The sequence below is a fragment of the Microbacterium radiodurans genome, from assembly GCF_008710705.1.
Classification (GTDB): Bacteria; Actinomycetota; Actinomycetes; order Actinomycetales; family Microbacteriaceae; genus Microbacterium; species Microbacterium radiodurans.
Genome location: NZ_VYRZ01000003.1, coordinates 1 through 459,946 on the forward strand (window position 1 = coordinate 1; position 459,946 = coordinate 459,946).

The 459,946-nt window shown below is 71.1% G+C and carries 406 protein-coding genes, 3 tRNA genes, 1 rRNA gene, 1 other RNA gene, 2 pseudogenes and 3 riboswitches; of the genes and pseudogenes, 236 read left to right on the top strand and 177 right to left on the bottom strand.

Annotated features, from left to right (window positions below):
• The 19 genes from rrf to der all read left to right on the top strand — a co-directional run.
• Positions 1-87: ribosomal RNA gene (rrf, locus tag F6B42_RS10325) — 5S ribosomal RNA — on the top strand; the annotation flags it as partial.
• Between the two features lie 181 nt (positions 88-268).
• Complete coding sequence (locus tag F6B42_RS10330; protein WP_150419624.1) at positions 269-868, top strand: hypothetical protein; 600 nt, start codon at positions 269-271, stop codon at positions 866-868.
• Positions 865-1,584, top strand: coding sequence for a hypothetical protein (locus F6B42_RS10335; RefSeq protein ID WP_223878448.1), 720 nt, complete (start codon positions 865-867; stop codon positions 1,582-1,584). The genes F6B42_RS10330 and F6B42_RS10335 overlap by 4 nt, the downstream gene beginning before the upstream one ends.
• A complete protein-coding gene (locus F6B42_RS10340; RefSeq protein ID WP_150419625.1) occupies positions 1,584-2,621 on the top strand; it encodes an HAD-IIA family hydrolase in 1,038 nt (345 codons plus the stop codon). The genes F6B42_RS10335 and F6B42_RS10340 overlap by 1 nt, the downstream gene beginning before the upstream one ends.
• A 19-nt stretch (positions 2,622-2,640) precedes the next feature.
• Positions 2,641-2,829: a hypothetical protein gene (locus F6B42_RS10345; RefSeq protein WP_223878525.1), complete on the top strand. Its 189-nt coding sequence runs from the start codon at positions 2,641-2,643 to the stop codon at positions 2,827-2,829.
• Positions 2,826-3,659 (top strand): TlyA family RNA methyltransferase, encoded by an 834-nt coding sequence (locus F6B42_RS10350; protein ID WP_150419626.1) that lies wholly within the window; start codon positions 2,826-2,828, stop codon positions 3,657-3,659. The genes F6B42_RS10345 and F6B42_RS10350 overlap by 4 nt, the downstream gene beginning before the upstream one ends.
• Entirely contained in the window at positions 3,656-4,585 is a 930-nt protein-coding gene (locus F6B42_RS10355) for an NAD kinase (RefSeq protein WP_150419627.1), read from the top strand. Before F6B42_RS10350 ends, F6B42_RS10355 begins: the two co-directional genes overlap by 4 nt.
• Entirely contained in the window at positions 4,582-6,285 is a 1,704-nt protein-coding gene (gene recN, locus F6B42_RS10360) for a DNA repair protein RecN (RefSeq protein WP_150419628.1), read from the top strand. The genes F6B42_RS10355 and recN overlap by 4 nt, the downstream gene beginning before the upstream one ends.
• A gap of 18 nt (positions 6,286-6,303) precedes the next feature.
• Entirely contained in the window at positions 6,304-7,995 is a 1,692-nt protein-coding gene (locus F6B42_RS10365) for a CTP synthase (RefSeq protein WP_150419629.1), read from the top strand.
• A complete protein-coding gene (locus F6B42_RS10370) occupies positions 7,988-8,587 on the top strand; it encodes an NUDIX domain-containing protein (protein ID WP_150419630.1) in 600 nt (199 codons plus the stop codon). Before F6B42_RS10365 ends, F6B42_RS10370 begins: the two co-directional genes overlap by 8 nt.
• Before the next feature lies 1 nt (position 8,588).
• The gene (xerD, locus tag F6B42_RS10375; protein WP_150419631.1) at positions 8,589-9,512 is read left to right on the top strand and encodes a site-specific tyrosine recombinase XerD; all 924 of its coding nucleotides are present in this window, start codon (positions 8,589-8,591) and stop codon (positions 9,510-9,512) included.
• A gap of 153 nt (positions 9,513-9,665) precedes the next feature.
• Positions 9,666-10,277, top strand: coding sequence for a vitamin K epoxide reductase family protein (locus F6B42_RS10380; protein ID WP_150419632.1), 612 nt, complete (start codon positions 9,666-9,668; stop codon positions 10,275-10,277).
• Between the two features lie 79 nt (positions 10,278-10,356).
• Positions 10,357-11,241 carry a ParA family protein gene (locus F6B42_RS10385; protein WP_150419633.1) on the top strand — a complete coding sequence of 295 codons (885 nt, stop codon included), beginning with the start codon at positions 10,357-10,359 and terminating at the stop codon, positions 11,239-11,241.
• A complete protein-coding gene (locus tag F6B42_RS10390) occupies positions 11,225-12,034 on the top strand; it encodes a segregation and condensation protein A (RefSeq protein ID WP_150419634.1) in 810 nt (269 codons plus the stop codon). The genes F6B42_RS10385 and F6B42_RS10390 overlap by 17 nt, the downstream gene beginning before the upstream one ends.
• The gene (scpB, locus tag F6B42_RS10395) at positions 12,024-12,620 is read left to right on the top strand and encodes an SMC-Scp complex subunit ScpB (RefSeq protein WP_150419635.1); all 597 of its coding nucleotides are present in this window, start codon (positions 12,024-12,026) and stop codon (positions 12,618-12,620) included. Before F6B42_RS10390 ends, scpB begins: the two co-directional genes overlap by 11 nt.
• On the top strand, positions 12,617-13,393 hold the full coding sequence (locus F6B42_RS10400; protein WP_150419636.1) for a pseudouridine synthase: 777 nt from the start codon (positions 12,617-12,619) through the stop codon (positions 13,391-13,393). The genes scpB and F6B42_RS10400 overlap by 4 nt, the downstream gene beginning before the upstream one ends.
• Positions 13,390-14,517 (top strand): prephenate dehydrogenase, encoded by a 1,128-nt coding sequence (locus F6B42_RS10405; RefSeq protein ID WP_150419637.1) that lies wholly within the window; start codon positions 13,390-13,392, stop codon positions 14,515-14,517. Before F6B42_RS10400 ends, F6B42_RS10405 begins: the two co-directional genes overlap by 4 nt.
• A complete protein-coding gene (gene cmk, locus F6B42_RS10410; protein ID WP_150419638.1) occupies positions 14,510-15,211 on the top strand; it encodes a (d)CMP kinase in 702 nt (233 codons plus the stop codon). The genes F6B42_RS10405 and cmk overlap by 8 nt, the downstream gene beginning before the upstream one ends.
• Entirely contained in the window at positions 15,211-16,737 is a 1,527-nt protein-coding gene (gene der / locus F6B42_RS10415) for a ribosome biogenesis GTPase Der (RefSeq protein ID WP_150419639.1), read from the top strand. The genes cmk and der overlap by 1 nt, the downstream gene beginning before the upstream one ends.
• A 136-nt stretch (positions 16,738-16,873) precedes the next feature.
• On the opposite strand, the gene F6B42_RS10420 is transcribed toward der, so the two are convergent.
• Positions 16,874-17,293, bottom strand: a complete 420-nt coding sequence (locus tag F6B42_RS10420) for a GNAT family N-acetyltransferase (protein ID WP_150419640.1) — start codon at positions 17,291-17,293, stop codon at positions 16,874-16,876.
• A gap of 92 nt (positions 17,294-17,385) precedes the next feature.
• Here F6B42_RS10420 and F6B42_RS10425 point away from each other — a divergent pair, with 92 nt between their 5' ends.
• Positions 17,386-18,282 (top strand): NUDIX domain-containing protein, encoded by an 897-nt coding sequence (locus tag F6B42_RS10425; RefSeq protein WP_150419641.1) that lies wholly within the window; start codon positions 17,386-17,388, stop codon positions 18,280-18,282.
• A complete protein-coding gene (locus tag F6B42_RS10430; RefSeq protein ID WP_223878449.1) occupies positions 18,279-18,713 on the top strand; it encodes a ribosomal maturation YjgA family protein in 435 nt (144 codons plus the stop codon). The genes F6B42_RS10425 and F6B42_RS10430 overlap by 4 nt, the downstream gene beginning before the upstream one ends.
• Positions 18,714-18,765: 52 nt before the next feature.
• On the opposite strand, the gene F6B42_RS10435 is transcribed toward F6B42_RS10430, so the two are convergent.
• A complete protein-coding gene (locus F6B42_RS10435) occupies positions 18,766-19,677 on the bottom strand; it encodes a Bax inhibitor-1/YccA family protein (RefSeq protein WP_150420240.1) in 912 nt (303 codons plus the stop codon).
• Positions 19,678-19,839: 162 nt separating this feature from the next.
• Between F6B42_RS10435 and F6B42_RS10440 the strand changes: the two genes are divergently transcribed.
• The 4 genes from F6B42_RS10440 to F6B42_RS10455 all read left to right on the top strand — a co-directional run bounded on the left by F6B42_RS10440 (position 19,840) and on the right by F6B42_RS10455 (position 24,133).
• Positions 19,840-20,835, top strand: a complete 996-nt coding sequence (locus F6B42_RS10440; RefSeq protein ID WP_150419642.1) for a glycerophosphodiester phosphodiesterase family protein — start codon at positions 19,840-19,842, stop codon at positions 20,833-20,835.
• A gap of 63 nt (positions 20,836-20,898) precedes the next feature.
• Entirely contained in the window at positions 20,899-21,840 is a 942-nt protein-coding gene (locus tag F6B42_RS10445; RefSeq protein ID WP_150419643.1) for an ABC transporter ATP-binding protein, read from the top strand.
• Positions 21,837-22,931 carry an ABC transporter permease gene (locus F6B42_RS10450; protein ID WP_150419644.1) on the top strand — a complete coding sequence of 365 codons (1,095 nt, stop codon included), beginning with the start codon at positions 21,837-21,839 and terminating at the stop codon, positions 22,929-22,931. Before F6B42_RS10445 ends, F6B42_RS10450 begins: the two co-directional genes overlap by 4 nt.
• Positions 22,932-22,939: 8 nt before the next feature.
• On the top strand, positions 22,940-24,133 hold the full coding sequence (locus F6B42_RS10455; protein ID WP_150419645.1) for a sensor histidine kinase: 1,194 nt from the start codon (positions 22,940-22,942) through the stop codon (positions 24,131-24,133).
• Between the two features lie 63 nt (positions 24,134-24,196).
• Here F6B42_RS10455 and F6B42_RS10460 read toward each other — a convergent pair whose 3' ends face one another.
• The 3 genes from F6B42_RS10460 to F6B42_RS10470 all read right to left on the bottom strand — a co-directional run bounded on the left by F6B42_RS10460 (position 24,197) and on the right by F6B42_RS10470 (position 25,899).
• Complete coding sequence (locus tag F6B42_RS10460; RefSeq protein WP_191089332.1) at positions 24,197-25,141, bottom strand: helix-turn-helix transcriptional regulator; 945 nt, start codon at positions 25,139-25,141, stop codon at positions 24,197-24,199.
• A complete protein-coding gene (locus F6B42_RS10465) occupies positions 25,134-25,460 on the bottom strand; it encodes a DUF7882 family protein (protein WP_150420241.1) in 327 nt (108 codons plus the stop codon). Before F6B42_RS10465 ends, F6B42_RS10460 begins: the two co-directional genes overlap by 8 nt.
• 196 nt (positions 25,461-25,656) lie before the next feature.
• Positions 25,657-25,899: a hypothetical protein gene (locus F6B42_RS10470; RefSeq protein WP_150419647.1), complete on the bottom strand. Its 243-nt coding sequence runs from the start codon at positions 25,897-25,899 to the stop codon at positions 25,657-25,659.
• Between the two features lie 135 nt (positions 25,900-26,034).
• Here F6B42_RS10470 and F6B42_RS10475 point away from each other — a divergent pair, with 135 nt between their 5' ends.
• From F6B42_RS10475 to F6B42_RS10490, 4 genes are all read left to right on the top strand, one after another.
• Positions 26,035-26,376: a DUF7882 family protein gene (locus F6B42_RS10475; protein WP_150419648.1), complete on the top strand. Its 342-nt coding sequence runs from the start codon at positions 26,035-26,037 to the stop codon at positions 26,374-26,376.
• 198 nt (positions 26,377-26,574) lie between these two features.
• Complete coding sequence (locus tag F6B42_RS10480; RefSeq protein WP_317983680.1) at positions 26,575-27,681, top strand: fatty acid desaturase family protein; 1,107 nt, start codon at positions 26,575-26,577, stop codon at positions 27,679-27,681.
• A gap of 37 nt (positions 27,682-27,718) precedes the next feature.
• Entirely contained in the window at positions 27,719-28,054 is a 336-nt protein-coding gene (locus F6B42_RS10485) for a biopolymer transporter Tol (protein ID WP_150419650.1), read from the top strand.
• 92 nt (positions 28,055-28,146) lie between these two features.
• A complete protein-coding gene (locus tag F6B42_RS10490) occupies positions 28,147-28,857 on the top strand; it encodes an L-ribulose-5-phosphate 4-epimerase (RefSeq protein ID WP_150419651.1) in 711 nt (236 codons plus the stop codon).
• Between the two features lie 44 nt (positions 28,858-28,901).
• Here F6B42_RS10490 and F6B42_RS10495 read toward each other — a convergent pair whose 3' ends face one another.
• Positions 28,902-30,131: a serine hydrolase domain-containing protein gene (locus tag F6B42_RS10495; protein ID WP_223878450.1), complete on the bottom strand. Its 1,230-nt coding sequence runs from the start codon at positions 30,129-30,131 to the stop codon at positions 28,902-28,904.
• Between the two features lie 112 nt (positions 30,132-30,243).
• On the opposite strand from F6B42_RS10495, the gene F6B42_RS10500 reads away from it, so the two are divergent.
• Positions 30,244-30,447 (top strand): hypothetical protein, encoded by a 204-nt coding sequence (locus F6B42_RS10500; protein ID WP_223878451.1) that lies wholly within the window; start codon positions 30,244-30,246, stop codon positions 30,445-30,447.
• 149 nt (positions 30,448-30,596) lie between these two features.
• Positions 30,597-30,902 carry a hypothetical protein gene (locus F6B42_RS10505; RefSeq protein WP_223878452.1) on the top strand — a complete coding sequence of 102 codons (306 nt, stop codon included), beginning with the start codon at positions 30,597-30,599 and terminating at the stop codon, positions 30,900-30,902.
• Between the two features lie 78 nt (positions 30,903-30,980).
• Here the strand turns inward: F6B42_RS10505 and F6B42_RS10510 are convergent.
• A tRNA-Met gene (locus F6B42_RS10510) sits at positions 30,981-31,053 on the bottom strand.
• A gap of 170 nt (positions 31,054-31,223) precedes the next feature.
• On the bottom strand, positions 31,224-31,655 hold the full coding sequence (locus tag F6B42_RS10515) for a VOC family protein (RefSeq protein ID WP_150419654.1): 432 nt from the start codon (positions 31,653-31,655) through the stop codon (positions 31,224-31,226).
• Positions 31,656-31,815: 160 nt separating this feature from the next.
• On the opposite strand from F6B42_RS10515, the gene F6B42_RS10520 reads away from it, so the two are divergent.
• The 3 genes from F6B42_RS10520 (at position 31,816) to ligD (ending at position 36,625) form a co-directional block, all read left to right on the top strand.
• A complete protein-coding gene (locus F6B42_RS10520; protein WP_150419655.1) occupies positions 31,816-34,284 on the top strand; it encodes an ATP-dependent helicase in 2,469 nt (822 codons plus the stop codon).
• 44 nt (positions 34,285-34,328) lie between these two features.
• Positions 34,329-35,450, top strand: a complete 1,122-nt coding sequence (locus tag F6B42_RS10525) for an SseB family protein (RefSeq protein ID WP_150419656.1) — start codon at positions 34,329-34,331, stop codon at positions 35,448-35,450.
• A 146-nt stretch (positions 35,451-35,596) separates the two neighbouring features.
• The gene (gene ligD, locus F6B42_RS10530; RefSeq protein ID WP_150419657.1) at positions 35,597-36,625 is read left to right on the top strand and encodes a non-homologous end-joining DNA ligase; all 1,029 of its coding nucleotides are present in this window, start codon (positions 35,597-35,599) and stop codon (positions 36,623-36,625) included.
• Between the two features lie 25 nt (positions 36,626-36,650).
• On the opposite strand, the gene F6B42_RS10535 is transcribed toward ligD, so the two are convergent.
• The 3 genes from F6B42_RS10535 to F6B42_RS10545 form a co-directional block, all read right to left on the bottom strand.
• Positions 36,651-37,694, bottom strand: coding sequence for an ATP-dependent DNA ligase (locus F6B42_RS10535; RefSeq protein ID WP_150419658.1), 1,044 nt, complete (start codon positions 37,692-37,694; stop codon positions 36,651-36,653).
• A gap of 14 nt (positions 37,695-37,708) precedes the next feature.
• Entirely contained in the window at positions 37,709-38,866 is a 1,158-nt protein-coding gene (locus tag F6B42_RS10540) for an AI-2E family transporter (RefSeq protein ID WP_150419659.1), read from the bottom strand.
• Positions 38,867-40,393: 1,527 nt separating this feature from the next.
• Positions 40,394-41,089, bottom strand: a complete 696-nt coding sequence (locus F6B42_RS10545; protein WP_150419660.1) for an SOS response-associated peptidase — start codon at positions 41,087-41,089, stop codon at positions 40,394-40,396.
• Between the two features lie 142 nt (positions 41,090-41,231).
• Between F6B42_RS10545 and F6B42_RS10550 the strand changes: the two genes are divergently transcribed.
• Positions 41,232-41,498, top strand: coding sequence for a hypothetical protein (locus F6B42_RS10550; protein ID WP_150419661.1), 267 nt, complete (start codon positions 41,232-41,234; stop codon positions 41,496-41,498).
• Between the two features lie 183 nt (positions 41,499-41,681).
• Here F6B42_RS10550 and F6B42_RS10555 read toward each other — a convergent pair whose 3' ends face one another.
• Both F6B42_RS10555 and F6B42_RS10560 read right to left on the bottom strand, forming a co-directional pair.
• Complete coding sequence (locus tag F6B42_RS10555; RefSeq protein WP_150419662.1) at positions 41,682-41,927, bottom strand: hypothetical protein; 246 nt, start codon at positions 41,925-41,927, stop codon at positions 41,682-41,684.
• Positions 41,928-42,069: 142 nt separating this feature from the next.
• Positions 42,070-42,405, bottom strand: coding sequence for a DUF7882 family protein (locus F6B42_RS10560; RefSeq protein WP_150419663.1), 336 nt, complete (start codon positions 42,403-42,405; stop codon positions 42,070-42,072).
• A gap of 614 nt (positions 42,406-43,019) precedes the next feature.
• On the opposite strand from F6B42_RS10560, the gene F6B42_RS10565 reads away from it, so the two are divergent.
• A complete protein-coding gene (locus F6B42_RS10565) occupies positions 43,020-44,891 on the top strand; it encodes an alkaline phosphatase (RefSeq protein ID WP_150419664.1) in 1,872 nt (623 codons plus the stop codon).
• 58 nt (positions 44,892-44,949) lie between these two features.
• Positions 44,950-45,996, top strand: a complete 1,047-nt coding sequence (locus tag F6B42_RS10570) for a COG1470 family protein (RefSeq protein ID WP_150419665.1) — start codon at positions 44,950-44,952, stop codon at positions 45,994-45,996.
• Positions 45,997-46,136: 140 nt separating this feature from the next.
• Here the strand turns inward: F6B42_RS10570 and F6B42_RS10575 are convergent, their stop codons facing one another.
• Positions 46,137-47,372 (bottom strand): acyl-CoA dehydrogenase family protein, encoded by a 1,236-nt coding sequence (locus tag F6B42_RS10575; RefSeq protein ID WP_150419666.1) that lies wholly within the window; start codon positions 47,370-47,372, stop codon positions 46,137-46,139.
• Between the two features lie 111 nt (positions 47,373-47,483).
• Between F6B42_RS10575 and F6B42_RS10580 the strand changes: the two genes are divergently transcribed.
• Positions 47,484-48,998 (top strand): FAD-dependent oxidoreductase, encoded by a 1,515-nt coding sequence (locus F6B42_RS10580; RefSeq protein ID WP_150419667.1) that lies wholly within the window; start codon positions 47,484-47,486, stop codon positions 48,996-48,998.
• A 13-nt stretch (positions 48,999-49,011) separates the two neighbouring features.
• On the opposite strand, the gene F6B42_RS10585 is transcribed toward F6B42_RS10580, so the two are convergent.
• The 3 genes from F6B42_RS10585 to F6B42_RS10595 form a co-directional block, all read right to left on the bottom strand.
• Positions 49,012-50,703, bottom strand: coding sequence for a long-chain-fatty-acid--CoA ligase (locus tag F6B42_RS10585; RefSeq protein WP_150419668.1), 1,692 nt, complete (start codon positions 50,701-50,703; stop codon positions 49,012-49,014).
• Positions 50,704-50,776: 73 nt separating this feature from the next.
• A complete protein-coding gene (locus tag F6B42_RS10590; protein ID WP_150419669.1) occupies positions 50,777-51,763 on the bottom strand; it encodes an aldo/keto reductase in 987 nt (328 codons plus the stop codon).
• A 560-nt stretch (positions 51,764-52,323) separates the two neighbouring features.
• Positions 52,324-52,824: a small multi-drug export protein gene (locus F6B42_RS10595; RefSeq protein WP_150419670.1), complete on the bottom strand. Its 501-nt coding sequence runs from the start codon at positions 52,822-52,824 to the stop codon at positions 52,324-52,326.
• A 142-nt stretch (positions 52,825-52,966) separates the two neighbouring features.
• On the opposite strand from F6B42_RS10595, the gene F6B42_RS10600 reads away from it, so the two are divergent.
• The 4 genes from F6B42_RS10600 to sucD all read left to right on the top strand — a co-directional run bounded on the left by F6B42_RS10600 (position 52,967) and on the right by sucD (position 57,141).
• Positions 52,967-54,298 (top strand): sensor histidine kinase, encoded by a 1,332-nt coding sequence (locus F6B42_RS10600; protein ID WP_223878453.1) that lies wholly within the window; start codon positions 52,967-52,969, stop codon positions 54,296-54,298.
• Positions 54,295-54,897, top strand: a complete 603-nt coding sequence (locus F6B42_RS10605; RefSeq protein WP_150419671.1) for a response regulator transcription factor — start codon at positions 54,295-54,297, stop codon at positions 54,895-54,897. Before F6B42_RS10600 ends, F6B42_RS10605 begins: the two co-directional genes overlap by 4 nt.
• Before the next feature lie 147 nt (positions 54,898-55,044).
• Complete coding sequence (gene sucC / locus F6B42_RS10610; protein ID WP_150419672.1) at positions 55,045-56,211, top strand: ADP-forming succinate--CoA ligase subunit beta; 1,167 nt, start codon at positions 55,045-55,047, stop codon at positions 56,209-56,211.
• 27 nt (positions 56,212-56,238) lie between these two features.
• Positions 56,239-57,141: a succinate--CoA ligase subunit alpha gene (gene sucD / locus F6B42_RS10615; protein ID WP_150419673.1), complete on the top strand. Its 903-nt coding sequence runs from the start codon at positions 56,239-56,241 to the stop codon at positions 57,139-57,141.
• A 183-nt stretch (positions 57,142-57,324) separates the two neighbouring features.
• On the opposite strand, the gene F6B42_RS10620 is transcribed toward sucD, so the two are convergent.
• Positions 57,325-58,761, bottom strand: coding sequence for an NCS2 family permease (locus tag F6B42_RS10620; protein WP_150419674.1), 1,437 nt, complete (start codon positions 58,759-58,761; stop codon positions 57,325-57,327).
• Positions 58,762-58,838: 77 nt separating this feature from the next.
• On the opposite strand from F6B42_RS10620, the gene F6B42_RS10625 reads away from it, so the two are divergent.
• The 10 genes from F6B42_RS10625 to F6B42_RS10670 all read left to right on the top strand — a co-directional run bounded on the left by F6B42_RS10625 (position 58,839) and on the right by F6B42_RS10670 (position 71,994).
• Positions 58,839-60,149: a cell division protein PerM gene (locus F6B42_RS10625; protein ID WP_191089334.1), complete on the top strand. Its 1,311-nt coding sequence runs from the start codon at positions 58,839-58,841 to the stop codon at positions 60,147-60,149.
• Positions 60,150-60,153: 4 nt separating this feature from the next.
• Positions 60,154-60,771, top strand: a complete 618-nt coding sequence (purN, locus tag F6B42_RS10630; RefSeq protein WP_150419675.1) for a phosphoribosylglycinamide formyltransferase — start codon at positions 60,154-60,156, stop codon at positions 60,769-60,771.
• 65 nt (positions 60,772-60,836) lie between these two features.
• Entirely contained in the window at positions 60,837-62,441 is a 1,605-nt protein-coding gene (purH, locus tag F6B42_RS10635) for a bifunctional phosphoribosylaminoimidazolecarboxamide formyltransferase/IMP cyclohydrolase (protein ID WP_150419676.1), read from the top strand.
• A 118-nt stretch (positions 62,442-62,559) separates the two neighbouring features.
• Positions 62,560-63,969, top strand: a complete 1,410-nt coding sequence (locus tag F6B42_RS10640) for an RDD family protein (protein ID WP_150419677.1) — start codon at positions 62,560-62,562, stop codon at positions 63,967-63,969.
• Between the two features lie 43 nt (positions 63,970-64,012).
• Positions 64,013-68,650: an FtsK/SpoIIIE domain-containing protein gene (locus tag F6B42_RS10645; protein ID WP_150419678.1), complete on the top strand. Its 4,638-nt coding sequence runs from the start codon at positions 64,013-64,015 to the stop codon at positions 68,648-68,650.
• 236 nt (positions 68,651-68,886) lie between these two features.
• A complete protein-coding gene (locus F6B42_RS10650) occupies positions 68,887-69,174 on the top strand; it encodes a WXG100 family type VII secretion target (protein ID WP_150417668.1) in 288 nt (95 codons plus the stop codon).
• A gap of 67 nt (positions 69,175-69,241) precedes the next feature.
• On the top strand, positions 69,242-69,544 hold the full coding sequence (locus F6B42_RS10655; RefSeq protein WP_150419679.1) for a P-loop NTPase family protein: 303 nt from the start codon (positions 69,242-69,244) through the stop codon (positions 69,542-69,544).
• Positions 69,541-70,668, top strand: a complete 1,128-nt coding sequence (locus tag F6B42_RS10660; RefSeq protein WP_150419680.1) for a hypothetical protein — start codon at positions 69,541-69,543, stop codon at positions 70,666-70,668. The genes F6B42_RS10655 and F6B42_RS10660 overlap by 4 nt, the downstream gene beginning before the upstream one ends.
• Complete coding sequence (locus tag F6B42_RS10665; RefSeq protein WP_150419681.1) at positions 70,668-71,309, top strand: hypothetical protein; 642 nt, start codon at positions 70,668-70,670, stop codon at positions 71,307-71,309. The genes F6B42_RS10660 and F6B42_RS10665 overlap by 1 nt, the downstream gene beginning before the upstream one ends.
• Positions 71,310-71,319: 10 nt before the next feature.
• Positions 71,320-71,994 (top strand): hypothetical protein, encoded by a 675-nt coding sequence (locus F6B42_RS10670; RefSeq protein ID WP_150419682.1) that lies wholly within the window; start codon positions 71,320-71,322, stop codon positions 71,992-71,994.
• 82 nt (positions 71,995-72,076) lie between these two features.
• On the opposite strand, the gene F6B42_RS10675 is transcribed toward F6B42_RS10670, so the two are convergent.
• On the bottom strand, positions 72,077-73,504 hold the full coding sequence (locus tag F6B42_RS10675) for a dihydrolipoyl dehydrogenase family protein (protein WP_150419683.1): 1,428 nt from the start codon (positions 73,502-73,504) through the stop codon (positions 72,077-72,079).
• A 154-nt stretch (positions 73,505-73,658) separates the two neighbouring features.
• Between F6B42_RS10675 and F6B42_RS10680 the strand changes: the two genes are divergently transcribed.
• The 7 genes from F6B42_RS10680 to F6B42_RS10710 all read left to right on the top strand — a co-directional run bounded on the left by F6B42_RS10680 (position 73,659) and on the right by F6B42_RS10710 (position 82,541).
• The gene (locus F6B42_RS10680; RefSeq protein WP_150419684.1) at positions 73,659-73,952 is read left to right on the top strand and encodes a hypothetical protein; all 294 of its coding nucleotides are present in this window, start codon (positions 73,659-73,661) and stop codon (positions 73,950-73,952) included.
• Entirely contained in the window at positions 73,949-75,649 is a 1,701-nt protein-coding gene (locus tag F6B42_RS10685) for an alpha/beta hydrolase (RefSeq protein WP_150419685.1), read from the top strand. Before F6B42_RS10680 ends, F6B42_RS10685 begins: the two co-directional genes overlap by 4 nt.
• On the top strand, positions 75,646-76,344 hold the full coding sequence (locus tag F6B42_RS10690; protein ID WP_150419686.1) for a hypothetical protein: 699 nt from the start codon (positions 75,646-75,648) through the stop codon (positions 76,342-76,344). The genes F6B42_RS10685 and F6B42_RS10690 overlap by 4 nt, the downstream gene beginning before the upstream one ends.
• 136 nt (positions 76,345-76,480) lie before the next feature.
• Entirely contained in the window at positions 76,481-77,998 is a 1,518-nt protein-coding gene (locus F6B42_RS10695) for an AlkA N-terminal domain-containing protein (RefSeq protein WP_150419687.1), read from the top strand.
• Positions 77,995-78,498 (top strand): methylated-DNA--[protein]-cysteine S-methyltransferase, encoded by a 504-nt coding sequence (locus F6B42_RS10700; RefSeq protein ID WP_150419688.1) that lies wholly within the window; start codon positions 77,995-77,997, stop codon positions 78,496-78,498. The genes F6B42_RS10695 and F6B42_RS10700 overlap by 4 nt, the downstream gene beginning before the upstream one ends.
• A 414-nt stretch (positions 78,499-78,912) precedes the next feature.
• A complete protein-coding gene (locus F6B42_RS10705) occupies positions 78,913-80,733 on the top strand; it encodes an ABC transporter ATP-binding protein (protein WP_150419689.1) in 1,821 nt (606 codons plus the stop codon).
• On the top strand, positions 80,730-82,541 hold the full coding sequence (locus tag F6B42_RS10710; RefSeq protein ID WP_150419690.1) for an ABC transporter ATP-binding protein: 1,812 nt from the start codon (positions 80,730-80,732) through the stop codon (positions 82,539-82,541). Before F6B42_RS10705 ends, F6B42_RS10710 begins: the two co-directional genes overlap by 4 nt.
• A 163-nt stretch (positions 82,542-82,704) precedes the next feature.
• On the opposite strand, the gene F6B42_RS10715 is transcribed toward F6B42_RS10710, so the two are convergent.
• The 7 genes from F6B42_RS10715 to F6B42_RS10745 all read right to left on the bottom strand — a co-directional run bounded on the left by F6B42_RS10715 (position 82,705) and on the right by F6B42_RS10745 (position 92,186).
• Positions 82,705-84,504, bottom strand: coding sequence for an ABC transporter ATP-binding protein (locus F6B42_RS10715; RefSeq protein ID WP_150419691.1), 1,800 nt, complete (start codon positions 84,502-84,504; stop codon positions 82,705-82,707).
• 19 nt (positions 84,505-84,523) lie between these two features.
• Positions 84,524-85,450: an N-acetylglucosamine kinase gene (locus F6B42_RS10720; protein ID WP_150419692.1), complete on the bottom strand. Its 927-nt coding sequence runs from the start codon at positions 85,448-85,450 to the stop codon at positions 84,524-84,526.
• Positions 85,447-86,427 (bottom strand): glycoside hydrolase family 113, encoded by a 981-nt coding sequence (locus F6B42_RS10725; RefSeq protein ID WP_223878454.1) that lies wholly within the window; start codon positions 86,425-86,427, stop codon positions 85,447-85,449. Before F6B42_RS10725 ends, F6B42_RS10720 begins: the two co-directional genes overlap by 4 nt.
• Entirely contained in the window at positions 86,424-88,958 is a 2,535-nt protein-coding gene (locus tag F6B42_RS10730) for a glycoside hydrolase family 2 protein (RefSeq protein WP_150419693.1), read from the bottom strand. The genes F6B42_RS10725 and F6B42_RS10730 overlap by 4 nt, the downstream gene beginning before the upstream one ends.
• Positions 88,955-89,863: a carbohydrate ABC transporter permease gene (locus tag F6B42_RS10735; protein ID WP_150419694.1), complete on the bottom strand. Its 909-nt coding sequence runs from the start codon at positions 89,861-89,863 to the stop codon at positions 88,955-88,957. Before F6B42_RS10735 ends, F6B42_RS10730 begins: the two co-directional genes overlap by 4 nt.
• On the bottom strand, positions 89,860-90,786 hold the full coding sequence (locus F6B42_RS10740) for a carbohydrate ABC transporter permease (RefSeq protein ID WP_150419695.1): 927 nt from the start codon (positions 90,784-90,786) through the stop codon (positions 89,860-89,862). Before F6B42_RS10740 ends, F6B42_RS10735 begins: the two co-directional genes overlap by 4 nt.
• A gap of 89 nt (positions 90,787-90,875) precedes the next feature.
• Positions 90,876-92,186 carry an ABC transporter substrate-binding protein gene (locus F6B42_RS10745; RefSeq protein ID WP_150419696.1) on the bottom strand — a complete coding sequence of 437 codons (1,311 nt, stop codon included), beginning with the start codon at positions 92,184-92,186 and terminating at the stop codon, positions 90,876-90,878.
• A 277-nt stretch (positions 92,187-92,463) separates the two neighbouring features.
• Between F6B42_RS10745 and F6B42_RS10750 the strand changes: the two genes are divergently transcribed.
• On the top strand, positions 92,464-93,471 hold the full coding sequence (locus F6B42_RS10750; RefSeq protein WP_150419697.1) for a LacI family DNA-binding transcriptional regulator: 1,008 nt from the start codon (positions 92,464-92,466) through the stop codon (positions 93,469-93,471).
• Positions 93,472-93,493: 22 nt separating this feature from the next.
• On the opposite strand, the gene F6B42_RS10755 is transcribed toward F6B42_RS10750, so the two are convergent.
• The gene (locus tag F6B42_RS10755) at positions 93,494-94,462 is read right to left on the bottom strand and encodes an acetylxylan esterase (RefSeq protein WP_150419698.1); all 969 of its coding nucleotides are present in this window, start codon (positions 94,460-94,462) and stop codon (positions 93,494-93,496) included.
• An 815-nt stretch (positions 94,463-95,277) separates the two neighbouring features.
• Here F6B42_RS10755 and F6B42_RS10765 point away from each other — a divergent pair.
• Complete coding sequence (locus F6B42_RS10765) at positions 95,278-97,494, top strand: NADP-dependent isocitrate dehydrogenase (protein ID WP_150419699.1); 2,217 nt, start codon at positions 95,278-95,280, stop codon at positions 97,492-97,494.
• 60 nt (positions 97,495-97,554) lie between these two features.
• Here F6B42_RS10765 and F6B42_RS10770 read toward each other — a convergent pair whose 3' ends face one another.
• The 3 genes from F6B42_RS10770 to F6B42_RS10780 form a co-directional block, all read right to left on the bottom strand.
• On the bottom strand, positions 97,555-98,007 hold the full coding sequence (locus tag F6B42_RS10770) for a GNAT family N-acetyltransferase (protein ID WP_150419700.1): 453 nt from the start codon (positions 98,005-98,007) through the stop codon (positions 97,555-97,557).
• 73 nt (positions 98,008-98,080) lie between these two features.
• Entirely contained in the window at positions 98,081-99,517 is a 1,437-nt protein-coding gene (locus tag F6B42_RS10775) for a L,D-transpeptidase family protein (protein WP_191089336.1), read from the bottom strand.
• A gap of 135 nt (positions 99,518-99,652) precedes the next feature.
• Positions 99,653-100,090, bottom strand: a complete 438-nt coding sequence (locus F6B42_RS10780) for a hypothetical protein (RefSeq protein WP_150419702.1) — start codon at positions 100,088-100,090, stop codon at positions 99,653-99,655.
• A gap of 170 nt (positions 100,091-100,260) precedes the next feature.
• Between F6B42_RS10780 and F6B42_RS10785 the strand changes: the two genes are divergently transcribed.
• From F6B42_RS10785 to F6B42_RS10805, 5 genes are all read left to right on the top strand, one after another.
• Positions 100,261-101,418, top strand: coding sequence for an ROK family transcriptional regulator (locus F6B42_RS10785; protein WP_191089337.1), 1,158 nt, complete (start codon positions 100,261-100,263; stop codon positions 101,416-101,418).
• A 113-nt stretch (positions 101,419-101,531) separates the two neighbouring features.
• The gene (locus F6B42_RS10790; protein ID WP_150419703.1) at positions 101,532-102,791 is read left to right on the top strand and encodes a sugar ABC transporter substrate-binding protein; all 1,260 of its coding nucleotides are present in this window, start codon (positions 101,532-101,534) and stop codon (positions 102,789-102,791) included.
• A gap of 74 nt (positions 102,792-102,865) precedes the next feature.
• Positions 102,866-103,837, top strand: a complete 972-nt coding sequence (locus tag F6B42_RS10795; RefSeq protein WP_150419704.1) for a carbohydrate ABC transporter permease — start codon at positions 102,866-102,868, stop codon at positions 103,835-103,837.
• Positions 103,834-104,799, top strand: a complete 966-nt coding sequence (locus F6B42_RS10800) for a carbohydrate ABC transporter permease (RefSeq protein ID WP_150419705.1) — start codon at positions 103,834-103,836, stop codon at positions 104,797-104,799. Before F6B42_RS10795 ends, F6B42_RS10800 begins: the two co-directional genes overlap by 4 nt.
• Positions 104,796-105,770 (top strand): ROK family protein, encoded by a 975-nt coding sequence (locus F6B42_RS10805; protein ID WP_223878455.1) that lies wholly within the window; start codon positions 104,796-104,798, stop codon positions 105,768-105,770. The genes F6B42_RS10800 and F6B42_RS10805 overlap by 4 nt, the downstream gene beginning before the upstream one ends.
• A gap of 58 nt (positions 105,771-105,828) precedes the next feature.
• Here the strand turns inward: F6B42_RS10805 and F6B42_RS10810 are convergent, their stop codons facing one another.
• The 5 genes from F6B42_RS10810 to F6B42_RS10830 form a co-directional block, all read right to left on the bottom strand.
• The gene (locus tag F6B42_RS10810) at positions 105,829-106,272 is read right to left on the bottom strand and encodes an NUDIX hydrolase (RefSeq protein WP_223878456.1); all 444 of its coding nucleotides are present in this window, start codon (positions 106,270-106,272) and stop codon (positions 105,829-105,831) included.
• Complete coding sequence (locus F6B42_RS10815) at positions 106,269-107,633, bottom strand: FAD-binding oxidoreductase (protein WP_150419706.1); 1,365 nt, start codon at positions 107,631-107,633, stop codon at positions 106,269-106,271. Before F6B42_RS10815 ends, F6B42_RS10810 begins: the two co-directional genes overlap by 4 nt.
• Entirely contained in the window at positions 107,630-108,049 is a 420-nt protein-coding gene (locus F6B42_RS10820; protein ID WP_150419707.1) for a YrdB family protein, read from the bottom strand. The genes F6B42_RS10815 and F6B42_RS10820 overlap by 4 nt, the downstream gene beginning before the upstream one ends.
• 613 nt (positions 108,050-108,662) lie before the next feature.
• Positions 108,663-109,853 (bottom strand): N-acetylglucosamine-6-phosphate deacetylase, encoded by a 1,191-nt coding sequence (gene nagA, locus F6B42_RS10825; RefSeq protein WP_223878457.1) that lies wholly within the window; start codon positions 109,851-109,853, stop codon positions 108,663-108,665.
• Positions 109,850-111,421, bottom strand: a complete 1,572-nt coding sequence (locus F6B42_RS10830; protein WP_150419708.1) for a family 20 glycosylhydrolase — start codon at positions 111,419-111,421, stop codon at positions 109,850-109,852. The genes nagA and F6B42_RS10830 overlap by 4 nt, the downstream gene beginning before the upstream one ends.
• A gap of 70 nt (positions 111,422-111,491) precedes the next feature.
• A riboswitch (ZMP/ZTP riboswitch) is annotated at positions 111,492-111,575 on the top strand.
• A 52-nt stretch (positions 111,576-111,627) separates the two neighbouring features.
• On the opposite strand from F6B42_RS10830, the gene glyA reads away from it, so the two are divergent.
• Together glyA and F6B42_RS10840 are read left to right on the top strand one after the other, a co-directional pair.
• Complete coding sequence (glyA, locus tag F6B42_RS10835) at positions 111,628-112,902, top strand: serine hydroxymethyltransferase (RefSeq protein WP_150419709.1); 1,275 nt, start codon at positions 111,628-111,630, stop codon at positions 112,900-112,902.
• Positions 112,903-113,004: 102 nt separating this feature from the next.
• A complete protein-coding gene (locus F6B42_RS10840) occupies positions 113,005-113,886 on the top strand; it encodes a bifunctional methylenetetrahydrofolate dehydrogenase/methenyltetrahydrofolate cyclohydrolase (protein WP_150419710.1) in 882 nt (293 codons plus the stop codon).
• 101 nt (positions 113,887-113,987) lie between these two features.
• On the opposite strand, the gene F6B42_RS10845 is transcribed toward F6B42_RS10840, so the two are convergent.
• The 4 genes from F6B42_RS10845 to F6B42_RS10860 form a co-directional block, all read right to left on the bottom strand.
• On the bottom strand, positions 113,988-114,749 hold the full coding sequence (locus F6B42_RS10845) for an amino acid ABC transporter ATP-binding protein (RefSeq protein WP_223878458.1): 762 nt from the start codon (positions 114,747-114,749) through the stop codon (positions 113,988-113,990).
• The gene (locus tag F6B42_RS10850; protein WP_150419711.1) at positions 114,746-115,591 is read right to left on the bottom strand and encodes an amino acid ABC transporter permease; all 846 of its coding nucleotides are present in this window, start codon (positions 115,589-115,591) and stop codon (positions 114,746-114,748) included. The genes F6B42_RS10845 and F6B42_RS10850 overlap by 4 nt, the downstream gene beginning before the upstream one ends.
• Positions 115,592-115,611: 20 nt before the next feature.
• On the bottom strand, positions 115,612-116,472 hold the full coding sequence (locus F6B42_RS10855) for an ABC transporter substrate-binding protein (protein WP_150420249.1): 861 nt from the start codon (positions 116,470-116,472) through the stop codon (positions 115,612-115,614).
• 276 nt (positions 116,473-116,748) lie between these two features.
• Complete coding sequence (locus tag F6B42_RS10860) at positions 116,749-118,164, bottom strand: aldehyde dehydrogenase family protein (RefSeq protein ID WP_150419712.1); 1,416 nt, start codon at positions 118,162-118,164, stop codon at positions 116,749-116,751.
• A 211-nt stretch (positions 118,165-118,375) separates the two neighbouring features.
• On the opposite strand from F6B42_RS10860, the gene F6B42_RS10865 reads away from it, so the two are divergent.
• The 4 genes from F6B42_RS10865 to F6B42_RS10880 all read left to right on the top strand — a co-directional run bounded on the left by F6B42_RS10865 (position 118,376) and on the right by F6B42_RS10880 (position 123,730).
• Positions 118,376-120,034: an amidohydrolase gene (locus tag F6B42_RS10865; RefSeq protein WP_150419713.1), complete on the top strand. Its 1,659-nt coding sequence runs from the start codon at positions 118,376-118,378 to the stop codon at positions 120,032-120,034.
• A gap of 93 nt (positions 120,035-120,127) precedes the next feature.
• Positions 120,128-121,129 (top strand): sugar ABC transporter substrate-binding protein, encoded by a 1,002-nt coding sequence (locus F6B42_RS10870; protein WP_150419714.1) that lies wholly within the window; start codon positions 120,128-120,130, stop codon positions 121,127-121,129.
• 71 nt (positions 121,130-121,200) lie between these two features.
• A complete protein-coding gene (locus F6B42_RS10875; protein WP_150419715.1) occupies positions 121,201-122,727 on the top strand; it encodes a sugar ABC transporter ATP-binding protein in 1,527 nt (508 codons plus the stop codon).
• Position 122,728: 1 nt separating this feature from the next.
• Positions 122,729-123,730 (top strand): ABC transporter permease, encoded by a 1,002-nt coding sequence (locus F6B42_RS10880; RefSeq protein WP_150419716.1) that lies wholly within the window; start codon positions 122,729-122,731, stop codon positions 123,728-123,730.
• Between the two features lie 56 nt (positions 123,731-123,786).
• Here F6B42_RS10880 and F6B42_RS10885 read toward each other — a convergent pair whose 3' ends face one another.
• From F6B42_RS10885 to F6B42_RS10895, 3 genes are all read right to left on the bottom strand, one after another.
• Positions 123,787-124,737 carry an AraC-like ligand-binding domain-containing protein gene (locus F6B42_RS10885; RefSeq protein ID WP_191089338.1) on the bottom strand — a complete coding sequence of 317 codons (951 nt, stop codon included), beginning with the start codon at positions 124,735-124,737 and terminating at the stop codon, positions 123,787-123,789.
• A gap of 163 nt (positions 124,738-124,900) precedes the next feature.
• Positions 124,901-126,178, bottom strand: coding sequence for an aspartate aminotransferase family protein (locus F6B42_RS10890; protein WP_150419718.1), 1,278 nt, complete (start codon positions 126,176-126,178; stop codon positions 124,901-124,903).
• Positions 126,175-127,221: a phosphotransferase enzyme family protein gene (locus F6B42_RS10895; RefSeq protein WP_191089339.1), complete on the bottom strand. Its 1,047-nt coding sequence runs from the start codon at positions 127,219-127,221 to the stop codon at positions 126,175-126,177. The genes F6B42_RS10890 and F6B42_RS10895 overlap by 4 nt, the downstream gene beginning before the upstream one ends.
• A gap of 82 nt (positions 127,222-127,303) precedes the next feature.
• On the opposite strand from F6B42_RS10895, the gene F6B42_RS10900 reads away from it, so the two are divergent.
• The 3 genes from F6B42_RS10900 (at position 127,304) to F6B42_RS10910 (ending at position 130,501) form a co-directional block, all read left to right on the top strand.
• The gene (locus tag F6B42_RS10900; RefSeq protein ID WP_150419720.1) at positions 127,304-127,942 is read left to right on the top strand and encodes a TetR/AcrR family transcriptional regulator; all 639 of its coding nucleotides are present in this window, start codon (positions 127,304-127,306) and stop codon (positions 127,940-127,942) included.
• Positions 127,939-128,751, top strand: coding sequence for an SDR family NAD(P)-dependent oxidoreductase (locus F6B42_RS10905; RefSeq protein ID WP_150419721.1), 813 nt, complete (start codon positions 127,939-127,941; stop codon positions 128,749-128,751). Before F6B42_RS10900 ends, F6B42_RS10905 begins: the two co-directional genes overlap by 4 nt.
• Positions 128,752-129,016: 265 nt before the next feature.
• Positions 129,017-130,501 (top strand): APC family permease, encoded by a 1,485-nt coding sequence (locus tag F6B42_RS10910; RefSeq protein ID WP_150419722.1) that lies wholly within the window; start codon positions 129,017-129,019, stop codon positions 130,499-130,501.
• A gap of 61 nt (positions 130,502-130,562) precedes the next feature.
• Here F6B42_RS10910 and F6B42_RS10915 read toward each other — a convergent pair whose 3' ends face one another.
• The gene (locus F6B42_RS10915; protein ID WP_191089340.1) at positions 130,563-132,740 is read right to left on the bottom strand and encodes a cytochrome P450/oxidoreductase; all 2,178 of its coding nucleotides are present in this window, start codon (positions 132,738-132,740) and stop codon (positions 130,563-130,565) included.
• A 172-nt stretch (positions 132,741-132,912) separates the two neighbouring features.
• On the opposite strand from F6B42_RS10915, the gene F6B42_RS10920 reads away from it, so the two are divergent.
• Entirely contained in the window at positions 132,913-133,479 is a 567-nt protein-coding gene (locus tag F6B42_RS10920; RefSeq protein WP_191089341.1) for a helix-turn-helix domain-containing protein, read from the top strand.
• A 28-nt stretch (positions 133,480-133,507) separates the two neighbouring features.
• Here F6B42_RS10920 and F6B42_RS10925 read toward each other — a convergent pair whose 3' ends face one another.
• A complete protein-coding gene (locus F6B42_RS10925) occupies positions 133,508-135,547 on the bottom strand; it encodes a primary-amine oxidase (RefSeq protein ID WP_150419725.1) in 2,040 nt (679 codons plus the stop codon).
• A gap of 225 nt (positions 135,548-135,772) precedes the next feature.
• On the opposite strand from F6B42_RS10925, the gene F6B42_RS10930 reads away from it, so the two are divergent.
• Positions 135,773-136,867, top strand: a complete 1,095-nt coding sequence (locus F6B42_RS10930; protein WP_150419726.1) for a winged helix DNA-binding domain-containing protein — start codon at positions 135,773-135,775, stop codon at positions 136,865-136,867.
• Positions 136,868-137,002: 135 nt separating this feature from the next.
• Here the strand turns inward: F6B42_RS10930 and F6B42_RS10935 are convergent, their stop codons facing one another.
• Positions 137,003-138,445 (bottom strand): XRE family transcriptional regulator, encoded by a 1,443-nt coding sequence (locus tag F6B42_RS10935; protein ID WP_150419727.1) that lies wholly within the window; start codon positions 138,443-138,445, stop codon positions 137,003-137,005.
• Positions 138,446-138,560: 115 nt separating this feature from the next.
• Between F6B42_RS10935 and F6B42_RS10940 the strand changes: the two genes are divergently transcribed.
• Positions 138,561-140,459, top strand: coding sequence for a phosphoenolpyruvate carboxykinase (GTP) (locus tag F6B42_RS10940; protein ID WP_150419728.1), 1,899 nt, complete (start codon positions 138,561-138,563; stop codon positions 140,457-140,459).
• 102 nt (positions 140,460-140,561) lie between these two features.
• Here F6B42_RS10940 and F6B42_RS10945 read toward each other — a convergent pair whose 3' ends face one another.
• Positions 140,562-142,544, bottom strand: a complete 1,983-nt coding sequence (locus tag F6B42_RS10945; RefSeq protein WP_150419729.1) for an ABC transporter ATP-binding protein — start codon at positions 142,542-142,544, stop codon at positions 140,562-140,564.
• Between the two features lie 163 nt (positions 142,545-142,707).
• Entirely contained in the window at positions 142,708-143,559 is an 852-nt protein-coding gene (locus tag F6B42_RS10950; protein ID WP_150419730.1) for a sulfurtransferase, read from the bottom strand.
• A 63-nt stretch (positions 143,560-143,622) separates the two neighbouring features.
• Here F6B42_RS10950 and F6B42_RS10955 point away from each other — a divergent pair, with 63 nt between their 5' ends.
• Genes F6B42_RS10955 through F6B42_RS10965 form a run of 3 tightly spaced genes read left to right on the top strand, consistent with a single transcriptional unit; the run spans position 143,623 to position 146,266 of the window.
• Positions 143,623-144,564 carry an ABC transporter ATP-binding protein gene (locus F6B42_RS10955; protein ID WP_150419731.1) on the top strand — a complete coding sequence of 314 codons (942 nt, stop codon included), beginning with the start codon at positions 143,623-143,625 and terminating at the stop codon, positions 144,562-144,564.
• Entirely contained in the window at positions 144,561-145,421 is an 861-nt protein-coding gene (locus tag F6B42_RS10960) for an ABC transporter permease (protein WP_150419732.1), read from the top strand. The genes F6B42_RS10955 and F6B42_RS10960 overlap by 4 nt, the downstream gene beginning before the upstream one ends.
• A gap of 35 nt (positions 145,422-145,456) precedes the next feature.
• Positions 145,457-146,266, top strand: a complete 810-nt coding sequence (locus F6B42_RS10965) for an ABC transporter permease (protein ID WP_150420250.1) — start codon at positions 145,457-145,459, stop codon at positions 146,264-146,266.
• Positions 146,267-146,468: 202 nt separating this feature from the next.
• On the opposite strand, the gene F6B42_RS10970 is transcribed toward F6B42_RS10965, so the two are convergent.
• The 6 genes from F6B42_RS10970 to ribD form a co-directional block, all read right to left on the bottom strand.
• Complete coding sequence (locus tag F6B42_RS10970; protein WP_150419733.1) at positions 146,469-147,926, bottom strand: MFS transporter; 1,458 nt, start codon at positions 147,924-147,926, stop codon at positions 146,469-146,471.
• A gap of 245 nt (positions 147,927-148,171) precedes the next feature.
• Positions 148,172-148,522 (bottom strand): Fe-S protein, encoded by a 351-nt coding sequence (locus tag F6B42_RS10975; RefSeq protein WP_150419734.1) that lies wholly within the window; start codon positions 148,520-148,522, stop codon positions 148,172-148,174.
• Between the two features lie 137 nt (positions 148,523-148,659).
• Entirely contained in the window at positions 148,660-149,133 is a 474-nt protein-coding gene (gene ribH / locus F6B42_RS10980) for a 6,7-dimethyl-8-ribityllumazine synthase (protein WP_150419735.1), read from the bottom strand.
• Entirely contained in the window at positions 149,130-150,485 is a 1,356-nt protein-coding gene (gene ribA / locus F6B42_RS10985) for a GTP cyclohydrolase II (RefSeq protein WP_150419736.1), read from the bottom strand. The genes ribH and ribA overlap by 4 nt, the downstream gene beginning before the upstream one ends.
• Positions 150,482-151,117, bottom strand: a complete 636-nt coding sequence (locus F6B42_RS10990; protein WP_150419737.1) for a riboflavin synthase — start codon at positions 151,115-151,117, stop codon at positions 150,482-150,484. Before F6B42_RS10990 ends, ribA begins: the two co-directional genes overlap by 4 nt.
• Positions 151,117-152,190 (bottom strand): bifunctional diaminohydroxyphosphoribosylaminopyrimidine deaminase/5-amino-6-(5-phosphoribosylamino)uracil reductase RibD, encoded by a 1,074-nt coding sequence (gene ribD, locus F6B42_RS10995; RefSeq protein ID WP_223878459.1) that lies wholly within the window; start codon positions 152,188-152,190, stop codon positions 151,117-151,119. The genes F6B42_RS10990 and ribD overlap by 1 nt, the downstream gene beginning before the upstream one ends.
• Positions 152,191-152,248: 58 nt before the next feature.
• Positions 152,249-152,395: riboswitch (FMN riboswitch) on the bottom strand.
• Positions 152,396-152,595: 200 nt separating this feature from the next.
• Between ribD and F6B42_RS11000 the strand changes: the two genes are divergently transcribed.
• From F6B42_RS11000 to glpK, 5 genes are all read left to right on the top strand, one after another.
• Positions 152,596-153,846: a flavin-dependent oxidoreductase gene (locus tag F6B42_RS11000; RefSeq protein WP_150419738.1), complete on the top strand. Its 1,251-nt coding sequence runs from the start codon at positions 152,596-152,598 to the stop codon at positions 153,844-153,846.
• Entirely contained in the window at positions 153,843-154,334 is a 492-nt protein-coding gene (locus tag F6B42_RS11005; protein WP_150419739.1) for a MarR family winged helix-turn-helix transcriptional regulator, read from the top strand. Before F6B42_RS11000 ends, F6B42_RS11005 begins: the two co-directional genes overlap by 4 nt.
• A complete protein-coding gene (locus F6B42_RS11010; protein ID WP_150419740.1) occupies positions 154,331-154,798 on the top strand; it encodes a DUF3237 domain-containing protein in 468 nt (155 codons plus the stop codon). The genes F6B42_RS11005 and F6B42_RS11010 overlap by 4 nt, the downstream gene beginning before the upstream one ends.
• 163 nt (positions 154,799-154,961) lie before the next feature.
• Complete coding sequence (locus F6B42_RS11015) at positions 154,962-156,689, top strand: glycerol-3-phosphate dehydrogenase/oxidase (protein WP_223878460.1); 1,728 nt, start codon at positions 154,962-154,964, stop codon at positions 156,687-156,689.
• Complete coding sequence (gene glpK / locus F6B42_RS11020; protein ID WP_150419742.1) at positions 156,686-158,224, top strand: glycerol kinase GlpK; 1,539 nt, start codon at positions 156,686-156,688, stop codon at positions 158,222-158,224. The genes F6B42_RS11015 and glpK overlap by 4 nt, the downstream gene beginning before the upstream one ends.
• A 31-nt stretch (positions 158,225-158,255) precedes the next feature.
• On the opposite strand, the gene F6B42_RS11025 is transcribed toward glpK, so the two are convergent.
• Positions 158,256-159,131, bottom strand: coding sequence for an Fpg/Nei family DNA glycosylase (locus F6B42_RS11025; protein ID WP_150419743.1), 876 nt, complete (start codon positions 159,129-159,131; stop codon positions 158,256-158,258).
• Positions 159,132-159,209: 78 nt separating this feature from the next.
• Positions 159,210-159,773, bottom strand: coding sequence for a GNAT family N-acetyltransferase (locus tag F6B42_RS11030; RefSeq protein WP_150419744.1), 564 nt, complete (start codon positions 159,771-159,773; stop codon positions 159,210-159,212).
• Between the two features lie 441 nt (positions 159,774-160,214).
• On the opposite strand from F6B42_RS11030, the gene F6B42_RS11035 reads away from it, so the two are divergent.
• Entirely contained in the window at positions 160,215-161,255 is a 1,041-nt protein-coding gene (locus tag F6B42_RS11035; RefSeq protein WP_223878461.1) for an endonuclease domain-containing protein, read from the top strand.
• Between the two features lie 501 nt (positions 161,256-161,756).
• Here the strand turns inward: F6B42_RS11035 and F6B42_RS11040 are convergent.
• The 8 genes from F6B42_RS11040 to sdhC are packed head-to-tail and all read right to left on the bottom strand — an operon-like array spanning position 161,757 to position 168,917.
• Positions 161,757-162,245, bottom strand: coding sequence for a hypothetical protein (locus F6B42_RS11040; RefSeq protein ID WP_150419745.1), 489 nt, complete (start codon positions 162,243-162,245; stop codon positions 161,757-161,759).
• Positions 162,238-163,242, bottom strand: a complete 1,005-nt coding sequence (gene trpS / locus F6B42_RS11045) for a tryptophan--tRNA ligase (protein ID WP_150419746.1) — start codon at positions 163,240-163,242, stop codon at positions 162,238-162,240. Before trpS ends, F6B42_RS11040 begins: the two co-directional genes overlap by 8 nt.
• A gap of 42 nt (positions 163,243-163,284) precedes the next feature.
• Complete coding sequence (locus F6B42_RS11050) at positions 163,285-164,154, bottom strand: exodeoxyribonuclease III (protein ID WP_150419747.1); 870 nt, start codon at positions 164,152-164,154, stop codon at positions 163,285-163,287.
• A 16-nt stretch (positions 164,155-164,170) separates the two neighbouring features.
• Positions 164,171-165,355 (bottom strand): YihY/virulence factor BrkB family protein, encoded by a 1,185-nt coding sequence (locus F6B42_RS11055; protein ID WP_150419748.1) that lies wholly within the window; start codon positions 165,353-165,355, stop codon positions 164,171-164,173.
• A gap of 53 nt (positions 165,356-165,408) precedes the next feature.
• The gene (locus tag F6B42_RS11060) at positions 165,409-166,167 is read right to left on the bottom strand and encodes a succinate dehydrogenase iron-sulfur subunit (protein WP_150419749.1); all 759 of its coding nucleotides are present in this window, start codon (positions 166,165-166,167) and stop codon (positions 165,409-165,411) included.
• Positions 166,167-167,993, bottom strand: a complete 1,827-nt coding sequence (gene sdhA / locus F6B42_RS11065; RefSeq protein WP_150419750.1) for a succinate dehydrogenase flavoprotein subunit — start codon at positions 167,991-167,993, stop codon at positions 166,167-166,169. The genes F6B42_RS11060 and sdhA overlap by 1 nt, the downstream gene beginning before the upstream one ends.
• A 46-nt stretch (positions 167,994-168,039) precedes the next feature.
• On the bottom strand, positions 168,040-168,483 hold the full coding sequence (locus F6B42_RS11070) for a succinate dehydrogenase hydrophobic membrane anchor subunit (RefSeq protein ID WP_150419751.1): 444 nt from the start codon (positions 168,481-168,483) through the stop codon (positions 168,040-168,042).
• Complete coding sequence (gene sdhC, locus F6B42_RS11075; RefSeq protein WP_150419752.1) at positions 168,483-168,917, bottom strand: succinate dehydrogenase, cytochrome b556 subunit; 435 nt, start codon at positions 168,915-168,917, stop codon at positions 168,483-168,485. Before sdhC ends, F6B42_RS11070 begins: the two co-directional genes overlap by 1 nt.
• Positions 168,918-169,107: 190 nt before the next feature.
• Between sdhC and F6B42_RS11080 the strand changes: the two genes are divergently transcribed.
• The 9 genes from F6B42_RS11080 (at position 169,108) to F6B42_RS11120 (ending at position 179,782) form a co-directional block, all read left to right on the top strand.
• Positions 169,108-170,223 carry a mannose-1-phosphate guanylyltransferase gene (locus F6B42_RS11080; protein ID WP_150419753.1) on the top strand — a complete coding sequence of 372 codons (1,116 nt, stop codon included), beginning with the start codon at positions 169,108-169,110 and terminating at the stop codon, positions 170,221-170,223.
• A 127-nt stretch (positions 170,224-170,350) separates the two neighbouring features.
• The gene (locus F6B42_RS11085; RefSeq protein WP_150419754.1) at positions 170,351-171,466 is read left to right on the top strand and encodes a BMP family lipoprotein; all 1,116 of its coding nucleotides are present in this window, start codon (positions 170,351-170,353) and stop codon (positions 171,464-171,466) included.
• Positions 171,467-171,553: 87 nt separating this feature from the next.
• Positions 171,554-173,068 carry an ABC transporter ATP-binding protein gene (locus F6B42_RS11090; RefSeq protein ID WP_150419755.1) on the top strand — a complete coding sequence of 505 codons (1,515 nt, stop codon included), beginning with the start codon at positions 171,554-171,556 and terminating at the stop codon, positions 173,066-173,068.
• On the top strand, positions 173,065-174,399 hold the full coding sequence (locus tag F6B42_RS11095; protein ID WP_150419756.1) for an ABC transporter permease: 1,335 nt from the start codon (positions 173,065-173,067) through the stop codon (positions 174,397-174,399). The genes F6B42_RS11090 and F6B42_RS11095 overlap by 4 nt, the downstream gene beginning before the upstream one ends.
• Positions 174,399-175,676, top strand: a complete 1,278-nt coding sequence (locus F6B42_RS11100; protein WP_150419757.1) for an ABC transporter permease — start codon at positions 174,399-174,401, stop codon at positions 175,674-175,676. Before F6B42_RS11095 ends, F6B42_RS11100 begins: the two co-directional genes overlap by 1 nt.
• 62 nt (positions 175,677-175,738) lie before the next feature.
• A complete protein-coding gene (locus F6B42_RS11105) occupies positions 175,739-176,140 on the top strand; it encodes a cytidine deaminase (RefSeq protein ID WP_150419758.1) in 402 nt (133 codons plus the stop codon).
• The gene (locus F6B42_RS11110) at positions 176,137-177,471 is read left to right on the top strand and encodes a thymidine phosphorylase (protein WP_150419759.1); all 1,335 of its coding nucleotides are present in this window, start codon (positions 176,137-176,139) and stop codon (positions 177,469-177,471) included. Before F6B42_RS11105 ends, F6B42_RS11110 begins: the two co-directional genes overlap by 4 nt.
• 78 nt (positions 177,472-177,549) lie before the next feature.
• The gene (locus F6B42_RS11115; RefSeq protein ID WP_150419760.1) at positions 177,550-178,665 is read left to right on the top strand and encodes an adenosine deaminase; all 1,116 of its coding nucleotides are present in this window, start codon (positions 177,550-177,552) and stop codon (positions 178,663-178,665) included.
• 163 nt (positions 178,666-178,828) lie between these two features.
• The gene (locus F6B42_RS11120) at positions 178,829-179,782 is read left to right on the top strand and encodes a hypothetical protein (protein WP_150419761.1); all 954 of its coding nucleotides are present in this window, start codon (positions 178,829-178,831) and stop codon (positions 179,780-179,782) included.
• 68 nt (positions 179,783-179,850) lie between these two features.
• On the opposite strand, the gene F6B42_RS11125 is transcribed toward F6B42_RS11120, so the two are convergent.
• From F6B42_RS11125 to F6B42_RS11155, 7 genes are all read right to left on the bottom strand, one after another.
• Complete coding sequence (locus F6B42_RS11125; RefSeq protein ID WP_150419762.1) at positions 179,851-180,678, bottom strand: alpha/beta hydrolase; 828 nt, start codon at positions 180,676-180,678, stop codon at positions 179,851-179,853.
• 12 nt (positions 180,679-180,690) lie between these two features.
• Positions 180,691-181,857, bottom strand: a complete 1,167-nt coding sequence (locus F6B42_RS11130; protein ID WP_150419763.1) for a mannitol-1-phosphate 5-dehydrogenase — start codon at positions 181,855-181,857, stop codon at positions 180,691-180,693.
• A complete protein-coding gene (locus F6B42_RS11135) occupies positions 181,854-182,291 on the bottom strand; it encodes a PTS sugar transporter subunit IIA (RefSeq protein ID WP_150419764.1) in 438 nt (145 codons plus the stop codon). The genes F6B42_RS11130 and F6B42_RS11135 overlap by 4 nt, the downstream gene beginning before the upstream one ends.
• Positions 182,292-182,446: 155 nt before the next feature.
• A complete protein-coding gene (locus tag F6B42_RS11140; RefSeq protein WP_150419765.1) occupies positions 182,447-184,126 on the bottom strand; it encodes a PTS mannitol transporter subunit IICB in 1,680 nt (559 codons plus the stop codon).
• A 36-nt stretch (positions 184,127-184,162) separates the two neighbouring features.
• Complete coding sequence (ptsP, locus tag F6B42_RS11145; protein WP_150419766.1) at positions 184,163-185,818, bottom strand: phosphoenolpyruvate--protein phosphotransferase; 1,656 nt, start codon at positions 185,816-185,818, stop codon at positions 184,163-184,165.
• Between the two features lie 43 nt (positions 185,819-185,861).
• Positions 185,862-186,134: an HPr family phosphocarrier protein gene (locus tag F6B42_RS11150; RefSeq protein WP_150419767.1), complete on the bottom strand. Its 273-nt coding sequence runs from the start codon at positions 186,132-186,134 to the stop codon at positions 185,862-185,864.
• Complete coding sequence (locus F6B42_RS11155) at positions 186,131-186,478, bottom strand: PTS sugar transporter subunit IIB (RefSeq protein ID WP_150419768.1); 348 nt, start codon at positions 186,476-186,478, stop codon at positions 186,131-186,133. The genes F6B42_RS11150 and F6B42_RS11155 overlap by 4 nt, the downstream gene beginning before the upstream one ends.
• A 139-nt stretch (positions 186,479-186,617) precedes the next feature.
• Between F6B42_RS11155 and F6B42_RS11160 the strand changes: the two genes are divergently transcribed.
• Positions 186,618-188,501, top strand: a complete 1,884-nt coding sequence (locus tag F6B42_RS11160; RefSeq protein ID WP_396652472.1) for a BglG family transcription antiterminator — start codon at positions 186,618-186,620, stop codon at positions 188,499-188,501.
• A gap of 29 nt (positions 188,502-188,530) precedes the next feature.
• On the opposite strand, the gene F6B42_RS11165 is transcribed toward F6B42_RS11160, so the two are convergent.
• The 3 genes from F6B42_RS11165 to F6B42_RS11175 form a co-directional block, all read right to left on the bottom strand.
• The gene (locus F6B42_RS11165; RefSeq protein WP_150419770.1) at positions 188,531-189,100 is read right to left on the bottom strand and encodes a GNAT family N-acetyltransferase; all 570 of its coding nucleotides are present in this window, start codon (positions 189,098-189,100) and stop codon (positions 188,531-188,533) included.
• A gap of 122 nt (positions 189,101-189,222) precedes the next feature.
• The gene (locus tag F6B42_RS11170; protein ID WP_150419771.1) at positions 189,223-190,908 is read right to left on the bottom strand and encodes a phospho-sugar mutase; all 1,686 of its coding nucleotides are present in this window, start codon (positions 190,906-190,908) and stop codon (positions 189,223-189,225) included.
• Entirely contained in the window at positions 190,905-191,738 is an 834-nt protein-coding gene (locus F6B42_RS11175; RefSeq protein WP_150419772.1) for a purine-nucleoside phosphorylase, read from the bottom strand. Before F6B42_RS11175 ends, F6B42_RS11170 begins: the two co-directional genes overlap by 4 nt.
• A gap of 100 nt (positions 191,739-191,838) precedes the next feature.
• Between F6B42_RS11175 and F6B42_RS11180 the strand changes: the two genes are divergently transcribed.
• Positions 191,839-193,302: an NAD(P)H-quinone dehydrogenase gene (locus F6B42_RS11180; protein ID WP_150419773.1), complete on the top strand. Its 1,464-nt coding sequence runs from the start codon at positions 191,839-191,841 to the stop codon at positions 193,300-193,302.
• 132 nt (positions 193,303-193,434) lie between these two features.
• Here F6B42_RS11180 and F6B42_RS11185 read toward each other — a convergent pair whose 3' ends face one another.
• Positions 193,435-195,201 carry an acetyl/propionyl/methylcrotonyl-CoA carboxylase subunit alpha gene (locus tag F6B42_RS11185; protein WP_150419774.1) on the bottom strand — a complete coding sequence of 589 codons (1,767 nt, stop codon included), beginning with the start codon at positions 195,199-195,201 and terminating at the stop codon, positions 193,435-193,437.
• Between the two features lie 78 nt (positions 195,202-195,279).
• Entirely contained in the window at positions 195,280-195,936 is a 657-nt protein-coding gene (locus tag F6B42_RS11190; protein WP_150419775.1) for a Maf family protein, read from the bottom strand.
• Positions 195,937-196,005: 69 nt separating this feature from the next.
• Between F6B42_RS11190 and F6B42_RS11195 the strand changes: the two genes are divergently transcribed.
• The 4 genes from F6B42_RS11195 to F6B42_RS11210 are packed head-to-tail and all read left to right on the top strand — an operon-like array spanning position 196,006 to position 200,260.
• Positions 196,006-197,325, top strand: coding sequence for a class I SAM-dependent RNA methyltransferase (locus tag F6B42_RS11195; protein ID WP_150419776.1), 1,320 nt, complete (start codon positions 196,006-196,008; stop codon positions 197,323-197,325).
• Positions 197,326-197,329: 4 nt separating this feature from the next.
• Entirely contained in the window at positions 197,330-197,986 is a 657-nt protein-coding gene (locus F6B42_RS11200; RefSeq protein WP_150419777.1) for a response regulator transcription factor, read from the top strand.
• The gene (locus F6B42_RS11205) at positions 197,976-199,214 is read left to right on the top strand and encodes a sensor histidine kinase (RefSeq protein WP_223878462.1); all 1,239 of its coding nucleotides are present in this window, start codon (positions 197,976-197,978) and stop codon (positions 199,212-199,214) included. Before F6B42_RS11200 ends, F6B42_RS11205 begins: the two co-directional genes overlap by 11 nt.
• Positions 199,211-200,260: a hypothetical protein gene (locus F6B42_RS11210; protein ID WP_150419778.1), complete on the top strand. Its 1,050-nt coding sequence runs from the start codon at positions 199,211-199,213 to the stop codon at positions 200,258-200,260. Before F6B42_RS11205 ends, F6B42_RS11210 begins: the two co-directional genes overlap by 4 nt.
• 390 nt (positions 200,261-200,650) lie before the next feature.
• Here F6B42_RS11210 and F6B42_RS11215 read toward each other — a convergent pair whose 3' ends face one another.
• Positions 200,651-200,902 carry an acyl-CoA carboxylase subunit epsilon gene (locus F6B42_RS11215; protein ID WP_150419779.1) on the bottom strand — a complete coding sequence of 84 codons (252 nt, stop codon included), beginning with the start codon at positions 200,900-200,902 and terminating at the stop codon, positions 200,651-200,653.
• Complete coding sequence (locus F6B42_RS11220) at positions 200,899-202,488, bottom strand: acyl-CoA carboxylase subunit beta (RefSeq protein ID WP_191089343.1); 1,590 nt, start codon at positions 202,486-202,488, stop codon at positions 200,899-200,901. Before F6B42_RS11220 ends, F6B42_RS11215 begins: the two co-directional genes overlap by 4 nt.
• Before the next feature lie 129 nt (positions 202,489-202,617).
• Here F6B42_RS11220 and F6B42_RS11225 point away from each other — a divergent pair, with 129 nt between their 5' ends.
• The 9 genes from F6B42_RS11225 (at position 202,618) to F6B42_RS11265 (ending at position 212,033) form a co-directional block, all read left to right on the top strand.
• Positions 202,618-203,409 carry a biotin--[acetyl-CoA-carboxylase] ligase gene (locus F6B42_RS11225; RefSeq protein WP_150419781.1) on the top strand — a complete coding sequence of 264 codons (792 nt, stop codon included), beginning with the start codon at positions 202,618-202,620 and terminating at the stop codon, positions 203,407-203,409.
• A gap of 63 nt (positions 203,410-203,472) precedes the next feature.
• Positions 203,473-204,036, top strand: a complete 564-nt coding sequence (locus F6B42_RS11230) for a PH domain-containing protein (protein ID WP_150419782.1) — start codon at positions 203,473-203,475, stop codon at positions 204,034-204,036.
• A gap of 72 nt (positions 204,037-204,108) precedes the next feature.
• Positions 204,109-205,236 carry a 5-(carboxyamino)imidazole ribonucleotide synthase gene (locus tag F6B42_RS11235; RefSeq protein WP_150419783.1) on the top strand — a complete coding sequence of 376 codons (1,128 nt, stop codon included), beginning with the start codon at positions 204,109-204,111 and terminating at the stop codon, positions 205,234-205,236.
• A 99-nt stretch (positions 205,237-205,335) separates the two neighbouring features.
• On the top strand, positions 205,336-205,803 hold the full coding sequence (purE, locus tag F6B42_RS11240; protein ID WP_150420254.1) for a 5-(carboxyamino)imidazole ribonucleotide mutase: 468 nt from the start codon (positions 205,336-205,338) through the stop codon (positions 205,801-205,803).
• The gene (locus tag F6B42_RS11245) at positions 205,800-207,242 is read left to right on the top strand and encodes an LCP family protein (protein ID WP_150419784.1); all 1,443 of its coding nucleotides are present in this window, start codon (positions 205,800-205,802) and stop codon (positions 207,240-207,242) included. The genes purE and F6B42_RS11245 overlap by 4 nt, the downstream gene beginning before the upstream one ends.
• A gap of 3 nt (positions 207,243-207,245) precedes the next feature.
• Positions 207,246-208,331 (top strand): glycosyltransferase, encoded by a 1,086-nt coding sequence (locus F6B42_RS11250; RefSeq protein ID WP_150419785.1) that lies wholly within the window; start codon positions 207,246-207,248, stop codon positions 208,329-208,331.
• 30 nt (positions 208,332-208,361) lie between these two features.
• Positions 208,362-210,455, top strand: a complete 2,094-nt coding sequence (locus F6B42_RS11255; RefSeq protein ID WP_150419786.1) for a glycosyltransferase — start codon at positions 208,362-208,364, stop codon at positions 210,453-210,455.
• Positions 210,452-211,309, top strand: a complete 858-nt coding sequence (locus F6B42_RS11260) for an ABC transporter permease (protein WP_150419787.1) — start codon at positions 210,452-210,454, stop codon at positions 211,307-211,309. Before F6B42_RS11255 ends, F6B42_RS11260 begins: the two co-directional genes overlap by 4 nt.
• Entirely contained in the window at positions 211,293-212,033 is a 741-nt protein-coding gene (locus F6B42_RS11265; protein ID WP_150419788.1) for an ABC transporter ATP-binding protein, read from the top strand. The genes F6B42_RS11260 and F6B42_RS11265 overlap by 17 nt, the downstream gene beginning before the upstream one ends.
• 92 nt (positions 212,034-212,125) lie before the next feature.
• Here F6B42_RS11265 and F6B42_RS11270 read toward each other — a convergent pair whose 3' ends face one another.
• On the bottom strand, positions 212,126-214,921 hold the full coding sequence (locus tag F6B42_RS11270) for an LGFP repeat-containing protein (protein ID WP_223878518.1): 2,796 nt from the start codon (positions 214,919-214,921) through the stop codon (positions 212,126-212,128).
• Here F6B42_RS11270 and rfbA point away from each other — a divergent pair.
• The 3 genes from rfbA to F6B42_RS11285 are packed head-to-tail and all read left to right on the top strand — an operon-like array spanning position 214,877 to position 218,172.
• Positions 214,877-215,746: a glucose-1-phosphate thymidylyltransferase RfbA gene (gene rfbA, locus F6B42_RS11275; RefSeq protein ID WP_150419790.1), complete on the top strand. Its 870-nt coding sequence runs from the start codon at positions 214,877-214,879 to the stop codon at positions 215,744-215,746. The genes F6B42_RS11270 and rfbA overlap by 45 nt on opposite strands.
• Entirely contained in the window at positions 215,746-216,744 is a 999-nt protein-coding gene (rfbB, locus tag F6B42_RS11280; protein WP_150419791.1) for a dTDP-glucose 4,6-dehydratase, read from the top strand. Before rfbA ends, rfbB begins: the two co-directional genes overlap by 1 nt.
• A gap of 3 nt (positions 216,745-216,747) precedes the next feature.
• Complete coding sequence (locus F6B42_RS11285; RefSeq protein ID WP_150419792.1) at positions 216,748-218,172, top strand: sugar nucleotide-binding protein; 1,425 nt, start codon at positions 216,748-216,750, stop codon at positions 218,170-218,172.
• A 5-nt stretch (positions 218,173-218,177) separates the two neighbouring features.
• On the opposite strand, the gene F6B42_RS11290 is transcribed toward F6B42_RS11285, so the two are convergent.
• Positions 218,178-220,154 carry a DUF6541 family protein gene (locus F6B42_RS11290; protein ID WP_150419806.1) on the bottom strand — a complete coding sequence of 659 codons (1,977 nt, stop codon included), beginning with the start codon at positions 220,152-220,154 and terminating at the stop codon, positions 218,178-218,180.
• A 148-nt stretch (positions 220,155-220,302) separates the two neighbouring features.
• Between F6B42_RS11290 and F6B42_RS11295 the strand changes: the two genes are divergently transcribed.
• The 3 genes from F6B42_RS11295 to F6B42_RS11305 all read left to right on the top strand — a co-directional run bounded on the left by F6B42_RS11295 (position 220,303) and on the right by F6B42_RS11305 (position 222,648).
• On the top strand, positions 220,303-221,043 hold the full coding sequence (locus tag F6B42_RS11295; protein WP_150419810.1) for a glycosyltransferase family 2 protein: 741 nt from the start codon (positions 220,303-220,305) through the stop codon (positions 221,041-221,043).
• Complete coding sequence (locus F6B42_RS11300; RefSeq protein WP_114599133.1) at positions 221,040-221,429, top strand: DUF2304 domain-containing protein; 390 nt, start codon at positions 221,040-221,042, stop codon at positions 221,427-221,429. The genes F6B42_RS11295 and F6B42_RS11300 overlap by 4 nt, the downstream gene beginning before the upstream one ends.
• A gap of 274 nt (positions 221,430-221,703) precedes the next feature.
• The gene (locus F6B42_RS11305) at positions 221,704-222,648 is read left to right on the top strand and encodes a hypothetical protein (RefSeq protein WP_150419811.1); all 945 of its coding nucleotides are present in this window, start codon (positions 221,704-221,706) and stop codon (positions 222,646-222,648) included.
• Positions 222,649-222,661: 13 nt separating this feature from the next.
• Here F6B42_RS11305 and F6B42_RS11310 read toward each other — a convergent pair whose 3' ends face one another.
• From F6B42_RS11310 to F6B42_RS11325, 4 genes are read right to left on the bottom strand one after another with little or no spacing between them, the layout of a single operon-like run.
• Positions 222,662-223,765, bottom strand: coding sequence for a glycosyltransferase family 4 protein (locus tag F6B42_RS11310; protein ID WP_150419812.1), 1,104 nt, complete (start codon positions 223,763-223,765; stop codon positions 222,662-222,664).
• Positions 223,766-223,796: 31 nt separating this feature from the next.
• Positions 223,797-224,891, bottom strand: coding sequence for an acyltransferase family protein (locus tag F6B42_RS11315; RefSeq protein WP_191089344.1), 1,095 nt, complete (start codon positions 224,889-224,891; stop codon positions 223,797-223,799).
• Positions 224,888-226,030, bottom strand: coding sequence for an NAD-dependent epimerase/dehydratase family protein (locus F6B42_RS11320; RefSeq protein WP_150419814.1), 1,143 nt, complete (start codon positions 226,028-226,030; stop codon positions 224,888-224,890). The genes F6B42_RS11315 and F6B42_RS11320 overlap by 4 nt, the downstream gene beginning before the upstream one ends.
• A gap of 32 nt (positions 226,031-226,062) precedes the next feature.
• Positions 226,063-226,953 carry a glycosyltransferase gene (locus tag F6B42_RS11325; RefSeq protein ID WP_150419815.1) on the bottom strand — a complete coding sequence of 297 codons (891 nt, stop codon included), beginning with the start codon at positions 226,951-226,953 and terminating at the stop codon, positions 226,063-226,065.
• Positions 226,954-227,044: 91 nt separating this feature from the next.
• On the opposite strand from F6B42_RS11325, the gene glf reads away from it, so the two are divergent.
• The 4 genes from glf to F6B42_RS11345 are packed head-to-tail and all read left to right on the top strand — an operon-like array spanning position 227,045 to position 231,761.
• Complete coding sequence (gene glf, locus F6B42_RS11330) at positions 227,045-228,181, top strand: UDP-galactopyranose mutase (protein ID WP_150419816.1); 1,137 nt, start codon at positions 227,045-227,047, stop codon at positions 228,179-228,181.
• Positions 228,178-230,205 carry an acyltransferase family protein gene (locus F6B42_RS11335; RefSeq protein WP_191089345.1) on the top strand — a complete coding sequence of 676 codons (2,028 nt, stop codon included), beginning with the start codon at positions 228,178-228,180 and terminating at the stop codon, positions 230,203-230,205. Before glf ends, F6B42_RS11335 begins: the two co-directional genes overlap by 4 nt.
• 24 nt (positions 230,206-230,229) lie before the next feature.
• On the top strand, positions 230,230-231,021 hold the full coding sequence (locus tag F6B42_RS11340; protein ID WP_150419818.1) for an ABC transporter permease: 792 nt from the start codon (positions 230,230-230,232) through the stop codon (positions 231,019-231,021).
• Positions 231,021-231,761, top strand: a complete 741-nt coding sequence (locus F6B42_RS11345; protein WP_150419819.1) for an ABC transporter ATP-binding protein — start codon at positions 231,021-231,023, stop codon at positions 231,759-231,761. The genes F6B42_RS11340 and F6B42_RS11345 overlap by 1 nt, the downstream gene beginning before the upstream one ends.
• Here the strand turns inward: F6B42_RS11345 and F6B42_RS11350 are convergent.
• The 4 genes from F6B42_RS11350 to F6B42_RS11365 all read right to left on the bottom strand — a co-directional run bounded on the left by F6B42_RS11350 (position 231,746) and on the right by F6B42_RS11365 (position 237,001).
• The gene (locus tag F6B42_RS11350) at positions 231,746-232,714 is read right to left on the bottom strand and encodes a glycosyltransferase (RefSeq protein ID WP_223878463.1); all 969 of its coding nucleotides are present in this window, start codon (positions 232,712-232,714) and stop codon (positions 231,746-231,748) included. The genes F6B42_RS11345 and F6B42_RS11350 overlap by 16 nt on opposite strands.
• Before the next feature lie 10 nt (positions 232,715-232,724).
• The gene (locus F6B42_RS11355) at positions 232,725-234,068 is read right to left on the bottom strand and encodes an O-antigen ligase family protein (protein ID WP_150419820.1); all 1,344 of its coding nucleotides are present in this window, start codon (positions 234,066-234,068) and stop codon (positions 232,725-232,727) included.
• Positions 234,065-235,471 carry an O-antigen ligase family protein gene (locus tag F6B42_RS11360; RefSeq protein ID WP_191089346.1) on the bottom strand — a complete coding sequence of 469 codons (1,407 nt, stop codon included), beginning with the start codon at positions 235,469-235,471 and terminating at the stop codon, positions 234,065-234,067. Before F6B42_RS11360 ends, F6B42_RS11355 begins: the two co-directional genes overlap by 4 nt.
• 120 nt (positions 235,472-235,591) lie before the next feature.
• Positions 235,592-237,001, bottom strand: coding sequence for an O-antigen ligase family protein (locus F6B42_RS11365; protein WP_150419822.1), 1,410 nt, complete (start codon positions 236,999-237,001; stop codon positions 235,592-235,594).
• Positions 237,002-237,134: 133 nt separating this feature from the next.
• Here F6B42_RS11365 and F6B42_RS11370 point away from each other — a divergent pair, with 133 nt between their 5' ends.
• From F6B42_RS11370 to F6B42_RS11390, 5 genes are all read left to right on the top strand, one after another.
• Positions 237,135-238,475, top strand: a complete 1,341-nt coding sequence (locus tag F6B42_RS11370; RefSeq protein ID WP_223878464.1) for an HNH endonuclease — start codon at positions 237,135-237,137, stop codon at positions 238,473-238,475.
• 50 nt (positions 238,476-238,525) lie between these two features.
• Positions 238,526-239,698, top strand: a complete 1,173-nt coding sequence (manA, locus tag F6B42_RS11375; RefSeq protein ID WP_150419823.1) for a mannose-6-phosphate isomerase, class I — start codon at positions 238,526-238,528, stop codon at positions 239,696-239,698.
• Between the two features lie 154 nt (positions 239,699-239,852).
• Positions 239,853-240,170 carry a WhiB family transcriptional regulator gene (locus F6B42_RS11380; RefSeq protein ID WP_150419824.1) on the top strand — a complete coding sequence of 106 codons (318 nt, stop codon included), beginning with the start codon at positions 239,853-239,855 and terminating at the stop codon, positions 240,168-240,170.
• A gap of 69 nt (positions 240,171-240,239) precedes the next feature.
• On the top strand, positions 240,240-243,080 hold the full coding sequence (locus F6B42_RS11385) for a glycosyltransferase (RefSeq protein ID WP_150419825.1): 2,841 nt from the start codon (positions 240,240-240,242) through the stop codon (positions 243,078-243,080).
• Entirely contained in the window at positions 243,077-244,468 is a 1,392-nt protein-coding gene (locus F6B42_RS11390) for a DUF5719 family protein (protein WP_150419826.1), read from the top strand. The genes F6B42_RS11385 and F6B42_RS11390 overlap by 4 nt, the downstream gene beginning before the upstream one ends.
• 31 nt (positions 244,469-244,499) lie before the next feature.
• Here the strand turns inward: F6B42_RS11390 and F6B42_RS11395 are convergent, their stop codons facing one another.
• The gene (locus tag F6B42_RS11395) at positions 244,500-244,940 is read right to left on the bottom strand and encodes a metallopeptidase family protein (RefSeq protein WP_191089347.1); all 441 of its coding nucleotides are present in this window, start codon (positions 244,938-244,940) and stop codon (positions 244,500-244,502) included.
• Positions 244,941-245,026: 86 nt separating this feature from the next.
• Here F6B42_RS11395 and F6B42_RS11400 point away from each other — a divergent pair, with 86 nt between their 5' ends.
• On the top strand, positions 245,027-245,233 hold the full coding sequence (locus tag F6B42_RS11400) for a DUF3499 family protein (protein ID WP_150419827.1): 207 nt from the start codon (positions 245,027-245,029) through the stop codon (positions 245,231-245,233).
• A 51-nt stretch (positions 245,234-245,284) separates the two neighbouring features.
• On the opposite strand, the gene F6B42_RS11405 is transcribed toward F6B42_RS11400, so the two are convergent.
• Positions 245,285-246,124, bottom strand: coding sequence for an RDD family protein (locus tag F6B42_RS11405; protein WP_223878465.1), 840 nt, complete (start codon positions 246,122-246,124; stop codon positions 245,285-245,287).
• A gap of 16 nt (positions 246,125-246,140) precedes the next feature.
• Between F6B42_RS11405 and F6B42_RS11410 the strand changes: the two genes are divergently transcribed.
• From F6B42_RS11410 to katG, 3 genes are all read left to right on the top strand, one after another.
• A complete protein-coding gene (locus F6B42_RS11410; protein ID WP_150419828.1) occupies positions 246,141-247,136 on the top strand; it encodes a stage II sporulation protein M in 996 nt (331 codons plus the stop codon).
• A gap of 72 nt (positions 247,137-247,208) precedes the next feature.
• Positions 247,209-247,640, top strand: a complete 432-nt coding sequence (locus F6B42_RS11415; RefSeq protein ID WP_150419829.1) for a Fur family transcriptional regulator — start codon at positions 247,209-247,211, stop codon at positions 247,638-247,640.
• Between the two features lie 72 nt (positions 247,641-247,712).
• Positions 247,713-250,052: a catalase/peroxidase HPI gene (katG, locus tag F6B42_RS11420; protein ID WP_150419830.1), complete on the top strand. Its 2,340-nt coding sequence runs from the start codon at positions 247,713-247,715 to the stop codon at positions 250,050-250,052.
• Between the two features lie 462 nt (positions 250,053-250,514).
• Here the strand turns inward: katG and F6B42_RS11425 are convergent, their stop codons facing one another.
• Genes F6B42_RS11425 through F6B42_RS11445 form a run of 5 tightly spaced genes read right to left on the bottom strand, consistent with a single transcriptional unit; the run spans position 250,515 to position 255,810 of the window.
• Positions 250,515-251,816: a DUF58 domain-containing protein gene (locus F6B42_RS11425; RefSeq protein WP_150419831.1), complete on the bottom strand. Its 1,302-nt coding sequence runs from the start codon at positions 251,814-251,816 to the stop codon at positions 250,515-250,517.
• A gap of 5 nt (positions 251,817-251,821) precedes the next feature.
• Complete coding sequence (locus F6B42_RS11430) at positions 251,822-252,787, bottom strand: AAA family ATPase (RefSeq protein WP_150419832.1); 966 nt, start codon at positions 252,785-252,787, stop codon at positions 251,822-251,824.
• Entirely contained in the window at positions 252,784-253,929 is a 1,146-nt protein-coding gene (locus F6B42_RS11435; RefSeq protein ID WP_223878466.1) for a DUF4350 domain-containing protein, read from the bottom strand. Before F6B42_RS11435 ends, F6B42_RS11430 begins: the two co-directional genes overlap by 4 nt.
• Positions 253,930-253,954: 25 nt before the next feature.
• On the bottom strand, positions 253,955-254,587 hold the full coding sequence (locus tag F6B42_RS11440; RefSeq protein WP_150419834.1) for a DUF4129 domain-containing protein: 633 nt from the start codon (positions 254,585-254,587) through the stop codon (positions 253,955-253,957).
• Positions 254,584-255,810 carry a glycerophosphoryl diester phosphodiesterase membrane domain-containing protein gene (locus F6B42_RS11445; protein ID WP_150419835.1) on the bottom strand — a complete coding sequence of 409 codons (1,227 nt, stop codon included), beginning with the start codon at positions 255,808-255,810 and terminating at the stop codon, positions 254,584-254,586. The genes F6B42_RS11440 and F6B42_RS11445 overlap by 4 nt, the downstream gene beginning before the upstream one ends.
• A gap of 133 nt (positions 255,811-255,943) precedes the next feature.
• On the opposite strand from F6B42_RS11445, the gene mtrA reads away from it, so the two are divergent.
• From mtrA to hpf, 5 genes are all read left to right on the top strand, one after another.
• A complete protein-coding gene (mtrA, locus tag F6B42_RS11450) occupies positions 255,944-256,624 on the top strand; it encodes an MtrAB system response regulator MtrA (protein ID WP_150419836.1) in 681 nt (226 codons plus the stop codon).
• Positions 256,625-256,631: 7 nt separating this feature from the next.
• Positions 256,632-258,302, top strand: coding sequence for an MtrAB system histidine kinase MtrB (mtrB, locus tag F6B42_RS11455; RefSeq protein ID WP_150419837.1), 1,671 nt, complete (start codon positions 256,632-256,634; stop codon positions 258,300-258,302).
• Positions 258,299-259,975 (top strand): LpqB family beta-propeller domain-containing protein, encoded by a 1,677-nt coding sequence (locus F6B42_RS11460; RefSeq protein WP_150419838.1) that lies wholly within the window; start codon positions 258,299-258,301, stop codon positions 259,973-259,975. Before mtrB ends, F6B42_RS11460 begins: the two co-directional genes overlap by 4 nt.
• 123 nt (positions 259,976-260,098) lie before the next feature.
• Positions 260,099-260,797, top strand: a complete 699-nt coding sequence (locus F6B42_RS11465; protein ID WP_191089348.1) for a ComF family protein — start codon at positions 260,099-260,101, stop codon at positions 260,795-260,797.
• Positions 260,798-260,886: 89 nt separating this feature from the next.
• A complete protein-coding gene (gene hpf, locus F6B42_RS11470) occupies positions 260,887-261,549 on the top strand; it encodes a ribosome hibernation-promoting factor, HPF/YfiA family (RefSeq protein WP_150419839.1) in 663 nt (220 codons plus the stop codon).
• Between the two features lie 78 nt (positions 261,550-261,627).
• Here hpf and F6B42_RS11475 read toward each other — a convergent pair whose 3' ends face one another.
• Positions 261,628-262,953 carry a hypothetical protein gene (locus tag F6B42_RS11475; protein WP_150419840.1) on the bottom strand — a complete coding sequence of 442 codons (1,326 nt, stop codon included), beginning with the start codon at positions 262,951-262,953 and terminating at the stop codon, positions 261,628-261,630.
• A gap of 171 nt (positions 262,954-263,124) precedes the next feature.
• On the opposite strand from F6B42_RS11475, the gene secA reads away from it, so the two are divergent.
• From secA to F6B42_RS11490, 3 genes are all read left to right on the top strand, one after another.
• Entirely contained in the window at positions 263,125-265,914 is a 2,790-nt protein-coding gene (gene secA, locus F6B42_RS11480) for a preprotein translocase subunit SecA (protein WP_150419841.1), read from the top strand.
• A 109-nt stretch (positions 265,915-266,023) separates the two neighbouring features.
• Positions 266,024-266,893, top strand: a complete 870-nt coding sequence (locus tag F6B42_RS11485) for a DUF6301 family protein (protein WP_150419842.1) — start codon at positions 266,024-266,026, stop codon at positions 266,891-266,893.
• 57 nt (positions 266,894-266,950) lie between these two features.
• Entirely contained in the window at positions 266,951-268,174 is a 1,224-nt protein-coding gene (locus tag F6B42_RS11490; protein ID WP_150419843.1) for a pyridoxal phosphate-dependent aminotransferase, read from the top strand.
• 27 nt (positions 268,175-268,201) lie between these two features.
• Here the strand turns inward: F6B42_RS11490 and F6B42_RS11495 are convergent, their stop codons facing one another.
• Entirely contained in the window at positions 268,202-268,642 is a 441-nt protein-coding gene (locus tag F6B42_RS11495) for an Rv3235 family protein (RefSeq protein WP_223878467.1), read from the bottom strand.
• Between the two features lie 131 nt (positions 268,643-268,773).
• Between F6B42_RS11495 and F6B42_RS11500 the strand changes: the two genes are divergently transcribed.
• Positions 268,774-269,373: a hypothetical protein gene (locus tag F6B42_RS11500; protein ID WP_150419844.1), complete on the top strand. Its 600-nt coding sequence runs from the start codon at positions 268,774-268,776 to the stop codon at positions 269,371-269,373.
• A 27-nt stretch (positions 269,374-269,400) separates the two neighbouring features.
• Here F6B42_RS11500 and F6B42_RS11505 read toward each other — a convergent pair whose 3' ends face one another.
• Positions 269,401-269,643: a helix-turn-helix domain-containing protein gene (locus F6B42_RS11505; RefSeq protein ID WP_150420261.1), complete on the bottom strand. Its 243-nt coding sequence runs from the start codon at positions 269,641-269,643 to the stop codon at positions 269,401-269,403.
• A 150-nt stretch (positions 269,644-269,793) separates the two neighbouring features.
• Between F6B42_RS11505 and F6B42_RS11510 the strand changes: the two genes are divergently transcribed.
• The 3 genes from F6B42_RS11510 to F6B42_RS11520 are packed head-to-tail and all read left to right on the top strand — an operon-like array spanning position 269,794 to position 273,131.
• The gene (locus tag F6B42_RS11510) at positions 269,794-270,411 is read left to right on the top strand and encodes an SAF domain-containing protein (protein ID WP_150419845.1); all 618 of its coding nucleotides are present in this window, start codon (positions 269,794-269,796) and stop codon (positions 270,409-270,411) included.
• Positions 270,411-271,628, top strand: coding sequence for an AAA family ATPase (locus F6B42_RS11515; RefSeq protein ID WP_150419846.1), 1,218 nt, complete (start codon positions 270,411-270,413; stop codon positions 271,626-271,628). The genes F6B42_RS11510 and F6B42_RS11515 overlap by 1 nt, the downstream gene beginning before the upstream one ends.
• A gap of 9 nt (positions 271,629-271,637) precedes the next feature.
• Positions 271,638-273,131 (top strand): sensor histidine kinase, encoded by a 1,494-nt coding sequence (locus tag F6B42_RS11520; protein WP_150419847.1) that lies wholly within the window; start codon positions 271,638-271,640, stop codon positions 273,129-273,131.
• A 59-nt stretch (positions 273,132-273,190) separates the two neighbouring features.
• On the opposite strand, the gene F6B42_RS11525 is transcribed toward F6B42_RS11520, so the two are convergent.
• Positions 273,191-273,439, bottom strand: coding sequence for a WhiB family transcriptional regulator (locus F6B42_RS11525; protein ID WP_023955350.1), 249 nt, complete (start codon positions 273,437-273,439; stop codon positions 273,191-273,193).
• A gap of 231 nt (positions 273,440-273,670) precedes the next feature.
• On the opposite strand from F6B42_RS11525, the gene F6B42_RS11530 reads away from it, so the two are divergent.
• Complete coding sequence (locus F6B42_RS11530) at positions 273,671-274,057, top strand: histidine kinase (RefSeq protein WP_150419848.1); 387 nt, start codon at positions 273,671-273,673, stop codon at positions 274,055-274,057.
• Positions 274,058-274,066: 9 nt separating this feature from the next.
• On the opposite strand, the gene bcp is transcribed toward F6B42_RS11530, so the two are convergent.
• The 3 genes from bcp to aroA are packed head-to-tail and all read right to left on the bottom strand — an operon-like array spanning position 274,067 to position 276,962.
• Entirely contained in the window at positions 274,067-274,534 is a 468-nt protein-coding gene (gene bcp, locus F6B42_RS11535; protein ID WP_150419849.1) for a thioredoxin-dependent thiol peroxidase, read from the bottom strand.
• A gap of 47 nt (positions 274,535-274,581) precedes the next feature.
• Entirely contained in the window at positions 274,582-275,622 is a 1,041-nt protein-coding gene (gene rsgA, locus F6B42_RS11540) for a ribosome small subunit-dependent GTPase A (RefSeq protein ID WP_150419850.1), read from the bottom strand.
• Positions 275,619-276,962: a 3-phosphoshikimate 1-carboxyvinyltransferase gene (gene aroA, locus F6B42_RS11545; protein ID WP_150419851.1), complete on the bottom strand. Its 1,344-nt coding sequence runs from the start codon at positions 276,960-276,962 to the stop codon at positions 275,619-275,621. Before aroA ends, rsgA begins: the two co-directional genes overlap by 4 nt.
• A gap of 48 nt (positions 276,963-277,010) precedes the next feature.
• Between aroA and F6B42_RS11550 the strand changes: the two genes are divergently transcribed.
• A complete protein-coding gene (locus tag F6B42_RS11550) occupies positions 277,011-277,664 on the top strand; it encodes a sigma-70 family RNA polymerase sigma factor (RefSeq protein WP_150419852.1) in 654 nt (217 codons plus the stop codon).
• Entirely contained in the window at positions 277,661-277,909 is a 249-nt protein-coding gene (locus tag F6B42_RS11555; RefSeq protein ID WP_150419853.1) for a zf-HC2 domain-containing protein, read from the top strand. The genes F6B42_RS11550 and F6B42_RS11555 overlap by 4 nt, the downstream gene beginning before the upstream one ends.
• 96 nt (positions 277,910-278,005) lie before the next feature.
• Here the strand turns inward: F6B42_RS11555 and F6B42_RS11560 are convergent, their stop codons facing one another.
• Positions 278,006-281,728 carry a multifunctional oxoglutarate decarboxylase/oxoglutarate dehydrogenase thiamine pyrophosphate-binding subunit/dihydrolipoyllysine-residue succinyltransferase subunit gene (locus F6B42_RS11560; protein ID WP_150419854.1) on the bottom strand — a complete coding sequence of 1,241 codons (3,723 nt, stop codon included), beginning with the start codon at positions 281,726-281,728 and terminating at the stop codon, positions 278,006-278,008.
• A gap of 144 nt (positions 281,729-281,872) precedes the next feature.
• Here F6B42_RS11560 and guaB1 point away from each other — a divergent pair, with 144 nt between their 5' ends.
• The 4 genes from guaB1 to F6B42_RS11580 all read left to right on the top strand — a co-directional run bounded on the left by guaB1 (position 281,873) and on the right by F6B42_RS11580 (position 287,133).
• A complete protein-coding gene (guaB1, locus tag F6B42_RS11565) occupies positions 281,873-283,330 on the top strand; it encodes a GMP reductase (protein ID WP_150419855.1) in 1,458 nt (485 codons plus the stop codon).
• A 215-nt stretch (positions 283,331-283,545) separates the two neighbouring features.
• Complete coding sequence (locus F6B42_RS11570) at positions 283,546-284,514, top strand: hypothetical protein (RefSeq protein WP_150419856.1); 969 nt, start codon at positions 283,546-283,548, stop codon at positions 284,512-284,514.
• 229 nt (positions 284,515-284,743) lie between these two features.
• Positions 284,744-286,069: a hemolysin family protein gene (locus F6B42_RS11575; RefSeq protein WP_150420262.1), complete on the top strand. Its 1,326-nt coding sequence runs from the start codon at positions 284,744-284,746 to the stop codon at positions 286,067-286,069.
• Positions 286,066-287,133: a hemolysin family protein gene (locus F6B42_RS11580; protein WP_150419857.1), complete on the top strand. Its 1,068-nt coding sequence runs from the start codon at positions 286,066-286,068 to the stop codon at positions 287,131-287,133. The genes F6B42_RS11575 and F6B42_RS11580 overlap by 4 nt, the downstream gene beginning before the upstream one ends.
• Before the next feature lie 33 nt (positions 287,134-287,166).
• On the opposite strand, the gene F6B42_RS11585 is transcribed toward F6B42_RS11580, so the two are convergent.
• Complete coding sequence (locus F6B42_RS11585) at positions 287,167-288,234, bottom strand: NADH:flavin oxidoreductase/NADH oxidase (protein WP_150419858.1); 1,068 nt, start codon at positions 288,232-288,234, stop codon at positions 287,167-287,169.
• A gap of 36 nt (positions 288,235-288,270) precedes the next feature.
• Between F6B42_RS11585 and F6B42_RS11590 the strand changes: the two genes are divergently transcribed.
• From F6B42_RS11590 to F6B42_RS11605, 4 genes are read left to right on the top strand one after another with little or no spacing between them, the layout of a single operon-like run.
• Complete coding sequence (locus F6B42_RS11590; protein ID WP_150419859.1) at positions 288,271-289,101, top strand: ADP-dependent NAD(P)H-hydrate dehydratase; 831 nt, start codon at positions 288,271-288,273, stop codon at positions 289,099-289,101.
• Positions 289,102-289,139: 38 nt separating this feature from the next.
• Complete coding sequence (locus F6B42_RS11595; RefSeq protein WP_223878468.1) at positions 289,140-290,372, top strand: glycosyltransferase 87 family protein; 1,233 nt, start codon at positions 289,140-289,142, stop codon at positions 290,370-290,372.
• A gap of 13 nt (positions 290,373-290,385) precedes the next feature.
• Complete coding sequence (locus tag F6B42_RS11600) at positions 290,386-290,727, top strand: thiamine-binding protein (RefSeq protein WP_150419860.1); 342 nt, start codon at positions 290,386-290,388, stop codon at positions 290,725-290,727.
• On the top strand, positions 290,724-291,959 hold the full coding sequence (locus tag F6B42_RS11605) for an MFS transporter (RefSeq protein ID WP_150419861.1): 1,236 nt from the start codon (positions 290,724-290,726) through the stop codon (positions 291,957-291,959). Before F6B42_RS11600 ends, F6B42_RS11605 begins: the two co-directional genes overlap by 4 nt.
• A gap of 9 nt (positions 291,960-291,968) precedes the next feature.
• On the opposite strand, the gene metX is transcribed toward F6B42_RS11605, so the two are convergent.
• Together metX and F6B42_RS11615 are read right to left on the bottom strand one after the other, a co-directional pair.
• Positions 291,969-293,171, bottom strand: coding sequence for a homoserine O-acetyltransferase MetX (metX, locus tag F6B42_RS11610; protein ID WP_150419862.1), 1,203 nt, complete (start codon positions 293,169-293,171; stop codon positions 291,969-291,971).
• 46 nt (positions 293,172-293,217) lie between these two features.
• Positions 293,218-294,225 (bottom strand): annotated as a pseudogene (locus tag F6B42_RS11615) (DUF2332 family protein).
• Positions 294,226-294,404: 179 nt separating this feature from the next.
• Between F6B42_RS11615 and F6B42_RS11620 the strand changes: the two are divergent.
• Positions 294,405-295,436 carry a TerC family protein gene (locus F6B42_RS11620; protein ID WP_150419863.1) on the top strand — a complete coding sequence of 344 codons (1,032 nt, stop codon included), beginning with the start codon at positions 294,405-294,407 and terminating at the stop codon, positions 295,434-295,436.
• A gap of 107 nt (positions 295,437-295,543) precedes the next feature.
• On the opposite strand, the gene F6B42_RS11625 is transcribed toward F6B42_RS11620, so the two are convergent.
• Positions 295,544-296,866 carry a bifunctional o-acetylhomoserine/o-acetylserine sulfhydrylase gene (locus tag F6B42_RS11625; protein ID WP_150419864.1) on the bottom strand — a complete coding sequence of 441 codons (1,323 nt, stop codon included), beginning with the start codon at positions 296,864-296,866 and terminating at the stop codon, positions 295,544-295,546.
• Positions 296,867-296,999: 133 nt separating this feature from the next.
• Between F6B42_RS11625 and F6B42_RS11630 the strand changes: the two genes are divergently transcribed.
• Positions 297,000-297,782 (top strand): SDR family oxidoreductase, encoded by a 783-nt coding sequence (locus F6B42_RS11630; protein ID WP_191089350.1) that lies wholly within the window; start codon positions 297,000-297,002, stop codon positions 297,780-297,782.
• 152 nt (positions 297,783-297,934) lie between these two features.
• Here F6B42_RS11630 and F6B42_RS11635 read toward each other — a convergent pair whose 3' ends face one another.
• Positions 297,935-299,398 (bottom strand): MFS transporter, encoded by a 1,464-nt coding sequence (locus F6B42_RS11635; protein WP_396652466.1) that lies wholly within the window; start codon positions 299,396-299,398, stop codon positions 297,935-297,937.
• A gap of 60 nt (positions 299,399-299,458) precedes the next feature.
• On the opposite strand from F6B42_RS11635, the gene F6B42_RS11640 reads away from it, so the two are divergent.
• On the top strand, positions 299,459-300,157 hold the full coding sequence (locus F6B42_RS11640) for a uracil-DNA glycosylase (RefSeq protein ID WP_150419865.1): 699 nt from the start codon (positions 299,459-299,461) through the stop codon (positions 300,155-300,157).
• Between the two features lie 62 nt (positions 300,158-300,219).
• Positions 300,220-300,846: a GNAT family N-acetyltransferase gene (locus F6B42_RS11645; protein ID WP_150419866.1), complete on the top strand. Its 627-nt coding sequence runs from the start codon at positions 300,220-300,222 to the stop codon at positions 300,844-300,846.
• Here the strand turns inward: F6B42_RS11645 and F6B42_RS11650 are convergent.
• From F6B42_RS11650 to F6B42_RS11685, 8 genes are all read right to left on the bottom strand, one after another.
• A complete protein-coding gene (locus tag F6B42_RS11650; RefSeq protein ID WP_150419867.1) occupies positions 300,831-301,202 on the bottom strand; it encodes a protealysin inhibitor emfourin in 372 nt (123 codons plus the stop codon). The genes F6B42_RS11645 and F6B42_RS11650 overlap by 16 nt on opposite strands.
• Positions 301,195-302,247, bottom strand: a complete 1,053-nt coding sequence (locus F6B42_RS11655; protein ID WP_150419868.1) for a M4 family metallopeptidase — start codon at positions 302,245-302,247, stop codon at positions 301,195-301,197. Before F6B42_RS11655 ends, F6B42_RS11650 begins: the two co-directional genes overlap by 8 nt.
• A 46-nt stretch (positions 302,248-302,293) precedes the next feature.
• Complete coding sequence (locus tag F6B42_RS11660; RefSeq protein ID WP_150419869.1) at positions 302,294-303,094, bottom strand: ABC transporter ATP-binding protein; 801 nt, start codon at positions 303,092-303,094, stop codon at positions 302,294-302,296.
• Positions 303,091-303,873, bottom strand: coding sequence for an ATP-binding cassette domain-containing protein (locus F6B42_RS11665; protein ID WP_150419870.1), 783 nt, complete (start codon positions 303,871-303,873; stop codon positions 303,091-303,093). The genes F6B42_RS11660 and F6B42_RS11665 overlap by 4 nt, the downstream gene beginning before the upstream one ends.
• A complete protein-coding gene (locus F6B42_RS11670) occupies positions 303,870-304,751 on the bottom strand; it encodes an ABC transporter permease (RefSeq protein ID WP_150419871.1) in 882 nt (293 codons plus the stop codon). Before F6B42_RS11670 ends, F6B42_RS11665 begins: the two co-directional genes overlap by 4 nt.
• Positions 304,748-305,698: an ABC transporter permease gene (locus F6B42_RS11675; RefSeq protein ID WP_150419872.1), complete on the bottom strand. Its 951-nt coding sequence runs from the start codon at positions 305,696-305,698 to the stop codon at positions 304,748-304,750. The genes F6B42_RS11670 and F6B42_RS11675 overlap by 4 nt, the downstream gene beginning before the upstream one ends.
• Positions 305,695-307,206, bottom strand: coding sequence for an ABC transporter substrate-binding protein (locus tag F6B42_RS11680; RefSeq protein WP_150419873.1), 1,512 nt, complete (start codon positions 307,204-307,206; stop codon positions 305,695-305,697). Before F6B42_RS11680 ends, F6B42_RS11675 begins: the two co-directional genes overlap by 4 nt.
• 131 nt (positions 307,207-307,337) lie before the next feature.
• Positions 307,338-308,264: an alpha/beta fold hydrolase gene (locus F6B42_RS11685; RefSeq protein ID WP_223878469.1), complete on the bottom strand. Its 927-nt coding sequence runs from the start codon at positions 308,262-308,264 to the stop codon at positions 307,338-307,340.
• Between the two features lie 69 nt (positions 308,265-308,333).
• Here F6B42_RS11685 and F6B42_RS11690 point away from each other — a divergent pair, with 69 nt between their 5' ends.
• From F6B42_RS11690 to F6B42_RS11700, 3 genes are read left to right on the top strand one after another with little or no spacing between them, the layout of a single operon-like run.
• A complete protein-coding gene (locus F6B42_RS11690; RefSeq protein ID WP_150419875.1) occupies positions 308,334-308,816 on the top strand; it encodes a carboxymuconolactone decarboxylase family protein in 483 nt (160 codons plus the stop codon).
• Positions 308,813-309,538: a tyrosine-protein phosphatase gene (locus F6B42_RS11695; RefSeq protein ID WP_223878470.1), complete on the top strand. Its 726-nt coding sequence runs from the start codon at positions 308,813-308,815 to the stop codon at positions 309,536-309,538. The genes F6B42_RS11690 and F6B42_RS11695 overlap by 4 nt, the downstream gene beginning before the upstream one ends.
• Before the next feature lie 60 nt (positions 309,539-309,598).
• Positions 309,599-310,084: a phage tail protein gene (locus F6B42_RS11700; protein WP_150419876.1), complete on the top strand. Its 486-nt coding sequence runs from the start codon at positions 309,599-309,601 to the stop codon at positions 310,082-310,084.
• Positions 310,085-310,088: 4 nt separating this feature from the next.
• Here F6B42_RS11700 and F6B42_RS11705 read toward each other — a convergent pair whose 3' ends face one another.
• The 4 genes from F6B42_RS11705 to F6B42_RS11720 form a co-directional block, all read right to left on the bottom strand.
• Positions 310,089-310,544, bottom strand: coding sequence for a Fe-S oxidoreductase (locus tag F6B42_RS11705; protein ID WP_150419877.1), 456 nt, complete (start codon positions 310,542-310,544; stop codon positions 310,089-310,091).
• A complete protein-coding gene (locus F6B42_RS11710; RefSeq protein WP_150419878.1) occupies positions 310,541-311,368 on the bottom strand; it encodes an arginase family protein in 828 nt (275 codons plus the stop codon). Before F6B42_RS11710 ends, F6B42_RS11705 begins: the two co-directional genes overlap by 4 nt.
• 110 nt (positions 311,369-311,478) lie before the next feature.
• Positions 311,479-312,213: a PspA/IM30 family protein gene (locus F6B42_RS11715; protein ID WP_150419879.1), complete on the bottom strand. Its 735-nt coding sequence runs from the start codon at positions 312,211-312,213 to the stop codon at positions 311,479-311,481.
• Positions 312,214-312,263: 50 nt separating this feature from the next.
• Positions 312,264-314,324: a TPM domain-containing protein gene (locus F6B42_RS11720; protein WP_150419880.1), complete on the bottom strand. Its 2,061-nt coding sequence runs from the start codon at positions 314,322-314,324 to the stop codon at positions 312,264-312,266.
• A 173-nt stretch (positions 314,325-314,497) separates the two neighbouring features.
• Here F6B42_RS11720 and F6B42_RS11725 point away from each other — a divergent pair, with 173 nt between their 5' ends.
• The 5 genes from F6B42_RS11725 to F6B42_RS11745 all read left to right on the top strand — a co-directional run bounded on the left by F6B42_RS11725 (position 314,498) and on the right by F6B42_RS11745 (position 317,840).
• Positions 314,498-315,331, top strand: coding sequence for a DUF3097 domain-containing protein (locus tag F6B42_RS11725; protein ID WP_150419881.1), 834 nt, complete (start codon positions 314,498-314,500; stop codon positions 315,329-315,331).
• A 36-nt stretch (positions 315,332-315,367) separates the two neighbouring features.
• The gene (gene trmB, locus F6B42_RS11730; protein ID WP_150419882.1) at positions 315,368-316,156 is read left to right on the top strand and encodes a tRNA (guanosine(46)-N7)-methyltransferase TrmB; all 789 of its coding nucleotides are present in this window, start codon (positions 315,368-315,370) and stop codon (positions 316,154-316,156) included.
• Between the two features lie 3 nt (positions 316,157-316,159).
• Positions 316,160-317,014, top strand: a complete 855-nt coding sequence (locus F6B42_RS11735; RefSeq protein WP_150419883.1) for a CPBP family intramembrane glutamic endopeptidase — start codon at positions 316,160-316,162, stop codon at positions 317,012-317,014.
• Positions 317,015-317,078: 64 nt separating this feature from the next.
• Positions 317,079-317,142: riboswitch (guanidine-III (ykkC-III) riboswitch) on the top strand.
• A gap of 10 nt (positions 317,143-317,152) precedes the next feature.
• Entirely contained in the window at positions 317,153-317,467 is a 315-nt protein-coding gene (locus F6B42_RS11740; RefSeq protein WP_150419884.1) for a DMT family transporter, read from the top strand.
• A gap of 1 nt (position 317,468) precedes the next feature.
• A complete protein-coding gene (locus F6B42_RS11745; RefSeq protein ID WP_150419885.1) occupies positions 317,469-317,840 on the top strand; it encodes a DMT family transporter in 372 nt (123 codons plus the stop codon).
• A gap of 116 nt (positions 317,841-317,956) precedes the next feature.
• Here F6B42_RS11745 and F6B42_RS11750 read toward each other — a convergent pair whose 3' ends face one another.
• The 3 genes from F6B42_RS11750 to F6B42_RS11760 all read right to left on the bottom strand — a co-directional run bounded on the left by F6B42_RS11750 (position 317,957) and on the right by F6B42_RS11760 (position 319,648).
• Positions 317,957-318,181, bottom strand: coding sequence for a hypothetical protein (locus F6B42_RS11750; protein ID WP_150419886.1), 225 nt, complete (start codon positions 318,179-318,181; stop codon positions 317,957-317,959).
• A 94-nt stretch (positions 318,182-318,275) separates the two neighbouring features.
• The gene (locus tag F6B42_RS11755; protein WP_150419887.1) at positions 318,276-318,947 is read right to left on the bottom strand and encodes a DUF305 domain-containing protein; all 672 of its coding nucleotides are present in this window, start codon (positions 318,945-318,947) and stop codon (positions 318,276-318,278) included.
• Complete coding sequence (locus tag F6B42_RS11760; RefSeq protein ID WP_150419888.1) at positions 318,944-319,648, bottom strand: DUF3105 domain-containing protein; 705 nt, start codon at positions 319,646-319,648, stop codon at positions 318,944-318,946. Before F6B42_RS11760 ends, F6B42_RS11755 begins: the two co-directional genes overlap by 4 nt.
• 290 nt (positions 319,649-319,938) lie before the next feature.
• Here F6B42_RS11760 and F6B42_RS11765 point away from each other — a divergent pair, with 290 nt between their 5' ends.
• From F6B42_RS11765 to F6B42_RS11790, 7 genes are all read left to right on the top strand, one after another.
• On the top strand, positions 319,939-321,168 hold the full coding sequence (locus tag F6B42_RS11765; protein ID WP_150420267.1) for a multidrug effflux MFS transporter: 1,230 nt from the start codon (positions 319,939-319,941) through the stop codon (positions 321,166-321,168).
• A 62-nt stretch (positions 321,169-321,230) separates the two neighbouring features.
• Complete coding sequence (locus F6B42_RS11770) at positions 321,231-321,914, top strand: phosphatase PAP2 family protein (RefSeq protein ID WP_150419889.1); 684 nt, start codon at positions 321,231-321,233, stop codon at positions 321,912-321,914.
• Between the two features lie 10 nt (positions 321,915-321,924).
• Entirely contained in the window at positions 321,925-323,826 is a 1,902-nt protein-coding gene (locus tag F6B42_RS11775; RefSeq protein ID WP_150419890.1) for a helicase HerA-like domain-containing protein, read from the top strand.
• A gap of 193 nt (positions 323,827-324,019) precedes the next feature.
• Positions 324,020-325,579, top strand: coding sequence for an SDR family oxidoreductase (locus F6B42_RS11780; protein WP_150419891.1), 1,560 nt, complete (start codon positions 324,020-324,022; stop codon positions 325,577-325,579).
• A 54-nt stretch (positions 325,580-325,633) separates the two neighbouring features.
• Positions 325,634-326,899, top strand: coding sequence for a hypothetical protein (locus tag F6B42_RS15000; protein WP_223878471.1), 1,266 nt, complete (start codon positions 325,634-325,636; stop codon positions 326,897-326,899).
• Positions 326,900-327,309: 410 nt separating this feature from the next.
• On the top strand, positions 327,310-328,296 hold the full coding sequence (locus F6B42_RS15005) for a multicopper oxidase domain-containing protein (RefSeq protein WP_223878520.1): 987 nt from the start codon (positions 327,310-327,312) through the stop codon (positions 328,294-328,296).
• A gap of 44 nt (positions 328,297-328,340) precedes the next feature.
• Complete coding sequence (locus F6B42_RS11790) at positions 328,341-329,402, top strand: cytochrome P450 (protein WP_150419892.1); 1,062 nt, start codon at positions 328,341-328,343, stop codon at positions 329,400-329,402.
• On the opposite strand, the gene narI is transcribed toward F6B42_RS11790, so the two are convergent.
• From narI to F6B42_RS11820, 6 genes are all read right to left on the bottom strand, one after another.
• Complete coding sequence (narI, locus tag F6B42_RS11795; RefSeq protein ID WP_150419893.1) at positions 329,365-330,123, bottom strand: respiratory nitrate reductase subunit gamma; 759 nt, start codon at positions 330,121-330,123, stop codon at positions 329,365-329,367. The two genes, F6B42_RS11790 and narI, sit on opposite strands and share 38 nt — an antisense overlap.
• Positions 330,120-330,827: a nitrate reductase molybdenum cofactor assembly chaperone gene (narJ, locus tag F6B42_RS11800; protein WP_223878472.1), complete on the bottom strand. Its 708-nt coding sequence runs from the start codon at positions 330,825-330,827 to the stop codon at positions 330,120-330,122. The genes narI and narJ overlap by 4 nt, the downstream gene beginning before the upstream one ends.
• Positions 330,824-332,524 carry a nitrate reductase subunit beta gene (gene narH, locus F6B42_RS11805; RefSeq protein ID WP_150419894.1) on the bottom strand — a complete coding sequence of 567 codons (1,701 nt, stop codon included), beginning with the start codon at positions 332,522-332,524 and terminating at the stop codon, positions 330,824-330,826. Before narH ends, narJ begins: the two co-directional genes overlap by 4 nt.
• Positions 332,524-336,282, bottom strand: coding sequence for a nitrate reductase subunit alpha (locus tag F6B42_RS11810; RefSeq protein ID WP_150419895.1), 3,759 nt, complete (start codon positions 336,280-336,282; stop codon positions 332,524-332,526). The genes narH and F6B42_RS11810 overlap by 1 nt, the downstream gene beginning before the upstream one ends.
• A 39-nt stretch (positions 336,283-336,321) precedes the next feature.
• A complete protein-coding gene (locus F6B42_RS11815; protein ID WP_223878473.1) occupies positions 336,322-337,635 on the bottom strand; it encodes an MFS transporter in 1,314 nt (437 codons plus the stop codon).
• 94 nt (positions 337,636-337,729) lie between these two features.
• Positions 337,730-338,059: a helix-turn-helix domain-containing protein gene (locus F6B42_RS11820; protein ID WP_150419896.1), complete on the bottom strand. Its 330-nt coding sequence runs from the start codon at positions 338,057-338,059 to the stop codon at positions 337,730-337,732.
• A 188-nt stretch (positions 338,060-338,247) separates the two neighbouring features.
• Between F6B42_RS11820 and F6B42_RS11825 the strand changes: the two genes are divergently transcribed.
• Positions 338,248-338,724, top strand: a complete 477-nt coding sequence (locus F6B42_RS11825) for a MogA/MoaB family molybdenum cofactor biosynthesis protein (protein ID WP_150419897.1) — start codon at positions 338,248-338,250, stop codon at positions 338,722-338,724.
• Positions 338,724-339,179 (top strand): molybdenum cofactor biosynthesis protein MoaE, encoded by a 456-nt coding sequence (locus F6B42_RS11830; RefSeq protein WP_150419898.1) that lies wholly within the window; start codon positions 338,724-338,726, stop codon positions 339,177-339,179. The genes F6B42_RS11825 and F6B42_RS11830 overlap by 1 nt, the downstream gene beginning before the upstream one ends.
• A 27-nt stretch (positions 339,180-339,206) precedes the next feature.
• Here the strand turns inward: F6B42_RS11830 and F6B42_RS11835 are convergent, their stop codons facing one another.
• From F6B42_RS11835 to F6B42_RS11860, 6 genes are read right to left on the bottom strand one after another with little or no spacing between them, the layout of a single operon-like run.
• Entirely contained in the window at positions 339,207-339,440 is a 234-nt protein-coding gene (locus tag F6B42_RS11835) for a MoaD/ThiS family protein (RefSeq protein ID WP_150419899.1), read from the bottom strand.
• On the bottom strand, positions 339,440-339,745 hold the full coding sequence (locus F6B42_RS11840) for a DUF6457 domain-containing protein (RefSeq protein ID WP_150419900.1): 306 nt from the start codon (positions 339,743-339,745) through the stop codon (positions 339,440-339,442). The genes F6B42_RS11835 and F6B42_RS11840 overlap by 1 nt, the downstream gene beginning before the upstream one ends.
• Positions 339,742-340,350 (bottom strand): molybdenum cofactor guanylyltransferase, encoded by a 609-nt coding sequence (gene mobA, locus F6B42_RS11845; protein WP_150419901.1) that lies wholly within the window; start codon positions 340,348-340,350, stop codon positions 339,742-339,744. The genes F6B42_RS11840 and mobA overlap by 4 nt, the downstream gene beginning before the upstream one ends.
• Positions 340,347-340,817 carry a cyclic pyranopterin monophosphate synthase MoaC gene (gene moaC / locus F6B42_RS11850; RefSeq protein WP_150419902.1) on the bottom strand — a complete coding sequence of 157 codons (471 nt, stop codon included), beginning with the start codon at positions 340,815-340,817 and terminating at the stop codon, positions 340,347-340,349. Before moaC ends, mobA begins: the two co-directional genes overlap by 4 nt.
• Before the next feature lie 4 nt (positions 340,818-340,821).
• A complete protein-coding gene (locus F6B42_RS11855) occupies positions 340,822-342,084 on the bottom strand; it encodes a molybdopterin molybdotransferase MoeA (protein ID WP_150420270.1) in 1,263 nt (420 codons plus the stop codon).
• A complete protein-coding gene (locus F6B42_RS11860) occupies positions 342,081-343,184 on the bottom strand; it encodes a ThiF family adenylyltransferase (RefSeq protein WP_150419903.1) in 1,104 nt (367 codons plus the stop codon). The genes F6B42_RS11855 and F6B42_RS11860 overlap by 4 nt, the downstream gene beginning before the upstream one ends.
• 120 nt (positions 343,185-343,304) lie before the next feature.
• Here F6B42_RS11860 and F6B42_RS11865 point away from each other — a divergent pair, with 120 nt between their 5' ends.
• The 5 genes from F6B42_RS11865 (at position 343,305) to F6B42_RS11885 (ending at position 347,059) form a co-directional block, all read left to right on the top strand.
• A complete protein-coding gene (locus F6B42_RS11865) occupies positions 343,305-343,697 on the top strand; it encodes a TOBE domain-containing protein (RefSeq protein WP_150419904.1) in 393 nt (130 codons plus the stop codon).
• 4 nt (positions 343,698-343,701) lie between these two features.
• Positions 343,702-344,520 (top strand): molybdate ABC transporter substrate-binding protein, encoded by an 819-nt coding sequence (gene modA, locus F6B42_RS11870; protein ID WP_150419905.1) that lies wholly within the window; start codon positions 343,702-343,704, stop codon positions 344,518-344,520.
• Positions 344,517-345,329 carry an ABC transporter permease gene (locus tag F6B42_RS11875; protein WP_150419906.1) on the top strand — a complete coding sequence of 271 codons (813 nt, stop codon included), beginning with the start codon at positions 344,517-344,519 and terminating at the stop codon, positions 345,327-345,329. Before modA ends, F6B42_RS11875 begins: the two co-directional genes overlap by 4 nt.
• The gene (locus F6B42_RS11880) at positions 345,326-346,378 is read left to right on the top strand and encodes a sulfate/molybdate ABC transporter ATP-binding protein (protein WP_150419907.1); all 1,053 of its coding nucleotides are present in this window, start codon (positions 345,326-345,328) and stop codon (positions 346,376-346,378) included. Before F6B42_RS11875 ends, F6B42_RS11880 begins: the two co-directional genes overlap by 4 nt.
• Positions 346,379-346,450: 72 nt before the next feature.
• Positions 346,451-347,059 carry a GNAT family N-acetyltransferase gene (locus tag F6B42_RS11885; RefSeq protein ID WP_150419908.1) on the top strand — a complete coding sequence of 203 codons (609 nt, stop codon included), beginning with the start codon at positions 346,451-346,453 and terminating at the stop codon, positions 347,057-347,059.
• Between the two features lie 185 nt (positions 347,060-347,244).
• Here the strand turns inward: F6B42_RS11885 and cydC are convergent, their stop codons facing one another.
• The 4 genes from cydC to F6B42_RS11905 all read right to left on the bottom strand — a co-directional run bounded on the left by cydC (position 347,245) and on the right by F6B42_RS11905 (position 353,116).
• Complete coding sequence (gene cydC / locus F6B42_RS11890) at positions 347,245-348,903, bottom strand: thiol reductant ABC exporter subunit CydC (RefSeq protein ID WP_150419909.1); 1,659 nt, start codon at positions 348,901-348,903, stop codon at positions 347,245-347,247.
• Positions 348,900-350,588 (bottom strand): thiol reductant ABC exporter subunit CydD, encoded by a 1,689-nt coding sequence (gene cydD / locus F6B42_RS11895; protein ID WP_150420271.1) that lies wholly within the window; start codon positions 350,586-350,588, stop codon positions 348,900-348,902. The genes cydC and cydD overlap by 4 nt, the downstream gene beginning before the upstream one ends.
• Before the next feature lie 67 nt (positions 350,589-350,655).
• On the bottom strand, positions 350,656-351,687 hold the full coding sequence (gene cydB / locus F6B42_RS11900) for a cytochrome d ubiquinol oxidase subunit II (protein WP_150419910.1): 1,032 nt from the start codon (positions 351,685-351,687) through the stop codon (positions 350,656-350,658).
• 10 nt (positions 351,688-351,697) lie between these two features.
• Positions 351,698-353,116 (bottom strand): cytochrome ubiquinol oxidase subunit I, encoded by a 1,419-nt coding sequence (locus F6B42_RS11905; RefSeq protein ID WP_150419911.1) that lies wholly within the window; start codon positions 353,114-353,116, stop codon positions 351,698-351,700.
• 194 nt (positions 353,117-353,310) lie between these two features.
• Here F6B42_RS11905 and moaA point away from each other — a divergent pair, with 194 nt between their 5' ends.
• A complete protein-coding gene (gene moaA, locus F6B42_RS11910; RefSeq protein WP_150419912.1) occupies positions 353,311-354,321 on the top strand; it encodes a GTP 3',8-cyclase MoaA in 1,011 nt (336 codons plus the stop codon).
• Positions 354,322-354,327: 6 nt separating this feature from the next.
• On the opposite strand, the gene F6B42_RS11915 is transcribed toward moaA, so the two are convergent.
• Positions 354,328-355,491 carry an MFS transporter gene (locus tag F6B42_RS11915; protein ID WP_191089352.1) on the bottom strand — a complete coding sequence of 388 codons (1,164 nt, stop codon included), beginning with the start codon at positions 355,489-355,491 and terminating at the stop codon, positions 354,328-354,330.
• A gap of 81 nt (positions 355,492-355,572) precedes the next feature.
• Here F6B42_RS11915 and F6B42_RS11920 point away from each other — a divergent pair, with 81 nt between their 5' ends.
• Positions 355,573-356,160 carry a TetR/AcrR family transcriptional regulator gene (locus tag F6B42_RS11920; RefSeq protein WP_150419914.1) on the top strand — a complete coding sequence of 196 codons (588 nt, stop codon included), beginning with the start codon at positions 355,573-355,575 and terminating at the stop codon, positions 356,158-356,160.
• A gap of 123 nt (positions 356,161-356,283) precedes the next feature.
• Here F6B42_RS11920 and F6B42_RS11925 read toward each other — a convergent pair whose 3' ends face one another.
• Positions 356,284-356,910, bottom strand: coding sequence for a helix-turn-helix transcriptional regulator (locus tag F6B42_RS11925; RefSeq protein ID WP_150419915.1), 627 nt, complete (start codon positions 356,908-356,910; stop codon positions 356,284-356,286).
• A 179-nt stretch (positions 356,911-357,089) separates the two neighbouring features.
• Positions 357,090-362,513: a fibronectin type III domain-containing protein gene (locus tag F6B42_RS11930; protein ID WP_150419916.1), complete on the bottom strand. Its 5,424-nt coding sequence runs from the start codon at positions 362,511-362,513 to the stop codon at positions 357,090-357,092.
• A gap of 129 nt (positions 362,514-362,642) precedes the next feature.
• Between F6B42_RS11930 and F6B42_RS11935 the strand changes: the two genes are divergently transcribed.
• Together F6B42_RS11935 and F6B42_RS11940 are read left to right on the top strand one after the other, a co-directional pair.
• A complete protein-coding gene (locus F6B42_RS11935; protein WP_150419917.1) occupies positions 362,643-363,752 on the top strand; it encodes a substrate-binding domain-containing protein in 1,110 nt (369 codons plus the stop codon).
• A gap of 41 nt (positions 363,753-363,793) precedes the next feature.
• Positions 363,794-364,075, top strand: coding sequence for a hypothetical protein (locus tag F6B42_RS11940; RefSeq protein WP_150419918.1), 282 nt, complete (start codon positions 363,794-363,796; stop codon positions 364,073-364,075).
• A 155-nt stretch (positions 364,076-364,230) separates the two neighbouring features.
• Here the strand turns inward: F6B42_RS11940 and F6B42_RS11945 are convergent, their stop codons facing one another.
• The 5 genes from F6B42_RS11945 to F6B42_RS11965 all read right to left on the bottom strand — a co-directional run bounded on the left by F6B42_RS11945 (position 364,231) and on the right by F6B42_RS11965 (position 368,305).
• Positions 364,231-365,181 (bottom strand): aldo/keto reductase, encoded by a 951-nt coding sequence (locus tag F6B42_RS11945; protein ID WP_150419919.1) that lies wholly within the window; start codon positions 365,179-365,181, stop codon positions 364,231-364,233.
• Positions 365,182-365,353: 172 nt separating this feature from the next.
• Positions 365,354-365,635, bottom strand: coding sequence for a GlsB/YeaQ/YmgE family stress response membrane protein (locus F6B42_RS11950; RefSeq protein ID WP_023951967.1), 282 nt, complete (start codon positions 365,633-365,635; stop codon positions 365,354-365,356).
• Positions 365,636-365,790: 155 nt separating this feature from the next.
• Positions 365,791-366,588 carry an alpha/beta fold hydrolase gene (locus tag F6B42_RS11955; protein ID WP_150419920.1) on the bottom strand — a complete coding sequence of 266 codons (798 nt, stop codon included), beginning with the start codon at positions 366,586-366,588 and terminating at the stop codon, positions 365,791-365,793.
• A 42-nt stretch (positions 366,589-366,630) separates the two neighbouring features.
• Positions 366,631-367,167: a GNAT family N-acetyltransferase gene (locus F6B42_RS11960; protein ID WP_150419921.1), complete on the bottom strand. Its 537-nt coding sequence runs from the start codon at positions 367,165-367,167 to the stop codon at positions 366,631-366,633.
• A 103-nt stretch (positions 367,168-367,270) separates the two neighbouring features.
• Positions 367,271-368,305 carry an LLM class flavin-dependent oxidoreductase gene (locus F6B42_RS11965; RefSeq protein WP_150419922.1) on the bottom strand — a complete coding sequence of 345 codons (1,035 nt, stop codon included), beginning with the start codon at positions 368,303-368,305 and terminating at the stop codon, positions 367,271-367,273.
• 76 nt (positions 368,306-368,381) lie between these two features.
• On the opposite strand from F6B42_RS11965, the gene F6B42_RS11970 reads away from it, so the two are divergent.
• The 13 genes from F6B42_RS11970 to F6B42_RS12030 all read left to right on the top strand — a co-directional run bounded on the left by F6B42_RS11970 (position 368,382) and on the right by F6B42_RS12030 (position 379,758).
• Positions 368,382-368,891 (top strand): bifunctional nuclease family protein, encoded by a 510-nt coding sequence (locus tag F6B42_RS11970; RefSeq protein ID WP_150419923.1) that lies wholly within the window; start codon positions 368,382-368,384, stop codon positions 368,889-368,891.
• Positions 368,892-368,947: 56 nt separating this feature from the next.
• Positions 368,948-369,595: an NAD(P)H-binding protein gene (locus F6B42_RS11975; protein ID WP_150419924.1), complete on the top strand. Its 648-nt coding sequence runs from the start codon at positions 368,948-368,950 to the stop codon at positions 369,593-369,595.
• Between the two features lie 285 nt (positions 369,596-369,880).
• A complete protein-coding gene (locus F6B42_RS11980; protein WP_150419925.1) occupies positions 369,881-370,825 on the top strand; it encodes an ABC transporter substrate-binding protein in 945 nt (314 codons plus the stop codon).
• Positions 370,822-371,823: an iron chelate uptake ABC transporter family permease subunit gene (locus tag F6B42_RS11985; protein ID WP_191089353.1), complete on the top strand. Its 1,002-nt coding sequence runs from the start codon at positions 370,822-370,824 to the stop codon at positions 371,821-371,823. Before F6B42_RS11980 ends, F6B42_RS11985 begins: the two co-directional genes overlap by 4 nt.
• Positions 371,820-372,920 (top strand): FecCD family ABC transporter permease, encoded by a 1,101-nt coding sequence (locus F6B42_RS11990; RefSeq protein ID WP_223878474.1) that lies wholly within the window; start codon positions 371,820-371,822, stop codon positions 372,918-372,920. Before F6B42_RS11985 ends, F6B42_RS11990 begins: the two co-directional genes overlap by 4 nt.
• A 1-nt stretch (position 372,921) precedes the next feature.
• On the top strand, positions 372,922-373,791 hold the full coding sequence (locus tag F6B42_RS11995) for an ABC transporter ATP-binding protein (RefSeq protein WP_191089378.1): 870 nt from the start codon (positions 372,922-372,924) through the stop codon (positions 373,789-373,791).
• Entirely contained in the window at positions 373,788-374,663 is an 876-nt protein-coding gene (locus F6B42_RS12000) for a siderophore-interacting protein (RefSeq protein ID WP_150419926.1), read from the top strand. Before F6B42_RS11995 ends, F6B42_RS12000 begins: the two co-directional genes overlap by 4 nt.
• 412 nt (positions 374,664-375,075) lie before the next feature.
• Entirely contained in the window at positions 375,076-375,573 is a 498-nt protein-coding gene (locus F6B42_RS12005) for a GNAT family N-acetyltransferase (RefSeq protein ID WP_396652467.1), read from the top strand.
• A gap of 62 nt (positions 375,574-375,635) precedes the next feature.
• Positions 375,636-376,484 (top strand): aldo/keto reductase, encoded by an 849-nt coding sequence (locus F6B42_RS12010; protein WP_150419927.1) that lies wholly within the window; start codon positions 375,636-375,638, stop codon positions 376,482-376,484.
• Between the two features lie 108 nt (positions 376,485-376,592).
• Complete coding sequence (locus F6B42_RS12015) at positions 376,593-377,324, top strand: sulfurtransferase (RefSeq protein ID WP_150419928.1); 732 nt, start codon at positions 376,593-376,595, stop codon at positions 377,322-377,324.
• A 1-nt stretch (position 377,325) separates the two neighbouring features.
• Complete coding sequence (locus F6B42_RS12020) at positions 377,326-378,009, top strand: NAD-dependent deacylase (RefSeq protein WP_150419929.1); 684 nt, start codon at positions 377,326-377,328, stop codon at positions 378,007-378,009.
• 73 nt (positions 378,010-378,082) lie between these two features.
• The gene (locus F6B42_RS12025) at positions 378,083-379,165 is read left to right on the top strand and encodes a DNA glycosylase AlkZ-like family protein (protein WP_150419930.1); all 1,083 of its coding nucleotides are present in this window, start codon (positions 378,083-378,085) and stop codon (positions 379,163-379,165) included.
• A 137-nt stretch (positions 379,166-379,302) separates the two neighbouring features.
• Positions 379,303-379,758 carry an SRPBCC family protein gene (locus F6B42_RS12030; RefSeq protein WP_150419931.1) on the top strand — a complete coding sequence of 152 codons (456 nt, stop codon included), beginning with the start codon at positions 379,303-379,305 and terminating at the stop codon, positions 379,756-379,758.
• 101 nt (positions 379,759-379,859) lie between these two features.
• Here the strand turns inward: F6B42_RS12030 and F6B42_RS12035 are convergent, their stop codons facing one another.
• Positions 379,860-380,075: a hypervirulence associated TUDOR domain-containing protein gene (locus F6B42_RS12035; RefSeq protein WP_150419932.1), complete on the bottom strand. Its 216-nt coding sequence runs from the start codon at positions 380,073-380,075 to the stop codon at positions 379,860-379,862.
• Positions 380,076-380,246: 171 nt separating this feature from the next.
• Between F6B42_RS12035 and F6B42_RS12040 the strand changes: the two genes are divergently transcribed.
• The 3 genes from F6B42_RS12040 (at position 380,247) to F6B42_RS12050 (ending at position 382,865) form a co-directional block, all read left to right on the top strand.
• Positions 380,247-381,071 carry an SDR family NAD(P)-dependent oxidoreductase gene (locus F6B42_RS12040; protein WP_150419933.1) on the top strand — a complete coding sequence of 275 codons (825 nt, stop codon included), beginning with the start codon at positions 380,247-380,249 and terminating at the stop codon, positions 381,069-381,071.
• A gap of 105 nt (positions 381,072-381,176) precedes the next feature.
• On the top strand, positions 381,177-381,554 hold the full coding sequence (locus F6B42_RS12045) for a cytochrome d ubiquinol oxidase subunit II (protein ID WP_150419934.1): 378 nt from the start codon (positions 381,177-381,179) through the stop codon (positions 381,552-381,554).
• Positions 381,555-381,626: 72 nt separating this feature from the next.
• Positions 381,627-382,865: an NAD(P)/FAD-dependent oxidoreductase gene (locus tag F6B42_RS12050; RefSeq protein WP_150419935.1), complete on the top strand. Its 1,239-nt coding sequence runs from the start codon at positions 381,627-381,629 to the stop codon at positions 382,863-382,865.
• On the opposite strand, the gene F6B42_RS12055 is transcribed toward F6B42_RS12050, so the two are convergent.
• From F6B42_RS12055 to F6B42_RS12065, 3 genes are read right to left on the bottom strand one after another with little or no spacing between them, the layout of a single operon-like run.
• The gene (locus tag F6B42_RS12055; protein ID WP_223878475.1) at positions 382,849-383,484 is read right to left on the bottom strand and encodes a hypothetical protein; all 636 of its coding nucleotides are present in this window, start codon (positions 383,482-383,484) and stop codon (positions 382,849-382,851) included. The two genes, F6B42_RS12050 and F6B42_RS12055, sit on opposite strands and share 17 nt — an antisense overlap.
• Complete coding sequence (locus F6B42_RS12060; RefSeq protein WP_150419936.1) at positions 383,481-384,395, bottom strand: endonuclease/exonuclease/phosphatase family protein; 915 nt, start codon at positions 384,393-384,395, stop codon at positions 383,481-383,483. The genes F6B42_RS12055 and F6B42_RS12060 overlap by 4 nt, the downstream gene beginning before the upstream one ends.
• The gene (locus F6B42_RS12065; protein WP_150419937.1) at positions 384,392-385,201 is read right to left on the bottom strand and encodes a glycosyltransferase family 2 protein; all 810 of its coding nucleotides are present in this window, start codon (positions 385,199-385,201) and stop codon (positions 384,392-384,394) included. Before F6B42_RS12065 ends, F6B42_RS12060 begins: the two co-directional genes overlap by 4 nt.
• 110 nt (positions 385,202-385,311) lie before the next feature.
• Here F6B42_RS12065 and F6B42_RS15010 point away from each other — a divergent pair, with 110 nt between their 5' ends.
• Positions 385,312-387,114 (top strand): NYN domain-containing protein, encoded by a 1,803-nt coding sequence (locus F6B42_RS15010; RefSeq protein WP_223878476.1) that lies wholly within the window; start codon positions 385,312-385,314, stop codon positions 387,112-387,114.
• Positions 387,115-387,249: 135 nt separating this feature from the next.
• On the opposite strand, the gene F6B42_RS12075 is transcribed toward F6B42_RS15010, so the two are convergent.
• Positions 387,250-388,758 (bottom strand): MATE family efflux transporter, encoded by a 1,509-nt coding sequence (locus tag F6B42_RS12075; RefSeq protein WP_150420277.1) that lies wholly within the window; start codon positions 388,756-388,758, stop codon positions 387,250-387,252.
• Positions 388,759-388,997: 239 nt separating this feature from the next.
• Here F6B42_RS12075 and F6B42_RS12080 point away from each other — a divergent pair, with 239 nt between their 5' ends.
• On the top strand, positions 388,998-390,287 hold the full coding sequence (locus tag F6B42_RS12080; protein WP_150419938.1) for a M18 family aminopeptidase: 1,290 nt from the start codon (positions 388,998-389,000) through the stop codon (positions 390,285-390,287).
• A 98-nt stretch (positions 390,288-390,385) separates the two neighbouring features.
• On the top strand, positions 390,386-391,666 hold the full coding sequence (locus tag F6B42_RS12085) for an MFS transporter (protein WP_150419939.1): 1,281 nt from the start codon (positions 390,386-390,388) through the stop codon (positions 391,664-391,666).
• Between the two features lie 12 nt (positions 391,667-391,678).
• Here F6B42_RS12085 and F6B42_RS12090 read toward each other — a convergent pair.
• Both F6B42_RS12090 and chrA read right to left on the bottom strand, forming a co-directional pair.
• Positions 391,679-392,076, bottom strand: a pseudogene (locus F6B42_RS12090) (arsenate reductase ArsC).
• Positions 392,073-393,344, bottom strand: a complete 1,272-nt coding sequence (chrA, locus tag F6B42_RS12095; protein WP_150419940.1) for a chromate efflux transporter — start codon at positions 393,342-393,344, stop codon at positions 392,073-392,075. The pseudogene F6B42_RS12090 and the gene chrA overlap by 4 nt, the downstream one beginning before the upstream one ends.
• A 176-nt stretch (positions 393,345-393,520) precedes the next feature.
• On the opposite strand from chrA, the gene F6B42_RS12100 reads away from it, so the two are divergent.
• Entirely contained in the window at positions 393,521-398,680 is a 5,160-nt protein-coding gene (locus tag F6B42_RS12100) for a lamin tail domain-containing protein (RefSeq protein ID WP_150419941.1), read from the top strand.
• A 66-nt stretch (positions 398,681-398,746) separates the two neighbouring features.
• Here the strand turns inward: F6B42_RS12100 and F6B42_RS15120 are convergent, their stop codons facing one another.
• Together F6B42_RS15120 and F6B42_RS12110 are read right to left on the bottom strand one after the other, a co-directional pair.
• A complete protein-coding gene (locus F6B42_RS15120; RefSeq protein WP_150419942.1) occupies positions 398,747-402,526 on the bottom strand; it encodes a rhamnogalacturonan lyase family protein in 3,780 nt (1,259 codons plus the stop codon).
• 145 nt (positions 402,527-402,671) lie between these two features.
• The gene (locus F6B42_RS12110; RefSeq protein ID WP_223878477.1) at positions 402,672-403,607 is read right to left on the bottom strand and encodes a GTP-binding protein; all 936 of its coding nucleotides are present in this window, start codon (positions 403,605-403,607) and stop codon (positions 402,672-402,674) included.
• 93 nt (positions 403,608-403,700) lie between these two features.
• On the opposite strand from F6B42_RS12110, the gene ykgO reads away from it, so the two are divergent.
• Positions 403,701-403,823, top strand: coding sequence for a type B 50S ribosomal protein L36 (gene ykgO, locus F6B42_RS12115; protein ID WP_150419944.1), 123 nt, complete (start codon positions 403,701-403,703; stop codon positions 403,821-403,823).
• A 91-nt stretch (positions 403,824-403,914) separates the two neighbouring features.
• On the top strand, positions 403,915-404,694 hold the full coding sequence (locus F6B42_RS12120) for an isocitrate lyase/PEP mutase family protein (RefSeq protein WP_150419945.1): 780 nt from the start codon (positions 403,915-403,917) through the stop codon (positions 404,692-404,694).
• Between the two features lie 89 nt (positions 404,695-404,783).
• Here the strand turns inward: F6B42_RS12120 and F6B42_RS12125 are convergent, their stop codons facing one another.
• Positions 404,784-405,641, bottom strand: coding sequence for an SDR family oxidoreductase (locus F6B42_RS12125; protein ID WP_150419946.1), 858 nt, complete (start codon positions 405,639-405,641; stop codon positions 404,784-404,786).
• Between the two features lie 95 nt (positions 405,642-405,736).
• Between F6B42_RS12125 and F6B42_RS12130 the strand changes: the two genes are divergently transcribed.
• From F6B42_RS12130 to F6B42_RS12145, 4 genes are all read left to right on the top strand, one after another.
• Complete coding sequence (locus F6B42_RS12130) at positions 405,737-406,102, top strand: winged helix-turn-helix transcriptional regulator (protein ID WP_150419947.1); 366 nt, start codon at positions 405,737-405,739, stop codon at positions 406,100-406,102.
• 106 nt (positions 406,103-406,208) lie between these two features.
• Positions 406,209-406,811 (top strand): PadR family transcriptional regulator, encoded by a 603-nt coding sequence (locus tag F6B42_RS12135; RefSeq protein WP_150419948.1) that lies wholly within the window; start codon positions 406,209-406,211, stop codon positions 406,809-406,811.
• 5 nt (positions 406,812-406,816) lie between these two features.
• Complete coding sequence (locus F6B42_RS12140) at positions 406,817-408,559, top strand: ABC1 kinase family protein (protein WP_150419949.1); 1,743 nt, start codon at positions 406,817-406,819, stop codon at positions 408,557-408,559.
• A 63-nt stretch (positions 408,560-408,622) separates the two neighbouring features.
• Positions 408,623-409,351: an NUDIX hydrolase gene (locus F6B42_RS12145; RefSeq protein WP_150419950.1), complete on the top strand. Its 729-nt coding sequence runs from the start codon at positions 408,623-408,625 to the stop codon at positions 409,349-409,351.
• Positions 409,352-409,385: 34 nt separating this feature from the next.
• Here F6B42_RS12145 and F6B42_RS12150 read toward each other — a convergent pair whose 3' ends face one another.
• Entirely contained in the window at positions 409,386-410,690 is a 1,305-nt protein-coding gene (locus F6B42_RS12150) for an SLC13 family permease (RefSeq protein WP_150419951.1), read from the bottom strand.
• Between the two features lie 72 nt (positions 410,691-410,762).
• On the opposite strand from F6B42_RS12150, the gene F6B42_RS12155 reads away from it, so the two are divergent.
• Complete coding sequence (locus F6B42_RS12155; RefSeq protein WP_150419952.1) at positions 410,763-412,190, top strand: serine hydrolase; 1,428 nt, start codon at positions 410,763-410,765, stop codon at positions 412,188-412,190.
• 9 nt (positions 412,191-412,199) lie between these two features.
• The gene (locus F6B42_RS12160) at positions 412,200-413,381 is read left to right on the top strand and encodes a PQQ-dependent sugar dehydrogenase (RefSeq protein ID WP_150419953.1); all 1,182 of its coding nucleotides are present in this window, start codon (positions 412,200-412,202) and stop codon (positions 413,379-413,381) included.
• 15 nt (positions 413,382-413,396) lie between these two features.
• Here the strand turns inward: F6B42_RS12160 and F6B42_RS12165 are convergent, their stop codons facing one another.
• On the bottom strand, positions 413,397-413,576 hold the full coding sequence (locus tag F6B42_RS12165) for a hypothetical protein (protein ID WP_150419954.1): 180 nt from the start codon (positions 413,574-413,576) through the stop codon (positions 413,397-413,399).
• Between the two features lie 188 nt (positions 413,577-413,764).
• Between F6B42_RS12165 and F6B42_RS12170 the strand changes: the two genes are divergently transcribed.
• Positions 413,765-414,319: an NYN domain-containing protein gene (locus F6B42_RS12170; protein WP_150419955.1), complete on the top strand. Its 555-nt coding sequence runs from the start codon at positions 413,765-413,767 to the stop codon at positions 414,317-414,319.
• A 113-nt stretch (positions 414,320-414,432) separates the two neighbouring features.
• On the opposite strand, the gene F6B42_RS12175 is transcribed toward F6B42_RS12170, so the two are convergent.
• Entirely contained in the window at positions 414,433-416,139 is a 1,707-nt protein-coding gene (locus tag F6B42_RS12175; protein WP_150419956.1) for an AMP-binding protein, read from the bottom strand.
• Positions 416,140-416,186: 47 nt separating this feature from the next.
• Here F6B42_RS12175 and F6B42_RS12180 point away from each other — a divergent pair, with 47 nt between their 5' ends.
• Entirely contained in the window at positions 416,187-416,576 is a 390-nt protein-coding gene (locus F6B42_RS12180) for a DUF3054 domain-containing protein (protein WP_150419957.1), read from the top strand.
• 9 nt (positions 416,577-416,585) lie between these two features.
• The gene (locus tag F6B42_RS12185) at positions 416,586-417,083 is read left to right on the top strand and encodes a DUF427 domain-containing protein (protein WP_150419958.1); all 498 of its coding nucleotides are present in this window, start codon (positions 416,586-416,588) and stop codon (positions 417,081-417,083) included.
• 16 nt (positions 417,084-417,099) lie between these two features.
• On the opposite strand, the gene F6B42_RS12190 is transcribed toward F6B42_RS12185, so the two are convergent.
• From F6B42_RS12190 to F6B42_RS12200, 3 genes are all read right to left on the bottom strand, one after another.
• Entirely contained in the window at positions 417,100-417,768 is a 669-nt protein-coding gene (locus tag F6B42_RS12190) for an NADPH-dependent F420 reductase (RefSeq protein WP_396652468.1), read from the bottom strand.
• Positions 417,769-417,910: 142 nt separating this feature from the next.
• Positions 417,911-418,687 (bottom strand): siderophore-interacting protein, encoded by a 777-nt coding sequence (locus tag F6B42_RS12195; RefSeq protein ID WP_150419960.1) that lies wholly within the window; start codon positions 418,685-418,687, stop codon positions 417,911-417,913.
• Positions 418,688-418,737: 50 nt separating this feature from the next.
• Positions 418,738-419,778: a lactonase family protein gene (locus F6B42_RS12200; RefSeq protein WP_150419961.1), complete on the bottom strand. Its 1,041-nt coding sequence runs from the start codon at positions 419,776-419,778 to the stop codon at positions 418,738-418,740.
• 74 nt (positions 419,779-419,852) lie between these two features.
• Between F6B42_RS12200 and F6B42_RS12205 the strand changes: the two genes are divergently transcribed.
• Positions 419,853-419,941, top strand: a tRNA-Ser gene (locus F6B42_RS12205).
• A gap of 70 nt (positions 419,942-420,011) precedes the next feature.
• On the opposite strand, the gene F6B42_RS12210 is transcribed toward F6B42_RS12205, so the two are convergent.
• Entirely contained in the window at positions 420,012-420,641 is a 630-nt protein-coding gene (locus F6B42_RS12210; protein ID WP_223878479.1) for an HD domain-containing protein, read from the bottom strand.
• Between the two features lie 195 nt (positions 420,642-420,836).
• Here F6B42_RS12210 and F6B42_RS12215 point away from each other — a divergent pair, with 195 nt between their 5' ends.
• Complete coding sequence (locus F6B42_RS12215; RefSeq protein WP_150419962.1) at positions 420,837-422,261, top strand: dicarboxylate/amino acid:cation symporter; 1,425 nt, start codon at positions 420,837-420,839, stop codon at positions 422,259-422,261.
• Positions 422,262-422,344: 83 nt separating this feature from the next.
• On the opposite strand, the gene F6B42_RS12220 is transcribed toward F6B42_RS12215, so the two are convergent.
• The 3 genes from F6B42_RS12220 to F6B42_RS12230 are packed head-to-tail and all read right to left on the bottom strand — an operon-like array spanning position 422,345 to position 426,981.
• A complete protein-coding gene (locus F6B42_RS12220) occupies positions 422,345-424,618 on the bottom strand; it encodes a transglutaminase family protein (protein WP_223878480.1) in 2,274 nt (757 codons plus the stop codon).
• 43 nt (positions 424,619-424,661) lie between these two features.
• Complete coding sequence (locus F6B42_RS12225) at positions 424,662-425,981, bottom strand: DUF58 domain-containing protein (RefSeq protein WP_150419964.1); 1,320 nt, start codon at positions 425,979-425,981, stop codon at positions 424,662-424,664.
• Between the two features lie 7 nt (positions 425,982-425,988).
• Positions 425,989-426,981, bottom strand: a complete 993-nt coding sequence (locus F6B42_RS12230) for an AAA family ATPase (protein ID WP_150419965.1) — start codon at positions 426,979-426,981, stop codon at positions 425,989-425,991.
• A 196-nt stretch (positions 426,982-427,177) separates the two neighbouring features.
• On the opposite strand from F6B42_RS12230, the gene F6B42_RS12235 reads away from it, so the two are divergent.
• Entirely contained in the window at positions 427,178-427,522 is a 345-nt protein-coding gene (locus F6B42_RS12235; protein WP_150419966.1) for a hypothetical protein, read from the top strand.
• Positions 427,523-427,691: 169 nt separating this feature from the next.
• Here the strand turns inward: F6B42_RS12235 and F6B42_RS12240 are convergent, their stop codons facing one another.
• The 3 genes from F6B42_RS12240 to F6B42_RS12250 form a co-directional block, all read right to left on the bottom strand.
• The gene (locus F6B42_RS12240; RefSeq protein ID WP_150419967.1) at positions 427,692-428,042 is read right to left on the bottom strand and encodes a hypothetical protein; all 351 of its coding nucleotides are present in this window, start codon (positions 428,040-428,042) and stop codon (positions 427,692-427,694) included.
• Positions 428,043-428,187: 145 nt separating this feature from the next.
• Entirely contained in the window at positions 428,188-428,538 is a 351-nt protein-coding gene (locus tag F6B42_RS12245; RefSeq protein ID WP_223878481.1) for a hypothetical protein, read from the bottom strand.
• Positions 428,539-428,712: 174 nt separating this feature from the next.
• Positions 428,713-429,081 carry a VOC family protein gene (locus F6B42_RS12250; protein ID WP_150419968.1) on the bottom strand — a complete coding sequence of 123 codons (369 nt, stop codon included), beginning with the start codon at positions 429,079-429,081 and terminating at the stop codon, positions 428,713-428,715.
• Between the two features lie 71 nt (positions 429,082-429,152).
• Here F6B42_RS12250 and F6B42_RS12255 point away from each other — a divergent pair, with 71 nt between their 5' ends.
• The 6 genes from F6B42_RS12255 (at position 429,153) to F6B42_RS12280 (ending at position 436,753) form a co-directional block, all read left to right on the top strand.
• Positions 429,153-429,629, top strand: a complete 477-nt coding sequence (locus tag F6B42_RS12255) for a MarR family winged helix-turn-helix transcriptional regulator (protein ID WP_150419969.1) — start codon at positions 429,153-429,155, stop codon at positions 429,627-429,629.
• 177 nt (positions 429,630-429,806) lie between these two features.
• An RNA gene (gene ffs, locus F6B42_RS12260) (signal recognition particle sRNA small type) lies at positions 429,807-429,903 on the top strand.
• A gap of 81 nt (positions 429,904-429,984) precedes the next feature.
• Complete coding sequence (gene pta, locus F6B42_RS12265) at positions 429,985-432,102, top strand: phosphate acetyltransferase (RefSeq protein ID WP_150419970.1); 2,118 nt, start codon at positions 429,985-429,987, stop codon at positions 432,100-432,102.
• On the top strand, positions 432,099-433,337 hold the full coding sequence (locus F6B42_RS12270; protein ID WP_150419971.1) for an acetate/propionate family kinase: 1,239 nt from the start codon (positions 432,099-432,101) through the stop codon (positions 433,335-433,337). Before pta ends, F6B42_RS12270 begins: the two co-directional genes overlap by 4 nt.
• 55 nt (positions 433,338-433,392) lie before the next feature.
• Positions 433,393-434,121, top strand: coding sequence for an HAD family hydrolase (locus F6B42_RS12275; RefSeq protein WP_150419972.1), 729 nt, complete (start codon positions 433,393-433,395; stop codon positions 434,119-434,121).
• Between the two features lie 64 nt (positions 434,122-434,185).
• Positions 434,186-436,753 (top strand): glycoside hydrolase family 65 protein, encoded by a 2,568-nt coding sequence (locus tag F6B42_RS12280; RefSeq protein WP_150419973.1) that lies wholly within the window; start codon positions 434,186-434,188, stop codon positions 436,751-436,753.
• Here F6B42_RS12280 and F6B42_RS12285 read toward each other — a convergent pair.
• Positions 436,732-437,886 carry an NAD(P)-binding domain-containing protein gene (locus F6B42_RS12285; protein WP_150419974.1) on the bottom strand — a complete coding sequence of 385 codons (1,155 nt, stop codon included), beginning with the start codon at positions 437,884-437,886 and terminating at the stop codon, positions 436,732-436,734. The genes F6B42_RS12280 and F6B42_RS12285 overlap by 22 nt on opposite strands.
• 105 nt (positions 437,887-437,991) lie before the next feature.
• Here F6B42_RS12285 and F6B42_RS12290 point away from each other — a divergent pair, with 105 nt between their 5' ends.
• The 3 genes from F6B42_RS12290 to F6B42_RS12300 are packed head-to-tail and all read left to right on the top strand — an operon-like array spanning position 437,992 to position 441,734.
• Positions 437,992-440,211, top strand: a complete 2,220-nt coding sequence (locus F6B42_RS12290; protein WP_150419975.1) for a DNA polymerase III subunit gamma and tau — start codon at positions 437,992-437,994, stop codon at positions 440,209-440,211.
• A gap of 3 nt (positions 440,212-440,214) precedes the next feature.
• Positions 440,215-440,808 carry a recombination mediator RecR gene (gene recR / locus F6B42_RS12295; protein ID WP_150419976.1) on the top strand — a complete coding sequence of 198 codons (594 nt, stop codon included), beginning with the start codon at positions 440,215-440,217 and terminating at the stop codon, positions 440,806-440,808.
• Positions 440,805-441,734 (top strand): DMT family transporter, encoded by a 930-nt coding sequence (locus F6B42_RS12300; RefSeq protein ID WP_223878482.1) that lies wholly within the window; start codon positions 440,805-440,807, stop codon positions 441,732-441,734. Before recR ends, F6B42_RS12300 begins: the two co-directional genes overlap by 4 nt.
• Positions 441,735-441,851: 117 nt before the next feature.
• Here the strand turns inward: F6B42_RS12300 and F6B42_RS12305 are convergent, their stop codons facing one another.
• Complete coding sequence (locus tag F6B42_RS12305) at positions 441,852-443,240, bottom strand: threonine/serine exporter family protein (protein ID WP_150419977.1); 1,389 nt, start codon at positions 443,238-443,240, stop codon at positions 441,852-441,854.
• A 137-nt stretch (positions 443,241-443,377) separates the two neighbouring features.
• On the opposite strand from F6B42_RS12305, the gene F6B42_RS12310 reads away from it, so the two are divergent.
• Complete coding sequence (locus F6B42_RS12310) at positions 443,378-444,664, top strand: aspartate kinase (protein WP_150419978.1); 1,287 nt, start codon at positions 443,378-443,380, stop codon at positions 444,662-444,664.
• A gap of 171 nt (positions 444,665-444,835) precedes the next feature.
• Here the strand turns inward: F6B42_RS12310 and coaBC are convergent, their stop codons facing one another.
• Complete coding sequence (coaBC, locus tag F6B42_RS12315) at positions 444,836-446,056, bottom strand: bifunctional phosphopantothenoylcysteine decarboxylase/phosphopantothenate--cysteine ligase CoaBC (protein ID WP_150419979.1); 1,221 nt, start codon at positions 446,054-446,056, stop codon at positions 444,836-444,838.
• Positions 446,057-446,113: 57 nt separating this feature from the next.
• Here coaBC and F6B42_RS12320 point away from each other — a divergent pair, with 57 nt between their 5' ends.
• The 6 genes from F6B42_RS12320 (at position 446,114) to F6B42_RS12345 (ending at position 452,218) form a co-directional block, all read left to right on the top strand.
• The gene (locus tag F6B42_RS12320; protein WP_150419980.1) at positions 446,114-446,830 is read left to right on the top strand and encodes an NRDE family protein; all 717 of its coding nucleotides are present in this window, start codon (positions 446,114-446,116) and stop codon (positions 446,828-446,830) included.
• A 94-nt stretch (positions 446,831-446,924) separates the two neighbouring features.
• Positions 446,925-447,974 carry an aspartate-semialdehyde dehydrogenase gene (locus F6B42_RS12325; RefSeq protein WP_150419981.1) on the top strand — a complete coding sequence of 350 codons (1,050 nt, stop codon included), beginning with the start codon at positions 446,925-446,927 and terminating at the stop codon, positions 447,972-447,974.
• 21 nt (positions 447,975-447,995) lie between these two features.
• Positions 447,996-449,468 (top strand): malate:quinone oxidoreductase, encoded by a 1,473-nt coding sequence (locus tag F6B42_RS12330; protein WP_150419982.1) that lies wholly within the window; start codon positions 447,996-447,998, stop codon positions 449,466-449,468.
• Between the two features lies 1 nt (position 449,469).
• Entirely contained in the window at positions 449,470-450,084 is a 615-nt protein-coding gene (locus tag F6B42_RS12335) for a thymidine kinase (protein WP_150419983.1), read from the top strand.
• Between the two features lie 97 nt (positions 450,085-450,181).
• On the top strand, positions 450,182-450,892 hold the full coding sequence (locus tag F6B42_RS12340) for a FadR/GntR family transcriptional regulator (RefSeq protein WP_150419984.1): 711 nt from the start codon (positions 450,182-450,184) through the stop codon (positions 450,890-450,892).
• A 57-nt stretch (positions 450,893-450,949) separates the two neighbouring features.
• The gene (locus F6B42_RS12345) at positions 450,950-452,218 is read left to right on the top strand and encodes an alpha-hydroxy acid oxidase (RefSeq protein WP_150419985.1); all 1,269 of its coding nucleotides are present in this window, start codon (positions 450,950-450,952) and stop codon (positions 452,216-452,218) included.
• 93 nt (positions 452,219-452,311) lie between these two features.
• On the opposite strand, the gene F6B42_RS12350 is transcribed toward F6B42_RS12345, so the two are convergent.
• From F6B42_RS12350 to F6B42_RS12365, 4 genes are all read right to left on the bottom strand, one after another.
• Positions 452,312-453,076 carry an HAD-IIB family hydrolase gene (locus tag F6B42_RS12350; protein ID WP_150419986.1) on the bottom strand — a complete coding sequence of 255 codons (765 nt, stop codon included), beginning with the start codon at positions 453,074-453,076 and terminating at the stop codon, positions 452,312-452,314.
• A 61-nt stretch (positions 453,077-453,137) separates the two neighbouring features.
• A tRNA-Pro gene (locus F6B42_RS12355) sits at positions 453,138-453,211 on the bottom strand.
• Between the two features lie 57 nt (positions 453,212-453,268).
• Complete coding sequence (locus F6B42_RS12360; RefSeq protein ID WP_150419987.1) at positions 453,269-454,201, bottom strand: metallophosphoesterase; 933 nt, start codon at positions 454,199-454,201, stop codon at positions 453,269-453,271.
• The gene (locus F6B42_RS12365) at positions 454,201-456,738 is read right to left on the bottom strand and encodes a transglycosylase domain-containing protein (protein WP_150419988.1); all 2,538 of its coding nucleotides are present in this window, start codon (positions 456,736-456,738) and stop codon (positions 454,201-454,203) included. The genes F6B42_RS12360 and F6B42_RS12365 overlap by 1 nt, the downstream gene beginning before the upstream one ends.
• Positions 456,739-456,825: 87 nt before the next feature.
• Here F6B42_RS12365 and F6B42_RS12370 point away from each other — a divergent pair, with 87 nt between their 5' ends.
• The 3 genes from F6B42_RS12370 (at position 456,826) to F6B42_RS12380 (ending at position 459,350) form a co-directional block, all read left to right on the top strand.
• Complete coding sequence (locus F6B42_RS12370) at positions 456,826-457,047, top strand: DUF4177 domain-containing protein (RefSeq protein WP_150419989.1); 222 nt, start codon at positions 456,826-456,828, stop codon at positions 457,045-457,047.
• On the top strand, positions 457,044-457,511 hold the full coding sequence (locus tag F6B42_RS12375) for a RidA family protein (protein WP_150419990.1): 468 nt from the start codon (positions 457,044-457,046) through the stop codon (positions 457,509-457,511). The genes F6B42_RS12370 and F6B42_RS12375 overlap by 4 nt, the downstream gene beginning before the upstream one ends.
• A gap of 96 nt (positions 457,512-457,607) precedes the next feature.
• Entirely contained in the window at positions 457,608-459,350 is a 1,743-nt protein-coding gene (locus tag F6B42_RS12380) for a Na+/H+ antiporter (protein ID WP_150419991.1), read from the top strand.
• An 8-nt stretch (positions 459,351-459,358) separates the two neighbouring features.
• Here F6B42_RS12380 and F6B42_RS12385 read toward each other — a convergent pair whose 3' ends face one another.
• Entirely contained in the window at positions 459,359-459,661 is a 303-nt protein-coding gene (locus tag F6B42_RS12385; protein WP_150419992.1) for a hypothetical protein, read from the bottom strand.
• Positions 459,662-459,946 lie beyond the last annotated feature (285 nt).

Consider the following 459,946-nt stretch of genomic DNA (forward strand, 5'->3'; position numbering starts at 1 on the left):
GGTCACATTCCGAACCCGGAAGCTAAGCCTCACAGCGCCGATGGTACTGCAGGGGGGACCCTGTGGGAGAGTAGGACACCGCCGGACTTCTTTCGTGAAATGGCCACCCAAAGCTGGGTGGCCATTTCTCGTTTCCGGGACGAAAGGAACGTCGTGACTGAAGAAGACCGCCCGCGATCGGAGCGTAAGCCCCGATACTCTGCTGCGGACTCCGGATCACGGCGCCCGCAGCGCGATGGCGCGCCGAAGCGCGATTCCCGTCCCCAGCGTGACGATCGTCCGCGCCGCGACGGCGACGCACGCCCGCGTCGCGACGGCGACGCACGCCCGCAGCGTGACGAACGTCCGCGCCGCGACGGCGACCGGCCCTCGTATCCGCGCCGCGACGGCGATGCGCGTCCTCGTCGCGAGGGGGACTCGCGTCCGCAGCGCGACGACCGACCGCGTCGCGACGGCGACGCGCGTCCTCGCCGCGACGGGGACACACGCCCGCGTCGCGACGGCGACGCACGCCCGCAGCGTGACGAACGTCCGCGTCGCGATGGCGACCGGCCGTCGTACCCGCGTCGCGATGGCGACCGTCCCTCCTACCCGCGTCGCGATGGCGACCGTCCCTCGTACCCGCGTCGCGATGGCGACCGTCCCTCGTACCCGCGTCGCGATGGCGACGCCCGTCCGCGTCGTGACGGCGACCGGCCGTCGTACCCGCGCCGCGAGGACCGCGGCGGTCGTCCGTCGTCAGCGCGCGGTGGAGACCGTGCCTCGCGACCGCCGCAGGGCTCCGAGCGGCGCGAGGTCCCGCGCGGTCCGGAGATCCCCGACGAGGTTTCGGCCTTCGACCTGCCCGGCGCTGCGCGCAACGAGTTGAAGACGCTCAGCAAGGAGAACGCCGAACAGGTCGCCCGTCACCTGGCGATGGTCGCCCGGTTGATCGACGACGACCCTGCCCTGGCGCACGAGCACGCCCTGGCTGCGTCGCGTCGCGCCGGCCGCGTCGGCGTCGTCCGCGAGACGGTCGCGATCACCGCTTACGCGGTGGGGGACTACGCGCTCGCCCTGCGCGAGCTGCGCACGTACCGACGGATCTCGGGAAGCGACGATCAGATCGCGCTCATCGTCGACAGCGAGCGCGGCGTCGGACGTCCCGACCGCGCGCTCGAGGTCGGCCGTGCAGTGGATCGGACCGCGCTTCCGATCGAGGTCCGCGTCGAGCTCGCGATCGCGATGTCCGGAGCGCGGCTCGACCTCGGCGAGACCGAGCGCGCCCTTCAGGAGCTCGACATCCCCGAGCTCGATCCCGACCGCGCCTTCTCGTGGAGCCCCGCTCTCTTCGCCGCGCGCGCCGCGGTGCTCGAGGATCTCGGTCGCGCGGAGGAGGCGGCGCTGTGGCAGCGCCGTGCCAGCGTCGCCGAGGACGCGCTGGGTGCGTCGGTCGCCGACCGCGAGATCGTCGTCGTGGACGACATCGACGAGTCGGACGACGCCGAGCAGGACGTGCCGGCGGTCGCGCCGCGTCGTTCCGAGGAGTCGGCCGATGACGTTGCGCCTCCCACACCGGCCGAGCGCGAGGGCGACGAGGCCTGATGGCCCTGTTCTCGCGCAGCCGAGGGGCGAGTCCGCTCGACGGTGTCGATGCGGTGCTCGCGGATCTCGACGGAGTCGTCTACGCGGGCCCGGGTGCGCTGCCGTACGCGATCGACAGCCTCAACCTCGCCGGCGAGACCCGTCGTCTCGGCTACATCACGAACAACGCGTCGCGCCGCGATGCGGTCGTCGCCGAGCACCTCCGCGAGCTCGGCCTGACGCGGACGCAGCCCGAGGATGTCATCACCAGCCCGCAGGCGGCGATGCGCCTGCTGCGCGACCGCGTCGCGCCCGGCGCCACGGTGCTCGTCGTCGGCGGCGACGGCCTCGTGTACGAACTCGAGAAGGCGGGCTACGTCCCGACGCGCTCGGCGGAGGACACCCCGGCGGCCGTCGTCCAGGGTTTCGCGCCCGAGGTCGGCTGGGCCCAGCTGGCAGAAGCCGCGTACGCGCTCGCGACCCCCGAGGACGAGGGCGGCATCCCCTGGATCGCCACGAACACCGACTGGACCATTCCGCAGTCGCGCGGCATCGCCCCCGGCAACGGCACCCTCGTCTCTGCCGTCCACACCGCGGTCGGCCGGCTCGCGACCGTGGCGGGCAAGCCCGAGCGGCCGATCTTCGACGAAGCCGTCGCGCGCTTCGGCGCATCCAACGCCCTCTTCATCGGCGACCGCCTCGACACCGACATCGCGGGCGCACAGGCCGCCGGCATCCGATCCGCACTCGTGCTCACCGGGATCGACCGGCCGAAGCACGTCCTCGCCGCCCCCGCCTCCTCGCGCCCGAACTTCATCGTCGGCGATCTGCGCGAGCTTCACGAACCGTACCCGCAGACCAAGGTCTCGGGCGATGTGACCACGGTCGGCGCGGCGTCGGTGCGGATCGACGGTGCCGACATCGTCATCCTCTCCGAGGGCGGGCGGCCCATCGACCTCGTCCGCGCGGGGGCTGCGGCCATCTGGGCGACCGGTCGCGCGATCTACGGCTTCCGGGTGCCCGAGCGCCTGTACGCCGATCCGTTCCACCGCCCCTGACGCCGCGTATCGTGGAGGCATGTCGATGGATGCCGCAGACACCGCCGACGGCGTGCCCGATGCGACCGCCGAGCTCTGGCGCGACGACCTGCTCTCGACGCTCGAGGTGATCGAAGACCAGCCGCTCGCCGAGCGCGCGTCGGCGTATGCGTCGCTGCACGACGAGCTGGCCCGTCGCCTCGACTCCGGTCCCAGCGGCAGCGCGTGACAGCGCCGTCGGATGCCGCGCGCCCGGCGCGCACGCGGCTGGACGCCGCGCTGGCGGCGCGCGGGCTCGCGCGCTCGCGAACGCACGCGACCGCGCTGATCGCGCAGGGACTCGTGAGCGTCGACGGCGCTCCCGTCGTGAAGCCATCGACTCCCGTGCCCCAGGACGCCCGGATCGTGGTCGCGGGTTCGGACCACTACGTCAGCCGCGCCGCCCACAAGCTCCTCGCCGCGCTCGACGCCTTCGACGTGGATGTCGCCGGTCGGACCGCGCTCGACATGGGGGCGTCGACGGGAGGGTTCACGCAGGTGCTCCGCGAGCGCGGTGCGCAGCCGGTGCTGGCAGTCGACGTCGGGCACGGGCAGCTCGCGCCCGAGATCGCCGCCGACCCGGGCGTCATCGTGGTCGAGGGGTTCAACGTCCGTTACATGACACGCGAGTCGCTTCGCGCGGCCGGTGGCGGCGAGGCGCCGACGGTGGTGACGGGCGACCTGTCGTTCATCTCGCTCGCGCATGTGCTTCCCGCCGTCGCCGCGACTGCGGCATCCGAGGCCGACATCGTCCTCCTGGTGAAGCCGCAGTTCGAGGTCGGCCGAACGGCCGTCAAGGGCGGACTCGTCACGGCGCCGCACCTGCGCGCCGATGCCGTCTCAGGCGTGCTCTGGGCGGCGTGGGACGCCGGGCTCGGCACGTTCGGCGTGATCGCCTCGCCGCTGCCCGGGACCCACGGCAACGCCGAGTACGTCGTGCACCTGCGCGCCCGCTCGGGCGGGGAGGGCAACCCGACAGAATGGATCTCGACGGTGGACCGATTGGCGGGAGCCCGATGACCCACGAGCAACGCAACATCCTGGTGGTTGCGCACGCCCGGCGGGCTGCCACGGTCGCGGCCGCAGCCCGCGTGTTCTCGGCGCTCACGGGGGCGGGAGCGCGTCCCGTGCTCGCCGCCGACGACCACGCCGAATTGACCGCCGAGCTCGGCGAGCTGGCGGGGGTCGCGACCCTCGATCACGAGGTCGACCTGGCCGATGTCGAGTTGGCCATCGTGCTCGGCGGCGACGGCACGATCCTGCGCGCCGTGGATCTCGTACGGGGGAGCACCGCGCCGGTGCTCGGGGTGAATCTGGGCCATGTCGGCTTCCTCGCCGAGATCGAGGCCGACGACCTCGACGACGCCGTGCGCCGCGTCATCGACCGCGACTACGACGTCGAGGAGCGCATGGCGCTCTCGGTGCGCGTGAAGGACGAGAGCGGCGACGTCGTCTACGAGACGTGGGCGCTCAACGAGGCGACCGTCGAGAAGGCCAGCCGCGAGCGGATGCTCGAGGTCGTGCTCGAGGTCGATCGGCGTCCGCTGTCGGCCTTCGGCTGCGACGGCGTCGTGATCGCCACGCCGACCGGGTCGACGGCGTACAACTTCTCGGCCGGCGGTCCGGTCATCTGGCCGACCGTGGAGGCGGTGGCGGTCGTTCCGCTCTCGGCCCACGCGCTCTTCGCGCGACCCCTCGTGATCAGCCCCGAGGCGTCGGTCGCCATCGAGGTCGGGGCGGGCACCAACGGCACCGGCATCCTCTGGGCCGACGGTCGGCGCTCGCACGACCTCCCGCCCGGCGCGCGCGTCGTCGTGCGGCGCTCGAGCACGCCGGTTCGACTCGCCCGGCTGCATCCCGCCGCCTTCACCGACCGGCTCGTGCAGAAGTTCCGCCTCCCCGTCGTGGGGTGGCGCGGCCCGACGCCGACGGGGGGACTCGCGTGATCGAGGAGATGCGCCTGCGCGGCCTCGGGGTCATCGCCGAAGCGACGCTGCCGATCGGCGCCGGGTTCACCGCGATCACCGGCGAGACCGGCGCGGGCAAGACCATGGTCGTCACGGGTCTCGGACTGCTGCTCGGCCAGCGTGCGGATTCCGGCGCCGTGCGGGCCGGTGCACCGCAGGCCTCCGTCGACGGCGTCTGGATCGTGCCCGAGGGCGGGCGCGTTGCGGAGCGCGTCCGCGAGGCCGGCGGCGACGTCGAGCCGATCGGCGACGGGCGCGCCGAGCTGTACCTCGGTCGCGTCCTCTCGAGCGAGGGCCGCAGCCGCGCGAGCGTCGGCGGGCGCCCCGCGCCGGCGGCGGTGCTCGGCGAGCTCGCCGAGCAGCTGATCGTCGTGCACGGCCAGTCCGACCAGCTCCGGCTGAAGTCCGCCGCGGCGCAGCGCGATGCGCTCGATCGCTTCGGCGGCCCCGAGCTGGTCGCGATCCGCGACCGGTACCGTGCCGCCTACGACGCGTGGCGCGCGGCGGACGGCGAGCTCGAGATGCTTCGGGGCGAGCGGGATGCGCGCAGCCGCGAGGCCGACGACCTCCGGGCGCGCATCGCCGAGATCGAGCAGGTGGATCCGCAGCCGGGGGAGGACGTGCTCCTCGCCGAGCGTGCCGAGCGTCTCGCGAACGTCGAGGCGCTGCGTGAGGCGGCGACGACGGCGCACGACGCGCTGTCCACCGACGACGAGATGCCCGATGCGGTCTCGCTCCTCGCCGAGGCGCGGCGCGCCGTCGAGCGGGCCTCGGCGAGCGACCCGGCGCTGGCCGCCTTCGTCGAACCGCTCGCCGAGCTCGGCTACCGGGCGTCCGACGTCGTCACCGGTCTGAGCGCGTACGTGGCGGATCTCGAGAGCCTCGACAACGGCGGGGGGCCGCAGGAACTCGCGATCGTCGAGGAGCGACGGGCCGCGATCGGCGCCCTCGTGCGCGTCCACGGCAGTCTCGCCGAGACGCTCGACGTGCTCCGGACCGGCTCGGAGCGCCTCCTCGAGCTCGACGACGATGACGACCGCATGACGCGGCTCACGGCGGAGCGGGATGCCGCCGCGCACCGACTCGACGACGATGCGGCGGCCCTCACGGCCGCTCGCACGGCCGCCGCGGAACGGTTGGGCGCGGCGGTCACCGACGAGCTGCGCGAGCTCGCCCTGCCCGACGCCCGCCTCGTCGTCGCCGTCGAGCCGGGTGCGCCGTCGGCCGCGGGCCGCGACGACGTCACGATCCTCCTCGCGCCGCACCCGGGTGCGGACCCGCGCCCGGTCGCCCGGGGCGCCTCCGGCGGTGAGCTGAGCCGCGTGATGCTCGCGATCGAGGTCGTGATCGCGGGGACCGACCCGGTGCCGACGTTCGTCTTCGATGAGGTCGATGCCGGTATCGGCGGCGCCGCCGCGATCGAGGTCGGCCGCCGGCTCGCTCGCCTGGCCGAGACGAGCCAGGTCATCGCGGTGACCCATCTGGCCCAGGTGGCGGCGTTCGCGTCCAATCACCTGACGGTCGTGAAATCGAACGACGGGTCGGTGACGGCATCCAGCGTCCGCGCTCTCGCCGGCCCCGAGCGCGAGGCCGAGATGGCGCGTCTGCTGTCGGGACTCCCCGATTCGGATGCCGCGATCCAGCACGCTCGGGAACTGCTGAGCCTCGCCCACTCGTGACTGATACCATGGAAGCCCGTGACGGAAACTAATCCTGCGGCCCCTTCTCCTACCACCAAGCACATCTTCGTGACCGGTGGGGTGGTGTCCTCTCTCGGCAAGGGTCTGACCGCAGCGAGTCTCGGCAATCTGCTCACGGCGCGGGGGCTTCGCGTCGTCATGCAGAAGCTCGACCCGTATCTGAACGTCGACCCCGGCACGATGAACCCGTTCCAGCACGGCGAGGTCTTCGTCACCGACGACGGCGCTGAGACCGACCTCGACATCGGCCACTACGAGCGCTTCCTCGACGTGGAGCTCAGCCAGGCGGCGAACGTCACGACCGGCCAGATCTATTCGCAGGTCATCGCCAAGGAGCGCCGCGGCGAGTACCTCGGCGACACCGTGCAGGTCATCCCGCACATCACCGACGAGATCAAGCGCCGGATGCGGCTGCAGGCCGATGAGACGCCGCAGCCCGACGTCATCATCACCGAGGTCGGCGGCACCGTCGGCGACATCGAGTCGCAGCCTTTCATCGAGTCCGCGCGCCAGATCCGTCACGAGCTCGGCCGCAAGAACGTGTTCTTCGTGCACGTTTCGCTCGTCCCCTTCATGGGCGCGTCGGGGGAGCAGAAGACGAAGCCCACGCAGCATTCCGTGGCCACCCTGCGCTCGATCGGCATCCAGCCCGATGCGCTCGTGCTGCGCAGCGATCGTCCCGTCACCGAGGCGAACAAGCGCAAGATCGCCCTCATGTGCGACGTCGACGAGGATGCCGTGGTCAACGCTGTCGACGTGCCCTCGATCTACGACATCCCGTCGATGCTCAACGGTCAGGGCCTCGACGAGTACATCGTCCGCGCTCTCGACCTCGACCACGCCGCCGAGGTGGACTGGAGCCGCTGGGGCCGGGTGCTTCAGGCGGTCCACAATCCCAAGCACGAGGTCACGATCGGTCTCGTCGGCAAGTACATCGACCTGCCCGACGCCTACCTGTCGGTCACCGAGGCTCTCAAAGCCGGCGGCTTCGCGCAGGAGACGAAGGTCAACGTCACCTGGATCCCCTCGGATCTGTGCGAGACGCCCGAGGGCGCGGCGAAGGCGCTCGCCGTCGTGGACGGCATCGTCGTGCCCGGCGGCTTCGGCATCCGCGGCATCGAGGGCAAGCTCGGGGCGCTGAAGTTCGCCCGAGAGCAGGGCATCCCGACGCTCGGCATCTGCCTGGGCCTGCAGTGCATGGTGATCGAGTACGCGCGGAACGAAGCCGGCCTCGCCGGCGCCTCGTCGAGCGAGTTCGATCCCGAGACCGAGTTCCCCGTCATCGCGACGATGGCCGAGCAGGTCGACATCATCGCCGGCGGCGACCTGGGCGGCACGATGCGTCTCGGTCTCTACGAGGCCGAGCTCGCCGAAGGGTCGCTCGCGGCCGAGGTGTACGGCGCAACGACCGCCTCGGAGCGGCATCGCCACCGCTACGAGGTCAACAACCGCTATCGCGACCAGATCGCCGAGGCGGGCCTGGTGTTCTCGGGGCTCTCGCCCGACCGCAACCTCGTCGAGTACGTCGAGCTGCCGCGCGAGGTGCACCCGTACTACATCGCGACGCAGGCGCACCCCGAACTCCGCTCGCGCCCGACCGAGGCGAACCCGCTCTTCCGGGGTCTCGTCGCCGCAGCCCTGCAGCGTCATCGCTCGAGCGAGCTGTTCGAGGTCGACGACGATGAGTGAGCATCCGCGAAGCGCCGACGCGCACGCCGTGGGGCTGCACGACGAGCCGGTCGATGCCGACGTCGTCCGCTCCGACCTCGTGTACGCGGGGCGCGTCTGGGACGTCCGCAGCGAGACGGTCCGCTACGGCGACGGCGAGATCGTGCGCGACTTCGTCGCCCACACCGGCGCGGTCGCCGTCGTGGCGATCGACGACGACGAGCGGGTCGTGCTGATCCAGCAGTACCGGCATCCGATCCGGCACCGCGACTGGGAGATCCCCGCCGGACTCCTCGACATCGACGGCGAGCCGCCCATCGAGACGGCGCGGCGCGAGCTCGCGGAGGAGGTCGACCTCGTCGCCGAGACGCTGGAGCTGCTCGTCGAGGTCTTCACGACCCCCGGCGGCAGCGACGAGGTCATCCGCATCTTCCTCGCGCGCGGGCTGACCGCGGCGCCGGAGGCGTTCGCCCGCGAGGACGAGGAGGCCGACCTGCGGGTCGAGCGCGTGCCGCTGGCCGAGGTGATCGACGGCGTCCTGGCGGGGCGGCTGCGCAACGGCATCCTGGCCACCGGCGTCCTCGCCGCCGCCGAACGGCTCCGCCGGGGCTGAGGTGCAGCTCGATCGAGCCGTCGAGGCGTATCTGCGTCACGTCTCGATCGAGCGCGGCCTCTCGGAGCACACCGTCGCGGCGTATCGCCGCGACCTGAGCGGCTACCGCGCGTGGCTCGACGAGCACGGGGTCACCGACACCGACGCGGTCACCGTCGAGCTCGTGGAGGCGTTCTCAGCCGAGCGGGCTTCAGCCGAGCCGCCGCCCGCGGCCACGTCGCTCGCGCGCCTGCAATCATCGGTGCGCGGCCTGCACCGCTTCCTCGCCCGCGAGGGTGTGGTCGCGGACGATGCGACGCGCCGGCTGCGCCCGCCGAAGACGCCGCGCCGCCTGCCCAAGGCTCTGACGATCGACCAGGTCGAGGCCCTGCTGGATGCCGCGGGCCCGGCCCCGGGCGACGCGATCGAGGCCGCGCCGGCAGCGCTGCGCGACCGCGCGCTGCTCGAGCTGCTCTACGCCACCGGCGCACGCATCTCGGAGATCGTCCAGCTCGACGTGGACGACCTCGCCCACGGCGACGTCCTGCGCGTGCGCGGCAAGGGGGCCAAGGAGCGCATCGTGCCCGTCGGCTCGTATGCGCGGGCCGCGGTCGACGCGTATCTCGCGCGCGTGCGTCCCGACCTGGCCACCCGCGGCCGGGCGACGCCGCGACTCTTCCTCGGCGTGCGCGGCGCGCCGCTGTCGCGTCAGAGCGCGTGGCTCGTCATCGGCGCCGCAGCCGAGCGCGCGGGTCTCACCGCCCACGTCTCGCCGCACACCCTCCGGCACTCCTTCGCCACCCACCTCCTGCAGGGAGGTGCCGACGTGCGCGTCGTGCAGGAGCTCCTCGGGCATTCCTCGGTCGCGACGACGCAGATCTACACCCACGTCACGGTCGACGCCCTCCGCGAGGTCTACGTCACGTCGCATCCGCGCGCCCGCTGAGCCGCGTTCGGGTGCCGAGCGTGGTTCTCGACGTCCGGCGCGGAGATATCCGCGCGCGATGCCTGGAGGTGCGCCTCATCGCGACCGCACGCACCGGGTTTTCCCCGGTCGGCAGGGGAGCGGCGGCCACGTCGCGCGTCGCAGGATGGCGGCATGGCCGCATCCTCCGCCGAGTCCGACCGGCTGGCGCGCCCTCACGCCCTCCTCGCGACGGGGTGGATCGCGGCGGGCCTCGTCGGATGGACCGTCGCGTTCCTGCTCTATCTCGAGTACGTCGGCCAGCTGACCGGCGCGACGGCGATCGTCTCGTGCGACATCAGCCCGATCGTCACGTGCGGGCCGAACCTGCTGAGCCCGGGCGGGAACCTCCTCGGGTTCAGCAACGCGATCATCGGCATCGTCCTGTTCCCCGGTCCGGTCTTCGCGGGTGTCGTCGCGCTCGCCGCCCCTACGGGGATGCCGGCCTGGTTCTGGCGGGTGTACGCCGGGTTCGTCGCCGGCGCCTTCGGCCTCGTTCATGTGTTCGCCTACCGCAGCGTCTTCGAGTACGGGTCGCTCTGCCCGTGGTGCATGGTCGTGTGGCTCGTCACGATCCCGCTCTTCTGGAGCGTCGCCGGCTGGACGATGCGCGACGGCGTCTGGGGGCGCGTGCCCCGCCGCCCGGGAGATACGGTGCTGTCGTGGCTGCCGCTCATCGTGGTCGCGGACTACCTCGTCATCGCCGTCGCCGCGCAGCTCCGGCTGGACGTGCTCGGCAGTCTCTGACGCGTCCGCGAGGCGACCCCGCGAGAGCGGGTGCGCCTGTGCGAGAATCGAGGGCACGCTACGGAAAGCAGGAGTCTCGGTGACGGACAAGTCGCGGAAGGCCGGGAAGGCCCCCACGGAAGACACCCCGATCGGACCCACCGGTCGTCCCTACCGAGGTTTCCCGACCCCGCCGAAACTCGACGGCCACGGTCCCGCCCGCATCATCGCCCTCTGCAACCAGAAGGGCGGCGTCGGCAAGACGACGACGACCATCAACCTGGCCGCCGCGCTCGCCGACTACGGCCGCAAGGTGCTCGCTGTCGACTTCGACCCGCAGGGCGCGCTGTCGGCGGGCCTCGGGATCGCCACCCACGACGTGCCGACGATCTACGATCTGCTGCTCGACACCAAGCGCGACCCGCGCGAGGTCATCGTCTCGACGAACGTCGAGGGACTCGATGTGATCCCCGCGAACATCGATCTCTCCGCTGCCGAGGTCCACCTCGTGAACGAGGTCGCGCGCGAGACGATCCTCGCCCGAGTGCTGCGGAACGTCTCCCACGACTACGACGTCATCCTCGTCGACTGCCAGCCGTCGCTGGGCCTCCTGACCGTCAATGCGCTGACCGCCAGCCACGGTGTGCTCATCCCGCTCGAGTGCGAGTTCTTCGCGCTGCGCGGCGTCGCCCTGCTCATCGAGACCATCGACAAGGTCCGCGACCGGCTGAATCCGTCGATCGAGCTCGACGGCGTGCTCGCGACGATGTACGACCCGCGCACGCTGCACTCGCGCGAGGTGCTCGAGCGGGTCGTCGAAGCGTTCGGCGACGATGTGCTCGAGACCGTCATCGGCCGCACCGTGAAGTTCCCCGACGCCTCGGTCGCCGGTGTGCCCATCATCACCTTCGCGCCCGAGCACCAGGCCGCGCAGGCCTACCTGCGTCTCGCGCGGGAGCTCGTCGCCCGTGGCGCCGTCGCCTGAGGACACCGCCGCCGAGCCCGGCTTCCGGGTGTCGCTGACGAACTTCGACGGGCCCTTCGACCTGCTGCTGAACCTCATCGGCAAGCACGAGCTCGACATCACCGAGGTCTCGCTCAGCAGGGTCACCGACGAGTTCATCGGATACCTGCGGGGACTCGAGCCGGAAGAGCTGGATGCCGCATCCGAATTCCTCGTCGTGGCGGCGACGCTCCTCGACATGAAGGTCGCCGGCCTCCTGCCGCAGGGCGAGCTCATCGACGCGGAGTCGGTCGCCCTGCTCGAGGCGCGCGATCTGCTGTTCGCCCGCCTTCTGCAGTACCGCGCGTTCAAGCAGGTCGCGAGCTGGTTCGCCGAGCGCAGCGTGGCCGAGGACCGGCGCCACACCCGCGCCGTGCGGCTCGATGAGAAGCACCGCGCCGCCGTGCCCGAGCTCAGATGGACCCTGACCGCGGCGGATTTCGCCGCCCTCGCCGTCCTGGCGTTCGCGCCGCGCGAGATCCCGACGGTCGGACTCGACCACCTCCACGCCCCGCTGGTCTCGATCCGCGAGCAGGCGGCCGTCGTCGTGACCCTGCTCCGCGGCGCCGGTAGCCTGAACTTCCGCGAACTGGTGGCCGGGGTGGCGCAGCCCGGCATCGTCGTGGCCCGCTTCCTCGCCGTCCTCGAGCTGTACCGGCACGCCGCCCTCTCGTTCGAGCAGCTCGAACCGCTCGGTGAGCTGACGCTGCGCTGGACCGCCGATCGCTGGTCCGAAGAGAACCTCGCCACGCTGGGAGCCGACTATGACCGATGACCCGACACCCGCCGCCGGCGCTTCCGTCGTCGGCGACGTCGCCCGGCGTCTGGAGGCGATCCTGCTGATCGTCGACGAGCCGCAGAGCCTCGTCGCGCTCGCTGCGGCGGTCGGGGCTCCGATCGCCGCCGTCCGGCAGGCGGTGGCGGGTCTCGTCGCCGACTACGACGGCGAGTCGGGCGGGCCCCGTCGCGGCTTCGAGCTGCGCGAAGTCGGCGGCGGCTGGCGGCTGTACGTGCGCGCCGACCATGACGCCCTCGTCAGCGAGTTCGTGGGTGCCCAGGCCCCCTCGCGCCTGTCGCAGGCAGCCCTCGAGACGCTCGCCGTCATCGCCTACAAGCAGCCCGTCTCGCGCGGTCAGGTGGCCTCGATCCGTGCCGTCAACGTCGACTCGGTCGTGCGCACGCTGCTCTCGCGCGGGCTGATCGCCGAGGCCGGACACGATACCGAGACCGGCGCGATCCTCTACGCGACGACGGACGCGCTGCTCGTCAACCTCGGCATCAACTCGCTCGATGAGCTGCCGCCGATCTCGCCGTTGCTCGACGACGGTGCCGATGGATTCGAAGGAGAAGTGCTGCGATGAGCGAAGCCGAGGGTGTGCGCCTGCAGAAGGTGCTCGCGAACGCCGGGGTCGCCTCGCGTCGCGTGTGCGAACAGCTCATCGTCGAGGGACGCGTGCGCGTGAACGGTGTCGTGGTCACCGAGCTCGGCAGCCGCATCGATCCCGAGGGCGACATCGTCGACGTCGACGGGACGGCCGTGCAGCTCGACACCACCAAGCGCTACGTCATGCTGAACAAGCCCACCGGCGTGGTCAGCTCCATGCGCGACGAGAAGGGACGACCCGATCTGCGCCGTTTCACGAAGGACTGGGACGAGCGCCTGTACAACGTCGGTCGACTGGATGCCGAGACCAGCGGCCTGCTCGTCCTCACCAACGACGGCGAGCTCGCGCACGTCCTGGCACACCCGTCGTTCGGGGTGACGAAGCTCTACATCGCCCAGGTGCGCGGGCGCGTGGCGCCGCAGACGATCGCGCGGCTCACCCGCGGGGTGGAGCTCGAGGACGGACCCATCGCGGCCGACAAGGCGCGCCTGCTCGACACCTCCGGCGACACGAGCCTCGTCGAGCTGACGCTGCACTCCGGGCGCAACCGTATCGTCCGCCGCATGATGGCCGAGGTCGGGCATCCCGTGGTCGAGCTCGTCCGCCGGCAGTTCGGTCCCCTCCGCCTGGGAACACTCCCGGCGGGACGCACCCGGGAGTTGACTACAGTTGAACGCGGTGCGCTGCTGACGCTCTCGCGCAGCGCCGATGGTGCAACCGAGCACCCGACTTCTCCGGAGACCCCGTGACCGATTCCTCTTCCGATGCCGTGCGCCCCGCCCGTGCCGCGCGCACGAGCGGAACCGTGCGCATCGTCGGCGCCGGTCTCCTCGGGTCGAGCATCGGGCACGCCCTGCGCCTGCTCGGCGTCGACGTCGTCCTCGACGACGCCTCGCCCGCGCAGCTGAGTCTCGCGATCGACTACGGCGCGGGACGCACCGAGGCGCCGGGAGATCAGCCGGTGCTGATCGTGGTCGCGGTGCCGCCCGACGTGACCGCCGACGTCATCGCGCGCGAGCTGTCTCGGCATCCCGGCGTCGTCGTGACCGATGTCGCGAGCGTCAAGCTCGAGCCGTACCTGCAGCTGCGCTCGCGCGGCATCGATCTCACGCACTACATCGGCTCGCACCCGCTCGCCGGGCGCGAGCGCGGGGGAGCCATCTCGGCGCGCGCCGACATCTTCGTGGGCCGTCCCTGGGTGGTATGCCGTGACGACGAGACCCGCGCGTCCGACCTGGCGATCGTCGAGGGGCTCGCGCTCGACCTCGGGGCGATGCCGATCGAGATGACCCCGCAGGAGCACGACGAGGCGGTCGCGCTGACGTCGCACGTGCCGCAGCTGGTCGCGAGCCTGCTCGCGGGGCGCTTCGTCGCCGCTCCCGAAGGCTCGCTGCGCCTGACCGGGCAGGGCGTGCGCGACACGACCCGCATCGCCGCGTCGGCCCCCGAACTGTGGGTGCAGATCCTCGGCGCCAACGCGAGCCCCGTGGTCGCCGTCCTCGACTCCCTCGCCGACGACCTGCGCGCCGTCTCGGAGGCGCTGCGCGAACCCGCCGCCCCGGGCGCACGGCGCGCGCTCGCCGACACCATCCGCCGCGGCAACGAGGGCGTCGAGCGGCTGCCGGGCAAGCACGGACAGAACCGTCGCTTCGAGCAGATCGTCGTCCGGGTCGACGACACCGCCGGTCAGCTGGGTCGCCTGTTCGGCGACCTCGGCGATCTCGGCGTGAACGTCGAGGACCTGCGCCTCGAGCACTCCCCGGGTGCGCAGTTCGGTCTCGCCGAGCTCAGCGTGGTCCCGAGCGTCGTGCACGAAGCCGTCGCCGGGCTCGAGGAGCGCGGCTGGAAGATCGCGAGTGTTCCCCATGCCTGAGCCCATCGACGTCCCGACCGACGGCGCGCCCGTGACCGTCGCGATCGACGGCCCCGCCGGCAGCGGCAAATCGAGCGTCTCGAAGCAGGTCGCGCGCGTTCTCGGGTTCGGCTTCCTCGACACCGGCGCCGCGTACCGCGCGCTGGCGTGGCACGTCCTCGAGGGCGGCGGCGACACCGACGACGCGTCCGCGGTCGTCGCGAGCATCGAGGATTTCGACTACGCGATCTCGCTCGACCCGGACGACCACTGGGTGCGCGTGGGCGAGACCTTCGTCACCGACGCCGTCCGCGAGCCCCGCGTCACCGCCGCCGTGAGCGGCGTGGCACGGGTACCGGCGGTGCGCGAGCGCGTGAACGTCCTCTTCCGGGCGCTGGTCGCGGCATCCGGCGCCGACGGCGTCGTCGTCGAGGGCCGCGACATCACGACCGTGGTGTTCCCCGATGCGCCGGTGCGCATCCTGCTCACCGCCGCTCCCAAGGTGCGCGCCGCGCGCCGCAGCGCCGAGCTGACCGGGGAGGATGCCGCGGCCGTCGCCGCCGCGCTCCACCGCCGCGACGCGTCGGACGCGAAAGTGGTCGACTTCCTCACCGCGGCGCCCGGCGTCACGGTCGTCGATTCGACCGAACTGGACTTCGATCGGACCGTGGACGCCGTCATCGACGTCATCCGCACCGCGACAGGAGAGAACTGATGGCTGCAACCGAAGACGAGTACACGGGCGGTCCCGACCAGCTCGAGGAGAAGCTCGCGAACCTCGACGAGGAGCTCGCCGATCAGCGCGCGGCCGCCCTGCAGGCGTCGCTGGCGGACTACGAGCTCGACGACGAGGACGCCACGCTGCTGGCGGGCCTCACGGCGGGCGGCGAGGTGGTCGAGATGCTGCCGGCGCTGCCGGTGGTCGCGATCGTCGGCCGCCCGAACGTCGGGAAGTCCGCACTCGTGAACCGCATCCTCGGCCGCCGCGAGGCCGTGGTCGAAGACACCCCGGGCGTCACGCGCGACCGGGTCAGCTACAAGGCCGAGTGGATGGAACGCCGCTTCACGCTCGTCGACACCGGCGGGTGGGAGCCCGATGCCCGCGGCATCGATCGCTCGGTCGCGGCGCAGGCGGAGGTCGCGATCGACCTCGCGGACATCGTGATGTTCGTCGTCGACGCGATGGTCGGCGCGACGGCCACCGACGAGGCCGTCGTCCGGCTGCTCCGCAAGACGAACAAGCCGGTGTTCCTCGTCGCGAACAAGATCGACGACGCGCGCCAGGAGCCCGAGGCGGCTGCCCTGTGGAACCTGGGTCTCGGGGAGCCGCATCCCGTCTCCGCCATCCACGGCCGCGGCGTCGCCGACCTCCTCGACGAGATCATGAAGGTGCTGCCGGAGGTCTCCGCGGTCGCGAAGAACGAGCTCGGCGGGCCGCGCCGCGTCGCGATCCTCGGGCGTCCGAACGTCGGGAAGTCGTCGCTGCTGAATAAGGCCGCCGGTGAGGAGCGCGTCGTCGTCAACGATCTGGCGGGCACCACCCGCGACCCCGTGGACGAGGTCGTCGAGCTCGGCGGCAAGCTCTGGCGCCTGGTCGACACCGCCGGCATCCGTCGTCGCGTCCACCTCCAGCAGGGCGCCGACTTCTACGCGTCGCTGCGGACGTCGGCGGCGCTCGAGAAGGCCGAGGTCGCCGTCGTCGTGCTCGATGTCACCGAGTCGATCAGCGTGCAGGACCTCAATATCATCGACCTCGTCCTCGAGTCGGGCCGCTCGCTCGTGCTGGCCTTCAACAAGTGGGACCGCCTGAACGACGTCGACATGGACAACGCCGACCGGCGCCGCTACCTCGAGCGCGAGATCGAGCAGGATCTCGCGCACGTCACGTGGGCGCCGCGCGTCAATCTGTCTGCGCGCACCGGTCGCCACCTCGACAAGCTCGTGCCGGCCCTCGAGACCGCCCTCGAGTCGTGGGATCAGCGCATTCCGACCGGCAAGTTCAACGCGTTCCTCGCGGAGCTCGTCGCCGAGCACCCGCACCCGCTCCGCGGCGGCAAGCAGCCCCGCATCCTCTTCGGAACGCAGGCGTCGACCCGTCCGCCGACATTCGTGCTCTTCACGACCGGCTTCCTCGACCCGGGCTACCGTCGCTTCATCCAGCGCCGGCTGCGCGAGATCTTCGGCTTCGAGGGCACGCCGATCGTCACGAACATGCGGGTGCGCGAGAAGCGCCAGCGCTGATCGCGCGCCGCCCGCGCGGCCGGGGGATCCCGGGGCAGCGGGGGAGGTGGCGCTTGTGGTTGCTATGCGCGCGGGGATGCCGCTTTACGCGCCACTTTCGCGTGCTTCCGGCAGCGCGGAGGGATTCGCGCCGCCATCAGCGCCGGGCGGGACCTGCGGGCCGCACCATCGCGGTCTCGTCGGGCGCGGCGAATCCGAACTCGGCGTAGAGGCTGTGCGCGTCGCGGGTGAACAGCGACCAGCGGAAGTCCCGACCGGGGCCCTCGTCGATCATCCGGCGCAGGATGCCGCGACCCACTCCCGTGCCCTGGTGCTCGTCCAGCACGAACACGTCGGCGAGGTAGGCGAAGCTCGCGCCGTCCGAGGCAGCGCGAGCGAAGCCGATCTGCGCGCCGGTATCGCTCCGGTACGCCCCGACGAGGCGCCAGGCGGCGTCGAGCTGGGCCTCGACCGTCGCGCGGTCGCGCCAGCGTCCCCAGTAGGCCGCCGATGAGAGCCACGCCCAGACGACATCGCGTTGGATGCGGGCGGGTGAATCATCGATCTCGATCTGCATCCCTCGATCATGCGGGGAACCCGCCCGCTTCACACCTGGTAACACGATGCCAATGAGGAGCCGGCGGACCGGTGCTGTGACAGGCTGAGGGGATGACCGTCGAGCCTCCTGCATCCGGCGAACCGCGCCGTCCGCACGGTCCCCGAGACCCGGGTGACGCCTGGGTCGTCGCGCCGTCGGGGGAGCGGTACTGGGGGCGATTCGGTGCCGCGGGACTGCTCGCCGTCGACGCCGAACGCGGCGTCCTGCTGCAGCACCGCGTCTCGTGGAGCCACTTCGGCGACACGTGGGGACTGCCGGGCGGAGCGCGCCACGCGGGCGAGAGTGCGCGCGACGGCGCCCTGCGCGAGTCGGCCGAAGAGGCCGGTGTTCCGGCCTCCGCGGTGCGGCCGCGTCTGCTCAGCATCCTCGACGTCGGAGTCTGGACCTACGGCACGCTCGTCGCCGACGTCACGACCCCGTTCGAGCCGGTCATCAGCGATCCGGAGAGCCGCGAGCTCGCCTGGGTGCCGATCGACGAGGTGGACACGTATCCGCTCCATCCCGGGTTCGCGGCATCCTGGCCGACGCTGCGGGCCCTCCTCGACGCGCGGCCGGCGATCGTCGTCGATGCCGCGAACGTCGTCGGCTCGGTGCCCGACGGCTGGTGGCGCGACCGCGCCGGCGCCGCCGGGCGGCTCCTCGCGGAGCTGACGGGGCTCGCCGGGAGCGGCGTTCCGGGGCCGGCCCTCGAGCTCGCCGAGGACGTGTGGTTCCCGCGCATCGTCGCCGTGGTCGAGGGGCAGGCGCGGGCGGTGGCGGATGCCGTCGGCATCGACCTCGTGCGCGCCGAGGCGGCCGGCGATGACACGGTCCTCGCCGAGGTCGCCCGCGCCGCCGGTGCGGCGGAGCGCGTCACCGTCGTGACGGCCGATCGCGAGCTGCGCGGACGCGTAGCGGCGCTGGGCGCCCGCACCGTGTCGCCCTCGTGGCTCCGCGACCTGCTGTGAACGCAGCCGACGCGGACGCCCGTCCCACGCGGCGGCGTCGGTGGGCCGCGGCTGCCCTCGCCGGGCTGACGATCGCGGCGGGGCTCGGGGTGCACCGCCTGCTGCCCGACACCGCGGCATCCGACATCGCGGGCGACGCGCTGTACGCCGTCCTGATCCATCTGCTCGTCGTCGCGGCAGCGCCGCGGCTGCGGATCGCGGGTGTGCTGCTCATCGCGCTCGTCTGGTGCACCGGGGTCGAGCTGCTGCAGCTGACCGGCGTGCCCGAGCGCGTCGGCGCCGCGTTCCCGCCGGCGATGCTCGTGCTCGGCACCGCCTTCGACCCGCGCGACCTCGTCGTCTACGCGGTGACCCTCGTCGTCGTGGCGGCAGCGGATGCCGCGGCGACCCGCCTCGGGTCTCGATCCGCCGCACGCCGCCGCACCCGATGATGAAGGGCCCGTCCGGCGAACCGGACGGGCCCTTCATGCGGGTGCCGCTGCGTCAGTTGTTGCCGCGCAGGATGGCGATGAGGCGCAGGATCTCGACGTACAGCCAGACGACGGTGACCATGATGCCGAAGGCGCCCATCCAGCCGAACTTGCGGGGCGCGCCGTTGCGGACGCCCTGCTGGATCTGGTCGAAGTCGAGCACGAGCGAGTACGCCGCCATGATGACGACGAAGACGCCGACGATGACGCCGAGCGGGATGCCGGCGATCGTGATGTCGGTGCGGAGGCCGAACGCGCTGTCGGTGGCGCCGAAGAGCATCATGCCGACGTTGACGAGCGAGAAGACGAGGTAGCCGACCATGGCGACGAGGAAGATCTTCGTGGCGCGCTTGGAGGCGCGGATCTTGCCGCTCGCGAACAGGGCGAGCGTCACACCGACGACGGCGAGCGTGGCGAGGGTGGCCTGCAGCACGATGCCGGGCCACTGGAACTCGAACACCGCCGAGATGCCGCCGATGAAGAGGCCCTCGGCCGCGGCGTAGCCGAAGATCAGCGCGGGACGGATCTTCTTGCGCGAGGTGAAGATGACGACCATCGCCAGGACGAACCCGGCGAGTCCGCCGATGATCACCGGCATGAGCGACATCGACTCCGCCTCGAGCGGGTTGATCGTGCCGCCGAGGGTCCAGAACCAGCCGACGACGGCGGTGGCGACGAGGATCGCGAAAAGGCCCACCGTCTTGACGACGGTGTCCTCGACGGTCATCCGGTCGGTCTCGACCGCACCGGCGGAGGGGGCCGCGTACAGGCCCTCGAGGTGAGCCTGCTGAGCGGCGTTCACCGAGGCGTGCTGCGCGGTCGCGGCGGCAGCGCCGCCCTGGCTGCCGGGTGCTGCCGGCGGCGTGAGGCCCGGGCGCTGCTGCTTGAACGCGGGGTTGTCGAATGCGGGGTTGTTGAGGGCCACTGCTCTCACACTCCAAGTCGAGGGTCGACACAGCTGGTTGCCGTGTCGAACAAGCCTACGGGAACCGCTGTCCGCCCGGGAAGATCGGCACTGTGAGGGGGCTATGAACCCGATCGCTCTGCGCGAACGCGGGCTGCTGCTCGCCCCGTCTAGCCTGGTCGCGTGGCCTCCCCTCTCGTGATCGGGCATCGTGGCGCGCCGGGCTATCTGCCGGAGCACACCCGTTCGTCGTACGAGCTCGCGCTCGCCTCCGGCGTCGACGCCGTCGAGCCCGACGTCGTGTTCACCCGCGACGGGCACCTCGTCGTGCGGCACGAGAACGAGATCGGCGGCACGACGGACGTCGCCGACCACCCCGAGTTCGCCTCGCGGCGGACGACCAAGACGATCGACGGGATCGTGCTCACCGGATGGTTCACCGAGGACTTCACCGCGGCCGAGCTCGCCGGACTCCGCTGCCGCGAGCGGCTGCCGCAGCTCCGTCCGGAGAGTGCCCGCGCCGACGGACGCGAGCCGGTGCTGCTGCTGAGCGAGCTCCTCGATCTCGTCGCCGCGGCGGCAGCGGCGAGCGGGCGCGCGATCGGGGTCGTGCTCGAGATCAAGCACGCCACCTTCTTCACCGCGCTCGGTTTCGATGTGCCCGGCACCGTCTGCCGCGAGCTCGAGGCCGCCGGTTGGGCGACGGGACGGCATCCGCTCTGGATCGAATCGTTCGAGCCGACCGTGCTCGACGACCTCCGCGCGACCGGACTGCCCGCGCGGTACGTCTTCCTCCTCGAAGCCGAGGGCCGCCCGGCCGATCTCGTCGCGGCGGACGGCGACGGCGCTCCCCAGTACCCGTTCTGGGTGTCCTCCGAGGGACTGGCCGCCCTGGCCGGTCGATTCGACGGCATCAGCGTCGACAAGCGGATGCTGCTCGCCCCCGCTCGCGGGCGGAGCGCCTCGGGGCTCGTCGCCGATGCCCATGCGAACGGTCTGAGCGTGTTCACCTGGACCTGCCGCCCGGAGAACGCGTTCCTCGTGCGACGCTTCCGCCGGGGACGGGATCGCGCCGCGCTCGGCGACTACGCCGGGGAGTGGGCGGAACTGGCGGCGTCGGGAGTGGACGGCGTGTTCGTCGACCACCCCGATCTCGGCATATCGGCCTTCCGCGGCTGACGACGTCGCGAGATGCCGCTCGCCGGCCTCCGGCGCGGCGGCGGACTCCTCTAGGGTGGCCGCATGACCACTCCCGGGATCACCGCGGTCGGCGTCCGGCGTTCGTTCGGCTCGGTGCAGGCCGTGCGGGACGTGACGCTCGAGGCTCCGGCCGGGGCCGTCACCGGTCTCGTCGGTCCCAACGGCGCCGGCAAGACCACCCTGCTGCTCATGCTCGCCTCACTGCTCGCACCCGATGCCGGCACGATCCGCATCGCGGGGGTCGACCCCGTCACCGATCCGGCCGCCGCGCGTTCGCTCCTCGGATGGATGCCGGACGCGCTGGGCGCGTGGCCGTCGCTCACGGTGCGCGAGACGCTCGTCATGACCGGCCGGCTCTACGACCTCGACGACGCCGCCGCCCGGCGTCGCGCCGACGTGCTCATCGCCGAGGTGGGCCTCGACGGGCTCGCCGGCGCGGCGGCGCGTGTGCTCTCCCGCGGCCAGAAGCAGCGCCTCGGCCTCGCGCGGGCACTCGTCCACGATCCGCCGGTGCTCCTGCTCGACGAGCCCGCGTCGGGCCTCGACCCGCAGGCCCGCATCGATCTGCGCGGGCTGCTCCGCCGCTTCGCTGCGGCGGGCAAGACCGTGCTCATCTCGAGCCACGTGCTGGCCGAGCTCGAGGAGGTCGTCGACGACGCCGTCTTCGTCGTCGCGGGTGCGACGGTGGGCGCCGACCGGGTCGCCGCGGCGGCCGAGCGCGAGCGGCCGTGGCGCATCCGGATCGCCGGTCAGGACGCCCGGACCGCCGCGCTGCCGGTGGCGCAGGCACTGGGGCTCGACGTCGCTCTCGTGCCGGTCGACCGCCGCGACATCCTCGTGGCCTTCCGGTCCGAGGCCGAGGCGGCCGAGGGCCTGCGCCGTCTCATCGGCGCCGGCGTCGCGGTCGCCGAGTTCACGGCGGCGACGGGGATGCTCGAGCACACCTTCCTGGATCTCGGGACCACGGAGGGAGGCCGCGCATGAGCATCGCACGCCTGTGGACGATCGCCCGGCTCGAGCTCCTGCAGCGACTGCGGACCGTGTCGTGGTACGTGCTGCTCGGGATCTTCGCCGTGCTGCTCATCGGCGTCACGGCCCTCTCCTTCCTCGCGTTCGGGGGAATGGTCACCGATGCGCCGCAGCGCGGGGCGGGCATCTACTCGACCATCGTCGTCATCACGCTGCTGCTGGCGGTGCTCGTCTCGCCGACGTTGAGCGGCAACTCGATCAACGGCGATCGGGACGCCGCGACCCTCGCCCCCGTCCAGGTGACCCTCGCGCAGACCTCCGAGATCCTCCTCGGCAAGGTGCTCGCCGCCTGGATCACCGGCCTCGCCTTCGCGGTCGTCGCGGCCCCGTTCCTCATCATCGCGACATTCGCGGGCGGCGTGGACCCGGTCGTCGTGCTCGTCTCGCTCGCCGTGCTGATCGCCGAGATCGGCCTCATCGCGGCCATCGGCGTCGGGCTCAGCGGCATCCTCGCCCGTCCGCTCTTCTCGGTCGCGTCGACCTACCTCGTCGTCGCCGCGCTCGTCTTCGGCACGCTCATCGCGTTCGGGCTCGGCGGAGCGGCCGCCTCGACAGAGGCCGTCGCCCAGCAGCGCACCGCTCAGTACGCTCCGGACGGCGCTCCGCTGTGCCGTGACGGGTCGGAGGACTGCTGGAACGAGCCCGGCGAGTGGATCTGCACCGATTCGGAGAGCTACACCTACCAGGTGCCGCGGTTCGACTACGTGTGGTGGGTGCTGGCGGCGAATCCGTTCGTGATCCTCGCCGACGCAACCCCGACCTCCTATACGCGGGACGGCTACGCCGTCGACCTGTTCGGGCAGATCAAGGCGGGGGTGCGCGGCGCTCAGCTGCCGCCCGACACGAACACCGGCTACGACGAATGCGATCCGTCGGCGAACACCACGACGTTCCGGTCGCCCGAGCAGATCGAGGACGAGACGGTGCCGAGCTGGTTCGTCGGGCTCGCGGTTCAGATAGTCCTCGCCGGCGGGCTGCTGTGGGGCGCCTGGGCGCGCACGCGCACGCCCGCCCGCGCCCTGCCGCCCGGAACCCGGATAGCGTGAGAGGCACCATGATCACCGAACAGGACGTCACCCGCCGTCAGGCGATCGACGCGTACCACGTCATCGGCGAAGGGCCGGCGCCCGACCTGCAGGGAATCGTCCAGCTCGCCGCGACCGTCTGCGGCGTCGACACCGCCGTGATCAACATCATCGACGACCGTTCGCAGCATCAGATCGCCGCCGTCGGCTTCGAGCCGGCCGTCTGCTCGCGCGAGGACTCGATGTGCGCGGCCGTCATCGCCAGACCCGGCCGGGTGGTCGTCAACGACGCGCGCCTCGACGACCGCTTCGCGCACAATCCCTTCGTGACCGGTGAGGTCGCGCACGTGCGCTTCTACGCATCGAGTCCGCTGATCACGCCCGCCGGTGTCGCCATCGGGACGTTGTGCGTCTTCGATTCGCGTGTCGGCGACCTCGCCGAGCCGGAGCGCGAGGCGCTCGATCTGCTTGCGCACCAGGTCGTCGACCTGCTCGAGCTGCGCCGGATCAGCCGCGAGCTCAGCGAGTCGAACGATCAGCTGTCGCGCTTCGCGGGACAGATCAGCCACGACCTGCGCAACCCGCTCACCGCGCTGACGGGCTTCATCGAGCTCGCCGTCGACAGCCCCGACATGGACAACGCGCCCGACGCCGCACGTGTGCTCGCCCGCGCCGAGGCCGCGGCCTCGCGCATGGACGACATGATCTCCGACATCCTCGCCTACGCGCGCGTCGGCGGTGCCAGCCCGCAGCGCACGCGCGTCGATCTCGCGTCGGTGCTCGGTTCGGTCGTCGAGGACCTCGACGCGCAGATCTCCGTGAGCGGCGCGACCGTCGAAGTGCGACCGGATGCCGGCATCCGCCCGCTCGGCGATCCGACGCTGCTGCGCGCGGTGCTGCAGAACCTGCTCGCGAACGCGCTCAAGTTCACCGCGTCGGTCGGACGATCGCCGCGCGTCGTCGTCGACGCTCGGGCGGTGTCGGGCGGCTGGCGGCTGACCGTCGACGACAACGGACCCGGGGTGCCGCACGCCGACCGCGAGCGCGTGTTCGCCCTGATGGAACGGGGCGATCTCGAGGCCGAGGGCCTCGGCATCGGCCTGTCGACCTGCCGACGCGTCGTCGAGGCGCACGGCGGCCGCATCGGCATCGACGAGTCGCCGCTCGGCGGTGCGCGCGCGTGGATCGTGCTGCCCGACCCGGATGTTCCGGCCGCGTCCTGAGCCGCGCATCCGATGCTGCATCGGAGCAGGATTCGAGGTGCCCCCGCTTCGCGCGCGCTCGCGTCAGCGGCGCAGCGTGTGCGAGGGGTGCTCGCCGTAGATGGCGGCGTAGAGCTGGGCGAAGCGCCCGGTGTGCGCGAAACCCCACCGGGTGGCGACCTCGCGGACGGTCGAGCTGCCCGGATGCGCGGCGCGCAGCTCGGCGTGGGCCCCCTCGATGCGGAGCCGGCGGAGATACGTGCTCGGCGGAATGCCGAACGCCCGGTGGAAGGCGCTCTGCAACGCGCGCACCGATGTTCCGGCGGCGACGGCGATGTCGCCGATGCTGATGGCCTCGCCGACGTGCTCCTCCATGAAGGCGACGGCGCGCCGCACCGTGCGGGCCGTCGGACGCCGGCGATCGAGGTCGTCCGCGTCGACGAGGGGGAAAGCCGTGAGGAAGGCCGCGACCGCCTGATGCATGAGCTGCGTGCGCATGAGGGGAGAAGCGGCGATCTGCTCGTCGGCCAGCGCCGTCGCCTCGATGTAGCGGAGGGTCTCGGCGACCAGACGGGGGTTGCGCGACCGGCGGTTCAGGCCCGACAGCTGCAAGCGCGTCGGGTCATCGCCCAGAAGGGCCCGCATGACGTGCTCGAGGGCGTCGGTAGCGACGCTGAAGGTACGCAGGTGCAGGTCGCCGAAGTCGGCACGGAACTCCTGCTCGGGCGGCACGATGAACGGGGTCCGTCCGTCGCCGGATTCGGAGCCGACCTGCCAGCGGTGGTGACCGGTCACGGCATGGGCGACGATGAGGTTCGGGAACGACCGTGCCACCGTGCGCAGCGATCCGCCGAACCGGACGGCGGCGGTCGAGGCGGACGGGTGAGACAGCGCCGCCATCTCGTAGCGGAAGGACGACGACGGGTCTGCGGTCAGCGAGAGCGGGGTGTCGTAGAGCGAGCTCATCGACTCCTGAGCGCGGGCGAGATCGGTCGTCTGCAGTCCCCGTCTCGACGGCGTATTACTCAATCACCATCTTGTCTGTCGAGGACTCGGCGGGTTCCGGAACGACGTAGAGACCCGTCGGCGAGTTCGCCGTGTACATGAGTGCTTCGAGCCATGCCCGGTTGATGGACGGCGTACGGCTGCCGTGGAAGGTGAAGACGAGCGACGCGCCCGCGTGCATCCAGACGGTGGTCCGTCCTTTGCCGACGCTCACGTCGTCCTTCCAGGTGAAGAAGAACGCCTCCCCACGACGGAGCTTTGCGCCGATCGTCATCTGGAGATGCGCGAGTGTGCGGTCCTCGATATCGACCCGGTTGCTGCCGTCGTAGACGAACCTGCCCAACGTTCCTCCTCGCGCGCCGAATTCCAGCGCGATCACAAGCTTCTGCGATCCGTTCGCGGGGCTGCGTGGAAGAGTCCGATCCACGCGGCGACGATCCGCGACGCGCACGGGATCCCGTGCTCCGGCAGAATCCGAGCGAAAAGCTCAGGCGGGGAGGGGGTTGACTTTCAGGAGGGGGATCAGGACGTGCTCAGGTTCAGCTCACAGGCGAGGGTGAGTCCGCGGCATCCGCGTCGCCTGCGATCACCGCCAGGGTGATGTCGACGCCGGGGGTCACGAGGAGATCGGTCGACTGCGCGATGCCCTCGCCGTCGTTGACGGCCAGCCAGCCGTACCCGGCGGCGAGGTAGCCGGCGATCTCGTCCTGGACCTCGTCGACGGGCCGACCGCCGATCGTATAGAGGCGTCCGCCGTAGAAGACGTCGATGCGTTTCGCCACGATTCCCGCCTCTCATCGCGCCGCTGGCATGAGGCGAGCGCCTTCGCGACACTACCCGTCTGATCACGTCGCGCAAGGGGCTGAACCGCCTCGAGCCCGTCCGCTAGCGTCGAGTGTCGGCCGAGAGGAGGCGTGATGGGCAGGTTCATCTACGAGAACCAGGTGCGCGCTGACTTCGAGGACCGCGTACTGATCCACCTGCAGACCGTCATCACCGCGAAGCTGCGGCGCGGCGAGACCTTCACCCTCACGTGGAAGGACGACGTCAGCATCGGTGACGGACGGACCACCGTCTGGCTGCACCCGGGGTGCGGCCTCGTCTTCAAGTACTACGGGAGTCGAACTCCCGCTCTCAATCGTGCGTGGCTGGAAGCGCTGACCTATACGGCGAACTCTCCCACCGGCCTCTACGTCGTCCCGGAGCCGCCGGAGCACCGCCGCGAGGCCGCGAGCGTCGAAGACGTCCAGCTCGGCTGAGCCCGCCCGCTCGAGCCCCGCGTCCATCCCACGAGCCCCGATACGGCCGTGCATCGTCCGGGAGTCTCCCGTGCGTCGTCCGGGAGTCCCGGACATATGCCCGAGCGGTGATCCGGGGCGACGTACGGTGGGGACCAGCGATGGGCACCCGCCTCTGGCTTCCGGCCCCCGGGTCTCGATCGAACCACAGGTGATCTCATCTCCTCATCCCTTCTGGCCCCGCGCCTCGGTCCCGTCCGCACCACCTACGCCGGAACGGACGAGTTCCCGCCGATGGCGAAGGCCTACACGGATGTTTCTCGTGTGGTCCGCGAGTCCGGTCTGCTGCAGCGCACCCCCCGCTTCTACGCCCTCGTGGGCGCTGCGCTTCTGCTCGCGCTCGGCGGCTGCGTGACGGGCTTCGTCCTGCTGGGCGACAGCTGGTTCCAGCTGCTCATCGCCGGAGCCCTCGGCATCCTCTTCACCCAGGTCGCGTTCCTGGCGCACGAGGCCGATCACCGACAGGTGCTGACGTCGGGCCCCGGCAACGACCTCCTTGCCCGGATCCTCGCCGTGGGTGTCGTGGGGATGAGCCTGTCGTGGTGGACCTCGAAGCACGCTCGCCACCATTCGAACCCGAACAAGGTCGGCAAGGACCCCGACATCGAGGTCGACACCATCTCCTTCCTGGTCGAGGATGCCGCCGAGGCCCGCGGTCTCCGCCGGGCGATCACGCGCCGCCAGGGGTGGTTCTTCTTCCCGCTGCTGCTGCTCGAAGGCCTCAACCTGCACGCTCAGGCGCTGCGCCACCTCTTCGGGCGCGGCCCGGTGAAGAAGCGCGGCCTCGAGATCGGGCTCATCATCGCGCGCTTCGCCGTGTTCGTCGCACCGATCTTCGTTTTCCTGCCGATCGGCATGGCCTTCGCGTTCTTCGGCGTCCAGGTGGCCGTCTTCGGCCTCTACATGGGGGCGTCGTTCGCACCGAACCACAAGGGCATGGCGGTCATCGCCCCCGACGCGAAGCTCGACTTCTTCACCAAGCAGGTGCGCACCTCCCGCAACATCGGCGGCGGCTGGTGGGCGACGTGGCTCATGGGCGGCCTGAACTACCAGATCGAGCACCACCTCTTCCCGAACATGCCGCGACCGGCGCTCGCTCGGGCGCGCGAGATCGTCCGCGACCAGTGCCGAACCCTCGGCATCCCCTACACCGAGACGAGTCTGTGGCGCTCGTACGCGATCGTGATCGACTACCTCAACCGCGTCGGTCTCGCCGCGCGCGATCCCTTCGACTGCCCGATGCGGGCGGAGCTGCGCCGCGGCTGACGCCGTCCGCGGAGGCGCCGTCGGGGATACTGAGCCGGTGAGCGACGATCCGGGTGCCGAGGACGGCGCCGACGACGAGCGGTGGTTCGTCGTGGGAGGTCGGCGGTGGCGGCGCACCGATCCTGCTCTCCCGGACGATCTGCGCGCAGCGCTGACCTCGCATCTCGGACGCGGGCGATCCGCCGTGCGGGTGGCCAAGAACCGCGACGACGCCGATGCCGTGAGCGCGGCGCGACGACGCGTCGGCATCGCGAAGCACGGCCTCGGCGAACGCGGGCCGCGGTGGTGGGACGAACCCGTCGCCGACCGGATCGAGCGGGCCCGAGACGCTCTGCGTCAGTTGGCCGACCTGGACGAATCGGGCGCGGACTGAGCTCGCCGTTCGCCTGCTCTACGCTGAGCGGTGGTCGCCGCATCCGTTGACGTCGACCGATCGCAGCATCCATTCCGCGAAGGAGCGACCCGATGACCGACCTCACGCCGACGATGTTCGATGACGCTGTTGCTCGGGTGCGGGCTGAGGTCGCGTCGTTGCATGCGGAGCTGGTGCGGTACGGCCTGGTGGTGTGGACGGGTGGGAACGTGTCGGGGCGGGTACCGGGGGCGGATCTGTTCGTGATCAAGCCGTCGGGGGTGTCGTATGACGAGTTGGCTCCGGAGAACATGATCGTGTGTGATCTGGACGGCAATGTGGTGCCGGGGACGCCGGGCAGTGACCGGTCGCCGTCCAGTGATACGGCGGCGCATGCGTATGTGTATCGGAACATGCCCGAGGTGGGTGGTGTGGTGCACACGCATTCGACGTATGCGGTGGCGTGGGCGGCGCGGGGTGAGGAGATCCCGTGTGTGATCACGGCGATGGCGGATGAGTTCGGGGGTCCGATCCCGGTGGGGCCGTTCGCGATCATCGGTGATGACTCGATCGGCCGGGGGATCGTGGAGACGCTGTCGGGTCATCGTTCCCGGGCGGTGCTGATGCGAAACCATGGGCCGTTCACGATCGGGTCGAGCGCGAAGGATGCCGTGAAGGCTGCGGTGATGGTCGAGGACGTGGCCCGCACGGTGCATCTCGCCCGCCAGGCGGGGGAGTTGATCCCGATTCCGCAGGTCGCGATCGACAAGCTGTACGACCGGTACCAGAACGTCTACGGACAGACCACCGACGACCGCCGCTAGCCCCGCACCCGCCGGCGCGACGACACCGGCTGCAGGAGGAGTGTTCAGGGACAGGTCGACGCGAGTGCTGCCGCCACGACCTCGCCTACCGCGGGGAAGATGGGGTCGGTGGCGGGGTCGAACGAGCCGCCGGTATAGGCAACGGTCACGACGCGCTCGCCGTCAGGCGATGCCAGCGTGATGGCGTTGTAGCCGAACCCGTTGCCTCGCTGGCCGAAGACGAGTTCTGGCGGCTCGGCGCCGCACGCGTCACCGCCGGCGAGGACCCCGAGCCCATAGCCCTCGATGCCGATCGCTCGCATCTGCTCCAGCGTCGTCGGCTGCAGCAGATCGCCGCGCTGCAGGGCGGCGTTGAACGCGCTCACGTCGCCGACCGTCGAGACCAAGGAGGCCCCGAACGACCAGAACGAGGGGTCGTAGTCGGTGACGTCTACCAGGTCGCCGTCGATCCTCAGGTAACCGTGCATGGAGTCGTCGGGCATGGCGCCGCCCGTCGGGTACTGGGTCGCGTCCATGCCGACGGGCTCCAGCACGCGCTCGTTCATGAGGTCCGGCACAGTGCTGCCGGTGACCCCTTCGACCATCAGGCCGAGCACGGTGTACCCGGCGTTCGAATAATGGAACTCGGTGCCGGGCTCTGCGAGCCAGGATTGCTGCTGTGCGACCGAGAGGAGCTCGCGGGGCTCGTAGACGGCATCGCGGCCGTCGATCGCGGCGTCGACGTCAGGGGCGAGCGCGGCGATGTAGTCCGGAAGCCCGCTCGTGTGAGCCAGCAGCTGCTGCACGGTCACGTCGGCGGGCGCAGCATCGAGCAAGCCCGGCAGGACCTCCTGAACGGTACTGTCCAGCGAGAGTTCACCCTCTTCGACGAGCTGCAACACGACGACGGCGAGCACTGTCTTCGAAATGCTGGCGATGCGCACGGGATCACCGACCTGGGCCGCTCGATCGTCGCGGAGGTCGGCTGAGCCCTCAGCGAGTGAAGCCGTCGTGTCACCATCGCGTATGTCCACTGCGACACCGACTGCGCCCGCCTCCATGACCGTGGCGACAGCATCGGCGACCTCGATGGGAACCTCTACGACCGCCGCGCCCGTCGGCGGCACGTCCCGGGCGGGCACCGCGCATCCGGACAACAGTACGCCGCCAGCGAGGAGCGCCGTGAGCACGTGGGCTCCACGAGCCGCTACAGCGGACGCGCCCTGTGTTCGAAGGTGTGCCGAGCCGTTCATCGTCGCAGTCTCCTGAGCCTTCGTGTGCCGGTGGGTCGTCACGGTCGATGCTACGGATGCCGCGTCGGCGCGGCATCCCTCCCGCGGGGGATCGCCGACTCCGCTTCCGGGCGGAGAGCGGCGCGAAGCCTGTGAGGCAACGTTGACCGGGAACATGCTCCTCATCCCTCGGGCGAGCGTCGGCGACGGGCTGCTGGATGTCGTCATCATGCGCCCGAAAGGGAGGTTCGGGTGGGCGAAGATTGAACTCGACGGAGACTCGTTCGGTCGCGCGACGCGTGTGCGCGTCAGCGTCGGAGTGGGAGCTCTGCGGGTTCGGGTCGGCGGAACCGTTCAGGTCGAGCACATCTCGGCGTGACACAGTGGCAGAGTGCTCCGCCTCGGTGATGGCATGCCGAGCCGAAGGAGACATCCATGCCCGCATGGTGGGAAGAGTTCATGCACGCTGTGACCGGACGCGTCCGGAAGCACGCTGACCTTCCCGATCTTCGGTCGCTGACTTCGCGCATGATCGCCCTGGAGCGAACCCACTACCTCGTCGACGATCGCGAACGCCGCACACGCCGGCCTCGTGCGTACATCCTGCGCACCGAGACCGACGCCTCGCGTGGGCCGCACAACGTCGCGGTGTTCTCGAACGGACGCGGCGTCGGCTACCTCCCGGTCCCGGCCGCGCAGGAGATGCAACCGCTCCTGGACCGGATCGGGGGGTCGGCGATCGTGAACGGGGCGGGGATGAAGACGGGCAGCATCCGGCTCTGGGTAGACCTGCCCACGCCGCGATCCATCCGCGCCTTCCTGCCGACCCGTTAGACCGGAGCGACGCGCTGATCGGGTTGGAGCCGAGCCAGGCACATCGACGGATGATCATCCACGATCTGCGGCGCTTCGACGCGACGGCGGGAGTCGAACCCGCAACGCCACCGGTTATGAGCCGGAGCCCGGGACCACCCGGATCGCCGCGATGACCGTCACGCTACGGGACCCCGCCCCGCCGCGCGAGGCGTATGACCCTCGGTGTCGCCGCGCGGCCGCCCGTTACCGCGAGACAGCAGGTGCGCGCCGAGACAGCGGCTGTCGACTGCGGTCTCGGCGCGCCGATGCTGTCTCGCGGGTGGCGGGGTGAGGGCGGTCTCAGGCGAGGCCGGCGTCGCGCATCAGCTCGACGCCGAGGGGGCCGGGGTTGTAGGCGATCTCCCACCGGAAGCCGTCCGGGTCGGCGAAATAGCCCGAGTAGCCGCCCCATGAGCGGTGCGCGGCCGGGACGACGATCTCGCCGCCGGCGGCTGCCGCATCCGCCATCACGGCGTCGACGCCGGCGACGTCGGGCAGGTTGTGGGCGAGCGTGATGGGCGGGATGCCGCGCTCCGACGCCGTGCCGCCGACCTCGGCCTCGAAAGCGGCCCGGTCCCACAACGAGAGCATGACCGCCGCGCCGACCCGGACGAAGATCACCTCGCCCGGGGCTTCGAAGGCAGGCTGCCACCCGAGCCCGTCCACGTAGAAGCGGCGCGTCGCCGCGAGGTCGCGCACGGCGAGGGTGACGAAGGTGATGCGGGCGTCCATGCCCGCGACGCTACCCGCCGGTGCGCCACACCGCGAGACTGCAGTTGCGCGCCAAGACAGCAGTTGGCAGGTGCGGTCTCGGCGCTCGGATGCTGTCTCGCGGATGGCGGGGGAGCGACGGGGCGCGGGTGTCGGCGGTCGAACGTAGAATCGGGAGGCCATGCCAGACCGTCTGAAGCCCGTCATCCTCGGATCCTCCGCCGCCCTCGGCGGCGACCGTTCGTCGGGAGAGCGTCCCGACGCCGACCTCCTCGAGGGGCTGAACCCGCCGCAGCTCGCCGCCGTGACCTATCGCGGTCCCGCGCTGCTGATCGTCGCAGGCGCCGGCTCGGGCAAGACGCGCGTGCTCACGCACCGCATCGCGTCGCTGCTGCGCGGCCGCGAGGCGTGGCCGAGCCAGATCCTCGCGATCACCTTCACCAACAAGGCCGCCGGCGAGATGCGCGAGCGCGTGCAGCAGCTGATCGGCGACAGTGCGCAGGGCATGTGGATCTCGACCTTCCACTCGGCATGCGTGCGCATCCTCCGCCGTGAGGCGCAGCAGTTCGGGTTCACCAAGAACTTCACGATCTACGACTCCGGCGACTCGCGTGCGCTCATCAAGCGCCTCGTCAAGGAGCACGAGGCCGACGCGTTCGGCCTGACCCCGGCGGGTGTGCAGAGCCGCATCTCCAAGCTCAAGAACGAACTCGCGGATGCCGATTCGTACGCGCGCCAGGCGAACATGTCCGACCCCGCCGAGCGCGTCTTCGTCGAGCTGTTCAGCGCATACCAGGCGGCGCTGCAGCGAGCCAACGCGTTCGACTTCGACGACCTCATCGGCCAGACCGTCTACCTCTTCCGCGCCTTCCCCCACGTCGCGGATGTCTACCGCAAGCGGTTCCGGCACATCCTGGTCGACGAGTACCAAGACACCAACCACGCCCAGTACGCGCTCATCCACGAGTTGACGCGGCCCGTGCAGGGCTCGTCGGGCGACTCGTTCTCCGCCGGCGGCATGATGATCTTCGAGCCCGAGACGGCGCCCGAGGTCGAAGGTGCGTCGCTCACCGTCGTCGGCGATTCCGACCAGTCGATCTACGCCTTCCGCGGCGCCGACATCCGCAACATCACCGAGTTCGAGCGCGACTATCCCGGCGCCCAGGTCGTGCTGCTCGAGCAGAACTACCGCTCGACGCAGAACATCCTCTCGGCCGCCAACGCCGTCATCGCGAACAACTTCGACCGCAAGGACAAGAAGCTCTGGACGGACGTCGGGGCGGGCGATGCGATCGTGGGCTTCACCGGCTACTCGCAGCACGACGAGGCGCAGTTCGTCGCCGACGAGATCGAGGCGCTGCACCGCGCGTCGATGCCGTACTCGCAGATGGCCGTCTTCTACCGCACCAACTCGCAGTCCCGCGCGCTGGAGGAGATCTTCATCCGCGCCGCGATCCCGTACAAGATCATGGGCGGCACGAAGTTCTACGATCGCGCCGAGATCAAGGACGCCCTCGCATACGCCGTGGCCGTCGCGAACCCGGCCGACGAGCTGGCGGTGCGCCGCATCCTGAACCGGCCGCGCCGCGGCATCGGCGATGTCACCGAGACCTCGATCGCCCGGTACGCCGCTGAGCAGCAGATCACGTTCCGCGACGCGCTCGCGAACGCTTCCGCGCTCGGTGTCGGACCGAAGATCCAGGCGGCGATCGCGCAGCTCGACGCGGTTCTGGCCGAGGCGACCGAGATCATGCTGCCCGCTTCGGGCGAGATCGCCCCGCCCACCGCGGTCACGCAGGGGCTCTCGGTGCTCCTCAACAAGTCGGGCTACATGGACGCGCTGCGGATGAGCCGCGATCCGCAGGACGAGGCACGCCTCGAGAACCTCGACGAGCTCATCGCCGTGACGCGCGAGTTCGCCCGGAACAACCCCGAGGGCACGATCCTCGACTTCCTCACCGAGGTCGCTCTGGTTGCCGACGCCGACGACCTCGACGACGAGTCGGGCACCGTCTCGCTCATGACCATGCACACGGCGAAGGGGCTCGAGTACGACGCCGTCTTCGTCACGGGCGTGGAGGAGGACCTCATCCCGCACCGCATCTCGGCGAACGAGCCGGGCGGTCCGCAGGAGGAGCGGCGCCTCTTCTACGTCGCCCTCACCCGCGCCCGCAAGCGCCTGCATCTGTCGCTCGCGATGACCCGGGCGCAGTTCGGCGAGGTCTCGGCCGCGATGCCGAGCCGGTTCCTGCAGGAGATCCCGCACGACCTCATCGACTGGCGGCAGTCTCCGGGGGACGTCAACTCGCGCGGCGGCATGCAGTCGCGCGCCCTCAACGGCCGGCGCTCCGGCGGCTCCGGGGGAGGGTTCGGCGGCTCGGGCAAGCGGTACGGCGACGACCTCGTACCGCTCCCGCGACGCGAGAAGACCGGTGACATCGCAAAGTTCGCCAATCGCATCCCCGCGAAGGTGCGCGACAACGGCGACCTCGAACTCGGACCCGGCGATCGCATTCGCCATGACGACTTCGGCGAAGGACGTGTGGATGCCGTGACCGGCGAGGGCGCGAAGCGCGTCGCCCATGTGCGCTTCGATTCGGCCGGAGCGAAGAAGTTGCTGATCAAGATCGCGCCGATCGTCAAGCTCTGATCCGCCGCCACCCCGGCGGAGGACCACCGGGTTAGGCTCGACGCATGGCGATCTTCAAGCGCTCGGCGCGAGACACCAGCGGCCAGACCACCCCGGCAGCGGAGCCGGTGGCGGACGAGGCGCAGCCGACTCCGGATGCGACGGATGACGCAGCGTCTCCGGCGCGCGCGGAGTCGGTACCTCACGTCGGGATCTCGGTCTCGACGTTCGGCGCTCCCGCCCCGGCGCCCGCCGCATCCTCTGCGCCGGCCGCCGGAGCCGTCCCTGCCGCCGGCCAGCCGGTGAAGCGTCCGCCGGCAGAGGCTCCCGAGCGCACCGAGACCGTGCCGGGCATGCCCGACAACACGCTCGTACAGGCGGCGCTCGCCGCTATCGCCGAGAAGCCCACGAACGTCGATGTGATGAACGTCATGCGCCAGAGCATGCAGGGCACGCTGTACGTGCGCGTTCGCGGCGACGCCCGCGTGCTCTCGGCCGAGGGCAAGCCGATCACGCTGGCTGTGTCGCAGGTCGACGGTGCGCGGTTCCTGCTCGCCTTCACCGGCGGTGCGGCGCTCCGCGCGAGCGTCGAGGCCGACGGCGACCGCGACACCTCGGCGCTCGGGCTTCCGGTCGCGAACGTCTTCCGCAACGCGATCGAGGGACCCTATGAGGGGCTCATCATCGATCACGCGATTCCGGGGTCGCGCATCGTGCTGCCCGTCGCGCTCATCGAGAAGGCGTACGAGGAGGGCGACCCGGAGTTCCGGATCAAGAACCTGCTGGCCGGCCCCCGCGACGCGGAGACCGCCGGGAAGATCGGCGAGGCGCTGGCCGCCGTGCCGCTGTGGGTGGCTGCCGGGCCCGCGGGCGACAGCGGTCAGATCGGACTGGCCGAGTCGCGCACGGTGTCGGGTGAGCGTCGACTCGAGGTGTTCTCGCACCCGCTCGAGATCCTCGTGCTCGGACGCGGCGACCGCCCCGTCGCCGTCACCGCGCCGCAGCTCGCCCGCGCGATCGACGGCAACCCCGAGCTCAACGGCGTGATCGTGGACCCGGGTGGTCCCTGGATCCACGTCGACCGGGCCGACCTCGGCCCCGTGCTCGCCCGCGCCGGTGAGCCCGACCCCGAGCCGGCGACCCCCGAGCCGGCGGCGCCGACGGACTCGTCGGCTTCTCGCGACTGATCCGCGGAGATCTCGCGTTCTGCGGATGCCGTGACGCCGCGGCATCCGCAGAACGGACGATGTCCGCGGACCGACCGCGACGACCTCACCCGCGCGGCGATGTCCAGGGGGTGGCCGCTGACGATGGCCGGCCCTAGTGTCGGGGGATGGCGAGTGAGCGCATCACCCTGACCGTGCCCGGCCCGGACGGCGACCGCGAAGTCGGGCTGTCGAGCCCGAACCGCGTGCTGTGGCCCGAGCTCGGGATCACGAAGCACGAGTACGCCGAGTATGCGCTCGCCGTCGCGGAGCCCTTCCTGCGCGCGAACGGACACCGTCCGATCTCGCTCGAGCGCTTCCCCGACTCCATCGACGGGGAGCGGTTCTTCTCGAAGAATCCCCCCAAGGGAGCCCCCGACTACATCGACTCCGTCGTCTGCACCTACAACAGCGGTCGCCGGCATCCCCAGGTCGTGCTCTCGGAGCCCGCGGCCATCGCCTGGGCTGTGCAGATGAACACCGTCGTGTTCCACCCGTGGGCCTCGCTCGCGGCCGACACCGACAACCCGGTCGAACTGCGCATCGACCTCGACCCGCAGCCGGGCACCGGGTTCGCCGAGGCCGCCGCTGCCGCCCCGGCGCTGCGGGATGTGCTCGCCGAGGCCGGGCTCACGGCGTTCCTCAAGACGAGCGGAAACCGCGGCATCCATGTGTTCTGCCCCATCGAGCCGGCCCACGAGTTCCTCGACGTCCGGCACGCGGTGATCGCGGCTGCGCGCGAGCTCGAACGACGGATGCCGGATCGCGTGACCACGAACTGGTGGAAGGAGGAGCGCGGCGAACGGCTCTTCGTCGACTTCAACCAGGCGAACCGCGACCGGACGATGGCCGGCGCCTACAGCGCGCGCGCACTGCCGGCTGCCACCGTCGCGACCCCGATCACCTGGGACGAACTCGAGGCGGGGGTGGATCCGGCGTCCTTCACCGTCCGGACGGTGCCCGAACGCCTCGCCGAGGTCGGAGACCCGTGGGAGGGGCTCCAGGCCGCGCCCGGTCGGATCGACACCCTGCTCGAGTGGTGGCAGCGCGATCTCGAGGCCGGTCTCGGTGAACTGCCGTTCCCGCCCGAGTTCCCGAAAATGCCCGGCGAGCCGCCGCGCGTCCAACCGAGCCGCGCCCGCAAGCCCGAAGCCTGATCCCGGGAGCGGGCGGGTCGCGTGATCAGTCCAGGACGTCGGCGAGGTCGTAGGCCGCGACGGTCTCGAGCTGGTCGAAGGTGCACGAGCGGGCGTCGCGGTCGGGGCGCCAGCGCTCGAACTGCACGGTGTGCCGGAAGCGCTGCCCCTCGAGCTGGTCGTAGCGGACCTCGAGCACGAGCTCGGGACGCAGCTTGACGAACGAGACGTCCTTGGAGGCCGCGAACCGCGAGCGGTCGGACTCGCCGGTCACGGCGTCGCCCGCAGCATCCCGCTCGACGAGAGGAGCGAGCTCGTCGATGAGCTCGCGCCGGCGCTTGTCGCTCCACGCGGACACCCCGCCGACGCCGTGCAGCTCGCCGTCGTCGCCGTAGAGGCCGACGAGGAGCGAGCCGACACCCGAGCCCGACCTGTGGATCCGGTACCCGAGCGCCACGACGTCGGCCGTGCGGGCGTGCTTGATCTTGAGCATCGTCCGCTTGCCCGGCGCGTAGGGCTGCGCGAGCGGCTTGGCGACGACGCCGTCGAGTCCGGCTCCCTCGAACTCGTCGAGCCACCGCCGGGCGAGATCGACGTCCTCGGTCGTCCGGGTCGTGTGGATCGGGTCGGGCACGTCGCGGAGCAGGTTTTCGAGCTCGGCGCGCCGCGTCGAGAACGGCTCGGCCTGCAGGTCGCGATCGCCGCGCGCGAGCAGGTCGAACGCGATGAACATCGCCGGCGTCTGCTCGCTGAGAAGGGCGACCCGGGATGCCGCGGGATGGATGCGCTGCGACAGGGCCTCCCACTGCAGCCGGCGTCCGGTCCCGTTACCCATCGCGACGACGATCTCGCCGTCGAGCAGGCACGGCTCGGGAAGGAGCTGCGCGAACGCCTCGACCAGCTCGGGGAAGTACCGGGTCAGCGGCTTCGAGCCGCGGCTGCCGATCTCGACGTCGGTGCCGTCCCACGACACGAGGGCTCGGAAGCCGTCCCACTTCGGCTCGTACGACAATCCGCCCGGAGTGCGTGCGGGGTCCGGCACGGCCGGCACCGCCTTCGCGAGCATCGGCGCGGGAATGGCGTACGGCATGTCGACCCCCTCGGTCAGGAACGCAGTTCCGCGTCGCGTGCCTTCGGACGCGCCCAGCGCGCAGGCAGGTTCGGACCGTCCCAGACCTGCACGATGCCCCAGACGACCGCGGTGATCGGGACGGCCAGGAGCGTGCCGAGGATGCCGCCGATGGCGGTGCCGGCGGTCAGGGCGATGAGGACGACGAAGGCGTGCAGCTTCATCGTGCGACCCATCAGCACCGGCTGGAGGAAGTTTCCCTCGAGCTGGTTCACCAGGATGACCGCGCCGACGACGAACAGCGCGTTGACCGGGCCGTTCGCCACGAGGGCGACGAGGGCCGCGAGGATGCCGGCGAGCGTCGCACCCACGATGGGGATGAACGCGAGAAGGAACACGAGCACCGCGAGCGGGATCGCGAGCGGGACCTGCAGGATGAGGAGCGCGATGTAGATGCCGATGGCGTCGACGGCGGCGACGGCCGCCGTGCCGCGGATGTACGAGCCGAGGACGACGACCGTCTTGTCGCCGATGCGGCGGGCACGGTCCTCGTCGGAGCCCCGGAACGGGCGCAGGAGGAACGCCCACAGGCGGGGGCCGTCCTTGAGGAAGAAGAACAGGATGACGACGAGGAGGACCGCGCCGGTGAGGAAGCTCGCGACGGCGCTGACGCCCGCGATCGCCCCCGATCCGAACTGCGCACTCGTGACGAAGTCGCCGAGGGCGCCGAGCCACTCGTCGATCTGGCTCTGATCGATGGAGAACGGCAGGGTCTGGGCCCATGCGAGCAGCTGCTGGAAGCCCTCCTGCGCCTGCGAGTACAGGTCGTCCCACTGGTCGCGGACGGCCCAGACGATGAGCCACGTCAGACCGGTCAGCAGGGCCACGATCGTCAGCAGCGTGATGATCGTCGCCAGCAGCGAAGGAACGCCGTGGCGCCGCATCCAGTTCATCGCGGGCGCGAAGGCCGACGCGAAGATCAGCGCGAGAATGAGCGGGATCGCGACGACGGAGACGACCCGCAGAACGTAGACGACGCCGATCGCGACGATGACGAGGATGATCACCTGCAGCGCCCGCATCGACAGGCGACCGAAGCCGTCGGACCACAGGCTCTGCGGTGGACGATCGGATGCGGCGTCGATCGCACGCGCGACGGTTTCGGGCGCGGGACCACGGCGGAACAGGCTCATGCTCCGACGGTACCCGAGCGCGGCGGCGCCCTGCCGGGGGTTGCGCTCGGCAGGGCGATCGGACAGAGCGGATGCCGCGCTGCCGGAGATCCGGGTTCCGTCTGCATGCGCAGCGCCGGCGCACCACCGATGCAGCTGCGATCGAACGCGAAGTGACCATGTGAGCACTGGCACGTTCACCACACCTGGGTCTGATTTGACCTGGAACCGCCGACTGGAGCCGGTAAGTCCGCATGGCTATCGGCCATCGGACCTCAGAAACGGCGGCGGCTCCACCGAGCGGTGGGGGACGCTCGAGGCAGAGCCGCCGCCAGGCTGGCCAGCCAACTCGACGAGAGTACGTCATGCTTCAGGCGCGGCGCGGCCACGCAGCTTTCCGCCCGTCCGGAACTTCTCTTATCCCGCCCGGGCTTCTCGGCATCTGAAGGAGAAGCCCTCTCGGCGACGTCGTTCGAGCCCATCAGGTGCGGGAGGTGCTCGAGCGCGTGGTCATCAAAATCAACGAGCACGGGCGATACAGGGGATGAGCTGACTTTGCGGCCGACGGTGTGTTCCTGGATTGTTCTTGCAACAGCATCGTCGAGGTGAGAGTCTCGGCCTCGTATGTTCCAGGGTGAAGTCAGGGGCGATTCGATGAGCACTTCGGGAGATCACGCAGTTCTCGCGTCAAGAGGGCGAGGCTCCGTGAGTCGGCTGGTTGTTGCTGGCGTCGCCGTGGGGTTGCTGGTCTTCGCGGGTGTGGCGACAGCGTGGGGATTGCCGGACATGACGATTCGCTACGTCAGTTTCGCGACAATGATCGCGGCTCTCTCATCTGGTGTTGTTGCTGTCCGGCGCGGTCCCGCCGGAGTGAGGGCCGTCAGCGCGGTTGTCGCCGTGGTGGCGCTCATGCTGGGGTCCACATTCTTCGGTCTGACGTACTCGTAGTTCTCTCAGTCTCAGGAAGCGACTAGCTGCGCGAGGCGTTAGCTGGCGTGTCCCAGTCGAGCGTCTTGCCTGGACGGGTGTCGAGCTCGTGGACGACGAGCTCGAGGCGCCGTCATTCGGCATCGCGATCGAGCAGAAATAGTCGTCCTCTTCGTCCAACGTATCGACTAGGTCAAGCGCAAAAGGTCGCGATCAGGGCAACGCCACACCGGAGGCGCCGGTGGCGTCCACGAAGGCTAAGCACTGCCCGCAGGTGGGGGAGAAGCCCGGCCAGTCGTCTCGTCATCCATCCCGCCAGGCAAGCAGGATGCGGGCGCCGCTGCAAAAACCCGCCACAGGGGCGCTCAGCGCCCGCCCGACACCGCAGGCGTCACGGCCGCAGCCCACACCCACGCTCTCATCTCCGCCTCGCCCACACGGAACCTAATCGCACAGGCATCCGCCGTCCACCGGCACACCTCCGCGTCGACGAGCGTCCGCATCGCCCCGAAGCGCACCCACGCCTTCGCTGGCTTCGGTCGAGGGTCGATCGTCACCGGCTCCACGTCCAACCGCAGCTCCGAGAGTTTGACCCATCCGGCGCAGCAGAGGGGTACCAGTTCAGGCCATTTTGTTCAGCAGGGTTGGGTCGGTGGGGTCGACGGTCCGGGAGTTGCTGACTTTGCGGTCGACGATGTGTTCCTGGATCGTTGAGGCGACGTCTCTGGAGGTGTGCTCGAGCATGGCCAGTGTTTCGGCTTTGCGGTCGCCGGTGAGCTTCTCTGGGGTGAGCCAGGCGTCCCAGGTGTCGGGGGTCAAGAACGCGGGCATGCGGTCGTGGATCTCGCCGCTGGCATCGCGCGCTTGGCGCGTGATGACGACGAAGCAGCGGGACTTTTCCCCGTTCGGTAGCTCCATGGACCAGGTGAGCCCTGCGGCTGAGAGCAGGGCGTTGCCGTAGAGGAAGTGCGGGGTCTTGGGTGTCTTATCTCCGGTCCACTCGAAGTAGCCGCGCATAGGGATGATGCATCGAGCCGCGCTGAAGGCTGGCGCCCAGAACCCTTGGGCGAGCTTCTCCATGCGGGCGTTGATGATCGGGGCGCCCTTCGGTCGGTTCGCCGGCTTCTGCCAGTCCCAGCGCACGAGCTCGAGAACTCGGCCCTCGCCGCGGTCGCGGACGATCGGCGCGCTTTGTGTCGGTGCGATCGAGTAGGCGCCGGCCCATGAGTTCACCCACTCTTCGGGCTTCCCGCCTTCGGCGACGTACTGCTGGATCAGTTCATCGGTCTTGGCGTCGTTTGCGAATCGGCCGCACATACGAGCGACCCTACGACGATGGGCCGTGAGTTGTTGCGCCGTAACGGGCGATCATCTCCGATCCGGCGTTGTTGCCGACGAGGGTAGTGAGGGGGTGGGGCGGCTGACAGGATGATTGCTCCACCACACAGAAGGAGCAGGCATGCCCATTCGTGAACGTCTGACCACCGTCGCCGTGTCTGCTTGTTTGGTCGCCGGCAGCATCTTCGCTGTCCCTGCGGCTGCCAGCGCCGCGACCACGCAGCGTGCGTACGGGTCGGCGACGACCAAGGCTCAGTGTCAGTCCTTCGAGCGGCTCCACCAAACGGTGGTTCGTGCCGGTGGGGGCAACATCGGCGCTGGTGAAGCCTGCCGCTATAACGCGTCGAAGAAGATGTGGCAGTACTTCTTCCTCTACCGCCAGGCCTAAGACGCGACGCATGATGTCCGAGGATGCAGATCGCTGCACCCCGAGTACCCGCTTGGTAGGCATGGCATCGAATCTGCGAACGCACAGCCGATCCTCGGTGGGAGGTCGATCCGGACTCTCAGATCGACCTGTTCTAAGAGGCGGCCCGGCGGTCAATCGCCGTGCCTGGGTCATAGACCCTGCTCAGCGAGCGGGCAGGGGAGCGCCATGCGGGGTCGCGCCCCGACGTTTCCTGCCGAGCTCGACCCACGGCCCGGCGCCGTTGATCGTCATGAGCGAGGCGATCAGTTCGGGTGTTGCGTCGCGCTCGTAGTAGCCCGCCCACATGCCTGCGGTCTGGGCGAGGATGTCGGCCCGGTCGCCAGCGGTCGCATGCAACTCCTCGATGACGCGTGCAACATCGCGGCGGTACTTCGCTCGCGAGCACATCGCGGACAGTGTGATGTCGAGGAGCACATCAGGGTGAAGTCGTGACCGCATGACCCGGGGCCCAATCTCCCGGCCGGAAACGACCCCCATCGTACGTCGGCGCCCCGCTCGCAGGTCGACCTGGCCGAGCCCGAGGGCGTTTTCAGGCGGCGAGTGGGTCAGGGGTGCGTGAGCTGCGCGGTGCCGGTTCGGGGACGAGGTACAGGCCTGTGCTGGAGTTCGCGACGGTGTTCAACGCTTCCAGCCAGTCGCGGCTCATCGACGGTGTGCGGCTGCCGTAGTACGCGAACTCCAGATCCGCGCCGTGGTGCACCCAGACGGTGCGTCGACCACCGCCGACGCTGACGTCCTCTTTCCAGGAGAAGAAAAAGCGCTCGTTGCGACGAAGTTTGTTGCCGATGACCCGTTGCAGATGAGCCAACGCACGGTCTTCGATCTCGATCCGGGTTCGTTGGGTGCCGTAGATGAACCGACCCATGGTCGTTCCTGACGTGAGCGACGGCCGAAGGTGAGATGCTCCCGAGGGGGGCTGAGGGGTCGCACCCAGACGAGGCCGCTCTGATTGTTGCCTACGATCCTCGACGCACCCCGGCCGGTCAACCCGATCGCCGACCTCAGCGGAATATGGCCTACCCCTACCGAGGATCATCATGCGGCACTTCTCCTCAGCAGGAAGTTTCGGTCGCTGCCCAACCTGCTGGGACGAAACCTGACATGACGTTGACGATCGGCTAGGGCGCCACAACTGGCGATCATCGTCGCTGCGTCGAACTCCCACCCACTGTGCGCGTGAGCCGAGCTGGAAGATGCCCGCGGACGCTCCCATCCTCAGGGCCGACCTCACCCCGCGGGAGGCGACGAGCGAGGCGAAGCGGAGCGGAGAGAGGTGCCTGCGCGACGGCCACCCTAACGCCGCCGCCTGAGCGCCAGCGTGTTCGCGTTCGTCCCGGCGAGCGTCATCGCGCCGCTCGGTGACACCTCGGCATCCGTTCACCCGGAAGACGCATTCCCGCAGGGCGCGCGACATCTCCGCCCGAGAGCGTAGGGGAGTCGCCCGAGCGGCATCCGAGATCCCCCAACGGAAGAGTCCCCATGCATCGTCGATCGTCCACGCGCGCGTGCGCGCTCATCGCCTCCAGCCTCGTCGCCGGCGGAACCCTCGTGGCCGTGCCGGCCGTCGGCGCGGTGGCCGCGCCGCACGACGCCCCCGCGGCACCCAAGAACATCATTCTGCTCATCTCCGACGGAGCCGGGTACAACCAGTTCGACGCGGCCAGCCTGTACGAGAGCGGCACGAGCGCCCACCAGGTGAGCGTCGACCCGAAGACGGGCGCCGTCGCGCACAGCGAGTCCACCCCGGGCCAGAGCTACGAGACGTGGCCGGTCCAGGTCGGCCAGGCCCACTACTCGGCGTCGGGACGCGCGGAGTACGTCACCGAGAAGGCCTGGGGCGACTTCGCCTGGGTCGGCTCGGGCGCCACCGACTCGGCCGCCGCGGGCACGGCCCTCGGCACCGGCGTCAAGACGAACAACGGCGTTCTCGGCTTCACCCCCGGCGGCGATCAGCTGCTGACGGTCGGCGAGCAGGCCCAGGCGGTCGGCAAGAAGGTCGGCCTCGTCACCTCGGTGCCCTTCAACCACGCGACTCCGGCCGGCTTCATCGCCCACAACTCGAACCGCAACGACTATCAGGGTCTCGCGACCGAGATGATCGACAGCGGTGTGGATGTGCTCATGGGCGGCGGCCACCCGATGTACACGGACGCGCACGAGCCGCGCGACCCGAACTGGACGTGGATCTCGCAGAACGACTACGAGCGCGTCTCGACCGGCGCGACCGACTACGCGTTCGTCGACGCGAAGGGCGACTTCGAGGCGCTCGCCGCCGGGAACGATGTTCCCGAGAAGGTCTTCGGCCTCGCCCAGGTCGCGGAGACCCTGCAGTACAACCGCCCGGGCCTCGCCAACGACGAGGCGCTGCCCTACAGCGATCCCGCCAACGATGTCGCGGGCCTCGACACGCTCACGCGCGGCGCGCTGAACGTTCTCGAGCAGGGCGACGAGGGCTTCTTCCTCATGGTCGAGGGCGGCGCGGTCGACTGGGCCGGCCACGCCAATCAGACGACGCGTGTGATCGAGGAGCAGATCGACTTCAACGACGCCGTCGAGGCCGTCTCGGAGTGGGTCGAGCAGAACAGCAGCTGGGACGAGACCCTCGTCGTCGTCACCGCCGACCACGAGACCGGCTATCTCGCCGGCGCCGGCGCGGGACCCGACACCGGATGGACGCCCCTGACGGGTGCCGCGGGCGAGCTCCCCGACCTGACCTGGCACTCCGGCGGCCACACGAACGCCCTCGTGCCGCTGTTCGCCCGCGGTGCCGGTTCCGAGGTGCTCGACGCCCGTGCCGACCAGTGGGACCTCGTCCGCGGCGCGTACCTCGACAACACCGCGATCGGCGAGACGATCTTCGACTTCCTCGGCCACGCCGACCCCGCGTCGAAGGATGCCGTCGCGCTCGAGGCCAATGTCGGCGGACAGATCGCCGAGGGGGCGCTGAGCCTCAGCGTCGCCGCGCACGGCGACCGCGTCGCCTTCGCGGGCGCCGGCGCCAGCCTCGACGCGACCCTGCCGCTCGTGACCGTAGCCGACACCCGCAACGAGGTCCGCGCTCAGGGCCGCGGCTGGACGATCGCGGGCTCGGCGAGCGAGTTCGTCGCGGGAAACCGGACGATCGACGCCGAGAACCTGGCGTGGACGCCGCGCATCGTGCGCTCGGAGTCGGGCGCTGCCGCCGGCGCGCAGGCGACTCTCGCCGCACCCGCGACCCTGGCCGCGGCGGACCGCGTGACCCGGGTGGGGTCGACCGTCGTCGGCGCCGACCTCGACCTGTCGGTGCCCGCCGACGCGGTCGGCGGACGCTACGGCAGCGAGCTCACCCTCACCCTGTTCGCGCAGGACTGACGATCCGGCGGGGGCGGGTCGCGCGACCCGTCCCCGCCACCCCCTTCGGAGACCCCCCATGCCCCGTTCTTCCTTCACCTTCCGCGCCGCGCTGCTCGCAGCCGGCGCTCTCGTCGTCTCGCTCGCCGCCGCGCCCGCGGCATCCGCTGCGGAGGCCCCCGCCCCGAATACCGCCCCGGAGGGCCCCGCGGTGGAGTGGAGCGTCGTGCCCGCCGACGCGTCCGGCCCGGACGGCCGGATCTCGCTGCGGCACGAACTCGAACCCGGGGCATCGACCGGCGACGCGATCGCCGTGACCAACCTCTCCGCCGAGGCCGCGGACTTCACTGTCGCGGCCGGCGATGGACGCGTCGGCGCCGACGGCGCGTTCGACGTCGGCACGGAGACACCGGAGCGCGGCGGGGCGTGGGTGAGCGTCGAGGGCGCCGACGGTGACGGCGCGCTGACGCTCGCGGCGGGAGAGACGCGCGTGCTGCCGGTCACGATCGCCGTTCCGGCCGACGCCACACCCGGCGACCACCCGGCGGGGATCGTCGTCGGGCGCTCGGCCTCGGACGGCGGCGTGACTCTCACCCATCGCGTCGGCGTCCGCCTGCACCTGCAGGTCGCCGGCGAGATCGAGCCGGCGCTGCGGATCGAGGCGGCATCCGCGTCGTACGCCGCCTCCTGGAACCCGTTCTCGCCGGGCACGCTGACGGTCGAGTACACGGTCACGAACACCGGGAACGTCCGCCTGGGAGCGAGCGGTTCGGTCGACGCCGCCGGTCCGCTCGGGATGCTGCGCACCGGCACCGAGCGCGGTGAGGCGCGCGAACTCCTTCCCGGCGACACGGCCACGCAGCGGGTCGAGGTCGGCCTGCTGCCGCTCGTGCTGCTCGCGGGCGAGGTGGTCGTCACGCCGGTGGCGCTCGGGGACGATCGCCTCGCACTGCCGGAGGCGGCGAGCTCCGGGTTCAGCACCCTGGCCATGCCGTGGTCGCTTCTCGTGCTGGTCGTCCTGGCCGTCGCGGCCCTGGTCGCCGCGGTGATCGCCGTGCGCGCCAGCCGGCGGCGGTCGCAGCACCGCATCGAAGCTGCCATCGCGGCCGATCGCGCGCAGCGCTGAGAGCGCCTGCCTGCTCATCGCCCGGAGCGTCCGTCCTGCACCAGGGGAGGGGATCGGTGTTCGGGAGGTCGCTTCGGACAGGATCGCCCTCCCGGGAATGAATCCCCTTCCGAGGGCGGGCTCGGTTGCGGACCCGCCGATCAGGTGAACGCGCCGACCCCCGTGATGTCGCGGCCGATCAGGAGGGCCTGCACGCTCTCGGTGCCCTCGTAGGTGTGGATCGCCTCGATGTCGGCGAGATGCTGCATCACGCCGTTCTCGAGCAGGATGCCGTTGCCGCCCAGCAGGTCGCGTGCGGTCTGCGCGATCCGGCGTGCCGCTCGGGTGTTGTGGTACTTCGCGAGCGACGCCTGCGTCGGTCGGAGGCCGCCGCTCGTCTCGAGGTCGGCGAGGCGCCGGCAGTACAGCTGCATCGCGGTGAGCTCGTCGAGCATCTGCGCGAGACGTTCCTGGACCATCTGCGACCGGACGAGCGGGCGGCCGAACTGCACGCGCTGCGCGGCGTACTGCAGCGCCGCCTCGTAGCAGGCCGTGGCGTGCCCGAGGGCCGACCACGCGACCCCGGAACGCGTCGCGTAGAGGACGGTCGAGGCATCCCGGAACGACCGGGTGCCCGGCAGCACGGCGTCGGCCGGCAGCCGGACATCCCGCAGTGCGATGTGGGCCTGATGGATGCCGCGCAGCGAGACCTTGCCGGTGATGACGGTGCCGGTGTAGCCGGACCGCTCCTGTTCGACGAGGAAGCAGCGCACCGACCCGTGCAGCTCGTCGCCCTCGGCGTCGACGCGCGCCCAGACGAACGTGATGCCGCCCGAGGCGCCGTTGCCGATCCACTTCTTCGCGCCGCGCAGCACCCACTCGTCGCCGTCCCGGCGCGCCACCGTTTCGAGCGAGACCGAATCCGAGCCGTGGTCGGGCTCGGTGAGCGCGAACGCGCCGAGCACCTCGCCGGTGGCGAGCGGCCGCAGCCAGCGCTCCTGCTGAGCGGGTGAGCCGAAGAGGGCGAGGGTGCGCAGCGCGAGGCCGCCCTGCACGGCGAGGATCGTGCCGAGCGACCCGTCGCCGCGCGAGACCTCCATGTTGATCAGGCCCGCGCCGAGCGGCGAGATGCGCGTGAGGGCCGGGTGCTCGATGCCGTCGACGTACAGGTCGAGCTCGCCGATGCGGCGGACGAGATCGAGCGGATACTCGGCGGCGTCCCAGGCCTGCCGCATCCGATCGCCGACCTCGTCGACGAGGGTGCGCGCGCGCCCCCAGGCGGCACGGTCGGCATCCGGGACGTCTCCGAAGACGCCGTAGTAGTCGGTGTCGCGGCGCCCCAGCACGTCGTAGGACACCACGCGCTCGCCCGGCAGGAGATCGGCTTCATCGCTCATGCCCTCCAGTATCGCCTCGCCGCCCGCGACCAGCTCGCGCGCAGTTGATCGATTCGCGGGCTGGGGTCAAGGAGGTTGCCGAAGGGACGGGTGCGCGCATTGAGTGGGCCTATGGAATCGCTCTGGAAGCAGGATGCGGCGGGACCCGCCGGAAGCCCGTTCGAAGCCGGGCGGCGCCACGACGTCGTCGTGATCGGCGCGGGTCTCACGGGCCTGGCCACTGCCCTCGAGCTGGTCCGCTCGGGTATGGACGTCGCGATCGTCGAGCGGGGAGGGGTGGGCGAACTCGCGTCGGGCTCGAACACCGGCAAGATCTCGCTCCTGCAGGGAACGACCCTCGGGACGCTCCGCGAGCACCACCCGGCGTCGCTCGTGCGCGCCTACGTCGACGCCAACCGCGACGGCTTCGACTGGATCACCCGGGCCGCCGACGAGCTCGGCGTGCCGACGACCGTCCGCACCGCCGTCACCTACGCGCAGGAGCGGGACGGCGTCGACGCCGTGTCGGCGGAGTTCGACGCCGCACGTCAGGCCGGGCTGCCGGTGCGCCTCGCCGACCGCGACGAGCTCTCGGCGGCCGCGGTCCCGGCGTGCGGTGCCGTCCTGCTCGAAGGTCAGCGCGCCGTCGACCCGATGCGCCTGCTCGTCGCCCTCGCCGAGGCGTTCGCCGCCGCCGGGGGCAGTCTGTACCTCGGCGCGAACGTCACGGGCGTGCACGTCTTCCCCCGCCCGCGCGTCGAGACCGAGCAGGGACCGCTCCGGGCGGGGCGGATCGTCCTCGCCACCGGCACACCGATCCTCGACCGCGGGCTGTATTTCGCGAAGGTGAGCGGGATGCGGTCGGCATGCGTCGCGTTCGAGCTGGCCGGCGAGGTGCCTGACGACATGTACCTCTCGGCCGACGCGCCGACGCGCTCCATCCGGACCGTCCGTGCCGGCGACGGAGCCGGGGCCGGCGACCGCATCATCGTCGGCGGCGCGGGGCACCCCGTCGGGCGCGGCGGCAGCGAGCGCGGACGTGTCGACGACCTCGTCGCCTGGGCGCGCGAGAACCTGCCCGTGGGTGCCGAGACGCACCGCTGGTCGGCGCAGGACTACACCTCGCATAATCTCGTGCCCTTCATCGGCGCCCTCCCGCGTTCTCTCGGTCGCGTGCGGTTCGCCACGGGCTACGCCAAATGGGGACTCACCAATGCCCCGGCCGCCGCCCTCCGGATCGCGAGCGAGCTGCGCGGTGAGAAGATGCGCGATCGCCCGAAGTGGATGACGACGATCGGCACGCGCCTGACCGTTCCCGCCGACCTCGCCCGCGGCGCCGCCGAGAACGCGAAGGTCGGGGCGGCGGCCGCACGCGGCTGGGCCGCGGCGACCGCGCGACCGACGCCGGTGCGCCAGCCGGCCGAGGGGCAGGGCGAGATCGCACAGCGGCACGGGATGCCGGTGGGCGTCGCGACCGTCGACGGGCGCACCCGCGCGGTGAGCGCGGTCTGCCCGCACCTCGGCGGCGTGCTGGAGTGGAACGACCTCGAGTGCACGTGGGACTGCCCGCTGCACGCGTCGCGCTTCACCGCCGACGGCGACCGCATCGAAGGACCGGCGGCGCGAGGTCTGCGCAGACTGAGCTGACCCGCCTCACGGTTCAGTCGCGCAGCAGCTGCTCCCGCACCTGACGGCGGAGCACCTTGCCGATGAGCGAGCGCGGCAGGTCGTCGACGGCGACGATCCGCCGCGGCACCTTGTAGGCGGCGAGCCGTGTTCGGCAGAAGTCGCGAAGTCCCTCGACGTCGAGCTCGGCGCCGTCGCGCAGCACGACGGCGGCCACCACCTCCTCACCGCCGGACTCGCGGGGCGCGGCGACCACCGCGGCCGCGGCGACGTCGGGGTGCGCCTGAAGGGTGTCCTCCACCTCGGTCGGCGAGACGTTGAAGCCGCCCGTGATGATGATCTCCTTCAGGCGGTCGACGATGGTGACGAACCCGTCGGGGGCGACGGTGGCGATGTCCCCGGTGCGCAGCCAGCCGCCCGGGAGCAGGGCGTCGGCGGTCTCGGCGGGGCGCTGCCAGTAGCCGGAGAAGACCTGCGGGCCGCGCAGGAGCAGCTCGCCCTCGTCGCCGGCCCCGCGGTCGACGGTCGGGTCGTCGGGGTCGACGAGGCGGATCTCGGTGCTGGGGAACGGCACGCCGACCGTGCCGGGCCGTCGCGAGGGCCCGATGGGGTTGCCGAGGGCCACGGGCGAGGACTCCGTCATGCCGTATCCCTCGACGAGCAGTCCGCCGGTGGCATCCTCCCACTGCGCGACGGTCGCCACGGGCAGGCTCATCGCGCCCGAGATCGCGAAGCGCACGCGCGAGAGGTCCATCGTCCCCCGGGCGGCCGCACGGGCGAGCTGGTCGTAGATCGGCGGCACGGCCGGGAGGAACGTGGGCGGGCTCTTCTTCGCGGCATCCGCGAGCAGGCCGACGTCGAACTTCGGGAACAGGACGAGCTTCGCGCCGATGCTCATCGCGAACGTGAGGCAGAGCGTCATCCCGTACGCGTGGAAGAGCGGCAGCACGCCGTAGAAGGTCTCCTCTCCCTCCACCAGTCCCGGCACCCACGCGCGGCCCTGCATGGCGTTGGCGCGCAGATTGCGGTGCGTCAACACGGCGCCCTTCGGGGACCCGGTGGTGCCGCTCGTGTACTGGAGCAGGGCGGTGTCGTCGAGACCCGGCCCGGGGACGCGTGCCGACAGCCGCCGGTGGGCGACGAGATCGCGCCACGGCGTGATGTCCTTCGCTGACGGCTTCTCGGTCAGCTGCGCCCGCGAGGCGCGTGCCCGGGCGATCGGGAGGCGCAGCAGCATCCGCTTCGACCGGGGGAGCGCGCGGGTGATGTCGACGCTGACGATGCGCTCGAGCCGCAGGTCGCTCGGGAACTCCGCGAGGGTGTCGACGACCTTGTCCCACGCGATCGCGAAGCGTGCGCCGTGGTCTTCGAACTGGTGGCGGAGCTCGCGCGGCGTGTAGAGCGGGTTGTGCTCGACCACGATCGCGCCGAGTCGCAGCGCCGCGTAGAAGGCGATCACGTGCTGCGGGCAGTTGGGCAGCACGATCGCCACCCGGTCGCCGGCCGCCACCCCGAGCCGTCGCAACCCCTCGGCTGCGCGGTCGATCCGGTCGCCGAGCTCGCGGTAGGTCGTCGCCGCGCCGAAGAACTCCAGCGCGGCACGGTCACCGTGCTCTGCGACGCTCGCCGCCATCATCTCGGTCAGCGTCTGGGTGACCTCGGCGATGTCGGCGGGAACGCCCTCGGCGTAGGCGCTCAGCCAGGGACGGGTCTCGAAGGCGGTCATCCTCCCATCCTGGGTCAGCGCGCATGCCCCCGCCCGAATACGGGGCGGGGGTTGCGCCGACCAGATCGGCGGACTACCAGGCGTACGCTTCGGGCGCCTGGCCGCCGGGACCGGGGAACATCTCGTCGAGGGCTCTCAGGTCGTCCTCGCCGAGGGAGATCTCGAGGGCGGACACCGCCGACTCGAGCTGCTCCACCGTGCGCGGACCGACGATCGGCCCCGTGACTCCGGGCTGGTGCAGGAGCCAGGCCAGACCGAGCGCGGAGGGCGTCCACCCGCGTTCGCGCGCGAACGACTCGTACGCGTCGAGCTGGTCGCGGCGGTCCTCGCGCTGGGAGGTGATGCCCGCCGCAGCGGAGCGCGCCTTCGCGTCCGTCGAACCGCCGCTCAGCAGGCCGCCCGCGAGGGGCGACCAGGGCAGGATGCCGAGCCCGTAGTTCTGCGCGGCCGGGATGACCTCGAGTTCGATCGAGCGCTGCACCAGGTTGTACAGCGACTGCTCGCTGACGAGTCCGAGGAAATGCCGCTGCGACGCGATCTCGTTCGCCTGCGCGATGTTCCACGCGGCGAAGTTCGAGCTGCCGGTGTAGAGCACCTCGCCGCGCGCGACGAGCACCTCCATCGCCTGCCACATCTCCTGCCACGAGATGTGCCGGTCGATGTGGTGGAACTGGTAGAGGTCGATGCGGTCCGTCTGCAGGCGGCGCAGGGAGCCGATCGCCTCGCGGCGCACCTGCCACGCCGATGCGCCGCGGGCGTTGACGGCATCGCCGTCCGGACCGGGGTCCTGCATGGGCGAATGCACCTTGGTCGCCAGCACGAGGTCGTCCCGCACGCCGGGCCGGGCGGTCAGCCAGCGGCCGATGATCTCCTCCGTCGCGCCGCGTCCGCTCGCGCCGCCGTATCCGTTGGCGGTGTCGAAGAAGTTGACGCCGAGCTCCAGCGCCCGGTCCATGATCGCGAACGCGTCCTCTTCCGAGGTGCGGTCGCCGAAGTTCATCGTGCCGAGCACGATCCGGGAGACGGAGGTGCCGGTTCGTCCGAGCTGCGTGTAGTCCATGGGGGCATCGTCACACGGAGCGCGGGTGTAGGCGAGGGGGGTCGCGCGGTCGGCCCCGGGCGCGCTACGCGTCGAGCCGGGCGCGTGTGTCTTGAGGGACATCACGTGCGCCGGCGCATTGTGGATAGGGCGTCGCACGACGATGTGGGGCGCGGGCTGGTGAGGGGGCGGCGGCCCGCCGAGCGTTTGGGGCCGCTCCAGGCAGGTCGCCGCCCGAGCTGGGCGCCAGCTCGAGAGACAGTACCCGGCGGGCGGCGTCGCGAGAACTCCTCATCCGGTAAACGAACGGACGCTGACGACATCGCCCTACCCGGTGCAAGAAACCGGAAAGCGCGAGCGATGGACGCGATACGAATGCCCGCGTACGGTTTCCCTTGGTATTCGCAGTCGACTTTGGGGAGTTCCGTGCGCGCGAGCGCCCGGGCCGGATCATCGCGGTTGGGGCCGTGCCGGTGGCAGTGGATACCCGCTGCAGCGATCAGGCAGCACTGTTCGGCAGACGGGCATCCCCGTTACGTCTGCCGAACAGTCGCCGTCGCATTCCCGGCCGTCTCGCGAACTCAGACGGCGAAGGTGATGATGCCGGTGATGATCAGGGTGATGAGCGTCGTCCACAGCACGATCGCGATGCCCTGCCACAGCAGCACACGGCGCGCGGGGACGCCGGTGGCGGCGAGAGCGGCGGCGGTGAACTGCGTGGGGATCAGGAGCGGGCCGAGCAGGCTCACCCCGGGTGTGCCGTAGCGGTGATAGGCCTTCTGGAACTTCTCGCGCCGTGCCGACACGGGCTTGTCGGCGCGGCCGCCTCGCGACGTCACGGCGACCCGTGCCCGGGAGCTGACGAGCACGATGACCGCGACGCAGACGAAGTTGCCGATCGCACCGGCGAGGGCGGCGACGACGGGATGGATGCCGCCGACGATGCCGATCGCGGCGGCGCCCTCGCCCTCGATGAACGGCACCGCGCCGGCGAGGGCGACGATGACCGGCTGGAGCAGGTCGGGCATGCCGGCGACGAGGTCCTGGAAGCCGAGGATGAGATCCGAGACGGGGTTTGCCATGGTGTCCTCCGAAGGGGTGAGTGGGGCGGGTGATTCCATCCCATCGGCTGCAGCCCTGCCGTGGCAGTGCCGCCGTGTCATCGCCCGTCGGGAGCTTCGGCGGACCGGGGCATGACAAACGTCATGGCCGTACTGTGGCCGTGTGAGCGAGCTCGAGACCCGCCCCGCGTCGGCGGCCCCGGCATCCCTCGCGCGCAACGTCACGGCGACGTCGTGGTACATCGCGGTGTCGATCGTGACGTTCCTCGTCGGCGCGATCGCCATGTGGGGCCTGTGGATGCTGGTGCGCCCCGGACGGGAGCCGATCGCCGCGGTCGTGTTCGTCGCCGCATCGGCGCTGACCGTCGGCTCGGCGGTCGTGCTGCTCATCCGCTACCGCAGCGACGGCGATCTCGGCGACGCCGACCGACCGGCGCGCTGGCGACGCTTCCTCTCGTGGCCGGTCGTCGCCGGCCTGGTCGGGTCGATCTCGCTCGGCGTCGCGGCGGCGTCGGCGCTGCTGGGCGCGGCGACGTTCGCGACCGTCCTGTGCCTCGTGCGCTGGGGGCCAGGGCTGCGGTGGCGCGGCGTGATCCTGGTCGAGGTGATCCTCGCCGCGCTCTGGTTCGCCGAGCGTCCGCGGTACGAGATTCCCGAGATCGGCGGATCGTTCGCCGTCATGTTCGCGGTGTTCGGCGGCATGCTGCCGCTCATGATCGCCCTGTCGCTGTGGTCGTGGGACGTCGTGCTCGAGCTCAATCGGGCACGTGCGACCGAGGCCCGGCTGGCGGCGACGCAGGAGCGGCTGCGGCTCGCGGCCGAGCTGCACGACCTGCAGGGGCACCACCTGCAGGTCATCGCGCTGCAGCTCGAGCTCGCCGAGCGCATGCTCGCTCGCGATCCGGATGCCGCGGCCGACCAGATCCGCCTCGCCCGGTCATCGGTCGACGAGGCGCGCGCCGGCACACGCGAACTCGCCGGCCGATTCCGCGGCGTGCCGCTGCCCGACGAGCTCGCCAACGCCGCCGATCTGCTGCGGGCCGCCGGGCTGCGCGTGTCGCTGGATGTCACGGCGGAGGCCGCGGATGCTCCGGCCGACACGCTCGGGCCGGTCGTCCGCGAGTGCACCACGAACGTGCTGAAGCACGGGGGAGGGGTCTGGGCCGAGCTGAGTCTTCGTCGCGACCGCGGGTTCTGGCACCTCGGCGTCGCGAACGATCCCGGCGCCGTCTCGACGCTCGGCCGCGGCGCCGGACTCGAGGGGATCGCGCACCGCGTCGGCGCGGGCGGCGGCGACGTGCAGACCCACCGCGGCCCCGACCGCTTCGCCGTGACCGTGTCGGTGCCCGCCGTGCCCGGCGTGCCCGGCGTGCCCGCCGTGCCCGGCGTGCCCGGCCGCGAAGGTGGCGCTTCCGGTCGGAATGGGGCCGCGATACCCGCACGAAGCGCCACCTTCACGGCGCCGCGCCCCGCCGATGAGGGGATGCCGCGATGATCCGCGTGCTGATCGCCGACGACGAGGACATGATCCGCTCCGCGCTCGCAGCCCTGCTCCGCCTCGAGGACGACCTCGAGGTCGTCGCCGAGTGCCGCGACGGCGAGAGCGCGGTCGCCCAGGCGATCGAGCTGCGCCCCGACGTGTGCCTGCTCGACCTCGAGATGCCCGGGATCGACGGGGTCGAGGCGGCCGCTCGCATCCGCCAGCGCATCCCGGCGCGGTGCGTGGTCGTCACGCGGCACGCGCGGCCCGGCGTCCTCCGCCGCGCGCTGAGCGCGGGTGTCGACGGGTTCGTGCCGAAGTCGCGGCGCGCCGACGACGTCGCGGCGGTCATCCGCGAGGTCGCCGCCGGGCGTCGGTACGTCGACCCCGAGATCGCGGCCGACGCGCTGAGCGACGAGCGGTCCCCGCTGACCGACCGCGAGCTCGACGTGCTGCGCGCCGGAGCCCGCGGCGAGACGATCGCCGAGATCGCGGCATCCCTGCACCTGTCCTCCGGGACAGTGCGCAACCACGTGTCCTCGGTGCTCGGCAAGCTCGGCCTCGCGACGCGGCAGCAGGCGGCGATCCTCGCCCGCGAGCGCGGCTGGATCTGAGCGGGACTCCGTCGCTGCGCCCCTCCGTTCGAGGGTGGGCGGGCACGGGCCGTTCAGGCGCGGGTAGTAGGCTTTCGGATCGGGCGATCTCTCGACATCGAGATTCTTCACGTCCGTCATCCCACCGTCGCCCAGCGAAGGATTGCAGTGGACCTTTACGAGTACCAGGCCCGAGACCTGTTCGAGAAGTACGAGGTGCCGGTGCTCGCCGGCATCATCGCCGACACCCCTGAGGAGGCGAAGGCGGCCGCCGAGAAGATCGGCGGTGTCGTGGTCGTCAAGGCTCAGGTCAAGACCGGAGGTCGCGGCAAGGCCGGCGGCGTCAAGGTCGCCAAGACCCCCGACGAGGCGTTCGCCGCCGCCGAGGCCATCCTGGGCCTCGACATCAAGGGGCACGTCGTCCAGCGCGTCATGGTCGCGCAGGGCGCCGACATCGCCGAGGAGTTCTACTTCTCGGTGCTGCTCGACCGCGCCAACCGCTCGTACCTGAGCCTGTGCTCGGTCGAGGGCGGCATGGAGATCGAGGAGCTCGCCGTCGAGCGGCCCGAGGCGCTCGCGCGCGTCGAGGTCGACCCGCTGCAGGGCATCGACAAGGCCAAGGCGGTCGAGATCGCCCGCGCCGCGAACTTCCCCGACGACCTCGTCGAGAAGGTCTCGGACGTGTTCGTCAAGCTCTACGACGTCTACACGGGCGAGGGCGCGACCCTCGTCGAGGTGAACCCGCTGGTCCGCACCGGCGCCGGCGACATCGTCGCCCTCGACGGCAAGGTCTCGCTCGACGAGAACGCCAGCGAGGTGCGCCACCCCGAGCACGAGGAGCTCGAGGACAAGGGCGCCGCCGACCCGCTCGAGGCCAAGGCGAAGGCGTCCGGTCTCAACTACGTCAAGCTCGACGGCCAGGTCGGCGTCATCGGCAACGGCGCGGGCCTCGTCATGTCGACGCTCGACGTCGTCGCCTACGCCGGCGAGAAGCACGGCGGCGTCAAGCCCGCCAACTTCCTCGACATCGGCGGCGGCGCGAACGCGCATGTCATGGCCTCGGGCCTCGACGTCATCCTCGGCGACGAGCAGGTCAAGAGCGTCTTCGTCAACGTCTTCGGCGGCATCACCTCGTGCGTCGCCGTGGCGGAGGGCATCGTCAAGGCTCTCGAGATCCTCGGCGACTCGGCCACCAAGCCGCTCGTCGTGCGTCTCGACGGCAACCAGGTCGACGAGGGCCGCGCGATCCTCGCCGACGCGAACCACCCGCTCGTGACCCTCGCCGCCGGTATGGACGAGGGCGCCGACAAGGCCGCCGAGCTGGCGAACGCCTGAGCCCCGGACGCGAAAAGGACAAACGACATGTCTATCTACCTCAACAAGGACTCCAAGGTCATCGTCCAGGGCATCACCGGCGGTGAGGGCACCAAGCACACCGCGCTGATGCTCAAGGCGGGCACCGACATCGTCGGCGGCGTCAACGCGCGCAAGGCCGGGACGACCGTCACGCACACCGACGCCGACGGCAACGACGTCGAGCTCCCCGTCTTCGGCTCGGTCGCCGAGGCGATCGAGAAGACCGGCGCCGACGTGTCGGTCGCCTTCGTGCCCCCGGCGTTCACGAAGGACGCGATGGTCGAGGCCATCGACGCCGAGATCCCCCTGCTCGTCGTCATCACCGAGGGCGTGCCCGTCGGCGAGTCGGCCGAGGCCTGGGCGTACGCGAAGTCCAAGGGCAACAAGACGCGCATCATCGGACCGAACTGCCCCGGCATCATCACCCCCGGCGAGGCGCTCGCGGGCATCACGCCGGCGAACATCACCGGCAAGGGCCCCATCGGACTCGTCTCGAAGTCGGGCACCCTGACCTACCAGATGATGTTCGAGCTGCGCGACCTCGGCTTCTCGACCGCCATCGGGATCGGCGGCGACCCGGTCATCGGCACGACGCACATCGACGCCCTCGCGGCGTTCGAGGCCGACCCCGAGACGAAGGCGATCGTCATGATCGGCGAGATCGGCGGCGACGCCGAGGAGCGGGCCGCCGAGTACATCAAGGCGAACGTGTCGAAGCCCGTCGTCGGCTACGTCGCCGGCTTCACCGCGCCGGAGGGCAAGACCATGGGCCACGCCGGCGCCATCGTCTCGGGCTCCGCCGGTACCGCGCAGGCGAAGAAGGAGGCCCTCGAGGCCGCCGGCGTCAAGGTCGGCAAGACGCCGTCCGAGACCGCTGCGCTCATGCGGGAGATCATCGAGAAGCTCTGACGCTTCCCGGGTACCACGAAGGGGCGGTTGCTGCGGCATCCGCCCCTTCGTCGTGTTCCCGGCCCACCCTGCTGCGAGCCCACCCGAACGGCTCGAGCCCACCCGTCACGCGCGGTGCGTGATGGGTGGGCTCGGGTGGTCGGGGCGGGTTGGGCGCCGGGGAGGCGCCCACCGGGGCGAGGGTCAGACCCCGAGGAGCGCCTCGAGGGGGCCGCGGGCGAAGAAGATCACGAAGCCGGCGGCGACGATCCACAGCAGCGGGCTGATCTGCTTGGCTCGGCCCGAGAGGGCGTTCACGAGCACCCACGAGATGAAGCCCGCGCCGATGCCGTTGGCGATCGAGTAGGTCAGCGGCATCACCGTCGCGGTCAGGAACACCGGCAGCAGCACGCGGAAGTCCGTCAGGTCGATGTGGGCGATCTGCGACAGCATCATCGCTCCCACGACGACGAGTGCGGCGGCGGCCACTTCGGTCGGGACGATCGAGGTGAGCGGGGTGAAGAACATCGCGAGCAGGAACACGAGGCCCGTGACGACGTTCGCGAGCCCGGTGCGTGCGCCTTCGCCGATGCCCGAGCCCGACTCGACGAAGACGGTGGCCGACGACGAGCTCGTCGCACCGCCCGCGATCGCGCCGACGCCCTCGACGATCAGCGCCGACTTGATGCGCGGGAAGTCGCCCTTCGCGTCGGCGAGGTTCGCCTCCTTCGCCAGGCCCGTCATCGTGCCCATCGCGTCGAAGAAGTTCGAGAACACCAGCGTGAAGACCAGCATCACGAGGGTGACGATGCTGACCTTGCCGAGGTCGAAGCCGAAGTCGACGGCGCCGATGAGGCTGAGATCGGGGACGCTGACCGGCGAGCCGGAGAGCGCGGGAACCGTGAGGCCCCAACCCCCGGCGTTCTCGGTCGCGGGACCCAGGTGCCAGATCGCCTCGACGACGATCGAGAGCACCGTGCCGGTGACGATGCCGATCAGCATCCCGCCCTTGACCTTGCGCGCGACCAGGATGCCGGTGAGCAGCAGCGTCAGCACGAACATGAGGGTCGGCACCGAGGCGACGGAGCCGCCGACGCCGAGGCCCACCGGGGGAGAGGCTTCGCCGGTCGCGGTGACGAAGCCCGAGTTGACGAAGCCGATGAAGGCGATGAACAGGCCGATGGCGACGGTGATGGCGAGCTTCAGCTGCACCGGCACGGCGTCGAAGATGAGCTTGCGCAGGCCCGTCGCCGCCAGCAGCACGATGATGATGCCGTTGATCATGACGAGCGCCATCGCCTCGGCCCACGTCACCTCGCCGACGACGCTGAACGCGACGAAGGCGTTGATGCCGAGACCCGCCGCGAAGGCGAACGGCAGGCGGGTGATCAGACCGAACAGGATCGTCATCACGCCGGCCGTCAGGGCGGTCGCCGCACTGACGGCGGCGAAGTCGAGAACCGTGCCGTCGACGTCGGGCTTGCCCGACAGGATGATCGGGTTCAGGATCACGATGTAGGCCATCGTCACGAAGGTGACGAGACCGCCTCGCACCTCGGTGCCGATGCTCGAGCCGCGACGGCTGATGTCGAAGAAGCGGTCGAGCGCGCTCGGGGACGCGGTCGTTTCAGTGGTGTTCACAAATTCCTCCGGTAAGACGGTAGCGCCCCGCGCGCGTCCCCAGCACCGACGGGGACCCTGGGTAGGGTCGTTCAGTCATGAATCGCCTCCTCGTCGCCCTGCTCGCGGCCTTCGACGCTCTCGTCGCCGTCGGCGTCGGCCTCGCCGCAGCCCTTGCGCCTCTCACGGTGCTGTGGGCGGTCGCGTTCGACGGAGGAGCGGACTGGGGGGCGCTCTGGCCCGCCGCCGTGCGCCTCTGGCAGGCGGGGAACCTCGTGCCCCTCGACCTCACGCTGCCGGCCGAGTACGCGGCGGCGACCGGGATGGGCACCGCCGACATCGCGTTCCCGCTGTCGCTCGCGCCGCTCGCCTTCGCGGCAGGCGCCGCCGTCTTCGCCGCCCGCTCGGGCGGTCGCGCGGCCGGGGCCGGCGCGGGGCTCACCGGAGCCGCAGCGGGCACCCTGACGGTCGCGGCGCTGGCCGGCGTCGCCGCGGCGACCGCGCAGAGCCCGATCGCGACGGTGGCGCCCTGGCAGGCGATCCTGCTCCCTGCCCTCGTGTTCGGAGTGCCCGCTCTCGGCGGGGCGCTCGCGCGGGCCTGGCGCGACGGCGACGACGGTCCGGTCGACGCGCTGTTCGTCCGCCTCGATCGACGGGGATACGCAGCCGCGGTCACGGCGGCGGGTCGGGCCACCGGCATCGGCGTCGCCGCCTTCGTCGCCGTGGGCGCCCTCGTGCTCGCCGTCGCCGTGTTCGCCCGCGGCGGCGACGTCGTCGCCCTCTACCAGGCATCCAACGTCGACGCGCTCGGCGCGGCGGCGCTCACACTCGGGCAGCTCGCCTACCTTCCGACGCTCGTCGTCTGGGCGGCATCCTTCGCCGCCGGACCCGGGTTCGAACTCGGCGCGGGATCGACCGTCGCGGCATCGGGGACGCAGCTCGGCGTCGTCCCGGGCATCCCCGTGCTCGCCGCCGTCCCGCCGCAGACTCCGCCCGCGCTCCTCCTCGTCGCGCTCCTCTTCGTCGCCGCCGGCGTCCTGGCCGGCCTCGCGGCGCGGCGGGCTCTCGCCGCCGGCGTCTCGCGACGCCCCGCGGCATCCGCCGAGGCGGCCGAGCCCGTCGGCCCCCGTCTCGCGGCGCTCGGCGGCACCGTCGTCGCCTCGGGCGCCGCGGTCGCGATCCTCGCCGTCGTCGCCTCGGGGGCGTTCGGGCCCGGTCGGCTCGCCGCGTTCGGCCCGGAGCCGGGGCCGCTGGCGCTCGCCTTCGCCGTACAGATCGGGATCGGCGCCGCGATCGCGCTGTTCGGACCGCGCACGAGCGGCCAACAGCGCGCTGCCGCTCAGGCGGACGATCGCCCGCGAGACGGTGGACGCGCGGACGAGGCTGAGGATCTGCCGCGAGTAGAGTAGGACGGTGCTGACGGTCGCGGTCCTCATCTCCGGCGGAGGCTCGAATCTCCGAGCCCTCCTGGAGGCGGCCGCCGACCCCGGCTTCCCCGCCCGGGTCATCGTCGTCGGAGCCGACCGGCCGGCCGACGGCCTCGCGCACGCCGAGGCGTACGGCATCCCGAGTTTCAGCGTCCCCTTCCGCGAGTTCGCGACCCGCGAGGAGTGGGGCGATGAGCTCGCCGCCCAGCTGCGCGCCTGGCGCCCTGATCTCGTCGTGCTGAGCGGACTCATGCGCCTGCTGCCCGCCGCCGTCGTCGACGCGTGGTCGCCGCGCATCATCAACACCCACCCCGCGTACCTGCCCGAGTTCCCCGGCGCCCACGGCGTGCGCGACGCGCTGGCCGCGGGCGCGACCGAGACCGGAGCGAGCGTCATCGTCGTCGACTCCGGCGTCGACACCGGGCCGATCCTCGCGCAGGAGCGGGTCGCGGTGCTCCCGGGCGACGACGAGGCGACCCTCCACGACCGCATCAAGCCGGTCGAGCGCCGCCTGCTGATCGATGTCGTCCGACGCATCGCCACCGGTGAGCTCGACCTCGCCGCCCCTGCCCCGACCGCCCACCCGACCGTGACCGAGGGCTGACCGACCGTCGCCCCGGGCGCCGCCCGAACGCACCGCACACGCACATCGCACACAGGAGAACCGCCATGGCCGGACCGAGCCACGACCCCGCCCTCTACCGCTCGCGCGACGTGGTGAACGTCCGACGCGCGCTCATCTCGGTCAGCGACAAGACCGACCTGCTGCCGCTGGCGCAGGCGTTGGCGGACGCGGGCGTCGAGATCGTCTCGACGGGCGGCTCGGCGGCGCTTCTGCGCGATGCCGGGTTCGCCGTCACCGATGTCTCCGAGGTCACGGGCTTCCCCGAGTCCCTCGACGGGCGCGTCAAGACGCTGCATCCCGCCGTCCACGCGGGGCTCCTCGCCGACCTCCGCCTCGAGAGCCACGAGCAGCAGCTCGGCGAACTCGGCATCTCGGGCTTCGAGCTGGTGGTCGTGAACCTCTACCCGTTCGTCGAGACGGTGGCCTCCGGCGCGGTGGGCGACGACGTCGTCGAGCAGATCGACATCGGCGGGCCGGCCATGGTCCGGGGGTCGGCGAAGAACTTCGCGAACGTCGCGATCGTCGTCTCGCCCTCGTCCTACCCCGCGATCATCGAGGCCGTGGCCGCGGGCGGGACGACGCTCGCGCAGCGCCGCGATCTCGCCGCCCGCGCCTTCTCGCACACGGCGGAGTACGACCGTGCCGTGGCGACGTGGTTCGCCGAGTCGACCCTCGAGGGCGATGAACTGCCGCGGCACCTGACCATCCGCGCGGAGCGCCTCGCGACCCTGCGCTACGGCGAGAACTCGCACCAGCGCGCCGCGATCTACACCCGCGCGGGCGGACACGGCATCGCCCAGGCCGAGCAGCTGCAGGGCAAGGAGATGTCGTACAACAACTACGTCGACGCCGACGCCGCTCTGCGCGCCGCGTTCGACATGGTCAAGCCGGCCGTCGCGATCATCAAGCACGCGAACCCCTGCGGCATCGCGGTCACGGCGCCGCAGGCGCTCGATCCGATCGCGTCGGCTCACCTGCGGGCGCACGAGTGCGACCCGGTGTCGGCCTTCGGCGGCGTCATCGCCGCCAACCGCACGGTCACCCTGAAGATGGCCGAGAACCTCCGCGACATCTTCACCGAGGTCATCGTCGCGCCCGACTTCGAGCCCGAGGCCCTCGAGGTCTTCGCGCTGAAGAAGAACCTCCGCGTCCTGCGACTGCCCTCGGACTGGCAGCAGGAGCGGATGGATGTCCGACTCGTCTCGGGCGGCCTGCTGCTCCAGGATGCCGACCGCTTCCCCGCCGACATCGAGTCGGTCGCGAAGGACTGGCAGCTGGTCTCGGGCGAGCGCCCCGACCCCTCGGAGCTCGAGGGCATGATCTTCGCGTGGAAGTCCTGCCGCGCGGTGAAATCGAACGCGATCGTGCTCGCGCAGGGATCGGCGACGGTCGGCATCGGCATGGGGCAGGTCAACCGCGTCGACTCGTGCCGCCTCGCGGTCGAGCGCGCCGGCGACCGCGCGACCGGGTCGGTCGCGGCATCCGATGCCTTCTTCCCCTTCGCCGACGGGCCTCAGGTGCTCATCGACGCCGGGATCAAGACGATCATCCAGCCCGGTGGATCGGTGCGCGACCAGGAGGTCGTCGACGCCGCCCGCGCCGCCGGCGTGACGATGTTCTTCACGGGCGAGCGTCACTTCTTCCACTGATCGCTCGTGACGCCCGCCGTCGGCCGGACACCGCTTGCCCGCCTCGGAGTCAAGCGGTGATCGGCGGACGCGGCCCGGGCGATAGGGTCGCATCGGAGACCGTCCGGGGGAGGAACGCGTGATCTGGGAGATCGACGAGCGCCAGCGCACCATCGAGGGCCTCGACGCCGACGGGCGTCCGCGTCCGGAATACGCCGCATCGCTCGGGCTGGTCCGTGCGCCGTTCGGACGCCGGGCGCTCGCGACGGTGATCGAGGCGCTCGTCGTCGTCCTGCTGCAGCTGCCGATGGCGCTGATCGCGCTGCCGGCGCTGATCGGCGCCGCGCTCGCGGCCGACCCGGTGGCGGCCCTCGCGGGACGCGACGACCTCGTGCTCGTGATCGTGGTCGCCGCCGCGAGCAGCGTCCTGTCGACGGCGTTCATCCTCGTCCAGCTGATCCTGCTCGGTCGTCGCGGTGTGACGATCGGCAAGGCGGCGACCGGGCTGCGCGCGGTGAACGTCCGCACGCTCGAGCGACCGGGGTTCTGGCGCGGCGCGGTGGTCCGCTATCTCGTCCTGTCGCTGAGCTTCGCGATCCCCGTGCTCGGTCCGCTCCTCGTGATCGCGCTCTCGCCGCTGTTCGACCCCGCCCGCCGCGGACGCAGCTGGCCGGACGTCGTCGCGGCGACGTGGCTCGTCGACATCCGCAACGGCCTCAACCCGTACGACCAGAAGCGGATGCGCATCGCCCGCAAGACGGCCGCGACCGATCTGCGCGACGAGAAGGCCGAGCTGCCCTCCCTCGCCACTCCCGGCGCCGGCGGCGGAGCGGGAGCCTACGTGCCGCTCGCGCGCAATCGCGGCGGCGTCCTCGGCGCGGTGCGCTCGGCCCCCGGCGCCGGCGTCGTCGGCGATGACGCGGATGCCGCGGTCGACCACCCGTCGGCCATTCCCACCACGGTCGCCCCCGCTCCCTTCGCGGCCTCCGCACCTTCTCCGGCACCCGCCGCCGCCGCGCCGGCCGCCCCGCCCGCTCCTGTTGCGGTCCCCGCCACCGCGGGCCTCGCCGCGGAGCCGGGACTCGCCGCCCCCGGCGCCATCGTCGCGCCCGCGGCGGGCGCATCCGCGTGGACCCCGCCGCCGCTGCTCGAGGAGGAGCGGGCTCCGGCTGCCGCACCGGCTGCCGCACCCGCACCTGCCCCGGGCGCGCCCGCCTCGACCCGGATCACCCTCACGCTCGATTCCGGCGAGACGGTCGCCGTGACCGGGGGCGGCGTCGTGCTCGGACGGGCCCCGGCGACGGGTCCGGACGACCGGGACGTCGAGCCGGTGCCCGTCGCCGACCCCTCGCGGTCGATCTCGAAGACCCACTGGGCGCTGCTGCGCGCCGGCGACAGCCTCACCGCCGTCGAGCGCGGCTCGACCAACGGCAGTGTGCTCGTCCGGGCCGGTGCCGAGCAGCCGCTCGAGCCCGGCGTCGCCGTCGACGTCCGAAGCGGCGACACCATCCGCTTCGGCGACCGCTCGGCCACCGTGGCCGTCGGCTGACCCGGCACCGCTCACGACCCGCATCCGCTGACAGGAGCTCCCGTTGAGACTCAAGCTGACCCTCCAGCGCCGCGACCATTCCGGCACCGACATCGTCGTCACCTCGGATTCGACCGCGACCGTTCAGGACGTCGCGCGGCGCATCGTCGACAGCGACCCGCGGCGAGAGGTCCTGGCCGATCCAGCCGACGTCCTCACGCTGACCGTCGCGCCGCCCACGTCGCCCGACTTCGTGATGCTCGATCCGCAGATGCTCGTCAGCGACGCGCCCGTCGGGTCGGGCTTCGTCGCCTCGGTCGTCAACCTCGGTTCCGATTACGTCGCCGCACGCGGTGCCGGGGGCCCGGTCGCCGCGCTCCTGCAGGTCGTGGGCGGTCCGCTCGCCGGTCGCGAGTTCTCGCTGCCGCGGGGGCATTTCACCATCGGCCGTTCACAGGGCAACGACATCGTCATCGAGGACCGCCTGGTCTCCAAACGCCACGCGCGCATCGAGGTCGGCGCGTCCGTCGAGCTCGTGGATCTGAACTCGGCGAACGGCATCGTGATCGACGGCGGTCTCGTGCAGCGCCTGCGGGTCATCCCCGGGCAGCGCTTCCAGCTCGGCGACACCGAGCTGGTCGTGACGATGGCCGAGGACTTCGCGCCGGTCGAGCAGGATCCGGTGCTCGAGCGCGGCGGCTCGCTCCTGTTCAACCGCAGTCCGCGTGTCGAGGAGCGGTACGTCGGCGAGGAGCTCGAAGAGCCGCGGATGCCGAAGGACCCCGTCTCGCGGATCTTCCCCTGGCCGATGCTCGTCGCGCCGCTCATCCTCGGCATCGCGCTCTTCTCGATCACGAACCAGCCTCGGACGCTCCTCATCGTCTTCATGACGCCGATGATGCTGCTCGGCAACTTCATCTCGCAGCGCACCCAACTCGGCCAGAAGCAGCGCAAGGAGGTGGAGATCTTCGAGCGCACCTACGAGGAGCTCGAAGAGAAGCTCTACCGGCTGCGTCCGCGCGAGCGTGATGTCCGCAACGCCGAGGTGCCCCCGGTGGCCGTCGTGTTCGAGCAGGCGATGCAGCTGGGGCCCATGCTCTGGACCCGGCGCCCCGAGCACTGGAACTTCCTCGCCGTGCGCATGGGGTCGTCGCAGGCGCCGTCGCGCACGTCGATCAGGCGCGCGGAGAATCCCGATGCGCTCCAGGAGTACGTCGAACGCGTCGATCGGCTGCGCGATCGCTACCGGATCATCGACGGCGTCCCGGTCCTCGAGTCCCTGCAGAGCGTGGGAGTGCTCGGCGTCGCCGGCGGTGCGCGCGAGGTGGCCGACGCCCTCCGCGGCCTCGCGGTGCAGCTGTTCGGACTCCATTCGCCCAACGACCTCGTCGCCGTCGCCCTCACCGAGCCCGATTGGGCCAAGGAGCTCGAGTGGCTGAAGTGGCTGCCGCACACCTCGAGCGAGCGCAGCCCCTTCCGGGAGATGCCGCTGTCGGATTCCGCCTCCACGGGGGCGGCGATGCTCTCGGGGCTCGAGGAGCTCGTCATGCGCCGGTCGAAGGCGGCATCCGCGCCCCGTCTGCCCTTCGACGACGACTGGGACCCGATGCGCTACGGCACCGACGTGCGTCGCGCCGCCGAGGAGGCGACCTTCCCCGGCCAGACCGCGGTCGTGGTCATCGTGACCTCGGACGCGCCGGTGGATCGCGCCCGGCTCACCCAGGTGCTCGAGCGCGGCGCCGATGTCGGTGTCTACGGCATCTTCGTCGCCCCCGTCGTCGACGCCCTCCCGGCCGTCTGCCGCACGTTCGTGGATGTCTCGGCCGGACTGTCGAACGCTCGCGTCGGTACGGTGCGCAGCGGCGTCGAGTACGCGACGACCGAGGTCGAGGGCGTCTCGAACGAGCTCATGACGGTGCTGGCGAAGCGCCTCGCTCCGGTCGCCGATGCGAGCACGGTCATCGAGGACTCCTCCGACATCCCGAATGCCGTGATGTTCCTCTCGCTCGTGGGCTCCGAGCTCGCCGGCGACCCCTCATTCGCGATCGAGCGGTGGCGCGAGAACAACACGATCCTCGACCGCTCGGGCGCCGCGCTGCCGAGACTGAAGAAGTCCGGCAACCTGCGCGCGATCGTCGGGCAGGGCGCGACGGACGCGATGACGCTCGACCTCCGCAGCCAGGGGCCGCACGCGCTCGTGGGAGGAACGACCGGTGCCGGCAAGTCGGAGTTCCTGCAGGCCTGGGTGCTCGGCATGGCCGCGGCGCACAGCCCCGACCGCGTCACCTTCCTCTTCGTGGACTACAAGGGCGGGTCGGCCTTTGCCGACTGCGTCGAGCTGCCGCACACCGTGGGCCTCGTCACCGACCTGAGCCCGCACCTCGTGCGCCGGGCGCTCACGAGCCTCCGCGCCGAGCTGCACCACCGCGAGCACCTCTTCAACCGCAAGAAGGCGAAGGACCTGCTCGAACTCGAGAAGCGGCGCGACCCCGAGACGCCGCCGGCGCTCGTGCTCGTCATCGACGAGTTCGCGGCGCTCGCCGGCGAGGTTCCGGAGTTCGTCGACGGTGTCGTCGACATCGCCCAGCGCGGCCGTTCCCTCGGCATCCACCTCATCATGGCCACCCAGCGTCCCGCGGGCGTCATCAAGGACAACCTGCGGGCCAACACCAACCTGCGCGTCGCCCTCCGCATGGCCGACGAGTCGGATTCGAAGGACGTCGTGGACGACCCGGTGGCGGCGCGCTTCGATCCGAGCATTCCCGGCCGCGGGATCGCCAAGACCGGCCCCGGGCGACTCGTCCCGTTCCAGTCGGCGTACGCGGGAGGCTGGAGCACCGACGAGGTCGTCGCCGCCGATGTGTCGATCGCCGAGCTGCGGTTCGGCTCGGTGCAGCGATGGGAGATCGACGAGCAGCCCGAGGACCCCGCCGCGGCGATCGACCCGGGTCCGAACGATCAGAAGCGGATCGTGGCGACCCTCGTCGCGGCGGCCAACCACGCCGCCATCCCGGCGCCCCGACGCCCCTGGCTCGACGACCTCGAGACGACGGTCGACATCCGCATGCTCCCCGCCGGCCGCGGGGGAGCGATCCTCATCGGCAAGAGCGACATCCCCGAGCGTCAGCTGCAGGAGGCGGTCTACTTCGACCCCGACCGCGACGGCTCGATGCTCGTCTACGGCACGAGCGGCTCCGGCAAGTCGACGGTGCTGAAGACGATCGCGATCGCGGCGGCGACGACGGGGCGGCGTGCCGAGAACATCGAGGTCTACGGTCTCGACTTCGGCTCGGGGTCGCTCAAGAGCCTCGAGGGACTGCCGCACGTCGGTTCGGTGATCCCCGGCGACGACGCCGAGCGCGTGCAGCGCATCATGCGCTCGCTGGGCGCCGTGCTCGACGACCGGGGCAAGCGGTTCAGTGCCGCGAACGCCTCGACGATCGCCGAGTACCGCGATCTGACCGGGCGCGACGAGGCCCGCATCGTGCTTCTCCTCGACGGACTTCCGCAGTTCCGCGCCGAGTGGGAGTCGACGACGGCCCGGATGCCGTTCTATCAGGCGTTCATGCGGATCCTCGGCGAGGGTCGTCCGCTCGGCGTTCACGTCGTGGCGACGGCGGATCGCTCCGGGTCGGTTCCGACGGCCGTCAGCTCGAACATCTCGCGCCGTGTCGTGCTGCGCCTCTCGGATGAGAACGCCTACGGGCTGCTCAACGCGCCGAAGGATGTGCTCGATGAGCGCTCGGCGCCGGGCCGCGCGATCGTCGACGGGTTCGAGACGCAGATCGCGGTGCTCGGCGGAACGCCGAACGTGGCGGAGCAGACGAAGCTCCTCGCGCAGCTCGCCGACGAGCTTCGCGCTCGCGGCGTGCGCGAGGTTCCCGAGATCGGCTCGCTGCCGACGCGTCTGGCCCTCACGGATCTGCCCGAGCGCATCGGGGAGTTCCCGGTGCTCGGCGTCGCCGAGGACACGCTCGCCGCGCGGGAGTTCGACCCGGTGGGCACCTTCGTCGTCGCGGGGCCGCCGATGGCGGGCAAGACGACCGCCATGAAGGCGCTCGTCGCCTCGATGATGCGGCTCGATCCCGAGGTCACGCTCTTCCACTTCGGCGGGCGACGCTCGCAGTTGCGCCAGTATGCGCCGTGGATGCGCAGCGCCACCACACCGGACGACGCGAAGGAACTGGCGACCGAGCTCGCGGAGCTCGTCGGCGATGAGACGCTGGGGCGCCGCATTCTCATCGTCGTCGAGGACGTGCCGCAGTTCGCGGATTCGCCCGCGGAGCGACCGCTGAAGGCGCTCTTCCAGGCGGTGAACCGCAGCGATCACCTGCTGATCGGCGATGCCGACGTGACGCAGGTGACCAGCGGTTTCGGCCTCGTCGGAGACTTCAAGGGCGGACGAAAGGGCATCATCCTCAAACCGGATGCCTTCGACGGCGATGCGGTGTTCAAGGTCCCGTTCCCGAAGGTCAAGCGCAGCGACTTCCCGGAAGGCCGCGGCATCTTCGTCCAGGCCGGTCGCGCCGTGACGGTGCAGATGCCGCTGGTGGATGCCGCGACGGTTCCCGCCGGCGCGACGGCGGGTGCGTCGGCGGCTGCGGGGTCGACGGGTGCACCGTCCCCGACGGCGAGCGGTGGAGCTGAGGCTCCGGCGCCGGTCCCCGTGCCGGTCGAGACGATCGTCGAGCCCGGCGCCTGACGCGCGGGGTTCCGGCTCGTCGCCGCGCGCGCAACGAGCCGGAACCCGGCATCCGGGGAATCGGCATCGACGATCACGCTCCTGGACCAGCCGCCCGCTGTGGCTGCGGGAAAGCGATTGCATAGCAGATCGCAGGGTGGGGAGTTCTCCCCATCGACCCGAGTGGAGGATCCTGGATAGGTTTTCTGTGTCGGCTCCGGAGGGGGGTCGGACCAACGAATACGAGGAGGGCCGTCATGGCTGATTTCGGTGCGTCTTACGGTGAGATGGAGCAGGTTGCGAACTCGCTGTCGCAGGCTCGTGATGACATTCAGGGTCAGCTGGACACCCTGAAGTCGCAGGTCGACACGCTGCTGGGTGATGACTTCAAGACGCAGCACGCGTCGGGGAAGTTCGGTGAGGGCTACTCGGAGCTGACGACGGGTCTGAAGAACGCGGTCGACGGCATCAACGACATGTCCGACTCGCTGCTGGGCATGATGCGCGCGATCCAGGACCTCGACCAGCAGCTCGCCGGCAGCTGACCCTTTCTCGCTCATCGAACCGGGGTGCATCGCGCACCCCGGTTTCACCTGACCCTCGGAGGTGATCATGGTCGACGTCCGTGTCGACTACGGCGCGATGCAGGCCAGCCGCACCGCGTACGCGAACATGCGCGACGTGCTCGACGGCGCGACTCGCTCGATGTCGAATGTCTCGGGAGCGGCGGTCCCGCAGGATGTGCTGCGCAGGCGGCTCGAGGACCTGCACGACTCGTGGGGCGGCGGCATCGACAAGCTCGCCCGCTACGCCGATGACGCGGGGGCCGGACTCGAGGGCATCCTCGAGGCGTTCCAGCAGCTCGACACCGAGCTCGGCAACAGCATGGTCCCGCAGGAAGGATCGGCATCGTGACCGACTTCTCCGCTCTCGGCTTCGACCCGGCTCCCGGTGACGCGGCGACCCTGTCGGGATACGTCGACGCGCTCACCACCAGCTGCGAGGGCGTCGACGATGCGCTGTCGACGATGGACGGCTCCGACGATGCGGCCTGGGTCGGCCAGTCGGCGACAGCCTTCCGTGCCGCGCTGAGCGAGGACTTCCGGCCCCACCTCAGCGACACGGGCGAGGCGCTGCACACCTCGCGCACGGCTCTGGCCACCTGGACCGATCAGCTCGCGAACTACCAGCGTCGCGCGGCCGCACTCGCCGAAGAGGCGAACACCGCCTCGGCGAGCGTCGCGTCGTCGGAGAACGCCCACGCGCAGGCGCAGGCGAACAAGGATGACGACGACGCCGATCCGGATGCCGTGTCGAACGCCTCGACGGCACTCGCGAACGCGCAGGGCGAGCTCGAGTCGATCCGCGCGCGTGCCCGTCAGCTGAAGGACGAGGTCGACACCGATGCCGCCGCGGCAGCCGGTTCGCTGCTGTCGGCGAGCGATGTGCTGAACGGCTACGCCGGCAACGCGTTCACCAACTTCCTCGGCTCGGCCGGCGACTGGCTCGCCGATGCCGGCAACTGGCTCATGGACAACGTGGTGCCGATCCTCGAGGACATCCTCCGGGCGGCGCTCCCGATCATCGCGATCCTCTCGCTCTTCATCCCCGTCCTCGGCACCGTGGCGCTCATCATGTCGATCGCGCTGGTCGCGATCGACGGCCTGCAGTGGGCGACCGGCCGCGGCACCTTCGCGGAGTTCGCGACGGGCGCGCTCGGCCTGCTCGCCGGCGGGGCACTCGGCCAGGCGGCGAAGGCCCTCATCGGCCCCGGCGGGCAGGTGCTGATCCCGTCGATCCAGGGCATGACCCCGGCGATCGCCGGCGGTGGGGCCGCGGCGGGAAGCGTCGCCGTCGCCCTGAACGTCAACCTCCCGAACATGGTCGCGAACACCTACTGGACCATGAACACCGCGATGGACGCCCACAGCAAGGGCACCGACTTCGTCGACAGCCTCACCGGGCCGTGGCAGAACCTCTCCGAGCGGTTCAACAACACCGTGCGCGGCAACGGCCCCCGAACCGACGAGGAGATCTGATGATCGAGCAGGAGGCAGCGCCCGAGGCGGCCACGCCCACCGGGGCGCCGCTGCGCGTCTGGCAGCGCGTTCCTCAGGGCTGGATCGAGTTCCGTTCGTTCGGCGATCGCTCGCCGCAGGAGTGGCTCGACTGGTATCTGGTGAGCGCGGAGGGATGGCTCCCGGATGCTGCGCGCACCGCGATCGTCGACGGCTTCCGAGCCGGCGTCGAGCTGTTCGCCGACACGTCCTTCGCGTTCGCGGGGGTCTCGCTGACCCTCGGCGAACGGCCGGCCGCGTTCTTCCTCTGCACGAACGTCGTGCCGGCGGCATCCGAGACATCTGCCGACGCGACCGCATTCCACCGGCTGCTGCCCCTTGCGAGGTTCGGCGACGGCGGGCGCAGCGAGAGCTTCACGACCCCTGACGGGCGGGTCGGAACGCTCACCCTCGGCGCGTCGACGGACGGGGGGATGCCGCACGTCACCGCGGTCGGCGAGATCCGCCTCGCCGGCGACACGGGAACGGCCGTCGTGATGGGCCTCTGCTCGGACCCCGCGCAGTCGGCCGAGCTCGCGCTGCACGTGGCATTCGCGCTCACGACGACGCAGGCGCTGCCCGAGGGGGCCGAGCCTACGGAGCCGGTGCCGGCGGCCCCGTAGCATTCTGTCCATGGCGTTCGCTCTCATCCAGGCCGCATCCCGCCCGCTCCTCGCAGCGGCCGACGCCGGGGAGCCCGCGGCATCCGCGACGCCCGCCGACGCCGACCGTGCGGCTGCGGCGCTGCGCCGGGACTACGAGCGCTGGTCGCGCTGGGCCCTGGGCGTCGTCGGTTTCGTCGTCGCGGCGGGCGGTGGTTTCGTTGCCGCTGGACTCGCCGCGACGATCGCGGCGCTCGGCGGTGCGACGGCTGTCGATGTGATCGCCACCGTGATCGCCGGCGCCATCGCGCTCGCGGGTGCGGCTCTGCTCGTCGCGCTCTGGCGGAGCGGCCGGGCGCTCACCCGCGGAGCCTCCTCCTGGCTGCGCGCGCCGTATGCGAGCGGCCAGCGCGCGCCGCGCGCGACGGGGTGGGTGCAGGCGCGCACCGTGAACCTCGAGCCCCGCATCCTCGTTCGCCTCATCACCGCGACCCTCGCTCTGCTGATCGCCGTCGGAGGCATCGCCCTGGTCGTGCGCGACCTCGGAGCCGGCCCGTCCACCATGACCGTGCCGGCCCTGCTCGTCGGCGCCTGCGGCGCACTCAGCGGCATCGGCCAGATCGGCGGCGTCATGCGCATCGTGAACGGCCTGAGCGCCCGTGACCCGCTGTGGTCGCGGCTCACGGGCTCGGCGCGCGCGCGCTGACGCGGTTCCGCGAGACCGCAGCCGCGCACCGAAACCGCGTCTGCCAGCTGCTGTCTCGGCGCGCGGCTGCTGTCTCGGCGGGTCAGGCGGTCGGGCGGCCGTAGGTCTCCAGGAAGCGCAGCCACACCTCGCTGAGCGTCGGGTACGCCGGCACGGCGTGCCACAGGCGCGCGAGCGGCACCTCGCCGACGACCGCGATCGTGGCGGCGTGCAGCAGTTCGCCGACATCCGCCCCGACGAAGGTCGCCCCGATGAGCACGCCGCGGTCGTCGTCGACGATCGCGCGCGCCTGACCGGTGTAGTCGTCCGAGCGGGTGGAGGCGCCGGCGACCCACGACAGGTCGTAGTCGAGCACGCGGATGCTGCGCCCCGCCGCGCGCGCCGAGGCCTCGGTCTCGCCGATCGACGCGACCTCCGGGTCGGTGAACGTCACCTGGGGCACCGCCGCGTGATCCGCCGTCGCGACGTGCGCTCCCCACGGCGCGTCGTCGACGGCGCCGCCGGTCGCGCGAGCGGCGATGACGTCCCCGGCCGCGCGGGCCTGATACTTGCCCTGGTGGGTGAGCAGGGCGCGGTGGTTGACGTCGCCGACGGCGTAGAGCCAGTCCGACCCGCGGACGAGCATCGTGTCGTCGACGTCGAGCCACGAGCCGGGCTCGAGGCCGACGGCATCCAGTCCGAGGTCGTCGGTGCGCGGCACGCGACCGGTCGCGACGAGCACCTCGTCGGCTCGGACCCGTGTGCCGTTCGACAGCTCGAGTTCGACCTGTCCGTCGTCGACGCGCTGTGCCGACACGAGGTCGGTGTGCAGCAGCACCCGCGCGCCGCGATCGGTGAGCGACTGCGCGACGAGGTCGCCCGCGAAGGGCTCCATCGGTCCGAGCAGCCGGCTGCGCGCGATGAGCGTCACCTCGCTCCCGAGGTCGACGAAGGCCGTCGCCATCTCGGATGCCACGACACCGCCGCCGACGACGGCGAGCGACGCCGGCACCTCCTGCACCGCGGTGGCCTCGCGGCTCGTCCACGGCGAGACGCCGGCGAGCCCGGGCACATCGGGCAGCAGGGCCGCCGAGCCGGTGCAGACCGCCACCGCGTGCCGCGCGATCAGCTCGGTGACCGAGCCGTCGGCATCCGTCACGCTCACCCGCTTCTCGCCGGTCAGGCGCCCGTGGCCTCGGACGAGGTCGACACCCGCCCCCTGCAGCCACTCGACCTGGGACGAGTCGTTCCAGTCCGAGGTGAGCGTGTCGCGGCGGCGCAGGACGCCGGCGACGTCGACGCCGCCGGTCACGGCCTGCTTCGCGCCGTCGACGGCGCGGGCGGCGCGGAGCGCTGCCCCGGCACGCAGCAGCCCCTTCGACGGCATGCACGCCCAGTACGAGCACTCGCCGCCGACGAGCTCGCTCTCGACGATCGCGACGCTCAGGCCGCCCTGCACGGCGCGGTCGGCGACGTTCTCTCCGACGGGACCGGCTCCGATGACGACGAAGTCGTAGGTGCTTTCACTCATGCCGCGACGCTAACCCGGCGAGGTGCAGCGAAGCCAGGTCTTGCGCGATCGCGTCGGGGATGGGGAGTTCTCACCATCGCGCCGCCGCGGCGCTCGGCGCTAGCGTGGCCATGCCGGCTCGGGGAGGGATCGGCAGGCTGACGAGAGGCCCGCGATGTCGGACGTCGAGATCTACTACCACGCGCTCACGAGCGCGGCGGATGCCATTCAGATGCGCGTCTCGGACGCGATCATGGACAACGCCGACATCCAGGGCGACGACACGGGGGTCGAGAACCCGGCGCACCGTGTCGCGCTGCGTCTCGAGATGAACCGTCGGCTGAGCGGTCTGCACCGGGCCGTCCTCGATCGCACGACCGCGGCATCCGAGGTCGCCGCGTCGTTGAGCGCGATCGCGACCCGCTACTCCGATCTCGACGTCGAGCTGACCGGGACGGAGCAGCCGTGAGCCTCACGTCGCCGAACCGCGGCTATCCGCTGGAGCGCCTGGAGGGCAACGCCGGCTCGATGAGCTGGTGGAGCGGCGCGTTCGGCCGGGTGGCCGGCTCGCTCGGAGACCTCCGCACCAGCGTGCAGGCGGCGACCGACCTCGACGGCGTCGGTGCGTCGATCCGTGCCGCGCGCTCGGATGCGCAGGAGGTCGCGGGCGCTCTGGCGGCGGAGATCGCGGAGGCCGAACTGCTCTCCGGCGTCCTGCAGCGCTACGCCGACGCCTATTCGTCGTCCGCCGAGGCGGCGAACCGGCTCATCGACGACATCGAGTCCGCCCACGCGTCGTGGACCACGGCGTCCGCGGAGGCGAACGAGGCGGGACTGCGCGCCCTGTGGACCTCGCGCTCGGGCGAGCCGGCCGATGTCCGCCGGACCAACGAGGCGGCGCAGGATGCGATGGCGACCCGGGATGCCGCGGCGAGCGACCTCGCCGACCTGTGGGAGCAGTTCGAGACCCACTACTCCGCGTGGGACACCGCGTACGACGCCGCGCTCGCGGAGCTCGCCGGGGGAGCCGGACCGGCGATGACCGCGGCCTCGCGCTCGCTGCTGGATCAGCTCCTCGCGGCGGACACCCCGCAGGAGGTGCTGGAGCTGTGGCTCGCGCACCCCGAGCTGCACGACGAGATCGCCGGCGCGCATCCCGACATCATCGGCAACCTCGACGGCATCCCGTACGACGTCCGCGGGCAGGTGAATCGCGAGCGACTCGAGGCGCTGCGTGCGACCCAGCCGGACGGAGCCCTCGGCGAGGACGTCGCAGCCCTGTGGGAGGAGCTGACCGACGGTCCGCCCTTCCCGCTCCTCATCTCGTTCGATCCCAATGGGTCGACGCAGACGACGGCGGCCCTGGCCTACGGCGACCTCGCTTCGGCCACCGACATCAACGTTCTCGTGCCGGGCATGAACTCCACGGTGGCGGGGATCGGTGAATGGGGCGACTCGGCGCGCGCGCTCAACAACGCGGGGCCGGGGCTGGCGACGATCGCGTGGTTCGGCTACGACTCTCCGAACGAGATCGAGGAACCGGGGATGGATCGAGCGCTCGACGGCGCGGCTGCGCTGCGTTCGTTCCTGCTCGGCGTCGACGCCGTCCACCCCACGGCTGAGAAGGCGGTCATCGCGCACTCCTACGGCAGCACGACCGCTGCGCTGGCGATCGGATCCCGCCCCGATGCGCTCGGGGTCGATCAGTTCATCGCCGTGGGATCGGCCGGTTTCCCCAGCGATGCCCAGGTGCTGTCGAACCTGCAGAACGCCGAAGGGCTCCAGATGTACGCGACGCTGTCGGAGAACGACGCGTGGGCGCGCATCGGCCGCGACACGAGCTTCGGCGGAGCGCATGGCACGGTTCCCGAGACCCTTCCCGGCGTCATCGAGTTCGGCAGTGACGGCGGGTACGCCGCCGACGGCGAGCACCTCGCGCCCACTCCCGGACATGCCGCACACGAGGGCGGCAACAGTCCGCTCCCGTCGGGCGACGGCGAGGGGTACCTCGTGGAAGGATCGGAGTCGTTCTACAACATCCAGCAGATCATCCTGACCGGCGAGCCCGGAACGGAGATGGACGGCGAAGGCAGCGAAGGCGGCTTCTGGGATCTGCCCGATTGGCTGAGATGGTTGCCCGTGGACCCCTATCGGACCGGACTATGAGATCGACCTCACGGATGACGATGACGGCCCTCGCCGTCGGATTGGTGTTGATGATGAGCTCGTGTACGGCCACTCCCGGTGACGACGAGCCCGCGGCGGATCTCTACGGTCAGGCCCGGGAGCAGTACACGGCGATGGCCGAGCAGCTGCACGCCGTCATCATGGCGATCGAGCCGGTCGAGTGGCGGGTCGATCAGGGACAGTACGGCGCTCGCCCGAGCGGGTGCCAGCTGGGCGTGAGCTCGGAGACGGGGTACTCCTTCTCCGCTGTCCGCGCGCTCGAGCTGCCCGGTCGCGATCCGGCGCAGGTCGCGGCGGCGGCATCCGAGGGATTCGCCGAGCTGGGTGTCGCGGCGGAGGTCGTCGAGCGGGGATCGGGCGATGCGCGCGAAGTCACCGTCGTCGGCGAATCCGACGCCGCCCGCACGGTGGTCGTGGTCCGTCCGGCCGATGGCCGTGTCCTCGTCTCCAGCGAGACGGGATGTCTGCCGGGATCGAGCTCCGAGATCCTCACCACCATGTTCGGCGAGGAGCTGTACCCCGACGACGTATGGCGGCGGATTCCGGCCACAGAGGGCCCGTCGTCCGTCCCACAGTTCTTCTTCCCCGCCGACGGGCCGCTCTACTACGAGGAGGACGGCACACCGACGCAGCCGCAGCCGCTCGTGACACGGGCCCCGACCCCCGCGCCGTGATCCCCGGCTGACCCGGTCGACTCGCCACCAAACGCGGATGTCACCCCGGCGGCATCCGCGTTTCGTGGCGAGTGGACGAGACGGTGGTGTCCGATTTCCGCGAGCCGGATGCCGGGACGCGTGACAGGCTGACGGTATGACGATCGCGGACATGACCTTCGACGAGCGCTACCGCGCCATCGATGCCCGCGACACGCGCTTCGACGGACAGTTCGTCACGGCGGTGCGCTCGACGGGCATCTACTGCCGGCCGAGCTGTCCGGCGCGGACGCCGAAGCCGGCGAACGTCACCTTCTACCCCACGAGCGCCGCGGCTCACGAGGCGGGCTATCGCGCCTGCAGGAGATGCCTGCCGGAGGCGACCCCGGGGTCGCCGCAGTGGAACCTCCGCGGCGATCTCGCCGCACGCGCGATGCGCCTCATCGCCGACGGCGTGGTCGACCGCGAAGGCGTGCCGGGGCTCGCCGCCCGGCTCGGCTACTCCGCCCGGCACCTCACGCGCCTGCTCACCGGCGAGCTCGGCGCCGGCCCGCTCGCGCTCGCCCGGGCGCATCGCGCGCACACGGCGCGCATCCTCCTCGTCGAGACCGACCTGCCGATCGCCGACGTCGCCTTCGCCGCGGGCTTCAGCAGCATCCGGCAGTTCAACGAGACGATCGACGACGTGTTCGCCCTGCCGCCCGGTCAGCTGCGCGCGCGCCGCGGACACGGCACGCGCGCGCCGGGCCGGATCGACCTGGCATTGCCCGTCCGTGAACCCTTCGACGCGGTCGGCCTCTTCGGCTGGATGCGGGCGCACGCCGTTCCCGGGGTCGAGTCGGGCGACGAGCGCTCCTTCGCCCGCGTCGTGCGGATGCCGGGCGGCCCGGCCCGGTTCGAGGTGCGCCAGGACGCGGCGGGGCGGGTGCGCCTGCGGGCCGAGCTCAGCGCCCTGACCGACCTCTCCCCGCTCATCGCGCGCGTGCGCCGCCTGTTCGACCTCGATGCCGACCCCGTCGCGATCGACGAGGCGCTGGCTGCGCACCCCGCGCTCGCACCCCTCGTGGCCCGCATTCCGGGTGTGCGTCTGCCCGCCGCGTTCGACGCCGACGAGATGCTCATCCGCGCGATGATCGGCCAGCAGATCAGCGTCGCGTCCGCGCGCACGGTGATGGGGCGGCTGACCGCGCAGCTCGGGGAGCCGGTCGAGACCGACGCGGGGCCCGCGATGCTGTTTCCGACTCCCGCCGCGATCGCCGAGCGCGGCGCCGAGGTGCTCCGCGGTCCCGGCGCCCGCATCCGCGCGATCGTCGGTGCGGCCACGGCGCTCGCCGACGGGTCGCTGCGCCTGTCGCCGGGCGATGACACCGACGATCAGCGCGCCGCCCTGCTGGCGCTCCCGGGCATCGGCCCGTGGACCGCAGACTACGTCCGCATGCGCGTGCTCGGCGACCCCGACATCCTGCTGCCCGGCGATGTCGCAGCCCGGGCGGGCGCGGCGGCGGCCGGCATCCCGTCGGAGCCGGCACCGCTCGTCGCCTGGTCGGCGCGCGTCGCCCCGTGGCGCAGCTACCTCATGGCGCACCTCTGGTACGCCGCCCCCGTGACCCAGGCCTGGCGCGCGGCTTCCCCGCCCGAGGCCGCGTCCCGCCCTCAGCGAAAGGCACGCCCATGACCGGCCTCGGCACCGCGACGATTCAGACCGTCGCCACCCCGGACGGACCCTTCACCATCCTCGAGTCCGGCGGCGACGTGCTCGCCTCGGGGTGGACGGCGGAGCCCGCCGACATCCTCGCGCGGCTCCGGCCCGCTGTCCGGCCCGCGACCGTCGAGTCCGGGCGGACGGATGCCGCAGCCGCCGTCGCCGCGTACTACGACGGCGACCTCGCCGCCATCGACACGGTGCCGGTCCGCCAGTCGGGTACCGCGATGCAGCTCGCGGGCTGGGCTGCGCTGCGCCGCATCGCCGCCGGCGACCCGCTGACCTACACCGCGTTCGCCGCAGCGCTGGGCTCACCCGGGGCGGTGCGCGCCGCGGCATCCATCTGCGCCCGGAACGCCCCCGCCCTCTTCGTCCCCTGCCACCGCGTGCTGCGCACCGGGGGAGCGCTCGGCGGCTTCGCCTGGGGGATCGACGTCAAGGCGCGGCTGCTCGCCCGCGAGTCGCACGCCTGACCCCCGCTCGCGCCCGCCGCTCAACCGAGGTCCCACTTCGGCCGGCAATCGGACTCCGGTAACCGGCCGAAGTGGGACCTCGCCCGCCGGGCACCGCGGCGGGCCACTGCGCGACGGGGCCTTGTCCTCCGCGGAGCCTGAGGATAGCCTGGGAGGCTCCCGCGTCTCGCGGGCGCACCCGTCCGCTCGACCCTGGAGGAAGCCATGTTCCCGGCCATCGTTCCCACGAAGTCCGTCGCCTTCCTCGTCGCCGTCGACGGACGCCCCGCCCGCCGGCGTTAGCCGGATCTCCGGGAAGCCCCGCGCCCCCTCCGACGTTCCTCACCTCGGGCCTCCGGCCCGACGCGCACGGTGCAGCTCGCACCGCGCACGCTCTCGCCGCCTCCGGCATCCGCTCCACACCCCTGCAGGATCATGACCTCCTCGACGTCTCCCCGTCTGTCCACGCCGCGCGCGCTCGCGCGCCTGCTCCCCTTCGCCCGCCCGGTGCTGCCGCGCCTGGGCCTCGGCTTCGTCAGCGCGCTGCTGGCGAGCCTCCTGGCCCTCGGCATCCCGCTCGTCCTCGAGACGATCGTCGATGAGGACGGACCGATCCTCTCCGGCGACCCTCTCGCCATCGTGCTCGGCGCCGCCGCCGTTCTCGGGCTCGGGCTCCTCGAAGCCGCGATGGTCTGGGCGCGCCGCTGGTTCGTCCTCGCGCCCGCGACCAAGGTCGAATTCGATCTGCGGACCGACTTCTTCTCGCGCCTGCAGCGACTCCCGGTCGCCTTCCACGATCGGTGGCAGTCGGGGCAGCTGCTCAGCCGGATGATGCAGGACATCAGCCTCATCCGACGCTGGCTCGCCTTCGGCCTCGTGCTGCTCGTCGTCAACGTGCTCACGATCGTCGCCGGATCGATCCTCCTCTTCCGCTGGCACTGGCTGCTCGGCACCATCTTCGTCGTCACCTCGGCTCCGCTGTGGATCACCGGCTTCCTCTTCGAGAAGCGCTACGGCCTGCTCTCGCGGCAGAGCCAGGATCAGGCCGGCGACCTCGCGACCGCCGTGGAGGAGTCGGTTCACGGCATCCGCGTGCTCAAGGCGTTCGGTCGCGGCGGACACGCCCTGCAGAAGTTCACCCGGCAGGCCGAGACGCTGCGCGAGACCGAGATCAGCAAGGCGCGGGCCGTCGGCTGGATCTGGTTCTGGCTCGTGCTGCTGCCCGACATCGCCTTCGCGCTGTGCCTCGGCGCCGGCATCTTCCTCGCCGCCGCGGGTCAGATCGGCGCGGGGGAGCTCATCGCCTTCTTCGCGATGGCGACGATCCTGCGCTGGCCGGTCGAGTCGATCGGCTTCCTCTTCTCGTTCCTCGTCGACGCGCGCACCGCGACCGACCGCATCTTCGAGGTCTTCGACGAGCAGAACACCATCATCGACCCCGAGAACCCCGTCTCGATCGAGGCGCCGCGCGGCGAGCTCGTGTTCGAGGGCGCCCGATTCCGGTATCAGGATGCCGCGGCCACCGAGCGCGACCTGCTCGACGGGATCGACCTCGCCCTGCGGCCGGGCGAGACGATGGCGCTCGTCGGCCTCACGGGATCGGGCAAGACCACGCTGACGACCCTGCCGGGGCGTCTCTACGACGTCACGGGCGGGCGGGTGCTGCTCGACGGCGTCGATGTGCGCGACCTGCGGCTCAGCGAGCTGCGTCGCCACGTCGGGATGGCGTTCGAGGACGCGACGCTGTTCTCGCAGACCGTCCGCGAGAACGTGCTGCTCGGACGCGAAGACCTCGAGCGCGGCAGCGACGAGGCCGAGCGCGTGCTCCGCGAGGCGCTGCAGGTCGCGCAGGCGGGCTTCGTCGACGACCTGCCGCTCGGCGTCGACACCGTCATCGGCGAGGAGGGACTGAGCCTGTCGGGCGGTCAGCGCCAGCGGCTCGCTCTGGCGCGCGCCGTCGCGGCCCGCCCCGCCGTGCTCGTGCTCGACGACCCGCTGTCGGCGCTCGACGTCGACACCGAGGCCCTCGTCGAGGACGCGCTGCGCGAAGTGCTCGCCGAGACGACGGCCCTCGTCGTCGCCCACCGTCCCTCGACGGTGACCCTCGCCGATCGCGTGGCACTCCTCGAGGACGGGCGCGTCACCGCGGTGGGCACCCATTCCGAGCTCCTGCGCACGAGCGGGCACTACCGGCACGTCATCTCGAGCCTCGAGGACGAACAGGAACGACAGAACGAACGGGAGGTGGCCCGATGAGCACCGTCATCGGCACGAGCGGCGAGGACCGCTCCGACTACACCCGCGCCGAGAGCCGCGACATCCGCCGGCGCTCCCTGCGGCTGCTCGGCTCGCTCGTCTCGCCGCTGAAGCTCCAGCTCGTGCTGGCAGCCGTCGTGCTCGTCCTCTCGACGGCCATGCGCGTGGCGGGGCCGGCCCTGGTCGGCTGGGGCATCGCCAACGCGCTCCCGGCCGTGCAGCAGGAAGCCGACTGGATGCCGACCATCGCCGTGGTCGCGGTGTTCCTCGTCACGGCGGTCGGGGGAGCGGCGCTCATCGGCTGGTACGCCGTCGTCGCCGCGCGGCTCACGCAGGCGGTCATGATCGACCTCCGCAAGCGCATCTTCCGCCACACCCAGCGCCTGAGTCTCGAGTTCCACGAGTCGTACACGTCGGGGCGGATCATCTCGCGTCAGACGAGCGATCTCGACACCATCCGCGAGCTCCTCGACGGCGGACTGAACGAGCTGGTCTCCGGGCTGCTCTACGGCGGCTTCACCCTCATCGCGCTGCTCCTGCTCGACTGGCAGTCGGGCGTGATCCTCGCCGTGATGGGCATCCCGCTGTTCCTGCTGATGCGATGGTTCTACCTGCGCTCGCAGGTCGTCTACCGCGAGTCACGGGTGATCAGCGCGAAGGTCATCGTCAAGTTCGTCGAGTCGATGACCGGGATCCGGGCGGTCAAGGCCTTCCGCAAGGAGCCCGCCAACGACGCCGAGTTCGGTGGGCTCTCGAGCGACTACCGCGACGTCAACATGCGCTCGATCCGCCTGTTCGGAACCTTCGAGCCGGCGCTCATGGCCGTCGCATCCGTGTCGCTCGCGCTCGTCCTCGGGTGGGGTGCCTTCCGGGTCGTCGACGGCACGCTCGCGCTCGGATTCCTCCTGTCGGCGGTGCTGTACGTGCGGAACTTCTTCGCGCCGATGCAGGAGGTCGCCTTCTTCCTGAACTCGTACCAGTCGGCGACCGCCGCGCTCGAGAAGGTGTCGGGCGTGCTCGAGGAGGAGCCGACGGTTCCCGATCCGACGGCACCGGTCGACCTGCGACAGGCACGCGGGCACCTGCGGTTCGAGGACGTCACGTTCGGCTACTCCGACGAGGTGACGATCCTCCCCGACTTCGCCCTCGACATGCCGGCCGGTCAGACGATCGCGCTCGTGGGGACCACGGGAGCCGGCAAGTCGACGCTCGCGAAGCTCGTCGCGCGCTTCTACGACCCGACCCGCGGACGGGTGACGCTCGACGGCGTGGACCTGCGTCAGCTGCATCCGAAGGACCTCCGACGCGCGATCGTCATGGTCACGCAGGAGGCCTACCTGTTCAGCGGAACCGTCGCCGACAACATCGCGCTCGGCAAGCCCGAGGCGACGATGGCCGAGATCGAAGCGGCCGCGCGGGCGGTCGGGGCGCACGACTTCATCGAGCGCCTGCCCGACGGCTACGCGACCGACGTCAACAAGCGCGGCGGTCGCGTCTCGGCGGGGCAGCGCCAGCTGATCTCGTTCGCGCGCGCCTTCCTCGCCGATCCCGCGGTGCTCATCCTCGACGAGGCGACCGCGTCGCTCGACATCCCGAGCGAGCGTCAGATCCAGGAGGCGCTCGGCACGCTGCTGGCCGACCGCACCGCGATCATCATCGCCCACCGCCTGTCGACCGTGGCGATCGCCGACCGCGTGCTCGTCATGGAGCACGGCCGCATCATCGAGGACGACACCCCCGCCGCGCTGATCGCCGGCACCGGCAAGTTCGCGCAGCTGCACAGTGCTTGGAGACAGTCCCTGGTCTGACGACCAGCGACGCCGGGCCTGGAGGCGGTCCCTGGTCCGAGCCTTCCCTGCATGTCCCACTTTCTGCCGTCCATGTCCCACTTTCTGTGATCCTGATCGGGCTCAAGCGACAGAAAGTGGGACATGCGCGCGGTGAGTCACGCGGATGGTGCGCGCGGGGCGCTCAGCCGCCGGACTGCACCAGCGCGAGGCGGGAGTAGAGGCCGCCGGCGGCCACGAGCTCCTCGTGCGTGCCGGTCTCGACGACCCGCCCGCGCTCGACCACCACGATGAGGTCGGCGCTGCGGACCGTCGAGAGCCGGTGCGCGACGATCAGGGTCGTCCGCCCCCGCCGCGCCCGATCGAGCGCCTCGGTGACGCGCGCTTCCGAGTGGGGGTCGAGAGCGCTGGTGGCCTCGTCGAGCACCAGGATGCGCGGATGCCGCAGCAGCGCACGCGCGATCGCGAGGCGCTGCCGCTGGCCGCCCGACAGCCGGGACCCCCGTTCGCCGACCAGCGTGTCGAGACCGTCGGGCGAGCCCGAGACGATGTCGAGGGCGTTGGCCTCGGCGAGGGCCTCGTACACGTCGGCATCCGTCACGTCAGCCGCGCCGTAGGCGACGTTCTCGCGCACGGAGCCCGCCAGCAGCACGGTCTCCTGCGGAACGATCGACACGAACCGGCGGAGCGAGCGCAGGTCGAGGCCGGCGATGTCGACGCCGTCGACGAGCACGCGGCCCGACACGGGCCGGACGAACCCCAGAACCGTGTTGAGGATGGTCGACTTGCCCGATCCGGAGGGTCCGACGAAGGCGACCGTGCGTCCCGGGGGGATCTCGAGGTCGACACCGTCGAGCGCCGGGCGATCGTCGCCGGGGTAGGTCACGACGACGCCGTCGAGACGGATCTCGCCGAACACCGCGCGCACCTCCTCCTTGCCGCGGCTGTCTTCGACGTCGAGCTCCTCGGCGACGTCGGCGATCGAGCGCATGGCGTCGAGGCCGCGGGTGAACACCGGTGCGGCGTTCATCAGCATCACGATCGCGTTGGTCAGCATGCCGAAGTACGTGCTCAGCAGCACGACCTGGCCGGGCGAGATGGGGGCGATGCCCGTCACCGCGAGCGTCGCAGACCCCGCGAGGCACAGGAGGCCGAGCACCTGGTACGAGATCCACGAGAGGGCGCCGAACCGGCCGTTGAGCAGGTCGAGGTCGCGACCCGCGCGCCGGACCGAGTCGGCGCGGGCGGCGACGCGCGCCGTCGCCACGTCTTCGAGCCCGTGTCCGCGCGTGATCGGCATGAGCGCGGCCATCTCGCTCACCTGCGCCGACAGCTGCTCCACCTCGCGGCGGAACTCCTCGTTCCGAAGCGCTGCACGCCGCCGGATGTAGACGATGAGGGATGCCGCGATCGGGATCGCCACGGCGAACACCGCCACGAACAGCGGCACGTTGAGCGCCGTGATGAGGATCGCGCCGGCGAGGGTCGAGAGGGCCGAGACGACCGTGGGGAAGACCTGGGCCAGCATGAGCTCGAGGTTCTCGACGTCGCGGACGATCTTGGTCTGGACGACCGACGCGCTCTGACGATTGTGGAAGCCGAGCGAGAGCCGCTGAAGGCGTGCCGCGAGTCCCGCTCGGACCGTGTAGGCGAGGGTGCGGTTCGCGGAGCTCGTCAGGCGCACCACGATCATGTTGAAGGGATAGTTCAGCGTGAGGACTCCCAGGGCGACGAGCGCCCACCACAGGATCCGATCGAGCGGGCCGCCGGCGACGACGATGTCGACGATCGCGGCGGTCACCGGCGGCAGCACCCAGACGGCGCTGTCCTTGATGACGAAGGCGACGACCGCCGCGGTCATGCCCCACCGGTGCGGGTGCAGCAGATGCAGCAGCGATCGCAGCGGACGTGCCCGACGCACCCCGCCCGTCAGCAGGGCTTCGGGGTCGACGAGAGGGATGCGGCCGGTCCGGGGCGCGGTCATCGCCGCGCCCGTGCGGGGCTCATACGACTCCTGCCCGGTGCACGGCCGCCGTCAGCGGGTGCGTCGGCGATAGCCCCGCCAGCGCCACGGCGCCGTCGATCCCCACACCCTGCGGTGCCACCACGCGGAAGTCCTCGCCGTCCGCGCCGATGGCGTCCTCGAACGCGCCGCGGAGGGTGGCCGAGCCGAAGACGCCGCCGATCGCGCACACCGCGACCGGCTCGGCGCCGGTGCGCACCCGACCGATCGCGGTCCGGGCGCTGTGCGCGAGCTCGCGCGCGGCCCGCACGCTGATCGCTTCGGCGACGGCGTCGCCCGCGTCGGCCGCGCGGGCCACGTCGACGGCGAGCGAGGCGACGATGCGCACGCGATCGGCGTCGGCCTGCAGGGCCATGTAGGCCTGCGAGAGGTCGGGCCAGCGTGCCAGCGCCGCCTCCGTCAGCATCGTCTGCGGGCCGCGCCCGTCGTACGCGCGCATGACGGACTCGAGCGCCTCGCGGCCGATCCAGTAGCCGCTGCCGGCATCGCCCATGATCCATCCCCACCCGTCGACGCGCGCGATCGCACGCGCGCCGACGGCGAGGGTGACGACGCCGGTGCCGGCAGCGACGACGGCGCCGTGCCGGTCGCCGAGGGCGCCGAGGAAGGATGTCGTGGAGTCGTGCGCCAGCAGGGCGCCGCGCACACCGGCATCCCGCACCAGGGTCAGCAGCGCATCGGCGTCCGCGTCCCGGTCGGTGAGTCCCGAGATCCCGGCCGACACGACATCGAGCGTGCCGCCGACGCGTTCCTGCGTCTCGTGCACGACCCGCGCGAGCTGCGGCAGGAGCGGACCGCCGGTGTGGATGCCGCGGAAGACGAGGTCCTCGCGGGCGCCGTCGACGTCGAGCCGGACCTTCATCCCGCTCTGGCCGGCGTCGATCGCGAGGACGCGACGGCCGCTCACGCGCGCACCGCCGCGGCCGTCAGATCGGCGTAGTGCCGGCGCATCAGCTCGCCCGCGGGTTTCCCGTAGGGGCAGTAGTCGTCGTTGCCCGCCGCGTCGGCGGGGTCGTAGAGGCTCGCCGGCCAGTCCCACAGGAAGAAGCCCGAGACCCAGGGACGCTCGGCGCACGCGTCGAACATCGCGCGGTAGTAGTCGAGCTGTGCCCGCCCCGACGGTGCCCCGGGCAGCTGCCAGTCATTGGGCTTCGCGGGCGAGTTCTCCCGCGAGGGGCAGCCGGCCTCGAGGAAGACGAACGGGCGGCCCGTCGCGGTGACGACCCGTTCGATCCGGTCGAGGTTCTCCTCCCACCGATCGATCGGGTAGTACCCGCTCGACGAGACGACGTCGACCGCGTCCCACCAGGTCACGTGGTCCTCCTGGTACTTGTCGCAGTTGTAGGTGATGAGCCCGGAGTATTCGGCGCGCACCGCGGCGATGAGGCGGCGCCAGTGCGCGTCCTGCCCGTCGGCGCGCACCATCTCGCACCCGATGCAGAGCATGGCGCATCCCTCGGCTTCCGCGATGCGGGCTGCGCTCACGATGAAAGCGGTGTACGAGGCGAACCACTCGGTCCAGCTCGGCTCGCCCGGAACGTCCCAGTCGAAGAAGCCGATGTGCGCGCGCCAGGTGCCGTCGGCGACGTTGACCACCGGTTTCAAGCACACCCGCATGCCGCGCGCGTGCGCCTCGCGGATCGCCCACACGATCTCGTCCTCGGCCACGGTGCGCTCGCCCGGGAAGGGGACCTCGGTCGAGAACGCCGTCTCCTGCACGGCCGCGTACGCCAGCGCGGTCCACGTGACGGCGTGCTCCGCCATCGCGTCGAGGGATGCCGCGCCCGCTGCGGTCCGCCAGGTGCCCCGCACGCCCGTCCACCCCCAGGTCATCCCGCAGACGGCGCCGTCGAGGCGTGGTGCGCCGGGCTCTGCTGCGCTCATCGGGGCACCACCAGCTGGTTCGCCGAGCGCAGCACACGCGGGTCGGCCAGCGCCGCGGCATCCAGCACGCCGTCGGCCGCGACGTCGTGGCGGACGACGACGGTCGCCTCCTCACCGGGGAGCAGCGTGATCAGTGCCTCCTCGGCGTGGGCCGTCGGGTGCACCTTGTCGACGAGCAGAGTGACGTCGCGGGCGAGCGCACGCGCGCCGATCGTGACCGCCGTGCCGCCGTCGGCCGCCCGCGTCACGAGCGTGAGGCCCGGATCGGTGAGCGCCGACTCGCGCGGCTCGGCGAAGTACCAGAGCCCGCGAGCGTCGGTCGTCTCGGCGACGAGCAGCTCGGATGCCGCATCCCCGGCATCGACGAGCGGCGCCGGAACGCCGACCGTGACCGAGCCCCGCGCCGGCACCGTCACGGTCTGCGAATCGCCCGCGAGCTCAGCGCCCGCGAACGTCAGCCGTCGCAGCCGCAGCTCGCCGACCCACTCGTCGTCGGTGTCGTTGCCGAGCACCGCAGCCAGGCCGCCGTCCCGCGGCTGAACCGTCACGACGCGTGGGGCGAAGGCGTTCCGCATCGCGTGGAACAGCGGCTTGGCACGCTCGGCGCCGTCGATCGCCGCCCACGAGGTCACCGGCCAGCAGTCGTTGAGCTGCCAGACGATCGCGCCGGCGGTGTGGGGCGCGTGCGAGCGGAAGTGGTCGAGGGCGGCGCCGACGGCGAGGGCCTGGTTCAGCTGCATCGCCCAGTGCCACGTCTCCATGTCCTCGGGCTGGCGGAAGTGCGGGATGAGACCGCTCGAGAGCTTGTGGTTGCCCTCCATCGCCTTCTGATGCACGAGCATGCCGGGCGACTCGGGGGTCAGCGGCTCGTCGTCCAGCGCCTCGCGGAGCGTCGTCCACGCGGGCGGCCCCTGCCATCCGAACTCCGCGACGAAGCGGGGGCGGTGGTCGCGGTAGGTGAGCCAGTCGCGCCGGTTCCACTGCTCCCACAGGTGCATGCTGCCGTGCTGCTCGTCGTTGGGATGCGGCCCGGTCTGGACGCCCGCCGCGGCATCCCACTGCGTCTCGGGACTGAACGGGCTGCCCGGGGTGTAGGGGACGTGCGGTGCGAGTTCGGCCACGATCTCGGGGAAGAGCTCGTAGTAGTAGGACGCACCCCACGTCTTGCCGTCGAGGCGCAGCTTCCAACCCCAGTCCTCGAAGCCCCAGATGTTCTCGTTGTTGCCGTTGAGCAGCACGAGCGATGCGTGCGAGGCGAGGCGCACCGTGTTCTCGCGCGCCTCGGCGATGATCTCGGAGCGCAGCGGCTCTTCCTCGGGGTACGCCGCGCAGGCGAAGAGGAAGTCCTGCCACACCAGCAGGCCGAGCTCGTCGCAGAGGTCGTAGAAGTCATCGCTCTCGTAGAGACCGCCGCCCCAGATGCGGACGAGGTTGAGGTTCGCCTCGAGCCCCTGCCGCAGGCGTCGTTCGTAGCGGGCGCGGTCGACGCGGACGGGAAGGGCGTCGTCGGGGATCCAGTTGACGCCCTTGACGAAGATCGGCCGATCGTTGACGACGAGCGTGAACGGCGTGCCGGCGTCATCGGGGGTCGTGTCCCAGACGACCGTGCGGAACCCGACGCGGCGTGCGGTGTCGTCGAGGGCCGCGCCCGCGGCGTCATCGAGGGCGACGGTCACGTCGTACAGCGGCTGGTCGCCGTAGCCGACCGGCCACCAGCGCGACACGGCCTCGAGGTCGAGGTCGAGGTGGACGTCGTCGCCGACGACCTCGGCCGCGACCTCGACCGAGACCTCGGTCGACGTCGTCGTGGCACCCTGTTCCGGCCGGCTCATGCTCGCCCGGACGCGCAGCGGCGCGGCATCCGATCCATCGCGCTCGATGCGGACGTCGACCGAGACCCGGCCGCCGTCGCCCGACGGGGTCGCGGCGACGCGCACCTCGGCCAGCCGTGCGTCGGACCACGATTCGAGGCGCACGCCCTTCCACAGCCCGCTCGTGTACGTGGCGATCCCCCAGTCCCAGCCGAAGCTGCAGGCGGACTTGCGGATCGCCTCGTAGGGGAGGCCGTACGGCCGGGGCCGTGCGCCCAGGCGGATGCTCTCGGCGTTGGCGTAGGGGATCGGCGCGCGGAAGGCGACCTCGAGCTCGTTCTCGCCCTCGCGGAGCGCGGATGCGACATCGAAGCGGTACGAGCGGTGCTGGTTCGCGACCTCGCCGATCACTTCGCCGTTCAGGCGGATCGTCGCGACCGTGTCGATGCCGTCGAAGACGAGGTCATGCCGCCTCGCGCCGTCGGGGGCCCACGCGAAGGTCGTGCGGTACGTCCAGTCGACGAGTCCGATCCAGGCGAGCAGCTGCTCGTTGGAGCCGTGGAACGGGTCGGGGATGAGGCCCGCGGCGAGCAGGTCGACGTGGATGCTGCCGGGGACGACGGCCGGCACGACCGCGGACGCGATCTCGGCGGGTGCGGGTCCGTCGGCGGCGCGGGCGGTCCACCCGTCGTGCAGGGGGCGGGGGGAGAGGTGTGTCACTTGACGGCTCCTGAGGTGAGGCCCTGGTAGATCCATCGCTGCAGCAGCAGGAAGGCGATGAGCGTCGGGATGATGACGACGAGCGTCCCGGCGGCGATCACCTCCCACTGCGCACCGAACGGGCCCTTGAAACGGAAGAGGGAGGTGGAGATCATCCCCTCGGACGGCAGGTAGAGGAAGGGTGCGTAGAACTCGTTGTAGACGGCGATCCCCTTGATGATGACGACGGTCGCGATGGCGGGCTTGAGAAGCGGGAGCACGATGCGCCAGTAGATCGTCCACCGGTTCGCCCCGTCGATCATCGCCGCTTCGTCGAGCGACATCGGAATCGACTGCATGAACTGGATGAACAGGTAGATCGCGATGATGTCCGTCCCCATGAACAGCAGGATCAGCGCGGCCTTCGTGTCGTAGAGGCCGAGTCCGTTGACGAGCTGGAACGTCGCGACCTGGCTCGTGACCCCCGGGATCAGCGTGGCGAGCAGGAAGAGACCCATGACGAGCTTCTTGCCGCGGAAGGCGAACCGGTCGAGCGCGTACGCGGCCATCGTGCCGAGGGCGATCGTCCCGACGAGGGAGACCGCCAGGACGATCGTGGTGTTCACGAAGCCCTCGAGCATCTTGCCGCTCGTGAACGCCGTCACGAAGTTGTCGAAGTTCAGCCAGTTCGAGGGCGGATCGAAGGGGCCGGTCGAGGCGTACTCGCTCGAGCTCTTCATGCTCGCGAACAGCAGCACCGACAGCGGCAGCAGCGTCACGACGGCGGCGATGACGAGGCTCGTGTACTTCGCGGTCGTCGCGCTCATGCCGCTCAGTCGCTGCAGGGGCGTGCGGCCCGAGACGCGGCGCCGCGGCGGGGCGGTCGTCTCGGACGCCGCGGGGCGCGGGGTGAGGGTGACGGTCACGTCAGATCCACCTTCTCGTCGGGGAACACACGTCGTTGGATGAAGGTCACGACCAGCACGATCGCGAGCAGGACCACCGCCATCGCCGAGGCGAGGCCGACCTGCCGGAACGAGAAGGCGGTCTGCAGCGTCTGGATGACGAAGGTCGCCGACCCGTTCGCGCCGCCGGTCATGATGAAGGGCACCTCGAACACCGACAGGCTGCCGGCGATGGCGAGGATGAACGACAGGCCGATGATGCGACGGATGCCGGGGGCGATGATCGACCAGAACTGCTGCCACTTGTTGGCGCCGTCGAGATCGGCGGCCTCGTACAGCTCGCGCGGGATCGACTGGATCGCGCCGAGGAAGAGCACGAAGTTCAATCCGGTGTAGCGCCACACCGAGGTGCCGGCCAGCGACCAGTTGACGACGTTCGGGTCGCCGAGCCACTGCGGCGGGTCGGCGACGCCGAACCACGACAGCACGGTGTCGAGGGTGCCGCCGGGCTGGAACAGGTAGAGGAAGACGAATCCGATCGCGACGCCGTTGATCAGGTAGGGGAAGAAGAGGATGCCGCGGAAGAGGCTCGAGAACCGGGTCGAGAAACTCAGGATGGTGGCGAAGTAGAGGGCGATCGCCATCTGCGCGAACGAGGCCGCGAAGTAGTAGAGGCTGACCCAGAAGACGTTGAAGATGCGCGGGTCGGTGAAGACCTGGACGTAGTTGTCGAGACCCACGAAGTTCTTCGTGAGGTCGATGCCGTCCCAGTCGGTGACGGAGTAATAGAAGAGGTTCACCGCCGGCCAGTAGGTGAACAGCAGGAGCAGGCCGACCGCGCCGGAGAGGAAGAGCCAGGGGGTGAGCTTCTGGAAGATGCCGCGGCCTGCTCCCCGCGCTCCCGACGCGGGGGCGCCGGATGCGCGGCGTGAGGTGCCGCGCATCCGACGCGCCCGTGCGGGCGCGGACAGGACCGCTGGAGCATCCGCCGGAGCGGAGCCGGGAGTAGCGATCGCCATCGTCGTGCCTTCTCTCAGCCGAGCTTCTCGACTGAGGCGCCCCAGCGCTCGTTGAGCTCGGCGAAGTAGCTGTCCTTATCGCCGTCGGCGGCGCCGCGGGCGATGTCGACGAGCTTCTGCCGGTAGATCGGGCCGTAGAGGTCGATCTGCGAGTCGTCGGCGACCTCGTTGATGAGGCCCTCCTTGCCGGCGGGTGCGGCGTTGATCTCCATCAGCTCGACGCCCGCGTCGGTGAAGCCGGCGAGGTTGTCGGGCAGCGGCTTGTCGAGGACGGGCGAGATCATGCCCTGCGCCTCGGTGTAGCCGGAGTCGGCGACGACCCACTGGATCCACGCCCAGGCGGCCGCCTTGGCCTTCGAGTGCTTGCTGACGGCGAGGTTGTAGTCACCGCCCACGACGGCGTACTGGGTGCCGTCGACGGTCGCCGGGAACGCCATGTAGCCGATGTCGTCGGCCGAGGCGCCGTTGTCCTCCGCGGCGGCCTGCATCTGCGAGATCGCCCACGAGCCGAGGGTCATGGCGCCGATCTTGCCCGTGCCGAGGTCGACCTTCGACTGCTCCCAGTTGGTGGTCAGCGGGTCGGGCTCGGTGAGGCCCGCCGAGACCGCGTCGAAGAGGAGCGAGTCGATCGCGTAGACGTCCGTCCCCTCGGTCCAGGGGGCGGGGTCCTCGGCCATCGTGACCGGTGCGTCGGGGTCGTTGGTGACCGAGCCGAGGTTTCCGAAGCTCTGGGTCAGCGGCCAGCCGTCCTTGTAGTTCGTGTAGAGCGGGATCGCGTCGGTGTTGTCCCCCACCGCCTGGAGCGCGTCGAGGAACTCCTGCTCGGTCGTCGGAGGGGTCGTGATGCCGGCCTCCTCGAAGACCTTCTTGTTGTAGACGACGCCGTTGGCGTTGCCGCCGAAGGCGATGCCGTACTGCGTGCCGTCGAAGCTGGCGGCGGGGAGGAACCGGTAGGTGTCGGCAAACGACGATGTGTCGCCGAGCGGCTCGAGGAACTGGTCGTACTGCTCCGGCTTGATGGTCGGGATGCCGATGACGTCGCCGTAGTTGTTGGTCGACATGCGCGTCGTCATCTCGCCCGCGTAGTCGGTGATGCCCTCGAACGTGACGTTGACGTCGGGGTAGGTCTTGTTGAATTCGTCGGCGTACTTCTGGAAGGTGCCGTCCTCGACGAGGTCGGTGCGCCACGTGACGACCTTGATGTCGCCCTTCACCTCGCCGTCGATCGTGTTGTCGGCGTCTGCTGATCCGCCGCCGGCGCAGCCGGCGAGGGTGATGCCCGCGAGGACGAGCGTTGCGACGGCCGCCATGCGTGTGCGTGCCATGTGGGTCTCCTGTCAGGTTCTTCGTTAAACCACTCGGGTGCCTCATCGGCTCCCGTGCCGACGATGGCGCTCACAGTAACCCCGGCGCAAGGCTAGTCGCAAGGGTGCAATGTCAGCGCTGTCTTGGTCTGTCCGCGCGGTCCGAAGGAGGGGTGAAATCGCTTCTACCGGGGTAAATATGGTCAGATAACTCGCACCGGCGGGCATCGATGTCGGAGAAATGTCTATCGTCGTCATTGCCGGACATGCGTGTTAGTCTGCTCGCAGGGAGGGACCGATGACGGTTCAACAACGCGCCACGCTCGACGACGTCGCGCGCCTCGCCGGTGTCAGTTCGAAGACGGTCTCGCGCGTCTTCGCGCAGCGCGAGCTGGTCGCACCGCAGACGGTCGAGCGCGTCCTGACGGCGGCGAAGCGCCTGCGGTTCCGGCCCAACAGCCTCGCTCAGGGGCTTCGTCGCGGTGGCAGCCGCACGGTGGGTTTCATCATCGGCGACCTGGGGAACCCGTTCTACTACAAGGTGGCGGCCGGCATCGAGAAGGAGCTCTCAGCCTCCGGCTTCAGCTTGGTCGTGGCGACCACGGACGACACCGAGGAGGGCGAGGGGCGGGTCGCCGATGCCCTGCTCGCCCAGCGGGTGGGCGCGCTGCTGCTCGTTCCCGTCAGCGACGATCAATCGTATCTCGAGGGCGAGCGTCAGCTCGGCACGCCGGTGATCTCGATCGACCGACCGGCCCGCAATCTCGCGGCCGATTCCCTCGTTCTCGACAACCGTGCCGCGGTGCTCGAGGCGACCCGCCGGCTCACCCGCCGCGGGCATCGCCGCATCGCGTACGTGTGCAACCCGGCATCCGTGTACACGCAGGTCGAGCGCCTCGCCGGCTATCGGCAGGCGATGGCGGATGCCGGTGTGGCCGACACGACGCCCTGGGAGATGCTCAGCGACGATCCCGAGACCTCGCCCACCGAGCTCGTCCGCACGCTCTGGGTCGGCGCGGAGCCGCCGACGGCGATCATCGCGGGGAACAACCGCATCACGATCGGCGCGCTGCGCGCCCTGCGCGAGCGCGACGACCGCGGTCGGACGGCGCTCATCGGCTTCGACGACTTCGACACTGCCGATGTGCTGGGCGTCACGGTGATCTCTTACGACCCGCTGGAGCTCGGCCGTCGCGCCGCACGGCTGGCGATCGAGCGGATGGCCGACCCCGCGGGGTTCGTCCGTCAGATCACCCTGCCGACCTGGATCGTCGAGCGCGGGACGGGGGAGCGGCCGCCCGCGTGAGCCGGGCCGGTCGGATCGGGCGTCAGACGCGCTCGGCGAGGAAGCGAGCCTGCGCGGTCCACTGGTGCGCCTGGCCTCCCTCGTGCTCGTTGAAGGGGTAGACGACGATCTCCTTGTCGTCGCCGGCGAACGCGTTGAACGCGGCGTACACGGTCGACGGCGGGCAGATCGGGTCGAGCAGGCCTACCGAGAACAGCCCGGCGGTGCGCGCCCGCCGGGCGAAGTTCACCCCGTCGAAGTACGAGAGCGTCTCGAACACGTTCGACTCGGCGCCGCGATGCACGGCGAGGTAGCGCACGATCTCCTGATAGGGGTCCTGGCCGGTCATCCCCACGGCACGTTCGAAGTGACAGAGGAACGGCACGTCGGACATCACCGCCACGAGGTCGTCGCTCAGCGCGGCCGCGGCCAGGGAGATGCCACCGCCCTGGCTGCCGCCGCAGACCGCCACACGGGCGGCGTCCACTTCGGGAAGCGATCGCACGGCGTCGACGGCGCGGACGGCGTCGGTGAACACCCGCCGGTAGTAGTAGTGCTCCGGGGCTTCGATACCGCGGGTCATGAAGCCGGAGAACGACGGCCCCGTTCCGTGGGGGTCGGCCGTGGCGCCGCCGCTGCCCCACGCGCTGCCCTGACCGCGCGTGTCCATGAACAGGTGCGCGTATCCCGAGGCGGCCCACCCGAGGCGCTCGATCGGCAGACCGCGGCCGCCGCCGTAGCCGTTGAACTCGACGACGGCCGGAAGCGGTCCGCTCCGCCGGGCGGGCAGCAGGAGCCAGGCGCGGATCGGCTCGCCGGCGAAACCGGGGAACGTCACGTCGAAGGCGTCGATCTCGCTCAAGGCGGTCTCGATCGGCGTCACCGACACCTCGCCGCCGACGCTGCGGGCGGCGCTGATGGTCGCCTCCCAGAACTCGTCGAAATCAGAGGGCTCGGCGACGGCGGGGCGGTAGTTCTCGAGGTCGGCGAGGGGGAGGTCGAAGCGCGGCACGCGCTCACCCTAGCGCTCGCCGCGCGTTCGCGAGGCTCTGTCGCTCCGGCGCGGGATCCTGACAGCCGAGCACGTCGGCCACCGCGGTGCCGGGATGCAAGGGATCGGTTGCGACACCCCGGCGGGATGCGGCTGGGACCGGCGTGGCGGGGATGATTCCTTGCATCGCGGTCCGCCGCCGGCGAGGGGGCGGACCGCGGGCCAGTCCGGGCCCGCATCATGCCGGGCTGCCGGGATGCCGGGATGCCGGGCTGCCGGGATGCCGGTGTGCCGGGATGTCGGTGTGCCGGGATGTCGGTGTGTCGGGATGTCGGGATGTCGGTGTGCCGGGATGTCGGTGTGTCGGTGTGTCGGTGTGTCGGTGTGTCGGTGTGTCGGTGTGCCGGGACGCGGCGGTGCCGGGATGCAAGGGATCGGTTGCGACACCCCGGCGGGATGCGGCTGGGACCGGCGTGGCGGGGATGATTCCTTGCACCGCGGTCCGCCGCCGGCGAGGGGGCGGAGGCGGGCCAGCCCGGGCCCGCATCATGCCGGGATGCTGGGCTGCCGGGACGCGGCGGTGCCGGGATGCAAGGGATCGGTTGCGACACCCCGGCGGGATGCGGCTGGCACCGGCGTGGCGGGGATGATTCCTTGCATCGCGGTCCGCCGCCGGCGGGGCGGCGGTGGGGCAGTGGCGACCCCGTCGGGCGAGTCTGAGAGAGCGGCGGATCGGGGCCGCGGCCGCGTCTCCGAGATATCTCGACATCGAGAGAAAGTGGACGCGTGCGATACGCTGAGAACCGACCCTCGACGCGCTTTTTTGGAGAGACGACGTGCCCGACTCGACCATCATCTACACGTACACCGACGAGGCGCCGGCGCTGGCCACCGCCTCATTCCTCCCGATCGTCGAGGCCTTCGCCGGCACGGCGGGCGTGGCGATCGAGACCCGCGACATCTCGCTGGCCGGCCGCATCCTCGCCGCATTCCCGCAGAACCTCAATCCCGAGCAGCAGGTGGGCGACGCGCTCGCCGAGCTCGGCGGACTGGCGACGCTGCCCGAGGCGAACATCATCAAGCTCCCGAACATCTCGGCCTCGATCCCGCAGCTGAAGGCGGCCATCGCCGAGCTGCAGGCCGCCGGCTACGACATCCCGGACTACCCCGACGAGGCTGAGGACGCCGACGCCAAGGACGTCCGCGCCCGCTACGACCGCATCAAGGGCTCCGCCGTGAACCCCGTGCTGCGCGAGGGCAACAGCGACCGCCGCGCGCCCCTGTCGGTGAAGAACTACGCCCGCAAGCACCCGCACCGCAACAAGCCGTTCGCCGACGGATCGAAGACCCGCGTCGCGACGCTGGGGCACGATGACTTCAAGTCGAACGAGACGTCCACGGTCATCGAGAGCGACGACGTCCTCGCCATCCGCTTCACGGCTCAGGACGGCACCGTCACCGAGCTGAAGTCGGGCCTGAAGGTGCTGCCCGGCGAGGTCGTCGACGCGACCTTCCTCTCGGCGGCGGCGCTCGACGCGTTCCTCGCCGACACGGTCGCCCAGGCCGCCGCGGAGGACGTGCTGTACTCGGTGCACCTGAAGGCCACGATGATGAAGGTCAGCGATCCGATCATCTTCGGCCACGTCGTGCGCGCATTCTTCGCGGATGTCTTCGCCCGCTTCGGCGACGACCTGGCCGCTGCGGGTCTCACGGCCAACGACGGGCTCGGCGCCATCCTGGGCGGCCTCGCGCAGCTCGCGAACGGCGACGAGATCCGCGCCGCGTTCGAAGCGGCGATCGCCTCGGGGCCGCGCCTGTCGTACGTCAACTCCGACAAGGGCATCACGAACCTCCACGTGCCCTCCGACGTGATCGTCGACGCCTCGATGCCGGCCCTCATCCGCAACGGCGGCAAGCTGTGGGGTGCCGACGGCGGCGAGGGCGACACGATCGCCGTCATCCCCGACTCCTCGTACGCGGGCGTCTACCAGGCGACGATCGAGGACGTCATCGCGCACGGGCCGCTCGACCCCGCCACGATCGGCTCCGTCCCCAACGTCGGCCTCATGGCGCAGGCCGCCGAGGAGTACGGCTCGCACGACAAGACCTTCGAGATCGCCGGTGCCGGCACCGTCGAGGTCGTCGACTCGTCGGGAGCCGTGCTGCTCTCGCACGACGTGCAGGCCGGCGACATCTGGCGCGCCACCCAGACCAAGGACGTCGCTGTGCGCGACTGGGTCAAGCTGGCCGTCACCCGTGCCCGCGCGACCGGTGTCCCGGCCGTCTTCTGGCTGGACGAGAACCGCGCCCACGACGCCAACCTCATCGCGAAGGTCCAGACGTACCTCGCCGAGCACGACACCGACGGGCTCACGATCGAGATCCTCGCGCCTGCCGACGCGACGCGCTACTCGCTCGAGCGCATCCGTCGCGGCGAGGACACGATCTCGGTCACCGGCAACGTGCTGCGCGACTACCTGACCGACCTGTTCCCGATCCTCGAGGTGGGAACCAGCGCCAAGATGCTCTCGATCGTCCCGCTCCTCGCGGGCGGTGGACTCTTCGAGACCGGCGCGGGCGGTTCGGCTCCGAAGCACGTGCAGCAGCTCGTCGCCGAGAACTACCTGCGCTGGGACTCGCTCGGCGAGTTCTTCGCCCTCGCGGCGTCGTTCGAGCACCTCGCCGAGTACACCGGCAACGCCCACGCGAAGGTGCTCGCCGACACGCTGGATGCCGCGACGGGCACCTTCCTCGAGCAGGACAAGTCGCCGGGTCGCGCGCTCGGCACGATCGACAACCGCGGCAGCCACTTCTACCTCGGCCTCTACTGGGCTCAGGAGCTCGCCGGTCAGACGGCGGACGCCGACCTCGCCGCGGCCTTCGCGCCGATCGCGCAGGCGCTGCAGGACGCCGAGTCCGACATCGTCGCCGAGCTGATCGCCGTGCAGGGCTCGCCCGCCGAGATCGGCGGCTACTACCGCCCGGACGCCGATCTCGTCGCGGCCGTCATGCGCCCGTCGGCGACGCTGAACGCCATCATCGACGGCATCTGATCCGAACGACGGAACGCCCCGGTCGCCGAAGCGGCCGGGGCGTTCTGCGCGTCGGAACGGTCAGAAGCGGATCTCGGCGATGACCTCGCCGTATTCCGTCTCGCCGACCGGCTGGAACCCGACGCGGCTGAAGAAGGCCTCGGGGCCGCCCTCGCCGGCTTCGTAGATGACATCCACGCAGGCGAAGCCGCGCGCGCGTGCCTCCTCGACGAGCTGCTCGACGGCGAAGCGGCCGATACCGCGCCCCTGATCGTCGGCGTCGACGTTGATGCGCCAGAGCACCGAGCGGAAGTGCTCCTGGGGCGCGTCGGGATCGAAGCCGGCACTGACGAAGCCGACGACCTCGTCGCCGTCGAGGATCACGCGCTGCCACGAGGTCGCCGGATCGACGACCGTGGCGGCGATGGCGTAGCTCTCCGGAACGACGAACCGTTCCTGGCCGGGCTTGAGCGACAGGGTGTTCACCGCGACGATGGTCGCTGCCGAGAGTTCAACGATGCGCAGGTCAGCCATGACCACAGGCTAACGGGCTTCGCTCGCGGCCGCACCGTCGTGACGTCAGACGGCTCGGATGCCGCCGCGGGGGTCAGGAGTGGACCCAGACGTCCGTCCCGGGCACGGCCCACTCGTAGATCTGCGCGGCGCGGGAATCCGGCATCCCGACGCATCCCGCACTCATGCGGTTGCCCCAGTTGCTGTGCCAGTAGACGCCGTGGAAGGCCTGGTCGCCGTTGAAGTACATCGCCCACTTCACGTTGGGCTGCACGTAGCTGACGCCCGAGTCCGCAGCGGTGCCGCGCATGTTCTGCATCGGCGTCTTCCAGCCGATCGTGTATCGCCCGGTCTGCGTGTCGGCACCCGGGCGACCGGTGGAGACGAGCCAGGAGTCGACGACGACGTCGTTCTCCTTGAGGTAGAGGCGCTGCTCGCCGAGGTCGACCTCGAGGACGCGGACGACCGTGTCGGTCGTCACGGGCACGACCGCGACCGGCAGACGGTAGGCGGCGTCGCCCGAGGCGAGCTGCTCGGCGAAGCCGGCGGCGATGCCGTCGGTCGTCTCGAGCGTGCGGCCGTCCTGGCCGGCCTCGGAGTCGTCGATGATGCGTCCCGCTGCGTTGGCGAACACGACGCCGTTGGCGGGGGCCCGGTCGACCAGACCCGGCAGCGTGTCGACGATCGGCTGGATCGCGGCGGGATCGGCGCTGATGGTGAACGACCCGTCGGCGGCGGTGCCGACGGTGAGCCAGCTGGCCGCGACCTCGCGATCGACGGGGACCGTGCGCTCGTCGCCGACGTAGAAGCCGACGCCGTCCAGCATCCCGTTCAGCGACTGCGCCGTCTCCTCCGCATCCGCGGTGGTGGTGGGGGAGGAGATGGCGGTGACGGAGGGCTCGGCGTCGGCGGTCGTCGCTCCCTCGTCGAAGGCGCCCTGCAGCGCGGCGCGGGTCGCCTCGAGGTCGAGGCCTTCGCCCGCGACGTCGGGGGTGACCACGTACGCGGTGCCGTCGAATGCGACGCTCGCGGGGGTCGGATCGACGTAGCGATCGGGTACGGCCGCGCGGAGGGCGTCGGTCGCCGCGATCGGGTCGATCGAGACCTCGGCAGCGACGGGGTCGCCGAACCACTGGGTCACGTTCCACGCCGGTCGCTCGCCGAAGGCGGCGTCCGCGAGGGCCGTGCCCTCCACCGTCGCGCCGAGGTCGGATCCGCTGACCGATGCGCCGTCGCCGAGGGCGAGGCTGGTCTCGTCGAGACGGGTCTGAATCGCGTCGGCGGCGGCGCCGGGGGTCAGGAAGCCGACCGGAACGCCCGCCACGGACGTGCCGGGGGCGATGAGGAAGGCGGATGCCGCGGCCGCGCCCGCGACGACGACGCCGACTGGGATGCCGATCCAGAGACCGAGGTGGCGCTTCTTGCGCGCAGGCTCGGCGGGTGCCCACTCGACCCGCGGATCGGGTTCGCCGGAGACCGCGACGTTCCCCGTCGCCGCATCCCCGTCCTTCGCAGACACCAGATCCGTCACTGCTCCACCCCCGTCTGCGCTCGACGCGCACTCGGAGTCATGGTACGCGACGGACGCACCCCCGAGTCCGGGATGAGTCCAGAGCGTTATCGAACCGCGTGAAACGGATCGGGAGGAGTCAGGAGCGGGACGCGATCACTCCGTGCCGCACAGCTCGGTGAAGCGCTGGAAGCTGGTCTGCACGTCCGAGATCGAGTCGTTGAGCTCGGCTGCGCGCTCGGTCTCACCACCCGCGACGGCCTCCATGGTGTCGGCGGCCGACGAGAACGCCGTCTGCAGGTCGGGGAGGATGTCCGATACCTCGGCGTTGGTGACGGATGCGGCGGCGTCGCCCATGCCGTCCGAGATGGTGCGCAGGGCGCTGGCCGCCCCGGCGGGGTCGGAGGGGTCGATGTCCTGCAGGCCCGCGGTGGCCTCGGTCATGACGTCGTTGACCTGCGTGCACGCCTCGGCGACCGTCTGGTCGCTGCTGCCGCCGTCACCGGAGGCGCCGCCGTTCGGGTCGCCGCTGCACGCGCTCAGGGCGAGCATGGCTGCGGCGGTCAACGTCAGGACGGTCAGGCGTCGGTTCATGGCGTGCTCCCTCGGTGGCTGACCCCAGCCTAGGCAACTCCGTGGCCGGCCATGCGCCCTTGACATCGGGTGCGAGGGGCCGATCGTCCGTGTAACGAGTTTGTAAAGAGTGTTAGCAAATGACGTTTCCGCTCTTGCCGGCCCCGGGTTCGTAAGGTCTACTAACAAACATGAGCGACCTGGACACCGCGGCATCCCGATCGAGCCGATCGATCGTCCGACCGCGCCGCGGCGCGGGCAAGATCCTGCCCGAGCACGCGCGAGCTCATAACCGTTCGCTCGTCATGCAGGCCCTCTTCCGCGACGGCGCGATGTCGCGCGCCGACCTCGCCCGCGAGACGGCTCTGACCCGGGTGACGATCTCCGACCTCGTCGGCGGGCTGATCGCCGATGGGCTCGTGGTCGAGCAGGGGATGCGCGAGGCCGCCGGTCCCGGCAAGCCGGCGATGCTCGTCGACCTCGATCGAGCCGGGCACCGGATCGTCGGCCTGGATCTGTCGGGCAGCGCCGAATTCGTCGGAGCGGTGCTGACCCTCGACGGCGACATCGAGGCGCGCGCCTCGATGCCCGTCCCGACCGACCTCGACCACGCGATCGGGGCGGTCCTCTCCCTCGCCCGCGCCCTCGTCGCCGACGCCGCTGCCCCCGTGCTCGGCATCGGCGTGGGGACCCCCGGCGTCGTCGACGACGCCGGTGTCGTCCTCGCCGCGCCCGGTCTCGGATGGGACCATCTCGACCTCGGCGTGATCCTCGGCGAGGCCGTCGGTCTCCCCGTGATCGTCGCGAACGACGCGAACGCCGCGGTCCTCGCCGAGCGCACTTTCGGCGGTGCCGGCGACGACATCATCCTGGTCAAGGTGGGACGAGGCGTCGGTGCGGGCCTGCTCACAGGCGGCGAGCCTCTCCGCGGCGCTCGCTCCGCCGCCGGTGAGATCGGCCATGTGACGGTCGGCACCGATGGCGGCCCGGAGTGCGCGTGCGGCAAGATCGGCTGCCTCGAGGCCTGGATCTCGGTGCCGTCGCTGTCCGCGCGCGTCGACGCCAACGTCGACGCCGAGCGCGAGGGGCTGCTGCGGGATGCCGGTGAACGGCTCGGCATCGCGCTCGCGCCCATCGTCGGCGCCCTCGACCTGTCGGAGGTCGTCCTCTCCGGCCCTCCAGAACTTCTCGACGGCACGCTCGCCCGAGCCGCCGCCGAGACGGTGCGCACGCGCACGCTCGCCACGTTCCACGACGAGCTGCAGGTGCGGATGACGGAGCAAGGCGAGGACATCGTCCTCCGCGGCGCGGCCGTCATGGTTCTCTCCGGCCGCCTCGGCGTCTCCTGAGGGACACGGCTCCACCCGTTCCACCGCTCCGTACGCTCCACCCGTTCCACGCACCATCAGCTCCACCCGGACGAGCCGCCCGGCTCGCCGACATCAGAGAAGAAGGAATCACCATGAAGAAGAGCCTCGGAGCACTGTCGCTCCTCGGGGTCTCCGCCCTGCTGCTCTCCGGCTGCGCAAGCGGCAACGCGGGGCAGAGCGCCGAGACCGGAGACCTGACCGTGTGGCTGGTCGGCACCGACACCCCGCAGGACGCCCGCGACTACCTCAAGAAGACCTTCGAAGCCGAGAACGAGGGCTGGACGCTCACCATCGAGGAGAAGACCTGGGCCGACACCGCGGACAACTACGTCGCCGCGCTGTCGTCGAACGACGCGCCCGATCTCGTCGAGGTGGGCAACACGCAGTCGCCCGGCTTCATCGACCAGGGACTGTTCGCCGACATCTCGGACCTCGAGGCGGACCTCGGCGGCAACGAGCTGCTGCAGAGCTTCGTCGAACTCGGGTCGACCGACGGGTCGCTGTACGCCGCTCCGTACTATGCGGGGTCTCGGATCGTGTTCTACTCGCCGGCGTCGTACAGCGGCGCGGTTCCCACGACCCTCGAGGAGTATGTCGCCGACGGCATCGCGGCCACGACCGCCACGAAGTCCGGCATCTACGCCCCCGGCAAGGACTGGTACAACGCCCTGCCCTACGTCTGGGCGAACGGCGGCGAGATCGCCACTCAGGACGGCGACACCTGGACGGGCGGTTTCTCCACCGCCGGCGGCATCGCGGGACTCGAGATGCTGCAGGACGTGTACGAGAACGCCACGATCGCCCCGGCGGACGCGGACGAGACCGACCCGCAGGTGCCGTTCTGCGCCGGTGAGGTCGGCTTCCTCTCCGCTCCCGCCTGGGTGAAGTGGTCGATCCTCGCGCCCGCCGACGACGCGAAGGCCCCGGGCTGCCCCGAGACTGCCGGCGCAGACCTGAAGGCTTTCGCACTTCCCGGTATGACCGCCGGCGAGGTCGCCCCCGTCTTCGCGGGAGGATCGAACATCGCCGTGGCGGCGAAGTCCGACGCCCCCGACAAAGCCGAGGCGGCGCTGCAGATCATCCTGTCGGAGGGGTACCAGAAGATCCTGGCCGAGAACGGCCTCATCCCGGCTCTCACGTCGTTCGCGCAGTTCCTGCCCGACGACGAGATCACCGCCGAGGCCGCCAAAGCCGTCGCATCCTCGAAGGCCGTCCCGGCGAGCCCCAACTGGTCCGAGGTCGAGTCCTCGGGCGTCATCAAGGACGCCCTCGTGAAGATCGCCCAGGGCGGCGACGTCACGGCGATCGCGACCGAGCTCGACGGCCAGATCGAAGCGATCCTCAACAAGTAGTCGCCGAGCAGGGGGAGGGCGGGGTGGTGGCACCCCACCCCACCTTCCCTCGGCGACGCAGAGAGGACCAGGCGATGACAGATCTCCGCACGCGCGAAGCCGCGCCGCCCAGCCGGCCGGACCGAGTCGTGTCGACGGCACGCGAGCGCTCGCGCCGGCGACGGGACGGCGGCAGCGCGCTGACCCTCCTCGGGCCGTCGCTCATCATCCTCGGGGTGATGGTCGGCTATCCCGCCGTGCTGATGCTCGTGCAGTCGTTCACCGACTACTCGATCCGCAATAAGGTGCAGGGCACCCTCCCGGGGTTCGTCGGCATCGAGAACTACCTCGAAGTATTCACGCAGTCGGACTTCCCGGCCGTGCTCGTGCGCAGTCTCGGCCTGATGGTCGCGATGACCATCCTGATCGTCGGTCTCGGTGCTCTGATCGCCGTGCTGATGACGCGGCTGCGCCGCGGGATGCGCATCCTCGTCTCGCTGGGGCTGCTCCTGGCGTGGGCCATGCCGCCGCTCGCGGCGACGACGGTGTGGGGGTGGATCTTCGACTCGCAGTACGGGATCGTCAACTGGGCTCTCAACACGGCGATGGGAACGGATGCCTGGACGAACCACTCGTGGCTCGCGAATCCCTGGTCGTTCTTCTTCGTTCTGACCGTGATCGTCGTGTGGCAGGGCATCCCCTTCGCGGCGTTCACGCTCTACGCGGCGCTCGGGCAGGTGCCGGCCGAAGTGCTCGAGGCCTCGTCGCTCGACGGCGCGGTGGGCTGGCAGCGCTTCCGGCTCGTCGTCTTCCCCTACCTGCGCAACGTCGTCACGGTCGTCGTCGTGCTCCAGGTCATCTGGAACCTCCGCATCTTCACGCAGGTTTACGCGCTGCAGCAACGGGGCGGGCTGATCTCCGAGACGAACGTGCTCGGAACCTACATCTTCCGCCAGGGCCCCGGCGAGTTCGGAGTGACGAGCGCGATCGGCGTGCTCATGGTCGTCCTCCTCCTCACCCTCTCGTGGGGATACATCCGCACCACCCTCAAGGAGGAGGAGCTGTGAGCACCCAGGTCACCCCGGCCACTCAGCTCGGCACGATCGGCGTGGACGAGGTCGTCGGCGAGGTCGGCAACGCCCGGCGTCCGCGCCCCCGCTCCCTGGCCGTCCGGCGTCCGCCCCGTCGCCGCGTCCTCACCCGCGTCGGACTGAACATCGCCGCGCTCATCGTGTTCGCCTGCTCGGTCTTTCCGGTGTACTGGATGCTGAACATGTCGTTCACGCGCGGCGAGAGCATCATCAGCCGCACCCCGAGCTTCCTGCCGTTCGACTTCACGCTGGGCAATTACGCCACCGCCTGGACGCGTGAAGCCGCGCCCGGTCAGACCGACTTCGTGCACGGACTGCTCTCGTCCACCCTCGTGACCGTCGGCGTGCTGGTCGTGACGCTCGTCCTCGCCTTCCTCGCCTCGATCGCCGTGGCCCGCATCCGCTTCCGCGGCCGCCGTTCGTTCATCGTCGCCGTGCTGATCGTGCAGATGATCCCGGGCGAGGCGATGATGTTCACGATCTACGGGATGATCGACGACTGGCGCCTCATGAACACGCTCATCGGACTCGGCATCGTCTACGTCGCCGCGGTCATCCCGTTCACCATCTGGACTCTCCGCGGCTTCGTCGCCGGTGTCCCCGCCGACCTCGAGGAGGCGGCGATGATCGACGGCTGCACCCGCACGCAGGCGTTCTGGAAGGTCACCTTCCCGCTCCTGGCCCCGGGACTCGTCGCGACCGGCATCTTCGCGTTCATCCAGTCGTGGAACGAGTTCACGATGGCGCTGCTGCTCATGAAGGGCTACAACCTGACGCTCCCGCCGTGGCTGCTGTCGTTTCAGTCGGCGACGGCCGCGACGAACTGGGGCGCCGTGATGGCGGCATCCACCCTCATCTCGATCCCCGTCGTCATCTTCTTCCTGCTCGTGCAGGGCCGCATGTCGGGCGGCCTCGTCTCGGGCGCGGTGAAGGGGTGACCGCGGCGATCGGCGTCGACGTCGGCGGCACGAAGATCCTCGCGATCGCGGTCGACGAGGAGGGGACCGAGATCGCCCGGGTGCGCCGGCCCACGGGATGGGGGCCGGATGCCGTCGGTGATGAGATCGCCCGCGCGGTGGCCGAGCTGGAAAGCGTCCTCGGGGTCGTGCTCGGGCCGCCGGTGGGCATCGGCATCCCCGGGCAGATCGTGCCCGACACCGGTGTCGTCGAGCACGCGGTGAACCTCGGCATCGAGCGCTTCGGTCTCGCCGACGCGGTCGCCGCGCGCATCGGTCGTCGACCCGTCGTCGACAACGACGTGCGCGCAGCGGCCCTCGGTGCGGCCGCGCTGCTGCCCGACCTCTTCTCGCTCGCATACCTCAACCTCGGGACGGGCATCGCGGCGGCGGTGGTCGATGAGACCGGACTCCGTCGCGGGCCGCGCGGCGCCGCGGGCGAGATCGGTCACCTCAGCGTCGACCCCGCGGGCCCGCCGTGCCGCTGCGGTCAGCGCGGGTGCATCGAGTCTCTCGCCGGGGGCGGATCGGTCGCCGAGCGCTGGGGGATGCCGGCGGAGCTCCCCGTGCTCGACGTCTTCGACGCGGCCGATGCCGGCATCGGCGCGGCGGCGCGCATCCGCGCCGATGTCGTCCGGGGCGTCGCCGCGGCGGTGCAGCTGCTGATCCTGAGCGCCGACGTCGACGCCGTCGTCCTCGGCGGCGGAGTCGCCGCCCTCGGCGACCGACTCGCCGTCCCGGTGCGCGAACGGCTGCGGGCGACCGCGACGGGCTCGCCCTTCCTCCGCTCGCTCCGCCTCGAGGAGCGCGTCACCGCCGTCCCCGGCCGCGCCCCGGTCGGCGCGCTCGGCGCAGCCCTCCTCGCCCGCACCGCGCATCCGGCGGCCCCTCCCACGCGGCTCGCTCCGCTCGCGAATCCATCCTCGACGCGCGAATCCATCGGGCATAGCTGATGGATTCGCGCGCGATCAATTGATTCGCGGGATGACTGGGGCTGGCTCGGGCCGGCGGTCAGCGCCAGGCCAGGGGGAGGAGGTGCTCGGTGCTGAGAGGCGCGAGCGGCAGGCCGGCCGCCTCGGCGGGCGTGAGCCAGCGCGCCTCGGCGATCTCGGCGGCGGCGCGGACCGACTCGGGGTCGAGGCGCAGCGCGAACGCCTCGGCGACGACGCGGAAGCCCGGTTCGTTCGCGGCATCCGACTCGAATCTGCCGAGGTACACCAGCGCGCTCTCGTCGACGTTCGCGCCCAGCTCCTCGTGCAGCTCGCGCACGAGAGCCGCGGCGGCGGATTCGCCCGGCTCCGGCTTGCCTCCCGGCGCCATGAACCGCTCGGTGCCGCGCTTCCGGACGAGGAGCGTGCGGCCCGCGGCGTCGACCACGACTGCGGCGCTGACGTGCACGACCCGTGGTGCGGATCCCGGGGCGGACGCCGAGCCGGATCCGGGATCGGAGCTCACGGCGCGAACACCTTGCCCGGATTGAGGATGCCGGCAGGGTCGAAGACCCGCGCGATCTCGCGCTGCAGTCGCCACTGGTCATCGCCCAGCTCGTCGGCAAGCCAGCGGCGCTTGAGCACGCCGACGCCGTGCTCTCCGGTCAGCGTCCCGCCCAGGCGCAGCGCCGAGCGGAACAGGTCTTCGGCGGCCTCCCACACGACCTCCGGGACGTCCGGTCCGTCGAAGATGAAGTTCGGGTGCAGATTCCCGTCACCGGCGTGACAGACGGTGGGGATGGGGAGGCCGTACGCGGCCTCGATGCGCGCGATCTCGTCGAACATCGCCGGCAGCGCGCTCCGCGGAACAGACACGTCCTCGATGAGGGTCGTGCCGAGCGTCTCCATGGCCGGGTGCATCGACCGTCGCACCGTCCACAGCTGCTCGGCCTCGGCATCGTCCGCGGCGACGCGCACGTTGCCTCCGGCGGCGGTCAGTACGGCGGCGATCGTCTCCGCCTCGACGGTCGCGGCGGGGCCGTCGGTCTGGACCGTCAGCTGAGCCGCACCGGGCGTCGGCGCCGGCAGCTCGAGTAGGCGGTGCGCCGCGGCGAGGCACGCGGCATCCATCAGCTCCATGATCGCGGGCTGCACGCCGGCGGCGGTGACGGCGGAGGCGGCTGCGGCCGCGTCGCGGACGTCGGCGAAGGTGGCGGCGAGGGTGCGGGTGGCGCCCGGCACCAGGCGCCGGAGCTTCAGCGTCGCGCCGACGACGACCCCGAGGATGCCCTCGGAGCCGATCACGAGCGAAGTGAGGTCGAGGCCGGTGACGCCCTTCACGGTGCGGTGACCGAGTCGCAGCAGCCGCCCGTCGGCGAGCACGAGGTCGACCCCGAGCACCGCGTCGCGAACGACGCCGTACTTCGCGCAGAGCAGCCCGCCGGCCCCCGTGGCGATGTTCCCGCCGACGGTCGAGATGTCGCGGCTCGCGGGATCCGGCGCCCACCACAGCCCGTGCGGGGCGAGCGCGGCGTTGAGATCCGCATTGAGGATGCCGGGCTCGACGACCGCCACGAGGTCGTCGGACGAGACCGAGAGGATGCGGTCCATCGCGCGCAGCGACAGGGCGATCTCGCCCAGTCCGGTGTTCGCCCCGCCCGCGAGGCCCGTCCCGGCGCCGCGGGGGACGACCGGGGTGCCGGTGGCCGAGGCGATCCGGAGGGTGGTCTGCACGTCGGCGACGTCGCGCGCGTGGACGACCGCCAGCGGCATGCCGGTGGCCGCGTGCCCCGATTTGTCGGCGCGCACGGCGGCTCGAGCGGCATCCGTCACGTCGACGCGGTCGCCGAGCTCAGCGACCAGCTGCGCGACGACGTCGGCGGTCATGCCAGGCGCCGACGTCCCGAGACGAGGCCGATCGTCACGGCGACGACGGCGTAGCCGAGGCCGATCCACGCCTGGCCCATGCTCCACCAGGCGATGGTCGCGGCGGCGTAGACGAGCAGCTCGACGAGGGCGCGCACGAACGGGTGCACGGCCAGCACGGCGCGCGGCGAGACGAACAGGGCCCACAGGAGGATCGCGCCGACCGGGGCGCCGATGCCGGCGACGAGGTTGCCGGGGAAGTCCCACGCGGCGAAGCCCCAGATGGCGAGGGTCGCGAAGGCGAACAGCTGGCAGAGGACGGCGACGACGTCGAGGGCCGAGAGTGCGGGCCGGGTGCCGGCGGCCGGAGCAGCCGAGGCTGCGGCCGGCTGCGGCGCCTCGGGCGGGGTCGGGCGCACGGCGGGCAGATCGGACATGCCTCGATTCTAGGCGCCGGCTCGTCCGTGCCGGTCCGTGCCGGGGCGGGCCCGGGCGGGCCCGCCGGGCCCGGCGGGCCAGGGCGGGCGGGGGCGGGCACCACGTGCCGGGGCGGGCCCCGCGGCGGGATGCGGCCGCTGCCGGTGCCTGTTCTCAGGAAGGACGCGGTGCAGTGCGGGTCTGCGAGGTCGGAGGTGGCGGTGAGTCCTGACTTCGTGCCCGTGCCTGTGCCGGTGCCTGTGCCTGTGTCTGTGCCCGGAACCGTGCCGGGCGGGCCGGCCGAGTCCGGACGTGGGTGCGGCCGGCGGCGGGGTGCGGCCGGTGCCGGTGCCTGTTCTCAGGAAGGACGCGGTGCGGTGCGGGTCTGCGGGGGTGGGGATGCCGATGAGTCCTGACTTCGTGCCTGTGCTGTGCCTGTGCCCGGAACCGTGCCGGGCGGGCCGGCCGAGTCCGGACGTGAGTGCGGCCGGCGGCGGGATGCGGCAGGTGCCGGTGCCCGTTCTCAGGAAGGACGCGGTGCGGTGCGGGTCTACGGGGGTGGGGCTGCCGGTGAGTCCTGACTCCGTGCCGGGAACCGGGCCGGGCAGGCTCGCGAGTCCGGAGGCGGGCGGTTCACAGCCGCCCGGTCCAGACGCGCCGGACCTGCAGCGCTCCGTCGAGGAGCACCGCGTCGGCAGGGCTCCCGACCGCGAGCGAGCCGAGGTCCGGTCGCCCGATCGCGCGCGCCGGCGTGCTGGTGAGAGCGGTGACGGTCGCGGCGAGCGGCACTCCCGCGGCCACCGCTGTGCGCAGCGCCGCATCCTGGGTCAGCGTCGAGCCGGCGATCGTGCCGTCCGCGAGCCGCGCGACGCCGCCGTCGACCCGCACGGCCAGGGGGCCGAGCTCGTACGAACCGTCCGCGGCGCCGGCGGCGGCCATCGCGTCGGTGACGAATGCGATCCGGCCGGGCGCGGCATCGACGGCCGCGCGCAGGACGATCGGATGCAGGTGCACGCCGTCCGCGATGAGCTCCAGGGTGACGCGGGGGTCGGCGAACGCGGCGCCGACGGGTCCCGGCGACCGGTGGTGCAGGCCCGGCATCGCGTTGAAGGCGTGCGTGAGGATCGTCGCGCCCGCGTCGAACGCCGCCTGCGCGGCGCCCAGATCGGCATCCGTGTGGCCGACGGCGACGGTCGCGCCGGCGGCGACGATCTGCCGAATCGCGGCGATCCCGCCCGGCAGTTCCGGGGCGAGCGTGACCTGGCGGATGCTGCCGCGACCCGCCTCGAGCAGGCGGTCGATCGCGTCGGGGGTCGGGGGGACGAGCAGCGACGGCTCGTGCGCGCCGTGATGCGCGACGTCGAGGAACGGCCCCTCGAGGTGCGACCCGAGCACCGAGGGATCGACGGCGGCGAGGTCGGCGATCGCCGCCACGCGCCTCTCGAGATCGTCGAGCGTCGCCGTGACGAGCGAGACCACGGCCCGCGTCGTGCCGTGACGGCGGTGGAGCTCGCGCGCCGCGAGGATGGCCTCGGCGCCGTCGTCGTACGCGGCGCCGCCGCCGCCGTGGCCGTGGATGTCGACGAATCCGGGCGTCAGCGTCGCGCTCTCGCCCGCGGCATCCCGCCCGTCGACGATCTCGTCACCGGGTTCCGCTGCCCATCCGGCGCCCGTCCCGACGGCTGCGACGCGGCCGTCGACGAAGCGGATCCAGGCGTCCGGCCGTTCGAGACCGCCGTCGACGAGGCGCACGGCGTGGATGAGCACACCGCGCGATCGCTCGGCGGTCCTCGCGCCCGCGCTCACCGAGGTCGCCGGGCTCACCGCGCGTCTCCGGCGGTCGACCACGGGATCTCCGCCGACGCGGGGAAGCGGATGCCGAGCGTCGTCCACAGCGGACCGAGTCCGCCGATGCGCTCTCGGAACGACTCCCACGTCCGTCCCGCCACCGCACCGGTCGCCGGCGACCACGCGGCCTCGGCGGCGGCGCCGATCCGGGGGAAGGCCAGCGCGTCGATGTCGGCGAGATCCCGCACGGTCTCGGTCCACAGCGGCGCCTCCACGCCGAGGATGTCCGCCTCGCCGACGCCGGGCACGACCGCGGCCGGCTCCCACGCGTAGGCGCGCTCGACGCTCGTCGGTCCGTTCGCCCAGGTCAGGCCGAGGGATGCCGCGGCATCCGGCTTCATGTCGAGGTACACCGCGTCCGCGGGCGAGAGGATCAGCCGACCGCCGCCGCGGACGAAGGTGCGGGCCTTCTCCGCCGCGCCCTCGACCGGGACCACGAAGCTCCAGTACTGCCCGATCGTGCCCGGGGCGAGGCCCGTCGCCGCGCCCGCCTCGTGCCACGCGATCGGCGTCTTGCCGAGGTCGGCGATCGCGCGCGACGTGCGGGAGACGAAGTCGGCGAAGGCGTCGGCGGGTGTGCCGTGCGCCTCGTCGCCGCCGAAGTGGAGGTAGGGACCCGGGGTCAGTGCGGCGAGCTCGGCGAACACCTCTGCGACGAAGGCGTCGGTCACCGCCGCCCCGATCCGCAGCGACGAGAATCCGACGCCGATCCCGCGGTAGGGCTCACCCGCGACGGGCGTGTCGGCCGGGCCGCCCTGCAGGGCCGCCAACGCGGGGGGTTCGACGAGGTCCGGGTAGGCGAGGCCCACCGCATGCGTGTGCCCCGGCATGTCGAACTCGGGCACGACGGTCATGTGATGGGATGCCGCGTGCGCGACGATTCCGCGATAGTCGGCACTGCTGTAGCTGCCGCCCGCGTCGCCGCCGACGGCGTTGTCCGCCGATCGCGCGGCGAGCTCGGGACGGCTGTCGAGGGCGAGACGCCAGGCCTGGTCATCGGTGAGGTGCAGGTGGAGGACGTTGAACTTCAGCGCGGCCGCGCGCTCGACGTAGGCGGCGATCGTCGCGGGGTCGTGGAAGTGGCGCGCGACGTCGAGCATGACGCCCCGGTACGGGAACCGCGGTGCATCGTCGATCTCGAGGGCGGGGACCGCCCACGATCCGCTGCGGCGGTCGATCGCCTGGACGAGGGTGTGCACCGCGTAGAAGAGGCCGGCCGCGTCCGCGGCTCGGGCCCGCACGCCCCTCGCGGTGACGGTCAGTCGGTAGGACTCGGGCCGTCCGGCGCCGTCCACGGCGAGGTCGATGACGGCTCGCCCACCGGCGTCGGCGTCGGCATCGCTGGCCGCCGCGCTCGCCCCCGCGGCGTCACGGCCGGGTCGGAGGTGGGGGAGCCGGAGGCCCGTGCGCGTGGCCACGAGACGGTGGAGGAGGGCTGCGGCATCCTCGTCTCCGACCACGACAGCGCGGTCGTCGAGACGGAACGGCGTCCCGCCGGACTCGAGGACCGACGCGGGGAGCGGGACCAGCGGAAGCGGCGACATGGCAGCCCTTCTGTAAGGGTTCCTAACAAACCGGTTCGGGACAGCGTATCAGCGCCGCATCCGTTATGCTCGGACCCGTCGCGACTGGCGTTGAGGTGGGCCACCACCGGGGAGCGACCGACACGGCATTCGACCGCACGCCTGGGCCGAGTGGAACCTCGCTGCTGCGTAAGATCCGTCCCGAAAGCCGTCGTCTGGAGATCGTCATGACCGATTCGTACTTCAACGCCCCGCTCGCGGAGGTCGACCCCGAGATCGCCCAGGTGCTCGAGCGCGAGCTCGACCGCCAGCGCGGCTACCTCGAGATGATCGCCTCCGAGAACTTCGTCCCCGTCTCCGTGCTGCAGTCGCAGGGGTCGGTGCTCACGAACAAGTACGCCGAGGGATACCCCGGTCGTCGCTACTACGGCGGCTGCGAAGAGGTCGACGTCGCCGAGGAGCTCGCGATCGAGCGGGCGAAGTCCCTGTTCGGTGCGGGCTTCGCGAACGTCCAGCCCCACTCGGGTGCGACGGCCAACGCCGCCGTGCTGCACGCCATCGCGCGCCCCGGCGACACCCTGCTCGGTCTCTCGCTCGACCACGGCGGGCACCTGACCCACGGCATGAAGATCAACTTCTCGGGCCGTCTGTACGACATCGTCGCCTACGGCGTGAACCCCGAGACTTCGCTGATCGACATGGACGAGGTCCGCCGCCTGGCCCTCGAGCACAAGCCGAAGGTCATCATCGCCGGTTGGTCGGCCTACCCGCGTCAGCTCGACTTCGCGGCGTTCCGTGCGATCGCCGACGAAGTGGGCGCGTACCTGTGGGTCGACATGGCGCACTTCGCCGGCCTCGTCGCCGCGGGCGTGCACCCGAGCCCGGTGCCGCACGCGCACGTCGTCTCGTCGACCGTGCACAAGACCATCGGCGGTCCGCGCTCGGGCATCATCCTCACCAACGACGCCGACCTCGCCAAGAAGATCAACACCGCGGTCTTCCCGGGGCAGCAGGGTGGGCCGCTCATGCACGTCATCGCCGCGAAGGCGACGGCGTTCAAGCTCGCCGCGACGCCGGAATTCCGGGAGCGCCAGGAGCGCACCGTTCGCGGTGCGTCGATCATCGCCGACCGCCTCATGCAGGACGACGTGACGGGTGCGGGCGTCGCCGTGCGCTCGGGCGGCACCGACGTCCACCTCGTGCTCGTCGACCTGCGTGACGCGGCGCTCGACGGCAAGCAGGCCGAAGACCTGCTGCACGAGATCCACATCACGGTCAACCGCAATGCAGTGCCGAACGACCCGCGCCCGCCGATGGTCACCTCGGGCCTGCGCATCGGCACGCCCGCTCTCGCGACGCGCGGCTTCGGCGACGCGGAGTTCACCGAGGTCGCCGACATCATCGCGCTCGCGCTGCAGCCCGGCGCCGACCTCGAGGCCCTGCGCGCTCGCGTCGCGACCCTCGCCGACGCCTTCCCGCTGTACCCCTCGCTCCAGCAGTAATTCCCGCGAAACAGCACTCGAGCACCGAGACAGCACCTGCCAGACGCTGTCTCGGTGCTCGGTTGCCGTCTCGCCGAAGCACCCTCGAAGGGAACGAACGACATGACCGCGCAGAAGCTCGACGGCCGCGCCACCGCGGCGGCGATCAAGGCCGAACTGACCGAGCGCGTCGCGGCGCTCGCGGCGAAGGGCGTCACCCCCGGCATCGCCACAGTCCTGGTCGGGGCCGATCCGGCATCCCAGCTCTACGTCGGGATGAAGCACCGCGAGTCCGAGGCCATCGGGATGAACTCGATCCAGATCGAGCTGCCGGCCGAGTCGACGCAGGAGGAGGTCGAGGAGGTCATCGACCGCCTCAACGCCGACCCGACCTGCCACGGCTACATCGTGCAGCTGCCGCTGCCGAAGCACCTCGACACCGACCGCATCCTCGAGCGGATTGATCCCGCGAAGGATGCCGACGGCCTCCACCCGGTGAACCTCGGCCGCCTCGTGCTCAACGTCAACGAGCCGATCACGACGCCGCTGCCGTGCACCCCGCGCGCGGTCATCGAGCTGCTGCAGCGCAGCGGCTACGACCTCGCCGGCAAGCACGTCGTCGTCGTCGGGCGCGGCGTCACGATCGGTCGCTCGATCGGCCTGCTGCTCACCCGCCGCGAGATCAACGCGACGGTCACCCTCACGCACACCGGCACGACCGACCTGGGCGATCACCTGCGGCGGGCCGACGTCATCGTCGGCGCGGCCGGCGTCAAGCACCTCGTGACCGCCGCCGACGTGAAGCCGGGAGCGGCCGTGCTCGACGTCGGGGTGACCCGCGCCGTCGACCCCGAGACCGGAAAGTCCAAGGTCTACGGCGACATCGCCCCCGACGTGGCCGAGGCCGCGGGCTTCCTGTCGCCGAATCCGGGCGGCGTCGGCCCGATGACCGTCGCCCTGCTGCTGACGAACGTCGTCGAGGCCGCCGAGCGCGCCACCGCCTGACTTCCCTTCCCGCCCGTCGACTCGCCACGAACGGCGGATGCCGGGTGCCTCGCACCCGCGTTTGCTGGCGACTCGACGCCGGGACGCCGGGAGGGCGCGGGTCAGGACGTGAAGCGGGCGAGGAAGGCGCGGGTGCGCTCCTCGCGCGGAGCGCCGAACACGTCGGCGGGCGCACCCTGCTCGACGATCGTGCCCTGATCGAGGAAGACGACGCGGTCGGCGACGTCGCGGGCGAAGGCCATCTCGTGCGTCGCCATGAGGATCGTCGACCCGCCGAGCGCGAGGTCGCGGACGAGCTCGAGCACCTCGCCGACCAGCTCCGGATCGAGCGCCGAGGTGATCTCGTCGAGCAGCAGCACTTCGGGATCGGTCGCGATCGCGCGGACGATCGCGGCGCGCTGCTGCTGTCCGCCGGAGAGGCGATCGGGATGCTCCTTCGCCTTGTCGGCGAGTCCGATGCGGGCGAGCAGCTCGCGCGCCCGCTCCTCGGCCTGGCGGCGCGGCAGCCGGTGCACGACGCGCGAGGCGAGGGTGACGTTGTCGAGAACCGACAGGTGCGGGAAGAGGTTGTAGCTCTGGAACACCGCGCCGAGCCGCGCGCGCACGGCGTTGGCGTCGACGCGCGGGTCGGAGATGTCGGCGCCCGCCAGGAGGATCTGGCCGTCGTCGATGGGCTCGAGCAGCCCGAGGCACCGCAGCAGGGTCGACTTGCCCGACCCGCTCGCGCCGATCAGGGCGACGACCTCGTGCCGGGCGAGCGCGACGTCGACGCCGCGGAGCACCGGCTTGTCGCCGAACGCCTTCCGGATGCCGGTGGCCCGCAGGGCGTCGGTGGCCGCGGTCTCGATCCGGTCGTCGTTCACAGGATCGATCCCGTCTGCTCACGCGCCCGGAGCCGGGCGGTGTACCAGTCCGTCAATCGGATGGTCGGAAGGGCGAGGAGGACGAACAGGACGCCGGCGACGACGTATGGAGTGAAGTTGTAGGTGGTCGCCACGACACCCTTCGCCTCGGCGATCGCATCGAACGCGGCCAGGATGGAGATGAGTCCGACGTCCTTCTGCATCGAGATGAAGTCGTTCATGAGCGGCGGCGTCATCTTGCGCAGCGCCTGCGGCAGGACGACCCGCCGGAGCGTCTGCGCATAGCTCAGCCCGAGGGCCCGCGCCGCGAGCCGCTGCGACGGATGCACCGATTCGATGCCCGCGCGCACCACTTCGGCGACGTACGCGGAATAGGTCAGGGTGATGGCCAGGACGCCGAGAGCGACCGGATCGATGCGGGTGCCCAGGATCGTCGGCAGTCCGAAGCCGACCAGGTACAGCACGATGATGAACGGCAGTCCGCGGAAGAGGTCGGTATAGGCAGCCGCGAGGAAGCGGAGGGGGAAGAACACCGGTCCGCGCAGCGTACGGAGCAGCGCGATCAGGAGCGACGCGGCGCCGACGGTGAAGATCGAGAACGCGAGCACCCGCAGGTTGATGAGGAACCCGCGCCACACCTCGGGGAGGGCCTGCACGGCGATCTCGGGGTCGAAGAAGCTCTGCTGGACGGTTGCCCAGCCCTCGGTGTTGATCACGGTGAGCCAGACGACCGCCGCGAAGGCGAGCGTCGAGGCGACGGCGATCAGAACCGATCGGCGTTCCCGGGAACGCCGGAACGCGCGGCGCTCGAGTTCGAGCGCGCTCGGGGTGGAGGTGGTCACGGATCGACGCTAGCGCGCCCTCACTGGAGGAGCGTCACGCCCTCCGTCAAGCCCGAGAGCCAGGTCTTCTCGAGTTCCGCCAGCGTGCCGTCCTCGCGCAGCCCGTCGACGGCGGCCGTCACCTCGGCGGTCAGCGGCGAGTCCTTCGCGAGAAGCAGACCCCACTGATCCTCGATGCCGGCCTTCGGCAGTTCGCCGACGAAGAACGAGCCCCCGATGTAGAAGTTCACGGCGACGTACGCGGTCGGAGTGTCGAGCACGACGGCGTCGATCTGTCCGGCACTGAGGGCGGCCGTGGCATCCTCGTTCGAGTTGTACAGACGCGGCTCGACGTCGGGCGCCACCACCTGCTGGAGGGTGAGTGCGCTCGTGGAGTTCGCCATCGCGCCGATCGTGAGCTTCTTCAGACCGGCGATGTCGGTGACCCCGTCGGCCGCACCGCCCGACAACGCGACGATCGACTGGCTCGCTGCGTAGTACGGCGACGAGAAGTCGACACCCTGCTTGCGCTCGTCGGTGATCGTGTACTGCTGGATGTTGATGTCGAAGCTCTTCGGACCGGGCGCGATCGCCGCCTCGAAGCTCGTGCGCACCCACTCGACGTCGTCGGCGCTGAAGCCGAGTCTGTCGGCGACCGCATAGGCCACCGCCGACTCGAAGCCTTCGCCCGAGGCCGGGTCGTCGTCGATGACGTAGGGCTCGTACGCGGTCTCGCCGGTGGCGAAGGTGAGCTTGCCCGGTGTGACGTAGTCCTCGGCGGACACGCCGCCGTCGGCGGCATCCCCCGAGGCGCCGGGCGCCGCCGAGCTCGAGCAGCCGGCGAGGGTGAGAGCGAGGGCGGCGACGCCGAGGGCGGCGGCACGGGCGAGCGAGCGGGACATCGGGAACCTCCGGGTGCGGATGCCGCGCATCGGCGTGCTGTCGCCGGCGGCTCCGTCCATTCTCGCCCCATCCCGCCGACGGTCGCGCCGCGCGTCCCCGTGTTACACCTCCCGGCCCGGCATCGAGGTGGCTCTTGGGACGGCTGTCGGCGCCGGATTCCCGACCGACGCGACGTCTTCATCGCCGTTCGCGTGCGCGAGCGCGGGCACGCGAACGGCGCCGCGGGTCGGAATCCGTCCCGCGGCGCCGCCGTCACACCGTCGCGTGTCCCCTCGTCAACGGCTGATCACCTTCGGAGCGGCAACGGCCTTCAACCCCGCCACACCGAATTCCTGTCCGTACCCCGATGCCTTGATCCCGCCGAAGGGCACCTGCGGGTTGATGGCGCCGTGGTTGTTGATCCACACCGTGCCCGCTTCCAGGCGGCGCGCGACCTCGACGGCGGCGTCGGGGTCGGCCGACCACACCGAGGCGCCGAGGCCCTGCTCCGAGGCGTTGGCGCGGGCGACCGCGTCGTCGACGTCGGAGTACCGGATCACGGGGATCGCCGGGCCGAACTGCTCCTCATCGACGAGGGCGGCGCCGTCCTCGATGTCGGCGACGACCGTCGTGCGGTAGAAGAGCGGGCCGAGCTCGGGCGCCGGCTCGCCGCCGGCCACGATCCGCGCGCCCCGGCTCCGCGCGTCATCGACAAGGCGCGTGACGATGTCGAACTGCTTCTCGTTCTGCAGCGGGCCGAGCACGTTCCCCTCGTCGAGCCCGCCGCCCATGGGCGTCGTGCGGGCCATCTCGGCGAGGGTGTCGACGACCTCGTCGTAGATCGAGTCGTGCACGTAGAGGCGCTTGAGCGCCGCGCAGGTCTGGCCGGTGTTGATGAACACGCCCCAGAAGAGGTCCTGCGCGATCGCCGACACATCGGTGCCGGGAAGCACGATGCCGGCGTCGTTGCCGCCGAGCTCGAGCGTCAGCCGCGCGAGGTTGTGGGCCGAGGACTCCACGATGCGGCGACCCGTGGCGGTCGAGCCGGTGAACATGATCTTGTCGAGACCCGGGTGCGCGGCGATCGCGGCGCCGACCTCGCGGTCACCGGCGATCGCGGTGAGGACGCCCTCGGGCAGGTGCCGGTTGAAGACCTCGGCGAGGGCGAGCACCGACAGCGGCGTGTACTCGCTGGGTTTCGTGACGACCGTGTTGCCCATGCGCAGCGACGGGGCGATCTGCCAGACCGCGATCATCATCGGCCAGTTCCACGGGTTGATTGCTCCGACGACGCCGAGTGCGTCGTAGTGCACCTCGGCACGCGCCGGCCCGTTCTCGAAGACGACCTCGGGCTCGATCGGGGTGTCGGCCGCCGCGCGCGTCCAGGCGGCCGCCGCACCGACCTCGAAGCGCGCGTTCGGGCCGTTCAGCGGCTTGCCCTGCTCGCGCGACAGCAGCTGGGCGAGTTCCTCGGCGTTCGCCTCGATCTCATCGGCGATGGCGTGGAGGACACGCGAGCGCTCCCCGTGGCCGATCGCGTTCCAGGCGGGCTGAGCCGCCCGCGCGGCGGCGATCGCGCGATCGAGGTCGTCGGTGGTGTGCACCGGCGCGTATCCGATGACCTCGCGCGTCGCGGCATCCGGGATGGCCCGTCCCTCGCTCTCGGGCACGGTGACGGCCGCCAGGATGCCGGTGGTCGTGCGTTCGGTCATGGGATCCTCCTCGATCGGTGACAGCGGGTCACGCCATCATCCGTCCGTCCGGCGAGGGCCGATTTGCCGTGCGGCGCAGGGGCGTTGACCGCGCGCGCACACTCGGCGACGCGCTGCGTCGGCGGTCAACTCGGGTGCGTCCGCGGGCAAGCGCCGGGCGCGCGGCATCCGGAATATGGCTTCCCACACCGTTCCGATCGCAGGAGGATCCATGAGCACCGCCGACCTGGTCATCACCGGCGCCGTCGTCCACACCGTCGACCCCGGTCGCCCCCGCGCGAGCGCCTTCGCCGTCGCGGGCGGACGGATCATCGCCGTCGGCGACCACGCCGACATCGCCCACCTCGTCGATGACGCCACCGAGGTCCGGGATCTGGGCGGTGCGACGGTCGTTCCCGGCCTGATCGACGGGCACGCGCACCATCTCATCGCGGGGGAGGGCGACCTCTTCCAGCTGAGCTTCGCCCCGACGGCCGGCTTCGACGAGGTCGTCGAAGCCGTGCGCGCCTATGCGGCGGGACTCGGCCCCGAGGAGTGGGTCATCGGCGAGATGTTCGGGAGCGTCCTGCTCGACGACTTCTCGCGCGAGTCCGCGCGGCGCGCCATCGACGAGGCGGCGGGCGGCCGACCCGTCGTCCTCACGGACGACAGTCACCACAACAAGTTCGCGAACTCCGCCGCCCTCGCCGCGGCCGGGATCACCGACGACACCCCCGATCCCGAGCTCGGGCGCATCGTGCGCGACGTCGAGACCGGTCGGCCGAGCGGACTGCTGATGGAGGCCGCGACGATCGCCGTGACCGAGGCGATCGATGCATTCCAGCCGCGCACGCCCGAGCGCGCGCGCCGGGCGAGCGCCCGCGCCATCGAAATCCTCCACTCATACGGGATCACCGCGTTCCAGGATGCCGCGGCCACCGTCGAGATCATGGGGGCCCTCCGCGACCTCGACGTCGACGGCGACCTGCACGCGTGGGTCGTCTCGTCGCTGCTGTCGACCGAGTTCCTCTTCGCCAACACCCCGTTCGGCGATGAGCTCGTCGCCCGGCGCGAGGAGTTCCGCACCGAGCACCACCGGCCCGATTTCGTGAAAGTGGCCCTCGACGGCGTGCCGCCCACCCACACGGCGGCCTTCCTCACTCCGTACCTCGCCGACCACGAGCACGGCCACGCCCATTGCGGCACCACGACGATGGCGCCCGAGCAGCTGCGCGACTGGCTGCTGCGGACCGCCGCGCAGGGGCTCGGCGCGAAGATCCACTGCACCGGCGACGCGTCGGTGCGCGTCGCGCTCGACGCCGTCGAGGCTGTCCGTGATGCGGGCTACGCCGACATCCGATACCAGATCGCCCACGGCCAGTTCATCCACCCCGACGACCGGCCGCGCCTCGCGAGCCTGCGCGTCGCCAACGACATGTCGCCGTTCCTGTGGTTCCCGGGCGTCATCCCGGATGCCATCGCGGCGGTGCGGGCGCAGCCGGAGGCCCACGAGATGCAGCCCGTCCGCGAGCTCATCGACCTCGGCGTCCTCGTCGCCGGCGGCTCCGACTGGCCGGTGGGCGCGTCGCCGAACCCGTGGGAGGGGATCCAGGGGCTCGTCACCCGGGCCGACCCGCTCCGGCGAGCACCGGGGACGCTGTGGCCCGAGCAGGCGATCACCCTCGACGAGGCGCTCGCGGCCTTCTCGCTGAACGCGGCCGAGGCGATGGGGATGGGCGACGTCGTGGGGTCGATCACCGTCGGCAAATCCGCCGACTTCGTCGTCCTCGACCAGGATCCCTTCGCCGTCGAGTCCGACCGCATCGTCGACACGCACGCCGATGAGACCTGGTTCGCCGGGCGCTGCGTCTGGTCGCGCGCCGACGCCTGATCACCCGCGTCCCCGCGGGGTGACCCACAGCCCGAAACACATCCCGAACGCACATCCCGAAACACATCCCGAACACCACCCCGAAGGAGCATCATGAAGCGCAGCATCCGCACCGCGGCGGTCGCCGTCGCCGCCGTCGCAGCCCTGGCCCTCGCCGGTTGCAGCACGACGACGGCCGACGACGCCGGCGCCGCCTCGGCGAACCCCGTCGAACGGGGCGAGGTGAAGAAGATCCTGTTCGACTATCCGTTCACGGCCCTGCCGGTCTACGGCGCGATCGTGAACATCGTCGAGCAGCGGGCGAAGGAGGCCGGCGTCGAGGTCGTCTTCACCAACGACGAGATGGACCTGCAGAAGCAGGTGAGCCAGCTCACCGCCAACCTCACGAGCGACGTCGATGCGGTCGTGTCGTTCCCCGTCGACCCGGCGAGTCTCGAGTCGATCGCCGCGCAGTACCGCGCCGCCGGCACGTACTGGGTGACCTACGGCGGCGACATGGAGAACCAGGACGCCACGCTGCAGTTCAGCTTCTACCAGTCGGGCTACGACCTCGGCAAGGACGCCGCCGAGTGGGCGCTCGAGAACGTCGGTCCCGACGCGAAGGTCATCGTCCTGAGCGAGACCGAGCGCCAGATCGGCGCGGAGCGCACGCAGGGGCTCCTCGACGGCCTGACCGAGACGGCTCCCGACATCCAGATCGTCGCGCAGCAGCAGACGGTCACACCCGACGATGGCCTGTCGACCACGAACACCCTCCTCGCGCAGCACCCGGACGTGAACATCGTCGTCGCGGCCGTGGGCGACGCGGCGCAGGGCGCTTACCAGGCTCTGCTCGAATCCGGTCGTGCCGAGAACGACCCGAAGACGTACGTGGGAGGCCTCGATCCGAACCTGTTCCTCCTGCAGAAGATGCGCGACGGGGGCTTCTTCCGGGCCGCGACCTATTTCTCGCTCGTCGAGCTCGTCTCTCAGGTCATCGACATCCCGATCGCCCTCGGCGAGGGCAGCACCGACGCGAGCGTCGACCTGCCGGTCGAGGTCGTCACCGTCGACACCCCGCAGCTCGACCAGTACATCACCGAGCTCGGCGGCTGAGGCCGTCCGATCCCGAGCGGGGCGGATGCTGCGGCATCCGCCCCGTCCCCCGACCCAGAACGGAAGGCGCCATGTCGGTCACCGTGCACGGCCTCACCAAGCGCTACGGCGCGACCCTCGCCCTCGACGAGGTGACCCTCAGCATCCCCGGCGGCGAGGTGCATGCGCTCCTCGGCCACAACGGCGCGGGCAAGTCCACCCTCATCAAGTGCCTCGGCGGCGGCATCGCGCCGACATCGGGCGACATCGAGATCGACGGCACGACCGTCGGAGCGCTCTCGCCGCGGGAGTCGATCGCGGCCGGGGTCGCGGTGATCTACCAGCACCTCAGCGTCATCGACAACTTGACCGTGGCCGAGAACCTGTTCATCGGGCAGGAGCGCACGCGCGTCGGCATCGTGCGACGCGGGGAACAGCGACGCCTGGCGCGGGCGGCGCTCGCGACGATCGGCGCGCACGGCATCGATCCCGACATGCGGGTCGGGGCGCTCCCGATCGGCCAGCGGCAGATGGTCGAGATCGCGAAGGTCCTGCAGCGCGATGCGCGGCTGCTCATCCTCGACGAGCCCACCGCCGCGCTCTCGCGCGACGAGGCGGCCCGCCTCGGCGAACTCGTCCGCGAGCTCGCCGGCCGCGGGATCGCGATCCTCTACGTCACCCATCTGCTGGGCGAGGTGCTCAAGCTCGCCGATCAGGCGACGGTGATGCGCAACGGTCGGACGGTCTGGTCCGCGCGGGGCGCCGAGATCACGCGGGCGTCGCTCGTCGGCGCGATCAGCGACGGGCACGGCGCGACCCACGAGCCGCCCGCCCCGCCGCGTTCGGACGACACGCCGGCGCTCGCCGTTCGCGGGCTCGCCGCGCCCGGGCTCGGGCCGATCGACCTCACGGTCGCCCCGGGGGAGATCGTCGCCTGCTACGGCCTGATCGGCTCGGGCCGCACGCGTTTTCTCAACACGATCTTCGGACGCCTGCCGCGCACAGCCGGCACCGTCAGCGTCGACGGGATGCCGCGCGACGCCACCTCGCCCCGGCAGGCCCTCCGCGGCGGCATCGCCCTCGTCCCCGGCGACCGCGCGCGTGAGGGGCTCTTCGCCGCGCTCAGCGCCGTCGACAACACGGTCGTGGAGGCGTCGGCCCGGCTCGGACGCGGCGGTTTCCGCTCGCCGCGCGCCGAGCGCGGCGTCTTCGACCGGGTCGCCACCTGGCTCGCCCTGCGCCCGCATGCGCCCGCGCTGCCGGCCGGCCGCTTCAGCGGCGGCAACCAGCAGAAGATCCTGCTGGGCCGCTGGGTGAACGATTCCGCTCGCACGCGGGTGATTCTCCTCGACGACCCCACGCAGGGCGTCGACGTCGGCGCGCGCAAAGACATCTACGACGCCGTCAAGCGCCTCGCCGCGGACCGCGGCATCGGCGTCGTCGTCGCGACCAACGAGCCCGAGGAGGTCATGGATCTCGCGCATCGCGCCCTCGTGTTCTCGCGCGGCGCCGTCGTCGGCGAGCACGTCGTCGCTGAGACGACGGCCGACCGCCTGCTCGCCGCGGTGCACCGGACCACCCCCGACACCCGCATCCTCGACCTCCCCGAAGGGCTGTGACATGACGCAGAGAAACCTCCCCGCCGCCATCCTCGAGGGGATCGTCCGCACGCCGCTGCTGATCGTTCTCGTCGTGCTCGTCATCGGCGTGCAGCTCGCGACCGACTCGTTCTTCGGCTGGACGAACATCCGCGGCATCCTGCAGGACAGCGCGATCATCGCGATCGTCGCCGTGCCGGTGGCGATGCTGCTGATCGCCGGATACATCGACCTCTCGGTCGGATCGACGCTCGCCCTCGGCGGGGTCGTCGCCTCGCTCGTCATGGATCGCGGCGCCGGCAATCCCGCGCTCGCGGTGCTTCTGGCCGTCGTCGCGGGCGCGGCCGTCGGACTCGTCAACGCTGTCGTCGTGGTGGTGCTGGGACTGAACTCCTTCATCACGACGCTCGGCACGCTGACAGCGGTGCGCGGCGTCGCGCAGCTCGTGAGCCCCACGCCCCGCAACAACTTCGGCGACGCGTTCGGGCTGCTGGGGCTCGGCACCGTCGGGGGCATTCCGATCTCGGTCTGGATCGCCGTCCTCCTGCTGATCGCCGCCGCCGTGTTCCTCGCGCTCACCCCGGCCGGCCGCCACGTGTACGCGATCGGCGTCAACCGCGAGGCCGCGTACCTCTCCGGGGTGCGCGTGCGGATGCTGCCGTTCTGGCTGTTCGCCCTCTCGGGAGGCATGGCCGGTTTCGCCGGCACCATCGTCGTCGCGCGGCTCAACAGCGCGCCCGCGGGGCAGATCGGCGCCGGTTTCGAGCTCGTCGTTCTGACGGCCGTCCTGCTCGGCGGCGTGGCGCTGACCGGCGGCGAAGGAGGCATCTTCGGCGTCGTCGTCGGCGTGCTGTTCTACGGCGCTCTGAACAACTCTCTCGTGCTGCTCGGGGTCACGACGTTCTGGCAGGCGGTCGCGAGCGGCGTGGCGCTCGTCGCCGCGATCGGCCTGAGCGCCCTCACGCATGTGCTGCGCGTGCGCCTGGCCTCGGCGCGCGCCCGACGACTCGCCGCGGCGGCCTGACACGCCTCCGCCCCGATCCCGGTCGACGGGGTCGGGGCGGAGAGGCGTCGACGGGATCAGCCCCGTGTGGGACGGATCCCGCTCGGCGGCACGCCGTAGTGCGCACGGAACGTCCGGCTGAAGTGCGCCGCATCCACGAAGCCGTTGGCGAGAGCGATCGAGGTCACCGAGCGGTCGACGCCGCGGGGGTCGATCAGCTCGTCGTAGCAGCGTTCGAGGCGGCGGTTGCGGATAACGGTCGAGACCGTCGTGCCCTGGTCGTTGAAGAGGGCGTGGAGGTGGCGGACCGAGATGTAGTGCGCCGCGGCGATCGCGGGTGGCGAGAGCTCGGGCGAGGCGAGGTTCTCGTCGATGTAGCCGAGCACGCGGGAGCGCAGCGATTCGTGCGCGGACGACGAGGCCGCCGCCCCCATGCCCTCTTCGACGAGCGTCGCGACCATGTCGACGGCCGTGCGCGACAGCCTGCGCGCGGTGTGGGCGTCGAGGTCGCGGACCTGACCCGATAGCGAGGCGAGGTAGGGGCGGACGAGCGACCCGACGGGGGAGTCGGTGCCGAGCCGTGTCGCCGTCATGCGGGCCAGGCGGTCGGAGGGCAGAGCGAGCAGGTCCTTGGGGAACATCACGATCGACATGCGTGTGTCGTCCTCGCAGATCAGCGAGTACGGCCGGTCGGTGTCGTAGAAGGTCATGTCGCCGGCGCGCAGGGTGGTCTCGCGGCCATCCTGCACGATCATGCCCGTGCCCGCCTCGATGAGCGAGAACTTGAAATAGTGCTGCGCGGCACCGCGGATGAGGGACTCCGTGCGGTGCACCGAGTGGGCGGCGGCCGCGACGGTGAGCACGTGCACGTCGCCGGCGGCCTGGCCGCGCAGCGCGCCTCGGAAGCTCTCGGGATCGCGCGCTCGCACGTCGAGATTCACGACGGCCTCGCCCACCGCGTTGCGGAACGGGTCGAGATCGAGGACGGTGTCGAATGCTGACGACTGATAGATCGATCGGGTATGCATCGCTCTCACTCCATCGTGAAACGATCGCCGGGTACGGTTCGGGTCACCATAGCACCGTTCGTCGGGGTTCGGCCGTGGGGTTCTCATCCATGGTGCCGTGTCCGCGTTTCGGCGATTGGGCTGTCGTGTTACAGGATGCGGCGCGCTCGCCCGCTGCAGCCGGTCAGGCGAGGACCTCGCCCACGGCGCCGCGGATGGCGTCCAGCAGCACGGGCAGCTCGGCATCCTGGATCGCCAGCGGCGGCCGGATCTTCAGCACCGAGCCGGTCGGCCCGATCCGGCTGAGCAGCACGCCGCGGGCTTTGACCGCCTCGACGAGTCGCTTCGTCGTCGCGGCATCGGGACGGGTCTGCTCGGCGTCCTCGAAGACGCCGAAGCCGAAGAAGAGGCCGTCGCCCTTGACGGGCCCGAGGCGCGGATCGGCCGCGACGAGCTCGCCGAGACGCTCGCGTATCTCGTCGCCGAGCCGGCGCGAACGCTCCCACAGACCCTCGTCGTCGATGATCCGCAGGACCTCGAGTCCGACCGCGGACGAGACCGGGTTGCCCGCGAAGGTGTTGAAGTACTCGTTGCGCGAGCCGAACTCCTCGAGCAGGTCGTGGCCGGTGACGACCGCGGCCAGCGGATGGCCGTTGCCCAGCGGCTTGCCGAGGGTGACGAGGTCGGGCACCAGGTCGTAGCGCTGGTATCCCCAGAACGTCCGGCCCGTGCGGCCGAGGCCGGCCTGCACCTCGTCGCCGACGACGAGACCGCCGGCGGCGCGGACGCGCGCGGCGAGGCCCTCGACGAAGCCGGCGGGAACGCGCGGCATCCCCTCGGTCGAGAAGATCGACTCGATGATGACTCCGGCCACGCCGTGGCCGCTCTGCAGGAGCTCGGCGATCGCGGTGTCGACGGCGGCGAGCGCCTCGTCGCGGACGACGTCGGGTTCGCGACGGTCGCTGTCGAGGTCGGGCACGTGGAAGGCGCGGACGTGCTCGGCGAGCCCTTCGTGGGTCTGCAGCCCCGTCGTCGCTCCCGCCAGGAGCGAGGTGTTGCCGTGGTAGCTGAAATCGGTGACGAGGATGCCGCGCGCCCCCGTGTGCTGCCCGGCGATGCGGAAGGCGAGCTCGTTCGCCTCCGAGCCGCTGTTGGTGAAGAGCACGCGGTCGAGCTCGGGTTCGAAGCGCGCGATCAGCGCCTCGGCGTAGTCGAGCACCTTCTCGTTCAGGTAACGGGTGTGCACGTTGAGCGTCGCGGCCTGCTCGGCCATCGCCGCCACGACCCGCGGATGGGTGTGGCCGACGTGCGGCACGTTGTTGTACGCGTCGAGGTAGCGTCGCCCGTCGGCGGCGGTGAGCCAGACTCCGGAGGCCGAAACGAGATGCACCGGCTCGTCGTAGAAGAGCGGCGAGTGGCGGCCGATCGTGGCGTAGCGGCGGGTCAGCAGGTCGGTGCTCATACGGTCTCCGTCCAAGCGGTCTGTCGGGTGGATGTCGGGACGCGCCAGGGCGCGGGCCGGTCGGTGCGAGCGGCGTCGGCGATCTCGACGACCCAGGGGGCGACGACGGCCGAGATGAAGTCGGATGCCGGGTCGCCGGGACGCTCTGCGGCCCACCCGAGATAGGTGAGTCCGCGGGCGAGCATGAAATCGTCCCAGGCTGCCAACGAGACGGCGCTCAGCGGACGCTCCGAGCGATAGCCTTCGATGATCGCTCGCTCGTAGTCGGGGTAACGCGGGTTCCGCGCGTGATGGAAGATCGCCGTGACGAGGTCGAACACGAACCATCCGAGCCCGAAGTCGTCGAAATCGATCAGGGCGAGGCCGCCGGCGGTGACGAGGAGGTTCTCGGGGGTCGCGTCGGCGTGCACGATGCCGTAGTCCGCGGCCGAGGAGGCGAGAATCCGCAGTCGGGCGAAGAGCCCGCGGGCGCCGTCGGCGATGATCTCGCGCTCGTCGGCGGTGAGCGAGGCGAGCGCCGACGGATCGCCCCACAGCGGATCGGGACCGGCGAGCCCGGCGGCGTCCCACGAACCGCGTCGGAACGCGGCCGGACGGCCGATGACGTCGCCGGCCGCGTGCAGACGACCGAGGAGGCGGCCGATCGCCGCGAACTCCTCGGGCTCGGGGTCGTGCTCGCCCGAGAGAGCGGGAGCGATGTCGCCGAACGGAGCGGCATCCCGGATCCAGCGCTGCACCGACACGAGGCGTTCGGTCTCGCCGTGGCCGAGGCGGACGAAAGGGGCTCCGCCCGTGGTGGTCAGGACGTCGGGCACCGGCACGCCCGCCGCGCGGAGAGCGCGGAGATACTCCAGCTCGGTCCTCACCTCGTCGTCATCGCGGTAGCCGGGGCGGTGGAGCCGGACGGCGACCGGGCCGGCGGGATCGTCGGCGCGGAAGACGTGGTTCTCGCGGTATTTGACGAAGGCGATCGGCGCCGCGTCGTCGAGACCGAAGTGCGGCAGGGCCGCGCGTGCGATGCGGATGGCGTCGTCGAGCTGCATCGGATTCTCCCGTCGTGGACAGTGAGGACACCTTGCCATACTCTGATTCTACTTTCCAGACTCGGATTCTGATCGGAGACCGATGAGCACCGGCAGCAGCGTCTCGGACGCCCCCCGCACCGCACGCGAACGACGGCGCGAGCAGACCCGGCGCGAGCTCGTCGAGGCTGCGCGGGCGATCATCGACGACGACGGCGTCGACGCCGTGTCGATCGAGCGGCTCGTCGCCGCGGCGGGGGTCGCCCGTGCGACGGTCTATGCGCACTTCCCCGAGGGTCGCGACGAGGTGCTGCGGGCCGCCTACGACGAGACCGGACGCGTGCTGCTCGCGCACGCCCGTGCTTCCGCCGCGGACCTCCGGTCCTGGCAGGACCGCGTCCTGCACTACGCGCGGACGATGATCGAGTTCTCGGCGTCGCCGACGACCGGCCGGTTCTACTCGGTGTCCGGTCCGGCACTCGTCGGCTTCCGCGAGGCGGGCGGAGCCGGGTCGCGCGGATATCGGGAGGACATCGCGTCCTTCCTCGAGCAGGCCCGGACCGACGGCGACCTGCGAGCGGATGCCGATCCCGCGGCGCTCGCCGTGCTGCTGTCGTCGAGCCTGCGGGATGCGGGTATCGCCGCTGCGACCGATCCGTCCTCGGCCGAGCGCTACATCGCCGCCGTGGGGCTGATCCTCGACGGGCTGCGGACGACCGCCGCCGCGCGGAGCGGACGATGACGGCGTCGGCGGGCTCTGCGCCCGCGCCGGTGGTCGCGATCACCGGCGGCGGCACCGGCATCGGGGCTGCCACCGCGGCCCGGTTCGCATCGGCGGGATGGCGCGTCGCGGTCGTCGGCCGTCGCGTCGAGCCGTTGCGCGAGGTCGCGTCAGCCACGGGAGCTCGGGCGATCGTGGCCGACGCCGCCGATCGAGCGCAGGCCGAGGCAGCCGTCACCGAGATCCTCGCCACCGAGGGGCGCCTCGACGCCGTCGTCGCCAACGCCGGAGGGCACGGTTTCGCCGCACTCGGCGACACGACCGACGAGGACTGGGCGGCCAGCATCCGAGCCAATCTCGACTCGGCCTTCGTGTTCTCGCGCGCCGCACTCGCGGCTCTGCGCGCGACGCGCGGATCGATCGTCGTGGTGTCGTCGCTCGCCGGTCTCGCCGCGGGGCCGAGCACGGTGGGCTACACGACCGCGAAGCACGCGCTCATCGGTCTCACCCGCTCGATCGCGCGGGATTACGGGCGAGACGGGGTCCGCGCGAACGCCGTCTGCCCCGGCTGGGTGCGGACGCCGATGGCCGACGCCGAGATGGACGAGTTCGCCGCCGCGGCGGGACTGGACGGGCGTGAGAGCGCATACCGCACGGTGACCGCCGACGTGCCTCTGGAGCGGCCGGCGGACCCGGACGAGATCGCCGAGGCGATCCTCTTCCTCGCCTCGCCGGCCGCGTCGTACATCAGCGGTGCCGTCCTGCCGATCGACGGCGGTGCGACGAGCGTCGACGTGCCGACGACCGCGTTCGCCCGCGCCGGTCTCTGACCTCCTCCGGCGCCCCCAGCCCCGGCATCCCCCCGCCGGCAGCCCCCCCCCCGCCCCGGGTACTGTGTCCCACTTTCCGCTCCCCATGTCCCGGTTTCTGCTGCCGTCGAGCCCTGCTGACGACAGGAAGTGGGACATGCCACCGGCGGTGAACGGGCCGAGCTCGGGTGATCTGCACGCAGCGGCAAGGGACCCGCGCCGGAGGGCAACAGCGGCGGCGGCGCACTGAGCAGAATCGATCTCCATCCGGCCCGAAGGAGATGCCATGTCCGAACCCGACATCACGCTGAAGCGCAATCAGCTCGGGGTGCCCTCGATCGTGTTCCTCGTCCTGGCCGCGGTGGCCCCGCTGACGGCCGCCGTCGTCGTCCTGCCGCTGGCGATCGGCTTCGGCAACGGGGGTGGGATCCCGATGGCGGTCGTCATCGTCGCCGTGGCTCTGCTGCTGTTCGCCGTCGGCTACGTGCAGATGACGAAGGAGCTCGTGAACGCCGGCGGCTTCTACGCGATCGCGGTCAAGGGTCTCGGCCGGCCGGCGGGGCTGGTGACCGGCCTCATCGCAACGCTCGGCTACAACTTCTTCGTCGCGGGCGCGATCGGCACCACCGGGTTCTTCACCGGCGAGGTGGCGCTGCCCGCCCTCACCGGCATCCAGATCAACTGGTACGTCATCGGCATCCCGATCTTCATCGTGATCTTCCTGCTCGCTCGAGCCGGCATCCACGTCAGCGCGGCGGTGCTGGGCGTGGCGCTGATCCTCGAGATCGCCGTGCTGCTCGCCTTCGCCTTCTCGGTGCTCGTGCAGACCGGATACGACATCGGAGCTTTCGTCGACGCGTTCAGCCCCGAAGTCGTCGCGGGAGGATCGGTGTGGATCGCTCTTCTGCTCGTGGCGACGGCCTTCTTGGGATTCGAAGCCACGGCGCTGTTCGGCGAGGAGGCGCGCGAGCCCCGCAAGACGATCCCCCGCGCCACCTATGCCGCCATCATCCTCATCGGCGTGCTGCACGCCGTCGTCGGGTGGGCGATGGTCAGCGCGATCGGCGTGCGCGACGCGCAGGAGACAGCTGCGGCGAGCCTGGCCTCGGGCGACCTGCTGCTGGTTCTACTCGACACCTATCTCGGTCCGATCGTCGGGGCGATCGCGCTCGTGCTGCTCGTCGTGAGCATGTTCGCGGCGCAGCTGGCGTTCCACAACTCCGCCGCACGATATCTCTTCGCGCTGGGACGCGCGCGTGTGCTGCCCCGGTGGCTCGCGGTGACCAACCGCAACGGTGCACCGCAGCGCGCTCTGGTGGTCAACGCGGTCTTCGCCGCCGTCGTCGCGGGGATCTTCGCCGTGATCGTCCAGACGGATGCCGACGGCAATCCGCTTCCGGCGGTGCTCACGATCGTCCCCGTCGGGATCGGGTTCGCCACCCTCGCCATCATGATCACGCAGGCGATCGCCGCGCTCTCGGTCGTCGTGTACTTCCGCCGGGCGCGCGACCGCCGCTGGTGGAGCACCTTCATCGCGCCGGGCCTCGGCTTCCTCGCGCTGCTCGTCTTCAGCGTCATGGCGCTGTTCAACTTCACCGTCATCGCCGGCTCGGAGGCGCTGTACGTCCGGATGCTGCCGTGGCTGCTCGTCGCGGCCGTCGTCGGGGGACTGGCGTGGTCGGTCTATCTCCGCCGTCGCCGCCCGGAGATCTATGCGGGGCTGAGCGAGGATCTCGAGCGGTTCGACGAGGTCCTCGTGCCGACCCCCTGAGCGCCTCCGACGACGACGAGCCCCGCGACCGAACCGGTCGCGGGGCTCGTCGTATCCGCGCTCAGATGTCGAGCGTCACCTCGGAGCCGGCAGCCCGCGAGACGCAGACCATCATGCGGTCGCCGCGTCGACGCTGGGCCGGTGTCAGGATGACATCCCGGTGGTCGACCCCACCCGCCAGGACGGCGGTCTCGCAGGAGCCGCAGTTGCCCTCGCGGCACGCGAACCGGATGTCCATCCCGGCCTCCTCGAGCGCCTCCATCGCCGTGCGGTCGGGCGCGACGTGCAGGGTGCGCTGGGAGCGGGCGAGGACGAGGTCGAAGGCACGATCGGCGTCGGTGTGCGCGGTTGCGCCGTCGAAGTGCTCGACGACGACTTCCACGCCGCACGCCGATGCCACGCGCTCGAGCTCGTCGAGGAGGCCCTGCGGTCCGCAGGCGTAGATCGGGCGGCCGCTCTCCGCGGCTTCGGCGACCACGGCGTCGATGTCCAGCCGGTCGCCCTCGCTCGAGACATGGCAGCGGGCGCTGGGACCGAGGCGGGCGACCTCGTCGACGAAGGCCATTCGCGCCCGCTCACGCCCTCCGTAGTGCACGGCGACACTCCCGGCGGCTGCCGCCGCGGCCCGAGCCATCGCGAGGATGGGGGTGATGCCGATTCCGCCGGCGACGAACACGGGGGAGGTGCCCGGCTCGACGGAGAAGTTGTTGCGCGGTCCGCCGACCGTCAGAAGGTCGCCGACCCGCAGGTGCTCGTGCACGAACGCGGATACGCCTCGGCTGGCGGCCTCGCGCAGCACGGCGATGACGTAGCGGGACCGGTCGGCCGGATTGCCGCAGAGGGAGTACTGCCCGGCGCGGCGATCCGTCGGCCAGACGTCGATGTGCGCGCCGGGCTGCCACGCCGGAAGGTCGGCGCCGGCGGGGTCCGTCAACTCGATCGAAAGGATGCCGTCGGCCTCGCGTCGCATCGAGGTGACCTGCAGCTCGCGGGTGTCCGGCGCAGGCCGCGCGGGCGTCGCACCGGTGATCGCCGAGCCGGCTGCGGCCGTCGCCTCCCAGCGAGCGCCGAGCCGCTTGGGAGCGCGGAACACCCACCCCGTCACACGTGCGGGGTCGTGCGGGTCGGGGCGCAGTCCCGGGAGGGCCGCCACGAGCTCCTCGAACATGATGTGCTGCACCTGCCGGGCGAAGAAGTGCCCCGCGCAGAAGTGCTCCCCGTTGCCGAACGCCTGGTTCACGCGGTTGGAGCGCTCCATGTCGAAGCGGTCGGGGTCGTCGAACCGGGTCTCGTCGCGGTTCGCCGATCCGAGGATGACCTGCACGATGGCCCCGGCGGGGATGCGCTGGCCGCGGACGACGACATCGCTCGTGGCCTGCCGCTCGACGGCGCCGATCGGCGCGATCCACCGCATACCCTCGTGCACGGCGAGCGGGATGAGCTCCTCGGGGTCGGCGATGAGTCGTCGCAGCTGGTCGGGCTCGCCGAAGAGGCCGTGCAGAGTGCTTCCCGCGGCATGCCCGGGCTCCTGCATCCCGCCGAGGAGGATGACCTTCAGCGACGGCAGGATGAGCTCGACCGGGCGCGGCGCGTCGCCCTCGCGGCCGGCCCACAGCATGTGGGAGAGCATCGATTCGTCGGGATGCAGCCGAAGACGCTCCAGGACCGGACGCAGCACATCCTCGATCTCCGCGGAAGCGCGATCCGAGGTCGCGAACACCTCGGGGTCGAGACCGAAGTTGGACGCTCCGGCGTTGAGGTCACGGAACCACCGTCGCAGGGTGTCGGAATCGACGAGGCCGTCGAGGCCCATGACGGTGCGCAGGGCGCCGACGCTCACCGGCTCGAAGTACTCGGCCATGAGCTCTCCGCCGCTGCGAGCGCGCAGTGGCTCGAGCTGGCGGCGCGCGATCGGACGGACGAGGTCGTCGACCATCGCGTTGACGGGCTTCGGCTGCAGCGGTGGGTCGATGCCCTTGCGCAGATCCGTATGGGTGTCGCCACCCGAAGAGAGCACGTCCGGCTTGCCGAACACGCGCTGCAGCGTGGGGTGGTTCGTCGCCCCTGCGAACCCGTGATCGCCGCGTCCGATCGCGGCGCAGTCGTCGAAGGTCGACACGAACCACACGTCGGCCGCCGGTACCCACGCGACCGGTGCCTCGCGCCGCAGCCGTGCGTAGGTGGGGTACGGATCGGCCTCGAGCTCGTCGAGCGTGATGTCATCCAGGAACGTCGTCATCGACATCCTTCTTCCGGTGAGGACGGGGCATCGTCACCCCGCCAGATCATACCGATGAATCGAACAATCGGTATGATGAATCGTACGCTCTCGTGCGCCGGACAGACAAGCGTCGCCGAGACCCGGATGCGCCCGTCGTGCTGGGAGAATGCTCGGGACCGGAAGGATGCCCATGGATGAGCTCGCAGCCCGGGTCGGTGCGAACGTGCGGTTCCTGCGCGCAGGCAGTGGACTCTCCCTCGGCCAGCTCGCGGCGCGGTCCGGCGTCGCGAAATCGACGCTCTCGCAGATCGAGGCGGGCACGACCAACCCCACCCTCGCCACCCTCGAGGCCTTGGCCGGAGCCCTGTCGGTCGACGTCCGCGAGCTTCTCGCATCCATCGTCGCGGATGCTGTCGTCACCGTTCGGCGCGGGAGCGGTGCCGACGTCTCCGGCGAGAGCAGCGTCGGCGAGCTCATGCAGAGCGCGATGGTGGGGCCATCCGTCGTGGAGTTCCATCGGCTTCGACTCGAAGCCGGCACGCATGAGGCATCACCCAGCCACGGCGCGGGCGCGCGTGAGCACGTGCTCGTCGAATCCGGATCCCTCGAAGCCGGCCCGGTCGACGCGCGAGTGGTCCTCGGTGCCGGAGACTACGCGTCGTACCCGGGCGATCGACTGCACCGGTTCGAGGCGGTCGGTGAGGAGGCCGCGAGCTACTGGATCGTCGCGACCTATCCCCGCCGGCTCGGCGAGTGACGGGCGCGAGCCCGGCACTCGCCGCCGATCAGTGGCCGCAGGTGCAGGCGGCGCCCTGGCCGCAGCCGCCGTCCGCGGCATCCGATGATCCGGTGTGAGCCTGGCTCGATTCCGGCACGTCCATCGCCGGGTTGACGTCCAGGAAGCCGTACGGCTTCAGCCAGAACCCGGCGTAATCGACGGGCATGATCGGCCAGTCCTCGGGCCGCGGGATGTGCGTCAGGCCGAAGGTGTGCCACAGCACCAGGTCCTCGCCGTCGATCGATCGGTCGTCCGCCGTGTAGGCGGGCAGGCCGCCGCCGCCCTGGTGCGCGTTGGGATACCTGCCGCCGGGCCACCGCTCGTCGCGGTCGAACGCGGTTCCCCACAGGTGCTTCGTGGCGAATGCGGCGCGCGCGGCCACCGTGGAAGCCGGGTCGGCCATCAGCAGCGCGGTGGGCTCGGGGATGAGATGGTACGCCGTCGGCTTGCCCAGGCGGTTCGTCCGCGAGGCTGAGCGCACCTCCCATACCCGCGCGACCGAGGAGTCGGCCTCGCGCTGAGCCTCGAGCTCGCTGTGCAGCGTCGTCTCGGTCCAGCTGAAGGCATTGCCGAACGGATTCTGATCGCCCATCGGGATGCGGGCGGCGTCGATCTCGACGAGGCGGTTGTCCTCGCCGTCGATCGCGACGTCGAGCCGCGCGCTGAAGAGGTGCTGGTGCACCGGCGCGAAGATGCCCGGTGCGATCTCGGGCGCGTGCCGGTTCGTCGTGCCGGGGATGCCGGCGCCGACGAACACGATGCCCGTCGCCTTCGCCTCGACCTGGATGGAGCCGTCGAGGTAGAAGTACCAGAAGAAGCCGTAGTCGTAGTTGCCGATCGTGGAGAAGTACGACACGACGAGTCGTCGCGATCGCCGCACGTGTCCGCCGACAGGCCCCGGCTCAGTGTGCTTCCAGAGCACGCCGTAGTCCTCCTCGTGCATGCAGACGACGTTCGGGATGCGGACCGGATTGCCGTGGTCGTCGGCGACGTGACCATCCATGTAGTGGATGACACCGAGGCAGTCGCATCCCAGCTCGAGGTGGTTCGCGTTCTTCCCGAGCAGATACTCGCCGGCGTCGAAGTAGCTGATCCAGAAGCGCGTCGGCGAGGTGTCGCCGTAGGGCACGACCATCTCGGGGACGCTCGCGCGGGTGAGCACCGGGCGGTCGTCGAAGCGCACGTCGTGCAGCACGAGTCCCTCGCGCGCGTTGAAGTCGACGCGCAGCGACCAGTTCTCCCACGTCACGTGCGAGCCGTCGACCGCGAAGCTCGGTCCCTCGGACTGCACGATCTCGATCGGCTTCAGCGTCTCGCGCGGCGGGCCGACGGCATCCGGCGTGTACTTGCCGCTGCCGGCCGGGACGGGGACATCGCCCTCGTCCTCGATGCCGATGACGCGGTTCTCGATGAGGTCGACGTGGACGATGAGGCCTTCCACCGGGTGCGCCCAGGCGATGTCGTCCTCGCTGTCGCGGAGGAACGTGAGCGATCGGATGATGCGGCGTCCGACCTCGTTCGCGCGTCCGACGAAGCCGGGGGCGAGCGGCGAGCAGAAGGCCAGATCGATGCGATCCGCGAGACCGCGCCGCGTCATGGCCGCGCGCCACTCACCGGACGCCTTGACGATCTCGGCGGCGCGTTCGTACTCCTCGAACAGATACTGCGGCTGGCCGTACGGCGCCTCCGTCGTGTCGTGCGCGCGCTGCGCGACGACCTCGCCGCGGGTGACCGAGACGACGGCCTCGATGACTCCGCCGGTCGCGGTGTCGAGGAGGGTCACGTCGACCCGCCGGTCCATCTCGTCGCCGGGCGCCCAGTCGGCGAGTTCGCTCTTGTCGGGCTCGTACGGCAGCAGCATGGGCACGCGCACGGTCTCGCCGAGGAGTCCCGCCGCGACGAGCACCGCGCGCGCCGTCTCGATCTCGGCCGCGGTCAGCGGATCGAGCGGATGCCGCGGCACCGCCGCCGCCGGACGGAGCGGGATGAGATCGGGGTTGCCGCCGGCGTGGTCGGGGGCGGCGTCGTGCGTGTGTTCTGGGGTCATGGCAGTTCCCTCCGAGGTCCGCTCCCAGTCTCGGTCGCGATCCCCGCGCCGCGCTTGCCGCATCGCGCAGTCTCCGTGACCGGCGGCGCAGCGGAGCCGCCGACTCCGCGAGGTCCCGCTTCGGCCGGCTCTCGGGCTCGGGATCCCGGCTGAAGTGGGACCGCGGGGACGGGCCTGCGGCCCCGGGCTGCGGAGTGACCCGGGGGGGGCGGCAGGATGAGCGGCATGCTCGACCGGTCGCTCGCGGCGCAGCGCATGCGCGCGCATCTGCTCAGCGCCCCCGCGGCGACGGTGACGGATGCCGCGGCGCACATGCTGGCGGTGCAGGCGCAGGAGTTCTGGGCCGGCCGCTGGGCGCTCGCCACGCGAACGGAGGGTGCGCCGACCCTCGGCCGGGTCGATGCGGCGTTCGACGACGGCACGCTCGTGCGCGCGTGGACCCAGCGCGGCACCCTGCACGTCGTGCGTGCCGTCGACTTGCCCGCGCTCCTGGCTGTCACCGCCGAGCGTCAGGAGCGGGCGGCCGCCGGCATCCTGCGGGGACTCGCCGTCGACGACGCGGTGCTGCGCGCGGCCGAGCGCGCGGCGCGTGCCGCGCTCGCGGGCCGCGCCCGGCTCACCCGCGCAGAATTCGCCGGGGTGCTGCGCGCCGCGCGGATCGATCCGGCCGGGTCGCGCGGCAACCACATCCTCTCGGCGCTCGCCCTCCGCGGCGTGCTCGCCTTCGGTCCCGTCGTCCCGCGGGCGGACGGGCCCACCCGCGATCAGTACCTGGTGGCGGTGGACGACCTCGCCGCGCGCCCGATGCCGGCCGATCCGCTGGCCGAGATGTTCGTCGGCTACATCCGCTCGCACGGCCCCGCGCGCGCCGAGGACTTCCGCTGGTGGGCGGGACTGCCGATCGGCATCGCGCGGCGCGCGGCCCAGGCCGCGGCCGACAGCCTGAGCGAGATGGAGCCGGGGCTGTTCACCGCCGCCGGGACTCCGGTCGCAGGCCGCGCATCCGAAACCGAGGGTGTCGTGCCGCCGGTTCACGCCCTCCCGCCGTTCGACGAGTACTACCTCTCGTATGCCGACCGCACGGCGGTGTGCGACCCGGGGCTGGCGGCTCGGATCGGCCCGACCGCGAACGGCCAGGTCGCCCCCGTGCTCGTAGCGGCGGGGCGCGTCGTCGGCACCTGGCGCCACTCGGTCGCGGCGGGGCGCCACCACCTGCCGCCGGAGCCGGTGATCGTCGCCGACGGGGCCTCCCCGGCATCCGACATCGCGGACGCCCTCGCCCGGGTCTCCCGCTTCTTCTCGCCGCGAAACGCGTCGTGACCCGCGCCTGACCGACGCCGACTCCTCGGTTTCGGTGCGGCGGGGCGGTGGGCGTCCCGTGTTCGTCCCGACGCGGCTTCGCTCGGCGCCGGGGCGGTGCGGAAGCCAGGAGTTGCTGCGCGCGACGTCGCCCGCTCAGCCGCCGGCGTGGCGGTCGAGGAAGGCGTAGACCTCGCCGTCGTCGACACCCGGGAACGCGCCGCGCGGCAGCGGCGAGAACATCTGCATGTGCACGCGGGCGCTCGGCCAGGCCTTGCCCTCCCACCGCGCGGTGAGGGCGGCGTCCGGCCGGCGGCAGCACGCGTCGTCCGGGCACGTCGAGGTCGCCCGCTTCGCGGTCTCGCGGCCGCGGAACCAGCGCGCGTCGTCGAAGGGGACGCCGACCGTGATCGAGAATTCCCCTTCGGCCGTCGTGCCGGTCTGGCTCGAGCACCAGAACGTCCCGCCCGGTGTGTCGGTGTACTGGTAGTGCTCGACGGTGCGGTTCTGCTCGTCGAAGGCCGACCGCGCCGAGAAGCGGCGGCAGACGACCTGGCCCTCGACCGAGCCGGTGACATCCATCGGCAGCGGGAGGCCGTCGTTCTCGTACACGCGCGTGATGGCGCCGGCGCCGTCGACGCGGAGGAAGTGCAGCCGGATGTCGAGGTGGCGGGTCGACAGGTTCGTCATCCGCATGCCCGCCGCCTCGTGCGTGACGCCGAACGCGTCGCGGAAGTCCTCGACGGCGAGGTTGCGGTCCTTCTTCGCCTGGGCCAGGAAGGCGACGGATGCCGTCTCGGGCATGAGGCAGCACGCGGCGAAGTAGTTGATCTCGAGGCGCTGCTGCAGGAAGTCGGCGTAGTCGCTCGGGGGAGTGTGCCCGAGCAGCCGGTGGGCCATCGCCTGCAGCGCCATCGATCTCAGGCCGTGTCCGCCGGGGATGGATGCCGGGGGCAGATAGATCCGGCCGTTCTCGAGATCGGTGACCGAGCGCGCGGAGTGCGGCAGATCGCCGACGTAGAGCAGCTCGAAGCCGAGCCGCTCGGCCATGATGCTGACGGTGCGGTGGGTGAGCGCGCCGGTCGTGTGCCCCGCCGCCTTCAGCTGCTTCTCGGCGAGCTGCTCGATCTCGGGGAGGTAGTTGCCCGCCGCCCGCATCCGCAGACGCAGCTCGGTGTTCGCCCGACGGGCCTCTTCGGGGGTCGCGATGGCCTCGTGTTCGCGGCGCTGGAGCTCGCGGTGCAGTCCGAGGATCGACTCGAGGGTCTCGTCGTTCATCGTCTTCGCCGGCTTGACGGCGCCGACCCCGAGGCGCCGGAAGACCGGGCTCGACTGCGCGCGCTCGAGTTCGAGCTCGAGCGCCGCGCGCCGGTTCGGCGGCTCGGCCGACAGCAGGTCGGTGACGTCCGTGCCGGTCGCCTCGGCGATGGCCTGCAGCAGGGAGAGCTTGGGCTCGCGGCGCCCGTTCTCGATGAGGCTCAGCTGGCTGCCCGCGACGCCGACGCGGGCGCCGAGCTCGTCGAGTGTGAATCCGCGCGCGACGCGGTGGTGGCGGATGCGGTGCCCGAGGGTCGCCAGTTCGATTCCGGATGCGGCCATTCCTGAACGATAGCGAAAGATTCGAGATTCTTGACTCGTTGACGCCACGTAAGACAGCCGGAACCTGCGTTGAGATGATCTCAGACCCCGCCCCGTCGCTCATCGAGGAGAAGCCATGGCCATCGCCGACCTGTTCACCCGCTCCGCTGCGCGAGCCGCTGGGGCGTCCGCGCCGGTGCTGCGCGACCGCCGCGCCGGTCGGGGCGCGCCGCCCGCCGAGACGACCGCTGCGCTCGCCGAGCTCGTGGCCTGGGTCGACGAGATCGCCGCGCTGACGCAGCCCAGCCGCATCCACTGGGTGGACGGTTCCGCCGCCGAGAACGATGCGCTGCTCAGCGAGCTCGTCGGCGAGGGGAAGCTCATCAAGCTGAACCCCGAGTGGCGGCCGGGGTCGTACCTGGCCCGCTCCCACCCGAGCGATGTGGCGCGCACCGAGGCGCGCACCTTCATCGCCTGCGAGAGCGAGGCCGACGCCGGCCCCACGAACAACTGGGCCGCGCCCGACGAGATCCGCGCCACCATCACGCCGCTGTTCGCCGGGTCGATGCGCGGGCGGACGATGTACGTCGTACCGTTCTCGATGGGTGCCGTCGGCGGGCCGCTCTCGCACATCGGCGTGCAGGTCACCGACAGTGCGTACGCCGTGGCATCCATCGGCATCATGACCCGGGTCGGAACGGCGGTGCTCGACGAGATCGCGGCCGGGAAGCCCTGGGTCAAGACCGTGCACTCGGTCGGCGCCCCGCTCTCTCCGGGCGACGAGGATGCCGCGTGGCCCTGCAACGACGAGAAGTACATCGTGCACTTCCCCGACACCCTCGAGGTGTGGTCCTTCGGATCGGGGTACGGCGGCAACGCCATCCTGGCGAAGAAGTGCTTTGCGCTGCGGATCGCCTCGGTCATCGGCCGAGACGAAGGCTGGCTCGCCGAGCACATGCTCCTCATCCGCGTCATCGACCCGCGCGGACGCCGGTACCACGTGGCGGCGGCGTTCCCCTCGGCGTGCGGCAAGACCAACCTGGCGATGCTGCGCCCGACGATCCCGGGCTGGCGGGTCGAGACGCTCGGCGACGACATCGCCTGGCTGCGCCCGGGCTCGGACGGACGCCTGTGGGCGATCAACCCCGAGGCGGGCTTCTTCGGGGTCGCGCCGGGTACCGGGGAGTCGACGAACGTCACGGCGGTCGAGACGCTCTGGGGCAACACGATCTTCACGAACGTCGCGCTGCGACCCGACGGCGACGTGTGGTGGGAGGGGCTGACCGACGAGGCGCCCGCCCAGCTCACGGACTGGGAGGGCAACGCGTGGACCCCCGCGTCGGGACGGCCGGCCGCGCACCCGAACTCGCGCTTCACGGTGCGCGCCGCGCAGTGCCCGCAGATCGCGCCCGACTGGGACGCCGCCGAGGGCGTGCCGCTCGACGCCATCCTCTTCGGCGGTCGTCGGGCGACCAACGTGCCGCTCGTCGTCGAGGCGACCGACTGGACGCACGGCGTCTTCATCGGGTCGACCATCTCGTCGGAGCGCACCGCGGCTGCGGAGGGGACGGTCGGCGAGCTGCGCCGCGATCCGTTCGCCATGCTGCCCTTCTGCGGCTACAACATGGGCGACTACTTCGGTCACTGGCTCACGATCGGGCAGAAGCTGCGGTTCGATCGCGCGCCGCGCATCTTCCAGGTCAACTGGTTCCGCAAGGGTTCGGACGGACGCTTCCTGTGGCCCGGTTTCGGCGACAACTCGCGGGTGATCGACTGGATCGTCCGCCGGTTGGAGGGGGAGGCCGGCGCCGTCGACAGCCCGATCGGACGACTGCCGCGCACCGACGAGTTGAACCTCGCGGGCCTCGACGTCCCGCAGGACGATCTCGACGAGCTGTTCGCGGTCGACGCGACCTCCTGGCTGCGCGAGGCAGACCTCACCGAGGAGTTCTACGCGACCTTCGGCGACCGCCTGCCGGCGGCGCTGCGCGCCGAGCTCGACTCCCTGCGGTACCGCCTGGGCCAGCGCGGCTGACCGGCGGACCGGTGCGCATGTCCCACTTTCTGTCGTCCACGCGGGCGCAGGGCAGCGGAAAGTGGGACACGCGCCGCAGAAAGCGGGACATGCTCCGCTCGCTCAGACGAGCAGCTGGTGCTTCGCGAGGTCGCGGTACAGCGGCACGGATGCGACGAGCTCCGAGTGCGTGCCCTGGCCGACGACCCGACCGTGATCGAGCACGACGATGAGATCGCTGTCGACGACCGTCGACAGGCGGTGCGCGATGACCACCAGCGTGCGTCCGGTCGCGACGGCATCGATGGCTTCCCGCATCCGCTGTTCGTTCAGACCGTCCAGAGACGACGTCGACTCGTCGAGCAGCAGGATGGGAGGTGCGGCCAGCAGCGCGCGTGCGATCGCGAGGCGCTGACGCTCGCCGCCCGAGAGCATGACGCCGGCCTCGCCGACGGGCGCCTCGAGGCCCAGGTCGCTGCGCTCGAGCACCTCGCCGAGGTTGACGGCGCGCAGCACGCGTTCGCAGTCGGCGTCGCTCGCCTCGGGAGACGCGAGACGCAGGTTGTCGGCGATGGTGCCGGCGAGGGTCGGCGCATCCTGCTCGACGTAGCCGAGCTGGGCGCGCAGATCGACGCGGTCGAGGGCGCGGATGTCGCGGCCGCCGACCTCGACGGCTCCCGCCGTGACGTCGTAGAACCGCTCGATGAGGGCGAGCGTCGTCGACTTGCCCGCGCCGGAGGGGCCGACGAGCGCGACGCGCGACCCGCGCGCAACGCGGAAGCTGACGCCGCGGAGCACCTCGGCGTCGCGGTGCGCGGCACCCTCGCGCCGACCGTCGCCGTCCCCGTCGCCGCTGCCGTCGTCCCCGGCGCCCTCGTTCGCCTCCTCGACGGCCGTCGAGACCGCCGTGGTGTCCACGCGCGCGTCGGCGAGGGTCCGCAGCGCCTCCGTCGAGGCGGAGCGCCGTGCTGCGACGACGGCGGCCGGGTAGCGGAAGTGCACGTCGCGGAACTCGATGGCGGTGTCGCCGGCCGGGGCCGCGGCCCGGCCCGCGGTCGCGGCGTCGTTCCGGGAGTGCTGCGCCGCGGCATCAGCGTCGTTCGCGTCCTCGGTCGGCAGATCGAGGACCTCCTGGATGCGGCCGAGCGCACCGAGAGCCTGGTTCACCGAGGTGACCGCGCCGAGGAACGAGGCGAGCGGCTGCACGAGGAAGAAGAGGAACATCACGAAGGTCACGAGGCTCGCGATGGTGATGGCGCCGGATGCGACCCGGTACCCGCCCACGCCGAGGACGACGAGGAGCGACACCTGCAGCGCGATGCCTGCGATCGGGACGACGAGGGCCGAGGCCTTCGCGACCCGGACGCCGGCGTCGTAGGCGTCGCGCGCGGAGGCGGAGACGGCGGCCTCTTCGCGTTCGGTCGCTCCCGCGGCGCGGATCGTCCGGATCGAGCCGATCGCCCGCTCGACCCCCGACGCCAGCTCGCCGACGCGCTCCTGCTGCTCGCGCGTCGCACGGCGGATGCGGGTGCTGAGGCCGACGACGACCGCGACCGATGCCCCCAGCACGAGCACGATCAGCAGGAGGAGGAGCGGGTCGATGAACAGCATCGCGACGATCGCGCCGACGAAGATGAGGGCGTTGCCGACGGAATCCGCCAGTCCCTGGGTGAGGACGGCGTACAACAGGGTCGTGTCGGTGCCGACGCGCGAAACGAGATCGCCGGTGCGGCGCGCGTCGAACTCGGCGATCGGCAGGTGCAGCAGGCGCGCGATGAGGCGGCGGCGGCTCGAGAGCACGACGGCCGTGCCCGTGCGCTGCAGCAGGTAGTGCTGGAACGCGCCGATCGCCGACGAGACGATCACGAGGATGACCAGGGCCCAGACGAGGATGCCGAGCGCGTCGCCGGCCTGCACGCGCTCGATGACCTGCCCGACCACGAGCGGCTGCCCGAGCGTCGCGACCGCCTCGATCACGCTGAGCACGGCGACCGCGACGAGGACTCCCCTGTGCTCGAACAGGTACGGCAGCAGCTGCCGCAGCGTCGCCCGCGGTCCCTCGGGGGTGCGGCGGCGGCCGCGCAGGCGGATGCGGGTGTCGGACATGCGGGCCCCTCGGAGTGCGGAACGATCGTTCCCCTCGACCGTAACCCTCGCGAGACGCCGCCCGAGCACCGAGACAGCACTCGGGCACCGAGACAGCACCCGGCAGCTGCGGTCTCGGAGCCCCGGTGCTGTCTCGCGGATGCGGATGCGCGGACGCGGCGGGTCAGGCGCCCGTCGCGACGGGGCGGTCGGGATGCTGCGACCACTGGCTCCACGAGCCGGGGTACAGCACCGGCTCGTACCCCGCGAGGGTCAGCGCCACGGCCTCGTGGGCCGCGGTCACGCCCGAGCCGCAGTAGACGCCGACGGAGGCGCCCGGTTCGGCCCCGAGCGCCGCGAACCGCGCCCGCAGATCGTCGGCCGAGTGGAAGCGGCCGTCGGCCCCGATGTTCTCGGTCGTCGGGGCCGAGACGGCGCCGGGGATGTGGCCCGCGCGCGGGTCGATCGGCTCGACCTCGCCGCGGTACCGCTCGCCGGCGCGTGCGTCGAGGACGAGGCCGCCCTGCGCTGCCGCGGCGACGGTGTCGATGTCGAGCGTCGGGAGCGAGCCGGGGGAGACGATCGCGGTCCCGGGGCGCGCGGCATCCGGTTCGCCCGTCTCGAGGTCGTGGCCCGCATCGATCCACGCCGCGAGAGCGCCGTCGAGCAGCCGGACGTCGGTCACCCCCGCGTCGCGGAGCACCCACCAGGCGCGGGCGCTCGAGGTGCCCCGCGCGTCGTCGTACACGACGACGGTGTCGCCGGTGTCGATGCCCCAGTCGCGCACCGCGCGCTGCAGTCGCTCGGTCGACGGGAGCGGATGCCGCCCCGCGGTCGCCGGGCCGTGCTCGGCCAGCTGGGTGTCGAGGTCCGCGTAGCGGGCGCCGGGGATGTGGCCGGCCCGGAAGTCGGGTCGCCCGTCCGGGCGGTCGAGTCGCCAGCGGACGTCGAGGACGCGCACGGCGCCGCCGTCGGCGTAGCGCCCCGCCGCGAGGGCTCGGTGCAGGTCGGCGACGGTGGTCAGGACGGCGGACATCCTCCGATTGTGCCGTGCCGTCGCCGGCGCAGCCACGTCGGCGGCTCTGGCTACTCTTATCGGGTGCCCGAATCCGTCATCTCCGCACAGAGCCTCCGCAAGACCTATCGGGTCAAGAACAAGCCCGACTTCGTCGCGGTCGACGACCTGTCGTTCGAGGTCGCGCCGGGGGAGTCCTTCGGTCTGCTCGGACCGAACGGCGCGGGCAAGTCCACGACGATGAAGATGATCGGCGCCGTGTCGACCCGCACGAGCGGCGACCTGCAGATCCTCGGGCTCGATCCCGACCGCTACGGCCCCGAGATCCGCTCGCGCCTGGGCGTCGTGCCGCAGCAGGACAACCTCGACGGCGAGCTGAACGCGCGGGAGAACCTCTACATCTACGGGCGCTACTTCGGTCTCCCCGGCAGGGTCTGCCACGAGAAGGCCGATGAGCTGCTCGCCTTCGCGCAGCTCGAGGACAAGGCCAAGAACAAGGTCGATCAGCTCTCCGGCGGCATGAAGCGGCGCCTCACGATCGCCCGCGGGCTCATCAACGACCCGCGCATCCTGCTGCTCGACGAGCCGACGACGGGACTCGACCCCCAGGCGCGTCACGTCCTGTGGGACCGTCTCTTCCGGCTCAAGGAGCGCGGCACCACCCTCGTGCTCACGACGCACTACATGGACGAGGCGGAGCAGCTGTGCGACCGGCTCATCGTCGTCGACAAGGGCCGGATCATGGCCGAGGGCACCCCGTCCTCGCTCATCCGCGAGCACTCCAGCCGGGAGGTGCTCGAGGTGCGCTTCGGCTCGGACCGCAACGAGCAGGCGGCCGGGCAGCTGCAGGGGATCGGCGACCGCGTCGAGGTGCTGCCGGACCGGGTGCTCGTCTACGCCTCGGACGGCGAGGCGGCGCTCGAGCGCGTGAGCGCCGCAGGGCTCACGCCGCTCACGAGCCTCGTGCGGCGCTCGAGCCTCGAGGACGTGTTCCTGCGCCTCACCGGACGGTCGCTGATCGAATGACGACGCGAACCGATCATCCGACCCTCGACGACCTCCGCGCGGAGGCGCTCGCGGCCGGTCGCCGGCCTCGCCGGTACGGCAGCTGGTACGTCACCGAGCACATGGTGCGCGCCATGCGCGCCTACGGCTGGACGATCGTCGTCGGTGCGATCGGGCAGCCGATCATGTACCTGCTGGGACTCGCGATCGGCCTCGCCGCCCTCATCCAGGTGCCGCTCGTATCGCACGGCCAGGAGGTCTCGTATCTGCCCTTCGTGGCACCCGCGCTGCTGGTGACGGCGGCGATCGCGGTCGCGTCCGAGGAGATGACCTATCCCGTCATGGCGGGGTTCAAGTGGCGACGCTACTTCTACGGCTTCACAGCCTCGCCCCTGTCGAGCCCGCAGATCGCGAACGGCGTCATCGCCGGCGCGACGGCACGCATGATCGTCGCCGTCGTCGCGTACTACCTCTTCATCTGGCTCCTCCCGTTCGGCGCGGTGCCGACGCCGGCGACCGGGTGGCTCGCGATCTTCGCGGGCGTCGCGGCCGGGCTCGCCTTCGGCATCCCGCTCATGGCCTACGCCGGATCGATCGAGGACGACAAGGGGCAGTTCGCGCTCGTCCAGCGCTTCCTCTTCATGCCGATGTTCCTCTTCTCGGGCACCTTCTACCCGCTCGAGACGCTGCCGGGCTGGCTGCAGTGGATCGGATGGATCTCGCCGCTGTGGCACGGTGCCGAGCTCGGCCGCGCGGCGACGTTCGGCGCCGACCTCGGCCCCGGAATGATCGTGCTCCACATCGCCTACCTGCTCGCGCTCGCCGCGGTCGGATACCTCTGGGGTCGGCGCGTGTTCACCGAGAGGCTCGCGAAGTGAGTGCTGACGTGAATGCGACCGCAGGCCGGATCGGGATGCCGGACGCCGACGGGCGCCGCGGGGGCGTTCGGGCGCTGTGGGCCGGCAACCCCGGCGCCGTCGTGCAGCGCGGTCTCATCGCGGCCCGTTCCTCGAGTTGGATCGTGGTGCTCTCGGGCTTCTTCGAGCCGGTGTTCTACCTCGCCTCGATGGGGATCGGGCTGGGCTCGCTCATCGGAGACGTGCAGACGTCGGGCGGTGTCGAGGTTCCCTACGCCGCCTACATCGCCCCCGCGCTGCTGGCGGTGTCGGCGATGAACGGCGCGGTCTACGACTCGACGTGGAACGTCTTCTTCAAGCTCAACTACGGCAAGCTCTACGAGGGGATGCTGTCGACCTCGCTCGGCCCGCTCGATGTCGCGCTCGGGGAGATCATGTACGCGCTGCTGCGGGGTCTCGTCTACGCGAGCGGCTTCATGATCATCATGCAGGTGTTCGGTCTGAACCTCGCGCCGACGGCCGTGCTCGCCCTGCCGGCGGTCCTGCTGATCGCGTTCGGCTTCGCGAGCGTCGGCATGGCGGTGACGAGCTACATGAAGACCTTCCAGCACATGGACTGGATCAACTTCGTGCTCCTGCCGATGTTCCTCTTCTCCGCGACCTTCTACCCGATCACCGTCTATCCCGAGGGCGTGCAGATCGTCGTGCAGGCGCTGCCGCTGTGGCACGGCGTGGAGCTGATCCGGGGCCTCACCACCGGCATCCTCTCGATCGGGATGCTCTGGCACGTGCTGTACTTCGTCGTCATGATCGCGCTGGGACTCGTGTTCACGACGAAGCGGCTGCGATCGCTCTTCCTCGACTGAGCCACGCTGCGCAGCGTGGCCGGCGGCATCGCCCGTTCTCGTGCACGATCTCAGGAGATTCGCCGACCTCCGGGCGTGATCCAGCCGGGGGAGCCTGCTTCTCCTGAGAACGGACCGGAGCCGCGGCCGTCGCCGACCGGTGCCCGAGAACGACGGATGCCGCGAACCCGAAGGTCCGCGGCATCCGTCGTGTCGGACGAGCTCAGCGCGACGCGGTCGCCTCGCCGATGTTCGTCTCGTACTCGGTGTCCTTCGTCTCCTTCGACAGCCACAGGGCGATGAAGGTCAGGACGGCCGAGCCGGTCAGGTAGACGCCGACCAGCCAGGTCGATCCGCCCGCCAGCGCCCACAGGGTGGTCGCGATGCTCGGGGCCACGGCGGCGCCCAGGATCGACGCGACGTTGTACGAGATCGCCGAGCCGGTGTAGCGGACGTTCGTCGGGAACAGCTCGGGCAGCAGCGCGCCCATCGGGCCGAAGGTCGCGCCCATGAGCATGAAGCCGAGCACGAGGAAGGCCTGCACGAGCGCCCCCGTGAACTTCGGGTCGAGCTGGGGCGCGAGGAAGACGGCGAACAGCAGGCCGAAGACCGCGATGACGCCGGTCACCCACAGCAGGAGCTTGCGGCGGCCGATCGAGTCGGCGACCGGACCCGAGAGCAGGGTGAAGATGCCGAAGAAGATGACGCCGACGATCTGCATGATGACGAAGTCGGTGAACCCGAACCCGAGTCCCGGCACGTAGGTCGCGGCGTCGAAGGGCGCGCCGGTCGCCTCGGCGGTGGCCTGCGCCGCCTCGAGGGTGGGCTTCGTGCCGTAGGCGAGGGTGAAGCTCGTCATCAGGTAGAAGAGCACGTAGGTCGCCAGCATGATGAACGTGCCGAGGATGAGCGCGCGCCAGTGGCCTCGGATGACCGAGCCGAGCGGGAACTTGCGGATCGCGCCGGTCTTCTCCGCCTTCGCGAAGGTGTCGGACTCGACGAGCTTCAGGCGCACCCAGAGGCCGACGATGACCATGACCGCCGAGAAGAGGAAGGGCACGCGCCAGCCCCAGGCGAGGAACTCCTCGGAGCGCTGCGCCGGGCCGTCGGGGTGGGGGAGGGTGAAGTAGATCGCCAGGAACACCGAGTTGGCGATGATGAAGCCGATGGGAGCGCCCAGCTGCGGGAACGTGCCGTACCACGCGCGCTTGCCCTTCGGGGCGTTCTCGGTGGCGACCAGTGCCGCGCCCGACCACTCGCCGCCGAGGGCGAAGCCCTGCGCGAGGCGGAGGACGAGCAGCAGGAGCGCTGCCCACCAGCCGATGTCGTTGAAGGTCGGCAGGCAGCCGATGAGCACCGTGGCGATGCCCATCGTGAGCAGGGAGGCGACGAGGGTCGCTTTGCGGCCGAACTTGTCGCCGAAGTGGCCGAAGACCACGGCGCCGATGGGGCGGGCGATCATCGCGGCGCCGAAGACGGCGAACGAGGCGAGCAGCGACGCGGTGTCGTCGTCGCTGGGGAAGAAGAGGATGGGGAACACCAGCACCGCGGCCGTGGCATAGACGTAGAAGTCGTAGAACTCGATCGTCGTGCCGACGAGGCTCGCGGTGATGACGCGGGACCGGGGATTGGCGGGTGCGGCTGTGGCCTCAGGAGAAGAGGAGGTGGCGGCGGGGGACATTGCGGGGGAGCTGCCTGTCTGGAGGAACGTCGATTGCGCCCTCGTGGGAGCGCGCCGGTGGGCGGGCGTCCGAGGCGGGGTGGTGCGGCGGGCGTCGTGCACGGATGGGTTCACCGGGGCGTCGACGGTGTCGGCGACGCACGATCGACCATCCTACGACGGATGCCGCACCTCGGGCGGCGAGGTACGGCATCCGTCATCGTGATCCGGACTCCCAGGCGGGAGCGCGGACCCGGCGGAGCGGGTCAGCGCCAGAGCACGGCGACGGCCACGTTGGCGACGGTTGCGAGTCCGATGAGCCAGAACAGCGGCGCGGGGGCGCTTCCGCTGCGCTTCTGGCGTGCCGACCCGATGCCGAGGAAGGCGCCGATCGCGAGGAGGACGACGAGCTTCACGGCGATCTTGGTGTAGTTCATGTCGTGGTCGGTGCCCCAGGGGGCGGCGAGGGCGAGCCCGGCGACGCCCGCGATGAGCAGGCCGTAGCTCATGACCCGCGTGATGCGCCGTGCCCCGACGGCTTCGACCGCCCAGGCGCCGAAGAGCGTCGCGAAGCCGACGAGGTGGATGACGAGGACGATACCGCGCAGCGTTTCCATACCCTCAGCCTAACTGAAGGTGCGAGTTCGCCGAAACAGCAGTCGAGCACCGAGCCAGCAGCTGGTGGCGGCTGTCTCGGTGCTCGGATGCTGGCTCGCGGCGCGAGGGGTGCGAGGGGGGGGCGAGGGGCGGGCGGTCAGGCGCGCAGGGTGCGGAGGGTCAGCGCGGTGCGGAGCGCCGCGTCGGCCGCCTCGGCGCCCTTGTCCTCCTTCGAACCGGCGAGTCCCGCGCGGTCGATGCCCTGCTGCTCGTCGTCGAGGGTGAGTACCCCGAATCCGACCGGCTTGCCGGTGTCGAGGGCGACGCGCGTCAGTCCGTCGGTGGCCGCCGACGACACGAAGTCGAAGTGCGGGGTGCCGCCGCGGATGATCACGCCGAGCGCGACGACGGCGTCGGCGCCGGCGTCGAGAGCGGCCTTGGCCACGACCGGCAGCTCGAACGAGCCCGGCACGCGGACGAGGCGCCAGGCGGCGCCCGACTCCTCGAGCACGCGCTCGGCTCCCGCGATCAGCCCGTCGGTGATCACGTCATGCCACTGGCCGGCGACGACGACCACCTTCAGGTCGGACGCGTCGATGCTCTGACGGTCGGGTGCTCCGTGTCCGCTCATGCGGGGGTCTCCGTGTTCTGTGCGGGGGTGGTCGTTGCGGGGAGGGCGGGCTCGGCGGGGGCCGCGGCGGCTGTGGCGGCACCGGCTGCCTCGGTGCGGGCCAGTGCCGCATCGAGCTCGGCGCCGTCGATGATGTGTCCCATGCGGTCGCGCTTGGTGGCGAGGTACTGGTGATTGTTCGCGCCGACGCCCACCAGCAGCGGCACCTGCTCGACGATGTCGAGCCCGAGATCGCGCAGCTGCGACACCTTGTCGGAGTTGTTCGTCAGCAGCCGGATGCTGTCGACGCCGAGGTCCGCGAGGATGCCGGCGGCGGCGGCGTAGTCGCGCGCATCGGCGGGGAGGCCCAAAGCGAGGTTCGCGTCGAGGGTGTCGAGCCCGCGCTCCTGGAGCTGGTAGGCCCGGAGCTTGTTGATGAGGCCGATGCCGCGACCCTCGTGGCCGCGCATGTAGATGACGATGCCGCCGTTCTCATCGATCGCATCGAGCGCCGCGTCCAGCTGCGGACCGCACTCGCACTTGAGCGAACCGAAGGCCTCGCCCGTCAGGCACTCGGAGTGGACGCGCACGAGCGGCGCGTCGTCGCCGAGCTCGCCCGAGACGACCGCGATGTGGTCGGTGCCGGTGACGCGGTCCTTGTAGGCGCGGAAGCGGAACGACCCGTGCGAGGTGGGCACGTGCGCTTCGGCGCGGAGGCTCACCCGGCGCCGGGCCCCGCCCTCGGAGGCCGCCGCCGGTCGCGGATCGGTCTCGTCGAGGTGGGCGATGAGCTGCTCGATCGTGATGACCGGCACACCGTCGCGCTCACCGAGCTCGAGCAGCCCGGGCAGCCGCATCATCGATCCGTCCTCGGCGACGACCTCGGCGATCGCACCGACCGGCTCGAGGCCGGCCAGACGCATGAGCTCGACGGCCGCCTCGGTGTGACCGCTGCGCTCGCGCACACCGCCGTCGACGGCCCGCAGCGGCAGGATGTGGCCGGGACGGATGAGGCTCGTCGGGACGGCGTCGGGGTCTGCCAGCACGGTAAGCGTGCGGGCGCGATCGGCCGCGCTGATGCCGGTCGTGACGCCCGTCGACGCATCGACCGACACGGTGTACGCCGTGCCGCGCGCATCCTCGTTGGTCTCGACCATGGGGGGCAGGTCGAGGCGGTCGGCCCACTCGGCGGGCATCGGTGCGCAGATGAAGCCGCTCGAGTGACGGACGGTCCAGGCGATCCACTCGGGCGTCGCGAGGGCGGCCGAGAGGATGACGTCGCCCTCGTTCTCGCGGTGCTCGTCGTCGGCGACGAGGATCGGGCGACCGGCCCGGAGGGCGTCGAGGGCTGCGGAGATGGGGGAAAGGCTCATCGGGAGCCTCCTTCGTTCGGGAGAGGGGAGGAGAAGGCGAGCAGGCGCTGGACGTGACGGGCGAGGATGTCGGTCTCGAGGTTGACGAGATCACCCGCGGCCCGGCTGCCGAGGGTCGTCGCAGCGAGCGTCTCGGGGATGAGCGAGACCTCGAACCAGTGCTCGCCGGCATCCGCGGCACTGACGTCGCTCACGGTCAACGAGACGCCGTCGACGCAGATCGAGCCCTTGTCGACGACGAGCGGTGCGAGGGCGGCCGGCAGCGAGATGCGCAGCACGCGCCACTGCTCGCCGGGTCGCACCTCGACCAGCACGCCGGTTCCGTCGACGTGGCCTTGGACGATGTGGCCGCCGAGGCGCGTGTGCGCGGCGAGGGCGCGCTCGAGGTTCACCGGCCGGCCGACCTCGACCCCGGCGAGGCTCGACATCTCGAGCGTCTGATGCATGACGTCGGCGGTGAACCAGTCCTCGCCCTGGTCGACGACCGTCAGGCAGACCCCGCTGACGGCGATGGAGTCGCCGTGTCCGGCGTCCGAGACGGCGCGCGGCGCCCGGACGGTCAGGCGCACGCCGTCGCCCGACGGCTGAACGGCGGTGACCTCGCCGAGCTCTTCGATGATTCCGGTGAACATCAGGCGTTCCCTTCTGCGGGTGGTGCGGGCTCGGCGACCACGAGGATGTCGTCGCCGAGCCGGTCGATCGAGGTGACGCGGAGGCGGTGCTGCGCGGCGATGGTGTCGACGCCGATGAAGCGGACGGCCGTGCGATCGGCGCCGCCGGTTCCGGATCCGATCAGCGTCGGTGCGATGTACACGAGCACCTCGTCGGCGAGGCCGGCGCGGAGGAACGCGCTCGCGATGGTCGGTCCGCCCTCGACGAAGACCCGCTGTACGCCGAGATCCCGCAGCTCGTCCATGAGCGACGGCGCGTTCTCGCTCTCGCCGCCGAGGTTCTCGCCGTCGCGGTGGAGCAGGGCGAGCGGATGCCGGTGCACGAGCGCATCGCCCGGAACGGCGCGCTGGCCGAGCACCACCGGCATCGGCTGCCGCTCGTAGAGCGACCCGTCGTCGCGGCGGGCGGTCAGGGCGGGATCGTCGGCGAGCAGGGTTCCCGTGCCGACCACGATCGCGTCCGCCTCGCTCCGACGGCGGTGGACGTCGGCGCGCGCCGCCGGGCCGGTGATCCACTTGCTCGTGCCGTCGGCGGCGGCGGCGCGACCGTCGAGGGACTGCGCCCACTTGACCGTGACGAGCGGCCGCCCGAGGCGCTGCACGGCGAGCCAGTCGGCGATGAGCGCGCGAGCCCGGTCCACCTCGACGCCCGCGACGACGTCGACACCGGCGGCGCGCAGGCGCTCGGCTCCGCCGGCGGACGCGTCGCCCGGGTCGGAGACCGCGTACACGACGCGGGCGATGCCCGCTTCGAGCAGCGCGACCGCGCAGGGTCCGGTGCGCCCGGTGTGGTTGCAGGGCTCGAGCGTCACGACGGCCGTCGCGCCGCGCGCGGCGCCGGGCGCGAGCTGCGACAGCGCGTCGACCTCGGCGTGCGCGGTTCCGGCGCCGCGGTGCCACCCGTCGGCGAGGATTTCACCGGCCGGGCCGAGGATGACGGCGCCGACCTGGGGGTTCAGGCCCCGCGGACCGCGCGTGGCGAGCTCGAGGGCGCGGCGCATCGCCGCGTGTTCCCGATCGGTGGCGCCCGGCATCCGTGGTCCTTCTGTCAGGCTCCGGGGACGCGAACGGGCGCGCGCAGCGCGAACGCTGCCCGTGCTTCCTTCCATCCGGACTCGCGACTCGCGTCGCATCACCGTCGGTCCCGGAATTCCACCGGATCAACCCCGAAGCCCGAAGGCCGCGGGGGTCGCGGACTCTCACCGCCGGTTCGGATTCCCACCGACCCCGGAGCACGTTTGATACTCCGATGGTAGTGAACGCGGACGCGACCGCGGCATTCCCGTCGGACCGGACGCCGAATGCGACGCCGGATGACGCGTCGGCCGAGGGTGGTCGGCGCAGGCGGATCGCCGCGGATCCGCCTCTGGACACGAGATGATTCACATGCAAAACTACCCGCGAGCTCGACATCGACGTCGAGCGAGAAGGAGACGCACGTGCGCATCGCCATCCTCGGAGGCGGCATCGGCGGCCTCGCCGCAGCCCTCAGCCTCCACGCAGCCGGATTCCACGACATCACCGTCTACGAACGGACCCCGCAGATCCGGGGCCTGGGCGTCGGCATCAACCTGCTCCCGCACGCCCTGCGCGAACTCACCGAGCTCGGGCTGGCCGATCGCATCGAGCGGATCGGCGTCGCCCCGCGAACGCTGTCGTACTACACCCGGCGCGGGCAGCGGATCTGGACCGAGCCGCGCGGAATCGGCGCGGGGTACGACTGGCCCCAGGTGTCGGTGCATCGGGGCCGATTGCAGCTCGAGCTACTGGCCGCGGTCCGCGAGCGGCTGGGCGACGTCGTCCGGCTCGACCACCAGCTCGTCGGTCTCCGGTCGGCGGGTGACGTCGAGAAGCTGCAGCTCGTGACCGCGGGAGGCCCGGTGGAGGTCGACGCCGACGTCGTCATCGGTGCCGACGGCATCCATTCGACGCTCCGGAGGATCCTGCACCCGGGTCAGCCGGGGCCGCAGTGGTCGGGGCTCACCCTCTGGCGCGGGACCGCGCGTGTGAAGCCGTTCCTCGACCGCTCGACGATGATCATGGCGGGCGACGGCGAGAAGCGGTTCGTCGCGTACCCGATCTCGCCGCCCGACGAGAGCGGCCGGGTCGTGCTCAACTTCATCGCCGAGCAGCGCGCCGCGGGGCAGCCGGGCGTCGACTGGAACCGTTCCGTCCCGCGCGAGCCGATCGTCGAGCTGTTCCGCGACTGGACGTTCGACTGGATCGACGTCCCCGGCATCATCGCGGCATCCGATGAGCTGCTGGAGTACCCGATGGTCGACCTGGACCCGGTCGATCGCTGGTCGTTCGGACGCGCGACACTCCTCGGCGACGCCGCGCACGCGATGTATCCGAACGGGTCGAACGGCGCCTCGCAGGCCATCATCGACGGACGCGTCCTCGCCTTCCACCTCGCGACCGAGGCTGATCCGGTGGCCGCGCTCGCCCGCTACGACGAGGAGCGGCGCCCCGCGATGGCGGCGCTGCTCCACGGCAACCGGGGCGGCGGCCCCGAGCGCGTCATGCAGCTCGCCTACGAGCGCGCGCCCGAGGGATTCGATCGCATCGAGGACGTCATCCCGCACGACGAGCTCGTCGAGGCGGCGACCTCGTTCAAGCGCGCGGCGGGCTTCGAGCCGTCGCAGCTGAGCGCGCGCGAGTCGTACAGCGTCCGGGTCGGGGCGCGATGAGCCTCGACGTCGTCCGCCTCGCAGCGGTGCTCTCACCGCTGCGACGCACCCTTCGCGCCGCGGCAGCCGCCCGCGAGCAGCTCCCCGACATCCCCGACGCCCAGGTCGAGATCATTCGCGCGCTGCCGGCCGGCACGACCGCTGCGCCCGGCGAGCTCGCGGCATCGCTGGGCCTCGGCCGCTCGACGATCAGCAACCTCCTCGCGCAGATGGAACGCCGCGGCCTGATCTCGCGCGAGACGCGCTCCGACGACCGACGACGGGTCGACGTCGCGGCGTCGCGAGACGCGCTGGGGTACTTCGCCCGGTTCGACGAGGCGTCGGGCGCGATCATGACGGAGGCGGCCGAGATGCTGTCGGGCGATGATCTGAAGGCGCTGGAGCGGGCACTGCCGGCGCTCGAGCGGTTGCGCGATGTGCTCGTCGAGCTGCGGCGCGACGACCAGGCGGCAGAGATGCTCGTCGAGCAGGAACGGCGGGCCGGATGATGGTGCGTCCGACGACCCCGGGGCTCGAGCCCGCCTTCGAGGTGCGCGTCGACCTCGGGCCGCCCGACGATTACGGCACCACCCGCGTGGGCCACCGGCGCGTCGTCCCCATCGTCGGGGGAGCGGTCAGCGGCGGCCTGGACGCCGAGATCGTGCCGGGCGGCGCGGATTGGCAGATCCTGCGCGACGACGGCGCCATCGAGATCGACTGCCGCTACAGCGCGCGCACAGCGGCGGGCGAGCTGCTGTACCTCCAGGTCTCCGGCGTCCGCAGCGGTGACCCCGCGGTGCTCGACGCGCTGCTGCGCGGTGAGCCGGTGGATCCGGGCGATTACTACTTCCGCACGGCGATCCGCATCGAGACCTCGGCGCCGCGCTGGGCGGAGCTCCAGCGGTCCGTGTACGTCGCCTCCGCCGTGCGCGAGGCGAACACGGTCCGCTTCACCGCCTACCGCGTGAGCTGAGTCTCAGGCCGATCCTACCGGGCGCAGTTCCAGGCGCGAGGCGCGGCGATGTCCGCGCCCGACGTCACGAACTGCGCCCCACAGGCCGTTTCCACACGTCGCCCCGGCCCCGTCGCCGGTGTCGGTTGAGATGATGGAAACCACGTTCGCCGAAAGGAACCCCATGCCCGAGCCGACGTCGCCGATCGACTCCCTCCGCGAGCGCCCGAACGCGGATGTCCTCATCATCGGAGGAGGGATCAACGGTCTCGCCGCCTTCCGCGACCTCGCGCTGCAGGGCGTCGACGTGGCGCTCGTCGAACGCGGGGACTTCATCAGCGGCGCGTCCGCGGCGTCCTCGCACATGATCCACGGCGGCATCCGGTACCTCGAGAACGGCGAGTTCCGCCTCGTGCACGAGGCGGTCACCGAGCGGAACGCCCTCCTGCTCTCGGCCCCCCACTACGTCCGGCCGCTGCGCACCACCATCCCGATCGGGTCCACCTTCTCGGGCCTGTTCACGGCCCCGCTGCGCTTCCTCCGCCACGGCGCGGGGCCGCGCCGGCCGCGCGGCGCGCTGCTGATCAAGATCGGCCTCGTCATCTACGACTCGTTCTCGCGCGGCGGCGGCCGCGTGCCGCGACACAGCTTCCACGGGCGCCGGCGCTCGCTCGCCGAGATCCCCGAGCTGCACCCCGACACCGCCTACACCGCGACCTACTGGGACGCCTCGCTGCACGACCCGGAGCGGCTCGCCATCGACGTGCTGCGCGACGGCCGCGCGGCCGGCGGCGACCGGGCGCGCGCGGCCAATCACGTCGCAGCCGTGGCGACCCGCGACGGTCGCATCGTGCTGCGCGACGAGAGCGGCGCCGAGTCGACCTTCACCGCGCCGGTCGTCATCAACGCCACCGGCCCGTGGACGGATCTCACGAACGACGCACTGGGGACCCCGACCCGGTTCATGGGCGGCACGAAGGGCTCGCATATCGTCCTCGAGCACCCGCGCCTGCTCGAGGCGACCGCCGGTCGCGAGCTGTTCTTCGAGAACAACGACGGTCGCATCGTCCTCATCTATCCGCTCAAGGGCCGCGTGCTCGTGGGGACGACCGACCTCGAGCACGACATGGCCGACCCGATGGTGTGCACCGAGGACGAGGTCGACTACTTCATCGACCTCATCGGCCAGGTGCTTCCCGGCATCCCCGTCGACCGGTCGCAGATCGTCTACCGCTTCTCGGGTGTGCGCCCGCTCCCGGGCCACGACGGACTCGCACCGGGCTTCGTCTCGCGCGACTACCGCATCGAAGCTGCGACTCTCGGCAGCGGAGAGACGACCAGCACGCTCCTCAGCCTCGTCGGCGGCAAGTGGACGACCTTCCGCGCGTCGGGCGAGGCGCTCGCCGACCGCGCGCTCGAGATCATCGGGATGCCGCGCCGCACCTCCACCAAGGGGCGCGCCATCGGCGGCGGCGCCGGCTTCCCGACCACCGAGGCCGCGCACCGTCGCTGGGTCGACACCCACGCCGGGACGGTCGCGCCCGAGCGCGTCGCCGAGCTGCTCGATCGCTACGGCACCGTCGCGGCCGACCTGGTCGCGGCGATCGCCGCCGACGCCGAGGACGCCCCGCTCGTCCACGCCCCGCGCTACAGCACGGCCGAGCTCCGGCACCTCGCCCGCACCGAGGACGTCCACCACCTCGACGACCTGCTCATGCGCCGCACGAGCATCGCGTTCACCGGCGGCGCCACGAGCGACGCCGTCCGCGAGATCGCCGAGGCCGTCGCCCCGGTGCTCGGGTGGGATGCCGCTGCGATCGAGCGCGAGGTGCGGCTCGCCGAGCAGCGCGTGCACGCCGCCGATCCCTCGTGGGAGGATGCGTCGACGCATCTCGAAGAGGAGGTCGTGTGACCCACATCCTCGCGATCGACCAGGGGACCACCTCCACGCGGGCGATCGTCTTCGACGAGACCGCACGGATCGTCACGACCGCTCAGCGCGAGCACGAGCAGATCTTCCCGCGAGCGGGACGCGTCGAGCACGATCCGGTCGAGATCTGGACCAACACCCAGTGGGTCGTCGCGACGGCCCTCAGCCGCGCGGGAATCGGCTCCGACGATCTCGCCGGGGTCGGCGTGACGAACCAGCGCGAGACGGTCGTCGTCTGGGACCGCCGTACCGGGCGCCCGATCCACAACGCGATCGTCTGGCAGGACACCCGCACCCAGCCGGCACTCGACCGCATGATCGCCGAGCACCCCGACGGTGCGTTCCGGTTCGCCGAGGCGACCGGGCTGCCGCTGGCGAGCTATTTCTCCGCCTCGAAGATCGCCTGGATCCTCGACCACGTCGACGGTGCCCGTGCGCGCGCCGAGGCCGGCGACCTGCTGTTCGGCACCCCCGACACCTGGGTGGTCTGGAACCTCACCGGGGGAGTGCGCGGCGGCATCCACGTCACCGACGTCACGAACGCCAGCCGGACGCTGCTCATGGAGCTGACCACCCTCGACTGGTCGGACGACCTGCTCGCGCACTGGCGCATCCCGCGATCGATGATGCCCGAGATCCGCTCGTCGTCGGAGGTCCTCGGCGACGTCGACGTTCCGGAGGTGCTGCGGGGCGTTCCGATCGCCGGCATCCTCGGCGACCAGCAGGCGGCGACGTTCGGCCAGGCGGCGTTCGACGCCGGGGAGTCGAAGAACACCTACGGCACCGGCAACTTCCTGCTGCTGAACACCGGCACCGAGATCGTCCGTTCGGACGCGGGACTCATCACGACCGTCGCCTACCGGTGCGGTGACGAGCCGGCGCGCTACGCGCTCGAGGGGTCGATCGCCGTCACCGGCTCGCTCGTGCAGTGGCTGCGCGACAACCTCGGGATCATCCAGCGCTCCGAAGACGTCGAAACACTTGCGGCGACGGTCGACGACAACGGCGGCGCGTACTTCGTGCCGGCGTTCTCGGGACTGTTCGCGCCCTACTGGCGGCCCGACGCGCGCGGTGCGCTGCTCGGCCTCACCCGGTACGTGACGAAGGCCCACATCGCGCGAGCCGCCCTCGAGGCGACGGCGTTCCAGACGCGCGACGTGCTCGACGCGGCACTCGGCGACAGCGGCCGGTGTATCGACGAGCTCCGGGTCGACGGCGGGATGACGCGCAACGACTTCCTCATGCAGTTCCAGGCGGACGTGCTGGGCCTGCCTGTGGTGCGTCCGAAGGTCGTCGAGACGACGGCGCTCGGTGCCGCCTACGCCGCGGGCCTCGCGACCGGCGTGTGGTCGAGTCGCGACGAGCTGCGACGGTACTGGCAGGAGGATCGCCGATTCGAGCCGCGGATGGATTCCGACGAGCGCGGACGCCGCTACCGCCTGTGGCAGAAGGCCGTGTCGAAGTCGCTCGACTGGGTCGACGACGACGCCCGCACCCTCATGGACACCCTGGACTGAGGCTGCTGCGCGCTGCTCCTCGCGCGCGCCGTCACTTCAGCAGCCGCGAGAGCCGGCGGTCGGCGAGCAGCTTGCCGCCGGTCTGGCACGTCGGGCAGTATTCGAGGCTGTTGTCGGCGAAGAAGACGCTGCGCACCTCATCGCCGCACACCGGGCAGGTCTCGCCGCGGCGCCCGTGCACGCGCATCCCGCGGCGTTTGGCGTCCTTGAGATCGGCGGGAGGTCTGCCGGATGCCGCAGCGACCGCCTCGGCGAGGGTGTCGGACATCGCCGCGAAGAGCCGGTCGATCTCGGCGTCGTCGAGCGTCGCGGCCAGAGCGTACGGCGACATCTTCGCCGCGTGGAGGATCTCGTCCGAGTAGGCGTTGCCGATGCCCGCGATGATCGACTGATCGCGCAGGACGCCCTTGATCTGGGTGCGGCGTCCGGCGAGCAGACCCGCGAAGGCGTCGCGATCGACGGCCGGATCGAGCGGATCCGGGCCGAGACGGGCGATGCCGGGCACCTCCGCGGGGTCGCGCACGACGGAGATGGCGAGCGACTTCTTCGTGCCCGCCTCGGTGAGATCGAATCCCGACCCGTCGTCGAAGCCGATGCGGAGCGCGATCGGGGTCTTGCCGGGGCGGATGACGGTGGCAGGTAGGGCCTCGTACCAGCGGAGCCACCCGGCTTTCGCCAGATGGAAGACGAGGTGGATGCCGGCATCCGTCGTCAGGTCGACGAATTTGCCGTGGCGGGCGGCTCCGGTGACGGTCGTGCCGACGAGCGCATCGATCGGCGGGTCGTAGGTCTTCAGGGCGGCGATGTTGGCGACGCGGGCCGTGGTGATGGAGCGTCCGACCAGGCGGCCGCCCTCGCGTGCGCCGAGGTAGTCGACGAGTCCCTGCACTTCCGGCATCTCGGGCATGCGGTCATCCTGCCACGCGGCTCCGACGCGTCGGCAGGGGTTGCGCGGCTCGGGCCGGACCCCTCGCCGGGAGCCGGCTCAGTCCGGCAGGATCGGCCAGGTCTGCGGGGCCCGATCGTCGGTCGGCAGGAGGGCCGCGATCCACCCGTCGTGGCGGCCCCGGACGTCGGAGAGTCCCTGTCGCAGCAGCCCTTCGTACCGGAAGCCGAGGCTGCGCGCGGTGCGGGCCGAGGCGACGTTTCCGACGACCGCGCGCCACTGGATGCGCGCGAGGCCGAGCGGCTCGGCGAAGCCGAAGTCGACGACCGCCCGCGCCGCCTCCGTGACGTAGCCGTGGCCGCGCGCCGAGGCGGCCATCCAGAACCCGATCTCCGCCGCCCCGCCGGGATGGGCGCCGTGGAGGCCCATCATCCCGATCCACGACCCGCCGGTGCGGATCGCCCAGGTGAGCTCCGTTCCGGTGCGCCACCATTCGCCGACGCGGTCGACGAAGTCCTCGGCGTGCGAGCGCTCGTAGGGCGAGGGCAGCGTCGTCCAGCGCGGGACCTCCGGATCCTGCGCGGCGATGGTGATCGCGTCCACGTCGAAGTCGGTCGGGATCGACAGCTCGAGCCGCGGCGTCCGCAGCGTGACCGGTTCCATCCCCCGACCCTAGCGACCGCCCGGCGGCGGTTGGCTCGGGTGCGGCCGTCAGCGCGGTGCCGGTGCCGGTGCATGGTGCCGGTTCGTGCGTGGTCCCGGCGAGCCCGTTCTCAGGATCACTCCGCACCGGCACCCGCCGCGGCGGCGCCGACGACGAGAAGGCCTGAGATCGGCGCATGGCGAGCGGCCGGTGCCGGTGGCGGTGCGTGCGCGTGCGTGTGCGTACGGGCGGAGGCGTGCGTGAGCCGGCATCCGTCTGGACCGGTTTGGGTGCGCGTGAGCACGTTCTCAGGACAAGATCGCCCGATCAGCCGGCGCGCGGTGTGGAGCCGCACAACGTCCTGACCAATGGCCTCACGCGGGGAACTGACGGCCGGGAGAGCGGGCTGATCAGCGCGCGGTGGTGACGGATCCCGGTGTGCTCTTTCTCAGGAGAACGCGATGGTCGATGGCGCGTCGAGCGGCGGGATGCGGCGGATTCCTGAGCGCGGGGCGCCTGCCGTCCTCCTCTCCCCATTTGCGGAGACCCGACGATTGTCCATGGAGATCGGATGCCGGTCGCAAACCGCCCGCGCTGGGGCGGAGGCTGAGGCGGTGCTCCGTCCACCCGAACGTGCCGCAGTCCGACAGCAGGCCGCCGTTGTGCTGACGGCCGGATTCTCCTCCCGGAACGACCTTCTGGCGTCCGGGCTCCGGCGGCGCGACATCGCGCGGGCGGTTGCCGATGGACGCCTCGTGCGCGCACGCCGCGACCACTACGTCTCCCCGGACACGCCCACCCCACTCATCGACGCGTGCCGTGCCGGTGGCGTGCTCAGCTGCGTGAGCCTGTTGCGACTCCTCGGCGCGTTCGTGCTCGACGATGACCGCTTGCACGTGCGCGTCGCGCAGAATGCCGGCCGCCTGAATGAGGAGTGGACCCGGACGGCTCGAGTCCACTGGTCCGACACGCCGCGTCGACCGGGCGACGGCGAGCTGGCGGACAGCCTGCCGCAGGCGCTGTCCCACGCCGTACGCTGCCAGCATCCGCGTGCTGCGATCGCCACGATCGACAGCGCGATCCATCTCGGACTGATGGAGCCCAGCGACGTCGATGTGCTGTTCTCAGGTCTGCCCGCACGCTACGGCCGCCTGCGCCCCCTGATCGACGGACGCGCCGAAGCCGGCACGGAAACGCTGATGCGCCTCATGCTGCGCGGCGTCGCGCACTCCGTCGAGCCGCAGGTGCGCATCGCCGGCGTCGGTCGGGTCGACCTTCTCGTCGATGGCTGGCTCGTCGTCGAGTGCGACAGCGACGCCCACCACGCAGGTCTCGCCGCCCGACTCACCGACAGTCGCCGGGACCTGGCATTGGCGGCGCTGGGCTACACGATCCTGCGCCCCATGGCCGCCGACATCATGTGGAATCCGGAGCGCGTGCTTGCTGCGGTCCGTGGACTCCTCGCGCACGGGCCCTCTCGTCGCCCACGCCCTCGACGCTGAGCCGGGCCGCTTCTCAGGAGATCAGTGACGGACGCCGACCGGCGGGGCCGAATCGCGCGGGCTGTCCTGAGTTGCTGCACGAGGTGAGGTGAAGCGCGTAGCGCGGCGGCGCGAGGTCCGGCGCGGCTCGAGGCGCGGCTGCCGGGCGTACCGTTCTCAGGAAATCAGTGACGGACGCCGGCCGGTGGGGCATGATCGCGCGGACTCTCCTGAGTTGCTGCACGAGGTGCGGCTGCGCGGCTGCACGAGGTGGGGGGGCGCGGCTGCGCGAGGTGCGGCTGCGCGGCTGCACGAGGCGAGGCGCGCGGCGCGGCTGCACGAGGTGAGGGGCGCGGCGGCGCGCGGCGCGGCTGCGCGAGGTGCGGCGCGCGGCGCGGCTGCGGGGCGCGTACCGTTCTCAGGAGACACGCCGCGTCCGGGGCGGGTGCGCGGCCAAACGTTCGCGTTCTCCTGAGCAGCGGCCGCCAGCGGCGGGCCGACACAGCGGGGAGCCGGCGCGGGTCAGCCCGCGGGGTTCTGCGAGATGTACACGGCCATCGCCGCGAGGTTCGACAGCGGCGCCATCGCGCCGTTGCCGGGGGCGTCGAAGACGAGCGCCTCGACCCCGGCCTCGGCGTAGGAGGCGACCCACGCTGCGGCGGAGGGCAGCGGCACCGCGAGCATGCGCGAGGACTCGTCCTCGCTCAGACCGAAGCCGAGCGCCGCCGCGTGAGCGCGGTCGGCGGTGGAGAACGCGAAGATCACCGCTCCGTCGTCGGTGCGCAGGGCGAACGGCGTCGGCTCGTCGTCGGTGCCGCGGGCGAGGAAGAACCAGCGATCGAGGGCGAACGCCGCGCGCCACAGCCGCTCCTGCACCGCGACGTCCGTCGGCGCCTGCTTCGAGGCCTCGGCCGCACGGTCGAGCGCGGCGAGCAGCTCGGGCGAGACCTCGGGTGCGTCGGCACCCGACGGCGCGCGCTCGCCACCGGCGTCGCTCTCGGTCTCAGGCACGACGCAGCAGTCCGATCTTGTCGTAGACATCGCCGAGGGTGCGGTCGGCGACCTCGTCGGCGCGGGCGGCGTTGGCCGCGAGGACGCGGTCGAGCTCAGCCGGGTCGTCGAGCAGCTCGAGCGCACGCTCGCGAACGGGACCGAACTCGGCGACGACGACCTCGGCGAGACCCTTCTTGAAGTCGCCGTAGCCGCGTCCGGCGTATTCGTCCTCGATCGAGGGGATCTGGCGTCCGGTCAGGGCCGCGTAGATCACGAGGAGGTTCGAGACACCCGGCTTGCTCTCGCGGTCGTAGCGGACCGAGCCCTCCGAGTCGGTGACCGCTCGCATGACCTTCTTCGCCGAGACCTTCGGGTCATCGAGCAGCCACAGCACGCCGGCATCCGACTCCGCCGACTTCGACATCTTCGACGTCGGGTTCTGCAGGTCGTAGATGCGCGCGGTGTCCTGCTGGATCACCGGCATGGGCACCCGGAACGTCTCGCCGTAGCGCGAGTTGAACCGTTCGGCGAGCGTGCGCGTGAGTTCGACATGCTGCTTCTGGTCGTCGCCGACCGGCACGATGTCGGTCTGGTAGAGCAGGATGTCGGCGGCCATCAGCACGGGATAGGTGAACAGGCCCACGTTGGTGGCGTCCGTGCCGTAGCGCTGCGACTTGTCCTTGAACTGCGTCATCCGGCCGGCCTCCCCGAATCCCGTGATCGTCGAGAGGATCCAGGCGAGTTCGGCGTGCGCACGGACGTGTGACTGCACGTACAGCGTGGACCGCGACGGCTCGATGCCCGCGGCGATGTACTGGGCCGCGGTGCGCCGCGTCTTCTCCCGCAGCTCGGCAGGATCGTTGGGCTGCGTCAGCGCGTGCAGGTCGACGACCGAGAAGAAGGCGTCGTAGGTGTTCTGCAGGCCGCGCCACTGCATGAGGGCCCCGATGTAGTTGCCGATCTGGAGCGAATCGGCGGACGGCTGCATTCCGGAGTACAGGCGGGGCTTGGTCACCAGACGAGTCTACGGGCGCTGCGGCACGAGCCCGGGCGGATGTCAGCCCGGGAAGACGTAGTCGGCGACGACGGGGGCGTGGTCGCTCCAGCGGGTGTCCCACGACGGGGCGCGTACGACGCGGTAGTCGGTGACGCGCTCGGCGAGTCGCGGGGTCGCGAGGTGGTAGTCGATGCGCCACCCGGTGTCGGTGTCGAATGCCTTCCCCCGGTTCGACCACCACGTGTACGGACCATCCACCTCGCCGGCGAACCGGCGGCCGACGTCGACCCAGCCGAGGCCGGTGCCCCGCTCGCCGTCCACGGTCTCGATCTCGGCGCCGGCGGCGCCCGTGAAGCGGTCGACGTACGCGCGCTCGCGGGGGAGGAACCCCGCCTTCTTGCGGTTGCCGCGCCAGTTGCGGATGTCGAACTCGCGATGGCCGACGTTGAGGTCTCCGGTGATGACCGCGAGGTCGCCGAGCTGCGGCATCCGAGTCTCCATCGCGTCGAGGAACGCGTACTTGGAGACCTGCTTCTCGGTGTCGGCCTCGCCGGTGAAGACGTATGCGCTGACGACCGTCACGCGCTCGCCGGCCACGTCGATGTCGGCCTCGACCCAGCGGCCCTTCGAGTCGAGGTCGTCGTCGCCGAGTTCGATGCGCCAGACATCCAGCGGCTCGCGCGCGGCGATCGCGACGCCGGCGCGCCCCTTGGCGAGGGCCTCGTCGGACACGATGTGCCACCCGGGCAGGGCTGCGGCGAGGTCGGCGGGTTGGGCCCGCACCTCTTGCAGCGTGAGGATGTCGACCTCCGCCGTTTCGAGCCAGGCGCTCATTCCCTTGCGGACCGCCGCACGGATGCCGTTGACGTTGACCGAGGCGATACGGAGGCTGCGTGACACGTCTGCCAGCGTAATCGGCCTCGCCGACATGCCCCGCCTGCGCTCTTCAGTCGAGCGCCGTGCCCGCGCCACCACCGGCGGCCGGCCCTCCGGCCTCCGCGCGCTCGAGCAGCTCTCGTGCCCGCTTCACATCGCGGCGCGCCGACATCCGCTGCCACCACGCCGCGTCGGCGAGGGCGTGCTCGGCGTCGCGCACCTGCGCCAGGGCGACGACCCGGAGCGCGCGCTGCTCGCGCTCCCGCCGCTCGGCGTCGGTCAGGATGACCAGGGGGATGTCGTCGTCGTCGGCCGAGACGGCGACCCATGATGCGGCGACGAGGATGACGATGCCGGCCAGGCGGAGCCAGAGCAGGATGCCGACGACCACCGAGAACGTCGCGAGGAGCGGGTTGGTGGGGGAGTACACGGCGAGGAAGCCGGCGCCGAGCTGGAGTGCGCTGAGCGCGATGCCGCCGAAGAGCGACCCGGGGACGATCTTGCGCCAGGGCAGCGAGGTGCCGGTGAGCAGACGGATGAGGAACGTGAGCGCCGTGGCGTTGAGGACGATCGCCACGAGCACGGACGCGAGCCGGCTGAGGACGTCGACGGTCGTGGACGTGTAGGGGACCGCGAGGGCGTCGAACACCTGCCGGGCGATGCCACCCGCGACCAGCCCCAGGGCGGCGCCGAGGATCAGCGCGAGGCCGAACAGTCCTGCCGCGAGGAAGTCCCGGAGTTTCAGCAGGATGAAGCTGCGGGTGTCGAACGGCAGGCCGAAGATGTCGCGAACGGCGCGACGGGTGAAGGTGACGAACCCGATGGCGGTCCATACCGCGACGGCCAGGGCCACAGCGCCGGTCACCGCGAGGAGACTGCCGCTGTCGCGCGCGATCGCGGTCACGTCCGCGGGATCCACCGGGCCGTCCCCCGAGATGAGCGCGGGGATGTAGGTGTTGACGACTCCGATGAGCGCGTCCACGGCGGTCGTCGACCCGCCGAGCCAGAGGCCCACGATCGCGAAGGCGGTGTAGAGCGTCGCGAAGAGGGCGAACAGCGACTGGTAGCTGATGCTCGCCGCGAGGAGGAAGCCGTTGTGGCGCAGGAAGTGGCGCCACACCCGGATGGGGAACCAGCCGAGCGTCCGACGCGTCACCCGGGTGGCGCGTTCGATCGGCTCATCGAGGCGCTCGCGCAGACGGGACGAGTCCCACCGATCGCGCAGCGCCTCGCCGTTCGAGGGGTCAGAGCTCACGTCGTCGAATGTACCGGCACGGCGGGCGGGGTCCGCCCGCCGTGCGTCGCGGATCAGCGTCCGCGCAGGACCGCCTGCTTGACCTCGGCGATCGCCTTGGTGACTTCGATGCCGCGCGGGCAGGCCTCGGTGCAGTTGAAGGTCGTGCGGCAGCGCCACACACCTTCCTTGTCGTTGAGGATGTCGAGACGCACGTCGCCGGCGTCGTCGCGCGAGTCGAAGATGAAGCGGTGCGCGTTGACGATGGCGGCGGGACCGAAGTACTGGCCGTCGGTCCAGAACACGGGGCACGATGACGTGCACGCGGCGCAGAGGATGCACTTGGTGGTGTCGTCGAAGATCTCGCGGTCGGCGATCGTCTGGATGCGCTCCTTGCCGGCCTCCGGCTTGGAGTTGGCGATGAGGAACGGCTGCACGTCGCGGTAGGAGGCGAAGAACGGCTCCATGTCGACGACGAGGTCCTTCTCGAGCGGCAGGCCCTTGATCGCCTCGACGTAGATCGGCTGCGAGATGTCGAGATCCTTGATCAGCGTCTTGCAGGCGAGGCGGTTGCGGCCGTTGATGCGCATGGCGTCGGAGCCGCAGATGCCGTGGGCGCAGGAGCGCCGGAAGGTCAGCGAGCCGTCGACCTCCCACTTGATCTTGTGCAGGGCATCGAGCACGCGGTCGGTCGAGTAGAGCTCGACGTCGTAGTCGACCCAGCGCGGCTCGCTGTCGAGCTCGGGGTCGAACCGGCGGATGATGAAGGTGACCAGGAACGACTGGATGCCGGTGTCGTTCGTGACTTCCGTCTCGGGAGCGACCAGGGTCATCAGTACTTCCTTTCCAGCGGCGGGTACCGCAGTTCGCCGGCCTCGTTCTTCGTGAACACGACGGGCTTCCAGTCCAGCCGGATGTGATCCTCGGCGTGGGACGAGTGCGGGTCGCCCGAGAGGTACGACATCGTGTGCTGCATGTAGTTCTCGTCGTCGCGCGAGGGGTAGTCGTCGCGCATGTGGCCGCCGCGGCTCTCCTTGCGGTTGCGGGCGGCGACGACGACGACCTCGGCGATGTCGAGGAGGAATCCGAGCTCGACGGCCTCGAGCAGATCGGTGTTGAACCGCTTGCCCTTGTCGTCGACGTGGATGTTCTTGAAGCGCTCGCGCAGGTCGGCGATGACGTCCATGACGTGCAGCAGCGACTCCTCGGTGCGGAACACCTGGGCGCCCTTGTCCATCTCGTCCTGGAGCGTCTTGCGCAGGACCGAGATGCGCTCGGTGCCGGGGTTGTTGCGCACGCCCTCGATGAGGTCGCGGACGGCCGCGGCGGGGTCCTCGGGCATCGGGACGAACTCGGCGGTCTTGACGTACTCGACGGCGTTGCGTCCGGCGCGCTTGCCGAAGACGTTGATGTCGAGGAGCGAGTTGGTGCCGAGGCGGTTCGAGCCGTGGACCGAGACGCACGCGCACTCGCCGGCGGCGTAGAGACCCGGCACGACGGTGTCGTTGTCGGCGAGGACCTCGGCCTTGATGTTGGTCGGGATGCCGCCCATCGCGTAGTGCGCGGTGGGCATGACGGGCACGGGCTCGACGACCGGATCGACACCGAGATAGGTGCGGGCGAACTCCGTGATGTCGGGGAGCTTCGTCTCGAGGACCTCGGCGCCGAGGTGGGTGCAGTCCAGCAGCACGTAGTCGCGGTGCGGGCCGGCGCCGCGACCTTCCGCGACCTCCTGCTGCATGCAGCGGGAGACGATGTCGCGCGGGGCGAGGTCCTTGATGGTGGGGGCATAGCGCTCCATGAACCGCTCGCCCGAGGCGTTGCGCAGGATCGCGCCCTCGCCGCGGGCGCCCTCGGTGAGGAGGATGCCGAGACCGGCCAGGCCGGTCGGGTGGAACTGGAAGAACTCCATGTCCTCGAGCGGCAGGCCCTTGCGCCAGACGATGCCGACGCCGTCACCCGTGAGGGTGTGCGCGTTGGAGGTCGTCTTGTAGATCTTGCCGAAGCCGCCGGTCGCGAACACGACCGCCTTGGAGTGGAAGACGTGCAGGTCGCCGGTGGCGAGGTCGTAGGCGACGACACCGGCCGTCTGGGTCGACCCGTCCGCGGCGGTCACGGTGATGAGGTCGAGCACGTAGTACTCGTTGAAGAAGTTGATGCCGAGCTTGACGCAGTTCTGGAACAGCGTCTGCAGGATCATGTGGCCGGTGCGGTCGGCGGCGTAGCAGGCGCGGCGCACCGGCGACTTGCCGTGGTCGGCTGTGTGCCCGCCGAAGCGGCGCTGGTCGATCTTGCCCTCGGGGGTGCGGTTGAACGGCAGACCCATGTTCTCGAGGTCGATGACGGCGTCGATGGCCTCCTTCGCGAGGATCTCCGCGGCATCCTGGTCGACGAGGTAGTCGCCGCCCTTGATCGTGTCGAAGGTGTGCCACTCCCAGGAGTCCTCTTCGACGTTCGCGAGCGCCGCGGCCATACCGCCCTGCGCCGCCCCCGTGTGCGAGCGCGTCGGGTAGAGCTTCGAGATCACCGCGGTACGGGCTCCGGGACCGGCCTCGATCGCCGCGCGCATCCCGGCGCCGCCGGCGCCGACGATCACGATGTCGAACTGGTGGTAGTGGATGCCGTCCTTGACGACGACCTCTTCGGTCTGGGTGCTCACTCGGCGAGCCTTTCGTTGCTGTGAATCACGTCGGGGGTGCGCCCGGTCAGCCCTGGCACGTCTCCCAGAGCATGCTGTCGGCAGTCACGCCCAGGCAGGGATCGAAGGTGAACACGACGAGCGTGCCCAGCAGGATCAGAAGCCCGGCCGAGAGCCAGAGCGCCCAGACGAGGACCTTCCGCGCGGTGGCGTTCGTGACGTAGTCGTTCACGATCGTGCGCATGCCGTTCGCGCCGTGGATGAGGGCGAGCCAGAGCATCAGCACGTCCCACCACTGCCAGAAGGGGCTCGCGAACTTGCCCGCGACGAACGCGAAGTCGATGCCCTTGATGCCCTCGCCGAGCATCAGGTTCACGAACAGGTGGCCGAAGATGAGGACGACCAGGAGCACGCCGGAGGCGCGCATGTAGACCCAGCCCCACTTCTCGAGGTTGGCGCCCTTCTTGCGGACCTGCGGGCTGCGGGGTGCGGCCAGGGTGTCGGCGGTCATCAGTGACCCCCTCCAATCTCGGAGAGAACGATCGGCACGTGACGCACCGAGAAGCCCAGCACCGTGACGGCCCAGACGGCGATGACGCCCCACCACAGCTGACGCTGGTGGCGCGTGGCCCACGGCCACAGGTCGACGGCGATGATGCGCAGTCCGTTGAAGGCGTGGTACACGATGGCTGCGACCAGGGCGACCTCGCCGAGACCCATGATCGGGTTCTTGTAGGTGCCGATGACGGCGTCGTAGGCCTCGGGCGAGACCCGGATGAGCGCCGTGTCGAGGATGTGGACCAGCAGGAAGAAGAAGATGGCGACGCCGGTGATGCGGTGAAGCACCCAGGACCACATGCCCTCGTTCCCGCGGTACAGCGTTCCGCGCGGGGTCTTGGATGTGGTCTGGGCTACCGACGGTGTGACGCGTGCTGGTGCAGACACGGACGTCCTCCCTGGATCGAACACGGTTCGGAGGGGCGAGCGATGCCCCGGTGGGGATGGAGTCCCCCGGCGTCACATGGGCGCACGTCAATTCTAGGCCGGGAAAATCGGGGTCGGCGACGAAGGGCACCCTAAAGAACCGCGGATCTTGCGGCATCGAGCGTGCTCGTCGCACCGTTACGCTCGGAGCATGGTCGACGAGATCCCGGACTTCTACGCCGTCATCCCCGCCGGGGGAGTGGGCAGCAGGCTCTGGCCGCTGTCCCGCGCCGACGCGCCCAAGTTCCTGCACGACCTCACCGGGTCGGGCCATTCGCTGCTGCGCGACACATGGGACCGGCTCGCCCCCCTGTCGGGCGAGGACCGCATCGCGGTGGTCACCGGCCGTGCGCACCGCGCCGCCGTGGAGTCGCAGCTGCCCGGCATCCCCGACAGGAACGTCTTCCTCGAGTCCGAGCCGCGCGACTCGGCCGCTGCCATCGGCCTCGCCGCGGCGATCCTGCACCGCCGGCATCCCGACGTCATCATGGGGTCGTTCGCGGCGGACCACGTCATCCGCGGCAGCCGCGTGTTCGAGTTCGCCGTGCGGGATGCCGTCGAGGTGGCCCGCGAGGGATACATCTGCACGATCGGGATCACCCCGTCCGAGCCCGCGGTCGGGTTCGGCTACATCAAGCGCGGCGGCGAGCTCATCGTCGACGGCGCGCGCGACGCCTCCCTCGTCGAGCGCTTCGTGGAGAAGCCCGACCTCGACACCGCGCGCGAGTACGTCGCCGATCGCTCGTACCTGTGGAACGCCGGCATGTTCATCTCGCGCGCCGACGTCCTGCTGGCCGAGATCGAGGCCAACAACCCGCAGCTGCACGCCGGGCTCCTCGAGCTCGCCGAGGCGTGGGACGACCGGGAGCGCCGCGGCCCCGCCGTCGACCGGATCTGGCCGACGCTGCCGAAGATCGCTATCGACTACGTCGTCGCCGAGCCCGCCGCCGAGAAGGGCAGGCTCGCCGTCGTCCCCGGTCACTTCGACTGGGACGACGTGGGCGATTTCGCGAGCCTCGCGAAGCTGAACTCCGGCGGACGCAAGAACGATCTCGCGATCCTCGGCGAGAACGCCCGCATCCTCTCGGATGCCGCGAGCGGCATCGTCGTCAGCCACACCTCCCGCGTGATCAGCCTCATCGGCGTCAAGGACATCGTCGTCGTCGACACCGCCGACGCACTCCTGGTGACCACGAGCGAGCACGCCCAGCGGGTCAAGCACGTCGTCGACGCCCTGAAGCTCACGGGGCGCGGCGACGTTCTGTGACGCGCGTATTGCGTCTTTGTAACCATTCGCCGGGCGCGGCGAGTCCGGGGTGCAACCCAGGCGAAACAGTAGGTAACTTCTTTGCAGCCGCCGCGAAGTCCGCGGCGCCTTCAATGTGGAGGCTGCATTGACTCTCTCGACCCCTCAGAAGCTCGTCGGCATCACAGCTGCCGCGGGCCTTCTCGTCGCCCTCGCCGGCTGCGGATCCGCACCCGATGAGGCCGGTGGATCCGGCGCACCCGAAGCCGGCGGCTCCGACTTCACCCCCTGCCTCGTCTCGGACGAGGGCGGCTGGAACGACCGCTCGTTCAACCAGTCGGCCAAGGAGGGCATGGACCGCGCGGCCGAAGAGCTGGGTGTCCGCTCCATCGAGGTCGAGTCCACGACCGAGAACGACTACGCGCCCAACCTCGAGACGCTCGTCTCGGAGGGCTGCAACCTGATCGTGGCGGTCGGCTTCAAGCTGGCTCCCGCGACCGTCGCGTCGGCCACGGCCAACCCCGACATCGACTACGCGATCATCGACGACTACGCCGACACCGACTTCGACGGTGAGACCGACGCGCCGAACATCAAGCCGCTCGTCTTCAACACGGCCGAGGCGGCGTACCTCGGCGGCTACGCCGCGGCATCCTGGTCGGCCGAGGCCGGCGTGAACAAGGTCGGCACCTTCGGCGGCGACAAGTTCAACTCGGTGACCGTCTTCATGGACGGCTTCCAGCTCGGTGTCGAGAAGTACAACGAGGACAAGGGCACCGACGTCGGCGTCGTGGGCTGGGACATCACCGCCCAGGACGGCAACTTCACCGGTGGCTTCACCGCGAACGACACGGCCAAGCAGGTCGCGCAGGGCATCCTCGACCAGGGCGTCGACGTGATCCTGCCCGTCGGCGGCCCGATCTACCAGAGCGCCGCGCAGGCGATCCGCGAGGGTGGCCGCGACGTGCTCATGCTCGGTGTGGACAGCGACCTCGCCGTCTCCGACCCGACCGTCGCCGACCTGACGCTCGTCTCCATCCAGAAGGCGATCGACGTGGCCGTCTACGACGCGACCATCGCCGCCGAGGGCGGCGACTTCTCGGTCGAGCCCTACATCGGCACCCTCTCGAACGAGGGCGTCAAGCTCTCGGGCTTCCACGACTTCGAGTCGCGTCTGCCCGCCGGTCTCGTCGACGAGCTGACCGCCCTTCAGGAGGCGATCGTCGCCGGCGACATCACCGTGGACTCGCCGAACTCCCCGTGAGTTCGTGAGTCGTCGGGGCCGGGGGACTGAGGTTCCCCGGCCCCGACCGCTGTCCGCAGTCATCATCCGTCGCATAGATTGGCCGACATGAAGCTCGAACTCCGGGGCATCACCAAGCGCTTCGGCACCCTGGTCGCCAACGATCACATCGACCTCGTCGTCCAGCCGGGCGAGATCCACGCTCTCCTCGGCGAGAACGGTGCCGGCAAGTCGACCCTCATGAACGTCCTCTACGGTCTCTACCAGGCCGACGAGGGCGACATCCTCCTGGACGACGCCGTCCAGGACTTCCGCGGACCCGGCGACGCCATGGGCGCCGGCATCGGCATGGTGCACCAGCACTTCATGCTCGTGCCGGTCTTCACCGTCGCCGAGAACGTCATGCTCGGCCACGAGAACACCAAGGGCCTCGGCGTGCTCGATCTCGCCGCCGCCCGCGCGCACGTGCGCGCCGTGGCCGACCGCTTCGGCTTCCAGATCGACCCCGACGCCGTCGTCGGCGATCTGCCCGTCGGCGTGCAGCAGCGCGTCGAGATCATCAAGGCGCTCTCGCGCGAGGCGAGGGTCCTCGTCTTCGACGAGCCCACCGCCGTGCTCACGCCGCAGGAGACCGACGAGCTCATGGCGATCATGCGCCAGCTGCGCGACGAGGGCACGTCGATCGTCTTCATCACGCACAAGCTTCGCGAGGTCCGCGAGGTCGCCGACCGCATCACGGTCATCCGGCTCGGGAAGGTCGTGGGCGAGGCGTCGCCCACGGCGAGCAACGCCGAGCTGGCCGCGCTGATGGTCGGCCGCCCCGTCGAGATGGTCGTCGCCAAGGGCGCGCCGACCGTGGGGGAGGGCGGACTCGCCCTCGACGGCCTCCGCGTCGTCACCCCGTCCGGCATCGTCGTCGTCGACGACGTCGACCTGCAGGTGCGCTCCGGCGAGGTCGTCGCGATCGCCGGCGTCCAGGGCAACGGCCAGACCGAGATCGTCGAGGCGATCCTGGGTCTCGCCTCGATCGACCACGGCTCCATCCGCCTCGACGGCGACGAGATCGGCGGGCGGAGCGTCCGTGCGATCCTCGACCGCGGCGTCGGCTTCGTTCCCGAGGACCGCAAGGAGGACGGCCTGGTCGGTGCGTTCTCGGTGCAGGAGAACCTCATCCTCGACCGTTCGGACGACCGTGCCTTCACCCGTGCGGGCACGATCAACCGCGGCGCGCTCGAATCGTTCGCCCGCGACCGGATCGCCGAGTACGACATCCGCACCCAGGGTCCCGACACCCCCGTCGGCACCCTGTCCGGCGGAAACCAGCAGAAGGTCGTCATCGCCCGCGAGATGGCCCGCCCGCTGCGCCTGCTCGTCGCCGCTCAGCCCACGCGCGGCGTCGACGTCGGCAGCATCGAATTCATCCACAAGCGCATCATCGAGGCCCGCGATTCCGGCGTCGCCGTGCTCGTCGTCTCGACCGAGCTCGACGAGGTCGTCGCCCTGGCCGACCGCATCGCCGTGATGTACCGCGGCCGCATCGTCGGCATCGTCCCGGCCGACACGCCGCGCGACGTGCTCGGTCTGATGATGGCCGGCGAGGTCCCCGAGGAGTCAGCAGCATGAGCAGTCCCACGCCCGGCACCGGGCCCGACCGGCCGACGGGAGCCGCCGACGCGCAGCTGCCCACCGCGAGCGGTCCTCTCACCGGCACGCCCGAGGTCGCCCCGCCCCCGATGACCAACCGCGTCATCACCGAGGTGATGCGCAGCAGCGCCGTCATCACGATCCTCGCGATCGTGCTCGCGCTCGTGGTCGGCGGCATCATGATGGCCGTCACCGACGAGCGCGTGGCCGCGGCATCCGGCTACTTCTTCGCGCGCCCGGGCGACACGCTCGCCGCGATCTGGCAGTCGGTCTCGGGTGGTTACGACGCCCTCTTCCGCGGCGCGATCTTCAACACGCGCGTCGACGACTTCGCGACGCAGATCCGGCCGCTGACGAACACTCTCGGCTTCGCCGCGCCGCTCATCGCCGCCGGCCTCGGCGTCGCCCTGGCCTTCCGCGCCGGCCTGTTCAACATCGGCGGTCGCGGTCAGATCCTCATCGGCGCGGCCTTCGCGGCGCTCGTGACGTTCAACCTCGACCTGCCCATGGTCATCCACCTGCCCCTGACCCTCGTCGCCGGCATCGTCGGCGGTGCGCTGTGGGGCGGTCTCGTGGGTCTGCTGAAGGCGCGCACCGGCGCGCACGAGGTGATCCTCACGATCATGCTCAACTACATCGCGTACTACCTCGTCAGCTGGATGGTGCGCACCCCGTCGCTCCTGCAGCAGCCGGGTACGACGCAGTCGATCTCGCGCCGGACGCCCGAATCGGCGCAGTTCCCCGAACTGCTCGGACCGCAGTATCCGCTGCTGGACTGGGGCTTCGTCGTCGTCATCATCGCCACGATCGTCGTCTGGTGGGTCATCGAGCGCTCCAGCCTCGGTCTGCGCCTGCGCGCGGTCGGCGAGAACCCCCACGCCGCTCGCGCCGCCGGCATCTCGGTCGAGCGCATGTACATCTACGCGATGCTCTTCGCGGGCGGTCTCGCGGGTCTCGCCGCGATGAACCAGGTCCAGGGCCAGGTCACGACGGGGTTCACCGGGTCGATCGACGCCGGCATCGGCTTCGACGCCATCACCGTGGCGCTCCTCGGCCGGTCGCGTCCGTGGGGCGTGTTCGCCGCCGGCATCCTGCTCGGCGCGCTCAAGGCGGGCAGCTTCACGATGCAGGGTTCCGAGGGCATCCCGGTCGAGATCGTCCTCGTCGTCCAGGCGCTCATCGTGCTCTTCATCGCGGCGCCGCCGCTCGTGCGCACGATCTTCTTCCTTCCCAAGACCGAAGCTGAGAAGCGGGCCTCCGGCCGCACGAAGACCTCGTCGCGTCGCGCCGCTGTGAAGGCAGGTGCCTGATGGCAACGACCGATCTCACCGCCGCGGCGGGCCTGCCGGGCGTCGTGAAGGTGCGTCACGCGAAGCCGGCGATCGCGCTCGGCATCACGACGATCCTGCTGGCGATCCTGTTCGCGCTGGTCCCGCGCGGCGGCACGAGCACCTTCCGCCTCGCCGACGGCGGATCGGCGATCGCCATCCCCGACGTCGCGCTGCCGACCGGACCCACGAGCTGGATCCTCCTCGCGCTGCTCGCGGCCATCACCGTGCTCACCGTGTTGGATGCCGTCGCCTACCGCCGCCCGCGGACGTGGCTCGTCGCCGTGGCCGGCGCCCTCGGCGTGTTCGCCTTCCTGGTGTGGGCCGCGGCCGAGGGGCTCGTCCCGGTGATCGGCCTGCTCTTCGGCGCCGTCTCGCTCTCGGTGCCGCTCATCTTCGGCGCGCTCGGCGGCGTCATCGGTGAACGCGTCGGCGTCGTCAACGTCGCGATCGAGGGCCAGTTCCTCCTCGGCGCGTTCGGTGCCGTGCTCATCGGCAGCATCACGGGCAACCCCTTCATCGGCCTCATCGCGGCGATGGTGGGCGGTGTTCTCGTGAGCCTCGTGCTCGCGGTGTTCTCCATCCGCTACCTCGTCGATCAGGTGATCGTCGGTGTCGTGCTGAACGTGCTCGTGACCGGCCTGACCGGATTCCTCTTCGGCGCGCTCCTCGCCCCGAACGAGGAGACGCTCAACCGCGCGACGACCTTCCAGCGCCTCCCGATCCCGCTCCTGAGCGACATCCCCGTCATCGGTCCGGTGCTGTTCAACCAGACCTTCATCGTGTACCTCATGTACATCACCGTCGGTCTCGTCGCATGGGGTCTCTACCGCACCCGCTGGGGACTGCGTCTGCGCGCCGTCGGCGAGCACCCGCAGGCCGCCGACACCGTCGGCATCAAGGTGAACCCGACCCGGTTCTGGAACGTCACCCTCGCCGGTGCCATCGCGGGCGCGGGCGGCGCGTACTTCACGCTCGTCTCGGTGCCCACGTTCACGAAGGAGATGACCGCCGGTCTCGGCTTCATCGCCCTCGCGGCGGTCATCTTCGGCCGGTGGGACCCGATCCGCGCGACCCTCGCGGCGCTGCTGTTCGGCTTCGCCACCAACCTCCAGAACCTGCTGACCGTCCTCCGCACGCCCATCCCGAGCGAGTTCATGCTCATGCTCCCGTACGTCGTGACGATCCTCGCCGTGGCCGGCTTCGCCGGGCAGATCCGGGGACCGGCGGCGGCGGGCAAGCCGTACATCAAGGGCTGACCGGGATGCCGCGTGCTGCGGCATCCGCGAGTCCGGCATCCGTGAGATCCGAAGGAAGATCCGTGACAGACATCGATTGGGACGAGCTCCGCGCCGTCGCCACCGACGCCATGACGCGCGCCTACGCGCCGTACTCCCGCTACAAGGTCGGCGCGGCCGCGCTCGTCAGCGACGGCCGCATCGTGTCGGGATGCAACGTCGAGAACGCCTCGTACGGGGTGGGCCTGTGCGCCGAATGCGCCCTCGTCGGTGACCTGCACATGTCGGGCGGCGGCCAGCTCGTCGCCTTCGTCTGCGTCAACAACGACGGGCAGACCATCATGCCGTGCGGCCGCTGCCGCCAGCTCCTGAACGAATTCGCCCTGCCGGGCATGCTGCTCGAGACCGTCTCGGGCATTCGCACGATAGACGAGGTGCTGCCCGACGCGTTCGGGCCCCGCGACCTCGAGGAGGCCGCCCGATGAGCGCCGAGTCCACCGCATCCGCCGCCGCGTCCACCGCCGCCTCGAACGTCGAGGCCTTCGACGCGGTCGACGTCATCCGCACCAAGCGCGACGGGCGCGCGGTGCCCGAGGACGCGCTCCGCTGGATGATCGACGCCTACACGCGCGAGTACGTCGCCGATTCGCAGATGGCGGCGTTCGCGATGGCTGTGCTGCTGAACGGCATGGAGCGCGACGAGATCCGCGTCATGACCGACGCGATGATCGCGTCGGGGGAGCGGATGAGTTTCGCCGGGCTCGGCAAGCGCACCGTCGACAAGCACTCCACCGGCGGCGTCGGCGACAAGATCACCCTGCCGCTCGCGCCGCTCGTCGCCGCCTTCGGCGTCGCCGTCCCCCAGCTCTCGGGTCGTGGCCTCGGCCACACCGGCGGCACGCTCGACAAGCTCGAGTCGATCCCGGGGTGGCGCGCCGCGCTGTCGAACGACGAGATGTTCGCGCAGCTGCAGGGCATCGGGGCCGTCATCTGCGCGGCGGGCTCGGGTCTCGCTCCCGCCGACAAGCGGCTGTACGCGCTCCGCGATGTGACCGGAACGGTCGAGGCGATCCCGCTCATCGCCTCGAGCATCATGTCGAAGAAGATCGCCGAGGGAACCGAGGCGCTCGTCCTCGATGTGAAGTTCGGTTCCGGCGCCTTCATGAAGGACGTCGGGATGGCCCGCGAGCTCGCGCGCACGATGGTGGCTCTCGGCGCCGATTCGGGCGTGGCGACGACGGCGCTCCTGACCGACATGAACACTCCGCTCGGCCGCGCGATCGGCAATGCGAACGAGGTCCGCGAGTCGGTCGAGGTGCTCGCCGGAGGCGGTCCCGCCGACGTCGTGGAGCTCACCGTCGCGCTCGCGCGCGAGATGCTGGCCCTGGCCGGACAGCCCGATGCCGACGTCGAGGCCGCCCTCGCCGACGGCCGGGCGATGGACGCCTGGCGCCGCATGATCATCGCGCAGGACGGCGACCCGGATGCCGCGCTGCCCACGCCCCGCGAGACGCACACCGTCACCGCTCCCACCGCCGGCATCGTCTCGCGCGTCGAGGCGCTGCCGTTCGGCGTCGCCGCGTGGCGCCTGGGTGCGGGTCGCGCTCGTGCCCAGGATCCCGTGGTGCACGCGGCCGGGATCGATCTTCACGTGAAGCCCGGCGACGAGGTGGCGGCCGGTCAGCCGCTGTTCACCCTGTCGGCCGATGATGCAGCCCGGTTCGAGCGTGCTCTCGACGCGCTGCACGGCGCCTGGGAGATCGACGACGCGGCCCCGCCCGTCGGCCCGCTCGTGCTCGAGCGCATCACCGCCTGACCCGGCATCCGTTCCACCCCGCCCTTCCCACCACCCGTCCTGACCCGTCCCGATCCGTCCCCGACCGAAGGAGCCGCCATGCCGATCGACCAGCACGCCGATAAGAAGCTGCAGGGCGTCTCCCTCCGCTCATTACCGAAGGTGTCGCTCCACGACCATCTCGACGGCGGTGTGCGTCCCGAGACGATCGTCGAGCTCGCCGACGAGATCGGATACGAGCTGCCGGAGTCGGACGCCGCCGACCTCGCGGACTGGTTCGCCGAGCAGAGCGACTCCGGTTCGCTCGTCGACTACATCGAGACCTTCGACGTCACCCTCGGGGTGATGCAGACCGCGGACGCGCTGCGTCGCGTGGCCCGCGAGTTCGTCGCCGACCTCGCCGCCGACGGCGTCGTGTACGGCGAAGTCCGGTGGGCTCCCGAGCAGCACCTCAGCCGGGGGCTCTCGCTGCAGGAGGCCGTCGACGCCGTGCAGGAGGGCATCGAGGAGGGCGAGGACGAGGCGGAGGGCCGCGGCCACGACATCCGGGTCGGGCAGATCCTCTCGGCCATGCGTCAGCAGGGGCGCTCGCTCGAGATCGCCCAGCTGGCTGTGGCGAACCGGGGGCGCGGAGTGTCGGGCTTCGACATCGCCGGACCCGAGGACGGGTTCGCGCCCGCGCAGCACCGGGCGGCGTTCGATTACCTCGCGTCGGAGTTCTTCCCCGTGACGGTGCACGCGGGCGAGGCCGCCGGACTCGACTCCATCCGCTCGGCCCTGATCGACGGGCGCGCGCTGCGCCTCGGGCACGGTGTGCGGCTCGCGTCCGACCTCAACGTCGTCTCACGCGAGGGCGAGGAGGTGATGGTGCAGTTCGGTGATCTCGCCCGCTGGGTGCGCGACCGCGAGATCCCGCTCGAGCTCGCACCGTCGTCGAACCTGCAGACCGGCGCCATCGAGGCGTGGGGCACGCAGTGGGAGGACCACCCCTTCGACCTGCTGTACCAGCTCGGCTTCTCGGTGACCGTGAACGTCGACAACCGCACGCAGAGCCGCACCTCTCTCACGCGCGAGCTCGCGGCGCTTGCCGAGACGTTCGAGTACGACCTCGACGATCTGCAGGCATTCCAGCTCAACGCGGCAGCCGGCGCGTTCCTCTCCGTGGAGGAGCGCGAGGAGCTGATCGAGATCATCGCCGAGGGCTTCGGCGCCTGACCGCGGTCCCCCCCTCGAGGTCCCAGTTGGGCCGGGTTTGAGAGCCTGATTCCCGGCGGAACTGGGACCTCGCGCTTTCTGCCCAGGGCGGGGTGAGCGCCGGGATGCTCACAGATGCGGTGGCCGCGGCCGCGAGAGCGGTGATGAGCCCCAGGCTGTCGGGATGCGTCGACCCCAGCCCTTGCCTGAACCGCTGCGCGGCGTCCCGTTCTCGGTCGGAGCCGCCCGCGCGATGGATGTGACGGCGGGGCGACTCGATGCGAGTGATCTCGAGATTCCGTTTCGCGGTGTCCGGATACCGCGCGGCGCCGGCCCAGCGGATGTCGCCGAGCGGTGCGCGCAATACGCGGTGCGGCTTCGGCCCTGGCAGTTCTTCAGCCACGACACCGCGCTCGCGCGATTCGGGGCACCGCTCCCGTTCGGGAGCGATCCGCTCGCGCTGCACGTCGCGGCCCACCGGCCGAAGCGCGAGCCACGAGCGGACGGGGTCATCGGGCACCGCCTGAGCGAACGTTCTCCGGCAGTGTGGACAGTCAGCGGCATCCCGTTCGAGCATCCCGCGCGTGCCTGGCGGCACGTCGGCGCGGTGTGGCAGCACGACGACCTCGTTGCGGCGGGTGACTACCTCATCGGCCGCGGCCGGCTCCTGACCCTCGAGCAGCTGGCGGACGAAGTCGAGCTGCATGCGACGCGTGGGCGCAGCCGGCTCATCCGAGCGCTGGCCGACATCCGGCCTGGTTCGGAGTCGTCGGAGGAGACGCGTCTGCGTCTGGTCCTTCAGCGAGCGGGGCTTCCCGAGCCGGAGCTGAATCCGGAGCTGCGACGGGAGTCGGGCGCCTTCATCGCACGGCTCGACCTCGCCTATCGCCGATGGCGGATCGCTGTCGAGTACGACGGGCGTCAGCATGCTTTCGACGACGCACAGTTCGCGCGAGACGCCGATCGCTGGCACGCTATCCGCGCGAGCGGCTGGGAGCACGTGCGCATCCTGCGCCACCACCTTCGCGGTGATGGCCGGCGCGCGGTCGATATGGTCCGGTCTGTGCTTCTCCGTGCCGGCTGGCGCCCTGACCCACCGACCGAGGCCCCACCGAGGTCCCACTTGGGCCGGCTATAGCCGCCGAGTTCCCGGCCGAACCGGGACCTCGGGGCGCTGGCGCCCGCCCTGCGGGTCAGCAGCCGGGGTCAGCGGGGGAGGGCGGCGACCAGGTCGGTCAGGGCGCCGGTGACAGCGGCGTCGCGGTCGGACTCCGAGATGGTCGGCGTGCCGTCGCCGGCCTGCGGGCCGTAGTCGCCGAAGGAGGCGTGGCTCGCGCCGGGGATCTCGACGAAGGCGGCGTCGGCGGGCAGTAGCGGCGCGCTATCCTCGACCTTCTGCGGCGTGGTCAGGCCGTCCTCGGAGCCCGAAAGGCTCAGCACCGGAAGCCCGCTGCCCGACAGATCGTTCGCGCAGTAGGAGGCGAACAGCACGAGACCGTCGGCATCCGAGGCGAGCTGGCAGGCACGCACGCCGCCGAGGGAATGTCCGCCGACCAGCCAGCTCGACACACCGGGCGCGAGGTCGGTGAAAGCCGACAGCGGTCGTGGGTCGAAGAACGCGAGATTCAGCCAGGGCCGGGTGATGACGACGGTGACGTCGTCATCGGCGACGACCCCGGCAAGGGTCGCCGCGTACGCCTCGGCCTGCACCTTCGCACCGGGCACGAAGACCAGGCCCACCTCGGATGATGCGGATGCCGGTGCCAGCACCACGCTGCCATCGACCTCCGACATCACGATCCGCTCGTCCGCGCGCACCGCGGCGAGGGGACCCGCCTCGGCGTCCATCACACCGACCTGGCTCCAGACGAGGATGCCGATGACCGCCGCCAGGATCAGCCCGCCGAGCGAGGCGAGCACGATCCATACGACCCGGCGCACCCGCGACCGGGGCCGAGCGCGCCCAACCCGCGCGCCCGCGGCCGCGGGGCCGCCGGCCGCCGCGCCGCCGGCTGCCGACGCCTCATCGCTCATCGTGCGAACCGGTCAGTCCGCGGCCGTGCCGAGTTCGGCCTGGCGCGCCGCGACGACGGCCTCGACCCGCTCGAAGAGCGGGTGGCCGGGCTCGAGTCCCGTGACCGAGGCGGTGACGGATGCCGCATCCTCATCGCGCAGGCGCTGCTGCAGTTCGACGGACTGCGGGTCCTCTGCCTCGTCGAAGGCGAGAGCGGCGCCGATCGCTGCGACCAGGGCGTCCACCGACAGCCCGGCTTCGGCGGCCTCGGCCGCGGGCCCGATGAAGCGCTCGTGTCGCGAGAGCTTGCGCAGCGGCTGGCGGCCGACGCGTCCGACGGTGTCGGGCAGCTCGGGGTTCGCGAACCGGCGCAGGATCGTCGCTCGGTAGTCGGCGAGCTCGCCCGCGTCGAGGCCGTGCTTGCGCACGAGCAGCGCCGAGGTCTCCTCGAGCGCCGCCGAGACGCTCTCGGCGATCTCCGGCACCGCGAGGGCTTCGGCGACCGTCTCGACGCCCGCACGGGCTCCGAAGTACGCCGTCGTGGCATGGCCGGTATTCACCGTGAAGAGCTTGCGCTCGATGTAGGGCTCGAGATCGTCGACGAAGTGCGCACCGGGGATGTTCGGCAGCGCACCGGCGAAGGGGCCGGACTCGATCGCCCACTCGAAGAACGGCTCGACGGTGACGTCGACGCCGGCTCCGGCGGGCTGGGCCGGCACGATGCGGTCGACGGCCGTGTTGGCGAAGATCGCCCGCGCCGACACGGCGTCCCAGGCATCGCCCGCCTGCGCGCGGATCTCGTCGCGCAGCAGGTCGGTCGCACCGATCGCGTTCTCGCACGCCATGACCGCCAGCGGCGCCGCGGACGGGGCGCGCAGGGCCAGGCCGGCGAGGATGTGCGGCGCGATGAACTTCAGGACGGTGGGGCCGACGGCGGTGGTCACGACGGCCGCCGAGGCGACGGCATCCGCGACCGCCTGCGGGTCCTCGGCGCTGTTGAGCGCGCGGAAGCCGGTGACGACCTTGTCGGTGCCGCCCTCGCCCACCTCGTGCACCGTGTACTCCGAGGCGGCGTTGATGGCGTCGACGAGGGGAGCGGCGACGTCGGAGAAGACGAGGTCATAGCCGCCCTCGTTCAGCAGCAGTCCGACGAAGCCCCGGCCGATGTTGCCGGCGCCGAAGTGGACGGCGGTGCTCACTGGTTCACCGAGGCGAGCAGCGCGAACAGCTCGTCGGGCGTCTGCGCCGCCTTCAGGCGGGCGACGTCGTCCTCCTCCGAGAACAGCAGTGCGATCTGCGACAGGATGTCGAGGTGCTCGTCGCCCTTGCCGGCGATGCCCACGACGAAGCTGACCTGCTCGCCGCCCCAGTCCACGCCGCCGTCGTAGCGCACGAACGACAGCGCCGAGTCGAGGATTGCGTCCTTCGTCTCGTTGGTGCCGTGGGGGATCGCGAGCTCGTTGCCCATGTAGGTCGAGACGGTCTGCTCGCGCTGCTGCATCGCGTCGAAGTAGGCCGAGGTGACGGCGCCGGCGGACTCGAGGATGTCGGCGGCCTCCTGCATCGCCTCCTCGCGGGTGACGCTTCCGGAGTGGATGCGGATCTGGCCGATGTTCAGGACCTCACGTGCCATGTCTGTCTCCTTCGGTTCTCTTCGAGGGGGGATGCCCCCGACTTCGAGGGGGGATGCCGGGGGCCGAGGCGGTCGTGCCGCCCCGGCCCCCGGGGTGTTGCTTTCGAGCCTACGCGCGCTGCCTTTCTCGAGCTACGCGCGGTGCCGTTCTCGGGCTACGCGTCGCCGCCGTGCTGCTTGCGGACCAGCTCCACGACCTCGTCGTACTTCGGCGAGTTCATGAAGTTGTCCACCGACACGTGCATCGCGTCGGGGGTGCGCTGGCGCGCGCGGTCGGTGAGCTGGTTCTGCGTGATCACCAGGTCAGCCGAGCCGTCGAGGTTGGCGATCGCCTTGTTGACGACCGTGACGCCCTCGACGCCGGCCTTCTTGATCTTGTTGCGCAGGACGCTGGCGCCCATCGCCGACGAGCCCATGCCGGCGTCGCAGGCGAACACGATGTTGTTGACCTGCTTGGTCGCCGTCGCCGTACCACCCGAGGCAGTCGCCCCGGCGGTCGCGCCGACACCGGCAGCGGCGTCCTCGGCGGCGGTGGCCACCTCGGCGTCGCGGCCGCCCGAGCGGCGGAGCGAGTCCATCGCGCTCGAGGACTTGCCCTTGTTCGCCTCGGTCTGGGCGATCGCGGCCTCGAAGTCCGAGCCCTCGGCCGCCAGGTCGCGCTTGCGCGTCGAGCGCAGGATGACCGCCGAGATCAGGAACGTCACGGTCGCGGCGAGCAGCACCGACAGGAGCACGATCACCACGTTGCCGACGCCGCCGGGCAGCGCCGCGGCGAAGACCGCGATGATGCTGCCGGGCGCGGCCGGGAAGGCCAGGCCGCCGCCGAGGAGCATGTTCGTGGTGACACCGGTGGCGCCACCGGCGATGAGGGCGAGGATGAGCATCGGCTTGCTGAGGGCGTACGGGAAGTAGATCTCGTGGATGCCGCCGACGAACTGGATGACGGCTGCGCCGGGAGCCGACGCCTTGGCCGCGCCGACACCGAAGAAGGTGAAGGCGAGCAGCAGGCCGATGCCGGGGCCGGGGTTGGCCTCGATGAGGAACAGGATCGAGCGGCCGAACTCCTCGCTCTGCTGCACGCCGAGCGGGGTGAACACGCCGTGGTTGATGGCGTTGTTGAGGAACAGCACCTTCGCGGGCTCGACGATGATCGAGACGATGGGCAGCAGGTTCAGGCTGACGAGCCAGTCGACGGCTGCGCCGAGGCCTTGGCTGATGACCCGGAAGAAGGGGCCGAAGGCGAAGAAGCCGACGACCGCGAGGAGCATCGAGAGGATGCCGGCGGAGAAGTTGTTCACGAGCATCTCGAAGCCGGGCTTGATCTTGCCGTCCCAGATGCGGTCCATGTACTTCACCGCGACCGCGGCGAGGGGGCCCATGATCATCGCGCCGAGGAACATCGGGATGTCGGTGCCGGCGATGACGCCGACGGTCGCGATGGTCGCCACGACGCCACCGCGCTCGCCGTAGACCATGCGGCCCGCGGTGTTGGCGATGAGGAGCGGCAGCAGGTAGGTGATCATCGGGCCGACGAGGCCGACGTACGCCGACACGTTGGTGCCGTCGCTCTCGGCGAGCGTCGTCATGGCGCCCTGCCAGCCGATGGCCTCGAGGTTGCCCGAGCCGCCGATGATCTCGGCGACCGGGAACCAGTGCCACCCGAACGGGCTGTCCACGCCGAAGAACCCGGCGGGGATGAACAGCATGGTGATGAAGCCCCACGCGATGAACGCGGCGATGTTGGGCATGATCATGCCTGACAGGAAGGTTCCGAATCGCTGGACGGCGACGCGGGCTCCTCCCGTCTTCTTATCGACGGCTGACGTCGTTGTCATTTCTGGTTCTCCTTATGGTGCAGGTTCTGGTGCATGTCAGACGCCGGCAGCCTTCTGGGCTGCGGAGCGTGCGGATGCCGCGTCGGTCGCGGCGAGGGCGGCCTGTGCGATGCGGCGCGCATCGTCCAGGCTGTAGTCGAGGAGCGTCGCACGGACGTCCGCGAGGGCGGTGGGGGCCATCGAGAGGCTCGTGGCGCCGAGGCCGACGAGCACGACGGCCAGCAGCGGGTCGGCTGCCGCCTCGCCGCAGATGCCGACGGGCTTGCCGTTGGCCTGGCCCGCCTGGCCGGTCTCGGCGATCAGGCGCAGCACGGCGGGGTGCCACGGGTCCTGGAACGACGACACCGAGCCGAGCAGGCGGTCGGCGGCGAGAGTGTACTGCGTGAGGTCGTTGGTGCCGATCGAGGCGAAGTCGGCGACCTTCAGCACATGATCGGCGAGCAGCGCCGACGAGGGCACCTCGACCATGACTCCGGCGGTCTTGATGCCGTACTCGCGGGCGAGCGCGACGAAGTACTCGGTCTCCTCGACGGTCGAGACCATGGGGGCCATGACCCACAGGTCGGCGTCGGTCGCGGCGTCCGCTTCGGCGAGGGCGGTCAGCTGCTCGCGCAGGATGTCCTCGCTGGCGCGCAGGGCGCGCAGACCCCGGAGGCCCAGGGCGGGGTTCTCCTCGTGCGCGTCGTTGAGGAAGGCGAGCGGCTTGTCGGCGCCGGCGTCGAGGGCGCGGACGACGACCTTCTGTCCGGGGAACGCCTGCAGGAGCTTCGTGTACGACTCGCGCTGCTGCTCGACCGTCGGAGCCTGCGACGAGCTGAGGAACAGGAACTCGGTGCGGAAGAGCCCGACGCCCTCGGCGCCGAGCTCGACGGCCTGAGCCGCGGCCTCGGGCTTGCCGAGGTTCGCCAGCAGCGGGATCGCGGTGCCGTCCGACAGGGCACCCGGCGTGAGGGGAGCGGATGCCGCCGACTTCCGCTCGTCGGCGCGGTTCTGCGCCTGCGCGAGCTCGTCGTCGGTGGGGTCGGTGGTCACGACGCCCTTCGCGGCGTCGACGATCACGGTGTCGCCGTCGGCCAGGCCCGTGGCGTCGGTGACGCCGACGACCGCGACGATGGACTTCTCGCGGGCGAGGATCGCGGTGTGCGACGTGGGGCCGCCCTCGGAGGTCACGAGTGCGAGCACCATGTCGAGGTCGAGGAGCGCCGTGTCGGCCGGTGCGAGGTCCTTCGCGACGAGCACGAACGGATGGCCGGGCTCGGGGACACCCGGCGCGGGCACGCCGCGGAGGTTCGCGATGACGCGCTGCGCGACGTCGTCGAGGTCGGCCGCGCGCTCGCCGAGATAGCCGCCCATGGCCGAGAGCTGGTCGCGGAACGACGCGAACGCGTCGTGGACGGCGAACTCGCCGGTCTTGCCGGCCTGCAGGCGCGTGGCGACCTCGGCCTCGAGGCTCGGGTCCTCGGCCATCATCGCCTGCGCCTCGAGCACGTCGCGGGCGGCTCCGCCGGCCTGCGCACCGCGCTCCTCGAGCTCGCGCGCGACGGCGGCGACGGCATCCTTCACCCGTGCCGTCTCGTCGTCGAGCGACCGCTCGGACTTCTCGTCCTTCGGCGCCGGAAGCGGCTCCGCCATCCGTGCGATCGGTCCCTGCGCGACCCCCAGGCCGATGCCTACTCCGCGAAGCTCACCCATGTTGCTCGATCTCCTTCGTTCCGTGTCTCGTATCCGTCGTTCGTCACTCGTCGTGATCGGTGGCCAGCAGCTCGGCCAGCGTGTCGAGTGTCTGCTCCGCCGTCTCACCGTCGGCGGTGAGGGTCACATAGTCTCCGTACTCGACGCCGAGCGCGATGACTCCGAGGATGCTGGCCGCGTTGACGGGCGCGCCGGCGCCCTTCGCGATGGTGACGTTCGCCCCGGAACCCTTGACCGCCTGCGCGAACAGCTTCGCGGGACGCGCGTGGAGGCCGTTCGACGATCCGATGCGGACGGTGCGCGATGCCTCGCTCATGAAGAAGTCCTCTCCGTTGACGGGATGTCGGTGCGGGTTCGGGTGGGGAGGGAGTCGGTCACGAGCTCGAGCGTCCGGCTGCCGTCGAGATCCCGGAAGATGTCGGCGGGCAGCGGGATGACGCGCGTCCCGCGTGCGGCGGCCGCCTCGGCGATCCGGTCCATCTCGGTGACGAGATGGGGTCCGACGAGGACGACGTCCGCCGCATCGAGATCGATCGGCAGTGACTGCTCGGTTCCGGCGGTGGCGGTGATGTCCAGGCCGCGCTGCTGCGCCGCGTGGCGCACGCGCTGTGCGACGAAAGTGCTCGACGCGCCAGCGCCGCACACGACCAGGATCCTCATCGACCGCTTCCTCCTCGTCCCATTGTTGTGAGAGTCCTGAGAGCGGACAACCCATTCCTGCTTCCGCGGGGGCGGAAGTCGGGGTAGCCCGTGATGGAATGGGAGCGTGACCAGAAGCCGGCAGGATCGCGTCCTCGCGATGCTCGTGCGCGACGGCGACTGGGTCACCGCCTCCTCGCTCGCCGATTCCATCGGGGTGACCCCGCGGTCGATCCGCAGCTACGTCACCGCCCTGAACGCGCGGGTGGCCGGCGGTGTGGTCGTCGAATCGGGCCCGCAGGGCTATCGCGCGGGAGCCGACAGCGCCGCCGCGGTGCGCGTCGAGGACGCCGGAACCCCGCGCGACCGTCTGCACCGACTCGTCCGCTCCCTGCTCGACGCCCCAGAGGGCATCGAGGTCTTCGAGACCGCCGATGCGTTCTTCGTCAGTCCCGCCACGATCGACGGCGACCTCGCGCGCGTCCGGGGGCTGCTCGGGGGGACCGAGCTCAGTCTCGAGCGCACGGCATCCCGAGCGCGCCTGCGCGGCACCGAGATGGCGCAGCGGCGCCTCCTCAGCAGGCTCGCGCACGACGAGACCGACGACGGGTCCTTCGATCTCGAGAGCCTCCGGCGCACCCTCGGCGAGCGATCGGTGGGCGCCGTCGCCTTCGGTCCCTTCAAGGACGACCTCGTCGCGGAGCTGACCGGTCTCGGCTACTTCGTGAACGAGTTCGGCATCGGCGACGTCGTCATGCACATCGCCATCGCCGCCGACCGGATCAGCCGGGGCCGGGCGCTCGAGCTCGCGCACGCCGACGACGCCCCGCAGCGGGCGCAGGTCGGCGAGATCCTCGACCGGCTCACGCAGCGCCACCTCGGCGTGGTGCTGGGGTCGGGCGATCGGCAGCACCTGGCAGCGCTCGTGCTGACCCGCGTCGTCGCGCCCGGTGCCACCGAGCCCGCGTCGCTCATCCGCGAGCGGATCGACCCCGACGTCGAGGCGGCCGTCCGCGACGTCGTCTCGCGTGCGGCGGCGGAGTTCCTCGTCGACATCGACCAGGAGGACTTCGTCCTCCGTCTGTCGCTCCACGTGCAGAACCTGAAGCACCGGGCGCAGGAGCAGGCCTGGTCGCGCAACCCGCTGACCCGGTCGCTCAAGGCGACCTACCCGATGATCTTCGAGGTCGCGGTGTACATCGCCGACGCGCTGCGGGGGCTGCTCGGCATCCCGCTCCTCGATGACGAGATCGCCTACATCGCGATGCACGTCGGCGGCCGGTTGGAGCGCAGCCGGCGCTCCGCCCAGGCGCTGACCGCGACGATCGTCTGCCCGGGCTACTACGAGCTCCACGAGCTGCTGCGCTCGAGCGTCGACCGCTCGCTCGGGCAGTCGCTCGACGTCGTCGGGGTCGAGACGCGCGTCGACCCGGACTGGGCCTCGATCGACACCGACCTCATCCTCTCGACGATCGCGCCGCCCATCGTGAGCGACCGGATCGTGCACATCCAGCCCTTCCTCACCGACGCCGACGTCGATCGTGTGCAGGCGGCGGCGGCCCGGGTGCGACGGGCGCGTCGCCTGGCGCGCCTGCGCGCCGACCTCGAGCGGTACTTCGATCCGGCGGCGTTCGTCCGCGGGTTCGGCGACGCCGACGAGGATGCCGTCATCCGTCGCCTCGGCGAGCTCCTCGTCGCGCAAGGCGTCATCGACGAGGACTACATCGACCGGACCATCGAGCGCGAGAACCTTTCGTCGACGGCGTTCACCGATGCGCTCGCCGTGCCGCACGCGATCGGCATGACGGCCACGCGCACCGCGATCTCGATCGGCATCGCCGAGCCGTCGATCGCCTGGGGCGACGGGCGGGTGCAGGTCGTGGCCATGGTGGCCTTCTCGGAGTCCGATCGAGCGGCGTTCCAGACCGTTTTCGAGCAGCTCGTCGAGGTCTTCAGCGAGCGCGAGAGCGTGCAGCGGATCGTCCGGCGCGGCACGACCTTCGGCGCCTTCCTCGACGAGCTCGTCGCGGTCGTCGACGGCTGACGCGCGGCCGACCGGTCGGTGGGGGCAGGTCAGCGGGCGAGTCGTGCTTCGAGCCCCAGCTTCACCGCGGGCCACTCGTGCGGGAGCAGGGAGTACACGACCGTATCGCGGAGCGTCCCGTGCGGACCCAGCCGGTGGTTTCGGAGCACTCCGTCCTGCTTCGCCCCGAGGCGCTCGATCGCCGCCCGGGACTGCCGGTTGTGCCACGACGTGCGGAACTCCACCGCGATGGCGCCGCATCTCTCGAACGCGTGGCCGAGCAGGAGGCGCTTCGCGGCGGTGTTGGTCGCCGTCCGCTGCGCCGTCGGCGACAGCCACGTGTGTCCGATCTCGACGCGGCGGTTGGGCTGATCGATGTTGCAGAACGTCGTCATGCCCACCGCGACATCGTCGCGCAGCACGGCGAACGGGTTCATGTGCCCCTCGTTCCGCCAGGCGAGGCGCTGAGCGATGTCGTCGGGTACGGACGCCGGGACGGAGGTGTACCAGGCGTACTCCAGCCCGGCGGTGGCTCGGGCGAGGTCGTCGGCATGATCGGTCGAGAGCGGAATGAGGCGGACGTGCTCGTCGGCGAGCTCGATCGGATCCGTCAGCAGCATCCCCGAAGCCTATCGGCGCCGCTCAGCGATACGTCCGTCGGGCGGGTGGTGCGCATGTCGCATCGCGGCAGCCGTGAGTGATCACCAATCCCGGCCGCCCGACGAACGTATCGCCGCCGGCGTCAGCCGATGGCGGCGAGCAGCTCCCGGATGCCGTTCTCGAGCCCCGCGAGGCGCGCCGCGGCATCCGCGGACGAGTCGCCGCGCACGTCGAGGTACAGCTTGAGCTTCGGCTCGGTGCCGCTCGGGCGCACCAGCACCCGCGCATCGCCCTCGAGCCGGATGCGCAGGATGTCGCCGAGCGGCGGGCCGGAGGTCGGCGCGGCGAGGTCCTCGAACGACACGACCGCCGTGTCGCCGATGCGGGTCGGCGGTGCCGCGCGGAGCGCTGCCGTGATGCGTCCGATGACCGCGAGATCGTCGACTCGGACCGAAACCTGTCCGCTCGCGAAGGAGCCGAACTCCGCGTCGAACTCGGCGAGGAGATCGCCCAGCGTCCGGCCCTGTTCCCGCGCCTCGGCGGCGAGGCCGAGGATCGCGACGGCGGCGGAGATGCCGTCCTTGTCCTTCACGGTCTCGGGGTTCACCAGGTAGCCGAGCGCCTCCTCGAATCCGTAGACGAGTCCGGGGGCGCGCGAGATCCACTTGAAGCCGGTGAGGGTGGCGTGGAAGTCGAGGCCGTACCGCTCGGCGACGACCTGGAGCGCCGGCGAGGACACGAGCGAGCAGGCCAGCGAGGCGCCGGAAGCCGCACCGGTGTCGGCCGCCCGCCGCGCGGCACGCCAGCCGAGGATGAGCCCGACCTGGTTGCCGGTCAACGCCCGCCAGCCCGAGGGGGCCGCGGCATCCGGGATCGCGACGGCGAGGCGGTCGGCGTCCGGATCGTTGGCGATGATCAGCTCGGCGCCGGCCTCCTGGGCGGTCGCGACGGCGAGGTCGAGCGCGCCCGGCTCCTCCGGGTTGGGGAACGACACCGTCGGGAACGCGCCGTCCGGCTGCTCCTGAGCGGCCACCGAGATCGGATGCGGGTACCCCGCCACCTCGGCGATGCGGCTGAGCGTCTCGAAGCCCACGCCGTGCATGGCGGTGTACACCCAGGCGAGGCCGGCGGCGCCCGCGGGTGCCGGGGCGACCGTGGCGGTCGCGCCGACGTACGCCTCGACGACCTCCTCGCCCGCCGTCTCGAACTCCGACGAACGCGGCAGGGCGCCGATGTCGCCCGCGTCGGCGACGCGCTGGATGTGCGCCGCGATCCCGGCGTCCGCCGGCGGCACGATCTGCGCGCCGTCGTCGGATCCGCCGAGGTACACCTTGTACCCGTTGTCGTCGGGCGGGTTGTGGCTCGCGGTCACCATGACGCCCGCGTCGGCGCCGAGGTGGCGCACGGCGAATGCGAGCACCGGGGTCGGCAGCAGGCGCGGCAGCAGGATGGCGCGCAGCCCGGCGCCGGCGAAGATCTCGGCCGAGTCGCGTGCGAAGCGCGCCGATCCGCGGCGCCCGTCGAACCCGATCACGACGACCGGGGGAGCGTCGGGGCCCGCCTTCTCGAGCAGGTAGGCCGCGAGGCCCGCGGCTGCCTGCGTCACGAGCACCCGGTTCATGCGGTTGCTGCCGGCGCCGAGCCGGCCGCGCAGGCCCGCGGTGCCGAACGCGAGACGCGTGGCGAAGCGGTCGACGAGGTCGGATGCCGCGGCATCCTCTCCCGCCTCCGCCGCCGCGATGAGCGCCGAGAGCTCCGCGCGGGTGTCGGGATCGGGGTCCTGGGCGAGCCAGGCGCGGGCTGCGGTCAGGGCCGCGGCGGCGTTCACAGCGCCTCGATCACGCGGGCGAGGAGCGCGGAGATCACCGGCTCCGCCTCGCGGCCGGCCTCGATGACCTCGGCATGGCTGAGCGGGGTCTCCTGGATGCCGGCGGCGAGGTTGGTGATGAGGGAGAACCCGAGGATCTCCATGCCGGCCTGGCGGGCGGCGATCGCCTCGAGAGCGGTGGACATCCCGACGATGTCGCCCCCGAGCGTGCGCGCCATGCGCACCTCGGCGGGCGTCTCGTAGTGGGGTCCGCGGAATTGCGTGTACACCCCCTCGTCGAGGGTCGGGTCGATCGAGCGGGCGATGTCGCGCAGTCGCGCCGAGTACAGATCGGTCAGGTCGACGAAGGTGGCGCCCTCGAGGGGCGAGTCGGCGGTGAGGTTGATGTGGTCGCTGATGAGCACCGGCTGGCCGGGCGACCATTCCGGCTTGATGCCGCCGGCGCCGTTCGTGAGCACCATGGTCGTCGCCCCGGTGGCGGCGGCGGTGCGGACGCTGTGGACGACCCGGCGGGTGCCGTGGCCTTCGTAGTAGTGCGTGCGCGCGCCGATCACGAGCACGCGCTTGCCGCCGGGCGTCAGCACGCTCCGGAGCGTCCCGACGTGGCCCTCGAGCGCGGGCTTGCTGAAGCCGGTGACGTCGGTGGCGGGGATGGTCGCGGTGGTCTCGCCGATCAGCTCCGCGGCGCGGCCCCAGCCGCTGCCGAGGGTGAGGGCGATGTCGTGGCGCGGCACGCCGGTGATGCGGGCGATGTCCGCGGCGGCCTGCCGGGCGACCTCGAAGGGGTCGGCAGCGGGATCGTCGAGGGGATGCGCGGAGGTCTCAGCCATCCCCCCACTCTAAGACGCGCGCGGCCGCCGCCCCAGGGAGGACCGCACGCGTCGCCGCACAGGTCAAGGGCGGCCGCGAGCTCCGCCGCGCTAGGCAAGAATGGAACGCATGTCGCCTCTCAGCTTCGAGCGCACCCAACGCGTCGCCGTCCTCGGCGGCGGTCCCGGCGGATATGAGGCGGCGCTCGCCGCCGCCCAGCAGGGCGCGGAGGTGACGCTCGTCGAACGCGCGGGCGTCGGCGGCTCGGCCGTCATCACCGACGTCGTGCCGTCGAAGTCGCTCATCGCGACCGCGGATGCGGCTGTCGCGATCAGCGAGGCCTCCGATCTCGGCGTGCAGCTGTTCGCCCGCTCCGACTCCGGGACGCCGCTCAAGCCCGAGATCGCCATCAACCTCGCGGCCGTGAACAAGCGGCTGCTCTCGCTCGCGCGCCAGCAGTCCGACGACATGCGCGCGCAGCTGGTCGAGGCGGGGGTGCGGATCATCTCCGGCCACGGCCGTCTCGACGGCACGCACGCCATCATCGCGGCGACCGGCCCCGGTGGCACCGACTTCGATCGCGTCGAGGCCGACACGCTCGTGGTGTCGGTCGGCGCGTCGCCGCGCGAGCTGCCGACGGCACGCCCCGACGGCGAGCGCATCCTCACCTGGACGCAGCTCTACGACATGAAGTCGCTCCCCGAGCACCTCATCGTGGTCGGCTCGGGTGTCACCGGCGCCGAGTTCGCCTCGGCGTACATGAACCTCGGCGCGAAGGTCACGCTGATCTCCAGCCGCGACCAGGTTCTGCCCGGCGAGGACGCGGACGCCGCCGCGGTCATCGAGAAGGTGTTCAAGCGCGGCGGGATGACGGTGCTCTCGAAGTGCCGCGCGTCGAAGGTCGAGCGCACCGCCGACGGCGTCGTCGCGACGCTGTCGGACGGTCGCGAGATCGCCGGCAGCCACTGCCTCATGGCCGTCGGGTCGATCCCGAACACCGCCGACATCGGCCTCGAGGAGGCCGGTGTGCAGCTGACAGAATCGGGTCACATCCAGGTCAACCGGGTCTCCCGCACATCGGTGCCGAACATCTACGCGGCCGGCGACTGCACCACCTTCGTGCCGCTCGCATCCGTCGCCTCGATGCAGGGCCGGCAGGCGATCTTCCACGCGCTCGGAGACACGGTCATCCCGCTCGAGCGCCGCCGGATCACGGCGAACATCTTCACCGCTCCCGAGATCGCGACGGTCGGTCAGCAGGAGAAGGACGTCGAGGCGGGTCTTGTCAACGGCTACGTGCACAAGCTGCCGCTGGCGGCGAATCCCCGAGCGAAGATGATGCGCGTCAAAGACGGATTCGTGAAGATCATCGCCCGCGAGGGGTCGGGCACCGTGATCGGCGGCGTCATCGTCGCCCCCCGCGCCTCGGAGCTCATCTACCCCATCGCGATCGCCGTCGAGCGTCGCCTGACGGTCGACCAGGTCTCGCGCGTGTTCGCCGTGTACCCGTCGCTCGCGGGCAGCATCACCGATGCCGCGCGCGCCATGCACCTCGTGCAGCGCGACGAGGATCCGATTCCCTGACCCGGGCGCGGTGCCGCGGCATCCCGCTCGTGCTGAACGCGCAACCTCGGAGCATCGCGCGAACCTCGGACGATTCGAGCTGAATCCTTCGAGGTTCGCGTCGTTCTCCGCGCGAAGCCCCGTGCCTTCGGGTCAGGAGATCGTGAGCAGGGCGTGGCCGGCGCTCACCGTGGCGCCCGGCGCCGCGTCGATCGCGCCGACGACACCGTCCTTGTGAGCCTGGATGGGCTGCTCCATCTTCATCGCCTCGAGCACGACCACAAGGTCGCCCTTGACGACCTGCTGCCCGGCCTCGACGGCGACCTTGACGACGGTTGCCTGCATGGGCGACTTGACGGCGTCTCCGGATGCCGCGGCACTCGCGTTCGCGGCGTGCGAGCGGCGCGAGGGCGGCACCTGAGCCGGACGGCCGACGGCGGTCGGCGCGGATGCGACGCGGTCGGGCAGGCTCACCTCGAGGCGCTTGCCGGCGACCTCGACGACCACGGTGTGGCGGCCGGCCGGCTCGGCGGGCGCATCAGCTTCGCCGTCCCACGCCGGGATGTCGTTGACGAATTCGGTCTCGATCCAGCGCGTGTACACGCCGAACGCGCCGTCCGACCCGACGAACGCCGGATCGCGGACGACCTTGCGGTGGAAGGGGAGCACGGTGGGCATGCCCGCGACCTCGAACTCGTCCAGCGCGCGCCGCGAGCGCTCGAGGGCCTCCTCGCGGGTGCGTCCGGTCACGATGATCTTGCCGAGCAGCGAGTCGAACGCGCCCGAGACCGAGTCGCCGGCGGTGACGCCGGAGTCGAGCCGGATGCCGGGACCGCCGAACGTCTTGAAGACGTGGATGCGGCCGGGCTGGGGGAGGAACCCGCGACCCGGGTCTTCGCCGTTGATGCGGAACTCGAACGAGTGGCCGACCGGCTCCGGGTCGGCGTAGTCGAGGGTCCCGCCCTCGGCGAGGCGGAACTGCTCCCGCACGAGGTCGATGCCCGTGACCTCTTCCGAGACCGGGTGCTCGACCTGGAGGCGGGTGTTCACCTCGAGGAAGGAGATGGTGCCGTCGGCGCCGATGAGGAACTCGCACGTCCCCGCTCCGACGTAGCCGACCTCGCGGAGGATCGCCTTCGACGAGGTGTAGAGGATCTCGCGCTGCGCGTCGGTGAGGAACGGTGCGGGGGCCTCCTCGACGAGCTTCTGGTGGCGGCGCTGCAGCGAGCAGTCGCGCGTCGAGACCACGACGACGTTGCCCGCGGCATCCGCGAGGCACTGCGTCTCGACGTGGCGGGGCTTGTCGAGGTACTTCTCGACGAAGCACTCGCCGCGGCCGAAGGCGGCGATCGCCTCGCGGGTGGCGGACTCGAACTGCTCCGCGACCTCGTCGAGCTCGCGGGCGACCTTCAGGCCGCGGCCACCGCCGCCGTACGCCGCCTTGATGGCGATGGGCAGGCCGTGCTCGGTGGCGAAGGCGATGACCTCGTCGGCTCCCGAGACCGGGCCGGGGGTGCCGGGGGCGAGCGGGGCGCCGACCTTCTCGGCCACGTGGCGCGCGGTGACCTTGTCGCCGAGGGCCTCGATCGCCTCGGGCGAGGGTCCGATCCAGACCAGGCCGGCGGCGGTCACCGCGCGAGCGAAGTCGGCGTTCTCGGCGAGGAAGCCGTACCCGGGGTGCACGGCGTCTGCGCCGGAGCGGCGGGCGACCGAGAGGATCTTCTCGATGGAGAGGTAGGTCTCGGCGCTCGTCGACCCGCCGAGGGCGTACGACTCGTCGGCGAGGCGGGAGTGGAGCGCGTCGCGATCCTGGTCGGCGTAGACGGCGACGGACGCCTTCCCGCTGTCTCGGGCGGCGCGGATGATGCGGACGGCGATCTCGCCGCGGTTCGCGATCAGGACCTTGGCGATCTCAGGCATGACTGCCAGCCTAGCGAGCCGATGCGCCGCTCCTTTGGATCACTGGCACAAAGTGAGCACGAGAACCTGGGCGGAAGCCTACGAAGGGTCGGGGCGGTTCCAGAGGTCGGTCCAGGCGACGCCGAGGTCGGCGACGAGGCGGCGCAGCGTCGACAACGACATCCCGACGACCGTCGAAGGATCGCCCTCGACCCGTGTGATGAAGGCGCCGCCGAGGCTGTCGACGGTGAACGCCCCCGCGACCTGCAGCGGCTCTCCCGAGGCGACGTAGGCGGCGATCTCCGCGTCCGTGATGTCGTCGGCGAAGGTGACGGCGGCCTCCGCCACGGCGAACGCCTCGCGCGGTTCCGCTCCCGGAGAGAGTCGGAAGACCGAGTGGCCGGAGTGCAGGATGCCGGTGCCGCCCCGCATCCGGTGCCAGCGGTCGGTCGCGACGTCGGGCGTCAGGGGCTTGCCCAGCACCGCGCCGCCGAAGGCGAACATCGAGTCGCCCCCGATGACGATGCCGTCGAAACCGGGCTCGGCCGCGGCGAGCGTCGAGGCGACGTCGGCGGCTTTGCGCCGCGCGAGGACCAGCACGTGCTCGGCGGGCGGGAGCGTTCGGGACTCGGCCGATTCGATGGCCGCGATGGCGGCGTCCTCGTCGACCTGCGGTGGGCGCGTGATGGGCTCGATGCCCGCCTGACGCAGCAGCATGAGGCGGGCGGGAGAGGTCGAGGCGAGGCAGACGCGCATGCGCTTCACGCTACCGCCGGCGACCCGTCCCGCCCCCGGATCGCCGCGCCCGTGTGGGACGATGGAAGGATGCACTCTTCCGGCGAGACGCTCGACCTCGACATCACCGACGTCGCCCACGGCGGCGTCTTCGTCGCACGGCACGAAGGACGCGTCGTGTTCGTCCCCGACGCGATCCCGGGCGAGCGGATGCGGGTGCGTCTGAGCGACACGTCCAAGCCATCGTTCTGGCGTGCCGAGGCGCTCGAGGTCGTCGATGCCTCGCCGCATCGGCAGGCGCACGTCTGGGATGCCGCCGACATCGAGCGCGCACCCGAGAACCGGGCCGGAGGAGCGGACTTCGGGCACATCGCCCTCGCGCACCAGCGCGAGCTGAAGCGCCGCGTCATCCGCGATGCCCTCGTCCGCATGGGTGGACTGAGCGGCGACGCCGCCGACGTCGTCGTCGAACCCGCGGGCGAGGCCGAGAGCGCGGACGGCACCGGATGGCGGACGCGCGTGAGCCTCCACGTCGACGCGGACGGGCGCATCGGACCCTATGCCGCGCGATCGCACCGGGTCGTCGAGGTCGCGTCGCATCCGCTGGCGACCGCGGCCATCTCCGACGCCGCCACCCGGTCGCGCAGCGCCTCGCCCGGACGCCTCGACATCGTCGAGCCCGCCGATGGCCGCGTGCGCATCCTGCCGCGGCCCGAATCGTCGGGGCGCACCGGCCGAGGGCGGTCGGCACGCCCCGCACCCGTCGATCCGGCTGTTCGCGAGGTCGTGGTCGAGCGCGCCGCCGGCCGGGAGTTCCGTGTCGACGTCGGTGGATTCTGGCAGGTCCACCGCCTCGCGGCCGACGCCATCTCGGGCGCCGTCGCGCAGGGGCTCCGCGCCGCCGGACGCGACGCGCTCGATCCCGATGCCTGGCACCTCGACCTCTACGGCGGCGTCGGACTCCTCGCGGCGACCCTCGGCGACCTCGGCGGCCCCTCGACACGCGTGACGAGCGTCGAGGCCGACGCGCGCGCGACGGACCACGCCGGCGAGAACCTCGCGGAATGGGTCGGCGCCCGCGCCGAGACCGCACGGGTCGATCGGTGGCTCGGCGGTCTCGAGCAGTCGGCCTCGCCGAGCGAGCGCGCGCGCGTGCGCGCCGGGGTCGTCGTGCTCGATCCGCCCCGCTCGGGCGCGGGGCGCGAGGTCGTGGACGCGCTCGTGCGCCTGCAGCCCGAGACGATCGTCTACGTCGCGTGCGACCCCGTCGCCCTCGGGCGCGACCTCGGGCGTCTGCGTGCCGGGGGCTACGAGCCGGCGTCGCTGAGCGGCCTCGACATCTTCCCCAACTCGCACCACGTCGAGACCGTGGCGGTTCTCACCCGTGGGGGCTCCGCTGTCCTAGGCTGAGCGCATGACACGGGTGGCGCTCATCGACGATCACGAGTCGGTCCGGCTCGGGCTCGCCGCGGCATGCGCACGCACCGAGACCGTGCGGGTCGTCTTCTCGGGAAGCACCGTGGCGGAGTACCGCCGCTGGCTGGCCGCCGAGTCGGAGGAGCCCGTCGACGTCGTCGTGCTCGATCTGATGCTCGGCGACGGCGCGACGATCTCGGAGAACGTCGGCGACCTCGTCGACACCGGTTCGGAGGTGATCATCCACAGCGTCGCCGACCGGCCGGGCGCCGTGCGCGAGGCGCTCGCCGCCGGAGCGCTCGGCGTCATCAGCAAGTCCTCGCGTGCCGACGACGTCGTGGCCGCGATCGGAACCGTCGCCCGCGGTGAGATGCTCGACAACGTCGAGTGGGCGAGCGCGGTCGACGGCGACCGGGCCTTCGCCGATGCGCAGCTCTCGGCGCGCGAGCGCGAGGTGCTCCGGCTCTACGCCGCCGGGCTGCCGCTGAAGTCCGTCGCGGAGCGTCTCGGGATCGCCTACTCCACCGCGAAGGAGAACATCACCCGCGTCCGCGTGAAGTACGTGGAGGTCGGGCGTCCCGCGCCGACGAAGGTCGATCTGCTGCGACGTGCGATGGAGGACGGCCTCGTCGCCGAAGCCACCGATGCCCGCTGAGCTGCCCGAGGCGATCTCGAGCCGGCCGCGCCGGCCGGCGGAGTTCCGCGAGGCCCTGGCGCAGACCCAGCGTTTCACCCAGTCGCGCATCGAGCGCATCCTCGGCATCGTCGTCGGTTCGGGCAGCGCCATCATCGGCGTCCAGGCGCTCTTCGGGGCGCTCGGCGGCCCGGTCGGCGATCCCGTCTGGGGGACGGCGCTCCTGGTCCTCGTGCTCGGCTCCGAGCTGCTCATGGTCGTCGCGCTGTTCATCGGCCGGGGCGTGCGCGCCTTCGCCGGACTGTTCGCGGTCGTCTTCCCGGTCGCCGTCCTCCTCTGGCCGCTGGCGGCGGGCGACACCACGACGGTCGACGAGCAGCCCTGGCTGTGGTTCCTCGTGAACATCGGCACCGTCGCGGCCGCGTTCAGCATGCCTCTGGCCGGACAGATCGTCTGGGCGTTCCTCATCCCGATCCTCTACAGCGCGGTGCGGCTGAGCCTGCTGGGCATCACCGGCGCGGTCCTCGTCGACGTCGCCCTCGACACGATCTTCGCGATCATCCTCGCGAGCGTGCTGATCGTCGTCGGGTGGGTCATGCGCTCGCTGGCCGCGCGCACCGATGAGGGCCGCGAGGGTGCCGTGCGCTCGTACGCGCAGGCGGCTGCGGCGGATGCGGTCGAGAAGGAGCGCGTCGCGGTCGCGGCGCTCATGCACGACAGCGTGCTCGCGGCGCTCATCGCCGCCGAGCGCGCCGACACCCCGCGCGAGCGGGCGTTGGCGGTGTCGATGGCGCGCGAGGCGCTCACCCGTCTGGCGAACGTCGACCACGAGGCGGGCGAGGGACCGGATGCGCCCATCGCCCCGGCCGAGATCGCGGCGGAGCTGGCGACGCACACGCGGCGGGTGCACGCGGCTGCGGCCGTGACGACCGAGATCTCCCCGGATGCCGAGCCGGTGCCCGGACGTGTCGTCCGCGCCCTGCTCCTGGCGACCGCGCAAGCGGTGACGAACTCCGTCGAGCACGCCGGTGCCGCGGGGCTGCGGGTGGCGTTCCGAGCGGATGCCGAGGGCATCGACATCCGTGTGATCGACGAGGGACCGGGCTTCGAAGCCGACCGCGTCGCCGAGGACCGCCTGGGCATCCGCGCCTCGATCATCGCGCGGGTGGCCGCCGTGGCCGGGACGGCGACGGTCGACTCCGACGCCTCGGGCACGACGATCGGCATCGTGTGGCGGGGGAGATCGTGAAGTCGTCCATCCGGCCGGTCCTCTCGGCGCTGGCGGTCGCGTTCACCGGATACCTCGCGGTCGCGGGCACGTGGTGGACGCGTCCCGTCGAGAGCCCGGTCGTCCTGGTGCTCACCCTCGTGGCCTACCTCGCCGTGACCGGTCTGTGCATCTTCTGGCCGTCGGTGCCACGCGAGCCCGCTGCATCGAGCACGGGTGGGGATGCCGGGATGGGCCGCGCCGCGGCGCTGCCGCTGTGGGTCGCGCTGCTCGGCTTCGCGGTGGCTCTGCTGCTGCCGAGTGCGACGTGGTGGGGCGTGGGCGAGGAGGGGCGTTTCCAGCCCTTCGCGACCTGGAGCCTCGGCGGCATCGGCGCGCTCATGGCGATCCTGGTGGTCCGCCGTCGCTACCTCGTCGCGTGGTCCGGCATCGCTGTCATGATCCTCGGATCGATCGCGTGGATCGGCGTCCCGTCGACCCTGTCGCTGGGAGCGGTGGGCTCGGTCATCTGGGTCGGCGGCGCGCAGATCATCATGCTGCTGACCGATCGTGCGGCGATCGAGACCGCCGAGCTGCTGCAGCTGCAGCGCGAGGCCTCGGAGTGGCTCGCCACGCAGGAGGGCCGCCGCCGCGAGCGGCGCGTGCGGATCCAGCACGCCCTCGCCGTGGCCGGCCCGGTGCTCTCGCGCACCATCGCGGTCGACGGCGACCTCGACGACGAGGAGCGGCTGCAGGCGCGACTCGCCGAGGGGCGCCTGCGCGACGAGCTGCGCGGTCCGCGCCTGCTCGATGACGAGGTGCGGCGCGGACTCGAGGAGCTCCGCCGTGGCGGCGCGAACGTCACCTTCCTCGACGAGGGCGGTCTCGACGGGCTAGGCGAGCGCGATCTGCTCGAGATCCGCCGGGAGCTGGCCTCGGTCATCTCGGGCGCGAGCTCCGAGCGGATCTACATCCGCACCTCGACGCAGCCCGGGGTGGCGGTGACGATCGTCGGACGCTCGCGCGGCGAGGACGGCGACGAGGACGTCGACCTCTGGCACGAGATCGCCCGTCCGGCTGCCCGGTAGTCGGAGTCACCTCCGTCGCGCCACGCGGCGCGGACGTGATGGCTGCTCGTGCAGAACTCAGGAAGAACGGCCTGGTGAGCTCGGTACCGGACCGGATGCGGGCGGAATTCCTGCATCGCGACTCCGTTCGGCACGTGGGCCGGGCCGCAGCGGCACGCCACGCGACGCGGAACCACCCTCCGGCGCGGCGCCGAGGCGGAGATGCTGGGGGCGAGGGGCGGCGAAGCCGCCCGCCCCTCGCCGTGCGAGTGGTTACCCGAAAACCGACTCGCAGCAGTCGCCGGCTCGAAAGCTCGGACGACCGAACGCAGAAGCGTTCCAGCTCCTCAAGTCTGCGCGTTCGTGTACCGCGTGTATGTAGGTACTTCGGGGGACAGTTCCGCGTGGACGTCAGCCGGTGAAGCGTCCCCACCCGTAGCCGCGCTTGAGCGGCGCGCGGAGGGCGCGGGCGGAACGCCGCCAGGCCGACTCCATCGGCGGGTCGGCGGCGACGGCATCCGCGTTCTCCTGGGCGTACGACTCGCTGACGACGGCGATGACCGCCGCGAGCTCTTCGGGCGTCGGGTCGCCGCGGCGCACGTCGATGCGCAGCGGCTCGCCCGCGGCGCCGGCCGCCGGATCGGATGCAGCCGCGCCGCTCACAGCGGGATGTTCCCGTGCTTCTTGGCGGGCAGCTCGGCGCGCTTGCCGCGCAGCGCGCGCAGGGACTTCGCGACGTACACGCGGGTCTGCGCCGGCTCGATGATGCCGTCGAGCTCGCCGCGCTCGGCCGCGAGGAACGGCGAGGCGACGTTGTAGGTGTACTCGGACGCGAGCCGCGAGCGCACGGCCGCGACGTCCTCGCCCGCCTCCTCGGCGCGCTTGATCTCGCCGCGGTAGAGGATGTTGACCGCGCCCTGGCCGCCCATGACGGCGATCTCGGCGGTCGGCCACGCGAGGTTCACATCGGCGCCGAGCTGCTTCGAGCCCATGACGATGTACGCGCCGCCGTAGGCCTTTCGGAGGATGACCGTGACGAGCGGCACCGTTGCCTCGGCGTAGGCGTAGAGCAGCTTGGCGCCGCGGCGGATGACGCCGGTCCACTCCTGGTCGGTCCCGGGCAGGTAGCCGGGCACGTCGACGAGGGTCACGATCGGCACCGAGAACGCGTCGCAGAAGCGCACGAACCGGCTGGCCTTCTCGCCCGCGTCGATGTTCAGGGTGCCGGCCATCTGCGAGGGCTGGTTGGCGATGATGCCGACCGTGCGGCCGTCGACCCGGCCGAAGCCGATGACGATGTTGGGAGCGAAGAGCGGCTGGACCTCGAGGAACTCGCCCTCGTCGACAAGACCCGAGATGACCTGGTGGATGTCGTAGGGCTGGTTCGGCGAGTCGGGGATGAGGGTGTTCAGCGCGCGGTCGCCGTCGGTGGTCTCCCATTCGAACGGCGTCTCGTAGACGGGCGCGTCCGACATGTTGTTGTCCGGCAGGAAGCCGAGGAGCGAGCGGGCGTAGTCGATCGCGTCGTCCTCGTCGTCGGCGAGGTAGTGCGCGACGCCCGAGCGGGTGTTGTGGGTGTGCGCGCCGCCGAGCTCCTCCATGCCCACGTCTTCTCCGGTGACGGTCTTGATGACGTCGGGTCCGGTGACGAACATCTGGCTGGTCTTGTCGACCATGATGACGAAGTCGGTCAGGGCGGGGGAGTAGACGGCGCCGCCGGCGGCCGGGCCCATGATGATGGAGATCTGCGGGATGACCCCGGATGCCGCGGTGTTCAGGCGGAAGATCTCGCCGTACTTGCCGAGCGCGACGACGCCCTCCTGGATGCGGGCTCCACCCGAATCGAGGATGCCGATGATCGGCATGCCGCCGCGGAGCGCGAGCTCCATGACCTTGATGATCTTGTCGCCCGCGGACTCGCCGAGCGAGCCGCCGAACGTGGTGAAGTCCTGCGAGTAGACCGCGACCGTGCGGCCGTGGATCGTGCCGACGCCCGAGACGACGGAGTCGCCGTACGGCCGGGCGCGGTCCATGCCGAAGGCGGTCGTGCGGTGGCGCACGTACTCGTCGAGCTCGACGAACGAGCCCGGGTCGACGAGCATCTCGATGCGCTCGCGGGCGGTGAGCTTGCCCTTGGCGTGCTGCTTCTGCAGAGCGGCGGCCTCGGCATCGACGACAGCGGCCTGGTAGCGGGCGCGGAGGTCGGCGATCTTGCCGGCGGTCGTGTACAGGTCGGGCTGGTCGGTCACGCGTTCCACCCTATCCAGCGGCGCCGCGCGATCGTTGGAGCCTGGCCACAACGACCGACAGGATCCCCTGTGGGAACCCGGGAGTGCAAGCGCCTCGTGCCGCGCGGTCCCGGGCTCTAGGGTGACGGCATGACCATCCCCGAGAACGGATATCCGCGGGCTGCGGCCGTCACGCCGCGTCTGCACGTCATCGAGCAGACCGATTCGACGAACGCGCATCTGCGCCAGGACGTCGAGTCCGATCCTGATGGCCACCCGCACCTGTCGGTGCTCGTGACGACCGACCAGCGCGCTGGTCGCGGGCGTCTCGATCGCACCTGGACGGCCCCGCCGGGTACCGCGCTGGCGATCTCGGTGCTGCTGCGCGTGAAGGCCGTGCCGGTGCACGCGCGTGGATGGATCCCCCTGATCGCGGGGGTCGCGATGACCGAGGCGGTGAAGGCGCAGCTGCGCGATTCCGAGGTGGGTCTCAAGTGGCCGAACGACGTGCTCGTCGACGGGCGGAAGATCAGCGGCATCCTCGCGGAGGTGCTGCCGGGGCCGGCGGGGGATGTCGTCCTCGGAGCCGGGGTGAACACGGCGATGGCCGAGGTCGACCTCCCGGTCGCGACCGCGACGTCGTTCGCCGCGACGGGTGCCCACGCCGACGACGACCGTCTGCTGGCGGACTTCCTCACCGGTCTGCGCGACGGCATCGCCGATCTCGCCGTCGCCGGTGCGACGGACGAGCTCCGCGAGCGGGTCTCGGAGCTGTGCCTGACCATCGGCCAGGAGGTCACCGTCTCGCTTCCGGGCGGGGAAGTACTCACCGGCGTCGCGCAGCGCCTCGACGAGGACGGGCGGCTCGTCGTCGGCGCCGGCTCGGCCGAGGTCGCCGTCGGGGCGGGCGACGTCGTCCACGTGCGGAGCGCACGGGGCTGAGGATCGCCCGCGCGCCGGGCGTGCCGCCGACGGGATGTCGGCGGGCGGCGTCATGATGGTGGGGTGACGCAGCCCGCCCCCTCGTTCGGACGCCCGGTGGCCCCGGCACCCGGAGCGGCGGCGCCCGAGCTGCGGGTGGCCCGGTTCCGGACGCACGCCCGGCGACTGATCTGGCCGGCGCTCCTGCTCATCGTCGTGGCGGGCGCCGTCGGGTTCTTCTCGGGCAACCTCCCGGATCCGTTCACCGACCTCATGCTGTGGTCGGCGGCGGGCGTCGTGGTGCTGCTCCTCGTGGTCCTGCCGTTCCTCCGCTGGTTCGCTCACGCCTACACCGTCACGACCCGCCGGGTCATCGAGACGTCGGGACTGATCGTGCGCCGACGGGCCGAGCTCAGCCATGTGCGCGGGTACAGCATCCGCGAGTCTCGCGGTCCCATCCAACGGATCTGGGGAACGGGCACGCTCGAGCTCTCCAACGGCGTCGACCCGTCGCTGCGGCTCGTGAACATCCCGGCCGTCTCGCTCGTCCACGAGGTGCTGGCCGACCAGGTCGAGGTGAGCCAGATCCTCGCGCACCGCGATTCGCACAGCATGCCGACCATCCCGCCGCAGGACATCCGCGGCTGACCCCCGTCGCGAGCGCGGGCGCGGCCACGCGCGCCGGTGCGGGATGATGGAGGTCCACGCGGAGGAGGCGCCATGTCGTTGCGAGTCGGAATCGTCGGCGGAGGCCAGCTGGCCCGGATGATGATCGCCCCGGCGGTCGAGCTGGGCCTCGACGTCCGGGTGCTCGCCGAAGAGCCCGGGATGTCGGCGGCGATCGCCGCGACCGCCACCGGCGACTACCGCGACCTCGAGACCGTCCGGGCTTTCGCGCGCGACGTCGATGTCATCACCTTCGACCACGAGCATGTCCCGCAGGACGTGCTGCGCGCACTCGGCGACGACGGCGTCGCCGTGCATCCCGGACCCGACGCGCTGTTCTACGCCCAGGACAAGCTGCGCATGCGCGCGAAGCTCGCGGAGCTCGGGATGCCGCAGCCCGAGTGGGCCGCGGTCTCCGACGCCGCGGCGCTCCAGACGTTCATCGACGACAACGGCGGCCGGGCGGTCGTGAAGACGCCGCGCGGTGGCTACGACGGGAAGGGCGTGCGCGTCGTGGCGTCGGCGGACGAGGCCGCGGACTGGCTCGACGCCCTCGAGCCCGGCGCCGAACTGCTCGTCGAGGAGCTCGTCGATTTCTCGCGCGAGCTCGCTCAGCAGGTCGCCCGCACCCCGTCGGGGGCCTTCCGCGCCTACCCCGTCGTCGAGACCGTGCAGCGCGACGGCGTGTGCGCCGAGGTGATCGCGCCCGCGCCGCGGGCGGGCGAGCGGCTGCGGGAGATGACCGAGAGGATCGGTGTCGCGATCGCGCAGGGGCTCGGGGTGACCGGGATGCTGGCGGTCGAGCTGTTCGAGACGACGGATGAGCGCGTCCTCGTCAACGAACTCGCCATGCGTCCGCACAACAGCGGCCACTGGAGCCAGGACGGCGCCGTCACGGGACAGTTCGAGCAGCACCTGCGCGCCGTGCTCGATCTGCCGCTGGGGGATCCGGCGCCGACCGCGCCCTGGACGGTCATGATCAACATCCTCGGCGGTCCGGTGTCCGACACCCTCGAGGCGCGGATCCCGGCTGCGCTCGCCGCGCACCCGGGGGCGAAGGTCCACACCTACGGCAAGGCGCCGCGCCCGGGGCGCAAGGTCGGGCACGTCAACCTCGTCGGCGACGACCTCGACATCGTCGTGGGCGATGCCCGCGTGGTCGCCGCGCACTTCGACGACTGACCCGCCCGGCTCCGGGGTTTCTCCAGGCGGGCCGCCTAACCTGGGTCGGTGACATCCTCGCCGCTGCATTCGTCGGACGCGCCCCTCGTGGGCGTCGTCATGGGTTCGGACTCCGATTGGCGCGTGATGAGCGACGCCTCGCAGGCCCTGTCGGATCTCGGCATCCCGCACGAGGTCGAGGTGGTCTCGGCCCACCGGACGCCCGACAAGCTGCTGCGCTACGGGCGCGAGGCCCGAGGACGCGGCCTGAAGGTCGTCATCGCGGGGGCCGGGGGAGCAGCGCATCTGCCGGGCATGCTCGCGTCGCTGACGCCCCTGCCGGTCGTCGGCGTGCCGGTGCAGCTCGCGACCCTCGACGGGATGGACTCGCTGCTGAGCATCGTGCAGATGCCCGGCGGCATCCCCGTCGCGACGGTGTCGATCAACGGCGCGAAGAATGCCGGGCTGCTGGCGGCGCGGATCATCGGCGCGGGTGACCCCGAGGTCGCCGACCGCCTCGAGGCCTATGCGCGCTCGCTCGAGGAGCAGGTCGAGGAGAAGAACCGCCGCCTGAAGGAATCCCTGTGAGCGTGACGGCTGCGCCGCGTTCGACCGCGAGGCCGCGGGGCCGGGGACTCGTCGAGGAGCGGCCGCTGCGGCATCCCGACACCTCGTCGCCCGAGGTCATGGGCCGGCGCGGGTGGTGGCTCGTGGTCCTGAACTTCGTGCTGCCGGGGTCGGCGCAGGTGCTCGCGGGAAATCGTCGTCTCGGTCGGTTCGGTCTCGGCGCGACGATCGTCATGTGGCTGCTCGTGCTGCTGACGGTGCTCACGGCGCTGATGTGGCGTCCGCTGCTCTTCTCTGCCGCGTCGAACTGGTTCGTCATGCTGGGACTGCAGGTCGTCATCGCGTTCTACGCGCTGCTGTGGATCGTGCTGACGATCGACACCCTGCGCCTGGTGAAGCTCGTGCGGGCTGGCACCGTGGCGCGCATCGGTGTGCCGCTGCTGGCCATCCTGCTCGCGGTCGCGTCGACGACGGCGTCGGTGTGGGCGTTCGATCGGGTGAACTCGGTGCGCGAGACCCTCAGCACGGTGTTCGGGTCGAGCGGGCCGAGCGTCCCGCCGTCGGATGGCTACTACAACATCCTCCTGCTCGGTGCCGACAGCGGCGAGGGGCGCGACTCCATGCGCTTCGACTCGATCTCGGTCGTGTCGGTCAACGCCGAGACGGGCGCGACGACGATCACCGGCATCCCGCGCGACATGGGTCATTTCCCGTTCGCCGAGGGGCCGATGAAGGATCTCTACCCCGACGTGCACGAGGGCCGCATCGATGCGACCTGCGGGTGGGGCAGCGGCGTCAACCAGCTGCAGACCGAGGTCGAGGTCTGTCGCGACGGCAACGCGCTGTATCCGGATGCCGTGGCGAACGGCTCGACGCCGGGTGTCGAAGCGACCAAGGATGCCGCCGAGGGGATCCTCGGCATCACGATCCCGTACTACGTCTTCATCGACATGAAGGGGTTCGCCGACCTCGTCGATGCGCTCGGCGGTGTCGACATCAACGTCGTCGAGCGGCTGCCGAAGGGCGGCGGACCGCAGTTCGAGGGACAGAGCGCCGAGGACTGGGCCGAGGGCTGGATCGAGGCCGGGCAGCAGCACATGGACGGTGACACCGCCCAGTGGTACGCCCGCTCGCGGTACACGACGAGCGATTTCGATCGCATGCGCCGTCAGCGCGAGCTGCAGCAGGCGATCCTCGCCCAGATGACGCCGCAGAACGTTCTCGACCGGTTCAGCGAGATCGCGGATGCCGGTCAGGTGCTGGTCGAGACCGATATTCCGGCCGATCTGCTGCCGTTCCTGGCCGACATCGCGATGAAGGCGAAGGAGCAGCCGGTGACGACGATCGAGCTGACGCCGGAGAACGGCATCCCCGAACGCGACACCGATTTCGCCTACGTCCGCGAGCTGGTGCAGAACGCGCTGCATCCGGCCACGCCGACGCCGGCGCCGGAGGGCTGAGCCGTGACGACGGTGCTGCGGGTCGTGCTCGACCAGATCGTCGACGTCGTCGATGCCGACACGGCCGAGGCGTCGGTCGAGGTGGCGCGCGCGCTGGTGGCGACGGCGCCGTCGAGGTGCGAGGTCATGCCGGTCGTGCCGGCGGACGGCGTTGCGGCGGCGCAGGCGGTGCCCGGGCTCGCCGAGCCGCTGCGCGCGCCGTTCCCTCGGACGGGGCTCGTGACCTCGTGGCCGATGGGGATCTCGGGGGGAGTGGCCGGTGGTCTGATCCACGCGCCGACGCTCGTCGCGCCGCTCGTGAAGCACGACCGAGCGCACGAGAACGATCAGACCGTCGTGACGCTCTGGGATCTCGCGGCGTGGGAGACGCCGGGGCTCCTTCCGAAGGCGACCGTGCTGGCGCACCGAGCGCTGCTGAAGCGCGCTGAGAAGCACGCGGACGCCATCGTGGTGCCGGCGTACGCCGTGGCCGACCGGCTGCGGGAGATCGCGCCGAAGCTGTCGTCGCGGACGCGGGTCATCTCGGGCGCGGCACCCGAGGGATTCGGCGTGCCGACGGATGCCGTGGGCCGCCGTCGCGCGCTCGGTGTTCCCGACCGGGTGGCCGTCGTCGCAGGTGGTACCGAGGAGCAGCTGCAGTCGGTGCTGTCGTCGATCGCGGGGGAGAAGACGGCGACCGTCGTCATCCTCGACGAGCCGGCCGACGTCGCCGGAGCGGTGAAGGCCGCCGGTCTCAGCGCGGATCGTGTCGTCGTGCCGGGGCGGCTCGATGCTGCCGATCGCGCTGCCGTGCTGGATGCCGCGGTGCTGCTCATCGCGCTGTCGGAGCTCACGGCGTTCCCCTGGCGCGCCGTCGAGGCGATGGCGCTCGGCGTGCCCGTCGTCGCGGCCGACTCACCCGTCCACCGCGAGGTTCTCGACGAGGGCGCGCGCGTCGCGCCGTTCGATCAGCTGCGCGAGGCCGCGAACGAGGTGCTCGCGTCACCCGAGGAGCTGCACCGCTGGGCCGTACGCTCGGGGGATCGCGGTCGCGCATTCTCCTGGCGCGATCACGCCGAGCGCGTGTGGGCGCTTCACGCCGAGTTGTGACGTGGTCGGTCCGGAGCAACCGACATTCGGATGCGGCGGCACGACCGCGACCGTGCCGCCGCGAGGTTACAACTTTCGCCAACTAGAATCTTTGCGACATCGACATCACGTCGAAGCGCCCGAGGAGTTACCGCACACATGACGAGCAGCACCGATCGCACTACTGACGAAGCAGAGAACGGTGCATGGGCGGTGATCCATCGAACGGTGTTCCCGTCCTCCGAGGGATCATCGATGCTGCCCCTTTATTTGGATACCGGAGCGGGTATTCCGGGACCGTCCGAGGCAAGCCTCTCTCCGAGGCAGCACGAGATCGTCTCCGTGCTACGCGACGTCCTGCCGGGGGGACTTTCCGGTCCGTCTCTCAAGGACGTCTCGTGGGAGAGGTTCTCCGCCCGTTTCCCCGAGAACTTGCACATATCGTTTGCCTCCTACTTCAACGCGTTCCCTGCCTCCTATTGGCAGGAGCACACGGACGTCGACATCGTGCGCCTCGATGTCGCGGTCGAAGGCTCCGCCCATGTCGAGCTGTTCCGCTCGAACGCTCGTGGGAAGTACGTGCGCATCGATGCCGCAGAGATCACGGACGGTTCGGTGCAGTTCGTCGTTCCTTTGAAATCCTTCGGTGACGGCGGCTGGTTGTGGTTCGACTTCGAGGCCGCCCACGGTGCGGCGGCGCTCCGTTCCGCCACGTGGTCTGCTCCCACGAATGCAGCTCACCGCGGCCCGACGCGACTGACCGTCGCCATCCCGAGCTTCAACATGCCTCGGGCATGCGTCGAGCAGATCGAGCGCTTCGCGCAGCATCCCGAGGTCATGGAGGCCGTCGAGCGCGTGATCATCGTCGACCAGGGCAACAAGCGCGTTCGTGAGTTCGACGGCTTCGCCGAGGCGGAATCCGCACTCGGCGACAAGCTGAGGGTCATCGAGCAGGCGAACCTCGGCGGTTCCGGCGGCTTCTCCCGTGGGATGCTCGAGATGCTCGAGGACTCCCGGTCGAGCGCGGTCCTCCTGCTCGATGACGACGCCGAAGCGGAGCCGGAGAGCATCCTGCGGGCCGCGGTGTTCAACGACTACGCGCGCGTCCCGTCCATCGTGGGTGGACACATGCTCAACGCCAACGACCGCACGGTGCTTCACAGCTATGGCGAGACGATCAACTTCTCGTCGTTCTGGTGGGAGCCGGTCGACCCCTCGCTGAGCTCGTTGGACTTCCGCAAGAAGTCCATCCGTACGACGCCGGCGTTGAGCCGTCGCCTCGACGTTCCGTACAACGGTTGGTGGATGTGCCTCATCCCGCGCGAGGTGGTCGAGCGCATCGGTCTGTCGCTCCCCATGTTCATCAAGTGGGATGATGCCGAGTATTCGCTGCGCGCGGGGGAGGCGGGGATCACCACGGTGACCCTCCCGGGGATGGCCGCCTGGCACATGCCCTGGGACGAGAAGGACGACGGTCTCGACTGGCAGGCGTACTTCCACCAGCGGAACCGGTGGGTCGCGGCCATGCTGCACTCTCCGAGCCCGCGCGGGGGGACGCTCGCACGCAAGAGCTTCGCCTCGGATCTGAAACATCTCCTGTCGATGCAGTACACGGCCGCGATCCTGCGCGGTCGCGCTCTGGAAGATGTACTGCAGGGTCCGCGTCATATGCTCGGCACGCTCGCCTCTAGTGCCAGCGAGGCTCGAGCAACGGCGAGCGGAATGACCGACGGAACGCTCATCTCCCGACGGGCTGATTACCCGGCGGTGGGCTCGGGGGAACCGCGTCCCGCGTGGAGCCGGCCGCCCACATCGATCTTCTGGTTCGCCGCGGGAGCCATCGGCGGCATACTGCGTCAGGCCTTCGCGGTTCGCTCGGCCGCTCCGCAGGAACGAGTCCGCGCGGCGGACGCGAAGTGGTGGAATCTGGCAAGCCTGGACGAGGCACTCGTCAGCAACGCGGGCGGATCCGGGGTATGGGTGTATCGGCGTGATCGCGGCTTGTTCTGGCGCGAGCTCCGCCGCTCCGTGCGTTCTCACGTCCGCCTCTGGCTCCTCTGGCCGCGCTTGTCCCGTGCGTACCGCGCCCATGCCGCCGAGCTGTCCTCCCCCGTGCTGTGGCGACGCACGTTCGACGAGTCATGACGTCGCCAGCGCTCGCCCTGGTCAAACCAGGAGGCGGCAGCGGTCTCCTCGAGGTGTTCCGGCGTCGGCATCTGCTGAACCTCATCGTTCGCAAGGATGTCGGCGTTCGCTACCGCGGGTCGGTTCTGGGCTGGCTCTGGTCGTACGTGAAGCCTCTTGTCCAGTTCGTCGTCTTCTTCGTCGCCCTAGGAGTCTTCCTCGGTCTGAACCGGAACATCGACTTCTACCCGATCTACCTACTCGCGGGTATCACCGCGGTGACGTTCTTCAACGAGGCGTTCACGAACGGCACTCGATCGCTCGTCGACAATGCGGCACTGATCAAGAAGATCTATCTGCCCCGTGAAGTGTTCCCGATCTCGAGCATGATCGTGGCGGGCGTGAACACGATCCCCCAGATCGTCGTGATCGTCATCATCACGCTGTTCATCGGGTGGACGCCGAGTCCGCTGCACATCGCGGCGATCCTCCTGGCTCTGATCATCCTCGCCATCCTCGCCACCGGGCTCGGCATGCTCTTCGGAGCGATCAACGTGACGTTCCGGGATGCCCAGAGCTTCGTGGAGATCATCACAATGATGTCGGTGTGGGCATCACCGGTCATGTACCAGTGGCAGATGGTGGAACGCGTCGTTCCCGATTGGTTGTTCGTGCTCTACCGTCTCAATCCGCTGACAGCGACCGTCGAGCTCTTTCATTACGGCCTCTGGATGCCGCTGAGCCCTGGCGGTGCCGAGACGGTGCCAGGACTGTGGGCTTTCGCGGGAATCGCGCTCGTCATCTCTCTGGTCGTCCTCGCCGTCGGGCAGATCGTCTTCCGCCGACTGGAGGGTCGCTTTGCCCAAGATCTCTGACGCCCGGACTCCGCGCATCGTCGTGGACGACATCCGGAAGAGCTTCACACTGAGGCGCACGCATTCCATCAAGGAGACGGTGGTCGCTGCGGTGCGGCGGAAGCCGCTCACCACCCAGTTCCATGCGCTCGACGGGGTTTCTTTCGAGATCGGAGAAGGCGAGGCGGTCGCCCTGCTCGGGTTCAACGGCTCCGGCAAGTCGACCACGTTGAAGATGATCTCCGGAGTGCTGCGGCCCGATTCCGGCAGCGTGCTGACCCGCGGGAGAGTCGCAGGACTCATCGAGGTCGGAGCCGGATTCCACCCCGACCTCTCGGGGCGAGAGAACATCTTCTTGAACGCCGCGATTCTCGGGATGAGCAAGAAGGAGACCGAGGCGCGTTTCGATGAGATCGTCGCCTTCAGCGAGATCGAGCAGTTCATCGACACGGAGGTCAAGCATTACTCGTCGGGAATGTTCCTGCGGCTGGCGTTCTCCGTCGCGATTCACACCGAGGTGGACATCCTCCTGATCGACGAGATCCTGTCCGTCGGCGACGAGCCGTTCCAGCAGAAATGCCTGGCGCGTATCCGCGAGCTCCACGCGGCCGGCAAGACGCTCGTAGTCGTCTCCCACGACCTGAACATGGTGGCCGACCTGTGCGACCGCGGCATCTTCCTTCGGGGCGGGCGCGTCGAGTTCGACGGCGAGAGCCATGAGGCCGTGGCGCGCATGCGCGCCTGATCCGCCCGGAGACGTCACGCGAGAGGCCCGGCAGGTGATTTCCCGCCGGGCCTCTCGCGTTAGCAGCGCTGTGAACCGCTGCAGGGGTAGCCCTACTCGACGCGGTAGGTTCCGTCGGAGAAGAGCACGAGTGTGCCGTTCTGGAACCGCTGCTGCCACCGGCCGGGAGACGCGGTCTCGTTCCCGAGTGGCCAGCCGAGCGCCCCGGATTCTCCGCCTCGCCGCATGTACTCGGCACCCAGAGCACCGCGAATTACGAACGCGCCTGTGCCGGAGACGAGGATGCTGCCGCTGGAGAAGTCCTGGCGGTGCCCGCCCGCGGTGGCATACTCGTTGCTTCGCGGAGCACCGAGCGCGCTGCGGACACCGCCGAGCTGCTGGTAGTACGTGTGAATGTATCCTCGTGTCGCGACTGCGGACGAACCGACGCGGTAGGTTCGGCCGAGCTGGAACGGCTGCTGAACGACGCCGTCGCTCATAGCCGCCGGCGCCACGGCGAATCCGAGCGTCTTCGCCCCATCGACGCCGTTGTACGCCGAGAATTCCTGATTGGCGACTGCGGATGCGGCGCCGGCGCGCGGGACGAACACGATGCCACGCTGGAACGACTGCGACCACCCGGCCGCCGACTCGACCTCGCCGCCGCGGGCGACACCAAGAACCGCGATGCCCCCGGCGATCCGGTAAGTGTTCAGCGTCGCGCCGACGATGACGCCGCCGTCGTTTCCGCTGCGGGCGGCGGAGATTTCACCGCCCTGGAAACGCTGCGTCCATCCGGAGTCCGTGAGCTCGGCGCGCGCGAGAGGGCGACCGAGCCGTCCGGAGTAGCCGCCGGCCGCTTCGTAGTGGGGTGCAATCGCGTTGGGGACCGCGACGGTCGCGCTCGGACTGCAGTAGATGCTGCCGCCCTCGAACTGTTGGACGACGCCGTCGCCGATCGCTCGTTCGTCTCCGACCGCAGCACCGAGATATGACGCGGCATTCCCCATAGCGCGGTATTCGTTCCCGATCGCCCCGCGCACCAGGAAGCTGCCTCGCTGTCCCGACGTCAGGGTCCCGTTTCGGAAATCCTGAGAGAGGGACGATCCTGATCCGGCCTCACCGCCGGTGGGGAAGCCGAGCGCTGCGACGCCCCCCGCGCGCTGTAGCGCATCTGACAGCTTCGCCACGACGAAGCTGCCCGCCTGTGAGTTGTAAAGCGTCCCGCCCGCGAAGACCTGCAGGGCGCCCTCGCCCTCCGAACGCTCGTTCGCCGAGGGGAAGCCCAGGCTGCCGGAAAGGCCGCCCGCGGCGAGGAAAGCGTCGCGTATCGCCCCGCGGACGGCGATAGGACTGGCCCCGCCCAGAACGACCATGCCTCGCGTGGAGTGGATGACGGTGCGGCCGGCGATCGTCTCGATGCGCGTCGGCCAGCCGAGCAGATCCGGCCCCCCGGCGCTCATGAACGCGTTCGTCATGGCCGCGTTCAACGCCATCGTGGTGGTGGGGCCCTGGAAGATCGATCCGCCCGCGAAGTCCTGGCGCGCTCCGTCCGAGAAACGGTAGGCGCGCGAGGCCGGCCATCCCAGCATCCCGTCGATGTTGCCCGCGCCCTCGTAGACCGCGTTGATCGGCTCTGCCACGGCGAAGCCCGCTCCATCGCTCGGACGAACGTAGATACGTCCACCTTGGAAGTCCTGATACCAACCGCCGCGCACAGCGGAGACCGGACCGGTGGGCCACCGCAATCCGCTCGCGACCTCGCCGACGAGACGATACTCATCGCGCGTTCCGCCGATCGTAGAGCGAACCGACAGGCCCGGGGGAGCGTAGAGGTCGGCGCCCTCGAACCGCTGCGACGTGCCGCGGCTGCCGCCGATGTTCCATTCGCGTGCCGACGCCGTGGGCTCACCGATCCACCCGCCGGCGCCGCCGTTGGCCCGCCAATGATCCGCGATCGCGCCGTCGACCTTGTACACCGTCGAGCCGAACCAGTCGGTGAAGTACTGGTAGAAGTTGCGGTTCCCGTAGCTCGAGCAGCCGTCGCCCTCGCCGTAGCCTGCACGGAGAGCGGCCGCGTTCGGCTGATAGGGCGTGTAGTAGTAGAGGGCGGCGGTGGCGGTGTTCGACACATACACTGGAGAACTGCCACATGCTCGGTCGGGGTTGTAGAGGATGTTCCACGTACGGCCCGGTGCATACCAGGTGAAGTAGCGGCCCTCGGCGTAGATCTTGAACTGACGCGCGGCTCCGTAGACCTGATTCTGGAAGCCGTAGTACCGGGTGTCGCAGGCCGCCGTATCCGGGCAGCCCTGTCCCATCGCGATGGTATAGCGCGATTCGCTGGGCGCGGGGTGGGTGACGAGTCCTTGCTCCTTCTGCAACGTCGTGATGAGGACCTGCGGGTTGATGCCGCACGACTGCGCCACTTTGACGATGATGCGGGCAGCCGACTCATTCGACGCACCCGCGTAGCCCGAGCAGTACGAGTCCGACTGCTTCGTGTTCGTGGTCTGGCGGAAGTCCTTCAGGCAGGTGTAACCCCGCTCGCAGTTCGGTCCCTTCTCGCGCAGGAGGGAGTCGACTGCCCCTTCAGTCATGGTTCCCGGGTTGAAGAAGACCTGATCAGCAATGATATTGCCGGGGGTGAACTGAGAGAGATCCGCTGCTGGGCGTATGGAACCGCCCGCGTATGCAGGTCCGGCGATGGCGGTGAGCGCAATGGCGATCCCCCCGATCAGGGCGATGAAAGACGTCAAGCGCGGTCGCAGGTTCACGCACTCATTGTGCAGGAAGTCGGCAGAAACCCCGGACGGACGCGCCTCTTCCCTGATCCGATGGGCGTACTGTGGCACGATTGACGCGTGAAGGGCATCATTCTCGCTGGCGGCTCGGGTACGCGGCTGCATCCGATCACGTTGGGCGTTTCGAAGCAGCTCATCCCGGTCTACGACAAGCCGATGGTCTACTACCCGTTGTCGACGTTGATGCTCGCCGGCATCCGCGACATCCTGATCATCACGACCCCGCACGACGCACCGTTCTTCGAGCGGCTCCTCGGCGACGGCTCCCAGTTCGGTATCTCGTTGACGTTCGCGCAGCAGCCGTCTCCGGATGGTCTTGCTCAGGCGTTCACGATCGGCGCCGACTTCATCGGCGACGACAAGGTGGCTCTCGTCCTCGGCGACAACCTGCTCTATGGTCCGGGCCTCGGTTCGCAGCTCAAGCGCTACGCCGACGTCGACGGTGGCGCGGTTTTCGCGTACTGGGTGGGCGAGCCGTCCGCGTATGGCGTGGTGGAGTTCGACGGCGATGGCCGTGCGGTGTCGCTGGAGGAGAAGCCCGCCGAGCCGAAAAGCAACTACGCCGTGCCAGGTCTGTACTTCTACGACAACGACGTCATCGACATCGCCCGCAACCTCGAGCCGTCCCCGCGGGGCGAGTACGAGATCACCGACATCAACAGTGCGTATCTGGAGCGGGGCAAGCTGCAGGTCGAGGTCCTCCCCCGGGGCACCGCCTGGCTGGACACCGGCACCTTCGACCAGATGACCGACGCCGCCGACTACGTCCGCACGATGGAACGACGCACCGGTCTGCGGATCGGGGTTCCCGAGGAGGTCGCGTGGCGGCAGGGGTTCCTCACCGATGATGAGCTGCGTGAGCGGGCGGTGAAGCTGGTGAAGTCCGGGTACGGGACGTACCTGTTGGAAATTTTGGAGAGGGGACGCTGATGGGAACGCTTCTTGTGACCGGCGGTGCCGGGTTCATCGGTTCGAATTTCGTTCACCACGTCATCGGGAACACCGACCACTCGGTGATCGTGCTCGACAAGCTCACCTACGCGGGCAACGCCGCTTCCCTCGCCGGGCTCCCCGAAGACCGGGTGCGTCTGGTCGAGGGTGACATCGCCGACGCCACGCTGGTGGACGACCTGTTCGGCCAGGTCGACGCCGTCGTGCACTACGCGGCCGAGTCGCACAATGACAACTCGCTCCACGACCCGCGACCGTTCCTGGACACGAACATCGTCGGGACGTACACGCTGCTCGAGGCCGCGCGCAAGCACGACAGGCGGTTTCACCACATCTCCACGGACGAGGTGTACGGCGACCTCGAGCTCGATGACCCGGCACGGTTCACCGAGAACACCCCCTACAACCCGTCCTCGCCCTACAGCAGCACGAAGGCCGGTTCCGACCTGCTCGTGCGCGCGTGGGTGCGGTCGTTCGGAGTCAAGGCGACGATCAGCAACTGCTCCAACAACTACGGGCCCTACCAGCACGTCGAGAAGTTCATCCCCCGCCAGATCACCAATGTCCTGCGCGGCATCCGACCCAAGCTCTACGGCAAGGGCGAGAACGTCCGCGACTGGATCCACGCCGACGACCACTCCTCTGCGGTCCTGACGATCCTCGACAAGGGTGTCATCGGCGAGACCTACCTCATCGGCGCCGACGGCGAGAAGGACAACAAGACCGTCGTCGAGCTCATCCTCAGCATCACCGGCCAGCCCGCCGACGCATACGACCACGTCACCGACCGCCCCGGCCACGACATGCGCTACGCCATCGACTCCACCAAACTCCGCACCGAGCTCGGCTGGACCCCCCGCTACCAGGACTTCGAAGCGGGCCTGAAAGCCACCATCGACTGGTACCGCGACAACGAGGCCTGGTGGACGCCAGCGAAGGACGGCGTCGAAGCCTTCTACGCCTCGAAGGGACAGTGACCCGTGGCTATTGAGTTCGGGAAGGCGCTCACGGTCACCGAGACCCCCATCCCGGGGCTCGTCGTCCTCGATCTCCCGGTGCACGGCGACTCACGCGGCTGGTTCAAGGAGAACTGGCAGCGCGAGAAGATGACCGCAGCGGGCATCGACCTGCCCGACTTCGGTCCCGTGCAGAACAACATCTCGTTCAACGACGCGGTCGGCACGACCCGCGGCATCCATGCCGAGCCCTGGGACAAGTACGTCTCGGTCGCCACCGGGCGCATCTTCGGCGCCTGGGTCGACCTGCGCGAAGGGCCGACGTTCGGCGCCGTCTACACGACTGAACTCGACCCCTCGCGGGCGATCTTCGTCCCGCGCGGCGTCGGCAACTCGTATCAGACGCTCGAGCCCGACACCGCCTACACGTACCTCGTGAACGACCACTGGTCGCCCGACGCGACCTATACGTTCGTGAACCTCGCCGACGAGACGAGCGCTATCGAGTGGCCGATTCCGCTCGACCAGGTCGAGATCAGCGAGAAGGACAAGAACCACCCGCGCCTCTCCGAGGTGGTCCCGATGCCGCCGAAGCGAATCCTGGTGACGGGGGCGAATGGGCAACTCGGCCGCGCGCTCCGCGTCGAGTTCGGCGATCATCCCTGGATGGAGTACGCGGGCCGGGACGAGCTCGACCTGACCTCGCCGGATCTGGCCTCCGCACGTCGGTGGCGCGAATACAGCGCGATCATCAACGCGGCCGCGTACACCAAGGTCGACCTCGCCGAAACTCCCGAGGGGCGCGTCGACGCCTGGGCGGCCAACGTCACCGCGGTCGCCGCACTGGCGCGCATCGCGACGGCGAGCGGCATCACACTGGTCCATGTCTCGAGCGACTACGTGTTCGACGGGACGAATGACGGCGCGTACACCGAAAGCGACCCCGTTTCGCCGCTGGGGGTGTACGGACAGACGAAGGCCGCGGGGGATGCCGTCGTGTCCGTCGTGCCGCGTCACTACATCGTGCGCACCAGCTGGGTGATCGGTGACGGCAACAACTTCGTTCGCACGATGGCTTCACTCGCTGAGCGCGGCATCGATCCGAAGGTCGTCGACGACCAGTTCGGTCGACTGACATTCACCGACGACATCGCCCGCGGTATCCGGCACCTCATCGAGACGCGCGCAGCCTTCGGTATCTACAACTTGTCGGGTGCAGGTGACGAGTCTGCGTGGGTGGATGTCGCAGCCGACGTCTTCGAACTGACCGGGCACGATCGGAGCCGGGTGTCCCCGGTGTCGACCGACGTCTACTTCGCGGCAGCCGAAAGCCCGAGCGCACCTCGTCCCCGCCGCAGCGTGCTCAGGCTAGAGCGCCTCGAGGGTACCGGGTACGTTCCTCGCGATGCACGTGCGAGTCTTGAAGGGTACCTCACCGACGGAATTTGACCGGGTCACCGGCAGGCGACCGCCTCGTACAGGGCGGCGTCGCCGACCCGGGCCACCTCTTCGACGCCGGGCGCGTCGGCGAGACTGTCGAGTCCGTAGATCTCCGGCCGATCCTGGCCGAGAACCCCCTCTGTCCCAAAGTCGAGAGCCCAGTAGGCGTCGAGTTCTCGAACGACTTCGCAGACCGAGGGATCCACACCGACCCGGTCCCACCGGCTCAATAGCATCTTCTCGTCCTTCGACCTTTCGCCGAAGATATGGGGTGTCAACGCTTCCCGGCCCGAGAACGCCGGGGTCAATGATGCGCCGGTGCTGGCATCTCCCAGCACCACTTCGTTGGCCGGGACGATGTCGGGGAGCTCCTCGAGAAGCGCGCGCTCATCCTCGGACAGCAACGGCTCCACCCCCGCCTGCCCGAATGACTGCCCGAGCCACGACTCAGCCTGTGTCAGGGCGCCGCGCTGGCCCACCACGACGATCAGTCCGCCGACCAGTACGACGGCGATGATGGTCCGAAGCCACGCCGACGACGAGGGGATGACGCGTCGCAGCCCTGCAGCCATCGCCCGGGTGATCGTCGCCGCCCCGAGTATGACGAGGGGGAGGCATGCGACCGCGAACAGTGCAGAGACGCGTTCGGTGTCGCGATACCAGACCCCGGCGAGTAGATCGCGCAGGAATGGATGCCACATCGCAGCCGAAGCGAAGTACAGAATCGAGCCGGTCGTGGTCATGGCGAGAACGGCCGCGTACCGCCGAGCGTGCCGTATCGCGCGGATGAGACCCGAAGCGGCGAGCGGAATGAGTACCCATCCGATCAGTCCGGTCCCGGGCGACATGAGTGCGATCGACCCCACCGCCGCCCGCGGGTCCTGGATCGGATCCCAAGGTGCGGTACTCAGCGGCGGCCGGACGATCAGGAACACTGCTACCGTGCCGACGATGTACGCCAGGGCTATGGCCGCCTGGCTCCTGGCGAGAACGCTCGACCGTTCTCGCAGTAGCCGCAGCAACGGGGGAACCGCGAACACGAGCGCCAACAGTAGGGCAGCCACGACGACGCTCGGGTGGGTCAGAGCGATTCCCGGTGCGGCGGCACCAACGGCGACGGTGACGGGAACCTGTCGGCGGAACGACGACCGTCCAGCCCGGAAGAACTCCATCACGAGCGCAACGAGCACGGGGAGCATCGTCAGGCCCGACATGAAGGGGTAGAGGACCCCGAATGAGAAGAGACGGTAGGGGAACGCTGCGAACAGGCTGGCGCAGATACCGGACAACACGATGATGTCCGCGCGATTGCCGAAGATCCGCGTTGCGAGGAAGGAGAGCGACACCGGCCAGACGACGGCTGCCATGACGACCGACACTGCGTTGAGCGCAATGCTGACGTCCGAGACGCCGAGGCCCATCACGAGAGCCACCACATCGTGGAAAGCGGCGGGGTAGAACCCCCGCGAGGCCTCGGTCAAATTGCCAAGCGAAAGCGACGAACCGTTGCCGGTCGTGTGGATTAGGCCGATGGCGTTGAGATGGAAGACGTTATCGAACAGTTGCGCGATAGCAGTTGGGGATCCGATCCCGCGCATCAATCGAGATGAGATGAGCGCCGCGGCGAGGCTCAGCCCGACGACCACGGCGGCAGGAACAGCCCACGGGGCGAGGTCGTGTTCCCGTCGAATTCGCGCGTGTTCCCCCGTAGGCGCCCCGGAAGCGAAGCGACGCGTGATCAGGCGTCGCACGAACCAGACCATCCCGGCCAGCGCCACCAGCCCGGCAGCGAATGAGATCGGGTCGAACGGGAGGCGCAGAAGGCCGAGAAGCACCGCGCCCAAGCCGGCGATCGAGAAGGTCACCGGCGCGGACAGGGACCAGCGGATCCACCCGCGGGCGCCGGCGGCAGAGACGACGAGCAAGCCCGGGCCGATGACGACGGAAACCGCGATGAGGAACGGGGCGATCGCATCAACCCACGGCGCCATGGAACTCGCTTTCTATCAGAGGGAAGCCCTCCGACAGTAGCAACGTCCGCAAAGAAGACGCCTCGAACCAGCTGTCACCCTGATGCGGGGTCGGCGGGAAGCGCTGCGTGGCGGACGGCGGGGACCGTTTCGGTAGACTAACGGAACTATGACGGTTGATCCTGACTCCGTGCTCGTTATCGTGCCGGCGTGGAACGAAGAGGGCAACGTCGGTGACACCGTCAAAGAGATCGTCGCTGCCGATCCGAAGTATCACGTCGCGGTGATCGACGACGGGTCCACCGATGGCACTTCCGACGCTGCTCGGGCGGCGGGCGCAATCGTGCTCAGCCTGCCATTCAACCTCGGCGTAGGCGGAGCGATGCGCACCGGGTTCACCTACGCCCTGCGCGAGGGGTATCGGCGCGCCATCCAGGTGGATGCCGACGGTCAGCACAATCCCGCCGACATCGAGAAGGTCCTTGGTGGCTTGACCATCGCGGACATCTCCATCGGCGCCCGGTTCAGCGACGTCGGCGACTACGAGGTGAAGGGTCCGCGCAAGTGGGCGATGCGTGTGCTCGCCTCGGTACTGTCCCGTGTGGCCAAGACCCGACTGACGGATGTCACCAGCGGCTTCCGGGCCGCCGGTGAACGTGCGATCCGGCAGTACGTGCGCTACTACCCGGCCGAATATCTGGGTGACACGCTGGACTCGCTCGTGGCCGCCTGCCATGCCGGCCTCACTGTCACGCAGGTTCCGGTGGCGATGCGTCCCCGCCGTCATGGCAAGCCCAGTCAGGGGCCGATCGGTTCTGCGGTCTACCTGCTTCGTTCCGTCTTCGCGCTTCAGCTCGCGATCATGCGCCGACCGGGCATGACCAACGCAGATGCTGGAGGGCCTGCATGATCGTTCTGCTCGGAATAACCCTGGCCGTCGTGATTCTGGTGGTCGTCACGTGGATGCTGCTGACGCGACGACTCCGCGAGAAGTATGCGGCGCTATGGTTGGTCATCGCGCTCGCGGTGCTCGTCCTCGGCATCTTCCCGCAGCTGCTGGAGACATTGACGGGTATCTTCGGCGTTCAGGTTCCCGCCAACCTGCTCTTCTCGATGGCGATCGTTTTGCTCCTGGGAGTCTCGCTGCACCTGTCGTGGGAGCTTTCGCAGGCCGAAGACGAGATCCGGCGTGCCGCCGAGGAGGTCGCCATCCTCCGAGCCCAGGTCGAGCGCATCGAACGGGCGATCAGCTCCGGGAAGGCGAGCGGAGTCGAAGACGCCGATGGCGTCGGCTGAGTCCGGCCCGGCGAGGAGCGGCCTGGCTCTCGTCCTCGGAGCCACAGTCATCGCCGGAGCCGCGGGCTACATCATCCAGGCCGCTGTTCCCGCTTTCGCTCCCGATGAGTACCTCACCTTCACCGTGACATGGTCGGCGATCTACTTGATCGTCGGGGGTATGGCGGGCGTCCAACAGGAGATCACCCGCTCGGCGTTCCCGGCCGCCGTCCCCGGAAGCGGACGTAGCGCCGGAACCGTCGCCCGTTTCGTTGGGGCGGCATCGGTAGTGGCCGTGGTCGTCGTCTTCGGCAGCGCATTCCTCTGGGGGCCTGCGGCGCTCGGTGAGGATTTCGCGGCGGTGCTGCCTCCCATCCTGGTGGCGACGGCCGCGTACACGCTGGTCGCGGTGCTGAGCGGCGTCTATTACGGCGCTCGGCGATGGGTTTCTGCTGCGGGCATGACCGTCACCGACGCGCTGTTGCGTGTGGTGTTGATCGTGGTGGTGATGCTCCTGGGCCTCTCGGGTCCGGCTTATGCATGGGCCACGGCGCTGCCTTTCCTCGGATCGGTGATGCTGCTGTGGATCGTGAGCGGCCGGCGAGCAATGCGAGACGTCGACTTCGATGTCGACGTCTCGCAGCTGCTTCGCAACAGCGTGAGCACGGTCGGCGCGGCATTGGGCACGGGAATGATGATCAGCGGGCTTCCGCTTCTCCTCGGTGTCGCATCCCGTGGACTGCCTCAGATGCAGCTCGCCGCGCTCATTTTGATTCTCACGCTGACGCGGGCGCCGCTGGTCATCCCGCTGCTCGCGCTGCAGAGCTACCTGGTCGTGACGTTCCGCGACCACCCGAGCCTCGCTCTCCGCCGCACCCTTGTATGGGGCGCGGGCCTGGTGGGCGTGACCATCGTGCTCGCGCTCGCGGGATCATTCGTCGGCCCGTGGGTCATCGATCTCGTTTACGGTCCCGACTACGCACTGAGTGCGGCGCTTTTCGGTCTGATCATCGCGAGCGCCGGGATGACTGCTCTTTTGTGCCTGACCGGACCTGCGGTACTCGCGGCGGGTCGCCACCGGGCGTATGTCGCAGGGTGGGCGTTGTCGTCAATCGCGCTCGTGATAGGCCTGTTCCTCGTCCCCGCCGAGGTATGGGCGACGGTCGCCGTCATTTGCGCCGCACCGGTTCTCGGTGTCGGCGTACACCTGGCCGCCATCCTCAGGCGTCCGCGCAGCTGACCGACCGATGCGCCTATCGCGCACTCGGCGTGAGCGCCTTGCGGAAGCTCCCAAGCGTCTCCCGCGCGGTGCGCTCCCAGGTGAACTCGGCAGCCCGTGCGCGCCCCGCCCTGACGAGGCGATCGCGCAGATCCGCGTCCTCGACGACGCTCTCGATCAGGCGCGCCAGACCTGCATGGTCGTCGGGGGCGAAGTAGGCGGCGGCATCGCCGGCGACGAAACGATGGACCCCGATATCGCTGAGGAGAGTGGGGATACCCGCGGCCATGGATTCCAGTGCCGGCAGCGAGAACCCTTCCGCGTATGACGGGATGGCCAACGCTGTTGCTCGTTCGTAGAGATCGAGTACCCGGTCATCGGACACCCACCCGTCGAGTGTCACGTGGGCCGATACACCGAGGCTGTCCACGACGGGGCGGAGCGGGTCGTCGCCGCGCCCCCCGGTGATGACGAGGTGAGGTCGCTTCTCCGGCGCGATCAACGCGATCGCGTGGACGAGTGCTTTCCAGTTCTTGTGCGGACGCCGGTTGCCCATGGCGAGGATCATGGGCGCCTCAGTCGTGCTCCGCGAACGGTCGACGTGGGGCGCGTCGCCGCCGGCGAGCGGGATGATGTCGAGACGATCTCCGGACACCCCGAGGTATTTCTGGATCTCCGCGGCCGAGTCCGGGCTGATCGTCACGACACGAGCCGCGTTGGACGCGGCAGCCTTCTCCATCCAGCGGACCGGGCGGGTGTACAGCGGAGTCGACATGTACTGAGGGTGGCTCCAGTAGAGCATGTCGTGCATGGTGACCACGGCGGGCATCGACGACCGTCGTGGGCCGAGCGTCGCGGGAGAGTGAATCAGGTCAGCGCGCTCGGCACGGGCAGCGCGAGATACCTGGGTGAGTTCGCCCCATGCCCAGTGGAAACGGTTCTCCCCGCTGATGCCAGAGGGGATGATCCGGCCCGGGAACCATGAGAGATCGAGCTTCGCGCCTTCCCGACTGACGTAGCCGAGGAATTCCCAGTCCGGCGCGAGCGAACCCACAGCGCGATACAGCTCGCGGGTGTAGGTCTCCATGCCACCCTTGGTTCCGGTGTAGGACAACAGATCGACGAAGACGCGGGGCACGATCACTCAGGCTAGCAAGATCGGGAGTCAGTCACGCCGCTCGCGAGGGTCCGACGAGTGTCTCCGGCGGCCGTAGGTGCCCTCCGCGCGGACGAACACGAAGCATCGCCGGCCGCTCGACTGCGACCCAGCTCGCCCACGCCAGCAGGAGAGTGAACGCCCCTGCCGCGATCATGTACAGAGGGAGCCCCAAGGCCGCACCACCGCTCAGGATGACGAGCTGTTGTACCGGCCAGGCATAGATGTAGAAGCCGTAGCTGACGTCGTTGCGGGCGATCCATCGGGGCTGGGGGACGACGGCCGACAGCCACAGCAGGCCGTAGGCGAGGAACGGCGCCGCAGCCTGGCCCCCCCACCGAGGGACGAACGCGATCAGCAGCGTCGACGCAGCGAGGCCGACGAGGGCCAGAGTGGTGTTGAGGCCCTGCCGGTCGATGAGGAAGTACACCAACGCTCCGCCGAAGAAGAAGGGCGCCAGCTTGGCCAGCAGACCGAAACTCTGATCGAGCCCAAACCGCTCGAGGGCGGGGAGGAGAATCCATGCGGCCAGGCTCAGGATGAAGACGCCGCCGACGAGGATGGCGTTGCGCCGGAAGAGCGCGAGGCCGCCGAGCACCCACACGATGATGTAGCAGGCGAATTCGTAGAACAGCGTCCACAGAGAGCCGTTCCACACTCCCGCGTACGGAACGGAATCGAGAGTGGACCCGATCGTGTAGCTGTCGATGTAGAGCGTTACATTGCTCCAGACGTACTGGAACGGAGTCGTCGGTGTGCTGAAGTATCCGCTGAGGGAACCGCGCTCCAGCAGCATCGCGATAGGGCCGCAGATGAAGGCGATCACGAGGAGGCAGACGATGAACGCCGGGAAGATCCGCGCGATCCGATGCAGGAGGTAGGGACCGGCTTCCGTTCTGATCCTGCTGCGGGTGATGAGGAACCCGCTCAGGACGAAGAAGCCCGCGACCGCCCAGCCACCCAGATTTTCGCCATGAAGATGCGGTCCCTCTCCGGCGCCGTAGATGTAGTACGAGTGTGCGACGAGGACGAGCGCCGCCAGCACGAGCCGGAACAGATTCAGGCTGTTGTCACGGTACGGGTACGGGCGCCAGCGCGAAGCGGTCACTTCAGCAGGTTCTTCGCGGCCATCTCGTCGAGCGACTTCTGATAGTTGTCGCCTTCCACCGGCTCGGTCAGCACCCACTCCGCGAACCGCTTCACGCCTTCGGCGAACGGCACCGACGGCGTGAACCCGAGAACCTCGCGAAGTCGCGTCGTGTCGGCCACGTTGTGGCGGATGTCGCCGAGACGGTAGTTGCCGGAGACGCGGGTCGGGATGTCGCGGCCATATGCCTCGGTCAGCGCTTCGACGACGTCGAGGACGGTCGTGGCCACGCCGGACCCCACATTGAAGACGCCACCGGCGGCGGCAGGCGACGTCGTCGCCAGGTAGGTCGCTTCGACGACGTCGTCGATGTAGACGAAGTCTCGGGACTCGAGTCCGTCCTCGAAGATGTTGATCTCTTTGCCTTGGCGGATCAGCGTCGAGAAGATCGACAAGATACCCGTGTACGGGTTCTTGAGCGATTGGCCCGGCCCGTACACATTCTGATAGCGAAGAGCGACCGGTTCGATGCCGATGGTCGGAGCCACTGTCATGATGAGGGCCTCCTGCATCTGCTTTGTGATCCCGTAGACGCTGGAAGGATGTAGCTTCGCCGACTCGTCGGTCGGGATCAGCTCGAGTCGACCTTCGCCTTCGCCTTCGACGTGGACGTCGAAGTCGCCTGCAGCCATCGCGGCGTCGGCCCGGTGGGGTGGGTACACGACGCGCCCGTCAGAGGTGCGGTAAGCGCCTTCGCCGTAGATGGAACGGGAGGAGGCGATCACGATCCGGCGAACAGAATGCTCCGTGTTGGCGAGGAGATCGAGCAGTTTGGCGGTGCCTCCGGTGTTGACCTCGACGTAGCGATCGATTTCATACATCGACTGACCCGTGCCGGTCTCGGCGGCGAGGTGGACCACCGCGGTCACATCCGAGAGCGCGCGGGCGAGGGCATCAGAGGACGTGACCGAGCCTTGGATGACGGTCGCGATACCGTCCAGCGATCGCAGGAGCGGAGAGGTCGTGCCCGGGTCGTCGCCGTGGACCTGCGCGATGAGCGAATCCAGCACGGTGACGCGATGTCCTTCTGACGAAAGACGCCGCGCGAGTCGACTACCGATGAACCCGGCGCCGCCGGTGATGAGGACGTGTTCGGTCATCGTGACTCCCAGGTCTCAGAACGGAGCCCAGATCACACAGAGAAGATATGGGCCAGCGTTGATCCTAGCCCCTGCCTCGTGCCATGACGGAGAACGCCCGGGAGCTCTGCGACCGCGTGCAGACGCGAGAACAGGCGTATCCGTGCGGTCCGCGCGGTCCGTCGCCAGCGTCTCTCCTGCGCGAGTTCCGCGGCCGCGCGGTAGTAGGTCCGCTCATCCCGGAAACGGCGCCCGTCGAGCAGCGTCTTTTGGGACGCGGAGCCGCCGTGGCGCCGGTAGGAGAAGGCCTTCTCCGGGGTGAACGCGAGTGACCCACCTGCGAACGCGATGTCCATCAGAAGTGCGAGATCCTGAATGATCGGCAGGCCGTCACGGAAATCGATCCGCTTCAAGCTCTCGGTGCGGAACGTGAGCGAAGGCCAGTAGAGCCAATCGCCGCGGATGAGACTGGTCGCCATGCTCTCGGAGCTGAGCACCACGACATCCGACTTTGTCCGGGGCGCGAGACACCCCTGCTTCACACGATCGACCAGGGGACGGACCAGCTTCCCGTGCTCATCAATGACGTCGACTCCGGGCTGCAGGACATCGGCCTGGGGTGAGGCGGCGATCATGCGTTCGATCACGTCCACATAATTCGGGTGGAGCAGATCGTCACATCCGAGGAGCGTCACGAACGGCCCGCTCGCTCGGCGGATGGCTTCGCGATAGTTCTCGGTGATACCGAGGTTCACGTCGTTTCGGACGTAGGTGATTCGCTCGTCGGTCTCGCGCTCGAAGTACTGCGCGACAGCCCGGTCCGGGTAGCAATCATCGATGATGGTCAGGCGCCAATGCGGGTTCTGCTGGGCGCGGACCGAGTCGACGGTTTCGTACAGGAGCGCGGGGTCGCCCCAGAAGGGGACGAAGATCTCAAGAGTCATGACTCGTCCAGATTACGGAATTGAGCGGCGATAGACTCGATCTCCGGCTGGATCCTCTGCCATCATCTGCCCGCCTCCACGAAAGCGCCTCATGGATCTCCTCATCGTCGGCTCCGGCTTCTTCGGACTCACCATCGCCGAGCGTGCCGCGGCATCCGGTCGCAAGGTGACGGTCATCGACCGGCGCCACCACATCGGTGGCAACGCGTACACCGAGAACGAGCCGACTACCGGTATCGAGGTTCACAAGTACGGCGCGCACCTGTTCCACACCTCGAACGCGACGGTCTGGGAGTACGTCAACCGCTTCACGCAATTCACGAGCTACGTCCACCGCGTCTACACAACCCACAAGGGTGTCGTGTACCCGCTGCCGATCAACCTCGGCACCATCAACCAGTTCTTCCAAGCCGCCTACACGCCGGGCGAGGCGCGCGATCTGATCCAGGAGCTGGCGGGGGAGTTCGACCCGAAGACCGCGCAGAACCTCGAAGAGCGCGCGATCGGTCTCATCGGTCGACCACTGTACGAGGCGTTCATCCGCGACTACACGGCGAAGCAGTGGCAGACCGATCCGAAGGAGCTGCCGGCCGAGATCATCTCGCGCCTGCCGGTCCGATACACCTACGACAACCGCTACTTCAACGACACGTGGGAGGGGCTCCCCGTCGACGGCTACACCGCGTGGCTCGAGCGCATGGCCGACCACCCGAACATCGACGTGAAGCTGAATACCGACTTCTTCGACGAGTCGCAGCCGCTGAACAAGAAGGCGACCGTCGGCCAGGTGCCCATCGTCTACACCGGCCCCGTCGACCGCTACTTCGACTACACCGCCGGCGAGCTCGCGTGGCGGACGCTCGACTTCGAGCAGGACGTCCTCGACATCCCCGACTTCCAGGGCACCAGCGTCATGAACTACGCCGACGCCGACGCGCCGTACACGCGCATCCACGAGTTCAAGCACTTCCACCCCGAGCGCGCAGACCGCTACCCGACCGACAAGACCGTCATCGTCCGCGAGTACTCGCGCTTCGCGACGCGCGAGGATGAGCCGTACTACCCGGTGAACACCGCAGACGACCGGTCGGGCCTCCTCGCGTACCGCGACCTCGCCAAGGGCGAGCAGGACGTCCACTTCGGCGGGCGCCTCGGCACCTACCAGTACCTCGACATGCACATGGCGATCGGGTCGGCGCTGTCGATGTGGAACAACCAGCTGGCGTGACCGACGCCGCGGGAAAAGTGCTGACGCGTCGGCGGCGGGCTGCCGCGGCGCCGACGGTGCGTCGCGACGACATCGACGGGCTGAGAGCTTTCGCGATCCTGCTCGTCGTCGTCTATCACGTCTGGCTCGGTCGAGTGTCGGGTGGCGTCGACGTCTTCCTCATGGTGTCGGCCTACTTCCTGACGGCCTCGTTCGTTCGGAGATCTGCGGGCCTACGGCCAGCGGACCTCCCCGTCGTCTGGGCCCGTCGGTTCGCGCGGCTACTCCCCGCGGCTGGCCTCACGATCGCCAGCGTGCTGGCGTTCACTATGATCGCCTTACCCGGATCGCAATGGCGTGATGTTTGGGGCCAGGCATGGGCGTCCTTGTTCTATGTGCAGAACCGACAGCTGACCGCGAACGCGGTCGACTACTACGCGCGGACGGAGACGTTTCCTAGCCCGCTGCAGCACTTCTGGTCCCTCTCGGTCCAGGGGCAGGTCTTCGTCCTCTGGCCCATTCTGATCCTCGGCGCGGTCATCGTCGCTCGTGCGATCAATCGGTCGCCCCGTGCGGTTCTTGTGGCTGGGTTCGGGACCCTTTTCGTCGTGTCGTTGGCATACTCCGTGTACTTGACAGCTGCCGATCAGCAGGTCGCGTACTTCAGTACACCTGCACGCTTGTGGGAGTTCGCGCTCGGTTCCCTCGCCGCGCTTGTTTTCCCCGCTATCCGGGTCTCGCGATTCTGGTCAACTGTCCTCGGCTGGACGGGAATCGTCGCCCTGCTCGCATGTGGGGTGGTTCTCGACGTGGGCGCGGGTTTTCCGGGCTTTGCTGCGCTTTGGCCGACGTTGGCCGCCCTCGCGGTGATGGTCGCTGGGCAGGCAACCTCGCCGTCGTCATCGACACGGTTTCTCTCATCGCGTCCGCTGGCATGGATCGGCGGGATCGCCTACGCGCTCTATCTCGTGCACTGGCCGATCCTCGTCGCCTACATGACTCTGACCGACTCCACATCCGTCGGGTTCGCCGGCGGAGTTATCGTCATCGCCCTTTCCCTCGGGGCCGCCGTGCTTCTGACGCGGTTGGTCGAGCGTCCGGCGGGGCGCTTGATGGGTGGGCTTCGCCGCAATCTCGCGATCTGTGCGGCAGCTGTCTTGCTCGTCGCGGTGCCGCTGGGGAGCTGGCAGGTCGGCGAGAACGTGCGGGCTGCTGCGGGCGACCGCTCAACGAATCCCGGGGCCGCCGTGTTGATGCCCTGGCTGGGCAGTCATGCCGCCGACGATGCCCGCATTCTGCCGACAAGTACGCAGGTCGGAGCCGATTGGGTCTCATTGGACGGGCCGTGTGACAGCGGTCATCGTCCGAGGGGGCACCTTGCTGCCGAGTCCTGCGTGCAGGCTGGCGACTCGGATGACGCGCGGACGCTGATCGTTATCGGTGACTCCCATGCACAACAGTGGCTCGGCACAGTGCTGCCCATCGCTCGTGAGGCCGATTGGAATGTCATCGCGGTGCTGAAAGGCGGCTGCGCCTTCGCGCCGGACGAGGATGCGGACGCGGATTGTCGGCAGTGGCGTGACGAGGCGCTCGAATACGCCGAGGCGCAGCCGGCCGATGTCGTGATGCTGATGGGGTCGAAGGCCGCCGTCTCTTCAAACGAGGAACGTTTGCCTCTCGGGCTGGAGCGGCCCGTTGACGCCATCGTCGCGTCGGGGTCTCGTGTGCTGCTCGTGCGCGACAATCCGCGCTTTGACTTCGATGTCTACCGGTGTTTCGAGGACGCCGCGGATCCGCACGAGTGCGCGACACCCGTCGCGGATGCTCTGGCCGCTCAGAATCCGGCCGCGGAGCTCTCCGAGGCGGAGGATGTGTATCTCCTCGACCTCACGCCCTATCTCTGCCCCGAAGAGCTCTGCCTCCCTGTCATCGGAAACGTGGCGGTCTACATCGACGACAACCATCTGACGGCGACGTACGCTCGCTCGATGGCGCCCGCGGCGCTGGCCGCCTTCCGCGAGATGCCCGGCATCCCGCTCGGGTGACACTCGGGCCATAGGATCGAACCCGTGAGTCCCGCCGTCGTCGGCGCCCCCGGATCGCCGCGGCGCTACCTCCACTCGTTGTGGCTGCTATCGGCGCGCGACCTGCGGGTGCGGTACTCGACCAGTGCGCTGGGATACCTCTGGTCGGTCCTCGATCCGCTCGTGATGAGCGGCATCTATTGGTTCGTCTTCACCCAGGTGTTCCAGCGCGGCGTCGGCGAGACGCCCTACATCGTCTTCCTCATCACGGCCCTCCTGCCCTGGGTGTGGTTCAACTCCGCCGTCACCGACTTCACCCGCGCGTTCAACAAAGATGCGCGGCTCGTGCGCTCGACATCGATCCCGCGGTCGATCTGGGTCGGGCGCATCGTCCTGAGCAAGGGCATCGAGTTCCTTTTCTCGCTTCCCGTGCTCGCGCTGTTCGCGATCTTCGGCGGTGCGACGGTGAACTGGGCGCTGCTCCTCTTCCCGGTCGCGGTGATGCTGCAGATCATCCTGCTCCTCGGGCTCGGACTCATCGTCGCGCCCCTCTGCGTGCTTTGGGGCGACCTTGAGCGCACCACCAGACTCGTTCTGCGGGCGCTCTTCTACGCCTCGCCGATCATCTACGGCGTCGCCGACCTGCCCGGGATCTTCAAGGAGCTCGGCGCGTTCAACCCGCTCGCCGGTATCTTCACGCTCTACCGGGTCGGCTTCTTCCCAGACCAGTGGGACACGCTGTCCGTCATCGTGGGGGCCGCGACGAGCTTTCTCGTCCTCGCGCTCGGGCTGCTCGTCTTCAAGCGCCTCGAGCGCCCCGTGCTGAAGGAGCTGTGATGCCGGAACTCGCGATCGAGGTACGAGACCTCGGCGTCCGCTTCCGCCGCAACCGACGGGGACGGCGAAACCTCAAGGACCTGTTCGGCGGCGCGTCCCGGCGCAGCCGCCCCGGCGAGTTCTGGGCGCTCCGCAACGTGTCGTTCACCGTCGAGCCCGGCGAATCAATCGGAGTCGTCGGGCGCAACGGCCAGGGAAAGTCGACGCTCCTCAAGCTCGTCGCCGGCGTTCTGCTGTCGGATGAGGGCAGCGTCGACGTGCACGGCGGCGTCGCGCCGCTCATCGAGATCACGGGCGGTTTCGTGGGCGACCTCACGGTCCGCGAGAACGTGCGCCTCACGGCGGGCCTGCACGGCATGTCTAAGGCCGAGGTCAATCGCCGGTTCGACGACATCATCGACTTCGCCGAGATCGGCGACTTCGTCGACACCCCGTACAAGCACCTGTCCAACGGCATGAAGGTCCGGTTGGCGTTCTCCGTGGTGTCTCAGCTCGACGAGCCGATCCTGCTCGTCGACGAGGTGCTCGCCGTCGGCGATCGCGCGTTCCGTGCGAAGTGCTACAAGCGCATCGACGAGCTCCTCGCCGAGGGGCGGACGCTCTTCTTCGTGAGTCACAACGAGAAGGACCTCCGCCGCTTCTGCACGCGCGGTCTCTACCTCGACAAGGGCGGCCTCGTGCTTGACGCATCGATCGCCGACGTGCTCGATCGCTACAACGCCGACTACAACGCCGGCTGATCGGTCAGCGGCTGCATCGGGCGCCACGAGCGGTCGCGGGCGATCCGGGCGCCGTCGCGGAGGCCGCGGAAGAGGTTCGAGGTGCCGCGCACGGTGCGCTCGACGAAGAGCAGCCGGATGAGCTCCTTGCCGAATGTCAGCGTCGTTCCCAGACCGAAGAGCACCGGGTTGTAGACGCCGTTCGTGCGGTAGTAGTTCTTGATGTGGGCGCGGTTGCGCATGATGTAGTACCGGTAGGCGTCGCTCGAGGCGTTCATGTGGCGGATGCCCATGTCCCACTGGCGGATCTCGCGCGTGCGCCGCAGCACGAACTCGTCGACGATGACCGACGTCGTGATGCGCGAGGCGAGCCAGCCGTACATCTGGTCGTCCCAGTAGATGAAGAAGCGCGGGTCGGGCAGGCCGATGCGCGCGACGATCTCGCGGTTGATGAACATGCCCTCGAAGCAGCCCGAGTTCATCTCTTTGTAGCCCGACGCGCCGAACCCAGCCGGGGCGAAGGGGATGGGGATGCCCATGCGCTCGGCGATGCGGTACTGCCAGTAGAACTCGCTGCCGTCGAAGTCGTAGCGACGACCCTGGATGCTGCGGAACCGCGGCGCCCAGTGACCCATCCGTGCGAGGCCGTCGGGCAGCACCTCGACGTCGTCGTCCATCAGCCAGATCCACTCGGATCCGAGCTCGTACGCCGTGCGCACACCCTCGCTGAACCCGCCGGAGCCGCCCGTGTTCGTCTCGAGCCGGCGGTACACCAGCTCGGTCCCGAGCCGCTCGCGGAAGGATTCGACCACCTCGGTGGTGTCGTCAGTCGACGCGTTGTCGATGATGACCAGATGTCCGGGCTTCGGATCCATCACCACGACGCTCTCGAGGAGGCGCGAGAGGAGCCCCGATCGGTTGAAGGTGACGACGGCGATCGTCGCTGTCGACGAATCGAAAACCTGCGCGCTCACCGGCCCGATCCTACCGTGCGATGCGGTGCGTCCCCGTCGGCGGATCCCCAGCTCCACCGCGCTCGACCGGCGGCAGGCGGGGCGAATCGGGGATGCGCTCGCGCCACGAGCGGGATTGCCCGGCGCGCAGCGCGCACAGCACGAGCATGAGCCACCCGTATCCGTGCAGGGTGAAGCTCTCGAATAGCGAATCCACCAGCAGTGTCACGAGGATGAGCGGCGTCCACGCGTAGAGGATCGAGCGCCGTTCGGTGGCCACGAGCCACGCACGCCCGAGCGCGAGTCCGGCGAACGCGATGAACAGCAGCAGGCCCACCCAGCCGAGTTGGAGCACCACGTCGACGTAGGCGTTGAGCGCCGACCCGTGGCGGTCGTTCAGCGCCCGGTTGATCGCGATGAACGGGAAGTCGCCCCGCGACCAGGCGCCGAACCAGCCCCACCCCTGCACCGGTTCGAACCGGATGTACGCGGCGGTCTGCGACCAGAGCTCTGACCGGATGGAGAAGTCGGTGCCCGCACCGATCCACCGGATGATGCGTTCGCGCAGCAGATATCCCAGGAAGGCGCCGACCAGCACCACGCTCCCGAGCGCCAGCTGCACCGTCGCCCGTGCCGACCGGCGCACCCGGCGCACGAGCGTCAGCACCGCGGTCGCGGCGGCCGTCGCCACGGCCAGGACGAGAACGGTGGGCGAGTCCGACAGTGCTGCGAGGAGCGCGGCCAGGGCAGCCGAGAAGAGCGACAGGCCGGGACGCACCGACACCGTCCGCCACTCGATGTAGAACGTGATGAGCGCCAGCACCGCGATGAAGCCGAGCGCGTTGCGCGTGCCGAAAGCCCCCTGGATCGGCCCGAGAGAAGCGATGTCGCCCTCGATGCCCAGGAACGCGAACGGCATGTCGAAGAAGACGCCCGAGAGGAGCTCGAGGACGAGCGAGGTGATGAGCAGCACGCGGAACACGTCCGCGAGAGCACGCACCGTCTGCAGGGTGTCGCGGGTGTTCCCGATGACGACGGCGAGGAATGCGATGCTCCCCGCCGACAGCCAACCGGCGATCGTGCCGCCCTCGTCGGTGGTCCAGGCCACGCTCGCCAGCGCCCATCCGAGGAACAGCACGAGCGTGGTCGGCGCGACCCGCACGAGCGAGAGCTCCCGGCGCCGCACCACGAGCATCGCAGCGCCCAGGATGCAGAGACCGGCGATGACCGCGTTGTAGGTCACCCTCCCCGCGGTGCGCTCCACGAGATGCTCCGCGAACACGGCGGCGAGGGCGGTCTGCGCGAACGCCTGCGCGAACGCGGCCGAGTCGAGCGTGCGGACGAACCACGAGCGGGAGAGCTCGGGCGGGCTCACCGGGTGCCCTCCAGCGGCCACGCGGCCGCGAGGGTCGAGCGGCGTCGCACCGGCGTTCCGCGCAGTCGGGCCGGAGCCTGCTTGATCGCGAAGGCGAGCATGACGAGGAGGAACCAGCCCCAATTCAGCAGCGGGGACGACTCCGTCAGGCTCTGAACCGCCAGGATCGTCGCCACGAGGGCCGGGATGAGCAGCAGGCGGGAGCGGGGCGCGCGCGGTTCGCCCGGCTCGGGCACACGTCCGAGCGCGAGGAACCACGCGCGCCACGTGAAGGCCCCGAGGGCGACGGCGAAGAACACCACGCCGACCAGGCCGAGCTGCATGGCGACGTCGAACCACGTGCTGTGCGCCTGCATGACGCTCACGCCGCGATCGACGATCCACCCGTCGAACGACGGGTCGGTCGGCACCCAGGGAACGGAGTACCCCCAGCCGTACAACGGGCTCTGGGCGAATCGCTCGAGCACCGTCGCCCAGATCTCCTTCCGTCCGCTGAGGTCGGAGGAACGGCCGAGCACGTCGAAGAGCTCGTCCTGGAAGACCCACAGCGTCGTCACGAGGGCGACGCCGAATGAGACGAAGACGACGTAAAGAACACGCCGGGTCGCGGCATCCGGAGCGCGCCGCATCAGCAGGACGACCGCGATCACGATGACGATCGCGAGCGCGCACATCGTCGCGGTCGCCGACGACCCGCGCCAGAAGCAGAACGCCGAGACGCCGAGCCACGCCACGAGCGGCCACCGCGCCGCATCTCGGGTCACGAGCTGCAGGCCGAACACGACGAGCCCGAGCAGCGCGATGTACGCGAGGGAGTTCGCGTTGCCGAAGATGCCCTGGATGCGGTCGTCGGTGAAGAGCTTGTCGCGCGACCAGAACTGGATCGGATCCCCGGCGAAGTCGGGTCCGGGACGGACGAAGTGCGGCAGGATCGGCCCGCGCCACACGAGCGAGACCCACAGCTCGAACGCGATCGAGAGCGCCAGCATCCACTTCACCGCCGCCGCGATCGCGTGGATGATCTGACGTCCCGTGAGCATCGACGCGACGAAGAGCGCCTGCGCCGTGGTCGCCAGCAGCAGCGCGAGCGTGAGGGCGGTGGCGCCCGGCCACGCGGTCCAGGTCAGCGAGGCGACCGCCCAACCGACGTAGGCGAGGGCGAACCAGGGAAGCCGGCGCCAGGCGCGATGCGGACGCCGGATGATCCAGATGGCGGCCGAGACCAGGGTCGTCACGCCGGCGACGATCGCCGAGCCGACGACGCCGAAAGCCATGAGCCAGGCGGTGCCGGCCATCGACGAGGCGATGACCGCGACGCACCACGCGCGGACGAACCGCGACTCCATGGGGGAGATGGGCACCGACGTTGTCACCGCGGCGGGCGGATGCGAGTCGGGGGCCATGATCCCCTCAGGGTAGCGCGGCGTCGATCGCGTTCCCGGGGACCCGGACGATGTGCAACGGCATCGTTGCGAACCCATACCGAGCGGGAGGATGCCGCGTGATCGCGGCCCGCGCGATGGTCAGCGGACGGGGTCGGCCAGGCGGTCGCCCTGCTCCATCGCGAGGCGCTGCTCGGACGGTCCACGGCCCACCAGCGGAGCCTGCTTGATCTTGAACGCGAGCAGCACGATGAGGAACCACCCCCAGTTCAGCAGCGGAGCCGACTCGGCGATGCCCTGCACCAGCAGGATCGTGGCGACCAACGAGGGCAGGAGCGTCAGCGTCGTGTAGGGGCGATCGGCGACGAGGTCCCACCGCGGCCGATCGACCGCGAAGAACCACGATCGCCAGATGAAGGCCAGCAGCGCGAGGCTGATCAGCACGACGCCGACGAATCCGAGCTGGAGGGCGACGTCGAGCCACATGTTGTGCGCCTGCATGACGCTCACCCCGTGATCGATGATCCACCCGTCGAAGGCCGGCTCGCTCGGAACCCACGGGGTCGAATAGCCCCAGCCGAGGAACGGTCGCTCGGCGATGCGCTCGCCGACGGCCTGCCAGATGCGCTCGCGTCCGGTGAGGTCGGCCGAGCGGCCGAGGAGCCCGAAGATCGTGTCCCTGCCGAGCCACAGGACGGCGCCGCCGAGGCCGGCCACGAAGACGTAGGCCACGTAGAACCGCGTGCGCTCGCCGGGGCGACGAGCGGTGCGCATGAGGAGGATCGTGATGAGGACGACGACCACCGCGACCGCGCACAGCAGGGCGGTGGCGGACGCCGCACGCCAGAACAGGAAGGCGGCGAGCGCCGTCCAGAGAGTGAGGAGGAACTTCCGGGGCGCACCGCCGGCGATGCGGATGACGAAGACGATGATCGCCAGGAGCGCGATGTAGGCGAGCGGGTTGGCGTTGCCGAAGATCCCCTGCAGGCGGCCCCCGTTGAGCAGGTTGTCGCGCGACCACAGGGTGATCGGGTGCTCGTCGAAGCCGGCGGGAGGACGGACGAACCCCGGGAGGATGTCGCCGCGCCAGACGAACGTGACCCAGACCTCGAAGAGGATCGACAGCGCCAGCATCCACTTCAGAGCGGACGCCAGCGCGCGCTCGATCTCGCGCCACGTGAAGACCGCGCCGACGAACATCGCCTGCACCGTCGTCGACAGCAGCAGGAGCAGAGTGAGCTCGGTGGCGCCGAGCCACTCGGTCCACAGCAGCGACGCCACAGCCCAGGCGACATAGGCGAGGGCGAACCACGGCAGATGCCGCCACTGCACGCGCGGCCGCAGCGTGACCCAGAGGATCGTCGAGACGACGCCCGTGACGACGACGACAGCAGCGGCGGCGACGACGCCGAAGGCCATGAGCCAGCTCGTGCCCGCCATCGACGCCGCGATGACGAACACGCACCACCCGCGGAGGAGGAGATGCCCGGTGGTCTCGCGCACCGGGGCGACCGGTGGCGCGGAGACGGGATGACGGGAGTGCACGGCCATAGTTGAGTCAGGGTATCGCGTCGCGTGCCCGGGCTTGCGGGGATTCCTCCCCATGGGCCGCCTGCGGCGGCTTATCCATGAATCGTAGATACGTTCTATACTCGTGTCGATGCGGCATGCCAGAATGCCATACATGGGGACGAACCGATCGAGCAGCGACGAGCAGTCGTGGGCGCGCATCCGCGCCGAGCTCGACGGCGCCGTGGAGCTGCTTCGTTCGCAGGATGCCGTCGAGATCGCTCGGTTGCGGAAGCTCGCTGTCCTGGGCCGTGAAGCTCTGTCGATGTCGCGGCGGAACGGGCTGCTGGGCCGTGAGACGGATATGCAGCTGCGGGCGGTGGCGGCTGAGTTCGCGGCGATCGCGCGGTGCGGCGATCGGCGGGTGCAGAACGAAATCGGCCGTGCGCTGGAGATCGTCGATGGGAACCCGCTCGTGCTCGCCGCGTGGGAGGACGGCCGGCTCACGGCCAAACATGTCGACGATGTGGTGAAGCTCGGCCGGAACATCCCCGAGGAGAACCACGCGGAGTGGCAGGAGGCCGCCATCGCGGTGGCGGAGCGGGATGTGCCGGCGCGGGTACATGGCGCTCTGGAGTCGTTGGCGCAGCATTTCACCGCACGCACGTTCGCGGAACGCCACAAAGCGGCTGTCGCGGACCGGGGCGTGTTCCTGCGTGACCTGGGTGACGGGATGTCGGAGCTCACCCTGCGGGGTGCGACGACGCTGCTCGTGGCGATCGACGATCGGCTCAACCAGATGGCGGTGTCGACGATCGACGCGTCCAAGGAAGCGGCGGCGGAAGACCGCGCGGCCGGTGAGGAGCACGACCCGGACACCCGCACCCGCCAGCAGGTCAAGGCGGACGTGCTGTGCGACCTCGGCTTGACCGGCGGGCCGGCGGTGGACCCCACCCATGGTGTCGATGGGAAGACCTCGCTCGGCGCGATCCGCGCTCGAGTGCAGCTTGTCGTGACGGCCGACACCCTCGCCGGGAAGGACGACCGTGCGGCCGAGATCGTCGGCGCGGGCCTGATCGACGCGGACACCGCCCGGACCCTCGCCGGGGATGCCACCCTCTGGGACCGCGTGTATCTGGATGCGACCACCAAGACGGTGACGCGTGTCGATCAGTACCGGCCACCGGCTGCATTGCGGAGGATGCTGCAGGCGCGGGATCGGCATTGCCGGTGGCCGGGATGCCACCTCCCCGCGATCCGGTGCGAACTGGATCACTCGATCGATCACGCCCTCGGCGGTCCGACGTGTGAGTCGAACCTGTGCAACCTGTGCCAGAGGCATCATTCGATGAAGCAGTTCACCGACTGGCTCGTCCTCCAGCTCGGCGGCGGGGTGATTCAGTGGACTTCCCCGACAGGCCGGGTCTACCGGGAAGACCTCCCGGTCCCGTCGGTGTGCTTCACCCCGGAGTTCATCGCCGAGCGACCACCACCCGACACGCCACCCCCGTTCTGACACCGCTCACCCGGCCCGCGCCTCGGCGACCGTCGCTCTAGGCTGGTCGTGTGCTGATCCCGATCTCGAACACGCCGCGCGACTACGCCTGGGGCTCGATCTCCTTCATCTCCGAACTCGAGGGGCGCGAGCCCACAGGCAAGCCCGAGGCCGAGATCTGGTACGGCGACCATCCGGGCAGTCCCTCACGCGTCGACGACGGCTCCGGCCGCACGCTCGATGACGCGTTGGCGGATGCCGATCAGCCCCCGCTGCCGTACCTGATGAAGATCCTCGCCGCGTCGATGTCGCTGTCGATTCAGGCGCACCCGTCGCGAGCGCAGGCTGCCGAGGGTTTCGCGCGTGAGGAGGCCGCCGGCATCCCGCGCGATGCGACGGAGCGTCTCTACCGCGACGAGAACCACAAGCCCGAGATCATCGTCGCCCTCTCGAAGGACTTCTGGGCCCTCGTCGGGCTGCGCCCCCTCGACCGGACGCGGGGATTCGTCTCGCGCCTCGCCGATGAGTCCGGCGGCCTGCGCGGTGTCGAGGCGCTGCAGGCGATCCTCGAGGCAGACGGTGACGATGCGACCGTGCTCCACGGCGCCCTCGCGTGGGCGCTCTCGGACGAGGGCGTCGCTGCGGTGCCCGATGTCGTCGCGGCGCTGAGGGTCGCCGAGATCCCGGACTACGAAGACGAGCAGAGGTTCCTCGGCGAGATCGCCGGGCAGTTCCCCGGCGACGGGGGAGTGATCGTCGCGCTCCTCATGAACCTCGTCAGACTGCGGCGCGGCGAAGCGCTCTTCGCACCGGCCGGAGTGCTCCACGCCTACCAGGACGGTCTCGGCGTGGAACTCATGGCCGCGAGCGACAACGTCCTGCGCGGCGGCCTGACGCCCAAGCACGTCGACGTCCCCGAGCTGCTCCGCGTCGTCGACACGACTCCCGGGCCCGCCCCCGTCATCGAAGCGACCCCGTCGGGCGACGGCGTCGTCGCCTACGACGTCGACGTGCCGGACTTCGCGCTCCAGCGCGCGACGGTGACGGAAGACGCCCCCGTCGAGCTCACGCTCATCGGCACGGCGACGGTCCTCGTCACGGCCGGGCGCCTCAGCGTGACGACCGACTCCGACGCCGACGCCGTCGACCTCGTCCCCGGACGGGCGGCCGTGGTCGCCGCTGCGTCGTCGATCCGCCTCGTCGGATCGGGGGAGGCGTTCATCGCGCAGCCCGGTCGTTCCTGACACGCGGCGGTCCGCGACACGCCGGTGACGCGCCGCAAAGGTTAAAGAGCTCCTTGAGGGTTTACGATCCGCGACTTGACCCGAGCGAATGACACGGGTGTAATTAATCAAGACACGCGGACTCGCGTGACGGTCGGCGGGGAGGGAACACGATATGACGGCATACCGTTCGGGCGTCCCCGACAACTGGTTCGTCGATCCGGTCGACCTCGGCGTCCCCGGCGTCCGACGGCCCTCGACCGAGGGCGACGACAGCGCCCTGGCCTGGCAGACCGATGCCCTGTGCTCCCAGACCGACCCCGAGGCGTTCTTCCCCGAGAAGGGCGGCTCGACCCGCGACGCGAAGCGCATCTGCACCTCGTGCGACGTGCGCGGCGAGTGCCTCGAGTACGCACTTCAGAACGACGAACGGTTCGGAATCTGGGGCGGACTCAGCGAGCGCGAGCGCCGCAAGCTCAAGCGCCGCGCCTGACTCGGGATCTGGGCGACCCGCGCGGCCGATGCCGCGAACGGCGCACCGCCCGCCTAAGCTGACCAGGTCATGCCGGTCCGAGTCCACGCGCTGCTCGTCGTGCGTCCCGATGGACGTGCGCCCGCGGCATTCCACCTCACGCGCACCCTCGCCGCCCTCCGCGAGCAGACGCGTCGCGTCGACGCACTCACGATCGTGCTGTGCGGCGGAGACGAGCGACTGCGGGGCTTGGCCGAGCAGTCCGGCGCCGAAGCGGTCATCACCGCGCCCGCTCGCACCGGCTACGCCGCGGCGCTCGCGATGGCGTCGCGGCGGCTCGACGGCGATGCGGTCTGGCTGCTCGCGCAGGACACGGCGCCCGAGCCCGACGCGCTGAGCCGTCTCGCCGCCGCACTCGAGACGGCCCCGTCCGTCGCCGTGGCCGTCCCCAAGATCGTCGACTGGGACGACCGGACGCGCATCGTCTCCCTCGGCCGCTCGATGACCCGGCTCGGCAGCGCCGTCGGACTCGCCGACGGCGAGCACGACCAGGGCCAGCACGACGCCTCCGAGGACGTGCTCGGCGGGGACGTCCGGGGCCTGCTCGTGCACGCCGCAGCCTGGCGTGAGCTCGACGGACTCGATCCCGCGCTCCACGGCGCCGACGAGGGTCTCGACCTGGGCGTCCGCGTCCGGCTCGCGGGTGGCCGCGTCGTGCTCGCCCCCACGTCGCTGATCGCGGTCGCCTCCGACGGCGTGGCCGGTCCGCCCGCGCCCCGCACCACGGCCGCCCGAGCGCGCCGGGTCCATGCGGCGCGCGTCGCGCAGCTCCATCGTCGCCTCGTCTACGCGCCGGCCCCCGCTGTCGCGCTCCACTGGCTCTCGCTCCTCCCGCTGGCGCTGTGGCGCACCATCCTCGATCTCGTCGGCAAGCGCCCCGCGCGCATCGGCCCGGAGTGGTCGGCCGCCGCCACCGTGCTCGTCGGTCTCGTCCCGGTGGCGCGTGCGCGGCGTCGCATCGCGAACCACCGCCGCGCCTCGTGGGCGCAGCTCGCCCCGCTGCGGGTGAGTAACCGCGTGCTCCGTCAACGACTCGTCGAAGACGAGTCCGGCGGCGCGGGCATCCGCCGCACCGACCTCGCATTCTTCTCGGGCGGCGGCGCCTGGGCCGTCCTCGCCGCGCTCGTCGTCTCGGTCGCGGCCCTCCCCGCCGCGCTCAGCTGGCCGTCCATCGGCGGCGGCGCGCTGGCACCGCTCGCCTCGTCGGCGTCGCGACTCTGGGACGAGGCGATCGGGGTGCAGCGCCCGCTCGGCTGGGACACGATCGGGCCGGCGGACCCGTTCTCCCTCGTCATCGCCCTGCTCGGCAGCGCGTCGCCGGCCGAGCCGTCGCGCGCGATGGTGCTGCTCTGGCTGCTCGCGCTGCCCCTTGCCGTCCTCGGCGGCTGGTTCGCGGCGACCCGCGTCACCGAACGACCGACGCTGCGCATCATGGGCGCCGTGCTCTGGGCGTTCGCCCCGACCTTCCTCGTCGCGTTGACCGACGGGCGCCCCGCGGCCGTCATCGTCCACCTCGTGCTGCCCTGGCTCGTCTTCACCGGCGCTGCAGCTCACCGGTCCTGGGGCAACGCGGGCACCGCCTCGATCCTGCTGGCGATCGTCGTCGCCTGCGCCCCGATCCTCGCCGTCCCCGCAGCGGTCGTCTGGTTCCTCGGGCTGATCCTCGCCGCCGCACTCCGCGGACGACGGGCGGGATTCCGGTGGGCGTGGCTCCTCGTCCCGACGATCGCCCTCGCCGCCCCCATGGTCATCGCCCGGCTGCGCGAGAACGACCCGTGGTCGCTGCTCGCCGACCCGGGCGTGCCGCTCCCCGGCAGCGCGCTCCCCGCGGATGCGATCGGACGGATGCTGCTGGCCGCCGGATTCCCGGCAGACCCCGGCTGGTCGGCGATGCTGGGGGCCACGGGGCCGTCGCTGTGGATCGTCGCCCTGACCGCGCCGCTCCTGCTCGTCGCCGTGGGCGCCGTCTTCTCGCGGCGCCGCCTCGCGGGCGGCATCCTCCTCGCGCTCGCGGTCGTCGGCATCCTCACCGCCTTCGCAGCGGCGGGCGTTTCCATCGCCGTGACCGCGACGACTCCGATCCTGCTGTGGCCCGGCACCGCCCTGAGCCTGGCGTGGGTGGGGATCGCCGGTGGTGCGCTGCTCTTCCTCGAGACCGTCACGACAGCGCGGGCCGCGCGCACGGCTGTCGCCGCCGTCGTCCTGTCGGGCGTCGCCGCCGCGGCGTTCCCCGCGCTCACCGCCCACGCGATGGACCGGTCGGCGATCGGCCGCGGCGACGTCAGCACCCTCCCGGCCTACATCGCCGCCGAAGGCCGCGGGTCCTCCGGCATCGGCACCGTCATCCTCCGCCCGACCGGTTCCGGCGTCGCCGCCGAGGTCGTCTGGGGCGGCAGCGCCACCGTCGGGGGACAGTCGACGCTCGTCTCGGCGCGCACCTCGCTGACGCCCGCCGACGGCGAGCTCGCCCAGGTCGCCGCCGATCTCCTGTCGAACTCCGCGGGCGACGTGGTCGGTCGCCTGCGCGACCACGGCATCGCCTTCGTCCTCGTGTCGCCCGAAACGGCGGGGGAGCCCGCGGCCGCCCGCACCACCCGACTCGCCGCCGAGACCGCGCTCGACAGCCGAGACGGACTCGACGTCGTCGGTCTCACCGACAAGGGCGAGCTGTGGCGGCTCTCGCAGGGTGTCGAGGCTCGAAGCGACGCACCTGTCGCCGCGCGCGCCGCGGCCGCGGCCGGATGGACGGCGACCGCGATCGTCTTCGGGATCGCACTCCTCCTCGCCCTGCCCACCAGGGGCAGTCGATCGGCGTCGCGCGTCATCCCGCGGGTCGCCGGCCTGCGTTCGGGACGAAAGGTCGCCCGATGAGCTCCGCACGAACGCGTCCCGTCGTCCGCATCATCGGAGGCGCCCTGGCCGCCGTCATCGTGACCGGCGGCGTGGCCGCCGCCGCGCTGGCTCCGTGGCCGACGACCGAGCGGGCCGCCCTCGGGCGCGACGTCTCACCCGATGCGGCTCGCTCGATCGTGGCGTGCGACGGTCCGCTCCTCGCGCTCGGACGCGACGAGACGGCCGCCGGTGCGATCACCGAAGCCGCCCCGGGCGCTCTGGTCTCGGGATCGGACGGGGCCACGGCATCCGAGTTCGCCCTCTCGACGCCGGATCGCGCCGCCGTCGAGTCGCCCGTCGCCCTCGCCGCCGATCCGGCGGGCGGCGAGCGGTCCGACCTCGCGGCCGCGTCCGCGGCGACGCTCGCCGACGAAGATCTCCGCGGCCTCGCGGTCTCGGCCTGCTCCCGCCCCGCCCTCGAGTCGTGGCTCGTCGGCGGATCGGCGGCCACGGGAGCGAGCGACCTGGTGCTCCTGACGAATCCCGGCGATGTCGCCGCGCGGGTCGACCTGCGCGTGTTCGGAGCCCAGGGCGCCCAGGATCCGGTCGCGGGCCAGGACGTCGTCGTCGCGGCCCGAGCGCAGCGGGCCATCCCGCTCGCCGCGCTCGCCCGCGGCGAGGAGAGCCCCGTCATCCGCGCGACGGCCGAGGGGGCGCCCGTCCGAGCGTCGTTGCAGACCGCGCTCACCCGGACCCTGATCGCGGGCGGGGTGGACCAGGTCGGCGCCACCGCCGAACCCGCCGCCGAGCAGGTGATCCCGGCCGTCGACGTCACGGTTCCGCCGGACGGTGCGGCTTCGGCGGGCGGTCTCACGGCGCGGCTCCTGGCCACGGCATCCGACACCACCGCCTCCGTCGTCGTGCGCGACGTCGCGACCGGCGCGGAGGTCTCGCGCGACGACGACATCGCTCTCGTCGCGGACCGCCCGGTCGCTCTCGAGGTCACCGGGATGCCGGTGGGCGTCTACACCGTCTCGGTCTCAGCCGACGCGCCCGTCGTCGCCGCGGCGTGGACCTCGACCGATCTCGGCGCACCGGCGGACTTCGCGTGGTCCACCGCGGCCCCGCCCATCGACGCGCCCACTCTGGTCGCGGTCGCCGGCGGACCGTCGCCGGTGCTCGCCGTCTCGGCGGCGACGGACGCGACCGTGACGCTCACACCGCTCTCGGGCGCGGCGCCGCAGACGCTCCCGGTGGCGGGCGGGTCGACCGCATCCGTCCCGCTCGTCGCGGGCGAGGTGTACCGGCTGGATCCGGGGGAGGCGACGGTGCGCGCCGCCGTCGGCTTCAGCGCCGCCGGGCAGCTCGGCTCGTACGCGGTAGACGCATCGGCGACCGCGGCGGCGCAGCTGACCGTCTATCCCTGACGCCACCCGGCCGGGATCCGCGCGCGCAGGATCAGAAGAACCGGAAGCGATCGGGACCGAGATCCCACGGGTCGCGGTCGAGGTACTCCGCCGCCGCCCGGAAGACGCTGCTCTCGATCGCCATCCGGCGGTGGAGATCGTCGTTGCGGTGCAGCCGGCCGAGGCGCTCGATCGGCAGGCGGTACAGGATGATGCGCTTCTGCTCGGTCGACACGCTCCACCGCGGGATGCCGTCGTCGTCGCTGGCCGGGGGCATCCCGGCGACTTCGAAGCGGACCTCGCGCAGCTCGGGCCAGGCGCTGCGGAGGAACTCGGCCGCGGTGCCGACCGCCAAGTCGAAGCGTTCCGGCCGCGTCTCGAGGGGCGGCAGCGGGGGACGGACGACGGGACTGCGGTCATCGCGGCCGTGACGGCCGTGGCGCGAGGGCCGCTGCGGCTGCGGGGGAGCCGGGCGCGAGCGGCGGCGGATCATGACGCCCATCCTATGCGTGCCGTCGTCCGGCGGGCCTCGGCGCGGCATCCCGGTCGAGAGCCGCCACCGCCGTTACCGTGGGAGGGATGCGCGAGAGACTCTGTTCGAAGGTGGGGTGCGCCCGCGAGGCGGTGACGACCCTCACGTACGACTACGGCGACCAGATGGCGGCGCTCGGACCGCTCGGCGGCGGCACCGATCCGCACGCGCACGACCTCTGCGCGATCCACACCGACCGCCTGTCGGTGCCGAAGGGGTGGGTCGTCATCCGTCACGAGACCCTGCGGGTCTGACCCGCGGGCCCGACGTCGTCGACGGCCCGATCGGCGCGGTCGACACGGGATTCACCGGACGGGGAAACCCCGCGGTGCGTCCGGCGCGGAGCCCGTCAGCGACTGCGCTCGCTGGTCGATGCGCTGAAGTGCCGCGAACTCGCGATCGCGGCGCAGGGCGACGACGGCGCGGACGAAGGTCTCGGCATCGGCGGGTGGGATCGGCGCGACGAAGGGGCGCACCTCGGCCGCGATGCGCTCGGCCGACCGCATCCGTGCGGTCGGATCCATTCCCGCGGCCGTCCGCGCGAACTGACCGGCTCGCCGCGCGACGCGGTCGGGGAGCCGTGCCACGTCGGCGACGCGAGCCCACTCGGCGAGCTGATCGGGGACGGGCCCGGCGGGGAAGGGCAGCTTCGGCGCGCGTGTCCGCTCGCAGTACGTTCCGGCCACCATGTCGCCGAGCCGCGTCGAGCGCGGGGTGAAGGTGGCGACGATGCCGGCCAGTGCGCCGAACGTGAACCAGATCTCGAGCACGCCGAGGAGCGCTCGGATGAACGCCTGCCGGAACCCGGTCGCGCCGCCGTCGGTGCGAACGATGCGCCCGCCGACCGCGAGCTTGCCGAGGCTGCGTCCGCGGGTGATCGTCTCGACGGCGGTGGGGATGACCACGAGCACGAGGACGAGCACGCTGATCGTCAGGATGGGCGACAGGGAGTCGAGACGGAGGCCGCCGACGATCCAGTTCGCGACGAAGAAGAACAGCAGCAGGATGCCGATCGAGCACAGCACGTCGATGAGGGCGCCGACCGCGCGCAGGAAGAAGCCGAGCGGCTGCACGTCGAGCGCGACGGCCTCGCCGGTGAGGATCTCGTCCTGACGGATCTCGACCGTGGCGGCGGGCATCGTCATGGGTACAGTTAAGCAAATGGACCTCGACGCCCTGGTCGCAGCCCGCCGCGCCGAATGGGATCGGCTCGACGAGCTCGGCCGTGCCCGGCGGCTCTCCAGCGCCGGCGTCGACGAGCTCGTCGCCCGGTACCGGGCCGCATCCGCCGACCTGGCCGACATCAAGACCTCCGCCGGCCGCAGCGTCGAGGGCGACCGGCTGTCGATGATCCTCTCGCGTGCGCGGCTGCGGCTGACCGGGACGCGCGACAACGTGCTGCGCCAGCTGCCGCGCTTCTTCCTCCACCAGCTTCCGGCCGCGCTGTACCGGGTGCGCTGGACGACCCTCGCGGTCGCAGTCGCGTTCATCGTGATCTCGTCGCTCGTCGCCTTCTGGGTGTCGGGCGACCCGGCGGCGATCGCCTCCCTCGGTTCGCAGGCCCAGCTGGAGCAGTACGCCGAGAACGACTTCACGGCGTACTACAGCGACAACCCCGCGGCCGTCTTCGCCGGGACGGTGTGGACCAACAACGCCTGGATCGCCGCGCAGTGTGTGCTCTTCGGCATCACCGGAGTCTGGCCGCTCATGGTGCTCATGCAGAACGCCGTGAGCATCGGGCAGGCCGCGGCGATCCTCATCGCGTTCGACCGCGGCGACGTGTTCCTGCTGCACATCGCGCCGCACGGCCTGCTCGAGCTCACGTGCATCTTCGTCGCCGGGGCGACGGGCCTGCACATCTTCTGGGCATGGATCGCGCCGGGACCGCGCGGCCGCGGCGAGGCGCTGGCGGCAGCCGGCCGGTCGCTCGCGACCGTCGCGATCGGACTCATCCTCGCTCTGGCGCTCGCCGGCCTCGTCGAGGGCTTCGTCACCGCCCAACCCTGGCCCTGGCCGGTGAAGATCGGTCTCGGCGCTCTCGCCCTCGGTGTCTTCCTCGCCTACATGCTCGGTCTCGGCCGCCTGGCGGCTCGGCGCGGCGAGACGGGGGATCTCACCGAGTACGAGGCTGGCACGCCTCGGCTCGTCGCAGGCTGATCGGATGCCGCGGGTGACACCACCCCCGGCTCCTGTTTTGATCCGATCAAAGAAAGTGGCTAGACTGGGGTCATGACGATCGTGACCGCGCCGGAGGCCATCCGCGCCGTCGGGCTGCGTGTCACGGACTCGCGCGCGGCGGTCTATGCGGCCCTCCGCGCCCGGCCGCACGCGAGCGCCGACGACATCTTCGCGCTCGTCGCGGAGGCGATGCCCCAGGCCAGCCGGCAGTCCGTCTACAACGCGCTCAACGATTTCGCCGACGCAGGTCTCGCGCGGCGCATCGAACCGGCCGGTCGTTCGATGCTGTTCGAGCTGCGCGTCGGTGACAACCACCATCACCTCGTGTGCACCGGCTGTGGCCGCGTCGAGGACGTCGACTGCGCGGTGGGCCATGCGCCCTGCCTGCATCCCTCCGACGATCACGGCTTCGCCGTCGTCTCGGCCGAAGTGACCTACTGGGGGCGGTGCGCCGCCTGCGCGGCGATCGACACCGCCGCCTGACCACCTCTCCTCTCCGCAACCGACTCTCCCCCCCCCAACCCGACTCCCCTCAACCGCTACGGAAGGATCACCATGAGCGATCGCGACCCGCAGTCCGCGCCCCTCGGCGAGGACGTGACGGAAGCCGACCAGGCCGTCACCCCCATCGACACCCCCGAGGACGAGCGCGCCGATGGCGAGACCCGCCCGCGCCCGAACGACGCCTCGGCCTGCCCCGTGATGCACGGCGACGCGCCGGCTCAGGGTCACGGCTCGCACGGCGGCCAGCCGCATCCCACCGTCGGCAACGCCAACCACGTCTGGTGGCCGAACCAGCTGAACCTCCGCATCCTCAAGAAGAACCCCGTCGAGGCGAACCCCGTCGGCGGCGACTTCGACTACGCGGCGGCGTTCGAGGCGCTCGACCTCGCGGCCGTCAAGAAGGACGTCGAGGCCGTCCTCACCACGTCCCAGGACTGGTGGCCCGCCGACTTCGGCCACTACGGCCCGCTCATGATCCGCATGGCCTGGCACTCCGCCGGCACGTACCGCGTCACGGACGGGCGCGGCGGCGGCGGCGCCGGCCAGCAGCGGTTCGCGCCGCTGAACAGCTGGCCCGACAACGTCAACCTCGACAAGGCGCGCCGCCTGCTGTGGCCCGTCAAGAAGAAGTACGGCCAGTCCATCTCGTGGGCCGACCTCATGATCCTCGCCGGAAACGTCGCGCTGGAGTCCATGGGCTTCTCGACCTTCGGCTACGCCGGTGGACGTCCCGACGTCTGGGAGCCGGACGACGACGTGTACTGGGGCCCCGAGACGACGTGGCTCGCCGACGAGCGCTACTCGGGCGACCGCGACCTGGAGAAGCCCCTCGCCGCCGTGCAGATGGGCCTCATCTACGTGAACCCGGAGGGCCCCAACGGCGAGCCCGACCCGCTGAAGTCCGCTCGCGACATCCGCGAGACCTTCGGTCGCATGGGCATGAACGACGAGGAGACCGTCGCCCTCATCGCCGGCGGCCACACCTTCGGCAAGACCCACGGCGCCGCACCCGATTCGAACCTCGAGGACAACCCCGAGGCGGCCGGCATCGAGGCGCAGGGCCTGGGCTGGAAGAACAACAACGGCACCGGTCACGGCGACGACACGATCACGTCGGGCCTCGAGGTCACCTGGACCTACCACCCGACCCGCTGGGACAACGAGTTCTTCCACATCCTCTACGCGTACGAGTGGGAGCTCATGCGCAGCCCCGGCGGCGGACACCAGTGGCGTCCGATCAACGGCGGCGGCGCCGACATGGTCCCGCTCGCCCACTCGAACGGCCGTCGCGAGCCCCGCATGCTCACGAGCGACCTGGCGCTGCGCGTCGACCCCGCCTACGACGAGGTCTCGCGCCGCTTCAAGGACGACCCGGTGGCCTTCGGCGACGCGTTCGCCCGCGCCTGGTTCAAGCTGACCCACCGCGACATGGGCCCGATCGCCCGCTACCTCGGACCCGAGGTGCCGCAGGAGGAGCTCATCTGGCAGGACCCGCTGCCGGCTGTGGACCACGACCTGATCGACGACGCGGATGCCGCTCAGCTCAAGGAGCGGATCCTTGCGACCGACCTCACCGTGGCCGAGCTCGTCGCCACGACGTGGGCCGCGGCATCCACCTTCCGCGGCAGCGACAAGCGCGGCGGCGTCAACGGCGCGCGCATCCGCCTCGCCCCGCAGAAGGACTGGGAGGTCAACAACCCGGCCCAGCTGCAGCGCGTGCTCAGCGTGCTCGAGGGCGTGCAGGCATCGTTCAACGACGCCCGTACCGACGGCAAGAAGGTGTCGCTCGCCGATCTGCTCGTCCTCGCCGGCAACGCCGGTGTGGAGAAGGCCGCTCGTGACGGCGGCGTCGAGGTCACCGTGCCCTTCCGCCCCGGACGCACCGACGCCACGGCCGAGCAGACCGACGAGCTGTCGTTCAGCCACCTCGAGCCCGCCGCAGACGGCTTCCGCAACTACCAGGGCCCGAACGCGGTGCTCCCCGCCGAGCACCACCTCATCGACAAGGCGAACCTGCTCACGCTGAGCGCCCCCGAGATGACGGTGCTCGTCGGCGGCCTGCGCGCCATCGGTGCGAACTACGACGGATCGTCGTACGGCGTCTTCACCGACCGCCCGGGCACGCTGACGAACGACGTGTTCGTGAAGCTGCTCGACCTCGGCGCCACATGGAAGCCGCTCGACCCGGGGTCGCACGCCTTCCGCGGCGTGAACGCCGACGGATCCGAGATCGGCATCGGCACGCGCGTCGACCTGCTGTTCAGCTCCAATTCCGAGCTGCGCGCGATCGCCGAGGTCTACGCCTCGGACGACGCGAGCGAGAAGTTCGTGCGCGACTTCGTCGCGGCCTGGACCAAGGTCACCGAGCTCGACCGCTTCGACCTGCGCTGAGCCCCGCGGCATCCGATCGCCGGATGCCGGAAGGCCCGCCCCCGACTCCGGGGGCGGGCCTTTCCGCGTTACGGGCTCGGTCGACGGCTGCCCGTTCTCAGGAATTCTGCGGGCGTGGTGGGTCGGAGGTCGTTCGGGGCGATTCTTCTTCCTGAGAACCTGCGCGGCACGAATGCGGCTGCCGGCGCGGTCGGCTGCGCGGCGTCGACGTATAGTGCGTGCCGGGCGCGCGGGCCGTCGTTCTCAGGTGTTCTGGGGGCGTGTGAGGCCGTAGGGCGTTCGCGGACTCGTTTGTCCTGAGAACGTGCCGGGCGCGGACGGATCGGCGCAATGCGGAGGCTGCAGTATGTCCCACCTTCTGCTGCTTCACTGCCCGCCAGGCGACAGAAGGTGGGACACCACACGCGGGAAGAGGGACAAGGATGCCGCGCCTCGGCCCGAGCCGGCCCCGGGATCACGGCGTCAAAGCCGGCCGGCCGCCTTCAGCGCGAGGTAGTGGTCGGCCACGGCGGGTGGCAGGCTATCGGCGGACGCGGTCAGGGCCTCCCCGCCGGCACGTCGGATCGCAGCGGCCACCCGATCGGCATCGCGGACGGCGCGTGCGATCGCCGCTTCGCGGTACACGTCGTCCGCGGTGCGTTGCGCGGGCCCGGCCTCCGGCGCGTCCATCGCCGTGCCGACCAGCACGGTCGCCCGCTCGGTCAGGGCCGGGAGGGCGCCGAGGAAGCCACGGGCGCCGTCGGGGGAGTCCTGCGCGGTCAGGAGCACGACGAGCGACGGGCGGGAGGTGAGCGCGCGGACCTCGGCGGCCACGGCGCTCCAGTCGGTGTCGATGAGCGTGGGTTCGACCGGCGACATCGCGTCGACGAGAGCGGGAAGCAGTCGAGCCCCGTCGACCCCCGTGACGCGAGCTCGCCGCGCGCGGTCGAACATGACGAGATGGACGTGGTCGCCGGCGCGCGTCGCGAGGGCGCTCAGCAGAAGAGCCGCCTCCATCGACGCGTCGAGCCGGACGCCGTCGCCGACCCGGGAGGCGCTCGTGCGCCCGGTGTCGATGACGATCACGACGTGCCGGTCGCGCTCGGGTCGCCACGTGCGGAGCATCGTCGTCCCCGCTCGCGCGGTCGCCCGCCAGTCGATCGATCGGACGTCGTCGCCGCGCACGTACTCGCGGAGGCTGTCGAACTCCGTGCCGCGTCCCCGCACCTGGATGCTCGTGTTGCCGTCGAGTTCGCGCAGCCGCGCCAGGCGCGAGGGCAGATGCCGGCGCGACGTGAACGGGGGCAGCACGCGCAGCGCGCCGGGAGCGTCGAGCACGCGCTGGCGACCCGCGATCCCGAGCGGCCCGGAGCTGCGCACCGCGACGAAGGCGGTGCGCAGCTCGCCGCGACGGCGGGGGAGCAGCGGCAGCACGACGGCGCGACGCTCGCCGGGCGGCACCTCCAGCGCGGCCCTGGCCGCCCCCGCTCCCGCGGTCGGCTGCCACCCGTCGCGCAGCAGCCCGTGCACGCGGCGCCGACCGTCGTTGCGCACGAGTACGGTCGATGCCACCGACTCGCCGAGCCGGGCTCGCGCGGGCAGCCGGCGTTCGATGCCCAGCGCGCGGGGCGACCCCGCGACGCTGACGTCGACGGCCACGACCGCGAGGCAGAGCACCGCCCACGCGAGCGCGACGGCGACCGCGTCGAGGCCGGCCGCGGGGGCGAGCACGACGGGGACGACCCCGACGGCGACGAGGAGCGCGAGACGACCGGTGACGAACACGAGGATCAGATCGGAACGCGGGTCTGCTGCAGCACCGAGCTGAGGATCGTGTCGGCCGACACGCCCTCGATCTCGGCATCGGGGCGCAGCTGCAGGCGGTGCCGCCACGTCGGGACGAGCATCGTCTGGACGTGATCGGGGGTGATGGCCGGGTAGCCGCCGAGCCAGGCCCACGCCTTGGCCGCGGCGAGGAGCGCCGTCGATGCGCGGGGGCTGGCTCCCAGCTCGACCGAGGGCGACTCGCGTGTCGCGCGGGCGAGGTCGACGACGTAGCCGATGACGTCGTCCGACACCTCGACGGCTGCCGCATCGAGCTGCGCGGCTCGGATCTCGTCGGCCGTCACGACCGCCGTGACACCCGCGGTCTCGAGCGAGCCCGGGCGGAACCCGTCGGCATGCCTGCGGAGCACGGCGACCTCGTCATCGCGACCGGGGACGTCGATCAGCAGCTTGAGGAGGAACCGGTCGAGCTGCGCCTCCGGCAGCGTGTAGGTGCCCTCGTGCTCGACGGGGTTCTGCGTCGCGGCGACGAGGAAGGGATCGGGCAGGGGACGCGAGACGCCGTCGGCCGAGACCTGCCGCTCCTCCATCGCCTCGAGCAGCGCCGCCTGCGTCTTCGGGGGTGTGCGGTTGATCTCGTCGGCCAACAGGATGTTCGTGAACACGGGGCCGGAGCGGAACTCGAAGCCACCGGCTCGCGCGTCGTAGACGAGCGAGCCGGTGACGTCTCCGGGCATGAGGTCGGGCGTGAACTGGATGCGGGTCGTGTCGAGGCCCACGGCTCGGCTGAACGAGCGGACGAGCAGCGTCTTGGCGACACCCGGCACGCCTTCGAGCAGCACGTGGCCCCGCGCGAGCAGGGCGATCAGCAGGCCGGTGACGGCGCCGTCCTGCCCGACGACGGCCTTGCCGACCTCGAGGCGTACGCGGTTCATCGCCTCGCGCAGCCGGTCGGTATCGGTCTCGCTCATGGGGTCTTCCTTTCGGGGCGGACGGTTCGGATGACGGCCCGCTCGATCTCGCGCAGGCGGTCGGCGGCCTCGACGAGGTCGCGATCGGATCGGGGGACGTCGTCGAGCAGGATGCCGCGCACCCGCGCGCGATCGGCGTCGAGCCGCGCGGCGGCGGCATCGGCGATCGCCGCGGCATCGGCTCCGCCGAGGCCGAGCACGCGGCCGATGCGCACCAGGGCCTCGCGCCGGAGCTGATCGAGCGCGTGGCCGGGATCGCCTGCGGCGGCGTAGAGGCGTGCGCGGCCCTCGGTCGTCTCGGCGGCCCGGACGGTGACGGGCAGATTCTCGGTGACGAGCGGGCCGAACCGGCGACCGCGCCACAGCGCGGCGGCGAGGGCGGCGGATGCCAGGAGCAGCATGGCCGGCGTCACCCACGGCGGCGTCAGCTCGCCCAGCGTCGGCGCGGCGGCGATCGAGCCGTCGCCGATCGACGGCAGGTACCAGACGACGGCGCCGGTCGCGCCGAGCAGATTGAGCGCGAGGGCCGCGTGGCCGTCGGTGGCGAGGTGCTCGTTCACGAACAGTGCGGTGGCGTCGACCGCGACCACGCGAGTCGCATCCGATCCGGCGGCGACGAGTCCGAAGCCGGTGCCGACCGGATAGCAGGCGTCCGTCCCGGCACCCGGCTCGAACATCTCGCCCGGGGTGATCTCGCCACTGATCTCCGCCTCGGTCACGGCGCACTCCGGGGCTGCGGCCGCGTCGGCGAAGCCCGCCGAGGTGCTGCCGTCGACGAGGAGGCGGAGATCGCGGGTGCGCGGCTCGAGGAGGACGGTGCCGGTGGCGGTATCCCGGAGGTCGGTGAGATCGGCGTCGTCGAGCGGGGCCGTGTCGCCGAGCGCGAGCGTCGCCTCCTGCTCCGAGAGCGCGCGGACGGCGGCGTCGCGGTCGCGGGCCACGATCACCTCGACGCCCCGATCGCGCAGCACCTCGACGAGGGCGCGGGATCCCTCGGGACCGGCCGATTCCGGGTCGAGGAGACCGCGCACGGGGGTCGTGTTGATCCCCGCGATCGCCGCGACCGCGAGACCCGCGACGATGAGGCCGCCCACGATGCCGGTCCAGCCGAGCGCCGAGCGTCGGCGTTGCGATGAGGCCACGGCGCTCACGCGAGAACCTCGCCGCTCACGCGAGGACCTCGGCGCGGCTGCGCTCCAGGCGTTCGTCGAGGTCGCGCACGTGCTCGTACGCGCTCCTGCTGCCGGGCCGGCGCAGATAGCGCACGTCGTCGAACGAGCGGGCCGCCTCATCCAGGTCGGAGGCCGCGGACGGGAAGGCCCGTGTCGCGGCATCCGCGAATCGGTGCACCGTCGCACCCGGCTCGGTCTCGACGATCGTCCGCTCCGCGAGCCCGCGGGCGAGGGCGCGCACACGGAGGATGATCGCCTCGTCCCAGTCGTCGCGGCGGGCCGCCGCGACGGCGTCGGCGCGCAGCTCGACGGCGCTTCGGGCCTCGCTCTCGCCGAACAGCGGTGCCGGCGTCGTCGAGCGCGCAGCGAGACGCGGGCGGCCCCAGATGACGAGCGCGACGATGACGAGGACGACGATGACGGCGATCGCGACCACCGCGAGCCACGGCCCGGCCGCATCGGGCACCCGCCCGCTGAAGATCGACCCGAGGAATTCCGCGACGCTGCGGGCGAAGCGATCGATGGGCGTCGGCTCCGCCTCCTGGTAGGCGGTCTTCGACAGCTCCTCCTCGGCCCAGCGGCGGGCCTCGTCGGGGTCGGGGGCGACCGGGAAGGCGAGCGACCTCATGCGCCGCGGTCGGCTCCCGGCGCGGTCCAGTCGGTGGCGGACGCGCCGGATGCGGGCGGAGCGGGCGGGGCGGGCGGGGCGGGCGGCGCCGTCGGGTACGCGGACGGCGCGGGCGGGGCGGGGGGATAGCCGGGCGCCGCCCAGCCGCCGGCGGGCGGCGACGTGGGCATCCTGCGCTGCGGCATCTCGCGTCCGACGTGCTGCAGGTAGGGATCGGGGAGGTCGCGCTCGCCGGCATCCCGGCGGTCGACGTACGACGACAGGTCGAGGTCGAGGCCCTCGTGCCGCATCCGGCCGTCGACGTAGACGAGCGCGCCCGCGGTCGACTGGACGATCATCGCGATCGTCTGGATGAGGGTGACGAAGGCCTGCGCGATGAGGGTGCCGAGGAGCAGTGTGATGATCTCGCCCGGTCCGGGGTCGCCGGTCGGCGTGATGACCGCCGTGACGGCGCCCGTGAGGAAGGAGAACGGCACGCTGACGACCTGGGCGAGCAGGCTGAACGACAGCGAGATGATGACGACGATGCCGAGCGTCGACCAGAAGCGGCCGCGCGTCAGGTGCCACGAGCGCGCGATCGCCCCGAAGACGCTCGCGCGCTCGAGGACGATCGCCGACGGAACGAGGAGGAGCTTCGTGCTCAGCCACAGGCTGAGGGGGATCGCCGCGAGGACGAGGAGGATCGCGAGCCCGACGGCGACGGGCGCGGCGGCGAACGCGAGCACCACGATGCCCGTGACGAGGACGCCGAGCACCGCCAACACGATGAGCGAGACGAGCGCGGTGTATCCGATCAGCCGCCAGGCCACCGGCTTCACGCGTCCCCACAGCACCCCGAGGGTGTGCTTCTCGGCGAGCACCGACTGGGCGACCTCGCTCACGACGATGCCCTGGACGATCACGCCGAGCGCGCCGGCGGCGAGGGAGAGGACGAGTCCGGTCGCACCGCTGATCGCGATGGATCCGGCCAGCACCGCCTCGAACTCGTCGGTTCCCGGCTGCAGCGTCGCGAGGCGTCCGAATGTCGCGAACCCCACGGCGACGAGCGCGGCCGTCACGACCAGGAGCGAGACCGTCTGCACCACGAGCGCGAAGCCGAGCAGCACCTTCGGGTTCTGACGCAGCGCGGCGAACGAGCGCCCGAGGATGGTTCCGAAGCCGAGCGGCTGCAGCGGGATGATCCCGGGCCGCGGGGCGGGGGTCCACGAGGGGTAGGCCGTCACGTGCGCTCCTGACAACAGTCGGCTCGGTCGCTCCCATCGTGTCATACGGGTGTCGGGTCGTGTCAGGCGGCGGTCGGGTACGGTAAAAGAGCGCACGTCGCGCGAGCCCGAGCCGAAAGACGAACGCCCCGACATGACTTCTCGCATCCTGGTTGTCGACGATGACACCGCGCTGGCGGAGATGATCGGCATCGTGCTGCGCACCGAGGGATTCGACACCGTCTTCTGCGCCGACGGCGCAGCCGCCGTCGAGGCGTGGCGCACCGAGAAGCCCGACCTGATCCTGCTCGATCTCATGCTCCCGGGCGTCGACGGCATCGAGATCTGCACCCGTGTGCGCGCCGAGTCCGGCATCCCGATCATCATGCTCACCGCGCGCACCGACACCGCCGACGTCGTGCGCGGCCTCGAGTCCGGCGCCGACGACTACATCGTCAAGCCGTTCAACCCGAAGGAGCTCGTCGCGCGCATCCGCACGCGGCTGCGCCCGGCCGTCGCCGCACCCGCCGAGACGCTGCGCATCGGCGACCTGGTCGTCGACGTCGAGGGACACGAGGTGCGCCGGGCCGACGAGCAGATCGCGCTGACTCCGCTGGAGTTCGAGCTTCTCGTGGCTCTGGCCTCGAAGCCCCAGCAGGTCTTCTCGCGCGAGATGCTGCTCGAGCAGGTGTGGGGGTACCACTACAAGGCCGACACGCGGCTCGTGAACGTCCACGTCCAGCGCCTGCGGGCCAAGGTCGAGGTCGACCCCGACAACCCGCGCATCGTGACGACCGTGCGCGGGGTCGGATACCGCGCCGGCGCCGTGGTCTGATCCGGCCATGCCGATCCGCACCGTCTCGACGGCGACGGTCGCGACGCGTGGCTGGCGGTCGTGGTCGCGCCGGCTCGCCCGGACCTGGCGTCGCTCGCTGCGGTTCCGGACGCTCGCGGTCACCCTCGGCGCGACGGCCCTGACCATCACCGTCGCCCTCGTGTGGATGTCGCTGGCGATCCAGAACGATCTGTTCGAGTCGCGCACGGCGCAGATCATGGCCGAGGCGCAGCGCGCGACGGCATCGGCGCAGTCGACGCTGGATGCCGCGGAGGTGGCCGGAGACGTCGTCGCGATCGACAACCTCATGGAGAGCGTCCGGAACTCGGTGCAGCGGCTCTCGTCGACCGACCGCATCGCCGCGTTCCGCATCTCGTCCGAGCCCTCACCCATCGCGCCGCAGGACTTCGACTCGACGGGGCTGCCGGCGGAGCTGGTCACCGACCAGATGCGCGCCCGGGTGCAGAGCGACGGCGAGATCCAGTGGTGGCAGTCCGTCGGGTTCACGACGACCGACGGGGGGACGGTTCCCGGCATCGTCGTCGGTCAGCAGATCCTCCTGCCCGAAGTGGGGGCCTACGAGCTGTACCTGGGCTACGACCTGGGGAGCGAGTCGCAGACCCTGCAGTTCGTGCAGATCACCCTGTGGATCGTCGGTCTCGGCCTCGTCGTGCTCATCGGAGCCATCTCGTGGATCGTGCTGCGGTCGGTGACCGAGCCCATCGCCCGCGCCGCCGAGAGCAGCTCGCAGCTCGCCGCGGGCGATCTCGAGGTGCGGCTGCGCGTGCGGGGCGAGGACGAGTTCGCCGTGCTCGGACGATCGTTCAACGCCATGGCGGACAGCATCGAGGCTCAGATCAAGGAGCTCGCCGAGCTGTCGCAGGTGCAGCAGCGGTTCGTCTCCGACGTCTCGCACGAGCTGCGCACACCCCTCACCACCATCCGGCTCGCCTCCGACATGCTCAACGACCGACGCGACGGCTTCGACCCCGCCGCCGCGCGGGCGGCCGAGCTGCTGCACGATCAGGTGCACCGCTTCGAGGTGCTGCTGACCGATCTGCTCGAGATCAGCCGGTACGACGCCGGCTCGGTGCAGCTCGAGACCGAGCCGACGAGCATGACCCAGCTCGCCGAGGACGTCATCGCCTCGATGGCGCAGCTCGCCGAGCAGCACGGCAGCGACGTCCGTCTCGTCGCCCCGGGCGGGTATTCGCCCGTCGAGATGGATCCCCGCCGCGTGCGCCGCATCGTCCGCAACCTCCTCGGCAACGCGATCGAACACGGCGAGGGGCGGCCCATCGTCGTGAGCGTCGACAGCGACGCCTGGGCCGTCGCCCTCGGGGTGCGCGATTACGGGCTCGGGATGCGGCCGGCCGACGCCGAGCGGGTGTTCGACCGGTTCTGGCGTGCCGACCCGTCGCGCCGGCGCACGATCGGGGGCACCGGACTCGGCCTGTCGATCGCGCTCGGCGACGCGCGGCTCCACGGCGGGACGCTCGCGGTGTGGTCCGAGCTCGGCCGCGGCACGAACTTCGTCCTCACCATCCCGCGTCGCAGCGATCGCCCGCACGACCACTCACCGCTGCCGGTGGACCCGGGGGAGGACGGCGTGCTCTTCGACGACCTCGGCCTCACGCAGCCCATCGCCGTCCACCGTCCTTCGAAGGGCACGTCGTGACCCGTCTGCGTTCGATCCTCGCCGCGCTCGTCGTCGGTGCCGTCGCCGCGCTCGCCGGCTGCACCGGGCTCCCCACCGGAGGTGCGGTCGTCGCGGGCGATCCCATCGGCGAGGAGGCCGGCTCGGTCGACTTCTCGTTCCTGCCCGATCCGCCGCCGCCGGGAGCGACGCCCGAGCAGATCGTCTCCGGCTTCCTCGCGGCCGGGTCCGGACCGCGCGAGGACTGGCTCACCGCCCGCCAGTTCCTGGCACCCGACGCGCGCGGTTCGTGGCAGCCCACGGCTCGCGCGACGATCGACCTCCCCGGTCAGCGCGTCGTGACGCAGGGCGAGGACGGCGCGGTGAGCGTCAGCGTGACCCCTGAGGCGATGGTCGACGCGACCGGGGCGCTCAGCGCGTCCGACGGCGGGTCGCTCCCGCTCAGCTTCCGCCTCGTCCAGGTCGACGGCGAATGGCGCATCGCCGAGGCGCCCGACGGTGTCGTTCTCGATCGCGCGCGCTTCCAGGCGGTCTTCCGTGAGTACTCGGTGATGTACTTCGACCCGACGTGGACCTACCTCGTTCCCGATCGGCGCTGGTTCCCGGCCACGAACGCGGCCACCCACATCGCTGAGGCGCTCATCGACGGCGAGCCGAGCCCCTGGCTCGCGGGTGCGGTCGTCAGCGCGTTCCCCGACAGCCTCGAGCTCGCGACGCGCGCCGTACCCGTCGACACCGGCGTCGCGCAGGTGCCGCTCGCCTCGTCGGCACTCGCGATCGGTCCCGATACGCGCAATCGCATGCAGGCGCAGCTGGAGGCGAGCCTGCAGTCGGCGGGCATCCTCGGCGCGCAGATGCTCGTCGAGGGCGAGCCCGTGACGGCGCAGGCCGTGCCGGTGCGCTCGACGCGCGTCGACGTCCGCCCGCTCGTGCTCACGGACGAGGGCTTCGGATTCCTGTCGGGCTCGGAGCTCGAGCCGATCCCCGGGATCTCGGATGCCGTCGTCGACCTGCAGCCGCTCGCGATCGAGGTCGACCCCGATCGGGCGTCCGCCGCGGTGCGCACGGGCTCGGGGGCGGCGGCGCGCGTCCGCAGCGACGGATCCGTCACGATCGTCGATGAACGCGCGGGGCTCGTCGATCCCACGATCGATCCGACCGGCTACCTGTGGAGCGTGCCGGCCGGCTCTCCCGCGGGACTGACGGCCTTCTCGCCCGAGGGCGTCGCGATCCCGTTCGCCGACGCGTGGCCGGGGGCCTCGCAGATCTCGGCGATCGAGGTCTCGCGCGACGGCACGCGCATCGCCGCGCTCGTGCGCGACGGAAGCCGTCCGGCACTGTGGGTCGCCGGCATCCTGCGCGACGACGAGGGCGTCCCCGTCGGTCTCGGCGATCGCGAGGTCCTCGCGACGCTCCCGGGGGCGGGGCTCGACGTCACGTGGATCGACGGTTCGACGGTCGCCGTGCTCGCGCAGGAGGCGGACGGCGACGTCGTGCTCTCGCAGTCGGTGGGCGGGTTCGGCGACTCCGTGTCGGCGCCTCCCGGAGCCGTCTCCATCGCCGGGAGCCCGCAGCTGCGCGCCGTGCGCCTGCTCGACGAGGGACGCACGCTGTACGCTCAGAAGGGACAGACCTGGCCGGCGGTGACGGGCGGTATCCGGGTCCTGGCAGCTCAGCAGGGCTCGCCCGGCTGATCCCTCACGAGTCCCTCACCAGTTCCTCTTCAGTCCCTCCCCATGAGGCGGCCTCAACGCGCTGATCCCCGCCCGGGGTGGTGCCGACGGGTTCCGGCCCGCGGGGGAGTCCAGCATGGCGGGATGCCGTCACGCGCCGCATCCCCGTCTCCGGGTGACCGGGTGGAGACGTTCGTCGCGGCGGTGTCGGAGGCGCTGGCGGACGCGCTCTCGCTGGTGCTGCCGGTCTGGTGCGCCGGATGCGACGCGAGCGGGCGCATCCTCTGCCGCGCGTGCGCCGCGGTCCTGGAGAGCGAAGCAGCGACCCACCGCACCGTCGGAGGCCTGTCCGTCCGCAGTGCGCTGCGGTTCGAGGGCGTCGCCGCCCGCGCGATCCGCGCGCTCAAGGAGGACGGACGGACCTCGCTCGCGCGACCGCTCGGTGCACTCCTGCCTCCGCTCGTCCGCCGAGCCGGGTGGGACGATGCCGTGCTCGTGCCGCTGCCGACCTCGCGCGCCGCGTTCCGCCGCCGCGGGTATGCGGTGCCCGAGCTGCTGGCGCAGCGCAGCGGCTTGACGTCGCGCCGGATGCTGCGCGCCGGCGGCTCGACGGCCGATCAGCGGCTGCTGGGCGCCGACGAACGGGCTCGGAACGTGCGCGGGACGATCACGGTGCGCGGCGCTCTCCCCGACGCGCCACTGGTCCTCCTCGACGACGTCGTCACGACGGGCGCGACGCTCGACGAAGCGCGCCGGGCGCTCGAGAGCGTCGGGGGTCGCGTCGTGGGGGCGGTAACCGTAGCAGAAACGCCGCGGCGGTTTTCACCGGCGGTTCGTCAGTGACAACGCGACGCGTCGCCGCTAGCGTGGGGGAGACCAAGGCGAACGAAGGTCCGCCCTTGAACCGGGCGGACCGGAGCAAGGAGGTCAGGATGGAAACCAGCATCACCGGCGTAGGAGTCGGGATCACGGACCGCTTCCGCACGGTGGCCGAAGAAAAGTCCACCCGCATCGAGACGCTCGCATCGCGGGCGCAGCGTTTGGACGTGAAGGTCACCCATCGGGCGTACCACAACGGCCGGATGGACGACGAGACCGTCGAGCTCACGCTCACCGGCAAGGGTCCCATCGTGCGTGCCGAGGCGACCGACGGCGACAAGTTCGTCGCGCTCGACCTCGCCGTCGACAAGCTGGCCGAGCAGCTCCGGCGGGCCAAGGACAAGCGCGTCGACGCGCGGAACCATCCGCGCGGGGCCAAGCTCGACAAAGGCACCGGCTCCCTCGCCGGCATCGACGTCGAGCCCGCATCGGTCGAGGTGCTCCGCGCCGTCGCGACCGGTGAGATCCCGATCATCGGCGAGACTGCCGACGACGAGGAGTACACCCCCGTCGTGATCCGCACGAAGGAGTTCGGCGCCGAGTGGATGACCGTCGAAGAGGCCGTCGACCGGATGGAGCTGGTCGGACACGACTTCTTCCTCTTCATCAACGCTCGCACCGATCACCCGAGCGTCGTCTACCGCCGCAAGGGGTGGGACTACGGAGTGATCTCGCTCACCGCCGCCGCTCCGCCGGAGGCCGAGCTGGCGTCATGATCTGACGTGCGAAGAGGGGGATGCCGCGGCATCCCCCTCTTCGCACGTCCGGCGCCGTCGGGCGGAGCCGGCTCGGAATCAGTCGAAGATGCCGTCGAGCATGCTGCCGATCACGAGACCGCCCAGGATGCCGCCGACCATGTTCCCGCCGCCGCCGCCGCGACCGCCGCCCCAGCCGCCGCCGCCGGGTCCGCCCCAGCCGTCGTTCGGGCGGGATCCGTCGATGTCCCGTTGTGCCAGCTGGAGCGCCTCACCCGCGAGGGCGGCGCAGCGACGCGCGTCCGCCAGCGCCTTCTCGCGATCGTCCTCCGCGATGGGACCGGCGGGGGAGAGCCCGAGTCGCAGACTCTCCGCCTCGGCGAGCCGGGTGCGCGCGTCGGCGCCGATCCAGCCGCGGTGGCCCGCGATCACGCTGCGGGCCACCGCGAGCTGACGATCAGCGTCGTCGATCGCGTGGCGCACGTGCGATTCGGGCGGGATGGGCCGGGCGGCGCGTTCGCGTGCCGTGTCGACGGCTGCGTCCAAGCCGGCGTTCTTCTCGCGCAGCACCGACAGCTCGGCGAAAGGGTCGCTCTTCGATCCCGCGGGGCTGATCTGGGTCAGCGCCTGCTGGAGCTCGGCCATCGCCGTCTTGACGGCCGGCGTCTGCGGCGCGGTGCGTGCCACGACGAGGTCCTCGCGCGAGTCCGCGACGACATCGGCGAGGGTCGACTGCGCGCGCAGCGCTTCGACCTCGAAGTCGTCGACCGCGTCGAGCAGGGTGCGCGCCCGGCGCACGGCCTCGGTCGCGGTCTCGAGCGCGATGTTGGCGGGGCCGCGCTCGCCGGCGGCGCGGCGGCGCTCCGCCACCTCGGCGCCGTGCTGCGCGAACTCGAGGAGACCGGCGGCCTCGTCGGCGTTGCCGCCCACGCGGGCGACCGCGTCGGGGTGGTACCGATGCGACACGCGCTCGATGACGGTGCGGGCGGGGGCGACGCGCTCCTCGAGGACGGCGACGTCGCGTCGGACACCGGCGAGGATCTCCGGCGCGCGTCGGGCGCGCTCGATGGACTCCTCGAGGGCCGCGGTGCGGTCGTCGAGAAGATCCTCGGCCCATTCGCACAATTGGACGATCCGCGCGTTGCGCGTCCGCACCTCTTCGGGAGTGTCGGGGATTTCGTCGTGATTGAGCTGCTTGAGGTGGAACGCCTCGCCGAGGTGGTGCCGCACGGCGGCGATCGCCTCGCGCAGCGATGCGGTGGCGTCCTCGCCGAGCTCGGCCTCGGCGAACACGGCCTCGTCGCTCGTGACGCGCAGGCGCTCGTCGGCGGCGACGAGCGCCACATCGGCTTCGTGTGCGAGGGTGGCGTCTGCCGCGGCGGCTTCCTGCTCCTCGCGCTTGCGTCTGCCCCAGAACCCAGCCATGGCACGATCCTACGTGGCCCGGTGCGTACGCGTCCGGGACCGACCGCGTCCGCTCGCAGTTCGGAGGCGACGCAAAGGTCACAGCCGGATAACATGGCTCCATATGCCCGTGCGTCGCGCTCGGGCGCGGCCGGTGACAGCGCCGGCGCACCCGACAGATGGAGATCCTTCGTGGCCAACCCTCTCGAGAAACTGCTCCGCGCCGGCGAAGGGCGGATCCTGCGCCGCCTCCAGCAGATCGTGAAGGCGGTCGGCGCGCTCGAGGACGACTACGCGCACCTGAGCGACGACGAGCTCCGCGGTGAGACCGCCGAGCTCCGTGCCCGCTACGAGGGCGGCGAGACCCTCGACCGATTGATGCCCGAGGCGTTCGCGGCCGTCCGCGAAGCGGCGAAGCGCACGCTCGGACAGCGCCCCTACGACGTCCAGGTCATGGGCGGCGCCGCGCTCCACCTGGGCAACATCGCCGAGATGAAGACCGGTGAGGGCAAGACGCTGACGGCGACCTTCGCGGCCTACCTGAATGCGATCGCCGGACAGGGCGTGCACGTCATCACGGTCAACGACTTCCTCGCCTCCTACCAGTCCGAGCTGATGGGGCGCGTGTACCGCGCCCTCGGCATGACGACGGGGACGATCGTCTCGGGTCAGACGCCCGAGGTGCGCCGCGAGCAGTACGCGGCCGACATCACCTACGGGACGAACAACGAGTTCGGCTTCGACTACCTGCGCGACAACATGGCGTGGCGCCAGGAGGACCTCGTCCAGCGCGGTCACTTCTTCGCAGTGGTCGATGAGGTCGACTCGATCCTCATCGACGAGGCGCGCACGCCGCTCATCATCTCGGGTCCGTCCTCGGGGGAGGCGAACCGCTGGTTCGTCGAGTTCGCGCGCATCGCCACGACGCTCGAAGCCGGTGTCGACTACGAGGTCGACGAGAAGAAGCGCACGGTCGGCGTCCTCGAGCCCGGCATCGAGAAGGTCGAGGACTACCTCGGCATCGACAACCTCTACGAGTCGGCGAACACTCCGCTGATCTCGTTCCTCAACAACTCGATCAAGGCGCGCGCGCTGTTCAAGCGCGACACCGACTACGTCGTGATGAACGACGAGGTGATGATCGTCGACGAGCACACCGGCCGCATCCTGGTCGGCCGTCGGTACAACGAGGGCATCCACCAGGCGATCGAGGCCAAGGAGGGCGTGCCCGTCAAGGCCGAGAACCAGACGCTCGCGACGGTCACGCTGCAGAACTACTTCCGTCTGTACGACAAGCTCTCGGGCATGACCGGTACGGCCGAGACCGAGGCCGCCGAGTTCATGTCGACCTACAAGCTGGGCGTCGTGCCCATCCCCACGAACAAGCCGATGGTCCGAAAGGATCAGCCCGACCTCGTCTACAAGAACGAGACGGCCAAGTTCGCGCAGGTGGTCGAGGACATCGTCGAGCGCCACGCCGAGGGGCAGCCGGTCCTCGTGGGCACGACGAGCGTCGAGAAGAGCGAGTACCTCTCCCGCCAGCTCGCGAAGAAGGGCGTCAAGCACGAGGTGCTCAACGCCAAGAACCACGCGCGCGAGGCCGAGGTCGTCGCACGCGCCGGGCGCCTCGGCGCGGTCACGGTCGCCACGAACATGGCCGGCCGCGGTACCGACGTCATGCTCGGCGGCAACGCCGAGTTCCTCGCCGTGCAGGAGATGAAGGCGAAGGGCCTCGATCCGGTCGAGACGCCCGACGAGTACGAGTCCGCGTGGGACGAGGTGTTCTCGGCGGTGCGGGCGACCGTCGCCGAGGAGGCGGCGAAGGTCGTCGAGGCGGGCGGTCTGTACGTCCTCGGCACCGAGCGTCACGAGTCCCGCCGTATCGACAACCAGCTGCGCGGCCGCTCGGGTCGTCAGGGCGATCCGGGTGAGAGCCGCTTCTACCTCTCGCTCACCGACGACCTCATGCGCCTGTTCCAGTCCGGCGCCGCCGAGGCGATCCTCGCGCGGACGAACTTCCCCGAGGACGTCGCGATCGAGTCGTCGATGGTCTCGCGCGCCATCAAGAGCGCGCAGGCTCAGGTCGAGGCGCGCAACGCCGAGATCCGCAAGAACGTTCTGAAGTACGACGACGTCCTCAACCGCCAGCGCGAGGCCATCTACACGGACCGCCGCCAGATGCTCCACGGCGACGACCTGTCGGAGCGCGTCCAGCACTTCGTCGAGGATGCCGTGAGCGCCGTGATCGACGACCACACCTCGTCGGGACACACCGAGAGCTGGGACTTCGACGCCCTGTGGACCGAGCTGAAGACGCTGTATCCCGTGGGTGTCACGATCGACGAGGTCGTCGCCGAGGCGGGCAACAAGGGCCGCATCACGGCGGATGTGCTCAAGCGCGAGCTGCTCTCGGACGCGAAGATCGCGTACCAGAAGCGCGAGGAGACCCTCGGCGAGCCCGCTATGCGCGAGCTCGAGCGCCGCGTCGTGCTGCAGGTGCTCGACCGCCGCTGGCGCGATCACCTCTACGAGATGGACTACCTCAAGGACGGCATCGGCCTCCGAGCGATGGCCCAGCGCGACCCGCTCATCGAGTACCAGCGCGAGGGGTACGAGATGTTCCAGTCGATGATGGGGCAGATCAAGGAGGAGTCGGTCGGCTTCCTCTACAACCTCGAGGTCGAGGTGCGCTCCGCGGAGAGCGGCGACGTCGAGGCCAAGGGACTCGGTCCGGCGCCGATCGAGACCCAGAAGCTCGAGTACTCCGCGCCCAGCGACACCGGGTCCGGCGAGGTCGAGGTCCGCAACGATCGCGGTCAGGTCCAGAAGGCCGCGACGGCCAAGGCTCGTCAGCAGGTCGCCGAGCAGGATTCGCCGGCCGAGGACTCTCGCGGTTCGTTCGGCCAGCGGACGGGCGTGGCAGAGGATGCCGCCGACGCGAGCAACCGCGCGGCTCGGCGGGCCGCGGGCAAGAAGAAGTGACAGTCGCGCCGAGCTCGATGCTCGCGAGGAGGCGCGGCATCCGCGGGATCCGCTGACGCGATCACCGAAGACGGACATCGGGGGGCCGGGGATGCCGGATCATCAGAGCATGGAAGAGCTGGTACGCGCCCTCCGCGGTGCTCTGGTGACACGCTTCGGAGATGGCGTCTCCGCGTTCCGCGTGCAGGAGATGTCCGAGGGCGACCGCCCGTGGCTCGCGGTTCGCTTCGTGCTCTACGACTACTGGGTGATCGTGTTCACCTACGACCGCGGGGCGTTCGGATTCGGGATCGATCACGGGGGTGTCGCGGTCCGGCTGCTCGGCTCGCATGAGCTCAGGACGAGCGCGATCGACGACCTGCCGAGTGTCCTGGAGGCGCTCGATGAGCGCGTGCGTCTGCGAATCCCCGACAAGTACCTCGACCGGTTCGGAGGCTCCGGAACGGTCGCAGTCGTGAGCGCGGCAGGCGCGCCGGATACGTTGGGGGTCATGAGTGATGTGAAGAGCGTTCCGACCGCCCGCGTCCGCGAAGTCGTCGAGGTGTTCGAGCGAGTGGAGTGGCCCACCGAGCGCGGCGCCCTGACGCCCTTGGTCCTCCCGCTGGGGTGGACGGTCGACGCCGATCGTGCGCGCGGCGTCGACTTCGCCACCGGGTACGACATCGACTCGCCTCGTGCCTCCGCGCTCATCGTCGACGGTGCCGTTGGTCAGGTGAACATCGATCTGACCGACCGCATCCGCGATGCCGACGCGGTGCAGAATCGCGCGTTCGCGGACGTCGCGCGACGGCTGCGCGACGAGCTCGTCGCTCAGCTGGGCCCACCCGCCCGCGAGAAGAGCGGCGACGATGCCCGGTACACCTGGGATCTCGACAACGGCGGACGCGTGGCGATCGCGAAGCTCGATCGTGTCGTCCAGCTGATCGTCCTGCAGAAGCGCTACGCCGAGATCGAGCGCGCTGAGGAACGTCTCGGCTAGAGGCAGCGGGCCACCGGAGGGCCATTGGCACGGGGACCTCGCGGATATCCTGATCGCATGAACCGCCGTACCCTCGATCAGTCATCGAAGCTCAAGGACGTCCTCTACGAGATCCGTGGAAGCGCCCTGGCCGAGGCCGATCGTCTCGAGGCGGACGGCCATCGCGTCCTGAAGCTGAACACCGGCAACCCCGCGACCTTCGGTTTCGAGGCGCCGTTCCAGATCGTGCGCGACATGATCGAGTCCGTGCCGCACGCCCACGGCTACAGCGACAGCCGCGGCATCCTCTCCGCGCGTCGCGCCGTCGTCTCCCGTTACGAGGAGGTGCCCGGCTTCCCGCACGTCGACCCCGACGACGTCTATCTCGGCAACGGGGTCTCCGAGCTCATCACGATGACGATGCAGTCGCTCCTCGACGAAGGCGACGAGGTCCTCATCCCGGCGCCCGATTACCCGCTGTGGACCGCCATGACGAGCCTCGGGGGAGGGAAGCCCGTCCACTACCTCTGCGACAGCGAGAACGGCTGGGAGCCGGATCTCGAGGACATCCGCGCGAAGGTCACGCCGCAGACGAAGGCCATCGTCGTCATCAACCCGAACAACCCCACCGGCGCGGTCTACAGCCGGGAGGTGCTGCAAGGGATCGTCGAGATCGCACGAGAGCATTCGCTGCTGCTGCTCTCGGACGAGATCTACGACCGCATCCTCTACGACGGGGCGACTCACATCCCGCTCGCGACCCTCGCGCCCGACCTGCTGTGCCTCACCTACAACGGACTCTCGAAGACCTACCGCGTGGCCGGATACCGCTCCGGGTGGATGGTCATCACGGGTCCCAAAGCACACGCGAAGGGTTTCCTCGAGGGTATTCAGCTGCTCGCCTCGACGCGGTTGTGTCCGAACGTACCGGCGCAGTACGCCGTGCAGGCGGCTCTCTCCGGGGTGCAGTCGATCGAGGCGCTCGTCGCGCCGACGGGGCGGCTCCACGAGCAGCGGGATGCCGCGTGGCAGGGTCTCGAGCGCATCCCGGGCGTGACGTGCCACAAGCCGGCGGGGGCGCTGTACGCGTTCCCGCGCCTGGATCCCGAGGTCTACGAGATCCACGACGACGGCAAGCTCGTCTACGACTTCCTCGTTGCCGAGCACGTGCTGCTGGTGCAGGGGACCGGCTTCAACTGGCCCGAGCCCGACCATCTGCGGATCGTGACGCTTCCCGAGGCGCGCGTGCTCACCGAGGCGATCGAGCGGCTCGGCAACTTCCTCTCGTCGTACCGGCAATAGGCCGTCGGGCCGCGCCCCCGGCTCGGGTCAGAGGAGGGCGAGGGACGTCGCGCGCCAGCGTCCGTCCAGACCCTCCAGACGCATCGCGACGGCCCGCGTGCGCACCGGCGTGCTCACGACGATGACGGATTCGATGATGCCGTCGGCGGGCTCGCACGTGCGCACCGACACGATCGAGTGCACCGGCCGCGTCGGCGTGACCTGGCGCGCGCTGCGCGCTCGGGCGGCGAGGTTCGCGCGGGTCACGAGTACGCGATAGGGGTCCTCGGCGAGCCATCGTGCGAGCTGCTCGACTTCGCGCACGCCCGCGAGCACCTCGAGCATCCCGCGGGTGAGGTTCCGCAGCAGCGGCTCGGGGTCGGGAAGATCGGCTGTCGCGGTCGGCTGCGGGGCGAAGTACTCGGCGACGGCGAGCGTGGCGCCGATCCTCGGGTAGCTGTGGGCGGAGCCTTCCATCATCGAGGCCATGACGAACCCTCCCTCATCCGCTGACTGAATCTGCCGACGAGTACAGCACAACGCCAGATCTGGCCGTATGAGAAACCTCACATATGTGGAGAGAACACGCGGCAGCGTCGTCCTCCGCCTAGGGTCGCGCCGTGCGTTGGGAGAGATTCTTCGAGAACCTGGAGCAGCAGCTCGACTCGGAATGGGAGGCCGAGCGGGCTGCCCTCGACACCGAGGCGGAGCGTCTGCGCATCGCGCGCCTCCCGCTGAGTCACCGCGTGCTCCGTCTCGCCGCGGACGGCGCGGAGGCGCCGATCGAGGTCTCGGTCGAGGTGCGTCCGGACATCACGCTGCGCGGGTGGATGACCGGAGCCGGCGCCGACTGGCTGACGGTCGACTCCCGACGTCGTCACGGCGCAGCGCTCATCCCGCATGCTGCGATCCTGGCGCTCGGCCTCGCGCCGACCGACCTCCTGCGCAGTGCCCGTGCGTCCGCCGGCGGATCGAGCGTTGCGGCGCGGATCAGCTTCGGCTTCGTGCTCCGCGATCTCGCGCGACGGCGGCAGGCCGTACGGGTGCACACCGATCAGGGCGCCGTGATGTCGGGGACGATCGACCGCGCCGGCGCCGACCACCTCGATCTCGCCCTGCACGAACCGGATGCGCCTCGTCGGCCGTCAGCCGTGTCGGGACACCGCACGGTGCCGTTCGCGGCCATCGCCTGGGTCGGCTTCGACGCCCCGCCCGCGTGAGAGACGTCCGCGGGCTGGCGGGCGAGGTCACCCTCGACGGCCGCGGCCCCAGAGCTCCGGGAAGCTGGCGACCTGCGACTGCTGCCACAGCGCAGATCTGCGGGCGTCCTCGACCTGATCATCGAGGTAGTCGCCGACGCTCGCGGCCTCGATGCGCCAGCGCGCCGGCGAGCCGACCCGCGCACCGCGCAGGCGCCCGTCGAGCACGAGGGCGACGACCTCGTCGACCTCGATCTGCAGCATCTCCGCCACCTGCGACGGCGTGAGCATGCGCGGTTCCTGGGGAGTGTCGGGAGTGGCACCGTGGGGGGTGTCGGACATGCCCTCCATTATGTGCGGACCGGCCGACGCCCCGAACTCCCCTTGACAGGCTGTGGACAGTCGCTTCGAGGCGGAGCGGCCTCCGCGACCATGAGCCGTATGCCTGCTCCCGATGTCGCCCGTCCTCGCCCGTTCTGGTCCGATGTCCGATTCCTCATCGGCATCGCCCTCGTGGTCGTCTCCGTCGCCGGGGTCTGGCTGGTCGTCTCCGCGGCTCGGCAGACGGTTCCGGTGTTCGCCGCAGCGCGGACGATCGCCGGCGGCGAACGCGTCGACTCCGACGATCTGCGGGTCGTCGAGGTCGCTCTCGGCCCGGTCGCGGGCGCGTACGCGACTCCCCGCACCTGGCAGCCCGGCGCCGTGGCCACGCGCACGATCGCAGCCGGCGAACTCGTTCCGGCCGACGCGATCGGCGACGAAGCCGATCTCGACACGACGACGGTGGTGGTCGAGACGACGGGGGCGGTGCCGGCCGAGGTCGCCGGCGGAGCCGCGGTGGAGGTCTGGGCGGCGCCGAGGCAGGACGCCGGGACCTTCGGCGAACCACGCATCCTGCTGCGCACCGCGACCGTGCTCGCGGTGCGCGAGGACGACGCCCTGCTCGCTCGCGCGGCGGCGTCGCTCGAACTGATCGTCGACCGTGACGATGTGGGCCCCGCGCTGGCGGCCGTGGCGGCGGGGGACGCCATCTCGGTCGTGCCCGCGGTCGGTCGCTGATGCGCGTCGTGGTCGCGATCCCCGGCGGAGATCGTGCGGCACGGCGCCTGCGGGGCGCGGGACACGACGTGCGGATGATCGTCGCCGCCGAGGCGCCCGCCCGGGCAGCAGCGGATGCGCTGGCCGGCGGTGCAGCGGCCGACCTGCTCGTGGAGCTCGCTCGCGCCGACGTCCTCATCGTGTCGGGCGCCCGGTCGAGCCTCACCCCGCCGCTGGTCGCGGCGTGCGATCGCTGGGGTCTGCGGATCGTCGCCTGGTGCGCTCGCGACTCCGAACGTCGCGGCGCGGAGTCCTTCGGCGTCGCGACGGCCGCGGCCGACCTCGACGTGGTGGCAGCGCTGGACGCGCAGCCGGCGACGCGGCCGGCCGTTCGCTCGCAGGGGCGGAGCATCGTGGTCTGGGGTCCGGCGGGCTCGCCGGGTCGCACCACCCTCGCCGTCGAGCTCGCCGGCGAATTCGTCCGCGACGGTCGGCGCGTCGCCCTCGCGGACGCCGATTCGCACGCTCCCGCCCTCGCCCTCGTCACCGGGATCACCGACGAGGGTCCGGGCTTCGCCGCCGCCTGCCGCCGCGTCGATCGGGACGAGCTCACCGCGGCGGAGCTGACGCGGATCGCCGAGCCCCTCGGCGATGTCGAGGTGCTGGCGGGGATCAATCGGCCGAGCCGCTGGCCCGAGCTGTCGGAGGCGCGTGTCACCCGGGTGCTCGCCGCCGCGCGGGACTGGGTCGACGAGATGGTCGTGGATGTCGCGGCTCCGCTCGAGCGGGACGAGGAGATCGTCAGCGATCTCGACGGTCCGCGCCGCAACGCCGCGACGCTCGGCGCGCTCGCGGCGGCCGACCTCGTCGTGGCGGTCGTCGCGGCCGACCCCGTCGGGCTGTCGCGCTTCGTGCGTGCGTACCCCGATCTGCGCGCGGCCATCGGCTCGACGGAGGTGCGGGTCGTCGTGAACAAGGTGCGGGCCTCCGCGGCCGGCATCGACGCCCGAGCGCAGGTGCGCCGGACCCTCGAGCGGTATGCCGGCATCGATCGCTGCTGGTTCGTGCCCTGGGATCCGCGAGCGACGGATGCCGCGCTCCTTAGCGCGCGGCCGATGTGGCTCCATGCTCCCCGAAGTCCGATTCCCGCGGCCATCCGCAGGTTCGTCGGCGAGGCGATCGTCCCCCCTCCCGCCGTCGCTTCGCGGCGGAGACGGGCGCCGGCCTCCGGCCCGTAGTCTTGTCACGTGTCGACGCTCTCCGATCTCGTCCATGCCCAGGGCCTGTCCACCGATCAGGACGTGGAGTGGCTTCATCGCCTCGCCGGCGACGGGCAGCTACTGGCCGATCTGGCGTTCGCGGACATCGTGATCTGGGTCCCCACCGCCGACGACACCTTCATCGCCGTCGCGCATACCCGCCCGGGTGGCGCGGCGACCCTCTTCTACCGTGACATCGTCGGGGATCGCGTGCGGCCGCAGTGGCGGACGCAGGTGAAGGACGCGTTCACGCAGGGGCGCATCGTGGATTCGGCGTCACCCGACTGGTTCGAGGAGACCCCCACTCGTGTCCGCGCGGTGCCGATCGTCCGCGAGCTGGCGTCGGGGGAGCGCCCGGCACGGATCGTCGGCGTCCTGACCCGTCACACGAATCTGGGCGAGGCGCGAACGCCCTCGCGTCAGCAGATCACCTTCAACGATTGCGCGGACGACCTGTTCGGCATGGTGGCGACGGCCGATTTCCCCGATCTGAACGCGCCGACGGCGCCGCGACGCGGCGCGCCGCGCGCATCCGACGGCCTCATCCGCCTCGACGTCGACGGCATGACCACCTTCGCGAGCCCCAACGCGCTCTCGGCGTTCAACCGGCTGGGGTTCGAGGACGAGCTCGAAGGCGAACCGCTCCTCGAGGTGGCCACGGCGATCCTGCCGAACAAGCGCGAGTTCGACGAGTCGCTGCCCATCGTGATGGCCGGCCGCGCCCCCTGGCGAGCGGACATCGAGGCGCGCGGCGTCACCGTGTCGCTGCGCACCATTCCGCTGCGCGATCACGGCACTCGCATCGGCGCGATCGTCCTCTGCCGGGACGTCAGCGAGATCCGGCACCAGGAGCAGGAGCTCATCACGAAGGACGCGACGATCCGCGAGATCCATCACCGCGTCAAGAACAACCTGCAGACCGTCGCCTCCCTGCTGCGCATCCAGGCGCGCCGCACGCACTCCGAGGAGGCGCGGGACGCGCTCACGCAGGCGATGCGCCGCGTTTCGGCCATCGCCGTCGTCCACGACACCCTCTCGGAGGGGCTCGCTCAGAACGTCGAGTTCGACGAAGTCTTCGTCCGCGTGCTCAAGCTCGTCGCCGAGGTGGCCGCGGCTCCGAACACCCGGGCCCGGACCCGCTCGTCGGGTCGATTCGGCACGCTGCCGAGCGAATACGCGACCCCGCTCGCCCTCGCGCTCACCGAGCTCGTCACCAACGCCGTCGAGCACGGCCTGGCCGGGACCGAGGGCGATGTCGAGATCGTCGCCGACCGCAACGACGAGCGGCTCGAGGTCCGGGTGCGGGATTCGGGCAGCGGCCTGCCGGAGGGGCAGGTGGGGCGCGGGCTCGGCACGCAGATCGTCCGCACCCTGATCCAGGGGGAACTGAGCGGCACCATCGACTGGCACACCATCATGGGCAGCGGCACCGAGGTCACGATCGAGATCCCGCTGCGCTACATCGACCGCGACGCGGTGTGACCCGGGACTGAACGACTGAGCGCCCGGATCCGCAGGGACCGGGCGCTCAGTCGTTCAGTTCAGGAGGCGCGTCGTGCGCGGGCGGCGCGGCGCTTGAGCGCGCGACGCTCGTCCTCGGAGAGGCCTCCCCAGACGCCCGAGTCCTGACCCGTCTCGAGGGCGTACTGAAGGCAGATCTCGGTGACGGTGCAGCGGGCGCAGACGGCCTTCGCCTTTTCGATCTGGTCGACGGCCGGGCCGGTGTTCCCGACCGGGAAGAACAGCTCGGGGTCGACTGTCAGGCAGGCAGACTTGTCGCGCCAATCCATGTGGGGTGCTCCTTGAGGGGGTGTAGTTCCGTCAGTCGGACTCGGGAAGTCCGGTAACCTTGAAATGAGTGTGCGAGCGAACGCTCGCCCCACCTCGCTGTGGGAGCACACGGCTTGATCCATCGTCCCATAGCCCGGATAGATGAATCAAGGGTGAACCGCGGATTTGCTCGTCGACGCGCCGGAACGCACGGTGCCGACGGCCCGCCCGAGCCGGAGAACGGGGACCCGATGGCCACATCCTTCATCGAACGTCTGGCGGGTGTCGTCCTCGCCGCCGAGGCCCTCGTCCTCGCCGGGATCGTGGGCTGGGAGGTCACCGCGCTCGTGCGGGGAGAGGCCGGCCACGTACCGAGCTCGATCGCGTTGATCGTGCTGACGATGATCGGCGCGGCGGCGCTGGGCTCCTTCGCCGTCTCGGTCTGGCGCCGCATCTCGTGGGGTCGTTCGGGGGGCATCGTCGCTCAGCTGCTGATCCTCGCCGTGGCCCTGGGTGCAGCGACCGGGCAGTTCGCCGACGTGGGCACGGCCGCCCTCATCGCGCTGCCCGGCGCCGCTGGGCTCGCTGTCCTCATCGCTGCTGCGCGACGCGCCGGCCGCGAGCAGAACGCCGCCTGAGACGCGCGGTCAGCTCAAGCCGAGCAGATTCCGAACGCGCGCGACGTGGCCCGTCGCCTTGACGTTGTAGAGCGCGTGCTCGATCCGGCCGTCGGCGTCGAGCACGAACGTCGATCGGATGACGCCCTCGATCTTCTTGCCGTAGTTCATCTTCTCGCCCCACGCGCCGTACGCCTCGTGGACCGCGTGGTCGGGGTCGCTCAGCAGCGGATACGTGAGCGACTCCTCCTCGCGGAAGCGGCGCAGCTTCGCCTCGTCGTCGCGGGAGACGCCGAGCACCTCGATGCCCGCTGCGGCGAGCGCTTCGACGCTGTCACGGAAGTCGCAGGCCTCGCGGGTGCATCCGGGGGTCATGGCCGCCGGGTAGAAGAAGAGCACCGAGCGGCGGCCCCGCAGGCTCGACAGCGACACCGGAGAGCCGTCCTGGTCCGTCAGCGTGAAGTCGGGAGCAGGGGAGCCGGGCTCGAGTCGCGTCATGCCTCCAGCCTAGGACGGCGGCGGAGCCTGGCGCCTGATCTCCGCACTCAGCCGAACGTGCCGAGCAGTCGCTGCAGCGAATCCAGACGCGCGGCGCCACGTTCCCCGAGACGTCCCTCGGCGACGGCCTCGACGATGGCGCAGTCCGGGGCGTCGGGCAGGTGCGTGCAGCCCCGCGGGCAGTCCTCGGCGACGACGGCGAGATCGGTGAAGGCGGCGAGGATGTTCGCCGGGTCGATGTGACCGAGTCCGAACGAGCGGACGCCGGGCGTGTCGATCACCCAGCCCCGCCCGCTCGCGCCGACGTAGCGCAGCGACACCGTCGAGCTGGACGTGTGGCGGCCTCGACCGGTGACCTCGTTGACATGACCCGTGGCCCGGGCCGCGGTCGGGACGAGAGCGTTGACGAGCGTCGACTTGCCGACCCCCGAGTGCCCGACGAAGACCGATGCGCGGCCGACGAGCTTCTCGCCCAGCTCGTCCACGGGCATCCGACCGCGACCGCTCGTGAGCACCTCGAGGTCGTCGACGCCCTCGAAGTGCGCGAGGAAGGACGTCGGGTCGGCCAGATCGGTCTTGGTGACGACCAGGAGCGGGTGGATGCCGGCATCCAGAGCGGCGATGAGGTAACGGTCGACCAGACGGGGTCGCGGCTCGGGGTCGGCCGCGGCGACCACGATCACCATCTGGTCGGCGTTCGCCACGACGATCCGCTCGACCTGGTCGGTGTCGTCGGCGCTACGACGGAGGAGCGTGCTGCGGGGCTCGATGCCGACGATGCGCCCCAGCGTCCCCTCGTCGCCCGAGGCGTCGCCGACGACACGGGCGCGGTCGCCCGTGACGATGGGCTGCTTGCGGAGCTCGCGGGCGCGCACGGCGAGAGAGGTGTGCTCGTCGGGGCCGTCCTCGCCGACGAGGACGGTGTACCGGCCGCGGTCGACGCCCAGAACCCGGCAGATCTCGGCATCGGCGTGGGCGGGGCGGCGCTTCGTGCGCGGCCGATTCGCCTTCGGGTTCGGGCGGATCCGGATGTCGGAGTCGTCGTACGCGTCGAGCTCGTCGTCGTCGTCGGCGTCGAGCCAGCTCACCCGGCTGCCTCGTCGGCGAGACCGAGCATCTCGCGCCACAGCTGCGGGAACTCCGGGAGGGTCTTCGCGGTCGTCCCGATGTCGTCGACCGACACCCCCGGGACCTTCAGCCCGATGATCGCGCCGGCGGTCGCCATGCGGTGATCGTGGTGCGCTCGCCAGAGTCCGCCGCGCAGCGGGCGCGGGACGATCCGGATGCCGTCGTCCAGCTCTTCGGCCTCCCCGCCGAGGGCGCGGAGGTTGCCGACGAGGGCCGCGATGCGGTCGGTCTCGTGACCGCGGATGTGGCCGATGCCGTGCAGCGTGCTGGGGGAGTCGGCGAAGGCGGCGAGCGCGAAGAGAGACGGAGTGAGCTCGCTCGCGGCGGACAGGTCGAGGTCGATGCCGCGGATCTCGCCGGTGCCCGTGACGGAGAGGACGCCGCTGCGTCGCGAGACGCGCGCGCCCATCTCGCTCAGGATGTCGGCGAGGAGCGCGCCCGGCTGAGTCGAGTGCACCGGCCAGTGCGGGATGGACACCCGACCACCGGTGAGGGCGGCCGCGGCCAGGAAGGGCGCCGCGTTCGACAGGTCCGGCTCGATCGTGAGGTCCTTGCCTCGGATCGGTCCGGCGGGCACGAGCCATTCGCGGTCGTTCGGCCGCTCGACGTGGACGCCGCGGTGCCCGAGCGCCTCGACCGTCATGTCGATGTGGGGGAGGCTCGGCAGCCGCTCGCCGTGGTGGACGAGCCGCAGGCCCACATCGAAGCGGGGCGCGGCCAGCAGCAGACCCGAGACGAACTGACTCGACGCGCTCGCGTCGATCGTGACCTCGCCGCCGCGGACATGACCGTGGCCGTGGACCATGAACGGCAGCATCCAGCGACCGCCGTCGTCGATGTCGACACCGAGCTCGCGCAGACTCCGGATCATCTCGCCCATGGGCCGGTGCAGTGCGCTCTCGTGAGCGGTGACCGTCACCTCGCCGCGCGTGAGACCGGCGAGCGGTGTCACGAAGCGCATGACGGTACCCGCCTGTCCGCAGTCGACGACCGCGTCGCCGCCGGTCTGCTCGAACGGCGTCACGACGAGGTCGGGGCCGAACCTGCCCTCACCCGGCACGGCCTCGATGATCGCGCCGAGGGCGCGCAGCGCATCGATCATGCGCGCCGAGTCATCGGAGTGCAGGGGCGAGATGAGCCGCGACGGGCCGTCGGCGATCGCGGCGAGCACCAGCTCGCGGTTGGTCAGCGACTTCGATCCGGGGACGGCGACCTCCGCGCGCACCGGACCTTCGGCCACGGGCGCGGGCCAGGACCCGTCATCGGAGACGGGGGCGGGGGAATACGCAGCGGAGCTCATCGGTTCCCACAGTATCGAACGCGTTCGCCACCGGACAGGAAGGAACCCATGATCGCAACGATCGATCCCGCGGTAGCGCCATGGGACGCCGACGTAGACTGGCCGCTGATGGAAGAGCAAGCGGTCACGGACCCGAGCGCCCAGTTCGAGGAGCAGGCGCTCCCCTTCATGGACCAGTTGTACGCGGCGGCGATGCGGATGACCCGCAATCCCGCCGATGCGTCCGACCTGGTCCAGGAGACGTTCGTCAAGGCGTTCGCGTCGTGGGCGTCGTTCACCCAGGGGACGAACCTCAAGGCGTGGCTGTACCGCATCCTGACGAACACCTACATCAACACGTATCGCAAGAAGCAGCGCGAGCCCTATCAGGGCACGATCGACGACCTCGAGGACTGGCAGCTCGGGGGAGCCGAGTCGACGACCGCGTCGAGCAGCCGGTCGGCCGAGGCCGAGGCCATCGACCACATGCCGGCGTCGGCGGTCAAGGATGCGCTGCAATCGATCCCCGAGGATTTCCGGCTGGCGGTGTACCTCGCCGACGTCGAGGGATTCGCCTACCAGGAGATCGCCGACATCATGAAAACCCCGATCGGCACGGTCATGAGTCGTCTGCACCGCGGCAGACGACTTCTGCGTGACCTGCTGGCCGACTACGCGAAGGAGCGGGGCATCGAGGTGCCCCCGACGAGGAGCAAGAAATGAGCGACTGCGGCTGCGACAAGGCCAGACGCGATCTGGAGGAGTACCTGCGCAACGAGGTGTGCAAGACCGAGCACGCCGACATTCGCGAGCATCTGGAGACCTGCCCCGCCTGCCGTGACGAGGCTCTCGTCTCGAAGACGCTGACCGAAGTGGTCGCCCGTGCCTGCCGCGAGACTGCTCCCGAGGAGCTGCGGGACCAGGTTCTGGCTCGGCTGCGCCAGGCGCAGTCGGCGGCGCACGCCTGATCCACGCGATCGCGGCGCCCCCGCGAGCCGAAACGCCGGTGCCGTGCTTCCCTCTCGGCGAGGGGGCACGGCACCGGCGTTTCGGGTGTCCGACGATCAGAGCGTCAGCGCGGTCTTCATGATCTCGGCCTGCTCGGCGGCATGCACCTTCGGCGAGCCTGTCGCCGTCGAGGCCGCAGCCGAACGCGAGACGCGCCGGATGGTGCGACCGTGGAGGTGCTTCTCGACCTCGAGCGCGATGAACGGCCAGGCGCCCTGGTTCTCGGGCTCGTCCTGAACCCAGACCAGTTCGGCGTTCGGGTAGGCGTCGAGCACGGAGTTCAGCTCATCGACCGGCGCCGGGTAGTACTGCTCGAGGCGCACCAGCGCGATCCCGGGCTGGGGGTTCTTCTCGAGTTCGGCTTTCAGATCCCAGTGGATCTTGCCCGAGTGCAGCAGGACGCGCTTGACCGCACCCTTGTCGGAAATCCGGGCGTCGTCGAGGACGGGCTCGAACTTTCCGGTCAGGAAGTCGTCGACCGGGCTCGTCGCACCGCGCAGACGCAGCATGGCCTTCGGGCTGAAGACCACGAGCGGGCGGCGCGGCCGGGCGTACGCCTGCCGGCGGAGCAGATGGAAGTAGGACGCCGGAGTCGACGGGCGCGCGACGGTCATGTTGTCCTGCGCGCACATCTGCAGGTAGCGCTCGATGCGCGCCGACGAGTGGTCGGGGCCCTGGCCCTCGTACCCGTGGGGGAGGAGCAGGACGACGCTCGACTGCTGCGCCCACTTCTGCTCCGCCGAGGAGATGAACTCGTCGATGACGGACTGCGCACCGTTGGCGAAGTCGCCGAACTGCGCCTCCCACAGGACGAGCGAGTCGGCCCGCTCGACCGAGTATCCGTATTCGAACGCCATGGCCGCGTACTCGCTGAGGAGCGAGTCGTAGACGTAGAAGCGCCCCTGCGCGTTCGACAGATTCGCCAGCGGCAGCCACTCCTGGCCGTTGGCGCGGTCATGGAGGACCGCGTGGCGCTGCACGAACGTTCCGCGACGCGCGTCCTGACCGGCGAGACGGACGTTCGTCCCTTCCATGAGAAGCGATCCGAACGCGAACAGCTCACCCATCGCCCAGTCGATGTTGCCGTTGCGGCTCATGTCGTGACGCTTCTCGAGTAGCTGCTTGAGCTTGCTGTGCACCGTGAAGTTCTCGGGCGTGTTCACGAAGGCGTCGCCGATGTGCTGGAGCGCATCCTGACCGATGCCGGTCGTCTCGGGCTCGCCCACGGCGGTGTCGACCGGACCCGACAGGCCGACGGGGCCGGAAGCGCCCGTCTCGGCGGCGTGGGTCTCGGAGAAGGCGACCTCGAGGCGGTCCTGGAAGTCGCGCTTCGCCTGCTCGTACTCCTCCTCGGTGATGTCGCCGCGGCCGACGAGCGACTCGGTGTAGAGCCGGCGCACGGATCGCTTCGCCTCGATGAGGTTCGTCATGAGCGGCTGCGTCATCGACGGGTCGTCGCCCTCGTTGTGACCGCGACGGCGGTAGCAGACGAGGTCGATGACGACGTCGCGCTTGAACTCCTGGCGGTAGCGGAAGGCCAGCTGCGCGACGTGGACGACGGCCTCGGGGTCATCGCCGTTGACGTGGAAGATCGGCGCCTGGATCGCCTTGGCGACATCAGTCGCGTAGACCGACGTGCGGGCGTCGACAGGGGTGGTGGTGAAGCCGACCTGGTTGTTCACGACGACGTGCACGGTGCCGCCCGTGCGGTAGCCCCGCAGCTGCGACATCTGCAGGGTCTCGAACACGACGCCCTGACCCGCGAACGCGGCGTCGCCGTGCACGAGGATCGGAAGCCACGAGAACGAGCCGATCGCGCCGCGGTCCTGCTTGGCGCGGACGATGCCCTCGAGCACGCCGTCGACGGTCTCGAGGTGCGACGGGTTCGCGGCGAGATAGACCGGGAGTTCGTCGCCGGCATCGCCGACGAACGTTCCCTCGGTTCCGAGGTGGTACTTCACGTCGCCCGAACCGCTCTTCGAGCCGATGGCGACGGAGCCCTCGAACTCGCGGAAGACCTGGCCGTACGTCTTGCCTGCGATGTTGGTCAGCACGTTGAGGCGACCGCGGTGGGCCATGCCGATCGCGGCGCCGTCGAGTCCGGTGCGCGCAGCGCCCTGGAGGATCTCATCGAGGAGCGGGATCAGCGACTCGCCGCCTTCGAGGCTGAACCGCTTCTGGCCGACGAACTTCGTCTGCAGGAATGTCTCGAAGGCCTCGGCCTGGTTGAGCTTGCCGAGCACGCGGAGCTGCTCGTCGTGCCCCGGCTTCTGGTACTTGACCTCGACGTTCTCCTGGAACCACGTGCGCTGCAGCGGGTCCTGGATGTGCATGTACTCGATGCCAATCGTGCGGCAGTACGAATCGCGCAGCACGCCCAGGATCTCGCGCAGCTTCATCAGGCGCTTGGCGCCGAATCCGCCGGTGACGAACTCGCGGTCGAGGTCCCAGAACGTCAGGCCGTGCTGTTCGATCTCGAGGTCGGGGTGGGTGCGCTGGCGGTACTCGAGCGGGTCGATGTCGGCCATGAGGTGACCGCGCACACGGTAGGAGTTGATGAGCTCCTGGACGCGCGCGGTCTTGTCGACGCGCTCGGCGAGGTCGACGTTGATGTCGGTCGACCACTGGATGGGCGCGTAGGGGATGCGCAGCTCGGCGAAGATGTCCTCGTAGAAGCCGTTCTTGCCGATCAGCAGCTCGTGCACGGTCTTCAGGAACTCGCCCGAGCCGGCACCCTGGATCACGCGGTGGTCGTAGGTGCTCGTGAGCGTGATGGTCTTGCCGATGCCGAGGTTCACGAGCGTCTTCTCGCTCGATCCCTGGAACTCGGCCGGGTAGTCGAGGGCGCCGGCGCCGATGATCGAGCCCTGGCCCTTCATCAGGCGGGGGACCGAGTGCACCGTGCCGATGCCGCCCGGGTTGGTCAGTGAGATCGTGGTGCCCTGGAAGTCGGCCGCGGTGAGCTTGTTCTTGCGGGCGCGCTGGACGAGGTCCTCGTACGCGGCGAGATAGTCGCTGAACGACAGCGACTCGGCCCGCTTGATGCTCGGGACCATGAGCGCGCGCGTGCCGTCGGGCTTGGGCAGATCGATGGCGATACCCAGGCCGACGTGGGCGTGGGCGATGGCCGAGGGCTTGCCGTCGATCTCGGCGTAGGAGACGTTCTGGCTGGGGAAGGCCTTCAGCGCCTGGATCAGCGCCCAGCCGATGAGGTGGGTGAAGCTGATCTTGCCGCCGCGGGTGCGCGACATGTGGTTGTTGATGACGATGCGGTTGTCGATCATCAGCTTCGCCGGGATCGTGCGCACGCTCGTGGCGGTCGGCACGGTCAGCGACTCGTCCATGTTCGCCGCGAGGGTCTTGGGCATGCCGCGCAGCGGCGTGACGACGTCCTCGCGCTGCTCGACCTCGGCGGCCGGTGCCGTCGGCGCCTGCGCCGGAACCGGCTGCGCGGCGGCGGGGCGCGCCGTCGTGCGGGCGACCGGCTGCGCGCCGATCGTCGGGATGGGAGCCGTCACCGGGTGAGCGGGAGCGGCATCCTGCTGAGGCTCCTTCGCCGACGGCGCCGCGGCGGGCGCGGCATCCTGCTTCTGCTGCTGCGGGGCAGCGGAGTCAGCCGCACCGGCCTGCTTGGCGTAGGCCTCGAGGATCGGCCACCACTCCTTGTCGACGGCGTTGCGGTCTACTCGGAACTGGTCGTACAGCTCTGCGACGAGCCATTCGTTCGCTCCGAATTCTCCGTCGTTCGAGGTTTCGGTTCCGGTCGCCTGGCTGGACACCGCAGATCGCCTGCTTTCGTCGATGAAGTTCCGTCGGCGCCGCGGTCGTCCGCCGCAGCGCACCGTCTTCTAGGGTAGCCCACAATGGCGGGGCCCGAACCGGGTCCGGGCTGCCGACGGCCCGCTCGGCGTAGCGTGGTGGACATGCGTTTCTCCGGAGCTCAGCCCGCGGTCGACCTGACCTATTCCGACGTCTTCCTGGTGCCGCGGCGCTCCGCGGTGACCAGCCGCCTCGACGTCGACCTGTCGCCCGGTGACGGCACGGCCGCGACGATCCCACTCGTGTCTTCGAACATGAACTCGGTCACGGGTCCGTGGCTCGCGGCCACCCTCGCCCGCCGCGGCGGCCTCGGCGTCCTGCCGCAGGATATGCCGCTGCAGGAATTGGATGCCGCGATCCGCTGGGTCAAGGATCAGCCGGTCTCGTGGGACACTCCGCGCGTCATGAGTCCCGCGTCGACGGTCGCCGAGGCCGCCCGCGTCCTGCCTTCGCTCGACGGACACGGAATCGTCGTCGCCGACCCCGAGCGGCGGCCGCTGCGGATCGACGACGTCGTCGGCATCGTGCCGGCGTCGCGGCTGGGCACGGCCCTGCCCGATGCCCGGCTCGGCGACCTCGTGCGCGATCGGGCGACCGCCATCGACGCCGACGACGTGCCCGACGCCCGGGCGGCGTTCGACCTCATCGACGCGGCCGGCGTGCCGGTCGTGTGCGTCATCCGCCACGGCGAGCTCGTCGGCACCCTCTCGCGCCGGAGCGCGCTGCGGTCGGCCATCTACCGGCCCGCGGTCGACGCCGACGGGCGCCTCCTCGTTGCGGCGGCCATCGGCATCAACGGCGACGCGGCCGCGAAGGCTCGCGCGCTCGCCGCCGCCGGGGTCGACGTGCTCGTGGTCGACACGGCGCACGGGCACCAGGACGGGATGCTGCGAGCCCTCCGCGAGGTGGCGGCGGCGGATCTCGGCCTCCCGATCGTCGCGGGGAACATCGTCACCGCCGACGGGGTGCGCGACCTCGTCGAGGCGGGCGCGTCGATCCTCAAGGTCGGCGTCGGGCCCGGCGCGATGTGCACGACGCGCATGATGACGGCGGTCGGGCGTCCGCAGTTCTCGGCGGTCCTCGAGACCGCCCAGGCGGCGGCGGAGCTCGGTGCGCACGTCTGGGCCGACGGCGGCGTGCGGTACCCGCGCGACGTGGCGCTCGCCCTGGCGGCGGGTGCGGCATCCGTCATGATCGGTTCGTGGTTCGCCGGGACCATCGAGTCTCCCGGTCCGATCCGGACCGACGACGACGGCCGTGTCTACAAGGAGTCGTGGGGGATGGCCTCGACGAAGGCCGTCGTCGGTCGTTTCGACCGGCTCGAGGCGTACGAGCGCGCCCGCAAGGAGCTCTTCGCCGAGGGGATCTCGTCGTCGCGGATCTACCTCGATCCGCTTCGCCCGGGTGTCGAGGATCTGCTCGACATGATCACGTCGGGCGTGCGCTCATCGTTCACCTACGCCGGCGCCGCGAGCGTCGCAGAGTTCCATGACCGGGCGACCGTCGGGCTGCAGTCGGCAGCAGGCTACGAGGAGGGCAAGGCGCTTCCGGTCAGCTGGTGACGCGGGTGACCCCCGATGGGGCCGGCAGCCGGGGGGACGGGGCGCACTTCTGCACGTCGAGCGCAGTTGTTTTCGCGCCCGATGCGCAGAACTGCGCCTGACGCACGGCCGCAGCCGCGAGGAGCCTGTCCTCCCCGACGCGATCGACCCCGGACGCCTCCCCAGGTGTCTCGGTGGCCGAGCCGCCGCGCCGCGCCGGCGACGACACTGCGGGGATGACCTGGATGATCGAGCCGCCCTCATCGCACGTCCTCCGGCGACGCGAAGCCCACGATGTTCCGGCGCGCGACCTGACGAGAGCGATCCGATCGGGGGCCGCCACCCGCATCGCGCCGGGCTCTCTCGCGACGACGAGCCGATGGCGAGAGCTGACGCCGATCGCCCAGCACGCTCAGCGGGTATGGGAGGCGACCATCCGGCTCGCGCCTGGGGCGGTGTTCTCGCACTTCGCTGCCGCCGCGGTGCTCGGGATCGACCACGTCCTGCCCTGGCCCGAGCACATCGACGTCACGATTCCGGGAGCGGCCGGGTCCTCGGGCCGGATCCGACGGCATCGACGTCCTCTCTCGGCGGGAGACGTCGTGCCGTGGGGAGATCATTTCGTGACGACGCCCGCGCGGACGGTCGTCGATCTCGCGTCGATCGCCCCGTTCACGGCGGGGGTCGTGATCGCCGACCAAGCGCTCTGGGCTCGCCGACCGCACGCGGACCGCGCCGCCGGGCCGCTGTGCTCCCGCGACGAGCTCGAGATCGCGGCATCCGCGTACACCGGTCGTGCGCACGCACGTGTCACGGCCGTCGCGGCGTTCGCGACCGATCTGGCGGACAGTGTGCGCGAGTCCGAGAGCCGCGTGCTCATCGATCGGCTGGGCTTCCCGGCGCCGATCCTGCAGCAGCGGTTCTCCGTCGGGGACGCCGGCACGGCGTACGCCGACTTCTGGTGGCCGGACCATCGGCAGATCGGCGAGTTCGACGGCGCCGGAAAGTACTTCGACCCGGAGCTGCGCGGCGGTCGCTCGCCCCAGGCCGTGCTCCTGGCCGAGAAGGATCGGGGCGACGCGCTGCGGCGACAGGTGCGCGCGGTGTCGCGATGGCGGATGCCGCACCTCCGACATCCGCGCCTGCTTTACGACATCCTGCGCGGCGACGGCCTGCCGTCGAGTCGCCCGCGACCCGGACGCTGAGCAGGTGGCCGGGGATGGGGCGCGCGTCCGCACGTCGAGCGCGGAAAGATGCGCGCTCGACGTGAAGAACTACGCCGGAAGCCGGGCGCCCGGCGACCCGAGCCGGAAGGCGCTCGCACGCGTGGGCGCGCCCGCGCAGGCGTAAGATCGTGCGCACGATGGACGACCCCCCTAGTCGCAGACGCTCGCCCCACCGACCCGCCTCCCGTTCGATCGGGGGTGACGCGTGATGGATTACGTCATGCTGGGCGTGGGGCTGCTGCTCACCGTGGGAACGGGTCTGTTCGTGGCGAGCGAGTTCGCGCTCGTGAATCTCGACCGAGCCGACCTCGAAGCTCGTCGGACAGCGGGCGAGAGCCGGCTGTCGCTGACGATCAGCGCTCTGCGCATCACCTCGACGCACCTCTCGAGCGCGCAGCTGGGCATCACCCTGACGACGCTGCTCACGGGTTACACGATGGAGCCGGCGATCTCGAACCTGCTGAGCCCCGTGTTCGAGGGATGGGGTTGGGACGAGACCGTGTCGCGCCCCGTCGCGGCGGTCGTCGGCGTCGCGATCGCGACCGTGTTCTCCATGATCCTGGGCGAGCTCGTCCCCAAGAACTTCGCGCTCGCCGTGCCGCGGCAGACGGCCAAGCTGGTCATCCCCTTCCAGACCCTGTTCACAACGGTCTTCCGTCCGGCGGTGACGGTGCTCAACGGCAGCGCCAACGGCGTGCTCCGCTCGATGGGCGTCGAGCCCAAGGAGGAGCTCTCCGGGGCACGGACCGCCGAGGAGCTCTCGAGCCTCGTCCGGCGCTCGGCCAGCGCCGGCGTCCTCGAGGAGGACACCGCGTCTCTGCTGGACCGTTCGCTCACCTTCGCCCGCCTGACCACCGCCGACGTCATGACGCCGCGCCCGAGCCTGCACGCCGTCGCCGCGGGCGACAGCGTCGAGACGGTCATCCAGCTCGCCCGCCGCACCGGCCACAGCCGGTTCCCGGTCTACGACGAATCGCTCGATGACATCACCGGGATCGTGCACCTCAAGCAGGCGGTCAGCGTGCCGCGCGAGCGTCGCGCCGACGTGCCGGCAGCGGCGGTCGCCGAGGAGCCGTTGCGCGTGCCCGAGGCGGTCCATCTCGACGCGGTCCTCGGCGAGCTGCGCGCCCGCGGCTACCAGATGGCCGTCGTCGTCGACGAGTACGGCGGCACCGCCGGCGTCGTGACGCTCGAGGACCTGGTGGAGGAGATCGTCGGCGAGGTGCTCGATGAGCACGACCGCAGCCGCGCCGGTGTCATCCGCGTGGCCGGGGGCATCGTGTTCCCGGCCGAGCTGCGGCCCGACGAGGTGCTCGACCGCACCGGCATCCGCGTTCCGGACGGGGACATCTACGACACCGTCGGCGGATTCATCATGAGCGAGCTCGAACGCATCCCACTCGTCGGCGACAGCGTCGTCATCGAGGACGGCACCCTGGTCGTGCAGCGGATGGACGGGCGACGCGTCGACCGGGTGCGGTTCGAGCCGAACCCGCTGCCGGCCGGCGCCCCCGAGGGAGGTGAGCAGCGATGAGCGATTGGGCGGGAATCGTCTGGCTCGTGGTGCTGCTGGCCTTCAACGCGTTCTTCGTGGGTTCGGAGTTCGCCGTCATCTCGGCGCGTCGATCTCAGATCGAGCCCCTCGCCGACAAGGGGTCCCGCGCCGCGAAGACCGCGCTGTGGGCGATGGAGCACGCGACCCTCATGCTCGCGACCTGCCAGCTCGGCATCACCATCTGCTCGCTGCTCATCCTGAACGTCTCGGAGCCGGCGATCCACCACCTGCTGGCCGTCCCGCTCGGACTGACGGGCTGGGGCGAGGCCGCCGTCGACGTGGCGGCCTTCATCGTGGCGCTCGTTGTCGTGTCGTACCTGCACGTCGTCTTCGGCGAGATGGTGCCGAAGAACCTCGCGTTCTCGCTGCCGGACCGGGCCGTCCTCGTGCTCGCCACGCCGCTGAAGTGGGTGTCGCAGCTCTTCTACCCGATCATCGTGACGCTGAACTGGATCGCCAACCACACCGTGCGCCTGTTCCGGGTCGAGCCGAAGGACGAGGCGACGTCGACGTACACGCTCGACGAGGTGGCGACGATCGTCGCGACCTCGCGCATCGAGGGCGTGCTCGACGACGTCTCGGGGACGGTCGCGGCGGTCGTGGAGTTCACCGACAAGAAGGCGAAGGATGTCGCGGTGCCGCTCGGCGACCTCGTGACACTGCCCGAGTCGGCCACCCCGGACGACGTCGAGCGCGCCGTCGTCCGGCACGGCTTCTCGCGCTACGTGATCGTCGACGACGAGGGCCAGCCCGTCGGGTACGTGCACTTGAAGGACATCCTGCGCGAGGCCGAGCCGGCCGACGGCTCCGCCGGGGCGCGACGGGCGAGCGAGCCGATCAAGGCGAAGCGCATCCACCTGATGGTGCCGGTGTCGGAGACGACCGACCTCGAGGACGCGCTCGCCCTGATGCGGCGCTCGAGCCGGCACCTCGCTCAGGTCCGCGACGGTCAGGGCCGCACGACCGCGGTGCTCTTCCTCGAGGACATCATCGAAGAGCTCGTCGGCGAGGTCCACGACGCGACGCGTCGCACGCCGCGCTGACCCCCGCGAGCGGTGCGGGTCGGCGGGCTCGCGTCAACGGCGGCGAGCCCGCTCGTACTGCGGCGGCCAGACGGCGGGGTCGGCGCCGAGTTCGTCCGCGGCTCGCAGACCGAAGTGGGGGTCGCGCAGCCACTCGCGCCCGGCCATGATCGCGTCGACGTCGCCGGAGGAGAGGATCTGCTCGGCCTGCGCTCCCGAGGTGATCTCGCCGACGGCGCTCACCGGGGCATCGACCGCTCGACGGATCTCGCGCGCGAACGGCACCTGGTAGCCCGGTCCGGTCGTGATCTCCTGGTGCGCGACGAGCCCGCCGCTGGAGATGTCGAGGAGGTCGGCGCCGGCTGCGCGGACCCAGGCGCTCACCGTCGCGGTCTCGGCGACGTCCCACCCGCCCTCGGCCCAGTCGGTCGCCGAGAAGCGCACGAACAGGGGCGCGTCGGGTGCGGCATCCCGCACCGCCGAGACGATGCGGAGCAGCAGCCGGGCGCGGTTCTCGAGCGAGCCGCCGTACGCGTCCGACCGCCGGTTCGACAGCGGCGAGAGGAACTCGTGGAGCAGGTACCCGTGCGCGGCGTGGATCTCGAGCACGTCGAACCCGGCCCGGGCGGCGCGGACCGCGGCGGAGGCGAATGCCGCGACGAGCTCGTCGATCTCGGCGGCGGTCAACTCCTGCGGCGTCGCATAACCGTCGAAGGCGACGGCTGAGGGCGCCCGGGTCGTCCAGCCGCCCTGATCGGCGGGCACGCTTCCACGCGATCCCGAGAACGGCGAGAAGGTCGACGCCTTGCGTCCGGCATGCGCGAGCTGGATGCCGGCGGCCGCACCACGCGCGTGCACGGCGGCGACGATGGGCGTCCAGGCGTCGCGCTGTGCGTCGTTCCAGAGGCCGGCGTCCTCGGGGGTGATGCGCCCCTCGGGCACGACCGCGGTCGCCTCGGCGACGACGAGACCGGCGCCGCCGGAGGCGAACTGCGCGAGATGCACGTAGTGCCAGTCGTTCGGCAGGCCGTCCTGCGCCGAGTACTGGCACATGGGCGCGACCCACAGGCGATTGCGCAGGGTCAGACCGCGAACGGTCAGGGGGCTGAACAGCTGGCTCACGGCCGGGCTCCTGTCCGGCGCCGGTATCGTGGCGCCATGGTCGAGATCCACGAGTGGGATGCGGGCGATACGGCCGCGCTCCTGCGTGAGCCAACTGCCGAGGACCACAAGTATTCCCGCGGGGTGCTCGGTGTGCGCACCGGCTCGCGGGAGTATCCCGGGGCCGCGGTGCTGGGTGTCGAAGCCGCCTGGCGCACCGGCATCGGCATGGTCCGCTACCTCGGGCCCGACCGCGCGGCCGATCTCGTGCTCCAGCGTCGCCCCGAGACCGTGACGACGCCGGGCCGTGTCCAGGCCTGGCTCATCGGCTCGGGAACAGCCCCCGACACGAGGCCGGCGGCCGAGACCGCACGCCTGACCGAGCTGCTGCACGGCGAGCTGCCGGTCGTCGTGGACGCCGGCGCGCTCGACCTCGTCGCCGAGGCCTCCGCCCCGATCGTCGTCACTCCGCACCGGAGCGAGCACGAGAAGCTCCGGGACGCGCTGGGGCTCGGTGCCTCCGGGAGCGACCGCGTCGCGGCCGCGCGCGAGACCGCGTCCGCCGCGGGGATCACGGTGCTCCTCAAGGGCGCCGAGACGATCGTCGCCACCCCCGGCGGCTGGACGGTGGTGGTCCGTGCCGGAACCGGCTGGCTCGCGACCGCCGGCACCGGCGATGTGCTCGGCGGCATCCTCGGCGCGCTCGTGGCCGCGCGCGGCGCCCGCCGCGACCTCGACGCGGAGGCCCTCGGTCCCATCGCCGCGGCGGCGGCGGACCTGCACGGACGTGCGGCGCGCGCGTGCGCGCCGGGGCCGCTGACGGCCCTCGATCTCGCGGGATCCGTGTCGGCCGTGGTCGGAGGGCTCCTCGCCGGCGACGCCCGCTGACCCGGAGGCGCTCGACGCGCTCCCCATAGGATGTGACGGTGCTGTCAGCGAGGAACGGGCGTCGGGCCGCGCTCTGGACCGCTTTCGCGCTCGTCCATGCCCTCGTCCTGACGCTCGGGTTCGTGATGCCCAATCAGCCGATGGGCGACGTCTACCTCGTCTACGAGCCGTGGTCGACCGCCGCGCTCGACGGCGGCGGCGTCGTGGGGATCGACTCCGACTGGGTCTACCCGCAGCTCGCGCTCGTGCCGATGGTCCTTGCTCATGCATTCGCATGGATCGCGGGCTACACGATCGGCTGGGCGATCCTCGTCACCCTCGTGGATGCCGTCGCCTTCGCCCTGCTTCTCGGCGCGGCGCGCTCGCGGGGCCGGGTCGCGGCCGCGTGGTTCTGGCTGGCCGCGATCCTGCTCCTCGGTCCGGTCGGCCTCTACCGTCTCGACGCGGTGACGGTCGCCCTCGTCGTGCTCGCGGGACTCTGGCTGCGCGGCCGGCCCTGGCTCGCCGGCATCCTGCTCGCCGTCGCCACCTGGATCAAGGTCTGGCCGGCTGCCGTGCTCGTCGCCGCCGTGATCGCCGTCCGCCGCCGCTGGGCGCTCGTGGGCGCGGGGATGATCGTGTCGGTGCTGACCCTCGTCGCGGTCGTCGTCGCCGGCGGCGCCGGTCACGCGTTCGGCTTCATCGGCGATCAGACCACCCGCGGGCTGCAGGTCGAGGCGCCGGTGAGCTCGGTGTACCTCTGGCGGGCTCTCCTAGGTCTGCCGGGCTTCACCGTCTACTACTCCCGCGACATCCTGACCTTCCAGGTCACCGGCACCGACATCGACGCCGTGATCGCGGCGATGACCCCGATCCTCGTGCTCGGCGTCGGCGCCGTCGCCGCCCTGGCGTCGGTGAAGGCCGGGCGGGGCGCCTCGACGGCGCGCCTGCTCCCGATCGCCGCGCTCGCCGTCGTCGCCGCGTTCATCGCCCTCAACAAGGTGGGCTCGCCCCAGTACCTGTGCTGGCTGATCCCGCCGGTGGTGCTGGGGCTGACGCTCGATCGGCGGCGGTGGACCGGGCTCGGCGCCCTCGTGCTGGTGCTGTGCGGTCTGACCCAGCTCGTGTATCCGATCCTGTACAACGACGTCCTCGCCGCGCAGCCGGCGGGGGTCGTCGTCCTGACCGTGCGGAACGTCCTGCTGCTCGGGCTCGCGGTGTGGGCCGTGGTGCGGCTCGCGCGCGTTCCGGTGCGGCAACCGGCATCCCTTCCGCTCTCCACCCGCCCCTGAGACGAGGTTCCCCATGCTCATCGCCTTCTCCGTCGCACCCAGCGGCACCGGCCGCGCCGACGGCTCCGTCCACGACGCGGTCGCTGCGGCGGTGGCCGTCGTCCGCGCATCGGGGCTCCCGCATCGCACGAGCTCGATGTTCACCGAGGTCGAGGGGGAGTGGGACGAGGTGATGGACGTCGTCAAGCGCGCGACGGAGGCCGTGATGCCGTTCGGCTCGCGCGTCTCGCTCGTGCTGAAAGCCGACATCCGTCCGGGCTACACGGGCGAGATCGAGGCGAAGGTCGAGCGCCTCGAGGGAGCGCTCGAATCGATTCGACAGAATGCTGCGGCGCGGACTACGCTCCCGGAGTGACAACTCCCGCAACCCGCGCCACGGCCCGCTGGGCGCTGTTCGCCCTCGCCATCGGCAGCTTCGGCATCGGCATGACGGAGTTCGTCGTCATGGGTCTGCTCCCCGACATCGCGCGGGAACTGCTGCCGACGCGCTGGAGCGTCGACTCCGAGGGCGCCATCGCGCAGTCGGGCTGGCTCATCACGCTGTACGCAGCGGGTGTCGTCGTGGGTGCGCCGACCATCGCCGGAACCGTGGCGAAGTACCCGCGGCATCGGGTGATGGTCTTCCTGGCGCTCGCGCTCACCCTCGGCAACGCGCTGACGCTGGTGCTGCCCTCGTTCGAGCTCGTGGCCGCCTCGCGCTTTCTGGCGGGCCTGCCGCACGGCGCCTATTTCGGTATCGGCGCGCTCGTCGCCGCGGACGTGCTCGGCCCGGGCAAGCGCGCGCAGGGCGTCGCCTTCGTGCTCACGGGGCTCACCATCGCGAACGTCGTGGGGGTGCCGCTCGGCACCTTCCTCGGCCAGCAGTTCGGCTGGCGGGCGGCGTTCCTCCTCGTCGTGGTCATCTTCGCGGCGGCCACCGTCGCCATCGCGCTCACGGTCCCGCATCACGCCGGCGAGCCGTCCCGGACGCTCCGCGCTGAGCTCCGTGTCTTCCGCATCGGCCAGGTGTGGTTCGCCCTCGGCATCGGCGCCGTCGGATTCGGCGGGTTCTTCGCGGTCTACAGCTACGTCGCCACCCTCGTGACCGAAGCGGCCGGATCGCCCGAGTGGGCGGTGCCGATCGTCCTGGTGGTCGCCGGACTCGGCATGACGATCGGCAATCTCGTCGGCGGCAGGCTCGCCGATCGCGACCTCAAGCGAAGCCTCCTCGGCGGCCTCGTTGCGCTCGCGCTCGTCCAGGCGCTCCTGGCGGTCACGGCGGGATGGATCGTGACGGTCGGTCTGTTCGTCTTCGCCGTCGGGTTCTTCTCGTCGGCGCTGAGCCCCACGATCCAGACCCGGCTCATGGACGTCGCGGGCGACAATCAGTCGATCGCGGCGGCTCTGAACCACTCCGCGCTGAACATGGGGAACGCCCTCGGCGCGGCGCTCGGCGGCGCGGTCATCGCGGCCGGCCTCGGCTTCGTCGCGCCCGTCTGGGTCGGCGTCGTCCTGGCCGCCGGCGGACTCGTCATCGCGTGGGCGAGTTTCGCCGTCGAGGCGCGCACACCGAGGCGGCAATCCCCGCCGGTGACCGTCCGTCGCTGAGCGGGGTCGTCAGGTGTCCAGGAGGCGGCGCAAGTGCCCGCCGACGACGCCGGTCTCGATGAGGAAGCCGTCGTGCCCGAAGTCGCTGCCGATGACGACGGCGCCGTCGTCGATGGTCGAGTGGATGCCGCGGGCGATCCGGTGCTGGCCCTCGACGGGGAACAGTCGGTCCGAGTCGATGCCGAGGACGAGCGTCCGCGCGGTCACGCGTGACAGGGCGTCCTCGACGCCCCCGCGGTCGCGGCCCACGTCGTGCGAGTTCATCGCCTCGACGAGCGTGATGTAGCTGTTCGCGTCGAATCGGCGCGTGAACTTGTTGCCGTGGAAGTCCAGATAGCTCTCGACGGCGAACCGGCCGCCGTGGCCGAGCGGGCTCTTGTCGGACTGCCACGTCCGTGAGAACCGCAGGTTGAGCTCGGTGGGGCTGCGGTAGTTGAGGAGCGCCATCCGCCGTGCGAGCGCCAGGCCGCGGTGCGGCCCGTCGCCGTCGCCGGCGTCGTAGTAATCGCCCCCCTGGAAGCGCGGGTCGATCCGGATCGCCTCGAGCTGCACCGAGTTCAGCGCGATCTGATCGGCCGTGTTGATCGGCGGGGCGGCGAGGACGGCGAGACGTTCGACGCGCTCGGGATGGCCGACGCCCCACTCGATCGCGTGCATGCCGCCCATCGATCCCCCCACGACGGCCGCCCAGGTGTCGATGCCGAGGGCATCCGCGAGACGCGCCTGCGCGGCGACCTGATCGCGGATCGTCAGATGCGGGAAGCGAGCGCCCCATTCGTAGCCGTCCGTCGCGATCGACGACGGGCCCGTCGACCCCTGGCACCCGCCGAGCATGTTCGGGGCGACGACGAACCACCGGTCGGTGTCGATCGCCGCGCCCGGACCGACGATGTCGTCCCACCAGCCGGCGGTGGCGTGACCGGGGCGCGCGTCGCCGCGCACGTGACTGTCGCCGGTGAGGGCGTGGAGGATGAGCACCGCGTTGTCGCGCGACGGCGACAGCTCCCCCCAGGTCTCGTAGGCCAGGCGGAAGGACGGCAGCGAGCGTCCGCTCTCGGTCTCGAACGCGCCGAACGAGGCGAACCGCCGGTCGCCGACCGGATCCCCGTCCCGCCAGGCACCCGTCGTCGGCGGTCGTCCGCGCAGGAGCCGGGCGTCGGCCTCCGTGATCGGCGCGCTCGGCACCGTGTCCTCGGAGGTCTGCCAATCCATGACAGCCATTCTTCCGTGCGGCCGCGGTCGTCGCCCGCGTGTTACGTCACAGCCGGAACGGCGACACCTCGTACGTCCCGCCATGCTGACCGGCGAGGGCGACCGGGATGCCGTCGACGGTCTGGACGAAGCTCCCCGTGGGGTCGAGGCCCGGCGGCATCCGGTCGTCGATCTCGGCGAGCGTGCCGGCGGTCTCGTTCGACAGCCACAGCACACGCCGCCCGATCCGTGCGCCGAGCCCGTCCACGAGATCGGCGAAGCGCCGCCGCTCCTCGGCGTCGAGGTAGAGCAGCACGGCGCTGTGGAACACGACGAGCGTCGCGTCCGGCGGGCTCTGAGCGGCGACCTCCTCCAGGCGGTCGAGGATGTCGCCGGCCTCGATGCGCGGCGGGTCGGCGCGGGCGACGGCGACGGCGGCGCGCAGGCGTGCGACGCGGTCGTCGTGCACCGAACCCGGCCAGATCAGCGTCTCGAGCCACGCGACCGCCTCGGCGTCCGTCACATCGATCGGGGAGAGGTCGATCCCGGCGCGCCAGATGACCTCCGGCATCCGCCGCGGCGCGGAAACGACGTCATCGAGGCGGCAGGGGAGGAGGGGGATGCCGCGGGCACTCGTGTCCGGAGCGATCTCCCGCGCGCCGGCGGGTGTGTCGTAGGAGTACGCATAGCGGTCGGGGAACAGGCAGAGGCCGGCCGCCGCGCCCGTCTCGAGCAGGGCGATCGGCCCCGGGATGCCGGCGAGCACCGGCAGCAGCGTGGCGCATCGTCCGGCCTCGTTCGTCTGGGTGCGCCGGGTGGCGGCGACCTGGACGAGGTCGTCCCACGCGGCGAGAACGCGCTCGCGCTACCGCGGGAAGGGATCGAGGCCGCATCCCACCCACCGTGCCGCCGCGAAGACCAGGTTGGGTTGCCCTTCGCGCTCGCTCAGCCGTCCGATGCGATCCGTGAGCTCCGCATCGCGGGCGACGCCCTCGGCCCACGCCGCGTACAGCGGCGAGCTGCCGGCGGTCCAGGCGGCGAAGGAATGGTAGCGACGAGCGACATCCGCGTCCATGGCAACAGGCTAGGACGTCCGGCGCCCGGATCGTCGCGTAGGATACGTCGAAGCAAGGGGAGTACTTCCGCCTGCGGCGATCTCGTCATTACGAACCCGACGTCGGGTTCCGGGACGCCGGTCCCTCCGGGGATGAAGGAGACCTGGCCGTTCGCTACTGTCGACCCCTTGGAGCCTTCGTGGATATCACTCCGCTCGTCTGGATCATCACCATCGCGGTGACCATCGCCTTCTTCGTGTACGAGTTCTTCGCGCACGTGCGCACGCCGCACGAGCCGACGATCGCCGAATCGGCGCGCTGGTCGGCCTTCTACATCGGCCTCGCGCTCATCTTCGGCGTCGTCATCGGGTTCGTGCCCGGCTGGGGCTGGGTCTTCGCGGGCGAGTACTTCGCCGGCTACCTGACGGAGAAGGCGCTGTCGATCGACAACCTCTTCGTATTCCTCATCATCATGACCGGGTTCGCGGTACCGAAGAAGTACCAGCAGAAGGTGCTGATGATCGGCATCGTGATCGCCCTCATCATGCGCGGCGCCTTCATCGCCATCGGTGCGGCGCTGATCGACAACTTCTCGTGGATCTTCTACATCTTCGGTGCGCTGCTGCTCTTCCTCGCGTACCGCCAGGCGTTCTCGCACGGCGACTCCGACCCGGCCAACGGCAAGTTCATGCGGTTCGTCCGTCGGCACCTGCCCGTGACGGACGAGTACAACAGCGACAAGCTCACCGTGAAGAAGAACGGCAAACGATTCGTCACCCCGATGCTGCTCGTCATCATCGCGATCGGCTTCATCGACCTCGTCTTCGCCGTCGACTCGATCCCGGCGATCTACGGTCTGACGAACGAGGCGTACATCGTCTTCACCGCCAACGCCTTCGCCCTGATGGGTCTTCGCCAGCTGTTCTTCCTCATCGGCGGACTGCTCGAGCGCCTCGTCTACCTCGCGCAGGGGCTCGCGGTCATCCTCGCCTTCATCGGCGTGAAGCTCGTGTTCCACGCGCTGCACGTGAACGAGCTGCCCTTCATCAACGGCGGCGAGCCGCTGCTGTGGGTGCCCGAGATCCCGATCTGGTTCTCGCTGCTGTTCATCGCCGCCACCGTCGCCGTCGCCACCATCGCCAGCCTCCGCAAGACCCGCGGCGACCGGGCCAAGGGCGACCGCGAGCAGGTGCAGGGCGAAGAGATCACCACGGCCTCCGACGCCGACTGACACGCCCCCGGCACAGCTCGCGAGGGCTGGCCGGAGGGTGAAACGACGGATGCCCCGGCCCACCGCGGAGGTGGGGCCGGGGCATCCGGTCGTTCTGAGGAGGGAACTCAGGCGCGCGCGGCCTCGCTGACGTTGCGGGCGACCGCGAGCGCCTGCTCGAGGTCGGCCTTCAGGTCGTCGATGTTCTCGAGGCCCACCGAGAGGCGGACGAGGCCCGGCGTGACGCCGCTCGTCAGCTGCTGCTCGGGCGTCAGCTGCGAGTGCGTGGTGGAGGCCGGGTGGATGACCAGCGAGCGGACGTCGCCGATGTTCGCGAGATGGCTGAAGAGCGTCAGCGCGTCGACGAACGCGCGGCCGGCGCCGACGCCGCCCTTGAGCTCGAACGACAGCACGGCGCCCACACCCTTCGGGGCGTACCTGTTCGCCGCGGCGTACCAGGGCGAGGTGGGAAGGCCCGAATAGTTCACCGAGGCGATGTCGTCGTGGCCCTCGAGCCATTCGGCGATCTCCTGCGCGTTCTGCACGTGCCGCTCGATGCGCAGCGAGAGCGTCTCGATGCCCTGGATGAGGAGCCAGGCGCTCTGCGGCGAGATCGCGGCGCCGAGGTCGCGGAGCAGCTGCACGCGGGCCTTGATGACGTAGGCGAGTCCGTCGCCGACGGCGGTCGTGTACGAGGCGCCGTGGTACGAGGGGTCGGGCTCGGTCAGGCCGGGGAACTTCTCGACGTTCTCGGACCAGGCGAAGCGGCCGCCGTCCACGATGACGCCGCCGATGACGGTGCCGTGGCCGCCGAGGAACTTCGTCGCGGAGTGCACGACGATGTCGGCGCCGTGCTCGAACGGACGGATGAGGTACGGGGTGGCGATCGTGTTGTCGACGATCAGCGGGACGCCGGCCTCGTGCGCGACGCCCGCGACGCCGGCGATGTCGAGCACGTTGATCTGCGGGTTGCCGATCGTCTCGCCGAAGAACAGCTTGGTGTTCGGACGGACCGCGCGTCGCCACTCCTCGAGGTCGTCCTGGTTCTCGACGAAGGTCACCTCGATGCCCAGTTTGGCGAGGGTGTACTTGAAGAGGTTGTAGGTGCCGCCGTAGATCGAGCTCGACGAGACGAAGTGGTCGCCCGCTTGCGCGATGTTGAGGATCGCGAAGGTCTCGGCCGCCTGCCCGGATGCCACGAGGAGGGCGCCCGTGCCCCCTTCGAGCGCCGCGAGGCGCTGCTCGACGACGTCCTGGGTGGGGTTCTGGATGCGCGTGTAGATGTTGCCGAACTCGGCCAGGGCGAACAGGTTCGCGGCGTGGTCGGAGTTGTCGAACACATAGGACGTGGTCTGGTAGATCGGCGTTGCGCGAGCCTTCGTGACAGGGTCGGGCGCGGCGCCGGTGTGGATCTGCTTCGTCTCGAAGCGCCAGTTCTCGGTGTCGGACATGCGGGGCTCCATCGGGTCGGAAGAGGCGGCGGGCGCCGGCCGTCTCCGAGCGTACGGACGCCGCCGTTGCTCGACAACGCGGGGGACATGGGACGTAACCTGCTCCACCGGCCCTGCGGGCTACGGTGGGGGGATGACGCGACGCGCAGTGGTGACCGGTGCCAGCTCGGGGATCGGCGAGGCGGTGGTGCGCGCCCTGCGCGCGTCCGGATGGGACGTCGTCGGTGTGGCGCGTCGAGCCGAGCGGCTCGAAGCCCTCGATGCCGAGGTGGGCTCGGCATCCTTCGCGGCGGATCTGAGCAGCGAGGCCGACGTCGCGGCGCTGCGCGCTCACCTGGAGGCGTCGGGCGATGTCCACGCGCTCGTCCACGTCGCGGGCGGCGCGCGCGGTGCCGACCGGGTCGAGGACGGCGATCCGGCGGACTGGCGGTGGATGTTCGAGGCGAACGTCCTCTCGGCACAGTTGCTCACGGCGGCGCTCCTGCCGCTGCTGCGTCGCGCGCTCACGGCCGGCGCCGGCCATGCCGACACCCTCTACGTGACCTCCACGGCCGCCCAGACGGCGTACCCCGGCGGCGCCGGCTACAACGCGGCGAAGGCGGGGGAGGCGATGCTCGTGCACGCGCTGCGGCTCGAGCTCAACGGCGAGCCCATCCGCGTGACCGAGATCGCTCCCGGGATGGTCCGCACCGAGGAGTTCACCCGCAACCGCCTCGGCGGCGACCAGGATGCGGCGGACCGCCTCTACGCGGGCGTCGAGAGCCCCCTCGTGGCCGAGGACGTCGCCGACGTCATCGCTTTCGCCCTCAACGCTCCGGCGCACGTCAATCTGGACCTCGTCACGATGCGACCGGTCGCGCAGTCGGCGCAGCACCTGCTCGCCCGCGGGCCGCTCGCGCCGCGGGCCGAGGGCTGACTCCCGCGGCGAGGGCCGTGGCTCGAGCCTCCCGCCCGTGCCGACGGCGGGGAGGTCGCGCGTTGCAGGCGATCTGCGCGTCGGAGGTGTCCTGGTGCCGGATCGCCCTCCTCGGTGCTGATGTCCTCCGCCGGGCCGGGTCGGGGCGGGCGTCAGACCGTCGGGCTGACGGCCGCGCGCGTCTCGGCGTCGTCGGCGAACGCCACCTTCGGCACGACGAGCAGCAGCACGGCCGAGAGGAACCCGCCCGCCGCGCAGACGGCCCAGACGGTGAGGTAGCCGCCGAGGGACGCCGCGGTCTCGCTCGCGACGATCCCGGCGCCGGCCGCGAGGACGACGCCGAACACCGCCGAGGAGAACGTCCCGCCGATCGTCTTGGTCGTGTTGGTCAGTGCCGAGGCGACGCCCGTCTGCCCGCGCGGAGCCGCGGCGGCCGCCGCCGCCGGCATGGCTCCCACGAGCGCACCGGAACCGAGGCCGGCGATGCACAGGTTCACGAGCACCTGCCACAGCTCGCGGTGGAAGGGGAGGAACAGCGTGTACCCGATGCCGACGAGGAGCGCCGCGCCGATCAGCACGAGCCGGGGACTCGCCCGCCGGGAGGTGACGGCGAAGAGCACGGCGCCCACGATCAGCGACACGAGATAGACGCCGATGATGTTCGATCGCTCGGTCGCATCCAGGCCCAGTCCGTACCCGAGCGAGGGGTCCGTTCCGGCGTAGGTCGACAGGGGACCCTGAGCGCCGAGAAGGCTGATGCCGACGAGGAGGGCCGTCGCCTGGACCGGCCACATCTCGGGCCGGGCGAGCACGCGGATGTCGACGGCCGGGTCGGGCTGGCGCAGCTCGAACAGCGCGAAGACGACGAAGCCGGCGATCCCGGCGGCCAGCAGCAGCCAGACCCAGAACACCTCCGGCCCGTTGAGTCGGAGAAAGGTCAGCGAGCTCGTCACCAGCAGCAGCGCGACGGCGAGGATCACGAAGCCGCGGGAGTCGAGCCGGCGCCCGGGTTCGGGCGAGGACTCGGGCACCCCGAGCCAGATCACGGCGGCGACGAGCGTCGCGGCGATCGCCGGGACGACCAGCGTGAGGGTCATGTCGCCGCCGGTCGCCGTGAAGATGCGCCCGGCGGCGAGCGCGCCGAGGATCGCGCCGGCCTGCAGTCCGACGACGAGGAGGCCCGCCGCGCGGCGCGTCAGCGAGACGCCCCGGTTCTGCCGACGCCCGCGCTCGAAGATCAGGGCGATCTCGAGCGGCAGCCACACGACGTAGAACCCCTGGAGCGCCCACGCGATGAGGAACGCCCAGAACGAACCGGCGAAGGCGAGCCACCACGTGGCCGCCGCGGTGAGGACGGCGGCGATCAGCAGGATCCGCTTGTGGCCGTACATGTCGCCGAGCTTCGCGAGCACGGGCACGACGAGGGCCGACAGGAGGAGCTGGGCCGCCTCGAACCAGTTCACGTCCGCATCGCGGATGCCGAGGTGGACGACGATGTCGCTGAAGAGCGGCACGTAGTACCCCTGCAGGATGCCGCTGACGATCTCCACGAGGATGAACCACCCGATGAGACCCGCGGTCACGCCGAGGGCCGAACTGCGCAGCGTCGTCGACACGGGGCGAGCATACTGCCGAGGTCGTCGGACGCGAGGCAGACGCGGACGTAGCCTGGGCGGGTGACACCGCACGCGCTCTCGGAGCTGGCCGCCGACGGACTCATCGACCCGGAGTGGGCGCGCGCGCTCGAACCCGTCGCGGGCGACATCGCCGCCCTCGGCGATCGGCTGCGAGCCGAGGTCGCGGCGCGGAGGTCGTATCTGCCCGCCGGGGATCACGTGCTGCGCGCTTTCGGCCGGCCGCTCTCCGACGTCCGGGTGCTCATCGTCGGGCAGGACCCGTACCCGACGCCCGGACACCCGATCGGGCTCTCCTTCGCGGTCGACCGTCGGGTGCGCCCCCTGCCTCGGAGCCTCGCGAACATCTACCGCGAGCTCGAGGACGATCTCGGCATCCCGCCGGCCGCCCACGGCGACCTCTCGGCCTGGAGCGAGCAGGGCGTCATGCTCCTCAACCGCGTTCTCACGGTCGCCCCGGGGGCACCCGCGTCGCATCGGGGCTGGGGGTGGGAACGCGTGACCGAGCACGCCATCCGCGTGCTCGCCCTGCGCGGCACGCCGCTCGTCGCGATCCTGTGGGGAAAGGATGCGGCCTCGCTGCGACCGCTGCTCGGCACCACGGATGTCGTCGCCTCAGCGCATCCGTCTCCGCTGTCGGCCCGGCGGGGGTTCTTCGGATCCCGACCCTTCTCGCGCACGAACGACCTCCTGCGCGGGCTCGGCGGCGAGGCGATCGACTGGCGCCTGCCGGACGAGTGAACGCGGGCGTCGCGAGAGCGGCGCGTCACCGGACGGAAACACCCGGCGCGTAGGCTGGCGGCATGCTCGAGGAGGATTCGAACCGCGATCGCCGCCGCCTTCCCCGGCATCTGCGTCGCACGCCGGAGACCGAGCGTCCCTTCACGTACGAGATCCGCGCCGCTCGACGGGACGACCTCGCCGACATCCGCGAGATCTACAACTACTACGTGACGAACTCGGTCGTCACCTTCGACGAGAAGAAGTGGACGCACGCGCAGTGGGTCGAGAGATTCGACTACCTGCAGAAGCTGGGGCTCCCGTTCCTCGTGGCCGTCTCGCCGTCGGGTCAGATCCTCGGCTACGCCCTCGCATCGCCGTGGAACGGCAAGACCGGGTTCCGGTACACCGCTGAGAGCTCCATCTACCTCGGCCAGGCGGCGACGGGCAAGGGACTCGGGCGCGCGCTGCTGTCGGCGCTCATCGACGCCTGCCAGGAGTTCGGGCTCCGCGAGATCGTCGCCGTCATCAGCGACAAGGGCGCCGAGGCGTCCGTCGCGCTGCACGAGCGCTTCGGCTTCGTCGAGGTGGGACGCATGGGCAAGGTCGGCCACAAGTTCGGTCGGTGGCTCGGCACGATCTACCTGCAGAAATCGCTCGAGCAGCCGAAGAAGGGGCTGCGCGCCCTGTTCGGTCAGCTCTCGGGCTGAGTCCGCGCTCCGAGCCCGCGGGGGTCGCTCGCGCGAACGGCGTCGACGAGGTCGCGCCAGCCGCCCGCGAGGTCGGCATCGGTGAGCGCCGCATGACGGATGCGCCCCTCGACCTCGGCGGTCACGTCCCACGTGAAGCGGTCGGCTCCCGCCGGAGGAGGACCGGGATGCCGCGGCCCCGCCTCCCAGGTGCAGCGATCGATGAGGTCGACCCAGGGCGTCGTGCTCGGGGTGTGGGTCTCGACGCGCCAGGTGCGGACGAGGCCGGCGAAGCCGCCGCTGCGTCGGACGGTCACGCGCACGGACGGGGCGGGCCCGGCGTCCTGCGCTGCGGTGTCGGTCTCGTCGTCAGACATCCTCTGTCACGCCGACGTCCCGCCATCCGGCGCGGACCGCGTCGACCTCCTCTGACCCCTCACCGTACTCCCGGGCGGCGACCGACCGCGTGGCGGCTGCGAACGCGGCGAAGTCCGCCGAGGGCGCGAGGCCGCCGTCGGCGAGGGTGCGATACCAGATGGCGCCCGCCCGCTCCCAGGCGTGACCGCCCAGGCGCGTGGCCACGAGATGGAACGCCCGGTTGGGGATGCCGGAGTTGATGTGCACGCCGCCGTTGTCGTTCGTCGTCTCGACGTAGTCGCGCATATGGCCCGGCTGCGGGTCGCGACCCAGCACATCGTCGTCGTACGCCGTGCCGGGGGCGGCGAGCGAGCGCAGCGCGCGCCCCTGCACAGCCGGAGCGAAGATACCGGCGCCGATCAGCCACGACGCCTCGTCGGCGCGCTGACGGAGCGCGTACTGCTCGGTGAGGGCGCCGAACACGTCCGAGAGCGATTCGTTCAGCGCGCCGGACTGCCCCTCGTAGGTCAATCCGCCGCTGAACTCGGTCACGCCGTGGGCGAGCTCGTGCGCGATCACCGTGAGCGAGCCGGTGAACCCGGTGAAGATCTCGCCGTCCCCGTCGCCGAACACCATGCGCTCGCCGTTCCAGAACGCGTTGTCGTAGTCACGGCCGTAGTGGACGGTCGCCGCCAGCGTCGCGCCGCGTCCGTCGATCGACGCGCGCCCGAAGGCGTCGCGGAAGAAGTCGAAGGTGGTCCCGAGGCCGTCGTAGGCCTCGTCGACGGCTGCGTCGCCGGTGGGATCCTCGCCCTCGTCGCGCACGGGCCGGCCCGGCAGCTCCTCGCGGCCCTCGGCGTCCGCGATCGCGCGCGACACCGCGTCGACCGTCTCGGCGACGAGGGTGCCGCCGTCCTCGATCGAGAGGCGCAGGCTCGTGCGCGGGGCGAGGTCGGCGGGGCGGGCGGCCAGGGTCGCCCGAGCGGCGCCGGCGGCACGGGCCAGGTGGGGCTCGCGGGCCGAGGCGATGCGGGCCAGGACGTACGGGGGGATGATCGCGCGCATGCTGACACGCTAGTGCCGCCCTCCGACGCGCGGCCGGTCGGGGCGGTCAGACGCCGGGGTCGATGACCGGAACGGCGGCGAGGAGGCGTCGCGTGTACGCGGCCTGCGGCTGCAGGAGCACCTTCTCGGTCGGGCCCTCCTCCACGACGCGGCCGTCTTTCACGACCACGACCTCGTCGCAGAGGTTCTGCACGACGCCGATGTCGTGCGACACCATGACGAGGGTCATCCCGTCCCGCTCCCGCAGCGTGCGGAGGACGTCGAGGATCTGGGCGCGGACGGTCACGTCGAGCGCCGAGAGCGGCTCGTCGCCGACGAGGATGCCGGGGCGATGCACGATCGCCCGGGCCAGGGCGATCCGCTGGCGCTGTCCGCCCGAGAACTCGTGCGGGTACCGTTCGGCGACGTCGGCCTCCAGACCCACGTCGCCGAGCACCGCGCGGACGCGCTCGCGCCGGTCGCCCTCGATGCCGAGCGCCCACAGGGGTTCGCCGACGATCCGGCCGACGCTCATCCGGGGATCGAGCGAGGCGTAGGGATCCTGGAACACGATGCCGGTGCGTCGGCGGAGCCAGTGCAGCTCGCGCGCCGAGGCGCGGGCGTCCACGGGGCGCCCGTCGACCTCGACCGTCCCGGCCGTCGGCGTGTCGAGGCCGAGGAGCAGCCGCACGAGCGTCGATTTTCCCGATCCCGACTCGCCGATGATGCCGACGGCCGAGCCCGCGCGTACGTCGAGGTCGACGTCCTCGAGGGCGGTGGTGACGCGGCGCGGTGCCCACGGGGTCGACGCGCGCTCGCGGTGGCGGCGGGTCAGACCGCGTGCCGCGACCACGATCCCACCGCTCATGATCGGCCCTCCGGTCGCCAGAGGGTCGCGGTCGCGTCCCTCACGAGCGCCCGCGTCACGTCCGAGGTCGGCGAGCTCAGCAGACGCGCCACCGGTCCGCTCTCGACGACCGCGCCGTCCTCGAGCACGACAGCGTCGGTGGCGATCTGAGAGAGCACCGCGAGGTCGTGCGTGATGAAGAGCAGCGACATCCCGGCATCCGCGACGAGGCCGCTCATCAGATCGAGGATGTCGGCCTGGATCGTCACGTCGAGCGCTGTCGTCGGTTCGTCGGCGATGAGCAGGCCCGGCCGCCCGGCCAAGGCCATGGCGATCGCGACGCGCTGCCGCTGACCGCCCGAGAGCTGGTGCGGGTACCGTCCGAGCGCGTCCTCGGGCAGCTGCACGCGCCGTGCCTCGGTCGCCGCGCGGGCAGCCGCCTCGCGCCGGCCGAGGCGCTCGTGGATCCGGATCGGCTCGGCGATCTGCCGACCGACCGTCCGCAGCGGATTGAGGGCGGTCTGCGGCTCCTGGAAGACGATGCCGATCTCGTCGCCGCGAATGGTCGACAGGTCGCGATCGGAACGCCCGACGAGCTCGACGTCGTTCCACCGGATGCTGCCCGCCACCCGCGCGTCGTCGGGGAGCAGACCGAGCAGCGCGAGCGCCGTCAGCGATTTGCCCGACCCGGACTCGCCGATGAGCCCGACGCGCGCCGCGTCGGGAACGGCGAACGAGACGCCGTCGACGACGCGCCGGCCGTCGATCTCGATGAGGAGGTCGGAGACCACGAGGCTCACGCGACCACCCCCGGGGTGTGGGTACGCGCCGCCGAGCGCCGGCGCGACAGCGTCGGGTCGGTCGCCTCGCGCAGCCCGTCGCCGAGCAGGTTGAGGCCGAGCACGGTCGCCGTGATCGCGAGTCCCGGCCACACGACGCTCAGCGGGTGCGCCGTGAGGTACGTCTGGAGCTCGCTGAGCAGCAGGCCCCACGACGGCTGCGTCGGCGGAGCACCGAAGCCGAGATAGCTGAGACCCGCTTCCGCGAGGACCGCGACCGCCATGCCCCACGACAGCTGCACGATGAACACCGGGGCGACGTTCGGGAGCAGGTGCCGCGCGGCGGTCTGGCCCGGCGTGAGCCCGCTCGCCCGGGCGGCGAGGACGAAGTCGCTGTGAAGCGTCCGCCGGAGCTCGGGGCGGGTCACACGGGCGATGTTGACGCCGAAGCCGATTCCGACGGCGATGATCACCACCCAGAGCGAGCCGCCCCACACGGCGGAGATCATCATGGCGATCAGGAGCACGGGGAAGGCGACGAGGATGTCGACGAGCACGGCGACGATCTCGCGCGTCCAGCGGGCGGTCAGCGCGCCCAGGCACGCCAGCGCGACGCCGACGGCGCTGGCGACGAGGCCCGCGCCGACCGCGACGACGATCGTCGTCTGCGCCCCGGTCATCAGCAGCGACAGGATGTCGCGCCCCGACGCGTCGGTGCCGAGGACGTTCGGCCAGCCCGGAGGGGCCCAGCGATTCGGCACGTCGACGCGCTGCGGCTCGAACGGGGTCCACACGAGCGACACGAGCGCGATGACGGCGATCGCGACGACGACGATCGATCCGAAACGGCCGGCGGGAAGCGCCCACAGCCGCCCGAGCCACGATGCGCGACGGGTCACGATGCCTCCCGCTGGCGGGGGTCGAGGCTGCGGTGCAGCAGGTCGACGGCGAAGCCGATGAGGAGGACGAAGCCGGTGAGGGCGAGGAGTTCGCCCTGGACCTTCGGCAGGTCGCGCAGGCCGACATCGGCGACGAGCATGCGGCCGATCCCGGGAAGCGTGAAGAGCTGTTCGATGACGACGGCGCCCACGACGATGCCCGCCACCTGGAGCCCGAGGACGCTGATGATGGAGAGGCCCACGACCGGCAGCCCGTGCCGGAGGAGCGCCGCACGCCGGGTGAGGCCCTTCGCGGCGGCCGTGCGGACGAAGTCCTGGCCCATGGCCGCGAGTGTCGCGCTGCGGACGAAGCGCATCAGCATCGCTCCCTCGACGACGCCGATGGTGACGGCGGGGAGCACGAGCGCCGCGAGGGCACGGCCGGGGTCGCTCCAGCCCGCGCGCGGGAATCCCTGCGCCGGCAGCCACCCGAGCCACACCGCGAACACGACGACCAGCATCATCCCCGCCCACACCACCGGCACCGCGGCGATCGCCTGCGCGCCGAACGACAGCGCGGTGCCGCCGGGCCGTCCGCGACGCAGGGCTGCGACGATGCCGAACGGCAGGGCGATCAGGAGCGCGACGGCGAGCGACATGACACCCAGCGGGATCGTCACCTGTGCCTTCGCCGCCAACTCCGAGGCGACGGGCGTCCCGGTCAGAAGAGAGGTACCGAGGTCGCCGCGCAACACACCGCCGATCCAGTCCAGGTATTGCGCGGGAAGGGGCACGTCGAGGCCCAGGTTCGCGCGGATCGCGGCAACCTGCTCGGGCGTCGAGTTGGTTCCGGCGATCTGCTGCGCGACGTCACCCGGGAGCACGCGCAGGGTCAGGAAGATCAGCACGCTGGCCACGACCAGGCCCAGCAGCAGCAGGCCCAGTCGCGTCAGCGCGTACCGGATCACCCGTCGCTCTTGGCGATCTCGGCCAGGTTGATGCGGGCGTTGACGTTGTCCACCGGCATCCCGGTCACGTTCGTCGCGACGGCGACGACCGACGACCAGTTGTAGAGCCAGTCGGCGGCGTGGTCCTCGGAGACGATGCGCGCCGCCTGCTTCAGCAGGTCGTCGGCCTGCTGCGTGTCGGTCGCCAGGAGCGACTGCGCGTAAAGGTCTTGGACCTCGGCGTTGTCGTAGGTGAAGTAGTACTCGGGGTTCGCCCAGTTCTCGAAGTCGCGCGGCTCGGCGTGGTTGACGACGCTCAGCTCGTAATCCTTGTTCGTGTAGACGTCGCTCAGCCACGTGCCGAAGTCGACGCGGTCGACGGCCAGGTCGATGCCGACGTCGCCGAGGTTCGACACGAGGATCTGGGTCAGGGTCGTGCCGTAGGCGCTCGGGATCGTGAGGGTGAGGGAGAGGTCCTCGGCGCCCGCCTCGGCGAGCAGCTCGCGAGCGGCATCCGGGTCGTAGGAGACGACGTCGGAGAGGTCCTCGTAGCCCGGGTCGGGCTCGGGGATCGGACCGAAGAGGGTGCGTCCGCTGCCGATGGCGTCGACGATCGCATCGTGGTCGATCGCGGTGCGGATCGCCTCGCGCACACGCACGTCGGCGAGCGGACCGGAGGTCGAATTCATCGCGAGGACGCTCTTGTCGGTGGCGCTGCCGGTCTCGACGGTGAAGTCGCCGCCGCCCTCGACCTGGTCGGTCAGGTTGGCGTCGAAGCCGACGAGGACGTCGACCTCGCCGGCGAGGGCGGCGTTGATCGCCGCCTGGTTGTCGGGGATGAAGTCGAAGCTCACCTCCGCGACGCCCGCGGCGTCACCCCAGTAATCGTCGTTGCGGTCGAGCACGAGGCTCGCGCCCTGGCGCCAGTCGGCGAGGCGGAAGGGCCCCGTGCCGTTCGCCGCCGAGTTGTAGTCGACGGTGTCGCCCTCCTTGAGGATGATGCCGGCGCGCCCGGTGAGGTTCCACAGCAGCGACGAGTCCGGCTGCGCCAGCGTCAGCGTGATGGTCTGTCCGTCGGCGACGATCGAGGTGATGCCGGCGAGGCGCTGGGCGTCGGCCCATTCGGGGGAGGCCTGCCGGGTCGTCAGCGACCAGGCCACGTCCTGCGCGGTGAGCGGCTGACCGTCGTGGAAGACGACGCCGTTGCGGAGCGTGAAGGTGTAGGTGAGGCCGTCGGCCGACACCTCGTGCGAGCTCGCGAGCGCGTCGACGATCTCACCCTCGGGGGTGCGCGCGACCAGACCCTGGTAGACGTTGTCGATCAGCGTCTGATCGAGCGAGATGCCGGCGGTCTGCCGGATGTCGAGGTTCGACGGCTCGAGGACCAGGCGGATGCTGACGCTGGCGTCCGGGTCGGGATCGCCCGGAGCGGCGGTCGGGGCGGCGTCGCCGTCGGCGCTGCAGCCGGCGAGGACCAGGGCGCCCGCGACCAGGACGGCGGCGGCGGACAGAGCGGTGCGGCGGAGCATGTGGGAGAGGGTTCCTTTCACAAGGCGATCGCCCGATGGTGTCGAGGCGTTCCCGCGGACTGGTGCGGCATACAGCCTAGGCTCCGCGGCGAGCCGCGGCTGCATCCGGGGTCACGCGACGTCGCGGATCGTCAATCGGCGTCGCGGATGATGCGGGCGAGCTCGGCGGGCTGCTCCTCCTGCACGTTGTGGCCGGAGTCGACGGTGACGATCCCGGCCGTGGGCAGCCGTGCCGAGAACGCCGCGACGTCGGCGTCGCTGAGGAAGCCGCGCTCGCCGCGCACGAGGGTCAGCGGCGCATCGACCGCCCTCAGATCGTCCCATCCCGATTCCGCGAGCACGGCGGCGATCGCGTCCTGGTGGGCATCCGCGGCCGCGGCGGCGTCGGAGTCGGCCGCGAGCCGGTTGGCGATGCGGGCGAAGTGGTGCTTCCATTCGACGCGCCCGTCGGCGCGCACGCGCGAGTTGAGCAGCACGCCGCGTTCGGCGGCGGTGCGGTCGCCGCCGAGACCGAAAGCGAGCGCGCGGTCGACGAGCTCGGCACGGCTCGCCCAATCGGTCGGCCCGGCGAAGAACGCGCGGATCGAGGCGGCGCCCCCGGCGGGATCGAGACCCGGCGCGATATCGACGACGATGAGAGCGCGCACGAGCTCGGGAGCGAGCCGGGCGATCGCGGCGGCGGTGAGGCCGCCGAGCGATTGCCCGACGAGGACGACCGGGCGCGTCACCCAGCCGCGAAGCGCCGGCAGCAGGTCGGTCGCGATGGCGCGCGGGGAGTAGTCGGCGTCGTCGCGCCACTCCGAGTCGCCGTGGCCGGGCAGATCGACGGCGAGAGCGGGGCGGCCCACGGCGAGGGCGGTGCGGTCCCACGTGTGCGCGTTCAGGCCCGCGCCGTGCAGCAGGACGACCTCGACGTCGGCATCGCCGAACCGCAGGGCGCTGATCGCGCGGCCGTCGGGACTCGCGCCGTTCACCCTTCGGACGCCGGGAACCGGAACCCCGGCTTCGGCTGCCTGCACGGGCAGGAACGAGAACTCGTCGAACGCGGCGTCGGACACGGTGCTCCCTCGGATCGGCTGAGTTCCGATTCTGCCTCGGCCGCCGAAGCCGATGGGTAATGTGAACGCATGAGTTCGGAGCGCCGCATCCATCTGTCCAAAGCGGCGCGACCGGCGTACGACGCCCTCGACCAGTTCGCGCGGACGGTCGGTCGCATCGCGGCCGACGCGGGCATCGACGACCGGCTCATGGAGCTCGCGCTCATCCACACGTCCCAGCTGAACGGATGCGCCTACTGCATCCGGGTCCACGTCACCCGCGCGACGGCGGCGGGCGTGACGGCCGACGAGATCGCCCAGCTGCCGGCCTGGCGGGAATCGGGCGTCTTCTCGGAGCGGGAGCGGGCGGCGCTGGAGCTCGCCGAGGCGTACGTGTACATCCACGAAGACGGCGTGTCGGACGAGCTGTACGACCACGTCGGGAGCGTGTTCTCGGAGGCCGAGTACGTCGCCGTCAGCTGGCTGCTGGTGTCGATCAACGCGTTCAACCGCATCACGATCGCCGGCCGGTACCCGGTTCCGCCGCGCGCCGCCCCGGCGGACGCCGGATGAGCGGCACCCCGGCGATGCCATCGGTCTCGGGGGCGATCAACTTCCGCGACACCGGGGGACTGCCCGCCGGTGCGTCGCACAGCCGCCCGGGCGTGCTCTTCCGATCCGGCAACCTCTTCGGCCTCGACGGGGACGGTCGCTCGACCCTGCGCGAACTGGGGCTCCGCCGCGTCATCGACCTGCGCGACGATGCCGAGGTCGCTCTCGAGCCCTCGCGTCTGGACGACGTTCCGGTCGCGACGCAGCGCGTGCCGCTGTTCGCCGGGTCGGTCGCGTCGTTCCTGCGCGACGGGATGTCGCTGCCGGCCATGTACCGCTCGATCGCCGAGGAGTCGGCCCCGCGCGTCGTCGAGGTCGTCCGCGGCGTCCTCGCCGATCAGCCGGTGCTCGTGCACTGCACGATCGGCAAGGATCGGACCGGCGTGACCATCGCGCTGCTCCTCGCCGCGGCGGGCGTCGACGAGGACGCGGTGGTCGCCGATTACGCCGTGACCGAGACGCTGCTTCCCGCCGAGCGCAACGCTCGCGTGGTCGCCTGGCTGAGATCGCAGCATCCCGACTCCCGTGACCTCGAGATCCTCGCGACGAGATCGCCGGCTCCGGTGATGCGCGGTTTCCTCGACGACCTGCGGGAACGGTACGGCGCACCGGGGGACTACCTCCGCGCCCACGGACTCGCTGACGACGAGATCGCAGAGCTCCGTCGCATCCTCGTCGTGTGAGCCTCGAGGGACGACTACTCAGGTAAGGCATGCCTTCATCGGGGGTATGATGGGGTCATCATGACCGCCGCAGCCCGAGTCGACGCGACGAGCGCGCACGGCGCCGCCGCATGCCGTGGCGCGAAGCACGCGCGCGTGCAGCACCTCATCACGGCCGACGAGCACACGCTGGCCGATCTGCAGGCTCTGCTGGTCACGCTGCCGCTCTGCTCGACGGGGCGGGTGTTCATCGAGGTGCCCGACGCGTCGTGGATCGGCGCGGTCACCGTCCCCGGGCGCATGATCGTCACCTGGCTCGATCGTTCGGTGCGCTCCGGCGCCCCGGGGTCGGGTCGCTCCTGTGCCCCCGGCGCCGCCCTGACCCGGGCTGTCACGGCCTGGGCCGACGAGATGCTCTGCATCGAGGCCGCCGCCGGCACCCGCGTGCACCTGCTCGGGGGCTACCTGGGCACCGCCGACATCGTCGACCACCTCACCGGCCGCCTGGGGTTCGCGGCGACGGCCATCCGCACGCCCGAGCGCTTCGGACTCGCGACCGCGCGCTGACGCGTCAGCGCGACGACCGTCGCACGTACCCGCCGTCCTCGAGTCCGGCGAGGATCTCGAAGCGGTTGCGGAGCGGGTCGCGGCCCGCGAACAGGTACAGCAGCGGCATCAGCAGGCCGTAGCGCTGCCACTGGCGGGCGTGGGTCTCCTCGTGCGCGAGAAGCCGCGGGCCCGGATCGCGATCGCCCGTCAGGAAGCACGATCCGACGCACACGCCGCCGCGCCCGTACGTCCAGCCCGGCATGCCGGTGAACACCCACAGCCGGCCGCGGCGCGTCACCCGGCCGGTGGACCACAGGCCGCCCCAGACGAAGCCGAACGCCGTGGCCGCGGCCGCGCCGATGCGGCTGACCGCGGAGTCGAGCAGGACGGCCGGGATCAGCCGGTCGAAGCTCTCGCCGCGGCGAACGGCGCGATCAGCGCGCGCCCGCCAGTTCGCCGGAGGCGTCGCCCGGGTCATGCGAGCGACCCGACGATGCGCAGGATCGTCCCCATGTCGTCGACGGCCGCGTCGGGAACCGCGGGCGCGAAGCCCGAGATCGACGCGCCGGCGAGCGGCAGGCGTTCGCGAAGGACGCCCACGGCCCGGGTGAGGGCCCCGGCATCCACCCCGAAGGGGACCGAGAAGCCGACCCCGGTCACGGCGGCCGGATCGAGCACGTCGAGATCGACGTGGATGTAGACGGCGTCGGCGCCGGTGGTCGAGACGGCATCGGCGAGGGACGCCGGGTCGTCGAGGTCGGACGTGCTGATGACGCGGATGCCCGAGCCGGCGACGAATTCGTCCTCGGCCGGATCGAGGTCGCGTGCGCCGACGAGGACGGTGCGTTCCGGGGCCACGGGGTGGGTCGCGGCGAGGGGACCGTCGCCGAGCGCCGCCCGGAGCGCCATGCCGCCGAAGGCGCCGGACGGCGAGGTCTCGGCGGTGTGCAGATCGCCGTGGGCGTCGAACCAGACGAGGGCCAGACGCGGATGCCGCGCCGCGGCGGCCGCGATCGCCGGAACGGCGACGCCGCAATCGCCGCCGATCACGACACCGATTCCCTCGGAGCCGTCGGCGTCGGCCGACTCGAGGGCCGCGGCGAGGAGGTCGCGCGTGCGCGCGAGAGAGCTGTACCGGCGCACGCCCGTGTCGAGCGCCTCGCCGGCTTCGACCGGCACGTCGATGCGCTGGGTCGCGCTCCGGGGCAGGTCGCCGGCGATCGCCTCCGCGCCGTCGATCAGCGTCATCGCGCGGGTGGAGGGTGAACCCTGCCACTGCGGTACGACCAGGAACCGTGTCATGGATGTCGTCCTTCCTCACGGCCTTCCCGACGGCAGTGCCGTCGGGGTCATGCCGAGCGTCCGGGGAGCCGCAGCGGATCCCCGGACGCCCGATGTCGCGGATGCGGTGCTCAGCGCTCGATCGCGCCGGCCGGGCCGCCCGTCTTGAGCGCGGCCAGACGCGCCTCGACCTCGGTGAGCTGTCCGACGTCCTCGAGGCTCTCGAACTGAGCGTCGAGACTCGAGGCGGCCAGCTCCTGCTTGCCGGCGGCGAGGGCTTCCTGGCGGCGCACCTTGTCTTCGAAGCGGCCGAGCTCGCTGGTCGGGTCGAGCACGTCGATCGACTTGACGGCGTCGTGCACGCGGTTCTGCGCCTCGGCGGTCTTGGCGCGCGCGAGCAGCTCCGAGCGCTTGGCGCGCAGCTGGTCGAGCTTGACCTTCATGCCGTTCAGGCCGTCCTTGAGCTTCTCGACGACCTCGGTCTGCGTCGCGATCGTCGGAGCGATCGTGCGGGCCTCGTTCTCCTCGCTGATCTGACGCTGGAGGGCGACCTTCGCCAGGTTGTCGAACTTGTCGGCGTCGGCGGTGTTGCCGGTGCCGCGCAGCTCGTCGGCCTTGCGGCTGGCAGCCAGCGCCTTGTTGCCCCACTCGGCCGCCGCCTGGACGTCCTCCTGGTGGTCGCGCTCGAGCAGGCGCAGGTTGCCGATCGTCTCGGCGATGGCCGACTCGGCGTCGGCGATGGAGTTGGTGTAGTCCCGCACGAGCTGGTCGAGCATCTTCTGCGGATCCTCGGCCTGGTCCAGGAGGGCGTTGATGTTCGCCTTCATGAGCGTCGAGATGCGGCCGAAGATTGACTGCTTAGCCATCGGGTTTCCTTTCGTGGATGGTCGAGGGGTCGTGGGTCGGGAGCGGCGGATCAAAAGCGGCCTCCGCCGGAGCGGGAACGCCCGCCGCCGAACGAGCCGCCGCCGGAGCGGGAGCGGCCGCCGCCGAAGCCGCCGCCGAAACCGCCTCCTCGGGAGCCGCCGCCGAACCCGCCGCCGAAACCGGAGCCGCCGAACCCGCTGGAGCGACGCCCGGAGGAGCCGCCGCTGAGCAGCGAGTTGATGATCATGCCGCCGAGCATGGCTCCCATCATGCCGCTGGAGTCCCCGCCGGGGGAGCCCGTTCCGAACCCGCCGACGTCGCCGCGGGCGGACTCCATCGCGAGGCCGCTCATCTGCACGGCACGGGCGGCGTCCGAGAGCGCCCGTTCGGGTTCGATCTGCGCGGTCGCCTCGGCGCGGTCGAGCGACGCGCGAGCTTCCGCCAGGCGGGTGCGCGCGGTCGCTCCCACGGCTCCGCGCCGCGTGGCGATGTAGTCCTCGGCCGCCGACACCTGCGCCCGCGCCTGCTGCAGCTGCTGCTCGAGCGTCTGGCGCGCACGCGCCTCGCGCTGGGCGGCATCCCGTGCGCCGGCGAGCGCGCTGTCGATGGCGGTGTTCGCGCCGAGGAGCGCGGAGAGCGCCGCCTGCGGGCGTCGCTGGGTTCCCGTGAGCTGGGCCCGGGCGATGTCGATCTGCTGCCGGGTCTGCGCGGCCACCGGCGCGAGTGCGCCGTTCGGGTCGGGCGCGCCGGCCGCGGCAGCGACATCCTGCTCGAGCTCGGCGATGAGCGCCGCGGCGTCCCGTTCGGCGGTAGCCAGGTCGGCCGCGACGGTGTCGACCGATTTCTCGAGCTGGGCGGCCTGCGCGACCGCACCCTCGGCGGCCCGCAGCGAGATCGCCGCGGTCGACCCGTCGCCGGCGGCGATCGCCGCCTGCGCTGCGGCGAGCTGCTCGTCGGCGTAGGCCAGGCGAGTGCGCGCCTGCTCGGGGTTGTCGTCGACGGCGGCGAGCTCGTCGGACGCGTATGCGGCGGTGAGCTTCGCGAGGGCGGCAGTCGCGGCATCCAGTCCGGCGGCAGCCGTCTCGCGCGTCTGCTGGATGCGTCCGAGCGCCTCGGGGGCGTTCTGCTCCAGCGCGCGGAGCTGATCGAACTCATCGGTGCGGGCGTCGAGCTCGGCGTCGGCGTGAGCGCACAGTTCGAGGATGCGTTCGTGGATGCCGCGCACCCGTTCTTCGGTGTCGGGCTGATCGTCGTCGAGCTCCTGCTGCAGCGAGAACGCCTCGTCGAGGTCCTTCCGTGCCTGAGCGAGCGTCGCCGCGAAGGCACGGGCCGGCTCCTCACCGAACTGAGCGGTCGCGAAGCCCAGCTCCTGCTGGCTCGTCGTGATCGCGTCGTCGGCGGCGACCAGCGCGGCAGCGGATCGACGCGCGAGCTCTGCGATCGGAACCGCCGGCGCGCCGTTCGCGCCCGGTGTCCGTCCGCCGGCACGGCGACGCCGCACGAGGACGACGACAACGGCGATCACCGCGCCGACCGCGAGCAGTCCCAGCACGATGGTCAGCACCGGGACGCCTCCCGGGGAGCCCGAACCGCCCCCGGTGCCACTGCCACCGCTGCCGCCGCCGCCCGCGCCGGAGACGGCGTCCGAGAGGGCGCCCGCGGCGGCGAACGCCGCGCCGCCCCAGTCGTCCTGGCGGAGCGCCGGGACGAGGTCCTGGTTCTCGATGCGCGTGAGGGTGTCGCCGTCGACGGGGCCGGCGGAGTCGCCGGAGAGGTAGAACGTCCGCTGCTCGGTCGCGACCGCGAGCAGATACTGGTTCGGGCCGAGGCCGCCGCGCTGAGCGACCTCGTTCGCCCAGCCCTCGGCATCCGAGGGAGAGGTGAACGAATCGACGTAGACGACCCACAGGTCGATGCCGGACTCGGCGGGCAGCGCCGCGAGCCGTTCCTCGAGCGAGCGCTCCTGGCCCGGTTCGAGGGCGTTCACCTGATCGACGACACGCCCCGAGCCGAGGTCGACGGGGTCGGTGGCCGAAGCCGCCGAGGCGCCGCCCAACACGAGCGCGACGCTCGTCAGAACCGTGACGGTGAGTGCCCGCAGTGCTCGCATGATCCCCTTCCGAGGTCGGAGGACCGGCCTCGCGTCAACTCTATTGAGGGGCCCGGGCCCGAGCCTATGGCACCCCTGTGAATCGCCGATCCCCATTGCGCAGCGACGGTCCCGCGTGCACGGATGCCGGGATGCGGCGGGTTAGGCTGACCGGCGCGCGAAGGGGAGGACGCATGGACGACAGGTACGGAACCGACGTGTTGGCGGCCGGCTGGCGCGATGTCGGGCGCAAGAAGGTGTCGGATGTCGCTGCGGAGACGGACCTCGTGGTCGAGGTCGCCGCCGACGGCTACTGCGGAGCGGTGGTCGCCGTCCGCGGCGGCAACGTCGAGCTCGAGGACCGACTCGGCAAGGTCCGCATCTTCCCCCTCGGCGGCGGCTTCCTCGTGGACGGCGAGCCGGTGCGGCTCGTGCCGCCGAAGGCCGCGGCCCCCGCCGGGCGCATGCGGACGGCATCCGGGTCGTTCGTCGCTCCGCAGCAGCGCGCCCGGGTCGCCCGCGCGTCGCGCATCCTCGTGGAGGGGCGCCACGACGCCGAGCTCGTCGAGAAGGTATGGGGCGCGGATCTGCGCGTCGAGGGCGTCGTCGTCGAATACCTCCAGGGCGTCGATCTGCTGGGCGATCTGCTGCGCGATGAGCCGCCGTCGGCTGAGCGCCGGTACGGCGTGCTCGTCGATCACCTCGTCGCGGGCTCGAAGGAGACCCGCATCGCCGAGCAGATCCTGCGGGGTCAGCACGGGAAGCACCTGAAGATCGTGGGGCACCCGCACATCGACGTCTGGCAGTGCGTGCGCCCCGAAGCCGTCGGCATCCGAGCCTGGCCGCAGGTTCCCCGTGGGATCGACTGGAAGACGGGCGTCTGCCGGGCGCTCGGATGGCCGGCCGACGATCAGGCCGACATCGCGCACGCCTGGCAGCGCATCCTCGGCTCCGTCCGCACCTATCGCGACCTCGACCCGACCCTCCTCGGCCGCGTCGAGGAGCTCATCGACTTCGTCACAGCCTGAGCCGAAAGAGCGGTGGCGGCTCGGTAGCCTGGGATCATGCCCGACACCGATCCGTCCGACGCGCCCGTGCCCGACATCGGCCAAGCCGAGATCGACGACGCCGAGGCCGACGAGCCGCGCTATCGCGAGAAGCCGGTGTCGTTCGCTCGCCGCAGCGGCCGCATGAGCGACGGCCAGGAGCGCGCCTGGAACGCGCTGGGGTCGTTCTACTCGGTGCCGATCGAGCGCGATCAGGCTCTGCTGAGCGTCAAACCGGGCTCCGAGGTGGACCCGGCCGCGCTGTTCGGGCGCAGCGCCCCGCTGATCGTCGAGATCGGATCGGGGCAGGGGCACGCGATCGTCGCGGCTGCCGAAGCGGCCCCGGAGAAGGACTTCCTCGCCGTCGAGGTGTTCCGGGCCGGTCTTGCTCGCACGATGCTGGATGCCGATCGCGCCGGCGTCCGCAATCTGCGCCTCGTGGAGGCGAACGCGCCGGAGGTCCTCGAGCACCTGCTGCCCGCGGCATCCGTCGACGAGCTCTGGATCTTCTTCTCGGACCCGTGGCACAAGACGCGGCACACGAAGCGCCGCCTCATCTCGCCGGACTTCACCCCGCTCGCGGCCCGTGCGCTCACGCACGGCGGAGTACTGCGGCTCGCGACGGACTGGGAGGACTACGCGCGTCAGATGCGCGAGGTGATGACGGATGCCGCGGACTTCGCGCCCGCTTTCGACGGCGCCTGGGCGCCGCGGTTCGACGGTCGCGTGATGACGGCGTTCGAGCGCAAGGGAATCGCGAAGGGCCGCGAGATTCGCGACCTCGCCTACGTGCGACGCGGACGCTGACCGGTGGAGACGCAGGCCGACCTCGGCGCCCGTCCGTTCGTCTCGATCGGCACGGCTCCGGCGCTGCTGGTGTGCCTCGCCGCGCCGGCGTTCTTCGTCCTCCTCCTGCCGTGGCTCGGCTGGGCACTGCTGATCGCCGGTCTGGTGGTGGGCGCCGTCATCGAGCGGCGCCGCGTCGCGGAGCCGGGGCCGTCGCTGACCCGCGATCTCTCGCTCATCGCGCTCGGGATGGTCGTCGTGAGCGTCATCGACCTGAAGGCCGAGCTCGACAACCTCGCGATGCTGCGTTTCACGCTCGCCCTCGGCGGGGCGGTGGTGCTGCCGTACGTCGTCTCGCGCTTCGTCTACCGCGACCGTGCCATCCGCTTCCCGTGGCGCGGCGGCGGCCGGTGGAGCACGTTCCAGTGGGTGTGGCTCGCGGCCGTGCTGGTGCTCGGCTGGCTCATCCTGCCGTTCTACTTCATCACCTCCGGCGTCTACGAGAACTGGCCGGTCGTCGACACCCCCGACCTCATCGCGCGCCTGTTCGTCGGCGTCGGCGCGGTCGGCATCTGGGACGAGCTGTTCTTCATCTGCACGTGCTTCGCGCTGCTGCGCCGGCACTTCGCGGACGTCTCGGCGAACGTGCTCCAGGCGATCGTCTTCGTGTCGTTCCTGTGGGAGCTCGGCTACCGCGCCTGGGGTCCGGCGCTCACGATCCCCTTCGCGCTGCTGCAGGGCTACATCTTCCTGCGCACCCGCTCGCTCGCCTACGTCGTGACCGTGCACCTGCTCTTCGACGCCGTGGTCTTCGGTGTGCTGGTGCACGCGCACAACCCCGGGCTCATCGACGCGATCTTCCTCGTCCCGGCGCCGTAGGGACGGAGCCCGGTCGACCCGTGCCTGCCCAGTGCCTGCCCAGGACGAGCGGCTACCGTGGTCCTCGGAGCTCGATGACGGCTCGCGGACGAGGGAGCAGTACCCGCACCAGACAAGACTGACTCGGAAGGGTTCGTCATGTCCTGGGTGATCCTGATCGCGTCGGGCGTCCTCGAGGCGGTGTGGGCCTCGGCGCTCGCCGCGTCGAAGGGCTTCCGACGGAAGAAGCCGGCCGCCGTGTTCGTCGTGGCGCTGGTGGCGAGCATGGCCGGCCTCGCCTACGCGATGTCGGATCTGCCGACGGGCACGGCCTACGCGGTCTGGGTCGGCATCGGCGCGAGCCTCACGGTCGTGTGGGCGATGGTCACGCGCAAGGAACGCGCGTCGCTCGCCCGTATCCTGCTGCTGCTCCTGCTCGTCGCCTCCGTCGTCGGCCTCAAGGTGGTGAGCTGACATGCCGTGGATCGTCCTGCTTCTCAGCGCCGTGTGCGAGGCCGTCTGGGCGACGGCCCTCGGTGCGTCGGAGGGATTCTCGCAGCCGGTGCCGACGGTCGTGTTCGCCGTGTTCGTCGTGGCGAGCATGGTCGGCCTGGGCTGGTCGATGAAGCACATTCCGATCGGGACCGCCTACGCGGTGTGGGTCGGCGTCGGCGCGGCGCTGACGGTCACGTGGTCGATCGCGACCGGTGCCGAGGCCTTCGCGATCGGCAAGGTGATCTTCATCGCCGGGATCATCGCGGCCGTCATCGGGCTGAAACTGGTTCCCGCGCAGCGGATCGAGGAGGACCGCCACCCCGACGCGACGACGACGGCGCGGGGCGACTGACGCACGGGGGCGTTCCGCCGGCACGGGGGAGGAGAACTGCGCGACTGAGGTCGGGATGCTGCTCGCGGTCCTCCGGCGGGTGGATCTCCTGCGCTGAGCGGTCGCCGCCCGATCGCTCAGCGGAGGTATTCGAGCAGCGGCGCGCCGAAGGCGAGGGCCGCGGCGACCGGGACCACGAGCAGGGCGACGCCGAGGACCGCGAGGATCGCGATGTTCCCGAGGATCGATCCGACGATCGCGCGACCGCGAGATGCGGCGCTGCGGAATCGATCGGAATCGAAGCGGCGAACATCGAGTCGATCGGATGCTGCGAGGGGTGCTGCGAGTGGTGCGGTGCTCATGCTTCGACGCTACGAAGCGGGGGCGCTGCAGCGCGTCGGCCCGGCGGCTGACCCGCATCCGTCTGCAGGATGATCCGCGGGCCCGTGGGCCGGCTCAGCTGCAGGCGAGGCGCTCTTGGAGGGAGCGCATGATGCTGATCTCCGCACTCTGCGTCTGCGTGATGCCCTGCGCCACCTGCACGGCGCGCGCGTCGGTGCCGACATTCACGAGCGCCTCGGCCATGGGGATGGCGCCCTCGTGGTGGCGGATCATGAGGGAGAGGAACGTGCAGTCCGCAGCCGTCCCGGTCTGCGCATCCATCTCGGCGAGCTCGGCGGGGGAGGCCATCCCCATCGCGGCGCGAAGCTCCTCGTCGGTCTGCGCCTCGGACGCACCTCCGTGGTCGTGCTCGGGCATGCCCGTCATCCATGTCATGAGCGGTACGGTCGATGCCTGCGGCAGTCCCCACTCGACGAGCCAGGCGAAGAACTCGCCCCGCTGACCCGCCTGCGCGGTCGCGATGTCGTAGGCGACCGTGCGGACGCCCTCGTCGTCGGTGCGCCGGTAGATGTCCATCGCCATCTCGATCGCCTGCGTGTGATGCACCTGCATGTCGCGGGCGAATCCCGCCTCGGGCGACGCGTTGCCCGGCACCGACGGCGAGGTGCCGAACGCGGTGAAGCGTCCGATCGCGAAGGTCGTTCCGGCCACGGCGGCGACGATCAGGAGGATCGCCCACCACCGCAGGCCCGGGCGATCCGGGGCCGGGACGACGTCGTCGGTCACGCCTTGCCGGGCCCGTCGATGGCGCCGGAGCAGATCGCGTTCGGCTCGGGGACGTTCTGGCTGCGCCAGTACTCGGTGAAGAACTCGCCGATCCGCGGGTCGTCGGCCGAATCGAGCTTCAGCTGCGCGTTCCACCCGGTCACGGCGATCGGGGTGTCCATGTCGGGGTACGGCGTCAGCAGCGCGTACGTGCTCGGCATCTGGCCGCGGAGCGTCTCGACCTCGGCATCCGACACCTGCGCGGGGTCGTACGTGATCCAGATGGCGCCGTGCTCCAGGGAGTGGACGGCGTTCTCGTTCGCCTGCGGCTCGGTGTACACGCCGCAGTTGAGCCACACGGAGTTGTGCTCGCCGCCGGCCGGCGGGTTCTGCTCGTAGTCGACGGTGCCCTCGACGTGCGTCGTGACGTTCGTGAAGGTCTCGACGCCCTCGATCTCGCGGCCGGTGCTGTTCGCGGCCTCGTAGGTCACCCGCTGCGGGGCGAGGACGACGGAGGCGACGATGAGGCCCACGACGGCGATCGCGGCGGTCGAGCCGACGGCCCACCACACGACCTTGCCGCGGCGCCGCTTGGCGAGCTGCTTCTGGTACTCGGCGAGCTTCGCCTGCTTCTGCTGCTCGCGTTGCTGCTTGACGGTCAGGTTGATCTGAGCCTGTGCGGCGGGGTTGCCGCTCTGTCGCTTGTCGGCGGACGGAGTCATTGCTGTGACCTCGGTTCGGGGGCAAGAGGATGCGCGTGATGGCGCCGTCAGCCTATGCGCGTGAATGGTGAATCGGCTGAGAGGCGCCCCCTCAGCCTGGCACAGCGCGGGTTACGATAGGAGGTCGCTCTTTTCACGTTGCTGCCACGAAACGAATCCCTGTGCTCGAAACCTCCCCGAATCCCGTCATCCCCGCCTCATCCGCCGCGTCCCCGTCACCGGCTCGACCGGCGAAGAACGCCACCGGCGCCATCCGCACCCTCGGGTCCAACCCGGCCACCGCGCCCGTGATGCTGCATCCCGGCGACGCGATCCCCACGGCGCGCCGAGTGGTCTACATCATCCTGCTGGGCGCCCTCACCGCCCTCGGTCCCTTCACGATCGACCTCTACCTGCCCGCGTTCCCGGCTCTCGAGGCGGATTTCCAGACCTCCGCCGCCGCCATCCAGCTCACCCTGACGGGCACGATGGTCGGGTTCGCGCTCGGCCAGCTCGTCGTCGGCCCGCTCAGCGACAAGCTCGGCCGGCGCGTGCCGCTGCTGTGCGTCACGGCGCTGCACGTGCTCGCGAGCACCGCCGCCGCGATCGCCCCATCGCTCGAGCTCCTGAGCCTCGCTCGCGTGTTCATGGGGATCGGAGCCGCCGCCGGCGGCGTCGTCGCGATGGCGATCGTCCGCGACCTGTTCGGCGGACGCCGCCTCGTCGTGATGCTGAGCCGCCTCGCGCTCGTCTCGGGCGTCGCGCCGGTCGCGGCGCCGCTCATCGGTTCGGGGCTGCTCGTCGTGATGCCCTGGCGCGGGATCTTCGTCGTCCTCGCCGCGTACGGCGCGGTGATGCTCATCGCCTCGCTCTTCCTCGTCCCCGAGACCCTGCCGAAGGCCCGCCGCGCCGACCGCGGCTCGGCGACCGTGTGGCAGCGCTACCGCAGCGTCCTCAGCGACCGGATCTTCATCGGCGTCCTGATCATCGGCGGCATGACCTTCTCGGGCCTCTTCTCGTACCTGTCGTCGTCGTCGTTCCTGTTCCAGCAGACCTACGGCTTCGACCCGCAGCAGTACGGGATGCTGTTCGCCGTCAACTCGCTCGGTGTCGTGCTCGGGGTGCAGACCGCCTCGCGCCTGGCCGCGCGCTTCGGGCCGCAGTGGGTCATGGCGGTATCGACCGCGGTGCTCGTCGTCGCCGGCAGCGCCATCGTCATCACCGACCAGCTCGGCCTGGGCCTGTGGGGCACGGTCATCCCGCTGTTCTTCTTCATCACGGCGTGCGGTTTCACCTTCCCGTGCGTGCAGGTGCTGGCCCTCGACCGCCACGGACGCGCAGCGGGGACCGCGGCATCCCTCATCGGCGCCGTCAACTTCGGCGTGGCCGGATTCATCTCGCCGCTGGCGGCGTGGATCTCGGGCGACACCGGCATCACCGCCACGACGATGGCCTCGGTCATGGTCGGGTGCGCCGTCATCGCGGTGCTCTCGCTCTGGCTCGTCGTGCGGCCCCGGACGGTTCCGCAGCTCTCGCCCTGACGCGTTCGCGGCCGGAGCGCAAGTCCCCGCGTACGACGGGCGCGGGTCGCCACAATGGGGCGATGACATCCGCGCCCGCCGACCCCGCTCGTCGCCCCTGGCCTCGGAGGGCGATCGCCGGCGGCATCCTGCTGGTCCTCGGCGGCCTGCTCGGCTGGTGGATCTTCCTCCAGCTCGGGCAGCCGTTCGCGATCGACCGGTGGTGGAACCGCCTGCTGCCCGATGATCCCACCGAGCCCGCGCTCATCTTCGGCCTCGTGATGAACCGGGTCGGCGGCACGTGGCTGGGGGTCTTCGCCATCCCCGTCGCCGTCGCGCTCGCGCTGGTGCTGCTGCGGCGCCCGTGGGCTGCGGCGTACTTCGTCGTCGCCTCCGCGCTCAGCGCCCTCGTCGTGCAGCTCATCAAGAACCTCGTCGACCGCGCGCGCCCCGAGGACATCGTCGTGGCGACGGATGCCGGCTCGTATCCGTCGGGACACACGGCCAACGCCGCGACCATCGCCACCGTCGCCGCCATCGTGCTGCCGCGGGTGTGGATCGTGATCGCCGGTGCGGTGTGGACGCTGCTCATGGCGCTCAGCCGCACGGTGCTGCACGCCCATTGGGTGTCGGACACCGTCGGCGGCACCCTCCTCGGCATCGGCATGGGCCTCATCGTCGCCGCCGTCCTCACCGAGCAGCTGGAGCGCGAACGGACGGCGCGTGCCGGGGCGCGACGGGCTGCGCCCCGATCACCTCGTCGCTAGGCTCGCCGCCATGAGCACCTCGATCCCGAACGATCCGGATGCCGCGGGTGCGGCCGAGTCGGCCGAGGCAGCCGTCGCGCGCACCGAGCTCGCTCGCCTCCGCGCCGACGCCGAGGCTGCCGAGGCCGAACTCGCCGCGGCGCGTGCTCGCGCTGCGCTGGCCGCCGCCGAGGCGGAGGCCGCGGCATACGCGGCCGGAGCCGGACCCGAGTCCGGAGCGGGCGAGGCGCCCGCGGCACCGGTGCCGACCGCCGCAGGTCCGCTTCCCGCTGCGGAGGTCGACCGCATCCGCTCGGGTTACGCCTTCACCGGGCCGGCCCTCGAGCTCGGGTCGCTCGTCAACGGCGATCCGGATCCGACGGTGCCGATCCGCATCCCGCTCGCGATGACGAACCGGCACGGTCTCGTCGCCGGAGCGACGGGAACGGGCAAGACGCGCACGCTGCAGGGGCTCGTCGAGCAGCTCGCGGCGAACGGCGTGCCCGTGTTCGCCGCCGACGTCAAGGGCGACCTCAGCGGCATCGCGACGGCGGGGGAGGGCAGCGAGAAGCTGCTCGCACGCACACGCGCGATCGGGCAGGACTGGGTGCCGCGCGACTACGCGACGGAGTTCCTCGCGCTCGGCGGTGCGGGCGCCGGTGTTCCCGTGCGCGCCACTGTCTCCGGATTCGGACCGCTCCTGCTGGCCAAGGTGCTGGGGCTCAACGCGACGCAGGAGTCGAGCCTCGCCCTCGTGTTCCACTACGCCGACCGCAACGGTCTCGCCCTCGTGGATCTCTCCGATCTGCGTGCGGTGCTGAGCTACCTGACAGGTGGCGAGGGGAAGGCCGAGCTGAAGGAGCTCGGCGGGCTCTCGGCGGCGACGGCCGGTGTGATCCTGCGCGAACTCGTCGCCTTCGCCGACGCGGGAGCCGACGTCTTCTTCGGCGAGCCCGAGTTCGACGTCCGCGATCTCCTGCGCACGACTCCCGAGGGTGAGGGGATCGTGAGCCTCCTCGAGCTGCCGGGCGTCGTCGACAAGCCCGCCCTCTTCTCGACCTTCCTGATGTATCTGCTCGCCGAGCTGTTCGAAGTGCTGCCCGAAGCGGGCGATCTCGACAAGCCGAAGCTCGTGTTCTTCTTCGATGAGGCGCACCTGCTCTTCCGCGACGCGTCGAAGGACTTCCTCGCCGCGATCGTGCAGACCGTCCGCCTCATCCGGTCCAAGGGCGTCGGCATCTTCTTCGTGACGCAGACCCCGAAGGATGTGCCCGCCGACGTGCTCGGGCAGCTCGGCTCGCGCATCCAGCATGCCCTGCGGGCCTTCACCCCCGACGACGCCAAAGCGCTCCGGGCGAGCGTCGGCACCTATCCGACATCCGGGTACGACCTCGAACGCACGCTGCAGGAGCTCGGCACGGGCGAGGCCGTCGTCACCGTCATGGATGAGGACGGCGTGCCGACGCCCGTCGCGTGGACCCGGCTGCGTGCGCCCCAGGCGCTCATGTCGCCCTCGCCGGCCGGCGCTGTCGCGCACCTCGTGGCGGCGTCGCCCCTGCAGCAGGCCTACGGCGCCGCGATCGACCGGGAGTCGGCGCGCGAGATCCTCACCGCCCGGATGAACGCGGCGCAGGCCGCGGCGGCCGCGGCCGCCGCCGAGGACGCGCGGCGGAAGGCCGAGCAGGATGCCGCGAAGCTCCGAGCCCGGGCCGACGCGGAATACGCCAAGCAGATGACCGCGATACGCAAGCAGGCCGCGGCCGACGAGGCGAAGGAACGACGCGAGTACGAGAAGCTCGCCCGCGGCTCGGCGTCGCGCTCGCGCGCCCGGTCGTCGAGCTCGTCGCCCGTCGAGCAGATCCTCGGGTCGCGCGCAGCGCAGAACGTCCTGAGCGGCGTCCTGCGCGGCATCTTCGGCACCGGCCGGCGCTGAGGTCCGCCCCGAGGGGCGCGGCCGCGGTGTCGGGCGCAGTTCGTGACATGGAGCGCCGAAAGATCTGCGCGGCATGCGCAGAACGGCGCCAGATGCGCGCCGGCGCTGTACGGGCGCGTGCGCGGCGGCGTGGGGCAGGGCGGCCCGGTGTCAAGTCGTGTCGGCCTGCGCGTTCGCCGCCTAGCGTCGGAGCATGACAGAGCTGACCGCACCGACCGGACGCGAACCCGACCTGCAAGCGGAGCCGCGTGCCGACGGCAGCGCCCCCCGCGCTCTCGTGCTGGGCGCGACGGGCTACATCGGCGGCCGGCTCGTGCCGCGGCTCGTCGCCGCCGGTTACCGCGTCCGCGTCCTCGCGCGCACCCCCGAACGCGTCGCGAGCTTCGCCTGGGGCGGCGACGTGGAGGTCGTCGCGGGTTCCGCCGAAGACCCGGACGCCCTGGCCGAGGCCGCCGACGACGTCGACGCGCTGTACTACTTGATCCATTCCATGGGCGCGGGTGCCGGATTCGAGGCGGCCGATGAGCGGGCCGCGCGGGTCGTCGCGGACGCGGCTGCCGCGGCATCCGTGCGACGCATCGTGTATCTGGGGGGTCTGCACCCGAGCGACGTGAAGCTCTCGCCGCACCTGCGCTCGCGGGTCGAGGTCGGCGAGATCCTCCTCGCCTCGCGCGTGCCCACCCTCGTCCTGCAGGCCGGCGTCGTCATCGGGTCGGGGTCGGCATCGTTCGAGATGGTGCGGCACCTCACCGACGTGCTGCCGTACATGCCGGCGCCCAAGTGGGTGCGCAACCGCATCCAGCCGATCGCCGTCCGCGACGTCCTCTACTACCTGCTCGCCGCCGCGCGGGTGCCGAGCGATGTCGATCGTGCGGTCGACATCGGCGGACCCGACGTGCTGCGGTACGGCCAGATGATGAACGGCTACGCCGTCGAGGCCGGGCTCCATCAGCGTGCGATCGCGGCGCTCCCGGTGCTCACCCCGGGTCTCGCGTCCCACTGGGTGAATCTCGTGACGCCGGTTCCGCGCTCGATCGCGCGTCCCCTGATCGCGTCGCTCCAGAACGAGTGCGTCATGGACGATCACGACATCGACGCCATCATCCCGCCTCCCGAGGGCGGACTCACGCCCTACCGCACGGCGGTGCGACTCGCCCTCGGACGCGTCGATGCCGATGAGGTCGAGACGAGCTGGCAGGATGCCGATGTGCTCGGCGCCCCGAGCGATCCGCTTCCGAGCGACCCCGACTGGGCGGGACGCACGGTCTTCACCGACGAGCGCGCCGCCGACACCACGGCGTCTCCCGAGCGGTTGTGGGCGGTGATCGCCGGCATCGGCGGGACGAACGGGTGGTACTCCGCGCGGGCGCTGTGGGAGATCCGGGGATGGATGGACCGCCTCGTCGGCGGCATCGGGCTCGCGCGCGGTCGTCGCAGCCGCGGCACGGTGCGCGTCGGCGACGCGATCGACTTCTGGCGCGTGGAGGCCGTCGAGGAGGGGCGGCTGCTGCGCCTGCGGGCCGAGATGCGCACGCCGGGCGAAGCCTGGCTCGAACTGAAGGTGGCCGACCGCGCGGGCGGCGCGCGGTACGAGCAGCGCGCGATCTTCTTCCCGCGCGGCCTCGCGGGCCGGCTGTACTGGCTCGGCGTGCTGCCGTTCCACGGCCTCATCTTCACGGCGATGGTCACGCGTATCACCGAGATGGCCGAGGGCGAGCGTCCGGCCGAGACCGCCGAGGCGATCTCCGGCTGAATATCCCCGGTCATGTGATCGGACCACAGAGCGGCCGGCTCCTAGCCTGACGGTGTGGGAAACGACCGCACCCGGCTGAGCCCGCGGCGGCTGTCGCGTCGTGACGGGTACCTGCTGACCAACTCGGTCGTGCTGGCGTGGCTCGTGCTCGCCGTCGCGGCGATCGTCGGCCACCGCTTCGTCTCGCAGCCGCTGTGGCTGCTCGTCCATGTGCCGCTGCTCGGCGCGGCGACCGCGGCGATCCTGGTCTGGTCGCAGCACTTCGCCGACACGTTGCTGCGGCGGCCGGTTCCGGGTGGACGTCCGGGCCTGGCTGTACGGCTCGGCCTCCACTCGCTGGGCACCCTCATGCTCGGCGGAGGCGTGCTGGCCGGCGTCCCGGCCCTCGCGATCGCCGGAGGCAGCGTCGTGGCTGCCGCGATCGCCGTCCACCTCGGCCTGCTCGGGATGCAGAGCCGTGGCGCACTCCCCGCTCGTTTCGCGCCCCTCGTGCGTTACTACCTCGCCGCCGGGGCGGTGTTCCTCGTCGGCATCGCGGTCGGCGTCGTCATGGCGGTTGTGCGGGACCCGGCGCTGACGGATCGGGCGGTCACCGCGCACCTCGTCCTCAACGTCTACGGGTGGATCGGGCTGACCGCGCTCGGCACCCTCGTGCTGCTGTGGCCGACCGTGCTGCACGCGCGCGTCGAGCCTGCGGCCGATCGCGCCGCGGCGCGCGCCCTGCCGCTACTCGTCGCCGGGATCGCGGTGGCCGCTCTCGCCTCGGCTGTCGACGTCCGCGCGCTCGTCGCCGCGGGGATGGTCGGCTGGCTCGCCGGACTCGCGCTGCTCGGTCGCGAAGGCGTCCGCCAAGCCCGCGCGATGCCACCCGGCACCTTCGCCGGGTGGAGCCTCGCCGCTGCGACCGGGTGGCTGGCCGTCTCCGCGGTCGCGCTCGGCGTCGCCGCGATGGCCGCCCCGGACTGGGCGACGTTCCGCGCGAGCACCGTCGCCCTGCTCGGGCCTCTCGTGGCGGGATTCGGGGTGCAGGTGCTCCTCGGCGCCCTCAGCCACCTGCTGCCGGTCGTCGCTCTCGGCAGCCCCGCCGCCGCCCGCGCCGGCGCCGCCGAGCTCGATCGCGGCGGCGCGTTCCGTGCGACGGCGTTCAACGGCGCGATCGCGATCTACCTGCTGCCGATGCCGAGCCTCGCACGGTGCTGCTGTCGTTCGTGGCCGTCGGGGTGGCGGTGGCGACGATCGTGCTCGCCGTGCGCGCCGTGGTCGTCGGCCGCCGCGTCCGACGCGGCGAGGGCGCGGCGCCCGATCGGAGCGGAGTCGTGACGATCGGGATGCCGCGGCACGCCCCAGAGCCGCGCCGTCCCCGCGCGAGCGCGGTCGCCGCCGCCGTCGTGCTGCTCGTGGCGTGCGTCGGCGGCGGTGTCGCGGCCGATCCGGCGGCCAGCGGCATCCCGGTCGCCGCCGCGCCCGACACGCCGGCGACGGGCGACACGACCGACGTCACCGTGCGCGTGACGGGGATGCGCTACGACCCGGCTGTCATCGAGGTGCCGGTCGGTGACGAGCTCGTCGTGACGTTCGAGAACACCGGAATCGACGTCCACGACCTCACGTTCGCGACGGGCGTCCGCACCGAACGGCTCGCACCCGGCGCGCGCGAAACGGTCACCGTGGGTGTGATCGGGGCCGACCTGCCGGGCTGGTGCTCGATCGCGGGCCACCGTCAGATGGGGATGGAGCTCACGGTGCGTGCCATCGGCGCTCCGGCGACTCAGGCGTCGGCAGCCGCGACGTCGACCGAGCACAGTGCGCACGGCGGGAGCGGCGCGTCCGAGGGCGAGGATGCCGCGGCCGACATCGATCTCCAGCGGGAACCCGCCGCATCCTTCCGTGCGCACCCGGCCGAGCTCCCGCCCGCACCGGAGGAGACGGTGCACCGGGTCACCCTGACGGTGACCGAGACCGTTGCTGAGGTCGCGCCGGGCGTGCCGCAGACGCGATGGACGTTCGGTGGCGCAGCGCCCGGACCGGTGCTGCGCGGACGCATCGGCGACACCTTCGAGATCACGCTCGTCAACGACGGGACGATCGGGCACTCGGTCGACTTCCACGCCGGCGCTCTCGCCCCGGACGAGCCGATGCGCACGATCGGGCCGGGCGAGGCGCTGACGTACACCTTCACAGCGACCCGCGCCGGCATCTGGATGTACCACTGCTCGACCATGCCGATGTCGATGCACATCGCCAACGGCATGTCGGGCGCCGTCGTGATCGACCCACCCGATCTCGTGCCCGTCGACCGCGAGTACCTGCTCGTTCAGAACGAGCTGTACCTCGGTTCTTCGGCGGGCACGGCCGACGCCGAGAAGCTCGCCGAGGCCCGCCCGGATCTGGTCGTGTTCAACGGCGTCGCCGACCAGTACCGTCACCGTCCGCTCGCGGCGCGTCCGGGTGAGCGGGTGCGCGTGTGGGTGCTCGATGCGGGCCCGAACTCTCCGAGCTCGTTCCACGTCGTCGGCGGACAGTTCGACACCGTCTACCTCGAGGGCTCGTACGCGCTGCGGCCGGAGGATGCCGGGGGCTCGCAGGCCCTCGGGCTGCAACCCGCTCAGGGCAGCTTCGTCGAGCTCGTCTTCCCCGAGGCGGGTACTTATCCGTTCGTCACGCATCGCATGAGCGACGCCGAACGCGGCGCGGCGGGACTTTTCCGCGTCGAATGACCCGCACGCCGGACCCGTCCCGGCGACGACCACAGAGGAATGCCATGGCCCCCACCCTCCGATCGCACGCCGACGTCGTCGCCGCCGCGCTCGACGTATCCCGGTTCTCGAACGACGTCTCGCGCTTTCGCCAGGTGCCCAACGGTCTCGACGCGACCGCGCATCGGCAGATGGTCGAGATCCTGGCGCCCTTCCTCGCCCCCGACGTCGTCGACGGGCTCGAGCCGACGCTGCGAGCGATCGCACGGCAGCTGATCGCCGAGCTCGCCGCGCGCCCCGCATTCGACGCGGTGGGCGACCTCGGCGTGCGCTTCGCCGTCCGTGCGCAATCGGCGTGGCTCGGCTGGTCGCCAGAGCACGAGCCGGCGCTGCGCCTGTGGGTCGCCGAGCACCGCGCGGCGCTGCGCTCGGGCGAGGATCACCGCATCGCCGCGACGGCGGCCCGCTTCGACGACATCGTCCGTCTCCTCCTCGACGAACGGCGTGGCTGCGCGCGCGACGATCTCACCACGCGGCTCCTGCGCCTCCGGGCCGCGGACGGCGATCTTCTGCCGGAGGCGGACGTCGTTTCGATCCTCCGCAACTGGACCGGGGGCGACCTGTCGTCGCTCGCGCTGTGCGTGGGCGTCGTGGTCCACTGGCTCGCCGACGACGGCGCGCGGGCGGCACGGCTGCGGGATGCCGCGGCATCCGACCTCGACGCCGTGATCGATGAGATCCTGCGGCTCGACGACCCGTTCGTCTCCAACCGCAGACGGGCCCTTACCGACGCCGTCGTCGGCGGCTGCCCCGTGCACGCCGGAGACGTCGTCGTCTTGGACTGGCGTGCCGCGAACACCGATGCCACCGTATTCGGCCCGGGCTTCGACCCGCACGCCCATGCGGCCGCGAACCTCGTCTACGGCGTCGGCCCGCACGCCTGCCCGGGCCGGATGCTGGCGACGCGGCAGCTGCGCGTACTCGTGCAGGAGCTCCTGGGAGCCGGCGCACCGCAGCCCGCCGCGGGCGATCCCGCGGTGCGGGAGAGTGCGCCCGGGGCGGGCTGGCGGACGATGCCGGTGCGGCTCGTCAGGGACGATGCAGCCGCTGCGGGTCGGGCGTCTTGACGGGGTCCCACCCGCGGCGCACCGGCCGAGCGCCGCGGACGGCGTCGCGCGAGCGGTAGACCACATACGGGCGGAAGAGGTAGCCGACCGGCGCCGAGAAGACGTGCACCAACCGCGTGAAGGGCCACAGCGCGAACAGGGCGAACGCGGTGAGGATGTGGAGCTGGAACAGCAGCGGCACCTCGGCCATGAGCGCCGGCTGCGGCTGGAAGAGGAAGATGCTGCGGATCCACGGCGAGATCGTCTCGCGGTAGTGGAAGCCCGGGCCGAACAGCTGGTAGACGACGGTCGCGAGCGTTCCGAAGCCGAGGGTGGCGGCCAGGAAGACGTACATGACCTTATCCATCGCGGTCGTGGCGAGGAAGACCGGGCCGACGGTGCGGCGGCGGTAGATGAGGATCGCCAGGCCCGCGAGGGTCAGCACGGCCGCGGCGGTTCCCATCGCGGTCGCCCCGACGTGGTAGATCTCCTCCGAGATGCCGATCGCGTACAGCCACTCGCGCGGGACGAAGAGCCCGACCACGTGCCCGGCGATCACCATCAGGATGCCGAGATGGAACATCGGCGATCCCCAGCGCAGCAGACGGTTCTCGTACGTCTGGCTCGAGCGGGTCGTCCACCCGAACTTGTCGTAGCGGTAGCGCCAGAGGTGGCCCACGACGAAGACGGCGATCGCGGCGTAGGGCACGGCGACCCACAGGATGACGGACAGTGCGGTCATGACGGCGTCTCCTTCTGGGAGATCGGCTGGAACGGGGGGAGATTGCCGAGGAAGCTCAGTCCGACGGTCTCGGTGGGCGGTCCCTCGCTGATGAGGTCGAGGAAGCGCTCGCGCGTCGCGGCATCGATCGGCGGCAGCGACAGCGTCACCGCTCGCACGACGTCGGCCCAGGGGCTTCCGAGTCCTTCGAGCGCCGCGCGGAGCACCTCGATGCCCTCGCGGTGAGCGGCGATGAGCGACCCGGCGATCTCGGAATCGGACCGCGCGGAGAACTCCAGCACCGCGGGCAGATAGTCCGGCAGATCGTCGGCGTCGAACTCCCACCCCGCCGCGCGGTAGGCCTCCAGGAACGTGACGAGCGCGACGCCGCGACGGCGGGTGTCGCCGGTGGCGTAGTAGCTCAGGTAGAGGCTGCATTTGCGCTTGAGGTCGAACGTGACGACGTAGCGGCGCTGCCATTCGCCCTCGCCGGTGCTCTGCGCGGCGTCGACGAACGACACGAGCGGCTCGGCCAGCGGTGCCGGCAGCCCGGTCGCGTGCCCGCGGAGCGCCGGCAGCCGTGAGAACCATGCCGCATCGGGGTAATCGAGCAGAAGGGAGGCGAGCATGTGCGCCGTCGCGCGCTCCGGCGGCGTCAGGACGAGCGGCGCGAGCTCGGCCGGCATCGCGCGTCGAGGCGTCACCCGCGTCGCGATGGTCCTCACGATGCGCCCCCGCCCGTCGGACCGTCCGTGCTCCTGCCCGTGCCCGTGCCCGTCTCGCGGACCTCGGTCATGTTCGAGGGCGGGAAGAGCCCGTCGGGCGCACCGTTGCCGTCCCAGTTGAGGAGGTTCACGCGGCCGGGCGTCGAGGGGCGGTCGGCGCTCTGCCGATTGGCGAGCATGTGGAAGTTCTCCACCGCGACGGGGACCGCGGGCCCGCTCGACGAGCCGAAGGGGCCGGCACCGCCCATCCCCGGTCCGCCGTCGAAGTCGAGCGAGCACGCCATCTCCTCGAGAGCGTGGGCCTGCTCGGTGTGCGCCGGCGGGATGACGTAGCGCTCCTCGTACTTCGCGATGGCGAGCAGGCGATACATCTCCTCGATCTCGGCCCCCGTCATCCCGACCGCGTTCGCGATGCGCTCGTCGCGGATGTCGTCGATGCTGACCCCGCGCATGTACGAGCGCATCGCGGCGAGGCGGCGCAGCGACGCATCGACCGGGGCGATGTCACCCGCCGTGAAGAGCTCGGCGAGGTAGCCGATCGGGATGCGGAGCTTGTCGATCGCGGCGAACAGGGTCCGCGCGTCCTCGCCGTCGTTGCCCGAGCCGGTCACGACGTCGACGACGGGGGAGAGCGGCGGGATGTACCAGACCATCGGCATCGTGCGGTATTCGGGATGCAGCGGCAGGGCCACCTGGTACTGCATGAGCTTCCAGATGGGGCTCCGCTGCGCGGCGGTGATCCAGTCCTCGGGGATGCCCTCTGCCCGCGCCGCCTCGATGACGGCCGGGTCGTTCGGGTCGAGGATGATGTCGCGCTGCGCCTGCAGCAGCGCCTGGTCGTCCTCGACGGATGCCGCCTGAGCGACGCGGTCGGCGTCGTAGAGCACGAGCCCGAGGTAACGCAGGCGCCCCACACAGGTCTCGGAGCAGACGGTGGGCAGGCCGACCTCGATGCGCGGGTAGCACATCGTGCACTTCTCGGCCTTGCCGGTGCGGTGGTTGAAGTAGACCTTCTTGTAGGGGCATCCCGAGACGCACATGCGCCAGCCGCGGCACTGGTCCTGATCGACGAGCACGATGCCGTCCTCGGCCCGCTTGTACATCGCGCCCGACGGGCACGATGCCACGCACGAGGGGTTCAGGCAGTGCTCGCAGATGCGGGGGAGGTAGAACATGAAGGCCTTCTCGAACTCGGCCTTCACCTCGTCGCTCATCTTCTGCAGGATCGGGTCGTCCTGCATGGTCTCGAGCGAGCCGCCGAGGTCGTCGTCCCAGTTCGCCGACCACGAGATCTTCATGTCCTCGCCCGTCAGCAGGCTCTTCGGCTTCGCCACCGGCACCTGTGCGCTCTGCGGCGCGTTCAGGAGCATGTCGTAGTCGTAGGTCCACGGCTCGTAGTAGTCGTGGATGTCGGGCAGCTTCGGGTTCGAGAAGATGCGCGAGAGCTTGCTCAGCCGGCCGCCGCCCTTGAGCTTCAGGCGTCCACGCCGGGTCCGCTCCCAGCCGCCGCGCCACTTCTCCTGGTCCTCGTACCCCCGGGGGTAGCCGACACCGGGCCGGGTCTCGACGTTGTTGAACCAGACGTACTCGACGCCCGAGCGGTTCGTCCACGCCTGCTTGCACGTGACCGAGCACGTGTGGCATCCGATGCACTTGTCGAGATTCATGATCATCGACATCTGCGCCATGACCTTCATCAGTACTCCACCTCCTGGCTGCGGCGGCGGATCGTGGTGATCTCGTCGCGCTGGTTCCCGGTGGGCCCGAGATAGTTGAACGCCCACGCCAGCTGCGCGTACCCGCCGATGAGGTGGCTGGGCTTGAGCAGGATGCGGGTGAGGGAGTTGTGGATGCCGCCGCGCTGCCCGCTCGTCTCGGCGATCGGCACATCGACCGTCCGATCCTTCGCGTGGTACATGTACACCGTGCCCTCCGGCATCCGGTGCGACACGTTCGCGCGGGCGACGACGACGCCGTTGCGGTTGTAGGACTCGATCCAGTCGTTGTCGCGGACACCGACCTTCGCGGCATCCTGCGGACTCATCCAGATCGTGGGGCCGCCTCGGCTCAGGGAGAGCATGAACAGGTTGTCCTGGTACTCCGAATGGATCGACCACTTGGAATGGGGCGTGAGGTATCGCACCGTGACCTCGGTCTGGCCGGGGGCGCCGGGGCCGGCGATGCGTCGTGTCGCGCCCACCTCGGGGGAGTCGAAGAGACGGTGCATGTCGAGCGGCGGCCGGAAGATCGGCAGGTTCTCGCCGAGATCCTCCATCCAGTCGTGGTCGAGGTAGAAGTGCTGTCGACCCGTCAGCGTGTGCCAGGGCTTCAGGTGCTCGACGTTGATGGCGAACGCGGTGTAGCGCCGGCCGCCGTGCTCGGAACCCGACCACTCCGGCGAGGTGATGACGCTCCGCGGCTGCACCTGCACGTCGGGGAACGAGATGTGCGCGCCCTCGTGATCCTCGGCGAGGTGGGCGATGCGCTGCCCGGTGCGCTTCTCGAGTTCGCGGAAGCCCTGCACCGCGAGGCGGCCGTTGCTCGTGCCCGAGAACGCGAGGATCATCTCGCAGACGCGCTTGTCGGTGTCGAGCCGGACGCTCCCGGCGTACGGACCGCTCGGCACGGTTCCGTTGACGTGTGCGAGGCGGTCGATCTCGACGTCGGGACGGTAGGTGATGGCCTTCGTCGTCATGCCGAGCTTCGCCGTCAGCGGCCCGAGTGCCTTCCAGCGCTCGTAGAGGTTCGCGTAGTCGCGCTCGACGACGAGAAGCTTGGCCATCGTCTCGCCGGGCACGAGCGGGAGGTCGTCGCGGACGGCGCCGTGGGGCGTTGCCATGACATCGGGGGTGTCGTGCTGCAGCGGCGAGGCGACGAGGTCGCGCCGCACGCCGAGGTGCTCGGCGGCGAGCTCGCTGAAGCGCTTCGCCAGGGCGCCGAAGAGGTCGAAGTCGGTGCGCGTCTGCCACGGCGGGGTGATGGCCGGGGTGAACGCGTGGATGAAGGGATGCATGTCGGTCGAGGACAGGTCGTACTTCTCGTACCAGGTGGCCGCCGGCAGGACGAGGTCGCTGAAGAGGGTCGTCGAGGTCATGCGGAAATCGGCCGTCATGAGCAGGTCGAGCTTGCCCTCGGGGGCCTCGTCGCGCCAGCGCATATCGCGCGGGCGCGATCCTTCCGGCGACTCGCTGGCGCGGACGGCGGAGTCGGTTCCGAGCAGGTGCTTGAGGAAGTACTCGTTGCCCTTGCCCGATGATCCGAGCACGTTCGCCCGCCAGATCGACAGCACGCGGGGGAAGTTCTCGGGGGCATCGGGATCCTCGACCGCGTAGGCGAGCGACCCGTCGGTCAAGCTGTCGACCACGTGCTGCGCGGGCTCCTTGCCGGCCGCCTCGGCTTCGTCGCACAGGTCGAGCGGGTTCCGCGAAAAGGTCGGGTAGGCCGGCATCCACCCGCGCTTGACCGATTCGACGAGGCAGTCGGCCGTCGTGCGGTCGGCGAACCGGCCGCGCGCGAGCGGTGAGGCGAGCTGATCGGCGGGAAGTCCGTCGTAGCGCCACTGGTCGCTCGCGAGGTACCAGAAGGCCGTGCCGATGTTCTGGCGCGGCGGCCGGACCCAGTCGGCCGCGGTCGCGTACTGCGAATAGCCCGTGATCGGCCGCACCTTCTCCTGGCCGACGTAGTGCGCCCAGCCGCCGCCGTTGACGCCCTGGCAGCCGGTCATCGTCGTCAGCGCGAGGAACGTGCGGTAGATCGTGTCGGAGTGGAACCAGTGGTTGGTGCCGGCGCCCATGAGGATCATCGACCGGCCGCCGGACCGATCGGCGTTGTCGGCGAACTCGCGCGCGATACGCGTGGCCTGCGCCGCGGGGACGGAGGTGATCTCCTCCTGCCAGGCCGGCGTCCCCGGCGTCGCGGTGTCGTCGTAGCCTGACGGCCACGTGCCGGGCAGGCCCGGCCGGCCGACCCCGTACTGGGCGAGCAGCAGGTCGAACACGGTCGTCACGCGGCGGCCGGCGACGCGACGCACCGGAACGCCGCGGACAACGGTGCCGGCGCCGCCGGCGTGGGCGGAGCCGGCGGCGCCGGGGTCGGCGGGGTCGAGATCGAAGCGGGGGAGCGAGATCTCCGCCGCCTCGGTCGTGTCGGCGAGATCGGCCAACGACAGCGGGGGCACGACGTCGCCGAGGTCGAGGTTCCAGCGGCCTTCGTCCTCCGGCGTGAAGCGGTGGCCGAGCGAGCCGCCCGGGACGACGGGCGACCCGTGCTGGTCGAGGAGGACCGTCTTGAAGTCGGCCCGCGGGGCGGCGGCGGCATCCCCGCCCAGATCGCTCGCCGTGAGGAACTTGCCGGGGACGAGCAGGCCGTCGGGCAGCTCCTCGAGCGTCACGAGGTAGGGCGAGTCGGTGTAGCGCTGCATGTAGTCCTCGAAGCGCGCCGTCCGGCGCTGCACGAAGTGCTCGGTGAGGATCACGTGACCCATGGCGAGCGCCAGCGCGGCGTCGGTGCCGGGATGCGGCGCGACCCACTCGTCGGCGAACTTCGTGTTGTCGGTGTAGTCGGGGGAGACCGTGACGACCTTCTGCCCGCGGTAGCGCGCCTCGGCCATGAAGTGGGCGTCGGGGGTGCGGGTGACCGGCACGTTGGAGCCCCACATGATCAGGTAGCCGGCGTTCCACCAGTCCGCGGACTCGGGGACGTCGGTCTGATCGCCGAAGACCTGCGGGCTCGCGACCGGCAGGTCGGCGTACCAGTCGTAGAACGACAGGATCGTGCCGCCGAGGAGGTTGAGGAACCGGGCGCCGGCCCCGTGGCTGACCATCGACATCGCCGGGATCGGCGAGAAGCCGGCGACGCGGTCGGGGCCGTAGGTCTTGACCGTGTGCACGTGCGCGGCGGCGGCGATCTCCATCGCCTCGTCCCAGGTGGTGCGGACGAGGCCGCCCTTGCCGCGGGCGCTCTTGTAGGCGCGCGACGCTTCCGGGTCGTCGACGATCGATGCCCACGCGTCGACCGGGTCGGGGTGGCGGCGCTTCGCGTCGCGGTACAGGGTCTGCAGGATGCCCCGGATGTAGGGGTAGCGCACGCGCGTGGGCGAGTAGGTGTACCAGCTGAAGGCGGCGCCGCGCGGGCAGCCGCGAGGCTCGTACTCGGGCGAGTCGGGTCCGACGCTCGGGTAATCGGTCTGCTGCGTCTCCCACGTGATGATGCCGTCCTTGACGTAGACCTTCCACGAGCAGGAGCCCGTGCAGTTCACGCCGTGGGTCGAGCGCACGACCTTGTCGTGCGACCAGCGGTCGCGGTAGAACACGTCGCCCGAGCGCCCGCCCTCGAGGAAGAGCGCGCGGAGATCGGCGGATGTCTCGCCGCGTCGGAGGAAGCGACCCATGCCGAGGAGCGCGTCGGCGAGCGGACCGTCGGTGGCGGGGTGGATGTCTTGCGTGCGGGGGGTCATGGCACTTCCTCGGCTCGGGACGGGTCGGCTGGGAACGGGTCAGCTGGGAACGGGGGCGCCGCGGCGGACGTAGTACCACCACGTCAGTGCGATGCACACGGCGCACAGGAAGGTGGACCAGGCGAAGAAGGGCACGACGCCGATGGTCGAGAGCAGCACCCCGACGAAGAAGGGCCCGAAAGCGGCCACCGACGCCGTCCAGCCGATCGCGCCGCCCGCCTGACGCCGGGAGAAGATCGTCGGCATCTGCTTGAACGTGCCGGCGTTGACCAGCCCCGAGAAGAAGAAGATGACGAGGATGCCGGTGAGGAACCCCCAGAACTGCGAGACGTCGGTCGGCGCGAGGAAGAACAGCGTGGCGACGCAGCCGCCCAGCATCCCGATCGCCCCGATGAGCGTGAAGATCCCGCCGCCGAACCGGTCGCACAGGGGCCCGCACGCCGCGCGGACGCCGGCGCCGAGCGCCGGGCCGATGAAGGTGAAGGCAAGGGCGTTGGGCGCCCCGTCGAACCCGCCGTAGAGCTGGTTGATCAGCAGACCGGTCTGCGCCGCGAGACCCGAGAACAGGCCGAAGCCCATGACGTAGAGGGTTGTCTGGATCCACGTGTGCTTCAGACGGAAGATGTCCATCTGCTCGCGGAAGTCGGCCGTGACCGGCACCCGGCGGATGTAGATCCACGCGGCCGCGGCGGCGAGCAGCACCCACGGCACGAGCACGAGTCCGCCGTTGTGGAGCCAGACGAGTCCGCCGTCCCGGTCCACCTCGGGTGCGAGGGCGGCGGTGCCGAACAGGCCGAACCCGACGATCCACGGCGTGATGAGCTGGACGAACGAGATGCCGAAGTTGCCGAGGCCGGCCTGAAGTCCCAGAGCCGTGCCCGCCAGACGCTTCGGGAAGAAGTAGCTCGTCGAGGGCATGAATCCCGAGAACGTGCCGCCGCCGACGCCGGCCGCGAAAGCGAGCGCCAGGAGAACCCAGAACGGCGTCGAGTTGTCGCGGACGACGAACGTCCAGCCGAGGAGCGGGACGAGCAGCAGGAGCGACGAGAGGGTGACGAGCGTCCGCGAGCCGAGGATGGGCGGCAGGAACATGAACACCATGCGGAGCAGCCCCGCCGACAGGCCCGGCACCGCGACGATCCAGTAGAGCTGCTGGGGCTCGAGCCCGAAGCCGACGTCGTTCAGACGCGGGGCGACGGCGCTCACGACGTACCACGTCGCGAAGCCGATGAACATCGCATACGTCGTGATGGCGAGGGTGCCCCACGCGCGCTTCGGGTCCCAGGTGGCGTCGATCTCGGGATCCCAGTTCGACAGATCGGGCTTCAGCGCTGACCCCGTCGGTGCGGACACGTGCGACCTCCTCGAACCCGTCGCACGAGGTTCCGTGCGTCAGAGCACCAGGATGGCGCTCAGCGCTCGACGGGGTCGGAAGGTCTGGCCGTGTTTATTCGGCGTCCGCACCGCGGTCGGGCGCCGTCGACGCGATGCGCAGCCGCAGGTGGCACAGGTGGGGTGTCACGAGCGGCCGGAGCTCGTCGACCTCGACCGGCCCGCCGGCGCGCCGGAGGACGTCGGCGATGAGCTCGCGGTGGACGCGGCACGCGGCATCCCGATGCGCGTCGATGATGTCGTGGAACGGGCACGGCACCATGTCGATGCGGAGGTCGGCCTCGTCGATCTCGGGGTCGAGGCCCAGTTCGTCGAGGTGCTCGTAGAGGGCGTCGAACTGATGGACGGCGTCGTGCGGCAGCGTGGTGGGTGTCTCGGGGGTCATCCGGCGCAGCAGGTCGCCGTGGAGCTTCGCGGCGTCGATCCGGCGCTGGGCGGACTCGTTGGGGACGTCCTCGCCGGTCGCGGGGAGGAAGAGCGTGCGGGGCCGTCCCCGGACGGGGCGCCGCTCGATGGCGGTGCATGACCCGATTATGGTCCGGACGTGCGGCGGGCGGTCCTAGGCTGTCGACCATGACCGCATCGGCTCACGTCCTGACCGTCTCGGACCGTTCCGCGCGGGGCGAGCGCGAGGATGCCGCCGGCCCCGTCGCCGTCGCGGCCCTGCGCGAGGCCGGGTGGGAGTGTCCCGACGCGCGCATCGTGGCCGACGGAGCGGAGGTCGTCGAGGCGGCGCTGCGGGACGCCGTCGCCGCCGGCGCGCGGCTCGTCGTGACGACGGGCGGCACCGGGGTGGGGCCGCGCGACCGGACGCCGGAGGGCACGACGGCGGTCATCGACCGCGAGGTCCCCGGCATCGCCGAGGAGCTGCGGCGCCGCGGCCTCGCCGAGACGCCGTCGGCGATCCTCACCCGCGGCGTGGCGGGGGTCGTGGGGGAGTCGCTCGTGGTCAACCTCCCCGGGTCGCCGCGGGCCGTGGCATCCGGGATGCCGGTGATCATCGGCGTCGCCGGTCATGTGCTGTCGCAGCTCGGCGGAGGCGATCACTGATGCCGGGTGCGGATGCGGGGGCGGGTGCTGCGCGCGTGCGCATCGCCGCCGTCACCGATGCTCCCCTCGACGTCGCCGCGCACCTGGGCGCCGTCGAGGACCGCACCGTCGGCGCCGTGACGAGCTTCGTCGGGACGGTGCGCGACCACGATCCGGACGCGCCCGCGGGCGTCGCCTCGCTCGAGTACACGGCGCACCCCGACGCCGAGGCGACGCTGCGCCGCATCGCCGAGACGGCGCTCGGCGGCCGCAGCGGTGTCGTCGCCGTCAGTCACCGGATCGGCACGCTCGGAGTAGGCGACGCCGCGGTCGTGATCGCCGTCGGAACGTCGCACCGCGACGACGCGTTCGTCGTCTGCCGCGAGCTCATCGAGGCGATCAAGCGCGAGCTGCCGGTCTGGAAGCGCCAGATCGAGACCGACGGCACCGCGTCCTGGAAGGGCCTCGGCGGCTGACCCGCTCCCCGGGGCTGAGGCGGGAGGTCAGCCGCCGGCGAACGGGGGGAGCACGTCGATGACGGCGCCGGCGGGCAGCGGCACGTCGTCGTCGGTGCGGGCGCCGTCCACGAGCACGGCGCAGCGGGGCAGGATGCGGCCGAGCCCGGGATTCTCGGCGGCGAGAGCCCGGCGGAGGTCGCCGAGGGTCGACTCGTCGCGCTCCGCCTCGGGCGCGCCGGCGAGCTCCGCCGCAGCCGCGAAGAACCGCACCCGCGTCATCAGGACTCCTCGCCCGCTGCGCCCTCGCGCGCTGCGTCCTCGCGTGCCGACCACGCGCGGGCGAGCTCCGTGACCGTCGCGAGGGTCGAACGGATCTGCTCCGGCGACCCGCCCGCCCGGCCGGCGACGATGCCGGCGACGAACGCGCTGAAGGGCGCGGCGGGGCGTGCGACGTCGTGCGCGACATCGCGGGCGAGATCGAGGATCAGCGCGACCGGCAGATCCTCCTCCGACAGCTCGAACCGGGCGCGCAGCACGGCCGCCCAGTCGTCCAGAGCCTCCGGGGGCAGCGTTCGTTCGCTCATTCTTCCTCCTCGTCGTCGGCGACGGCGTCGCCGTATCGGGCACGCGCACGGTTCAGATCGTCCCAGGTGTCGACGTCGTCGGTCTCGTCGGCGGGAGCCGGGATGACGGCGATCGCCGCACCGGCGAAGAGGTCGCGCACCGCGGCATCCCGCCCATCGTCGGCCATCGCCTCGGCCGCGCGTCGCAGCGGAGCCGTGCGGTAGAGGCCGGTCAGCCACTGCGGCCGCGACGAGACGTCGGCGAGGCACAGGCCGTCGGTGTCGTGCGGCACGAGATCGCGCGCCGCGCGCAGCCGACGGGTCGCCTCGGCAGCGGCGGGCAGATCGCACGCGAGCACGTACGTCCACTCCGGGTCGCGCGGCCACGACCGCAATCCCGCCACGACGGCCGCGGCGGGACCGGCGAACGCCGGCTCTTCGCGCACCCACCGGTGCCGGTCGTACCCCGCGGCCGCGTCGCCGACGATCGTGAGGGGATCGCTGTCCGCGACGGCGGCGATCGCCCGCGCGAGGAGGGATCGTCCCCCCACCTCGAGCAGCGGCTTCGCGACCCCGTCCAGTCGACGGGCACGCCCGCCGGCCAGCAGGATCGCCCCGGTGCTCATTCCGGTCGGATCCAGTCGCCGCTCTTGCCGCCGGTCTTGCGGACGATGCGCACCGATTCGATCGACGTCGCCTTGTCGAGCGCCTTCACCATGTCGACGATCGCGAGCGCCGCGACGCTGACGGCCGTGAGCGCCTCCATCTCGACGCCCGTCCGGTCGGCGGTGCGGACGGTCGCCTCGACCTCGACGCCCGCGTCGCCGACGCTCAGGTCGAGGACAGCACCGTGCACGCCGATCACGTGGGCGAGCGGCAGCAGGTCGGGGGTGCGCTTTGCCGCGCTGATGCCGGCGATGCGTGCGACCGCGAGGACGTCGCCCTTGGGCACCGAGCCGTCGCGGAGCGCGGCCACGACCTCGGGCGCGCACCGGACGAACCCGCGGGCCGTGGCCGACCGCACGGTCGGGACCTTCTCGGTCACATCGACCATGCGGGCATGACCGGCGGCATCGAGGTGCGTGAAGCTCATGACCTCATCCTTCCAGCAGCAGCACGTCGACGAGGTCGCCGGGCGAGACCTCGGCCACCTCGGCCGGGACGACGGCATAGGCTTCGGCGAGCCCGAGGCCGCCGGCGAGATGCGACCCGGAGCCGCCCGCCGTCGCGGGGCGCACCCGCCACGCGGCCGGGTCGCTCCGGTCGATCGCGGCCGGCAGGTACTGGCGCCGCCCGGCCGGGGTGCGCCAGCCCTCGGCCGCCGGCAGCCGCAGGCGCGGGCGGTGCAGCTCGCGCCGCCCCTGGAGCGCGAGCAGCGCCGGACGCACGAAGGTCTCGAACGACACCGCTGCGCTCACCGGGTTGCCGGGCAGGCCGAAGGCGAGCGTCCCCGAGGGGAGCACGCCGAACCCCTGCGGCTTGCCGGGCTGCATCGCCACCCGGGTGAAGTGGAGGGCGCCGGCCAGCTCGTTCTTGACGACCTCGTAGGCGCCCGCGCTGACGCCCCCCGACGTGATGAGCACGTCGGCGCGGTGATCGCCCGTCGTCGCCTCGGCGAGGACGCGCCGGAAATCCGCGCCGTCGTCGTCGACCGTCGCCCGCACGACGACGCGGCCGCCCGCGGCCGTCACGAGGGCGGTCAGCAGCGCGCTGTTCGACTCGGGGATCTGCCCGCGCCCGAGCGGGCGTCCCGGGGCGACGAGCTCCGACCCGGTCGAGACGACGACGACGCGGGGCGCGGGTGAGACCCGCAGGGTCGGGATGCCGGCCGCCGCCGCTGCGCCGAGCTGGAGCGGTCCGATCGGGACCCCCGCGGGGAGCACCGTCTGTCCGGCGTCGGTGTCGGCTGCGGCGCGACGGACGTGGGCGCCGCGCTCGTGGGGAGCGCGCTCGACGCGGACGCGGCGGAGCGAGTCGGCGAGGCCGTCGGCGGTGTCCTCGAACGGCACGATCGTGTCGGCGGCCGTCGGCACGGGGGAGCCCGTCATGATGCGCACGGCCTCGCCCGGGGCGAGGGGCGGATCGTCGGGAGAGCCGGCCGGGAGGTCTCCGACGACGGTGAGCTCGACGGGCGTGCCGGGTGCGGCATCCCGGACGTCCTCGAAGCGCACCGCGAATCCGTCCATCGCCGAATTGTCGAAGACCGGGATGGCGACGGTCGCGACAGCGGGCTCGACGAGCGTGCGACCGACGGCGCGATCGAGGGCGGCCTCGACGGCGGGAAGCGGCGAGACGGCCGCCAGGATGTCGGCGAGGTGCTCCTCGACGCTGCGCAGTCGGCCCGGTGCGTGCCCGCTCACCGCCACGCCGCCAATCCGCCGGTCAGCACCGACGCGTCGATGCCGCGGGCGAGCAGTTCCCGCGCTGCGCGGTCGGCCCGCGCCCCGCGCTCGCACACGACGACAACGGGGGTGCGCGGGACCCGGTCGGGGTCGGCGAGGAGATCGCCGAGGGGGATCAGCACCGATCCGGGCAGGATATCGCGAGCCGTCTCGTCGGGTTCGCGCACGTCGAGCACCGTCGCGCCCGCGCGCTGCGCCTCGCGCAGATGAGCGAGATCGACCTCGACGGGCGCCGGAACGCGCGTCGCCGCAGCGGCGACGCGCGGCGGTGCGGAGAGAGGATCCCGCGACTGCGCCGCGCGGAGCGGGATCTCCCGCTGCGTCGCCGCGAGCGAGTCGATGACGGCGACACGTCCGAGCAGCGGCTCGCCGATGCCGGTGACGAGCTTGATCGCCTCGCTCACCAGCATCCCGCCGACCTGGATGCACAGCGCGCCGAGGACGCCGACGTCGGAACAGGTCGGCAGCTCGCCGACGCTGCCCGCCGGATAGAGGTCGCCGAGGACGACGGGCGGAATGCCGGCGGGCGGCTGCGACCAGAAGACGGTCACCTGCGCGTGGAACTCCTGCACGACGCCCCACACCAGTGGGGTGCCGCGGAGCCGGCAGGCATCGGCGACGGCCGTGCGGGTCTCGAAGGTGTCGGAGCCGTCGATGACGAGGTCGGCGTCGGCGATCAGCGCCTCGGCGTTGGCGGCGGTGAGGCGCTCGCGGCGGGGCAGGACGCGGGTCTCGGGCGAGAGGTCGGCGACGGCCCGGACGACGGAGTCGACTTTGGGTGCGCCCACGTCGCCCTCGCGATGCACGATCTGCCGCTGCAGGTTCGTCCGCTCGACGATGTCGTCGTCGATGACGGTGATCGATCCGACCCCCGCGGCCGCGAGGGCGAGGATCACGGGCGAGCCGAGGCCGCCCGCCCCGATCACGGCGACGCGAGCTGCGGCGAGTCGGCGCTGGCCGATCTCGCCGAATCCGGCGAGCACGGCGTGACGGGCGGTGCGTTCGCGCTCGGCGGCGGAGATCGCATCCGCGGGTGCGACCAGCGGCGGCAGGGGCATGTGCTCAGGCTAGACGGCGCCTGCCCCGAGGCGGCGGGCCGACGCCGGGAAAACCCCGCGGCTCACGCTGATGCGGACATTTACCGCCTCAGTCTCCGCGGATGCGGGTAGCGTGATGTCATGACGACGTATCGGATCTCGGAATCCGCCCGGCTGCTGGGTGTCAGCGACGACACCGTCCGCCGCTGGATCGACGCCGGCGTGCTGCCGACGACCGACGACACCCCCGCGCGCATCCCCGGCGCCGCCCTCGCGGCGCACGCGGTGGAGCTCGCGCGCACGGCGGCCGACCCGGCCGATCGTCTCTCGAGCGCGCGCAACCGATTCGTCGGGCTCGTCACCCGCGTCCAGATCGACGGCGTCATGGCCCAAGTCGACATCCAGTCGGGGCCCCACCGCGTCGTCTCGCTCATGACGGCCGAAGCCGCTCGCGAACTCGCACTCGAACCGGGCTCGCTCGCCGTCGCGACGGTGAAGGCCACGACCGTCGTCATCGAGACCCCGAAGGACTGACCGCATGATCCGCACGTCCCGTCCCCGCTTCGCCGCGCTCGCACTCCTCACCGCCGCCGTGCTCACCGCGTCCGGCTGCGCCGCCGCGGGCGGCCCCGACGCCGACCCGTCGGCCGACCCGGATGCATCGGTGTCGGTGGCGCCCGAGCTGACCGGCGATCTCACGATCTTCGCGGCGGCGTCGCTCAAGGCCGGCTTCGATGAGCTCGCCGAGCGCTTCGAGCAGCAGCATCCTCAGGTCGACGTCCGGCCGATCAGCTACGACGGGTCCTCGACCCTGGCGACGCAGCTCGTCGAGGGCGCCCCGGCGGACGTGTTCGCCTCGGCCGATGAGGCGAACATGACGAAGGTCGTGGCTGCCGGTGTCGCGACCGGCCCGGAGCTGTTCGCGACGAACCGGCTCACCCTCGTCGTCCCCGCCGGCAACCCGGGCGGCGTGACCGGCCTGGCCGATCTCGACGACCCCGACCTCGCGATCGTGCTGTGCGCCGCCGAGGTTCCGTGCGGCGCCGCCTCGACGACGCTCCTCGACGCGGCGGGGGTCACGGCGAGCGTCGACAGCTTCGAGCAGAACGTGACCGCCGTGCTCACGAAGGTGGCCACGGGTGAGGCCGACGCCGGTCTCGTCTACGTGACGGATGCCGCGACCACGACCGACGTCGAGACGGTGACGACCGAGGGAGCCGACGGCGCCCTGAACCGCTATCCGATCGTGGCGCTGCAGGATGCCGCATCCCCCGACGTCGCCGCGGCCTTCGTCGCCTTCGTCCTCTCGGACACCGGCCGCGGCGTGCTCGGCGATCTGGGCTTCGGGGCCCCGTGAGTCGGGCGGCCGGCGGCGCGGGAGGGTTCGTACCGCGGATCCTCCTCGTGCCGGCCCTGCTCGGACTGGCGCTTCTGGTCGTGCCGCTGACGGCGCTCGTCGGACGCGTCGACCTCTCGACCCTCTGGCAGGACGTCACCTCGCCCGCCGCCGGATCGGCCCTCCTCCTGTCGCTGCAGACCGCGCTCGCCGCCACGGCGGCGTGCATCGTCCTCGGTGTGCCCCTCGCGCTCCTCATCGCCCGCTCCGGGGCGCGATCGGCGGCGGTCATGCGCGCCGTCGTCACGGTGCCGCTCGTGCTGCCGCCCATGGTCGGCGGCGTCGCGCTGCTGTTCCTCTTCGGTCGCACCGGCTGGCTCGGCGAGGTCCTCGCGGGCGTCGGCGTCCGCATCCCGTTCACCACCGTCGCCGTCGTGCTCGCGCAGACGTTCGTGGCGCTGCCCTTCCTCGTCCTCGCGCTCGAGGGTGCGCTCCGCGCGACCGGACAGCGGTTCGAGCAGGCGGCGGCGGCCCTCGGCGCGGGACGGTGGCGGATCCTCTGGCGCATCACGATCCCGCTCGCGGGGCCGGGTCTCGTGGCCGGCATCGTGCTGTGCTTCGCGCGGGCGCTCGGCGAGTTCGGGGCGACCGCGCTGTTCGCGGGCAACGCGCCGGGGGTCACGCAGACGATGCCGCTGGCGATCTACACGGCCTTCAACGGCGCCGGGGTGTCGCAGGGCACGGCCGTCGCGCTGTCGCTGCTGCTGCTCGTGACGGCGGTCGCGGTGCTGCTGCTCGTGCGCGCCTGGCGGCCGGGGGCGACCCGATGAGCGGCCGCGCCGCCGGGCTCGAGGTCGCCGTCCGCGTGCGACGGCGGGAGCTGACCGTCACGGCGCAGTTCACCGCCGCGGACGGCGAGATCGTCGCCGTGATGGGACCGAGCGGTGCCGGCAAGACGACGCTCCTCGAGGCGATCGCCGGTCTCGTGCCGCTTGCGGACGGATCGGTGGCCGTCGGCGGCATCGAGGTCGCGACGCCGCGGCGGCAGGTCGCGCCGCAGCGCCGCGGAACGGTGCTGCTGCGTCAGGACCCCTGCCTCTTCCCGCACCTGAACGCGCGCGAGAACATCGCCTTCGGGCTCCGGACCCGCGGCGCCTCGCGGGCCGAGGCCCGGCGCGCCGCCGACGAGTGGCTCGCGCGGGTCGAGCTCGCCGGTCGCGGCGATCGGCTGCCGCGCGAGCTCTCCGGCGGGCAGCAGCAGCGCGTCGCCCTCGCCCGCGCGCTCGCCGCCGCGCCGCGCGTCGTCCTGCTCGACGAGCCGTTCACCGCGCTCGACCCCGAGACCGTCGCGGCGCTCCGATCGATGCTCCGCGATCGCCTGCGCGAGACCTCGACGACAGCGGTGCTCGTCACCCACGACGCCCTCGACGCCGCCGTGGCAGCCGACCGTCTCGTCGTCCTCGAGGGTGGAGAGGTCTCGCAGGACGGTCCGGTGGGCGACGTGCTCCGCTCACCGGCGACGGCGTTCGGCGCGGTGATCGCCGGCCTCGACCGGGTGCCCGGCCGGGTCGCGGCGGGGGTGTGGACCGGCGGCGCGATGCGGGTGCCCGTGGCGCGACCCGACGGCGACCTGACGGCGCTCTTCCGGCCCGGGGCCGTCGCGCTGGAGGCGGGGCCCGGCGGCGGGGACGGGGCTCGGCCCGGGCACGCCTCGTGGCGCGCGCCGATCGCCCGACTGGAGCCGACCATCGGCGGTGTGCGCGTGCAGCTGGCGGACCCCGCCGTCGCGGTCGACGTGCCGCTCACCGCCGCCGCGGTGCTCGAGCCGGGCGCCGAGGTGACGGCATCCGTTCCGCTCGACACGATCGCCTGGGTCTGAGCCCGCGGTCTGGGGCTGGGCCGGGCTGGGGTTGGGGTGGTCGCGGGCTGGGGTGGGTGGGAGGATCGGGGGATGCTGCACCTGAGGCGCTTCCGGGCGGGCGATGAGGCCGCGCTCGCCGACATCTGCTTGCGCACCGCCGACGCGGGCGCCGACGCCACCGGCGTCTTCGCCGACGACGACATCTGGGCGGCGGTGTTCGTGCTGCCCTACGTCGAGCGGCATCAGGACCTCGCGTTCGTCGTCGCCGACGACGAGGACCGACCCGTGGGCTACGTCGTCGGGACCGACGACACGCGCGCGTTCGAGGACTGGTTCGCCCGCGACTGGTGGCCGCGCGCCGGATCGCGCTGGCCGCGTCCCGCCGCCGACGACACCTCGCGCCAGGCCGGCACGCTGCGCTACGCCGCCGGCCGCCGCGCCGGCGCCGAGCCCTACGGCGACCGGCATCCCGCACATCTGCACATCGACCTGCTGCCCGAGGCGCAGCGCCAGGGGTGGGGGCGTCGCCTGATCGACCGTCTCGGCGTCGAGCTGCGGGGGCGCGGCGTCACGGGGCTCCACCTCGTCGCCTCGACCGACAACACCGCGGCGCTCGCGTTCTACGACCGGATCGGCCTCGAGCGGCTGCCCTCGCACAACGGCGTGCAGGCCTTCGGCCGCGACCTCGCTTCGCTCTGAACCGCCCGCCGTCGCCTCCGTCCCGGCGCCCGCCTCGCTCGGCCGCCCCTCGCCCGCAGATCGCGGACTTCCCGCGTTCTGCGGATCGCTAGCGCCGGGGGATCCGCAGAATGCGAGATCTCCGCAGAACGCGAGATCCCCGCAGCAGGGCGGGGCCGCGCGGGTGCGGCAGCGTCCCGACCCCGTCAGACCGCGGCGACCCGGCCGGCCTCGATGCGGATCGTGCGGTCGACGAGCGCTGCGGGGACGCGCACGTGCGAGATGAGGACGACGGTTCGCCCGGCGGCCGCTCCCAGCAGGTCGCGCAGCAGCAGATCGGATGCCGCGGGGTCGACCCCCGCGGTCGGCTCGTCGAGCACCAGCACGGGGAAGTCGTGCAGCAGCGCGCGCGCGAGCGCGATGCGCTGCGCCTGACCGCCCGAGACGAGCGCGCCGCGCTCGCCGACCCGGGCGTCGAGCCCGCCGCGCTCGCGCAGCCAGGGGCCGAGACCTACGCGCTCGAGCGCCGCCTCGAGCTCGGCGTCGGTGGCGGTGTCGCGCGCGAACAGCAGGTTCTGGCGGATGTCCTCGTCGAAGAGCATCGGCCGCTGCTCGCACAGGCCGACGGTCAGGCGCAGGTCGTCGGGCGCGAGCGAGCCGACCGCCCGCCCGCCGATCTCGTACGTGCCCGTGACATCGAGGAAGCGGACGAGGGCGTGCGCGAGCGTCGATTTGCCCGCACCGCTGGAGCCGACCACGAGCAGACGCTCGCCCGCGCGGACGTCGAGGTCGATGTCGGACAGGGCCGGTCGGTCCGCTCCCGGCCAGGTCACGCTCGCACCGCGCAGCCGCAGGCCCTCTCCGAGATCCGGTGCGACCCCCGTCGGCTCCGGCGCGTCGTGGACGAGCCCGTCGGGCACGGCATCGGGGACGGTCTCGGCGATCCGCCGGGCAGACCCGCGGACGGTGCGCCACGAGGCGGCGGCGAGCGGAACGCTCGAGAAGACCTCGAACACCGCCATCGGAACGAGGACGACCACCGCGAGCCAGGGGCCGCCGAGGGTCGCCACCTGCGGCGCAGCGACGGCGACGGCGAGGATCGAGGCGGCACCGGCGGCGAGCGAGACGATCGCGGCTGTGCCCGCCTGCGACCCGGCGCGGCGGACGACGGCGCGTCGCAGCATCCGATCGGCCGTCGCGATCCGGTCGCGGCTGGCCGCTTCGGCCCCGTAGGCGACGAGCACGTCGAGACTGCCGAGGTGGTCGGTCACGGCGTCGGCGAGGCGTGCGCGCAGCGGTGCGACCGTGCGCTCGGCCCGCGCCCCCGACGCCCAGCCCCAGAAGGTCGCGACGACGGCCGCGACGGCCAGGCACAGCAGCAGGGTGAGGCCCGCGACGGGGGAGACGATCGCGACGAAGACGACGGATGCCGCGGCCACCGTCGCCGACGCGACGAGCGGCTCGACGACCCGCAGCGGCAGGTTCTGCAGCTCGTCCACGTCGTCGACGAGGGCCGACAGCGCCGAGCCCCGACGCACCCGGCCGAGCCCGTCGGGCGCGAGTGGAATGAGGCGGCGCACCAGGTCGGTGCGCGTCGTCGCGAGTTGGCGGAGGGCGGCGTCGTGGGCGGTGAGCCGCTCGAGGTAGCGGAACGCGGCTCGGGAGATCGCGAAGGCGCGGACGCCGACCACGGCCGCCATGACGTACATGACGGCGGGCTGCTCGCTCGCGCGGACGATCAGCCAGGCGCTGCACGCCAGCAGGGCCACGGCCGACAGCTCCGTCGCGAAGCCCGTCGCCAGCGCCGTCCAGAATCGGCGAAGCGGCGGCATCGCGCCGCGCAGCACGTCGGTCGTCGTCGTCATGCCGTCACCTCCCGCGCGGGCGCGATCTCGACGATCGCATCGGCGATCGCGCGGGCGCTCTCGCGGTGCGAGATCAGCAGCACCGTGGCGCCGCCGTCGGCGAGGTCGCGAAGACTCGTCCAGAGCACGGCTTCGGTCTCGGCGTCGAGCGCAGCGCTCGGCTCGTCGAGCGCGAGGACGGATGCGGCGCCCGAGAGGTGCCGGTGGATCGCGCGGGCGACGGCGACCCGCTGCGCCTGACCGCCCGACAGACCCGAGCCGAGCACACCGAGGCTCGTCGCCGGATCGATGCCCGCGGCCCCCGCGGCCGCGAGCGCGCGGCGGACCGCCGCCGGATCCGCGTCCGCGTCGCCCTCGGCCTGTCCGCCGCCGAGCGCGACGTTCTCGGCCACCGTGCCCGTGATGAGCCCCGGGGCCTGACCGGCCCACGCGAGCCAGCGCGCAGCGGGCGGCAGCGGCTCACCGCCGAGCGTGAGCTCGCCCTCGACGGATGCCGCGCCTCGCAGCGCCGCGAAGACGCTCGACTTGCCGGCGCCGCTCGGCCCCGCGAGCAGCGTCACGGTACCGGGTGCCGCGTCGAACGAGACGGGCGCGAGCAGGCTGTCGCCGCGCCGGACGCGGACGTCGCGCGCCCGGAGGAGGCCGCCCGCCGGGCGCGCGGCCGCGGCATCCGTGCGGGTGTCGGATTCGGGGGCCGTCGCGGCGGCGTCGAGCACCTCGAAGACGTCGTCGGTCGCCGCGACGCCCTCGGCGGCGGCGTGGAACTGCACGCCGACCTGTCGGAGGGGCAGGTAGGCCTCGGGCGCGAGGAGCAGGACGAAGAGCCCGACGGCGAGGCCGAGGTCGCCGTCGATCAGGCGGAAGCCGATCGAGACCGCGACGATCGCGACGGAGATCGAGGCGAGGAACTCGAGGGCGAATCCCGACAGGAACGACACGCGGAGGACGCGCATCGTCTCGACCCGGTAGCGCTCGGTCATGGTCGCGATTGACCCGGCGGCTCGGTGCTGGCGTCCGAACACGGTCAGGGTCGAGAGTCCGCGCACGGTGTCGGCGAAGCGGGCGGCGAGCTGACGCAGGGTCTGCCACTGCTGGCGCTGCACGGTACGGGTGGCCAGCCCGATCAGAACCATGAAGAGCGGAATGAGGGGCATCGTCAGAAGCACCGTGAGTCCCGAGACCCAGTCGTTCCACCAGATGACCGCGATGAGGATCGGCGTCGCGACGGCGGTGAGGACGAGCTGCGGCAGGTACCGGCCGAAGTACGCATCGAGCGCGTCGAGCCCGCGTCCGGCGGTGACGGCGAGCTGCGCGGTGTTGCGGGTCTCGAGCCAGCCCGGGCCGAGGCGCCCGAGCGCCGCGATGAGTCCCGCCCGCAGTTCGCCGCGCACCCGCGCGGCGGCGCGCGCCGACAGCGACTCGCGCAGCCACAGCAGTCCGGCGCGGGCGGCGACGGTGGCACCGAGGGCGGCGAGCACGCCGGCGAGGTCGGCGGGCGGCATCCGCTCGATCGCGCCGACGACGGCGCGGGTGAGGAGCCACGAGAAGGCGACGACGACGAGCGTCTGGGCGGCGCCGATCGCCGCGAGTGCGACGAAGAAGGCGCGCGAGCCGCGGGCGTAGCGGAGCAGTCGTGGATCCACCGGCCGGCCGCTGCGGCGCGCCGGCGCCTCGGGCCCGTCCATAGTCACCTCTCGATCCTGCCTTACCCGCCGGACGGCGCGTCGCGTCGCGGTGGGACCGGCGGGCAGCTCAGTGCGCGACGAGGTCGGCCTCCTCGATCCGCGCACGGGTGACCCGCTTGCGGAACACCCAGTACGTCCAGCCCTGATAGAGCAGGATCATCGGCAGGAAGATCACCGCGGCCCAGGTCATGATGGTCAGCGTGTAGTCGGTCGACGACGCGTTCTCGATCGTGAGGTTCCACGCCGGGTCGCTCGAGGACGGCATGACGTTCGGGAAGAGGGCGAACCAGAGCGTCAGGACGGCGAAGAGCACCGTGCCGGCGCCGAAGGCGAAGGCCCATCCCTCGCGGTCCCGCAGGTTCGCGCCGACCGAGCCGATGAGCAGCACAGCGGCCATCGTCGCCGCGGTCGCCACGAGACCGACGAGCGGCGCGCCCCGTTCGAGCGCCGACAGCACGGTCCAGGCGAGGAAGACCGCCGCCGCAACCACCGTGAGGAGTCCCGATCGGGTCGCGAGGCGGCGCGCGTCGGCGCGCACCTGTCCGTCGGTCTTGAGTGCGACGAAGTACACCCCGTGCGTGAAGAACAGCAGCAGAGTCACGACGCCGCCGAGCAGGCCGTACGGGTTGAGGAGCGTCAGCAGGGTGCCGGTGAACTCCTTGTCGGCGTCGATGGGAACGCCCTGCACGATGTTCGCCAGCGCGACCCCCCACAGGAAGGCGGGGACGGCGGAGCCCCAGACGATCATGGCGTCGAAGCGCGCGCGCCATCTCGGGTCGTCGCGCTGGTGGCGGTACTCGAACGAGACGCCGCGGAGGATGAGCGCGATGAGGATGAGCAGCAGCGGCAGGTAGAAGCCGCTGAAGAGGGTCGCGTACCACTCCGGGAAGGCGGCGAACAGACACGCGCCCGCGACGATGACCCATGTCTCGTTGAGGTCCCAGACCGGGCCGATCGTGTTGATGATCTGGCGCCGTGAGACGTTGTCCTTGCCGAGGAAGGGCAGCGACATGCCGACGCCGAAGTCGAATCCGTCGAGGACGAAGTAGCCGACGAAGAAGACGCCGACGATGAAGAACCAGACGTACGCGAGATCCATGGTCGCCTCCTCAGTAGACGGTGGTGGTCAGGGCCGGGGCGCCGGACTCGTCCGAGCCCGGTTCGGGGAGCGGATCGGGGCCCTTCTGCGCGGCCTTGCGGATGAGGCCGAACTCCACCACCGCGAGCGAGGCGTACACCGCCGTGAAGGCGAGGAGCGAGACCAGCACCGTCCACCCCGGGACATTCGGCGAGACGCCGTCCTCGGTGAGCATGAGGCTGAACACGATCCAGGGCTGACGGCCCATCTCGGTGAAGATCCAGCCGACGAGGCTGCCGAGGAGGGGGAGGGGCGCCGACCAGATGGCGACCTTCCACATCCAGCGGGCGACCGGGCGGGTGGCCTTGGCGCGCGTGACCCACAGGCCGGCGACCGAGATGAGCGCCGCGATGCCGCCGAGACCGATCATCCAGCGGAAGGACCAGTAGGTCACCCAGACGATCGGGCGGTAGTCGACGCCCGCCCCGAAGGTCTCGGTGTACTGCGCCTGCAGGTCGTTCAGGCCCTCGACGCAGCCGTCGAAGCTGTGGGTCGAGAGGAACGAGAGCAGGTAGGGCACGCGCAGCGACCAGATCTCCTCGGTGCCGTCGGGGGTGCCGAGGGAGAAGATCGAGAACGACGCGTCGGCCCCGCAGGCGCTGTTCCACATCGCCTCGGCGGCCGCCATCTTCATCGGCTGGGTGGCGACCATGACGAGGCTCAGCTGGTCGCCCGAGATCGCGACGCCGACGAAGGAGACGATCATGCCCCACATGCCGAAGCGGAGGGCGGGCCGCATCGTGTCGAGGTGCTGCGCCCGCGAGATGTGCCACGCGGCGACGGCGATGACGACGGCGGCCGAGAACATCCAGGCCGCGAAGATCGTGTGCGGGAAGGCGGCGAGCACGATCGGATTCGTCAGCACCGCGCCGAAGTCGATGAGCTCCGCGCGCCCGCCGTCGCCGGCGAGCTGGTAGCCGACGGGATTCTGCATGAAGGCGTTGGCGGCGAGGATGAAGTATGCCGACAGGGTCGAGCCGAGCACCACCATCCAGATCGAGAACAGGTGCACGAGGCGGGGGAGCTTGTCCCAGCCGAAGATCCACAGCCCGATGAAGGTGGCCTCGAAGAAGAAGGCCATGAGACCTTCGAAAGCCAGGGGTGCGCCGAAGATGTCGCCGACGAAGCGCGAGTAGGCGGACCAGTTCATGCCGAATTGGAACTCCTGCACGATGCCGGTGACCACGCCCATCGCGAAGTTGATCAGGAGCATCTTCCCGAACAGCCGCGTGAGGTGCAGCCACTTCACGTCTCCGGTGCGGTGCCACACGGTCTGGAAGATGGCGACCACGAGCGCCATTCCGAGCGTGAGCGGCACGAAGAGGTAGTGGTACAGCGTCGTCAGTCCGAACTGCCAGCGGGCGAGGAGCAGCGGATCGAGGAAGTCCATCGGGCGGTGCCTTTCGGGAGGCGGCTTTCGTCAGCCTGAAGGTAGCGAGCGGCCTGATTCGGCATGGTGATCAGCCGCCGGGAATAATCGTAGAGCGTGGTCAGACCACATGCAAGGTGTGATCAGACCACACGCCGACGACGCGACGTGTTTTCCCCGGCCCTCACCCCCGCAGGGCCGGTTACGCTCGGAGCATGACGCTGCCGCTGGTGGACCGGTTCGCGCGAGTCCACCGGGATCTGCGCGTCTCGCTCACCGACCGCTGTTCGCTCCGCTGCACCTACTGCATGCCCGAGCAGGGGAACGAGTGGCTCGCACGCCAGAGCATCCTCACGGTCGACGAGATCCTCGAGATCGCCACCGTCGCGGCGGCCGCCGGCATCACGACCTTCCGACTCACCGGCGGCGAGCCGCTGCTGCGCACCGACATCGTCGAGATCGTCCGGCGCCTCGCGGCGCTCGAATCGCCCGCGGGCCCGGTCGAGATCGCGATGACGACCAACGGCATCCGACTGCCCGAGGTGCTGCCCGACCTCGTGGACGCCGGCCTTCGCCGTCTCAACATCTCGCTCGACACGCTCGATCGTGAGCGCTTCCGAGCCCTCACGCGGCGCGATCGGCTCGACGATGTGCTCGCCGGCGTCCGTGCGGCTCAGGAATCGGGTCTCCGCCCGCTCAAGATCAACGCGGTGGCGATGCGGGGCGTCAACGACGACGAGCTCGCCGACCTGGTCGCGTTCGCCGTGGCGCACGACGCGCAGATGCGCTTCATCGAGCAGATGCCGCTCGATGCGGGGCACACGTGGGATCGTTCGACGATGGTCACGCGCGAAGAGATCCTCGAGGCTCTCGGACGCCGGTGGCACCTCGAGCCGGTCCCCGGTCGCGGCGGAGCGCCGGCCGAACGCTGGCGTCTGGACGGCGGCGAGCACACCGTCGGCGTCATCGCGTCGGTCACGGCGCCCTTCTGCGGTGCGTGCGACCGGATGCGGCTCACGGCCGACGGCCAGCTGCGCAACTGCCTCTTCTCGATCGACGAGTACGACCTGCTCCCGGTGATGCGGGCCGACGTGGCGCCGGCGGACCGCGCGTCCGACATCGACCGCGTGCTCCGCAACTGCATCGCGGGCAAGAAGGCCGGGCACGCGATCGACGACCCCGGCTTCCTGCAGCCGGCGCGCGGCATGAACGCCATCGGCGGCTGACCCGGGTCAGACGGCGCGGGCGGCGGGGCGGGCGCGGCGCGCGGGGACGGTGACGGCGAGGAGTCCGGATGCCGCGGCCGCGGCGGCCGCGATGCCGAAGGTCGCGGCGGGCCCGACGGCCGGCAGGGCGGCACCGAGGAGGGCCGCCCCGGCGGCCTGCCCCGCCATGAACACCACGAACAGCAAGGCCGTGCCGGCCGCAGCGTGGTCGGGAGCGATCCGTGCGGTCCAGGCGATGAGGGCTCCCGTCGCCGCGACGTACCCCCAGCCGAAGAGCGCGCACGCGGCGAGGGCGGCCACGGGATGGATGGCGGCGACGCCCAGCAGCGCGGTCGCGGCCGCCGCGACGAGCGTCGTCAGCAGCCAGAGCCGCGGGGGAGCAAGGGGCGCCGTCGGGCGGCCGGTGAGGATGACGGCGGCGCCGCCGCATCCGAGCGCGATCCACCCGAGGAGCGAATGATCGCCCCCGGTCGCCGCCTCGGTCATGAGCGAGCGGCCGTAGGTCCAGACGGCGGCGGCCCCGATTCCGAACAGGGCCGCGGCCGCAGCGGCGTGCAGGTGCGCCGACCACCACGGGGCCGGGGGCAGTCGCGCAGCGGTGGAGGATGCGGCATCCCGGGTCCGTGGCTCGCCCTGCTCGGGTCGTGATCGACGATCGAGCACGAGGACGCTCGCGGCGGAGAGTGCGGTCGCCCCGGCGGCGATCATCCATGCTGCGCGCCACTGCTCGGCCGTCGCCGCCGCGATGAGGGCGGCGATCGCGAGGCCGGGGCCGGTGCCGGCATTGACCGCCGCCTGCGCGCGATCGACCGCGCCCGAGCGGACGCCGCGCTGCACGATGCGCACGAGCGCGGGGGAGGCGAGGCCGGCGCCGGCCGAGCTGAGCGCGCACGCGGCGGCGAGGATGCCGGCGTGCGCGGCGAAGGCGATGCCGATGGCCCCGCCGCCGGCCGTCACGATGGCGGCGACGACGAGCGCGCGGGGGTGACGGGTGCTCGCGAAGAATCCGATAACCGCGGCCGCCCCGTAGACGATCGAGCCGGCCGCCGAGATGAGGCCTGCCGCGGCGCTGTCGATCGCGAGGTCGGCGCTCATCGCCGGCAGGTGCAGGCCGAAGGCGAGGCGCACGAGCCCGTAGGTCGCGGCGATGAGCGCTGCGCCGGCGGCCACGAGGGCGATCTCCGAGCGGGCGATGACGACTCCTCGAATGAAAACGATCGTTTCTGTTTTATCGAGCATAGAGTGCTGGACATGGGTTTGCGCGCGGGCACGGAGGAACGGATCCTCGACGCGGCCGAGGACCTGTTCTTCACGCGCGGGATCTCCGCGACTCCGATCGACGCCGTGATCGCGCGGGCAGGGGTGTCGGCGGCGACGCTCTACCGCGGCTTCGCGAGCAAGGAGGCGCTCCTCGCCGCGGCGCTCGAGCGGCGCCAGGCCGCGTGGATCGATGTCTGGGACGACGCGATCGCGCGCCACGACGACCCCGTCGAGCAGCTGCTGGCGGTCTTCGACGCCCTCGAACGGTTCCGCGATAAGCCGCAGGGCTCGCGCTGGTGCGCGTTCCTCGGATCGGCGGCGGAGTACGCCGACGCGCCGGCGGAGGTCGCCGCCGCTGTCCGCGCCGACACCGACGCGATGCGCTCGCGGCTGCGCCGGCTCGCTGCCCCGGTGGCGTCCGCGCGTGCGGAGGAGCTCGCAGAGCAGCTGCTGCTCGTCGTGACCGGCGACCTCGCGATGCGTCTCCGCGAACCGGGGCGCGAGTCCGGCGCGGAGTCGTCGCGCGGCACGGCGGACGCCCGCGCGATCGCCGCGCTGCTCGTCGCCGCCGCGCGCTGACCTCGCTCGCGCCCCGACGCCCTGGCATCCGCGAAACGTCACTCTCGCGCCGAGAGAGCGGGTTCGCCCCGCGGTCTCGGCGCGAAACTGCTGTCTCGCGGTCAGGGGACGGGTGGGAGGGGGTCAGTCGTGCGTGACGGCGGCGTGCAGCAGCTGGATGATGCACACCGACGGATCGCAGGAGGAGCGCATGCCGTCCACCGCGAGCGGCCCGCCGGCCGCGGTCAGCACGCCCTGGAGCAGGCTCAGATGCACGCCGCAGAGGACCTCGCGATGACCCGCCTGCGCGGTCGCGTGCGCGCACGGGGTGAGATCGACCGTCAGTGACCGCTCGTCGATGACCGGGTCGAATCCTTCGTCCTCGAGCTCCTCGACGAGCGCATCGATCTGGTGCAGCGCCCGGGTCTCGAGCACATCCGGCGCGTCGAGGGTGAGGACCCGGCGCATGAGATCGCCGCGGGCGGCGGCATCGCGAACCTTTCGACGCTGCACCGCGCTGCTCGTCGCGTCGCCGTCGGCCGCGCTGTAGAGGACGCGCGGCCGGCCGCGCGTGGTGCGATGCTCCTTCTCCGACACGATGACGCCGTCGGAGATGAGGCGCGCAAGGTGCTCGCGAATGGTGTTGGGATGCAGCTCGGTCGCCTCCTGCAGCTCGGCGACGGTGCGTCGGGGCTGCTCCTGGATGAGGTGGAGGATCTCGACGCGGGAGTAGCTCGAGATGGCGCTGTATCCGACCGTTGCGGTGCTCATGGCTTCATTAAACACGGAAATCGGCTGTGGTCATACCACAGATGTGGCATGTTCCCCCGCGATGTCGGATGCCGGACGAGAAGGAACCTCGGAAGACGTGGCGAACCTCGGAGCCTGCGGTGAAGCAGGCTCCGAGGTCCGCGCGATCCTCCGAGATCCGTCCGGTCGGGAGGCTCCGGTCAGCGCACGGTCACCACGAGGGGCGTGCTCGCGGTTGTGCCGACCGCGTTCGTGAACTCCACGACGTAGCGGTACTGCCCCGGCGCCTTGCCCGTCACCGCGAGGGTCGCTGCCTGGGCACGGGGGCTCGCCGCGACCAGCTCGTCCGCCGCCACCTCGACGCCGTTCTCGAGGAAGCGGTACGACGTGGCATTAGTGCCCCACCACATGTCGGCGCGCACGGTGTAGGTCCCGTCGCCGTCCCAATTGTCGTGCGCGAGCACCGGCGCGCCGGGGGAGGCGTCGGTCACGGTCACCGTCAGGGGCGCCGTCGCCGTCGTACCGCGTGAGTTCACGAGCTCGCCCGTGAATCGGTAGGTGCCGTTCGGGAGCCCCGCGATGTCGACGATCGCCTGCTGCGCGCTCGGGCCGCCGGCGATCTGCAGCGGAACCGACCCGACCAGCTCGCCGTCGCGGAACAGCTTGAACAGCGAGCCGTTCTGACCCCACCACAGGTTCATCGTGACCCGGAACGTGCCGTCCTTCAGGCCCGTGTCCCAGCCGTCGTCGGAGCTCAGCACCGCCTTGCCGGGTACCGAGCGGGCGTCGTCGGCCGGCACCTCGGGCAGGGCGAGACGCACCGTGGCTCGCTCGCTCTCGGCATCGGCGTCGAAGGAGACGACCGAGACGTCGTACGCGCCGCCGGCGGTCAGTTCCGTCAGCTCGCACGCGGTGACATCCGACGCCACCTCGCACACCGGCTCGGTGGCATCGCCCACGAAGACGCGGAATCCGTCGTACCGGATGCCGGCACCCGCCGGCGCCTGCCACGACACCGTCGCGGTCGTCGTCGACGTCGCCTCGGCCCTGACGCCGGTCGGCGCGCCCGGCGCCGTGACGTCCGCGATGGCGATCCAGCTGAGCACGGGGTCGGCGCTGCCGTCGCCGCGCGCGGCCCGGAAGTCGACGACGGTCTCCTCGTCGAGCGTGAACGCGATCGTCGACGTGCCCTGGGGCGTCGACCCCGACAGGTTCACGGGGTCGCCGGCGATCCGCTCGCCGCCGATCTCGACGCTCGGTGCGACCTGGCGGGTCACGCTCCACCACTCCTGGTAGCCGCTCGTCAGCTCGTACGAGCCCGCCGGGAGGGTGAAGCCGTAGTCGACCGATCCGCCCGAGCTCGCCCACCATCCGGTGGTGCGGCTCTTGTCGTAGACGCCGGTGCCGCGGGCGCGGAGGCCGACGTGGTTCTCGCCCGACCCGATCGGATTGCGGAGCCCCCACCCGGTCTCCTCGCTGAAGACCTGATCGGGGACGTCGCCGATGAGCGCGTCGCCGCGGAGCGCGGCGACGGCGTCGAAGGCGGGGGATGCGCCCGGCGCCTCCGGGTCGGCGACGCCCTGCGTGGATGCCGCGTCCACGAAGGCCACGACGCCGTCCGGAATGACCTCGAGCTGGAGCGTCACCGGTGTCTGGCCGGCGCGACCCGCGACCGCAACGACCGCGTACGGCGTCTCGGTGGCCGGCGTCTCCTGCCACTGAACCGGGACCTCCTGCGTCGCACCGCTGCGCGTCGCGAGCTCGACGGTGCCGGGCAGCTCGAGCTCCTCGCCCGCCACGACGGCGATGCGGTAGTCGGGCAGTGCCAGGTAGGCGACCTCGACCAGGGCGTCGATCGCCGCGCGGAGCGCCGCAGTCGCGGCATCCACCTGCTCCTGGGTCGCCGACGGGTCGTCGTGCACGGCCTTGGCGGCGAGGCCCTCGTCGCGCAGCGCCTGCCAGGTCTCGGGTGTGTACGCCTGCCGCGGCGCGGTCGTCGCCTCGGCCAGCGCCGCGGCGAGCCCGGTGCGGTCGGCGGTCTCGGCGTGATCGGAGATGCCGATCCAGCTGAGCGCCGGGGCCTCGGTGCCGCCGGTGCCGGCGATGCGCACCGTCACCTCGGTCGCTGCGTCGAGGGTGAATCCGCCGCGCAGCACCGCGGTCTGACCGATGCTGCCGTTGGCGAAGGTGTGCGTGCCCACGGGCACCCGCACGGTCTCGCCGCCGGCGGTGTACTCGACCGTCCCCGTGACGACGCGGCTGCGCCCCGAGCCCGGGTTCCACCACTCGGTGTGACCGGTCGCGATGTCGTACTCGCCGGCATCCAGCGCGAAGCGGTAGACGAGAGGAGTCCCGGCATTCGCGCTGTACCAGCCGGTTTCACGCGTCTTGTCGTACGGCGTCTGGTTCAGGCGGCCCTTCGCCGAGGCCGATCCGACACGACCCCACCCGGCGCTCGCCGAGTAGGCGGCGTCGGCGGCGGTGTTGCGCAGGGCGTCGGCTGCGGCATCCCGCACGGCGGGGTACGACGGAGCATCGGCGGGCGCGTTGGCGTCGACGAAGTAGCGGATGCCGGCGGGCACCACCTCGACGTAGGCGCTGACGGCCAGCGACGGGTTGTCGCGGAACACGCCGTCGACCTTCACGAGGTCGTACGCGGTTCCGAACTGGGCAGGGGTCGTGCTCCACGTCACCGGAGCGTCGATCTCGCCGCCGGCCTCGCTGCGGGCGCGGACGGTCTCGGGAAGCCCCGGCACCGCGGCGGGGACGGTCGTCAGGCGCGGAAGCGCCGTCAGGACCTCGACCGGTCGCAGCTCGGGATCGGCCGTGCCGCCGCTCGAGCCGCCGACGAGCAGGTCGATGCTGTCGAGGCTGAACGTTCCCGAGACGACCTGCACCGTCACGCGGTGCGGGCCGTCCTCGAGCCCGCGCACCCACGCCGAGGTCTGCCGGTTGCCGATGCCCGAGACGGTGACGGTGCGCGCCGGCTGGTCGTCGACGGTGATCGAGAGGACCGAGGCGCCGGTCGCGCCGTTGAGGTTGAATCCGGTGCCGTCGAGGTCGAAGGCGAAGGAGCGGCCCGCCGCGACGACGTGCTGCGTGCGGTTGTAGTGCGCGTAGCCGGCCTGCGTGAACGAGAAGCCCTGCGGGTACGAGATGCGCGCATCGGCGTCGTCGACCTTCACGGCGTGCCACGACAGATCCTCGATCGGGGTGATCGCGAGGTCGTCGAACTGCGTGTTGTAGTAGCCGCTCACGATCGAGACGCGTCCGGCCATCGTCGGGTTCGGTGTCGTGTCGGCGTAGGTGCCGAGCTGCTGGCCGTCGAGACGGACGGTGATGACGTTCTCGCGCGCCTCGACCTCGAGTTCGTGCCAGGCGTCGGCATCGAACATGAAGACGGTGCCGGTCGCGACGTTCTGACCGAGCTTGCGCAGCTCCCACGTTCCGTCGGCGTGCACGCGGGCGGTGTAGGTCGCGAGGTCGGCGCCGGTGCCCTCGGTGGTCGTCTGGCGCACGCCGAGGCCGGCGAAGTTCGCCAGCGACGCGTCGCGGACGACGCCGTCGAGGCGGAAGTCGATCTTCGCGGTGTAGTTCGTCCAGGTGTGGTCACCGAGCACGGTCGCGGGCGTCGTGGTCGAGGGGTTCCGCTGCGAGCCGTCACCCCACACGTTCCAGGTGTAGCCGCGGTTGTCGGCGTGGATCGCCTGATGCATCACGTTGCCGGCATCCGTGCCGATGACCTCGAAGGCGCCGTTCTGGTCGGCGGTGTAGCGGGGCGACCCGCCCCGGCGGGTGACGTAGTCCATCGGGACGCCGCCGACGTCCTGAACGGCGTAGTCGGCGTACTCGAAGTCGTCGGTGTAGGGGAGCGGCAGGACGTCGTCGGTCACCGTGGCGGCGTACTGGCCGCTTTCGTAGTCGGTCGCGGCGTCATGGATGCCGTGCTGCTGCGTCGCGAGCGTGAGGATCGAGTACGGCTGCACCTGCACCCGGTAGACGTCGTACTCCACCCCGTCCGTCGTCTCGGTGCGCACCGGGACGACCTTTCCGGTGTTCTGGAACCAGTCCGCGTCGAACGCGTCGCCGGCATCCGGTCCCGTGGTCTCCCACACGTACAGCGGGGTGTCCTCGTCGGTGTCGAGGTTCGCGACCTTGACCTCGAAGTTGCGGACGCGCGAGGTGTTGTTGGCGTGCACCTGGCTGAATTCGAGGTTCTCACCGGCGGCCACGTCGGCCTCCGGTGTGCGCAGGGTCAGCGCCGTGCGGGTCGAGGTGTCGACGACGGTTCCGCCGTCGCCCTTCTGCCCGTCACCGCCCGACGCGCCCTCGATGTACTCCCAGCCCTCCTCGATGAACTGCGTGAAGTGGCGGACGAGCGCAATGCCGACGCCGCCCTCGTAGTAGCCCGACCACGGGTCGGAGGCGCGGATGAGGTGCTTGGGGGAGTACTGCGAGCCCTCGTAGAGCGCGCTGACGGCGGGCTGGAAGAGGAAGGTCGTCATGTGGCCCGGGTCGGCGCTCGACCCGCTCCAGCGGTAGGCGTTGATGAACCGGTCGGCGATGTCGACCGCGCCGACCGTGCCGCCGATGCCTCCGCGCGCGGGGTCGGCCTGCACGCGGTACTCGGGATCAATCATCGGCGCGACGCCCTCGGAATAGAGCACCTCCATCCCGAACTCCTTGTTCAGGCGGGTGAGCGCCGGGTCGCCGGCGATGTCGTAGTGGTAGCCGATCGCGTCGACCTGCTCGAGCGCCTCGGGGCTGGCGAGGATCGCACGCGAGACCTGGCCGACGTTCCGGTAGGAGTCGAGCGCGACGATCTTGATCTTCGAGTAGTCGTAGCGCGCGCCCTCGGCCCGAGCGTCCGCCTCGAGGCGCTTCGCGAAGTCGACGGTCCAGGCGAGCTCGGAGCCGATGTAGTTCGCGTGGACCTCGTTCTGCGACGGACTCAGGTAGTCGAACTCGACACCGTAGGTGTCGTAGGCGGCGTCGATGGTCTCCTTGTACCACTGGTAGCGGAGGTCGGGCTGCGCCTTCGTCCACGACGGCTCGCCCCAGCGGAGCGCCTCGACCTCGATGTCCGGGTTGATCGACTGCGCGTCGGCGATGAAGTGGAAGCCGGCGCCGCGCAGCACGTTGGCGGGTTCGTCGGCGGAACGCTTCGTGGCGGGTTCGGTGCCCGACGAGGTGTTGTTGTCGGCGCCGAGCTCCACCTTGATGTGCTTCAGTCCCGCACCCTCCACCGGGTCGAACAGCATGCGCAGGATGCGCCAGTAGACATCCGGGTTCTCCTCCTTGTAGTCGAGGAGGAGGTTCGAGGTGTTGTTGCACGACACCGAGCCGAAGCCGCCGAACGTGTTGAAGGGCGAGCCGGCGGCGTCGCGCTCGACGTCCTCGCCGTTCACGAGCAGCTCGGCCCATTCGGCGACGTCGTCGTAAGTGAGCGTCGGCAACTCGGCGGCGTCGGCGTCCGCTGCGACGGTGTTCGCCGTGGTGCCGTTCGCGGTCGACGGGGGGAGGGGTGCGGCGCTCGCCGCGGTTGCCGGGACGACCAGGCCGGTCGTCGCGATGAGAGCGGCGGCGACGGGCGCGAACGCCCGAGCCCATGACATCTTTGCCATCGGTGGATTCCTCGTCAGTGAAGGTCCAGTGGGGGGTTGATCCGAGGGAACCACCGGCAGCCCCATCGCGCGAGCAGAACGAACACGATCGAACACACTCGAATCCGAACGATCGATACAGTGGATGCCGTGGATGAGCCGACGACGGCAGGTTTCGCGGTCTCGCGCCGCGAGCGCATCCTCGATGAGCTCCGCTCGGCCGGCTCGGTGCGGGTGGCGGATCTCGCCGTTCGACTCGGGGTCGCCGAGCTCACCATCCGCCGCGACATCGGGTACCTCGCCGACCGCGGGCTGCTGACACGCGTGCACGGCGGCGCGACGTTGCGCAGTCGCCTGGACACCTCCGTGCCGCTCGGCGTCGGCGGCATCCGTCCGCCGCTGTTCCGCGTCGGGATGGTCGTGCCGTCGCTGACCTACTACTGGCCGCAGATCGTCATCGGCGCGCGGGCGGCAGCGACCGACGGCGGCGTGCAGCTCGTGCTGCGCGGGGCCAGCTACTCGGTCGACGACCAGCGCCGGCAGATTTCCTCGCTGCTGGAGTCGGGAACGCTCCACGGACTGATCGTCGCCCCCGAGGTCGCGGGCGCCGACGGCGCGGCGCTCCTCCACTGGCTCGACGCGCTGCCGATCCCCGTGGTGCTCGCCGAGCGTTCGGCGCCGTCGGACCTGACTCTTACGCGGCTGGAATCGGTCACGACCGACCACGTGTTCGGGGGCTCGCTCGCGGCGGCGCACCTCTCGGCGCGCGGGCACGTCCGGGTCGGGTTCGTCGCCTCGGCGGGGTCACCCACCTCGCCGCGACTGCGACGCGGCTGGCGACGGGCGGTCGAGGACGACGGCCTCGTGCCGACGATCGACCGCGACATCTCGCTCGACGATCTGGATGCCGCGGCCCGCGAGAGGGCGGTGTCGGATCTGCTCGCCGAGTGCCGCGTCACCGGCACGACGGCGCTGCTGGTCCACTCCGACCCGCAGGCGGTGCTGCTGCAGCAGCAGGCGCGGGACGTCGGCTGGGCGATGCCCGACGACCTCGCGATCGTCGCTTACGACGACGAGGTCGCCGCGAGCGCGGAGCCGGCCATCACCGCGCTGCGCCCGCCCAAGCAGCACATCGGACGCCTGGCCGTCGAGACGCTCATCGCCCGGCTCGTCGATGGACCGAAGCGGCCGGTGCAGCGCACCCATGTGCTGCCGACCCTGCACGCGCGGGAGTCCACCGCGCTCGACCGGCGGCGCTGACAGGGGACCCCGCGGATGCCTGCTGAGAACGAGGAGAGCCGATGGACTCCGAGCCGATGACGCCGGACGAGCTGCGCGCGCGCATGGCGCAGTTGGAAGAGGAGCGGCGACAGCTCTACACGGGCGACGCAGCTGGTCTCTCCTACGCGCAGAACTGGTCTCACCTGCGGCGCGAGGAGATCGATGGTGAGCTGGCTCGCATCCGGGCCGAGCTGGGTCTCCCCGCCGCGGAGAGGCCGTCGCGCGGGACGGCGGGCGGGTGGATCGCGCTAGTCGCCGCGATCGTGCTCATCACGGTCGCCGTCGGTCTCTGGCGGCCCTGATCCGCGGCGAGCCTCCGCCGCTGACGGGGGGCGCGGCATCCGGCATCCGTCGGCGGAGGATCACACCGATCTCGGACGATATCCGTGGAATCGTCCGAGATCAGCGCGATCGTCCGAGAATCGCGACCGTCACCGGGCCGAGCGGATGCCGCGGCTCAGGCCTCGGGCGTCCACTCCGAGATGCGCGTGAGCTCGGCCACCTCGTCGGCGGTGAGCTCGACGCGGCCGCCGTCGAGGAGGCCCTGCACCTGATCCACGCGCGACGCGCTCGCGATCGGGGCGACGACGGTCGGCTGGGCGCGGAGCCAGGCCAGGGCGGTCGCGGCGATCGAGACGTCGTGCGCGGCGCCGATGCGCTCGAGGGCGTCGACGATGCGGAGGCCCTGCGGGGTGGCGTACACCGCGGCGCCCTCGGCTCGCGGGGAGCTCTGGCCGGCGGCATCCGTCGACCGGTACTTTCCGGTGAGGAAGCCCTTCGCGAGGGCGAAGTAGGGAACGAGGCTCAGGTTCTCGCGCTCGGCGAGCGGGGCGATCGAGCCCTCGACGTCGTTGCGGTGCACGAGGTTGTAGTGCGGCTGGATGGCGACGGGGCGGGCGACGCCGGTCTCGTCGGCGATGCGGAGCCACTCCTGGATGCGCTCGGCGCTGTAGTTCGACACGGCGACGTGCCGCACGAGGCCGTCGCTCACGAGCTTTCCGAAGGCGCCGACGGTCTCGTCGAGCGGCGTCTCCTCGTCGTCGAAGTGCGCGTAGTAGAGGTCGATCGCATCGACGCCCAGGCGCTCGAGCGAGGCCTCGGCGGCGGCGCGCACGTTCGATGCCGACAGGCCGCGGAATTCCGGGTGCTGGCTGACCTTCGTCGCCACGACGACCTCGGGGCGGTTTCGTGCGGCGAGCCACTCGCCGATGATGCGCTCGCTGTCGCCGCCGCTGTTGCCCGGCACCCAGGCGCTGTACGAGTCGGCGGTGTCGACGAAGTCGCCGCCGCCCTCGACGAACGCGTCGAGGATCGCGAAGGAGGCGTCGCGGTCGGCGGTCCAGCCGAACACGTTGCCGCCCAGCGAGAGCGGGAAGACGGACAGGTCGCTGTTGCCGATAGTGCTCATGGAGTGTGCAAGCCGCGCCGCCCGGCGGGTATTCCGGCTCAGGGGCGGCGGGGTGGCACGGCGGCGGCGCACCGACTCCTCAGAACGGGGCCCGCGACGGGTTGCCGTCGACTCTCGGGGCGAGTAGTCGGCGGGATCTGAGGAGTCGGCGCGATGCGCGGGCGCAGCCGTCTCAGCGCGTGCGGGTCGAGCCGCGGCGCGAGACGGCGACGTAGATGCCGAGCACGATGATGGCGCCGATGATCGAGCCGATGATGCCGGAGGGCTGCAGGAAACCGCCCTCGGGGCTGTGGTTGAAGATGAGGAACCCGAGGAACCCGCCGACGAACGAGCCGACGATGCCGAGCACGATGGTCATCAGGATGCCGATGTTCTGCTTGCCGGGGATGACGGCGCGCGCGATGAAGCCGGCGATGAGTCCGACGAGGATGAGGCCGAGGATCGTCCAGAGCATGGTGCTTCTTCTTTCTTCGCTGGAACAGGTGCTGTGGGCACCCGGGGCGAAGAAGACGGTATGGCCCCGCCCACGGAATCCCCGCCGCTCTACCGCCCGCGCCCGCCGTGGTAGTACCCTTGCGGGCTCTCCGATGCATGCTCGCGCGGATGGCGTCAGGCGAGCGCCTCGCGGAGGGCGCCGATCCAGGACTCGACGGCGTCGAGGTGCGCGTCGTGACTTCCCTCGGGGAGGATCAGGATGCGGGTGGCCGGGCGTCGCGCGGCGAGTTCGGCCTGCTGCTCGGCCGAGAACATGCCGCGGGCGGCGAAGACGACGGTCGTCGGCACGGCGAGACTCTCCCATTCCGCCCATCGAGGCTCGTGCACCGCGGTGATCGAGGCTTGCATGACGTCCGCGTCGAAGCGGGGCCAAAGCCCCGACGGCGTCTGTTCGAGGTCGGCGATCCAGGCCTCACTGAGCGGCGAGTCGCCGAGGAACGCCCGCGCGGTGGCGACGTCGGCGAAGGGGAGCGGCCACGAGGCGAAGAAGGCGCCGAGATCGGCGGCATCCTGTGGATCGGAGCTTCCGGCCGGGTGCCCCTCCAGCATGACGAGCAGGCTGACCAGGTCGGGACGCCGGCTCGCGAGGAGAAACGCGGTGTGCGCGCCCATCGACTGCCCGACCAGCGCCACGCGCTCGCCCGGCGCGAACCGCTCGATCACGGTGACGGCATCCGCCACGAAGGCGTTGCGGGAGAGGTCGTCGGGTCGCCGCGTGCTGTGGCCATGACCGCGCTGGTCGAGGAGCAGCACCCGGTGCCGGTCGACGAGTGCCTCCGCCGTGGGCATGAGCTCCCGCGAGCTTCCCGCCAACCCGTGCAGCAACAGCACAGCGGGACCTGACCCTCCCGCGTCCGTCACCGCGAGCGAGGCGCCGTCACGGTCGATGATCGTGCGGCGGCGTTGCGTCATCCGTCCATTGTCGGGGCGCGGAGCCCGGCACGTCGACGCGAGTTACGACCAGCGGAGGGGAGTGATCTCGCCGGTCTCCCAGTCGCGGCGGAGGATGCTGTAAGCCACCGACCCCAGCGGCTCGGACCCCTCGACGGGCCATCCCTGGCGGTAGTAGGCCTCCTGCACCCAGCCGCACGCATCGAAGACGCGGCGCATCGCGCGATTGTCCTCGCGGGTCTGCCCCTCGAAGCGGTCGACCTCGGGCATGGTCGTGAACACGTGGTCGGCCGCCGTCACCAGCGCGCCTTTCGCGAGGCCGCGACCCCGCCAGGCCGACGCGAGACGCAGGTCGAACAGCGGTGCGCCGTCGCTGATCTCCTCGAGGCGGAAGAACCCGATGCGGCCGTGCACCCCGTGGTCGATCCAGAAGGAGTCGTTGTCCTCGTCGCGGTACCGCCCCGCGCCGATGCCCTCCTCGACCTGCTCGCGCGTCGGCCGGGTTCCGACGTGGAACGGGAACACCTCGCCGGTCATGAAGGCGATCAGTTCTTCGCGGTCGGCTCCCACCGGGTCGATACGGACGAGATCGATGGTCATGGCGGCGCCTTCGCTTCCGTGGGAGTCGGCGCCGCGGCTGCGACGCCTCACGCGCTCAGCGAGCAGCGCTCGTGCTCAACGCTAACGGCCGTGAGCCCCGCGCTCAGACGGCGGCGGTCGCCGGCTGCCAGCCGAGCGCGGGCGCGACGTGCGTCGCGAACGACTCGACGATGCGCAGGTTGAAATCCACGCCGAGCTGCGAGGGGATCGTCAGCATCAGAGTGTCGGCGCTCATGACGGCGGCGTCCTGCAGCAGCTGTTCGACGAGCACGTCCGGCGCTGCGGCATACGTCTTGCCGAAGGTCGAGCGCATGCCGTCGATGTAGCCGATGCCGTCCTGCTCGTTGCCGCCGCCGAAGTAGAGCTCGTCCTCGGCCGTGGTGATCGGGAAGATGCTGCGGCTGACCGACACGCGCGGCTCGCCGGTGTGACCGGCCTCGCGCCAGGCGGCGCGGAACGCGTCGATCTGCTGGGCCTGCAGGATGTCGAAGGGCGTGCCGTCGGCCTCGGTGAGCAGCGTCGACGACATGAGGTTGACGCCTCGGCGCCCCGCCCAGGCGGCGGTGTCGCTGTTGCCGGCGCCCCACCAGATGCGCGAGCGCAGACCGGGGGACTGCGGCTCGATCCGCTGGCGTCCGTGCCCACCGCCGAACGGGCTGTTCGGGTCGCGGTCGGCGAGGCCCTCGCCCTCGATCGCACGCAGGAACGTGTCGAAGTGCTCGCGGGCGATGTCGGCACCGCGCGGGTCCTGCGAGCCGGTGTAGCCGAACGCCTCGTAGCCGTTCACGACGGTCTCGGGTGAACCGCGGCTGACGCCGAGGGCGAGTCGCCCGTCGGAGATGAGATCGACCGCCGCGGCCTCCTCGGCGAGGTAGAGCGGGTTCTCGTAGCGCATGTCGATGACGCCGGTGCCGATCTCGATGTTCTTCGTGGTCGCGGCGATGGCGGCCAGCAGCGGCATGGGGGACGCCTGCTGGCGTGCGAAGTGGTGCACGCGGAAGTACGCACCGACGGCGCCGAGGTCGTCCATGCCCTGCGCGAGATCGATCGCCTGGCGCAGGGAGTCTCCGGCGGTCAGCTCCCGGCCGCCGCCGAGAGGACCGTAGTGACCGAACGAGAGAGTGCCGAAACGCTGCATGTCAACCCGCAACGACGACGGCCCTTTCGGCATTCCCTCGTGCGTAGGCTGGCCCGAACCGACCCCGGGAGGTGTCATGGTCCAGGTCCGCGTCCTGGGTGTCGCGCTCGATCCCGCTCAGCAGCACGTCATCCTTCTCAAGCCCGTCGACGACCTGTCCGACACCGTCCTGCCCGTCTGGATCGGGTCGCAGGAGGCGACGTCGATCCTCGTCGCGATCGAGGGCGTGACGCCGCCCCGGCCGCTCGCGCACGACCTCATGGTGTCGCTTCTCGAGGCCACCGACTCGGCCGTCGACCGCGTGGAGGTCACGCGCATCGAGGACGGCACGTTCTACGCCGAGATCACGGTGTCGGCCCTGACCGGCTCGCGCGTCGTCGATGCACGACCGTCGGATGCCGTCGCGCTCGCCTCGCGCGCCGGAGCTCCGATCTTCGTCGCCGACGACGTGCTCGCCGAGGCCGGCATCCCCGACACCGTCTCGGAGGCGCCCGAGGGTGCGGAGACCCCGGAGGCGGCCGAGCAGCGGGTCGCCGAGTTCCGCGAGTTCCTCGAGGACATCGACCCCGACGATTTCCGCGGCTGACCTCCCGTCACCCGCGCCACCGACCGACGACCCATTCCCCGACGAAAGGAACCCCCATGTCCCGCATCCTGCTCATCGGCGGCCACGGAAAAGTCGCGCTCCTGCTCGAGCCGATCCTCGCCGAGCGCGGCGACACCGTCACCGCCGTCATCCGCAACCGCGACCACGAGGACGATGTGGCGTCGACCGGCGCGACGCCCCTCGTCGCCGACGTGCAGAGCTTCGACACCGATCAGCTTGCGAACCTCGTCAGCGGCAACGACGCGGTGGTCTGGGCGGCAGGCGCGGGCGGCGGGGACCCCGAGCGCACCTGGGCCGTCGACCGCGACGCCGCGATCCGCTCGATCGACGCGGCGGTGGCCGCCGGCGTGAAGCGGTACGTGATGGTGTCGTACTTCGGTGCCGGCATGGATCACGGCGTGCCCGAGGACGATTCGTTCTACGCCTACGCCGAGGCGAAGGCCGAAGCCGACCAGCACCTGCGCGAGAGCGGCCTCGACTGGACCATCGTGGCGCCGAGCGCGCTCACCCTCGACGAGCCGACCGGTGCCATCGCCGTCGGCGGTTCCGGGAAGGAGTCGGTCGCCCGCGCGGACGTTGCCGCCGTCATCGCGGCCGTCCTGGCCGAGCCGTCGACCGTCGGCCGGATGATCGAGTTCACGAGCGGCCAGACTCCGATCGCGGAGGCTGTCGCGGCCTCCTGAGACTCGACCGAGTCGTCGCCTCCGTCGATTTGCACGCCCGGCGACCACCGCTCGGCGTACCGAACTCAGGAGATATCGACGCCCGGCCGGCCGGCATCCGCGTATCCGCGGGGCCCGGTCGGCCGGGCGTCGCCGTTTCTCCTGAGTCCGGCACGGTCACGTCGCAGCAGAGGGCTGGGCGGGTGCCAGAAGCGGTAATTCCCGGTGACGTACACAGGATGTTGTTAGGGTTGCCTTGCCTCAGTCGCGGGATGCCGCGCGTTCATCCGAGGGAAGGTCCCCGTCATGCTGTCTCGTCCTCTTCGCCGCGCCTTCGGGCTCGTCTCCGCGTCCGCGATCGCCGCGCTTCTCCTGACGGGATGCGCCGCGGAGTCGTCGGCTGCCGGGTCGGCCACAGTCGATGAACCCGCCGGGAGCGCGTCGCCGCGGACGATCGAGCACGCCCGCGGGACCACGGAGGTGCCCGCCGAGCCGCAGCGCGTCGTCACCCTCGAGCCCCTCGAGCTCGACACGGCGGTCGCCGTCGGCATCACTCCCGTGGGAGCGGCGGTCGCGAGCAACGTCGCGGGCATCCCGGCCTATCTCGGGGTCGAGGGCGTCGAGCCGGTCGGGACCGTGCCCGAGCCCGACTTGGAGGCCATCGCGGCGCTGCAGCCCGACCTCATCCTCGGCACCGAGGCACGGCACTCCAAGCTCTACGACCAGCTGTCGGCCATCGCTCCGACGGTCTTCATCGGCACCCAGGCCGATCCGTGGCGTGAGAACGCCGAGCTCATCGGCGAGGCGCTCGGCCGCGAGGACGAGGTCGCCGCGCAGATCGCCGCGGTCGACGACCGCTGCGCCGAGATCGCCGAGGCGCACGACGTGGCCGGACAGACGGCGCAGGTCATCCGACCGCGCGACGAGACCACGCTCAGCCTCTACGGGCCGGTGTCGTTCGCCGGCAGTCTGCTCGAGTGCGTCGGCTATACCACGCCCGAGCACGACTGGGCCGACGGCCTGCAGGCCGACATCTCGCCCGAGAACATCCTCGATGCGCGCGCCGATGCGGTCTTCGTGACCGCTGCCGACGTCTCGGATGCCGCGGCCATCCCCGCGGCCATCACCCAGAACGCGGCGGCGTTCCCCGCCGTCACCCTCGTCGACACGAGCACGTGGGTGGCCGGTGTCGGACCGCACGGCGCCCAGCGCGTGCTCGACGACATCGAGCGGTATCTCGACGAGCGGTGACCCGCGTCGCCCGCCGAGCCGTCATCGCCCTCGCGGTCGTCGGCGCGCTCGTCCTCGTCGCCCTGCTCTCGCTCGCGATCGGGGCCAACCCGCTGCCGCTCGAGACGGTGATCGCCGCGCTGCGGGGAACCGCCTCGCCGGATGCGGCGTTCGTGGTGCTCGATCTGCGGGTGCCGCGGACGATCGTGGGACTGCTGGCGGGAGCAGCGCTCGGGGTCGCCGGAGCGCTCATGCAGGCGTTCACACGCAACCCGCTCGCGGATCCCGGCATCCTCGGGGTCAACGCCGGCGCCGCGCTCGCCGTCGCCCTCGGAATGTCGGTCTTCGGCATCCGCGCCGTCTCGGGAGCGGTCTGGTTCGCCTTCGCGGGTGCTCTCGTCGTCACCGTGGCGGTCTACCTCATCGGCTCGGGCGGCCGCGGGGCGGCCGGTCCGATCCGCCTCACGCTCGCGGGAGTCGCGCTCGGGGCGGTGCTCTCGGGCATCACGACCGGCATCGTGCTGAGCGACCCCGACGCCTTCGACGCGATGCGCAGCTGGAACGCCGGGTCGCTGCTCGGCCGCGATGCGGACGTCATCGCAGCGGTCGCGCCGTTCATCGCGGCGGGCCTCGTGCTGGCGGCGATCCTCGCGCGGGGGCTGAACGCCGTCGCCCTCGGCGATGACGTGGCACGAGCGCAGGGCGCGAACGTCCGCGGCATCCGGATCGGCGTCGTCGCGGCCGTCACTCTTCTCGCCGGGGCGGCGACGGCTCTCGCCGGTCCGATCTCGTTCGTCGGCCTCATGGTGCCGCACATCGTCCGGTGGCTCTTCGGCAACGACCAGCGGGTGATCGTGCTCGGCAGCGCGGTGCTCGCGCCCGTCATCGTGCTGACGGCGGACGTCATCGGGCGTGTGCTGATCGCGCCCGCCGAGGTGCCGGTCGGCATCGTGACGGCGTTCGTGGGAGCCCCCATCCTCATCGCGCTCGCGCGTCGACGACGGGCGAGCGCGCTATGACGGGCGGGCAGGTGGTGAGCGGCGAGCGCGTCCCGACAGGGGAGCAGCAGGCGCGGATGCCGCGGGTACCGCCGACGCTCCGCCTGCGACTCGGGCCGGCCCGGTGGACCGTGCGTCGCCGCAGCCTCGTCATCGGCGCGGCGGCCTTCGCCGCTTCTCTCGCGCTGCTCGTCGTCGCCCTGGGTTCCGGGACCTTTCCCGTGGCGCCGGCCGATGTCGTCGCCGTTCTGCTCGGGCGCAGCGACGATCCCTTGCTGCAGACGGTCGTGGGCGAATGGCGGATGCCGCGGGCCCTCGGCGCGCTCGGTGTCGGAGCGCTTCTCGGCATCGCCGGCGCGCTCTTTCAGACGGTCACCCGCAACCCGCTGGCGAGCCCGGACATCCTCGGGCTCTCGAGCGGCGCGTTCACCGGCATGCTCGCCGCGCTCGTGCTCGTGTCGACGAGCTGGCCGGTGCTCGTGGCGGGGTCCCTCGTCGGCGCGCTCGCGACGGCTGCGGCGATCTGGCTGCTGGCCTATCGCGGCGGCGTGCAGGGCTTCCGCCTCATCGTCGTCGGCATCGGCGTCTCGGCGATGCTGGCCTCGCTGAACACCTGGATGCTGCTGCAGATCGAGCTCGAGACGGCGATGTTCGCATCCGCCTGGGGCGCCGGGAGCCTGAACGGCGTGACGGCGGCCCCGGTGGCCGGGGCCCTCGCGTGCGCGCTTCCGTTCGTCGCGGCGGCGTTCGCGCTCGTTCCGCGCCTGCGTCAGATCGAGCTCGGCGACGACCTCGCCGCCGCCACCGGCGCCCGCCCGAACCTCGTCCGCACCGTCGCTCTCCTCGTCGGCGTCGTCCTCGTCGCCGCGGCCACGACGGTCGGCGGACCGATCGCCTTCGTCGCGCTCGCGGCGCCGCAGGTGGGTCGCCTGCTGGCGCGGACGCCGAGCCTCTCGCTCGGCCTGTCCGCGCTGATCGGCGCGACGCTCCTCCTCGCGTCCGACCTCGTCGCACAGCACCTGCTGCCCGTGCCCCTTCCCGTCGGCGTCGTCACCGTGTCGATCGGCGGCGCCTACCTCGTCCTCATGATCGTGCTGGAGGTCCGCCGTCGTGTCTGAGATCCCGTCCACCGCCGAAGCGCCCGACGCCGCGGCATCCGCATCGGCATCGGTCGCCGCATCCCTGGCCGCGGAGTCGATCACGCTCGCCTACGACGGTGCGGAGATCGTGCGCGACCTGTCGGTGCGCATCGAGCCCGGATCGTTCACCGTCATCATCGGCCCGAATGCGTGCGGCAAGTCGACGCTCCTGCGCGGACTGTCGCGGCTGCTCCCGCCGCGCGCGGGACGCGTCGTGCTCGACGGTCGCGCGATCTCGCAGCTGCCGGCGAAGACGGTCGCCCGTCGCCTCGGGCTGCTGCCGCAGTCGGCGATCGCGCCCCAGGGCATCACGGTGCGCGAGCTCGTCGCCCGCGGGCGGTACCCGCATCAGAACCTGCTGCGGCAGTGGTCGGATGCCGATGACGCGGCCGTCGCGGACGCGCTCGAGGCCACGGGGACGACGGGCCTCGCGACGCGGACGGTGGACGCGCTCTCGGGCGGGCAGCGTCAGCGCGTCTGGGTCGCGATGGTCCTCGCGCAGGAGACCGAACTGCTGCTCCTGGATGAGCCGACGACGTTTCTCGACGTCGCCCATCAGGTCGAGCTGATGGAGCTGTTCGCCGAGCTCAACGAGCGGGGCCGGACGATCGTGGCCGTGCTGCACGACCTCAATCACGCGGCGCGCTACGCGTCGCACATCGTCGCGATGCGGGACGGCCGCATCCTCGCCGAGGGCCCGCCCGCCGAGGTCATCACGAGCGAGCGCGTCCGCGAGGTGTTCGGGCTCGCCAACGTCGTCGTCGAGGATCCCGTGACGGGCGGGCCGCTCGTCGTCCCCCTCCGCGCTCGCCGGGGCGCAGCCGACCCTGCCGCGGGGGCGCGGTCGTGACCGGCGCGGACCGGCCCTGGGCGTACAGTGCGTTCGCCGTCGAGGTCGCCGCGACCCGATGGCTGAGCCCCCGCTTCGTGCGCATCACCCTGCGCGGCGAGGCGCTCGCGGACTTCGCACCGTGGGGTCTCGATCAGCGGATCAAGGTCGTGCTGCCGATGGCTCGCTTCGCCGAGAACCGGGGACTGGCCGACTTCGGCCTGCTCGAGGAGCCGACGCCGCACCCGTCCGATTGGTACGCGCGCTGGAAGGCGCTCGACGAGGACGCGCGCAACGTCCTGCGCACGTACACGCCGTCGGCGATCCGTGCGGACCGGCGGGAGATCGACGTCGACTTCTTCCTGCACGAGCCGGCCGGTCCCGCCTCGGCCTGGGCGGCATCGGCCCGCGCCGGCGACCCGCTCGTGATCACGGGACCCGACGCGCGGATGGGATGGACGGGATACGGCATCCACTGGACGCCCGGCGACGCCCGGCGCTTCCTCCTCGTCGGCGACGAGACGGCGTTTCCGGCGATCCGCAGCATCGTCGCGTCGCTGCCGGCCGGCGCGCGTGCGCACGTCATCGCCGGCGTGGGGGATGCCGCCGACGATGTGCTGACCGGGACGCTGCCGCCGGGGGTGACGGCGGCGCGCGTGCGCCACGTCGAGGGCGACGACGCTCTCCTCGGCGCTGTCCGGGAATGGATGCGCGGGCAGGGGCCCGAGCGCGGGCGAGCCCCGACGGAGGACTCGGGTCTCGCGGTGTGGCTCGCGGGGGAGTCGGGGGTGGTCACCGGCATCCGGCGTCACCTCGTCCACGAGGCGGGCGTGCCGAAGGAACGCGTCTCCTTTCTCGGGTACTGGCGGCGTGGCGGGGCGCTGGTCGGCTGAGCGCCTGTCGCGCGTCGATGTGTGGGCGGGTCTCAGGAGATCCCGGGGTCGGCCGATCCGGTACCCGCGTCTTTCCGGGCGCGCCGGGGCCGGATCGCGCGATCCTCCTGAGTTCTGCCCGGCCCGGACGCCGACAGCGGCGCTCGAGTGCGCTCTCGGGATCCGGAAGGGCGCGCGCGGATCCTGGCGGCGAGTGAGCCCGGCCCCCGAAACCCGTGCTCGGGGTCGGGATGAGCGAGCGCCGGCACGCGCACCGAACTCAGGAGATTCTGGGCTCGGCCGATGCGGTACCCGCGGGCTGCCGGGCGCGAGCCGGGTGGGGAGCGCGATTCTCCTGAAATCCGCGCGCGGGGGCCCGAACCGGCGCGAACCGCTGCGCAGGACGAGCGCGCGTGGCCGATACTCTGAGCCGGTGACCCCGCGTGAACTTCCCGGCGGCGCCGTGCTGCGCGCCGCCCGGCCCGGTGACGAGGCCGGCATCCTGTCGTGCGTTCGGGCGCTCGCCGTCTACGAACGCGAGCCGGATGCCGTCGAGAACACCGTCGACGCGCTCGGCGTGACCCTGTTCGGCGCCGACCCGCGGGCGTTCTGCCACGTCGTCGAACGCGAGGGCGCGATCGTGGGCATCGCGATCTGGTTCCTGACCTACTCGACGTGGACCGGCCGTCACGGCATCTGGCTCGAAGACCTCTTCGTCGATGAGACGCAGCGCGGCACCGGGTACGGCAAGGCCCTCATCTCGTCCCTCGCCGCGGTGTGCGTCGAGCGCGGTTACTCGCGTCTGGAGTGGACCGTCCTGGACTGGAACGCCCCCTCGATCGCGTTCTACCGCTCGATCGGCGCCGCCCCGATGGACGAGTGGACGACGCAGCGCCTCACGGGCGACGCCCTGCACGCCCTCGCCGGCTGACGCCGCGGGGAGCTCCCGTCAAGCCCACGGCGCGAGTCGACGGGCGCTCCTAGGCTGAGGGCATGGCAGATCAGATCCACGTTCCGAACGTGTCCCTCAACTCCGGCTTCGAGATTCCGCAGCTCGGCTACGGCGTCTTCAAGGTCGACCCCGCCGAGACCGAGCGTCTCGTGTCCGAGGCCTTCGAGGCCGGCTACCGCCACATCGACACGGCGGCCATCTACGGCAACGAAGAGGGCGTCGGTCGCGCCATCGCGGCCAGCGGCATCCCGCGTGACGAGCTCTTCATCACGACGAAGCTCTGGAACGACCGCCAGGGCGGCGACGAGCCGCGCGCCGCGCTCTCGGAGAGCCTCGAGAAGCTCGGACTCGACCACGTCGACCTGTACCTCGTGCACTGGCCCGCCCCCGACAACGGCACCTACCTCAACGCGTGGCAGAAGCTCATCGAGCTCCGCGACGCGGGACGCACCCGCTCCATCGGCGTCTCGAACCACCTCGTCGAGCACCTCGAGAAGATCGTCGGCGAGACCGGCGTCGTCCCGGCGGTCAACCAGATCGAGCTGCACCCCGCCTACCAGCAGAAGGAGGTCGTCGACTGGGCGACCGACAAGGGCGTGCGGATCGAGTCGTGGGGTCCCCTCGGACAGGGCAAGTACGACCTCTTCGGCGCCGAGCCGGTCGCCGAGGCGGCAGCTGCGCACGGCAAGAGCCCCGCGCAGGTCGTGCTCCGCTGGCACCTCCAGCGCGGATTCATCGTCTTCCCGAAGACGGTCAGCCGTGAGCGCATGGTCGAGAACGCGTCGCTGTTCGACTTCGAGCTGACGACCGCCCAGGTCGACGCGATCTCGGCTCTCGACCCGGGCGACGGCTCGGGCCGCGTGAGCGCGCACCCCTCCGAGGTGCACTGACCCGGGTCGCTCGAAGGCCGGGTCTCGGGCGCAGTTCGCAACGCCGCGCGCGGAGATCTCCGCGCCGGTCGTGACGAACTGCGCCCGACCTGTTCGTAGGCTGGTCGAGTGGCCTCCGTCCTCAACGTCTCGGCGTACCTCTTCACGCGCATCGCCGACCCCGCAGCACTGCGTGTCGTCCTGAAGGGACGAGCGGACGCCGCGGCCCTCCGCGGCACGGTGCTGCTGGCCGAGGAGGGCATCAACCTCTTCCTCGCCGGTGCGCCTGACGACGTGCGCGGGTTCGTCGACGCGCTGCGGCGCGAGGATCGCTTCGCCGCGCTCACGACGAAGGAGAGCTGGTCGGACGAACAGCCGTTCGGACGGATGCTGGTCAAGGTGAAGCGCGAGATCATCCGCATGGACCGGCCGGCGATCCGCCCCGAGTCGGGTCGGGCACCGGCCGTGTCGCCGGCCGAGCTCCGCCGCTGGCTCGACCAGGGTCACGACGACACCGGTCGCGAGGTCGTGCTGCTCGACACCCGCAACGCGTTCGAGGTCGATTACGGAACCTTCGACGGTGCGATCGACTGGCGCATCGAACGCTTCACGCAGTTCCCGGAGGCCGTCGCCGAGCACCGGGAGCAGCTGGCCGGCAAGACGGTCGTGAGCTTCTGCACCGGCGGCATCCGCTGCGAGAAGGCCGCGATCGTCCTTCGCGACGAGGGCGTCGACGCCTTCCAGCTCGAGGGCGGCATCCTCGGCTACTTCGAGAACGAGGGCGGCGCGCATTGGAACGGCGACTGCTTCGTGTTCGACGAGCGCGAGGCCCTCTCACCCGACCTCGGCCCGCGGAGCTGACATGCCGCGGATCGTCGTGCTCACCGGAGCCGGGATCTCGGCAGAGTCCGGCATCCGCACCTTCCGAGCCGCCGACGGACTCTGGGAGGACCACCGCATCGAGGACGTCGCGACGCCCGAGGGCTACGCGGCCGACCCGGCGCTCGTGCACGCCTTCTACGACGAGCGCCGGCGCGTTGCGGCCGCGGCTCAGCCCAACGCCGCGCATCGCGCGCTCGCAGACCTCGAGGCGCGGCATCCCGGCGACGTCGTCGTGGTGACCCAGAACATCGACGATCTGCACGAGCGGGCAGGCTCGCGGCGGGTGATCCACATCCACGGCGAGTTGGAGCGCGCGCGCTGCGAGGCGTGCGACGAGCGGATGCCGTGGCACGGCGACCTCGCCGGAGAGCCGGCCTGTCCGCGATGCGGCGTCCGCGCGCTGCGCCCCGACGTCGTCTGGTTCGGCGAGGCCGTGTACCGGCTCGACGACATCGTCGACGCGGTGTCGCTGTGCGAGGAGTTCTGGGTGATCGGCACCTCGGGAGCGGTGACGCCCGCGGCATCCCTCGTCGTCATCGCCGCCGAGAACGGCGCCCGGACCGCGCTGCTCAATCTCGAGGCGCACGAGGAGACGGCCCTCTTCGACGATGTCGTGCTCGGCCCCGCCACCGCGACGGTCCCCGCCTGGACCGCTCGTTTCTGACCCGACCGCTGCTCGACGCGCCCCGCGCCCCGATGCGGCGCGCGGCGTCGGAGGCCCGCGGTAGCGTCGTCGCATGCACGCCCACGAGCTCACCCGCGAGCAGGCGCGCCGCATCATCGTGCGCGCGCAGCTCCTCGAGGCCGACCGCCCGGGCGACGTCGTCGAGGTCGCCGAGCAGCTCGGTGCGATCAAGATCGATCCGACCGCGGTGATCGCCCCGAGTGAGCAGGCAATCCTGTGGAGCCGCATCGGGTGGGGGTACGAGCCCGGCCAGCTGCCGAAGGCGGTCGAGGACGATCGACAGCTGTTCGAGTACGCCGGCTCGTTCCATCCGATGAGCATGCTGCCCGCGATGCGGGCCAGGATGCGGGAGCGCACCCTGCGCGAGAGCACGGCCGCCTGGCTGGAGGCCAACGCGGCCTTCCGCGCCGACCTGCTGAGCCGGCTGCGCGACGACGGCCCGCTCCTGGCCGCCGACATCCCCGACACCGCGGCCGTCCCCGCCGGCAACGACAGCGGCTGGTACAGCGACAACCAGGTGCCCCGGATGCTCGATCTGCTCGAGAGGCTCGGCGAGGTCGCCGTCGTCGGACGCGTCGGCCGGCTGCGTCGCTGGGACGTCGCCGATCGGGCTCGCGGCCCCGAGCCCGATCTCGACGCCGATGAGGCCGCGGCGATCCTCGACGACAGACGCCTGCAGGCGGCGGGTCTCGCGCGACAGAAGTCGTCGTGGTCGGCGGTCGGGATGGCGGGCGAGCCCGCGGCGGTCGAGGGCAGCATGTGGAAGTGGCGCGTCGATCCCCGGGCGCTCGACGGTGTCGATGACGACCGGGGTGGACGTGTGGCGCTGCTCAACCCCTACGACGGGATGCTGTTCGACCGGCCGCGCCTGGTCGAAGCCTTCGACTTCACCTACAAGCTCGAGCAGTTCGTCCCGAAGGCGCAGCGCGTGTACGGCTATTTCGCGCACCCGATCCTGTGCGGGGATCGCTTCATCGGCCTCCTCGACGCCGCTCTCGACAAACCGAAGGAGAACCTCGTCGTCGCGGCGATCCACGAACTGGTGCCGTGGGAGAGCGAGGAGCGCGAGGCGGTCGAGGCCGAGATCCGCGATCTGGCCGACTGGCTGGGGGCCGGCCTGCGCGGCCTCGACTGAACGGGGGAGTGACAGGGGCGCCGAACCGGGCCGCGAGGCCTATCAGCCGCAGCGAGACCCCGCAAGGCGGTCGCCCGTGGGGCGACGGAGGCGAAGCATGGCTGTCAGCCCCGGAACCCAACCGAAAGGAGCCGCCCATGGCCCGCATCATCGAGACCATCGACGTCGACGTGCCCGTGTCGGTCGCGTACAACCAGTGGACGCAGTTCGAGTCGTTCCCGCACTTCCTCAGCTTCGTCGAGTCGGTGACCCAGCTCGACGACGGCACCACGCACTGGAAGGTGAAGATCGGCGGCGCCGAGCGCGAGTTCACCGCCAAGATCACCGAGCAGCACCCGGACGAGCGCGTCGCCTGGAACAGTGTCGGGGGCAAGGACGAGCACGCCGGTGTCGTCACCTTCCACAAGCTCAGCGACGCCGAGACCCGCGTCACCGTTCAGCTCGACTGGACGCCCGAGGGCTTCGTCGAGTCCGTCGGTGCAGCGATCGGCATCGACGACCACGCCGTCAAGAAGGACCTCACGCGCTTCAAGGAGTTCATCGAGTCGCGCGGCACCGAGACCGGTGCGTGGCGCGGCGACATCGAGAACTGACCCCGCCCCGCCCGCGACCGACCGCGAGACAGCACCGGAGCACCGAGACAGCATCCATCAGATGCGGTCTCGGTGCCCGGATGCTGTCTCGCGGTTCGTCGTCAGGAAGCGAGCTTCCGCAGCGCGGAGCGCTGGTGCGCAGCGCGGTCGCCGCTCTTCTCCGACTCCACGATGAACGCCGGCTCGTCAGCGGATGCCGTGAACTTCTGCCCCGCGAACTGGAAGTCCTTCTCCTTCTTCTCGACGATCTTCCCCTGCGTGCGTCCCTGCGAGGTGCTCCAGCTCACGCGATCGCCCGTCGACAGCTCCTGTGCCATGTCGGCTCCTTCCGTTCTCGTCTCGTTCCCGAGATCCTGACGCGGTGCCCCGGCGGCGGCGAAGCCATTGACAGGGAGCTCGGAGCGCTCATCGGCACGGCGCACTGACACACCGCATCCGATCGCGCCAGTGCTCGCACATCCGGTCCGAGCGCTGGAAGACTCGCCCTCATGCGGACGATCGTGATCACGGGAGCAAGCGACGGCATCGGGGCGGCGGCGGCTCGACGCCTCGTGGGCGAGGGGGAGCGGGTGGTCCTCGTCGGGCGCTCGTCCGAGAAGACGCAGGCGCTCGCCGCGGAGCTCGGCATGACCTTCCACCTCGCCGACTTCGCCGAGCTCGACCAGGTGCGTCGGCTCGCCGACGAGCTGCTGACGGCGTACCCGCGCATCGACGTGCTCGCCAACAACGCGGGCGGCATCTTCGGCCCGCGCCACCTCACCGTCGACGGCTTCGAGCAGACGTTCCAGGTCAACCACCTCGCGGGCTTCCTGCTGACGAACCTGCTGCTCGATCGGCTGGCCGACAGCGACGCCTCGGTCATCCAGACCTCCAGCCGCGCGGCGCGCATGTTCTCCCGCTTCGACATCACCGACCTCAACGCGGCGAAGCGGTATTCGGGGCGCATCGCCTACGGCAATGCCAAGCTCGCCAACGTCCTGTTCACGCGTGAGCTGCAGCATCGCGCCGGCGACCGGGGCATCTCGGCGGTCGCGTTCCACCCCGGCGTCGTCGCCACCCAGTTCGCGGCGAACGTGCCGGGGCCGTTCCGCTGGATCTACCACAACCCCCTCTCGAAGCGCGTGCTGACGACGACCGACGAGGGCGGTGCGCGCCTGGTGTTCCTCGCGGACGGCGCACCCCGCGTCGACTGGGCGCCGGGCGGCTACTACGAGAGCGACCGGCTGACGAAGTCGCATCCCCTCACCACCGACGCCGATCTCGCACGCGAGCTGTGGGACCGGAGCGCCGAGATGGTGGCTCTCGCGCCCTGACCCGTGCGGGTGCGGGGGCATGCGGCATCCGCGCTCGATCCGCAAGGGGGTCCGTCCGATGATCCCGGCCGGCTTACCGTGGCGCTCCGACGAACGGAGGACGCCATGGTCGACAAGCGCACCGAACCCCACGGCCCCGAGCAGCTGCCCGACCGGCAGCCGATTCTCGACCCGACCGATCTGAGGAACCAGGCGAGCTTCCGGTCGGGTTCCGCGTCACGCTGGCTCGTGCCGAGCGCGGTGCTCGCGGTCGTGGCGATCGTCCTGTTCGCGCTGGCGCTGCAGCTGCAGGCGGTGCTGCCGGCGGTCGGGATCGTCTATGCGGTGGTCGGCTGGGCGATGATGCTCGTCGCCGCTCGCTCGTCGTCGGACGCCCGCGCCCGCAACGTGCGTCTGGCCGTCGCGATGGCGATCCTCGCGGTCGGGTCGCTCGCGCTGTTCGTGGCGGTGTACGTCATCGAGACGCTCACTCCGGCGGCGTGACCCGGCTAGTGCCCGTCGGCCGATCGTGCAACCGGGTTCGGCTCACGGACGAGCGCGCCTAACGTGAGCTGCATGGCGACGGCTGGAGCGGACTCATCCCCGCAGACGACACGACCCCGCACCGGTCACCATCGGGTGATCGTCGTCGGGGGAGGCAACGGCGGCATCTCGGTCGCCGCGCGACTGCGGCGGCGCGGCGTCGACGACATCGCGCTGATCGACCCGAGCGACGTCCACGAGTACAAGCCGCTCTTCTCGCACGTCGCGGGCGGCACCGCGCGCATCAGCGAGACGACGAGGCCTCAGCGCACCGTCATCCCGGATGGCGTCTCGTGGATCCGCGACGCCGTCTCGGCGATCGATCCGGCCCGCAGCTCGCTGAGCCTGACGGGCGGTGGCACGCTCACCTACGACCACGTCATCCTGAGTCCGGGCATCCAGTACGACTGGGCGAGCGTGCCGGGCCTCGCCGAGGCGATCGGCACCGGCGACGTCACGACCCACTACACCGGCGACCTCGCCGCGAGGACCTCGCTCCGGCTTCGCGACATGCGCGCGGGCACGGTCGTCTTCACGCAGCCGGCGGGACCGGCCTCGTGCGCCGGCGCCGCCCAGAAGCCCATGTACCAGGCCTGCGACTACTGGCAGCGCACCGGCGTTCTCGGTGACATCCGCGTCGTCATGGTCGTGCCCGACGACACCGTGTTCGGCATCCCCGCCTTCGATCGCGAGATCGGGCGCGCGATCGATCGCTACGGCATCGAACTGCGCACGTCGAGCGCCCTCATCGAGGTCGATGCCGACGCCGGCGACGCGGTCATCGGGTCGGCATCGGGCATCGAGCGCATCCACTTCGATCTGCTGAACGTCGTTCCGCCGCAGTCGGCGCCCGAATGGATCGCGGCAGGCGGTCTCGCGGCGCCGGACGATGCGGACGGCTTCGTCGAGGTCGACCCGGACACTCTGCGCCATCGCCGCTACGGCAACGTCTGGGCTCTCGGCGACGCCGCGGCGACGACCAACTCCAAGAGCGGCGGAGCGCTGCGCAAGCAGACGATGGTGCTGGCGAAGAACCTCGTGTCGGCTCTCGAAGGTCGCAGGCCGCGCGCCCGCTACGACGGCTACGGCGTCTGCCCGATGACGGTGTCGCGCTCGAGCGTCGTCTGGGCGGAGTTCGGTCCCTCGAGCGAGCTCATGCCGACGATCCCCTTCTTCCGGCGCATGTACCGCGAGAGCGGGCTGTCGTGGTTCTTCGACCGCCGCATCCTGCCGTGGGTCTATTGGAACCTCATCCTCACCGGCCGCGTGTGACCCCAGCCGCGTCGTCTGCGGCATCCCGGGCGACGAGTCTCACCCGCGCCATGAGGATGCCGGCCACGAGAGCGCCGACGCCGCCGACCGCCATGTCGCCGATCGTGTCGTCGTAGGTCACGAGGATCGAGTCCACGAACGTCTTGCCGAGCCACTCGACCATCTCCCACACCGCGCTCAGAGCGAGTCCGAACGCGGTCGTCACCACGACGCCGGTGCGGCGACGGAAGTCTGGATCGCCCGGCAGCGGCACGACGTCGAACCGTCCGGCCGCGAGGTAGGCGAGCGTCGCGAGAACGCCCGTCGCGACGAGGTGCATGGGGATGTCCCACGCCGGGAACGTGCGGTACAGGTCGATGACATTGCTCCACGCCGCGACGAGCACCGTGACGCCCGTGACGATGTCGAAGGCGGGCCGCGCGCCGAGGAAGCGCGGGACGACCAGGGCGGGGAGCGCGAGGGCGAGGATGCCGGCATCCGTCGGCTCGAACCAGATCGCGGCGACCACGACGCTCACCAGCCCGACGAGCCGCACCGCATCGGCGACGACGGCGCCCGCGCTCCGCGGGGCGCGCAGGAAGTTCTCGACCATCGTCGGTCGGGTGCGCGCGCCGGTCACGAGGTCCCCGCGGCGAAGCGCAGCAGCACGTGGATGCCGAGATGGTCCGAGGGCGCGGCGCCGTCGACGGTGCGCGCGTCGATCGCCGCGCGTTCCACGCCGATGCCGCGTGCGACCGCGATCCAGTCGATGGGGCCGCGCCGCATCCGGGGTTCGACGTAGGCGCCGTAGGTGTCCCACGGGGGGCTCGTGCGTTCCCGGGCGATCCGCCAGGCATCGTCGAGATCACCACTGAGGAGGGCGGCGACGGGTGCCGAGCCGGGCCCCGCATTCATGTCGCCCATGACGATCACGGGCCCGGTGACCGCGGCGGCCAGATCGCTCAGCAACCAGGCCGATCGCAGCCGCGCACGGGCGGAGAACACGTCGAGGTGGGTGTTGAGGACCGTGAAGGATGCGCCCGAGACCCGATCTCGGAACGCGGCCCGGACGACGATCCGGGGCACCGGGCTTCCCCACGAGCGCGAGCCCGGCACGGAGGGGGTCTGCGACAGCGCGAGCTGTTCGTGGCCCTGCAGCTCGAGGCGTTCGGTGTCGAAGAAGATCGGGCAGCCCTCGCCTCGCCCGTCGGCGTTCCGGCCGCGTCCGACGAACCGGTAGGCGGGGCCGAGCGAGCGGCGGACGAGATCCGCCTGGTCGGGCATCGCCTCCTGCGTGCCGAGGACGGCCGGGGGATCGGCCTGGAGCACGGCGGCCATGCGCGGGGCGCGGACCGACCAGCGGTCGTTCGGCGGCCACGTCGGCCCATCGATGCGGCGGCGGATGTTCCAGGTGGCGACGTGCAGGTCGTTCGCTGCGGGTGGCGGCGCCGAGAAGAGGGGACGGATGATGTCGCTCCGGCGGGGTCCGGCCTCGGACCGCGCCCCGGACCGGCTCCGCGGCCGGCTTGGTGTGGTCGTCGCGTCGGTCATGCGGTGCCTCCCGTGCGGCAATCGCCGATCCGGGCTCGTGCCCGGCGCAGCCATCGTCGCACGAGCCGCGTGGGCGGAAGGTCGAACGGCCAGTGCGCCGTAACGGTCCGGAAGCCGCGCGTGATGCGGAGGGCGAAGCTTCGCGGCTCCGCGAACGGACGCATCGAGATCCCCATGGGCGCGCGGGCTGCGCGCCGGATCACGTGCCGCTCGCCGAGGTGGAACGCGAGATCGAAATCGTCGTGGAGGTCGGGGTCGCGACGGTGCACCCGACGGCTGACGTCGCGCCACGCCGAACGGCGGAACGCGAGGTTCGAACCGAACAGGGGGAGGTGCCCGAGTGCGAGGACACCGAACATCGCGTAGCAGCCGAGGTAGACGGCGGCCAGCGGCCTCCGCAGCATCCGAGGCCCGTCGATGAACCGCGCGCCGCCGGTGAGGACGTCGACGTGCGGTCGCTCCTCGAATGCATCCCGCAGGTCGGCGACCCACGTCGCGCCGGGCACGCAGTCGGCGTCGAGTCGCAGGATGACGTCGCCGGCCGCGCTGTCGTAGCCCGCGGCCGCGGCGGCGGGTATCCCCGGCTCGGTGCACACGACGACACGGGCTCCGGCTGCGCGGGCGACCGCCGCCGAGTCGTCGCGCGAGCCGTTGTCGACGACCACGATCTCGTCGGGCGTCTCGGTCTGGAGCGCCAGTGCGCGAAGGCACCGGCGCAGGTGCTGCGCGTCATCCTTCACGGGGATCACGACCGAGACGCTGGCGCGGTCCGATCCGGGCGGGGGCGGGGAGGGTGTCGCGGTCATGTTCCTCCTCACGGTAGGCGGGTGTGCGCGCAGGTCACAGACGGTTGACACGGCATCGTCCGTCCGGTGCTCGCTCCCCGTCCGGCGAGCACGGATGACATGCTGGACTCATGCCCCAGCAGAGCGACCTCCTCGCCGTCCTCGTCGATGCCGACAACGTCTCGCCCTCCCGCATCGGGGGTGTGCTGGCGGAGATCGCTACCTACGGCACGGCGTCCGTGAAGCGGGTGTACGGCGACTGGACCAAGTCGCAGCTGCGCGGTTGGAAGGACGCAGCGAGCGAGCACGTGATCCAGCCGATGCAGCAGTTCGACAACACGACGGGCAAGAACGCGACCGACAGCGCGCTCATCATCGACGCGATGGACCTGCTCTACACGCGCCGGTTCCAGGGCTTCTGCATCGTCTCGAGCGACAGCGACTTCACGCGCCTGGCCTCGCGGATCCGCGAGGAGGGGGTGACCGTCTACGGCTTCGGCGAGCGGAAGACGCCCGAAGCCTTCCGGAACGCCTGCGACCAGTTCACCTATCTCGAGGTCCTGGGCGCCGCCGACGAGCCCGACACCGCGCCCTCGGCGCGGCCGTCGCGGATGAGTCCGGCCGCGCTCCGAGCCGACCCGAAGCTCGTCTCGCTCCTGCGCAGCAGCGTCGAGACCGCGTCGTCGGAGGACGGCTGGGCCGATCTCGGCACGGTCGGTCAGCTCATGCGCAAGCAGCAGCCCGACTTCGACTCGCGCAACTGGGGCTACGCGAAGCTGTCGGACCTCCTCAAAGCGGTCGGTCTGTTCGCCATCGAGTCCAAGCCCGGCGGGATGTCGCTGCGGCCGAAGACGCCCCCGAAGGCTTCGGGGAGCGACGGTCAGGGTGCCGGTGCCGGTGCCGGTGCCGACGTTCCGGCGGCGGACGCGACGGCGGATGCGGCGGCTCCGGCCGCGCGCTCGGCGAAGCGGCCCGCGAAGAAGCGCTCGTCGACGCGCGATGGCGCCCCAGCCGACGGGGACGCGCCCGTCGCCGAGTCGTCGGAGCCGGCGGAGCAGGCGGCGCCCGAGACGGTCGATGCTCCGGATGCCGCGGCAGTCCCGGCCACGTCCCCGGCGCGTTCGCGCCGGACGGCCGCTCCGCGCGCGAAGGCCTCCGGCGCCGGTGACGCTCCGGACACCGTGGCGACGGGGGAGTCGGCGAGCACCGACGCCACCTCGGCGAGCGGGTCCGACGTCGCCTCGTCGCCGGCCGCGGAGTCCGGGACCGTCGCTCGCGGTGGCTCGGGTCGAGGCCGCGGCCGGACGGCCCGCCCGATCGAGCAGCTCACCCTCGAGACCGCCCTCGATGCCGCGCTCGATGCGGTCTCGAACGCCGCACGCGCGAGCGGGCAGGTCGCGCCCGGTGCGGACTCCGCCGCGGACGCGGCCGAGGTCGAGGTCGAGGTCCCCGCCGCGGCCGCACCCGCCGCGGCCGCACCCGCCGCGACCACCGAGGCGCCGGTCACCGGAGCGGACGACGCGACGGACCAGGCCGAGACCCCCGCGAAGCCGAAGCGCGCTCCGCGCAGCCGGGCGAAGAAGACCGCGGCATCCGAGCCCGCCGACACGGCAGCACCCGACGCGTCGGCACCGGACACGGCAGCACCCGACGCGTCGGCACCCGAGCCCGCGGCACCCGACACTGCGGCACCCGACACGGCGGCACCCGACGCTGCGGCGCCCCGGACGGCGGCGACGAAACCCCGGTCGTCCCGGTCGCGGACGACCAAGCCCGCGGCATCCGAGCAGACGGCATCCGAGCCCGCGGCATCCGAGCAGACGGCATCCGAGCAGGCGGCTGCTCAGCCCGCGGCGCCCGAATCGGAGCCGGCCGCCCCCGCGCGCAAGCGCGCGCCGCGGCGTGCCTCGCGACCCGGCACGACCGCGAGCTGACTCCGCCCGCTCGAGCTGCTCCGCATCGCTAGCTGCGATCCGCGCGAATCCTTCGTTCTCCGGAGCCGGGTCTCCTCGCCGGTGCGCACAACGGCGGATCGCCGGAGAACGGCCGCCGGCGACCGGCGCACGGCGTCAGCGCCGGCGGGCTCCGTCGCGTCGGCGCAGTGCCGAGGCGAGCGCGCGGCGCCGCCGGACCGGGATGACCGGCACCGGCTGAGTGACGACCGCGTCGACGACCATCGAACCACTCGCGGGTCCGACGACGGGAACCGGGGTGGTCGCGGTGCTGATGTGGTCGGTGCGCGCTATCGGCATCGATGCGAGCTCGCGGCGCGCGCGCAGGTAGGCCGGCACGAGGATGACGACAGCGCCGATCCAGGCGAGCGGGTTGCTCCATGCGACGCCCGCGAAGCCGATCACGGCGCCCAGAACCACGGCGGCGCCGAGGCGCATGAACAGCTCGACGATTCCGGTGACGGTGGGGACGACGGTGTGCCCGAGTCCCTGCAGCGCGCCGCGCAGCACGAAGAGCACCCCCAGGGCGGTGTAGGTCGCGCCGTTGATGATCAGCATCAGCGCGGCGAGGTCCACGACGTCGTCGGAGCCCTCGCCGACGAACAGTCGCACGAGCGGCGCACCGAAGGCGATGAGCACGGCTCCGAGCGCGACAGCTCCGATCAGCGCGAGCCAGGTCGCCTGGGCGACACCCTGGCGGATGCGGTCGGGACGCCCGCCGCCGTAGTTCTGCGCGACGAACATCGACACCGCGAGACCGAGCGACTGCAGGAGCGCGACGGCGAGTCCGTCGACGCGCGAGGCTGTCGTGTAGGCGGCGACGGCATCCGCGCCGAGCTCGTTGAGGCGCACCTGCACCGCGAGGGTGCCGATCGCGATGATCGAGGCCTGGAAGCCCATCGGCAGGCCGAGTCGCAGGTGCAGCGTCAGGTCGGCGCGCGAGATCCGCCAGTCGCCTCGGGCCATGCGCAGCACCGGGATGCGGCGGCGGATGTACTCGAGGCACAGCAGCACCGACAGGGCCTGCGACACGACGGTCGCGAGCGCCGCGCCGCCGACCCCCCACCCGAGCGGTCCGACCATGACGATGACGAGCGCGACGTTGAAGACGCATGCCACGGTGAGGAAGATCAGCGGGGTCCGGGAGTCTCCGATCGCGCGGATGATCGCCGCGAGGTAGTTGAAGAACATCGTCGCGCCGGCGCCGAGGAAGCTCACCACGGCGAAGGTCGTGGCATCGTCGAGCAGCTCCGGCGGCGTCTGCAGCAGTTCCAGCAGCGGTCGCGAGACGAGCGGTGCGAAGACGGTGAGCAGGATGCTGGTGAGCGCCGTGAGCGCGGTTCCCGCGGCGACCGAGCGGCGCACCGCTCGATGGTCGCCGGCGCCGAAGGCCTGCGCGGTCGGAATGGCGAACCCGGACGTCAGACCCCAGGCGAATCCGATCAGGAGGAAGAGCATCGATCCCGTCGCGCCGACCGCCGCGAGGGCGTCGACCCCGAGCCAGCGACCGACGACGATGGCGTCGACCACGTGATACATCTGCTGCACCACGTTGCCGATGAGCAGGGGGACGGAGAACGCCAGGATGACGCGCCACGGGCTGCCGGTGGTGAAGGTGCGGGACATCATGGGTGCTTTCGGAGTGGGTGGGGTGGAGGTCCGCCGACCCGGCGGGCATGACGAAGGCGGTGCCGTGGCACCGCCGGCTCCCAGTGTATCGAATCGATTCGAATCTGTCCGCCCATTCGCCGGACCACGTGCTGCGGCGGTGCCGGATCCGCACCTGCGATCCGAAACGCGCAGACGCACGAGGCTGGGCGCGGCGCATACGATCGAGGGACGCCCGTTCGTTCCGAGGAGTTGCCGTGCCCGCCGTCACCACCGCCGCCCGTGCCCACGCCGACGACCTGGCCGACTTCGTCGCCGCGTCGCCGTCGAGCTTCCACGCCGCCGCCGAGGTCGCCCGCCGGCTGACCGAGGCCGGATTCTCGACGCTCTCCGAGGATGACGCCTGGCCGGCGCAGCCCGGAGGTCGTCATCTCGTCGTGCGCGACGGTGCCGTGCTCGCGTGGGTCGTGCCGGCGACGGCGTCGCCGACCACCCCCGTGCGGGTCTTCGGGGCGCACAGCGACTCGCCGGCCTTCAAGCTCAAGCCGCGGCCCACGACCGGCCGCCTCGGGTGGCTGCAGGCGGGTGTCGAGATCTACGGCGGACCGCTGCTGACTTCGTGGCTCGACCGCGAGCTCCGCCTGGCGGGGCGTCTGGTCCTCGACGACGGCACCTCGGTGCTCGCGGCGACCGGTCCGCTGCTGCGCCTGCCCCAGCTCGCGATCCACCTCGACCGCGAGGCGAATGATCATCTCGCGCTCGACAAGCAGACCCAGACGCAGCCGGTCTGGGGCCTCGGGGCGCCGGAATCGGCCGATCTGCTGGCGGAGCTCGCTCGCGAGGCGGGCGTCGACGCCGCCCGCATCCGCGGCTACGACGTCGTCACCGCCGATGCCGCGCGCGGCGCGGTCTTCGGAGCCGACGACGTGTTCTTCGCCGCGGGTCGCCTCGACGACCTCGCGTCGGTGCACGCCGGGCTCGTGGCGCTCGAACGAGCGGCCGACGGGTTCGATGCGGAGCACATCGCGATGCTCGCCGTGTTCGATCACGAGGAGATCGGGTCGGCGACCCGCTCGGGTGCGGCCGGCCCCTTCCTCGCCGACGTCCTCGAGCGCGTCCGCATCGGCCTCGGCGGCGACCGCGACGAGGCCCTGCGGGCGCTCGCGGCATCGTGGTGCGTCTCGAGCGACGTGGGGCACTCGGTGCATCCGAACTACGCGCACAAGCACGACCCCGTCGTGCAGCCGGTGCTCGGTTCGGGTCCGATCCTGAAGATCAACGCGAACCAGCGGTACGCGACGGATGCCGCGGGCGCCGCGGCGTGGAACGGCTGGTGCGACGCGGCGGGCGTGCACAGCCAGGAGTTCGTCTCGCACAACGGCGTCCCCTGCGGGTCGACCATCGGCCCGATCACCGCGACCCGACTGGGCCTGCGCACCGTCGACGTCGGCATCCCGATCCTCTCCATGCACTCCGCGCGCGAGCTCGCCGGGGTGAGCGACCTGCACGATCTCGCCGCCGTGGCCGAGGAGTACTTCCGCCGGTAGAATGGTCGGCGCGCCCGCGGCATCCGCCCGGCGCCCCGGTGCAACTACCTGCTGATGGAGCAAGGCGGCACGTTCAGCCGACCTTCCCGGAGGCAGACATGACGGCCGACAACCGTTCGCTGATCACCCACACCGGCTGGGGCTTCTTCCCCATCGCCTTCGTCGCGCGCCTGCCGTTCGCCATGATGGTCGTCGGCGTCCTGACCCTCGTCGTCGCCCAGACCGGATCGGTCGGTCTCGGCGGACTCACCTCGGCGGCGGTCGGCGTCGGTGTCGTCGTCGCCGGTCCGGCCATCGGCGACGCGGTCGACCGGTTCGGCCAGCGCCGCGTGCTCGTGCCGCTCGGCATCATCAACGGCCTCCTGCTCGGGGCGTTCCCGCTCGTGCTGCTGGCCGATGCGCCCGAGCCCGCGGTGCTCGCCGTCGCCGCGGCGATCGGTCTCAGCGCACCGCAGGCCGCGGCGATGTCGCGCAGCCGCCTCATGGGCATCATCCGCGTGCGTCTCTCGGCCGAACGGCGGCCCGTCACCCTCTCGCGGGTGATGTCGTACGAGTCCGCCGCCGACGAGACGGCGTTCGTCATCGGGCCGTTCCTCGTCGGCATCCTCGCGGCCGCGATCGCGCCGTGGGCGCCGATCGCGATCGCCGCGGGACTCAGCCTCGTCTTCGTCACGGCGTTCGCCCTGCACCCGAGCGGACTGATCGCGGCCTCGGCGACCCGGACGGCCGCCGAGGAGCGCGCTCCCGTCCGCGCCGTCCTCCACCCGCGCATCCTGGTGCTCGTGGCGGCGACCTTCGGGGTCGGGATGTTCTTCGGCGCCACGCTGACGTCGTTGACCGCGTTCGCCCAGTCCGCCGGTGACGGCGTCGAGGCGGGCCTCCTGTACGGGCTGATGGGCATCGGCTCCGCGGCTCTGGCGCTCGCCGTCGTCCTGCTGCCCGCGAGCTTCGCGCTGCGCGCGCGCTGGCTCGTCTTCGGCTCGGTGCTCGCCGCGTCGGCCGTCGGCTACGCGATGGCGGACACGCTCGGGTTCGTCATCGTCATGCTGCTCCTCATGGGCCTCGGCGTCGGGCCGATCCTCGTCACGCTCTTCAGCATCGCGGGGCACCGCAGCCCGATCGGGCGCTCCGCGACGACCATGACCCTCCTCGGCTCGGCGCTGACCCTCGCGCAGGCGCTCGCCTCGGCCGTCACCGGCGCGATCGCCGAGGCGGGCGACCTCCGTCTCGCGATGGCGCTGCCGACCGTCGCCGCCGTCCTCGTGCTGGTGCTGGGGGTCGTGAACCTCGGTCTCGAGCGGCGCGAGCGGCGCGCGACGACCGGCCCCGCGTCGAGCGATGCGACGACCGTCGCCGCCGACGCGACTCCCGTCCGCTGAGCGAGGGTCGCGTCAGCCGACGAGCTCGGTGATCAGGGACTCGACCCGAGCGCGGATGTCGTCGCGGATGCGACCCCGCCGGGCAGCTCCTGCCCGGCGGGGTCGTCGAGCTGCCAGTCCTCGTACCGCTTGCCCGGGAAGATCGGGCAGGCGTCGCCGCATCCCATCGTGATGACGACGTCCGAGGCGCGGACGTCGTCATCGGTCAGGACGGCGGGCGTCCGGCCCGTGATGTCGATCCCGTCCTCGGCCATGGCGGCGACGGCGACGGGGTTGAGGCTCTCGCGCGGCTCGGAGCCGGCGGAGCGCACCTCGATGCGGTCGCCGGCGAGTTCGCGCAGATAGCCCGATGCCATCTGCGACCGGCCCGCGTTGTGCACGCAGACGAAGAGGACGCGCGGGGTGGTCATGACCCCATCATCCCGGATGCCGCGTCCCCGGCCACGCCCGCGAGAGCTCCGACGAGGGCACCTCCGAGCACGACGATCCACGGCGGGCAGCGCCACAACACGAGCAGGCCGAAGCCGACGAGCGCGAGCACGAACTGATCGACACGAGTGACGGCCGTCGTGAAGACGGGGTCGTAGAGGGCAGCGCCCAGGATGCCGACGACCGCCGCGCTGGCGCCGCGCACCGCGGCTGCGGCGCCCGCATGCCGCCGCACCCGCGACCACACCGGGAGGGCCGCGAGCAGCAGGAGGAAGCCCGGCAGGAAGATGCCCGCGAGCGCGATCGCCGCACCGGCGACGCCGCCCGGGCCGACCGTCGCGAGCGCGCCGAGATACGCGGCGAACGCGAAGAGCGGGCCCGGCAGGGCCTGCGCGGCGCCGTAGCCGGCGAGGAAGGCGTCGCCGTCGACCCAGCCGGTGTCGACGACGGCCGTCTGCAGCAGGGGCAGGACGACGTGGCCGCCGCCGAAGACGAGGGCGCCCGACCGGTAGAACGCGTCGAACAGGGCGAGCGGACCGGGCCCCGTCACCGCCGCGAGGAGGGGGGTGCCGATGAGCAGCAGGGCGAACAGCACGATCGAGACGATCCCGAGCCGGCGACCGCGGCGACCGGATGCCGGCGAGCCGTCCGCCGAGCCGGATCCGCCCTCCTCCGCGGTACCGTCGCCGGCGCCGAGCCACAGCACGCCGGCCGCGGCGCCGAGGACGATGACGGTTACCTGCGCGAAGCCGCCCGCTGCGCCGCCGAGAGAACCGCCGACCGAGGTGCTGCCGAGGACGATCACCGCCGCGGCGATCGCGATGCTCGCCCGGGGTCGATCGGGCGCGAGGGTGCGCGACATGCCCCAGACCGCCTGCGCGACGACCGCGACCGCGACGACCTTCAGCCCGTCGATCGCGCCGCCGGCGACGGGACCGGCGACGAGGTCGATGCTCGCCGCGGCGATGACCATGATCAGGGCGGACGGGAGCGTGAAGGCGATGAAGGCGGCGAGGGCGCCGAGGAGCCCGGCACGGCGCAGGCCGATCGCGAATCCCACCTGGCTCGAGGCGGGGCCGGGGAGGAACTGGCAGAGCGCGACGAGCTCGGCGTAGCCGCGGTCGGTCTCCCAGCGGCGCCGGGTGACGAACTCGTCGCGGAAGAAGCCGAGGTGGGCGATCGGTCCGCCGAAGGACGTGAGCCCGAGCCGGGCGAAGGCGCCGAGGACGGCGGCGACGGCGGTGGGCATGACCCCATCCCATCGACCGTCGGTGAACGGCGCGTGAACCCGCGCGCGCGGTGTACCAGATGAAGGTGACGCGGCGCGTCACCCGTCGGCCATCTCGCCGTGACCCCGGGTTCACCGGCGCACGCCCCGCGACTCGTATCGTCGCGGCATCCCCGTCTGCACCGAAGGTGGTCGTCATGTCCGCTGAGCGCTCGCGCGCCCGCATCCTGCCCGTCTCGATCGTCACCGCACTGGCGATCGGCGTGGCTCCGTTCCTGTCCGTCGCACCCGCGACAGCGGCCGAGCCTCCCACCGCCGCGCCACTGGTGATCACCGAGATCCAGGGTGACAACGTCGGCTACGACCACTTCGAGTACGTCGAGGTGCACAACACCTCGGGCGCCGCGCTCGACCTCGCCGCGGCGGGGATCTCCTTCGCGTACACCTTCGCCGACTCGGCCGACCGCACCGGCGACAAGGCGCTCGTCGCGGAGCCGCTCGTGCTCGGACCCGATGAGACGGCGCTGCTGTGGGTCAGCTACACCGCCGCGAACGTCGACTCGTTCTCACGGACGGCCGACGATTTCCGCGCCTTCCACGGCGTGGACGCGGACACCCAGGTCGTGCGGCTCACCGGGCAGGCCGGCATCGCCAACGGCGGCGCGCGCGGGGTCCGCGTGCTGCAGGGCGGCGAGACCGTGTCGTGGTCGTTCGCTCCGACGGGCGGCTTCTCGGCCGGGTCGTCGGTGCACTTCCGGCTGCCCGAGGATGCGGCCGCGCTCGGCCTCGACGTCTTCGGTCTGCAGGCCGAACCGTCGCCCGGCACTGTGCTCGCCGAGGCCCTGCAGCGTCCGGGCGCGCAGCCGGAGCCGCAGCCCGACCCCGTGCCCGCCGCGAGCTGGCCGCTCATCGTGACCGAGATCGCACCCGACAACGTCGGCGACGATCACTTCGAGTTCTTCGAGGTCCACAACCCCACGGCGTCCGATATCGACCTCGCCGCCGGCGGGTTCTCGTTCGCATACATCTACGTCGACGGCGCCGATCGTGCCCGCGACGTCCCGCTCGCGATCGCGGAGCCCACCGTCATCCCCGCCGGCGGCACCGTCGTGTTCTGGCTGAGCTACGCGACCGGCGCCGTCGACTCGTTCGCGCACAGCGAGGCCGACTTCCGCGCCCACTGGGGCGCGGCGGACGACACCGCCGTGGTGCGGGTCACCGGACAGTCGGGGATGGCCAACGGCGCGCCCCGCGGCATCCGCGTGCTGCGCGCCGGCGAGATCGTCAGCTGGTCCACGTACGGCCGCACCGCGACCGCCCCGGGTCAGAGCGCCCATTTCCGCATCCCGGCCGACCCCGCGCAGCTCGGGATGCCGGTGCTCGCCGAGCCCGCTGCGGCGAGCCCGGGCGTGGTGGTGCCGGAAGCGCTGACCCCGCTGCCGGGCGAGCCGACGCCGGCGCCGACCGCGACGCCCTCCGCGACGCCGACCACGACCCCCACCGCAGCGCCGAGCCCCCAGCCCGGGCTCGACCCGCAGCCCGATCCCGACGTGGTCACCGCACCGCTGCAGATCACCGAGCTGCTGCCCGACTCGGCGAACGTGAACGGCGCCGACGGCTACGAGTTCATCGAGGTCTACAACGCGACGAGCTCGCCGATCGACTTCTCCGACTACGTCATCGACTACCTCTATCCCGACACGAACAGCTCGGCCGTGTGGCCGGCCGTGCCCGCCGACGTCGTCATCCCAGGCGGCGGCACCCTCGTGTTCTGGATCAAGAACGGCGCGAACGACGCTCTGACCGCGACCGAGTTCAACCGTCACTTCGGCACCGACCTGGTGCTCGGGGAGGACCTCGTCGAGATCTCGTCCGCGGGCATGGCCAACGGCTCGGCGCGCGGCATCGCCATCGAGACGAACACCGGTCGTCACGTCAGCAGCGCGTTCTACAACCTGAACGGCGCGAGGGACACCGCGGCGGACCGCGGCATCCGCTACACCGCGACTGACGACCTCACCACCCAGCGGATCCTCGACGTCGCCGCGGCGACACCCGGCCGCGTCCAGGCCGACCAGGTCCCGGCGGGGCTCATGATCGTCCCGGCCGACACGTCGGCGCCGGTGATCGAGGACCGCACCGCAGGGGCGATCGAGCCGGGGCAGAACTTCGCCGTCACCGCTGCGGTGACCGATGACGTGCAGGTGCGGACGGTCACGCTCGCCATCAGCAACGACGTCGACCGCGAGCCGGTGCGGTGGAACCTCGTCGACGACGGCACCGGTGTGCTCTCGCACGTCCTGCAGGCCGCCGATCTGACCGGCAAGAGCTGGTACGAGTACACGATCACCGCCTCCGACGGCACCAACGTCGCCGAGACGGAGGTGCGTCGCGTCCCCGTGTCGGGAGCGACGACCGACCCGGTTCGGCTGAACCTCACCGACGGACAGTTCGTCACGGGGACGACGCCGGTCGTCGCCGCGGGAGACGACTACCCGAGCCCGATCGAGCTGTCGATCGACGGCGAGGCCGTGCCGACCGAGCCGGCTCTGGAGGGTCAGCCGCTGTTCGTCTTCGAGACGACGAACATCAACTACTACTTCAAGAACGGCGTGCGCATCGGCGACGACGTCCTGACCATTTTCGACAAGGGGACGACCGGGTGGGAGACGGTCGTGACGCCGGTGCCCCTGACGTACGTGCAGCAGGGCGAGGACCTGGTCGTGAGCGTCTGGTCGGGCACCAAGAAGGCACCCGAGATCGATCTCGCCGAGAACAACGACGACTTCGAGATCCGGGCGCTCCGCCTCGTGCTCCCGGACGGCCGCACGCTGACCCCCGCGGGCTACACCGACCCGGCGACGGTCCTCCGCATGGGCGACAGCACCAACGAGACCCCCGGAGCCTCGTTCGGCAACCCGACGGGCAAGCTCGACTTCTACGACGCCCGCTTCGCGATCGCCGACGACGCCTTCTCGGCCGTGCGCGCCGACTGGAACACGTCCGAGCGTGCCGACGGGTCGGCGACGGTCGCGGCCGCGGCCGGCGAGACGAGCGTCTCCCGCATGGTGCAGGTCGACAACACCGCACCGTCGGTGACGTCGCAGATCGTCGACGGCTCGGCCTACCAGGGGCCGATCACGATCGACGCCGAGATCGTCGACGAGGGCTCGAGCGTCGCCTCGGTCGTCGCCCGCCTCGATGGTCGCGAGATCGCGCTGCCGCACCAGACCTCGTCGGTCGAGCTGGCAGCCGGTGACCACGTCGTCGAGATCATCGCGACGGATGCCGTCGGCAACGTGCGCGAGTGGAGCGCGACCTTCACGACCTACGCCGAGCAGCCGAGCGCCGGTCTGCTGAAGCCGACGGACGGGGCCGAGGTCTTCGCGGGCGACGTCACCTTGCAGGCGAAGGTCGAGGACCCGACGGGCGACACCCTCGACGTGCAGTTCCTCGAGGGACGACGCCTCGACCTCGAGGACGGCGACGTGAGGGCCCAGTCGGGCACGGTCGCCGACGCCGGCACGACCGAGCGCGGCGAGGGGCAGGCGCTGACCTCGGACCAGGTGCGCACGCTCGCCGCCGCGGACGGCATCTCCGACGACATCGCCAGCTCGTCCGCCTTCCCCTACCAGCTCTTCGACGTCGCGGTGGGCGAAGGCGACGCCGCCGCCGCGGTGCGCTCGAGCTGGTCGGGTCGTGCCAACGCCGGGGCCACCGTGATCCTCTCCGCCATGCGCGCGGACGGCAGCGGGTGGGACGAGGTCGACCGGGCGGTCGCGGCATCCGACGACGAAGCGATCGCGCTCGCGGGCGTCGTTCCCGTCGCCGGCCACGACGTCGGGGGAGCGGTGCGTCTGCTCGTCCAGCACTCCGAAGGCTTCGCCGGTGCGGACCTGACCGCGCGCGGCGACGTCGTCGAGCCGCACAACGCCGCGGACGTGCCGCGCTCCGCGTACGACTTCACGATCGCCTGGGAGTCCGACACGCAGTACTACAACGAGAACACGCTGCCCGGCGGCCCCTACCGCCACCAGACGGCGATCCACGAGTACCTGCAGGAGCGGCGCGAGGCGCTGAATCTGCAGTACATGTTCCACACGGGCGACATCGTCGACGACTGGGATCAGGAGTACCAGTGGGAGAACGCCGACCTCGCCTACGACATCCTCGACGGCGCCGGCATTCCCTACGGCGTGCTGGCCGGCAACCACGACGTGGGGAACCACCTCGAGGACTACACGAACTACGGCCGGTTCTTCGGTGACGACCGCTTCGCGGGCAACCCCTGGTTCGGCGGCAGCTTCCAGAACAACCGCGGACACTACGACCTCGTCTCGGCCGGCGGCATCGACTTCCTGATGCTCTACACCGGATGGCTGCCCGGAGACGAGTCGATCGCCTGGATGAACGAGGTGCTCGCGCAGTACCCCGAGCGCGTCGCGATCATCGCGCAGCACGAGTTCATGCTCACGACGGGCGGACTCGGCGACATCCCGCAGCGGGTTGAGGACGAAGTCGTGGCGACGAATCCGAACGTGCGGATGGTGCTCTCGGGGCACTACCACGACGCGTTCACGCGCACCGAGACGTTCGACGACGACGGCGACGGCATCGGGGAACGCGCGGTCTCGTACATGCTGTTCGACTACCAGGGCCTGCCCGAGGGTGGTCAGGGCTTCCTCCGGCTCCTGCACTTCGACAACGAGGGGCGCCAGATGCTCGTGCGCACCTACTCGCCCTCGCTCGACCGCTACAACTCCGACGAGCCGAGCCTCGCCGGGCCTGCCGGCGCCGGCGACTACTCGGAGCAGGAGTTCGCCATCGGCTACGACCAGCTGCGGATCGAGCCGGGCGAGCGCACCCTCGGGACCGACGCGTTCTCGGCCGAGATCCTCGGCGCCACCGAGATCGAGTCGTTCGCGGGCGTGCCGAGCGGCACCATCCTGACGGCGACGTGGGCGCTGCCCGACACGGGCGAGCGCGGCTGGTACGTGCGCACGAGCGACCCGTGGGGCGCGGTCGACTACTCGCCGGTGTCGCTGTTCACCGTCGTGCCGGCGCCGGTGGAGCCCGAGACCCCCGCGCAGCCCGAGACGCCCGGCGCGCCGGGGACGCCGGGCGACCCGGGAGGCGGACTGCCCGGCGGCGCCGACGGAACCGGGACCGGCGGCTCCGCGGGAGCCGTGGGGTCACCGGCGGGGGCGGCCGAGCGCGGTGCGCTGGCCGCCACCGGGTCGGACTCCGATGCGGTCTGGTCGGGAGCGCTGCTCGGCTCGGCCCTGCTCGCGGGTGGGCTGCTGCTCCTGGTCGCGCGTCGCGCGATGCGCCGGCGCGCGGGGACGACCGACTCGTGAGCTGAACCGGGAACGACGACGGGGTGGAGCCGAAGAGCTCCACCCCGTCGTCGTTCCCCGTGCCGGCTACCGCACGCGCACCGTGACCGGCTTCGACGCGGTCTCGCCGTGCGCGTTCGAGAACACGGCGACCAGGGTGTGCTCACCCGGGGCGACGCCGCTCAGCTGCGCCGTTGCGCGCTGCGCCCGCGGGCTCTGGGCGGTGAGGTCGCCCGAGGCGACGACCTGCCCGTCGAGCTCGAACCGGTACGCGGTGGCGTTCGTGCCCCACCACAGGTTCGCGGTCGCGGTGAACGACGTCGCACCACCGTGGTTGTCGTGCGAGACCACGGGCGCCGCGGGCGCGGCATCCGTCACGCGGACCGTCGTCGAGAGCGTCGCCGTGGTGCCGCGGGAGTTCAGCAGCTCCGCCGTGTAGACGTAGATGCCGTTGCCGCGGTCGGTGATCGGCCTGCGGATCTCCTGGGAGGTGCCGCGCGCCGGGACGACGCGCGTCTCGATCAGCTCGCCGTTCTCGAAGAGCCGGTACACGCTGCCCGGCGTGCCCCACCAGAGGTTCATCACGACGTCGAAGGTGCCGTCGTGCAGGCCCGACGCCCACCCGCTCGTCGACGACAGCACGCCGCGACCCGGAGCGCTCGAGGCGCCGTCTTCGGGCACGACGACGATCGTCGACGTCGCCTCGCTGACGAGGCCCGCGTGGTTGACCGCCGTGGCCGTGACCACGACCTCGCCGGCCAGACCCAGCGCGGTGAGGTCCACGGCCGCATCCGGGCCGAAGGTCTCGCCGCCGATCCGCACCGAAACCGAGCGCACGCCGCTCTCGGCGTCCTCCGCGGTCACCGCGAGCTGCAGCGGGGTCGTCGCGACGACGACGCCGGTAGGCAGTCCACCGATGACCGGCGCGCTCTCGTCCGCCTCGGGCGAGCCGACGTACGAGATCGACGCCATCGGCGGCTCCGCCATCCCCGCGCCCAGGAAGAACGACGGGTTCGGCGGCTGGTTGTAGGCCGAGTTCTGGTTCGCCACCGCGAGGCGGTACTGCGAGTCGTGCATGAGCGTCGGAATGCGCTCGGCCGTCTCGTCGGTCGTCGTGTAGATGCGGATGCCGTTGCCGTCGGCCCAGCGGACCGCGATCTCCTCGCGCCAATCGCCGAAGAGGTCGGCCTGGATGACCGGGTTGCCCTTCGTCGTGTTGTTCGTGAGGGTGCCCTCGAAACGCTTCACGAGCACCGATTCCCGCTCCTCGTGATCCCACTTCGAGATCGTCGGGACGCCGGTCGAGGTCGTGGCGTCGTAGTCGTGGTCGGTGATCTCACGAAGGAGATCGCCGTCCCACCACGTCACGAAGTTCGCCGCGGGGATGTCGTTCGACAGCAGTTCGCCGTCGGCGGCGTTGAGCGATCCGGTGCGGGAGTTCCAGGCGAAGTCGCCGCCGATGTTCCACGCCTCGGCGCCCGGTGACGTCGGGTCGATGTCGGCGACCGTTCCGCGTCCGGTGTCGCGGCTGCCCCGGTTCGACCACAGGATCTCGCCGGTCTCGGCATCCCGCATCGACGCGATGATCCCGCCGTTGCCCGACGGGCTCTCGTGCACCGAGTACACCTCGAGACCCGGTCGGTCGGTGACGAAGTCGCCGACGTGCAGCGCGTCGCCGTGTCCGAGACGCGTGTTGTACAGCGGCGTGCCGTCGTGGTCGATGGTCAGCGAACCGAACACGATCTCGTCGAGTCCATCGCGGTCGACGTCCGCGGTCGTGAACTGGTGGTTGCCCTGCCCCTCGTACTCGCGGCCGGCGTCGTTCGAATCGAACGTCCACCGCTCGACGAGGCGGCCGTCGACGAGATCCCACGCGACGATGACCGTGCGCGTGTAGTAGCCGCGGCTCGTCACGAGCGACGGGCGCTCGCCGTCGAGATACGCGACGCCCGCCAGGAAGCGGTCGACGCGGTTGCCGTAGTTGTCACCCCAGGAGGCGACGTTGCCGCGGCCGGGGACGTAGTCGACGGTGTCGATCGCCGCGCCGGTCCCGCCGTCGAAGACCGTGAGGTACTCCGGCCCCGCGAGGATGTACCCGCCGCTGTTGCGGTGATCGGCGGCGGGGTCGCCGATGACGGTGCCGACGCCGTCGACGGTGCCGTCGGCCGTCTTGACCGCGACCTCGGCCGAGCCGTCGCCGTCGAAGTCGAAGACCTCGAGCTGCGTGTAGTGCGCTCCCGCACGGATGTTGCGGCCGAGGTCGATGCGCCACAGCGACGTCCCGTCGAGCTTCACCGCCTCGATGTAGACGTTGCCGGTGTAGCCCGACTGCGAGTTGTCCTTCGAGATCGACGGGTTCCACAGGAACACCAGCTCGTACTCGCCGTCGCCGTCGACATCGCCGACCGTGCCGTCGCCGGGCGCGTAGGTGACGGTGTTGCCGTCGGGCAGGGTCATGTCGGCCGGCTTGTCGAGGGCGACGTCGAGGTACTGATCTCCCCAGACGCCGAACTCGTCCGTGACGCTGACCTCGCGCCCGTCGACGAGGGCGGTGACGAGATAGGTCGAATCGGCATCGCCGTCCGGGTCGACGAGGTTGGTCGAGCCCCTGACCGGCTCGGCGGTGATCTTCTCGCCGTCGCGGTAGACCGTGAAGGCGAGGTCGCGATCGTCGAGCCCGAGCAGACGCCACCCGACGTACACGCCGGCATCGGTCGACACGGCCACGGGGGCGCGGTCGAGATACTCGGCCTGGCGGACGAGGGTCGTCGCGATCTCGGTCTCGTGGACGGCCGACGCCTCCGCCGAGCCGCCGGCGTTCTGCGCGACGACCTGGTAGAGGTACGGGCGGGTCGTCAGCACGTCGGTGTCGGTGAAGGTCGCCTGCTCGGCGGTGCCGACGAGCTCGAACGGCAGGTCGGCGCGGGTCGAGCGGAACACCTTCCACTGGACCGCGTCGTCGGCGGCATCCCACGAGAGCGTGATCGAATCGCGCTCGATCGCCGCGGTCGTCAGGCCCGTGGCCACGGCGGGCGCGGCGACGCCCGGGTCGCTCACCGAGATGCTGAGGCGCTCGCCGGTGCGCGATACGCGTTCCCCGACGACCGTCGCCAGCGCGTAGTCGTAGCCCTCCCCGAGCTCGACGGCGGTGTCGACGTAGCCCGGCGTGGTCGTGCGCCCGATCTCGGTCAGCTCGCCGCCGACCGTCCCGCGCAGGATCGCGTAGCCGGTCGCACCGGGAACGGCATCCCAGCTGAGTGCGACGCTCTCGGCATCCGCGTCGACATCCGCCGCGAGAGCGGCGGGAGCGGCGAGGGGAGACTGCACGCGGATGCCGTTGATGCGGCCGTCGCCGCCGGTCACCCGCACCGTCAGCTGACCGTCCGACACCGCGACGGCGGGGAAGTTCTGCTCGTGGACGGCGCCGGAGCTCGTGCGGGGGCCGGCAAACGCGGTGCCCTCGATGTCGAAGCTCGTGCTGTTGCCGGCGATGAGGTCGCCCGCCCAGGTGGTCACCTCGTAGACGCCGTCGGGGACGTCGACGGCGAACACCTGGCCCGCGCCGATCGTGAAGTCCCGCCGCATGAGGTCGTCGCCGCCGCGGTCGCGGAAGCCGCCTGCGGCCGGGGGAGTCAGGAAGCCGTAGCCGCGGTCGGCGGCGTACGTCGTTCCGGGATGGACTCCGGTCCAGCCGGCCGCGACGGGCGTGCTGGGGCCGCCGAAGTCGAAGGCGAGGTCGACACCGGGCGCCGCGGCGCCGGTCTCGGCCGATGCCGGACCGGCCGCGACGAGGCCCGTCGCCATGAGGCCCGCGGCGGCCAGGACCGCGGTGAATGTTCTCGCTCCGGGGGGACGAGTCGAACGCACGTGATCTCCTTCGATCGGTGGTGAGGATGCAGCGTGCCGACGCAGGGGAAAGAGTCGGAAAGCGTTTGCCCGCTGATTCGTTTCATCCTTGCGCCTTCGGCACCTGTTCGGCAAGAGGCAGGTCCATCGCTCGCCGCGGGCGGCGTCAGCGATCGAGGCCGGGGCCGCCGTCGTCGGCGGTCACGACCGGCCACGCGGGCAGAGCGTCGGCGTACTCGAGCCACGCGAGCGGCCCGGCCGCCAGTTCGCGGTCATCCAGCGCGGCCTCGTCGAGCAGGCGCGAGACCGCCTCGCCGTTCAGATCGATGCCGGTGATGGCGAGATCCTGGCCGGTGTCGTCGAACCCGTGATCGCCGGTCAGCGGATCGAGCCACATCGCCGAGCCCGACTGCTCCCACCGCGCCGGGCGGTGGGGCCGCGTCGCGAGTCGGCAGACGCCCATCGACCGGACGACGACGCCGAAGCGGCCCGACTCGAGGGTGTCGAGCGCCGACAGGAGACGTTCGGGATGCAGCGGCCTCAGCTGCTCGTAGTGCAGGGTCGTGACCCGCCGGTCGGTGAGGAAGGGGTCGTGAGCGCCGTTCAGGGCGCGGGTCCAGCCGGGTCGCTCGCCAGGCGGTGTCGAGGGGCGTCCGCTGTCGTGGTCCAATGCGCGCAGGTCGTCCGGCACGCCGCGACTCAGCCGGACGCGTGCGGTCGGGGCAAGGTGCGAGACGAGCGCCATGAGGATCGAGAGAGCGACCGTCGGCACGCGTTCCCAGTTCACGATGACGACGGCCGTCGATCCCTCGATGAGGGTCGCCGCCTGCCGCGCTCGCGCGCCGACGTCGCCGCGCGCGTCGCCCGCATCGACGGCACGGCGCAGCGGGGCCTCGTCTCGCAGATCCGAGAGCGCGTGGCGCGCATCGACGATGCAGATCGAGTCGGCGTCGTCGAGAGACCGGTGCGCGATGCGGGGGTCGGCGTCCGCCGGCAGGTCGACGACGTGCCGCCCGGAGCGGCGGAGTGCGATGCCGGCGAGGCGGGCGTAGCGGCGTCGTTCGGCGCTGCACACGCCGGTGATGAGGATCCGAGGTGTCACGGCGAGGCTTTCCGGTCTGGGTGGACGAGCCCGGGTTGCGGGCGCGGTCATCCACCGTATCCTATTGACAACCATTCTCAATTGGAGGTCGTCATGAAGGTCCGTGCCTCGATCAGGTCGCTCAAGAACCAGCCGGGGGCTCAGGTCGTCCGCCGGCGCGGTCGGGTGTACGTCATCAACAGACGGAACCCGCGCTACAAGGGCCGTCAGGGCTGATGCCCGGCGGTGTCCACCGATTCGGCCTGACACGGGATGCGTCCGTCCGCAAGGGCGCGACCGTGTCGGCCGCGGTGGATAGCGTGAGCGCATGACCACCCCCGCCGAGCGCGCCCAGACCCTGTCCGACCTCCACGCCGCCCCCGAGATCCTGCGCGTCGTCAACGTGTGGGACGTCGTCTCCGCCGAGGCGATCCTCGCTCTGCCCGAGACGCGCGCGATCGCGACCGCCGGGCACTCGATCGCCGCCAGCTTCGGCTACGAGGACGGCACCGACATCCCGCTCGGGCTCGTCCTCGACATGGTGGCGCGGATCGTGAAGGTCGCCGGCGACGTGCCGGTCACCGCAGACCTGGACGCCGGATTCGGCGACCCGGGCGAGACGACCCGACGCGCGATCGGCGTCGGCATCGTCGGAGCCAATGTCGAGGACCGGCTCCAGCCCCTCGCGGACTCGGTCGCCGCCGTCGAGGCGATCGTCCGCGCCGGCCAGGCTGAGGGTGTTCCCTTCGCCCTGAACGCGCGTACCGATGCCTTCGTCCGTGCCGGCGACCGGTCGACCGAGGAGTCGATCGCGGACGCCATCGAGCGCGGTCGTGCCTACCTCGACGCGGGCGCCGACGTCGTGTTCGTCCCCGGCATCCTCGATGCCGACATCACGCGTCAGCTCGTGGACGGTCTGGGTGAGCGCAAGCTCAGCGTCATCGGGCTCCCGGGCGCGCTGACGGCGAGCGAGTACGAAGACCTCGGCGTCGCCCGCATCTCCTACGGGCCGACGACGCAGCGGGTCGCGCTGACGGCGCTGCAGGATGTCGCGCAGCAGCTCTATGCGAACGGTGTCATCCCGGCCTCGACCCGACCCCTCAACTGAGTCCTCGGCCCGCCGAGGGCCGAGCCGGCGCGCCGCTGGAGATGTCACCGCCCTGACCGGACGGTGACGACGCGCCGGCTCGGCGGTTCTCAGGACAGCGCCGCGCGGATGCCGTCGACGAACGACGTCGTCGGCCGGCCGATCAGACGCGAGAGGGTCGCGTCCTCGACATCCAGGACTCCGTCGCGGATGCCGGCGTCGATCCCGGCGACGAAGGCCGCCGTGCCGGTGTCGAGTCCGGCGTGCTCGAGCGCCGCGACGTGCTCGGCCTCGGTGAGCCACACGTAGGTGACGTCGCGCTCCAGCACCTCGGCCGCCGCGGCGGCGATGTCGTCGTAGCTCACGCGCGTGTCGCCGGCGAGCTCGTACACGGCTCCGATGTGGCCGTCGTCGAGCAGCACGACCGCGGCGGCCTCGGCGAGGTCTGCACGCGTCGCCGGGGCGATCACGGCCGCGCCGACGGATGCCGCGATGACGCCGGACTCCGCTGCCCGCTGCACGTCCGGCACGAAGTTCTCGATGTACCAGTTGTTGCGCAGCACCACGGCCGGCAGGCCGCTCTCGGCGATCGCGGCCTCGGTCGCACGGTGGTCGGCGCCCAGCGCCCAATCGAATGTGTCGGCCTTCGGCGCGCTCGTGTAGACGAATCTCGACACCCCGGCGGTTGCGGCGGCCGAGACGACGTTGCGGTGTCCGTCCGCGCGGCTTCCGGGTTCCGAACCCGAGACGAGGAGGAGGGCGTCGATGCTCGCGAAAGCCTCGGCGAGGGAGGCCGGGTCGTCGTAGTCGACGCGTGCCGTCCGCACGCCGCGGGCCGCGAGATCGGCGACCTTCGAGACATCGCGAGCCCCCGCGACGATGGTGTCGGCAGCGGTGCCGCGGGCGAGGAGCGAGTCGACGACGAGGCGGCCGAAGTGGCCGCTCGCGCCGGTGACGAGGATGGTCATCGTGATCCTTTCGATCGGGTGTCGATCGAAGCAACCGCGGCTCGGACTCTCAGCATTCCACGCGAGGGGTACCCACTTTCGAGTAAGGTACCCACGTGAAAGTGAGTCTGGGGCGGCTGCAGCAGCAGCATGACGCGGTCTTCCGCGAGAACTGCCCGACGCGAACGGTCCTCGATCACGTCATGAGCAAGTGGGGCGTCCTCGTCCTGATGAACCTGACCGATGGGACGGCGCGCTGGGGCGAGCTGCGCCGGACCGTCGAGGGCATCAGCGAGAAGATGCTCGCCTCGACCCTCCGCACCCTCGAGGCCGACGGGCTCGTCGTCCGGACGGCGCACCCGGAGGTGCCGCCGCGTGTCGACTACGCCCTCACCCCGCGGGGTGAGGATCTCATGGAGCGCATGATGCCGCTCATGGAGTGGATCGCGGAGAACGCCGACGACATCGTGGCGCGCCCCTGACATCGGGGAGGTGTGCGCGGCATCCTGAGCGTTCCGTCCGAACCCTTCCCGTCCCCCGGTGAGCGATATATCGTTGAGTATCGGTAACGAGACCTGGGAGGTCAGCATGAGCGGAACATTCCCCACCGGCGGTTTCGGCGGTCGCGACAGCGGCAGCGGGGCCGGCAACATCTTCGGAGGACGCGGCGGATTCAACGTCAGCGACCTCGGCAACAACGTCTTCGAGGCCTTCGACCAGCTTCGTTCGACCTTCGAGCAGAAGGTCAACACGCGCGTCGGCCGCGGCGACGTCCGGGCATCCGTGCTCGCGCTCCTCGCCGAGCAGCCGATGCACGGCTACCAGATCATCCAGCGCATCGAGGAGCGCAGCGGCGGCTCGTGGAAGCCGAGCGCCGGCTCGGTCTACCCGACGCTCCAGCTGCTCGCCGACGAGGGCCTGATCCAGGCCGAGGAGTCGAACGGTCGCAAGACGTACTCGCTCACCGAGGCGGGACGGGCGGCAGCCGCCGAGTCGGGCGAGAAGCCCGCGCCGTGGGAGAGCACCACGCGTGATCACCACCGCATGACGGCGCTGCCCAAGGCCGGCGTCGAGCTCGCACAGGCTGCCGCTCAGGTCGGTCGCAGCGGGTCGGCGGAGCAGGTTCAGCAGGCCGTCGAGATCCTCGACGACGCGCGCCGCAAGCTCTACGCCCTTCTCGCGCAGGCCTGACCGGGGTGGTCGCGGCTTCCGCGTCCCCGACCGCATCGCCCGGATCGCCCACGCGGCCGGGCGATGCGGTCACGCGCGCGCGGTATCGGCGGATTCTCCGATTCGCCGCGCGAGCGCTCGTGCAGACGTGGTGGTTCGAGCTGTTCCTGCCGCGCGTGGGCCTGACCCGGCTGGCCGAGCGGAGTCGTCCGAAGCGGATGCGGCGCATCGCCCGCCGCTTCCACGCCCTCGCCGTGGACCTCGGCGGCCTCATGATCAAGGTCGGGCAGTTCATGTCCTCGCGTCTGGACGTGCTGCCGCCCGAGATCACGACCGAGCTCCAGGGCCTCCAGGACGAGGTCCCGCCGGTCGACTTCGCGCTCATCCGGTCGGCCACCGAGGCCGAGCTCGGGATTCCGCTCGATCGCGCCTACGCCTCGTTCGACCCCGTCCCGCTCGCCGCGGCATCCCTCGGCCAGGCGCACCGCGCCACCCTGACCGCCGATCAGGCCGCCGACGCCGGCTTCACCGAGGTCGTCGTCAAGGTGCAGCGACCGGGCATCGACGCGATCGTCGAGGTCGACCTCGCGGCGCTCCGCCGCATCGCGCAGTGGCTGCGACGCATCCGCATCGTCTCGCAGCGCGTCGACATGCCCGCACTCGTCGAGGAGTTCGCCGTCACGAGCCTCGACGAGATCGACTACCGTCACGAGGCCGCCAACGCGGAGCGCTTCCGCGAGGAGTTCGCGCAGAACCCCCGTGTGGCCGTCCCCGAGGTCGCGTGGGAGCGCTCGACGGGCAAGGTGCTCACCCTCGCCGATGTGACGGCGATCAAGATCACGGATGCCGCCGGCCTGCGCGCCGCGGGCATCGACCCGGCCGAGGTCGCCGCCGCCTTCGCCTCGGTCATGTTCGATCAGTTCTTCGGCTTCGGCTACTTCCACGCCGACCCGCACCCGGGCAACGTCTTCGTCACCCCGCGCCCGGCGGGCGCGTCGCCCGACGCGCCCGCGTGGCGGCTCACCTTCATCGACTTCGGGATGATGGGCGAGATCTCGCCCGGCACCCGCGAGGCGCTCCGCCGCGTGCTCGTCGCCGTCGCGGCGCGCGACGGCAAGGCGCTCGTCGCCGGGATCGGCGAGGTCGGCGCCCTGCTGCCGAGCGCCGACGTCCGCGAGCTCGAGCGCGCGATGACGCAGCTGTTCGCGCGCTTCGGCGGCATGGGGTTCGCCGAGCTCCGGCACGTCGATCCGCGGGAGTTCCGAGACTTCGGCGAGGAGTTCGGCGAGCTCGCGCGGGCGCTGCCGTTCCAATTGCCCGAGAACTTCCTGCTCGTCGTGCGCGCGGCATCCCTCACCTCCGGGGTCTGCACGTCGATCGATCCGGACTTCAACGTGTGGGATGCCGTCGAGCCGTACGCGCTGCGTCTGCTGAACGAGGAGCGCGGCGGCATCATGCGCGAGGCCGCCCAGCGCGCGATGTCATTGGCCGACGTCACGATGCGTCTGCCGCGGCGCCTCGACGACCTGATCACGCACCTGCAGGACGGCAACCTCGACTTCGACAGCCGCCGGCTCGAGCGCCGCATGTCGCGCCTCGAGCGGCTCGGCCGGCGTGCGGTCTCGGGCATCGTCTTCGCGGGACTCCTCGTCGGCGGCGTGCTGCTGCGTCCCGACGACGAGACCTTCGGAACGGTTCTCATGGCGCTGTCGGTGCTGCCGCTCGGGCATGTCCTGCTGGCCGGGTTCTTCGACGGCGCGCGTCGCTGACGCGTTCCCGGTCGAGCGCTCGCCGGGTTCGGGCGTGCCCGTCCCGGGCGTAGCCTGGGTGCCATGCCCGCCGAGCCGTCCGCCGCCGCCGCGCGGGCGCAGCTCGAGGGGCTCGCCGCCGCTCTGGCCGGCGCGCCCGACCTCGTGCCGTCGCTCCGCCGGGGTGACGGCGCGCGCTCGGTCGAGGCGGGGTCCGTCACCCGCGCCGCCGCGGTCCTCATCCTGTTCGGCGTCCTCGACGGCTATCCGAGCGATCACGCGCCCGAGGCGGCGCTCTCGCGCGATCTCGACGTGCTGCTCCTCGCTCGGGCCGCGACTCTGAGATCGCACCCCGGACAGGTCGCCCTCCCCGGCGGCCGGGTCGACCCGGGGGATGAGGACGCCGTCGCCACGGCGCTGCGCGAAGCACGCGAGGAGACGGGGCTCGACACCGACGGGGTCGACGTCCTCGGGGAGCTTCCTCCCGTGCCGCTGGAGTACTCCCGCCACCTCGTGACGCCGGTCCTGGCCTGGTGGCGGCGCCCGTCGAAGGTGCGGGTGGTCGATGTCGCCGAGTCCGCCGCCGTCTTCCGCGCGCCGGTCGCCGACCTGCTCGATCCCGCCCACCGCGTCACGACGGTCCTCCGCCGCGATGGTCGGGAATGGCGCGGGCCCGGCTTCCTCGTCGGTCCGGCAACCGGTGGGCACCTCGTCTGGGGGTTCACGGCGATGCTGCTCGACGAGATCTTCACGCGACTCGGGTGGACCGAGCCCTGGGACAGAGCGCGCGAACTCTCGCTGCCGGCGGAGTGACGGGTCGCGACGCCCTGCCGGGGTCGCGTCCGCGTCAGAATCTCCAGATCAGCGGCACGTAGAGCACGGCGGCGGCGAGGAACAGCAGCGCGAGCGGCAGCCCGAGCCGCCAGTAATCGCCGAAGCGGTATCCGCCCGGGGACATGACCATGAGATTGACGGGAGTGGCCACGGGCGTCAGGAACGCGGCGGCTCCGGCAACGGTCAGGGCCATGAGGAAGGGCAGGGGGCTGACGCCGAGACTCGTGGCGACGGAGGTCGCGACGGGTGCGACGATCAGCACCGTCGCGACGTTGGAGATGAACTGGCCGAGGACGACGACCACGACGCAGACGACCAGCAGCGCGATGTGCGGGTCGGCGGCGCCGACGACGGCGAGCAGGCCGTCCGCGACGAGGTCCGCGGCTCCCGTGTCGAGGAAGGCGACCGACAGCGGGATCATCCCCGCGATGAGCACGAGGGTCGTCCACGAGATGCCCGTGTAGAGGTCGGGCAGCCGGACGACCCGGGTGAGGATCAGCGCTCCGGCCGCCAGCAGGCCGGCGATCGCTGCGGGCACGGCGCCGGTCGCCAGGACGACGACCATCGCGGCGGTGATGACGACGGTGCGCCGGAAGCCGGTGCGGGCCCGCCGCCGCGTGCGGACGGCGCCGGTCCGCACGACCTCGGGTACGAGCGAGAGGGTTTCGCTCTCGCGGTCGGAGAGCTCCGCCGGTTCGGGCTCGGGCCCGCACCGGGGGAGCAGCCGCGGGCCGAGCGTCACGACGACGGCGACCGTGGCGATCGTCAGCGGCACGCCGACGAGGGCGAACTCGAAGAAGCCGAACGAGCGACCCGCCTCGGATGCCGCGAGCTCGGATACCACGACGTTCACCGGCGTCCCGGTCAGCGTCAGCAGCGAGGCCGCCGACGCGACGAAGGCGAGGGGGATCATCAGCTGGGACGTCGGGATCCGCGAGCGTCGGGCGATGACGACCGCGACGGGGATGAGCGCGGCGACGGCGCCGTTGATGCTGATGAGCGCGGTCAGCACGGCGGCGATGCCGCCGAGCCGGACGAGGACGCCGCCCCGCCGCGTTCCCGCGCGCGCGAGGATGACCCCGCCGACCCAGCGGGTGACGCCGCTCGTCTCGAGCGCCGTCGCGACGACGAACAGGCTCGCGATGAACAGCACCGTCGGGTCGCCGAATCCGGCGAGGGCGGAGGGCAACGACAGGACGCCGGTCGCCCACAGCGCGACGGCGACGCCCACCGCGACGACCTCGAGCGGCACGCGTGCTGAGAGGAACGCGGCGATCGCCGCGCCGAGGATCAGGAAGGTCGCGACGATCGGATCCACCCGTCCCACGCTACCGGCGCCTCCGCCGGACGGGGGAGGCGCCGGTGGCGACGGCTTTGGCAGGCTGGAGGAGTGGAACCTCGCATCGAAACGCACACGGCATCCGAACCCTCCGCACCGACCCGCCGGGCCTCCCGGCGGATCACCCGACGAACGGTCGCGGTCGCGACGGCGCTCGCTCTCGCGGCGACGCTCACGGCCTGCAGCACCGACGAGACGGACGCACCGGCCCCGGGGGGCTCGGCATCGCCCGTCGCGATTCCCGAGACCCCGGTGGGGATGCAGTCCCAGTGGGTCCTCGACGAGATCAACGGGGACGACGAGACGACGACGGCGGAGATCGAGGAGCGTTTCGACGCGGCGATCCTCGATCAGCTCAGCGCGACCGATCTGCAGAGCGTGTTCGCCGACCTGCGCGCCGCGGCACCGTGGACGCCCATCGGCTACGAGGGCTCCGACGTGCAGGCACGGGTGACGATCGAGGCGTCGGACGTCGCCTACGACATGAGCGTTTCGGTGACGCCGGACGGACTGATGGACGGGCTCCTGTTCGGGGAGTCCGTCGCCGACCGCACCCCCGCGGCGTCGTGGGACGAACTCGGCGAGCAGATCGAGGACGCGCCCTTCGCGGCGTCGCTCGCCGTGAGCACCGTCGGCGACGCGGACCCGTCGGTCGACCGGCGGTTCGGGTCCGCCGATCCGATGCCGATCGGGTCGATGTTCAAGCTCTGGGTCCTCGGGGCGGTCGTCGACGCGGTCGAAGCGGGGACGCTGTCGTGGGACGACGAGCTGACCATCGACGCCCGCGTGCGGAGCCTGCCGAGCGGCGAGCTGCAGGATCTACCCGACGGGTCGACCGTCTCGGTGCGCGAGGCCGCCGAGAAGATGATCGCGATCAGCGACAACACCGCGACCGACGCCCTCATCCTCGCGGTGGGACGGGACCGCGTCGAGGCGGCGATGACGGACATGGGAGCCACCGCCGCCGAACGGAACATCCCGTTCCCGACGACGCGCGAGCTCTTCTGGCTGCTGTTCGGCGAGGAGGATCTGCGGACCCTCTGGGCAGGGGCGGACGGCGACCCGACGGCCCGCGCCTCGGTGCTCGAGCGCATCCCCGCCGGGGTGCCCGACCTCTCCGCCGCCGGAGCCGTGACGCCCGCGTGGCGCGACGGCGTCGAGTGGTTCGCGACACCGGACGACATCGCGGCTGCGCACGTCGCTCTGCAGGAGCGGGCCCGGACGGATGCCGGAGCCCCCGTCCGGGAGATCCTGTCCGCGAACCCGGGATCGCAGTTCGACGACGTGTGGACCTACGTCGGGTTCAAGGGCGGAAGCTCGCCCGGCGTGCTCGCGGGGTCGTGGTACCTCGAGCGGGAGAGCGCCGAGCCGGTCGTGGTGAGCGTGTTCGCGCAGGCGGACGACGCGCAGACCCTCGCGAACCCGGGAATCGCCTACGGATGGGTCGAAGACGCCGCGGCGCTGCTCGGCGCCCCGTAGCCTGACCCGATGAGGCGACGGACGACAGCGCAGCGCGCGGGCCACCGGAACACGCCGATCACGGTCGCAGGGCTCGCGGTCGCGACCGCACTCTTCACGGGGTGCGCTCCCGCAGGCGGTGGGGCGTCCGGCGTGGTGTCGCCGGCGCCGAGCGGGACGAACACCGCCGGTCCGACGGCCGAATCGCCGGGAGACCTCGGGCCCGCTTTCTTCCGCCCCGCGGGCGAGCCGGCCGCGGCGGCCGTCGGTCTCGCGGCGCCCTGGTCGGCCGTGGCTCTCGCCGACGGTACGCGGCTCGTCAGCGAGCGCGACTCGGGTGACGTCGTCGAGGTGGACGCTGACGGCGCGACCCGGGTGGCCGGAACGGTCGCGGAGGCGTCCGCGGGTGGCGAGGGCGGTCTGCATGGGCTCGCGGTCCCGCCGGGCGACGAGGGGTGGCTCTACGCGTACGTCGGCACCGCGGACGACAACCGCGTCGTGCGGATGACGATCGGGGGAGCCCCGGGCGCCCGGACGCTCGGGTCGCCCGAGGTCGTCGTCGACGGCATCCCGCGCGATCGTGTGCACAACGGCGGACGGATCGCGTTCGGACCCGACGGGATGCTGTACGTCGCGACCGGCGATGCGAGCGAGCGCGACGTCGCGCAGGACCGCGAGTCGCTCGCCGGCAAGATCCTGCGGGTGACCCCGGAGGGGGAGCCGGCGCCGGGGAACCCGTTCGGGACGGCCGTCTATTCGTACGGGCACCGCAACGTGCAGGGTCTCGCGTGGACGGCGGACGGCACGCTGTGGGCCAGCGAGTTCGGTCAGGACTCCTTCGACGAGCTCAATCGCATCGAGCCGGGCGGCAACTACGGCTGGCCGGTGCACGAGGGTGCGGGAGGCGGCGCCGAGTTCGTCGATCCGGTGCTCACCTGGGCGCCGGCGGACGCGAGTCCGAGCGGCCTCGCCGCCGCGGGCGACACGCTCTTCGTGGCGTCGCTGCGCGGTGAGCGGGTGTGGGCGGTCGATGTCTCGGGCGGCGCCGTCGTCGGCGAGCCCGAGGCCCTGTGGGCGGGGGAGTTCGGCCGCATCCGCGACGCCGTCGTCGCCGGCGATGACCTGTGGCTGCTGACGAACAACACCGACGGCCGCGGGAGTCCCAGCTCCGACGACGACCGCCTGCTGCGCGTGCCTCTCGCGGCGAGCTGATCCGCGCGGCGGCGATCAGCGGCGCCGACGTTCGCTGATCACGCCGACGACGGAGACGATCGGCGCCCCGACGCCGAGAACGAGGAGAAGCCCGACGAAGCCGAAGATCATCGCGTCCGTCGCGCGGCCGTTCGCGGCGGCTTCCATGGTCCCGATCACGACGAACGGCAGTAGGGCGGCCGAAACGGCGAACACGACGATCGCTACGGCGATCCGGCGGGCTCCAGATCTCGGCGGACGCCGACGTCCGTGCTGGAACAGCATCCAACCGCTCACACAAGTCTCCCGTCGCCGTCGTCGCCGTCGTCGCCGCCGTCGCCGTCGTCGCCGCGCGGTCGTGGCTTGATAGCGTTCGAGGACAAGCTTTGCAGACGGAGGATCCGATGACCGAACGCGTGACGTGGCTGCTCATCGACGGCGAGAACATCGACGCGACGCTCGGCCAATCGATTCTCGGACGCCGTCCGGCGCCCGAGGAGCGTCCGCGCTGGGATCGCCTGCTGCAGTTCGTCGACGACACGTGGGGCCAGACCGCGCGGGGGCTGTTCTTCCTCAACGCGAGCAACCACTTGCCGATGTCGTTCGTGCAGGCGCTGCTCGCGCTCGGGTACAAGCCGGTGCCGCTGTCGGGCGACGGTGACGAGAAGGTCGTCGACATCGCCATCCAGCGGACGCTCACGGCGCTCCGCGAACGCGACGACGACGTGGTGCTCGTCAGCCACGACCGCGATTTCGTGGGCGAGATCGCGGCACTCACCGGCGGCGACCGGCGCGTGGGCGTGCTCGCGTTCTCGGAGTTCCGCAGCAGCGAGCTGACCGCGCTTCCCGGTGTCGAGTTCTTCGACCTCGAGTACGACGCGCACGCCTTCGATGCGCCGCTGCCGCGCGTGCGCGTCATCCCGATCGAGGCGTTCGACCCCTGGGAGTTCCTCGGCTGACCCGGGGCGCACGATACATCCGTCGGATCGCCGGTGCTGGTGTAACGTCACGGCGCCTCCCGGGTATCTCCGGCCCCGCCCGTCCGACGAACGTATGGCCCGCCCCGCCGGTCTCAGCCCTTCAGACCCGGGAAGTCCGCCTCGCGGAACTCGCTCGCCACCTGCCCGCCCGCATCGGCGGCCGCGATCTCGCGCTCGCGCAGCTCGACCCGGCGGATCTTGCCCGAGATCGTCTTCGGCAGGTCGAAGAACTCCACGCGCCGCACGCGCATGTAGGGCGGCATCGTCTCGCGAGCGTGAGCGAGGATCGCGCGGGCGGTCTCGGCCGTCGGCTCCCAGGAGGCGGCGAGAGCGACGTATGCCTTCACGACGTTCAACCGCACGGCGTCGGGCGCGCCGACGACAGCGGCCTCGGCCACGGCCGGGTGGGTCAGCAGCAGCGATTCCACCTCGAACGCCGAGACCTTGAAGTCGCTGGCCTTGAACACGTCGTCGGTGCGGCCGACGAAGGTGAGGGCGCCGTCGGCATCCCGCACCGCGACATCGCTCGTGCGGTAGTAGCCGTCGTGGTCGACCGCGGCGGTGCGCTCGGGCTCGCCGAGGTACCCCGGCATCAGGTTGAGGGGCCGCTCCGGCGACGTCGGCAGGCAGATCTCGCCCTCGTCGCCGATCGCGCCGGTGACCGGATCGATCAGCACGATGTCGTTTCCCGGCAGCGGCCGCCCCATCGCGCCCGGCTTCACGGGCACTCCGGGAGTGTTGCCGACGACGGCGGTCAGCTCGGTCTGGCCGTAGCCGTCGCGGATCTGCAGGCCCCACCAGCGCTCGATGGTCGCGATGACCTCGGGGTTGAGCGGCTCGCCGGCCGAGAGCAGTTCGCGCAGGGCGCGAGGCCGCCGTTCGAGATCGGCCTGGATCAGCATCCGCCACACCGTCGGCGGCGCGCAGAACGTCGTGACACCGGCGCGATCGAGCTGCGACACGAGCGCCGGCGCGTCGAACCTCGCGTAGGTGTAGACGAAGATCGTCGCCTCGGCGATCCACGGGGCGAAGAACAGACTCCAGGCGTGCTTGCCCCATCCCGGAGCGCTGATCGTCATGTGCACGTCGCCGGGGCGCACGCCGATCCAGTACGTCGTCGACAGGTGCCCGACGGGGTAGCTGACGTGCGTGTGCACGACCATCTTCGGACGCGACGTCGTTCCGGAGGTGAAGTAGACGATCGCCGCGTCCGCCGAGTCGACGACGATCCCCGGCGCCGCATCGGATGCCGCGCCCGACGCGCCGAAGCCGTGCCACCCCTCACGCTCGCCGCCGACGACGATGCGGGCGAAATCGCCCGCGATGCCGTCGAACTTGACGGCATCCGTTCCGTCCGCGACGACCGCGCGGATACCGGCCCGCTCGATGCGTTCGGCGAGGTCATCGGTATCGAGCACGACCGAGGTGGGGAGGATGACGGCCCCGATCTTGAGGATCGCGAGCATCGCCTCCCACAGCTCGACCCGGTTGCCGAGCATGAGCATGACGGCGTCTCCGCGTCGCACCCCCAGCCCGGTGAGCCAGTTCGCCACGCGGTTGGAGCGCCGACGCATCTCATCGAAGGTCACCCGGGTCTCGTCCCCGCTCTCCTCGACGATGTGCAGCGCGATCCGGTCGTTGCCCGCCGCGATCGCATCGAACCAGTCGACGGCCCAGTTGAAGTGCGGGCCGACCTCGGGCCACGCGAAACCGGCGTGGGCCGCCGCGGGGTCGTGGGCGTTGTCGAGCAGGAAGTCGCGAGCCGCGCGGAACGCAGCGGTCGCATCGGGAGAAGCCATGGGCCGAGTCTAGGAACCTCTGGGGCGCAGCGGGGGAGGATGGACGCATGGCCTTCTTCGCCCTGCTGCTCGACGTCCTGCTCGTCGTCGCCTTCGCCGCCACCGGACGGGCGAGTCACGACTCCGACGTGCTGGCGGGACTGTGGCAGACCTCCTGGCCCTTCCTCACCGCCCTGATCGTCGGATGGCTCGTCGTACGCGCCTGGCGGGCGCCGACGGCGCCGCTGCGCACCGGCGCGGGCGTGTGGATCGTGACGGTAGCCGGCGGGATGCTGCTGCGCGCCGCATCCGGTCAGGGAACCGCCCTGCCGTTCGTCATCGTCGCGACGCTCACCCTGCTCGCGCTGCTCGTCGGCTGGCGGGGGATCGCCCGCGGCGTGCGAGCACTCTCGACGCGCCGGCGCAACGGGAGGCGCGCGGCGGAGCCCCGAGCCTAACGTGCTGTCATGAGACGACCGACCCCCGACCCCGTCGGCCCCGGACAGGAATCCGTCTGGGACTACCCGCGCCCGCCGCGCCTCGAGCGCGTCGACGTGCGCGTCACGATCGACCTCGCCGCCGTGACGATCCTCGACACCGATGACGTCGTGCGGGTCGTCGAGACGAGCCACCCTCCCGTCTACTACCTGCCCGCCGCGGCCTTCGAGCCGGGCTCGCTCGTTCCCACCTCGGGCTCGTCGTTCTGCGAGTTCAAGGGTGCGGCGACGTACTTCGACCTCGTGCGCGGCGACGCTGTCCGGGAGCGGGCCGCGTGGGGCTACCCCGACCCGTCGCCCGGGTTCGAGCAGCTCGTCGGCCGGGTGGCGGTCTACGCCGGCGGCATGGATCGCTGCACCGTCGACGGTGAGATCGTCACCCCGCAGCCGGGCGGCTTCTACGGCGGCTGGGTCACCGCGAATCTCGCCGGACCCTTCAAGGGGATCCCGGGCTCGATGGGATGGTGACCCGGCCGCCGGTTCGTCAGCGTTCTGCGCGTGCGAGGTTCGCCCGCAGCTCGTCCGCGTTCTGCCGGACGACGTAGGCGGGCTGGTCGCGCTCGACGCGCCACGTCTCGGCGAGCGACCCGATGTCAACGGCGTCGAATCCGAAGGCGTCGTACACGGCGGTCACGAGAGCGAGTGCTTCGGGGTGGTCGCTCGCGGTCGCGAGCGCGCGGCGACCCGGCGTGCCTGCGGGCGATCCGTCCGTGTTGATGTCGCGCGCCATGATGTGGTTGAACGCCTTCGCCACCTTCGACTGCGCGAAGTGACGCTGGGCCATCTCGCTCGTCGTCGTGCGCTTCTCGTCGAGCTCGGCAATGTGCCCGTCGCGCTCGAAGTAGTAGTTGTTCGTGTCGAGGACGATCTTGCCCGCGAGCGGCGCGGCCGGGATGTCGCCGAGCGCCTTCAGAGGCACCGTCACGACGACCCATTCGCCGGCCTCCGCCGCCTCGGTCGCCGTCGCGGCGCGTGCCCGGTCGCCCAGGCGGGCGACGAGGTCCGCGAGCGTCTCGGGTCCGCGCGAGTTGGCGATCACGACGTCGTGTCCCTGCGCGACGAGCCCTTCCGCGAGCGCGCTGCCGATGTGTCCTGCTCCGATGATTCCCACTGTCGTCATGGGTATCGGAACGTCGGGGGATGCCGCCGGCATTCCCGCGCGCGGCGTTCTGCGGCATCCGCGTCGCCCACCCCACCCCTTCGCCCCCAGCCCACCCCTCATTCCGTGCGCGCGGGGGGTGGGCTCGGCATCGACGGGTGGGGTCGAGCCGCGGGCTGACGCCGGGAGCGCGAGGTCAGAGGATCTGGCCGATGGGCTCGCGCTTCTCCGCCTGGAAGCGGTCCTCGGTGCGGCCGCGCGCCCAGTAGCCCGACAGCGAGACCTGCGTGCGCTCCAGCCCGCGCTCGGCGAAGAGCACCGGACGCAGCGCCTTCATCGACTCCCGCTCGCCGTGGGCGAAGACGTGCACGCGGCCGGCCGGCCACTCGAACTGGCGCACGACCGCTGCGAGGGCGTCGACGTCGTGGGAGGGATCGACGATCCATTCGATCTCGACGCCGTCGGGTGCGGCGAGGGGGAGGATCGCATCGTCCGATTCGACCTCGATGAAGGCGTGGCCCACGGCATCCGACTCGAGCGCTTCGAGCGCGGCCGTGATCGCGGGGACCGCGGAGAGGTCGCCGGCGAAGAGGTGCCAGTCGGCCGCGGCATCGGGCGCGTACCCGCCGCCGGGGCCCACGAGCTCGAGCCGGTCGCCGATCTGGGCGTTCGCCGCCCAGGGTCCTGCGAGCCCGTCGTCGCCGTGGACGACGAAGTCGATGTCGAGGGTGCGGGCGACGGCGTCGACCCGGCGGACGGTGTAGGTGCGGGTCACCGGCGCGGACTCCGGGGCCGGCGTCGTGAACTTCAGCTTGACGTACTTGTCGGTCTCCGGTCGGTTCTCGAACCGCGAGAAACCATCGCCGCCGAGCGTCACGCGCACCAGGTGCGACGACAGGCGCTCGGTCGCGACGACCTCGAGCTCGATCGACGGTCGGGGCGTGCGGGGAGCGGTGCGCGAAGAAAGGGTCACCTAACCACGGTACCCCCGTCGCGCGCCGCGGCGCCCGCCCGATCCCGGTCTCAGACGAAGCGCACCCAGTTCGCGCCCGCGCCGGTCTCGACCTGCTGGAGCTGCTGCAGCCGGGTGCCGTCGACCGCGTAGAGCGTCACGGTCTGGGACCGCTCGCCGGCCGCGACCAGCAGCGATCCGTCGGGGGAGAGCGCGAATCCGCGCGGCTGCGGTTCGGTGGGCACGAACTCGCGGGGCGCGCTCACCGTCCCGTCCGCGGCGACCGCGACGGCGCTGAGGGTGCTGGTCGATCGCTCGGAGGTCCAGAGCACCGAGCCGTCGGCGCCGCGGTGGATGTCGGCGCCCCAGACCGCGTGGTTCGCGACCGGGTCGCCCCCGATCTCGCCGAAGACGAGCCCGGCCGAGGCGTCGACGGCGGATGCCGCGGAACGCAGCTCGAGCGCGCCGGTCTCGATGTCGCGGGCGTAGTGGAGCACTTCGCCGGAGTACTCGGTCATGACGTAGACCGCGTCGCCCGACGCGCTGAACACGAGGTGGCGGGGGCCGCTGCCGGCGGGCGCCGCGACCGTGCCGTCGCCGACCGCGGTGAGCGAGAGATCCTCGCCGAGGGCATAGGCGGCCACCAGGTCGTCGCCGAGCGAGACGAAGTACACGAAGCGACCGTCGTCGCTCGCGAGCACGGAGTGGAGCTTCGAGAACGACACGCGTGCCGTGGGCTCACCGACGACGCCGTCCGCCACGGGCGCGACGAGGCCGTAGTCGCCGCCGTACGAGGCGGCCAGCAGCGCCGTGCCGTCGCGGGTCAGGGCGACGTAGCTGATCGAGCCGTCCGGCAGATCGAGACGCGAGCGGGGCGTCAGGTCGCCCGACGCGCGGTCGAGTGCGAGCGTGACGATGCCCGCGGGTTCGCCCTCGGCGCCGCCCTTCACGCCGGCGTAGACGAGGTCGCGCTCCGCGTCGACCGCGAACGTGCCGGTGCCCGTCAGCCCCTCGGCGACGAAGACGCGCTCGAGCGCCCCGGCGACGAGGCGGAACACGCTGATGCTGCTGTCACCCGCGTTGGCGACCAGGACGAGAGAGGAATCAGTCACCCTCCGAGCCTAACCGCGGCCGCCCCGAGGGTGAGCGGTGAGGACCGCGCGCGAGGACTGATAAACTCGCGGACGGAAGTGTGTCCGAGCGGCCTAAGGAGCATGGCTGGAATCCATGTAGGCGGGGTAACTCGCCTCGCAGGTTCAAATCCTGTCACTTCCGCCGAAGCGAAGAGCGTCACCCCCGAGGGAGTGGCGCTCTTCCGCTTTCCCGGCACCGGTCGGGCGTCGCGTCACCCCCCCCGCAGGATCCGGTCCCAGACCTCGCCGCCGGCGCCGATCCGGCCCGAGGCGTCCAGCCGTGCGGCAGGGCTTCCGGGCTTGCGTGCCGCCTGCGCTCGGATGCAGCCGGCGAAGTGCGCCGTGAAGTCGAGCCGCGGGTGCAGCGTCGTCACCGCGCGCAGGGCCGCGGCATCCCACAGCTCCGGCGCCGCCCCCGACACGTCGAGGCTCGTCGCGACCTCGAGCAGATGGCCCTCGGCATCCTGCTCGGGATCGACGCTGACCCACATGTGCCGCTCGATGACTTCGCGCGTCCGTTCGCGGCGCTCCGGGGTCCAGCCGGCACCCGCGGCGAAGGCCCACGCCGCCGCTCCGCCCGCCGATTCGAACGCCACCTCGTGGGCGTCGAACGCCGGCGTGACGCCGAGATCGTGGAGCATCGCGGCGACGAAGAGCAGCTCGGGATCGTGGGCGATCCCGAGCGCCTCCGCCCGCAGGCGCGCCCAGGCCCAGGAGCGCAGGGCGTGATTCGTCAACGCCGGAGCAGACCAGCGACGCACGACCTCGAGGGAGAGCGCGGCGGTCTCGGAGGGGGGAGCGAGCAGGGAATGGAGCGCGTCGGTCGCGGCGTTGTCGATCACGGTGCCATCTTCGAGGCGCTCGGGCTCGGCGATGCCGGCTCATGCAGAAGAAGGCAGAGTTCGGCGGCAGTCTGACGCGAAGGCGACGGATGCCGGACCACCGCCGTCATCCGCGGTCACACGACCCGGGGCACCTCCGAAAGCGCCTAACGTTTCATGGTCGCCACCGCGACGCCACCCCCCAGGAGATTCACCATGAGTTCTGCCACGCCTGCACGCGGCGCCGCCACCGCCACGCGCGCGCCCAAGCCGAAAAAGCCGTTCTACCGCTCGTTCGGATTCCAGATCACGGTCGCCCTCATCGCGGGCCTGCTGCTCGGCCTCCTCGCCCGCCAGCTCGGCGACGACGCCGAGGGCAACCCGAACGGTCTCGCCGCGACGCTCTCGACGATCGGCAGCGGCTACGTCACCCTGCTGCGCACCGCCGTCGTGCCGCTGATCTTCCTCGCGATCGTCGCGTCGATCACGCAGCTGCGGAACGTCACCAACGCCGCGCGCCTCGCGGGCCAGACGCTTCTGTGGTTCGGCATCACCGCCCTCATCGCCGTGACGATCGGCATCGTGCTGGGTGTCACGATCCAGCCCGGCGCACGCGTCGACGCGGGCGAGCTCGCCGAGGGTGCGCCCTCGAGCGTCGGCTCGTGGTGGGCCTTCCTCACCGGGCTCATCCCGCAGAACTTCCTCGGCCTGACGGTGTCGACCTCGGTCGACGCCGAGACGGGTGTCGCCAGCTCGAACGTCGGCTACAACGTTTTGCAGATCATCGTCATCTCGGTGGCGATCGGCATCGCCGCCCTGAAGCTCGGCAAGCGCGCCGATGCCTTCGTGTCGTTCACCGAATCGGCGCTGAAGGTCGTCCAGCGGGTGCTCTGGTGGATCATCCGCATCGCTCCGCTCGGCACGCTCGGTCTCATCGGATCCGCCGTGGTCACCTACGGCTGGGAGAAGCTCACGACGCTCCTGTGGTTCGCCGTCGCGATCTACATCGGCCTCGCGCTCGTGCTGTTCGTCGTCTACCCCGTGCTGCTGAAGACGCACGGTCTGTCGATCCGCCAGTACTTCTCGGGCGTCTGGCCCGCGGTGCAGCTCGCGTTCGTCTCTCGCTCGTCGATCGGGACGCTGCCGCTCACGCAGCGCGTCACGGAGCGGAACCTCGGCGTGCCGCGCGAGTACGCGTCTTTCGCCGTGCCGTTCGGCGCGACGACCAAGATGGACGGCTGCGCGGCGATCTACCCCGCCATCGCGGCGATCTTCGTCGCGCAGTTCTTCGGGCTCGAGCTCACCTTCGTGCAGTATCTGCTGATCGTCCTCGTCTCGGTCGTCGGCTCGGCCGCCACCGCGGGGACCACCGGCGCGACCGTCATGCTCACCCTGACGCTGTCGACCCTCGGTCTGCCGCTCGAGGGCGTCGGGCTGCTTCTCGCGATCGACCCGATCCTCGACATGGGCCGCACCGCCGTCAACGTGGCGGGTCAGGCGCTCGTTCCGACGATCGTCGCCAGACGCGAGGGCATCCTCGACCGCGATCTGTACGACGCCGAGCGCTCGGGCGACCCGTTCGCCGACGACAGCGCGGACGACCGCGCCGACGAGGTGGAGGCACCGGCCGCGCGCGCCTGATCCGCCCCGGTGGGGCGCACTTCCGCACGTCGTGCGCGGATATCTCCGCGTCGCACGCGCAGAAGTGCGCCCCATCGGCGTCCTCAGGCGGTGAAGACCGCCCGGGGCAACAGCACGGCGGTCGTCCGCCGCGGCGACGACACCGACGCGAGCAATGCGGCACGGATCGCTCGCGCGTCGGATGCCGCGGCCCGGCCGGGCGCTCGGCCGACGCGGTCCGCGTGGCGTCCGAAGCTCGCCCGTTCGACGGCGCCGACGAGCGACTCGACGCGGTCCTCCGGCACGCCGGCATATGCCGCGAGGCGAGCCCCCAGGGCGCGCGGGCTCTCGGATGCCGGCACCGCCTCGCCGATGTCGCGCGCGCTCTCGCGGACGAACCGCCACGCCGCGAGCACATCGCCGCGACCGGCCGCCGCGAGCTGGAGCCGGCGTCGGAACGCGCCGACCAGGGCTGGGATCAGCAGCAGCACGATGACACCGACGACGACGCCGGCGTAGGGCAGAGCGACCGCGATTGGAGATTCGCCGGCAGCGGTGCCGGCGGGCGCGGATGCGGTCGGCGTCGGGCTCGGGGCGTCCTCGGGCGCGAGGGGGGCCGCCTCCTCCGGCGCGGTCTCCTCGGTCACGTCCTGGCCGCCGTCGGCGGGCACCGGCTGCGTCGACCGCGTGTACGTCTGCGGTGCGCCGAGGCTGTTCGTGGGCTCGAACTGCACCCAGCCGATGCCTGCGAAGTTGACCTCCGGCCAGGCGTGCAGCTGCGAGCTCGACACCGTCGCGACGCTCTGGTCGTCGACCGACGCGCCGGTCAGGGTGCCCGGCAGGTAGCCAATCACGATGCGCGACGGCATCCCGAGCGTGCGGGCCATGACGGCGAACGCCGAAGCGAAGTGCACGCAGTATCCCGCGCGCTCGTCGAGGAAGTCGGCGATCGCATCGACACCCGACCCGTCGAATCCGTCGGACACGGGCGCGTCGAGCGAGTAGCTGAAGGCGGCGCTGCGGAACCAGCGCTGCAGAGCCGCGAGCCGGTCGTAGTCGTTGGCCGCGTCGGCGGTGATCTCCGACGCCGTCTCGGCGATGACGTCCGGCATGTCGTCGGGGAGCGCAGTCAGCGCGTCGGAGAGGCCCTCGGTCGTCGTTCCGGCGGCTTGGATCTGCTCGAGCGTCGGACGCACGACGTGGGTCGTCGTGAGGTACTCCTGCCCGGGCGTGGCTGCATCGGCGGCGACCACCGTGCGGTTGGCCGGCATGGCTTCCCACGACCCCGCGAGATCATCGACCCGCACCGCGGGCCCCGGGATCGGCAGCCACGGCGAGTTGAGCTGGTCGATCGTGACGGTCGTCAGGTACTCGGTGACCCGGATGTCGGGCCCGGCGGTGACCGGACCGAGCGCTTCCGGACTCAGCGGAACGGTGTCGCCGCGGTCGGGCTCCCAGACGTCGCCGTCGAACTGCGACAGTGTCGCGGCGCGCAGATACGGCATCGTGGGCGCGTTCGTGCGGGTGCTCAGCACCTCGACCTCGACGGGTCGGCGCAGGTCGTCGCCGAGCTCGAGGTTGGCGTTGATGGTGGTAGCGGGGCCCGTCCCGACTCCGGCTCGCGGTGCCGGCCGGGGGAGTTCGGGGGTGATCACGACGGCGGCGAGGATCGCGGCGACGGCCACGGTGGCGGTCACGGCCGCCGCCGCACCGCTGCGCCGTGTCGGCGCACCGGCATCCTCGGGGTGATCGGAGACCGAGCCCGCCGCGAGGTGAAGCGTCGCCCGCTCACGCGAACGCGTCTCGGCGCGGATCAGCAGCAGCGCCGAGACGGCGAGCACGACGAAGGCGGCGACGTCGGTGCGGGCGGGCACCGCCAGGGCGGGGATGAGCCATACCGCCACGAGGGCGACGGTGGCGAGAAGCGGCATCCGGGCGGTCACGACCGTGTGATCGAGGAGGATCGCGAGGGCGGCGACGGCGCTGACGACGAGCGCCGCGAGCGGGCGCTCGACGGCGACCGGCGCGATGCCCTCGACGATCTGCTGCGACGCGGCCGCGGCGATCGTGGGCAGCTCCGCGAACGTCGCCGGTGTCGGGATGATGCCGAGCACCGCCGATCCCGAGAAGAAGAACAGCGTGACCAGGGCCACCGCGACGACGAGTTCCGCGATCGTCGTGACGATCGCGGGGGCGCGGAGCCTCCGGAGGACGACACCGACCGCGAGGATCGAGCACACCACGAACAGGCCCGTCGCCACCCACAGGCCGCCGGCGAGGACCCGGAGGAGGGGCAGCGACGCAGCCACGAGGGCGCCGAGCAGGGCGAGAGAGAGCAGGGCGTCCCCGCCCCGGGTCATCTGTGCACGGGTCGGCATGCGGCTGGTCTGCGTCACGGGGTGAGCTGCGGGCGACGTCGGATCACGCGGCGGCATGGGAGCGCCCCCGATCCGCGGCGTTCCGCCAGATCTCGGCGACGTCGGTTTCCGGGACGAGGGTGGCGGCTCGCCACCCGGCCTCACGCGCTCGGTCGACCGCGCCGCGGTCGGGATCGGCGGCGAACAGCATCGGCAGCGCGGTGTGTCCGACGGCGGGGGCGAGCCGTTCGGCATCGGCGACGGTGAGGCGTCCGGTGACCACCACGAGTGGTCCCGCCATCGTCGCGGCGAAGAGCCGGGGGAGAAGCGGAAGGCGGTCCTCGCCGGCCGTCGAGACGGTCGCGAGATCGACCGCGAGCTGCTCGAGGGCGACGCCGTCGCCGGCGGGCACGAGGGCACCGATGGGGCGTCCGTCGGCCTCGATGACCGAGACGTCGTATCCCTCTCGGATGAGGCGGGCGGCCGCCGAGAGCACGAGGGTCACCGCCGTCTCGAAGGCGGCATCGGCTCCCGGCGCGGTCGCTGCGGCGGGCCAGCGCGTCTCGGCACGGTCGAGCACGACGGTCGCCTCGGGCGTGGACTCCTGCTCCTCCTGCCGCACCATCAGTTCGTCGTGATGAGCACTGGCGCGCCAGTTGATGCGTCGCATCGAGTCGCCCGGCATGTAGACGCGGGGGATGAGGTTGTCGGCGCCCTCGCCGAGCTGGTGCGTGGCGGTGTGCAGGCTACCGCCGGCTTCGCCGGGGAACTCGGTGAGCGGCGGCAGCGCGACCGTGGCGGGGGCGACGGTGACGCTTTCGACGGTGCCCAGCCGGATCCGCCGACGGGCGAAGCCGAACGGGTCGGTGACGATGACGCGGAACGGGCCGACCTCGCGGACGCCGCGGACCGTGGGCCGCACGCGGTAGTGCAGGCGCACGTGCTCGGCGGCGGCGGCGGGCGGCAGCATCCCGCTCGCGTCGCCCTCCCATCCCGGACCGAGGGCGTCCTGCCATCGGGCTGCGGCGCCGGCGAAGCCGCCGCGGGCCGTCGCGTGAAGGGTCACGTCGCTCGGCTGCCCGACGGCCGCCACATCGGGGCTGAATGATCGGGCGACGTCGCCGTAGCGGTGGACGAACCAGAGCGAGGCCCAGGCCAGCGCTGTTCCCGCCCACAGCAGCACGGCGACGTAGACGAGCTCGACGAGTCCGACCTGGTGGGCGACGATCATGGCCGCGGCGCCCAGGACGACCGCGGCCGTACCGCGCAGGGTGAGCGGCCAGAACGGCGTGTCGCGGCCGTCGCCGAACGGCCAGAGCGCGTGCGCGAAGCGCCGTGCGAGGCGTGCGCGGGAACGCAGCGGGGGAGCGGTCCGGTCGGTCATCTCATTCTCAGCGGACGGGGAGCGGGACCGGCACACTCGCCGCGATGCTCGTGAGCGCCGCAGAGACGACATCGGCGCCGCTGCGGCCCCGAGCCGTGCCCGTTGCGCGAGCCGGGATGAGACGGTGGGCGAACACGGGATGCAGCAGCGCCACGATGTCGTCGGGGATGACGAACGCGCGCCCGTCCAGAGCCGCCCACACCTTCGCGGCGCGGACGAGCTGCAGGGTGGCGCGCGGGCTCGCGCCCAGGCGCAGGTCGGGGTGTTCGCGCGTCGCGCGGGAGATCGCCACGGCGTACTCCTCGACGGCGCGTGAGACGTGGAGGCGCCGCGCCCACGCGATGAGATCCTGCACCTCGGCTGCCGCGATGACCGGCGTGAGGGCGTGGAGGGGGTTGACGCTGTCGCGCTGACGGAGCATCTGCGCCTCGGAGTCGGCGTCGGGGTATCCCATCGAGATGCGCATCATGAAGCGGTCGCGCTGAGCTTCGGGGAGCGCGTACGTCCCTTCCATCTCGAGCGGGTTCTGCGTCGCGACGACGAGGAAGGGCGCCGGCAGCGGGTGCGTCCGGCCGTCGACGGTGACCTGACGCTCCTCCATCGCCTCGAGCAGCGCCGACTGAGTCTTCGGCGAGGAGCGGTTGATCTCGTCTGCGAGGACGATGTGGGCGAAGATCGCACCCTGCTTGAACTCGAACTCGCGGTCGGCCTGGTTGTAGACGCTCACGCCGGTGACGTCGCCCGGCAGCAGGTCGGGGGTGAACTGGATGCGCCGCACCGTCGCCTGCACGCTCGCCGCGAGGGCGCGGGCGAGCATCGTCTTGCCGACGCCCGGGACGTCCTCGATGAGGAGATGGCCCTCGGCAAGCAGGCAGACGAGCGCCGAGCGCACCGCTTCAGGTTTGCCGTCGATCACGCGGCCGATGCTGGCGGCGATCGCGTCGGTCGTGGCGGCGAATCGATCGGGGCCGACGTCCGGTCCCGTGCCATCTGCGGTCATGCGATCCCCTCGTCATCCCGGCGCAGCGCTGCGCCCCCTGCGCGAGAGCCTAACGGCCGGAGATGACGGGAGGACTCAGGAACGAAACTCCCGTCCGGAAGTTCGACTGGATCCAATAACCGCCGCTCATGCCTGCTAATCTCGCGGAGTCGGGGCCGGTCTTGCGGGTCCTGTTGATGATCAGAAAGACACTCACATGCCCTATCGCAGCAGGGAGACCCTCGAGGGCTGGCTGGCCGGCTTCATCTCCAGTCGAGCCGACGGAGATCTGATCCGCGTCGCGCTGCAGGACAGTTCGCTGGGTGCTGATGGGGGATTGGTGATCGTTCCGCTTCGGAACGCGAGCACGACGGTCTACATCCACCCGCCGGTCGAGGTCGACCCGCGGTGGCGTGTGGTGTTCGAACCGCAGCCCGAGGAGATCGCGCTCTCCAGTGAAGAGGTCTACGCGTTGACTGCCGAGCTCAACACGGCGGCGCAATTGTGCGCGTATCTCGCGGAGAGGTCGGCAAGCCACCGCGAAGAGCCGCCGGCCGCTTGACGCGGTCGAATCTGACTTGCTCGCATCCGGCGCAAACACCGCGAATCTGCGGGCGGCGCTGGATCGCGGCATCCCGGCAGCGAGTCGCCTCGTCACAAGCCGATCAGTTACGTGCGCACGTTCGTGGAATCGTCGCCACATCGTGAACGATGCCAGAACCGCCGCTTCTTCAGTAACCGTCGAGGTCGGGGTCCCAGTTGTCCACTTCTGCGGGTGCGGACAGCGTGCGTGCGCCGGGCACGTTCGGGTACGGGTAGGCGGGGTGCATGCGAAACAGGGTGGCGCTGGTGGAGAAGTCGGGTTCTTCTCCCTGCCAACCTGCGGGTTCGGTCAGCATGGGTATGCCGGGTCCGACGATCATGGCGACGTCGTGGTGTCGGTCGGGCGTGTCAGCGGCTGCGGGGACGCGTACGTGTGCCGTTTGTCCGAGGTTCGCGAGAGCGGCCGTGAGCTGCATGAGCGCGTCGGCGACGTCGTCGGTTGTCACGATGACTCCCGCTCCGTAGACGATCCGACGCATCGGGTCAGTCTGCGCTCCTCCGCGGGCCTCGACGATGGGGGTTGTGTTCGCGGGCGGTTGTCCGCACTTTCCGCGTTCCCCGCCGATCGGTGAGTCGGGTCGGGGACCGCTCGAGCATCGCCTTTCGGTGTTGCGACGAGATCCATCAGAAGTCGTCGAAATGAGTTCCGAACGGCCTGTCGAGGTCGCCGTCATCACGCGGGTCGAACTGTACGGCCTCCACCGAGATGATCACCCGGCTGTGCGGGGTGATCAGCGCCCGGACCGTGCGGTTGCCGACCACGGTGAAGCGCACGAACCGTCCCCCCAGGCGCACTGCGTCCTCGATCTTCAGCACGAGCTCGTCGACCACGTCGCCTTGCGCGAGAGGGAACACGGAGTCATCGATCGCGATCGAGCTCCGAACCATCGTTGACTGAGTCTGGCCGGTCATGCGTGCAACGTAGACGAGAAGCTCGGCTGAATCCGCCGGGGTTGACAGCCCGTTGCCATCCACCGGCTGCGGCTGATGGCACGTAGCTCCCGTGCACGAGCGCGTCGAGGTCTCGCGGAGGCGAGCCCGCGTTCGGTCGGTTCGTTCCCATGCCGAGATCGTGTTGCAGCAGAACATCGACGTCCTCGGCTTCGAACTCGCCGCCGAGGACATGGACCGCATTGCGACCCCTCCGCTTCAGGTGCGGTCGTGGAGTGTGATCTGGTAGCCGTCGAGGTCCGCAAGGGTGAAAGTGCGACCGAACGGTCCGTCGATCGGTGAAGCGACGATCGTATGCCCGTCGGCCACGAGCTCGTCGTGGATCGACTGCACATCTGTGGCATGGAGCCAGATCGCTGCGCCGATGCCCGGCTGCGGGACGGCGTCGAGATCGACACCCGGTACGAGGTTGCGAAGAGCGAACGCTATCGGCTTGGTCTCGAAAACCACCGCGTGCGGTGGTCCTGCCGGAGAGCGAACGAGGCCAAGATACTGCTCGTAGAACGCCTGCGCCGCGTCGAGGTCGCGAACCTGGAGCGAGATGAAGTCGGGTCCGGTGACGGCCATGCCATCCTCTTTCTGTGTAAGTCTTCTGTGTAAGTCTTCTGACATACGAGACAATATGTCAGAATGCTGACATGAGTCAAGATGGCGCCGGGATCGATCTCGAGACCTCGATGGGTTACCTCCTGAAAGAGGCATCGTCTGCTCTTCGTGGTGCGATGGAGGAGGTGCTCCGTCCGCTCGGAATGACGATCACCCATTACTCCTGTCTCGAGCTGCTCGCACAGCGCCCGGGCCTGTCGAACTCGGCACTCGCACGTGGAGCGTTCGTTACGCGCCAGTCGATGAACGTGCTGCTGCAGACTCTCGAACGCGACGGCGTTGTGTCGCGGCCGACGGAGGCTCCGGTGGGGCGAGTCCTCCCCGTCCAGCTCACCTCAGCTGGTCGCGCTCAACTGAAAAGGGCGACCGCTGAGGTTCGAGCTGTTGAGCTGCGGATGATGCGCGACCTCACCGACGTGGAACGGGATACGGCATTCCGAGTGCTCCGGCAGATGTCCCGGTCGTTGCGGAACGAAACCTCTTCGTCTGATCCCGCGATCTCGGGATAACCCCCTGCATGTTCGTGCGGGCATGACGGTACAGCTGCCTGCTGCGATCGGGGAGCCGCGCTCCGAACAACCTGGAGAAGCGGCCTGAAAGCGAGAGCTTTCCGGCGAGGCGGGGGCACTCGGGTGGTCATCAGGCCCACCCGGTTCGAGCGGGGCGCGGCATCCGGTTAGACTGTTGTCAGCTCTCCGCGAGGCGGCATCCAGGCCAAATCCCCCAGGACGGAAACGTAGCAAGGGTAACCAGGCTCTGCCGGGTTCGCGGAGAGTCTTACTTTTCCCCACCGACGTGGTCTGCTGCGCTTCGTCGGGGTTATTCACGGTTCGTCGTCAGGCCCGACCCTCCTAGGCTGAAACCGTGGCTCAGAGCATCTACATCACGTCCGCAGAAGGCCATTCGGCGAAGTCGGTCATCGCCCTCGGGGTGCTCGAGGCGTTCAGCCGCGTCGCACCCCGCGTCGGGGTGTTCCGGCCCATAGCCCGATCGACCGCCGAGCGAGACTACGTTCTCGAGATGCTCCTCGACCACGACGGCGTCGACCTCGACTACGACGACTGCATCGGCGTGACCTACGACGACATGCGCAGCGATCCGGATGCCGCGCTCTCGCGCATCGTCGAACGCTTCAAAGCCGTCGAGGCCCAGTGCGACGCCGTCGTCATCATGGGAAGCGACTACACCGACGTCGGCTCGCCCGCCGAGCTCGGCTACAACGCCCGCATCGCGGTGAACCTCGGTGCGCCCGTGCTGCTCGTGCTGGGCGGTCGCGCGGGGCAGGGCGGCGGCGAGAAGCTCGGCTCGTCGACCCCGCGGACACCGGCCGAGATGGGCCAGATCGCGTCCCTCGCCGCGGCCGAGCTGCGAACCGAGCGCGCCGAGCTGTTCGCGGTCATCGCCAACCGGGCCGACGGCGATCGCCTCGACGAGGTCGTCAGCGCCGTGCGTGGTGCGCTTCCCCAGGACGTGCCGGTGTGGGCCGTGCCCGAAGACCGCTTCCTCGTCTCGCCGAGCGTGCGCGGCGTGCTGCAGGCCGTCGAGGGATCGCTCGTGAAGGGCGACGAAGAACTGCTGGGGCGCGAGGTCTTCGGCGTCGTGATCGGCGCGATGTCGATGGTCAACGTCCTTCCGCGCCTGACCGAGCGTGCCGTGGTCGTCATCCCGGCGGACCGCGCCGAGGTTCTGCTCGCCACCCTCCTCGCCCACGCCTCGGGCACGTTCCCGAGCCTGTCGGCCATCGTCCTCAACGGCGGCTTTCCGCTGCCCGAGGCGGTCGACCGCCTCATCGACGGTGTCGGTGCCAGCATCCCGATCATCGCCACGGGACTCGACACCTACGAGACCGCCGCGCGCATCATGTCGACGCGCGGTCGCCTCGCCGCGGACTCCCGCCGTCACTACGAAGCGGCTGCGGCCCTGTTCGAGCGCCACGTCGACACCAACGAGCTGACGACCGCGCTGGGCCTCGCCCACGCGACCGTGGTGACACCGCTCATGTTCGCCTACGGCCTGGTCGAGCGCGCACGCACCGACCGCCGTCGCATCGTGCTGCCCGAGGCCGACGACGACCGGGTCCTCCGCGCCGCGTCGATCGTGCTCGCGCGCGGCATCGCCGACATCACCCTCCTCGGCGAGGAGATCGAGGTGCGCTCGCGCGCGCTCGAGCTCGGTCTCGACCTGCGCGGGGCGGAGGTCCTCTCGCCCTTCGACGCCGTGCACGTCGACAAGTTCGCCCGCGAGTACGAGCGCCTGCGCGCCCACCGCGGCATGACCTATGGGCGCGCCGCCGACACCGTCACCGACGTGTCGTACTTCGGCACCCTGATGGTGCACCTCGGTTTCGCCGACGGGATGGTCTCGGGCGCAGCCCACACCACCGCCCACACCATCCGGCCCGCGTTCGAGATCATCAAGACCAAGCCCGGCGTCTCGGTCGTCTCGAGCGTGTTCCTGATGGCGCTCGCCGACCGCGTCCTCGTCTACGGCGACTGCGCCGTGATCCCCGACCCGACGAGCGAGCAGCTCGCCGACATCGCCGTCTCCTCGGCCGAGACGGCGGCGCAGTTCGGCATCGACCCGCGCATCGCGATGCTGTCGTACTCGACGGGGGAGTCGGGCTCGGGAGCCGATGTCGACAAGGTGCGGGCCGCCACCGCCCTCGTCCGCGAGCGCGCGCCCGAGCTGCCCGTCGAAGGGCCGATCCAGTACGACGCCGCCACCGATGCCGCCGTCGCGGCGAAGAAGATGCCCGGATCGTCGGTCGCCGGCAAGGCGACGGTCTTCGTCTTCCCGGATCTCAACACCGGCAACAACACCTACAAGGCCGTGCAGCGTTCGGCCGGCGCGATCGCCATCGGGCCGGTGCTGCAGGGACTGAACAAGCCCATCAACGACCTGTCGCGCGGCGCGCTCGTCGAAGACATCGTCAACACCATCGCGATCACCGCGATCCAGGCCCAGGGAGGGGCATCCGCATGAGCGTCGTGCTGGTCATCAACAGCGGATCGTCCTCGTTCAAGTACCAGCTCATCGACACCGACTCCGGGGCGCCCTACGCCTCGGGTCTCGTCGAACGCATCGGACAGCCGACCGGCCGGGTCAAGCACACCGTCTACTTCGCCGGTCCCGATGCCTCGGATGCCGGCGGGGCGGCCGTCACAGCGACCGAGGCGACGACCGAGCGCGAGCTGCCGATCGCCGACCACACCGCCGGCTTCCAGCTCATGCTCGACGCCTTCGCCCAGGACGGACCGTCGCTCCAGGCGCACGCGCCCGTCGCGGTCGGGCACCGTGTCGTGCACGGCGGCGCGCGGTTCTTCGAGCCCACGCTCATCACGCCGCTCGTCGAGATCAACATCGACGAGCTGTCGGTGCTGGCCCCGCTGCACAACCCCGGAGCGCTCCAGGGGATCCGCGCCGCCCGGGCCGCCTTCGGCGACCTCCCGCACGTCGCCGTCTTCGACACCGCCTTCCACCAGACGATGCCGCCGGCGTCCTACACGTACGCGATCGACGCCGGCCTCGCCGAGACGCATCGCGTGCGCCGCTACGGATTCCACGGAACGTCGCACAAGTTCGTCTCCGAAGCCGCGGCCACCCACCTCGGCCGCCCGCTCGCGGACCTGCGCCAGATCGTCTTCCATCTGGGCAACGGCGCGTCGGTCACCGCGATCGACGGCGGCCGCTCGGTCGACACCTCCATGGGGCTCACCCCCCTCGAGGGCCTCGTCATGGGAACGCGCTCGGGCGACGTCGACCCCGCCGTCATCTTCCACCTCGCGCGGCGGGCCGAGATGAGCATCCCCGAACTCGACGACCTCCTCAACAAGCGCAGCGGCCTCCTGGGGCTCTCGGGGATGTCCGACATGCGCGACGTCGAGGACGGGGTGGAACGCGGGGATGCCGCGGCGACCCTCGCGTTCGAGGTCTATCTGCACCGCCTCCGCGCCTACGCCGGCTCCTACCTCGCCGAACTCGGCGGCGCCGACGTCATCTCCTTCACCGCCGGCGTGGGCGAGAACTCGTCGCGGGTGCGCGCCGGTGCGCTCGCGACCCTCGGATTCGCCGGGATCGAGATCGACCCGGACCGCAACGCCGACCGCGGCCGCGGCATCCGTCGCATCTCGACCGACAACTCACGCGTCACCGTCCTCGTCGTCCCCACGAACGAGGAGCTCGAGATCGCACGGCAGACCGTGGGGGTGACGAGCTGAGCGGGCGGCCCGTCAAGCGGTTCGGCGAAGCCCGCAGCATGATTACGCTGGTCCCGTGACCGCCGATCAGCTGCCCGACCTGACCGCGTACGACGGAGTCCTCTTCGACCTCGACGGCGTGCTCACGCCCACCGCAGACGTGCACATGCACGCATGGCGGACGATGTTCACCGAGCTGTTCGCGGCATGGGAGATCGAGCCCGCCTACACCGACGACGACTACTTCCGTCACCTGGACGGCAAGAAGCGCTACGACGGCGTCGCGAGCCTGCTCCGCTCGCGCGACATCGAGGTGCCGTGGGGAGATCCGTCGGACGATCCTGCGGCCGAGACCGTCTGCGGCATCGGCAACCGCAAGAACGCGGTGTTCGAGCGCGTTCTGCGCGGCGATGGCATCGAGCCGTACCCCGGCTCGCTCGCACTCGTCCACAAGCTGCGGGCGGCCGGCATCCCGATCGCCGTCGTCTCGAGCTCGAAGAACGCCCGAGAGGTGCTGACCGTCGCCGGGCTGATCGATCTCTTCCCGGTCGTCATGGACGGCGTCGTCGCGGAGGAGCGGCACCTGCCCTCCAAGCCGGCTCCGGACGTGTTCGCCGAGGGTGCCCGCATGCTCGGCGTCGACCCTGCGCGCTCGGTCGCCGTCGAGGACGCTCACTCGGGTGTCGAGTCGGCCGTCGCCGCAGGCTACGCTCTCGTGATCGGAGTCGATCGCGGTGCCGGCGCCGACGCCCTGCGTTCTCTGGGTGCGCACGTCGTCGTCGACGATCTCGCCGCCTTCGTCTGACCCGAGTCCGCCTCACCCGCCGGCACAGCACCCGACTGCCGGCTCCCGCATCCGGAAGGCCTTCATGATCGATCGCGATCGATTCCCCGTCGACCCCTGGCGCCTCATCGAGACGGGCGTCTCGACCGACGACATCGGCGTCTCCGAGACGCTCTTCGCCGTCGGCAACGGATATCTCGGCCTGCGCGGGAATCCGCCGGAAGGGCGCCAGGCGCACGAGGACGGCACCTTCGTCAACGGCTTCCACGAGATCTTCCCGATCCGTCACGCCGAGCAGGCCTACGGATTCGCGGAGGTGGGGCAGACGATCATCAACGCCCCCGACGCGAAGATCATGCGCGTCTACGTCGACGACGAGCCGCTCGCGCTCGACGTCGCCGACGTGCGCGACTACGAGCGGGTGCTCGACATGCGCACCGGTGTGCTCTCGCGCCACCTGCGCTGGGTGACGCCGAGCGGCAAGGACGTCGAGATCGACTTCGAGCGCATGGTGTCGTTCGAGGAGAAGCACCTCGCGATCATGCGGCTGACGGTCACGGTGCTGAACTCCGACGCGCCCGTCACCGTCAGCTGCCAGATCCTCAACCGTCAGGACGGCGAGGACGTCTACGGCGGCTCCGCCCCGAACCGGGCCAAGGGCGCCGGATTCGACCCGCGCAAGACCGAGAAGATCGAGGAGCGGGTTCTCCAGCCCCAGGAGTACTGGCAGGACGAGGACGGGCGTGCGGCGCTGTCGTACAAGGCGACGAACTCCGGCATGACCATCGCCGTCGTGGCCGATCACATCATGGAGACCGAGAACGAGTTCTCGGCTCGCCGCCTCGTCGAGCCCGACATCGCCAAGAACGTCTTTCGCGTGCACGCCAAGGCGGGCGTCCCCATCACGCTCACGAAGCTCGTGAGCTACCACACCTCGCGCGGCGTGCCCGCGCGCGAGCTCGTCGACCGGGGACGCCGGGTGCTCGACCGCGTCCATGACGAGGGCATCGACACGCAGTTCGAGCGGCAGGCGGCGTGGTGCGCCGACTTCTGGAGCCGCTCCGACGTCCGCATCGAAGGCCACGACGACCTGCAGCAGGCCACCCGGTGGTGCCTGTTCCAACTCGCGCAGGCCTCCGCCCGCGCCGACGGGCAGGGAGTGCCCGCCAAGGGCGTCTCGGGGTCGGGGTACAGCGGTCACTACTTCTGGGACACCGAGGTCTACGTCCTGCCGTTCCTCGCCTACACGAGCCCGCTCTGGGCGCGAAACGCCCTCCGCATGCGCTACCTCATGCTGCCCGCGGCCCGCCGGCGCGCGCGTCAGCTCAACGAGGCGGGTGCGCTCTTCCCCTGGCGGACGATCAACGGCGAGGAGGCCTCTGCCTACTACGCGGCGGGCACCGCGCAGTACCACATCAACGCCGACGTGAGCTTCGCGCTGGCGAAGTACGTGCGGGCGACGGGAGACGTCGACTTCCTCTACCGCGAGGCCGTCGACATCGCCGTCGAGACGGCCCGGCTGTGGTCGACGCTGGGCTTCTGGCGCTTCAGCGAGGACGGCGCGGAGGAGTCGTTCAACATCCACGGCGTCACGGGACCCGATGAGTACACGACCGTCGTCAACGACAACCTGTTCACGAACGTCATGGCCCGCTTCAACCTCCGCTTCGCGGCACGCACCGTGCGCGACATGGCCGAAGAGGCTCCCGACCAGTACCGGGCGCTGATCGAGCGCCTCGATCTCGATCCCGGCGAGGCGGACGCGTGGGATCGCGCCGCCGAGGCGATGCACATCCCGTTCAGCGAGTCGCTGCGCATTCACCCGCAGGATTCGGTGTTCCTCGAACGCGAGGTGTGGGATCTCGAGAACACGCCCGACAGCCAGCGACCGCTGCTGCTCCACTTCCACCCGCTCGTCATCTACCGCTACCAGGTGCTCAAGCAGGCCGACGTGGTGCTGGCCCTCTTCCTGCAGGGCAACCACTTCACCGACGAGGAGAAGCTCGCCGACTTCGAATACTACGACCCGCTCACGACGGGCGACTCGACGCTCTCGGGCGTCGTGCAGTCGATCCTCGCGGCCGAGGTGGGCTACCAGGACCTCGCCCTCGAATACTTCCGCGAGTCGATCTACGTCGACCTCGGCGACCTGCACAACAATGCTGCGGACGGTGTGCACGTCGCCTCCGCAGGAGGTGTGTGGACCGCGCTCGTCTCGGGCTTCGGCGGCATGCGCGACCACTACGGCGAGCTGAGCTTCGACCCGCGCCTGCCGAAGGACTGGCCCTCGCTCGAGTTCACGCTGCACTGGCGGGGCACCCGTCTCGAGGTGACGATCACGCGTGACGCGCTGTCCGTCACGGCGGGGGAGGGCGCGCCCGTCGAGTTCACGGTCCGCGGCCGTGAGGCGCGCGTCGGCAGCGGCGAGAGCGTCACGATCCCGTTGGCCGGCCAGGGTCCGCTGCTCGCGGGGCGGCCGTCGCTGCGTCAGCTGGCCGACGTGCGCCGCGAGGACGGGTCGCTTCTGTCGGCATCCGTCCCCGACTCGACGATCACGCGGTCGATCCCGACCATCACGGGCGAGATCCCCGTCGTGCAGGACTACGAGCACACCTTCGCCGGCCAGCAGGATCAGACCGGGATCGACTCCTGAGTCGTTCCCCCGGATGCGGCGGCAGCGGCATCCGGGGGAACGGTTCCGTCGCGCACGATCGCGCGCACGGCGTCGCGCCCGGCCCGGTTCGCGCCGACGGTCGACTGCGACGGGCCGTAGCCGATGAGGAAGAGGCGCGGCTCGTCGAGCGAGCGCCCGTTCGCGACGCGCATCCCGCCGGCGGGCGTGCGCAGCCCGAGCGGTGCGAGGTGGGCGACATCGGCCCGGAACCCGGTCGCCCACAGGATGACGTCGGCCCGTTCGAGGGTGCCGCCCGGCATGCGGACGCCGTCCGGCTCGATCGCGCGGAACATCGGATGCCGCACGAGCACGCCACGCTGCTCGGCCTCATCGGCCCAGCGGCTTCGATGCAGTCCGGTGACCGAGATGACGCTGCCGGGCGGGAGGCCCTGCCGCACCCGTTCCTCGACCCCGGCGATCGCGGCGACGCGGGCCGCGGTGTCGAACTGATCGGCATCCCAGCGCAGCTCGTCGCGCGTCACCCAGAACGTCTCGGCGACGCGCGAGATCTCGTCGAGGAGCTGGATCGCCGAGATGCCCGCACCGACGATCACGACGCGCCGGCCGGCGAAGCGCTCGGCGGCGACGTAGTCGTGGACGTGCAGCTGCTCGCCGCGGAACGTCTCGGCACCGGGGTAGCGCGGCCAGAACGGGCGCCGCCACGTGCCCGTCGCGTTGATGACGTAGCGGGCGTCGCAGGTGCCGGCGTCGGTGGCGACGCGCAGCCGGCCGCGCGGGTCGTCGTCGACGCGCGAGACGCTGCGCACCCGCACCGGACGCTCAACGCGCAGGTCGTTGTCGCGCTCGTAGGCCGCGAAGTAGGCGGGCAGGACGTCGCGGGCGGACGCCGACGGGTCGGCGGGCGGGACGGGCGCGCCCGGCAGCTCGTGGATGCCGTTCACCGTCGCCATGCGCAGCGACTCCCAGCGGTGCTGCCATGCGCCGCCCGGCGCGGCATCCGCGTCGAGGACGACGAACGTCCCCGTCGCGGCTGCCTGCGCGGCCGTGCCGGTCGAGGCGGGCACGAACCCGCGCCGCCGCAGGTGGTGACCCGCCGAGAGCCCGGCCTGCCCCGCGCCGATCACCGCGACGTCGACCCTCACAGCACTCACACCCCTCCCAACCCCTCACCCCCGCCCCGTGTTCCCCGCGAGCTGGGGTGAGGGGAGGGCGGGATGCCGGGGGCCGATGTCGGCGGCACGCCGTAGTCTGTTCGGGTGACGACCGCCCTGTACCGCCGCTATCGACCCGAGGCGTTCGGCGAGATGATCGGTCAGGCTCAGGTGACCGAGCCGCTGATGACCGCTCTCCGTTCCGACCGAGTCGGTCACGCCTATCTCTTCTCCGGTCCGCGCGGCTGCGGCAAGACCACGTCGGCCCGCATCCTCGCCCGTTGCCTCAACTGCGCGCAGGGGCCGACCGACACCCCGTGCGGCACCTGCGACAGCTGCGTCGAGCTCAGCCGCGGCGGCGGCGGGTCGCTCGACGTCGTCGAGATCGACGCGGCATCCCACAACGGCGTCGACGATGCCCGCGACCTGCGCGAGCGCGCCGTGTTCGCCCCCGCCCGCGATCGCTTCAAGATCTTCATCCTCGACGAGGCCCACATGGTCACGGCGCAGGGGTTCAACGCGCTCCTGAAGCTCGTCGAAGAGCCGCCCGCGCACGTGAAGTTCATCTTCGCCACGACCGAGCCCGAGAAGGTCATCGGCACGATCCGCTCGCGCACCCACCACTACCCGTTCCGTCTCGTCGCGCCCGCCGCGATGCTCGAGTACGTCGAGCAGCTCTGCACGCAGGAGGACGTCCGCGTCGAGGCCGGCGTCCTCCCGCTCGTCGTGCGCGCCGGCGGCGGCTCGCCGCGTGACACGCTCTCGCTCCTCGACCAGCTCATCGCCGGGTCGGACGACGGCGCCGTGGCCTACGAGCGCGCGGTGTCGCTGCTCGGCTACACGCACGCCGAACTCCTCGACGAGGTCGTCGGGGCCTTCGGGGCGACCGACGCCGCGGCCGCCTTCGCCGCGGTCGACCGGGTCATCCAGACCGGTCAGGACCCGCGACGGTTCGTCGACGACCTGCTCGAGCGCCTGCGCGATCTCATCATCGTCTCGGCGACGGGCTCGGGCGCGGCGGCGGTGCTCCGCGGTGTGTCCGCCGAGGAGCTCGAGCGAATGGATCGCCAGGCGGCGCTGTTCGGCACGGATCGGCTCTCGCGCACCGCCGACCTCGTCGTGGCGGCGCTCGACGAGATGTCGGGAGCGACGTCGCCGCGGCTGCAGCTCGAGCTGCTCGTCGCGCGCGTGCTGGCCTCCGCGCAGCACGGTGTGCCCGCTTCGGCCGGCGCCCCGATCGCCGCGGCGCCGGCCGCTTCGTCCACGGCCGCTCCCGTCGCTGCGCAGCCCGGCTTCGCGGCACGGCAGGAGACTCCCGCACCGACGACCCCGCGCTCCGACCCGACGCCATCGGTGACCGCCCCGACCGGCGGGTCGGCGGCGGCGAGTTCGGCACCTTCGAGTTCGGCACCTTCGAGCACGTCACCGGGTTCGGGATCGCCTGCCGAGCCCCGCGATCCCGCGACGGTCACCCTCGCGCAGATGCGCGACGCCTGGCCCGAGGTGCTCCAGCGGCTCGAGTCCGTCAGTCGCACCTCGTGGATGATCGCCTCGGTCGCCACCCCCGTCGGCTTCTCCGAGACGGGCGTTCTGACGCTGTCGTTCCAGAGCCAGGCCGACGTGCTGCAGTTCAAGAAGCTGACGGCGGGGCGCGGTCCCAGCGAAGACCTGCGTGGAGCCATCGTCGATGTCCTCGGTGTCCGGGTGAAGTACGTCGCCCGCCACGATTCCGAGCCCGGAAGCGGGGGAGGCGGCGGCGCTCAGCCCCCGGCCGACGGGAACACGCCCGGATCGGGGGGAGCGGCATCCGCACCGCCCACGGCCTCCCTCGGTGATGGTCCGGTCGCGGGCGGCTCGGCATCCCCGACACCGGCCGCGCGCGCGAGAGAGGGTGCGCCGACCGGCGGGGGAGCCGGACGGACCGCGTCGTACTCGTCGCCGGTGACGGAATGGGCGGTCGCGCCCATTCCGCAGAGCGCGCCGGCGCCCCCGCTCGCCGTCGATGACGAGCCGGCCGATGCGGTCGTCGCGGCTGCGTCGGTGCAGACGATGGCTCCGCCGCACGACGGCGATGTCGACCGCTATCCTGATCCGCTGCCGCCGATCGACGAAGAGGATCGCGACGACCCGCCGCCGCCGGTCGACGATGCGGCACCGGTGCCTCCGCGAGCCCCGGTCGCCGTCGAGCGGGCGGCGCCCCCCGCCGCGCCCCCGGCGCCCCGCCGCGGCGGCATCGAACGCTACGGCGAGGCGGTCGTGCGACAGGTCCTGGGTGCCACGTTCGTCCGCGAAGAGACCTACTCCACCCCCACGAGATTCGGATAAGCCATGTACGACGGCATCGTCCAGGACCTCATCGACGAGTTCGGGCGTCTGCCCGGCATCGGTCCGAAGTCCGCTCAGCGCATCGCGTTCCACATCCTCCAGACGCCGACGTTCGACGTCACCCGGTTGTCGCACCTCCTCGGCGAGCTGCGCGAGCGCGTCCGATTCTGCGAGATCTGCGGCAACGTCTCCGAGCAGGAGCGGTGCGCGATCTGCCGCGACCCGCGCCGCGACGCGACCTTCATCTGCGTCGTCGAAGACGCGAAGGACGTCGCGGCCATCGAGCGCACCCGGGAGTTCCGCGGTCTGTACCACGTGCTCGGCGGAGCCATCAGCCCGATCGCCGGCGTCGGCCCCGACGACCTGCGCATCGCCCAGCTCATGCAGCGTCTCGCCGACGGCACGGTGACGGAGGTCATTCTTGCGACCAACCCGAACCTCGAGGGCGAGGCGACGGCGACCTACCTCAGCCGGTTGCTGACGGCGCTCGAGATCCGTGTGACACGCCTGGCCTCGGGGCTGCCCGTCGGCGGCGACCTCGAGTACGCCGACGAGGTGACGCTCGGCCGCGCCTTCGAGGGGCGACGCCAGCTGTGACCGAGCCGGCGCCCCGATTCGACGGCCGCGCGTGGCTGCTGTTCGGGGCGATGGCCCTCATCTGGGGCATCCCGTACCTCTTCATCAAGCAGGCGGTCGAGTCGTACTCGCCCGCCGCGATCGTCGCCGCGCGCACGCTGCTCGGCGCCCTCATCCTCCTGCCGTTCGCGCTCCGCGCCCGGGCCCTGCGACCGGCGTTCTCCCGGATCGGCTGGGTGCTCGCGTTCGGCGCGATCGAGATGGCCGGGCCGTTCATCCTCCTCGGGCACGCCGAGCAGACGCTGCCGTCGGGTCTCACCGGACTCCTCGTCGCGACGGTGCCGCTCTTCGCCGCGCTCATCGCCCTCGCCGGCGGGGACCGCGGCGTGCTGCACCCGGTGCGCGGACTCGGGCTGCTCGTGGGCTTCGTCGGCGTGGCGATCGTGGTGGCCGGACCCGGGCTCGCGGTCGGCGATGCCGGACCGCTCGCGATCGGCGAGGTTCTGCTCGTCGCGCTCCTCTACGCCGTCGCGCCGTTCATCGTGGCGCGGAAGCTCCGCGGTGTCCCCGCGCTCGGCACGGTCGTCATCGCCCTGTTCGCCGTCGGGATCTTCTACCTCCCGATCGCGATCCTCACCCAGCACGAGGTGCCGACGGTCTCGAGCACGCTGTCGCTCGCCGCGCTCGGCATCGTGTGCACCGCGCTCGCTTTCGTGCTGTTCTTCGCCCTCATCGAACGGGTCGGACCGTCCCGCGCGCCGCTGTTCACCTACGTCAACCCGGTCGTCGCGGTGGTGCTGGGCGCCGTCGTGCTCGCCGAGCCGGTGAGTCCCGGCCTCGTGTTCGGATTCCCGCTGGTCGTCGCCGGATGCTGGCTCGCCGCCACCGGCGGCCGGCTGCGGCGGCGCGCGGCATCCGACCCTTCGGTTCCGATCGCGCCGAGCTGACCTGGCGCGCGCAGGCGGGTGACCGCGAAGTGGTCGCGTGCGGCTGTCTCGAACGGGTCGATGCCGCACATGGCGACGAGTTCTCGCGCCGAGTCCTCGCGACGAGCGCGGCGCGGCTCAGCGCATGCGGGCGCGGGCGCGGGTCACCGACGACAGCGAGGCGCGCAGCGGCTGTCCCAGGTAGATGCCGAGAGAGGCGCCGACCGCGAGGCTGATGCCGATCGTCGCGGCGCTCGCGAGGGTCGTGAACCCGGTCATGAGCACCGCTGTGCTGTCGCCGGCCTCCACGACGCCCAGCAGGCCGCGGAACACCGCGGCTCCGGGCACCATCGGCAGGATCGCCGCCGTCGTGATCGCCACCGACGGCACGTGCAGCCGATAGGCCGCGATGATGCCGACGATGCTGCCGGCAAAGGCCCCGACGCCGCTGGCCGCGGCGACGTCGAATCCGATCGAGGATGCCGCGACGTATCCCGTCCAGGCGATGACGCTCAAGCCCGTGCTGACCGCCACGATCCGCATCCCGGCGCCGTTGAACAGCGCCACGGCGATCGCGATCAGCGCCGCGCCGGCGAACTGCAGCGGCAGGGGCCCGAGCGGGAGAGCGGCGCTCGGCGCTTGCATCCCGACCCCCAGGACGCGTGCGGTCTCGAGGCCGGCGAGGATCCCGACGACGACGCCGAGGGTCTGCGTGATGAGTTCGAGGATGCGCCCCATCGCCGTGAGGGCGAACCCGTCGATCGCGTCCTGTGCCGCGCCGACGACGGTGAGCCCGGCGAGCATCAGCACGATTCCCGAGGCGACGATGACCGACGGCCGCACCGACTGCGCGGCCTCCCACCCCGTCGTCGCCAGGAGCGGCGCGGCCGCCGCCGCCAGGGTGAGGACGAACGCCCCGGCGATCTGACTGAAGAAGAACGGCACCCGCGCGCGGCTGAGCGCGAACTGGGTCACCGAGGCCAGGCCCGCGGCCAGGAACGAGAGCACGAGCACGAGCCAGTTGCCCCCGAACATCACCGCGACGCCGACGGCCAGCAGCGCCTGCGATGCGACGACCACGGGCGGACGGTAGCGGAACGGGGTCCGGCGGATCATCCGGAAGCGGACGGTCGCGGCATCCAGCGACAGGCCGCCGCGGACGTCGGTGACGAGCGCCTGGATCCGCTGCAGTCGGGCGTGGTCGGGGATCGCTCCGCGGACGACGCGCATCAGCGTGATCGGGCGGTCGTCGCCGCTGCGGTGGTGGGCGACCGTGATCGAGTTGTAGGTCACGTCGACGTGCACCGGATCGATGCCGTAGATCGCCGAGACGCGCACGATCGTGGATGTCACATCACTCGCCGAGGCGCCGGCGACGAGCATCGTCTCGCCGACGCGGATCGCGAACTCGACGACGCGGACGGCGAAGGCGTCGTCGAGAACGGGAAGCTGCTCGGTGGGAGGCAGGGCCGGGTCGCCGACGTGGACGAGGGACTGCAGGGAGGAGAACAGTCTCCGGCGGGTCATGCATCGATCGTAACCACGGCGCCCGAGCGGTCGTCACATGAACGAGCCCGCATGGGCTCGTCCGTATGATTGAGCGTCGGGCGCGGCATCCGGGCGCCCGAAGCGACTTCGCCATCTCGGCGTCCGGGAGTTCTCTCATGGCACTGATCGTCCAGAAGTACGGCGGGTCGTCCGTCGCCGACGCCGAGAGCATCAAGCGGGTCGCGAAGCGCATCGTCGACACCCGGCGCGCCGGTCACGACGTCGTCGTCGCCGTGAGCGCCATGGGCGACACGACCGACGAGCTGCTCGACCTCGCGAACGAGGTCGCGCCGATCCCGGCTCCGCGAGAGCTCGACATGCTGCTCAGCTCGGGCGAGCGCATCTCGATGGCGCTGCTCGCGATGGCGATCCACTCGATGGGCTTCGAGGCGCGCTCGTTCACCGGCAGCCAGGCCGGCATGATCACCGACGCGACCCACGGCGCCGCCCGCATCGTCGATGTGACCCCGATCCGCCTGCGCGAGGCGCTCGACGAGGGCGCGATCGTCATCGTCGCCGGGTTCCAGGGCTTCAACCGCGACACCCGCGACATCACGACCCTCGGTCGCGGCGGCTCCGACACCACCGCGGTCGCGCTCGCCGCGGCGCTCTCGGCGGACGTGTGCGAGATCTACAGCGACGTCGACGGCATCTACACCGCCGACCCGCGCGTCGTCCCGAAGGCGCGCAAGCTCGGCGTCGTCTCGGCCGAGGAGATGCTCGAGCTCGCCGCAAACGGCGCCAAGGTGCTCTACATCCGTGCGGTGGAGTACGCCCGCCGCCACGGGGTCATGATCAACGCCCGGTCGACGTTCAGCTCGGGGTCCGGCACATTCGTGCTCGGACCCGGGATGTCGCTGCCCGAAGGCCGAAAGGAAGAAGAGATGGAAGAGCCGATCGTCGCGGGCGTCGCCACCGACCTCAGCCAGGCCAAGATCACCGTCATCGGTGTTCCCGACGTTCCCGGCAAGGCGGCGGAGATCTTCAAGATCGTCGCCAAGTCCGGGGCGAACGTCGACATGATCGTCCAGAACGTCTCGGCGGCTGCGACCGGCCGCACCGACATCTCGTTCACGCTCCCGAAGACCGACGCGGCCGTCGCGCTGCGCGCGCTCGCCGGCGAGCAGACCGAGGTGGGCTTCGAGAGCCTCGTCCACGACGACCAGATCGGCAAGCTCTCGGTCGTCGGCGCGGGCATGCGCACCCACTCGGGCGTGTCGGCGACGCTGTTCGAGGCGCTGTCGAACGCAGGCGTGAACATCGAGATGATCTCGACCTCCGAGATCCGCATCTCGGTGGTCGTCCGCGGCGACGAGCTCGCCCAGGCCGCGCAGGTCGTCCACACCGCCTACGGTCTCGACGGCGACACCGAGGCGGTCGTCTACGCCGGCACCGGTCGCTGACCCGGGCCCGTCGGCGGCATCGCCGCCGTCGCCGTCGCGGCCGCCGCGATACGTTCGTCGGACCTGTGGGGCTGCTGTGCACTCGACCGGGCGTCGTATCGACGTGTGACCCGCCGGTCCGACGAACGTATCCCGACCCGACCCGACCCGACCCGACCCGCTCGACCGGGCTCAGCGGATGCCGCGGGCCGACGCGATCGCGTCCCACACCGCGTCGGCGACCACGGCCTTCGATCCGGAGGCTTCGACGACGACCTCGCCATCCGCGCCGATGACGGCGACCGCGTTCTCGCCCGCGCCGAAGCCGGTGCTCCACCCGACCTCGTTGACGACGAGCAGATCGACGCCCTTGCGCTCGCGCTTGCGGCGCGCCCGCTCGAGCATCTCGGCGGGACCGTCCACGGTCTCGGCTGCGAACCCCACGACGGTCTGCCCGTCGCGGCGCGCCGCAGCGAGGCCCGCGAGGATGTCGTCGTTCGGCACGAGCGTGATCGACGCGAGCGGCCCGTCCTCCTTCCGGAGCTTGCGGTCCGAGACCTCCGCCGGCCGGTAGTCGGCGACCGCCGCCACCATCATCACCACATCCGCGTCGCCGGCTGCATCCGTCATGGCGTCGCCCAGCTCGGCGGCCGTCTCGGCACGCACGACCGATACCCGCGGATGCCGCGAGACCTCGTCGAGCACGCCGTCGTCGACGGACGCCGCGACGAGAGTCACCCGGGCGCCGCGCCGCGCCGCCGCGGCGGCGATCTCGGCGCCCTGCCGACCGCTCGAGCGGTTGCCGAGGAAGCGCACCGGGTCGAGCGGCTCGCGCGTGCCGCCGGTCGACACCGCGACGCGGAGGCCGGTCAGGTCGTCGTCCACCCCGCCGCTCACCGATGCCAGCGCGACGGCGACGATCTGCTCGGGCTCCGACATCCGCCCGGGGCCGCTGTCGCCGCCGGTGAGCGGCCCGTCGGCGGGGCCGACGACCACGACGCCGCGTCCACGCAGCGTCTCGACGTTCGCGACCGTGGCCGGGTGTCGCCACATCTCGGTGTGCATGGCAGGTGCGACGACGACCGGCGCCGTCGTCGCGAGGAGCGTCGTGCCGAGCAGGTCGCCGGCGAGTCCGGCGGCCATGCCCGCGAGCGTGTTGGCGGTGGCGGGAGCGACGATCACGAGATCGGCGCTCTGCCCGAGAGAGACGTGACGCACCCGTGCGACGTCGACGTGGACCGAGGTGGTGACGGGGTTCCGACTGATCGCCTCCCACGTCGTCAGACCGACGAATCGCAGCGAGTCCTCCGTCGGGACGACGTGGACGTCGTGACCTTCCGTCACGAGCAGGCGCACCAGGTGCACGCTCTTGTACGCCGCGATGCCGCCGGTGACCCCGACTACGATGAACATGTCCCCGATCCTCCCACGGCCGTCCGGCCGCACAGCAGACCCGGAGCGAGAAGCAGCATGTGCACCGTCGTCGTCCAGGTGCCGGCCGATCCGTCGCATCCCGTCCGACTTCTCGCCGTTCGGGACGAGGATCCGTCACGCGCCTGGGACCCGGTCGGCCCCTGGTGGCCCACGACGCACCCCGGTGTCGTGGGCGTGCGGGATCGGCGCGCGGGCGGTGCCTGGCTCGCCGCCGACGACGATGAGCGCCGTCTGGCGGTGATCCTCAACCGCGCCGACGTCCTCGCCGACGACGTACCGGCCGAATCGCGTGGCCGGATCGTCCTCGACGCGGTCGCCGGGGTGCCGCCGACCGGCGTTCCGCCCACGCACGGCTTCAATCTCGTCGATGTCTCCGGGGGTCGCGTGCGCATCTCGATGTGGGATGCCGCGACCCTCCGCACCGTTCGGCTCGCACCCGGAACGCACATGATCGCGCACGACGACGTCGACGATCCACGGACGGCGCGCATCCGCCGCTGGCTCGACGCATTCGCCGCCGCGGCGCCCGAACTGGAGGCTCGGGGCGACCTCCGGCCCTGGCTCGACGTGCTGCAGGACACCGCGGCGACGGCGGCCACGGACGACGAGGCGATCATCCGCGACAACCGGCCCTCCGGCATCCCGACCCTGTCGCTCCTCGTCTGCACCGCCTCGATCCGCCCGGACGGGATCGACCTGGAGTACGGCGCGCTCGACGTTCCGGGGGAGTGGAACCGACCCGAGATGGCCTGATTCGGGCGGTCATCGGCGGTCATGCGCGCCGGGCGGCTCCCGGCCCGCCGATAGAATCGCGGAAACCCGATCCCGCTTCACGCAAGGAACAGCTATGACCCGCATCTCCGAGTCCGGACTCTCCGTCGCCGTCGTCGGCGCCACCGGCCAGGTCGGAACGGTGATGCGCGAGATCCTCGTCGAGCGGAACTTCCCGATCCGCGAGCTGCGGCTGTTCGCGACCGCCCGCTCGGCGGGCACCTCGATCGACTTCGCAGGTCACGACGTCGTCGTCGAGGACATCGCGACGGCCGATCCGTCGGGCATCGACGTCGCGCTCTTCTCGGCCGGCGCGACCGGCTCGCGCGCGCACGCGCCCCGCTTCGCCGAGGCCGGCGCGGTCGTCATCGACAATTCGAGCGCCTGGCGGATGGACCCCGAGGTCCCGCTGGTCGTCAGCGAGGTGAACCCGCACGCTGTCGAAAACCGCCCCAAGGGCATCATCGCCAACCCCAACTGCACCACCATGGCGGCGATGCCGGTGCTCAAGGTGCTCGACGCCGAGGCCGGTCTCGAGCGCCTCATCGTCTCGACCTACCAGGCCGTCTCGGGCTCGGGCATCGCCGGAGCAGAGGAGTTGCTCGGTCAGGTCGAGGGCGTCCTCGCTCAGGGCGACACCCTCCGGCTCGTCCACGACGGCTCGGCGGTCGACTTCCCGCAGCCCGAGAAGTACGTCGCCCCGATCGCCTTCGACGTGATCCCGTTCGCGGGCAACCTCGTCGACGACGGCGACAACGAGACCGACGAGGAGAAGAAGCTCCGCAACGAGAGCCGGAAGATCCTCGAGCTGCCGGGCCTCCGCGTGGCGGGCACGTGCGTGCGCGTTCCCGTCTTCACGGGGCACTCCCTCTCGATCCACGCGGAGTTCGCGCGCGACATCACCCCCGACCGCGCCCGCGAGCTGCTCGCCTCCGCCCCGGGTGTGGCGCTCGAAGAGGTGCCGACGCCCCTCCAGGCGGCCGGCAGCGACCCGAGCTACGTCGGCCGCATCCGCGCCGACCAGTCGGCGCCCGAGGGCAAGGGCCTGGTCCTCTTCATCAGCAACGACAACCTGCGCAAGGGCGCGGCGCTCAACGCCGTCCAGATCGCGGAACTGTTCGCCTGACGGAACGTAGACTGTTTCATCGTGAGTGAAACGGTCGACGTCGTCCTGATCGGCGGTGGCATCATGAGTGCCACCCTGGGAACGCTGCTGAAGCAGCTTCAGCCCGATTGGAAGATCGAGGTGCACGAGCGCCTCTCGGATCTCGCGCTCGAGAGCTCGAACGCGTGGAACAACGCGGGCACCGGCCACGCCGCGCTGTGCGAGCTCAACTACATGCCCGAGGGCCCCGACGGCACCGTCGACCCCGGCAAGGCCATCACGATCAACGAGCAGTTCCAGCAGAGCCGGCAGCTGTGGACCTCGCTCATCGAGCGCGGCATCCTCGATGAGCCGTCGACCTTCATCAACGCAACGCCGCACATGACGTTCGTGCGCGGCGAGGAGGATGTCGCGTACCTCAAGAAGCGCTACGAGGCGCTGAAGGAGCAGCCGCTGTTCGCGGGCATCGAGTACTCCGAGGACTCTCGCGTCATCAACGAGTGGGCGCCCCTGCTCATGAAGCAGCGCCGGAAGGGCGAGCCGTTCGCCGCCACCCGCGTGCCGGCCGGCACCGACGTCGACTTCGGCGAGCTCACCCACCAGCTGTTCGCGCACCTGCAGGATCAGGGCGTCGACGTCATCACCGACCGCGAGGTGCGGAACCTCACGCGGCAGGCCGACGGCACCTGGCGGGTGTCGTGGCGCAACCGCCTCGGCCGCACGCCCGGCTTCACCGACGCGCGATTCGTCTTCGTGGGCGCGGGCGGCTGGGCCCTGAAGCTCCTGCAGAAGTCGGGCATCCCCGAGATCAAGGGCTACGGCGTCTTCCCGATCGGCGGGCAGTTCCTGAAGACCTCGAACCCCGCCATCGTCGCGCAACACAAGGCGAAGGTGTACTCGCAGGCCTCGGTCGGTGCCCCGCCCATGTCGGTGCCGCACCTCGACACGCGCGTCGTCGACGGCGAAGCGTCGTTGCTGTTCGGCCCGTTCGCGACGTTCAGCCCCAAGTTCCTGAAGAACGGTCGCATCACCGACATCGTGTCGCAGGTGCGTCCGCACAACCTCGTGCCGATGCTGAAGGTCGCGGTCGACAACCCGAGCCTCATCACCTATCTCGTCGGCGAGCTGCTGAAGAACCACGGCAAGAAGGTCGATTCGCTGCGCGTGTTCATGCCGACGGCCAAGGACGAGGACTGGCAGATCATCCAGGCCGGTCAGCGCGCCCAGGTCATGAAGAAGGACCCGAAGAAGGGCGGGGTGCTGCAGTTCGGCACCGAGGTGGTCACGTCGGCCGACGGCTCGATCGCCGGTCTGCTCGGCGCTTCGCCGGGTGCCTCGACAGCGGCATCCATCATGCTGGGGCTGCTGAAGAGCTGCTTCCCCGACCGGATCGCCGGGTGGGAGGGCGAGCTGCGCGAACTCATCCCGAGCTACGGCGAGCCGCTCAACCCGAACGCCGACCGCGCCCGGGCCCTGGTCGGCGAGACCGCCGAGGCTCTCGCGATCAACCCCTGACGTGGCGAAGCTCTACTTCCGATACGGAGCGATGAACTCCGGGAAGTCGACGGCGCTGCTGCAGGCGGCCTACAACTACGAGGAGCGCGGGCAGCACGTGCTGCTCGCGAAGCCCGAGATCGACACGAAGGGCGCTGGCCAGATCTCGAGCCGGCTCGGCGTCCAGCGCGACGTCGACTTCCTGATCGCTCCGGATGCCGATGTGCGCCGCGTCTTCGCCGAGCATCGGGCACGAGTGCGCGCCGAGACCGGCTCCGACGTGGCGTGCCTGCTCATCGACGAGGCGCAGTTCCTGACGCCCGATCAGGTCGACGACCTGCTCCGGATCGTCGTCTCCGAGAACGTTCCGGTGCTGGCCTACGGCATCCGCACCGACTTCCAGACGCGGGCCTTCCCCGGGTCCGCGCGGCTCATGGAGCTCGCGCACAGCCTCGAGGAGCTGAAGACCATCTGCCGCTGCGGGCGGAAGGCGCTCTTCAACGCGCGGCTCGTGAGCGGCCGGTTCGTGTTCGAGGGCGATCAGGTCGCGATCGACGAGCTCGCCCCCGACCGGGTGACCTACGAGTCGATGTGCGCCGAGTGCTACCTGCGGGAGTCGGCGGGGCGCCTCGCCTGATCCGTTTCGCGCAGGCGTGATGATTCGTTTCATCCGCCGGTTGCACGGTCTGACCACATGGGGTTAAGGTGGTCCGACCACGGAGGAGAGTGACGTCATGGTCGACGCAACCCCGGCGCGCGCCTGGCGCGTCGTTCTCGAGAAGATCGAGGCTGATCTGCTCGCGGGCCGCCTCGGCCCCGGCGACCGCCTGCCCTCGGAACGCGACCTCGTCGCCCAGCTCGGCGTCGGGCGCTCGAGCGTTCGTGAAGCGCTGCGCGTGCTCGAGGTGATGGGCCTCATCCGCACCGCGACCGGATCCGGCCCGAACGCCGGCGCCATCGTCGTCGCGCGCCCCACGGGCGGCATGCAGGCGCTCCTGCGGCTCCAGGTCGCCGCGCAGGGCTTCGCGATCGCGGACGTGGTCTCGACGCGTCTCCTGCTCGAGGAGTGGGTCGCCGGCGACCTCGCGCGGGCCGAGGAGCGCGACCTCGCCACCGCGCACGAGGCGCTCATCGCGATGGATGCCGATCATCTCTCGCCCGCCGACTTCCTCGCCCTCGACGCGCAGTTCCACATCGCGCTGGCCGAGGCCTCGGGCAACGTGGTGGTCGCGGCGGTCATGGCCGGCCTGCGCTCATCGATCGAGGACTACGTGCTCGAGGGCGTCGAGCGCATCCCCGACTGGGAGAGCGCCGTCCTGCGGCTGCGCGCCGAGCACCGCTCCATCATCGACGCGATCGAGGAGAACCGCGCCGACGACGCCCGCGTCGCGGTCCACGACCACATCACCGGCTACTACGCAGCAGCGACCACCGGTCGCCGCTGACGACAGCTCGCGGCGCCGCGGCGCCACGGACGATTTCCACCCCGCACGAGGAGAACCATGGTCACCCGCCAACTTCCGAAGATCCCCGAGCTGCTCGAGCTCATGCAGTTCAAGACGCCCGATCTGAACGGTCGCCGTCGCCGGCTGAACAGCGCGCTCACGATCGACGACCTGCGCACGATCGCCAAGCGCCGCACGCCCAAGGCCGCCTTCGACTACACCGACGGCGCCGCCGAGGGGGAGCTGTCGCTGGCCCGCGCGCGACAGGCGTTCGAGGACATCGAGTTCCACCCCGACATCCTCCGTCCCGCCGAGTCCGTCGACACCTCGACCGAGATCCTCGGCGGCCGCTCGGCGCTGCCCTTCGGTATCGCTCCGACGGGGTTCACCCGCCTGATGCAGACCGAGGGCGAGTCCGCCGGTGCGTCCGCGGCCGGTGCCGCCGGCATCCCGTTCACCCTCTCGACCCTCGGCACGACGTCGATCGAGAACGTGAAGGCCGCGAACCCGCACGGGCGCAACTGGTTCCAGCTCTACGTGATGCGCGACCGCGACATCTCGTACGGTCTCGTGAAGCGGGCAGCCAAGGCCGGCTTCGACACCCTGATGTTCACGGTCGACACCCCGGTCGCCGGTGCGCGGCTGCGCGACAAGCGCAACGGCTTCTCGATCCCGCCGCAGCTGACCGTGGGCACGATCGTCAACGCCATCCCGCGTCCGTGGTGGTGGGTCGACTTCCTGACCACGCCGAAGCTCGAGTTCGCCTCGCTCAACACCACCGGCGGCACCGTCGGCGAGCTGCTGAACGCCGCCATGGACCCGACGATCAGCTACGACGACCTGTCGGTCATCCGCGAGATGTGGCCGGGCAAGATCGTCATCAAGGGCGTGCAGAACGTCGCGGACTCGAAGCGCCTCATCGATCTCGGCGTCGACGGCATCATCCTGTCGAACCACGGCGGCCGTCAGCTCGACCGGGCGCCCATCCCGTTCCACCTGCTGCCGCAGGTCGTCCGCGAGGTCGGCGACGACGCGACGGTGATGATCGACACGGGGATCATGAACGGCGCCGACATCGTCGCATCCGTCGCCCTCGGTGCGAAGTTCACCCTCATCGGTCGCGCATACCTCTACGGACTCATGGCCGGCGGTCGGCAGGGCGTGGACCGCACGATCGCGATCCTCCGCACCGAGATCGAGCGCACGATGCAGCTGCTGGGCGTCGCGAGTCTCGAGGAGCTCGAGCCGCGGCACGTGACGCAGCTGCAGCGCCTGACGCCCGTCTCCGCGGCAGCGGTCTCCGCAGCCGAGGCCTCCCGCGCCTGACACGCCCCCGCGAGACAGCAACCGGGCACCGAGGCAGCAGCTGCGAGCTGCTGGTTCGGTGCCCGGTTGCGGTTTCGCCGGGCGGCGCGGCGCTCAGCGCGCGGGCAGCGTCGGGATCAGGGTCTCGAGGAACGCGGCGGTGTCATGCCAACCCTCGACGGCGTGGCACTCGACGCCCATCGCGAGCACCGGGTAGTCGTTGCCGTTCTCGTCGAGACGGTCGCCGACGAAGAGCATGTCACCCAGCGGGATGCCGGTCTGCTCCGCGAGCCGGTTCATGCCGTAGGCCTTGTCGATGCCGCGCTCGGTGATGTCGACCGAGGTGGAGCCGCCGGAGCGCACCTCGAGGTCGGGGAGGAGCGCCTGAACGGCCTCGCGGAGGGAGTTCTTCTTCTCGCCCGTCGGGTCCCACGCGGTCTTGGCGTCGACGGGCGCCTGCTGCCCGAGGGCCGAGAACGTGATCTGCGATCCGCGGTCTTCGAGGATCGGACCCCAGGTCTCGCTCTCCCAGAGTCTCAGACGCCGGGCTTCGCCCTCGACGGCGGCGAGGGCGCGCTGCTTCTGGTCGTCGCTCAGCGTCCGCGCGTAGATCGTCTCGATGCCGGCGGGGGAGATGCGGTAGTACTGCGTGCCGCAGGTGGGAAGCAGGTGGAAGTGCGCGAGGTGGTCGCCGTCGGTCTCGGGCAGCAGGTCGACGACCTGCGCGGTGAACTGGGCGAGCTGACCGCCCGAGATGATCGCCACCTCGACGCGCTCGGCGAGGGCGAGCAGCAGCTCGCCGATGCGCGGATCGATCGCGCTCTTGGAGGGGGCCAGCGTGTCGTCGAGGTCGAACGCGACCAGGCGAGGGGTGGGCATCCGTGCTCCGTTCTCCGGGGATATGCGAGAGGCTCCGCCTTCCGGCGGAGCCTCTCTGCTGTCGGGGTGACAGGATTTGAACCTGCGGCCTCGTCGTCCCGAACGACGCGCGCTACCAAGCTGCGCCACACCCCGTGGCAACCCTCCAAGCTTACCCCGATTCGGCTCCGAAGACGAATCGGGGTAAGCCCGTCAGCGCGTCCGGGCGCGGAGCGTGAGCACCGACGCCTCGGGACGGCATCCGAAGCGCACCGGCGCGTAGATCGAGTGACCGAGGCCGGCGCTGACGTTCAGCGGAACGGCATCCGGACCCCACGAGCTGAGACCACGAGCCTGGTCGAGCGGGATGTCGCAGTTGGCGACGAGCGCGCGTGACGAGAACGGTACGCGCACCTGTCCGCCGTGGGTGTGGCCGCCGAAGATCACGTCGGCGCCGAGGTCGACGAACGAGTCGAGCACGCGGCGATAGGGGGCGTGGGTGACGCCCACCGCGAGGGTGGCCTCATCCCGCGCTCCGAGCGCCTCGAGGGCGGCGGGAAGAGCGCCGAGGTCGTCCCAGTCGCGGTGCGCGTCGTTCACACCGAAGCCGTCGATCCGGATGCCGTCGAGCCGCACCGTGGCGGCGGCGTTGTCGAGGTCCGCCCAGCCCAGGTCGGCGCTGAAGAAGTCGTCCATCGCGTCGGTGTCGAGCTTCGGGGCGGACTTCGCGTGCCGTGAGGGGCCGGTGAAGTAGCGGATCGGGTTGCGGCCGCTCGGCGCGTACTCGTCGTTCGAGCCGTGCACGAAGAACCCCGGGACGCTGCGCAGCGGAGCGAAAGCGACGCGGATGCCGTCGAGCCCGCGCTCGTGCCCGAGGTTGTCGCCCGTGTTGATCACCAGATCGGGCTGCACGTCTTCGGCGAGCTCGGCGATCCAACGCTGCTTTCGCCGCTGCCACGGCGCCATGTGCGCGTCCGAGAGGTGCAGGACGGTGATGCTCGCGCTTCCCGGGGGCAGGACCGCGAGATCGTGCTCCCGCACGGTGAAGAGATACCGCTCGATGCCGATGCCCCAGACGGCGGCACCGCCGGCGCCCAGGGCGCCGGCGGTGGCGATCGTCTTCAGCGTCGTGGCGACGCTTCCCATCAGCAGTCGTCTGCCGTGTACTGGATGGTGATCTGGGTGCTTCGCCCCACCGTACTGCCGGCCGCGGGATCCGTGCCCGTCACGGTCGGCTGAGCGCCGTCCTGTTCCGTACACGCGGTCGTCACGCTGGTGAATCCGGCCGCGCGCAGCTGCCGCTCGGCATCCTGCGGCGAGCCCGACACCGACGGAAGGGCCACGCCCTCGCCGTTGCTGGGCGTGATGGTGACGGTGGCGCCGCCGGCGGCGCGGCCACCGGCCGGGTCCTGGGCGACGATCGTGCCGGCCGCCTCCGGGGCGTCGATCGGCTCGGCGACGTTCACCGAGAAGCCGGCGCCCTCGAGGGTGCGCTGAGCGTCTTCCACGGACTGACCCACGACGTTCGGAAGGTCGGTCAGGACGTTCTTCGTCAGGTTCGAATCGGGCGTCGGAAACGCGTCGCCGCCGTACTTGCGGTTGGCCGCGCGCTGCATCTCGGGCCATATCGCGTTACGGATCTGGTCGAGTCGCCAGCCGTTGGCGCGGTACTCGTTCAGCTTCGCGAAGCCGTTGACGTTGCCGACCCACACGACCGTGGCGACCTTCGAGCTCGCTCCGTCCATCCAGGTGTGCTCGTACTCGTGGATACCGGTCTTGCCGAAGATCGGGGTGCCGTCGTTGGTGCGTGCGCCCTGACCCGTGGCGTTCATGACGCCCTGGAGCGCGAACGCGGCGGTGGCGGCGACGTTCGCCGAGATGGCGGACGAGCACGAGGTCTGGGGCGTGATCTCGTTGCCGTTGGCGTCGACAGCGCGGTCGATGACCTTCGACTGGCACAGGTTGCCCCCACCGGCGATCGCGGCGTAGGCCTGCGCCATGTCGATCGGGGCGACGGCCGCCGAGCCGAGGATGTCGTAGGGGTTGTTGTTCTGGTCCAGCGGCTCGCCGTTGGACTGCATCACACCCATCTTCATCGCGACCTGGTTCGTCGAGCACACCGAGATGCGCTCGGCCATCGCGAGGAAGCCCGAGTTGAGGGAGTCCTCGGTGAACTTGCGCACCGTGCCGTTGTAGCCGCTGCTGTTCTGGAAGTTGCCGACCTCGTTCGCGGCTCCGCCGTTACCGGCTCGGACGTTCTGGGTCGCGCCGTCGCAGCTCGTCAGCACGCGCTTGTTGCCGATGCGGCCGTTGAGCACCTCGTTGACGGAGTGACCCTGCTCGAGCCAGTTCACGAGGCTGAACACCTTGTAGGTCGATCCGGCCGGGTGGCCGCCGCCGCCGTTGACGTTGCGGACGTTGTAGTTGACCGGCGTCGTGCTGCCGTCCTCGGCGCCCGAGGGCGAGTACGGCCGGTTCTGCACCATCGAGAGCACGCGGCCGGTGCCGACCTCGACCTGGACGGCCGAGGAGCCGAGGTTGAGGCGTCCGTCCGAGCCGGGGACGACCGACATGGCGTCGAGGGCCGTGGCCTGCAGGTCGGGGTCGATGGTCGTGTAGATCTTCATGCCGCCGCGGCGGAGGTTGCGCTGCGCATCCTCGGGCGTCTCGCCGAACGCGGGGTCGGAGAGGACGATGCTCGTGACGTACTCGCAGAAGAACTCGTAGCCCGTGGCGAGCTGGCAGCCCTGCGGACGCTCCTGGATCGCGGGGGTAATGGGCTCGGCGACGGCCGCGTCGTGCTCCTCCTGCGTGATCTTGCCGTCGGAGAGCATGCGGTTCAGCACGTACACCTGACGGTTCTTCGTCAGCGCGTACCCGTTCGCGGCTCCGTTGGTCTCGCTGTCGGGCCGGTCAAGACGGTACGTGTTCGGCTCCTGCACCATGCCCGCGATCGCGGCGGCCTGAGCGATGGTCAGGTTCGCGGCATCCGTCGAGAAGTAGTACTGAGCTGCGGCGCCGATGCCGTAGACCGTGCCGCCGAAGTGGGCGATGTTGAGGTACCCGAGCAGGATGTCGTTCTTCGGGTAGCGCTTCTCGAGCTGGATGGCGTAGCGCATCTCCTGCAGCTTGCGCTCGATGCCGTCGGTGCCGGTGGAGACGGTCGTGGTGCGGAAGCACGCCTCGACCTCTTCCTGCGAGACCGCGTCCTTCTCGCACGCCTGCTGCAGCACGTTCTTGACGTACTGCTGCGTGATCGACGAACCACCGCGGGTGTCGCCGCCGCGGAGGTTGCCGAACACGGCGCTGGCCGTGCCGAGCAGGTCGACGCCGCCGTGCGTGTAGTAGTTCTTGTCCTCACTGGAGATGATCGCGTCGTACATGACCGGCGCGACCTGGTCCCAGTTCACCGGCACGCGGTTCTGGTCGTAGAACTGCGTCATGAGGACGTCGTTGCCGTCGCTGTCCTTGCGGTAGAACTCGGTCGGCAGCATGAGCTGGTCGATCTCGAGGTAGCTCGGCATGTTGTCGAAGACGTCGATCGCGCTGGTCGCCGCATAGCCGGACACGGCGATCGCCGGGGTCACGGTGGCGGTGACGAGGACACCGGCCACGGCGCTGAGGCCGACGAGGCCAACGAGGCCGCCGAGCACACCGGTGGCCGTGCGTTTCTTGTGAGGCATAGGCTGATCGTAAGCGAGATACCTGGGCGAAAGCCCGAGGAGACGCCGTCGTGCCCCTTGTTTCCCGGCCACAGATCGGAGCCCCCGATGACGACGTGGGAGTACCTCACCACGCCCCTGCTGATCCACAACACCGCCGCGATCCTCAACAACTGGGGCAAGCAGGGCTGGGAGCTGGTGCAGATCGTGCCCGGACCCGAAGGCGGACTCGTCGCGTACTTCAAGCGACCCGTCGGCGGGGGAGCGGCCAACGCCGGTCTCGGAGCCGCGCATCAGGCCGCGCAGCAGTTCGAGGGAACCGGGGCATGAGCGTCTCGGCTCGTCTCGCCGAGCTCGGCATCGAGCTGCCCGGTGTCGTGCCCCCGGTCGCGGCGTACATCCCCGCGACCGTTCACGGCGATCTCGTCTACACGTCGGGCCAGCTGCCGATGGTCGACGGTGCCCTGCCGGCGACCGGCAAGGTGGGCGACGGCGACGGCCTCGTCCCGGCCGACCAGGCGAAGGAGCTCGCCCGGCGCTGCGCGCTGAATGCGATTGCCGCGGCGGCCGATGTCGCCGGCGGGGTCGACCGGCTCGTCCGCGTCGTCAAGGTCACCGGCTTCGTCGCATCCGTCCCCGCCTTCACCGGGCAGCCCGGCGTCATCAACGGTGCCAGCGAGGTGCTCGGCGAGGTCTTCGGCGAGGCCGGGCGCCACGCCCGCTCGGCGGTCGGCGTTCCCGTCCTGCCGCTCGACTCGCCCGTCGAGGTCGAGGTCGTCTTCGCGCTCGGCTGACCCGCGGGACGTCGGCCCTCGCGCATCCCGCCCGAGCGCGGCATGATCGGAGCCGCTCGTGCGTTGCGCTGAGCGGGGCTGACGAAAGGCGCACTCATGCAGGGACTCGAGGTCACCGTTCTGCTGGGCATCGCCCTGCTCGTGGGAACCGTGCTGGCGCCGAGGCTTCGGGTCGCGACGCCCCTCGTCCTGCTCGTGATCGGGCTGCTTCTCGGGTTCGTGCCCGAGTTGCGCGCGATCGAGCTGCCGCCCGAGACGGTGCTTCTGCTGTTCCTGCCGGTGTTGCTCTTCCGCGAGGCGTGGACGACGTCGGTGCGGTCGGTGCGCCGCTCGCTGCGCTACATCGTGCCGATGAGCACGCTGCTCGTCGTCGCCTCCGCCTTCGCTGTGGCCGGGGTCGCGACGTGGCTCGGTGTGCCGTGGGAGGCCGCGCTCGTGCTCGGTGCGGCGGTCGCGCCGCCGGATGCCACGGCCGTCGCCGCCCTCGGGCGACTGCTCCCACCGCGGACGTTCATGAAGCTGAAGGCCGAGAGCCTGACCAATGACGGCACCGCGCTCGTGCTGTACGCGATCGCGGTCTCGCTCCTGCTCGGCGATCAGGTGACGCCGTGGTCGATCACCGGGATGGTCGTGCTGTCGTACGTCGGGGGCGCGGCGGCGGGCATCGCGGTCGCGGCGCTCGCGTACGTGGCCCTCCGACGCATGAACTCGACGCTGACGATCAACCTGACGCTCATGCTCGTGCCCTTCGTGGCATTCCTCGTCGCGGAGATCATCGGCGCCTCCGGGGTTCTCGCGGTCGTCTTCGCCGGACTCATCGTCGCGTGGGTCTCGCCGCGCATCACGACCGCGACCTCGAGGCGCGCCGCCGATGCGACCTGGCCGTTCGGGGTCTACCTGCTCAACGGGGCGCTCTTCGTGCTCATCGGACTCGAGGTGCAGCTCGTGCTGCACGAGATCTCACCCTCCGAGATCGGCCGTCTGCTGCTCATCACGGCCGCCGCGTGGATCGCGCTGTTCGTGGTGCGCTATCTCTTCCAGTGGCTGTTCTCGCCGTTCTCACGACCGGCTGCGGGGTCGAGCCGGACGCTCCGGCACCGGTCACGCCTCGTCAGCACGGTGTCGGGATTCCGCGGCGCGGTGTCGCTGGCGATCGCGCTGTCGGTGCCCATCACCACCGCCGGCGGCGAGGCCGTCGCGGGACGTGATGCGATCGTGTTCGTCACCGCCGGCGTCATCGTGCTGACCCTGCTCGTGCAGGGGCCGCTCCTGCCGGCCGTCATCCGGTGGGCGAAGCTGCCGTCCGACGATGCGGCGATCGAGGAGTTCGAGCTCGCGCAGCGGGCGATCTCGGGAGCGGCGCTGGCCGCGCTCGACGAGCTGGCGGTGGAGCACGGGGTGAGCGACGCCGTCCGCGACCGAGCCCGCCGGGAGGGCTACGAGCGCCTCGAGCTCGCCAACGCGCGCTCGATCGCCCGGCTGCGGGCCGCCGAGGCGCAGCAGCGCGCCGCGTCCGACGCGATCGACGTCGACGACGGTGATGCGGACGCGGCGCGGATGGGCCCCGTCCCGCCGGCGGCGATCGACGACGGCCGGGGCGCGGCGTCGCAGCTCGAGATGATCGCGGTGAGCGACGACGTCGACATGGAGCAGCGCTCGCCGCTCATCCGCCACAGCGAGACCGTGCGCCTGAACCTCGCAGTGCTCGACCGCAAGCGCGAGGTGCTGCTGCGGTTGCGGCGCGAGGGCAAGATCGACGACCTGCTGGCGCGCCGCATCCTCGCCTCGCTCGACCTCGACGAGATCCGCGCGCGCGGCCTGGAGAAGGCCGGCGACTGATCCGGCGCTCACTCGTCGGCGCGGCCGTTGTCGATCCGGCGGTTGTGTCCCTCGATCGCGGCCCACGCGCCGAGGGCGGTGCCGAGGGGAATGAGCGCGGACCAGAACCCGGTCGACGGACCGAGGAACACGACCGCGGCGACGAACAGCACGGCGGCGATGATCCGCAGTAGCGCGCTGTGCCGCGGGACGACGTCGGCGTTCCTCGTGAACGGCACGAGCGTGTCGGGATTGGCGAGCAGCGTCCGGTGCAGCGCGGCGAAGAGGAGTGCCGACGCCGTCGCCATCATCAGCCAGCCGAGAATCGCCATCCGGCGACGGTACCAGCGGTCCGCCGATGACCGGGCGCGGCCGAGCCCGCCGCGCGGGGCGCAGCAGCCCGCACGAACTCCTCAGATCCGAGAGCCGGAGCGAGTGCCGTCCCGGATCGCGGGGAGCCCCGCTTCGAGCTGCTGCCGTCTCTGCGGAGTTGCGGCGCGAGCGTCTTGAAGAGGCGGCCGTCCCAACGTGCAGAACTCAGGAGGATCGGCGGCATCCGGCAGCCCGAACCGCGGAGTTCCGCGGGTGTCGGCACGGCCGGTGTCGATCTTCATGAG

Bases quoted from the DNA above. Each gene is read 5' to 3' on its own strand.
- F6B42_RS10340 (WP_150419625.1), top strand. From the start codon at position 1,584: ATGGCCCTGTTCTCGCGCAGCCGAGGGGCGAGTCCGCTCGACGGTGTC.
- F6B42_RS10345 (WP_223878525.1), top strand. From the start codon at position 2,641: ATGTCGATGGATGCCGCAGACACCGCCGACGGCGTGCCCGATGCGACC.
- F6B42_RS10355 (WP_150419627.1), top strand. From the start codon at position 3,656: ATGACCCACGAGCAACGCAACATCCTGGTGGTTGCGCACGCCCGGCGG.
- F6B42_RS10370 (WP_150419630.1), top strand. From the start codon at position 7,988: ATGAGTGAGCATCCGCGAAGCGCCGACGCGCACGCCGTGGGGCTGCAC.
- F6B42_RS10380 (WP_150419632.1), top strand. From the start codon at position 9,666: ATGGCCGCATCCTCCGCCGAGTCCGACCGGCTGGCGCGCCCTCACGCC.
- scpB (WP_150419635.1), top strand. From the start codon at position 12,024: ATGACCGATGACCCGACACCCGCCGCCGGCGCTTCCGTCGTCGGCGAC.
- F6B42_RS10400 (WP_150419636.1), top strand. From the start codon at position 12,617: ATGAGCGAAGCCGAGGGTGTGCGCCTGCAGAAGGTGCTCGCGAACGCC.
- cmk (WP_150419638.1), top strand. From the start codon at position 14,510: ATGCCTGAGCCCATCGACGTCCCGACCGACGGCGCGCCCGTGACCGTC.
- der (WP_150419639.1), top strand. From the start codon at position 15,211: ATGGCTGCAACCGAAGACGAGTACACGGGCGGTCCCGACCAGCTCGAG.
- F6B42_RS10420 (WP_150419640.1), bottom strand. From the start codon at position 17,293: ATGCAGATCGAGATCGATGATTCACCCGCCCGCATCCAACGCGATGTC.
- F6B42_RS10425 (WP_150419641.1), top strand. From the start codon at position 17,386: ATGACCGTCGAGCCTCCTGCATCCGGCGAACCGCGCCGTCCGCACGGT.
- F6B42_RS10445 (WP_150419643.1), top strand. From the start codon at position 20,899: ATGACCACTCCCGGGATCACCGCGGTCGGCGTCCGGCGTTCGTTCGGC.
- F6B42_RS10450 (WP_150419644.1), top strand. From the start codon at position 21,837: ATGAGCATCGCACGCCTGTGGACGATCGCCCGGCTCGAGCTCCTGCAG.
- F6B42_RS10455 (WP_150419645.1), top strand. From the start codon at position 22,940: ATGATCACCGAACAGGACGTCACCCGCCGTCAGGCGATCGACGCGTAC.
- F6B42_RS10475 (WP_150419648.1), top strand. From the start codon at position 26,035: ATGGGCAGGTTCATCTACGAGAACCAGGTGCGCGCTGACTTCGAGGAC.
- F6B42_RS10490 (WP_150419651.1), top strand. From the start codon at position 28,147: ATGACCGACCTCACGCCGACGATGTTCGATGACGCTGTTGCTCGGGTG.
- F6B42_RS10500 (WP_223878451.1), top strand. From the start codon at position 30,244: ATGCTCCTCATCCCTCGGGCGAGCGTCGGCGACGGGCTGCTGGATGTC.
- F6B42_RS10505 (WP_223878452.1), top strand. From the start codon at position 30,597: ATGATCGCCCTGGAGCGAACCCACTACCTCGTCGACGATCGCGAACGC.
- F6B42_RS10515 (WP_150419654.1), bottom strand. From the start codon at position 31,655: ATGGACGCCCGCATCACCTTCGTCACCCTCGCCGTGCGCGACCTCGCG.
- F6B42_RS10520 (WP_150419655.1), top strand. From the start codon at position 31,816: ATGCCAGACCGTCTGAAGCCCGTCATCCTCGGATCCTCCGCCGCCCTC.
- F6B42_RS10525 (WP_150419656.1), top strand. From the start codon at position 34,329: ATGGCGATCTTCAAGCGCTCGGCGCGAGACACCAGCGGCCAGACCACC.
- ligD (WP_150419657.1), top strand. From the start codon at position 35,597: ATGGCGAGTGAGCGCATCACCCTGACCGTGCCCGGCCCGGACGGCGAC.
- F6B42_RS10535 (WP_150419658.1), bottom strand. From the start codon at position 37,694: ATGCCGTACGCCATTCCCGCGCCGATGCTCGCGAAGGCGGTGCCGGCC.
- F6B42_RS10540 (WP_150419659.1), bottom strand. From the start codon at position 38,866: ATGAGCCTGTTCCGCCGTGGTCCCGCGCCCGAAACCGTCGCGCGTGCG.
- F6B42_RS10545 (WP_150419660.1), bottom strand. From the start codon at position 41,089: ATGTGCGGCCGATTCGCAAACGACGCCAAGACCGATGAACTGATCCAG.
- F6B42_RS10550 (WP_150419661.1), top strand. From the start codon at position 41,232: ATGCCCATTCGTGAACGTCTGACCACCGTCGCCGTGTCTGCTTGTTTG.
- F6B42_RS10555 (WP_150419662.1), bottom strand. From the start codon at position 41,927: ATGTGCTCGCGAGCGAAGTACCGCCGCGATGTTGCACGCGTCATCGAG.
- F6B42_RS10560 (WP_150419663.1), bottom strand. From the start codon at position 42,405: ATGGGTCGGTTCATCTACGGCACCCAACGAACCCGGATCGAGATCGAA.
- F6B42_RS10565 (WP_150419664.1), top strand. From the start codon at position 43,020: ATGCATCGTCGATCGTCCACGCGCGCGTGCGCGCTCATCGCCTCCAGC.
- F6B42_RS10570 (WP_150419665.1), top strand. From the start codon at position 44,950: ATGCCCCGTTCTTCCTTCACCTTCCGCGCCGCGCTGCTCGCAGCCGGC.
- F6B42_RS10575 (WP_150419666.1), bottom strand. From the start codon at position 47,372: ATGAGCGATGAAGCCGATCTCCTGCCGGGCGAGCGCGTGGTGTCCTAC.
- F6B42_RS10580 (WP_150419667.1), top strand. From the start codon at position 47,484: ATGGAATCGCTCTGGAAGCAGGATGCGGCGGGACCCGCCGGAAGCCCG.
- F6B42_RS10585 (WP_150419668.1), bottom strand. From the start codon at position 50,703: ATGACCGCCTTCGAGACCCGTCCCTGGCTGAGCGCCTACGCCGAGGGC.
- F6B42_RS10590 (WP_150419669.1), bottom strand. From the start codon at position 51,763: ATGGACTACACGCAGCTCGGACGAACCGGCACCTCCGTCTCCCGGATC.
- F6B42_RS10595 (WP_150419670.1), bottom strand. From the start codon at position 52,824: ATGGCAAACCCCGTCTCGGATCTCATCCTCGGCTTCCAGGACCTCGTC.
- F6B42_RS10605 (WP_150419671.1), top strand. From the start codon at position 54,295: ATGATCCGCGTGCTGATCGCCGACGACGAGGACATGATCCGCTCCGCG.
- sucD (WP_150419673.1), top strand. From the start codon at position 56,239: ATGTCTATCTACCTCAACAAGGACTCCAAGGTCATCGTCCAGGGCATC.
- F6B42_RS10625 (WP_191089334.1), top strand. From the start codon at position 58,839: ATGAATCGCCTCCTCGTCGCCCTGCTCGCGGCCTTCGACGCTCTCGTC.
- purH (WP_150419676.1), top strand. From the start codon at position 60,837: ATGGCCGGACCGAGCCACGACCCCGCCCTCTACCGCTCGCGCGACGTG.
- F6B42_RS10650 (WP_150417668.1), top strand. From the start codon at position 68,887: ATGGCTGATTTCGGTGCGTCTTACGGTGAGATGGAGCAGGTTGCGAAC.
- F6B42_RS10655 (WP_150419679.1), top strand. From the start codon at position 69,242: ATGGTCGACGTCCGTGTCGACTACGGCGCGATGCAGGCCAGCCGCACC.
- F6B42_RS10665 (WP_150419681.1), top strand. From the start codon at position 70,668: ATGATCGAGCAGGAGGCAGCGCCCGAGGCGGCCACGCCCACCGGGGCG.
- F6B42_RS10670 (WP_150419682.1), top strand. From the start codon at position 71,320: ATGGCGTTCGCTCTCATCCAGGCCGCATCCCGCCCGCTCCTCGCAGCG.
- F6B42_RS10675 (WP_150419683.1), bottom strand. From the start codon at position 73,504: ATGAGTGAAAGCACCTACGACTTCGTCGTCATCGGAGCCGGTCCCGTC.
- F6B42_RS10680 (WP_150419684.1), top strand. From the start codon at position 73,659: ATGTCGGACGTCGAGATCTACTACCACGCGCTCACGAGCGCGGCGGAT.
- F6B42_RS10690 (WP_150419686.1), top strand. From the start codon at position 75,646: ATGAGATCGACCTCACGGATGACGATGACGGCCCTCGCCGTCGGATTG.
- F6B42_RS10695 (WP_150419687.1), top strand. From the start codon at position 76,481: ATGACGATCGCGGACATGACCTTCGACGAGCGCTACCGCGCCATCGAT.
- F6B42_RS10700 (WP_150419688.1), top strand. From the start codon at position 77,995: ATGACCGGCCTCGGCACCGCGACGATTCAGACCGTCGCCACCCCGGAC.
- F6B42_RS10705 (WP_150419689.1), top strand. From the start codon at position 78,913: ATGACCTCCTCGACGTCTCCCCGTCTGTCCACGCCGCGCGCGCTCGCG.
- F6B42_RS10710 (WP_150419690.1), top strand. From the start codon at position 80,730: ATGAGCACCGTCATCGGCACGAGCGGCGAGGACCGCTCCGACTACACC.
- F6B42_RS10715 (WP_150419691.1), bottom strand. From the start codon at position 84,504: ATGACCGCGCCCCGGACCGGCCGCATCCCTCTCGTCGACCCCGAAGCC.
- F6B42_RS10725 (WP_223878454.1), bottom strand. From the start codon at position 86,427: ATGAGCGCAGCAGAGCCCGGCGCACCACGCCTCGACGGCGCCGTCTGC.
- F6B42_RS10740 (WP_150419695.1), bottom strand. From the start codon at position 90,786: ATGCGCGGCACCTCACGCCGCGCATCCGGCGCCCCCGCGTCGGGAGCG.
- F6B42_RS10745 (WP_150419696.1), bottom strand. From the start codon at position 92,186: ATGGCACGCACACGCATGGCGGCCGTCGCAACGCTCGTCCTCGCGGGC.
- F6B42_RS10750 (WP_150419697.1), top strand. From the start codon at position 92,464: ATGACGGTTCAACAACGCGCCACGCTCGACGACGTCGCGCGCCTCGCC.
- F6B42_RS10770 (WP_150419700.1), bottom strand. From the start codon at position 98,007: ATGGCTGACCTGCGCATCGTTGAACTCTCGGCAGCGACCATCGTCGCG.
- F6B42_RS10780 (WP_150419702.1), bottom strand. From the start codon at position 100,090: ATGAACCGACGCCTGACCGTCCTGACGTTGACCGCCGCAGCCATGCTC.
- F6B42_RS10785 (WP_191089337.1), top strand. From the start codon at position 100,261: ATGAGCGACCTGGACACCGCGGCATCCCGATCGAGCCGATCGATCGTC.
- F6B42_RS10790 (WP_150419703.1), top strand. From the start codon at position 101,532: ATGAAGAAGAGCCTCGGAGCACTGTCGCTCCTCGGGGTCTCCGCCCTG.
- F6B42_RS10795 (WP_150419704.1), top strand. From the start codon at position 102,866: ATGACAGATCTCCGCACGCGCGAAGCCGCGCCGCCCAGCCGGCCGGAC.
- F6B42_RS10815 (WP_150419706.1), bottom strand. From the start codon at position 107,633: ATGACCGCCGACGTCGTCGCGCAGCTGGTCGCTGAGCTCGGCGACCGC.
- F6B42_RS10820 (WP_150419707.1), bottom strand. From the start codon at position 108,049: ATGTCCGATCTGCCCGCCGTGCGCCCGACCCCGCCCGAGGCGCCGCAG.
- F6B42_RS10830 (WP_150419708.1), bottom strand. From the start codon at position 111,421: ATGTCGCCGCTTCCGCTGGTCCCGCTCCCCGCGTCGGTCCTCGAGTCC.
- glyA (WP_150419709.1), top strand. From the start codon at position 111,628: ATGACCGATTCGTACTTCAACGCCCCGCTCGCGGAGGTCGACCCCGAG.
- F6B42_RS10840 (WP_150419710.1), top strand. From the start codon at position 113,005: ATGACCGCGCAGAAGCTCGACGGCCGCGCCACCGCGGCGGCGATCAAG.
- F6B42_RS10855 (WP_150420249.1), bottom strand. From the start codon at position 116,472: ATGTCCCGCTCGCTCGCCCGTGCCGCCGCCCTCGGCGTCGCCGCCCTC.
- F6B42_RS10860 (WP_150419712.1), bottom strand. From the start codon at position 118,164: ATGACCGAACGCACGACCACCGGCATCCTGGCGGCCGTCACCGTGCCC.
- F6B42_RS10865 (WP_150419713.1), top strand. From the start codon at position 118,376: ATGAGCACCGCCGACCTGGTCATCACCGGCGCCGTCGTCCACACCGTC.
- F6B42_RS10870 (WP_150419714.1), top strand. From the start codon at position 120,128: ATGAAGCGCAGCATCCGCACCGCGGCGGTCGCCGTCGCCGCCGTCGCA.
- F6B42_RS10875 (WP_150419715.1), top strand. From the start codon at position 121,201: ATGTCGGTCACCGTGCACGGCCTCACCAAGCGCTACGGCGCGACCCTC.
- F6B42_RS10880 (WP_150419716.1), top strand. From the start codon at position 122,729: ATGACGCAGAGAAACCTCCCCGCCGCCATCCTCGAGGGGATCGTCCGC.
- F6B42_RS10885 (WP_191089338.1), bottom strand. From the start codon at position 124,737: ATGCATACCCGATCGATCTATCAGTCGTCAGCATTCGACACCGTCCTC.
- F6B42_RS10890 (WP_150419718.1), bottom strand. From the start codon at position 126,178: ATGAGCACCGACCTGCTGACCCGCCGCTACGCCACGATCGGCCGCCAC.
- F6B42_RS10895 (WP_191089339.1), bottom strand. From the start codon at position 127,221: ATGCAGCTCGACGACGCCATCCGCATCGCACGCGCGGCCCTGCCGCAC.
- F6B42_RS10900 (WP_150419720.1), top strand. From the start codon at position 127,304: ATGAGCACCGGCAGCAGCGTCTCGGACGCCCCCCGCACCGCACGCGAA.
- F6B42_RS10905 (WP_150419721.1), top strand. From the start codon at position 127,939: ATGACGGCGTCGGCGGGCTCTGCGCCCGCGCCGGTGGTCGCGATCACC.
- F6B42_RS10910 (WP_150419722.1), top strand. From the start codon at position 129,017: ATGTCCGAACCCGACATCACGCTGAAGCGCAATCAGCTCGGGGTGCCC.
- F6B42_RS10915 (WP_191089340.1), bottom strand. From the start codon at position 132,740: ATGACGACGTTCCTGGATGACATCACGCTCGACGAGCTCGAGGCCGAT.
- F6B42_RS10920 (WP_191089341.1), top strand. From the start codon at position 132,913: ATGGATGAGCTCGCAGCCCGGGTCGGTGCGAACGTGCGGTTCCTGCGC.
- F6B42_RS10925 (WP_150419725.1), bottom strand. From the start codon at position 135,547: ATGACCCCAGAACACACGCACGACGCCGCCCCCGACCACGCCGGCGGC.
- F6B42_RS10930 (WP_150419726.1), top strand. From the start codon at position 135,773: ATGCTCGACCGGTCGCTCGCGGCGCAGCGCATGCGCGCGCATCTGCTC.
- F6B42_RS10935 (WP_150419727.1), bottom strand. From the start codon at position 138,445: ATGGCCGCATCCGGAATCGAACTGGCGACCCTCGGGCACCGCATCCGC.
- F6B42_RS10940 (WP_150419728.1), top strand. From the start codon at position 138,561: ATGGCCATCGCCGACCTGTTCACCCGCTCCGCTGCGCGAGCCGCTGGG.
- F6B42_RS10945 (WP_150419729.1), bottom strand. From the start codon at position 142,544: ATGTCCGACACCCGCATCCGCCTGCGCGGCCGCCGCCGCACCCCCGAG.
- F6B42_RS10950 (WP_150419730.1), bottom strand. From the start codon at position 143,559: ATGTCCGCCGTCCTGACCACCGTCGCCGACCTGCACCGAGCCCTCGCG.
- F6B42_RS10960 (WP_150419732.1), top strand. From the start codon at position 144,561: ATGACGACGCGAACCGATCATCCGACCCTCGACGACCTCCGCGCGGAG.
- F6B42_RS10965 (WP_150420250.1), top strand. From the start codon at position 145,457: ATGCCGGACGCCGACGGGCGCCGCGGGGGCGTTCGGGCGCTGTGGGCC.
- F6B42_RS10970 (WP_150419733.1), bottom strand. From the start codon at position 147,926: ATGTCCCCCGCCGCCACCTCCTCTTCTCCTGAGGCCACAGCCGCACCC.
- F6B42_RS10975 (WP_150419734.1), bottom strand. From the start codon at position 148,522: ATGGAAACGCTGCGCGGTATCGTCCTCGTCATCCACCTCGTCGGCTTC.
- ribH (WP_150419735.1), bottom strand. From the start codon at position 149,133: ATGAGCGGACACGGAGCACCCGACCGTCAGAGCATCGACGCGTCCGAC.
- ribA (WP_150419736.1), bottom strand. From the start codon at position 150,485: ATGAGCCTTTCCCCCATCTCCGCAGCCCTCGACGCCCTCCGGGCCGGT.
- F6B42_RS10990 (WP_150419737.1), bottom strand. From the start codon at position 151,117: ATGTTCACCGGAATCATCGAAGAGCTCGGCGAGGTCACCGCCGTTCAG.
- ribD (WP_223878459.1), bottom strand. From the start codon at position 152,190: ATGCCGGGCGCCACCGATCGGGAACACGCGGCGATGCGCCGCGCCCTC.
- F6B42_RS11005 (WP_150419739.1), top strand. From the start codon at position 153,843: ATGAGCCTCGACGTCGTCCGCCTCGCAGCGGTGCTCTCACCGCTGCGA.
- F6B42_RS11010 (WP_150419740.1), top strand. From the start codon at position 154,331: ATGATGGTGCGTCCGACGACCCCGGGGCTCGAGCCCGCCTTCGAGGTG.
- F6B42_RS11015 (WP_223878460.1), top strand. From the start codon at position 154,962: ATGCCCGAGCCGACGTCGCCGATCGACTCCCTCCGCGAGCGCCCGAAC.
- F6B42_RS11025 (WP_150419743.1), bottom strand. From the start codon at position 159,131: ATGCCCGAGATGCCGGAAGTGCAGGGACTCGTCGACTACCTCGGCGCA.
- F6B42_RS11030 (WP_150419744.1), bottom strand. From the start codon at position 159,773: ATGGAACCGGTCACGCTGCGGACGCCGCGGCTCGAGCTGTCGATCCCG.
- F6B42_RS11035 (WP_223878461.1), top strand. From the start codon at position 160,215: ATGGTCGATGGCGCGTCGAGCGGCGGGATGCGGCGGATTCCTGAGCGC.
- F6B42_RS11050 (WP_150419747.1), bottom strand. From the start codon at position 164,154: ATGTCGGCGAGGCCGATTACGCTGGCAGACGTGTCACGCAGCCTCCGT.
- F6B42_RS11060 (WP_150419749.1), bottom strand. From the start codon at position 166,167: ATGACCCTGGTCGCTCCCGAGACGGAAGTCACGAACGACACCGGCATC.
- F6B42_RS11070 (WP_150419751.1), bottom strand. From the start codon at position 168,483: ATGACCGCCGACACCCTGGCCGCACCCCGCAGCCCGCAGGTCCGCAAG.
- F6B42_RS11080 (WP_150419753.1), top strand. From the start codon at position 169,108: ATGGTCGACGAGATCCCGGACTTCTACGCCGTCATCCCCGCCGGGGGA.
- F6B42_RS11090 (WP_150419755.1), top strand. From the start codon at position 171,554: ATGAAGCTCGAACTCCGGGGCATCACCAAGCGCTTCGGCACCCTGGTC.
- F6B42_RS11095 (WP_150419756.1), top strand. From the start codon at position 173,065: ATGAGCAGTCCCACGCCCGGCACCGGGCCCGACCGGCCGACGGGAGCC.
- F6B42_RS11100 (WP_150419757.1), top strand. From the start codon at position 174,399: ATGGCAACGACCGATCTCACCGCCGCGGCGGGCCTGCCGGGCGTCGTG.
- F6B42_RS11110 (WP_150419759.1), top strand. From the start codon at position 176,137: ATGAGCGCCGAGTCCACCGCATCCGCCGCCGCGTCCACCGCCGCCTCG.
- F6B42_RS11115 (WP_150419760.1), top strand. From the start codon at position 177,550: ATGCCGATCGACCAGCACGCCGATAAGAAGCTGCAGGGCGTCTCCCTC.
- F6B42_RS11120 (WP_150419761.1), top strand. From the start codon at position 178,829: ATGCGTCGACCCCAGCCCTTGCCTGAACCGCTGCGCGGCGTCCCGTTC.
- F6B42_RS11125 (WP_150419762.1), bottom strand. From the start codon at position 180,678: ATGAGCGATGAGGCGTCGGCAGCCGGCGGCGCGGCGGCCGGCGGCCCC.
- F6B42_RS11135 (WP_150419764.1), bottom strand. From the start codon at position 182,291: ATGGCACGTGAGGTCCTGAACATCGGCCAGATCCGCATCCACTCCGGA.
- F6B42_RS11140 (WP_150419765.1), bottom strand. From the start codon at position 184,126: ATGACAACGACGTCAGCCGTCGATAAGAAGACGGGAGGAGCCCGCGTC.
- ptsP (WP_150419766.1), bottom strand. From the start codon at position 185,818: ATGGGTGAGCTTCGCGGAGTAGGCATCGGCCTGGGGGTCGCGCAGGGA.
- F6B42_RS11150 (WP_150419767.1), bottom strand. From the start codon at position 186,134: ATGAGCGAGGCATCGCGCACCGTCCGCATCGGATCGTCGAACGGCCTC.
- F6B42_RS11155 (WP_150419768.1), bottom strand. From the start codon at position 186,478: ATGAGGATCCTGGTCGTGTGCGGCGCTGGCGCGTCGAGCACTTTCGTC.
- F6B42_RS11160 (WP_396652472.1), top strand. From the start codon at position 186,618: ATGCTCGTGCGCGACGGCGACTGGGTCACCGCCTCCTCGCTCGCCGAT.
- F6B42_RS11165 (WP_150419770.1), bottom strand. From the start codon at position 189,100: ATGCTGCTGACGGATCCGATCGAGCTCGCCGACGAGCACGTCCGCCTC.
- F6B42_RS11175 (WP_150419772.1), bottom strand. From the start codon at position 191,738: ATGGCTGAGACCTCCGCGCATCCCCTCGACGATCCCGCTGCCGACCCC.
- F6B42_RS11180 (WP_150419773.1), top strand. From the start codon at position 191,839: ATGGAACGCATGTCGCCTCTCAGCTTCGAGCGCACCCAACGCGTCGCC.
- F6B42_RS11185 (WP_150419774.1), bottom strand. From the start codon at position 195,201: ATGCCTGAGATCGCCAAGGTCCTGATCGCGAACCGCGGCGAGATCGCC.
- F6B42_RS11190 (WP_150419775.1), bottom strand. From the start codon at position 195,936: ATGCGCGTCTGCCTCGCCTCGACCTCTCCCGCCCGCCTCATGCTGCTG.
- F6B42_RS11195 (WP_150419776.1), top strand. From the start codon at position 196,006: ATGCACTCTTCCGGCGAGACGCTCGACCTCGACATCACCGACGTCGCC.
- F6B42_RS11200 (WP_150419777.1), top strand. From the start codon at position 197,330: ATGACACGGGTGGCGCTCATCGACGATCACGAGTCGGTCCGGCTCGGG.
- F6B42_RS11205 (WP_223878462.1), top strand. From the start codon at position 197,976: ATGCCCGCTGAGCTGCCCGAGGCGATCTCGAGCCGGCCGCGCCGGCCG.
- F6B42_RS11225 (WP_150419781.1), top strand. From the start codon at position 202,618: ATGACCATCCCCGAGAACGGATATCCGCGGGCTGCGGCCGTCACGCCG.
- F6B42_RS11235 (WP_150419783.1), top strand. From the start codon at position 204,109: ATGTCGTTGCGAGTCGGAATCGTCGGCGGAGGCCAGCTGGCCCGGATG.
- purE (WP_150420254.1), top strand. From the start codon at position 205,336: ATGGGTTCGGACTCCGATTGGCGCGTGATGAGCGACGCCTCGCAGGCC.
- F6B42_RS11255 (WP_150419786.1), top strand. From the start codon at position 208,362: ATGCGGCGGCACGACCGCGACCGTGCCGCCGCGAGGTTACAACTTTCG.
- F6B42_RS11260 (WP_150419787.1), top strand. From the start codon at position 210,452: ATGACGTCGCCAGCGCTCGCCCTGGTCAAACCAGGAGGCGGCAGCGGT.
- F6B42_RS11270 (WP_223878518.1), bottom strand. From the start codon at position 214,921: ATGCAGCCGCGTACCCGAGCCGCCAGCGAGAATGATGCCCTTCACGCG.
- rfbB (WP_150419791.1), top strand. From the start codon at position 215,746: ATGGGAACGCTTCTTGTGACCGGCGGTGCCGGGTTCATCGGTTCGAAT.
- F6B42_RS11290 (WP_150419806.1), bottom strand. From the start codon at position 220,154: ATGGCGCCGTGGGTTGATGCGATCGCCCCGTTCCTCATCGCGGTTTCC.
- F6B42_RS11295 (WP_150419810.1), top strand. From the start codon at position 220,303: ATGACGGTTGATCCTGACTCCGTGCTCGTTATCGTGCCGGCGTGGAAC.
- F6B42_RS11300 (WP_114599133.1), top strand. From the start codon at position 221,040: ATGATCGTTCTGCTCGGAATAACCCTGGCCGTCGTGATTCTGGTGGTC.
- F6B42_RS11320 (WP_150419814.1), bottom strand. From the start codon at position 226,030: ATGACCGAACACGTCCTCATCACCGGCGGCGCCGGGTTCATCGGTAGT.
- F6B42_RS11325 (WP_150419815.1), bottom strand. From the start codon at position 226,953: ATGACTCTTGAGATCTTCGTCCCCTTCTGGGGCGACCCCGCGCTCCTG.
- glf (WP_150419816.1), top strand. From the start codon at position 227,045: ATGGATCTCCTCATCGTCGGCTCCGGCTTCTTCGGACTCACCATCGCC.
- F6B42_RS11345 (WP_150419819.1), top strand. From the start codon at position 231,021: ATGCCGGAACTCGCGATCGAGGTACGAGACCTCGGCGTCCGCTTCCGC.
- F6B42_RS11360 (WP_191089346.1), bottom strand. From the start codon at position 235,471: ATGGCCCCCGACTCGCATCCGCCCGCCGCGGTGACAACGTCGGTGCCC.
- F6B42_RS11365 (WP_150419822.1), bottom strand. From the start codon at position 237,001: ATGGCCGTGCACTCCCGTCATCCCGTCTCCGCGCCACCGGTCGCCCCG.
- F6B42_RS11370 (WP_223878464.1), top strand. From the start codon at position 237,135: ATGGGGACGAACCGATCGAGCAGCGACGAGCAGTCGTGGGCGCGCATC.
- F6B42_RS11380 (WP_150419824.1), top strand. From the start codon at position 239,853: ATGACGGCATACCGTTCGGGCGTCCCCGACAACTGGTTCGTCGATCCG.
- F6B42_RS11385 (WP_150419825.1), top strand. From the start codon at position 240,240: ATGCCGGTCCGAGTCCACGCGCTGCTCGTCGTGCGTCCCGATGGACGT.
- F6B42_RS11390 (WP_150419826.1), top strand. From the start codon at position 243,077: ATGAGCTCCGCACGAACGCGTCCCGTCGTCCGCATCATCGGAGGCGCC.
- F6B42_RS11395 (WP_191089347.1), bottom strand. From the start codon at position 244,940: ATGATCCGCCGCCGCTCGCGCCCGGCTCCCCCGCAGCCGCAGCGGCCC.
- F6B42_RS11400 (WP_150419827.1), top strand. From the start codon at position 245,027: ATGCGCGAGAGACTCTGTTCGAAGGTGGGGTGCGCCCGCGAGGCGGTG.
- F6B42_RS11405 (WP_223878465.1), bottom strand. From the start codon at position 246,124: ATGACGATGCCCGCCGCCACGGTCGAGATCCGTCAGGACGAGATCCTC.
- F6B42_RS11410 (WP_150419828.1), top strand. From the start codon at position 246,141: ATGGACCTCGACGCCCTGGTCGCAGCCCGCCGCGCCGAATGGGATCGG.
- F6B42_RS11415 (WP_150419829.1), top strand. From the start codon at position 247,209: ATGACGATCGTGACCGCGCCGGAGGCCATCCGCGCCGTCGGGCTGCGT.
- katG (WP_150419830.1), top strand. From the start codon at position 247,713: ATGAGCGATCGCGACCCGCAGTCCGCGCCCCTCGGCGAGGACGTGACG.
- F6B42_RS11430 (WP_150419832.1), bottom strand. From the start codon at position 252,787: ATGAGCGAGACCGATACCGACCGGCTGCGCGAGGCGATGAACCGCGTA.
- F6B42_RS11440 (WP_150419834.1), bottom strand. From the start codon at position 254,587: ATGAGGTCGCTCGCCTTCCCGGTCGCCCCCGACCCCGACGAGGCCCGC.
- mtrA (WP_150419836.1), top strand. From the start codon at position 255,944: ATGACTTCTCGCATCCTGGTTGTCGACGATGACACCGCGCTGGCGGAG.
- mtrB (WP_150419837.1), top strand. From the start codon at position 256,632: ATGCCGATCCGCACCGTCTCGACGGCGACGGTCGCGACGCGTGGCTGG.
- F6B42_RS11465 (WP_191089348.1), top strand. From the start codon at position 260,099: ATGCCGTCACGCGCCGCATCCCCGTCTCCGGGTGACCGGGTGGAGACG.
- hpf (WP_150419839.1), top strand. From the start codon at position 260,887: ATGGAAACCAGCATCACCGGCGTAGGAGTCGGGATCACGGACCGCTTC.
- F6B42_RS11475 (WP_150419840.1), bottom strand. From the start codon at position 262,953: ATGGCTGGGTTCTGGGGCAGACGCAAGCGCGAGGAGCAGGAAGCCGCC.
- F6B42_RS11485 (WP_150419842.1), top strand. From the start codon at position 266,024: ATGGAAGAGCTGGTACGCGCCCTCCGCGGTGCTCTGGTGACACGCTTC.
- F6B42_RS11490 (WP_150419843.1), top strand. From the start codon at position 266,951: ATGAACCGCCGTACCCTCGATCAGTCATCGAAGCTCAAGGACGTCCTC.
- F6B42_RS11495 (WP_223878467.1), bottom strand. From the start codon at position 268,642: ATGGCCTCGATGATGGAAGGCTCCGCCCACAGCTACCCGAGGATCGGC.
- F6B42_RS11505 (WP_150420261.1), bottom strand. From the start codon at position 269,643: ATGCTCACGCCGTCGCAGGTGGCGGAGATGCTGCAGATCGAGGTCGAC.
- F6B42_RS11510 (WP_150419845.1), top strand. From the start codon at position 269,794: ATGCCTGCTCCCGATGTCGCCCGTCCTCGCCCGTTCTGGTCCGATGTC.
- F6B42_RS11515 (WP_150419846.1), top strand. From the start codon at position 270,411: ATGCGCGTCGTGGTCGCGATCCCCGGCGGAGATCGTGCGGCACGGCGC.
- F6B42_RS11525 (WP_023955350.1), bottom strand. From the start codon at position 273,439: ATGGATTGGCGCGACAAGTCTGCCTGCCTGACAGTCGACCCCGAGCTG.
- F6B42_RS11530 (WP_150419848.1), top strand. From the start codon at position 273,671: ATGGCCACATCCTTCATCGAACGTCTGGCGGGTGTCGTCCTCGCCGCC.
- bcp (WP_150419849.1), bottom strand. From the start codon at position 274,534: ATGACGCGACTCGAGCCCGGCTCCCCTGCTCCCGACTTCACGCTGACG.
- aroA (WP_150419851.1), bottom strand. From the start codon at position 276,962: ATGAGCTCCGCTGCGTATTCCCCCGCCCCCGTCTCCGATGACGGGTCC.
- F6B42_RS11550 (WP_150419852.1), top strand. From the start codon at position 277,011: ATGATCGCAACGATCGATCCCGCGGTAGCGCCATGGGACGCCGACGTA.
- F6B42_RS11555 (WP_150419853.1), top strand. From the start codon at position 277,661: ATGAGCGACTGCGGCTGCGACAAGGCCAGACGCGATCTGGAGGAGTAC.
- guaB1 (WP_150419855.1), top strand. From the start codon at position 281,873: ATGCGTTTCTCCGGAGCTCAGCCCGCGGTCGACCTGACCTATTCCGAC.
- F6B42_RS11570 (WP_150419856.1), top strand. From the start codon at position 283,546: ATGACCTGGATGATCGAGCCGCCCTCATCGCACGTCCTCCGGCGACGC.
- F6B42_RS11575 (WP_150420262.1), top strand. From the start codon at position 284,744: ATGGATTACGTCATGCTGGGCGTGGGGCTGCTGCTCACCGTGGGAACG.
- F6B42_RS11580 (WP_150419857.1), top strand. From the start codon at position 286,066: ATGAGCGATTGGGCGGGAATCGTCTGGCTCGTGGTGCTGCTGGCCTTC.
- F6B42_RS11590 (WP_150419859.1), top strand. From the start codon at position 288,271: ATGGTCGAGATCCACGAGTGGGATGCGGGCGATACGGCCGCGCTCCTG.
- F6B42_RS11600 (WP_150419860.1), top strand. From the start codon at position 290,386: ATGCTCATCGCCTTCTCCGTCGCACCCAGCGGCACCGGCCGCGCCGAC.
- metX (WP_150419862.1), bottom strand. From the start codon at position 293,171: ATGGATTGGCAGACCTCCGAGGACACGGTGCCGAGCGCGCCGATCACG.
- F6B42_RS11625 (WP_150419864.1), bottom strand. From the start codon at position 296,866: ATGTCCGACACCGAGAACTGGCGCTTCGAGACGAAGCAGATCCACACC.
- F6B42_RS11630 (WP_191089350.1), top strand. From the start codon at position 297,000: ATGACGCGACGCGCAGTGGTGACCGGTGCCAGCTCGGGGATCGGCGAG.
- F6B42_RS11645 (WP_150419866.1), top strand. From the start codon at position 300,220: ATGCTCGAGGAGGATTCGAACCGCGATCGCCGCCGCCTTCCCCGGCAT.
- F6B42_RS11650 (WP_150419867.1), bottom strand. From the start codon at position 301,202: ATGTCTGACGACGAGACCGACACCGCAGCGCAGGACGCCGGGCCCGCC.
- F6B42_RS11655 (WP_150419868.1), bottom strand. From the start codon at position 302,247: ATGCGCGCGATCATCCCCCCGTACGTCCTGGCCCGCATCGCCTCGGCC.
- F6B42_RS11660 (WP_150419869.1), bottom strand. From the start codon at position 303,094: ATGAGCGGTGGGATCGTGGTCGCGGCACGCGGTCTGACCCGCCGCCAC.
- F6B42_RS11680 (WP_150419873.1), bottom strand. From the start codon at position 307,206: ATGCTCCGCCGCACCGCTCTGTCCGCCGCCGCCGTCCTGGTCGCGGGC.
- F6B42_RS11690 (WP_150419875.1), top strand. From the start codon at position 308,334: ATGAGTTCGGAGCGCCGCATCCATCTGTCCAAAGCGGCGCGACCGGCG.
- F6B42_RS11695 (WP_223878470.1), top strand. From the start codon at position 308,813: ATGAGCGGCACCCCGGCGATGCCATCGGTCTCGGGGGCGATCAACTTC.
- F6B42_RS11700 (WP_150419876.1), top strand. From the start codon at position 309,599: ATGACCGCCGCAGCCCGAGTCGACGCGACGAGCGCGCACGGCGCCGCC.
- F6B42_RS11705 (WP_150419877.1), bottom strand. From the start codon at position 310,544: ATGACCCGGGCGACGCCTCCGGCGAACTGGCGGGCGCGCGCTGATCGC.
- F6B42_RS11710 (WP_150419878.1), bottom strand. From the start codon at position 311,368: ATGACACGGTTCCTGGTCGTACCGCAGTGGCAGGGTTCACCCTCCACC.
- F6B42_RS11715 (WP_150419879.1), bottom strand. From the start codon at position 312,213: ATGGCTAAGCAGTCAATCTTCGGCCGCATCTCGACGCTCATGAAGGCG.
- F6B42_RS11720 (WP_150419880.1), bottom strand. From the start codon at position 314,324: ATGCGAGCACTGCGGGCACTCACCGTCACGGTTCTGACGAGCGTCGCG.
- F6B42_RS11725 (WP_150419881.1), top strand. From the start codon at position 314,498: ATGGACGACAGGTACGGAACCGACGTGTTGGCGGCCGGCTGGCGCGAT.
- trmB (WP_150419882.1), top strand. From the start codon at position 315,368: ATGCCCGACACCGATCCGTCCGACGCGCCCGTGCCCGACATCGGCCAA.
- F6B42_RS11740 (WP_150419884.1), top strand. From the start codon at position 317,153: ATGTCCTGGGTGATCCTGATCGCGTCGGGCGTCCTCGAGGCGGTGTGG.
- F6B42_RS11745 (WP_150419885.1), top strand. From the start codon at position 317,469: ATGCCGTGGATCGTCCTGCTTCTCAGCGCCGTGTGCGAGGCCGTCTGG.
- F6B42_RS11750 (WP_150419886.1), bottom strand. From the start codon at position 318,181: ATGAGCACCGCACCACTCGCAGCACCCCTCGCAGCATCCGATCGACTC.
- F6B42_RS11760 (WP_150419888.1), bottom strand. From the start codon at position 319,648: ATGACTCCGTCCGCCGACAAGCGACAGAGCGGCAACCCCGCCGCACAG.
- F6B42_RS11765 (WP_150420267.1), top strand. From the start codon at position 319,939: ATGCTGCATCCCGGCGACGCGATCCCCACGGCGCGCCGAGTGGTCTAC.
- F6B42_RS11770 (WP_150419889.1), top strand. From the start codon at position 321,231: ATGACATCCGCGCCCGCCGACCCCGCTCGTCGCCCCTGGCCTCGGAGG.
- F6B42_RS11775 (WP_150419890.1), top strand. From the start codon at position 321,925: ATGAGCACCTCGATCCCGAACGATCCGGATGCCGCGGGTGCGGCCGAG.
- F6B42_RS11780 (WP_150419891.1), top strand. From the start codon at position 324,020: ATGACAGAGCTGACCGCACCGACCGGACGCGAACCCGACCTGCAAGCG.
- F6B42_RS15005 (WP_223878520.1), top strand. From the start codon at position 327,310: ATGGAGCTCACGGTGCGTGCCATCGGCGCTCCGGCGACTCAGGCGTCG.
- F6B42_RS11790 (WP_150419892.1), top strand. From the start codon at position 328,341: ATGGCCCCCACCCTCCGATCGCACGCCGACGTCGTCGCCGCCGCGCTC.
- narI (WP_150419893.1), bottom strand. From the start codon at position 330,123: ATGACCGCACTGTCCGTCATCCTGTGGGTCGCCGTGCCCTACGCCGCG.
- narH (WP_150419894.1), bottom strand. From the start codon at position 332,524: ATGAAGGTCATGGCGCAGATGTCGATGATCATGAATCTCGACAAGTGC.
- F6B42_RS11810 (WP_150419895.1), bottom strand. From the start codon at position 336,282: ATGACCCCCCGCACGCAAGACATCCACCCCGCCACCGACGGTCCGCTC.
- F6B42_RS11820 (WP_150419896.1), bottom strand. From the start codon at position 338,059: ATGACCCCCGAGACACCCACCACGCTGCCGCACGACGCCGTCCATCAG.
- F6B42_RS11825 (WP_150419897.1), top strand. From the start codon at position 338,248: ATGACCGCATCGGCTCACGTCCTGACCGTCTCGGACCGTTCCGCGCGG.
- F6B42_RS11830 (WP_150419898.1), top strand. From the start codon at position 338,724: ATGCCGGGTGCGGATGCGGGGGCGGGTGCTGCGCGCGTGCGCATCGCC.
- F6B42_RS11835 (WP_150419899.1), bottom strand. From the start codon at position 339,440: ATGACGCGGGTGCGGTTCTTCGCGGCTGCGGCGGAGCTCGCCGGCGCG.
- F6B42_RS11840 (WP_150419900.1), bottom strand. From the start codon at position 339,745: ATGAGCGAACGAACGCTGCCCCCGGAGGCTCTGGACGACTGGGCGGCC.
- mobA (WP_150419901.1), bottom strand. From the start codon at position 340,350: ATGAGCACCGGGGCGATCCTGCTGGCCGGCGGGCGTGCCCGTCGACTG.
- moaC (WP_150419902.1), bottom strand. From the start codon at position 340,817: ATGAGCTTCACGCACCTCGATGCCGCCGGTCATGCCCGCATGGTCGAT.
- F6B42_RS11860 (WP_150419903.1), bottom strand. From the start codon at position 343,184: ATGCCCCTGCCGCCGCTGGTCGCACCCGCGGATGCGATCTCCGCCGCC.
- F6B42_RS11865 (WP_150419904.1), top strand. From the start codon at position 343,305: ATGACGACGTATCGGATCTCGGAATCCGCCCGGCTGCTGGGTGTCAGC.
- modA (WP_150419905.1), top strand. From the start codon at position 343,702: ATGATCCGCACGTCCCGTCCCCGCTTCGCCGCGCTCGCACTCCTCACC.
- F6B42_RS11880 (WP_150419907.1), top strand. From the start codon at position 345,326: ATGAGCGGCCGCGCCGCCGGGCTCGAGGTCGCCGTCCGCGTGCGACGG.
- F6B42_RS11885 (WP_150419908.1), top strand. From the start codon at position 346,451: ATGCTGCACCTGAGGCGCTTCCGGGCGGGCGATGAGGCCGCGCTCGCC.
- cydC (WP_150419909.1), bottom strand. From the start codon at position 348,903: ATGACGACGACGACCGACGTGCTGCGCGGCGCGATGCCGCCGCTTCGC.
- cydD (WP_150420271.1), bottom strand. From the start codon at position 350,588: ATGGACGGGCCCGAGGCGCCGGCGCGCCGCAGCGGCCGGCCGGTGGAT.
- cydB (WP_150419910.1), bottom strand. From the start codon at position 351,687: ATGGATCTCGCGTACGTCTGGTTCTTCATCGTCGGCGTCTTCTTCGTC.
- F6B42_RS11905 (WP_150419911.1), bottom strand. From the start codon at position 353,116: ATGGACTTCCTCGATCCGCTGCTCCTCGCCCGCTGGCAGTTCGGACTG.
- moaA (WP_150419912.1), top strand. From the start codon at position 353,311: ATGACGCTGCCGCTGGTGGACCGGTTCGCGCGAGTCCACCGGGATCTG.
- F6B42_RS11920 (WP_150419914.1), top strand. From the start codon at position 355,573: ATGGGTTTGCGCGCGGGCACGGAGGAACGGATCCTCGACGCGGCCGAG.
- F6B42_RS11925 (WP_150419915.1), bottom strand. From the start codon at position 356,910: ATGAGCACCGCAACGGTCGGATACAGCGCCATCTCGAGCTACTCCCGC.
- F6B42_RS11930 (WP_150419916.1), bottom strand. From the start codon at position 362,513: ATGGCAAAGATGTCATGGGCTCGGGCGTTCGCGCCCGTCGCCGCCGCT.
- F6B42_RS11940 (WP_150419918.1), top strand. From the start codon at position 363,794: ATGGACTCCGAGCCGATGACGCCGGACGAGCTGCGCGCGCGCATGGCG.
- F6B42_RS11945 (WP_150419919.1), bottom strand. From the start codon at position 365,181: ATGAGCACTATCGGCAACAGCGACCTGTCCGTCTTCCCGCTCTCGCTG.
- F6B42_RS11950 (WP_023951967.1), bottom strand. From the start codon at position 365,635: ATGCTCTGGACGATCCTCGGCCTCATCCTCGTCGGACTCATCGCCGGC.
- F6B42_RS11955 (WP_150419920.1), bottom strand. From the start codon at position 366,588: ATGACGCAACGCCGCCGCACGATCATCGACCGTGACGGCGCCTCGCTC.
- F6B42_RS11960 (WP_150419921.1), bottom strand. From the start codon at position 367,167: ATGACCATCGATCTCGTCCGTATCGACCCGGTGGGAGCCGACCGCGAA.
- F6B42_RS11965 (WP_150419922.1), bottom strand. From the start codon at position 368,305: ATGCAGCGTTTCGGCACTCTCTCGTTCGGTCACTACGGTCCTCTCGGC.
- F6B42_RS11970 (WP_150419923.1), top strand. From the start codon at position 368,382: ATGGTCCAGGTCCGCGTCCTGGGTGTCGCGCTCGATCCCGCTCAGCAG.
- F6B42_RS11975 (WP_150419924.1), top strand. From the start codon at position 368,948: ATGTCCCGCATCCTGCTCATCGGCGGCCACGGAAAAGTCGCGCTCCTG.
- F6B42_RS11980 (WP_150419925.1), top strand. From the start codon at position 369,881: ATGCTGTCTCGTCCTCTTCGCCGCGCCTTCGGGCTCGTCTCCGCGTCC.
- F6B42_RS11990 (WP_223878474.1), top strand. From the start codon at position 371,820: ATGACGGGCGGGCAGGTGGTGAGCGGCGAGCGCGTCCCGACAGGGGAG.
- F6B42_RS12010 (WP_150419927.1), top strand. From the start codon at position 375,636: ATGGCAGATCAGATCCACGTTCCGAACGTGTCCCTCAACTCCGGCTTC.
- F6B42_RS12020 (WP_150419929.1), top strand. From the start codon at position 377,326: ATGCCGCGGATCGTCGTGCTCACCGGAGCCGGGATCTCGGCAGAGTCC.
- F6B42_RS12025 (WP_150419930.1), top strand. From the start codon at position 378,083: ATGCACGCCCACGAGCTCACCCGCGAGCAGGCGCGCCGCATCATCGTG.
- F6B42_RS12030 (WP_150419931.1), top strand. From the start codon at position 379,303: ATGGCCCGCATCATCGAGACCATCGACGTCGACGTGCCCGTGTCGGTC.
- F6B42_RS12035 (WP_150419932.1), bottom strand. From the start codon at position 380,075: ATGGCACAGGAGCTGTCGACGGGCGATCGCGTGAGCTGGAGCACCTCG.
- F6B42_RS12040 (WP_150419933.1), top strand. From the start codon at position 380,247: ATGCGGACGATCGTGATCACGGGAGCAAGCGACGGCATCGGGGCGGCG.
- F6B42_RS12045 (WP_150419934.1), top strand. From the start codon at position 381,177: ATGGTCGACAAGCGCACCGAACCCCACGGCCCCGAGCAGCTGCCCGAC.
- F6B42_RS12050 (WP_150419935.1), top strand. From the start codon at position 381,627: ATGGCGACGGCTGGAGCGGACTCATCCCCGCAGACGACACGACCCCGC.
- F6B42_RS12060 (WP_150419936.1), bottom strand. From the start codon at position 384,395: ATGACCGACGCGACGACCACACCAAGCCGGCCGCGGAGCCGGTCCGGG.
- F6B42_RS12065 (WP_150419937.1), bottom strand. From the start codon at position 385,201: ATGACCGCGACACCCTCCCCGCCCCCGCCCGGATCGGACCGCGCCAGC.
- F6B42_RS15010 (WP_223878476.1), top strand. From the start codon at position 385,312: ATGCCCCAGCAGAGCGACCTCCTCGCCGTCCTCGTCGATGCCGACAAC.
- F6B42_RS12075 (WP_150420277.1), bottom strand. From the start codon at position 388,758: ATGTCCCGCACCTTCACCACCGGCAGCCCGTGGCGCGTCATCCTGGCG.
- F6B42_RS12085 (WP_150419939.1), top strand. From the start codon at position 390,386: ATGACGGCCGACAACCGTTCGCTGATCACCCACACCGGCTGGGGCTTC.
- chrA (WP_150419940.1), bottom strand. From the start codon at position 393,344: ATGCCCACCGCCGTCGCCGCCGTCCTCGGCGCCTTCGCCCGGCTCGGG.
- F6B42_RS12100 (WP_150419941.1), top strand. From the start codon at position 393,521: ATGTCCGCTGAGCGCTCGCGCGCCCGCATCCTGCCCGTCTCGATCGTC.
- ykgO (WP_150419944.1), top strand. From the start codon at position 403,701: ATGAAGGTCCGTGCCTCGATCAGGTCGCTCAAGAACCAGCCGGGGGCT.
- F6B42_RS12120 (WP_150419945.1), top strand. From the start codon at position 403,915: ATGACCACCCCCGCCGAGCGCGCCCAGACCCTGTCCGACCTCCACGCC.
- F6B42_RS12125 (WP_150419946.1), bottom strand. From the start codon at position 405,641: ATGACCATCCTCGTCACCGGCGCGAGCGGCCACTTCGGCCGCCTCGTC.
- F6B42_RS12135 (WP_150419948.1), top strand. From the start codon at position 406,209: ATGAGCGGAACATTCCCCACCGGCGGTTTCGGCGGTCGCGACAGCGGC.
- F6B42_RS12145 (WP_150419950.1), top strand. From the start codon at position 408,623: ATGCCCGCCGAGCCGTCCGCCGCCGCCGCGCGGGCGCAGCTCGAGGGG.
- F6B42_RS12160 (WP_150419953.1), top strand. From the start codon at position 412,200: ATGAGGCGACGGACGACAGCGCAGCGCGCGGGCCACCGGAACACGCCG.
- F6B42_RS12170 (WP_150419955.1), top strand. From the start codon at position 413,765: ATGACCGAACGCGTGACGTGGCTGCTCATCGACGGCGAGAACATCGAC.
- F6B42_RS12175 (WP_150419956.1), bottom strand. From the start codon at position 416,139: ATGGCTTCTCCCGATGCGACCGCTGCGTTCCGCGCGGCTCGCGACTTC.
- F6B42_RS12180 (WP_150419957.1), top strand. From the start codon at position 416,187: ATGGCCTTCTTCGCCCTGCTGCTCGACGTCCTGCTCGTCGTCGCCTTC.
- F6B42_RS12185 (WP_150419958.1), top strand. From the start codon at position 416,586: ATGAGACGACCGACCCCCGACCCCGTCGGCCCCGGACAGGAATCCGTC.
- F6B42_RS12190 (WP_396652468.1), bottom strand. From the start codon at position 417,768: ATGCCGGCGGCATCCCCCGACGTTCCGATACCCATGACGACAGTGGGA.
- F6B42_RS12215 (WP_150419962.1), top strand. From the start codon at position 420,837: ATGAGTTCTGCCACGCCTGCACGCGGCGCCGCCACCGCCACGCGCGCG.
- F6B42_RS12220 (WP_223878480.1), bottom strand. From the start codon at position 424,618: ATGCCGACCCGTGCACAGATGACCCGGGGCGGGGACGCCCTGCTCTCT.
- F6B42_RS12225 (WP_150419964.1), bottom strand. From the start codon at position 425,981: ATGACCGACCGGACCGCTCCCCCGCTGCGTTCCCGCGCACGCCTCGCA.
- F6B42_RS12230 (WP_150419965.1), bottom strand. From the start codon at position 426,981: ATGACCGCAGATGGCACGGGACCGGACGTCGGCCCCGATCGATTCGCC.
- F6B42_RS12235 (WP_150419966.1), top strand. From the start codon at position 427,178: ATGCCCTATCGCAGCAGGGAGACCCTCGAGGGCTGGCTGGCCGGCTTC.
- F6B42_RS12240 (WP_150419967.1), bottom strand. From the start codon at position 428,042: ATGCGTCGGATCGTCTACGGAGCGGGAGTCATCGTGACAACCGACGAC.
- F6B42_RS12250 (WP_150419968.1), bottom strand. From the start codon at position 429,081: ATGGCCGTCACCGGACCCGACTTCATCTCGCTCCAGGTTCGCGACCTC.
- F6B42_RS12255 (WP_150419969.1), top strand. From the start codon at position 429,153: ATGAGTCAAGATGGCGCCGGGATCGATCTCGAGACCTCGATGGGTTAC.
- F6B42_RS12270 (WP_150419971.1), top strand. From the start codon at position 432,099: ATGAGCGTCGTGCTGGTCATCAACAGCGGATCGTCCTCGTTCAAGTAC.
- F6B42_RS12280 (WP_150419973.1), top strand. From the start codon at position 434,186: ATGATCGATCGCGATCGATTCCCCGTCGACCCCTGGCGCCTCATCGAG.
- recR (WP_150419976.1), top strand. From the start codon at position 440,215: ATGTACGACGGCATCGTCCAGGACCTCATCGACGAGTTCGGGCGTCTG.
- F6B42_RS12305 (WP_150419977.1), bottom strand. From the start codon at position 443,240: ATGACCCGCCGGAGACTGTTCTCCTCCCTGCAGTCCCTCGTCCACGTC.
- F6B42_RS12310 (WP_150419978.1), top strand. From the start codon at position 443,378: ATGGCACTGATCGTCCAGAAGTACGGCGGGTCGTCCGTCGCCGACGCC.
- coaBC (WP_150419979.1), bottom strand. From the start codon at position 446,056: ATGTTCATCGTAGTCGGGGTCACCGGCGGCATCGCGGCGTACAAGAGC.
- F6B42_RS12320 (WP_150419980.1), top strand. From the start codon at position 446,114: ATGTGCACCGTCGTCGTCCAGGTGCCGGCCGATCCGTCGCATCCCGTC.
- F6B42_RS12325 (WP_150419981.1), top strand. From the start codon at position 446,925: ATGACCCGCATCTCCGAGTCCGGACTCTCCGTCGCCGTCGTCGGCGCC.
- F6B42_RS12340 (WP_150419984.1), top strand. From the start codon at position 450,182: ATGGTCGACGCAACCCCGGCGCGCGCCTGGCGCGTCGTTCTCGAGAAG.
- F6B42_RS12345 (WP_150419985.1), top strand. From the start codon at position 450,950: ATGGTCACCCGCCAACTTCCGAAGATCCCCGAGCTGCTCGAGCTCATG.
- F6B42_RS12350 (WP_150419986.1), bottom strand. From the start codon at position 453,076: ATGCCCACCCCTCGCCTGGTCGCGTTCGACCTCGACGACACGCTGGCC.
- F6B42_RS12360 (WP_150419987.1), bottom strand. From the start codon at position 454,201: ATGGGAAGCGTCGCCACGACGCTGAAGACGATCGCCACCGCCGGCGCC.
- F6B42_RS12365 (WP_150419988.1), bottom strand. From the start codon at position 456,738: ATGCCTCACAAGAAACGCACGGCCACCGGTGTGCTCGGCGGCCTCGTT.
- F6B42_RS12370 (WP_150419989.1), top strand. From the start codon at position 456,826: ATGACGACGTGGGAGTACCTCACCACGCCCCTGCTGATCCACAACACC.
- F6B42_RS12375 (WP_150419990.1), top strand. From the start codon at position 457,044: ATGAGCGTCTCGGCTCGTCTCGCCGAGCTCGGCATCGAGCTGCCCGGT.
- F6B42_RS12380 (WP_150419991.1), top strand. From the start codon at position 457,608: ATGCAGGGACTCGAGGTCACCGTTCTGCTGGGCATCGCCCTGCTCGTG.
- F6B42_RS12385 (WP_150419992.1), bottom strand. From the start codon at position 459,661: ATGGCGATTCTCGGCTGGCTGATGATGGCGACGGCGTCGGCACTCCTC.